Origin of the sequence: Ewingella sp. AOP8-B2-18 (assembly GCF_052376015.1) — a bacterium.
Lineage (GTDB): Bacteria > Pseudomonadota > Gammaproteobacteria > Enterobacterales > Enterobacteriaceae > Ewingella > Ewingella allii.
Map to the genome: position 1 here is coordinate 1 of NZ_JBQSVB010000003.1, position 425634 is coordinate 425634.

A 425634-nucleotide genomic window follows, 5' to 3' on the forward strand; every position below is an offset into this window, starting at 1 on the left:
TTTTGCTTTTTTGCCTTCCGGCGGTTCTCTGCTGGATAATAAAGTAGGACAAGAGGCTTTTTCTTTTGAGTTCCCCCCAATAACGGCAAGTCTCCCTGTCCTCTCATCCTAATAGAACAAAATTAGCTAAACATATTACTTAAAGCTGAAGATTTCTCACCTTGAACATACCTCACTCGACTTTAATAGTGAAAACCGCTATTGTCGGGCATCTAGAAGTCTAAACGTATATACGGATGCAGTGAGGAAGTTGCTATGCCAATTCGGGTTCCTGATGAATTACCAGCAGTGAATTTTTTACGAAATGAGAACGTCTTTGTTATGACCTCATCTCGTGCAAAAACTCAGGAGATTCGACCGCTTAAGGTTTTGATCTTGAACCTAATGCCGAAGAAAATTGAGACTGAAAATCAATTTTTGCGCCTCCTTTCTAACTCACCCCTACAAATTGACGTTCAGCTTCTGCGCATTGATAGCCGCGAGTCCAAAAACACGCCTGCTGAGCATCTGAATAATTTCTACTGCGATTTTGAGGATATTCAGCACGAGAATTACGATGGTTTGATTGTCACTGGAGCACCACTTGGATTGGTGGATTTTTGCGATGTTGCCTATTGGCCACAGATTGAACGAGTGGTTCACTGGGCGAAAGAACATGTGACCTCCACGCTGTTCGTGTGCTGGGCGGTGCAGGCCGCTTTGAATGTGCTCTATGGCACGCCGAAAATGACGCGTGAAACCAAATTATCTGGCGTTTATCATCATCAAACCTTACAGCCGCTGGCTTTACTCACGCGCGGGTTTGATGAGAGCTTTTTAGCGCCGCATTCTCGCTATGCGGACTTCCCAACGCACGAGCTGCGCCAATACACCGATCTCGATATCCTAGCCGAATCCGAAGAGGCCGGTGCTTATCTCTTTGCGACCAAAGATAAGCGTATGGCTTTTGTGACTGGCCACCCTGAATACGATGCGGGCACGTTAGCCGGTGAATACCTGCGAGACAGAGATGCAGGTTTGTCTCCTGATATGCCATTTAACTACTTCCCGCAGGATAATCCTGCTTTATCGCCAAAGGCGACCTGGCGCAGTCATGGACATCTGTTATTCACCAACTGGTTGAATTATTACGTTTACCAGATCACTCCGTTTGATCTTCGCCAGATGAATCCTACCCTCGAATAGTCACAGGCTTTCATAGGCGAGCGTCTTGCTCGCCTCAATTCTTAGTCTTCACTCCTCTTCCAGCTATCTTCCTATTAAATTCCAATCCTCCTTTTTGTGAAAGTTAATTCCTTTTTAGAGAAAATATTTTCTCTCATAACCTAATGATTAATGGCAATAAAAAATAAAAATAAAAATAAAATGGAAATCGTTTTTGATTTTATAGATTTCCTGATTACGCTTAGATCTTACTGAGGCTGCGTTTCGGTTGTGATTGTTGAGGTCAAATGATCCTGATGTCCGAGCCCTAGATCCTCTGAAATTAACCGGCCGGACCTTACTATTCCTGGCTGAAAGATAAGAGATAAGTCAGGAGAATGCCGATGAATCAGCAGATAACCCATGCCCCTTTACAATTTACTCGCAATTTAAGCAGTAATGACGCATTAATCCTGACAGACAAAGCGATCGACTTTCTGACAGAGCTGGTGACGCGCTTTAGCGCCTCCCGTCACCATCTTTTGCAGAGCCGGATTGAGCAGCAGCGCAAAATCGATCAGGGCCAGCTTCCGGATTTCATTTCGGAAACAAATTCCATTCGTGAAGGTGTTTGGCAGATTAAAGGTATTCCCGCCGATTTGCAGGATAGAAGAGTGGAGATCACCGGGCCAGTTGAACGGAAAATGGTCATTAACGCCCTGAATGCTAATGTAAAAGTCTTCATGGCAGACTTTGAGGATTCGTTAGCTCCTGACTGGAATAAAGTGATCGAAGGTCAGATCAATTTGCGCGATGCCGTCAACGGGACCATCAGCTACACCAATGAAGCAGGGAAGATTTATCAGTTAAAACCCGATCCGGCGGTATTAGTATGCCGCGTACGCGGGTTGCATCTGCCAGAAAAACACATTCATTGGGAAGGAGAGCCAATCCCCGGTGGCTTGTTTGATTTTGCCATGTACTTTTTCCATAACTATCGCGCATTGCTGGCTAAAGGCAGCGGCCCGTACTTTTACCTGCCTAAAACCCAGTCTTATCAGGAAGCTGCTTGGTGGAGCGACATCTTTAGTTTTGCGGAAGATTACGTCGACCTGCCGCGCGGAACCATTAAGGCTACCGTGCTGATTGAGACACTGCCCGCGGTCTTCCAAATGGATGAAATCCTCTACCACTTGCGCAGTCATATTGTGGGGCTTAACTGCGGGCGCTGGGACTATATCTTTAGCTATATCAAAACATTGAAAAATTATCCGGATCGCGTTTTGCCCGATCGTCAGGCTGTCACCATGACTCAGCCATTCCTCAGCGCCTATTCACGGCTGTTGATCAAAACCTGTCATCGTCGCGGTGCCTTTGCTATGGGGGGCATGGCCGCCTTCATTCCCAGCAAAGATACCCAACGCAACGAGTGGGTGCTGAATAAAGTGAAGAGTGACAAAGAGTTAGAAGCCAAAAATGGTCATGACGGCACCTGGATTGCTCATCCGGGCCTGGCCGACACGGTCATGGCAATTTTTGACCGGGCACTGGGCGAACGCAAAAACCAGCTGGATATTTCCCGTGACCAAGATGCCCCGATCTCCGCCAGCGAGCTTTTAGAGCCTTGCGCGGGGGAGCGAACCGAAGAGGGGATGCGCGCCAATATTCGCGTTGCCGTGCAATACATTGAAGCTTGGATTTCGGGTAACGGCTGCGTGCCGATTTACGGGCTGATGGAAGATGCCGCGACTGCCGAGATCTCCCGCACCTCCATTTGGCAGTGGATACATCATGGCAAAACCCTGAGTGACGGACAGCCTGTGACCAAGGCGCTGTTCCGCAAAATGCTTTGCGAAGAAATGCAGGTCATCCAGCAAGAGTTAGGTGAGCAGCGTTTCAGCGCCGGGCGATTTAGCGAGGCGGCGGCGCTGATGGAGCGCATCACCACTCAAGAAGAGCTGGTCGACTTCCTCACCTTGCCGGGCTATGCCCTGCTCGCTTAACGCACTTATCCCCTACAACCCATAAAATAAAAACAGGAAACTTGCCATGAAAAACTCACGTACTCAGCAAATTCAGCAGCTTGAAGAAAATTGGTCACAACCGCGTTGGGAGGGGATCACCCGCCCGTACAGCGCTGCTGAGGTGATAAGCCTGCGTGGTTCGGTGAATCCAGAGTGCACGCTGGCGCAAAATGGCGCGAAACGCCTGTGGGGTTTATTGCACGGCGAGTCTCGTAAAGGCTATGTCAATTGCCTTGGGGCATTGACCGGCGGGCAGGCGTTGCAACAAGCGAAAGCCGGTCTGGAAGCGATTTATCTTTCCGGTTGGCAGGTCGCGGCTGACGCCAATACCGCGTCGAGCATGTACCCGGACCAGTCGCTCTATCCGGTGAACTCTGTCCCTGAAGTGGTGAATCGCATTAACAATACTTTCCGCCGGGCTGATCAAATCCAGTGGGCGAATAATATTGAGCCAGGGCAGGCGGGCTACACCGATTACTTCTTACCTATTGTTGCCGATGCTGAGGCCGGTTTTGGCGGCGTGCTCAACGCGTTTGAGCTGATGAAAGCGATGATTGAGGCGGGTGCGGCGGCCGTTCACTTTGAAGACCAACTTGCTGCGGTGAAGAAATGCGGCCACATGGGCGGCAAAGTCTTGGTGCCGACTCAAGAAGCCGTGCAGAAGCTGGTTTCCGCCCGTTTAGCGGCCGATGTTCTCGGCGTACCTACGCTGCTGGTTGCGCGAACCGACGCGGACGCGGCTGACTTATTAACCTCAGATTGCGACCCTTACGACAGCGAATTTATCACCGGTGAACGCACGCCTGAAGGCTTCTACCGCACCCACGCGGGGATTGAGCAGGCCATCAGCCGTGGCTTGGCCTATGCGCCTTATGCCGACATTGTTTGGTGTGAGACTTCCACCCCAGATTTGGAGCTGGCCCAGCGTTTTGCCGATGCTATCCATGCTCGTTTCCCCGGCAAGTTATTGGCCTACAACTGCTCGCCTTCTTTCAACTGGAAGAAGAATCTGGATGACAAAACGATCGCCAGCTTCCAGCAGCGGCTTGCCGACATGGGCTACCAGTACCAGTTCATCACGCTGGCGGGCATCCACAGCATGTGGTTCAACATGTTCGATTTAGCCCATGCCTACGCGCAGGGAGAGGGCATGAAACACTATGTGGAAAAAGTTCAGGAGCCAGAATTTGCTGCTGTGAATCGCGGTTACACCTTTGCCTCGCACCAGCAAGAGGTTGGCACCGGCTATTTCGACAAGGTGACCACCATCATTCAGGGTGGCCGCTCGTCAGTCACGGCGCTCACCGGCTCGACCGAAGAACAACAGTTCGGTACCTGATTTTATCGGCCCGGCTTGTCTGGGCCTGCTGACGTATGGCGGCAGGGGAGCAGATTATGCGGATAGAGTTGCTGATAGCACAGACGATATTGCAGGGTTTTGATGCTCAATATGGCCGATTTCTTGAGGTGACTGCTGGCGCCCAGCAGCGATTTGAACAGGCTGATTGGAAAGCCGTACAGGCGGCAATGAAGCAGCGTATTCATCTCTATGACCATCACGTTGGGCTGGTGGTGGCTCAGCTTAAATGCATCACCGGCGCTCATTTCTACGATGCCTCTTTCCTGAAAACCGTAAAGCAGTTTTACAGCCAGCTCTTACCGGAATACCCCCGCGCTGAGATCGCGGAGAGCTTCTTTAATTCAGTTTATTGCCGGATTTTCAAACACCGCGATTTAACCGAAGAAAGGCTGTTTGTGTTCACTGAGCAGCCTGATGCTCACCTGCGTAATGGTACTCGCCCGCTGTTTCGCCGCTATGAGTCGCAAAGCCATGTTCGCCAGATGCTGCTGTCGATACTGGCTGACTTACCCTTGCGTTTGGAATGGGAAGAGAGAGAGCGGGATGTCGATTATATCTTGGCAAGTTTGCAGAAAACCTATTCTCAACAGACATTCTCTACGGTTGTTATCGATGTCGCCACTGAGCTGTTCTATCGCAATAAAGCCGCATGGCTGATTGGCAAAATGCACATAGCCGGCCAGACTCTACCTTTTCTACTGCCGATTCACCGAAGTCTGAATGGCCAACTCTTTGTTGATACCTGCCTGACCAAAAATGACGATGCCAGTATTGTCTTTGGGTTCGCCCGCTCCTATTTCATGGTGTATGCCCCTCAGCCCGCCGCGCTGGTGGAATGGCTGCGTGAAATTTTACCCGGCAAAACCACCGCCGAGCTGTATAGCGCCATCGGCTGTCAGAAGCATGCCAAAACCGAATGCTATCGCGAACATTTGCGCTTTATGGCAAATACTCAGCAGCCGTTTATTATCGCGCCGGGCGTCAAAGGCATGGTGATGCTGGTCTTTACTTTGGCGGAAAGTGACCGCGTTTTCAAAGTGATTAAAGATAATTTTGCTCCGCAAAAAGAGGTGACCGAGGCGCAGGTGAAAGCCTGTTATCAATTGGTCAAAGAGCATGATCGCGTGGGGCGTATGGCGGATACGCAGGAGTTTGAGCATTTCGCCTTAGCCAAGAAAGATATCAGTCCTGAACTAATGGATGAGCTATTGCGCGAGGTGCCGAGCAAAATCGAAGATCTTGGCGACAGCATTCTGATACGCCATTTGTATATTGAACGGCGCATGACGCCGCTGAATATCTACCTCGAAACTGCCACTGACCCGCAATTGCACGATGTAATTGAAGAGTATGGCAACGCCATTAAGCAGCTGGCCGCGGCGAATATCTTCCCTGGCGATATGCTGTTTAAAAACTTCGGCGTCACCCGGCACGGTCGGGTGGTGTTTTATGATTACGATGAAATCTGTTACATGACGGACGTTAATTTCCGCGCCATTCCCGCCGCGCGCTACCCCGAAGATGAGCTAGCCAGTGAACCTTGGTACAGCACCTCGCCGCAAGACGTGTTTCCCGAAGAATTCCGCCATTTCCTGTGCAGCGACAAAAGAATAAAGCCGCTGTTTGAGATGTTACATGGCGACCTTTTTGACGTGGAGTATTGGCAGAAAGTGCAGCAACGCATCCTTGCTGGCGAAGTTGACGACGTCTACGCCTATCGCCGCCAACAACGCTTTAGTCAACGCCGAGATGAAAAAGCCTTGGCTGAGATGCCGGCTATCACTTCCCTGCCATAGCCCGATAAGAATTAATGCTTCCCGCCGCCATAAGCCTGAGTGATCTCTTTGGCTGCGTGAATCACCAGCGCGCCCAGCTCCGTCACGCGGTCATCAGTAATACGCGATATCGGCCCTGAAATCGAAATAGCCGCATAGGCGTCGTTATGCTCGTCGTAAATGCAGGTCGCCACACAACGCAGCCCCAGCGCATGTTCTTCATCATCAAAGGCATAGCCTCGTTTACGGGTGTCCGCCAACTCCTGTTTTAAGTTGGCAGGAGAGGTGCGAGTCAGCGGCGTATAGCTGTGCAGTCCGATTTTATGCAGCAGCTTCACCAGCCTGTCTTCAGGCAAGGTGGAGAGGAAAGCTTTCCCCGCTCCCGAGGCGTGCATCGGCAGTTTGCCACCGATAGGCGCCGACATTCTCATCAGCGCGTTGCACTGCACCTGATCGATAATAATCGCCTGATAGTCGCTGTGATCCAGCACGGCCAGATTGACCGTCTCGCCTGATTCCTCCATTAATCGACGCAGCATTGGATGCACCATTGCCAGCAAATTACGGCTTTGCAGGAAGCTGCTGCCGACCACAAACGCGTGGGAGCCGATAGTCCACAGCCCTAAATCACCCACCTGACGAACAAAACCCTGCTGTTGCATGGTGGTTAGCAACCGGTGGGTGGTTGAGTTCGGCAGACCTGCCTGCTGGGCTAAATCCGTGAGCGCCACGCTGCCCTGAGCTTCCGCGATATATTCTAATAATTTTAGGCCACGGGTTAATGACTGCACTTGTCCGGTGGCGGCGCTGCCCGAGGCGGCAGCGGCTTTGGTTTTTTTCACTCGTTTGGCCGAGGTGGTCACTGGCGTTGCCATGGGCCTTTTCCTTGTAAGATGCGCTAATTAGCGAGGAATAAAAGTTATTTTGGAATTCATTTTCGTTTTTACAGTATGGATCGCAACCTGCATTTCCGCTCATCCGATGTGTTGCATTCGCCCTGCGAGATGCATTCCTAAATTGAAAAAGTCTCACCAAGTCCTGAGCTTTGGCCCTTGGAAGGTATGCTAGGATGCTTTTCATGGTTTCCGGCGATTGCTAAGGGTTTGGCCGGTGGTGAGCGACAGGTGATTGAGGTGAAAGTGACAAATCAAGTTGAGGCACTACGCAACCAGTTAGCGCAGCGCATTATGGTATTGGACGGCGGCATGGGGACGATGATCCAAAGTTATCGTCTGGAAGAAGCGGATTATCGCGGCGAGCGTTTTGCCAATTGGGAAAGCGATCTCAAAGGGAATAACGATCTTCTGGTGCTGACCAAACCAGAGGTGATCACCGCTATTAATTATGCCTATCTTGAGGCTGGCGCTGACATTCTCGAAACCAACACCTTCAACTCAACCACCATCGCCATGGCTGACTACCATATGGAGTCACTTTCAGCCGAAATTAACTACGAGGCCGCCCGCCTGGCGAGGATTTGTGCCGATGAATGGACGGCACGCACTCCTGAAAAGCCGCGTTACGTCGCGGGCGTGCTTGGCCCGACTAACCGCACTGCGTCAATTTCACCTGATGTTAACGATCCGGCATTCCGTAATGTCACCTTTGATCAGCTGGTGGCTGCCTACCGAGAGTCGACTCGCGCCCTGATCGAAGGCGGTGCGGATCTGATCATGATTGAAACCGTGTTCGATACCTTGAATGCCAAAGCCGCTACCTTCGCCGTGGAAACGGAGTTCGAAGCGATGGGCGTCATTCTTCCAGTTATGATCTCAGGCACCATCACCGATGCCTCGGGGCGCACGCTCTCCGGGCAAACCACCGAAGCTTTCTATAACTCTCTGCGCCACGTTAAACCGCTAACCTTTGGCCTGAACTGCGCCCTTGGCCCTGACGAGTTGCGCCAATACGTGGCCGAGCTGTCCCGGATTTCAGAATGTTATGTCACAGCTCACCCCAACGCCGGTTTGCCAAATGCTTTTGGTGAATACGATCTTGGCGCAAAAGAGATGGCGGAGCATATTGGCGAATGGGCGCGCTCTGGCTTCTTGAATATCGTCGGCGGTTGCTGTGGCACCACCCCTGAGCACATTGCGGCGATAGCTAAAGTGGTTGAAGGCGTGCCGCCACGCCAACTGCCGGAGATCCCGGTGGCTTGCCGTCTGGCTGGGCTGGAGCCGTTAACCATTGATGCTCAAACCCTGTTTGTGAACGTCGGGGAGAGGACTAACGTTACCGGCTCGGCGCGTTTTAAACGTCTTATTAAAGAAGAAAAATATAATGAAGCTCTGGAAGTGGCTCTCCAGCAGGTGGAAAGCGGCGCGCAGATCATTGATATCAATATGGACGAAGGCATGTTGGATGCCGAAGCCGCCATGGTGCGTTTTCTGAATCTGATTGCCGGTGAGCCTGACATTGCCCGCGTGCCTATCATGATTGACTCATCCAAGTGGGACGTCATCGAAAAGGGGCTGAAGTGTATTCAGGGCAAAGGCATCGTGAACTCCATTTCGATGAAAGAGGGCGAAGAAGCCTTCCTGAATCATGCGCGTAAAGTGCGTCGCTATGGTGCCGCGATGGTGGTGATGGCATTTGACGAAGTGGGGCAGGCTGATACTCGCGCGCGCAAAATCGAGATCTGTCGCCGCGCCTATAAACTGTTGACCGAAGAGGTGGGTTTCCCGCCGGAAGACATTATTTTCGACCCGAATATCTTCGCTGTGGCGACGGGTATTGAAGAGCATAACAACTACGCTGTGGACTTCATTGAGGCCTGCGCGGACATCAAAGAACAGCTGCCTCACGCGATGATCTCCGGCGGCGTGTCTAACGTCTCCTTCTCATTTCGTGGCAATGAGCCTGTGCGTGAAGCGATCCACGCCGTATTCCTGTATCACGCCATCCGCAACGGCATGGACATGGGGATCGTCAACGCCGGCCAGCTGGCGATCTACGATGATCTCTCCACCGAATTACGCGATGCCGTTGAAGATGTGATCCTTAACCGTCGTGATGACGGCACAGAGCGCCTGTTGGATCTGGCGGAAAAATATCGTGGCAATAAAGACGATGGCGAAGCCAATAAACAGCAGGCTGAGTGGCGCAGCTGGGAAGTGCGTAAACGTCTGGAATATTCGCTGGTTAAAGGAATTACAGAATTTATCGAAGTCGATACCGAAGAGGCGCGACAGCTGTCGGCTCGCCCAATAGAGGTGATTGAAGGGCCGCTGATGGACGGCATGAACGTGGTCGGGGACCTGTTTGGCGAAGGCAAAATGTTCCTGCCACAAGTGGTGAAATCTGCCCGTGTCATGAAACAGGCGGTGGCCTATCTCGAGCCTTATATTGAGGCCAGCAAAGAGAAGGGCCAGACCAACGGAAAAATCCTGCTGGCGACGGTGAAGGGCGATGTCCATGACATTGGTAAAAATATCGTCGGCGTGGTTTTACAGTGTAATAACTATGAAATCATCGACTTGGGTGTGATGGTGCCGACCGATAAAATCCTCAAAACGGCGATTGAAGAGAATGTCGATATCATCGGGCTGTCAGGGCTAATCACCCCATCGCTGGATGAAATGGTTAACGTTGCCAAAGAGATGGAGCGCCGTGGCTTCACCATTCCTCTGCTGATTGGCGGTGCAACGACCTCGAAAGCCCATACCGCCGTGAAAATTGAGCAGAACTACAGCGGCCCGACGACTTATGTACAGAATGCCTCGCGCTCGGTGGGGGTAGTCTCAGCGCTGCTTTCAAGCACCCAGCGCGATGATTTTATTGCCCGTACTCGTAAAGAATACGAAACCGTGCGTATTCAGCACGGCCGCAAAAAGCCGCGTACGCCGCCAGTCAGTCTTGAAACCGCGCGCGACAACGCCACGGTGATCGATTGGGAAAGTTATACCCCACCGGTGGCCCATCGCCTTGGCGTGCAGAAGGTGGAAGCCAGCATAGAGACATTGAGAAACTACATCGACTGGACGCCTTTCTTTATGACCTGGGCGCTGGCGGGTAAATATCCGCGCATTCTGGAAGATGAAGTGGTGGGCGAAGAAGCCAAACGCTTATTCAAAGACGCCAATGACCTGCTCGATAAGCTCTCGAACGAGAAGTTACTGAATCCGCGTGGCGTGGTGGGGCTGTTCCCGGCTAACCGCGTAGGCGATGATATTGAAATTTATAGCGATGAGCGCCGCCAAGAGGTGCTGGTGGTCAGCCACCATCTGCGTCAGCAAACGGAGAAAACCGATTTTGCTAACTACTGTTTAGCCGACTTTGTGGCACCGAAATCCAGTGGCAAAAAAGACTATATGGGCGCCTTTGCGGTGACCGGCGGGCTGGAAGAAGATGCCTTGGCCGAGGCCTATGACAACCAGCACGACGACTACAACAAAATTATGGTCAAAGCTCTGGCAGACCGTCTGGCGGAGGCCTTTGCCGAATATCTGCATGAGCGCGTACGTAAAGTCTATTGGGGGTTCGCGCCGAGCGAGAGCCTGAGCAACGAAGAGCTGATCCGTGAAAACTACCAAGGTATTCGCCCTGCGCCGGGCTATCCGGCTTGCCCTGAGCACACCGAGAAAGGTGAGATCTGGAAACTGCTGGACGTGGAAACTAACACCGGCATGCGGCTGACCGAATCCTTCGCCATGTGGCCTGGAGCGGCGGTATCAGGCTGGTACTTCAGCCACCCTGAAAGTAAGTATTTCGCCGTGGCCCAGATACAGCGCGATCAGGTGGAAGACTACGCGGCACGCAAAAATATGCCGATTGCCGAAGTCGAGCGTTGGCTGGCACCAAACCTTGGCTACGACGCCGACTAGTTAACCTTTACCCGTTATCCTTCGAACTGACTCTGCGTTAGCTGCCGAAATCCGTCCTGGTCACTTACTGGTGTAAGCCACTGGGGCGGATTTCGTTGCCGTATCAATTCACTTCCACATCAATATGTAATGCGTCATACCGCCAATACTCCAAGTCACAGTCAATCACCCGGTCGTGCTGATCGCGGTTGGTTCGGGTGATAAACAGCGCTGGGCTGCCGGGGGCGACTTTTAAGGCCGAAGAAGCATCTTCTGGCAGCCGAGTGGGGAGCATATCGAAACGCACTCGCCCATAGCTCATCCCATACTTTGATGCATAAAGGTCAGTCAGCGACTGGGTTAAGTCGACATTTAAAATCTGCGGGAAATACTTAGGATTGAGGTAGTGCTCGACATACAGCACCGGGCGGCCATCAATGTAGCGCAGGCGACGAATGCAATATACCGCGCTTTTCGCCGGTAACGACAGCTTTGAACATACCGCGTCACTGGCAATTAACTCTTTAGCATCAATCACTTCTGTTTTTGCACTGCGCCCTTGTTCTCTTGCCATGGCGTGGAAGTGGCTGCGCTGTAGCGGGTTATAAACAATCCGCGGCGGAGAAACAAACCAACCCCGCCGTACCTGACGGTAGATCAAACCCTGACCTTCAAGCTGGCTCAATGCTTCACGCAGGGTGATGCGGGTCGTTGCAAATTGTTCACTAAGCTGGCGTTCCGAAGGCAGGCGCCCCTCCGCCGCAAATAGGCCAGATGCGATGTTTTCACTCAGTCTCAGACAGATCGCAGCCACGGTGGTAAGCGATTCACTCATTGCAACAGGCCTCATTTAAGTGCGTTTTTGCACCAGCACGGCGAATTCGTGCTGAATTAATGTGCGCTCGATAACAGCCTGCGCCCTAAAAATGCTGGTTTTTCGCACTGTAATATAATTATCACAATTGATCGTTAGATTGGCTTGGTTCTTGCTGGACTAGACCAGCACTCACACACTACCATCCGGAGCATCCGTTATGAAACAGTTGTTCGCTTCAGTGTTAACCAGCGCCTTGGTTCTTTCCACTTCATCGGCCTTTGCTGCTGAGCCTCCAGCAGAACTGCTTAAAGCCGCGCAGGCCGAAGGGACTGTCAACAGCGTCGGGATGCCTGACTCTTGGGCAAACTGGAAAGACACGTGGGCCGCGTTGAGCAGCCAATATGGGTTGAAGCATAGCGATACCGATATGAGCTCGGCACAAGAAATCGCGAAATTCGCTGCTGAAAAAGATAACGCCAGCGCGGACATCGGCGACGTGGGTGCAGCATTTGGCCCGGTTGCAGTGCAAAAGGGCGTGACTCAGCCATATAAACCGACCACCTGGAATGATGTTCCGGCGTGGGCGAAAGACAAAGATGGTATGTGGGCACTCGCTTACACTGGCACCATCGCTTTTATTATCGATAAGTCGCAGGTGAAAGATGAGCCGCACAGCTGGGCTGACCTGCTGAAAGGCAACTACAAAGTGACTATCGGTGACGTCGGTACCGCCGCTCAGGCCGCCAACGGCGTGCTGGCAGCGACTTACGCCATGGGCGGTAATGAGAAGAACCTCAAACCGGGTCTGGAATTCTTCGGCAAATTGGCCAAAGCGGGCCGTCTGGGCCTGAGCGACCCGAGCATCGCGTCATTGGAAAAAGGCGAAGTGCAGGTTGGCATTGTGTGGGACTTCAACGGCCTGAACTACCGCGACCAGATCGACAAAACGCGCTTCGACGTGCTGATCCCCTCTGACGGCACCATCACTTCCGGCTACACCACCATCATCAACAAATTCGCTAAACACCCGAATGCCGCAAAACTGGCGCGCGAATACATCTTCTCTGATGCTGGCCAAATCAACCTGGCTCGCGGTTATGCGCGTCCAATCCGTGCAGACAAAATTACTCTGCCAGACGACGTGAAGGCCAAACTGTTACCTGCCAGCGAATACAAAAATGCTCACCCAATTGCTGATTCAGAAGCCTGGGATAAGAGCGCGAAAACTCTGCCGCGCCTGTGGCAAGAGAACGTGATGATCAACATGCAGCAATAATAAAAGCTCATCACTTCAAACGGTTAACTTTTTAAAACATCAGCAACAAGGCAACGATTCAATGAAAAGCATTCTGGTGGTACTTGACGGTCTGAATTATCAGGTCGCTCGTGATGCAATGGGATATTTACAGGCACAGTGCGCTGCTGGACGCGGCCGCTTGTATCAACTGGAATGCGAATTACCTTCATTGTCACGGCCTTTGTACGAGTGCATTCTCACCGGCATGACGCCGGTTGAGAGCGGCATCGTGCACAATCATGTTGATAGACTTTCGACACAGCGCAGTATTTTCCATTATGCCCGTGACGCCGGTTTAACCACCGCGGCGGCGGCCTACCACTGGGTGAGCGAGCTGTATAACCAGACGCCGTTTGACCCACCGCGTGACCGCCACACCAGTGACGAAAAACTGACTATCCAGCACGGGCATTTTTATTACGACGATGCTTATCCAGACTCCCATCTTTTCGACGATGCAGAAAGCCTGCGCCGCCGCTATGATCCTGATTTCCTGCTAATTCACCCGATGAATATCGACGACGCGGGCCACAAGTTTGGCCTCTCCACGCCGCAGTATCGCAACAAGGCGCGCAACGCTGACGGCATTCTCTCCCGCTTCTTGGGGGACTGGTTGGCCGCCGGGTATCAGGTGATTGTCACCGCCGACCACGGCATGAATGACGACCGCAGCCACGGCGGTATCTTGCCGGAAGAGCGTCAGGTGCCGCTGTTTGTCTTCGGTTCAGCCTTTAGTTTGCAGGATGCCGCGCCGCTGCAAACTGAACTCTGTGGAACGGTGTGCCAGCTATTGAATATTGCCCACGACAAACCGCATTGCGCGGACTTGTTGGCTTAAACCCGTCACTGCTTGAGGAGTGCCGATGAAAGCCAAGTGGATAGCTGCGTTATTCATGTTGCCGTTTGCCGTGTTTTTTATCGCGTTTCAGCTGGCCCCGCTGGTTTGGGTGGCGGTCAGCAGTTTTTACAGCGACACCTACGAGGCGTGGGGGTTTGGCAATTACTCTGATATCCTGACCTCGCCTTTCTACTTGCAGGCCATGCGCTTCTCGCTGGATATCTCAATCTGGTCCAGCGTGTTCGGTTTGTTGATTGCGTTGGTGAGCAGTTACTCACTTCGCCAGCTAGGCCGCACCAAGCTGCATGACTTTGTCATGTCGTTTACCAATATGACCAGCAACTTTGCCGGCGTGCCGCTAGCCTTTGCCTTTGTCATTTTGCTGGGTCTGAACGGCTGCCTGACTTTGCTGCTGAAGAAATACGGTCTGATGGAGAGCTTCAATCTCTATTCGCGCGACGGCCTGATTGTTCTTTATACCTATTTCCAAATCCCGCTCGGCGTTCTGCTGCTCTACCCGGCCTTTGACGCGCTGCGTGAAGATTGGCGCGAGTCCGCCGCGCTGCTCGGCGCGGGCCGCTGGCGCTACTGGCGACATATCGGCTTGCCGGTGATGTTCCCGGCGCTGATGGGCACTTTCGTCATTCTGCTGGCCAACGCGCTGGGAGCCTATGCGACGGTGTACGCGCTGACCAACGGTAACTTTAACGTGGTGCCGGTGCGAATTGCCGCGCTGGTGTCAGGTGATATCTCTCTCGACCCGAATATGGGCAGTGCTCTGGCGATGTTGCTGGTGGTGCTAATGGTGTTTATCACGCTGATTCATCAATGGTTATTGCGCAGGAGCTATCTGAATGTGCGCTAAAAATAGGGTTGATTGCCGGGAGGGGTGCCATGTCTCGCATTGAAGGGGCTTACCACCGCCTGATTGTTTGGATTTTGATGGTGCTCCTGCTGTTGCCGCTGGCCGCGACGCTGATTTATGCCTTAGTCAGCGAGTGGGGCGCGACCATCTTACCGAGCGGTTTCACCTTGAAATGGATGGTGGCGCTGTGGAGCGATCCGCGTTTCCTGATAGCGCTAGGGCATTCGCTGCTGATCTGTTTTGGCACGCTGCTGCTATCGCTGGTGCTCATCTTGCCGCTGATGTTTGTAATTGCTTACTATTTCCCTAAGCTCGATACGCTAATGAACATCTTGATTCTGCTGCCGTTTGCGGTGCCGCCGGTAGTCTCCTCGGTTGGGCTAATGTCGCTCTATTCGTCCGGGCCTTTTGCCATGACCGGCACGCCGTGGATCCTGATTGGCTGCTACTTCACCATCGCCTTGCCGTTCATCTATCGGGCGATATCTAACAATATGCAGGCGATAAACCTGCGCGACCTGATGGACGCCGCGCACCTGCTGGGCGCCAGCACCTGGAAAGCCGCGCTGCTGGTTATTCTGCCCAACCTGCGCAAAGGCGGCATGATCGCCGTGCTGCTGTCGTTCTCCTTCTTAATCGGCGAGTTCGTCTTCGCCAACCTGTTGGCCGGAAGCCGCTACGAAACGCTACAGGTTTATCTTTTCAACATGCGCAATGGCAGCGGCCACTTCACCAGCGCATTGGTTATCTCCTATTTCGTGGTAGTCCTGATTTTCACCTGGATTGCTAACGTGCTGAACAAGGAAAAGAGCTGAAAATGTCATATTTACAGGTCACTAAACTCAATAAGCATTACGGCCAGACGCAGATTTTCAACGACATTGATTTCAGTGCGAAAGAGGGCGAATTCGTCACCTTACTGGGGCCGAGCGGCTGCGGGAAATCCACGCTGCTGCGCTGCCTCGCGGGGCTGACCTCGGTAGACAGCGGGCAGATTATTTTGCAGGGACAGGACATTGTGCCCCTCAGCCCGCAAGAGCGCGGCATCGGCATGGTTTTCCAGAGCTACGCGCTGTTCCCAAATATGACTGTCGAAGGCAACGTGGCTTTTGGCCTCAAGATGCAGAAATTGTCTGCCAATGAAATTCATCGCCGGGTGGGTGACGTGCTGGCACTGGTGGAAATGAACGATTACGCCAAGCGTTACCCGCACCAGCTGTCGGGCGGCCAGTGCCAGCGCGTGGCGTTGGCGCGCTCTTTGGTGACGCAGCCGCGCCTGCTGCTGCTCGACGAACCTCTCTCCGCGCTGGATGCCCGTATTCGCAAACACCTGCGCGAGCAGATCCGCCGCATTCAGCGCGAATTGAACCTGACGGCCATTTTCGTCACCCACGATCAGGAAGAAGCCCTGACCATGTCCGACCGAATCGTGCTGATGAACAAAGGTCAGATTGTGCAAAACGCCGATGCTGAAACCCTATATACCGAGCCGGTGAATGCCTTTGCCGCCGGGTTTATCGGCAGTTATAACTTACTGACTGCGCAACAGGCGCAGGCGCTGACCGGCCAGCAGTATGGCGGTCAGGTGGCAATTCGCCCTGAATCGATTGTATTATGTGCACCTGAACAGGGCATTTCAGCCCGAATTTTGAATCATAGCCTGTTGGGAAGCGTGGTGCGTTATCGCGTTTTGGCGAACAATGTCGAGCTTTCCGTGGATGTGTTGAACCGTTCTGTGGCCTCTCTCCTCGCCGATGGCATTGAAATTGGTCTACAGTTAGATCTTGTTACGTTACGGGAAGTTGCATGAGTCTGGCGCTGTTTGATCTCGATGAAACCCTGATTAGCGGCGACTGTTCCAGCCTGTGGTCAGCCTTTATGGTGCAGCAGGGATGGGTGGAAAATGAGCAGGCATTCCTGCAACGCGACGCCTACCTGATGCAGCAATACGCCGTGGGTCAGATGGATATGCAGGAGTACATGAATTGTACCCTTGAGCCACTGCAAGGTCGCACCCAGCAAGATGTTGCGCAGATGGTACAACGTTATATTCATGAAGTGATTGCTCCACGCGTATACAATGATGCTCGCGAATGTTTGGCCCGTCACCGTGCGAACGGTGATCGCACGGTGGTGATTTCCGCCTCGGGCGAACATTTAGTTGCGCCAATAGCCCGCTTCCTTGGCGTTGACGAAACATTGGCGATTGGTGTCGGCATCGAAAATGGGATTTTCACCGGCACGACGCAAGGCGTGATGACCTACCGCGAAGGTAAGGTGACGCGGCTGATGGCGCTGATTAATCAGGATGCTGCCCAGCTGCAACATGCCAGTTTTTACTCGGACTCACATAATGACTTGCCGCTGCTTACCAGGGTGGGTCATCCGAATGTGGTGAATCCGGACGCTATCCTGCACCAACACGCCCGGCAGGCAGGATGGCCTGTTTTTGCCTGGCGTTAACGGAGCTGTTCTTTAGTGTTAACTCTTCTGCATTTGTTGTCTGCTGTTTCACTTTTAGTTTGGGGTACGCACATTGTGCGTACTGGCATCATGCGCGTTTTTGGTGCCAATCTGCGGCGAGTTCTCAGCAATAGCGTGGAGAAAAAACCTCTGGCCTTTGTGGCGGGGATTGGTGTTACCGCGCTGGTACAGAGCAGTAATGCCACGGCATTGCTGGTGACCTCCTTCGTTTCACAGGGGCTGGTGGCCCTTTCCCCTGCGCTGGTGATTATCCTCGGCGCGGACGTCGGCACCGCGCTGATGGCGCGCGTACTGACCTTTGATCTGTCGTGGCTCTCGCCGCTGCTGATTTTTGTCGGCGTCTCCTTCTTCCTCAGCCGTAAACAGACCCGCGCCGGGCAGATGGGCCGCGTGGGGATTGGCCTTGGGCTGATCCTGCTGGCGCTGGAGCTGATTGTCTCGGCCGCGACGCCGATCACCCAGGCGTCTGGCGTCAAAGTGCTGTTTTCGTCGTTAACCGGCGATGTGATTCTTGATGCCCTGACCGGCGCGGTTTTCGCCATTGTCAGCTACTCCAGTTTGGCGGCGGTGCTGCTCACAGCCACGCTGGCGGCGACCGGGGTGATTTCGCTGAAAGTCGCGCTCTGTCTGGTGATTGGTGCCAACCTCGGCAGTGGCTTGCTGGCGATGATCAACGCCAGCAAACAGAATGCCGCTGGCCGCCGCGTGGCGCTCGGCAGCGTGCTGTTCAAGCTGATTGGCTGCGTCATTGTGCTGCCTTTTATCGGCCCGCTCTCGGGGCAACTGGCGCGTTTAGGCATTCCGGACGAAGAGTTGGTTATCTATTTCCACATGTTCTACAACCTGATCCGCTGCCTGGCGATGGTGCCGCTTTCTGGCCCAATGGCTCGGGTGTGCGAACTGATGATAGCCGACGCGCCGGAAGAAGATCCGCGCCTGCGCCCGCGTCACTTGGATGTCAGCGCGCTGGATACTCCGGCACTGGCGCTGGCCAATGCCGCCCGCGAGACGCTGCGCATGGGCGACGTGGTGGAGCATATGCTGATCCTCAACCATGAAGTGATGCACGGCAAACTGGCGCAAGACCGCGAAGTGCGCCGTTTGGATGATGACGTGGATGTGCTTTACACCGCCATCAAGCTCTATCTGGCGCAGATCCACAAAGAGGATTTGGGCGAAGATGACTCGCGCCGCTGGGCGGAAATCATCGAAATGGCGATGAACCTCGAACAGGCTGGCGACATCATTGAGCGCATGACGGCGGACATTGCGGCGAAATCCCATGCGGCGCGCCGGGCCTTCTCGCCGGAAGGGCTGACCGAACTGGATTCCCTGCACGAAAAGCTAGTGGATAACCTCCGTCTGAGCCTGTCGGTGTTCCTGTCGAATGATTTGACCAGCGCCCGCCGCCTGCGCCGTTCCAAGCATCGCTTCCGCCTGCTGGACCGCCGCTACGCCCACGCGCACGTTGACCGTCTGCATCAGCATAATGTGCAGAGCATCGAAACCAGCTCGCTCCACTTGGGCCTGCTAGGCGACATGAAGCGTCTTAACTCGCTGTTCTGCGCCGTGGCCTATAACGTGCTGGACAAAGACGCGCAGGAAGACGATGAGCGCGACTCCGATGACGCCGTAACCCTAATGAAATAAGCCTCTTCAAGCCGCGCGAAGCTTAGCTTTCGCGTGGCTTTCTTCCCGCTTCCCCCTGCATTTCCTCTCAAACCTTAAGCTGCTTTTTATCCTATTGCGCAATAAATGTGCGAATGATCGCTGTTATGGAAAATATTTCCAATAATATGTTTAAGCACACTCACGCGCGGTGTAGCGCAGGTTTTGGCCCGTGGAAAGTCCCGATGGATGGACCCCCTCTCGCAAAAGGAAATGTATGGAACTGAAAGTCAGCAGGCTCACAAGCGAAGCGTTTTCGCCCTACGGTGAGGTTATCAAAGTGGAGGGAAATGATTTCTTCCACATCAATGATGGCCAGACCGAGCGATATCACGACCTGATTGATATTGAAATTATTGACGGCAAGCCGGTACTGATGAGTATTAATCGCTCTCAGCCCGCGCCGCTGCCGATCCAGATTTCCGTGCTGGAGAAGCACCCGCTGGGCAGTCAGGCCTTTATGCCGCTGAAGGGGGAACCTTTTGTGGTGATTGTTGCGGAGGCGGGGGAACATGTGCGGCTCGAAACGCTGAAAGCCTTTATTACCAATGGCTCGGAGGGGGTGAACTATCGCCGGGGGGTTTGGCATCACCCGCTGTTTGCTTATCAAACCGTGACTGACTTCCTGACCATAGATCGCGGCGGTACGGACAATTGTTTAGTGGAGGAGTTACCGGAGCTTTGTACGTTAGTTTTTGAATAGCTTTTCATACTGACCAGCAGCCCGCCTGACTATTAGCGGCGGGCTGCTCGCTCTTACTTGCTCACTTTGTGAGTGCGCTTCGCGTCATCCACCGGTTTTCCGGACCAGTAGCCCGCCAGCAGGGAACCCGACAGATTGTGCCAAACCGAGAACAGTGCGCCCGGCAAGGCGGCCAGCGGGGTGAAGTAGATTTTACCCAGCGTGGCGGCCAGGCCTGAGTTCTGCATGCCGACTTCCATCGCCAGCGTGCGGCAGGTGGTTTCGTCAAAGCCAAACAGCTTGCCGCCCCAGTAGCCGCTCAACAGGCCGATGGCGTTATGCAGGATAACCGCCACGATAACCACCAGACCGACCGAGCCGATAAAGCCCTGACTGCCCGCCACCACGGCGCTGATGATGGCGACGATGCACACCATCGAGAAGACCGGCAGCAGCGGCTCGATGCGTTTGACGGTTTTGGTAAACAGGTGATGAATAACTAAACCGGCGAAAATAGGGATAACCACAATCTGCAAGATGCTCAACAACATGCCGACCACGTCCACTTTGATATGGGTATCGACATACAGGCGGGTGAGCAGCGGGGTGGCAAACACGCCAATCAGCGTCGAGACGCCGGAAATGGTCACTGACAGCGCGACATCACCTTTCGCCAGATAAATCATCACGTTGGATGCGGTGCCCGAGGCCACGCTTCCCACCAAAATCATTCCTGCCGACAGGTCTGCGGGCATATGGAACAGCTTCGCCAGAATCCACGCCGCCAGAGGCATGATCAGATAGTGCAGGAAAGTCGCGGCGGCCACCGGCGCCGGGCGAGACAGCACGCGCTTAAAGTCGCCGAATTCCAGCGTTACGCCCATAGCAAACATAATCAGCATCAGGAGGGTGGTGACGTGCGGCCCGATGGGCGTGAAAGTGCTGGGAGAGTAGTAGGCAGCGACGGACAGCAGCACTGCCCACAGCGGGAACAGGCGAGTTATTTTGGCTAACATGTGGAGGATCCTTGTTTTCTAGTTATGTGATGTTGTGGGTCAAAATTTGCCATAGCGTTTTGGTTGTAGCACAGAACGATGTGCATAAAAAAGCCGGGCGCAGGGCCCGGCTGATCAGCACACCGCGCCGAAGATTATTCGAATAGGTTGCGGTGTAGAGTAGTAATGACTTGGTCGGCGTCGTTGCCCGGCACCAGGAAGCACAGGTTGTAGCTGCTTGCGCCGTAGCAAATCATGCGGATGTTGAACGGATCGAGCACCCCAAACACCTCTTTGCCAACGCCGCTTGCCTGAGACAATTTATTGCCAATCAGGGCAATCAGCGCCAGGTTTTCTTCCACTTCCACGCGGCACAGTGAAGACAACTCGGTCAGTAGCGAGGTGGTCAGCAGGCTGGCACCGGAAGAGGTTGAACCCGTGGTGTCCAGCGTTAAGGCCACGCTGACTTCGGAGGTGGTGATCAGGTCGACCGACACATTGTGGCGCGCCAGAATGCCAAACACTTCGGCGAGGAAACCGTGTGAATGCAGCATGCTCAGGCTGTGCAGAGTGACCAGCGTCTGTTTGCGGCGCAGGGCCAGCGCGCGGAACAGCGGCGGATTCACCGTGGTGTTACACACCAATGTGCCGCCCGCAGCCGGGTCTTTGCTCGAACCAACAAATACCGGAATACCGCGACGCACCGCTGGAAGCAGCGTTGCCGGGTGTAAGACTTTCGCGCCGAAGGTCGCCATTTCAGCGGCTTCTTCGAAAGTAATGCGATCAATGCGTTTAGCCGCCGGAACCACGCGGGGGTCAGTGGTGTAGATGCCCGGCACGTCTGTCCAGATATCCACGCGAGCGACGCTCAGAGCCTCACCCAACAGGGCTGCCGTGTAGTCGCTGCCGCCGCGGCCCAGCGTGGTGGTGCGGCCTTTGGCTTCCGCACCGATAAAGCCCTGAGTTACCACTAAGGCTTCCTGAATGCGCGGTTGCAGTTGTTGCAACGCCAGCTCAGACAGGGCGTCGGTATCCGGCTCGGCTTTGCCGAAATGCTCATTGGTACGCATGACTTTACGCACGTCGAACCATTCTGCGGCGACATTGCGCTCACGCAGAATTTCCACAAACAGCAGGGTGGACATCAGTTCGCCGTGGCTAACCAGTTCATCGGTCAGTGCCGTCGAGGTCGCAAGGCTTGTCGCTTCTGACAGCATGCTAATGTTTTCCAGCATGCGGCCAATCTCTTCGCGGATCACGTCAGGTTTATTCAGGCGATCGATGATGGCGGACTGAATCCGGCGAATTTCATCCAGCAGAAATACCCGGCGTTCGGCGTCTTTACCCTGCGCGAGTTCAACCAACAGGTTAGTGATCCCCGCCGAGGCTGATAGTACGACCAGACGGACATTTGGGTTGGAGAGAACCACATCGGCGCTGCGATTCATGGCGTCGTAATCCGCTACGCTGGTGCCGCCGAATTTGGCGACAACGGTGTTGCCCAAGGGCTGGGGATTCGCGTTGCGGGATACTGCGTAATTCATGGTAAACCTCGTGTCACGGACGTTGGACCTTCAACATCCACTTAATTCCATAAGAATTGGCACAAGAGGGAGAGCGGGAGAGGGGGCAGACGTAGAAATGCTACGATACACCCAGAAGCGCCCCACCTTGCCAATACCCTTGTTACGGGTATATCTCGGTGACAACCCAGAGGATTCAGCCCCTGTGGTCGATCCGCAGCTTGCCGTAAGCTTTAGACCTCGGCGTCGCACCCCCTGATGTACCCTCGTTGGATTTCGGCTCCTCCGATACACTTCCTGGGCGACGCGCCTCTTCTGGCTCAAATGGCGCATTTAACGCGCACATAGGAGTTAGGCGCTTAGGAATAACGGGTTATTGCCTCCCTGTCAACGGTAAGCAGCCTTACATCGGTACATTTTGAGCAATTGCCATCTAATATTGTTTTCTGTCATGGTTAAACGACAGTTATGACCTATCGCAAGAAAAGGCATCTCATCTCAGGTATAACGGGATACAATCATGTTAGTTACGTCACATTTATTCTCAGCCTAAGAGCATTGCTATGAAAAATATCAATCCAACTCAAACCGCTGCCTGGCAAGCGCTGCAGCAGCATTTCGATACGATGAAAGATGTGCAGATTAGTCATCTGTTTGCTGAAGATGGCGACCGTTTCACCAAGTTCTCCGCGACCTTCGAAGACCAAATGCTGGTCGACTTCTCTAAAAACCGCATTACCGCCGAGACGTTGGACAAGCTGCAAGCCCTGGCCAAAGAGACCCAGCTGCAAGATGCAATCAAATCGATGTTCTCCGGTGAGAAGATCAACCGTACTGAAGACCGCGCCGTGCTGCACGTCGCTCTGCGTAACCGCAGCAATACCCCAATCGTGGTGGATGGCAAAGACGTCATGCCTGAAGTCAACGCGGTGCTGGCGAAAATCAAAGGCTTCACCGAGCGCGTGATTGGCGGCGAGTGGAAGGGTTACACCGGTAAAGCCATTACTGACGTGGTCAACATCGGTATCGGTGGTTCTGACCTCGGCCCGTTCATGGTGACCGAAGCGCTGCGCCCGTACAAAAACCATCTGAATATGCATTTCGTCTCCAACGTTGACGGCACCCACATCGCCGAAGCGCTGAAAGACCTCTCCCCAGAAACCACCCTGTTCCTAGTCGCTTCAAAAACCTTCACCACGCAAGAAACCATGACCAACGCCCATAGCGCGCGTGACTGGTTCTTGAAAACTGCCGGTGATGACAAGCACGTAGCGAAACACTTCGCCGCCCTGTCTACCAATGGCAAAGCGGTGAGCGAGTTTGGTATCGACACTGACAACATGTTCGAGTTCTGGGACTGGGTTGGCGGTCGTTACTCACTGTGGTCTGCTATCGGCCTGTCGATTGCCCTGTCCGTTGGTTTCGAAAACTTCGAACAACTGCTCAGCGGCGCACACGCTATGGACAAACACTTTGCAGAAACCCCAGCAGAGAAAAACCTGCCGATTTTGCTGGCGCTGATTGGTATTTGGTACAACGATTTCTATGGCACCGAAACCGAAGCAATCCTGCCATACGACCAGTACATGCATCGCTTTGCGGCTTACTTCCAGCAGGGCAACATGGAGTCCAACGGTAAGTACGTTGACCGTAATGGCAACCCAGTGGATTACCAGACTGGCCCAATCATCTGGGGTGAGCCGGGCACCAACGGCCAGCACGCCTTCTACCAGCTGATTCATCAGGGGACCAAAATTGTTCCTTGTGACTTCATCGCGCCCGCTATCAGCCATAACCCGCTGAGCGACCACCACGCTAAGCTGCTGTCTAACTTCTTCGCACAAACTGAAGCGCTGGCGTTTGGTAAATCACTGGACGTGGTAGAGCAAGAGTTCGCGGAACAAGGCAAAAAGCCGGAAGACGTGAAACACGTTGCGCCATTCAAAGTGTTTGAAGGTAACCGCCCAACTAACTCCATCCTGTTACGTGAAATCACGCCATACAGCCTGGGTGCGTTGATCGCGATGTACGAGCACAAAATCTTCACTCAGGGCGCAATCCTCAATATCTACACCTTCGACCAATGGGGCGTGGAATTGGGCAAACAGCTGGCAAACCGTATCCTGCCAGAACTGAGCGGCAATGAAGAAGTTAAGGGCCACGATAGCTCCACCAATGGTCTGATTAATCGCTTCAAAAACTGGCGTTAATATTTAGCCATCTTTCGCATTTTCTTGGCGGAAGTTGCATTAAATTAAAAGGGTCGGCCATGAGTGGCTGGCCCTTTTTTTATCGCGCTTTGCTATGGCTGGCGCTGTGGTATTCTGCTCGGACAATTAACAAAAGTGGGACATAGATCACATGGCTGGCTCAAAACGCGCGATGATGATATCCGTCATTATGCAACGAATTATGAACGTCTTTTTATTGGGGCTGGCAGCGATTTTGACGCTGTTCCTTGGCCGTGAAACCTATCATTTGGCGCTGGTGTTGTTCGTCAATAATGACGAATCCTCCTCCTATTTGCTGATTGAAGGTATCGTCATTTACTTCCTGTACTTCGAGTTTATCGCTTTGATTGTGAAGTACTTCTCCTCGGGATATCACTTCCCGCTGCGCTATTTTATCTACATCGGCATCACGGCCATTATTCGTCTGATTATTGTGGATCACAAAAGTCCGTACGATACGCTGGTCTACGCCTGTGCCATCCTGGTGCTGGTGGTTACGCTGTTCCTGGCTAACAGCGAGCGGCTGCGTCGCGAGTAGTCGAGAGCAAAGGATTCGTCCGCAAGTCGATTACTGCCGGAACATTCTGCGTTAGAATGCGAGGCTGATGATTAATAGGGGCGCGTAATGCGTCCCTGCTACGGAGTCCATTCATGTCTGAGTCCCATTCCCCTGCACAACCCCCAATTCACTGGTTTGACGACACGCAAGATGTCCCTGCCGACGTTGCCGACTGGCTGATGGAAATGGGCTCGATGACCCGTCGCTTTGAGCAGCAGGGCGTTACCGTGACGGTACAGCCAAAGCGCGAATGCTTTGTCACGCGTGAAGAGCTGGGGGAAAGCGAAGCCGACCAACTGCCGGTGAGCGCGCGATATTGGATCCGCGAGGTCGTACTGTTTGGTGATGACGAGGCGTGGCTGCTCGGGCGCACCGTGATCCCTGAAGAAACCCTGACCGGCCCTAATTTAGCGCTGGTGGACTTAGGCACCGTGCCGCTGGGCCGCTATCTGTTCGGCGGCAACAATATGACGCGCGATTATATTCATCTCGGCCAATTGCCGCTGGAAGAGGGTGACCTGTGGGCTCGGCGTTCTCGCCTGCGCCTCTCGGATAAGCCGCTGTTGCTGACCGAAATTTTCCTGCCGAACTCTCCTGTTCACCGTCCTGAAAACAAGGTGCAGGGCTAATGGCTCAGTTAAATCAACAAGAGGGAACCAAGGTGTCTGCTAGCCTGCCACAGGGCACTTGGCGCGATTATTGCCGCCTGATGCGAATTGATAAACCTATTGGCTCGCTGCTGCTGCTCTGGCCAACGCTGTGGGCGTTATGGCTGGCCGGCGGCGGCATGCCGTCGATGAAGATCTTGCTGGTCTTCGTGCTGGGCGTATTCTTCATGCGCGCTGCGGGTTGCGTGGTAAATGACTACGCCGACCGTAAGTTCGACGGCCACGTGAAACGCACGGCTAACCGCCCGCTGCCAAGTGGCGTCATTAGCGGCAAACAGGCCAAGATGCTGTTTGTTGGGCTGGTGCTGGCGTCCTTCCTGCTGGTGCTTACCCTTAATCGCATGACGATTTTGCTGTCCTTGGCCGGGCTGGCGCTGGCGTGGATCTACCCCTTTGTTAAGCGCGTCAGCAATTTGCCGCAGGTGGTATTGGGCGCAGCGTTCGGCTGGTCCATCCCGATGGCCTATGCCGCAGTGAGTGAAGCCGTTCCGCTGAGCTGCTGGCTGCTGTTCGCCGCCAATATTTGTTGGACGGTGGCTTACGACACCCAATACGCGATGGTCGATAGAGACGATGATTTGAAGATTGGCGTGAAGTCCACGGCGATACTTTTTGGCCGTTTCGACAACCTGATCAACGGCATTTTGCAGCTCGTCATGCTGGCACTGCTGGCGGTAGTCGGGCATTTAACCCAGCTGGGCGCGCCTTTCTATTGGTCTTTGTTGCTGGCCGCTGCGCTGTTCGCCCATCAGCACAAACTGACCGCGAAACGCGACCGCGATGCCTGCTTCCTGGCTTTCCGCCAAAATAACTATGTCGGGCTGGTGCTGTTCCTCGGCATTCTAATGAGCTTATCTCAGTTTAGCTTCTAAGCCGTCTCGCTGGCTAAGCGCCATAAAAAACGCCCGGTTCTTGTTAAGAGAACCGGGCGTTTTGTTTGTGATTCGCTGAACTTAGCGAGCCTTAGTGGTCGGTGTCACGCACGTCGACTTTAGGTTCCGCCAGCGGCTCGGAAGGCTGCGGCAGCTCGGACGGCATGCCCGCACTTTCGATAGTCAGCTTGATTTCCGGCGTCATTAAATCACTCAGAATGGTGTAAATCTCACGCGTATGTTCCGGGATCGCATCGCCGATATCATTGATGAAACCCTCGGCACGCAGAGTGCCAACCAGCGTGGTAAAGACGGCTTTATCGAAGAACTCCGGCGCATTGATACCGTGCAGAACCGACAGGCGCTGAGCCATAATCCGACTCTCTTTTTCCAAGGCTCCACGGCTGATGCTCGGGTTATTGGTCAACAGAGAGAGGGTGATGGCGTAGCGTTGCAGCGTTTCACGCACACCGGCGGCCAGCAGTTGCAGCGGGCGAATGCGCGCCGGGTTCAGCGATAGCGTTTCGCCATCGAGCTTAATCAAGCCCTGACGGGCCAGTTCGGCGCTGAGCACTTCCAGCAGTGCTGGCAACTGTTCTTTGCTGTAGTGCATGAACAGTTCGGCTTTCATCATTGGGAAAATCAATTCAACCTGACGCAGCAGTTCCTGGCTGCTCACCGAACGATGATGCATGACAATGCTGGCAATCAGCGACGGCAATACCAGCATGTGGTGAATGTTGTTGCGGTAGTAAGTCATCAGCACGGCCTGCTCGCGCGGCAGTACAATGATGTCACCAATGTTGTCTTTCTCGACTTCGAACTTGTTCATGTTCAAGGCGTGATCGAGCAGCTGGGCCGCGGTTAAATCAGGCACGGTAGAATCTTCAGCGTAAGGCACGTTGCGCAGCAATTGCAGGTAGCAATCGAGTTGCTCGGTTAACTGCTCACGGGTGAGTGAACGTTGACGCGACGCCAGCAGCGCGGTACAGCACAAATTCATGGCATTGGCTGCCGCTGAATTGTTGATGCGTACCATGATTTTGTCCGCCAAATCCTGCACCGTTGGGGTCAGCCAGCTTGGGCGCTGCGCTTCGATTGGGTCGATAGCGTCACGCCAAGTTGGGACATTTTGGTTCAGGTAGGTGGTGAGATGCAGCGGCTCGCCGAAGTTAACGTAGCCCTGACCCAAGTTACGCAGTTTGCGCAACCCGTTGATCATCTGCATAAAGCTTTCTTTCTCTTTGGTCGCGCCGCGCAGCTCTTTGGCGTAAGTCCCCACTTCCATCACGTGCTCATAACCGATGTAAATCGGCACCAGCGTGATAGGGCGAGATCCGCCGCGCAGCATGGCCTGAATGGTCATCGCCAGCGTGCCGGTCTTTGGCTCAAGCAGGCGCCCGGTGCGCGAACGGCCACCTTCGACGAAGTATTCAACCGAATAGCCACGGGTAAACAGCTCGCCGAGATATTCGCGGAATACCGTGGAGTAGAGCTTGTTACCTTTGAAGGTACGGCGAATAAAGAAGGCACCCAAACGGCGGAAAATCGGGCCAGCGGGCCAGAAATTCAGGTTGATCCCGGCAGCGATGTGCGGCGGCACCAGACCTTGATGGTAAAGCACGTAAGAGAGCAGCAGGTAGTCCATGTGACTGCGGTGGCAGGGAACATAAACAATCTCCTGACCATCTTGCGCCAGCTGGCGAACGCGCTCGGCGTTATGCACGTTGATGCCCTTATAGAGGCGGTTCCACGTCCAGCTCAGCACGCGGTCGGACAGACGCACGGCTTCATAAGAGAAGTTCGCCGCAATCTCTTCCATCAGTTCGATGGCGTTCTGCTGGGCTTTCTCGTGAGAAATCTTCTTGCTACGCGCTTCGTCTTCCACCGCTTTTTCGATGGCTTTCGAAGCTAACAGCTTGTTGAACAACTCCTGACGCACTGGCAGACGCGGACCGACGGCGGCCAGACGTTGGCGTGAGAAGTGCATACGCGCCACGCGAGCCAGCTTCTGTGCGATGGTTTTGTCCGTGCCGTGTTCAGTGGCCATGTAGCGCAGAGAAACGGTATTGGAGAAACGCACAAAGCTATCGCGGCCCAGCCACAGCACGGCGAAGAACTTCTGTATGCCGTTCAACACGCGCAGGTGCGGAGTCTGCTGTCCTTCACGCCCCGGCGCACGGCCAAACATCACCGATACTGGCAACATTTGGATGTCGAGATCGGGATTGTTGCGATGCAAATCGAGATAGTCGTGGAACAGTTTTATCGACTCAATTTTCGGCGTGTAATAAGTGAAAACGCGAGGGCCTTCAGCGATAAAAACGTGGCTCGGCAGTTGAACGCCGTCGATTTCCAAAGGAATAAGGGGATCAGGCAGATTCTGCGCCAGGCACTGGGTGCGTAACGTCAGTAAATCCGCTTTCGAATGGTAAGGTAAAACATACAAGATCGGGCGCGTCGGATCTAAGCGCAACTCGGTAACCGGATCTGTAGGGATAACCTTGCTCTTTACCAGCAATTTTAGTGGTAAATTCAATAAGGTATAATAAAGTCTACGCCAACCTGACATAAAAAACGTGAAGCCTCTTGTTAGCAAATCGCCGCAAGGATACCAGAAACCAGAATCGAGTTCTGTTTGTTGCGTTAACGGCGATATTTGTCACCCTGAATGGTTTTGAGTATAAAATGCTGCCAATACTCTGTCCGCCAAAACTCTGTTAAGACGCATAACACATGAAAAATGAATCAACGGGCCTAATTCGTATCGTTAAGGCCGCCGGCTATTCCCTCAAGGGATTGAGTGCTGCCTGGAAAAACGAGGCGGCCTTCCGTCAGGAAGTGATAGCCGTTCTGCCCTTCATCATACTGTCATTTTTCCTCGATGTGACTAGCGTCGAGCGTATTTTATTAGTGGGCGTCTTGGTACTGGTGGTGATTGTCGAATTATTAAATAGCGCCGTCGAAAGCGCGATTGACCGCATCGGCCCTGAATTCCATGTCCTGTCCGGGCGCGCCAAAGATTTTGGATCGGCCGCGGTACTTTTGAGCATCATACTGGCGATTTTCACCTGGGTCAGCGTCTTTTGGCCGCGTTGGTTCTAAAGCGGAATACAGATTCCAGATTTCACTTTAGCACTGGTTTTTATGCACTCTTAGGTTTTCATTCCCTAGTTACCTGTATATACTCACAGCAATACTGTATAAACAATCAGGGGGCGGAATGAAAGCTTTAACAGCCAGACAACAAGAGGTTTACGACCTCATTCGCGAACATATATCCACCACGGGTATGCCGCCGACTCGTGCAGAAATTGCCACTCGTCTGGGGTTCCGCTCGCCAAATGCCGCGGAAGAACACCTCAAAGCCCTGCAGCGCAAAGGCGTGATTGAAATCGTCTCTGGCGCATCACGCGGCATTCGCTTGCTAATGGAAGAAGAGGAAGGTTTACCACTGATTGGCCGCGTCGCCGCCGGTGAGCCTCTTTTAGCTCAGCAACATATCGAAGGCCACTATCAGGTTGATCCTGCCATGTTCAAGCCTAGCGCCGACTTCTTGCTGCGCGTTAGCGGGATGTCTATGCGGGATATCGGTATTCTCGACGGCGATCTGTTGGCGGTTCACAAAACTCAGGATGTACGTAATGGGCAAGTTGTCGTTGCGCGCATTGATGATGAAGTGACGGTTAAACGCTTGAAAAAGCAGGGTAGCGTCGTGCAACTGCTGCCAGAGAACAGCGACTTCGAGCCGATCGTGGTTGACCTGCGCGAGCAGAGTTTCAGCATTGAAGGCTTGGCTGTTGGCGTTATCCGTAACGGCGACTGGATCTAATCCTTTCTGCTGGCAAGGCTCGGTACTCGCCCTTCCTGAACGTACTGCCGGGCTTTTGCTATAGACATTTGCCACAAAGCTAGTTGTCGCCTTACGGTGGTCTCACGCCGTGACACTGCGCCCCTTGATTGGGGCGTTGTTGTTTAAGCAGATCGCTGTTTTTTATAAAAAGCGTTGATGCCGAAACGCCGAATTACGCCAGGTTGACCTCTTGTTCTACATCCTCAGCATGGGACCTCTATGCCTCAGCATCCCTTTCGACAAGCATTAAGCCGCACCTTCCTCAGCCGTGAGGACAAAGCCTTATGGAAACTGGCTTTACCAATGATTTTCTCCAACATTACCGTCCCGCTATTAGGTTTGGTGGATACCGCCGTTATCGGCCATCTCGACAGCGCGGATTATCTCGGCGGCGTAGCGGTCGGCGCGATGGTGACGACCTTCCTCTTCATGATGCTGCTGTTCTTGCGCATGAGCACCACCGGCCTGACTGCTCAGGCCTTGGGTGCCAAAGATAACCTGCTGCTAGCCCGTGCTTTTGTACAACCTTTCCTGTTAGCGCTGCTGGCGGGCATTTTAATCATGTTGCTGCGCACGCCGCTGATGGATCTGGCCTTTCAGGTGGTCGGCGGCAGTCAGGCCGTGCTGGAGCAGGCGCGGCTGTTTATTGAAATACGCTGGTTAAGCGCCCCGGCTTCTCTGGCAAATTTGGTGATCCTCGGCTGGCTGCTGGGCATCCAGTATGTGCGTGGCCCTGTTCTGCTGCTGATTGTCGGCAACGTGCTGAATATTGTTCTGGATATCTGGCTGGTGATGGGGCTGGGCTTGAACGTGCGCGGTGCGGCCATTGCCACGGCCTGCTCGGAGTACGTCACATTGGCGCTAGGGTTGTGGCTGGTATGGCGGATGATGGCGCAAAAAGGCATTGATTTTGCCCTGCTACAGCAGGCGTGGCGGGGCAACCTGCGGCGCTTACTCAGCCTCAATCGTGACATCATGCTGCGCTCGCTGCTGCTGCAAGTCTGCTTTGCCTCCCTGACGGTAATTGGTGCGCGACTGGGCGGGCATATCGTGGCGGTGAACGCCGTGTTGATGAATTTGCTGACCTTCACCGCCTTCGCCCTCGATGGCTTTGCCTATGCTGTGGAAGCCCACTCGGGGGAAGCCTTTGGCGAGCGCAACCGTGAGAAGTTGTTACGCGTTTGGCACGCGGCGTGTCGTCAGGCAGGGGCTGTGGCGCTTGGCTTTGCGCTGTTCTATGGCCTGGCCGGGCAGCAGATTGTCAGCATGCTGACCTCTTTACCTGACATCCGCCAGCTGGCTGATCAATACCTGGGCTGGCAGGTGGTTCTGCCGCTCATCGGCGTCTGGTGTTATCTGCTAGATGGCATGTTCGTCGGCGCAACGCGGGGCCGCGAGATGCGCAATAGCATGGCCGTGGCAGCTCTGGGTTATGGCCTGACGCTGTTCACTCTGCCATGGCTCGGCAACCATGCTTTGTGGTTGGCGTTGGCCGTGTTTCTCGCGTTAAGAGGTTTGTCGTTAGGCTGGGTGTGGCGTAGATATTGGCAAGGCGATCGCTGGTTTACTAAGGCGGAGTAAAATAAATCGCCGATAAATTTATTAGTGTTTATCGCTATTTAACACTTTGGATTATTCCTAATATTGTGATTTAACGCTGTCGCTTGACCCAAATGCCAAATTCTCTACTACTCTTAGTTATGTGATAAGCACTTAGTGTGTTGAACAAAACACAGAAACCTAAACCACGGTAGTAGGAGAATTGATTATGAATAAGGACCAAACCGAAGGTAACTGGAAGCAGTTCAAAGGCAAAGTGAAAGAGAAATGGGGCAAGCTGACGGACGATGATCTTACTGTTGTAGAAGGTAAGCGCGATCAGCTGGTCGGTAAGATCCAAGAGCGCTACGGTTACAAGAAAGAAGAAGCTGAGAAAGAGCTGAAAGCGTGGGAAACGGATAACAAGTATCACTGGTAAATCGCAACTTCCCCGTGCGTAACGGTGATAATGCATCCTGAAAAAATGCTGCTCCTACCCGGATAGCTTTCAGGATGCAGGGTACAAGGACGTACCGCCTTTATTATTTATTTACTGATCTAAATTTACTTATCTAAACTCATTTATCTAAAGCGGTATTAGCGCTTTTTAGTCACAATACTGTGGTCATGCTCGCAATGTTCATGGCTGTCGCAAAGCTCTACCACTTTACAATCCCCGCACAAACCATGCGCTTCCACCACGGAATGCCGCAATTCAAACCCTGATTCTACTGCCAATTTTGCCAATCTCTCTTCGATGCCGTCCGTGGTCTTCTCTGTGACCAATCCGCAGCGATCGCAGATAAACAGCGCAGAGGTGTGGCTCGGCTCTTCGAAATGATGGCACAGCACGTAGCTATTGGCCGATTCAACGCGGTGAATAAAGCCTTGTTCCAGTAGGAAATCCAGCGCACGGTAAACGGTGGGTGGCTTGGCCTGTGGCTCGCTAATTCTCAGTAAATCCAGCAGATCGTAAGCACTAATGGCACCGGGTTGCTGCGTCATCAGGCGCAACACTTCCAGACGCTGTGGCGTTAAACGCACATTACGCTTCTGGCAAAGTTTTTCGGCCTGTGAAAGAAGTTGATCCGGATTGTTCAGGGTCATAAGAAGTTTCTCTGAGTACGATGCTGGGTTGAACGCTTACGAGTAAGCGAACGATGATTTTACCATGCTTCGCGTAAATCGCCGAATTATGCGCCATTGCAGTAAACATCCTGCAGTTATTCAGACGCGATTTTCTAGCGCTTGTTCCACATACAAATAACCAATTCCCATGATTTGCTGCTCGCGGCTGAGCGTCCCCAGGCCAATATGCGTGGCCTGAGTCTTCACGCTGTCGGTTTTATCGAAGGGGTTTAAGCCACTCTGTTCCAATACCGTGCTCAGCCAGGCCTCGCCAAAACCGCAGCTGCGGCCATAGAGATGGATTTGGTTGATATTGAGAATATTCAGGAAGTTATACAAGCTCAGCCCCAAGGCGCGCGCCGCCGCAAACACCATGACGCGCAGGTTTTCATCCCCCTGATGGTAGCCTTCGATAATTTCCTGAGTGGTCGGGGTGCGCAGGGCGGATTTATCAGCCGCCGCCGCGCCATTTTTCAGCAGCATCCGCGCTTTTTTCTTCATGGCGGAGAGCGAGGCGATAGTCTCCAGACAGCCATATCGCCCGCAAGAGCAGAGGCTGCCGTCGGGGTCGATAATGGTGTGCCCGATTTGGCCGCTGCCAAATAGATTGCCACGATAAATCTGCTGGTTGATAACAAATGAGGAGCCAATGCCGTAATCTACATTGATAACGCAAAAATCACGCTGAATTTCAGTGTGTTGCCATTTTTCTGCTAAAGCCAGCATAATGCAGTCGTTATCCATCAAAATTTCAGTATGGAGCTTCTCCTCCAGTAAATATTTAATCTCTATTGCACTGTCCCACGGGGCCTGCGGCATGTTCTGCGAGACGCCGGTGGTGGGATTAACCTGCCCGTGAATCGACAGCGCAAGGCTGAGGTTTCTTCCCCGATATTGTTTGCGATAGTCATGAAACAGGCGTTCTATCTCATTAAGCAGCTCACTGGGTGTTTTCACTGCGATTTCACTCAGGCGAAATTCGCTTTTTGCCGTGATAAGCCGATCAACCAGAATACTTTCAATGCGATAGGGTGAGACATTCATGCACAGAATATCGCTGTCTTCCACCGCCACTTGATAGCTGCCACCGCCTAATCCTCGCGAATGCAGATTCACGTCGCTATGAACCACTCGCCCCTCTTCCTGCAACTCATTAAGGATCTTGCCGACGGCCGGAATCGACAGGTTAGACAACCGCGCCAGCGTCGATTTGCTCGCCGTTTTCTCGCGATAGAGCAGGGTCATCAGCACCTTTTTATTGAATTCCCTGACCCGAAGATTGTTCAAACCCTTAAGTTGCATTCACTAAACTCCGCTTACTGAATTGCGTGACGGTAGCGCATTAATTAGCCGCTTTCGCTGCGTAGACTCACGAAATTGAACTTTTCAGTATTCATTGGTGAGAGGAACGCATGAGCGGAAATGTAAAAGTCTGGCAGGAACAGGTCGAATTACCGACGTATCTCACGGGAAAACAGGATACCCATCCGATGTTTTTAGCCCATCGGGTCTACCAAGGTTCTTCGGGCAATGTCTATCCGTACGGCGTGACTGACCAACTGACGGGCGAGAAGCAGATGCAGCCCTATCAGGCGCTCTATCTGGAAAATGATTATTTGAAAATCATGCTGTTACCCGAGCTTGGCGGGCGCGTTCACCGCGCCTGGGACAAGATCAAACAGCGTGATTTTGTCTATCACAACGAAGTGATTAAACCGGCCTTGGTGGGCCTGCTTGGGCCGTGGATCTCCGGCGGAATTGAATTCAACTGGCCGCAGCACCATCGCCCAACCACTTTTATGCCGGTGGATTTCACCTTGCAGCAGCATGAAAACGGCGCGCAAACCGTTTGGATGGGGGAAGTGGAGCCGATGCGCGGCTTGCAGGTGATGACCGGCTTTACGCTCTATCCAGACAAGGCGCTGCTGGAAATCAGCGCCAAAATCTATAACGCCAACCCAACCCCGCGCCACTTCCTGTGGTGGGCTAACCCGGCGGTGAAGGGTGGGGACGATCATCAGAGCGTTTTCCCGCCGGATGTCACCGCCGTGTTCGACCACGGCAAACGGGATGTGTCCTCTTTTCCCATCGCCACCGGCACCTATTACAAAGTCGATTACTCACGCGGCGTGGATATCTCGCGCTACAAGAATATTCCGGTACCGACTTCCTACATGGCGGATAAATCGGCCTATGATTTTGTCGGTGCTTACAGCCACGACGATCGCGGCGGCTTGCTGCACGTGGCGGATCACCATGTCTCGCCGGGCAAAAAGCAGTGGACCTGGGGCAACTGCGCCTTCGGCCTGGCCTGGGACCGCAATCTTACCGACCACAACGGCCCGTACATCGAGCTAATGACCGGCGTCTTCACCGACAACCAGCCGGACTTTACGTGGCTCGACGCCTATGAAGAGAAGTGCTTCGTGCAGAATTTCATGCCCTACAGCGAGCTGGGCATGGTGCAAAACGCCAATACCGACGCCGTGCTCAAATTGCAGCGCGACGGGCAAAAGGTGGAGTGGGGCATCTACGCCGTGGCGCCGCTGCACCAAGCGCGGGTGCTGATCGCCGAGGCCGATGGTGAACAAGTCTTGGTGGATAAAGTCATTAGTCTGCAACCGGGCGAAGTGCTGCATGCCAGCCTGCAAGGGGAGTTCGGCGGGCGGCTTAAAATCAGCCTGCTGGCGGAAAACGGTCGCGAAATTCTGCATTATCTCGAGCATCAGCCGAAGGAAACGCCGCTGCCCGAAGCCGCCAAAGCGCCACTTCCCGCTGACCAAATCCAAACTGCCGAGGAAGCCTGGTTTATCGGCCAGCACCTTGAACAGTACAACCACGCCAGCCATGGCGCGCCAACCTACTATCAGCGCGGGCTGGAACTCGATCCATTGGACTACCGCTGTAACCTGGCGCTGGCGACTCGCGACTATAACCGCAGCAACTTCGCCAGCAGCATTGCCTTTGCCGATAATGCCCTGAGCCGCGCCCATCGCTGGAATAAGAACCCGCAGTGCGGCCTTGCCAGTCTGATCCGCGCCTGTGCTTATGAGCAAACCGACAATCTGGATGCCGCCTATGAGGACTTCTTCCGCGCCATCTGGAGCGGCAACGCCAAGTCTGGCGGCTACTTTGGTTTGGCTCGAGTCGCCACCCGCCGTGAGAAATTTGCTGATGCGCTGCAATTTTGCGAGCAGGGTCTGGAAAGCCACGCCAGCCATTACGGCCTGATTGGCCTGAAAGCATTGCTGCTACAACGGGTGGGCGACGCGACCTCTGCCGGGCGCTATCGCCAGCAGCAGTTGCAGCGCTATCCGTTGCACTATCTGCTGCATTTCCTGAACTACCAGCAGCAGCCGAACAGCGAATCTCTGCACGCGCTGCGTAAAGTCACCGGGCAGCGTGGGGAAAGCGCGCTGAATATCGCCACCCAGCTGCTCTCTTTCGGCTTTAACACGCTGGCGCTGGAGGCGTTGGAGTCCGTCGACAGCCGCGAAACTCTGCCGCTCTATTTGCAGGCAAGCCTTGACCCGCACAACCGCCCGTTGCTGATAAGTCAGGCTCGTCAGGCCTTCCCGAACCATGTCCGCTTCCCTAATAGCATTGCCGAAGTGCAGATGCTCAACACCTTCACCGACGATGCCTTTGCCCATCATTTGCTGGCCTGCTTCCACTATAGCAAGGGCAATTTGCAGCCAGCGGTTGCCCATTGGCAGCGCTGCCTTGAGCTTGAACCTGACTTCACCGACGCGTGGCGCGGCTTGGGGATTTATGCGTGGAATATCGACCATGACGCCGAGGCGGCGGCTCACTGCTTTGACCAAGCTTACGCGCTGGCTCCGCACGATGCCCGCCTGCTGTTTGAGCAGGATCTGTTGAAGAAACTCACTGCGACCCCTACACAACCCCGACTCGCGCTGCTCGAAAAGCATCTTGATGTGGCGACCCGGCGCGATGACCTTACGGCCGAGCTGCTGGGGCTTTATCACCAAAATGGCAAGTTGCAGCAGGCGGCAACGCTGCTGTCTGAGCGCCAGTTCCATCCGTGGGAAGGGGGCGAAGGGCGCGTCACCGGGCAGTTCTTGCTGAATGCGCAACTGCGGGCGCTTGAATTGCTCAAAAACGACAAACCGGCAGAGGCGCAGGAGATTTTACTGGCAGCTCAAACTTACCCGCTGAATCTTGCCGAGGGGCGGCTGGTCGGCCAAACCGACAACGATCTTTACTACTGGCTCGGCGTCACGGCCAAACGGTTGGGCCAGCACGCACAGGCTAAGCAGTGGTTCGAGCGCGCCGCGCAGGGGGATAAAGGCATCAGCGAGCGCCGTTATTACAACGACCAGCCGGTGGATTATCTGTTCTATCAGGGCATGGCGCTGCGCCAGTTAGACCAGCAAGCCGAGGCGAATCAGCTATTTAGCCAGATGCTCGACTGGGCAGAACAGGCCAGCGGCGATGCCGTGACCGCCGACTTCTTTGCCGTTTCCCTGCCAGACCTGCTGGTGCTCAATAGCGACCGCCAGCTTCAACATCGCGAACATCTGTTATTGGTCAAAGGCTTAGCCCTGCTGGGAGCCGGGGAAAACAGCGCGGCGGCGAGCACGCTTCAACAGGCGCTGGCGCTCAACCCGGCCAACAACAAAGCACAGCTTTTCCTGAGCCTCGCCGGGCAGGCGGAGGGTTTACTAAACGCTGTTTAGTTTAATCCGTGATCGTGATGAATAACTGCACGGCGGGGATGATTTACTTTATCCCCTCTGTGTTAACGCAGTGAAAACATTTACTTCACAACTACAACAATAAATCAGGTATCACCCTTAACAGAACATCACGCCAACCCAGGAATACCGGAGGAATCATGCCGTTCAACTGTAAAAGAATTGCTCTGACTACCGCCCTACTGACCGGTTTATTCACCCTCACTCATGCGCAGGCCGAATCGGCAAAAGCGCTGACCGTCGGGGCCATCTATCTCGACACCCAAGGCTATTACGCCGGCGTGAAAGCCGGGGTTCAGCAAAGCGCCAACGCCTCGGGCGACAAGGTCAATTTGATTGAAACCAACGCGCAGGGCGATATCTCGAAAGAGAGTACCTTCATCGACACGCTGATTGCCCGCAAGGTGGACGCCATCGTGCTGTCTGCTGTGTCTGAGCAGGGCAGTCGCCGGGCGACCCAGCGAGCCAGCGAGGCCGGAATTCCGGTGGTTTGCTACAACACCTGCATCAGCGAAAAAGGCGTGCAGAAATATGTCGCTGCCTATCTGGTGGGCGATCCGGTGGAGTTCGGCCGCAAAGCGGGGAATGCCGCCGCCGACTACTTTATCGCCAACAACATTACTGCTCCAAAAATCGCGGTGATTAACTGCGAAGCCTTTGAGGTGTGCGTTCAGCGCCGCAAGGGGTTTGAGGCTGCCCTGAAACAGCGCGTGCCGGGCATGAGTATCGTGGCAAATCAGGAAGGAACCGCCATCGACAAAGCCATTTCCGTGGGCGAAAAGCTGCTGATTTCCCAGCCCGATCTGGACGCCATTTTTGGTGAGTCGGGCGGGGCTAGCCTTGGCGCCGTGAAAGCCGTGCGCAATCAGAATCGGGTAGGGAAAACCGTGGTGTTTGGCTCTGACATGACCACAGAAATCGCCCAAGAGTTAAATAAAAATCAGGTACTTAAGGCCGTGGTAGATATTTCAGGTAAGAAAATGGGCGAGCAGGTATTTGCTAAAACGCTGCAAGCCATCAACAAAACCCTGCCAGCGGACAAAGTCATTCAGGTACCGATTGACCTCTACACCACCTCAGCGCAGGGACAGGGCTGGCTGGACACCCATCAAGATGGCCTACCTTAATCTGAGGTTCGACTATGTCAGCACTTGCAACGGCAGCAGACACCACGGCCACCCCTGAGGATGACAAGGATTGTGTTGCCTCGGTGCGTGGCGGCTACAAAGAGTATCCGGGCGTGATTGCTCTGGAGAATGTGGATTTCACACTAAAGCGCGGCGAGATCCGCGCCCTGCTGGGTAAAAACGGTGCCGGGAAATCGACACTGATTCGCCTGCTCACCGGCAGTGAAAAGCCGGATCGGGGAACCGTCACCTTAAGGGGGCAAACCCTCTCAGGCAGTGACGCCCAGCTCACTCGCCGCGCGGCGGAGTTAGGCGTGCGCGCGGTGTATCAGGAGCTGAGTCTGGTGGATGGCCTCAGCGTGGCGGAAAACCTCTATCTCGGCGAATGGCCGCGCAGCGGCGGCATGCTCGACACGCGGAAAATGTTGGAACAGGCGCGGCACTGCCTTGGGCACCTCGGTGTGGATATCGATCCGCTCCAGCGCGTTGAAAACCTCAGCCCGGCGCAGAAGCAGCTGGTAGAGATCGCCCGCGTCATGAAGGGCCATCCGCAGGTGGTTATCCTCGACGAACCCACCAGTTCTCTGGCTTCCAACGAAGTCGAACTGGTGATTGCCGCCGTTCAGGCAATGGCGGAAGTCGGCATCGCGGTTATTTACGTCAGCCACCGAATGAATGAAATCCGCCGTCTGGCCTCCAGCGCCACCATCATGCGTGACGGCAAAGTGGCGGGAAATGTGCGTTTGGCCGATGCCACCACCGAAGAGATTGTCGCCCTGATGCTGGGGCACAGCGGGCATCGCGATAACCAAGTCACCCAGCCACAAGGGGGCAAACCGGTGCTTTCTGTTCGCGGTCTGAATCTGCCACCCAAGCTTCACGACATTAATTTCGACCTGCTGCAAGGCGAGGTGTTGGGCATTGCCGGGCTGCTGGGATCGGGCAGAACAGAGCTGCTCAAAGCCTTGGCGGGTCTGGAGAGTTACAGCGACGGCGAGGTGGAAATCGACGGGGCGCGGATACACAAACCGACCTATGCCCGCATGCTGGCCCTCGGATTGGGATATACGCCGGAGAACCGCAAAGACGCTGGCATCATGCCGCTGCTCGGGGTGGATGAAAATACCGTGATGACCAACCGCCACCGTGTCAGCCGGTTCGGGGTGTTGCAGTGGGCCGACATTCGCCAATACACCCAGGACATTATCGCCAGGATGCGGGTGAAGGCCGCCAGCACCACGACGCCAATTGGCACGCTTTCCGGCGGCAATCAGCAGAAGGTGGTGATTGGCCGCTGGGTCTACGCCGAAAGCCGCGTGCTGCTGCTCGACGAACCGACGCGCGGAGTGGACGTTGAGGCGAAAAACCAGATTTATCAAATCGTTCGCCAACTGGCCGCCGAAGGGAAAAGCATCATCTTTGTCTCCAGCGAGGTGGAGGAATTGCCGCTGGTGTGCGACCGAATTTTGCTGCTGCAACAGGGCACGCTAACCCGAACCCTGAGGTCGCCAGTGAGTACAGAAGAATTAATGGCGGAAATATTAGCGTCACATTAAATAGCCGCAGTGAATAAAACCTGCGGTGAAAAATATCAATCAGGGCAGCGGTGAGTGGCTCAACGACGTACTGCAATGTAAGAGCCTCTAGGTTGCCGGTAAATGATGATTTTATTTCCCAGCTTGTTATTTCGACGCTGGGGAATAGTGTGGAGTGATGAAATGACCATGACGACATTATCTTATCAACAGGAAAAGGGTGAGTCCCGCCGCGCCTTTATTTCGGCGAATATTAATGCCATTGGCCTATTAGTGGTTATCGCGCTGCTCTATCTGGTGTTTTCATTTTACGCGCCCGGCTTTATTTCCCTTAGTAACCAAATGAACGTGCTGCGCGATGCAGCGACTATCGGCATCGCGGCGTGGGCCATGACGCTGGTGATCATCGCCGGTGAAATCGATGTCAGCGTCGGGCCGACGGTGGCTTTTGTCTCAGTCTGTCTGGCCTATCTGATGCAGGCGCAGGTGCCGCTGGCGGCGTCGCTGGTGCTGGTGCTGATCCTTGGCGCGGCCTTTGGCACTCTGGCGGGCTTCTTGCGCGGTTGGTTTAACGTGCCGAGCTTTGTGGCCACGCTCGGCCTATGGAGTGCGCTGCGCGGTCTTGGCCTGTTTATGACCGACGCCCTGCCCGTGCCGATTGACGAAAATGACGTGCTCGACTGGCTGGGCGGACAGGTGGCGGGCATTCCGGTTTCCGCCCTTATCATGCTGATTTTATTTGCCGTATTCCTGTTTGTCAGCCGCAAAACGGCCTTCGGTCGCTCAGTATATGCCGTGGGCGGCAACGCCTCGGCGGCGCAGCTGTGCGGCATTAATGTCAAACGCGTGCGGGTGCTGATCTTCACGCTCTCCGGCCTGCTGGCCGCCGTCACCGGGATTCTTCTCGCGGCGCGTCTGGGTTCAGGTAACGCCGGGGCGGCAAACGGCCTGGAGTTTGATGTTATCGCGGCGGTGGTGGTGGGCGGTACGGCGCTGTCCGGCGGCCGAGGCTCGCTGCTCGGCACCCTGCTTGGGGTTCTGGTTATCACGCTAATTGGCAATGGACTGGTGCTGCTGGGGATTAACTCCTTCTTCCAGCAAGTGGTGCGCGGCGTAATTATCGTCGTCGCCGTGCTAGCAAATATTCTCCTGACTCAGCGAAATAGTCGAGTTCGCTCGAAAAAATAATCTGCACCCTTGCGACTTGCAAAAATATTCGCGAGGCGTGATGGCAAAAAGAAAAAGAACAATGTTCAAATTTATGGAGAGGAATAATATGAAAACCATGTTGGCGGCTTATTTACCGGGAAATTCCACTGCCGAATTAAGAGAGGTTGCTATTCCACAGCCGGGTATCGGGCAGGTATTAATTAAAATGAAATCGTCGGGAATTTGCGGTAGCGACGTTCATTATATTTACCACCAACATCGGGCGACCGCCGCCGCGCCGGATAAACCTCTTTATCAGGGCTTTATTAATGGCCACGAACCCTGTGGCCAAATTGTCAGCCTGGGGGCCGGGTGTCGCCACTTCAAAGAAGCTGACCGCGTGCTGGTGTACCACATTTCCGGCTGCGGATTCTGCCCCAACTGCCGCAAAGGGTTTCCTATCTCCTGCACCGGCGCGGGCAAAGCGGCCTACGGCTGGCAGCGCGATGGCGGGCATGCTGAATATTTGCTGGCGGAAGAGAAGGATCTGATTCATCTGCCGGAGTCTCTGAGCTATGAAGACGGCGCGTTTATCTCCTGCGGCGTGGGGACGGCCTATGAAGGCATCCTGCGCGGCAATGTCTCAGGCAGCGACAACGTGTTAGTGGTCGGGCTTGGGCCGGTGGGCATGATGGCGATGATGCTGGCGAAAGGCCGGGGGGCGAAGCGCGTCATTGGCGTTGATGTTCAGCCTGAGCGTCTGGCAACCGCCAAAAAGCTCGGCTTGATGGATCACGGCTTTTTAGCCAGCGGGGACAGCCTGATCCCTTCTATTGTCGAGCTGACGAGGGGCGGGGCTGATGTCGCGCTGGACTGCTCCGGCAATGCCCAAGGCCGCTTGCTGGCCTTGCAAGCGACCGCCGACTGGGGGCGCGTGGTCTATATCGGCGAAACCGGCAAAGTCGAATTTGAAGTCAGCGCCGACCTAATGCACCACCAGCGGCAGATCATCGGCTCGTGGGTCACCAGCCTCTACAACATGGAGAAATGCTGTGGCGATTTACACGACTGGAAGATGCGGCCGCAAAGCGCCATTACCCACCGTTTCACGCTGGAACAGGCGGGCGAGGCCTATGCGCTAATGGCCAGTGGCAAATGCGGCAAAGTTGTCATCAACTTCGCCGATTAACCCTTCGAGGAGCGCGCTATGTCTCTGTTTACGCTAACCAATCCACAGCTTTCCCTTAAGGTGTCTACTCATGGCGGCAGCATCATCCAGCTGGTGGCACATCGCAACGGAGCCGACCTGCCATTGTTGCGACCAGCAAAAGTCTCCCCCGATACGCCGCCGCTGCAATCCGGCTGTTTTCCGCTGGTGCCTTTTGGTAATCGGGTTAACGGCAACCAGTTTGACTTTAACGGCACGCGCTATCCGTTAAAACCCAACACCGACTGGGATGCCCACTATTTGCACGGTGATGGTTGGTTACAGGAGTGGCGCTGCGCCGAACATGATGATTGGCACCTGCTGTTGGAGTTTAGCCATCATCACGGAGCTTATCAGTATCGCGCTTTGCAGCGATTTGAGCTGGTGGATAATCAGCTTGAGGTGACGCTCAGTGTCACCAATCTGGGCAAAGTGGCGATGCCCTTTGGCCTTGGCTGGCACCCCTATTTCCCTCTTGATGAGGACACCCAGCTTCAGGCCAATGCTGCAGGATATTGGCTGGAAGAGGCTCAGTGGCTGGCGGGTGAACATCAGGCCGACTTACCCGAGGATGTGCAGTTCTCGACGGCAAAAACCTTGCCGCGCCGCTGGGTGAACAACGGGTTTTCGGGGTGGGATGGGCAGGCGAAAATTATCTGGCCGAGTCATCAACAGCAGCTAAGTCTGTCTACGGAGCCAGCCTGTCCGGTCTATTTCGTTTTCGTCTCAGACCCTAAGTTCGATCGCGGCTATGACTTTGATTTCTTCTGTTTCGAGCCGATGAGTCACGCCGCCAATGGCCACAACATGGCTGATTTAGGGGGCCTCAAGGTGCTGGAACCCCATGAAACGCTTACTCAAACCATGACGCTTACTTCGGAAAGCACCCTCACTCATACGACGACGGGCGAGGAGCAGCAATGATGAAAAATCCTACAACACTGAACATGCCCTATGTCTGGATGATCTGTCTGGTTGCCGCCTGTGGCGGGCTGCTGTTTGGTTACGACTGGGTGGTGATTGGTGGCGCGAAGCCGTTCTACGAAGCCTATTTCCATATTACCGACCCCGCCACCTCCGGCTGGGCCATGAGCTCGGCGCTGGTGGGCTGTATCCTTGGGGCCATGGTATCGGGCTGGCTGTCAGACCGTTTTGGCCGGCGCCTGCCGCTGATTATCGCGGCGATTGCCTTTACGCTCTCGGCCGTGGGAACTGCACTGGCTAACGACTTCGACTGGTTTGTGTTTTGGCGCATTGTCGGCGGGGTCGGTATTGGTCTGGCTTCGGCCCTCGCGCCGGTTTACATCGCCGAGATCAGCCCAGCCGAGAAGCGCGGGCGCTTTGTGGCCGTCAATCAGTTGACCATTGTTATCGGTGTGCTTGCCGCGCAGCTGGTCAACCTGATGATTGCCGAACCCGTAGCTTCCGCGGCGACGCAGGCTGAAATCCTGCAAACCTGGAATGCGCAGGTTGGCTGGCGCTACATGTTCGGCGCGGAAGGCATTCCGGCAGTGTTGTTCCTGCTACTGATGTTCGTGGTGCCGGAATCACCGCGCTGGCTGGCGAAAGCAAACCGCTATCCGCAGGCTGAAAAAGTGCTGCGCCGCATTGGCTCGGTGGAGTACGCGCAGCAGACGCTGTCTGACATTCGCCACTCGCTGGGGTCGGAAAACCAGCAAGTGCCGCTCTCCGCCCTATGGCAGCCGAAAGTTAGACCTATCGTGGTGATGGGCGTGGTGCTGGCGGTATTTCAGCAGTGGTGCGGGATTAACGTCATCTTCAACTACGCGCAGGAGATTTTCGCCTCGGCGGGCTTCGACATCAACGACACGCTGAAATCCATTGTGGCCACCGGCCTGATCAACCTGATCTTTACACTTCTGGCGCTGCCGCTGGTGGACCGCATTGGGCGTCGCCGCCTGATGCAGTACGGCGCGGCGGGCCTGACCATCATCTACGTGCTGATTGGTATGGCCTATTCCTTTGGCATTATGGGGCTGCCGGTTCTACTCCTGGTGCTGGTCGCCATTGCGATTTACGCGGTAACGCTGGCTCCGGTGACGTGGGTTTTGCTGTCAGAAATCTTCCCCAATCGGGTGCGAGGCACGGCAATGGCGACCTGTACGCTGGCGCTGTGGGTCGCCTGTTTTGTTCTGACTTACACCTTCCCGCTGCTCAACGTGGCGCTGGGCGCGGCGGGGAGTTTCTTCCTGTATGGCGCGATTTGCCTGGCGGGATGGGCCTTCGTGCAACTCAAGGTGCCTGAAACCAAAGGTGTTTCACTGGAAGTGTTGGAGCAACGGCTGGGGCAGACCAAGGCCGAGCGGGCTTCAACCAAAGCGATCGTCTAAACCGCGTTGCTGTAAGAGTGATTATTGAAATGGCTCACGGGGGGGTTGCCTTTAGCGGCAGAGCACCCCGTGAGATGCCGAATCGCCGTTCTGTGATATAATCTGCGATTCCATTCCTTCGGCCAATGATGCTCGAGGGAGCGCCCGAACACCTTCAGCGAATCTCAGGTCGATGTCAGAAACTCAAAACGCCACATCTCAAGCCAGCACCAAACCCTATTCGGCCCAACGTTTTTCCGTCGCGCCGATGCTCGACTGGACCGATCGTCATTGCCGCCATTTCCATCGTTTAATGACCGGCCAAACGCTGCTGTACACCGAAATGGTTACCACCGGCGCGATCATTCACGGCAAAGGCGACTACCTTGGATTTGGTGACGCGGAGCACCCTGTGGCGCTGCAACTGGGTGGCAGCAATCCTGCGGATTTGGCGACCTGCGCCAAGCTTGCGGAACAGCGCGGCTATGATGAAATCAACCTGAACGTCGGCTGCCCGTCTGACCGCGTGCAAAACGGCATGTTTGGTGCTTGCCTTATGGCGCAAGCCTCGCTGGTGGCAGACTGCATCAAGGCCATGCGCGACGTGGTGTCCATTCCCGTGACGGTAAAAACGCGTATTGGCATCGACGAACAAGACAGCTACGAGTTCCTTTGCGACTTCGTTCAGCAAGTCTCTGAGAAGGGCGGCTGCGACACCTTTATCATCCATGCCCGCAAAGCCTGGTTGTCTGGCCTCAGCCCGAAAGAGAACCGCGAGATCCCGCCGCTGGATTACCCGCGCGTATATCAGCTGAAAAAAGACTTCCCGCACCTGACGATGGCGATTAACGGCGGCATCAAAACGCTGGAAGAAGCCAAGGCGCATTTGCAACATATGGATGGCGTGATGGTGGGGCGCGAAGCCTATCAAAACCCTGGCATGTTGCTGAACGTGGACCGCGAGCTGTTTGGCTCAGATGCCCCGCTGCGCACGGCGCCGGAGGTTATTCGTAGCATGTATCCGTACATTGAGGCGGAGTTGGCGAAGGGCACTTATCTGGGGCACATGACGCGGCACATTCTGGGAATTTTCCAGAGCGTGCCCGGCGCGCGCCAATGGCGTCGTCACCTGAGCGAAAACGCCCATAAGCCGGGTTCAGGTATTGAAGTGGTCGAGCAGGCGCTACAGCTGGTCACTCAGCCGCACCCGGCAATCAGCCAGGTTTAAATCTGTTAGTTAAATCCGCTAAAAATTAGCCTTTCTTACTATCACGCCATCAGCTCTAATAACTGATGGCGTAAATTCTTCTTAAAAATCAAATCAATAAATTATCCGCCGTTCTGGCATGTTTCTTGTATTAGCTAGGAGAGTCAGATGATATTCGTCAGGCTGTTCCGTGTTTTCGCTGTTTATTAAGGAGCATGCGATGTTGGAAATTCTCTTTGTGCTTGGCTTTTTCTTTATGTTGTTACTGACAGGTGTTTCGCTGCTGGGCGTGATTGCAGCTCTGGTGGTGGCCTTTGCGGTAATGATGCTGGGAGGCTTTCTGGCTATTGTTATAAAAATGTTGCCGTGGCTGCTGCTCGCCGTTGCCGTGGTGTGGGTCTATCGCGCCTTTAAGAAGCCCGACACGCCGCGCTACCGTTCGCGCCGCCTGCCATAACCTGTAGAAGATGATGAATTATTCGAATTATCAGCTATCTGAGCTTTAACCTGCTCGGATTGACTGCAACATTTGTCGAGATAACTTTTACTTATGTGGCATCGATCACAGCTTACACTTTTAAGTCCGCAGATTTTTTATTAACCATACTTTTTAACATTGAGGGCTGCTAGGATGCATTTCTCGCGCTGCGAATGTCAGCTCGAACGAAATTCATCAAATCCGTGAGATATAAAATAGAGGCTTAAGCCTCATCGTCCGCGGATTTACCTTGCAGTACCCCTACAAGCAGTACCCGTCTTTATCAGCAGTCGTCTGAGCAAGACAGTAAAAGGGCTTCCACACGGAAGCCCTTTTGCATTTCAGTAATAGCCGATCATTTGCCGGGGATCAGCAGGCTAGAGCCTTGTGTCGCGCGGCTTTCCAGCGTTTCATGGGCACGCTTCGCTTCGGACAGCGGGAATTTTTGCGCCTCGCTGACATCCACTTTGATAGCGCCGCTGGCAATCAGCGAGAACAGCTCGTCGCTGGCGGTTTTCAGCTCTTCGCGGTTGGTGATGTAACTGCCGAGGCTCGGACGAGTGACGAACAGCGAGCCTTTCTGCGACAGAATCCCTAAATTGACCCCTGACACCGGGCCGGAAGCATTACCGAAGCTGACCAGCAGGCCGCGCGGTTTCAGGCTATCGAGGGAGCGCTCAAAGGTATCTTTACCCACCGAGTCATACACCACGCCGACTTTTTCGTTATTGGTCAGCGCTTTAACACGGGCAACAATGTCTTCCGTCTGGTAGTTAATCGTCGCCCATGCCCCGGCTTCTTTCGCCCGTTGGGCTTTCTCTTCTGAGCCGACGGTACCAATTAGGTTCGCACCCAGCGCTTTCGCCCACTGGCAGGCGATCAGGCCCACACCACCGGCGGCAGCGTGGAACAGGAAGGTTTCACCGGCCTGAATTTTATGGGTTTGGCGCAGCAAATAGTGGACGGTCAAACCTTTGAGGAACGACGCGGCGGCCACTTCAAAACTAATAGCATCGGGCAGCAGGGCGATTTTTTCTTGCGAAACGTTATGCACTTCGCTGTAGGCACCCAAAGGAGCCTGCGCGTACACCACACGGTCGCCGACCTTAATGCCCGTCACATTGCTGCCAACTTTGCTCACCACGCCAGCGGCTTCCGTGCCCAGCCCGGAAGGCAAGGGGGCTGGGTACAAGCCACCGCGAATATAGGTATCAATGTAGTTGATGCCTATCGCTTTATTCTCGACCTGTACTTCGCCCGCGGCCGGGTCTTGTGGTTGGAAATCGACATATTGCAGAACATCGGGGCCGCCTGTTGCGGCAAATTGAATGCGCTTAGCCATGTTTTAATCTCGTGTTAGGGTCTGTTTTCAACCCTAGGCTAAATGTTTGCGACAATCCAGATTTTAGGCACAGCGGGTTAATACCCTTTTGAAATGAGACAGCACAACCTATACTAAGCAGCGAAAAAACTTCCTAAATTACTGGGAAGTCGATGCTCACAAAACAGGCGCTTACCGCAGGAATTTCCCACACATGGCAGCAAAAAAACCGACCAATCAACAGAACGAAAACCGCGATCGTCAGATGGAAGGATTGAAGCTTCCTCCGCACTCGCTGGAAGCTGAACAATCCGTTCTGGGCGGGCTAATGCTGGATAACGAGCGCTGGGACAACGTGGCGGAACGCGTGGTCAGCAATGACTTCTTCAGCCGCCCGCATCGCCTGATTTTTACCGAAATGCAGCGCTTGCTGGAAATGAGCAAGCCTATCGACTTAATAACCCTGTCTGAATCGCTGGAGCAAAAAGGCGATTTGGACTCAGTGGGCGGCTTTGCCTATTTAGCCGAGCTGTCGAAAAACACCCCAAGTGCGGCCAACATCGGCGCTTATGCCGATATCGTCCGCGAACGTGCAGTTGTTCGCGAAATGATTTCCGTCGCCAATGAAATTGCCGACGCCGGTTATGACCCGCAGGGCCGCAGCAGTGAAGACCTGCTGGATCTGGCGGAATCTCGCGTATTCCAAATTGCCGAAAGCCGCGCCAACAAAGACGAAGGCCCGAAAAGCATCGACCGCATTTTGGAAAGCACGGTGTCGCGCATCGAAGAACTCTTCCAGCGCCCGCACGACGGCGTCACTGGGGTGTCCACCGGCTATGCCGATTTGGATAAGAAAACCGCCGGTTTGCAGAAATCAGATTTGATTATCGTGGCGGCGCGTCCTTCGATGGGTAAAACCACCTTTGCGATGAACCTCGCCGAAAACGCCGCGATGATGCAGGAAAAACCGGTGCTTATCTTCAGTCTGGAGATGCCCGGCGACCAGATTATGATGCGTATGTTGGCGTCGCTTTCTCGCGTCGACCAAACCAAAATTCGTACCGGCCAGCTTGATGACGAGGATTGGGCGCGCATTTCCAGCACCATGGGTATCCTGCTGGAAAAACGCAATATGTACATAGATGACTCCTCTGGCCTGACGCCAACCGAAGTGCGCTCCCGCGCGCGGCGTATTTTCCGCGAACACGGCGGCCTTAGCCTGATCATGATCGACTACTTACAGCTGATGCGCGTTCCTTCGCTGTCCGACAACCGTACCTTGGAAATCGCCGAAATCTCCCGCTCGCTCAAAGCCTTAGCTAAAGAGCTGCAAGTGCCAGTAGTGGCGCTGTCGCAGCTGAACCGCAGCCTGGAGCAACGTGCCGACAAACGCCCGGTCAACTCCGACTTGCGTGAATCCGGCTCCATCGAGCAGGACGCCGACTTGATCATGTTCATCTATCGTGACGAGGTTTATCACGACAACAGTGAAGAGAAAGGCATCGCCCAGATTATCCTCGGTAAGCAGCGTAACGGCCCAATCGGTACGGTTCGATTGACCTTTAATGGGCAGTTTTCGCGGTTTGATAACTATGGTGGTCCTCAATACGACGAGGACTAGTGTGCGGGGCTATTTTGCTTGCCATTTTGCGTCCGGGCAGTGCTCAAAATCCTCGTGTACTACGTGTACACTCCGGTTTTTCCGCGCTGGCCGAACGCAAACTGACTGCGCCAATAACGCCCCTTAGCTTTCGTGTTAATTCCCTATGAAGCTAGGGGTGTCATTTTTAAATTAAGAATTTATAAAGGAATCAAGATGAAAGCGGCTACGGCTGTCATTGATTGCCGCGCTCTGCGACATAATCTGCAACGGGTGCGGCATATGGCGCCGCAAAGTCGTGTGGTGGCGGTGGTGAAGGCTAACGCCTACGGACACGGTTTGCTGGAAGCCGCGCAGGCTTTGCAGGATGCAGATTGCTACGGCGTGGCTCGCCTGAGCGAAGCATTAACTCTGCGGGCTGGCGGTATTATTAAGCCTATTTTGCTGCTGGAAGGGTTTTTTAGCGCCGAAGAGCTGCCTTTGGTGGCGGCGCGGGGGTTGGAAACCGCGGTTCACAGCCGTGAACAGTTACAGGCTCTGGAGCAGGCGACCCTCGACAAGCCGCTCACGGTGTGGATGAAACTCGACACCGGCATGCATCGTTTGGGGGTTCACCCCGCCGAAGCCGAGGCGTTTTATCAGCGCCTCAGCGCCTGTCCGAATGTTCGCCAGCCGGTCAATATTATGAGCCACTTCGCCCGTGCAGACGAACCCGATGTTGAAGCCACACCTGACCAGATTCGCAGCTTCCAGCAGTTCACTCAGGACAAGCCGGGGCTGAAATCTCTCGCCGCCTCGAGCGGAATTCTCCACTGGCCCGAAGCCCATCACGACTTAGTGCGCGCTGGCCTGATCCTATACGGCGTTTCGCCGATGAGCTTCGCCGATGCCGCCCATTTTGGCTTAAAATCCGCGATGACCCTGACCTCCAGCCTGATCGCCGTGCGCGACCACGCGGCGGGTGAACCTGTGGGCTATGGCGGCGTTTGGCGCAGCACGCGAGATACGCGCCTTGGCGTGGTGGCGATGGGCTATGGCGACGGTTATCCAAGAAGCGCGCCGAGCGGCACGCCGGTGCTGGTCAATGGCCGCATTGTGCCAATCGTCGGACGCGTTTCGATGGATATGATTTCCGTCGATCTCGGCCCGGATGCCACCGACCGGGTGGGTGATGAAGTGATTTTCTGGGGAGAAGGGCTGCCGGTCGAACAGATCGCCGCCGCGACCGGCATCAGCCAGTACGAGCTGGTCACTCAGTTGACCGCCCGCACTGCCCGCGTTTATGTCGGTAATGACGCCTGAGTGCTATTAGGCGCCAAAACCACCGTCGATAGTCAGGCTGGCGCCGCTGATATAACCCGCCTCGGGGCCAGAGAGGAAAGCCACAAAGGCAGCGATTTCGCTGTCTTTGCCATAACGGTTTACCGCAATCAGCTTCGTTAACTCATCGGCCATTTCGCCTGCTGCCGGGTTCATATCGGTATCAACCGGGCCGGGCTGAACGTTATTCACCGTGATCCCCCGTGGACCTAAATCTCGCGCCAATCCTTTGGTAAGGCCTACTATGGCTGATTTACTCATGGCGTACACCGCGCCACCGGCGAAGGGCATGCGATCAGCATTGGTGCTGCCGATATTGATAATGCGCCCGCCTTCCGACATGTGGCGCGCCGCTTCCTGACTGGCAATAAACACGCTGCGTACATTGATGGCCAGCGTGCGGTCAAAATCTTCCATGCTGAATTCGTCGAGCGGTGCGACGGCCAAAACCCCGGCATTATTGACCAGAATATCGACATGGCCGAAATGCTTGGCGGCCTGCGTGATGGCCAGACGAACGGCCTGCTCATTTGCGCTGTCGGCCTGAATGGCTAAGGCTTTAACGCCGATTTTTTCAATCTCTGCCGCCAGCGCGTTGGCTTTCTCCGCCGAAGAAACGTAGGTAAAGGCCACGCTTGCGCCTTCTTGAGCTAAGCGACGAACGATAGCCGCGCCGATACCCCGCGCGCCGCCTTGGACGAAAGCGACTTTGCCAGCCAGTGAAGCAGAATGTGTTGTGGTAGTCATGGTATGTCTCCAAATCATTAGGAAGAGGTGTTGATGGAGACAAGTATTGACCCGAAATTAGGTTAGGAATAGCCAGTAATCGCTATAATCATTTCAAACCAAAAGTTTGAAATGGGCCTAAGAGTATGATTAATCATCTAGAATGCTTTGTAGAGAGTGCCGATACGGGCAGTTTTTCGGCTGCCGGGCGGCGTCTGGCATTGACCTCGGCGGCGGTAGGCAAAAACGTCACTACGCTGGAAGCCCAGCTTGGGGTGCGGCTCTTCCAGCGCAGCACGCGCAAACTCACCCTAACGGAAGCGGGCGAGAGATTTTTACTCGAGGTTCGCGGTGGTTTGGCGTCGATTCAGATGGCGATGAACAGTCTGGACAGCAGCGCGCAGCATCCGTCAGGGCCGCTCAAGGTGAGCGTCGGCACCCACTTTGGTATTCACTATTTGCTGCCTTTGCTGGACGAGTTTTTGGGCCGCTATCCTCTTATTCGCCCCGATTGGGAATTTGATAATCGCAAAATCGACCTGATTGGCGAGCGATTCGACGCAGCTATCGGCGGCGGATTTGAGCTGCCGCAAGGGATTGTGGCCCGCGAACTTGCGCCAGCGCACACCGTTTTGGCGGCGTCGCCCGCCTATCTCGCCAGCAAGCCGCCTTTTGTCGAACCCGAAGATTTAGCCTTTGGCGAGGGGATCCGCATTCGCTCTCCACAGACCGGGCGTGTGCGTAATTTTATCCTGCGCGACAGCCAGGACCGGCAGGCGGCCATTTCGTTGCCCGAGCGTATGACCTTCAACGAGCCAGAAGCTTGCTGCCAGGCGGCAGTGATGGGATTGGGCATCGCGGTGGCGAGCCTTCCCAATTTATTGCCCTATCTGGAGAGTGGTCGGCTGGTTCGCGTATTGCCGAATTGGTATGCCGAAAACGGTACGCTTTCGCTCTATTTTCCCACGCATAAAATGCTGCCCGCAAAGACCCGAGTTTTTGTGGATTTCGTGATGGAAAAGTTCCGCGAACAGCAGCTTTCACGCAGATTTGACGCACGAATAATGTTCGTAAATTGACACCATATAGTAGTCATTTTTTTTAACGAACTTTGTTAGTCTGTGAAGCAAGCGAGTCCAATGATTGACCCCGGATCCCCCCGCCGACGCGACTGAGCGGCGTGGGCAAGAGATCCGAGCGACGCGATCATTTGAAAATAAACCACCGAGGAGATGTATACCGTGTTCCAACATGTCGATGCCTATGCGGGTGATCCGATCCTGTCGTTGATGGACAGTTTCAAAAATGATCCAAGAGAGAAGAAGGTTAACCTGAGCATCGGTTTGTATTACGACGAGCAAGGTATTATTCCTCAACTGCCTTCCGTCGCGGCGGCGGAAGAATGGCTGAACGCCCAGCCTCAGGCGGCGTCAGTTTACCTGCCGATGGACGGCTTGCCGGCCTACCGCAGCGCGATTCAGACGCTGTTATTTGGTGCTGAACACCCGGCGCTGAAAGAGGGGCGCATTGCGACCATTCAGACCGTTGGCGGCTCGGGCGCGCTGAAAGTCGGCGCAGATTTTCTGAAAACCTACTTCCCGAATTCAGAAGTCTGGGTGAGCGACCCAACCTGGGATAACCACGTGGCTATCTTTAGCGGCGCGGGTTTCAAGGTTCACACTTACCCGTACTTTGATCCAAAAAGCCTCGGCGTCGACTTCGCCGGTATGCTCGAGACGCTGAAAACCCTGCCTGCGCAGAGCATCGTTCTGCTGCACCCGTGCTGCCACAACCCAACGGGTTCTGATCTAACGCCAGCGCAGTGGGACCAAGTGATTGAAATTGCTAAACAGCGCGACCTGATCCCCTTCCTCGACATCGCTTATCAGGGCTACGGCGCGGGTATCGACGAGGACGTTTATGCCATTCGCGAAATGGCGGCGGCGGGCGTGACCTGCTTCGTCAGCAACTCCTTCTCCAAGATTTTCTCGCTGTACGGCGAGCGCGTCGGCGGCCTGTCCGTGGTGTGTGAAAATGCCGAATCAGCTGGTCGCGTCCTGGGCCAGTTGAAAGCCACCGTACGCCGTAACTACTCCAGCCCGCCAAACTTTGGTGCGCAGGTGGTAGCCAAAGTCCTGAACGACAGCCAGCTCAAGGCCCAATGGCTGAGCGAAGTGGAAAACATGCGCGCGCGTATTCTGGAAATGCGCCAAACGCTGGTTAACAGTCTGAAAGTCTCGCTGCCTAATCGCAACTTTGATTACCTGCTGCAACAGCGCGGCATGTTCAGCTACACCGGCTTCAGCGTGGCGCAGGTTGATCGTCTGCGCGAAGAGTTCGGCGTCTACCTGATTGCCAGCGGCCGCGTTTGCATGGCGGGCCTGAACCACCACAACGTGAAGCAGGTTGCCGAGGCATTCGCCGCCGTTCAGTAACTCTCGCCATCCCTCCTGCAATCCGAATTATTTTGCAGGAAGCGTTTTTAAGGGCCGACAGCAATGTCGGCCCTTTTTATTGGCTGCTATCCTTAACGAGCAACCGTTTTGATAGGAGACACTATGTGGCATCAGCAGACCTTCACCCTTAGCGCGAAATCGCGAGGTTTTCATTTAGTGACCGACGAAGTGCTCAGTCATATTCAGCGTCTGCACGAAGTGCAAATCGGCCTGTTGCATCTGTTTATCCAGCACACCTCAGCCTCGCTGACCCTCAATGAAAACTGCGATCCCACCGTGCGAGTGGACATGGAGCAGCATTTCATGCGCAGCGTGCCGGAAAACGCGCCCTATGAGCACGATTACGAAGGGCGAGACGATATGCCGGGTCACATTAAATCGTCACTTTTGGGTGCATCATTAATGCTGCCCGTTTCGAAGGGCAAACTGGTGTTGGGCACCTGGCAAGGCATTTGGCTGGGCGAACACCGGATCGACGGCGGACAGCGCCGGATCGTCGCTACCTTGCAAGGGGAATGAGAAAAATGACCAATGAGGAATTACTCGATTATTGTTTGGGGAAGCCGGGCGCGGAGGCCACGCAGAATACCCAGCGCGGTGCTAACCAAATTAAAGTGGCGGACGTGATGTTTGCCATGTTCTGCGAATGCAACGGGCGGCAGGCTATTTCGCTCAAAACCAGTGCCGAATTGGCCGACGACTTGCGGGCCAAGCACGACTGCGTGATCCCCGGCGATAAGCTGAATAAGGCGCACTGGAACACCATTTATATCGATGGCGACTTGCCGGACTCGCAGTTTTACTACCTGATCGACGGCTCCTATCAGCTGGTGGTAGCTTCTCTGCCTGAATCAGCGCGCCACGGTTTAGGCGCGTAGCGCATTACCACTGCCCGGTGCCGAGCGAGGCGGGTGAATACTCCACGTTACGCCCGCGCCAAGGCAGTGCCTGACGGAAACGCCACGCCCGCTGGACATCGACACACCAATAACGCTGGGCTCCTTCGGGGCCTTTAATCGTTTCTGGCTGCCAGACAATCTCCGTGGTGCCCTGCAAGTGCAGAATATCGCCAGTGTCGAAGTCGGGAAACAGCAGGGCGGCGCGCGGTTTCGCCAGAAGATTACCAAGCGTATTCATAAACTTATTGCCAACGAAGTCGGGGATCCACAGGCGATTGCCGTCTATCTTCACAAAGCCCGGCTGCCCGCCGCGATGGGAGATATCCGCGCCGCCCTGCGCTTTTTCGCTGTAGGCGTGAGAAGCCACAAACAGAGTGTCGGCGCGGTGGATCAGCGCTCGCGCTTCATCATCTAACTGGGCTAAATCCTCTCTGGCGGCAGGCGGCGTTGCGCTGTCCATGGGGTAGATCTCGCGGATCTGAATGTATTTCGGGCAGTTGCCGAAGCTTTGATCGACGGCGATCTCAATACGGTTTTTATCCATCCGGCCGATCCGCCCGTTAGCCCGATTGCGGCGGCGGTTGGAGAAGTCGATGCCCAAAATACCGATCTCTTTACCAGAAAACATGGCATTCAGCGCCGGGTCATCCTGCCGACGCGGGGCGTTAATGCGCAGATGCGTGTCGTCCGGCGAGCTGACAAAGCCCGGTGGGCCGGTGAAGAGCGTCGCCAGCGGCCAGCCTTCATCATCAATGGTGGAAGCCAGCAGATAGGGCAAACCGGCGAAAAACGTCCGGTGCTGCTCTGGCATGGCGGCGCGGATTGGCGCGCTGGTGATATCAAACTGCGCCAAGGCCTGCGCCCGGCGTTCATCAGGGTGAAAAACATCATTCACGGCTAAGGATTCGCTCATTTTCCACCCCGACTTTTCTTCTTAATGTGGCCGTTACATCACTTCAGCAGGCAGCGCCAGCTCTGGCTGTGGCTGGTAGCCGGGCAGCTTTTCAATGCGGGCTAGCCAGCGACGAATCGACGGATAGTTGACGAGCGAAATGCCGCCCTCTGGCGCGGTTTTGACATAGCAGGAGCAGGCCAGATCCGCGATAGTCGCTTTATCGGTCGCCAGGAATTCATGCTGGCGCAGGTGCTCTTCCAACTGGGGCAAAAACTTGCGTGAAACGGCAATCGCCGCGTCGTAGTGCTCCGGCGCTTTGAACTGCGTCACCATGCGGGCAGACGCCACGCCGTAGCGGATCTCACCGGCCGCTTTCGACAGCCACTGTTGCACCTGGGCGGCTTCGACCGCGTCTTCCGGCAGCCAGTGGCTGTTCGGCGCATAGCGTTTCACCAGATAGACCAGAATGGCGTTGCTGTCCGTCAGCACCACCTCGCCATCGACCAGCACGGGAACTTGCGCCATCGGGCTGAGCTTTTTGAATTCGTCGGTTTGGCGCAACGCCGCCGGCGCATCGATGGATTCGAACGGCAGGCTGAGCATGTTGAGCAGTAACACCACGCGGTGGCAGTGACCAGACAGCGGGGTTCCGTAAAGTTTAATGTGGGGCATGGTGATTCTCCTTGTTCGGGTTAACTCCAGATTACTCTTGCAACAAACAAAGTGAATCCGCCAATATTGAAATATACCCTTGCAGTTAGTGGAATAATCTATGGACCGTTTGGACGAGCTGGAAATTTTCGTGGCGGTGCTGCAACACGGCTGTCTGGCCGAGGCGGCGCGTAAAATGCGGCGCTCTGCTCCCGCCATCACTCGCGCCATCGCCTCACTTGAGCAGCGATTTGGTGCGCGATTGGTTGAACGCACCACGCGACGCCTCGCGCCGACCGAGGCCGGGGCGCGGCTGGCAGAAAAGGCCCAGTTGCTGATTGGGCACTACCAGGATGCCCTGCTCGACACCGCCGAAACCCAGCTCAGCGGCCTGCTGCGCATCACCGCGCCGGTGCAGTTTGGCCGTAAACACATTGCCCCGCTGGTGATGGAATTCCTCACGCTGCATCCCGATATGCAAATCGAAATGCTGCTCAATGACCGCAATGTGGACCTGATTGACGAAGGTCTGGATTTGGCGATTCGCATTGGGCATCTGGAGGATTCGGGCAAGGTGGCACGCAAGGTGGGGGAGGTGACTCGCATGCTAGTGGCGAGCCGCGAATATGTGGCGAAGCACGGCCAGCCGCGTGAACCCGCCGAGTTAACCGAGCACCAAATCATCCTCAGCACTTTAAAATCCCCGCGCCGGGAGTGGCGTTTTGGCCCGAGGGAGGATGGCCTGCGCGTTAAGCTTTCGCCCCGTTTGATGTTTAACGAAGTGGAGTCCCAGCTGCTGGCGGTGCGCGCCGGGCACGGGATTGCGCGCCTGCTGAGTTATCAGGTGGCGGATGATTTGGCCGCAGGGATTATGGTTCGGCTATTGCCCGACGAAGAACCACTGCCGATGCCGGTGCAATTGGTGGCGCAAAAGGTGGAAAGGATGCCGCGCAAGGTGAGGACGTTTTGGGATTTTGCCTGTGACAGGCTGGGGCAGCTACCGCAGATTCATACTTGATTTGAAGGCAGGAGGATCACCCCTTCTCCCAGAGCAGGAGAAGGGGTGAGAAGCATTAGGCCGATTTCTTGGCTTTCTGCTTGTGATGCTCAAGGATAGGCTTGAGGAAGCGTGCGGTGTGCGACTCTTTGCACTCCGCCACGGTTTCTGGGGTGCCGGAGACCAGAATCTCACCGCCGCCGCTGCCGCCTTCCGGGCCTAAATCGACAATCCAGTCCGCCGTTTTAATCACGTCCAGATTATGCTCGATAACCACGATGGTGTTGCCCTGATCGCGCAGCTGGTGCAATACCGCCAGCAGCTGCTGGATATCCGCGAAGTGCAGACCTGTGGTCGGCTCATCCAGAATATACAGCGTCTGGCCGGTACCGCGTTTTGACAGCTCGCGCGCCAGCTTCACACGCTGGGCTTCACCGCCGGACAGCGTGGTGGCTGACTGGCCGAGGCAGATGTAAGTCAGGCCAACGTCCATCAGGGTTTGCAGCTTACGCGCCAGCGCAGGAACGGCGTCGAAGAAATCACGCGCTTCTTCGATAGTCATTTCCAGCACTTCGTGAATGCTCTTGCCCTTGTACTTAATTTCCAGCGTTTCGCGGTTATAGCGTTTGCCTTTGCACTGGTCGCACGGCACATAAATGTCCGGCAAGAAGTGCATTTCGACCTTAATCACGCCATCGCCCTGACAGGCTTCGCAGCGCCCGCCCTTGACGTTAAAGCTGAAACGCCCCGGATTGTAGCCGCGCGCGCGTGACTCAGGCACGCCGGCAAACAGCTCGCGAACCGGAGTGAAAATGCCGGTATAAGTGGCCGGGTTAGAGCGCGGAGTTCGGCCGATTGGGCTTTGGTCGATGTCGATCACTTTGTCGAAGTGCGCCAGACCGTCGATTTCACGATAAGGTGCCGCTTCGGCGATGGTCGCGCCGTTCAGCTCGCGCTGGGCCAGCGGGAACAGGGTGTCGTTAATCAGCGTCGATTTACCCGAGCCGGACACGCCGGTGATACAGGTAAACAGGCCCACCGGCAGCGTCAGGGTGACGTCTTTCAGGTTGTTGCCTTTGGCACCAGACAGCTTCAGCACTTTGGTGGGGTCGGCCGGGACGCGTTTCTCTGGCAGCGCGATTTCACGTTTGCCGCTGAGGAACTGGCCGGTCAGCGAGGCTTCCACCGCCATGATTTGGTCCACCGAGCCTTCTGCCACCACTTCACCGCCGTGCACGCCAGCACCCGGACCGATGTCGATGACATAATCTGCGGCGCGGATCGCGTCTTCGTCGTGCTCGACCACAATCACCGTGTTTCCGAGGTCACGCAGGTGGATCAGGGTTTCCAGCAGGCGTTCGTTGTCGCGCTGGTGCAGGCCGATTGACGGCTCATCCAGCACGTACATGACGCCCACCAGCCCTGCACCAATCTGGCTTGCCAGACGGATACGCTGCGCCTCGCCGCCGGACAAGGTTTCTGCCGAGCGGGAGAGGGAGAGGTAGTTCAGCCCGACGTTGACCAAGAACTTCAGGCGGTCGCCAATCTCCTTCAACACTTTCTCAGCAATTTTGGCGCGCTGGCCGCTGAGTTTCATGTTTTGGAAGAATTCCATCGCATGGCCAATGCTAAAATCAGAAATCTGCGGCAGCGTGGTCTCCTGCACAAACACGTGGCGCGCTTCTTCGCGCAGGCGGGTGCCTTTACAGGACGCACATGGGCGGTTGCTGATGTATTTGGATAACTCTTCGCGCACCGCGCTGGACTCCGTCTCTTTATAACGGCGCTCCATGTTGTGCAGCACGCCTTCAAACGGATGGCGACGAATCGAGGTGTCACCGCGATCGTTAATGTATTTAAACTCGATAGTGTCCTTGCCGGAGCCGTGCAGGATGGCGTGTTTTACGTCGCTGCTCAGCTCGCTATAAGGCGCTTCCACGTCGAATTTATAGTGCTCGCCCAAGGAGCGCAGCATCTGGAAGTAGTAGAAGTTGCGGCGATCCCAACCACGGATTGCGCCACCCGCCAGCGAAAGCTCTGGGTTTTGCACCACGCGTTCAGGGTCGAAGAACTGCTGTACGCCTAAGCCGTCACAGGTCTGGCAGGCACCGGCCGGGTTGTTGAACGAGAACATGCGCGGTTCCAGCTCGCTCATGCTGTAGCCACAAATCGGGCAAGCAAAGTTAGCGGAGAACAGCATCTCGTCGGCTTTCGGGTCATCCATATCGGCGACCACGGCGGTACCGCCGGACAATTCCAGTGCGGTTTCGAAAGATTCCGCCAGACGTTGGGCGATGTCTTCGCGCACTTTAAAGCGATCCACCACCACTTCAATGGTGTGCTTTTTCTGCAACTCCAGCTTCGGCGGATCGGAAAGATCACAGACTTCGCCATCAATACGGGCGCGGATGTAACCCTGCGCCGCCAGATTTTCCAGCGTCTTGGTGTGCTCGCCTTTACGATCTTTGATGATGGTCGCCAGTAGCATCAGGCGCTGGCCTTCCGGCTGCGCCAGCACGTTGTCGACCATCTGGCTGACGGTCTGCGCTGACAGCGGCACATTGTGGTCCGGGCAGCGCGGCTCACCCACGCGGGCAAACAGCAGGCGCAGGTAGTCGTGGATTTCAGTGATGGTACCGACCGTCGAACGCGGGTTGTGCGACGTGGATTTCTGCTCAATCGAAATCGCCGGAGAAAGACCTTCGATATGGTCAACGTCCGGTTTTTCCATTAAGGATAAAAATTGGCGAGCATAGGCTGACAGCGACTCAACGTAACGACGCTGGCCTTCCGCATAGAGAGTATCAAACGCCAGTGAGGATTTGCCTGAACCCGATAAGCCGGTGACAACAATCAGTTTGTCGCGCGGGATAATCAGGTTGATATTCTTGAGATTATGGGTGCGTGCGCCCCGAACTTCGATCTTATCCATTCATCATTCCCGGATTAACGTGATAGCTCACCGTGCCGATGGCCGTCGCTCAATCTGTATCGCGGCGGTCAACGAATCGGGCACAGAGAAAGAACATAACGGGCAATTATGACACAAAATAAATCTCCTCGCACAAGAAAACCTGAATGTATATCCAGTATCCCATGTAACGATCGAGGGTTTCATAAACAAACTGGAATGAATCTTCCAAGGAATGACATCCTTGGTACGGACGCTACGTTTTATGGTTATAATGGCACAAAGTGAATTCCTCACCTTCAAACTGTGGTTTCAACCACGACATACATCATCAGGAGAATCCACATGGCCAGCAGAGGCGTAAACAAAGTCATTCTCGTCGGTAACTTGGGTCAAGACCCAGAAGTCCGCTACATGCCTAACGGCGGCGCCGTAGCCAATATCACTCTGGCGACATCTGAAAGCTGGCGCGACAAAGCGACCGGCGAGCAGAAAGAAAAAACTGAATGGCACCGCGTGGTGTTGTTCGGCAAGCTGGCTGAAGTGGCAGGCGAATACCTGAAAAAAGGCTCTCAGGTTTACATCGAGGGTGCACTGCAAACCCGTAAATGGACCGATCAGGCTGGCGTTGAAAAATACACCACCGAAGTGGTTGTTAACGTGGGCGGCACCATGCAGATGCTTGGCGGTCGTGCCGGCGGCGGCGCACCAGCAGGCGGCGGCCAGGCTTCTGGCGGCCAGAGCGGTTGGGGCCAGCCTCAGCAGCCACAAGGCGGCAACCAGTTCAGCGGCGGTCAGCAAGCTCGCCCAGCTGCGCAAAACAACGCGCCAGCCCAGAACAACGAACCACCAATGGATTTCGATGACGATATCCCGTTCTGATTATTGATACTTCAATAATATAGCCTCTTTAAAAAGCGTTTCCTGAATTAGGAAGCGCTTTTTTAGAATGCGCGGTATTCTACCTTATTATTGAATCTCTTCTTATCGATGTTAGTAACGATTCCCCTTAATTCCTCATATTTTATTTAAAGGATCCCTATATTAAAAAATGAAGATTATATTTAAACATAACGATGGAACGTTACTTGGAGAAGTTACTCACTCTAATTTTTCAGAAATAGTCTTACCTGAATTTAAACAAGACTCACATGATGTTTTTGTAAAGCATAACTTTATTAAATATAAAGGAGTACTTAACTGGCAAGTTAAAAATGTCATCATAGATAGTGATGCTGTTTATATTTCACTAGATCAGTCAGATTTTTCAGCCTCCGTTGCAGAGTTCTCCGTATCTCAAAACAAAGACGCGGGTTATTATCTCAAGCCCTATCAAATAGTGGATGTTGAATTTGGCTTCTATTCTGAATTGTTCGATGGGCATAACGCGCCGCAGATTAACAACAGAGTGGGAAACGGGCTGATTAAAGGAGAGATGCACAAGAGGCGGCCGTGTATCGTTTTGCGAGAGCACCGAGGCTGCGTGCAGGTCATTCCTCTTTCAACCAAAATCAAGCTTGCTCACGACCCTTTGAATATAGAAGTCAGTCCAGAATCGTTCTCTTCACTTGCTGCTAGATATCGTGAGAAACCGTCTTTTGCGCTGTTAAATATGATTCAAACCGTTTCAACCCATCGAGTGTTTCCTCCCCGCAATGCGCGATCTAAGTACGAGCATAAATATCACCAATATAAGATCACGCAAAGCGATCGAGAGTTGATAAAGACTGCGCTGGCAGAACAATATAATCAGGATATTACATCGAGAATTGCAGTCTTAAAAACTGAGTTAGAAAAAAACAAAAAAGAAAAAGCTAAGTTATTAACTACAAAAAATCAGATCCTTGATGAGAAGAAGATTTTGAGTGCCGAAGTTGATAAATTACAGGCATTTATTCTTAAATTCGGCAGAGAAATGATGGGTGACGAAAAAAACTTAGATGAGATATTAAAGTATTACCCATAGATTAATGAATAAAGCCTGGCACTTCGGCTTGACCCTATCGTCAGATTGGCTTAAGATCAATTCAGTTTCAGGCTTGGGGGGGCGTATCACCCGACCATAGCGTCACGCAAAAGCGTTCTACTGTTTAGTGTTACGTGGATGCAGCTGATACAAAAGTAAATTGCGAAGGGCCGATATTTGATATCGGCCTTTCTGCTTTTCATATATCTACGAACCTGCCTGCCATGCCCTCGAGACCCGATTGTTCTGGTCACCGAAATGCTAAAAATACAATCCTTAAACAGACGCTTTGCCGTTTTCCCTCTATCCTTACCCTCCTACTCTTTAGCCCAGGAACAGCCCATGAATTCTACTCCTCGCTGGATTAACCCGCCGCAACAGTGGTCGGAGCAAGATGGCGTGCTGCGCGCCGTGACTGATGACACCACCGATTTTTGGAGCAATACCTGGTACGGCTTCAACCGTTTTAGCGGGCATGTTTATGGCTGGGACGTGGCAGAAGACTTCACCCTACAGGTGCGGGTGCGCAGTGATTTCACCACGCTGTACGATCAGGCGGGCATCATGGTGACTGCCGACGAGAGCCACTGGCTGAAGGCGGGCATCGAGTTCAACGACGGCCAACCGATGATTGGGAGCGTGCTGACCAATGAGAATTCTGATTGGGCGACGGGGATTTTTTCTGGCGATCCGCGAGATTTTTGGATGCGCGTCACCCTGACCGAAGGCTGCCTGCGGGTGCAATACTCCACGGATGGCCGGGTCTGGCCGCTGCTGCGTTTATGCCCATTCCCCGGCGCGAAAAGCATTCACGTTGGCCTGATGTGCTGTACGCCGCAGCGTGCCGGACTGGCAGTGGAATTCAGCGACATCAGCCTCACCAAAGCGTTGAAAAAAGAGCTGCACGATTTATCGTAAATTCAGGTTGTAGACTTACTGCTCGAACTTCGCGCCTTGCACCACAATCTCTTCGAACTGCAAATGGTGCATGAATTCGCGCAGGATCAGCAGCGTGGCGGCGAAGTCATTGCCCTCGGGGATGCCTTCAAAGCTGGCCGGTCGGCCATTAATCACTAAGGCCAGACGATCGAAAGTGCGCTCCACGGCCTCCACCGAAAGCGGCATCTGTTCATTTTCCGCCACCCCGGCCAGCCGCGCGATCGCACGAATGTCGTTATCACTGCTGCTCACTCGCGCCCCTGACGGGATGTCGTGGCGTACGCGCATCAGCTCGTCTTCCACCACCATAATGGCATTTTCCAGCTCGGCGGGCGTCGGCGGCGTATGGCGAAAATAGGCCAGCGATGTCAGCTCGGAACCCAGCGTTAGCGGCAAATGTAGGTCTTCGCGCCCGGCGGTGCGAACCGTGATGTCAGTCTGTTCAGGGCCAATATGCAGAAATACGCTAGATGTGGTCATCGCTCTTCATACTCCAATCGTTGATGATTCAACTTACTCCCGAACAGCAGGATTAGGCAATCCTTCCACAGTATCGGTCTATCGCTGATTTCTCTTCGCCACCTAACATGATTGTTCATTCACTGAGCGGCTTGGCCGCAGCGGAGTCATTCATGTCATCCCCAACGATAAAGCAGATCAATCAGATTTATATCAACGGCCAGTTTGTCACCCCGCACGGCAGCGAAGTGATGGACCTGATAAACCCGGTGACCGAGCAGGTGGTCACGCAGGTGCGTCTGGCGGATGAAGTTGATACCCAGCGGGCGATCGCCGCCGCCAAAGCGGCTTATGTCAGTTACTCCCAGACCAGCAAAGCCCAGCGTATCCAATATTTGCAACAATTGCATGACGCCGTGCTGGCGCGGGCCGATGAGCTGGAAGCCGTGATGATCGCCGAATACGGCGGTGCAGGTTGGATGGCAAAAGGCACGGTGGCGCGCTCCTCCGGCGCTTTCCTGCAAACCATCAAGCTGCTGCAAGAGTACGATTTTGTTCGCTATGTCGGGCAGGCGAAAGTGGTAATGGAACCCATGGGCGTCGTCGGCCTGATCACGCCGTGGAACGCCAACTATGGCTTTATCTCCAACAAAATGGCGACGGCTCTGGCGGCGGGAAGCACGGTGGTGATCAAGCCGAGCGAGCTGAGCGCGGCGCAGACGCAAATCATCACCGAATGCCTGCACGACGCCGGACTGCCGCCGGGCGTCTTCAATATCGTCACCGGGCGTGGCGACGTGGTCGGCGCAGAAATCACTCGCCACCCGGACATTGCCAAAATCTCCTTTACCGGTTCAACGCTGGTGGGTAAAACCATCGCGCGCGGCGCGGTGGACACCATGAAACGCGTCACGCTGGAGCTGGGCGGCAAGTCGGCCAACGTGATTCTTGAAGACGCCGATTTGGAAAAAGCCATTCCTTTGGCGCTGACCATTGGCACCATCAATAACGGGCAGGCCTGTCTGGCCGGGACTCGCTTGCTAGTGCCGCAGAGCCGTTTAGAAGAGGTGAAAGCGCAGATTAAACGCTCCATTGGTCAGCTTACCGTCGGCGACCCAGCCAAGAGCGATGTTTTCATCGGCCCATTAGTTACCGCCAAGCAGTATCAGCGCGTGCAAAACTACATTCGTCAGGGCGTGGCCGAAGGCGCAGTGCTGCTGTGCGGGGGCGAAGGGCGCCCGGAAGGGCTGGAGAGCGGCTATTTCGTCAAACCGACGGTGTTCGTCAACGTGACGCCTGAAATGACTATCGCCCGCGAAGAGATCTTTGGTCCGGTTATCTCAGTGCTGACCTACAATAACGTTGAAGAGGCCATCGCCATGGCTAATGACACGGTCTATGGCCTGCACGGCTACGTGAGTGGCCAGAACCTTGAGCAAGCGCGCTACGTGGCGTCGAAAATCGTCGCCGGGCGGGTGTTCATCAACGGTATGTACGACGTGCCCGATGCGCCGTTTGGCGGCTTCAAGCAGTCGGGCATGGGCCGAGAATTTGGCACCTATGGGCTAGAGGCGTATCTTGAGCCAAAGAGCATTGTTGATGACCAACCGGTAATAACGAGCAACGCATAATGAATCGACAGCCAGAGAGTCCGCCAAGAAGCCGTTCACATCTCGAGGATTCGCCGACGCTGCACAAGCTGCGCCAGCGGGTAACGGCCTGCTATGCCGGTCTCGACGCCAGTGAAGTGACGCTGCAAACCGCGCTGCCCTGGCTGTCCTTCATTCGCTACGCCGAGCCGACCGACATGAAGAAGGGCATGCTGGAACCCGCGGTGTGCATGGTGTTACAGGGTGGAAAGCGCGTGCTGATCGGCCAGGAAGTGTCGGATTACGGTGCGGGCAGCTACGTGCTGGCCGCCATCGATATGCTGATTGCCGGGCAAGTGACGCGGGCGACGCAGGATGAGCCTTACCTTGGCGTACGCATTGACCTGAATATCCCGGAAATGGCCGACCTGCTGATCGACATGAAAGTCGCGCCGCCCACAGGGCAAGGCAGCAGCGTGGCGGCCTACGTGGCGCATTCTGACGAGCAGTTACAGGACGCGTTTTTACGGCTGATTAGCATGCTCGACAACCCGCAGGAGCTGCAGGCATTGGGCGGGCTGGTGAAGAAAGAGATCTTCTACCGGCTGATCACTAACCCAAAATGCGATGCGTTTTACCACCACCTGCTTTCCTATTATCAGGGCAAAGGGGTGAGCGACGCGGTGATATGGATTAAACAGAACTTCACCAAACCGCTGCGCATGGATGAGTTGGCGAAGCAGGTCGGCATGAGCGTCTCCAACCTGCATCATCGCTTCAAGGCGCTAACGGCCATGAGTCCGCTGCAATATCAAAAGCAAATTCGCCTGCTGGAAGCGCGACGTTTGCTGTTGGCGGGGGACCTCGACGCCGCCACGGCGGCTTTTCAGGTCGGTTATGAAAGCCCTTCGCAATTTAACCGTGAGTATCGCCGCTCTTTTGGCGCGCCGCCGTTGCAGGACATTGAACAGCTCAGGCTGGTCAGCATGGTGCTGTAACACTTACTGATTCCTGGCCGCAAACTCCTTCACCATCCAGTCAATAAACACCCGCACTCTTGGCGACAGCTGGCGGTTGCGCGGGTAAAGCAGGGAAACTTGCATCGAACCAGGGGGGAACTGCGGCAAAATCTGCACCAACGCGCCGCTTTGCAAATCCTCGGTTAAACCATATTTTGGCACCTGAATAATCCCCAGCCCGCGTCTGGCCGCTTCTTTCATGCTCTCTGCGCCGGTCACCGAAAGCGTGGTGGGTAGGGTCACAGAATGCACTTTCCCCTCGACGTTGAACACCAGTGGCAATAAGCCGCCGGTGGCGGTCGAGCGATAGCCAATCATCTGATGTCCCTGAAGATCTTCCAGCGTTTTTGGCGTGCCGACGCGCTGCAAATAATCAGGGCTGGCGCAGGTTATCTCTTCAAGCTGCCCCAGCGATCGCGCCACCATATCGCTGTCTTTTAGCTCCCCGGCGCGGATCACGCAGTCGATGCCTTCGCGTACCAAATCCACCAAGCGATCCCCTTCGCTCAGCACCATTTCTATGTCGGGATAGCGCGCCAGAAACTCCGGCAGGCCCGGCAGGACGAAGTAGCGCGCCATGGTGCCGTGCACGTCTACCCGCAAAATCCCCTTGGGCCGTGCTCCGGCAAAAGCCATCTCGGCCTCCTCGACGTCAGCTAAAATCCGCAAACAGCGCTGATAATAAGCTTCACCATCCAGCGTCGCGCTGACGTGGCGAGTGGTGCGCTGCAACAGCCGGACATTCAGCCGCTGCTCCAGCTGTTTGATGGCGTCGGTGACGGTTGAACGTTTTAAATCCAGATCCTGCGCGGCCTGGGTAAAACTGCGCAGTTCTACCACGCGGGTGAACAGCCGCATGCTGTCGAGTTTATCCACCTTTGGCTCTCTTTATTGTTCGAATTATTCGGATAGTGTTAACGAATATTAGGTAATTATTCGAAAATTTCAATGGACTACTCTCTGTTCAACGGTGAGCAACGCTGCTGACTAATTAATCAATGACGAGGAAGAGAACATGACAACCACAGCTCAAAACAAAGTGGCTTTAGTAACGGGCGCGTCACGGGGTATCGGCGCGGCGATTGCAGAACGTTTGGCGAAAGAGGGTTTCACCGTGATTGTGAACTACTCCCGTGGTGCTGAAACCGCTGACGCGTTGGTGCAGAGAATCGAACAGGCGGGTGGCCGCGCAGTGAGCGCACAGGCAGACGTGAGTGACTCTGCGGCTGTGGCAAAAATGTTTGCCAGCGCCGAGCAGGCTTTCGGCGGCATCGACGTGTTGGTCAATAACGCGGGCGTGATGCCGCTGTCGAGCATTGCTGATACTGACGATGCCACCTTCGACAGCCTGATTGATATCAACCTGAAAGGCACCTTCAACACCTTGCGCGAAGCGGCGAAAGGCATGCGTAACGGCGGCCGAATCATTAACTTCTCTTCAAGCGTGGTGGGCCTCTACCAGCCAACGTACGGCGTCTATGCTGCCACCAAGGCGGCGGTGGAAGCCATGAGCCGGGTGTTAACCAAAGAGCTGCGAGGGCGCCAAATCACCGTCAACTCGGTAGCTCCAGGCCCAACGGCCACTGACCTGTTCTTCAACGGTAAGTCAGAGCAACTGATTGAAACCATTTCAAAAGTGGCTCCTCTGGAACGTCTCGGCCAGCCAGAAGATATTGCCGCCGTGGTTGCTTTCTTGGCTGGTCCTGATGGTGCATGGATCAATGGCCAGACGCTGCGCGCTAATGGCGGCATCATCTAAATCCCCTTCATCCCCGTCATACTTCGAGTTGTGGGGGTGTTGGCTGCGCTCGCTCACCCCGGTCACATGGATGGCCGCACCGAGCTGTTCCGCCGTATTGGGTTGGAAGATTTGTTGAAGCCTGCGATGTAAGAGCGTTTATTGCAGAATTTTATCTGAAGGCAGATCTGATATTTAAATGATAAAGCCCGTCACTGCATAGTCAGCGGCGGGCTTTATTGCGTATACTCTTTGTAGATACATTGATGAAGGAATATACGATGCGAACACAAGCTACATTACAGAAATGGGGTAACAGCATTGCGCTCAGGCTGTCAGGAAATTTGAAGTCGATTCCACAGTTTGAAGAAGGGGATGTCGTAGACGTCGAAATTACGGAAGAGGGTTTGCATATTCGTAAAGCCGAGAAGAAAAACGTGACGGAAGCAGATTTACTGATGGGATTGAGTGCCTACACCGCCCATGCGGATGAATTGGTAGAACCTAAGGACAGGGAGTTAGATTTTTGATTTATATACCCAAACGCGGAGATATTTGCTGGCTGGATTTTGAGCCGACGAAAGGCAAAGAAATAGGGAAGTACCGTCCAGCCCTTATCCTCTCTCATGAAACTTACAGCACCGTCACTGGCTTGGTGATATGTACACCGATCAGCAGCAGTATTCGGGGAGCGCCGACGGAAGTATTGGTCAATAACCTTGAAACTCCTAGTGTTGTCGCCACCACGTTAATTCACACACTTGATTGGCGGCAGCGTAAGGCCAAGTTTATTGTCCGAGCTGAACCTCAGCTTTTTGATGATGTACTTGCCAGAATCATTCCGCTGATTGGTGGAGAAAGTCTATTGGCCTGATCCCTCAGGCCAACCCGATTTAACTCAATGCTTTATCCGTTTTACGCCATCCGCTGAACCAGTTAGGTTTGGCGAACATCACGAAATTCCCCAGCAGGATCATGCCGAGCCCAATCACTGCGTTAACGTGCCACTGATAGCCTTCGCCGAAAGTAGAGACAGTTAGCGCCACCAGTGGGAACAGCAGGGTGCTGTAAGCCGCTTGGCTGGCCCCGATACGCCCGACCAGGCTGAAATAGATGCCGAACGCCACTACCGAGCCGAACACGGCGAGGTAAATCAGTGAGCCGATATACTGCGGCGTCAGGTCGATGGCGAAGGATTCACCCTGCGACAGGGCCAGCGCGCCAATCACTGCGGTGCCATAAAACATCGCGTAAGTGTTGGTGGAGAACACGTCCAGCCCGCGATTTTTGTGGCGGGTGCTGATCATATTGCCCAGCGAGAAACCGTAGGTGCCGAGCAGGCTCAGGCCAATGCCTTTGAGTAATTCTGGCGCGATATGGGACGCGGAAAGGTCGTGCCAGAACAGGGTCACAATGCCCGCCAGACCGAGGATAGAAGCGGGGATCAGCGTTGGCGCGAGCTTTTGGCGGAAGAACAGCATGCCGTTAAAGGCATTGAACAGCACTGACATGGAGAAAATCACCGATTCCAGCCCGGTGCTGATATAGGCCGCAGCATGGTAGAAGCAGTAGAAGTTGAAGCTGAACACGCAGCAGCCCTGCACCATGCAAAACAGGTGGTCGCGCAGCGGCAGGCGGCGCAGGCGGCGGGTTGCCAGCATGACAATCAGCATCAGGATGGCGGCCAGCAGGAAACGATAAAAAATAGAAACTGACGCAGGAACATCACCTTGCTGAAGATAAATAGCAAACCACGTCGTGCCCCAGACCAAAATAATCGAAATATATAACAGCGCGTTCATGTTCAATCCCCGGTATAGAAAGGCGGAATTCTGCGGCATTTGCCGCGACCGCGCTTGCACCGGGCTGCTGGGGTTTGCATATTCTTGCGCTTTTTTTCAGGGTGAAAGCTCAAAAACTGGCCTCCGCACCCGCCAAACCGTTACACTTAGCGCTCTCATTTATTCCAACGGTGCGCACCATGGGCAAGGTTTATCAGGCGTTCGAAACGCTCAGGAAGCATCATGCTGTCCTGCACGACAGCGTGGAGTTAGGCTCTGGTATTAAGCTCGCCGCCTGGTCGAACAAGAATGACTGCGTCACGCAGGAGAATCCTGACCACCATACTCTGAGCCTCTACGTGGCGGATGGCTATGAAACCTATCATAAAACGCGCTCCGGCTGGCGGAACGGCGGTGGCCCGGATCGCTTCTGCATCATGCCCAAAAATAATGTGTCGAGTTGGGACGTGCGCGACGATCTCTCCTTCGTGCATCTGTATTGCAGTGATGAGCATCTGCTGCATTTGGTCGAGCAGACGTGGGAACGCACACCGGCGAGCATTCAATTGGAAGAGCGAACTTTTGCCGAAGATCCGCAAATCACGCTGCTCTATCGCCAGTTTTTGCTCAGCAGCCAGTGGCAGGAGCGCAGTAACCACCTGATGCTCAGCAGTGCCTCCACGCTGCTGATGGCCCATCTGGTGAAAAACTACACCCAGCTACAGTGGGCCTTGCCGACGGTGCGCGGCGGGCTGTCGCCTGCGGTACTTAACCGGGTAAAAGAGTATATTCACGCCAATCTTTCCCAGTCACTGCTCTTGGCGGAGCTGGCGGCGTTGGCGGCGCTGAGCGAATTCCACTTTGCCCGCATGTTCAAACAGAGCATGGGCATGGCTCCCCATCAGTATGTGATGAATGCGCGGCTGATTCAGGGCGAAAACTTACTGCGCAGCAGCGCGTTGGACGTCACGGCCATTGCGCTGGAGTGCGGCTTCAGCTCGACCAGCCATTTTAGTAACCGTTTCAAAGCCATGCGCGGTATCACGCCGACCGAACTTCGCCAGCAAATCTTGCGCTAAAAAGTCCATTCCCTCCCCACGTATTTCAGTGTTAGCTTATGATTTAGTGAAATTTAATGAGCCAACCCCATGCTGACTTCTGCCCCCGTTTTAGAAACTGAACGCCTTATCCTGCGCGGCCACCGCGTGGAAGATTTTGACGCCATTGCCGAACAGTGGGCCAACCCCGACGTGGTGAAATATATCGGCGGCACGCCGTCCAGCCGCGAGGCCAGTTGGAGCCGCTTATTGCGTTATCCGGGTCACTGGCAGATGCTGGGCTTTGGCTATTGGGCCGTTTGTCTGCGTGACGGCACCTTTGTTGGCGAAGTCGGTATTGCGGATTATCAGCGCGATATCACCCCCTCGCTGGAGGGGTTAGCGGAAATGGGCTGGGTGATCTCCCCGGCTTTCCACGGCAAAGGCTATGCGCTGGAAGCCGCGCAGAAAGTGCTGGAGTGGGCCGATACCCACCTCGACCGCCAGCTCTGCTGCATCATCGATCCTGAACATATTGCTTCGATTCGCCTCGCCGAGAAGTGTGGCTTTGTGGCGGAAACCGACACCGAATATTACGGCAGCCCGACCCGCATTTTTAAACGTGCGGGGCCGCGTTTTTAACTCTTTTTATGGGTCACCTGATCCACATTGATGTTCACATTGTCTGCTGTCTATCAGGAGGTATCGTGTTGAAATTATTGGGTAAGGCATCATCTATCAATGTCCGCAAAGTGCTGTGGACCTGTCATGAGCTAGGGCTGGATTATTTACGCGAGGACTATGGCAGCGGATTTCAGTCCACCGAAACCCCTGAGTTCAAAGCATTAAATCCCAATGCCATGGTGCCGGTGCTGATCGACGGCGATTTTGTGCTGTGGGAATCCAACGTGATTTGCCGCTATCTGGTGGCGCGCGAAGGGCGTGAGGATCTGCTTTCGGCAGATATAAAAACCCGCGCCCTGGCCGAGCAGTGGATGGACTGGCAGGCGGGCGAGTTGAATAACTCTTGGCGCTACGCCTTCCCGGCGCTGGCGCGTAATAGCGCGCAGCATCAGGACCCGGCGTTAATTGAAGCCGGAGTGAGTAACTGGAATCGCCATATGCAGATTTTGGAAGCGCAGCTTCAAAAAAGCGGCGACTACGTGCTGGGAGACAGCTTCACGCTGGCGGATATTCCGCTGGGCCTGTCGGTAAACCGCTGGGCGATGACCCCGATGGCTCGCCCGGCGCTGCCTGCGGTGGAGGCTTACTACGAAAGATTGAACCAGCGCGAAGGTTTCCGGCTGTTTGGTCGCAATGGAATGCCGTAAGCGAAAAATTTGTCGCTAAAAGCCCGCAATAAAAAAATCCCGCGCAAAAATACAACGCGGGATTTTTATTTTCAGCGGTTTCTCTGAACGCTTATTTAAAATCAACCATCATCAGTTCGGAGATGGTTTGACCGTGCGTGGAGCTAACGCACTTATCGATATAGTTTTTAAATGGCATAGGTTTTGGCAGACCCATGTCCATTACACGACGGTTATCGAATTTGACGTTTAATTCGGCGAAGCTGCCATATAATTTAATGGCGCGTAAAATAATCTTATCATTGCACGGGCCAAGAATATCTTTGAACTGCTTGCGAATACCAATGAAGTCTTGATAAGTCGTTTGTTTGTATTCATTAACGGCCGCTGGCGTATTGCTGGCTTTGGCGACACAAATATCTATTTCATGGAAAGGCGTGGACATATCACCGGATGAAATATGATAGAAATCGTGCTGAATATCGCTATTCAGGCAGAGATTGACCAATACCATGGCGCAATAATCCACCGGAATAACGTCAATTCTATCTTCCAACGTACAGGGGAATTTCTTCAGTTTTAGCGCCATCAGGAACACCCAGAAAATACTGCTGGATGGGCGACAACCAAACTGAGTGTGGCCGACGATAATTGACGGGCGCGCCACGACGAAGGGCATATCCGGACACTCTTGGCGGATCAGATTTTCAATCGCACGCTTGGACGCCGTGTACTGCACCAGATCTTCGTTATGGGCGTTGTCGGGCATATCTTCATAGAAGATACTGTCTTTGTCTGGCATGGAGGCCATGGCGGTGCCGACGTGGACAAAGCGTTGCAGGCTTTTTACCTGTGCCATACGTTTAGCAAAAGCCAGTGAGCCATCAACGTTCACTTTCCACAGCACCGGATTATTACCAAAGGATGCAATGGCGGCGCAGTTGATCACGTGAGTAATGTCATCAAGGCGCGGATCGTTAATAAAACCTTCAGGTTCGCCGAGGTCGCCAATCAAAATAGAGTCTTCATTGATAACGGAAAGCTGTTTTTCGGTTAAATCGAATTTTTGCAGATTACTAATAATACGTTTACGGCCAGCCAGATTATCGTCAGCCCTGACTAATAAAAGTAATTGAAGGTTATCCATAGCGACGTGACGAATAATATGTTCAACCACTGCGCCACCCACGAAACCTGATGCGCCGGTAATTAAAATATTTGGCATGACTGTTACCTATAACGAGAAAGTTCCGGCACAGTACCACCCTCATACTAAACGATATGTATACCAACGCGGGTGATAAATAAACGATAGTTAAACGAAGTGCGGGGGTAAATAATGGGGTTTATCATTCCCAATATATTTTTGATATTAATTTACACGCATTTTTACAGATGGAAATAATGAATGTTTATTAATGCTTAATAAATAGCAGGGTGGGGTAAATAAACAAACCCTTCCAGCTTATCTTTTCTGTCAGGTTCTTTGATGAGCGCATTGCCCTTAGCTGGCATAAGCATCAGTTTGTGCAGGAAGTGATCACTAAGATAAACTGACGGAAATCCCCCGTCGTAGTCAGGTGTTGTTTGCGGCGGAGTGTTACAGTATGCATTACGAAATGGGGGAAGTGAGCCGCAGGCCGCTCTCTCATCAAAGTTCACGAAGGGAATATTGCGCTGGTGATTCCCTCGCGCGAGTAAATAAGGTACAAGGCTGCATGAAAATCCCAAATAGAATCCAACCTCTGGTGGATGACGGCCTGATAGACGATGTGGTCCGTCGACTGAAAAGCGGCAAAGAAGCCGACGTTTACACTGTACTTTGCGGTGAAGAGATCCGTTGCGCCAAGGTTTACAAGGAAGCCACCCAGCGTAGTTTTAAGCAGGCGGTGCAGTATCAGGAAGGGCGTAAGGTTCGCAACAGCCGCAGTGCGCGTGCGATGCAAAAAGGCTCGAAGTTCGGTCGCAAGCAGCAGGAAGAAACCTGGCAGACCGCCGAAGTTGACGCGCTTTTCCGCCTCGCTAACGCCGGGGTGCGCGTGCCACAGCCTTACATCTGTCTCGACGGCGTGCTGCTGATGGAGCTGATCACCGATGCCGAAGGGCTGGTGGCGCCGCGCCTGAGTGACGTGATGCTTACGCCAGAAGAGGCGGTGGCTGACCACGACACCATGATCCGCAATATCGTGCGCATGCTCTGTGCCGGTATCGTTCACGGCGACTTGTCAGAGTTCAACGTGCTGATGGACGCCAACGGGCCGGTGATTATCGACTTACCGCAGGCCGTCGACGCCTCGGCCAACAACCACGCCGAATCTATGTTCGAGCGCGACGTGAATAACATGCGCAGCTACTACGGGCAGTTCGCGCCGCAGTTGCTGGAGACGCGCTTCGCCAAAGAGATTTGGGCGCTGTATGAAGACGGCAAACTGACGCCGGAAAGCGTGCTGACGGGACACTTTGTGGAAGACACTTCGAAAGCCGATGTGGATTCTCTGCTGGATGAAATTATCGCCGCAGAAGATGAATATTACGATCGCCAGCGTGCGCTGAAGGAACGTGATTTCAACGATTGATCTAGCAAGATTGCAATAAGAAGGGCGCAAGCAGAGAACCCACTTCGCGCCCGACGACATCGCTTTGACCAAGCTTAAAACAGTTCCCCGGTTATTCCCGCATCACCGAGTCCCGCCCGCAAAAACCGGCATTCTGTAGCAGGTGCTGGCCTTGGTCAGACAGAATAAATTCCGCCAGCGGCTTGGCCTTCTCCGTACAGGTCGCCAGCGCGTAGTTGGCCCGCACGTTGTAATCCGCCGGAATGTTAAACACCCGCAGTTTATCGTTTTCACGCAGCAATCTGGCATAGCTGGTGTAGCCGATGAACAGGTCAGTCTGCCCGCTGCAAATCAGCCATTCTGACGCCAATTTGCCTTCTGGTACTACGGCACTGTTGGGGCCGCCAACCAGTCTTAGCGCTTTATTACGCAACCCCTCGCCAGAACCCGGATGGCGGCGCTCAATCTCTTCGAACATCTGCAAGGTGTAATCCCCCGACGGGTCGCTCTGCGGCGTCGAGGTGGCGAGGCGAAAACGAGAGTCGAGAAGCACGGTCAGCCAATTCAGGCCGTCCAGCTCTGGCGTATCACGCGCCACCAGACAGAGGCTGTTGCCGCAGAAGGTATTCACTTCCAGCGCGCGGCCCTGCTGCTGGATGGCCAGCGGATGAGCAGTGTTGGCGGAGGCGAAGAGATCGGCTTTCTCCCCCTGCTCAATGCGCTGGCGCAATAGCCCGGCGGGTCCAAATTCGGTTTTTACTTTCGTGCCGGTGGCTTCGGTAAAAGCTTGCGTCAGCTGCTCCCACACCAGACGCAGACTGCCCGCCGCCAACACGTTGATTGAATTTGCCATCTCTTATTCTCCTTTATTATTTTATCGCCTCACCGTGATGGCATCAGGGGCGAGGCTGGCTCCCTTTCTGCTCGGCTTGACTGACATAGCTCGTACGGTAGAAACGCTGATAATAGTCATCTGCCTGTTTCTGCATATTGATGTCGGTAAACTTTTGTGGATAAAGCTTTTTCGCCATCCACAGTTCGCCAATCGCCAGCGCTTCGGGCATCGGGTAACCCCAGGCTTTGGCGTACTCAGGCATCAAATACACGCGATGGTTCTTCACGGCGTCGATGGCCTGCCATTGCGGATCGTTATTAATTTGATCCACCACTTCCGGATAGCGATCTTGCACGAAGATCACCTGCGGATCCCACGCGATCACCTGTTCCAGCGCCACCTGCTTGAAGCCTTTCACCGTCGCGGCGGCGACATTCATCGCACCGGCATGGGCCATCATCAGCCCGGTATATTTGCCCGAGCCGTAGGTGGTTAATTCAGGATTGGCCATGTAAGTGCGTATACGCCTATCGGCAGGAATGTCTTTCAAACGCTGGCTAACAATCTGACGCTGAGAAAAAGTATAGTCGATCAATGCCGCGGCCTGTTTTTGGCGGTTCACAACTTCGCCAATCAGTCGGATGCCTTGCTTAAGCCCGTTATCGTAAGCCTGATCCTCATTGTCGAGGGTCGGATTGAGTTTTCCCGCCTGATCCTTGGCATCTTCGCGCAGGGAAATCGCCACCACTGCGATGCCGGTATGGCTAATCTGGTCAATCATCTCCTGCGGCGCGTAGTTGGTGACGAACACCACCTGCGGGTGCAGCGCCACTAGGCTTTCCAGATTCACACTGGTCAGGTCGCCGACCTGCGCCTTGCTATCAAGTGACGGGGCCAGACGCTCATAGCCATCGCCCAGCTGTTTTTTCCAGTTATTGAGCACGCCGACGATCTCGTCCGTGGCATCAAGCTGCACCAGCAGGTTGAGCGTCTGGTGTTGCAACACGACGACGCGATCGACTTTATCGGGAATCGTCACCTGACGGCCTAACTGGTCGGTAATCTGGCGGGAAGCCCATGATGAAAGTGGTGCAAAGCTCAGCGCAAGGCCAAGCAGCAAAATTGAACGGAAAGCGCGCACGTTATGATCCTCTGGTTCGTTGTGAAATGGATTATATAACGGAGCGGCTTAACAAAATATGACCAAAAGTGGGGAGATGAAACAGAAAGAGCAGAGCAACGGAAAGCAAAAAAAATCTAGCAACGCGCAGAGGGCCAGAGGCGCTATATTGGTAAGTCTTTCGACACTCATCGGAGAACCTATGTTAATCATTGCGTCGGTTGACCCTTCTACGACGGGATTTGATGCTCTCTGCGCCGAAAGTCAGCGCGAGGGGCAACGCATGCTGGTGCGCCTGCGCGACAACTGGCGCTCTGGCGCCAACCGTTTTGCCCTAAAGGGGGAGATGCTCAACGGGGCATTTTTATTGCAGCAGGGCAGCGATGAGCGCCAACTGGTGGGCATCTGCGGGCGCAATATCGACCCCTTTGCCAACTCGCCGCGCATTGGCCGGGTGCGCCATCTGTTTGTGACCCGCGAGCTAAGGCGGCAGGGCGTCGGCCAGTTGCTGATGACTCACCTGCTGGCCGATGCGCCAGACTACTTCGACCTGCTCAATACTCACGCCCCGGAGAGCGCCCACGCCTTCTACCGCAGTTTGGGGTTTGTGCCGGTGACGGATGACCCCAATGTGACCCATCGTTTGACGCTCTAACGGCGGATTGTCATATTTTGTTCATCACTCAGAGGGCATGCTGTGGCCAATTTTTATTTTTGCTCAAGCAAAACGGGATGAAATTCAGGGACAACGATGATTAACCAAGACATGTCACCACGTCTGGCCAAGGCCAGCCAGATTGCCGCGCAGGCCGCCGAGCTGGCGCTAAACTACTTCAACCGCCGGGATGAGATTCAGGTCAGTAGCAAAAAAGTGCAGGATTTTGTCTCACAGGCCGATGTCGCCGTGGAGCAATTTATCCGCGCGCAGCTGGCCGAGCATTTCCCGCAAGATGCCATTATTGGCGAAGAGCTTGGCGGCACGCTGACCGACGCGGCCTGCTGGGTTATCGATCCAATCGACGGCACCTCGAATTTCCTGCGCGGTTCGCCGCTGTGGGGCGTGTCGCTGGGGCTGGTGGAAGGCAAGAAGCCGGTGATTGGCGTGGTGGCGCTGCCGGTGCTCAATGAACAGTTTGCGGCACAAAGCGGCAAAGGCATCTTCCTCAACGGCGAGCCTTTTACCCGCGACAACCGTTTTGGCGACGTGCAGATCCTCTCCCTCGGCGACAGTTCCGACGACCGCCTCGATGACGCCGCCAACTTCTACCAAGGGCTGCGCGCCGCCGATTGGTCGGTGCAGTGTTATCGCTGCACCACCGTGGGCATGGTGTTTGCCGCCAAAGGGGTGATTGACGGCCATCTACAGCGCCGCACCACCCTGTGGGATATCGCCGGAGGCGCGGTGCTGTGCCAAGAGGCCGGGCTGGAAACCGTGGTCAACTTCGGCGATGAAGGTATTCGCGGGTTGTCGGTCGCCAGCGGCACGGCCAGCTTGATGAGCACGGTCAGAGGCCTGTGGGATTTAAAACCTCGTGATTGACATATTGACTGCATCAATAGATATTGAATTTCCATTCAAATAATAAGAATTTTTATTCAATTCCGGAGTTGATATGTCTTCACCTTTATTGCCTGTTGAACAGCAGTTTTATGCCTATAACGAGCACGACTTAGAAAAGTTCGTCGCCTGTTTCAGTGAAACTTTCAAAGGGTTCCGTATGCCTGCCACCGAGCCTTCGACCGTCGGCAAGCAGCAGTTACGTGAGTTTTATGCTAATCACCGCTTTAATAACCCGAAGCTGCGGGCTGAATTAATATCCCGTTCGGTGCTGGGCAATAAGGTGTTTGACCACGAACGCATTCACGGCATTAATGAGCAGCCCATCGAAAGCGTCGCGGTGTTTGAAATTGAAAATGGCCTGATTGAAACCGCGTGGTTCTACTTCGCGTAACGGCTTCTAAACCCGATGAAAAAAGGCGACTTTCGCAAGTCGCCAATAGTTCAGACACAGAGGTTGTTGAGAAATACAGCCAAATAACACCAAGCGCATTGCAGTAAACTAGCCCTTCACCCCGCCCGCCGTTAATCCTCCCACCAGCCAGCGTTGTGCAATCAGGAACACCGCCGTGATAGGTATCGCAGACAGAATTGCCGCCGCGGCAAAGTCGCCCCACAGGTAGTTTTGCGGGTTGAGATATTGCTGCATGCCGACCGCCAGCGTGTAGCTATTGACGTCGCGCAGCAGCAGAGACGCCACCGGCACTTCGGTGATCGCGGCGATAAACGACAGAATAAACACTACCGCCAGAATCGGCACCGACAGCGGCAACAGCACCAGCCGGAAAGCCTGCCAAGGCGTCGCGCCGTCGAGCGAGGCGGCTTCTTCCAGTGAATTATCAATGGTTTCGAAGTAACCCTTAATGGTCCAGACGTGCAGCGCGATGCCGCCCATATAGGCGAAAATCACCCCGCCGTGGGTATTCAACCCGAGGAAAGGCACATACTGGCCGAGGCGGTCGAACAGGGCGTAGAGCGCCACCAGAGAGAGCACCGCCGGGAACATTTGGAAAATCAGCATGCCTTTCAGCAGCGTGCTTTTACCGCGAAAGCGCATGCGCGCGAAGGCATAGGCGCAGGTAGTGGAGAGCGCCACAATGCCGATCGCGGTGATCACCGCAATCTTGATGGAGTTCCACAACCACAGCATCACCGGGAAGGGCGGCGGCGTGACGCTGCCGTCGCTGTTGGTTACCGCCATACCCAGCGCCAGCTTCCAGTGATCCCAGGATATTTGCTCAGGAATGATGCTGCCGGTGGCGAAGTTGCCGGGCCGTAGCGAAATCGCAAATACCATCAGCAGCGGGAACAAGATCAGCGCCACAAAGCACAGCAGCAACACGTGAGTGACCAGCAGCCGGAGTTTTTGCGACTTAGGTTTAACCATGGGCATTTGTCTCTCTCCTTGTCGACTAGTCGAATTTCATGCGGGAAGCTTTCAGGTTGATCAAAGCCAGCGCACCCACCAACAGGAAAATCAGCGTGGCAATCGCCGCCGCCAGCCCGAAATCTTGGCCTCCGCCGCCCTCAAAGGCGATGCGATAGGTGTAACTGACCAGCAGGTCGGTATGCCCGGCCGGGGTAGTGGTGCCAATCATATTCGGGCCGCCGTTGGTCAACAGCTGGATCAGCACGAAGTTGTTAAAGTTAAAGGCAAAGCTCGCTAGCATCAGCGGTGCCAGCGGCTTGATAAGCAAAGGGAAAGTGATACGGAAGAAGTTCTGCATCGGCGTCGCGCCGTCCATCGCCGAGGCTTCATACAGGTCATCAGGAATGGCCTTCAGCAGCCCCATGCACAAAATCATAATGTAGGGATAACCCAGCCACGTATTGACGATAATAATCATGGTTTTGGCGGTCAGCGGGTCACTAAACCACGCCGGTTTGATGCCAAACAGGCTACTGAGCATCAGGTTGATTTCGCCGAAGCTTTGGTTGAATAACCCTTTGAAGATCAAGATAGAAATAAAGGCTGGCACGGCATACGGCAGAATAAACAGCAGCCGATAAATGGCCTTGCCTTTCAGCTCCTCCCACTGCACCACGCAGGCCAGCACCATGCCCACGGCGGTGGTGAAAATCACCGTCAGCAGCGAGAAGATAATGGTCCAGACGAAGATAGACAGGAACGGCTTCTGGATGCCGTCGTCGTGCAGTACGCGCAGGAAGTTGGCCCAGCCGATATTCACCGTAAAGCCGGGACTGAGCTTCTCCGCCTGCCACTCGCCTTGGGCATTCACCGCCTGATAGAAGCCAGTTTGCATATTCGGGCGATACACCACGCCGCTCTGCACGTTGGTCAGCTGTTTGCCATCTTCAGCGCGCTGGTACAGAGGCTGGCTGCCGGAAAACTGGCGCAGCGAGCTCATCTTCAGGCTTTCGCCACTAGGCAGTTTGGCGGTCAATTGCCCCAGCGCCTGACGGTTTTGGGTGACGATGCGCAGCCCGGCTTTTTCCCCCTCGGGCATGGCCTGCGGAGAGAGCGTTAAGGTTTGCTGCGTCGCCGGATTAAAAGCAAAGGGGGCGGACACTAATATTTCGCCACTGTCAGGCGAGGTCAGGGCCAAGCGCCACTGGTCGGCGTCGGCGGGGAATAAGGCGAACGGGTAGGCTTTATCAGCCTGAAACTGGCGGTCCATTAATACCGACTGCGCCCGTTCAAAGGTCAGTTGGTTGGTGCTGCTGTAGTTGGTGAAGGCGATGAAAATGGTACAAACTAGCGGGAACAGCACGAACAGCGACATACCGGCGAGGCCGGGATAAATATAGCGCCACGAGTAGGCGCGGCGGTTGGCATAAATATATAAGCCGACGCTGGAAAGCAGCAGCGTTAGCATGGCAAACAGCATCTCGCCCTGCGCGTACATCAGGACAATCAGGTAGCCGGTAAACAGGGCGAGCAAACTGACCACCAGCCATTTCACGCCACTGCCGATGCGCCCTTTTTTTCTGGCTGACATTCCGCTTTCTTGCATAGCACATCCCTTGTTACGCCGGGGCGAAGCTTCACCCCGGCGGGTTACGACTCACTTTAGCTCAGGCGTCAGATTACTTGGTGACGCGGGTTTCAGCTTCTTTCAGCGCCTGCTCGACGGTTTGACGACCATTGATAGCATTGATGATCGCGCTGCGTTCGGCATACCAGAAGTTACTCATCTGCGGGATATTCGGCATGATTTCGCCGGTTTTCGAGTTCGCCATGGTGGCGGCAATGCGCGGATCTTGCTCCAGTTTTTCCTGATAGGACTTCAGCGCCACGGCGCCCAGCGGCTTGTCTTTATTCACTGCCGCCAAGCCGTCATCGGTCAGCAGGTAGTTTTCCAGAAACTCTTTGGCCAGCTCTTTATTCGGGCTAGCGGCATTAATACCCGCGGTTAATACCCCGACGAACGGCTTCGACGGTTTGCCGTGGAAGGTTGGCAGCAGCGTCACGCCGTAGTTGATTTTACTTTTATCGATGTTTGACCATGCCCAAGGGCCATCAATGGTCATCGCGGTCTGGCCCTTGTTAAACGCGGCTTCGGCGATGGAGTAATCAGTGTCGGCATTAATATTTTTGTTCTTCACCATGTCGATGATGAATTGCAGGCCAGCCTGCGAACCCGCGTTATTCACGCCGGTGTCTTTGATGTTGTATTTGCCGTTTTCGTATTTGTACGCGTAACCGCCGTCGGCGGCGATAATTGGCCATGTGAAGTAGGGCTCTTGCAGGTTCCACATGATGGCGCTTTTGCCTTTGGCGCGCAGCTCTTTGTCCAGCGCGGGGATCTCTTCCCACGTCTTCGGCGCCTGCTTGATGATGTCTTTATTGTAAATAAGCGACAGCGCTTCCACCGAAACCGGGTAGCCGATCAGCTTGCCGTTGAAGGTCACCGCGTCCCAGGTAAACGGGAAGAGTTTATCTTTGAACGCCTGATCCGGGCTGATTTCCGCCAGCAAGCCGGACTGGGCGTAGCCGCCAAATCGGTCATGGGCCCAGAAGATAATGTCCGGGCCGTCGCCGGTGGCAGCCACCTGCGGATACTTCTCTTCCAGTTTGTCTGGGTGCTCAACCAGCACTTTGATGCCGGTGTCCTTCTCAAACTTCTTACCTACTTCGGCCAGGCCGTTATAGCCCTTGTCTCCGTTGATCCAGATGACCAACTTGCCTTCTTCGATTTTGGCAAACGCGGAGGACGACATGAAAAGCGTTGCCAGGGCAGATACTGCGAGAGTTCGTGTGACTGTCTTATTCATCATCTAATCCTTTAACGAGCGTAGAGAGGCGATTTTTATTCCGTCTGAAGGTGACGTTAATGTCGTAAAAGTCGGTTTGAGGTAGCCAGATAAGCTTGCCGGACCAGTGTCGGCGATAACTCAACATAGCTTCATCATCCCCCTCTCTACGCCCCCCTCTCTGGTTGTGTGATCCACTTAACACTGCCGCGCATTCTGTGGGGTATAACTCAAAATTATGGGTGGCAATTTGCCATCAAGATCACGAATTTGATCTTTAGTGTGAACTTTCAGCCGTTTGCGCAATAGCCTCATCCTCCTTCCTCCTCCCCCATGAAAATCTTTGTTACGGATGATTACGAAAAGGTATCGTTCCCGCACTCTGCCTGACATTCAGTTTCCTTGCTTACGCGGCAAATAAATGATTGACCGCGCGGTAGGCAGGAGACTCCAGCAAGTCTGTTCAGGAGTCGGCTATGGCGGGCGTATCACTTCGTAACCTCTACAAAGCCTTTGGCGACACGGTCATCTCAAAAGACGTGAATATTGAGATTGCCGAAGGTGAGTTCGTGGTTTTTGTCGGGCCGTCTGGCTGTGGCAAATCTACGCTGTTACGCATGATTGCGGGCCTGGAAGATATTACCTCCGGCGACTTGCTGATTGGCGAGAAACGCATGAACGACGTGCCGCCCGCCGAGCGTGGCATCGGCATGGTGTTTCAGTCCTACGCGCTCTACCCGCACCTCTCCGTGGCCGAAAACATGTCCTTCGGCCTGAAGCTGGCGGGCACCAAAAAAGCCGAAATTACCCAGCGGGTGAATCAGGTTTCAGAAGTGCTGCAACTGGCTCACCTGCTGGATCGCCGCCCGAAGGCGCTCTCCGGCGGCCAGCGTCAACGCGTCGCCATTGGCCGCACGCTGGTGGCCGAGCCGACGGTTTTCCTGCTCGATGAGCCGCTGTCGAACCTCGACGCCGCGCTGCGCGTCCAGATGCGTATTGAGATCTCCCGTCTGCATAAGCGTTTGAAACGCACCATGATTTACGTCACCCACGATCAGGTCGAAGCCATGACATTGGCCGACAAAATCGTGGTGCTCGACGCCGGTCGCGTGGCGCAAATCGGCAAGCCTCTGGCCCTGTACCACTATCCGGCAAATCGCTTTGTGGCCGGGTTTATTGGCTCGCCAAAAATGAATTTCCTGCCGGTGAAAGTCACCGGCGTTGAAGCCGAACGTGTGCAGATTGAACTGCCAGACCGCCAGCGCGTATGGCTGCCGGTTGAGGGCAAAGAGGTCACGGTCGGCAGCAATCTGTCTCTGGGGATCCGTCCTGAACACCTCTTACCGAGCGATATCGCAGAAGTGACGCTGTCCGGCGTGGTGCAGGTGGTCGAGCAGCTCGGCAACGAAACCCAGATTCACATCCAGATCCCGGCTATCCGTCAAAATCTGGTGTACCGCCAGAACGACGTGGTGTTGGTAGAAGAAGGTGCAACATTCGCAATAGGCTTGCCGCCTCATCGCTGTCACTTGTTCCGCGAGGACGGGACTGCGTGCCGACGGCTACACCCAGAGCCCGGCGTTTAAAGCACGCGATCCCCCTACAGGAGAACAATGATGATGACTTTGCGTAAATACTCTCTGCCGCTGGCAGTCGCGGCGGGTATTTTTTCTACACAAGCGATGGCAGTTGACTTCACTGGTTATGCGCGTTCGGGCATTGGCTGGACCGGCAGCGGCGGCGAGCAGCAGTGTTTTAAAGCGACCGGTGCTGACAGCAAATACCGTTTGGGTAACGAATGTGAAACCTATGCCGAGTTACGTCTTGGACAGGAAGTGTGGAAGGAAGGGGATAAGAGCTTCTACTTCAACAGCAACATCGGTTACGCCGTAGACCAGAGAAATGACTCCGAATCGACCAGCCCTGCCGTGCGTGAAGCTAACGTGCTGGGTAAAAACCTGATTGACTGGCTGCCGGGTTCTACTATCTGGGCCGGTAAGCGTTTCTACCAACGTCATGACGTCCACATGATTGACTTCTACTACTGGGATATCTCTGGTCCTGGTGCAGGTATCGAAGACATTGACTTGGGCTTTGGTAAGTTGTCTCTGGCAGCCACCCGTAACACCGAAAGCGGTGGTTCTTACGGCTACATCGCTGACCAGCGTAACGAAGTTCCAACCTCTAACGACGTGTTCGACGTGCGCGTAGCTGGCCTGAACACCAACCCAGGCGGCGTATTAGAGCTGGGTGTTGACTACGGCCGTGCTAACCCGCGTGACGGTTTCTCTCTGGCTGACGACGCCACTAAAGACGGCGTAATGCTGACTGCTGAACACACGCAGAGCATCTACAACGGCTACAACAAATTCGTCCTGCAATACGCCACCGACTCCATGACCGATCCGGGTACTAACGGGGCGAGCGGCCACTCCAGCGGCGGCAGCGTAAACAACAACGGCAACATGTGGCGCGTGCTCGACCACGGTGCCATCGACTTCAACGATACTTGGGGTCTGATGTATGTCGCGATGTACCAAGATGTTGATCGCGATAACAATAACGGTACAACCTGGTACACCGTGGGTGTGCGCCCGATGTATAAATGGACGCCAATCATGAGTACCTTGCTGGAAGTGGGCTACGACAACGTCAAATCCCAACGTACCAGCCAGAACAACGGCCAATACAAAGTCACCCTGGCGCAACAATGGCAGGCTGGCGACAGCATCTGGTCACGTCCGGCAATCCGTCTCTTCGCCACCTACGCCGACTGGAACGAAAAATGGGGCTACGACACCGACCGCGGTCTGAACAACGGTCTGGCCATGAGCGACACCAGCACCAATACTTTCAGCCGTGGTAAGGACAGTGAAGTTACGTTCGGCGCTCAAATGGAAATCTGGTGGTAAAACCTTCGTCATCCTTCGCGCTGTGGCCGCGTTGGCTGCCCGCGCTCACCCCAGTCACGTAGTTGTCTACGCTCCTGGGGATGAGCTTGGTTGCCGCCTTGCCACAACACGAATGATTTAGAAGGTTCGGTGGCAGGGTTGGGCCACAAAAAACAAGATGTGCTGGCTGGCGATCCTTTCGCCAGCCTTCATGGTGATTCAAAAGGAAATAACGATGAAAAAGAATCTGCTGTCACTGTGTCTGTCATTGAGCCTGTTGGCGATGACCCCCGCAGGTGTTTATGCTGCGCAAACTGACACAGCGGTTGCGCCGGTGATCTCCGCTCAGACCTTACAGAAATTGTCGTGGACGCCACTGGTTCCTCCGGTGACGCAGGATGTGACGCTGTCGGCTTCTGGCGCACAAATCAATCAGGGTAATATTCAGGGCGCGGTAGGGGCATTTGCTGTTCCTGCGGACCGTGGTTCTCTGGAAATTACCGTCACCAGCATCGCAACCGGCAAAACGGTATATGTGCCGAACGTCTTAGTGCTGGACGAACAAATGCGCCCGGCGGCCTATTACCCATCAAGCTACTTCCCGTATGAGAAACCGGGCATTGTCTCCAGCGATCGTCTGGAAGGCACTTTGAAACTGACGCCAGCGCTGGGTCAGAAACAGATTTACCTGTTGGTTTACACCACCAAGCAGGACCTGGCGACCACTACCCAGATGACCAACCCGGCCAAGGCCTATGCCGCTGGCGTGGGTAACGCCATCCCGGATATTCCAGACCCGATTGCTCGCCACACGCCAACCGGCACGCTGAGCATTAAAGTTCGCGCCGAGCAGAAGTCGGGCAACATCATGATTGGTCAGATTCTCGATAACGTGAATACCAGCACCAGCTCTGCGACTCCGGCTCCAACGCCGATTATCGTTGGTCAGCAAGCTGCGCCAGCACCGGTTCGCACCGAACCTACTGCACCAGCCAAACCGGCCGAGCCAATGCTGTCTGATTCAGAAGCCTACTTTAACAATGCGATTAAGAAAGCGGTGAAAGCCGGTGATGTGGATAAAGCACTGAAACTGCTGGACGAAGCCGAGCGTTTGGGTTCGAAAACCGCCCGTAAAACCTTTATCGACAGCGTTAAGCATTAATCCCCGCTGACGCTTCAGCTCCTCCGTTTTGGGGGAGCTGAACATCCTTTCTCTTCCTCCTGCCATTTTGTTACTCTGTTGTTAATTTAGACAGCGGAGCAGGGCCATGGCGCCAAAAAACTGGGTCGATTTATCGAAAGATAAAGAGAGCGGCATCGAAACCATTCAGGCGCATTTTGAAGGCCACGCCTACGATCCGCATTGGCACGACAGCTATTTAATTGGCGTAACGCGGCAGGGCGTGCAGCAGTTCAGCTGCCGTCGGCAAAAACACCAAAGCCTGCCCGGCAAGGTCTTTATGCTCGAACCCGGCGAGATCCACGACGGCGACGCGGTGGCACCCGACGGTTTCACCTATCACATGCTCTACCTCGACCCGCAGTGGCTCAGTCGCGAACTGGCCTCGCGTCGGGAGGATTTCATCCCCGGCGGCGACCCCAGTTTTGAGCGCACTCTGGCGCAGGATGTGCAACTGGCCCAGGCGGTTTCCAGCGCCTTCGACGCCTTGCACAGCAACGATCTGCGCATTGTTCGCGAGTCGACGCTGGATAGCATGCTCAATGCGCTGGGTGGGCATCTGACCTGGCGGCTGAAGGCCGACGGCGAGGGAACCGATGTCTCTCTGGCCCATCGCGCACGGGACTTCCTTCACGCCCATATGCAGGAAGATATTGGGCTGGATCAACTGGCCGCCGCCCTCGGCGAAAGCCGTTTCATCGTCACTCGCGCCTTCAAGGCCGCTTTCGGCTTGCCGCCTCACGCCTACCTGATTCAACTAAAATTGACCCGCGCCCGCCACTGGCTCGCCGCCGGGCACTCGCCGGTAAGAGTCGCTACCGACCTCGGTTTCGCCGACCAAAGCCACCTCGGTCGCTGGTTCCGCCGCGCATATCAGCTGACGCCAGCGCGTTATAGGCGACTGTGCACAAATCTTCCAGATTGAGTTTTTCTGGCGGGCTATGCTCCGGTTTTCACTGTGCAAAATCGGAGTTTGTTTCTATGAATGCCCCTGTATCTCCTTTATCCCCATCTTCTTCACTACCGGAACGCTGCGTGGTGGTAATCAATAGTGAACTGAGTGCCGGACATGCCGCCAATGCCGCGGCGGTGCTGGCGTTGACTCTCGGCCAGCGCCATCCGGGGCTGGTGGGGGAGCCGCTGATTGATGCCGATGCGCGAGTGCATCCGGGGCTCATTCCGATTGGGATTAGCGTGCTGGTGGCGGATAGCCAAACCCTGTCGCAGCTGCACCAAACACTGCTCAACGATGATGAGATGGACGGAGTGATTTTCCCGGTCGAAGGCCAGCAAACCACCGACTACGCGGCATTTCGTCAGGCGGTCACTCAGGTGCCGACGGATTCGCTGCAACTGCTGGGCATCGCGCTGGCAGGTAACAAGAAAGTGGTAAGAAAACTCACCGGCAAGCTCGGCTTATTGGGCTGATTCTGTGAATTCAGTCACGCCAGTGGTCATTCTTTCAAGCATAAAACTATTTTTTCATTAAAATGAAATGACGGTTCAATAATTGAAAGGGATGAAGAAATGAAAATTGCACTGATGATGGAAAACAGTCAGGCCGCGAAAAATGCGTCGGTCCTGAAAGAGCTGAAAACCGTGGCGGACGAGAAGTCTTACTCGGTTTACAACGTCGGCATGAGCGACGAGCAGGATCATCACCTGACCTATATTCATCTCGGTATCATGGCCAGCATCTTGCTGAATGCCAAGGCGGTAGACTTTGTGGTCACCGGCTGCGGCACCGGGCAGGGCGCGCTGATGTCACTGAATATCCACCCTGGCGTGGCCTGCGGTTACTGTATCGACCCAGCGGATGCCTACCTGTTTGCCCAAATCAATAACGGTAACGCGCTGTCTCTGCCTTTCGCCAAAGGCTATGGCTGGGGCGCCGAGCTGAACGTGCGCTTTATTTTCGAGAAAGCCTTCTCGGGTGAAAGAGGTCAGGGCTACCCGGCTGATCGCAAAGAGCCTCAGGTGCGTAACGCCGGGATTCTCAATCAGGTCAAAGCTGCCGTGGTGAAAGAGAACTATCTCGACACCCTGCGCGCCATTGATAAAGATCTGGTGAAAACGGCGGTAAGCGGCCCGCGCTTCCAGAAATGCCTGTTTGAAAATGGGCAGAACAAAGAGATCGAAGATTTCGTCAGAACCCTGCTGGCGTAATTCCCCAGCCATGCCTCGCAACGCGCGCGGGCATGGCTGTCATATTGCTGTCATATCCGCTCTTTACTCTCCTGCTATTCGAAAAAAAACTCAGGAGCTCTCCCTTGCGTAAGTCCCTCGTCGCATTACTGTTTTTAACCCTTTCCGGCGCTGCATTTACTTCTCAGGCCGCTGAAGAAGCTAAGCCGTTTGTCACCAGCAAAGAGGTTGATCTGAGTAAATATCTGCCAGCTCCTCCGGCGGATGACTCGGCGCAAACCAAGGCTGAAATCAAAGAGCTGTTGGCGATTCAGGCCAGCCGTACGCCGGAGCAGGAGAAGGCGGCGATTGCCGACGCGCAGGAGAACGTCTGGCGCTTTGCCGATGTGATGGGCCCTGAATTCACCGCTGAAAAATTGCCAAAAGTGGCCGCGCTGTTTGACCGTGTCATCGCGACGGAAGACGTGGTGGATGACTCCGCCAAGAAGTTCTTCAACCGTTCGCGCCCGTACATGGTGGATGAGCAGATCCACCCGCTGCTGAAAAAATCTAAGTCTGGATCATGGCCGTCCGGTCACTCCACCGTCGGCTATCTGATGGCGACCGTGCTGGCCGATATGGTGCCGGAAAAGCGCAACGAGCTGTTCACCCGTGCCGCAGGCTATGCGGAGAACCGCCTGGTTGCCGGTTTCCATTACCGTTCTGATACCGTCATGAGCCGCACCGGTGCTGCGCTGATCGCCCAGAAAATGGCCGAGCAGCCAGAGTTCCAGACTGAATTCGACGCAGCAAAAACCGAACTTCGCGCGAGCATGGGGCTGAAGTAACTTCCCCGATTCGTCCATAAAAAGCCGCTCCGCCGCCTCGAAAACGGCCGAGCGGCTTTTTTATTATTTCACTTTCCCTCTTTCACCTCTCGCCATGTATCCCCCGGCCATACAGATACACTGTGGTACAAAGCCGACTTTTTAGACCGAAATAATAGGATACAATCTGTTCATCCCCTCCTGATGCTAATGGACCTTTCCGTGGATCATATTGACCATATTCTGATCGTGGATGATGACCGCGATATTCGTGACCTTATCGCCGATTACCTGCAAAAAGCCGGGTTGCGCACCAGCGTGGCGGCCAACGGCAAGCAGATGCGCGCCTTGCTGGAAACCCAGCCGGTGGACCTGATTGTGCTGGATATCATGATGCCCGGTGACGACGGTTTGGTGCTGTGCCGCGAGCTGAGCAGCGGCAAGCATCGCACCATTCCGGTCCTGATGCTGACGGCCCGCCATGAAGAAACCGACCGGATTTTGGGATTGGAAATGGGCGCGGACGACTATTTGGTGAAGCCTTTTGTCGCCCGCGAGCTGCTGGCGCGCATTAAGGCGATTTTGCGCCGGGCGCGCATGTTGCCGCCGAATCTGCAAGTGACCGAAGCAGGGCGGTTGCTCTCCTTTGGCGTGTGGGATTTAGACACGTCGGCGCGCCATTTGGTGGATGCCGACGGCACTATTGTGGCGCTCAGTGGCGCGGAATATCGGCTGCTGCGGGTCTTTCTCGACCATCCCCAGCGGGTGCTAAACCGCGACCAACTGTTGAATCTGACTCAAGGCCGCGACGCCGAGTTGTTCGAGCGCTCAATCGATTTGCTGGTCAGCCGCCTGCGTCTGCGGCTCAACGATGACGCCCGCGAGCCGGCCTACATCAAAACCATGCGCAGCGAAGGCTACGTTTTCTCCATGCCAGTGGTGATCAAAGAGGCCCGCGAATGACCTGGTGGCCGCGCTCTCTGCTTTCCCGTCTGCTGATTATCGTGCTGCTCGGCCTGCTGCTGGCGAACGCCCTGACGCTGAGCTTATTGATGTATGAGCGCATTAGCAGCGCCCGCTCGGTGATGCTGGGTAATCTCGAATATGACGTGGCGACCAGCGTCGCTATTCTCGACCGGCTGCCCGCCGCCGAGCGCCCGGCCTGGCTGAGCATGCTCGGGCGCGGAAACTACCACTATTTGCTCAGCGCCGGTCAGCCCGGCGAATACCCGACGACGTGGCGTTCGCAGGATACCGCCGAGTCGCTGGAGCAGGCGCTGGGTGCCAATTATCACCTGTCGATCAATGCTATTCCGGGCAAGCATGAGCAGTTACAGGCGCACCTCACCCTGAAAGACGGCCAGCCGCTGACCATCGACATCACGCCGCGCCCGACGCCCATCGCCAACTGGCTGCCCTTTGTACTCTGCGTGCAGCTGGCCTTGTTGCTGATTTGTTCGTGGTTCGCCGTGCGTCAGGCGGTGCGGCCACTGACCGTGTTCACCAAGGCGATAGAGTCCCTCGACCCAACTTCGCTGTCAGCCAGCACCATGGCGGAGAGCGGGCCTGCCGAAGTGCGCTACGCCGCGCGGGCTTTTAACGCCATGCAGGCCAGAATCAAAGGCTATCTGAAGGAGCGGGCGCAAATTCTGGCGGCCATTTCTCACGATTTGCAGACGCCGATAACCCGCATGAAATTGCGTGCCGAAATGGCCGACCAGCCCGAGCTGCGCGACAAGCTGCTGTTAGATCTCGAGGAGATGACCCATCTGGTGCGCGAAGGGATTGCCTATGCCCGCGCGTCAGAAAATCTTGAAGAGAAGTTCAGCCGAATCGACCTCAATGCCTTTATCGATAGTCTGGTGTGCGACTATCTCGACGTGGGGAAAAACGTCGCTTTCATCCCCGCCTGGCAGCCCGTGGCGCTGGTGACTCACCCGCAGGCGCTGCGGCGTATTCTGACCAACCTAATTGATAACGCGCTGAAGTTTGCCGGCAGCGCCGAGCTGCGGCTCAGTCTGAGTGAGAGTGGGACGGCGGAGATCGTCATTGCCGACAATGGGCCGGGGATCCCGCCGGAGGAGCTGGAGTCCGTGTTGCAACCTTTCTATCGGGTCGAAAGCTCGCGCAATCGCGATACCGGCGGCACCGGGTTGGGTTTGGCTATCGCCCAGCAGTTGGTCAATCAGTTGAAGGGCAAGCTACAATTGGCCAATCGCCAGCCACAGGGTTTGCAGGTCATAATTCATCTCTCCCTAACTGAATAATTGTTTTCTTATGTATCAGCGCCGCCCGGCGCTATACAGAAAAACAAATCTCGCGTTAATTGAAACAGCCCACATACATTTATCCGTTTAAATAAGTCATCCGCCGAGACAAGGTCCGGCGGAAATAAACTTAACTTAATCGATATATTATGAGGCTTATTATGAAACTCTTCCGCACCGTTATTCTGCCACTCTCTTTGCTTATTACCGCCGCTGCCGCCACGCCTGCCTTTGCCGCAAAAGAAGTCAATAATACACAGGGCTTGGTGAAAATTGGCACCGTTTCTGACAGCAGCAGTAATGCTCTGTCGTTATCGGAATTAAATGACAACCTCTCCATGAAAGCCGATAAAGCCGGAGCCAGCGCGTATCGCATTATCGCCGCCGGGGGGAATAACAGTTATTACGGCGTGGCCGAAATATACCGTTAATTGTGTATCTCATTATTTATTACGTCATACAGATACATAGACATAAGAATCCGCTACCAGACCGAAACATGCCAGATACATAACAACTTTACTCTTGTTACGTCGGGAAAATCATCCCGCCCATGTCCCTTGGTCTGATATTTCAGGAGAAAATGATGAAGCCGCTACACAAAACGTTTTTGGCCATGACCGTCGCCGGTCTGATGACCGGCTTTTCCGCCCACGCGGAGCAGGTTCACACCATTGTTCTGGTCCACGGCGCTTTCGCCGACGGCACCGCCAGCTGGGAGCAGGTGATCCCTGTTCTACAGTCGCGCCATTACGAAATTATCACCGCGCAAATCCCGCTGACCTCGCTGAAAGAGGATGTCGAAGTGACCGAACGCGCTATTGCCCGCGCCAAGGGCGACGTGATTCTGGTCGGCCACTCGTGGGGCGGCACGGTCATCACCCAGGCCGGTAATAACCCACGCGTCAAAGCCTTAGTGTACATCAATGCCTTCGCGCCGTCCGCCGGGCAGTCCACCGCCGATCTGGTGAAAAGCTTCCCGGCACCTCCGGGCAGCGCAAAAATAGTGAAAGGGGCTGACGGCTTCCTCAGCCTGCCAGCCAGCGCCATCGCCAGTGACTTTGCACAGGACGCCACGCCCGAGGCGCAGAACATCGTGGGCATAACTCAGGTGCCAATCCGCGCCTCAAGCTTTGATGAAAAAGTCACTAAAGCCGCGTGGGAAACCAAGCCCAGCTGGTTCTTGGTCGGCAGCAAAGATCGGATGATCAACCCCGACTTGGAGCGCGCGATGGCGAAGAAAATCCACGCCCGCGTGACCGAGCTGCCGGTAAGCCACGTCCCGATGCTGTATGACCCAAAAAACGTCGCCCGCACCATTTTCAAAGCGGTGAATATCACTTCGGGTAACTAGCCCGTGGTCAGGGAGTTCTCATGTCAATTCTGATTGCTTATCTGGGCGGAATGCTCACTTTGTTAAGCCCGTGCACGCTGCCGGTGATCCTGCTGTTATTTGCCGGAGCGGGCAGCAATAAACGCCATTTCGCCGCCCTGCTAATCGGCATGGTGCTGACCTTCACGCTGGTGGCTTTGCTGGCAACGGCAAGCAGCGAGTGGGTAGTGCATGCCAGTAAATATGGCCGCTGGCTGGCGCTGGGCTTACTGGCTATCACGGCACTTTCGCTTATCTCTGAGCATTTTGCCCAGAAGATTGCGCAGCCCGCGGTGCGCCTTGGCTCCCTGCTTGATAGCCGCAGCCGCCAGCAGCGGGGGGTGACCAGCGCTCTGCTAGCCGGTGGGGCAGTCGGTTTGTTGTGGGCACCCTGCGCGGGGCCGATTCTGGGGGCCATTCTCAGTACCACCATGCTCAACGGAGCCTCCGGGCAGAGTGGATTACTGCTGCTGGCCTACGGCAGCGGCTGCGCGACGATGCTGGCCGTGCTGTGGTTTTGCGGCGACAAACTCTTGGCCAAGCTGCGAGCTAAAATGGCGATCACCGTACGTTTTCGCCAGATGGCCGGGGTGATGATGTTGGCGTCGGTAGTGTTTATCGCCTCGGGGGCTACCAGCTTGCTGGATACCAATAGCGCCGTCGGCCAGCAGTTAGAGCAGCATCTGCTGACACTTAAGCCTTCGCCGGCCAAGAGAGTCGTTCTGCAACCCGTTGATATTCAGGCGCCGTCCAGCCAGATGCCGTCTCTCAATGGCGCTATAACCTGGCTGAACTCCCCGGCACTGACGCCAGAGCAGTTAAAAGGCAAAGTGGTGCTGATCGACTTCTGGACCTTCGACTGCATTAACTGCCAGCAGAGTATTCCTCACGTCCGCGAATGGGCGGAGAAATATCAATCGCAGGGGCTGGTGGTGATTGGTATTCACACCCCGGAGTATCCGTGGGAAAAGAATATCGATGCCGTAAAACAAGCGCTGAATAAATGGAATATTAAGTACCCGGTCGCCGTTGATAATAATTACGCCATCTGGAATGCCTTCGGTAATCAATATTGGCCTGCGCATTATTATTTCGATGCCAAAGGGCAATTACGTTACGAGAACTTCGGGGAGGGTAATTATCAACAGCAAGAAAAAGTCATTAATGCGTTATTGGCCGAAGCTAAGGCTTAATTTAATAAGGAGGTAATTTCACATTAGATAATCTCGCTGTGTTAATGCTGTGTCTGACATCATTTATTTAATTTAACTCTCAACTTTCTGGAGCTTTATATGAAACGTATTGCTATGTCCGCTATTGCCTTATCTCTGATCTCTTTTAGCGCTGCCTCTTTAGCTGCTGAAGCCACGGGCCCTAATTTAGAGCGCTGTTTTGGTGTCGCAAAAGCGGCAGATAACGACTGCAAGGCCGGGGCGGGCACCACCTGCGCCGGGACTTCCAAAATCGATTACCAGAAAGACGCCTACAAGATGGTTCCGCAAGGCACCTGCACCTCCATCCAGACGCCAAAAGGCCACGGTTCACTGACCGAAGGCTAAGCCAAGAGGGCCACCACCATGACGACAATAACTCAACTGGGTGCCGGGCTTGGGCTGAAGCCGGAGCATTACCAGCAGGCGCTTAACAGTCCGGCGGACGTTTGGTTTGAAGTCCACAGTGAAAATTATCTCATGGCCGGTGGCCCGCGCAGGGAGTGGCTGGAGGCGATTCGCCAGCAGCACGCGATTTCCCTGCATGGCGTTTCGCTCTCTCTGGCCGCCGACGCCCCGCCGGACGCCGCGCTGCTCTCTCGCCTAAAAGTGCTGGTGGACGAGGTTAAACCGGCCTTGGTTTCCGAGCATTTGGCGTGGTCGCAGTGGGACGGCGCTTACTACCCGGACCTGCTGCCGGTGCCGCGCACCTCGCAGGTGATGCGCCGGTTAATCGACAATATTGACCGGGTGCAGGACGCGCTGGGCAGGCAGATTTCGCTAGAGAACCCAACGCACTACCTGCATATGCCGGAGCACGAGTGGGATGACATCGCGTTTCTGCATGAAGTGAGCTGTACCACGGGGTGCGGGCTGCTGCTGGACATCAACAATGTGTGGCTCAGCGCCCACAACCTGGGGTTTGACGCCGGCGCGTGGCTCGATGGTTTTCCGGCAGACAGTGTTACCGAGATTCATCTGGCCGGATTCAGCAGCGACGAAGGCGGCAGCAGCTTGCTGATCGACAGCCACGACAGCCCGGTGTCCGACGACGTTTGGGGGCTTTATCAACGACTTATTCAGCGCATCGGCGCGCGCCCCACGCTGATTGAACGTGACGACAAACTGCCCGAGTTCGCCGTGTTATTGCAGGAGCAGCAGCGAGCACGAGACATTCTTCACACCTACGGAGGCTGGCGATGAACGACGAACTGGCCCGATACCATCAGGCTTTTATCCGCGCCCTGTATGACGAGAACAGCGCCGAGCTGGCGCATTTACAGCAGCAGCCAGGCTTCTCGGTCTATCGCAACAGCGTGCTGAAAGGCTGCATCGACGCGCTTCAGGCCAATTTCCCCAGCGTCGCCAGCCTGACCGGTGAGCATTTCTTCCGCGAGATGGCGCGGCAGTACGCGCTGGTGGAGCCGCCACGGGAAGGGATGCTGATTCGCTACGGCGAGTTTTTCCCGGCATTTATTGCCACCTACCGGCCCGCCGCCGAACTGGGCTATCTGGCTGACGTGGCGCGGCTCGACTGGATTTGGCTGGAGGTGTTTTGCGCCAAAAAGACAGCGGCCTTGGAGGTACAGGCATTGGCCGGGTTGTCGCCAAAGTGGGTTGGCGAAAGGGTTTTAACTCTTCGCAGCGCGGTGCGCTGGCATTGGCACCCGAGCCTGCCGGTCTTCACCCTGTGGCATTTCAACCGTTACCAAACTGCGCCGCCGGAGAACATCCAGTGGCGCGGCGAGGGCGCGCTCTTGGTGATGCGCCAACAGAGCATCGAGGCCGAGCCGATAAGCCGTGGCGGCGCGGCATTCCTCACCGCCTGCCGCGATGGCGCGAGCCTTAACGCGGCGAGCGAACGGGCATTACTTACAGAGCCAGCATTAGACATTGGCCCATTTTTCACGCGCTTACTGCATCTCGGCGTTTTTGCCGCGATGGCGCATTAATTCGTAGAGGTAATAATGAAAACGACAGACATATTTTTGAATACTCAGGCTTCTGCTGAGCAGGGCTTGCGCGGATTGTGGAATGCCACGTGGCGCGGCGTGCAGCGTCTGGTTAGCGACAACCTGCTGCTGCTGGTCGCCCGAGTGGGTATCGCAGCGGTGTTCTTCCTTTCTGGGCGCACCAAAGTGACGGGTTTTATGACCCTTAAGCCTTCGACCTATGAGCTGTTTAAAACCGAATACGCCTTGCCGCTGATCCCCTATGACATTGCCGCGCATCTGGCGACCTTCGCCGAGCACACCTTCCCGGTGCTGCTGGTCCTTGGCCTACTCTCCCGCTTCGCCGCCAGCGGCCTGCTGTTTATGACACTGATTATTGAGATCTTTGTCTATCCCGACGCATGGCCAACCCACCTGATTTGGGGCGGATTGCTGCTGATGGTTGTCTCGCGCGGAGCAGGGAAGTGGTCGATGGATCGGGCGTTAGGATTGGTGTGAGGCAGGAGTCAAAGCCAGTTTTGGGGCTGGCTTTGACTTAAACAATGACCAAGTTTACCAGGCGAGTTTCTCTTTGCTGGCTTTCTCGTTTTGGTCATACATCATTTTGATGGTGGTGTAGTTACACATATCCACAGGACCTTTGCAGTAATCTTTGATTACTTTATCCATGATCTTTTTGTCTTTCGCTTCAGTCAGCGCTTTGAAATCAGACAGGTTTTTCTTCTCCATCATGCGCAGCATAGAGTCCTGGCACATATCCAACTGCCCGTCGCAATATTCCTTCTTCACTCTCGCCTGAATGTACTCAATGACCTCTTTCTTCTGCGCTTCTGAACCATCGAATTTCATCGGGTTCACGAAAGCGGCGCTAGCCATGAATGTGCATGTCATCAGAGCAAAGCCCAGAATTTTTTTCATCAGAATGTCCCTTTACGTTATACGAATCATTTAGCGCGCGAATGGTAACATTTTCTAATGGGTGGATCATTTATGTTACTTCTATAGGATAAGGTTTAAGAATCACCATCTGATGTACGGTATTTAGAGGGATCTATGCAAAAACAGACGACGACACTACTGCCGCCATTGGATCTTCTGACGCCTCCTCCAGCCGGTCACACTCAAGTTGATGATTCGGAGCAAGTATTAATAGCCAGAATGATTGAATCTTTCTTGGCGGAGCATAATGTCGAAGCCCAAGTTTGTGGTTTTTCTCAAGGCCCGGTTTTCACCCTTTTCGAATTATATTTGGCTGCTGGCATTTCGGTCAATCGGGTTACGGTTTTGCAGGATGATTTAACGCGTAGGCTTTCAGCAGAGAGCCTGCGAGTCCTGCGTTCTATTCCCGGTAAGCCATATATTGGAATAGAACTTCGCAATAAATACCGGCAGGCCGTGTATTTGCGGGAGGTTTTAGATAGTTCCGAGTTTATTGAAAATGCTGCACCTTTGGCTGTCGCCTTGGGCCAAAATAGTCTCGGCCAACCCGTGATTACCGACCTTACAACTATGCCGCATTTATTGATTGGAGGGATGACGGGGGCGGGGAAATCGGTATTTCTAGATAGTCTGATAATGAGTCTGTTATATAAGCATACGCTGGAGACGCTGCGCTTTATTTTGGTTGACTCGAAGATGCTGGATTTATCCTTCTATGAAGGAATTCCCCATTTGCTCACCAGCGTTATCAGCGATATGCGTTACGCCACTGATGCATTGCGTTGGTGTCATAGTGAGATGGATCGTCGCTACAAACTTATGGCAGCGCTTGGTGTTCGCAACCTCGCGGATTATAACCTGCGTATCGAGCATGCTGACGCTCTAGCTCGGCCCATTCCCGATCCCTACTGGCTACCACATAGTGATAAACCTCAGCCATACCTAGCTAAAGAGCCTTATATTGTCGTTGTCGTGGATAATTTTTCTGAGCTAACAGCAGCGAATGATGAATCTGCGAACGGTCTTCTCGACTCGTTGGTTCGCAAAGCCTCTATCGCCGGTATTCATCTCATTTTAGTGAATACATTGCCTTCGGCAGCGGTAATGGCGAGTTCGATTAAAGCGAATATACCTTCACGCATTGCGCTGACTGTAAGAAGCCGGGGCGATTCGAACAGTATATTAGATCAAGGCGGCGCAGAGCTTTTATTAGGTTCGGGTGATTTACTCTATATCCCTTTTAATACCTCAACACCTATGCGAATACATGGTGCATATGTGAGAGAACAAGATATACATGCTGTTGTTCAATATTGGAAAGCTTGTGGCAGGCCAGCATATATAAATGCTTTAGGAAGGGATAACTCAGGAACTGTTTTTGAAATAGATGGCGATGAGGAGCTTGATCCCTTATTCGATCAGGCTGTTGCATTTGTTATCGAACAAAGAAGGGCGTCTATTTCAGGTGTGCAGCGGCAATTTCGTATAGGTTATAACCGAGCTGCTCGAATAATAGAGCAAATGGAGATGCAGGGGATTGTTAGCACATCTGGACATAACGGTAACCGAGAAGTGTTAGCGCCACTGAGTGATAACTGATATATACACACAATACACACCAATAAATTGCCTTTAGTGTGTGTTATGTGTATGATTTTTTCATCAGGTCACGAAAGGGAGGAAGGGTGAAAAGTTCGGAACTGATAAAAAAGTTAGAAGCAAATGGTTGGACGCTTGAACGCATCAATGGAAGTCACCACCAGTTCAAGCACCCTGATTTTGCAGTACTGATAACAGTTCCGCATCCTCGTAAAGACATAAAGCTCGGGACACTTAGGCAAATTATGAAGGATGCGAAACTTAAGTCATCGGGGAGGCGCTCGCAAGGGCGCTCCTTTTCGCACAGGAGAAACACGATGTTCTATGCAGCTTATATACATGCAGATCCAGACGGTTCAGCTAGCGGGTCATTTCCTGATGTGCCCGGTTGCTACTTCGCTGGAGATACGCTGGAAGAAGCGGCGCAGGATGCAAAGTCAGCGCTTGAGGCCCATTTTGAATTTTTGGCTGATGATGGCAAGGCCATACCAGAAAGCACTGGCTTAACCAATAAGGCAATGAGCGCCGATCCGGAGTTCAACGAAAACTATCAGGGCGGCGCTTGGATCTTCGTTGAAGTCGATGTGACTAAGTTCATGGGGAAAAGTGAGCGTATAAACGTGACGCTGCCTCACTTGCTTATCAACAGAATCGACACTTTCGTCAGCCAACATCCAGCGTATGCGAGTCGCAGTAACTTTCTGGCGAAAGCGGCGCTCAAAGCATTAAGTGAAACTAAGTAACTCTTCCTGATTCATTAAAAGCCTCAGCAACCGCTGGGGCTTTTTAATTTAGAAATAAAAAGCCACCCGACAAGGTAGCTTAAATATTTGAATTTAAATCGAATTTGGTGGCCCCTACTGGACTTGAACCAGTGACCAAGCGATTTTGAGAATTATGCTTATTATATATATAACAATAAGTTATTTATTTATCATATAGTTAAATTGTAAATATAAGGCAATATTGGCCAGCATTACTAAGTTATTGCGACGTTTTTGCGACACTATATGTGTTTGAGAGCAACGTATGGTATCAATCGTTCAATTCTATATCGGTCAAGGCCATTCTGAGTGAGGGATTCAAATTTTAATGTTATGCAAAGCTCATAAAGCCAATCCTTTTCATTTTTTAAAATTGGTGTAAATGCATTTCTATATCTTGAGTTCAAAGTCATACGTACTTTATCCCATGCTGCTCTTGGTAATAAGAACCAAGTAATTATGAAATCTTCTATTGGGATTATGTTTAGTATGTCTGTTTGTGAGTATTTTCCAATATCACTCCCTTTTCCAAGGAATAAAATCTGGAATTTCTTAATGTCATTTCTCATCGCGTCAAGAATTTCTTTTTTAAAGTTATCATAATTAAATTGGAGTGCTTTATTTCGTTTTTCTTTAAGATATTCTATTGCTTCATTGATGTGCTCTTCATATTCATCACTCGACCAATAAGAGTGATTATGAGATCTTTCATATACGTCCTCATCAAAAATATTTGGCACTAATGATGAGGGTGTTAAAGTCTTATCTCTCAGTAAATCATCAATGTATTCTTTTATTCTAATTAAAAGCGTGTCATATGATTCATTTAATATTTTATTTTTTGTGAGTAGGTTTAATACGTAAAACATATGAAGCATCTCACCAATTTCAGTGATTTCTCTTCTATCAAATTGATGGTTTAGTTCAATTATTGCATCGTTGACGACTTCATCTTCTAGATAATCAAAATTAAGTATTTTTAACCACGCCGGTGCTTCTTTCTGGATCATGAAATATATACTAGAATCTAGTTTCTGTGCAATTATTTCCTTCGGATAATAACCAGATTCTAATATATTTCCTATCGTGACATAATCAATTATATTATTTAGTAACTCTTGTTCATTATATTTGAGGAAGATTTTAATAATTCGACTTTGGTCCTCGGTTAAAACCATTTCTCCACTTTCAATTCTACTCTTGTTGAATATGAACATTTGATAATCTTCCGTTATATCCTTTATATCATCAATGGTCATTTTTCCAGATCTATATTCCACATTCATTATTGTGAAGTTGGAAAACAAAATCTTCATAGCTTCAAAATTTTTCAGGTGTCTTATCTCAAGACATTTTTGTAATCGGACACAATCTTTAATCACATGTTTGAAAATTCTCAAGGACTGACAATTACTTTTTTTGAAAGCATTGATTATTTCATCTTTGACAGCGATGAAGTTATTTAAGTTTGGAGATTCACTGAAAAAATAATTAGCAGCTTCATCAATTTGGGGTTTGACTTTTATAGAGTGTCCGATTATTTTTTCTTTGGTAGAGCCGAAGTCTTCTTGAGTTTTATCATCATGGGCTAAAACAATTACTCGAGACATGTGGTGCTCAACATATTTATTGATAGCTCCTAGAATTTCTTTATTAGTTAAATTACAACGTTCTAAGTCATCGAATATTATGATCTTGGAGTTATCAACCTCTTCTTTTATCAACGCATCAAGCACGCTACCGATAATAGCTCCTGCTCCAAAAGTCACCCCCTGAACTTCTGCAGAAGAGTCCTTGGCCATACCTGCCGTCTTTTTAATTAGACTTTTTCCTGGAAACATTTTTGCAAATACACCAGCATATATTTCAGTTGTGCTGCTTATACCAAACAAACTAATGTGACATTGTATTTCTTTCGGAATGCTTTTTAAAACTTGATATGTTTTACCAGCGCCCCATTCGCCTGTAATTAACACTGCAAATCCAGGATTTTTTAATTTGATGTAATAATCTAAATAATCTTTCAATGCGTCGTTTGTCATTGCATCATCCTTATTTAAAGTTGTTTAGAGGGTTTAATCTTAAAGCATCTTCAAAATGATCAGGCGCAAAGTGTGAATAGCGCATTGTCATTTTTATATCTACATGATCAAGGATGCGTTGTAGCACCAGAATGTTGCCGCCGTTCATCATAAAATGACTGGCAAATTTATGACGCAAAACATGCGATAACTGGCCATCAGGAAAGGCGATTTTAGTTCGACCTAATGCTGAGCGAAAAGCATAGTAGCAGGGTTAGAAGATCCCTAACGTACATCCCAATGAGAAGTGAACGCGATGCATATAATTGTGTTACGGAACACTTCTATAAAAACCTCTATACGGCGGGCACTTGGCCCGCCATTACAAATTATTTTAAAAAATATAGTTATGGTAGCTCTATAGATGTAGCGCAATCTTTCTTTTGCTTTTTTAACGTATGTAAGAGGATTCTATTACGTTGAGAAACTTTTGATATTATTAATAAAAAGAAGATGGGTAATAAAATCCCCATGAACCCTATTAGAAGAGACACTAAATACAAAGGGTCATGAAAATCCATTTCAAATAACGTCGCCCTTGCATACTTGGCATATTCTGGTCTCACGCTTAAAGCAGAGGACATAGCAAAAGGAAAAGTCACAGCCAATGTTATTATCGAAACCGAAAATATGTTACCAATGAGAGTAGTAAAACCATATAGGATTAGCAGGTTGGTATTACTTAACAGTGCATCAGCCTGAGCCTCAAGCTTGAGTTTCTGTAGTTCTTTTTTGTTTTTCCAATGATTAGAAAAATTACCAAAAAGTTTAATGATCCAATCTTTTATAAAAGCACTTAAAATAGATAAAACAATTGTTCCAACAACCCCAGCCGCAAATCTGAAAGGATTTTCTAGCAACGTATTAAGAATATCCATGGGGCCTCATATTAAAGGAAAAGAGTTTACCTTGCCTGCTATACCAGTTTTTAAAAATGATGACTATTGAGTCAGCATCAAGGAGGAAAGAAAAAATGATGCGACACTTTTGCGACACTTATATCGAAATAGAAAAGACCACCTTACGGGAGAGGTGGTCTAACTAACTGAATTTAAAGCTAAAATTTGGTGGCCCCTACTGGACTTGAACCAGTGACCAAGCGATTATGAGTCGCGTGCTCTAACCAACTGAGCTAAGGGGCCGTGGGGCGGGATTATACGGTAAGTTGCTGTTACAGGTCTACTGGTGTTCTGTTTGTATGCGCGTTTTATGTGCAATTGTAGACTGTTGTCATTGTTGCGTTTTTTTGCGATAACTCGGGTAAATACGTCTTAGGGACACATTATGATTACCGATATTATTGCCGAGGATTTGCGCGTGGTTTTCTGTGGGATCAACCCCGGCCTTTCGACTGCGCATCACGGTTTCCATTTCGCTAACTCTAATAATCGCTTTTGGAAAGTTATCCATCAGGCGGGGTTCACCGAGCGTTTGCTGAAGCCGGAAGAGGAGCAGCACCTGCTGGACACGCGGTGTGGCATCACCATGCTGGTTGAGCGCCCGACAGTGGAGGCTACCGAGCTGGTGCGCGATGAGCTGCGCGAGGGCGGGGCGGCGCTGACGGCTAAGATTGAGCGCTATCAGCCGCGTGCTCTGGCCGTGCTGGGTAAGCAGGCGTTCAGTAAGGCGTTTGGCATCAGCAAAGTGAGCTGGGGGCGTCAGGCGTTAAACATCGGTAACACGGAAGTCTGGGTGTTGCCGAACCCAAGCGGGTTGAATCGCGCGACGCTGGATGAGCTGACGGCGTCTTACCGCGAGCTGTATGACGCGCTAAACGCGTAACAGATTGAGCTGGCTGAAAAGCAAAAGCCCCGCGACGGCATCACCATCGCGGGGCTTTTTAATGACGTTTAATCTAACGATTAGTCGTCGAGGAAGCTGCGCAGCACTTCAGAACGGCTTGGGTGACGCAGTTTGCGCAGAGCCTTAGCTTCGATCTGACGGATACGTTCGCGGGTAACGTCGAACTGTTTACCCACTTCTTCCAGCGTGTGGTCGGTGTTCATATCGATACCGAAACGCATGCGTAGCACTTTAGCTTCACGCGCGGTCAGACCGGCCAGAACGTCGTGCGTTGCAGAACGCAGGCTTTCTGAGGTTGCCGAATCCAGCGGCAGCTCGAGGGTGGTATCCTCGATGAAATCACCCAGATGCGAATCTTCATCGTCGCCGATTGGCGTTTCCATGGAGATAGGCTCTTTAGCGATTTTCAGTACTTTACGGATTTTGTCTTCCGGCATCAGCATACGTTCAGCCAACTCTTCCGGCGTCGGCTCGCGGCCCATCTCTTGCAGCATCTGGCGCGAAATACGGTTGAGTTTGTTGATAGTCTCAATCATATGCACCGGAATACGGATGGTACGCGCCTGGTCGGCGATGGAGCGGGTGATAGCCTGACGGATCCACCAGGTCGCATAAGTTGAGAACTTATAACCACGGCGATATTCAAACTTATCAACGGCTTTCATCAGGCCGATGTTACCTTCCTGAATCAGATCAAGGAACTGCAGACCACGGTTGGTGTATTTCTTGGCGATAGAAATAACCAGACGTAAGTTTGCTTCAACCATCTCTTTCTTCGCACGACGCGCTTTCGCTTCGCCGATGGACATACGACGGTTGATATCTTTAACCTGCTCGATGGTCAGGCCGGTTTCTTCTTCGATTTGACGCAGTTTCATCAGGCCGCGTTGCACTTCTTCGGTCACTTCTTTCAACTTCTCAGACCATGGTTTACCCATAGCCAGAGCGGCATCAAACCAGGTTTGGCTGGTTTCGTTGCCGGCGAACAGGTTGACGAAGTTTTTCTTCGGCATTTTGCACTGTTCAACACAGACTTTCATGATGAAACGTTCCTGAGCACGGACGCGATCCATCATGGAACGCATGCTGTTAACCAGGAAGTCGAACTGTTTTGGTACTAAACGGAACTGTTTGAAGACGTCGGACAGTTTCAGAATTTCTTCTGCGGCGCTTTTGTGATTACGGCCGTTTTTCTTGATGACAGCCCGCGTGGCTTCGTGCTGCTCACGCAGCTCGGTGAACTTCTGGCGCGCCAGTTCTGGGTCGATGCTGTTGTCGTCTTCAGCGTCGTCATCTTCATCTTCGTCTTCGTCGTCGTCGTTTTGCTCTTCAGTCGTCAGTTCAGAACCAACGTGAGTGGCAGTCGGCGCGATCTCTTCTTCTGCGTTCGGATCAACGAAACCAGTGATCAGATCAGACAGACGCGCTTCGCCCGCTTCAACGCGATCGTACTGTTCGAGCAGGTAAGTGATGGCTTCTGGGTATTCGGCAACGGAGCACTGGACCTGGTTGATACCGTCTTCGATACGCTTAGCGATGTCGATTTCGCCTTCACGGGTCAACAGTTCAACGGTACCCATTTCACGCATGTACATGCGCACGGGGTCAGTGGTACGTCCAATTTCAGATTCAACGCTGGAAAGCACCTGAGCAGCAGCTTCGGCTGCATCTTCGTCAGTATCAGGACGGTTTTCGGCCAGCATTAAGTCATCGGCGTCAGGAGCTTCTTCAAGAACCTGGATGCCCATGTCGTTAATCATCTGGATGATGTCTTCGATCTGGTCGGAGTCGACGATATCTTCCGGCAGATGGTCATTGACCTCAGCATAGGTCAGATAGCCTTGCTCCTTACCACGGGTGACAAGTAGCTTAAGCTGTGACTGCGGGTTTTGCTCCATAAGACGGTATCCACACTTCAGAGTATTTGGGTTGGTGTTGGTCAGCGAAACCGCCAACAATAACGTTTACCCGTTAGGGTATCGGGGCGTTTACTTGTTGCCGCGGCCCGCGATGGCGGCATCGTGCGGGACTCTGTCCCACTATATATCGGCACTTAAGCCGTTCAATTTTTCCTCGCTAAAACCTGATTTAACGAGCTAACTTCGGCACGTTCTTCCGGGCTGAGCCCGTGGGTTCTGGCTTTAGCGATTAATTCTTCAAGCCGCTGCTCTAAGATCGAGTCATAGAGGCTGGCCAGCGTGGCGCGAAACTCTTCTTCGACCATATCCTCAACGATCATATGGTTCCATGTAGCCAGAGTTTCAAGCTGCTGGTAGAACTTATTGTCTCGGTACAACTCAAGCAACTGGCCGGTAGTCAGGCCCGGCTGGGCTAAGCAAGTGGTTACTAACTCGCTAAACAGATCCAGTCCCGGTTGCTTCGCTCGCTCCAATCCTTGCAGCGAGGGTATAAGTGTAGCCAGTTGTGGATTTTGTACCAGTAACCCAATAAGTATACGCATGGTTGTGCGTTTTAGCTGGGGCGCCTGATAGGTATTGCCACTATCGACCTGCTTAGGAACCAGTTTTTCGAGCTGGCTGTCGTCTAAAATACCGAGCTTATTGCCTAGCTGCTGGCGCAAATACATGCGCAGCGTCTCGCCCGGTACCTGGCGAATCAAAGGTAGCGCCAGCATGCTCAACTTGGTACGCCCGTCGGGGCTGCTCAAATCGACCTGCGGCATCAGCGATTCAAACAAGAAGGTTGAGAGCGGCAGCGCCTGCTCCATCCGTTGTTCGAAGGCTTCTTTACCTTCTTTACGCACCAGCGTGTCTGGATCTTCACCGTCGGGTAAAAACATAAAGCGTAACTGGCGGCCGTCGCTCAAGTAGGGCAGCGCTGTTTCTAACGCACGCCATGCTGCTTCGCGACCGGCTCTGTCGCCGTCATAGCAACACACCACGTTATCCGTGGCGCGGAACATCAGCTGAATGTGGTCGGCGGTGGTCGAGGTGCCTAAGGATGCAACGGCATAATCGATGCCAAACTGCGCCAGTGCCACCACGTCCATATAGCCTTCGACAACCAATAAGCGTAAAGGTGTCGGATGTTTCAGCTGCGCTTCATAAAGGCCATATAGCTGGCGGCCTTTATGGAAAATCTCGGTTTCGGGGGAGTTAAGATATTTTGGCGTACCCTCGCCTAATACCCTGCCACCAAACGCAATAACCCGGCCGCGCTTATCGCGGATGGGGAACATGACGCGTTCGCGAAAACGGTCATAACTGCGTCCGTTGTCATTGGTGACCAACATACCCGCATCAATTAATGAGGCTTTGTCATCGGCATTTTTGCCAAAACGCTTGAAGGCGTTGTCCCAGCCAGGAGGCGCGAAACCTATGGCAAAATGAGCGATAACATCTTCACTTAATCCGCGCTGAGAAAGGTATTCTCTGGCAGGTGCGCCAACGGGTTGTTTAAGTGATTGCTGATAGAAGTCGGCAAGCGGCTCCATCAACTGGTAGAGGCTCTGACGCTGATGGCGCTCCATCTGGCTTGGACCGGTGCCCGCTTCATACGGCACTTCCAAACCCTGCATTGTCGCCAATTCCTCGATACTTTCGACAAACTCAAGCCTGTCGTAGTTCATCAGGAAGTCGACGGCGTTGCCGTGGGCTCCACAGCCGAAACAGTGATAAAACTGCTTATCGCCGTTTACGGTAAATGAGGGTGTTTTCTCATGGTGGAAAGGGCAGCACGCGTGGTAATTCTTACCCTGTTTCTTCAGCTTTACGCGAGCATCGATAAGGTCCACGATGTCGACACGAGCCAGTAAGTCATTGATAAATACGCGTGGAATTCTCCCAGCCATAAGCCCCTTACTCACTAGCCTATAAACGAGAACAAGCCGCGCATTCCTTTCGGAAAGCACGGCATGCGTATGCAACTACTCATCGATCTGTGTGCTTTTGCGAGAGCAAATACACGGTGGGGTTGCCCCCGAAGATTAATACAGACGAGTGCGGCGTGCGTTTTCGCGAGCCAGTTTCTTGGCGTGGCGTTTTACTGCAGATGCTTTAGCGCGTTTACGTTCGGTAGTCGGTTTTTCATAGAACTCACGACGACGAACTTCTGCCAGAACACCCGCTTTTTCGCAGGAACGTTTGAAGCGACGCAGAGCTACGTCGAACGGCTCGTTTTCACGTACTTTAATTACAGGCATGTGCCTCTCACCTCGATAAAATCGGTTTGTTTGCTGGTTTGTACCAGCACATTTCAAAATGGTGCGGAATTTTACTCCAACTTGCGCTGCGTTGTAAAGCATAACGGCAAATTGAAGCAGCGCCTCCCAACCCATCTATTTCCAAAAGTGCGCTCGCTTTTGCGTCGGCCGGCGATTATATACCAATCAACTTAAATTGCTCGACATTAATTGGCAAAAGCAGCGGATTTGCTTCTGAGAAGCAGCGCTGACGCGGCGTTGTGTGCTAAACTGCGCGCCGCGAGTTAGCCCGAGAATAAGATGGAAAACGTGATGCGAGTACTTGGTATAGAAACGTCCTGCGATGAAACCGGCATCGCTATCTATGACAGCGAAGCGGGCTTGTTAGCCAACCAATTGTATAGTCAGGTAAAACTGCATGCTGACTACGGCGGCGTTGTGCCTGAACTGGCGTCGCGTGACCACGTGCGCAAAACGATTCCTCTCATTCAGGAAGCTTTGAAAGAAGCCGGGCTGACGGCCAAAGACATCGACGGCGTGGCTTATACCGCGGGTCCGGGTCTGGTTGGCGCGCTATTAGTGGGTGCCACCATTGGCCGCTCTCTGGCCTTTGCCTGGGATGTTCCAGCCGTGCCGGTTCACCATATGGAAGGGCATCTGCTGGCACCTATGCTGGAAGACAACCCGCCAGATTTCCCGTTTGTTGCTTTGCTGGTTTCCGGCGGCCACACTCAATTAATTAGCGTCACCGGCATTGGTAAGTACGAGTTGCTGGGTGAGTCTATTGATGATGCCGCTGGCGAAGCATTCGATAAGACCGCGAAATTGCTGGGTCTGGACTACCCCGGTGGCCCGATGCTGTCGAAGATGGCGCAGCAGGGGACTGAAGGGCGCTTTACTTTCCCGCGCCCGATGACCGACCGTCCGGGGCTGGATTTTAGCTTCTCAGGTTTGAAGACCTTTGCAGCGAACACCGTGCGCGCTAATGATGACTCGCCACAAACTCACGCTGATATTGCACGGGCTTTCGAAGATGCCGTGGTGGATACGCTGGCGATCAAATGTAAGCGCGCGCTGGATCACACAGGCTTCAAACGCCTGGTTATGGCGGGAGGCGTCAGTGCTAACCGCACGCTGCGCGCCAAGTTGGGCGAGATGATGACTAAGCGCGGTGGCGAAGTGTTTTACGCACGTCCTGAATTCTGTACCGATAACGGCGCGATGATTGCTTATGCTGGCATGGTGCGTTTGCAAACTGGCGCGACGCAGGATCTGAGCGTGTCTGTGCGCCCGCGCTGGCCTTTGGCTGAGTTGCCGCCAGTCTGAATGGGGCTGCGGCTGTGTTGCTGCGGCGGCTCGAAATGCTCACATACTTATGTATGCTGCGCTTTCTCCCCTTCTTGCGCCTTGCCTCGCAGCCATTCAGTCAGGCTCTGATTTGAATGGCTGCGGCAATAAAAAAACGACCTCTTGAGGTCGTTTTTTTGTGTCTAAAATCTGAGTTTATTTGTCGTTTTCTGCGTTCTTTGCCGCTTCTTGCGCGGCTTTTTTAGCTGCACGTTTCTGCTTCAACTTATCCCAGATTTTGCCCTCTTGCCCTCGCCACAGGCGCTGGATGTTGTCGTGGTGACGCAAAAGAATCAGGCAGGAGAGCATGGCGACAGGGAAGGTGAACTGTGGCTTGAACCACCAGACATAGAAAGGCGCAATCAGCGCGCTGACGATAGCACCTAATGACGAGTAGCCGCTCAGCAGGACGGTGAGCAGCCAGGTGCCGGCCATCAAGCCCGTAAGGTCAAAGCCGATGGGCGCGATAGCACCGAAGGCTGTCGCTACGCCTTTGCCACCCTGAAAACGGAAAAAGACCGGATAGATGTGACCGAGACAGGCGGCGATGGCGGTAATGCCAAGATAAACCGGGGAGACGTCGAGGCGGTAAGCCAGCCAAACCGGCAGCATGCCTTTTAACACGTCGAAGATGAGCACCGACGCGGCGGCGGCGCGGCCACCAATTCGCAAGACGTTAGTGGCCCCCGGATTGCCGGAACCCTGTGTGCGTGGATCGGGTAATCCCGCTACCCGACAGACCAGAATTGCACTGGAAATCGAGCCGCAGAGATAGGCGAAAATAATCATGCCAAGCGCGGTAGCACTCATAACGCAGTTCCGTCTAATAGGGGTCGTTTTAATCGCAACATCCATGGATAATACGCATTTTCCGCCGGAAGTGGTATCCGGCTGACCCAAAAACAGAGAAACGCGTGATGGATATCGTATTTATTGAGCAACTGAATGTAATCACCACCATTGGCGCTTATGACTGGGAACAGACCATTAAGCAGAAGCTAGTGTTCGATATCGAAATGGCATGGGACAACCGTCAGGCCGCTGCCAGCGACGATGTTAATGACTGCCTGAGCTACGCCGATGTAAGCGAAGCCGTCATTCAGCACGTTTCAACGCAGAATTTCGCGCTGGTCGAGCGCGTCGCGGAAGAGGTCGCCGCGCTGCTATTATCTCGCTTCCAGTCGCCTTGGGTACGCATCAAGCTGAGCAAGCCGGGCGCAGTCGCAGATGCCGCCAACGTCGGTGTTGTCATTGAGCGAGGCGCGCGCGGCTAAATTTGCGAATTAAATATCATCGCCTGCAACTCATCGCGCGAATTTTTGTCATAAAAAAGCGCTAGAAATAAGGCGTTTAAAGACATTACTGTTTCAGCGATATCCATTTCGATGTCGCTACTTCTCCCTCTGTATAAGTTGGATATTAAATGGTCGTTGAAAGTCATTCATTGCTGATCGCAGCAATTTTGGGTGTTGTCGAAGGGTTAACTGAATTTTTACCGGTTTCCTCAACCGGACACATGATCATCGTCGGCAACCTTTTGGGTTTCACCGGTGATACCGCAAAGTCATTTGAAGTCATTATCCAGCTTGGCTCGATCATGGCGGTGGTCGTGATGTTCTGGCGCCGACTGTTCGGCATGATTGGGATTCATTTTGGCAAGCCGCCTGTCCACGAAGGCACAGGAACAGGGCGACTCAATCTGGGCCACATTATACTGGGCATGCTGCCCGCCACGGTGATTGGCTTGATTTTCCACTCGCAGATTAAAGCCCTGTTTGAGCCGAAAAACGTTATCTATGCATTGGTGGTCGGCGGGGTGTGGCTGATAGCCGCAGAGCTGCTCAAGCCGAAGAAGCCGCGTGCCGAAGGCGTGGATGATATGACTTACCGTCAGGCGCTGATGATTGGTGTTTGCCAGTGCTTAGCGCTATGGCCGGGGTTCTCGCGTTCTGGCGCGACCATTGGCGGCGGAATGCTGAGTGGGGTGAGCCGCTATGCGGCCTCGGAGTTCTCTTTCCTGCTGGCCGTGCCGATGATGTTGGGCGCTACCGTGCTGGACCTCTATAAGAGCTACACCTTCCTGAGCATGGCAGATTTGCCAATGTTCGCTACGGGCTTTGTGGTGGCCTTCTTGGTGGCGTTAATCGCGATCAAAACCTTCCTGTCGGTGATCAAACGCTTCTCGTTTATTCCCTTCGCCATCTACCGTTTTGTGGTGGCTTTCGTGGCATACACTGTTTTTATCGCCTAAAAAATCCGTTTTTCTGGTGTAGAAATGCAAACCGCAGGAACATGAGTCCTGCGGTTTTTTACTTTAAATGAGGAAATTATTCGGCGGGATCTTGCAGCGCTTTCCAGTCGGCGATGGCGCGAATACGTTGTTTCTTCAACTCTTCTTTGATTGCCAACCCTTCTAAACCTGAATCTACGATGTCTTTAATCGACACGGTGAGTGCTGCGGCATAGGCTTGGCGCAGGTAATCGCCCTGTGGATAAGGGTTCTGCTCGAAACCGGTTCGCCCGCGAGCATCAGCCTCGCTGGTGAAAATCATCTGCTCGAGCCGCTGTGGCTTGCGCCAAACATCAATAGTGTCGAACAGTTTTAGAATCGTTTCTGGACGCAATTTATTGACCGTGTGGATCAGGTCATGGAATTCAGCGACCAGCTTCGCCAGATCGCGAATATGGGTTGGCACTCGGAGCCGCTGGCAAAGATTTTCCACCAGTTTAACGCCCGCCGGGCCGTGGCCGTGGTGATGCGGCCAGTATTCCGGATTGGTCAGCCCTTTGCCCAAGTCATGGCAGAGTGCGGAGAAGCGAATATCAACATCCGGCGTCAGCTCTGCGGCAATTTTCAGGGTCATCAGGGTATGAATGCCGGTATCGATTTCCGGATGCCATTTCTCCGGTGCGGGCACGCCAAACAGCGCGTCAACCTCCGGGAACAGTACCTTCAGCGCGCCACAGTCACGCAGCACTTGGAAGAAAACTTGCGGATCCTGCGTTTGCAGCGCCTTTTCGGTCTCTTTCCACACGCGCTCGGCCGTCAGGGCTTCAAGCTCGCCGGAATCCGCCATTTGCTGCATCAGTTGCTGGGTTTCTGGCGCGACGCTGAAACCAAGATGAGCAAAGCGCGCGGCAAACCGCGCCACGCGCAACACACGCAGCGGGTCTTCACCAAAGGCATCAGAAACGTGGCGCAGCAGGCGATTTTCGATATCGCGCTGGCCGTGGTAAGGGTCGAAGAGTTCACCTTCGGCACTTTTGGCGATGGCGTTGATGGTCAGGTCGCGACGCATCAAGTCCTGCTCTAATGTGACATCTGGCGCGGCGTAACAGGTAAAACCGTTATAACCGCTGCCAGATTTTCTTTCCGTGCGAGCCAGCGCGTATTCATCATGAGTCACCGGGTGCAAGAACACGGGAAAGTCCTTGCCAACCTGCTGATATCCTTTAGCAAGCATATATTCCGGCGTGGCGCCAACCACTACCCAGTCGTGCTCGGTAACCGGCAGATTTAACAAACTGTCTCGGACTGCGCCGCCGACCAGATAGATTTCCATTATGTGACTCAGCTCATCCAGCGATCATTTTTCTTACGGCGAGGCACCAGATGCGGCAGGATTAAGCCCAACAGCAGGCCAACACCGGCGACGCCGCCGCCATACATGAACCATTGTAAAATGATAGTACGCTGTTTGTCGTCAAGCTGAACATTTACCGCGCTCACTTTCTTCTGCGCCACAATCAGCTGATTTTTCAGGTCCTGATTCTCTTTCTTCAGGCCATTAATGATGCCATCGCTCGACGAAACTTTTTGCTGCATTTCAGCCGTGCGCTGGTTCCAGCTGGAATCAATGTTGGTCAGCTTGTCAGTCAGGGTTTTCACCTGCTGCTCTAAATCAGGAACGCGGGTGCGGATGCTTGGCACATTGCTCAACTGGTCCAGAGGGATCCAGGCGGTTTTACCTTTAGAGTCAATGATTTCGCCGTATTTTGTGCTGTCGTTGACGCTACGCAGGGTGACTTCGTCACCGGCATTTAGCGTGCCAACGATACGATATTGATTACCCGGACCACTGTGGATATAAGTGATCAGATCGTCGGAAATGTAGCGCTTTTCATCGGCGTGAGCGCCCCAAGTGATGCTTAAACTAAGCAAAGCGAGACCAATTAGGCGGAGTTTCTGCATTATTTCATCGTTTCTTTGTGAATTTATGGAACGCGATGTAGGAACCGACGTTATGAGGGTTTGATACTAAGGGCAACAGTTTGACTACGCAACGTATAAACAGGAATGGGAACTATCTTACTATCCCGTTGCATGCGGCTTGCGGCCAGACCCTGTGTTAGAATTGCGACTTATCGCTAACTCCTTTTGTCGGCTTTATGACAGCCTTTTGACATCCAGAACTCGGTGTGAAGATCACTATGACCGTAGAAATAGAATTAAAGTTTATCGCCACTGCCGCGGCTATCGCCGAATTACCGGAGCAATTGGCGCAATTTTCCAGCCAACACTCTGCGCCACAGAAGCTGACCAACATCTATTATGAAACTGCTGATAACTGGATGCGCAGCCACGATATGGGCCTGCGTATTCGCGGTTTTGACGACCAATATGAGATGACCATCAAAACCGCCGGTAGCGTGGTAGGGGGCTTGCACCAGCGCCCGGAATACAATGTTGAGCTGAAGAAGCCGACCTTAAAACTCAGCGCTTTCCCGAAGGAAATCTGGCCAGAAGGCTGCAAAGTCGCTGCGCTACAGAAGGCGCTGCTGCCGCTGTTTTCCACCAATTTTATGCGCGAGAAGTGGGTGATCACTTACCAGCAAAGCGAGATTGAGCTTGGTTTGGATCAGGGTGAAGTGGTGGCCGGAGAGCTTTCCGAGCCTTTAGCTGAAATTGAGCTGGAGCTGAAAAGCGGCACCACCGCTGACCTGCTGGCGCTCGCCGCGTTGATTGGTCAAAACGGCGGGCTGCGTCAGGGCGGCTTGAGCAAGGCTGCCCGTGGTTATCACTTGGCGAAAGGCAATCCGGCGCGCGAACCGCGCCCGCTGCCCGTATTCAAGGCCGCGCCGAAAGCCACGGTGGAGCAGGCGATGGAGGGCATTTTGGCTCTCGCGCTGGACCAGTGGCAGTATCACGAAGAGCTGTGGGTACGCGGTGATAAGGCCGTGCGCCTGAGCGTGCTGCAAGCAGTTGAAGCCGTGCGTCAGGCGTTGGTGCTGTTCGGCGGGCTGATCCCACGTAAAGCCTCAACTGAACTGCGCGCCTTGCTAACCGACTTACTGCCAGCGCTGGAGCAGAAGGGCGCCGACGCCCAGGCCGTGTGTTACAGCCCGGCCTACTTGAAATGTAAGTTGGCACTCACTTCGTGGCTGACAACTCAGCAGTGGAAACCTTTCATTGATGAGAAAGCGCAGAAGAAGCTTGATGGCTCCTTCAAACGCTTTGCAGACATCATGCTGGGCCGTACCGCCGCGGATTTGAAAGAGGCATTCGGCCAGCCGCTGGACGAAGATGGCTTCCGCGACCAACTGGCTCGCCTAAAGCGCCAGATTATCTCTTTCCACATGTTAGCGGGCGCTTACTCTCACGAAGAGTGCAGCCCTTACATTAATGGCTGGCTTGAGTTGCAGCAGGCGATTATCCAGCAGCAGCATGCGTGGGAAGATTCTGCCCGCCAACATGCCGTGATGATGGACGCCTTCTGGCTCAACGGCAAAGTCAAATAACAAGCCGCGTTTTGGTTTATGGTGAAGTTTAATTGAACAAGTGGCCTGAGTCTGACTCAGGCTTTTTTGCGAAAGGAACCTGATCTCATGTTGCCACTCCCCTCTGTTTTGCAAAGTCAGGCTGACAACTTCGTTATTCGTTGCCAGGAGCACGCCGCGCCCTTACCAGAGCTTGATGAAAGCACGCTGGCTGTGGCCGCGAGCAGTGATTTTATCAGTGAAAACCTGCTGGCATTTCCAGACTGGTGGCATGAGATTGTGCAGCATCCGCCGCACGCGCAGGAGTGGCAAAGCTATCGCGGCTGGCTAGCCGAGGCGCTGGCCCAGGTCAGTGATGAAGCCGGGCTGATGAAGGCGCTGCGCCTATTCCGCAAACGCATTTTGACCCGCATTGCCTGGTCACAGGCCATGCTCACCAGCCAGTGCGAAGAGACGCTGCATCAGCTCAGCGAGTTAGCCGAAACCCTGATTGTCAGCGCCCGTGAATGGCTGTACGACGCCTGCTGCCGCGAGTTTGGTACGCCGATGAATGCCGACGGAGTGCCGCAAAAGTTGTTAATTCTCGGTATGGGCAAACTGGGCGGCGGCGAGCTGAACTTCTCCTCAGACATCGACCTGATTTTTGCCTATCCCGAGAATGGCCAAACCAAAGGCGGCCGTCGCGAGCTGGATAACGCACAGTTCTTCACCCGCCTTGGTCAGCGGCTGATTAAAGCCTTGGATCAGCCAACCATTGATGGTTTTGTCTATCGCGTGGATATGCGCCTACGGCCGTTTGGCGACAGCGGCCCGCTGGTGATGAGCTTCCCGGCGTTGGAAGACTATTATCAGGAGCAGGGCCGCGACTGGGAACGCTACGCGATGGTCAAGGCGCGGTTGATGGGCGGCGCGGAGGACAGCAGCAGTCAGGAACTGCGTAAGATGTTGATGCCGTTCGTTTTCCGCCGCTATATCGACTTCAGCGTGATTCAGTCCCTGCGCAATATGAAAGGCATGATTGCCCGCGAAGTGCGCCGCCGTGGCCTTAAGGACAACATTAAGCTGGGCGCGGGCGGCATTCGCGAAATCGAGTTTATCGCGCAAGTCTTCCAACTGATCCGCGGCGGCCGCGAACCCTCTTTGCAGCAGCGCTCTTTATTACCGACGCTGCAAGCCGTGCAAGAGCTGGAGCTGCTGCCCGCCGTGCAGGTGTCGCAGCTGCGTGAAAGCTACCTGTTCCTGCGTCGGTTGGAGAATCTGTTGCAGGCGATTGCCGACGAACAGACCCAAACCTTGCCTTCCGACGACCTCAATCAGGCGCGTCTGGCATGGGGGATGGACTTTCCTAACTGGCCAACCCTGCTGGACGCCTTGAATACCCACATGCTGGCAGTGCGCGCCGTGTTTGATGATTTGATTGGTGATGACACGCCGGACATTGGCGAAGATCCGCAGCACGCCGAGTTCAGCAGCCTGTGGATTGACGCCCTTGAGCACGACGATATTGCCCATCTGGTGCCGCAACTCGCGCCGGAAGCTCAGGGGCAGCTGTTGCGGCAAATCGCCGAGTTCCGCCGTGACGTGGATAAGCGCACCATCGGGCCGCGCGGCCGTGACCAGTTGGATCAGCTGATGCCGAACCTGCTGGCCCAGGTGTGTGGCTATAAAAATGCCGATATCACACTGCAACGCCTGACCCTGCTGCTGCTCAATATTGTTACGCGCACCACTTATATTGAACTGCTGGTTGAGTATCCGGGGGCGCTGAAGCAGCTGGTTCGCCTGTGCGCGGCATCGCCGATGGTCGCCAACCAGCTGGCCCGCCACCCAATTTTGCTCGACGAGCTGCTCGACCCGCGCACTCTTTACCAGCCGATTGCGCCAGACGCCTATCGCGACGAGCTGCGCCAGTATCTGCTGCGCGTGCCCGCCGATGACGAAGAGCAGCAGCTGGAAGCGCTGCGCCAGTTTAAGCAGGCCCAGCACCTGCGCATCGCCGCCGGGGATATCTCGGGCGCGCTGCCGGTGATGAAGGTCAGCGACCATTTGACCTATCTGGCCGAGGCGATCCTTGAAGCCGTTATCCAGCAAGCCTGGGAGCAGATGGTGACGCGCTATGGTGAACCTTCGCACCTGCGCAGCCGGGAAGGGCGCGGTTTTGCCGTGGTGGGTTATGGCAAGTTGGGGGGCTGGGAGCTGGGCTATAGCTCGGATCTGGATTTGGTTTTCCTGCTCGACTGCGCGCCGGACGTCATGACCGAAGGGGAGCGCAGCATTGATGGCCGCCAGTTCTACCTGCGGCTGGCCCAGCGCATTATGCATTTGTTCAGCACCCGCACTTCGTCCGGCATCCTGTATGAAGTGGATGCGCGCCTGCGGCCGTCCGGCGCGGCGGGGATGCTGGTCAGCACCATTGAAGCCTTTGCTGATTATCAGCAAAACGAAGCCTGGACCTGGGAGCATCAGGCGCTGGTTCGCGCCCGCGTGGTCTACGGCGACCCGCAGCTGACTCGTCAATTTAATACCACGCGCCATGAGATTCTGTGCCGCCAGCGTGATGCCGACACTTTGCGCAAAGAAGTGCGCGAGATGCGCGAGAAGATGCATGCCCATTTGGGCAGCAAAAAAGGCCATACCTTCGACCTGAAAGCCGATCCGGGCGGTATCACGGACATTGAATTCATCGCACAATATCTGGTGTTGCGCTTTGCCCACGATGAGCCGGGTCTGACCAAGTGGTCTGATAACGTGCGTATTTTCGAGCTGATGGCGGAATACGGAATTATGCCGGAGGATGAGGCGCGCCGGCTGAAGCACGCCTATGTAACGCTGCGCGACGAGATTCATCATCTGGCTTTACAGGAACATAGTGGCAAAGTCGCTGTCGATAGCTTTATGACTGAACGCGAGCAGATTTTGGCGAGCTGGCAAGGCTGGCTCATTTAATCGCCGCGTCCAAAGTTTTTTTCGCGGTATGAGCGCTTGTGATATTATCCGGCGCACTATTTTTATGTCAGGTTGTATCTGTTTTTGGAGCAAGGGATGAAAGTGACTTTACCTGATTTTCACCGTGCCGGCGTACTGGTCGTGGGCGACGTCATGTTGGACCGCTATTGGTATGGTCCGACTAACCGTATTTCACCAGAAGCGCCGGTGCCGGTCGTGAAAGTCACCACCATCGAGGAGCGTCCTGGCGGCGCTGCTAACGTGGCGATGAATATTGCGTCACTCGGCGCGGGATCTCGTTTGATTGGTCTGACGGGGATCGATGATGCTGCTCGTGCTCTGAATCAGCACTTGGACAATGTTAACGTTCATTGTGATTTCGTGGCGTTAGCAACTCACCCGACAATTACCAAGCTGCGCGTGCTGTCTCGCAACCAGCAGCTGATTCGCCTCGATTTCGAAGAAGGTTTTGACGGTGTTGATCTCCATCCTATGCTGGAGAAGATCGAACAAGCGTTGCCAAAAACCGGCGCGCTGGTGCTGTCAGATTATGCCAAAGGCGCGCTGAAAGACGTGCAGCCGATGATCCAATTGGCGAAGAAGGCCGGCGTTCCGGTGCTTATCGATCCAAAAGGATCGGATTTCGAGCGTTATCGCGGCGCGACCCTGCTGACGCCAAACCTGTCCGAGTTCGAAGCCGTGGTTGGCCGTTGCAAAGACGAAGCAGAAATCGTCCAGCGCGGCATGAAGCTGGTGTCTGACTTCGAGCTATCAGCCCTGCTGGTGACCCGTTCCGAGCACGGCATGACCCTGCTGCAACCGGGCAAAGAGCCGCTGCACCTGCCGACTCAGGCTCAGGAAGTGTATGACGTGACCGGTGCCGGTGACACGGTGATCGGCGTTCTGGCCGCCGCGTTGGCTGCTGGCAACTCGCTGGAAGAGTCCTGCTTCTTTGCCAACGCCGCCGCAGGCGTAGTGGTCGGCAAGCTGGGTACTTCCACGGTTTCTCCGGTCGAGTTGGAAGATGCGATTGGCGGGCGTTCAGAAGTGGGCTTTGGCGTGATGACTGAAGCCGGGCTGAAAGAGGCCGTAGCGCTGGCGCGTCAGCGTGGTGAAAAAGTGGTGATGACCAACGGCATTTTCGACATCTTGCACGCGGGCCATGTTTCGTATTTAGCCAATGCGCGCAAGCTCGGCGATCGCCTGATTGTGGCGGTGAACAGCGATGCGTCCACCAAGCGTCTTAAAGGCGAAACTCGCCCGGTCAATGCTCTGCAAAATCGCATGATCGTGCTCGGCGCGCTGGGTGCGGTTGACTGGGTGGTGGCTTTTGAAGAAGATACCCCGCAGCGCCTGATCGCCGAAATTCTGCCTGATCTGCTGGTAAAAGGCGGCGATTACAAGCCGGAGCAGATCGCGGGTAGCAAAGAAGTTTGGGCTAACGGCGGTGAAGTTCGCGTGTTGAACTTCGAAGATGGCTTATCGACAACGGGCATCATCAACCAGATTAAAAGCCAAGACTAGCTGTCGCTAATTTCTGCCGACAGACAATAAAAAACCACGCCTTTGAGCGTGGTTTTTTATGCATGACAGCCGCCGGGAATTAGGCTTCTGGCTTCTGCTCGGTAGCTAATTTGGCTTCCAGCTCGGTTAGGCGCTGCTCGAGAGCAACCAGCTTCTCGCGGGTGCGCAGTAGAACCTGAGTCTGCACGTCGAACTCTTCGCGATTAACCAAATCCATACGGCTAAATTGCGCCTGCAATACCTGACGAATTTTCTTTTCAGCATCTTCACCAAACTCACGGATACCCTTCGGCATTGACTCGTGAACCTGACGAGCGATTTGTTCAATTTTTTTCGGGTCGATCATGGTTTTTCCCTTGTCTCGAATAAGCAGCTTTGTACTAGTGTAATCCTAGATACTCTTTCTATAAACCTTCGCGATGGCATTATTCGGCTATTCGACACATTGCCGAGACCTTTTATTGGCGTTATAGTTGACCTGCTTATTCTCAGGGCGGGGTGAAAGTCCCCACCGGCGGTAAACCACATCTTTTTTGGCGGAACGCATTTCTGCCATAGTGGGAGCCCGCGAGCGCTCAAACTTTGCAGTTTGAGGTCAGCAGATCCGGTTAGATCCCGGAGCCGACGGTTATAGTCCGGATGGGAGAGAGTAACGGTTCAAGCCAGGCAAAAAATTGCCTGCTGCGTTATTTTTTCACACTGTCGCACGGCATTGCTGGGCTACAGTGAACTCCTCAAGACGCCCTGATTCTGGTAATCCATGTATATTACATACAGTTTATGAGGTTATTTTTACCATGAATCAGACCCTACTTTCCGAATTTGGTACACCAAATCAACGCGTTGAGCAGGCTCTTGAAGCCCTGCGCAATGGCCGTGGTGTGATGGTGCTGGATGACGAAGATCGTGAAAACGAAGGCGATTTAATTTTTGCCGCTGAAAACATGACCGTTGAGCAGATGGCGTTGACCATTCGCCACGGCAGCGGGATTGTCTGTCTCACCATGACCGAAGAGAGCCGCAAAAAGCTCGATTTACCCATGATGGTTGAGACCAACTCCAGCGCGTACCAAACGCCATTCACCGTCACCATTGAAGCGGCCGAAGGCGTCACTACCGGTGTTTCTGCCGCTGACCGCATCACCACCATTCGCACCGCCATCAAAGACGGCGCTAAGCCTTCTGACCTGAACCGCCCGGGGCATATCTTCCCTCTGCGCGCGCAGGCGGGCGGCGTGCTGACTCGCGGTGGCCACACTGAAGCTTCTATCGACTTGGTCAAACTGGCCGGTCTGAAGCCTTTCGGCGTGCTGTGCGAACTGACCAATGACGATGGCAGCATGGCGCACGCGCCAGAAGCGATTGTCTTCGCCAAGAAACACAATATGCCGGTACTGACCATTGAAGACTTAGTGGCTTACCGTCAGGCGCAGACTCAGAAAGCCAGCTAACTGAACTCACTCCTGAATCTTAAAGGCCGCCAATGCGGCCTTTTTTATCTCTAAAGCACTATTCCGGCATTACAAAGACGAAATTGATAGATAGCTCGCTAAGTGAATTAACCCCCCTTCCTGCCGCGTCAAAAAGCCCATAACGCTAATTCAATTTTTTTGAATAACTTCATCATGGTTATCCGGCTGTAAGCAAATAAGAAAGAGAGTACCGTATTTCCATCGTGCAGAATTGCTTCTGCCACTCATTCACTCTGAGCTAAGGAAAACGTTATGACTTCCCCTCGTATGCCAGCACTGTTTTTAGGCCACGGTAGCCCGATGAACGTGCTTGAAGACAATGAATTTACCCGCGCATGGCAAACGCTGGGCGAGACATTACTGCGTCCAAAAGCCATCGTTGCCGTCTCTGCCCACTGGTTCACTCGTGGCACGGCCGTGACCGCGATGGAGCACCCGCGCACCATTCACGATTTCGGCAACTTCCCGCAGGCGCTGTTTGATCAGCGTTACCCGGCACCCGGCTCGCCCGAGCTGGCGGAAAAGCTGCAAGAGCTGCTCAAGCCGATTGACGTGATTGCGGACACCGGCGAGTGGGGCTTCGACCACGGGACATGGGGCGTGCTGATCAAAGCTTACCCAGAGGCGGATATTCCGGTGGTGCAGCTGAGCATTGACGGCACCAAGCCGGCGGAATATCACTATCAGATTGGTAGAAAGCTGGCGGCGCTGCGTGATGAAGGCATTATGATCGTGGCGAGCGGCAATGTGGTTCACAACCTGCGCCTAATGAAGCGCGACGGGGAGGGCGATAATTACCCGTGGGCCACTGCTTTCAATGAGTATGTGAAAGAGAACCTGCGCTGGAAGGGTGAAGACAGCCAGCACCCGCTGGTAAATTTCTCTCAGCATGAGGGAGCCGCGCTCTCTAACCCGTCTATCGAACACTATCTGCCGCTGCTGTATGTGTTGGGAAGTTGGGACGGCGTCGAGCCGATGTCCACCCCGACCGATGGCATCGTGATGAGCTCGTTGAGCATGCTTTCGGTGCAGGTGGGTTAATCTTCTAGAGATAAAAAAACGGGGAGTGAATTGAATTCGCTCCCCGCTTCGTTTATTGGCTAGAACGTGGCAGTTAGCCGACGATCACGTGCGGATAGAAGCGAGAGAGATCTTGTGTGATCAGCTCTTTGTCTTCGCGCAGACCAATGCCGCAAGGCTGATCGTTCACCAACCAGCTACCAATTAGCGTGTAGCTATCGCCAAATTTAGGCAGGTGGTGGAACTGCTGGTGGATCATCCCTTCCTGACCATATGGGCCATCGACGCTGGCCACTTCTTGCCCTTTTTCGATGATGCGGATATTGGCACCTTCGCGGGAGAACAACGGCTTAATTACGTAATGATCCATCTCTGCATGCTCTTCTTCAGCGAAGTAGGCAGGCAGCAGGTTAGGGTGATTCGGGAACATCTTCCACAGCATGGGCAGCAAGGCTTTGTTGGAGAGAATGGCTTTCCACGCTGGCTCCAGCCAACGCACGCCCGCATCTTCCAACTTGGTTGAGAAGATCTCGCGGAACATAAACTCCCACGGATAGAGCTTGAACAGGTTGCTGATCACCTGATCCTGCGGATCGGTAAACTGGCCGCGTTCGCCTAAGCCGATCTCTTCGATAAACAGAAATTCGCTGGCTAGCTCGGCTTCTAATGCGCAATCTTGCAAGTACTGCACGGTACCGCGATCTTCCTCGGTATCCTGACAGCAGGCGAAGTGCAGCAAAGAAAAACCGTGCTGGTTTTTCAGCTCGGCAAAACGCTCAATCAGCTTTTCCTGCATGCTGTTGTACTGGTCGGCATCCTGCGGCAATTTACCTGCGGCAATTTGCTCTTCGAGCCACAGCCACTGGAAGAAGGCGGCTTCATACAGCGAAGTTGGCGTATCCGCGTTGTTTTCCAATAGCTTAGGCGGGTTAACCCCGTCGTAAGCCAGATCCAGACGCGAATAGAGCGAAGGCTGTTGGGTGCGCCACGAGCTTCGGACAAATTCCCAGCAGTGCTTCGGTATCTGGAATTGCGCCATCAGCGCGTCGTCCGCAACCACCTTTTCCACCACTTTTAAACACATCTGATGAATGTCGGCGGTGGCGTCTTCGATCTCTTCGATCTGCGCTAAGGTGAATTCGTAATAGGCGTCTTCACACCAGTACGGCTCGCCATACATGGTGTGAAAATTGAAGCCAAACTCTGTGGCTTTTTCTCGCCAGTCTGGACGCTCGGCAATCGGTAAACGTTTCATCTGGGACTCTTAGCCGCCCATGCTGCGTGATGGTGAACGCGTGGTCGACGCGGAACTGCGCTGCATGGTGTTTTGCTTAGCGACGCTTTCGCCGAAGCCGCCACGGGTTACGGTAGAAGTGGTCGCTGGCTTAGGCGCCATCGCGGTTTTCGGCACATTCATCGTGCGCCCACCGGCAGTGGCAGGGCCGTAGCTTTTGCCCGTTGCATCAACGAACTTGCCACCCGCCGGGCTGGCAGGGTTTTTCGAGGTGAAGAGAGGCTGTTGGGCAAAGCCCGCGCCGCCACCCATCATACGGCCCATCATGTAACCGGCCATCAGAGGCATCCAGAAGCTGCCGCTCTGCTGTGGTTGAGCCGCCATGCCTGCCTGAGCTGGAGTTTGAGTACATTGGCCTTCGCCGAACTCTGCCACGCACTCTTCACGACTAGCGTATTTTGGCGCGGTTTTCTCAGCTTCTTTCTTGGCCGCGTCATACGCCGCAGTACATTGCGCGCTGTTCGACGGGTTGGCTTTTGAGCAATCGTCCGCATTTTGGTAAAGCGAGACGGTTTCATCGGTTTTTTCGCAAGCGGAGAGCATAAAGACAGCGCTGACTGCTAATGCGACAGGTGCGATACGGTAGCTACGCCAGGATTTCCGGAAGGTAGCCAGATTGATGTTTTGTGTCCGTTTCATCGAATTATCCCATGTATAGGGCTTTTTCGCCCCTTTCCCAGTAGTGCGTAAGAATAGGGTAAAGACGGTTAATGTTAAAGCAGTCAGGGGCAATTGTTACGAGACTTTACGAAAGGCTGTGACCCAGACAAAAAAAAGCGGCCTTTTTAGGCCGCTTATCGCAAAAGTAGGTTATTCCCTTTAAAACCAGATTAATTCTGGAAAGGATTCCCACTCTTCTTGGTCGTCGATGTGCTGCTACCTGAGTTAGCCGAAGTGCGGTTAACCACTGGGGAGCTAACCTGCTCTGCCCGAACCTGTGTAGCGGCCGGAGCAGCAGGAGTCTGGCTGCCGTTATAACCATCAGCGGAGGCATCTTGCTGTGGGTTTTCTGGCGCCACGGCTTCCGGCGTCGTTGGGATAGCTTTACCCAGGGTGCCGTTCAGCGCCAGCAGGTCATTCTCATTCAACGTACCTAACGCAGACTTAATGTTCAGCTGGTTAATCAGGTAGGTATAACGCGCAGAAGAGAGCTGTTGCTTGGCGTTGTACAGCGTGGTGGTGGCATCCAACACGTCAACGATAGTACGGGTACCCACTTGGTAGCCGGCTTCCATCGCGTCTAAGGAGCTTTGTGCAGAAACAACGGCTTGTTTGTAAGCGTTGATGCTACTGATTGACGCAGAAATGTTGTTGAAGGAAGAACGCACGGTCTGAACCACTGAACGATGCGCGCTTTCCAACTGCTCACTTGCGCCAACAAAGTTGTATTGCGCTTGTTTCACCTGAGAAGTCACCGACCCGCCGCTATACAGTGGCAGGGAGAAGCTCAGGCCAATTTTGTTCTGGCCCGCATCGGAATCTCGGGTGCTGGCAGATTCACCGGTGTTAGAACCGTTGTATTTGGTGTTGCTCACGCCAGTTGACGCGGTCAAATCGATAGTTGGCATGTGACCGGTTTGGGCGGAACGGATTTGCTCACGCGCCAAGTCCTGAGACAGACGGGCAGACAGCAGGCTCAGGTTGCGGTTCTCCGCTTCTTTCAGCAGGCCGGCGACCGGCTGTGGGCGCTGGGTGTTGAAATTGTTGATATTCAGAGAAGAGAGCTGCGGATAATAAACGCCGGTAACCTGACGCAGAGATTCCAGCGCGTTATCGAGGTTATTACGGGCAGTCACTTCGTTCGCCAACACGGTGTCGTATTGTGAACGGGCGTTTTGCACGTCGGTAATTGCCACCAGGCCCACGTTAAAACGTTGCGAGGTTTGGTCTAACTGACGGTAAATCGCTTGTTTCTGTGCTTCGGTATAAGACAGAGAGTCAATCGCGCTCAACACGTTGAAATAGGCTGTCGCCGAATCCAGGATCAGTTTCTGCTGATCAACCTGGAAGGAAACGTCCTGAATACCGGCTGCTTTTTCTTGCAGGGTCAGGGCACGCCATTTCGACATGTCAAAAATAGTCTGGGTCAATTGCAGAGACGCGCTGGTCTGGTTGCTGTTAACGCCATTCGCATCACGGTAGCCGTTGGTATAGTTATAATCCGCACCCAATCCGAGTTGCGGTAATAAAGGACTGCGAGCTTCGTTAATTTTTTCGAATGCAGCATCACGATCGGCTGCGGACTTGCGCAGATCCGGGTTACTTTCCCTGGCTTGCTGGTAGACCTGCATCAGGTTTTCAGCCTGGCTCATCGCGCTGAAGCCGCCCAGGCTCAGTCCGATTAGAAGGGGGAGCAGTTTCTTCATTTGCATTCCTTGTTGTGCAGCAATGTTGTTATGGTGACGCTGTCAAAATACCAATAGACGCGGATTCTAGCAGAGACTGGCAGAAGGACTGAGTGGCTTTACGTGCCTTCTCAGCCAAAGTGGTACAAATCTACCACAAACGTGCCTGATTATTATTAGCGCAATTTCATCAAATTGACCTCAAATGACGATAATTTGTCAGCAAAAGGTAATAAGGAAACAGCATTATGTCCCAAACGAAGGGTTCACCCGTTACTTTCGGCAAAGATGATGTAGAAATTATTGCACGTGAGACGCGATATAAAGGTTTTTTTTCAATCATTGCTTATCGATTCCGCCATCGTTTATTTAGCGGTGAAATGAGTGATGAAGTGGTTCGCGAAGTTTTTGAGCGTGGGCACGCCGCCGTCTTATTGCCCTATGATCCACAACGTGATGAAGTGGTGCTGATTGAACAGATTCGTATCCCAGCCATTGATTCCAGTGATACTCCTTGGCTTCTGGAGATGGTCGCCGGTATCATTGAGCCCGGCGAATCGGTCGAAGATGTCGCCCGGCGCGAAGCGCTGGAAGAAGCTAATATTGTTGTCGGTCGCTGCAAACCCGCGCTGAGTTACCTCGCGAGCCCGGGTGGAACCAGCGAACGGTTGTCGATTTTGGTCGGCGAAGTTGATGCGACAACAGCACAGGGAATTCACGGCCTTGCAGCCGAAAATGAGGACATCCGCGTGCATGTGGTAAGTCGTGAACAGGCTTATCGCTGGGTGGAGGAAGGAGTAATCGACAATGCGGCGTCAGTGATTGCACTTCAATGGCTGGCCCTGCACCATGAATCCCTGCGAAAAGAGTGGTCCAACTAATGATTAAGCGCTATACCCCTGATTTTCCTGAAATGATGAGATTGTGTGAAACCAATTTCGCACAACTACGTCGTTTGATGCCGCGTAATGATGAAGTGGGCGAAACGGCGACTTATCAGGTAAGTAGCGCAACCTACCGTCTGACCATTACTGAGTCTACGCGTTACACCACGCTGGTTGAAATCGAACAGACCGCCCCGGCGGTGAGCTACTGGAGCTTACCTTCGCTAACCGTGCGTCTTTACCACGACGCGATGGTTGCGGAAGTGTGTTCGACCCAGCAGATCTTTCGCTTCAAAGCACGCTATGATTATCCTAATAAAAAGTTGCATCAGCGTGACGAAAAGCATCAAATTAACCAGTTCCTTGCGGACTGGTTGCGTTATTGCCTTGCGCATGGAGCGATGGCCGTTCCGGTTTGTTAGACAGACTTCAATTACAAAGGATACGACTTGGAAAGCCTGTTTACACTGCCTTTGGTTAATGGGGCCAAAGTCAGAATTCTGCAAATTACCGATACCCATCTTTTCGCCGGTGAGAATGAAACGTTGCTGGGAGTGAATACTTTCCGCAGCTATCGCGCCGTGCTGGACGCCATAAAGGCGCAGAACCGTGGCATCGACATTATTGCCGCCACGGGCGATTTGGCACAGGATCAATCCCTGGATGCCTATCATCACTTTGCGCGCGGGATTAATGAGCTGTCCGCCCCCTGCGTCTGGCTGCCGGGAAACCATGATTTCCAGCCAGCCATGGTCGACGCCCTGCGCGAAGAGGGCATTCACCCGTCGAAACAGCTTCTTTTGGGGGATGACTGGCAGGTCATTCTGCTCGATACCCAAGTCTTCGGCGTCCCCCATGGCCATCTCAGCGAGTATCAGTTGGAGTGGATGGAGCGCTGCTTGCAGCAATATCCAGAGCGTTTCACGCTGATTATGCTGCACCATCACCCGCTGCCGTCAGGCTGCACGTGGCTGGATCAACACAGCCTGCGCAATGCCCATATGCTGGCGGACGTGTTGGCGAATTATCCCAAGGCCAATACCTTGTTGTGCGGCCATATTCACCAAGAGTTGGATCTCGATTGGCACGGCAAACGGCTGTACGCCACGCCTTCGACCTGCGTACAGTTCAAGCCTCACTGCACCAATTTCACCATTGATACCGCCGCGCCGGGCTGGCGCTACCTTGACCTCTACCCAGACGGCCGGGTGGAAACGCAGGTCATGCGCATTGAAAGCGATGAGTTCCGACCGGATAGTGATTCGGACGGCTACGAATGAGTACCTTACTCTACCTGCACGGTTTCAACAGTTCTCCCAACTCGGCAAAAGCGACCTTATTGAAAGATTGGCTGGCGGTCCAGCATCCGCACATTGAGATGGTGGTGCCGCAGTTATCCCCTTTCCCAGCAGAAGCGGCGGAAGAGCTGGAGTCGCTGGTGATGCAAAAAGCCGGGCGCAAGCTGGGCATCGTAGGGTCTTCTCTCGGCGGCTATTACGCCACGTGGCTTTCGCAGTGCTTCACCGTGCCCGCAGTGGTGGTTAACCCCGCCGTGCGGCCTTTTGAGCTGCTTGTCGACTACCTTGGGCAGAATCAGAACCCCTACACCGGGCAGCAATATGTGTTAGAGTCACGCCACGTTTACGACCTGAAAGTGATGCAGGTTGAACCGCTGGAGTCCCCAGATTTACTCTGGCTGCTCCAGCAAATGGGTGATGAAACCCTCGATTATCGACAGGCCGTGGCCTATTACACTGCGTGTCGGCAAACGGTAGAACCCGAGGGGAATCATAGTTTTGTCGGCTTCGAGCGCTATTTTTCGCCGATTGTTGATTTCCTGGGGCTGGCTTCAGACTAACCTTTCAGAGCGAAGTATCTTCTGGTTTTTCCTGAGTCGCCGCCCGTGGGCATCTGCCCAGCGCACGCATTTGTACTTTTTTATACTATCGTTAGCCCACGTTAGCCCACCAACCTATGAGCCACGAATATTCAACGATGAGCCAATCAACTTATAACGCGGATTCCATAGAGGTCCTCAGCGGTCTTGAACCGGTGCGTCGTCGTCCCGGCATGTACACCGACACCACCCGCCCGAACCATCTGGGTCAGGAAGTCATCGATAACAGCGTCGATGAAGCATTAGCAGGCCACGCGCGCCGAATCGAAGTGATCCTCCATGCGGATCAATCTCTTGAAGTTATTGACGACGGGCGCGGTATGCCTGTGGACATTCATCCGGAAGAGGGTGTGCCTGCCGTTGAGCTGATTTTCTGTCGCTTGCACGCGGGCGGCAAATTCTCCAACAAAAACTACCAGTTCTCCGGCGGCCTTCACGGCGTGGGGATCTCCGTGGTCAACGCCTTGTCGACGCGTGTCGAAGTGGCGGTGAAACGCGGTGGAGAAGTCTATGAAATGGCGTTTGAGAACGGCGACAAAGTGCAGGATCTGCACGTCACCGGCACCTGCGGTAAACGCAACACTGGCACCAGCGTGCATTTCTGGCCGGACGTTAGCTTCTTTGACAGCCCGCGTTTTTCCGTTAGCCGCCTCAGCCATTTATTAAAAGCCAAAGCCGTGCTCTGCCCGGGCGTTGAGATCTTGTTCAAAGATAAAGTGAACAATACCGAGCAGCGCTGGTGCTATGAAGATGGCTTGACCGACTACCTGATGGAAGCCGTAAACGGCCTGATCACCCTGCCTGAAAAGGCTTTTGTGGGGGCTTTTGCCGGTGATGTGGAAGCCGTTGACTGGGCGCTGCTGTGGCTGCCTGAAGGTGGAGAACTGCTGACGGAAAGCTACGTCAACCTAATCCCAACCATGCAGGGCGGTACCCACGTCAATGGTCTGCGTCAGGGCTTGCTCGACGCCATGCGCGAGTTCTGCGAATTCCGCAATATTCTGCCGCGCGGCGTCAAGCTGTCGGCGGAAGATATCTGGGAGCGCTGTGCCTACGTGCTCTCGGTGAAAATGCAGGACCCGCAGTTTGCCGGCCAGACCAAAGAGCGTCTCTCTTCTCGCCAGTGCGCGGCTTTCGTCTCGGGCGTGGTGAAAGATGCCTTTAGCCTGTGGCTGAACCAGAACGTGCAGGCCGCCGAGCAGCTGGCCGAACTCTGTATTTCCAGCGCCCAGCGCCGTCTGCGCGCCGCCAAGAAAGTGGTGCGTAAGAAACTGACCAGCGGCCCCGCGCTGCCGGGCAAGTTGGCCGACTGTACTTCGCAGGATCTGAACATGACCGAACTCTTCCTGGTGGAAGGGGACTCGGCAGGCGGATCCGCCAAGCAGGCGCGCGATCGCGAATATCAGGCGATCATGCCGCTGAAGGGTAAGATCCTGAATACGTGGGAAGTCTCTTCCGACGAAGTGCTGGCTTCGCAAGAAGTTCACGACATTTCGGTGGCGATCGGCATCGATCCGGATAGCGAAGATTTGACCCAGCTGCGCTACGGCAAAGTCTGTATCCTCGCGGATGCTGACTCCGACGGCCTGCACATCGCCACGCTGCTGTGCGCGCTGTTTGTCCGCCACTTCCGCTCGCTGGTGCGCGGCGGCCACGTCTATGTGGCCATGCCGCCTCTCTACCGTATCGACTTGGGCAAAGAAGTGTTCTACGCCCTCGACGAGCAGGAGAAAGAGGGTGTGCTGGAGCAGCTGAAGCGTAAGAAGGGCAAGCCGAACGTCCAGCGCTTCAAAGGTCTGGGTGAGATGAACCCGCTGCAACTGCGCGAAACCACGCTCGACCCTAACACGCGCCGTCTGGTGCAGTTGACCATCGACGAAGAAAATGTCGATCAAACCCTGCGCATGATGGACATGCTGCTGGCCAAGAAGCGTTCAGAAGACCGTCGCAACTGGTTGCAGGAAAAAGGCGATACCGCAGAATTAGACGTTTAATTTCAGCGTCGCCATAAAAAAACGCCGGGGCTTTGCCGCTCCGGCGTTTTTGTTTCAATCTATCGGCGATGCTGCTAAAAGTAGCAGCTAGCGCCAGCCGGTGATCAGGCTTTTTCGATGATGTTGATCACCACATCTTGCACGTCAGCCTTGATGTTTTCGCGGTGCGCGTTCATGTGCGCAGCCTGCTGGTGTGCTTCGAGGTGCGCGAGGCTTTCCCACTCTTCCACCATGAAAACAGAATCTGGTGCGCTTTTGCGCCACGGGATCTGGCCGCTGAAATCAGTGAAAGGATCGTAGCGGTGACAACCCTCTTCGGCCAGCACGCTTGGCAGCAGGGCGTTGATCTTTTCCAGAACCGCGTCGCGGCGGCCCGGTTTCATGATGATTTCAGCAATAACAGTGATCATAACAACCTCTTGTTTGAAACCTGACAGGCTTCTCAATGAACCTCTAAACTATGCGCGACCAAACACATTTTCAAGGTGTGCGCGATATGCAGCGAAATAACCGTCGATATCAGGCTGCTTAATCACGTCATTACAGATAAAGGTCGGCAGGCCGTGCATGCCCAGGAACTGATTAGCTTTGTGCTGCGCCAGATACACGCCGTCAACGCCCACGCCGTGGAAGAACTGCTCTTTATCTTCGAAAGCTTCCAGCGGAGCATTCCAGGTCAGGGAAAGCATGTAGCTCTTACCTTGCAGCAGGCCGCCTGAGCCGTATTTCTGCGATGCGTCTGAGCGAGTACGACCATCGCTGGCGTAGAGCTTGCCGTGGCCTTCGGTGAAGATCTCATCGACGTATTTTTTCAGCGTCCACGGCATACCCATCCACCAGCCCGGCTGCTGATAAATCACGGTATCGGCCCACAGGTAGTTCTCAATCTCGGTCGGGATGTCATAACCGTCTTCCAACGTGGTCACGCGCACGTTGTGTCCGGCTTCGGTCAGGACGGAGTGGCCGAGTTTGGTCAGGCTAATGTTCAATGCGCCTTTTGAGTGGGCAAAGGTTTTACCTGCGTTAATAATCAAAATGTTGCTCATAGGGAGTGCCTCGTTGGTAAACTGTTGTCCAACAGTTTACTGAAGCATTGGCCTGAGAAAAATGTGCGCTACAGCACAAGACTATGGACTAAAATGCAATAAACCTTCGCAGAATCGCCTGTTTTTATCATTTAATGCCCTTTTGCAGCTCGGTCAGACGTTAAGCCTTCGGCGCGCAGGTTTTGTAATTCTGCCGATAAAGAGAGTGGCTGTGACAGCCATGCGCCGGATGATGTACTATCGCCAACATTATTGCCTCGTGGCACGCCCGCGAGCGTAAGCTTTCTAAATAGAGAAACCATCACGCCACGGTTTTGAGGATGAAACATAATGAGCGAAATAACTCATGACGGGACAGAGCGCCTAGCTCTGCACACGTTTACTGAGAACGCCTATCTCAACTATTCCATGTACGTGATCATGGACCGCGCGCTGCCGTTTATTGGTGACGGCCTCAAGCCGGTTCAGCGCCGTATCATTTATGCGATGTCCGAACTCGGCCTGAATAACAACGCTAAATTCAAGAAATCGGCACGTACCGTCGGTGACGTATTAGGTAAATATCACCCGCACGGTGACAGCGCTTGTTATGAAGCGATGGTGCTGATGGCGCAGCCGTTCTCTTACCGCTACCCGCTGGTGGATGGTCAGGGGAACTGGGGTGCGCCGGATGATCCTAAGTCCTTCGCCGCCATGCGTTATACCGAATCACGCCTGTCGAAGTACGCCGATGTTCTGCTGCGCGAGCTGGGTCAGGGCACCGTGGACTACGTGCCGAACTTCGATGGCACCATGCAAGAGCCAAAAACCTTGCCTGCGCGCCTGCCGAATATCCTGCTCAACGGCACCACGGGGATTGCCGTGGGCATGGCGACGGATATTCCGCCGCACAACATCCGCGAAGTGGCCGCCGCTGCCGTCGCCCTGCTGGAAAAGCCGGGCAGCTCGCTGGAAGATTTGCTGGAGTTCGTGCAGGGGCCTGACTTCCCAACCGAAGCCGAAATCATTACGCCGCGTAACGAAATTCGTAAGATTTACGAGTCCGGCAAAGGCTCGGTGCGCATGCGCGCCGTGTGGAATAAAGAAGACGGCAGCGCTGTGATCACCGCCTTGCCGCATCAGGTTTCTGGCGCGAAAGTGCTGGAGCAGATCGCCAACCAAATGCGCAACAAAAAGCTGCCAATGGTTGAAGATTTGCGTGACGAATCTGACCACGAGAATCCGACGCGTCTGGTTATCGTGCCGCGCTCCAACCGTGTGGATCTGGATCAGGTGATGAATCACCTGTTCGCCACCACCGATCTGGAACGCAGCTATCGCATCAACATGAACATGATTGGCCTCGACAACCGTCCTTCGGTGAAAGGGCTGGTTGAGATCCTGCGCGAATGGCTGGACTACCGCCGCGAAACGGTGCGTCGCCGCCTGAACTATCGCCTCGATAAAGTGCTCAAGCGTCTGCATATCCTTGAAGGTTTGCTGATTGCCTTCCTCAATATCGACGAAGTCATTCATATCATTCGTACCGAAGATGAGCCGAAGCCGGTGCTGATGGCGCGTTTTGAGCTGAGTGAGACGCAGGCAGAAGCCATTCTCGAGTTGAAATTGCGCCACTTGGCGAAACTCGAAGAGATGAAGATTCGCGGCGAGCAGGACGAACTGGCGAAAGAGCGCGATCAGCTGCAAGCGTTGTTGGGTTCTGAGCGCAAGCTGAGCACTTTGATTCGTAAAGAGATTCAGGCCGACGCCGAAGCCTATGGCGACGACCGCCGCTCGCCAATTACCGAGCGCGAAGAAGCCAAAGCCATGAGCGAGCACGACTTCGTGCCTTCTGAGCCTGTGACTATCGTCCTGTCCGAAATGGGCTGGGTGCGCAGTGCGAAAGGCCATGATATCGACGCCAGCGGGCTAAGCTACAAAGCGGGGGACAGCTTCCGCGCCGCCGCTAAAGGTAAGAGTAACCAGCCGGTGGTGTTTATCGACTCCACCGGGCGCAGCTATGCGCTGGACCCAACCACGCTGCCATCGGCGCGCGGGCAGGGCGAGCCATTAACCGGCAAGCTGACACCGCCACCGGGTGCTACTATTGAACAAGTGTTGATGGCCGCTGACGACCAGAAACTGTTGATGGCTTCGGACGCGGGCTACGGCTTCGTTTGTACCTTCAATGATCTGGTGGCGCGTAACCGCGCCGGTAAAGCGATGATCACCTTGCCGGACAACGCTAAGGCGCTGCCGCCAATCGAACTGCACGGCGAAGACGACATGTTGCTGTCTATCACCGCTGCCGGTCGTATGCTGCTGTTCCCGGTTGCCGACCTGCCGCAGCTGTCGAAGGGCAAAGGTAATAAAATTGTTTCAATTCCTGCGGCGCAGGCGGCGTCGGGCGAAGACAAACTGGTGTGGTTGCTGGTGTTAGCGCCTCAAACTTCGCTAACCTTGTATGTCGGTAAGCGTAAATTGACCCTGCGTCCGGAAGAGCTACAGAAATTCCGTGCAGAACGTGGCCGTAAAGGAACCCTGTTGCCGCGCGGCTTGCAGCGCATAGACCGTGTCGAAGTGGATTCCCCGGTAGTAAAATCATCAGGTAACAGCGAAGAGTAATTCGCTGAAGCCGAGAGTAAATGCTGAATTATTCAGGGCACCTTTGTGCCCTGAATGCTTTACAAAACTCCGCGAATTTGAAGTTGTTGCCTAGCGCAAAAATTTTACAAATGTATCAACAAAACCGTTGTGTCATGCTGGCTGAGGCCTGAGAATAGCCCGGCGCAGAGGGAAGGGAGCCGCAAGACGTCTTGCCTGCTTCGGCTGTATGCTTAAGAGGATGTTATGTTATTTATTTTGCGTCTGATCATCGTCGTTCTTTATTCAATTCTGCTAAGTATTTTGGGTTGTATCTACTGCCTGTTTAGCCCGCGAAATCCAAAACACGTGGCGACATTTGGTCATATGTTCGGGCGCCTGGCCCCGGTGCTGGGTATTACCGTTGAAAAACGTATCCCAGCCGAAGCGGCGCATTATGGTAAATGCATTTATATTGCTAACCACCAGAATAACTTCGACATGGTGACTGCCTCAAGCGTGGTGCAGCCGCGTACAGTGACCGTGGGTAAAAAGAGTCTGGTGTGGATCCCGTTCTTCGGTCAACTATACTGGCTGACGGGCAACTTGCTGATTGACCGTGATAACCGCGCCAAAGCGCATGGCACCATCTCGCAGGTGGTTAATCACATCAACAAGAAGAACATTTCGATTTGGATGTTCCCGGAAGGGACCCGCAGCCGCGGTCGTGGCCTGATGCCATTCAAAACCGGCGCTTTCCACGCGGCGATTTCAGCCGGCGTGCCTATCGTGCCCATTTGTGTTTCCAACACCAGCAATAAAATTAAATTAAACCGTTGGTCAAACGGTCTGGTGATTGTCGAGATGCTGCCGCCGGTGGACACCTCCCAGTACGGCAAAGAGCGTCTGCGCGACCTGTCTAACCACTGCCATCAGATCATGGCGGATAAAATTGCCGAGCTGGATGCTGAAGTTGCCCAGCGTGAAGCCGCGGCAAAAGCCAAAAAGTAAACCTTTTCCGCCTGCCGCCAATGAAGGTAGCAGGCGATTTACACAGCTTTGATTTTGTTTTCATGGAGAAGATATGTCACTCAGTCGTCGCTCATTCCTGCAAGCAACCGGCGTGGCTTTAGCCGCGGGCGCGTTGCCACTGAGGGCAAATGCGAATGGACCGCAGCCTGTTTTACCCGTTCCACCGCTTATCGAATCCCGTCGTGGCCAGCCGCTGTTTCTGACCATGCAAGCTGCGCACTGGTCATTCCTTGGCGGCAATAAGGCACCCGTTTGGGGCTTTAACGGCATGTACCTTGGGCCGACGGTGCGCGTCTACAACGGCGACGACGTCAAACTTATCTACAGCAACCGCCTGTCTGAATCTGTCTCAATGACCGTCAGCGGCTTGCAGGTACCCGGCACCCTGAGCGGCGGTGCGGCGCGCATGATTTCGCCCAACGTCGACTGGTCCCCGGTGCTGCCCATTCGTCAGGCCGCTGCCACCTGCTGGTATCACGCCAACACGCCAAATCGCATGGCGCCGCACGTCTATAACGGGCTGGCGGGCATGTGGCTGGTGGAAGATGAATTCAGCAAAAACCTGCCGTTGCCGAACCACTACGGCGTGGACGATTTCCCGATTATCATCCAAGACAAGCGTTTGGATAACTTCGGCGTGCCGCAGTACGACATGCCTTCTTCCGGCGGCTTTATTGGCGACACCATGCTGGTTAACGGCGTGCAAAGCCCCTATGTCGAAGTGTCACGCGGCTGGGTGCGCCTGCGCCTGCTCAACGCGTCCAATGCCCGTCGTTATGAGTTGAGCATGACCGACAACCGCGCGTTCCACGTGATTGGCTCGGACCTCGGTTTCCTGCCCGCGCCGGTCACCGTCCAGCGGCTGTCGCTGGCACCGGGCGAGCGCCGCGAAGTGCTGATCGATATGTCGCAGGGCGACGAAGTGTCCATCACCGCCGGTGAAGCGGCGAGCGTGATGCAGCGTCTTCGCGGCCTGTTCGAGCCGTCAAGCATTCTGGTTTCCACCCTCGTGCTAACCTTAAAACCGACCGGCCTGCTGCCGCTGGTCACTGATAATCTGCCAATGCGCTTGCTGGCGGACCAGATCCTTGGCGGCAGCGTGGCGCGCACCCGTGAATTCCGTCTGGGCGACAGCCAGCCGGGCATTAATGGTTCCATCTGGGACATCAACCGTATTGATACCACCGTGCAGCAAGGCTCGTGGGAGCGCTGGAATATCCATGCTGACCTGCCGCAGTCCTTTACCGTGCAGGGCGTCTCCTTCCTGGTGAAAAGCGTCAACGGCGCCGCGCCGCTGATTGAAGATGCCGGTTTCAAAGACACGGTGTGGGTGGATGGCGACGTGGAACTGCTGGTGTACTTCAATCAGGCGTCGTTCGAGCACTTCCCGTTCCTGTACCAGAGCGGCACGCTGGAGATGGCGGATCGCGGGTCGACCGGGCAAATGCTCGCAACGCCGTCGATGTAGCTTCACAGATTAATGGACATAAAAAAACCCGCCTCGGCGGGTTTTTGCTTTTGAGCACGGCTCAGTTACATGGTGTCAGGGTCCGGGCCTAAGCGTTTGTTCAGATCCAACTTGGCGATCTCCGCCAGTTCTTCTCTTTCCAGTTTGAAATCAAATACGTCGAAGTTTTCATGGATGCGTTTAGGCGTTACTGACTTAGGAATCACAATCAAACCATTGTCGAGGTGCCAGCGGATCACCACTTGCGCCGGGGTTTTCTCGTATTTCTCAGCCAGTTTCTGGATCAGCGCCTGATCGAATACCCCTTCGCCACCCTGAGCCAGCGGGCTCCAGGATTCCGTCGCGATATTATGGGTGGCATTCCACGCGTGAAGCTGGCGCTGTTGCAGCATAGGGTGCAGCTCAATCTGGTTCACCACCGGGAAGATGCCGGTTTCGTCTTTCAGCTTTTGCAGGTGGGGAATGTTGAAGTTACACACGCCGACGCTTTTCGCCAGACCCTGCTCTTTCAGCTTAAGGATTTGCTTCCAGGCTTCGACATAGTTACCTTCGTCCGGCTTCGGCCAGTGGATCAAATAGAGATCGACATAGTCCAGACGCAGCTTCTTCAGGCTCTCCTCGAGGGCTTTCTCAGCATGCAGCTGATCGTCATTCCACAGTTTGGTGGTGATGAACAGCTCTTCGCGCGGCACATTAATGCCACTGAGTGCTTCGCCGACGCCTTCCTCGTTTTTATAAATGGCAGCAGTATCAATGTGGCGGTAGCCGGCATTGATGGCCGTCGTCACAGCATTGCTTGCCTCTTCGTTACTGGCTTTCCATACGCCGAGTCCGAGCTGCGGCATCTTGTTGCCATCGTGAAGCTTGATGTTGGGTTGCGTTGCCATGAGTTTCTCCTTTACGGGTTTAACTAAGTTAGCTAATTACTTTGACTGCAGTTTTTATCATGCGTTCATATCTAGAATGACTCGGTAGCGCGCCTTGCCATCCTCCAAGTGCTTCACAGCATCATTGATTTTGCTGATAGGGAAGTGCTCGACCTGAGGGGTGATCTGATGACGGGCGCAGAACGCGAGCATATCCGCCAGACGTGACGGGGAGCCGGTGGGTGAACCGGAAATTTCGGCCTGTTTGCTGATGAGCGCCATGACGTGCACCGGCACGGCTTCAGGCACGACGCCAACAAAGTGCAGACGGCCTTTCGGTGCGAGAGTGGCGATAATGGCATCCCAATCCAGCGAGGCATTGGCGGTGACCATAATGAAGTCCAGCTGACCGGCGATCTTCTTCAAATCCGCCTGGTCGCGGGTGGCAATAACGCGGTGCGCGCCGAGGGAAAGGGCTTCATCGCGCTTGGCCGTTGATGAGGTAAATGCCGTCACTTCGCAGCCCCACGCGTTGAGGAAGCGCACCGCCATATGGCCCAAACCGCCGATGCCGATCACCCCCACGCGATGGGTTGGCAGCACGCCAAATTGCAGTAACGGGTTGAAAACGGTAATACCGCCGCAGAACAGCGGACCGGCGCTGGTGACCTCTACGCCTTCTGGCAGGGGGATAGCCCACGCCCAGTGACTGCGAATTTTATCGGCAAAGCCGCCGTGATGGCCGATGATGGTCGCTTCGACATCGTGGCACAGATGCTGGTCGCCCGAAATACAGGGATGGCAGTGCATACAGCTGCCGCGATTCCAGCCTACGCCGACCGTTTGCCCGACTTTCAACCCTTTATTGCGCGCGTGGTCACCCAATTTGGTGATTTTCCCCACCACTTCGTGTCCCGGAACAAAGGGGTATTGCGTGATCCCCCAGTCATTATTCAACATCGACAGATCAGAGTGGCACACGCCACAGTAATCAATGGCGACTTCAATCTCTTCATCACCGATAGGGCCAGCGTCGAAAGCAAACTTCTCCAGTGGGCTGCCTGCACTGGCGGCGGCCCAGGCATTAAAGGTATTTTCTGCGGCTTTAGATCCGGACATAACTCTCTCCAATCCTGTGATTTACTCATAAAGCCTAGCAGCTAACCTTGGTTCTGCTGGTTTCAGATGTGACTAAGTGATGCCCATTTCTGCCTAAGACTTGCCTGTTTCTACTGGCGACTGTAGAAAGCCGCGCGCGCGTGGCAGAATTAATGTCGGATCATTGAAAGTGAGGAAGGTCAGAATGGAATATGTTGAGCGTCTTTGCTCGAATCTGGCGGCACAGGTTGCGCGGATGAGTAGCGATAAGTTTCTCCACCATTCGACAGTGCCGCAGGTCACGCTGATGTATGCCGAAAAGCATCATCCGCGTACGCCCGTGCTCTACAACCCCGGAATAGTGATTCTGTTTCAGGGCAGCAAGGTTGGCTATCTGGGCAAGCGCACTTTCTCCTATGACCCGAAAAATTACCTAATGCTCACGGTGCCGTTGCCCTTTGAATGCGAAACCTTCGCCAGCGCCGAGCAGCCGATGGCCGGGATCCAGATCAGTATCAATACCGTGATGCTGCAAGATTTACTGATGGATATGGAAGAGGCGGGTTTTTCCGGGCAGAAGGATCAATCCTCGGGCATCAGCTCGGGCGTGCTGGATGAAGACATTCTTTGCGCCGCCGAGCGTCTGCTGGATTCTATGGAAAAGCCGCTGCGCGCCAAGGTGCTTGGCCCGCAGATCATCCGCGAAATCCTGTTCATGGTGCTGACTAGTGACAATGGCGGGGCGCTACAGGCCTTGGTGAACCGTCATACGCACTTCAGCCAGATCTCCAAAGCCTTGCGCCGCATTGAAACGCAATATGCGGAGAACCTGAGCGTGGAGCTGCTGGCCAGCGAAGTAAACATGAGCGTGTCGGCCTTCCACCATAATTTCAAAGCCGTCACCAGCACCTCGCCGCTGCAATATCTGAAAACCTATAGGTTACACAAGGCACGGATGATGATGATGTATGACGGTTTGAAGGCCAGCGCCGCGGCCCTGCGCGTGGGGTATGAGAGTGCTTCGCAGTTTAGCCGGGAGTTTAAACGCTACTTTGGCGTGACGCCGAGTGATGAAATTGCTCGTGCGCGGGAGAATAATGCCCTGCCGCTGGCCGGGACGCTCGCCGGTTAAAGCTGGCGACAGGCGACTTGCTATAAATACTGCGACAGATAAAAAGAAACCCGCTACTCGGCGGGTTTAGTTTTTGTGGAGCAGGCGGCAATGCGGCATTTGCGTTTCTTCCATATCACCAGCAGCCCGCCGACCAAGCCAATCACCAGCAACAGCACGGGTAAAATCATCAGCCCGGCCATCACCTGATCCTCGTGGCGTTTAACCAGCGGGATTTGGCTCAGGGCGTACCCCAAAGTGACCAAGGCTCCCACCCATAGCAGCGCGCTTAGCCAGTTGAACAGCTGGAAGCGGGCATTACTTAGACCTGAAATACCGGCCATGGTAGGCAGCAGGGTGCGGACAAACGCCAGAAAGCGACCCACCAGCAGCGCGGTTAAACCGTGCTGGATAAACATCTGATGCGCCCGCTGGTGATAGTGCGTGGGGAGTTGCAGCAGCCAGCCGCGCACCACTTTGGTGTGGCCGAGCCAGCGCCCCTGAAGGTAACTCAGCCAGCAGCCAAGACTTGCCGCCACTACCAGAATAATCAGAGTAGGGACAAAACTCATCACGCCACGGGCAATCAGCGCGCCGGTCAGCAGCAGCAGGCTGTCCCCCGGCAGAAATGAAGCTGGGAGCAGACCATTTTCCAGAAACAGAGTGATAAATAATACGGCGTACACCACCCAAAGAACCTTCGGATCGGCGAGAACGCTAAAGTCATGCTGCCAGAGTGCATGAAGGATATCGATAAGTACTGCCATAGTCTGTCCTGTCAGAGTGCTGAAAAACGACAACGTGGCTAGTGTAACGCAGATCCGTACCCCGTGGGTTGATCTGTCATAGTCAGAAAGCACCCAAAACCGTGCCTTCTGTAACAATCCTTATACTGAAGTGGCAATGCGTGCGAAACCGGCGTCCAGATCTTCAATCAGATCTTCGACGTTCTCCAGCCCGATGTGCAAGCGCACCAGCGTGCCGGTGAAATCCACGGTTTCCGCCGGGCGAATGGCTTGAATCTCTTCTGGCTGATTAGCCAAAATCAGTGATTCAAAGCCGCCCCACGAGTAGGCCATGCTGAAATGCGCGAAGTTGTTGAGATAGTCCGCCAGCTGTTGGCCGTTCAGGCGATCTTTCAGCACGAAGGAGAACAGGCCGCAGCTGCCGGTGAAATCTCGCTTCCAGAACTCATGGCCCTTACTGCCCGGCAGCGCAGGGTGATTGACCACCGCCACTTCAGGACGTTCGCTCAGCCACTGCGCCACGCGAATGCTGCTCTCTTCATGCTGGCGTAGGCGGATGCCCAGCGTGCGCAGGCCGCGGCTGGCGACATAGGCGGTGTCGGCATCGACCATTTGGCCCATCAGATAAGAGTGCTCGCGAAGCTGCTCCCAGCAGCGCTCGTTGGCCACGGCGGTGCCGATCATCGCGTCGGAGTGGCCGATGATGTACTTGGTGCCCGCCTGAATGGAAATATCGATGTCGAAATCCAGTGCTTTAAACAGAATGCCCGCCGCCCAGGTGTTGTCGATCATGATGATCACCTCCGGCGACACGGCGCGAACCGCGCGCACCATCGCGGGCAGGTCCGGCATCTCCATGGTGATCGAACCCGGGGCTTCGAGGAACACCACTTTGGTGTTTGGCTGCATCAGGGAGCCAAGGTTTTCGCCGATATCCGCCGGAAAATAGGTGGTGCTGACGCCAAGCTTGCGCAGCACTTTTTCGGCGAAGTCTTGGGTCGGCTCATAGGCCGAGCTGGCCACCAGAATGTGGTCGCCGGTGGAGACAAACGACAGGATGGCGTTGCTGACCGCCGCCGCGCCACAAGGGTAGAGCACGCAGCCCGCGCCGCCTTCCAGCTCGACCATGGCTTGCTGGAATGAGAAGTGAGTCAGGGTGCCGCGACGGCCATAAAACAGCTCGCCGTTGGCGCGATGCTTGGTGGCAAACTTCTTCTCTTCTACCGAGTTAAACACCAGAGAAGAGGCGCGCTGGATCACGGCATTGACCGAGCCTAGCGTATATTTTTTGTCGCGCCCGGCGCTGACCAAAGTGGTTTCAATTTTTTTGGAAGAGATGGCTTTCTTAGAAGACATGATGCCTGTTCACCCTGTTAGTGTTTTTAAGCTCGTGCCTCGCGGCACGAGTCTTTTTCTTTAACTTAACATGATGATTAGGCTGGATCAGGTTTTGCCTGCATGTATGAGAAAATTTCAGTCTCTTTGCGACTTGGGCTAGCCCGTATAGACCCCGAACAGCTTCGGCAGCGTCAGGGAAATAGCCGGAATGTAAGTCACCATCATCAACACGGCGAACAGCACCAGATAGAACGGCAGCATGGCTTTCACCACTTTCTCAATGCTCTGTTTACTCACCGCGCTGGCGACAAACAGCACCGACCCTACCGGCGGCGTGATCAGCCCGATCCCCAGGTTAACCAGCATGATCATGCCGAAATGCACAGGATCTATGCCCAGCGAGTTGATGACCGGCAGCAATACTGGCGTGAGGATCAGGATGATTGGCGCCATGTCCATCAGCGTGCCGATCAGCAGCAGCATGATGTTGATCCACATAAGAATCACATACTTGTTGTCCGAAATGCTGGTGAAGAACTCTGTGATGCGCATCGGCAGCTGCATGTAGGTCATCACGGCACCAAAGGCAGCAGCAAAACCAATCAAAATCATCACGATACTGACGGTTTTCACCGTGCGGTACATCAGTTTTGGCAGCTCAGACCATTTGTAGTCGCGGTAGATAAACATGGTGACGAAGAAGGACCACAGGCAGGCGATGGCGGCGGATTCGGTGGCGGTGAAAACGCCGCTGAGAATGCCGCCCATGATGATGACCACGGTCATCAGGCCCCACAGGGTGTCGACGAAAATCTTTAACGCCTGCTTAAACGGCACGCGCTCGCCTTTCGGATAGCCCCGTTTATGGGCGAATACCACGCACATCACCATCAGCGTCAGGCTGAGCAGCAGCCCCGGCAGGATACCGGCGATGAACAGCGCGGCAATCGACACCGTGCCGCCCGTCGCCAGCGAGTAAATCACCGAGTTATGGCTAGGTGGCGTCAAAATGGCCTGCACCGAGCCGCTGGCGGTTACCGCCGCCGCGAAGTCGCGCGGATAGCCCTTCTTCTCCATCTCCGGGATCATCACCGAGCCGATAGAGGCCGTGTCGGCCACCGACGAGCCGGAGATCGCGCCGAAGAAGGTGGACGCGACGATATTCACCAGCGACAGCCCGCCGCGAATAAAGCCAACAAATATGTACGCGAAGCTCACCAGACGGCGCGCAATGCCGCCTTCCGCCATGATCGCCCCGGCCAAAATAAAGAACGGAATTGCCAGCAGTGAGAACTTGTTTACGCCGTTGGTCAGTTGGATCATCAAGGCTTCCAGCGGCAGATCGATCCACAGCGCGCCCGCGACGGCGCTCAAACCCACGGCGTAAGCCACCGGCACGCCGATGGCCAGCATTACCCCCAGCGTTAAGAGTAAAATTAATGCATCCACGATGTCGTCTCCAAGAATAGGGCTATCAGGCTTCGGAATTACCCATTTGCACCACCGGACGGTGGCCTTGAGGGCCGGCAAAAATCTGCTCGATGATAAACAGCACGGTGAGCGCAGAGCCTATTGGCAGCGGCAGGTAGGTCTGCCCGGCGGTCAGCAGCGGGAACTCAGCCACCGGCTGATGCCACATTTCGCTGCACAGCAACAGGCTGTACCAGAAGATGAACAGGCTGATCGCCAGCATCATTATGTCGGCCAGCAGGGCGGAGAATTTTTTCAAAGCGGGCGGCAGGCGATCGGTCACCATCGCCACCATGATGTGCGAACCGGCGCGGTACGCTACCGCAGCGCCAACAAAGGTGAAGGTCACCATGCACATAATGGCAATGGGTTCCGGCCATGACAGGGCGCTATTGAGCACGTAGCGGGCAAAAATGCCGATGGGGATAACGGCGACCATAAACAGCAGGGCAATGCCTGCCAGCCACATGGCACAAATGTAGAGAAAGTCCATCAAACGCTGATAGCTAGAAAGCATAAAACCTCCCCAAAGGGTGCGCAAAAAACGAGGCAGGCGGGCTGCCTCATCTCAGGTTATTGAACGTCGGCAATTTGCTGCATCAGGTCTTCATGACCTTTGCCGAATTCGTCACGCACCGACTGGGTGGCTTTGAAGTAAGGCTGAGTGTCGATCTCGTAAAACTTCACGTCACCGGCTTTCATTTTTGCCAAAGACTCGTCGTTATAGGTTTTCCACAGCACGCGTTGTTCGTCTTGCGCCTCTTTGGCGAGTTTCAACATCAGCTGTTGATCGTCTTTGGACAGCTTGTCCCACTTCACTTTTGAGTACAGGAACAGCTCAGGAATGATGAAGTGGCGGCTGTAGGTGTAGTTTTTCACTACCGGCAGGTAGTTATGGGCGATGAAAGTCGGCGGGTTGTTCTCCGTGCCGTCAATCACCCCGGTTTGCATGCCGCTGAACACTTCGCTGACGCCCATGGCGACGGGGTTGGCCCCCATGGCTTTCAGGGTGGCTAGCGCAATCGGACTGCCCTGAACGCGGATTTTCATCCCGCGCAGGTCTTCCGGCTTAACCACCGGCTCTTTGGTGATGAGGTTGCGCGTGCCGCCGTCCATCCAGCCGAGGAACACCAGCTTGGAGCTTGGGTTGTTGGTTATCTTATCGCCAATTTCTTTACCGATTTTGCCATCCAGCACCTTGTGCATATGGTCTTCATCGCGGAAGACGTAAGGCAGGGTGAAGACGTTAATCTCAGGCAGAATCGAGGCCACCGGCGTCATGGAGACGCGGATAATGTCCAGCGCGCCGATCTGCGCCTGTTCAATCTCCTGCTTTTCATCACCCAGTACGCCGCCGGGGAAGGTTTTAATTTCCAGTCGGCCATCGGTTTGTTGTTTGAGTTTTTCGCCCATCTTTTGCACGGCGACGACGTTAGGATAGCCCTGCGGATGGACATCCGCAGCTTTAATGGTTTGCGCCAGCAGGCTGTGGCTAAAAACTAGGGTCGCGGAACTCAGGCAAAGGCTGAGAAGTGCTTGCTGCATTTTCATCAGTTTGTCTCCAGGGTACTCAGTAAAAGTGAACATCAAAAAAGAGGGAATTGAATGACCTGCACGAAGACTGCCGGTATCCGATCTATGTCTTCACAAGCAAGATACCCGATTAGGTTTGTCGGTTATTTGAGCGTTATCACAAAGTGTAAACAGTTTTGAAATGTCATTACTTAATATTTAAAACATTGTTTTAATGTTTGAATCTGGCGGCAGCGTGTTGATTTCGGTGTGGATTTTTTCTGAAAGTGTGAAGTCGGTAAGATTGTGTGGTTTTTAATCGGCCATTTGAAAGCCTTGTTTTTGGTCAAAGACAGCGCCAGCGCTAGGCGCGATAATGTAAATAATAATGAGAACCACTATCAATTCGGGCTTTTAATTTGCTATGATTTGGGGCTGTCTTTACCCATGAATAAACCCTTTAACACTGATTTTTGCTGGAGGCGACGCGTGAAAACGGCTCGCAATAATATGAAAAAAGTGGCGTCAGCTTTGATGTCCTTCGTTTTGGTAGCAGGTCTGAGTGGCACCGCGTTAGCAGCACCTTCTTCTCCTGCGGCCAACGCCGTCACGCAAACGGCTCAGCCTTCTGCAACGAACAGCAACGACGCGCCAACGGCAGTCACTCCGGTTAGCACCTCTTCTGAACCTACCGCCAATACCGCCGCGGTTCCGGTTATCCCGAAAGATCTTTCAGTTCTTGGCATGTATCACCACGCTGACGTCGTAGTGAAGACCGTGATGATTGGTCTGCTACTGGCCTCCGTCGTCACCTGGACGCTGCTGTTCAGCAAGGGCGCGGAAGTGTGGAGTGGCAAACGCCGCCTGCGCCGTGAGTTCTCCGCGCTGGCCGGTGCCCGCACCTTGGACGAAGCCGCTGAAGAAGCCGAAAGCTTCGCAGCTACCAGCATCAGCAGCCAAATGCTGCGTGACGCACAAAACGAGCTTGAGCTTTCTGCCGGTTCTACCGACAACGGCGGCATTAAAGATCGCACCAGCTTCCGCCTTGAGCGCCGTGTTAGCGCCGCGGGCCGCCACATGGGCCGGGGTAACGGTATTCTGGCGACCATCGGGGCGATTTCTCCGTTTGTCGGCCTGTTCGGCACCGTCTGGGGCATCATGAACAGCTTTATCGGTATCGCACAGACGCAAACCACCAACCTCGCGGTTGTGGCACCCGGCATCGCCGAAGCCCTGCTGGCAACGGCGGTTGGTCTGGTCGCGGCAATTCCTGCGGTGGTTATCTACAACATCTTCGCGCGTACCATTGCCTCTTACCGCCATCAGGTGGGTGACGTGGCGGCACAAATTTTACTGTTGCAAGGCCGTGATCTGGACCTGGCCGCGAGCGCGGGCGAAACGCCACGTCCTCAGGCAGACCGCCAGCTGCGCGTAGGGTAATTCATCATGGCCATACGTTTAAATGACGACCTCGACGAAAGCGGTGAAATGCATGACATCAACGTCACGCCTTTTATCGACGTGATGTTGGTGTTGCTGATCATCTTCATGGTGGCCGCACCGTTAGCGACCGTTGATGTGCGCGTCGATTTACCCGCTTCAACCGCCAAGCCTCAGCCGCGCCCTGAAAAGCCGGTGTTCCTGACGGTGAAAGCCGATAAGCAGCTCTATCTGGGCGATGACGTGGTAAACAGCGCCAACCTGACGTCCATGCTTGACCAGCGCACGCAGGGCAACAAGCAAAGCACCATTTTCTTCCAGGCTGACAAGTCGGTGGATTATGAAACGCTGATGAACGTGATGGATACGCTGCGTAAAGCAGGTTATCTGAAGGTCGGTCTGGTGGGCGCCGAGCAGACTGCTGCTCAGTAAGGCTGGATCCGCATCGCCTTAAACCCTCTCCCTAACAAGAGAGGGTTTTTTTATGCCTGTTCGTCTCTTAGCCCCGCGCGTGGGCCGCGGCTTTTTCAATCAGGGCGTCATCCGGCCTTTTGCCGGTATACAGCACAAACTGCTCGACCGCCTGTAATGCCGCGACTTCCGCGCCGGTGATCACCTGCTTGTTCTGCTCGAGCGCGTAGCGAATCAGCGGGGTTTCTACCGGCGATGCCACCACGTCGAACACCACCGAGGCGCGATCAATTACGGATTTGTCGAAAGCCAGCGCGTCGACGTCCGGGCCGCCTTCCATGCCAATTGGCGTGACGTTAACCAGCATATCCACGGCGGCGTCGCCGACCTCGCTTCGCCACTCGTAGCCGTACTCTTTGGCCAGCGCGCGGCCACTTTTCTCGTTGCGAGCAATCACATAGCCCTGAGTGAAGCCGGCATCGCGGATGGCCGCCACCACGGCTTTGCCCATGCCGCCGCTGCCGCGCAGGGCGAACACCGCGTCCTTCGGCACCTGATATTGCTCCAGCAGTTTCGCCACGGCGATGTAGTCAGTGTTGTAAGCCCGCAGGAAGCCGTCGTCATTCACAATGGTATTAACCGATTGAATGGCGGTGGCGGACGGGTCAAGCTCGTCGAGGAAGGGGATGCAGGCCTCTTTGAAGGGCATCGACACCGCGCAGCCGCGAATACCCAGCGCGCGCACGCCCTTCACGGCGGCCTCAATATCTTGGGTTGAGAAGGCTTTATAGATAAAATTCAGATCCAGAGCCTGATACAAATAGTTATGAAAGCGGGTGCCGAAATTGCCGGGGCGGCCCGACAGTGACATACAGAGTTGGGTGTCCTTATTGATTTCGCGAGCCATGATCCTTCCTTATCAGTGATGTTGAAAACGCGTAATGCTTCAACCTTAGCCAAAGCTTCCGACCGCCGCTAGGCTTATCAGGCTATATACTTAATCAATAACGTCATCGGAGGTGAACATGAATTTAGACTTGTTCGATCATCCAGATTTCCACCCACACTGGCGGGAAGAGTTAGCGCCGGGGGCCGTGGTGCTGCGCGGCGGCGCGCTGCGAGACGACACCGCGCTGCTGGCGGAAATCGACAGAATTGCCGGATTGGTGCCTTTCCAATATCGCGCTACGCCGGGCGGCTATGCGATGTCGGTCGCCATGACCAACTGTGGCGAGGTCGGCTGGGTGACTGACCGTCAGGGCTATCGTTACCAAACCACGTCGCCGGAGAGCCAGCAGCCCTGGCCGCCGATGCCCGAGCTGTTCCGCACGCTGGCAGTCGAGGCCGCCGAGCAGGCCGGTTTTGCCGGTTTCGCGCCCGACGCCTGCCTGATCAACCGTTATCAGCCAGGGGCGAAAATGTCGCTGCATCAGGACAAAGACGAGCACGACTTCGGCGCGCCGATTGTGTCGGTGTCGCTGGGATTACCGGCGATATTCCAGTTTGGCGGCATGGAGCGCAGTGATAAGACCCAGCGAGTGACGCTGACTCACGGGGATATCGTGGTATGGGGCGGGCCGTCGCGGCTACGTTATCACGGCATTTTGCCGTTAAAAGCCGGCGAACATCCGCTTACCGGCGGCTATCGTTTCAATCTTACCTTTAGAAAGGCGGCTGGACGGTAAAGCACAGGACTTTGCACGCATTCTGCATTAAACTGCGCGCTGCAAAAATTGACATGTTGAACGATTAATTAGGCGGTAAGAGCGATGAACGGGACAATCACAACTTGGTTTGAAGATAAAGGTTTCGGCTTTATCAAAGATGAAAACGGCGATAACCGTTATTTCCACGTGATTAAAGTCACCAACCCCGAGCTAATCAAGAAAGACGCCGTGGTGACGTTCGAGCCGACCACCAACAACAAAGGCCTGTCGGCGTTTGCCGTCAAAGTCGAGCCTGAAAGCAAATACATCTTTATTGCCGGTGAGCGCATCAAAATCACCAGCATCAAGTCCTATCTGGCTTACAGCGAAGAAGTCCCTGCCGAATCGCAAATCGACAAAGAGAATGCCGTGCTCTCCGTGGGCCTGTTGATGAACCGCATTCGCCCGAAAGAAGAAGAGAAAAAGGCCACAACGCGCACCCTGAAGAAGCTGGCAATCACCACCTTCCAGAACACCACTTACATCTTCTCGGAAGACGAAATCGACGTCGACGCCACCATGAAGATCCTCAAAGGGCTGTAAGCCCGTAGCAGGCCGTTGCAGCGACACGCGCACCGGCCTGCCATGATTTCCCCCTCTAATAAGTCACCGTCACCAGCACGGTATCGCTATAGGTTCCCGGCGGTGGGTTAGCCTGACTTGGGTTAACCGTCGCGGAGTAAGCCACGTTTTGCGACGCGCCGGTGCCGGTCATTGCGGTATTGGTCGCGGCGGTCCACACCGACGCATCCCCTTTAAAGATTTGATACTGCAAATAGCTGGTCACGCCGTTATTGGTCGAGGACATCTGCCGATACTGCCCGCTGCCCGGTACCGTGCTGGTCAGGTTGACGCTATAAGCCGCGTTCAACGTGCAGCGAATGCTCAGCGAGTTGTTGGTTACTGAGGCAAACCCTGCCGGGAAAGCCGCCGAGCCGAAGTTCACATTTGGCGCATTGTCGATGTAACAGAAGTTGGTCACCGTCATATTTACCGTGACTGTCGTGCTGTCTGCGCCATCGGTATAAACACATAGCCCCAGCACCCCGACGAAGCAAATATGGTAGGTCCAGTTAATCCCCAGCGTATCGCTATAACTTCCCGCCGGTAAATTCACCCCGGTCACCGTGCGCAGGTAAAGTGGCAGCGAGCCGTCGCTGGCGTTGAATAAGCCCAGCAGGCCGAGTAGCGTGGTACTGCTCCAGGTGGTCTGATTGCCAACGTTCACCACCGTGCCGCAGCCATTGTCCTGACAAATCTGATAAGGCAGTTTTACGCCGTTCGGCCCAAGCATTGCTGCCTGATTGCCGACACCGTTGGCTGAGGTTGCAATAGTGGCCGTGACTGTGTTGGTACTTAATAAGGAGAGCAGCGAGCCGGTGCATTTAAAGCCGCTGGTCGCCGTGACCTGTTGCGCGGTACTGCCCGCCACAAAGGAGCTGAGGGTGCCAAAACTCCCCGTGCCGGGACTGCTGGAGCAGGCGGCATAGGCCGCTGGCAGGCCAACGACTAACAGAGCCAGCGCGGCCAGCGCGCGCAGCCCCATCCTGAGTAGATTCATATCTTACCTCCTGACCCTGCGTTGGGATGGCAAACCAGCGGGCCAATTTGCTCAATGCTGTGATGGTTGAGATTCAGGTCAAAGCCGACCCGACAAACTGAATTATCTTCCTGTCGAATCACTAACACGTTGTGCTGCTGAAGGTTGCTGAAGTAGACCAGCCCCTCATAGCCGGACACCGTGGTTTGCTGACTGTTTTGCTCGGTAACCAGCGTGCCCAATTTGAGCGGCTCGCCGTGGATATCGTTGATTTTAATGGTGGCCGACAGCTCGCGCTTCACCGGGAACTTCACCACCACGCCGCTGCCTTCGCGCACGGAAATATTGTCCACCACGCGATTCGCCACGGCATCGGCAGGCAGAGGCAGGGTGTCAATTTCCACCTTCGCCGGGTAATAGGAGCTGACGGTTGGGATCAGCAGATGGCCTTTTTTATCGGTTTTTCCCATTTTCTGGTTTTCATACATCACCGGCACGTCGGCGTAATTGTCGGTATCCACCACCATGAAGGCGTCGTTAATCTTGTCCGACAGGAAGAAGTCATTGGCGATAAACACCACCGAGCCGCTCAGATCTGCCCAGTTGGTGTAGTTGCCGCTTTCGCCATACAGCCCGCCCTGCAGAGTGGCGTAGCGCGTTTTCCATGTGGCATCAGCCTGCTGATAGGGGTCGCTGCCGCCGGTATAAGCCAAGTTCCACCCCAGCCCGCCCTCGGTCGGCGCCGTTTTGCTGGCCCCAATCTGCTCGCGGTAGTGGCCGCCGCTGTCGCGCTGCAATCCGGCATTGATGCTGGTGTTCATATCCAGCGGGATGATGAACTGAAGCTGGGCGCTGTAGCCGCTGTCGCTGAGGGTTTTATTCAGTGACAGGAACATGCTCGACTGCCCCCACAGCGAGCGGCTGTAAGAGAGGTTGAGCAGCCGCGTATGGCTCTGGTCATAGGCTTCCACGTCGTAATAACCCACCCCCACCGTGCCGCTGGACTGGCCGAAAGGCGAGGTGCTGAAAGTCACCTGATCGGCCCGGCGGCTCAGGCTGGTATCACTGGTGTAAGAGGTTAAATCCTGATAGCCCGGCGTGCGCGACGAGCGCAGCGCCGAAAGGCTAAACAGGGTGGAATAGTAGGAGTAGCCGACCGTATATTGGTTGCCGCTTTTCTCGTCGGTAACGCGGGTGGGGTCCTTCGGATTGGTGATTTCGCCGTTGTTATTGGGTATGCCGCCAATAACATTGTTCGCCGGATTATTGCCATTGATATCAAACTCACCGAGGGTGCGCGGCGCGTGGTTGGCCTGACTCTGGCTGCCAGAAACGCTGAGCGTCCCCCAGTGCCCGACCGCCAAATCAGCTCCAATGCCGCCTAATGCCAGCCCGTTAGTTGCCTCACCGTGGCTGGAGAGCGTCAGGTAATTGGTAATGCCGTAGCGATAAATGCCGCTGAAAGCCGCGTCGGAGTAGTCGCCGCTGCTGATACCATAATTTTGCCTGACCGCGCCGAGGGATAAGTCGAAATCAGACAACCCGCTGCGCAGCAGGGTGTTGGAAACATAAAACGGCACGCTGGTGGAAACCTGTCGCCCAAGGGCGTCGGTGGTGACCACCGTGGCCTCGCCCGCGCCGTTGATATAAGGCACGTTGGTCAGGGTGAAGGGGCCGGAATTCAGATTATTGGTGCTGGCCTTAAAACCGTTAAGGAACAGGTCGACGGTGGTCGGCACGGCGGCGGTCCCGCTATATTGCAGCAGCGGATAGGTCACCAAGTCCGGGCGCACGCCGAAGTTGCGGCTGACGCGCAGCCCGCCCATGCGCGCCGAGTTGCTCCAGGTCAGCGAGTTACTCACGAAGTCACCCACCTGATAGCTGATCAAGCTCTGCTCGTCCGAGTAGCGCCAGTAGGTGTCATAGCGGATATAGCCGTCGGAGGTTGAACTCTCCGAGAATCCCTCCGGCGTGTCCATATTGTAGCGCCAGGTGCCGGTGTTGGTCAGAATTCCCACGTCGCTGAACAGCCGCTGCTCCATCCAGGTGGCGATGGATCGCGGCCCTTCGTGCGGGTCAGTGTAGTAAGAGTCATAGTTGAACAGCAGGCCGTTGCTGCTCTGCGACGGCGTATAGCTCAGTAGGCTGTCGCCGCGAACATTTTGCTGCGGCAACCACGCATCGGGTACCTTCAACACCAGCTGCTGGCTGGCCGAGTTGTACTCGGTTTTCACCTCTGGCAGCACGCTGACGTTGACTAAGCCTTGCTGCTGGCCGTTGAGATGCACGTGATTTTTCGCCAGCACCCCGGACTCGACGAACCACGCGTTGTCGCGAAAAATCACCGGCACCACCTGATTATCCGTCTGACCATTGACCATGATCGCCAGATAATAGGTCGCCTCAACCTGAGTTGGCAGGGCGAGCGGCGCGGCGGGCAAGGCGTCATACTCTGCCCCCTGTCCCGCCATGGGCAGCAGCAGCAGGCTCATGCCGCTGGCGAAGATCAGCGTCATGCCGTTGCGCGCCGTTCGGCACGCCATTTGGTAAGCCAATAGCCCCGTACTCAGGGCGAAACCTCTGGTTTCCATGCGTTGCGGCTCCGGCATTATTCGCCGCGCGGGATCACAATAGGTTCAGCGTTATCAGCGATTTGCGCATTGAGCTGCCCGCCGGGGATCACGCCCGCAGGCACCGGCCATCGCATCTCTTGCCCCGGCAACACATAGCCCATAAAGCCGGTGGTCATGGCTTTGACGCCGCGTTTGGCGTCGCCGGTCATTGACCAGAAGACGTTGCTCAGGCGGGCGTGAACCACGCCAGTATTGCGAATTCTCAGGAAAGACTTACCGCCGCCGCTCTCAATGCTCCATTTGAGAACTGGCTTGGTGGCATCCGCCAGATTGCGTTTGATATCCGCGCGTTCGTTGGTCCAGATGCCTTCGCCGTCAAGGAATAGCGGCAGCAAATAGCGCATTTGCAGCTGCAAACCGACCACGGCTTTTTCTTTACCCTGCTCGGAAGGCTGCAATGGCGAAGGAATTTCGTCGATGATGATGCGAAACGCTTTTTCGGTATTAGCCGGAACGGGGGTGTTGCGAATCAAACGAATCAGCTGGCGTTGGCCGGGAGCGACGGTGGCGAAGGGCGGGCTGGCGACCACGTCATTCTGATCCGCATAGCGCTCGTTGAAATTTTCCTGTTTCCACGCCAGCACGCGGACTTGCAGGGAAACTGGCGCTGCGCCCCGGTTTTCCAACCACAGCGCTGAGCCGTTTTGGTCAGACTCGATGATTTGATACACCGGCCACACCAGTACCGAACTGGCGGCCCAGCCAGGAGCCGCCACCAAAAACAGGCTCAGTGAAAGCAAACTAATCAGTGCGCGTAATAAAGTTCGATACATAGTTCATTTCCTGATGATTCAATAAGTTAAGGTAACTGTGACCGTATCGCTATAGGTTCCCGCTGAGGGTAATGGGGTCACGGCAAATAATCGTGCATACACCGGATAGGTTTGGGTGGTGGCCGGGAAGTTGCTGATGGTCCGCGCCAGCGTGCCGGTTCCCCACACTTGGCTTCGTCCCGAATCTTGATACAGCTGATAGCCCAACTTTTGGGCCGCATTGCTGGTGTTCGCCATGAAACGGCCTGATGCCGTTCCGCCATTGACGCCGTAATCGATAGCAATCGTCACATTGGCGCCGGTAGTGCAGGTGACGACAATACTGCCCGCGCCGCTGGTGCTGACGACATCAACATTGCTGGGAATGGAAGACATCGAGCCAAAATTGATGGTGCCGAGGTTGGTGATTGGCGTCGCCAGCGAGTTACCAAAGGCGCAGCCGCTGACAATGGTGGCGTTGACGGTAAAAGATGAGTTTGCCGTTGCCGCCTGAGCCTTGGGGTAAGCCAAAACGCAGATCAGCAGCAGTAGGTGATAAGGGGTTGAAGACCTACTGATCATAGTAGGCCTCCGTTACCAACTGACCGTAACATTGACCGTGTCTTGATAGGTGCCCGCGGCTGGCGTGGTTTGTACCGGCACTCGTCCATAAACGGTATGCCACTGATCGGCACCATTGCCGACGTCGCTCAGGCCGGTGGTGTTGTCCCAAATAGTGGCAAAAGTCGCGCTGGTATAGAGGTTATAAAGTACCTTCAGCGCGGCGTTGCTGGTATTGACCATATTGCGGCTGTTCACATTGCCACTGTTGCCGCCGTCCATCAGGATTTTGTAGCTCAGGCCGTTGATACAATTGACGCGAATCGAGCCCGCCAGCTGGGCGCTAGTGGCGCTGATAATGTTGCTCAGACTGGCATAATTGCCAAAGCTCAAGGTGCCGTAAGTGGTTGAACCGCCAGTGGTTGTCCCTGCGCTACAGGCAGGAAGCAGCGTCGCCGTGACGCCAATCGTTGCCGCATGACTGGTTGGCAGTAGAGCGGGCATCAGGAGCATACAGCGAAAGGGCAGCAACAACAGCGCCTTGATATCCATGGTCTTTCCTTCCTTGAATGGCAGTAGGTTCAGGGCCGAAAGCGGCCCTGACTCATTAAGCTATTACCAGGAAATCGTGGCGACGACGGTATCGTTATAGGTTCCAGCCGGAGGAGTTGTGCCGCCAGCGCCCGTTTGGTCGCCAGGTAACACGCGGCCATAGATCGGGATATTCTGCGCGGTAGTTCCTGTGGTTAGGGTGATCGGCGTATTGATGCCAATCTCAGTAGTACGCGCTGCATCAGAATAGAGGCGATAGGAGATTTTGTTGGCATCAAAGGTCATTGCGCGCACTGCGCCAGTTGCTGCCAGCCCGCCATTGAGTGAAAGTGTTGGTGTCAGGCCTGTACTACAGGTGATAGTGACCGCGCTGCCGTTGGTGCCAGTGACCGTACCATTGATAATGCTGGTTAAATCGGCGTAGTTACCAAAGTTCAAAGTACCCCACTGGTTGGTGCCGCCTGAAGTGGAGCCGTTACCAACAGTACAACCAGTGCTGATGATCAGTTGAACACCGACCTGACCTGTCAGTGTGCCTGCTGCCTGCGCACCCAGAGGAAGGGTGAGTAATGCCGCAGTGATTAAACCCAGTAATGATTGATTTTTGACGTCCATGATGACTCCCAATAACAACGAACTCATGCTGTATGTGCATGCAAAGGCGTTTGCATGTGTAATTTCTCTGGCGGCAACAACAGAAAAAAAAGGAAAAAGTCATCAGGTCAAAGCTTTGCTGGCATCTCACTTTTGGAGATTTATCACTGAGTTTTTCAGTGTTTATGATGAATAAATGAGCAAATCTTTCTTTTGAATCATGAGAAGTTTCTTATAGTTGAGTTAAATATAAGTTAATAAATTTAACTTAAGGAGAAGTTTTTAGCACTTTTAGCAAAAAGCTCAAAAATGCTGAAATTAATAAGGTTTTGGGATTTAATTCTTATAATTAAATTAATGTGGATTTAAATTCTTCTTGATAACGCTAATTTGATTTATGTAATCCTAATTTACTGCAAATATTTTTATGGATTTTGATGTCTTTACTGACCTAAACATCAGTAATTCAGCTGTTTATCGTTAACTTTTACTTTCTGATAACATCAGAACTTGCCCTTTTTATCACCAGACGAGAGTTTTATGCCCTTAGCTGAATCGTATCCAGCCAGTCGACTGGCTGACATTAATGCACTGGCGCAATTTTTAGCTTTTGATCAAACAGAGGGGGCTTCTCCCAGCGAGCTGGCGCGCTTTCAGGCACCTTTACTTATCCTGCTTGGCAACGCAATTTTGCCGGTCGCCGAGGGCGCTTTTGCCGCGCTCGCCAGCGGTGCTGTGAGTAAAATTCTGATCGCGGGAGGGATTGGTCATTCGACCGAGTTGCTTTATCAGGCGGTAAAAAATCATCCAAGGTACGCGTCCATTGCCACCAAAGGGCGCAGCGAGGCGGAAATACTGCAAGATATCGCCATCAATTTCTTCGCCATTGAGCCAGCCAAACTCCTGTTGGAGACGCGTTCAACTAACTGCGGCGACAACGCCGCTCAGGCCCGACGGGTGTTGGATCTGGCGGGTGGCGGCTCATCGCGCATTATCCTGACGCAAGATCCGCTGATGCAGCGGCGCACCGACGCCAGCTTCCGCAAGGTCTGGCAGGACCGGCCAGAGGTGGAATTCATCAACTGGCCGACCTTCGTGCCCCAGCTCGATAAGCTGGCAGAAGAACCCCAGTACGCTGGCGAAACGCGGCACAGCCTGTGGTCATGGCCGCGCTTCGCTTCGCTGCTATTGGGCGAGATCCCGCGCCTGCGCAACGATCCGCAAGGCTACGGCCCGCGCGGCAAAGACTTTATCGCCGCCGTCGACATCTCCCCCGAATTGGAAGCAGCCTACGCGCGACTGCTCCCTCTATTGGGGGAAAGTCATGGGGATCGGTCGTTTTAAATACAGTTAGTTGTAGTTTTGTCTTTTATAAGAGACAATCCCGTCAGGTTTAGTGATGGGGACAGGGATGTACACAACTGAACATTATCAGGATAGAAACAAGAAACAGCCGTTCAAAATTTGGATGGATAAACTCAGGAAGAAGGATCTTCGCGCCGCGGCAAAAATTGACGTTGCCTTGGACCGTGCTCAGGCCGGTAACTTTGGTGTGCATAAATTTGAGCGCGATGGGGTATGGGAGATTAAGATCGATTATGCGGCGGGATACCGGATTTATTACTCGATAGAGAACGGAAAAATCATCTTACTTCTCGCGGGTGGAACGAAGAAGAACCAAAACGCAGATATCGATAAAGCAGTGAAATACTTAGCTGATTATCAGACGAGGTAAAATCATGGTTTCAAACAAAAAAACGGCAGTTGCCCCAGAGGCAGTACCGCCATCAGTCAGCCGTGATGCGGAGATCATTGCTACACTTCGTGCCGATCCCGCCTATGCCGAAATTTATCTTCAGACAGCTTTAGAAGAGATCTATGAAGTTGGCGGCGTGGCGGCCTTTCTCACCGCACTGCGTCGCGTCATTGAAGCTCGCGGCGGCGTCACCGAAATCGCTAAAAAATCCGGCATCACGCGGCAACATATCTACAAGGCGCTGTCTGAAAATGGCAATCCAACCATCGGTACGCTAACTGAAATCACTCGAGCGGCGGGAGTCAGACTGACCCCCGCGCAACATGCTAATTAAGTGGGTTGTTCCGCCATTGTCTCTTTCCCCGCCATCGCCACCATCACCACGACGGCAGACAGCAGGGTGATCGCCGCCAGACTGAGCAGGACGTGATGCAGGGCGGCGGCATAAATCTGTTGCAGTTGGGAGGCGCTGGCCTGCGGCAGCAGGCGGAGGGCCTGGGTTAAATCGCCGGTTGCCAGACGCTGGCTGGCGTCACTTAAGCTCGGGCCTGAGAAGTGCTGGCTCAATCCACCCTGTGCGAAAGCGGCGAGAAGGGCGCCGACGGTTGCCAGCGAAAGCCCTTCGCCCGCCACGCGGGTGGTGCTGAAAATCCCCGTCGCCATGCCCGCGCGCTCCTTGGGAACCACGCTGACCGACAGCCCGTCCATCAATCCCCAAGGCACGCCAACCCCCAAACCAATCACCAGCATCGGCAGGATCATCTGCCCAGCGTTTTGCGCCTCGACGGCAAGGCTTAACCACCACAGCCCAAGGGTGGCGACCAGCAAACCCGCGCTGCATAAAAGGCCGGGGCTGATCCAGCGCGTCAGGCTGGCGGCAATCAGCGGCACGGCCAGCATCGGCAGGGAGAGCGCCATCATCATTAACCCGGCCTGCTCCTCGCTCATCTGCATGATGCCGATAAACTGCATCGGCAGAATGACCAGCAGCACCACAAAACAGAATCCGGTAGCCAGCGGCAGTGCCTGAACGCCAATAAAACGCGGGAAGCGGAACAGCGACAGGTCGAGCATCGGGTTGCGCACGCGCAGCTCAACCCAGATAAACAGCGCTAGCAGCAGTGCGGCGCCAGCCAGCAAACCCAGCACTTGCGGGCTTTGCAGGCCATATTGCGGAATAGCCATCAGCGCCCAGGTCAGTAAAGCCAGCATCGAAGTGAAGGTCAACGTGCCGGGCCAGTCGATGCCGGTGGCGTTAGGGTTGCGCGACTCATGCATTCTCGACGCGCCGGTTAACAGGGCCAGCAGGGCAATCACCGTGGCGGAAATAAATACCGAGCGCCAGCCGAGGTGGGCTATTAGCAGGCCCGCCAGAAAAGGCCCAAAGGCCAGGCCGACGCCAAAACTGGTGCCGAGCAGGCTGAATGCGCGGGTGCGCGCCGGGCCATCAAACTCTTGCGCCAAAGCCGCCGAGCCTCCTGCCAGTGCGGCCGCCGCCGCCACACCCTGCGCGCCGCGCAGTAGATCAATCCACAGCAGGCTGCTGCTAAAGCTTTGCAACAAAGAGAGCAGGGCAAAGCCCGCGACACCAATCACAAACACTTTTTTGCGGCCAAACTCATCGGCCAGGGTGCCCGCCGCCATCAAAAAGCAGCCGAAGCTGAGCATAAAGGCGTTGGTTATCCAGCTTAGCGCCTGCGCGCTGCCGCCCAGCTCGCGGGCAATCGCCGGGGTTGCTACCGCGCCGCTGACAAAGTTGAGTGGCAAAATCAGCGCTGCCAGGCAGACGGTAAACAACACGCTTAGCTGGCCGCTCTTGGTTTGGTTAGATGGACTCATGGCTTTCTCCGAAGATGAATAGTCCAAGGATGATAAAATGTCTGCAATTTTGCCGAAATGGGCTTAAAGTCCGTAGATTGCGGACAAAATAGCTCTAATTACCTCGCGGAGTGAAGATGGAAAACCTAAACGGCATGTTGGCATTCGTGCGTGCGGCGCAGCATCAAAGCTTCGCGGCGGCGGGCGAGATCATGGGGATCTCGGCTTCGGCGATAGGTAAAAGCGTGGCGCGGCTGGAGGCAAAGCTCGGCGTGCGGCTGTTTAACCGCAGCACGCGGCGCATTAGCCTGACTGACGAAGGCCAGCTATTTTTCGAGCGTTGTCAGCAAATCGTGGCGCAGATGGAGGAGGCCGAGCAGGAGTTATCGCGGGTTTCGGCCGAGCCGCGCGGTAAGTTGCGGGTGAGCATGCCGGCGATTGGCTATCGCATGCTGTTGCCGCACTTGGCGGAATTTATGCAGTGTTATCCGCAGGTTGAGCTGGAGCTGGACTTCAGCGATCGCATGGTAGACCTGATTGCCGAAGGTATCGACGTCGCGGTGCGCAGCGGCGAACTGCCGACCTCGCAATTGATGTCGCGCCGCCTCGGGCCTTTCCATTTTGTTATCGTCGGCAGCCAGGACTATTTTGCCAGAAACCCCGAACCCCATAGCCCGCGGGACTTGGCCCGGCACGCCTGCCTGCGCTACCGTTTTCCGGGCAGCGGGCAGATCCAGCCGTGGGATATCCGCAGTGACATGGCGCTAGAGCTGCCGGTGGTGGTGAGCAGTAACAACCTCGAGGCACTGATTCAGGCCGTGCTACACGGCGTCGGCATTGCCTATATTCCCGAGTTTCTGGTGCGCGAACAGCTCAAAACCGGGGTGCTGAAATCCGTTCTCAATGACTATTTATATGACGACGGCAAGTTTTCCATTGTCTGGCCAAGCAGTCGTCATATGTTGCCCAAGGTCCGCGTGTTTATCGATTTCCTGACGGAGAAACAGATCTTGGTGGCCGACTAAATCGGCACCGCGAACTGGAAGCTGGCGCCGCTGTGTGGCTGGTCGAGCAGTTCAATATCGCTGCCGTGCAGTTGCAAAATGCGGCGCACAATCATCAGCCCGAGGCCACCCGCGCGGTGCTTATTGGTGCTGAGAATCGAAGGCCGCACAAACAGGTTGGCCTTTAACTCTGGCGCAATGCCAGGCCCGCTGTCATTCACCTGCACCATCACTTCATGGGCCTGTTTCCACAGGCGGACATTGATGGTGCCGCCCTCCGGCGTGTGGCGCAGGGCGTTGTCTAGCAGGTTGGTCAGCACCCGTTCAATCATCCCCAGGTCGGCATTCACTAGCGGAATATCCGGCATGATGTCGGCATTGAGTTTCTGGCCGCGCGCTTCGGCGGCGAGTTCGAATTTCTGGAACACGTCCTGCACCAGTTCGCACAGTGAGAACGGCTCTTTCTGCGGCTTCACCACGCCATATTCCAGCCTTGCCAGCTCGAACAGCTCCTGCGCCAGACGCCCCACCTTGCGGCTCTGGGCGAGGGCGATGTCGAGATAGCGCTGGCGCTCGTCGCTGCTCAGGCGGTCGGCCTTCATCGACAAGGTTTCCAGATAGCCGTGCAGCGAGGTCAGCGGGGTGCGCAGGTCGTGGGAAATATTAGCGATAAACTCGCGGCGCTGTTGGTCCTGCGCAGTCAGACTCTGCCACTGCTGATCAATGCGTTTTGCCAGCCCGACAAACGCCTGTTGCAGCTGCGCCACTTCATCTTTCGGCTGGCCGACCGGCGGCTGGGTTTTGGCCAGAGCCTGAATCGCCTCCATGCCGCCATCGTCCAGCGTGGCGATTTGCGCGGTGAGTTTACGCACCGGGCGAGTCACCCAGCGGAAAGCCAGCGCCCCGGCCAGCAGGCCAAACAGCACCACCATCCCCATGGATCGCAGTGCCATATAAATGGCCGACTGGAACTCCGCCTTACTGGCCAACGCCCGGTAGTCGTCGCCCTGCAGCACAATGTAGACATAGCCTTTGAGCACGCCATTGGACGTCAGCGGCGCGGCGCTAAACACCTGCCGCTGGTCGGTGGTGCGCGGGTTGTCGCCATATACCGGCATGGTTTTGCCGTTAAGCAGCTCGTGCACCGGGGTTAAATCTATCTTCTGGCGCAGCAATTTTCCCGCAGGGGCGGCGTTGCCGACGATATCACCTTCGCTGTCGAGCAGATAAACCTCGACGCTCGGGTTCACCGCCATCAGCTGATTAAAAAGGTTATGTACCGCGTTAGGATCTAACCCGTTTTGGCTCAGCAGCGGGTTATTGGCGGCAATCTGCGTGGCTAGATTGGCAGACAAACGTTGAATCGTCGCCTGACTGAATCTGTCGCTCGAGCGTACCTGCATCACGCCGGAAATCAGCGAGCAGGCCACCAGCAGCAGAATAAAAACCAGGGTGAGTCGTTGCGAAAGCGTCATTTTACTCATGATTTATCCTTGCGCGTCTTCCGCTGACGACGTGAATTTATAGCCTTTTCCCCAGACGGTCAGGATGCGCTCTGGCTCAGCCGGGTTGCTCTCAATCTTGATGCGCAGTCGGTTGATATGGGTATTCACCGTGTGTTCATAACCCTCGTGCTGATAGCCCCACACCTGATTGAGCAGGCTCAGGCGCGAGAACACCTTGCCGGGATTTTTGGCGAAGAAGTAGAGCAGGTCGAACTCGCGCGGCGTCAGTTCCACCGTCTGCTGGTTCAACGCCACTTCGCGGGCAATAGGGTCAATGACTAACCCGGAGAAGCTCAGGGTCCCGGCGTCCATCTTCATATTGCGGCTCATGGCTTCCTGACGGCGGAACAGCGCTTTGACTCGCGCCACCAGCTCCAGCATAGAGAAGGGTTTCGCCAGATAGTCGTCGGCCCCCAGCTCCAGCCCCAGCACGCGATGCACTTCGCTGGAACGGGCGCTGATGATGATGATCGGCGTGTAGCGCGTCATGTTGCGGGCGCGGCGGCAAATCTCTAGCCCGTCAACGCCGGGCAGCATCAGGTCCAGAATCAGCGCGTCCCAGCCCCCTTTCTCTAAATGCGCTACGCCCAGATTGCCATCGGCGGCGTGGGTTATCTCATAGCCTTCATCGCGTAAATGCAGATTGAGCAGCTCGGCGATGTTGCTGTCGTCTTCCACGATCAAAATCTTTTTGGGTTTTTCCATCTCTGTCGAGCCTGCGGGGAGGGTATGAGTAGCAGTCTACACAAGCGGCTTACTCAGAGTTATCACATTTTATTTAACTTTGCGTGAGGTCTTGGGGAACAAATCCGCTCAATACTGGCTTCATCGACAGGGCGAGTGAGAAACATAAACATGACGCTACATACCGACTTTTCACCGCAGAGTGAGCCGCAGAAAAACCAGGCCAAGCCAGAGATTGTCCACCCATTGTGGCTGCGTCTGTGCCACTGGCTGAATGCGTTGGCAGTGCTGATTATGGTTACCAGCGGTTGGCAAATTTATAACGCCTCGCCACTGTTTGATTTTGAATTTTCCCGCAGCCTGACGCTCGGCGGTTGGCTGGGCGGCGGCCTACAGTGGCACTTCGCCGGTATGTGGCTGTTCGGCTTTAACGGCGTGTTTTACCTGCTGATGAATATTGCCACCGGCCGAATGAAGCGTAAATTCTGGCCGCTGACCCCAAGAGGCGTGCTGCGAGACTTAAGCGCGGCGCTACGCGGCAAGCTGGCTCATGCCGACTTGCGTCACTACAACATGGTGCAGCGCGCGGCCTATGTCTTCGTGATGCTCGACGGCATCGTGCTGGTGCTGTCAGGGCTGGTGGTGTGGAAGTCGGTGCAGTTTCCCCTGCTCAGAGAGTTGCTGGGGGGTTTTGACACGGCTCGCGTGGTGCATTTCTTTGCGATGGCTTCGCTGGTGGGATTTGTTGCCGTGCATTTGATGATGGTGGCGCTGGTGCCGAAAACCCTGCTGGCGATGCTGCGCGGACGCTGAGGAAAGGTCATGAAGAACATTTTTAAAAAGAACATCAAGCAGATTTTCACGCCTTCAGACACTCAGGTCATCGTGCAGGAGGCGCAGAAACAGATTATTCGCCACCTCGACGCCCCATCGCGCCGTCGTTTTTTGCAGCAAGGGCTGACGCTGGGCGGTATGGCGATGCTGACCGGCTGCGATATCAGCGATAACGCCGGGGTTGAGAAAGCTTTGAATACCGTCTCCACCTTTAATGACCGGGTGCAGGGCTGGCTTTTTGGCTCGACCCGACTGGCCCCGGTTTATGCCGAATCGATGATAACCCGGCCTTTCCCGTTCAACGCGTTTTACGCCGAGGACGACGCCCCCGAGGTAGATGGCAATGCCTATCGCCTGAAAATCGCCGGGCTGGCGCTGGATAAACGCGAATGGTCACTGGCGACGCTGTACCAAATGGCGCAGGTCAGTCAGGTCACTCGTCACATCTGCGTCGAAGGCTGGAGCGCAATTGGTAAATGGGGCGGGGTGCCGTTTGGCGATTTCCTGCGCCTGATTGGCGCCGACCTGACGGCGGAGTATGTCAGCTTTAAGTGTGCTGACGAGTATTACACCAGTATCGACATGGCAACCGCGCTGCACCCGCAGACCCTGCTGGCGCTGACTTACGACGGGCAAATCCTGCCGCGTAAATACGGTTTCCCGATGAAATTGCGTATGCCAACCAAGCTTGGCTACAAGAATCCAAAGCATATTGAAGTGATTGAAATTACCAATAAGTTCACCGGAGGTTATTGGGAGGATCAAGGCTACAACTGGTACGGCGGGAGTTAAAAAAGGCCTATTTTATTTGCCATTTTGGACCCGGGCAGTGCTCAAAATCCTCACGTACTACGTGTACGCTCCGGTTTTTCCGCGCTGGCCGTGTCCAAACTGGCTGCAACAATAACGGCCTTCGGCCCGAGTTAATTAATAAGAAGTTGAACGCGAACCTTACCTGCACAACTGTGCAACTACTTTAAAAAAGGAAATACCATGAAAAAGCTGATGACTGTTCTGATGTTCTCTACCGTAATGATGGGTTTCGCTGGCGTGACTCAGGCTGCTGACTCTATGTCTAAAGACACCATGGGCAAGATGTCCCACGACTGCATGAAGAAAGACAGCATGGGTAAAGACGCTATGGGCAAAGATTCCATGGGGAAAGATTCGATGGGCAAAGACTGTATGTCTAAAGATCACATGAAAAAAGACAGCATGGGTAAAGATTCCATGAGCAAAGATTCAATGGGTAAAGATGGCATGAAAAAAGACGCGATGAGCCAGTAAGTCCGCGTCTAACATGATACCGCTCTCCTATGTCTGAGCGTTTCATCTCGGCCCGCCGTTCTCCGGCGGGCTTGGCTTTTTTTACTGCTTCGGTTTATCCAGCCATTCGCCCCACACTTCCAGCGCTTTACTCAGATTCGCTCGGCCAAAGCCGATACGCAGAAAATCTTCTGAAACGGCCGTTAATTCAGACGCATAGGTCACGGATGGAATGGTCATCACGCCGGTTTCCTCCACCAGACGCGTGGCGAACTGCTCCGCTCCCTCCGGCCCTTTATAACGCACGAAGGCCAGCACTCCGGCTTTCGGGGGAGCCAGCTCGAAAAGCTGCGGATAGCGCGCCAAAAAGTCGGTCAACTGGCCTAGCTGCTCGCGGGAGCGTTGCATCACGCGTTGTAGAATGGCCTCGCGGGCATTGAGCGCGATGGTGGTCAGCATCTCGCCCGGCAGGGAGTTGCAGATGGATAAATACTGCTTCATGCGTTCCAGCTTCAGCAGCCATTCCGCGTCCTGACAGGCCACCCAGCCAATGCGCAGGCCGGGCAGGCCATAGGCTTTTGAGGTGACATTCAGAGAAATGCCGCGCTCATAAATGTCCGCCACCTGTGGCAGACGGTCGGCGATATCAAACTCGGTCAGCCGATAAACTTCGTCAGAAAACAGCCAGATACCGCGCTCGCGGCACAGTTCAACCAGTTCGTCTAGCTGCTGGCGGCCGATCAGCGCGCCGGTCGGGTTATGCGGGAAGTTAATCACCAGCGCCTTAGTGTTAGGGCGCAGGGCAGCGCGAATATCCGCCACGTCCAGCGCCCAGCCTTGGTCGGCGTTCAGCGCCACGCCGCTCACTGCGCAGCGCGACATCGCCACGCTCTCCAAAGACTGGTAGTTCGGCGTGATGACAATGGCGTGATCGTCGGCGTCCAGCAGCGCGTGGAAGCTGGCGTAAATCGCCTCATCGGCACCGGCAAAGCTAATAATATTTTCCGCCGTGGCCTGGTCGTAGGTCGAGGCAATCGCCTCAAGCAACTCAGGCGTACCGCGCAATGGCGGGTAGTCGAGGATCGCCTCAAGCACCGGCTGGCGGTGCTGCTCCCCGGCAAGGGCGAACAGCTGCTCGATGCTCATGGACTCAGGGTAAGACGAGGAGAGCGGGAAACGCACCGCGTGCTCTAGCTTCGACAAATAGGAGATTAAACGGAAATCTTGTGGAAAGCGCGACATGGCGTACCTGCAACGATGTTAGACCGTGTTTAAGGGTGATGTTTAGCGGCGATAGCCTTGGCCAAAACGGCGCTCGAGGCGGCTTTGGATCAGCTCGAACACAATCGACATAATCCAGTAAATCGCGGCGGCTGTCGCCAGCATTTCCATATAGCGATAGGTGCTGCGCCCGTAAGACTGCGCAAGGAAATTCAGCTCCCACAGGCCCATCAGCGACACCAATGACGAGTCTTTCAGCATGGAAATAAACATCGAACCGGCAGGCGGAATGATGATGCGCAGGGCCTGTGGCGCGGTGACGTGTACCGCGACGGTCCACGGCGACAGCCCGAGCGCCATCGCGGCCTCTTTCTGCCCGCGCGGCACGGAGAGCACGCCGCTGCGAATGGTTTCTGCCAGATAAGCACCGTAGTTCAGCGACAGCGCGATAATCCCCGAGCTGAGCGCGCCCAGCACAATCCCGGCCTGCGGCAGCGCCAGATAGATGATTAACACCTGCACCAGCAGCGGGGTACCGCGAAACAGCGAGGCATAGAAAGTCGCGCAGCCAAAGGCCACGGCGTTATCTGACATGCGCCCTAATGCGGTGATTAACCCCAATAATAGGCAGAAAAACATTGAACAGGCGGTGATCAGCAGGGTTAGCGCCGCGCCCTGAATAAAGCCGTCCGGCGACAGGCGCAGGCCGAGCAGGAACGGCAACTTCTGCTCAATCAAATCCCACTGTAGCCCCATCTTGCCGAACAGGCTGAACAGCAGGCTAAGCAGCACCAGCCAGGTGATCAGCGTTTTAATTTTGAAGGCGCGCGGCGTGGCCGACAGGCTGGCATCGGCCAGCGCCGGGTTAGATTTTTCCGCCACGATAGGTTTCACGTCAGGGAGCTGCGCCATCCGTTACGGCTCCTCTTTGGTGATGTCTTCGCCCAGCCAGTGCTGAGAAATCTTCGCCAAAGTGCCGTCGTCGCGCAGTGATTTTATGGTATCCGCCACTTTCTTATCCCACTCAGGATCGCCCTTGTCGGTAGCGACCCAGTTAGGCTCGGCGTACAGCTCGGTGACGATTTTAAACAAATCAGGGTTACGTTTGATGCGCGAATTGGCAGTGGCAAGGTCGGAGACGATGGCGTCAAGACGCACGCCCGGCCCCAAGGCTAAATTCTGGAAAGCCACTTCTTCGTCACTCGGAATGGCCTGAACATTATTGAAGGGGAAATCGATGGGTTTCGCGCCGGGGATCACCAGCGTTTTTTGCAGGTAAGTTTCGTAGCTGGAACCCATGCCGATGCCGACTTTTCTGTTGCTCAGATCGGCGGCTGACTTAATGTGATCGTCTTTCTTATTCACCACCAGCACCGCCGGAGAGCTGTAATAAGGCGTCGGGAAGTCGAGCACTTTGGCGCGCTCGGTGTTTGGCGTCATCGAGCAAATACAGGTATCCCAGCGCCCGCGCCAATTGCCGCCAATAATGGTTTCCCAGCCCGGCGCGGTGATTTCTGCCTTCACACCCATGCGTGCAGCCACGGCTTTAGCGACATCCACGTCAAAACCCGCCAGCTGGTTGTTATCATCGATAAAGCCAAATGGCGGGTAGTCATTAACAATCACATTGCGCAGCACGCCGGTTTTAGTGACGCGATCTAAGGTCGCGCCAGCGTGGGTAACAGTAGAAAAAAGCGTAGTGGCAAGCAGAGTGGCAACCAGAGCGGATAGGCGCATGACGTGGCTTTCCTTACATAACCTGAGTGGATGAATGTTAATAGATTGTCAGATTACGTTTTGGACGTATAGATGTCCAGTTTCAAATCGTGCAGTGGTTTCCCAGCCCATGGGTAAGCCGCTGCACGCCCCAAAATGAGGCAATGGTATTATAAAGGTGCGACGCCGATTGCCCTCGAAAAATGAAGATTTTCCCTAAGCCAAATAACGGCCTCGGCCATGTTAAAAGTATCTTAAAAGTATTGGAAAAATCACTTCTACGCCGCCTTTCATCAATTTTTCTTATTTCTAAGCCCTAAATTGACACAATTCCTGCCCTTTAGTCGCTGCTGGCATGCTCCTTGCTAATGTTCTTTATTAAATACATCTCAAAAAGAAGAATGTTAATGAGGGGAACACATCATGCCATTGCACCAGCTACCAAAAATCAATAAACCCGCGCTGATCATTGTGGATATGCAAAACGATTTTATTCGTCAGGGCGCGCCCTTTGAAGTGCCGGGCGGACGGGAGACTATCGCGCCGCAGCAGCGCCTGCTCCAGCATTTTCGGGAGGGCGGCTACCCGGTGATTTTTCTGCAATGGGTCAGCGTGGAAAACGACGCGTGGCGCAGGCTGGAGAGCAAATTCAGCTGGACCTCTTTCCTCGACGAGCAAACCAAAGCCTGTCGCGTAGGGCACCTGCGCAGCTATGAAGACAGTGAGGTCGAGCTGGATTGTGCAGATATCATCGCTGAACTGGCACCCATCCATGGCGAAATCATCGTGCCGAAGCACGGCTTTGGCGGCTTCTACGGCACCACTCTTCAGCAGCATCTCTCCGAGCTTGGCGTTGATACGCTGGTGGTCACCGGCGTGGTGGCTGAGTGCTGCGTCGAAGATACCGTGCGTGAAGCGCTGTATCACCATTACACCTCTATCGTGGTCTCCGACGCCGTGGAGTCCATGAGCGCGCCGCGCAAAATCGAGTGTTTGGCCGTGTTAGATGAAAACTATGGCTGGGTCGCCGAGTCGGGCGAGGTCATTGATTATTTAAGTTCCGCCAACGCCTATTAATAGTTTTACAACTTGCTCGTTAACTTCATAAAAACAAAGAAAATACAGGAGTCGCACCATGCTTTCCTATTTCAGCATTCACAACATCATGGTTAATATCCCGCTCGGCAAAGACGGCTATCAATTATCTTGGATCGAGGCGATTGGCACGCTGTTTGGCTTGATCAACATCTGGCTCGCCAGCCGCGAGAAGACCATCAACTATCTGTTTGGCTTGTTAAACGTCACCCTGTTTACGGCGATCTTTTTCCAAATTCAGCTTTACGCCAGCATGATGCTGCAAGTGTTCTTCTTCGTCGCCAACGTGGTCGGTTGGGTGATTTGGTATAAAGATGACAAAAAAGAGGCCCCGGCGATCAAGATCCGCTGGATGTCGCTCAACAGCTTTGTGGTGACGGCGGTGGTCAGCGTGCTGTTTATCCTGCTGATGACCTTCAACATTGACGGTATTTTCTCGTGGCTGACCGGCGTTGCCTTCGCGCTGCTGTCAAAAATGGGCGTCAACGCCGCCGCGCCGCAGCTGTTGCCGGACGCCTGGCCGTTGGCGGATTCCACCATTCTGGTACTATCGATCGTGGCGACGGTATTGATGATTAAAAAGTATGTGGAGAACTGGATCATCTGGTGCGCGCTGGATGTCATCAGCGTGGCGCTGTACGCGGTGCAAGGGGTGTATGTGATGTCGATTGAATACGCGATTTTGATTGGCATCGCGGCGTTTGGCTCATGGTCGTGGATCAAATCGGCGAAAGAGCACGGCTCGCGGCCGCTGCGCCCGGCCTCTTCAAGCCCGCTCGCCGAGGGGCTGGTTTCCGAGAAAGTTTGAGCATGCTAAAAAACAAAACCCGCCATCTGGCGGGTTTTTTAATGCTGGCGCAAATGGAGGAATATCACTCCGCCAGTTTCTTGTCGCCTTTGATAAGCTTGCGCGCCGCGGCTAATGCATCATTGTCCGGCGTCGCGGGTTTAGCTTTATTCAAGGCGCTGCTCAACTTGGAACGGCCCCAAAGATCAAAGCCGTCGTCCTCTTGCAAATGGTCGAAGATCGACGGGGCTGGCTGCTTTTTATTGCTCATCGGCTATCTCTGTATAGTGCGAAATTCCTGCAAGCATAGCGTTTTCTGCGACCAATAAACAAACCTAGCCCAGCAAATGCCCAAAAACAAACTGCTTAAACTCCAGCAAAGGCGAGTCGTTCTTCTCCACTCGCATGCGCAGCAGCGCGCCTTCCCAAGAATTTAGAATGAAGTCACTCAGTGACTTGGCGGACAAATTACTGTCGAGCTGCCCTAGGCGCTGAGCGTCCAGCAGGCAATTTTCAATCACCTGACACCAGGCGGCGAACTGCTCCACCAGGCGCAGGCGAATGGCTTCGCTGTGGTCGGCGATTTCGGCGCTGAGATTGCCCATCAGGCAGCCTTTACTGAACTTGTTGTCGCGAAAAGCCACGATCAGGCTGTCGAAATAGGCCTCCAGCCGAGCCAGCGGCGCCAGCTCGGCATTGCCGAACGCGCTATCCAGTCTGGCCTGCGCGCGCTCGAAATAGGCATCCACCACCGAGGCGCCAAAGGTCTCTTTGCTGTCGAAATGGTTGTAGAAAGAGCCTTTCGGCACGCCCGCCTGCTCAACGATGCTCTGAATGCCCGTCGCGGCAAAGCCTTCGCGATGGAAGGTTTGCAGCCCGGCCTGAACCAGATTGGTGCGGGTATTCAGGTTGGGCTTCGGCCCACGGCGGCCTCTCTTATCAGCTTCAGCAGGGCTGTTCATCGTTGTTCTCCAATTGTCTTGACAATATAAACCGACCGGTCATATTTTATTTATAGCCGTTACGCCTTCGACTGTCAATTGATACCCCTCTTCACTACGGAGCAAGCACCATGAGCAAACCCGCCCTGAAATGGGATGTTTTAACCATTAAACGCCCTGGCCTAAGCCGGGATATTCCTGCCGGCCTCGAGTCGCTGATGTGGGTCGCTAATTCAGCCACGCTGATTTATGGCGAGAAAGACGCCGTGCTGGTCGATACCTTCCTGACCAAAGAGCAGTCGCAAACGCTGTTGGACTGGGTGATTGCCAGCGGCAAAAACCTCACCACGATCTACATCACCCACGGCCACGGTGACCACTTCTTCGGGCTGGCCCCGCTCTTGGAACACTTCCCGCAGGCCCGCGCGGTGGCGGCTCCGGCCATTGTTAAGGCGATGCATGCCCACCTTGCTCCGGCTTCGGTGGACGGTTTCTGGCGCAAGCTGTTTCCGGGTGAAATCGACGACCGGCTGATTGCCGCCGAGCCGCTGAGCAGCGACGAGTTCGAGCTGGAAGGGCACAAGCTGTTGGTGGTGCATACTGGCCGCACGGATACTGCGGAATCCACCAGCCTGTATGTCCCTTCCCTCGAGTTAATCGTGGCGGGTGACGTGGTATACAACGGCATTCACCCTTTTCTTGGGGAGACGGATAAGCAGAGTCGGCTGGAGTGGATTGCCGCGCTGGACACCCTTGCGGCGCTCAAACCAGCTTATGTAGTGGCGGGCCATAAAGTGCCGGAAAACGACGACGCCCCGGAGAATATTGCCAAAACCAAACAGTATTTGCTGGACTTCAATCGCCTCGCCGAAGAAACCGACAGCGCCGGAGAGCTTTATCAGGCCATGCTGGCGATCTACCCAACTCGCGTGAATCCCGGCTCCTTGTGGAAAGCATCCCAGTTGACTAAGCCCATGCCGTGATCCAGCTGCAGGCCGCGCTAGTCCGCCGCCTGCGCTTCACGCAGTGCCGCCCAATTCAGCAAAGCGTCGAGCACCGGACAGAGGTCTTGCCCCCATTCCGTCAGCGAGTATTCCACTCGCGGCGGGACTTCGGGGTAGACGATGCGTTTGACGATGCCGTCACTTTCCAACTGGCGCAGTTGCTGAATCAGCATCTTTTGCGAGACGGCGGGGATTGCCCGTTCAAGATCGGAGAAGCGCAGCACCCGGCCGCCGAAAAGTTGAAACAGAATGAGCAGCTTCCACCGCCCATCCAGCAGTTTAATCACCTTTTCGACGCCGATGGCGGCTGTTTCACGGGTGTATTTGTGGCCCTGACCCTGCGGCGGGGGCGCGCTATTTTCATTTATCGTTGTCATTTTTTTATAGTAAATAATATTGGCGCTTTTCGCCTTTAAATTCAAAAAACTTACTTTTAAGTATGTACCCGACTTAATTGTATGTACTTGTTATCAATATATTTTACCGCGATGCTTAGCTGGAAATGAACATCCACTGAGGGCATCAACATGAGTTTTGAATTAGGTTTGGCGGGCGCGAGAGTTTTGGTTACCGGCGGCACCAAGGGCGTGGGCGAAGCCGTGGTGCAAGTTTTGCGAGAAGTGGGCGCGAAAGTGATTACCACCGCGCGGGATGTCTCCCAAGCCGCGAGGGCTGATGTGCACTATATCGCCGCCGACGTCAGCACCGCGCAGGGCTGCGCCGAGGTCGCTGCCGCCACCTTAAAGCAGCTTGGCGGGATCGACGTGCTGGTTAACGTGGTGGGCGGCTCAACTGCGCCGGGCGGCGGTTTTGCCGCGCTGGATGACGAGCAGTGGCTGTCCGAGCTAAATCTCAATCTGCTGTCGGCGGTGCGGCTCGATCGCGCTCTGCTGCCAGAGATGCTCAAACAGGGCGCCGGGGTGATTGTCCACGTCACCTCTATTCAGCATCAGCTGCCGCTGCCGGAATCCACTACTGCCTATGCGGCGGCGAAAGCGGCGCTGTCCACTTACAGTAAAAGTCTGTCGAAAGAGGTGACGCCGCAGGGCGTGCGCGTGGTGCGCGTCTCGCCGGGCTGGGTGGAAACCACCGCCGCGGTGGCGATGGCCGAGCGCCTCGCCGAGCAGGCGGGCACGGATTACGAGGGCGGTAAGCAGATCATTATGGACTCTCTGGGAGGAATTCCGCTGGGACGGCCGGCTAAACCGCGCGAGGTGGCCGACCTGATTGCCTTCGTGGTGTCGCCACGTGCGGCATCCATCAGCGGCACCGAGTTCGTTATTGACGGGGGCACCATCCCCACCGCCTAATCATGGTCTGGAATAATAGACACTTTATGGCGCTTTCGATGCAGGCCAAGATTCTTCATTCTGGTGTTCTCAAAACGACACTACGAAGGAAGTATCATGACTCAACGTATCGACTACGCCAAAGCCTCCCCAGAGGGTTATAAAGCCTTTGGCGCCGTGTACTCAACGCTGCTGAAAGGCAGCTTGCCGAAGGCGCTGATTGACTTGGTTTACCTGCGCGTTTCCCAAATCAACGGCTGTGCGTTCTGTATTGATATGCACTCCCGCGACCTGCTGAAGTCGGGTTTATCGGTGGAAAAGCTGGTGCTGGTCCCGGTATGGCATGAGGCCGGTGCCGTGTTCACTGCCCGCGAGCGCGTGGCGCTGAGCTGGGCGGAAAGCGTCACTCGCGTTAGCGAAACCGGCGTGCCGGATGACGACTATGCGGCGGCCATCGTCGAGTTTAGCGAGCAGGAGCTGGCCGATCTCACTTATGCCGTTGGGCTGATGAACGCCTTCAACCGTTTTGGCGTAGCTTTCCGCGCCACACCGGCCGCTGCCGCCAAGGCCTAAAGCCGTTCCTGTGTCAGGATCACCCTCAAGCAAAGCAGCGGCCGAAACCGCTGCTTTTTTGTTATTGATGAAGTTAGAAGGTGATGCAGACTTTACCCAAGTGCTGGCCCAATTGCAGGTGCAGGAAGGCTTCGCGGCTGTTCTCAAAGCGATAAATACTGTCTACCACTGGCACAATCTGCCGGGCGCTAAACCAGCTGAGCATGGCTTCTAGCATTTCGCGTGAGCCGGTCTCGATCCCCTCAATGCGCAGGTTTTTGAAGAATACCTGTGACACGTTGAAGGTCGCTTCTAGGCCGCCGGTCAGGCCGACGATGCAAATGACGCCATAATGCGCCGCGGCCTTCACTGAGTGGTGCAACGTTGAGGCGCCGCCGATATCCACTGTGACATCGGCCCCTTTGCCCCCCGTTAATGCCAGAACATCCTGGCTCCATTCCGGCCGCTGCTGATAGTTCACCGTGGCGTGCGCGCCCATGGCTTTGAGGCGTTCAATCTTTGCATCTGAGCCTGACGTCGCCAGAACTCTAGCTCCCGCAGCCAAGCCTATCTGTAAGGCGAACAGGGAAACACCGCCGGTTCCCTGAACCAGCAGCGTGCTGTCCGGGCCGAGTTTGCCGGCGCGTTGCAAAGCATGCCATGCGGTGAGTCCGGCGGTGGGGAAGGTGGCGGCTTGGGCGTCAGTCAAATAGTCCGGAGCCAAGACCAGCGACTCGGCGTTCAGCACGCGATACTCAGCCAGCACGCCGTCTACCGCCGCGCCACCCAACGAGCCTCTGGAATTCTCATTGGTCATCGGCCCGGAGATCCAGTTCGGCAAAATGGTGGTGATGACGCGATCGCCGACGGTGAAACGGGTTACACCTTCGCCCACTTCGACCACCCGCCCTGCGCCGTCGGAACCCGGCACGCGGCCCGGCGTTGGTCGCCAGTGCCCGTTACCCGTGGCGACCAGCAAATCGCGAAAATTAAGTGAAACCGCGCCCATTTTCACCATCACTTCACCGGGGCCTGGCGACGCCGGTTTCTCGCGCTCAACGAGGCGTAAATCTTCCAGCAGGTAGCTGTCGGTAATCTCAAGCTGTTTCATTTTTCATCCCGTAATTTGTTAATTATAAAGAGAGTCGATGGAGATTATTATCTTCACAAAAGGGGCGGCATAATATGCAGATAGCAAGGCGAGATGGACTCAAAGCTTATTTAAGTAAGGTTATTTGGCTGTGAATCCTTTTTATTAAAAATAAGCGGGTTTGGTATAAGGCAGAGGAAAAATGAATATTGATAAAATCGACCGATTGCTCTTAAAACTGCTGGCGCAGGACGCGAGACTGTCGATTAAATCCCTTAGCGAGCAGGTGGGGTTATCGGCTCCGGCAACCGCTGAGCGGGTACGCAGGCTGGAAGAAAATCATATTATTGAAGGGTTTAGTATCATCATCAATCTTGACGCGCTGGGCTATCCGCTGATGGCGATAGTGCGCGTTAAGCCGCTAGCTGGGCAGTTGCACTATGTGCAGAAGCTGATTCAGCAGATGCCAGAATGCAGCGAGTGCGACAAAGTCACCGGCGAAGATTGCTTCGTGATGCGCCTACAGGTCCGGTCGATGCAGCATCTCGATGAGATCCTGGATCCTATTGCTGATTACGCGCAGTGCAACACGTCGCTGGTTAAAGCCACGCCGGTAAAGCGTCGGCTGCCCCCTCTTTAATCACCTTGAGGGTGAGCACTAACTAAATAGATCAACTGCCATCATCAAGGCTATGCTCAATCTTGATGAACACCAATGAATCCTATTACAGAGGGCAGTGATCCATGTCGGAAAATAACTATCAGCCTCCAAAGGTTTGGGTATGGAATCAACAAGATGGCGGTAACTGGTCGAAGATAAATCGCCCGATTGCTGGTCCAACGCACGAGAAAGTGTTGCCAATCGGCAAGCACCCGTTGCAGCTCTATTCGCTGGGTACGCCAAACGGCCAGAAGGTGACGATTTTACTGGAAGAGCTGTTGGCACTGGGCGTGACCGAGGCGGAATATGACGCGCACCTGATTCGCATTGGCGAAGGCGATCAGTTCTCCAGCGGCTTTGTGGAAGTGAATCCGAACTCGAAAATTCCGGCGCTGTTTGACCACTCGGCAACGCCGCCGATCCGCGTTTTTGAATCTGGCGCGATCCTGTTGTATCTGGCAGAGAAGTTCGGCCATTTCTTGCCAAAAGAGATTGCTGCGCGCACTGAAACCCTGAACTGGTTGTTCTGGTTGCAAGGCTCTGCGCCTTATCTGGGCGGAGGTTTCGGCCATTTCTACAACTATGCGCCGTTCAAAATCGAATACGCCATCAACCGCTTTACCATGGAAGCGAAACGCCAGCTCGACGTGCTGGATCGCCAATTAGCCAACCATCGCTTTATTGCGGGTGACGAGTATTCGATTGCGGATATTGCGATTTGGCCGTGGTACGGTAGCCTGGCGCAGGGCGGCCTGTACGACGCCGCTGAGTTCCTTGATCTCAAATCCTACAAGCACTTCCAGCGTTGGGCCGAAGAAGTGGCCAACCGCCCGGCAGTGAAACGCGGGCGCAAGGTAAACCGCACCTTCGGTGACCCGGCAGACCAACTCCACGAGCGTCATGACGCCTCGGATTTTGATCTGCGTACTGAAGATAAACGCCAGCCTAAATAGAGACTTAGCCGTTGCGCTGCGCGATATTGTCGCGCAGCGCAACGATCTCCTGATTCAGCCGCTGTAACTCTTTCAACTCCAGATTCGAACTGCAAAACAGCGTTTCGGACAGGCGAATCGACTCTTCTTCCAGCTGCTTTCCTTTGTCCGTGATGGAAATCATCACCTGACGCTCATCCTGCGGATTGCGCACGCGCTCAATAAAACCTTCATTTTCCAAACGCTTAAGTAACGGTGTCAGGGTACTGGTTTCCAGCGCCAGGGTGTCACCAATGCCGCCAATAGACTGTTTCCCCTGTTCCCAAAGTACGTTTAGCACCAGATATTGCGGGTAGGTCACGCCCATGGCATCAAGCAGGGGCTTATACAGCCGCTTGATGGCGATGGAAGTGGAATAGATGGAATAACAAAGCTGCTCCGCCAGGCGGGGACGATGTGTCACGGGGTGCTCCTTTAGCGTCGGTCTTGGCAACATCATACCATTGTGGGTAAATAATTATCTATCGCGATAACAAATAGCTTGACACCTAAGCCAATGCTGATAGTTTTAACTTCAATTTAGTTATCGCGATAAACAATATTGCGATAACTAAATAGATATCCCTTATCCAACCCTAAAATGAAGGAAATCATCATGTTGAAGAAAACCCTGACGACTCTGGCAGCTGGTCTGGCACTGGCTTTTGCGGCACAGAGCGCGGCATTCGCCGAGCCGGTGAAAAATATCGTGTTGGTCCACGGCGCTTTCGCGGATGGTTCTGGCTGGCAGGCCGTAACCAAAATCTTGGACAAGGCTGGTTATCACGTGTCGATTGTGCAAGAACCGCAAACCTCGCTGGCCGATGACGTCGCCGCGACGCGCCGCATTTTAGGCCAGCAGGCAGGGAAATCTTTGCTGGTAGGGCATAGCTACGGTGGTTTTATCATTAGCGAAGCAGGGCAAGACCCGTCAGTGGCCGGGCTGGTGTATATCGCCGCTTTCCAACCCGAAAAAGGCGAAACGCTGGCGGGCCTGTCGGCAAAAATTCCGCAAGCCACTCAAGGCATTGCACAAACCAGCGACCACTTCTTATACCTGAAACCTGAGGTCTACCACGCCGACTTCGCCGCCGACCTGCCAGCGGCACAAGCCAACTTTATGGCCCGCTCTCAGGTGATGCCAGCCGCCGCTATCTTTGGCACCCCGGCCGCCGAACCGGCCTGGAAAACCAAGCCAAGCTGGGCATTGGTCGCAACCCAGGACCGCGCCATCAACCCAGATCTGGAACGCTTCATGGCGAAACGCGCCGACAGTAAAGTGGTTGAAGTGAAAGCCAGCCACGCCGTCTTCGCCTCACAGCCGCAAAAAGTCGCCGAACTGATTGAGAAAGCCGCGCAAAGCTTGTCGAAGTAATTGGGGTGATTTTGCTTTCCCAAGGCCCCAAACAAAAGCCCCAACTCTGGGGCTTTTTTGTGTCTTAACGCTGATGCCATCACCCTAGGCGCATCGACAATTCGACGTCGTCGGCGAAGGGGACGGAGAGATATCCGCTGTTCTCGGCGCGGATGTAGGTGAGGAACTCCGGGCTGTCTTCGGCGTCGTCGGCGATGATCAGCGAGCCCGGTTTCAGGCGGCTTTCCACCAGATTTAGGATATCCGGATAAAGTGCTTTGGCGCCGTCGAGCAGCAGCATGTCGATGCTTTCAGGCAGGTCAGCGCTCAGAGTTTGCAGCGCGTCGCCTTGACGGATATCTACCAAATCGCTGACCCCGCCAGCTTGCAGGTTTTCTCTGGCGCGCATCACTTTCGAAGATTCGAATTCGCTGGTGATCAACAAGCCGCCGCCGTTGTCGCGCAGCGCGGCCGCGAGGTGCAAGGTGGAAATGCCAAACGAGGTGCCGAACTCAACGATGTTTTTGGCATTGCTCGAGCGCGCCAGCATGTAGAGCAGCGCGCCGGTTTCGCGCGATACCGCAAGGGGGAAATCCTTCAGCATACTGTACAGATTGACGTATTCGGTTTTGCTTTGCTTGAGGCGTTTTCGCTCGTCGTCAGACATGTTGAGCAGCGCCGGATCGACTGCCGGTAAGTTTTCTCGCGCCTCGGCAAATAAGCGATCAAGTAGGGGTGCGAGTGGGGCGGAAGTCAGAGTATTCATGGCTTATTTCCAGTCTGAGATTGAGTGCGACGTTGCACGCCATTATAATATGACGAATTATTCGCATTTAACTATTCGCATTCCGAGGCCCCGATGACTGAACGCCGCGCCCCACAAATTTCATCAAGAAAACAACCACTTCAGGCGAGATCGACCGAGCTGGTGGCGACTATCCTGACGGCGGCTACTCAGGTTCTGGCGAAGGAAGGGGCGCAGCGTTTCACTACCGCGCGGGTGGCGGAGAAGGCCGGGGTGAGCATCGGCTCGCTCTACCAATATTTCCCCAATAAGGCGGCGATTCTTTTCCGTTTGCAGCGCGACGAGTGGCAGCAGACCACCGATATGCTGCGCAGTATCTTGAATGATGATGAGAAAACGCCGTTACAGCGGCTGCGCAACTTGGTCCACGCTTTTATTCATTCGGAGTGCGAAGAGGCGGAAATGCGCGTGGCGCTCAATGACGCCGCACCGCTGTATCGCGATGCGCCAGAGGCGCAGGAAGTGAGGGTGAAAGGGGACGCCATCGTCGACGTTTTCATGCAAAAAGCCTTGCCCGACGCCAGCCCCGAGACGCGCGCACTGGCGGGCGACCTGATCACCAACGCGCTCAGCGCCACGGGTAAGCAGTTCTCCGAAACCCCACGCACTGCCGCAGAAATCGACACCTACGCCAATGCGATGGCCGATATGTTCTGCGCTTATCTGGTTAGCCTGCAAAAATAGCGCCTTACTCTTTGGCGTACAGATAAATCGAGGCGCGGGACACCCCCAAATGCTGCGCCACGGTATCCATTGATTTTTTCACTTCCAGCAGGCCATTTTCCTGCAACTCGCGCATCAGCAGTTTGCGTTCGGCGGTTTTCAGCGCGCGCGGCGTGGAGGCCAGCCGGGCAGCAAACTTATCGATATATTGCCGAATAGCCTCGGTGCCCGCCGGTCCCAGCGTCTCGCTCACGCTGTCAGTCGCGATGCTGGTGAACTGCGCCAGCGCGCTCTGCATGCCGCGAAACAGCGTCATATCGACGTTGATGCAGAGCGCGGCTATGTACTTCCCTTGCGGATCTTTAATGCCGATCGAGGTGCTTTTCGCTGGCCTGCCATCCGCGAATTTATTGGCGTAATTGGTGATAAGGCTCGGGTAATCGGGGGAAGCGATACGCGCCAGCCCCATCTCGGTGGTAGGTTCGCCAACCTGTCGGCCGGACAAATTATTGTGTACCGCAATGATCGAATGCTGCGGGTCGCGAAGATCGTGCAGCACCACTTCGGCAAAGGGCGCAAAGGTTTCTCCTAGCCCTGCGGCTACCGCGTTGAGCTGGTCGAGCAGCCACTTCTCTGACGATCCTGACATAATTTTTCTCTTGGTTTCCGGCCGGGCTGGGCTGATAAGTTATCTATAATTAGATTTTCCGTCAAACTTACAGGCTACAAGTATAGACGTTATGTCTAATTTTATATATTTTGTCATTTCATCCCGCTGACCCTAGGTAGAGAAAAATGAGTGATGTTGCCTTGCCTGTTTATGCTGATGTTGCTGCCGCTGCCCACCGAATCGAACCCTATGTGAGAAAAACCCCGGTCATGACATCGCGCACCGCCGATGAAGAGCTGGGAGCCAAGCTGTTCTTCAAATGTGAAAACTACCAGCACATGGGCGCTTTTAAATTTCGTGGCGCGATGAACGCCCTGTTGCAGTTTAGCGATGAGCAGAAGCGGGCGGGCGTGGTGGCGTTTTCATCGGGCAACCACGCGCAGGCCATCGCGCTGTGTGCCAGAATGCTGGGGATCCCTGCGACCATTTTGATGCCGAAGGACGCGCCGCAGGCCAAAATCTCTGCCACCGAGGGCTATGGCGGCAAGGTGGTGTTGTTTGACCGTTATACCGAAGATCGCGAGCAGATCGGCCGTGATCTGGCGCAAAAGCACGGCCTGACGCTGATCCCGCCTTACGACCATCCGCACATAATTGCCGGGCAGGGCACGGCGGCCAAGGAGCTTTTCGAGGAAGTGGGCGAGCTGGACGCGCTGTTTGTCTGCCTGGGCGGCGGCGGTTTGCTCTCCGGCTCGGCGCTGGCTGCGCGGGCGCTTTCGCCAAATTGCCTGGTCTACGGAGTCGAGCCGCTGGCGGGTAATGACGGTCAGCAGTCGTTTCGCAGCGGCAAGCGGGTGAAGATTGAAACGCCGAAAACCATTGCCGATGGCGTGCAGACGCAGCAACTGGGCCACCAAACTTTTGAAATCATTCGCCGCAACGTGGATGACGTGCTGACCGTGACCGATGAGCAACTGGTGCAATCCATGCACTTCTTCGCCGAGCGGATGAAGATGGTGGTAGAGCCGACCGGCTGTCTGGGCCATGCCGCCGCGCGCACGGTGAAAGAGCAGCTTGCAGGTAAACGAGTCGGGGTGATCATCAGCGGCGGCAATGTGGATATCGCCCGCTACTGTCAGCTGTTGGCCGGGGTTAACTGAGGCTAATTCGACATTGATGAGCAAAAAAAGCGCTGAACCCGGCGCTTTTTTTGTCTCTTCAGGACAGCCTCAATACTTCTGCTGGAACATGCGCAGCAGGCCGCCGACGTGCCAGCCCAGGTGCTGCTCGGCGTCGGCGTCTCGCCCTTCGCGCAGCATGGCGACGAAATCCTCATGATCTTTTTGCGAACCCGACAGCTCCTCAGTGGTTTTCGCGAGGCGATTGAGCAGGGCACGGATGCGATTGATGATGTTGTGGTAGGCGTAAATCAGTTCCTGATTCTGGCTGAACTCAATCAGGGCCATGTGGAAGCCAGCGTCGGCGGCACGGAAGCTGTCTGGATCGCCATTTAGCGCTTTGTTGCCGAGCTTAAGCTGCTTTTCCAGCGCGGAAATTAAGCCTTCGCGGTCGCGCGCCAGCGCAATGCCTAAAGCACCGGACTCTAAAATCTCGCGCATTTTGCAGGTTTGCTGCATCTCTTGTTCATTGAACTGGAAAACGTAGGTGCCGCGCTGGGGAATGATTTGCACCAGACGCTCGGTTTCCAGCTTTTGCAGGGCTTCGCGCACCGGGGTGCGGCTCACTTGCAGCTTACTGGCAATGTCGTTTTCGGAAATCAGCGTGCCTAATTCAATTTCACCATTGACGATCAGCTCGCGGATTTGGTCCGCCATCCTGAGTGCTAGCGACTGCGGGCGAACGATTTTTTTCATGGTCCAACTGGCGGCGCTTTTCCCTGTACTCATGACGTGGTGTGCCTTAACAACAAGAATCCGAAGAGGAAGAAATACTTACATGCTTGCTTCTTATATGCAAGTTTACCCCGGCCAATATGGGCGCTAGCACCGGCCAACGCCCACATGTCAGATTAAGCGGGGAAAATCAGCGTCTCTTTGTGAATATTCTCACGGTTCAGCGCCATGCCCATCCCCGGCGTTTCCGGCACGCGAATCACGCCGTTTTCCGGCACTAATGGGGATTGCAGGAAGTGCTGGTGGATGTCATTCCACTTCACCAAATACTCCTGAAACGGCGTGTGGATTGGCGATTGGGTGACGGTGAAATGCGCCGTGGCGATGGTCGAATGGCCGTGCGGCACCACCTGTAGATCATGCATAGTGGCCGCCGCGGCGATCTTCAGCGTCTCGGACAGCCCGCCGCACCAGTAGATATCGGGCTGGATAATATCCAACACTTGAGCGTCGAAAAAGCGTTTGAAGCCCCAGCGCGTGTACTCATGCTCGGCACCGGCCATCGGGATGGTCAGCTTGTCTTTCAGGCGGCGCATGCTGTCGAGGCGGTCGGCCATCACGCACTCTTCCAGCCAGCGCGGGCGGTACTGCTCGATAGCCTGCGCCAGCTCCATCACGTAAGTGACATCCATCGACTGCCAGCAGTCGAACATCAGATCATAGTCTTCCCCCACCGCGTCGCGCAGCGTTTTGACTAGCTCAATGTTCTGCTTCAGCCCTTCGCGACCGCTCATGCTGCCGTGGCGGAAGAACCATTTCTGCCCGCAGTAGCCCAGCGATTTGTAGTATTGCGCGCGTTCGCGCACCAGCCCGAGATCTTGCACCGAGAAGCCAAGCATCGAGGCGTAAACCGGAATGCTTTCTCGCGCCGATCCGCCGAGCAGGCGATACACCGGCTGCTGCATCCACTTGGCGCGCAGGTCCCACAGCGCGCAGTCCACGGTGCTGATAGCCATCATCGCTTCACCCTGACGGCCGTGCACCAGCGCGCGATGCATCTGATCCCACAGGCGCTCACTGTCGCGCGGATCCTGGCCAATCAGCAGGCGGCGTAGGTGGCTGGCGATGATCGAAGCAATAGAGCGCGGAATCGGCCCGGCCAGCCCGTCGACGCCTTCATCAGTGGCGATCTCAAGATATACGGTGCTAATGGCAAAGCCGTCTTTAAGCTGCTCGCCGCCCTCGTGGTCATCGCGCACGCGGTAGTCGGCATAGATATCCAACGGGCGAGCCAGCCGCTCCTCCCAGATTGGGCCTTCTGTGGGTAAGACGCCTTCTAGCTGGCGCAAACGCACATCAATAATCTTCATCAACAGACTCCTTTTGGACTTTTCAATTTTTCAGCGTTAGGACTTTCATCGCGCTGGGAAGGGGTTTTCCACAGGCGGACAATCAGGGTGAGGGTCAGCACGGAGAGCAGCGCCATGGCCGCCAGCCAGAAGAACCCTGCGTTGTAATTGCCGGTTTTGTCGCGAATGGTGCCGATGATCCACGGGTTGATCACGCTGGAAAGGTTGCCGAGCGAGTTAATCACCGCGATACCGCCCGCCGCGACTGACGCCGAAAGGAACTGTGAAGGCAGTGACCAGAACACCGGCATCGCGCCGAAGAAGCCGAACGCCGCGCCGCACAGGAAGGCCATGCGCACCAGCGGCTCGCTGAAGTAACCCGCGCCCAGCAGCCCAAACATGGAAATAAACAGCGCCAGGTAGTTGGCTAACAGCCGCGAGCCGGGGCGGTCAGAAAGCTTGCCGAGCAGCAAAATGCCCGCCAGCCCAAACACATAAGGAATGATGGTGACGAAGCCCGTCTGGATATGGCTCAGGCCGGTTTCGCTCACAATACTTGGCAGGAAGGTGCTGATCGCGCCGTTCAGGTTGGTCAGCCCGTAATAGGCCAGACAGAACAGCAAAACGCGCGGACTAAACAGCATTTTCAATAAGTTACCTTGCTTACGCGGCGGCAGCAGGTTGCGCTCCGCCGCCAGCGTCGTCAGCAGCCACTGCTTCTCATCTGCGGCTAAAAATTTGGCGTCTTCCGGGCGATTGGGCAGGGTGAATAGCACCACAAAGGCCAGCACAATGGCCGGTAAGGCTTCCAGCAGGAACATCCACTGCCAGCCTTTCAGCCCCAGCAGGCCGTGCATTTCCAGCAGCATGCTGGAAATAGGCGTGCCGATGATCAGCGCCACCGGAATACTGGCCATAAAGGAGGAGACGATGCGCCCGCGCCACGCAGCCGGGAACCAGAGTGTCAGGTAGAAGACGATGCCCGGGAAAAACCCGGCTTCTGCCGCACCCAGCAGGGCGCGCATCACGTACAGGCTGTTGTCATTCCAGACGAACATATGCGCGCCAGAGATGATCCCCCACGTGAACATAATGCGGGCTATCCACCAGCGCGCGCCGACCTTCTCCAATGCCAGATTCGAAGGCAGCTCAAGCAGGATGTAGGGGATAAAGAACATCCCGGCCGCCAGCCCGAAGGTCGCTGCCGTCAGCCCGATGTCGGCATTCATGGTCAGGGCCGCGATACCAATGTTGGCGCGGTCGATAATGGCGATGAGGTATCCGGCGACCAGTATCGGCAGGAGCCGCCAGGAGAGTTTTCTAATAACCTGTTTTTCCATGGAAGAATCAGCAAGTTGCATGTTCATTACCCTTATTTTTAGGATTCTTAATTGATCCACATCTTGTATGTGAGGTACTTGCATACAAGTTTGAATAATGAACACAGATCGCTGAAGGATCAACGGGCAAAGTTGCAGATTTAGAGCTGAAAGGATTTAGCAGAAATTTAGTGAAATGGGCTGAGAGCACAAGCCTGTAGAGGCGCTGAAGGGCATGACGTTCGATTCGCACTTATTACATTCGCGGCCGGAACATATCCTGCTTATCAGCCAATTAACGGGCGCGAATCGGCGAATTACAATATCTTCATAATCCTAAACAATTGCTTATTTCCTATCCTTTATTGTCAGGGTAATGTTATCAACGAGTACCTGTTTACGTAGCACAAACACGTGACGTATTAATCGGAAAATTAGGGTGAATAATAATAATGAACAGTTATCTGACGGTGGCGGCCATTGCAGGGACAATCAGTATCGGGGCGATGAGCCCGGGGCCAAGCTTTGTTTATGTCGCGCAAAACGCGATTGCGAAATCTCGTAAACACGGGCTGGCGACAGCGCTGGGGACGGGGACCGGCGCGGCGATTTTCGCCATCATCGCGCTCTTAGGGTTGCAGGCATTTTTACTCGCCGTGCCGCTGGCATACTGGGGATTGAAGGTGTTTGGCGGGCTGTATTTGCTCTATCTGGCCTATAAAATCCTTAAACATTCTAAAGATCCTATGGTGGTGGAAACGGCTATCGTGGGGCAGTCTAAGCCACGCTATTTGAAGACCTTCCGCGACGGATTATTTACTCAGTTAAGTAACCCTAAAACGGCGGTAGTCTTTGCCAGTATCTTCACCGCGCTGCTGCCCGCGCACATTCCGGCTTACTATTATGTTGTCCTGCCTTTAGTCTCTTTTATTATCGACGCAGGCTGGTACTCCTTCGTGGCTTATGTGCTGTCGGTTGAGAAATCGCAAAAAGCCTATATTAGATTCAAGACGGTGATTGACCGCGTGGCGGGGACCGTTTTAATGCTGTTAGGCTTAAAACTGATCCTTTCCAGCAAATAAATCCAAGATGAATAGCAGAATTAAAACAAAAAAGGCCGCCGAGTGATGCTCACTCAGGCGGCCTTTTAGTATTGATATCAGGGATTACTGGAAGAAAATATCGCCCGATTCCGCTTTAGTGATGGTGCCGTCGGAATTGGTGATAAGCGCGTAGTTGCCGCCGATGTAGGTCCAGTGAGTGTCTGGCGTCGGCGCTGGCAGATTGCGCTTTTGCCATTCAACAATTTCATAAGGCTTGGTGCGATAAAACGCCGGCACTTTGCTGCCGATCGAGTATTGAATTGAGTCGCTGAAGAACGATTGGATCTCATGTGAGTTTGACGCGGCGTTGGCGGCCTGAGCGGACAACAGCGTGAAAGACAAAGCAGAAGCCGATAACAAAACCCATTTAGAAAGACGCATAGTGTATCCCGTTTAAAACCATTAACCGTGGCAATAGTCATTCGTGAAGCCGTGCTTCATCTGTAGACAGGATAATAGCGAGAAAAGCACCTCAGGACGGGGCGTTTAATTGTGTCGAAATGCAAATGCTGGTGGTAAGAGCTATCTAGCCGAGCAAAATGAAAAGCCGCCAGCTAGCCTAAAAAATGGGCTGGCGGCTTAGTATTACTCAAGGCCGAGACGATGACTGACAGTTTCTTTCACGATACTGACCAACTCGGGATCCATGTACTGATAATCGTCGGGAATATCTAATACATGGACCGACTTGTACTCAAGAAAACGAGAAAAATCAGCGACAAGACGATTTTTATGTTTCTGCTCCATGGTAAAAACCACGTCAGCCCACTTCAGCATGTCTGCCGTTACGCTTTTTTTGGCGTTACGGCTGGTTCCGGCGGACTTCACCGATAGACCAGGGTAATTACGCCAAACCTGTTCAGCTGTCGGGCTGCGCCATTGATCCCGGCTACAGATGAAAAGAATATTCATAGTTACCTTAAATCTCATCCTTGGCATTCAGTAATCGCTGAGCCTTGGTTATTCGTGGATTTTCAATGCCTAACTGAGCTGCACGCGCCAATTTTATTGAACGTATGGGGGAATTAACTGGCTGGGCAAGGGCAATATTCTCGGCAAACAATATATGTTACAGGTGAATTACTTTAATCCACAGGTCATCGCCGTCCTCAATCACGCGCAATAACGTTTCAGACGTCACCGATTCCCCGTTCTGGCCGAAGGGGAAATTATCCTCTTCGGCTGGGTTCACGCCTTACCTTCTCGCCACTCCTTTTTTGCGACTCGACTATTATTTCCAGCTTGAGACAAAGTTTTGAGGCTTATTACGGTAAGTCAGTGTGTTATCGGGAATAATGAATCTCACCTGCGTGATGGACGCGCCGCTGAAACTGGCTAAAGGAAAGGATGTGAACAGTAACGTTTCTCTATTTACCAATAAGAAATTTGTCTGGATGGGGGCTGCGTTTTGTTGTTTGCTGTGGGGCAGTGCTTACCCGGCGATTAAAAACGGTTATGAAATTTTCCAGATAGCGACGGACGATTTGCCGGGCAAAATTGTCTTTGCGGGTTACCGTTTCATCATTGCGGGCCTGCTGCTGCTGGCATTTGCTTTTTTACAGGGCAAACCTATTGCGCGTTTATCTCGCCATCAGTATTCACAGCTTGCCATACTGGGCGTGACGCAAACCGCGCTGCAATACATCTTCTTCTATATTGGGCTGGCCTACACCACGGGTGTTAAAGGCTCGATTATGAATGCCACCGGCACCTTCTTCAGCGTGCTGCTGGCGCACTTTATTTATCAGAATGACAAACTCAGCATCAACAAGGTGGTGGGCTGCGTACTGGGCTTTGCCGGGGTTATGGTGGTGAACTTCAACAGCCAGCTGATGGATTTTAGTTTTAGCTGGATGGGCGACGGCTTCGTGGTATTAGCGGCATTTATCCTCTCTGCCGCCTCGCTCTTCGGCAAACGCATCTCGCAAACCACCGATCCGACGGTGATGACCGGCTGGCAGCTGGGCATTGGCGGCGTGGTGTTGACGCTGGGCGGCTATGCCTGCGGCGGCACGCTAGAGTTTCACGGTTGGGAATCAGCTGCGATCCTCGGCTATCTGGCGCTGTTATCCTCCATCGCCTTCGCGCTGTGGAGCCTGTTACTCAAGCATAACCGCGTCGGGATGATTGCCCCGTTTAACTTCTTAATCCCCGTCTCCGGCGCCGTACTCTCGTCGATTTTCCTGCAAGAAAGCATCTTCGAATGGCGCTACGCCATCGCGCTGGTGCTAGTGTGCTTTGGGATTTGGCGAGTGAACGTGGTGCGTCAGCGCCGATGAACAGCGCTTGCGCTGGCCCCGAAGGGGTGAGTCTCAGGATGAGACGAATAATCGAACGCAGTTCGATGGAGAGTCCAAACGCCAGAAAGCAAAAAACCAGCCATAGGCTGGTTTCTTTAAAGATGGTGCCCGGACTCGGAATCGAACCAAGGACACGGGGATTTTCAATCCCCTGCTCTACCGACTGAGCTATCCGGGCAACGGGGCGCATTAAACCGTATTGGGCCTACGTCGTCAACGGCTTTTTTGCGTAAGCGTTAATCGAATCATCCGAATGGTGTTTTTTAATCCAATCCGACTTGGTTCGCCGCCAAGGGTGTGAAAACTTTGGGTTAGCGCCTTAGGAAATTCAGTCAAATGAATAGCTTAAAAATGTTGCATTTTGAGAGGAATTTGGCGACTTATCCAGCTTGAAACAGGGGGGGAATAGTGACATTATTGCGCCGATTTCTACGCTAAGAACTTTCCTTTTTCGCGACAGCTCATGAGGGTTGCGGCATGACCGGTTTATCACATCGCGCTTCCTGCAAGCGTCACCCATCGCTGATGAACTCCTCCGTGCGTGGTGAACGTCGCGTTCGCCGTTTTTCTACTTCATAAGTTCCTTCCATGCGGTAAGGCTACCTTGCTGGCTGTTAGGCATGATTAAAAACAGAGCGTTCTCTGGTTTTACTGATGTCTACCAGACGTGGCTGAGCCTGACCTTCGAACCGTAATCCCTTTGCCTGTTGGCATCGCACTCGCTCGACATCACGCTCACGTACACGTCACTTTGCCGGGCTGGATCTTTGCGTTTCGCTTTAAGAACCCGCCCATTGCCGTGCCGATTGGCACACCCTCTTACTTAACCGTTTGAGAGTCCTATGAAACTTTTAAAACTTGCAGCAAGTGCCTCCGTGGCCCCTTACATTGAGTCGCACCGCGCGGTGGTGGATCTGCGCCGTGCTGACTACGCCGACGTGGCGGCCATTATTATCTCCGTGAGTGATTTGAACAGCGGCAAGCTGTCGGAGATAAATTCGCTGGGTTTTGGTATCCCGGCATTTGTTGCAGTGCAGGGGGCAGAGCAGATTTCTCCTGATTATTTGTTGATGCTCAAAGGCGTGGTGACGCTGTCGGATGCCAATCAGGCGTTCTATGCGGCGCAGATTGAAGCCGCCGCGCAGGCTTATGAAGAGGCGCTTTTCCCGCCGTTCTTTGACACCTTAAAGAAGTACGTTGAGATGGAAAACGCCACCTTTGCCTGCCCAGGGCATCAGGGCGGTGAGTTTTTCCGTCGCCATCCGGCGGGCCGCCAGTTTTATGACTTTTTTGGCGCGAATATTTTTCGTTCCGACATGTGCAACGCCGATGTGAAGTTGGGCGACCTGCTGATCCATGAAGGCTCGGCCAAAGATGCCCAGAAATATGCCGCCAAGGTATTCAGCGCGGATAAAACCTATTTTGTGCTTAACGGCACCTCGGCGGCCAATAAAGTGGTCACTAACGCGCTGCTGACCCGCGATGATTTGGTGCTTTTCGACCGCAACAACCATAAGTCCAACCACCACGGCGCGCTGCTACAGGCCGGGGCAACGCCGGTTTATTTGGAGACCGCGCGTAACCCGTTTGGCTTTATTGGCGGCATCGACGCAGCCTGTTTCGACGAGTCCTATCTGCGTAAACAGATTCAGGCCGTCGCTCCGCAGCGTGCCAATGAAAAGCGCCCGTTTCGTTTGGCGATCATTCAGCTTGGCACCTATGACGGCACGATTTACAACGCCCGTCAGGTGGTGGATAAGATTGGCCATCTGTGTGATTACATCCTTTTTGACTCGGCGTGGGTCGGCTACGAGCAGTTCATTCCGATGATGGAGCAGTGCTCGCCGCTGCTGCTGGATTTGAATGAAAATGATCCGGGCATCATCGTGACCCAGTCGGTACACAAGCAACAGGCCGGATTCTCCCAGACCTCGCAAATCCACAAAAAAGATAACCATATCAAGGGGCAGAAGCGTCATTGCAGCCATAAAAAGCTGAACAATGCGTTTATGATGCACGCCTCGACCAGCCCGTTCTATCCGCTGTTTGCCGCGCTGGACGTCAACGCGCGTATTCACGCCGGCGGCAGTGGCAAGCATATGTGGATGGAGTGTGTGAAGCTGGGGATTGAGACGCGCAAAATGCTGCTCGACCAGTGTTCAATGATCCTGCCGTTCGTGCCGCCGGTGATTGACGGCAAGCCTTGGCAGCATCATGAAACCGAGAAAATGGCCAATGATGTGCGCTTCTTTGACTTCGTGCCAGGAGAAAACTGGCATGCGTTTGAAGGTTACGCCGAAAAGCAGTATTTCGTCGATCCTTGCAAACTGCTGTTGACCACACCGGGCATTGACGCTGCCAGCGGCAAATACACCGAGTTCGGCATTCCGGCCACTATTTTGGCTAACTATCTGCGCGAGAACGGCATTGTGCCGGAGAAGTGCGACCTCAACTCGATTCTGTTCCTGCTGACTCCGGCGGAAACCCCGGCCAAGATGCAGCTGCTGGTGGATGAGATCGCGCGCTTTGAGCGTTATATTGAAGAGGATGCCTTGCTGAGCGAAGTGCTGCCGACGGTGTATCGCAAAAACGAAGAGCGCTATCGCGACTACACCATTCGCCAGCTGTGTCAGGAAATGCACAACCTTTATGTCAGTTTTGATGTGAAAGAACTGCAAAAGGAGATGTTCCGTGAGGCCAGTTTCCCGAAAGTGGTAATGAACGCCCAGGACGCGCACAGCGAATTTATTCGCGATAACGTCGAGCTGGTGCCAATTGGCCAAGCAGAAGGGCGCATTGCTGCCGAAGGTGCGTTGCCGTATCCACCGGGCGTGCTGTGCGTCGTTCCCGGCGAAATTTGGGGCGGGGCGGTGCAGCGTTACTTTATGGCGCTAGAGGAAGGAATCAACCAGCTGCCGGGCTTCTCGCCTGAGTTACAGGGCGTTTATATCGAGAAGAAACCGGTGGGGTGGAAGCGCATCATGGGGTATGTGATTGCCAAATAAACACTCTTTTTAGATACACAGCGTGAGCGCGGCTAGGATAATAGCCGCGCTTTTTTATTGATATCTATAAGTGCTAGTTATTAGTTGATTGTTTAATTGCTGTTATTTCTATTGTTTACTGCTGTTTATTATTTCATTTTATTTTAGTTGATGGTTTTATTTCTTACCCCGTTCCCATCATGTTGCATTTAATTTATCATTGCTATAGTTTGCGAAAACTAAGTGCCAGTTCAGGACGAATGCAGGGTTGTTGAGTTTTATGTGTCGTTCCTTTTATTTAAATTACTTTTCAAATTAACAATCTATTGCATTAGATATTCTAATGAATAAGTCGAAGGATGCCCGACTTTTATCAATCCATAATAATGAGTTAATCAAATTACATAACTATTTTTTTACTTTTCGATATCAATGGACATGAAATGGAAAAAATTAAAAATATACAATTAATTACCGCCTTAATTGCAGCAATGTCAGTCAGTGGTTGTCAGATCACTCCCGGCGCTAAACTCTCCACCTCAGATAAAAATGTTATTAAATCCGCCGGACCTATTGAGGACATAAATAAGTTAGTGGATGTCTATCCCATTACGCCCAAGCTGGTGGATACATTACGGCGCTCGCCCGTGTCAGCTAAATCCAATAATCAATTGGATGATGAGGTAAAGAATTACGAGTATGAGATTGGTGTGGGGGATGTCCTGATGGTGACCGTTTGGGATCATCCTGAATTGACCACGCCGGCAGGACAATATCGTAGTGCTGGCGATACGGGGAATTGGGTGCATTCCGACGGGACGATTTTTTACCCTTACATCGGTAATGTGCATGTGCAGGGAAAAACGGTTTCTCAGGTTCGCAATCTAGTCACTCGCAAACTCGCCCAATTTATTACGTCGCCGCAAGTCGATGTGAGCGTTGCCATTTTCCGGTCACAAAAAGTGCATGTCACGGGTGAGGTCAATCGCAGCGGACAGCAACCTATTACCAACGTGCCCCTCACGGTGGTCGATGCCATTAATCAGGCTGGCGGAATAAGTGAACATGCTGACTGGAATAATGTTGTATTAACTCGCCAAGGGAAAGAGCAGGTCATTTCATTATATGAGTTGTTTAACAAAGGGAATTTAAGCCAAAACTATTTATTATTGAATGGGGATATTTTATATATCCCGCGTAACGATAATTTAAAAGTGTTTGTGATGGGGGAGGTGAAAAAGCAAACTACATTAAAAATGGACCGCAGCGGAATGACATTGACCGAGGCGTTAGGAAACGCTGAGGGCATTGACCAAATGACCAGCGATGCCAAGGGGATTTTTGTTATTCGCTCCCATCGCGGACAAGGTGAAAAGATTGCCTCTATTTATCAATTGGATGCGCGAGACGCCACTTCACTTATTTTAGGAACGGAATTCGTACTCCAGCCCTATGATATTGTGTATGTCACCACTGCACCAATTAGCCGTTGGAATAGAGTTATTAGTCAATTAGTCCCAACCATAACCGGTATCCATAGCATGACAGAATCGATCCGCTGGGTGGGAACTTGGAAAAATTAAATTTAAAAACTATTCTGGTGGTCTGCGTTGGTAATATTTGTCGCTCGCCGATTGGGGAGCAGTTATTACAAGATTTCCTCCCTGACCATTCGATTCGCTCTGCGGGGCTGAGTGCTCTAGTAGGCTATGATATTGACCCTATCATGGCTGAAAGCGCAATTCGGCACGGTATCACTTTAAAGAGTCATTCTGCTCGCCAGCTGACACAGGAGTTGTGTCGGGATTGCGACTTAATACTGGTAATGGAAAAACAACATATCTCTCAGCTTGCTCATATTGCACCAGCAGCTCAGGGGAAAACGTTACTGTTTGGTCACTGGAGTGATCAAATGGATATATGTGACCCTTTCCGTCGAGCGCAAAGCTTATATGACGATGTTGTATTGCAGCTGCGGCGCTGCGCTCAACAGTGGCGTAATGCTTTAACAATGGCCGAAAAATGAATGCCAAAGGAATAAATATGCTTGCTAAAGGCGAACCGCATCAGGATGTGCACCAAGAAAACGACATTGATTTGCGCTATTTGCTAGGGGTATTAATTGACGCTAAGAAGATGCTGATAGGCATTACGCTAACAGGTTTTCTATTGGGTTTTCTCTGTGTATGGAGCATGCCTACCGTCTATAAGGCTGATGCTTTGATTCAACTCGATAAAAGCACCGGCAGTAGCTTACTTAATGGGATATTTGATTTTGCCAATGGCCATGCGTCGCTTGCAACCACAGAAATTACCTTAATAAAGTCTCGTTCGATATTAGGCAATACGGTATCAGTGCTTGCGCTGGATAATGTGGTGCGAGAGAAGAAATGGCCACTCATCGGCGGGTTATTTCCCCAGCCCACCACGCGCCTCAAGGTGCCACTGTTTACCCCACCCGAGAAGATGCAGGGCAAACCTTTTACGCTGACGCTAATGGACTCTGGCCGGTTTCATTTGCAAGGAGAAGGGGTCTCTGCCGAAGGGGAGGTTGGCAAAGAATTAACCTTGCCGGATCTGCGCATTCTGGTTCAGGCCGTTGATGCGCCAGTCGGCTCTATCTTCATCTTAAATAAAATCAGTCAATTTGCGGCAATGGAGGCGATCAATAAAAACCTGACCGTTGCCGAAACATCCAAGGACAGTGGCGTTTTGCGCCTGAGCTTGTCGGGGACGGATAAGGTATTAATCCGTCAAATCGTCGATGAGCTGAGTGTCGCCTATTTGAAACAAAATATCGATCGTAAGTCAGAATCTGCCAGTAAAAGTCTAGCGTTTTTGCAGCAGCAGCTTCCCAAAATAGAGTCGCAGTTGGAAAAAAGTGAAGCCAGCCTCAGGCATTACAGGCAGCTAAACGAATCTATTGATTTACCCATGGAGGCTCGTGGCATCTTGGAGGCAGAAGTCGCGATAACCACGCAATTGAACGGTCTGACTTTCGAAGAGGCCGAACTCTCAAAACGCTACACCAAAGCGCACCCGGTGTATCGCGCACTGGCTGAAAAGAGAAAGACGTTATCGGCGAGTAAAGCCGCGCTGGAGTCAAAAATTAACGGTATGCCGAAAACGCAGCAGGACATCTTGCGATTAACGCGCGATGTGCAAACGGCGCAAGAAATGCATTCTTTGTTAACTAGCAAACAACGAGAAATGGAGATTAAGAAGGTCAGCACCGTAGGGAATGTCCATATCATCGACTCTGCTCAGACATTACCTAACCCCGTGGGGCCGAATAAACCGATGTTGCTAGTGCTTGCGCTGATGTGCAGCGCATTTCTGGCATTAGGTGTCGTACTGTTGAGAAACGCCTTGAAACGCGGCATCAGTTCCTCACATGAACTCGAGTTGCTGGGTTTAAAAGTGTATAGCAGCCTGCCTCATTCCAAGCACCAAAGCATCACGAGATTATTTAAGGCGAAAAAAAATCTACCGCGAAAACATAGTTTATTGGCTATAGAAAATCCCGATGACTTGGTAGTAGAAGCGATCAGAAGTTTGCGCACCGGTCTCTACTTTCTACTCAAAGAGGCCAATAATAAGATTCTGATGGTGGTTGGGCCTACCAGTGGAGTGGGTAAAAGCTTCGTGATTAGCAATTTGGCCGTGGTGCTTGCCCAGTCGAACTTACGTGTCTTATTGGTTGATTGCGACATGCGCAAAGGTTGCTTACACCTTCCCTTTAAGTTGAAAGAGCATCGGGGGTTGGCGGAGCTACTCTCAGGACAGAAAAAGATTGCGGAGTGTCTCTACAAAACCTGTCTTCCGCAGCTTGACTTGGTTCCTCGTGGCATCGCACCCTCGAATCCGTCTGAGCTACTGTTGACGCCGCGCTTTGGCGAATTCTGCGATTGGGCGACTAAAAACTATGATGTGGTCTTATTTGATACTCCGCCGATCCTCGCCGTCAGCGATGCTGCGATTATCAGTAAATATGCCGGCACCAGCTTAATGGTGGCTCGCTTTGAAATGACATCCGCTAAGGAAGTTGAACTGGCTATGCAGCGTTTTGAGCAGCAGGGACACACCATCACCGGCGTGGTGCTCAACTCGGTCGAGCCACGGGTGGCGCAATTTTATCAGTATGGTCATTTTGAGAATTACCAATACAAATCTGATACCCACTAAGCACAAAAAACGGAGGCCAAAGGCCTCCGTTTTCTTTCATGCCAACTAGCACCAGGCTAATCCACCCGGCGATAGCTCTTCTGCGTGGTATTAACCTTATACAGATAGCGTCGTGACTCGCCTGATGGGTGTTTGGTGGTCAGCGTGGTGTAAACGTCACCCGGCTCCATGCTGTTGATGATGCTAAACGCACGGTTTTTATCGCTGGAGAAGACGCGCAACACGCTGCCCGCGCCGCCGTTGTAGGCGGTGATCACAGCATAACGTTTGGAGGTTGGGTTGGTGATATTACCCAAGTAGACGTTTTGCAGCATCGCCAGATAGGCAGTACCGGTGTTGATATTGTTTTGTGGATCAAACAGATAGCTGCGACTTGGTTTGCCCCATTTGCCCTCTGATTTGAACACGTCAACGCCCGCAGTGTGCTGAACAACCTGCATTAAGCCCAGTGCATCAGCATGACTCACGGCATATGGGTTGAATGCGGATTCAGTTTGCATAATGGCGAGGATCAGCGACTGGTCTACGCCGTACTTGGCGGAGGCTTCGCGCACCATTGGCAGGTATTTATGTGCACGTTTGTTCAGGTGGTTTGGCACCATCTGAATAGTAACGGAATAGATGATGTGTAGCCCCGACTGGCGGCGCTGCAGCTTGTTCTGTACCAGATAATCGGCAAAATTAGACGCCCGACCCTGCCAGCGGATTGGCTGCCCGGTGTTGTCCAAAACCTGACCGTAAAGCATCGGCTCTTTACTGATCTGAATATCGTTGGCGTCGGAATAGAGGTCTACATTGCCCGGATCATCGCCTACCAGCAAGGTGCTGATAATCGCCTGACGAAGGTTAGCGGTCGGATTAGTTCCGGCAATGGTTTCAATAGTGATGGTACCCGCATCAAAGTTGATGTGGCTACGGGTGTAATATTGATCGCTGTATTTTACATAGTCTTTAGGACCGGCGATAAGGACTTCATTCAGCCCCCAGATATTCTCGATATTGTGAGCAAATTGGCCCATCAAAATATCGAAGCCATTGGTATCCTTGACGTAAGCTTCATTGAACTGGTCTTTTTTGCTCGAGCAGGAGATCAGGAGCGGGGCGATGACCAACAGCGCTAAAATTTTCTTCATCTTCAAAGCCGTATCGTGATGAAAGATGTCAGGCGGTTAATTTCGCGAAATAACGGCCTGACGGGGTTTCTAAATGGAGTGTTATCGACGGCAATTATTTTGACGGCGGCGTATAGCCTTCGATATGCACGTCCTGCCCTTCAAACAGGAAATTCACCATTTCCTGTTCCAGCAATTTGCGGTCATCGGGATTCATCATGCTGAGTTTTTTCTCATTAATTAGCATGGTTTGTTTGCTCATCCACTGTGACCAGGCTTCTTTAGAAATCTCATTGAAAATGCGTTTACCCAGTTCGCCCGGATAAAGCTGGAAGTCTTGACCTTCCGCATCACGTTTTAGAAAGGTACAAAAAATCGTTCTGCTCATGCTGATTCCTTATCGATCATGCTGTTGGGCGACTCTTTCGCCAACTGCGTTAACAAACGCTCTACCGGCGCGGCGAGCCCAACGGATTGTGGTTGCGCTAAGTTATACCAGAGACCCGCACCTTCATCCATGCAACCCGGTACTGAGCGCAGATTTAGCCACATTGGAACGATATCCAGATGGAAATGGCTAAAAGTGTGACGAAAAGCCACCTGCTGCTGCAACTGATTAAGGGTAACACCGTATTTATGCAGGCCACTTTCCAGCTCTTCTTCACTGGCAAATTGTGGGAAACAGAACAAACCGCCCCACAGGCCAACCGGCGGGCGCTGTTCCAGCCACACAGTGTCTTTATGCTGAATCATCAACATAAAGGCCGTTCTCTCTGGCAGAGTCTTTTTCGGTTTTTTGCCGGGATATTTCGCCCAGCTGTTGTGTACGTATGACTCACACTGGGTATTTAGCGGGCATAGCTCGCATTTTGGTTTGGAACGCGTGCAAACCATAGCCCCCAAATCCATCATCGCTTGGTTAAATTGCTCAACACCCTTGGCTGGCGTGACCTCTTCGGCGATGGCCCATAAACGGTTTTCGACCTTTTTCTCACCCGGCCAGCCTTCGATGGCGTAACAGCGCGACAGCACGCGTTTGACGTTGCCGTCGAGAATCGGGTGGTGCTGGCCCAGTGAGAGAGACAGCACCGCTCCGGCAGTCGAGCGGCCGATTCCCGGCAGCGCGTTGACTGCCTCAAAATCGGTGGGGAACACGCCACCGTGCTCGCTGGCGATGGTCTGAGCAGCTTTATGCAAGTTGCGGGCGCGGGCGTAATAGCCTAGCCCGGTCCACAAATGCAGAACCTCATCCTGTGGCGCGGCGGCGAGATCGCTGACGGTCGGGAAACGCGCCATAAAACGTTCAAAATAGGGGATCACCGTCGCAACCTGTGTTTGTTGCAACATCACCTCGGAGAGCCATACTTTGTAAGGCGTTTTTTCGAGCTGCCACGGTAATGTTTTGCGGCCAAAGCGCTGGTACCATTCGAGTACCGCTGGCGCGAACTGGTTCTGCGCTTGCTTCATAAATGAGTGATGGGTCCGGCAGGATAAATTCAGGGCGGGATCACATCACAGAGTCTGGTGGGTGTAAACCGGAAGTTTCCGACCTGTTTCTGGCCGCAACGCTTGCTTATCACCCCTAGGTTTGGATAATGCGCCATTCCTGAATTTGTTGCCCAACCGCGCACTGCTGAAAGAGCACTGCCCAATAGAGTGAAAGCCCTATGAAAAACGACGTCATTTCACCGGAGTTCGATGAGAACGGTCGCGCCATGCGCCGTATTCGCAGTTTTGTCCGCCGCCAGGGCCGCCTGACTAAAGGCCAGCAACACGCGCTCGACAATATCTGGCCGGTAATGGGCGTTGAATATCAGGCAGAAGTTCTGGATATCGATGCGCTGTTTGGCCGCGCCGCGCCAACCGTGTTAGAAATCGGTTTCGGCATGGGTACCTCTCTGGTCACCATGGCGCAGCAAAATCCTGAGCAGAACTTTATCGGCATTGAAGTCCACTCACCGGGCGTGGGCGCATGTTTGATGACGGCTCAGGAAGAAGGGGTCAGCAACCTGCGCGTGATGTGTCACGACGCGGTTGAAGTGCTGGAAAAGATGATCCCGAATGGCTCACTGGACATGGTGCAGCTATTCTTTCCTGACCCATGGCACAAAGCGCGTCATAATAAGCGCCGTATCGTGCAACCAGCCTTCGTTGAGCTGCTGCGTAGCAAATTAAAAGTCGGGGGCGTATTCCACATGGCGACCGACTGGGAGCCGTACGCTGAACATATGCTTGAGGTGATGACCAGCCTTGAAGACTGGAAAAACCTGTCGCAAGACAACAACTATGTTCCGCGTCCAGAATCGCGCCCGGTAACCAAGTTCGAAATGCGTGGCCAGCGTTTAGGCCACGGCGTATGGGATCTGATGTTTGAGAGGAAGCAATAATGGCCACGAATCGTAGTCGTCGTTTACGTAAAAAGTTACACATTGCCGAGTTCCAGGAACTGGGCTTCTCAGTAAAATGGCGTTTCGCGGAAGGCACCCCGGTTGAAACTATCGATGAGCAGCTTGATGCGTTCATCGAAGGCGTTATCGAGCCAAACAAGCTGGCGTTTGACGGCAGCGGCTACCTGCAGTGGGAAGGTTTGATCTGCCTGCAGGAAATCGGTCACTGCACCGACGAGCACCGCGCACAGGTTAAAAAATGGTTGGAAGACCATAAAATGGAAGATGTAGAAGTTTCCGACCTGTTCGATATCTGGTGGGATTGATTCTGTCGTCATCCTTCGCGCGACATCTGCTGCCTTGATGCAGCGCGAATGTTTTTGGCAGAATGAATAACGGAATTATTAAAGGTGCCTTCGGGGCACCTTTGTCATATCTGGAGTCGAGACGTTGGTAACCGAATTAGATAACCGTTTACTGGAAGATATTCTTGAGCAAGTCCGCCCGCTGATTGGTCGCGGCAAAGTGGCGGATTACATTCCGGCGCTGGCTGAAGTCAATCCTGACAATCTCGGTATTGCGGTCTGTACCACGTCTGGGGAGACGTTCAGCGCTGGCGACGCCAACGAGCGTTTTTCCATTCAGTCGATTTCCAAAGTATTAAGCCTGACGCTGGCGCTGACGCGCTATCAGGAGAGTGAAATCTGGCAGCGCGTCGGCAAAGAGCCGTCGGGCCAGCCGTTTAACTCCTTAGTTCAGCTTGAGCTGGAGCAGGGCAAGCCGCGCAATCCCTTTATCAATCCCGGCGCGCTGGTGGTGTGCGATTTACTGCAAACTCGCCTCGCCGCTCCTAAGCAACGCATGCTCGAAGTGGTCCGTCAATTGGCCGGACAGCCAGATCTCAACTACGATCGACACGTGGCGCGTTCGGAATTTGATAATTCCGACCGTAACGCAGCCATTGCCTATTTAATGAAATCTTTCGGTAATTTCGAAAACGACGTCATTACCGTGCTTCACACCTATTTTCATTATTGTGCGCTGCGCATGAGCTGTGTCGAACTGGCACGAACCTTTGCTTATTTGGCGAATAAGGGCCAGCCGCTCGACAGCGACGAGCCGCTGATTGACGCGCGACAGGCCAGACAAATCAATGCGTTAATGGTGACGAGCGGCATGTACGACGGCGCGGGGGAGTTTGCCTATCGCGTGGGGATGCCTGGCAAGTCTGGCGTCGGCGGCGGTATCATCGCCATCGTCCCAGGGGAGATGTGCATTGCAGTTTGGTCACCCGAACTTGATGCCGCAGGGAACTCTTTGGCCGGAACCGCTGCCTTAGAGAAACTGGCGCAACGAATTGGCCGTTCGATTTTTTAATTGTTTGCTGTTGGAAGGGAGAAAACATGGAATTTAAGACCGGATTGAAAATGAGCATCGCAGGGCTGTTGGCGATGACCGCATGGAGTGCGCAGGCGGACTACCAGTGTAGCGTTAATCCGCAAGATGACGTGGTGATTAAGCCGCAAACCGTGCAGGTGGTGGGCGCCAGCGGCAACTTGCTGATCACCCCGAACGGTGATGTCACGCTAAATGGCAAACAGCCGACGCTGAGCGCCAAACAGCGCCAAGAAGCGATTGATTATCAGGCCGCGCTGCGCCGCGACCTGCCGTGGATTGACCAAGGTGCCACCGCGCATCTGGAAAAAGGCCGCGTGGCGATGGATAAAGTCATCGTCGAGAAGCTGGGCAGTGACAGCAACGTGCGCAATCGCCTGACCACTCTCAACACTCAGCTTAAGCAGCAGATGAACCGCATCATCGAGCACCGCAGCGATGGCCTGACTTACCACTATAAAGCCGTGGATCAGGTGAAAGAGGATGGGCGTCGTATTCTCGAGCAGAGCATGGGCGGCGTCATGCAGGACAGCCTGAACGAAATGGGCGTCAAGCAGGCAACCAGCGGCGGCAACCCACTGCAAGCCGTGATGGGCAATCTGGGCGGCTTACAGCAGGCTGTGCAGAATGAGTGGAGCAAACAGGAGCAGGACTTCAAAAACTTCGGTGATGACGTCTGTAAACGCGTAACCTCACTCGATACCCAGCACAAGACGTTAATGGCGAGTTTGAAGTAATCGCGCCATTAATTGCGCCATCATAAATCTCTAATCCCGCCACAATCGCGCCATATTCGCCAACAAAAGTGGCGCGATTAGGGTGTGAAAGTGGCGGAATAGTGGCGCGAGTCTGCTCATCGCGCCATTCTTAACTCGCCAGCGCGATCAGCTGAGCATCAAAACTTGATGGCGTTGCCATCCGCCACATGCGGCTATAGAAGTCGCTTTCTATCTTATCTTTCAGCAGTGCGCCGGGTTCCAGATAGTAGTAGATATCCGCGTAGACCTTGATTTCCGTTGACGTGATGCGGCGCAGCATATGGTGTGACGTAAGCTGCTCTGGGCGGCTGACGCCCGCTGCGGCCAGCATCTCGGCCAATGCTTTGACGGTATTTTGGTGGAAATGGTAAACCCGCTCGGCCTTGTCCGGCACGACTAAGGCTTTCTGCCGCAGACTATCTTGAGTGGCGACGCCGGTCGGGCAGCGGTTGGTGTGGCAACTCTGCGACTGAATGCAGCCGACGGCAAACATAAAGCCGCGCGCCGAGTTCACCCAGTCCGCGCCCAGCGCCATGACGCTGGCGATATCAAAGGCGCTGATCATCTTGCCGCTGGCACCAATCTTGATTTTATTGCGCAGGTTACAGCCGGTCAGGGTGTTGTGTACAAACAGCAGCCCCTCGCGCAGCGGCATCCCCATGTAGTTCGACAGCTCGAGCGGTGCTGCGCCGGTGCCGCCTTCTTTACCATCAACCACGATAAAGTCCGGCAGGATCTTGGTTTCCAGCATGGCTTTGGCGATAGCCACGAACTCCCACGGATGGCCGATGCACAGCTTGAAGCCGACAGGTTTGCCGCCGGAGAGCTCGCGCAGCTTGGCGATGAAATGCATCATCTCACGCGGATTGCTAAACGCGCTGTGAGAAGCCGGAGAGATGCAATCCACGCCCTGCGGCACGCCGCGCGTTGCGGCGATTTCGGCATCCACTTTCTTGCCCGGCAGGATCCCGCCGTGGCCGGGTTTAGCCCCCTGACTCAGTTTTATCTCGATCATTTTGACCTGAGAGCTTTTTGCCTGACGGGCAAACTGCACCGGGTCAAACTCGCCGTTCTCCGTGCGGCAGCCGAAATAGCCGCTGCCCAGCTCCCACACTAGGTCGCCGCCGTGTTCGCGGTGGTAGCGGCTGATGCTGCCTTCGCCGGTATCGTGGTAGAAATTGCCCATTGCTGCGCCTTTGTTCAGGGCGCGAATGGCGTTAGCGGAGAGCGCGCCGAAGCTCATGGCGGAGATATTAAATACCGAGGCGGAGTAGGGCTGCTGGCAGTCCGGCCCGCCAATCTCGACGCGGAAGCTCTCCGGGTCTGACACCGGCACGGGCTGCATTGAGTGGCCGATGCACTCATAGCCGGTTTGATAGACGTCCAGCAAGGTGCCAAAAGGCTTCTCGCCCATCTCGTTTTTGGCGCGGCGATAGACAAGCGTGCGCTGGGTACGTGAGAACGGGATCTCTTCGTTATCTTCTTCCAATAAATACTGGCGCAGCTCGGGGCGAATAAATTCAATCAAAAAGCGTATGCGGCCAATCACCGGATAGTTACGGCAAATCGAGTGGCGCTTCTGCACCACGTCCCAGCAGCCAAGCAGGCTCAGCGCGGCGAAGATCAGGGTGACTATCCACATGCCTTCAATGCGTGAGAGGTAAAACAGGCTGACGAGGGTGATAAGCAGGCACAGCGTAAAGCAGGTGTAGCGGCTGAATAGAGAGACTTTCATGACAGCTCCTGTCGTTTTATCTTGCGGATGCAGTTGTCTACTGCTTAACCACAGAGTACTGACAGGAGCCGAATGTTATTTGATTGTTAGTGGCAGATTGCTTTTAGTTACATTTAATTAACTTCTATTCATCCAAAAACAGTTCCAGCAAGGAGTTGAGGAACAGCTTGCCGTGCTCGGTGATTTGCCAGTGTGAATCCGTTTCGAGCAGATAATTCTTGGCGATAGCCTCATCCAACTGCGGGCGAATGGTGGATTCGTCCAAACCGGTATAAATTGCAAACTCCTCGCGCGGCGCGGCTTCCAGCAGGCGGAAACGGTTCATAAAGAACTCAAACGGCAGCTCGGCGGTTTCCACCTGATGCTGTTTATCCATGTAGCGCCCCTGCATATAACCCCGTGGATGCTTGGTTTTCACGGTACGCAAAATCTGCCCGTCGGGTTGAGTGAGCTTGCCATGCGCGCCACAGCCAATGCCGAGGTAGTCGCCAAAACGCCAGTAGTTGAGGTTGTGCTGGCACTGATAACCTGGCTTGGCGTAGGCCGAGGTTTCATACTGCTGGTAGCCCGCGGCGGTCAGCAGCTGGTCGCCCTGCTCGAAGATATCCCACAGCGCGTCGTCGTCTGGGAGCTTTGGCGGGCGCGAAGCGAACATGGTATTAGGCTCGATGGTGAGCTGATACCAAGAGAGGTGCGGCGGATTGAGAGCAATCGCCTGTCGCAAATCGTCCAGCGCCTCTTCCAGCGTCTGATCTGGCAAACCGTGCATTAAGTCGAGGTTGAAGCTGCGCAGCCCGAGGCCAGTCGCCAGATGCGCGGCGCGTTTGGCTTCATCAGGGCCGTGAATGCGCCCCAGACGCTCCAGCTTTTGCGCACTAAAGCTTTGCACGCCAATTGAGATGCGATTGACGCCAGCGCGCTGGTAGCCGCTGAAGCGGTCTGCTTCTACCGTGCCGGGGTTGGCTTCCATGGTGATTTCAGCATCCGCCGCCAATGGCAGGCGCGCACGCACACCGTCGAGCAGGTTTTGCATCGCTTGCGCGCTGAGCAAACTTGGGGTTCCGCCGCCGATAAAAATGGTCTTCACCTCGCGGCCCGCGGTCAGATGCAGGTCAGCATCCAAGTCTGCCAGCAAGTGCGCCACATAATCGTCGTGCGGCACTTCGCCTTTCAGCGCGTGTGAATTGAAATCGCAGTACGGGCATTTCTGCACGCACCACGGGATATGGATGTAAAGACTTAGCGGCGGTAACTTACGCATTCTTCTGGGTTTTCTCTTTCATAGCGGCAAGCAGTAATTTCAGTGCCTGCCCGCGGTGGGATACCGCGCTTTTCTCTTCACGGGTCAGTTCGGCGGCGGATTTACCCAGCGCCGGAACCTGGAAGATAGGGTCATAGCCGAAGCCGCCTTTGCCCGCTTCCGCAAACAGGATTTCGCCGTCCCAGCTGCCGTGGCAGACGATGGGCGTCGGGTCTTCGGCGTGGCGCATATAAACCAGCACGCAGTGGAACTGGGCGCTGCGCTGGCCCTGCGGCACGTCTTTCAGCGTGACCAGCAGTTTATCGAGATTCTGCTGATCGCTGGCTTCTAAACCGGCGTAACGTGCCGAGTAGATGCCCGGCGCGCCGCCCAAGATATCCACGGCTAAGCCAGAATCATCGGCGATGGCAGGCAGGCCGGTGATGGCGGCGGCGTGGCGCGCTTTCAAAATGGCGTTCTCAATAAAGGTCATGCCGGTTTCCTCGGCTGACTCCACGCCAAGCTCGGTTTGAGCCACAACATCAAGGCCGAAGTCAGCTAACAGGTGGGCGAGTTCGCGCACTTTGCCGGGGTTGCCGGTCGCTAAGACTACTTTTTGCATGAGATTTTATCCTGATAAAGCGGCTTACTTACCCTTTGCGGGCGTCAGTCCGGCTTTATTGTCCTGAGAGTTAACGATTATTTTGCGAGCAACGTCGCGACTTCGGTCGGTATCTGTTGCGGATTTTCAATGCGGACTTGTTTGTGACGGCCCAATTCGCCTTTCTCAATACTGACCTGACTTTTGGCGACTTTAAACTGTTTGGCGAGGTATTTCACCAGATGCGTATTCGCTTGACCATCAACGGGCGGGGCGGTGATGGCGACTTTGAACTCGTCGCCATGCAAACCTATCAGGCCGTCGCGGCTGGCTTTCGGCTGAATAACTAGCCGTAAAACCAGTGCGTCGGCCTGCCAGCAGACCGGGTTTAGAGCAGGAACCACAGCTCACCCAGCAGATCCATACCAAGATAATTCAGCATATAGAGGATAAGGATCACCACCATCGCTGAGAAGTCGATACCGCCCATCGCGGGCAAAAAGCGGCGAATCGGCGACATTAGCGGCTCGGTCAGCTGCATCAATACATAGTCCATCGGCCCACGGCCCTGGCTGACCCAGCTCATCAGCGAGCGGATAATGATAAGCCAGAACACCAGATAGCCCGCCGACTTCACCAGCGCAATCAGGCCGAACAGCAGGTTATAAGGGCTAAGTGAAATTCCTCCGCCCTGAATCAACAGCAGCAGTGGATATTTGATAGTCATCAGCAAGAAAGCCAGCAGCAGCGAGGCGCTGTCAATCGGCCCCAGCGGCGGAATAATGCGACGCAGCGGCCCAATGATTGGCTGGGTGATTTTCACCACGAACTGTGAGAACGGATTGTAAAAATCGGTCCGCGCCCACTGCATCCAGATGCGTAATAGTAAAACCATGACATACAGGTCAATCAGGGTTTTAACCAAGAAAGTCAGCGTTAACATGCGTTACCCTTGTGTTTGCCCGGCATCGTGCGAGACGGCTCGCAGGAGCTAGGGCATCAATATTTTTATGTGTTCAGAATGATGAATTAGAACAGTTTTTCCATTTCCTGCGCGCGTTTAATGGCAGCTTGCATGGCTTGCGAAACAATTTCTGGCAACTTCTGATCGGTAAGGACTTTTAGCGCTTCGAAGGTCGTGCCGCCTTTTGAGGTGACGTTCTCGCGCAGGGTGGACAGCGGCGTGTCCGGGCTGGCGGCCACCAGTGCTGACGCGCCGCTTGCCGCTTGCTCAACCAGCATACGGGCGGTGTCGGTACTAAAACCTAAACGCTCGGCTTCGGCTTGCATCGCTTCCATAAACAGGAAGAAATAGGCCGGCGCACTGCCCGCGGCGGCGATAACGTGGTTAATACCTTCTTCGCTATCAACCCAGCACACTTTGCCGACGGCGGTCATCAGGTCGCTGGTGTAGTCGCGATCCTGCTGGCCCACGTCTTCTGGCGCATACAAACCGCTCATGCCCTGACCGACCAGCGACGGGGTATTTGGCATAATGCGCACGATCTTCAGATTGTCGCTAAGCAGCTCTTTGAAGCGCGCGACCTTCACGCCTGCGGCGATTGACAGTACCAGTTTCCCGCTAAAATCCACGTCCTTTTGCAGTGTTTTACATACATCTGCCATCAGTTGTGGTTTAACCGCCAGCACAACAACCTCGGCGTCTTTGGCGCAGCCAATATTGTCGTCGCTGCTTTTTACGCCATATTTTTCCGCCAGTGGGTCACGGTTTTTGCCCGAAGGGGCGCACACGCTGATTAAGTTTGCCGGATAGCCGCTTTCGATCAGGCCAGAAATGATGGCACCTGCCATGTTACCTGCGCCGATAAAACAGAGTTTGCGATGTTGCATGAGGCTCCTTGCTAGCTTGATGCTGGATTTTTATAGGATATGGGGATGAATGTGACTAAGCGTAGTCACGCGCACCAAATATTGCGGTACCAATTCGCACCATGGTACTGCCAGCGGCAATCGCGGCGGGCATGTCATCGGTCATCCCCATCGACAGCGTGTCGGCCTGCGGGTAGCGCTGGCGCAGGGCGTCAAAGGCTTCGCGCATCTCGGTGAACACCGCCAACTGGCGCTGATAATCGGTTTCTACAGCCGGAATGGCCATCAAGCCGCGCAAAACAAGATTGGGCATCTGGCTTATCTGTTCAGCCAAGGCATCGACTTCACTTAGCCCAATGCCAGACTTACTGGCTTCATCGCTAATGTTTACTTGAATCAATACGTTAAGCGGCGCTAAGCCTGCCGGACGCTGTTCATTTAGTCGCTGGGCAATTTTTAGACGATCGACGGTGTGGCACCAGTCGAAATTCTCAGCCACCAGACGGCTTTTATTGGATTGCAGCGGGCCGATAAAGTGCCATGTCAATGCAGGCTGATGTCCGGCAAAGTGCGCAATCTTCTCCACGCCTTCCTGAACGTAGTTTTCACCGAAGGCCAACTGCCCGGCTTCAATGGCTTTTTCGACGTCGCTCGCAGGTTTAGTTTTGCTGACTGCAAGCAGCGTAATTTCTTCCAGAGGCCGCTCGCAGCGCTTTGCAGCGGCTGCGATTTTCTCACGGACATCCTGTAGGTTCTTCCCAATAGCGTTGTGCTGACTAAGGCTCATAGTGACTCAGGAGGTTTTAAAGTGGATATCAATGGATTTGTGGAGCGTAGTGTAAAGCAAAATGCGTCAGATCTGCACCTCTGCGCCGGACATCAACCGATGTTACGCACGCAGGGAGAATTACAGCCGTTGCAGGGGACGCCCAAAATCAGTGCCGAAAACATGCGCTGGCTGAGTGACATCTGGCTGGAACCCCAGCAGTTGGAGGCGTTACAGCGAGAAGGGCAGGCCGATTGCGCCATCACTCTTGGCACGGGCCAGCGCATCAGGGTGAATTTCTTCAAACAGCTGCACGGCTTGTCAGCCGCGCTGCGCCGCGTGCCGGAGAAATGCCCGCAGCTGGAGCAGCTCCACGTGCCGCAGGTCTTAGCCGAGCTGGCAACCCAAGAGGACGGGTTGATTCTTGTCACCGGCGCTACGGGCAGTGGCAAATCCACCACCCTTGCGGCGATGATTGATTACCTTAATCGCAGCCGGGCGCGGCACGTGATCACGCTGGAAGACCCGATTGAGTTTATTCACCACAGCAAGCGTTGTCTGATTCAGCAGCGCGAGTTGGGGCGACATACGCGATCCTTTATTGAGGCGATACGCGGGGCGCTGCGTGAGGACCCGGACGTGCTGCTGCTTGGCGAATTACGCGACGCAGAAAGCATCCGTCTGGCCCTGACTGCCGCCGAAACCGGCCACTTGGTGCTGGCAACCTTGCATACGCGCAATGCCACTCAGGCCGTCGACCGGCTGGTGGATGTTTTCCCGGCGGAAGAGAAAAACTTTGTGAGAACTCAGCTGGCAGGCAGCCTGCGCGGGATTATCGCGCAAAAGTTGGTAGCCGGAAATGAGGGGAAAAGAGTGGCGCTGTTTGAAGTGCTGACCTCGACGCCAGCCGTAGCCAATTTAATTCGTGAAGGGAAGACACATCAACTGGCGGATGTTTTGCAAACCGGCGGTAAGGCCGGAATGCAAACCTTCGAGCAGAGTCGCTTGCAGCGCGTCGCTACCGGGCTTATTGCTCCGCCGCGGGTTGACTCCACTGCTTCTCAAACCAGCTTTCCAAAATGATGACGGCGGACGCGGCGTCCACGCTGCCTTTGTCTAACGCACGGAATCCGCCGCGATCGAACAGGTCGGCACGGGCTTCGACGGTGCTCAGGCGTTCGTCATGTAGCTCAACCTGAACGCCAAAACGGCCATGCAGGCGATTAGCAAACTTGCGGGCGCGGGCGGTCAGGGGCTGCTCGGTGCCGTCCATATTGAGTGGCAGGCCAACCACCACCAGATCGGGCAGCCACTCTTTCAGCAGCTTCTCAATCTTTTGCCAGTCGGGGGTGCCATCTTGGGCTTTGAAGGAGGTCAGCGGGCGAGCCGTGCCGGTGACTTCTTGACCGATAGCCAGACCGATGCTTTTGGTACCGAAGTCAAAGCCGAATACCGTGCGGTTAGCCATTATGCGTGACCTGCGTGGGTGGCGAGCTGGCTGACGTTGATACCAATCATCTTGGCCGCTTCGCGCCAGCGCTCGGCAATCGGCGTGCGGAACAGGATGTCGCTGTTGGCTTCAATGGTCAGCCACGCGTTGTCCAGCAGCTCTTTCTCCAGCTGGCCCTGCTCCCAGGCGGCGTAGCCCAGCGCGACTAAAACATCTTTCGGCTGATCGGGCGTGCCCAGAGTCTCAAGGACGTCCTTGGAGGTCGTGATCATGGTGGTGTCTGAAATCTGGATGCTGGAGCCAAATCCGGCGCGCGGCGTGTGCAGAATAAACCCGCGATCGTCAGCCAATGGGCCGCCAGAAAATACTGGGCGGTCTAAGCGGATTGCAGGATCGCGCGGTGAAGGCGTTATCTCTAATTTATCGAGGACGTTTTCGACGGTGAAATCTTCCACCAGTTTATTAATCACCAGACCCATTGCGCCGTCTTCGTTATGTTCGCAAACATAAACGACCGAACGCTTGAACGTGGGTTCATCCAGTCCGGGCATGGCAATAAGGAAGTGATGTTGTAAGTTCATGGTATGTAAGATTTAACCTTCTAAAATAAGCGCCATGGCGTAGGAGTACGCCATGGCTTAGGTATGACATTAAAGCAGAATGGCTGAAATTAGCGATTTGCCAAACGCTTTTCGATAGCGTCCATCAGCATTCCGGTAACGGAAATCGGGAATGCGGCTTCAATTTCACGGGCGCAGGTCGGGCTGGTCACGTTAATTTCCGTCAGGCGGTCACCAATGATGTCCAGACCGACGAAAATCAAACCTTTCTCTTTGAGGATTGGCGCGACTTTGCGAGCAATGGCCCAATCGCTTTCGCTTAACGGACGGGCTTCGCCACGGCCACCGGCGGCCAGATTCCCACGGGTTTCGCCCTGAGCCGGGATACGCGCCAGGCAGTAAGGCACAGGTTCGCCGTCGACCACCAAGACGCGTTTGTCACCGTCTTTGATGGCCGGCAGGTAGTTTTGCGCCATGCAGAAGCGGCTGCCGTGTTCGGTCAGTGTTTCAATGATAACCGAGACGTTGGCGTCTTCTGGTTTCAGACGGAAGATTGACGCGCCGCCCATGCCGTCCAGCGGCTTGAGGATCACGTCAGTGTGCTCTTTATGGAAAGCTTTGAGTTGTGCCGCATTGCGGGTCACCAGCGTGTCTGGCGTCAGCTCTGGGAACCACGCGGTAAACAGCTTCTCGTTGCAGTCACGCAGGCTCTGCGGTTTGTTCACAATAAGCGTGCCTTTCTCTTCAGCGCGCTCAAGGATGTAAGTGGCGTAGATAAATTCGGTATCAAACGGCGGATCTTTACGCATCAGGATCACGTCCAGATCTTGCAGCGCGATGTCCTGCTCTGAGCCGAACTCATACCAATTGTCGTAGTCCTGTTTCACGCTCAGCTTACGGGTCAGAGCACGTCCTTCACCGCCGCGCAGATACAGAGAGTCCATCTCCATATAGTGCAGTTCATAACCGCGACTTTGTGCTTCCAGCAGCATGCCGAAGCTGGTGTCTTTTTTGATATTAATGGACGAAATTGGGTCCATTACGATGCCAAGCTTGATCATGGGTATTCTCCGACACGTTTGGGTCTGTGTGACTTGCCATTTAATCTGGCTGCGATTTTTTGCGTAATAGGACAGTGATGAAGCCCGAACTTAGCGAATTTGTCTATGCCCCTGATGCTTCAAGCGCATAGACCTCGCTTAACCTAAGTCGCCGAAGCGAACTTGCAAAGCGGTGATTGCGGTCAGCGCCGTGGTTTCCGTGCGCAGCACGCGCGGCCCGAGCAAGATATCTGTGAAGCCGTAGCCGCCGGTCATGGCGATCTCTTCGGCGGACAAACCGCCCTCCGGGCCAATCAGCAGGCGGACATTATCCACCGGCAGCGGCAGCGTATTGATGCTGTGGCTGGCGCGCGGGTGCAGATTGAGCTTCAGGCTATTGTCCTGCTCGGCGCACCAGGCTTCTAGCTGCATGGCTTCGCGAATTTCTGGAATACGGTTGCGGCCACACTGCTCGCAGGCCGCGATGGCAATTTTCTGCCACTGCTGGAGCTTCTTCTCCAGCCGCTCGCCGTCGAGTTTAACGCCACAACGCTCTGAAAACAGCGGAGTGATGGTGTTCACGCCCAGCTCGATAGATTTCTGAATGGTGAACTCCATCTTTTCGCCGCGCGAGATAACCTGCCCGAGATGTAAATTCAGCGGAGATTCATTATCGGCCAGCACGCCTGCTCCGACGCTCACGCGAACGCTCTTCTTATCAACGTGGGTGATCGTGGCTTCAAAGGTCTGGTTGCTGCCATCAAACAGCTGAATAGTCTGCCCCGGCTGCATACGCAATACGCGGCCAGTGTGGTTTGCCGCATCTTCGCTAAGCGCAATGTCGCTGTGGTCGATAATAGGTTGCGGGTGAAAAATGCGAGGTATGCGCATGTCGGGCTGCTGTCCTTAAAGTCTTCAGTAAGTGGGTATCTTAGGTTAGCCCTTTTGCTGCATGCAAGCCTGCTGCACGTAAGGATTATGATTTCCCTGTACTTGTGCAATGCGATTATCGCGTAAGCATTCCCACGAGGTCACCGGATACTGCTTGTTCCACGCGGTAAATAGCTGAGTCTGCTGGCGCGATAAGTTGAGCTGGTAGCGATCGCGCATATAAAAATAGGTGCGGGCAATGGCACCACGGGCGCGGGCTGGCGGCTCGGCGGCCTTGGCTTTGAAATCCACCTTCATCTCGCAGCGACCGTATTGGCCTTCGCCACCGTTCCACTGGCTGTACATAAAGTTATTGCGGTCGCCATTCACCTCGCCAATCGCCGGTTGCAGGTTATGCAGGTCAGTTTCAATTTGGCGATAGCCCGCGTCTTTCGCGCAGCTTTTGCGCCCGCCGTCCTGCCAGCACTGGCGTAAGTGGCCGAATTGCCAAGCTGGCATCACGTGCTCCCACTCAATGCGTTCCGCACGAGACAGATTCTTGCGTGGCTGATAGCCGCAGGATTTCAGGTCTGGCGTGCCTTTCTTACCTTTCCAATTGATGTCGCACCCGCAGTAAAAGGTCGGCGCGCCCTGATTGATCTTCACCGCCTCGGCCTTGGCCTGGCTGAAGTTGTTAATGCCTTTGCTGATGGCGAGAAAAGGGAAAAATGCGGCGATGAGCCCCAGTGAGGCAATGAATTTGCGAGACATATTTATGATTAACCTGGTGTGCAAAGCAATCTGATGCGAAAGGCGGGCAGGGTACCCAAAGCTGGCGGGGCTGACAATCAGGAAATGCTGATTTTATTGTTTAATAATCAAACGATTAACCCGATCCTTTGACGTGAAATCGTAGCAGTTCGCCACAGTGGCGACAGCGATATTCCGACTCTTTGCGCATGACGCGGTTGTGGCGTCTGACCGTCAACTGGTGCTCCTGACAGGCGCAGAGATAAGGGTAGGTTTTGCTTTGAACCGAGGCCGTTTCGAACTTATGGGTGCGACTGGCGGAAACGCCGAGCACCTGCTCCATCATCCAGCGCCACTCTTTGCCGTGGGGCGCGGCGGCGCGGCCAAAACGCCGGTAAACCAACAGGTGCGCCAGCTCGTGCGGCACCACTTCGTCAATAAACGGCTGCTGGTTTTCAATCAGTAAGATTGGGTTGAGGCGGATTTGCCAGTGTTGCAGGTAGGCACTGCCCGCACTGGTTCCACGCTGCTGATAGCTGATTTCTGGCTCTGAATAGTCAGTACCGAAATAGGCGTTAGCGAGCTGGAGTTTTTCCCGCAGGCAGCGCATAACGGCTTGTTGCAGGGCGATAGGGAGGCGTGGGTTTTTCATCAGGCGAAGAATAAATCGCGGCGCGGGGAGATGCAAACAGTTAGTGAAAGCTCCCCCCAACGGGCGGGAGGAGCCGTTTTATGACTTATTTATTTACCGATGTCGCGCAGTGCTTCGCCTTTCATCAGATTGCGTTCGATGTGTTCCAGAGAAACGTTTTTCGTTTCAGGAATCAACGCAATGGTGATGAAGATGAACACCACGTTCAGCGCGGCGTAGACCCAGAAGGTATTGGCGTTGCCGAGGCTGTCCAGCATGGTCAGGAAGGTGGCACCGACAATCATGTTGGCAATCCAGTTGGTGGCGGTGGACACGGTGATACCAAAATCACGACCGCGCAGCGGCTGGATTTCAGAACACAGTACCCAAATCAGCGGACCGGCGCTCATCGCAAAACCGACGATAAACATCAGCAACATGGCGATGGAGAAGTACTTCGCCGCGTCGGATTCTACGCCGATATGCAGCATGGTGCCGAGAATACCCATACCCAGCGCCATCACCAGGAAGCCCAGTTTCAGCGTAGGTTTACGCCCCCAGCGGTCAACCAGACCAATGGCGATAAAGGTGGCGAGAACGTTAACCAAACCGACGATCACCGTGCCCCACATCTGCTGAGACGTGCTGGCAAAGCCCGCGATCCCGAAGATTTTTGGCGCGTAGTACATGATGACGTTCATCCCGGTGAACTGCTGCATCACCTGCAACAGGATGCCGAGGAACACCGCGCGGCGGAAGTTCTTGTTACTGGTGAACAGGCCCCAGCCACTCTGTTTGATCTTCAGGCTTTCGCGGATTTCATCCAGCTCGTTTTTCGCTTGAGCACTGCTATCACGCAGTCTTTCCAGCACGCGTCGCGCCTTGTTGTCATCGCCACGCGCCGCCAGCCAGCGTGGGCTATCCGGCAGGAAGAACACGCCAATCAACAGCAGCAGGGCAGGAATGGTGATCACACCCAGCATCCAGCGCCATGCGCCGGTGTAGCTGAAGGCGGTGTCAGACAGGTAGGCTGCCAAGATACCGATGGTGATCATCAACTGGTACATGGAAATCATGCTGCCGCGGATTTTCTCTGGCGCGATTTCTGACAGATAAATTGGCGCGGTGTAGGAGGCAATACCCACTGCAAGACCCAATAATACGCGTGCGACGATCAGCACTTCGGTATTAGGCGCGAAGGCAGAGCACAGGGAGCCGACCACGAACAGCACGGCGCCAATCATCAGGCTGAATTTACGCCCAAGGCGGAAGTTCAGCCAGCCACTGCCGATAGCACCCACGGCTGCACCAAACATCATCGAGCTGACCACCCATTCTTGCTGGTGGCTGGTGATTTGGAATTCATGACTGATGAAGGGAAGAGCGCCAGCGATGACCCCGATATCAAGGCCGAACAGCAGCCCCGCTAGTGCAGCGAGAAAACAGACAAAGAAGGTCACGCTTTTATTCGAGCGTTTCCCTTTGCTAGACGTTGAGTTACTCATACTGCCTCCGAAAGATAGCAATAATGCTTAGCTTGTTATGTTATTTACCCTTGCCCACGCATAAAGTGAGCCGGATCACAGCGTTGTAATCGTTTACACTTATCGAATCAATTGCATATCAGGTTCGTAAAGCTTTTGCGAGGAGCCATGCCGGGGAAAGGGTTTGCGATGAAGAGTAATACGGAATTCTTTGACTTTAATCAATCAGTATTGACTTATAAGTCACTGATTTTATCCCTAATCGTATGATTGTAAAGAAAATATACTTTGTAATCGCTTCCATTTTAATGTTTTTTTCGTTTACCACCCCGGTATCCGCTTTTTAGTGTAGTCGCTAATGCTTAGTGCGCTTAGTTTACGGCGCAGGGCAACCGGCAGGGTACGATGAAAATTCAGGCATAAAAAAGCCCGATGCGTTAACACCGGGCTATTTGCACTCTGTAATGAAAAGCGATTACAGGTTGGCGGCTTCGCGCAGTTGCGCTGCCTTGTCAGTTTTTTCCCAAGGGAAGTGCTCGCGGCCAAAGTGGCCGTAGGCTGCAGTTTCTTTATAGATTGGGTGCAGCAGGTCCATCATCTGGATCAAACCGTATGGGCGCAGGTCGAAGAATTCACGCACCAGCAGCGTTAACTGCTCGTTGGAAACTTTACCGGTACCGAAGGTTTCAACCATGATTGAAGTGGGTTCTGCTACGCCAATAGCGTAAGAAACTTGGATCTCACAACGGTCTGCCAGGCCCGCTGCCACGATGTTTTTCGCCACGTAGCGCGCAGCGTAGGCCGCAGAACGGTCAACTTTAGACGGGTCTTTACCAGAGAACGCACCGCCGCCGTGACGCGCCATGCCGCCGTAGGTGTCAACGATGATTTTACGGCCAGTCAGACCACAGTCGCCCATTGGTCCACCGATAACAAAGCGGCCTGTTGGGTTGATGTGATATTTGGTGCTGGCGTTCAGCCATTCTGCTGGCAGAACGGGCTTGATGATCTCTTCCATCACGGCTTCTTGCAGGTCTTTCAGCGCGATGTCTTCAGAGTGCTGAGTCGACAGTACAACGGCGTCGATACCGACGATTTTGCCTTCGTCATACTGGAAAGTGACCTGGCTTTTCGCATCCGGGCGCAGCCATGGCAGCGTGCCAGATTTGCGAACTTCAGCCTGACGCTGAACCAGACGGTGTGCATAAGTCACGGGTGCAGGCATCAGCACGTCGGTTTCATTGGTCGCATAACCAAACATCAGACCCTGGTCGCCTGCGCCCTGTTCCAGCGGATCAGAACGGTCAACACCCTGATTAATATCAGGAGATTGCTTACCGATAGCGCTGAGAACGGCGCAAGAGTTGGCGTCAAAGCCCATTTCTGAATTGACGTAACCAATCTCACGGATGGTCTGACGGGTTATTTCTTCTACGTCTACCCAGGCGCTGGTGGTGATTTCGCCACCTACTAATACCATGCCGGTTTTAACGTAAGTCTCACACGCCACGCGTGCTTTTGGATCTTGCTCTAAAATCGCGTCGAGGACGGCATCGGAGATTTGGTCTGCGATTTTATCTGGATGTCCTTCTGAAACAGATTCGGACGTAAAGAGGTGTTTAGCCATTATCTTCTTTACCTTCATACGACGGGTTAGAAATCACTGCATAGCGATGGGAACACGGCAGATAAAGAGTCCGGCTCTTATATCGTCGAATGCATCCTGCACGTCCCCACAAGGCAAAGACCTTCAGCAGTTTGACAGTTAATCCACAACATCGTGTAAGAATAATCCATAAGAAGGATATAGACGGATTAACATCTGGACGGCTATTTTAGGATAGCAGCTGTTACAAAAGCCAGTCATTTTTGTGATAGAAGTAGCCATTATGTGCGGCTTTAGCGTGACATTCACGGATCGAAACAATCCTCTGCGCAATTTCATTTTGCAATTACAGCGGGTTGTCGGTATAACGGCCCGCGCACTGAATGTTTCATTCATCCAGCGTATTCCAGTGTTTACTGTTTCTCAGCAAGACTGCCCGCCGGTGATGCGTGGCACGTGTGGAGGTGGTTAGATTAATGACCCACTTTTTACCGTTTGTAACATTTCTACAGCATCCCCTGCAGGCCGGTTTAATTGCTGCAGCACTCCTTTCTGAAAAATTTCTGTCATCTATCCGATGTTATAAACAGCTGGTCCGTCATTCGGCAGCGTTTAGACAGCCTGACTATAGACAGCTCAGTCCAACATTTCTGAGCGCTACTCAGCGACATCGGGCCGGTTAATATCTTTTCTCCCGTTAAAACTGACGTAGCCCGCCATTGAGGGGCGATAGCCCTATGGGTGGGTTCTGGCTCGTTCACCGGAGTCCGGCATCATGTTTACAAGCAAAAGAATTCTATAATCATATGAGTGATAAACAGTTTGCGAACGCGGCTTTGCAGGGTTTTCTCCTGTCGCAAAGCCCGCTGTTTGGGTTGTTCTCACTTGTTGTTACTGCGATAGTGGCTGGCGATGTGGTCAGTGTTACAAGAGGATTTACTTATGTCTGATGACATCCAGTCCCACCGTCCGTCACATGCGGGCGATTCTGTTTCTTTGCGCTCCATGCAGGAGGTTGCCGTGAACGATCGTGATGCCAGCAAAATGCTGCGCACCTACAACGTTGCCTATTGGGGTAACAATTATTATGACGTCAACGAACTGGGCCACATCAGCGTCTGCCCGGATCCAGATGTTCCGTCTGCCCGCGTGGATTTGGCGAAGCTGGTAAAAGATATGCGCGAGCAGGACGGCCAACGTCTGCCAGCGCTGTTCTGTTTCCCACAAATTTTACAGCACCGTCTGCGCTCGATTAACGCCGCGTTCAAACGCGCCCGTCAGTCCTTCGGCTATGAGGGTGATTACTTCCTGGTTTATCCGATTAAGGTCAACCAGCACCGCCGCGTCATTGAATCACTGGTTGAATCCGGTGAGCCGCTGGGTCTGGAAGCCGGTTCTAAAGCCGAGCTGATGGCCGTTCTGGCCCACGCAGGCATGACCCGTTCGGTGATTGTTTGTAACGGCTATAAAGACCGCGAATACATTCGTCTGGCGTTGATTGGCGAGAAGCTGGGCCACAAGGTTTACTTGGTTATCGAAAAGATGACTGAGATTAAGCTGGTGCTGGAAGAGGCTGAGCGCCTGAACGTGATCCCACGTCTTGGCGTGCGCGCGCGTCTTTCCTCCCAGGGTTCCGGCAAATGGCAGTCGAGCGGCGGCGAGAAGTCTAAATTCGGTTTGGCGGCCTCGCAGGTTCTGCAACTGGTTGAAATGCTTCGTGAGGCTGGGCGTCTGGAAAGCCTGCAACTGCTGCACTTCCATTTGGGTTCCCAGCTGGCGAACATCCGTGATATCTCCACCGGCGTGCGTGAATCTGCCCGCTTCTACGTCGAGCTGCACAAGCTTGGCGTGAACATTCAATGCTTCGACGTGGGCGGCGGCCTCGGCGTGGACTATGAAGGGACGCGCTCCCAGTCAGATTGCTCGGTCAACTATGGCCTGAACGAATACGCTAACAACGTGATTTGGGGTATCGGCGACGCCTGTAATGAGCACGGCCTGCCGCACCCGACGGTGATCACCGAGTCTGGCCGCGCCGTGACTGCGCACCACACCGTGCTGGTGTCCAACGTGATTGGCGTTGAGCGCAACGAGTTCCGTGATCCGGTAGCGCCGGGTGACGACGCGCCGCGCGCTCTGAGCAGCATGTGGGACACGTGGAATGAAATGCATGATCCGGAAAATCGCCGCTCTCTGCGCGAATGGCTGCACGACAGCCAGATGGACCTGCACGACGTCCATAGTCAGTACGCGCACGGGATTTTGGATTTGACTCAGCGCGCCTGGGCTGAAGATATCTATCTGAATATTTGCAATATGATTCAGGATCAGCTGGATCCGAGCAACCGCGCGCACCGCCCGATCATTGATGAGCTGCAAGAGCGCATGGCGGACAAGCTGTACGTCAACTTCTCGCTGTTCCAGTCAATGCCGGACGCGTGGGGTATCGATCAGCTGTTCCCGGTTCTGCCACTGGAAGGGTTGGATAAACCGCCGGTAGGCCGCGCGGTGCTGCTGGACATCACCTGTGACTCCGACGGCACCATCGACCATTACATCGACGGTGACGGCGTGGCGACCACCATGCCAATGCCGCCGTATGATCCAGAGAACCCGCCAGTGCTGGGCTTCTTCATGGTCGGCGCTTATCAGGAAATCTTGGGTAACATGCACAACCTGTTCGGTGATACCGCCGCGGTTGACGTGTTTGTCTTCCCTGATGGCAGCATTGAAGTTCAGCAATCAGACGACGGCGACACCGTGGCTGACATGCTGGAATACGTGCAGCTGGACCCTAATGTGCTGCTCGCCCGCTTCCGCGATCAGGTGAAAGAAACCGATCTGGATGAAGCTCTTCAGGCCCAGTTCGTCGAAGAGTTTGAATCCGGCCTGTACGGTTACACCTATCTGGAAGAAGACGAGTAAGGCGGCTGATATTCCGGCTTGAAGGTAAGCCGGAATAGGGTAAAATCCGCGCCATTAGCAAGACATATTGATTCTGAAGATCCCTTCCTCGTCGGGTAAACGACGCGGTGGGGATTTTTTTTCATCTATACTTCACCACTCCGTCATGGCTGTCGCCCTGCGGCGTAGCAAAAGAGGATCGTTTAATGAGCACTTTAGGTCATCAACCTGATAACTCCCTGGTTTCCAACGCGTTTGGTTTCCTGCGCTTCCCACTGAATTTTCAACCTTATGAAGCTGATGCTGATTGGGTTATCACCGGCATTCCTTTCGACATGGCGACTTCTGGCCGTTCTGGCGCACGTCTTGGCCCGGCGGCAATTCGTCAGGTATCTGTGAATCTGGCGTGGGAAGGCAAACGCTGGCCGTGGGATTTCGACCTGCGCGACCGTCTGAAAGTGATCGACTGCGGCGACGTGGTGTTCAACTTTGGCGACGCACAGGACCTGACCGACAAGCTGCAACAGCACGCTGAAAAAGTGCTGGCCTCCGGCAAACGCATGCTCTCTTTCGGTGGCGACCACTTCGTGACTCTGCCACTGCTGCGCGCCCACGCGAAGCACTTTGGTAAAATGGCGCTGGTGCATTTCGATGCCCACACCGACACCTACTCTAACGGCAGCAAATTCGACCACGGCACCATGTTCTTCCATGCGCCGAACGAAGGTCTGATCGATCCAAACCACTCCGTGCAGATCGGTATTCGTACTGAGTTCGACAAGGATCTGGGCTTCACCGTGCTCGACGCCGCGCAGGTTAACGACCGCACCGTTGACGACATTCTGGCGCAGGTTAAGCAGATCGTTGGCGATCTGCCGGTGTACCTGAGCTTCGACATCGACTGTCTGGATCCGGCACATGCTCCGGGTACCGGCACTCCGGTGATTGGCGGCCTGACCTCAGATCGCGCGCTGAAACTGGTTCGCGGCCTGAAAGATTTGGATCTGGATATCGTCGGCATGGACATCGTTGAGATTGCCCCCGCTTATGACCAGTCGGAAATCACCGCGCTGGCTGCCGCCACTTTGGCGTTAGAAATGTTGCACGTACAGGCTTCTAAAAAAGCGTAATTGTTTAAGCTAGAAAGCTAAGCTATTGTAAAATAATCTGTTCTGAAGCCCGGTCTTTACCGGGCTTTTTTTCTTTGTGATCTTCGCCTCACTATAAGTTTTTCCTCTTTGATTAATACCTTCAAATAAATGAATATTTAAATCATCAAATTGTTGAAGATTTTTATGTTATTTTCGACCTCTCTAGTGCGTCGCGGAAATTGCCAAAATGAGTATGACATTCATCAAGAAAGAAGGTATTGCCCTCGTTAGCCTCGCCAGATATTTGCTGGTTATGAAAGGAGGCGAGCGTCTTAGAACCATTGATGAGATGTCGGATGAATTCTCGCTATCAGTCGGAGTGGTGCAGAACGCGCTGAAAACCCTGGAAGCGAACGATTCAATCAAGCTTGAGCGTCGCGGGCGTAACGGCACCATTTTGAAAGAACTGGATATGTCCAAGCTGCTGCAACAGGCGGATTTAGGCAATCTGGTTTGCGCCATGCCGTTGCCGTACACCAAATTATATGAAGGGCTGGCCAGTGGCCTGAGATCGCAATTCACCACTTTGCCGCTGTTTTTTGCCCATATGCGCGGCGCCGAAGTGCGTATCAACTGCCTGATCGAAGGTATTTATGATATCGCCGTGGTGTCCCGTCTGGCGGCTGACAGTTACATCGAGCAAGGCAAAGTGGTGACGGCGGTGAATCTTGGTCCGCGTTCATATGTCGATGGCCACCAGTTGATTTGCCGCCAAGGGGCATCGGGCGAAATTCGCCGCGTAGGCTTTGACCCAAGCTCCCCTGACCAGCGGCTGCTGAATGATATCGCTTTTGCTGGCAAAGAGGTGGAGTGGGTCGAGACGCCTTATAGCGAATGTTTGCGCCATATTGAAAACAACATGATTGATGCCGCGATTTGGAACGTCAGCAATGCCCAGCCGAATCCGATGCTGGAAGCCCACCCGCTGACCGGCGATCCGCGTTATCAGCAGGCGTCGGAGGCGGTGATTTTGGTGCGAAAAGACAATGCGCCGATCCTGCGATTGCTCACCACCCTGGTGGACACTTTTGCCCTGTTGAATCATCAGCAGGCCGTTGAACGAGGCGAGATCGAACCTCGTTATTAGTTTTTAGACTACAGGCGCTTAGGTGCTATACACAAAGAGGAAGTTATGGAAACAAGACTCGCTATTCTGGCCGAGGCCGGGGTGATTGATGAAGACATTCATCAGGCAATGAGATTAGTCACATTGCGTCTGGAGCGTCACTGGCAGTTGCCGGTGAGAACCGAGCAGGGGATTTTGGCACTGACCCACCTGGCTAACGCCGTGATGCGTGCGCGTCGTGGTGAAGAGATTCAGGGCATTGATGACGAACTGCGCGCCGAGCTGGAAAGTCTGGAAGAATTCAACCAGATAGCCGTTATCCATCAGGACGTAATGGGCCATTTTCCATTGAATGTGCCGGAGCATGAAGTGGGTTACCTGCTGGTGAACATTGCGGGTTTGTATCAGAACCGCTAAGCGAGTGGCACTGACAAGTTGTCGCTATTTTTCACGATTTAAATATTCAAAAAAATGATTATTTAGACTGTAAGCAGAAAGGGAAAGCCAACTCATGTTTTTACACGCTTTGGAAAAACAGAATCCAGCTCTCATCGACGCCGCCGTCGCGCTGTGGCGCAAAGGCGAAATTGCACCGGATACCTGTGTGATTGATGTCGATCAGATGCTCAGTAATGCCCGACTTTTGCTGGCCGAGGCAAAGCGTTTAGGCATTACGCTCTATGCGATGAGCAAGCAGGTCGGGCGCAATCCGCATCTGTGCCGTTTGCTGATTGAAAGTGGTTTTACCGGCATTGTGGCGGTGGATTTTAAAGAAGCACGCCAGCTAATGCGCCACGGCATTCCGGTTTCTCACGTGGGGCATCTGGTTCAGCCGCCGGAAAGCATGATTGCCGAAGTGCTACGCCATCGCCCGGAGGTGGTAACGGTATTTTCGCTGGAGAAAGCCCGCAGTATTTCTGCCGCGGCCCTTGAGGCCGGGATTGTGCAGCCGTTGCTCTTAAAGGTTACTCATGCCGGTGACGCTTTGTATAGCGGCCAAGAGGGCGGTTTTGAACTTAGCGAGCTGCCGCAGGTTGTGGCGCAATTAAATACGCTGGCGGGCGTGAGCATCGCCGGTGTGACGCACTTCCCGTGCATGCAGTATGACCCTAAACAGCAGCGCACCGTGCGCACCGCCAACATGGACACTCTGCTGTCGGCTCGCGACATTTTGGTCGAGCAGGGCGTGGACGTCATCCACGTCAACGCCCCGAGTGCCTCGAGCTGTGAAACCTTTGCCGAGTTGGCGCAGTTGGGCGTCACTCACGCCGAGCCTGGCCACGCCTTAACCGGCACGACGCCAGCTAACCAGCGCGGCACCTGTCAGGAAAAAATTGCCATGCTGTATCTCACCGAGGTATCGCATCAGTACGAAGGGCGCGCTTACTGCTTTGGCGGCGGATATTACCGCCGTGGCAATCTGGAGAATGCGCTAGTCATTGACGGGGATGACCGCCGCCGCGACCGCGTTATCGCACCGGACATGACCAGCATCGACTACTGCTTACAGCTTACCGAGTCACACCCTATCGGCAGCGCGGTGGTGATGTGTTTTCGAACCCAAGTGTTTGTCACCCGTAGCGATGTGGCATTGATCAGCGGCGTTTCAACCGGAAAGCCGGTGTTAATCGGCCTGTACGACAGTGTGGGTAATTCCATTAAGGCGGAGGCGAAATGAGTAAATATATTGTTTTGGTGATCGACAGTTTCGGTATCGGTGAGATGCCCGATGTGCCAGACGTTCGCCCGCAGGATATCGGTGCTAACACCTGTGGTCATATCCTTGAACGCCTGCCTGAACTGAATTTACCCGTGATGCGCAGTATGGGTTTGATGAATGCGCTGGGCTATCCGGTGGGTTGTATGACCCCTTCTGAGACCGCGACTTTTGGCCGTATCGGCTTGCAGCACGAGGGCGGAGACACCTTCGTCGGCCATCAGGAGATCATGGGCACGCTGCCATTGCCGCCGTTGACCATGCCGTTCTCGGCGGTGATTGATGAAGTCGAACAGGCATTGCGGTTGAAAGGTTTTGTGACAGAACGTATTGTTCTCAACGATTTAAGCTACCTGTGGGTGAACAACGCGGTGGCAATTGGCGACAATCTGGAAGCCGATGTAGGTCAGGTTTATAACATCAGCGCCAATTTGTCACAGGTCAGCTTCGCGCAAACGCTGGACATTGGCCGCTGCGTTCGCGCCTGTGTCAAAGTCGGGCGGGTGATCGCTTTCGGCGGTGAAATCGACAATAGCAGCTCGATTCGCGATGCTGCCGAAGTGCGCGATGGTAAATACATTGGCATCAACGCGCCGCGTTCCGGTTTGTATCGCAAAAACTTTCAGGTGGCCCATTTGGGTTACGGCGTTGACGAAAAGACTCAGGCTCCGGCGAAATTGCACGATGCAGGTATCAAAACAGTGCTGGTGGGCAAAGTGGCGGACATTGTCTCCAATGAGCATGGTACGAGTTACATGCAACTGGTTGACTCGCAAACCATTCTCGACATCACGCTGCAAGAAATCAGCCAGTCGGGCGACGCTTTTATTTGTACTAACATTCAGGAAACGGATTTGGCAGGGCATGCAGAAGACGTGGAGCGTTACGCCGATCGCCTGCAAGTCGTCGATAAGTCGCTGGCGCAGTTTATTGACGCCATGCAGCCTGAAGACTTACTGGTGGTGATTGCCGATCACGGCAATGACCCAACGATTGGCCATAGCCGCCATACCCGTGAGCAGGTTCCCTTGTTGGTCTATCAACATGGATTACCGCCGGTTGAGCTGGGCTGGCGCACTACGCTTTCAGACGTAGGCGCTAGCGCCTGTGACTTTTTCGGCGCTGAACCGCCGCAAAACGGTCGCTCTTTCTTGCCTTTAATGTCGCTTAAAACCACGACGAGTACTTCGCCAACACCGGAGAAAAAACCATGATCAATCCACTGGGATATACCTATGCTCACGAGCATTTGCATATCGATTTGTCCGGTTTTAAGGACAATATCGACTGCCGTTTAGATCAGTACGAACCTCTGTGCGCCGAGATGCGCACTCTGGTGAGCAAAGGCGTGCTCAATATTGTCGAAGTGACCAACCGCTATATGGGGCGCAATGCTCAGTTTATGTTGGATTTAATGCGCGATACCGGCATTAACGTTTTGGCTTCAACGGGTTATTACACCGACAGCTTCTATCCGGGCCACGTGCGTAATACCAGCGCCCAGCAGTTAGCGGCAGAAATGATTGGTGAGATTGAAAACGGTATCGATGGCACTGCGCTTAAGCCTTGTGTCATCGCCGAAATCGGCACCAGCGAAAACCTGATCACCGATGATGAGGCCAAAATGTTCCACGCTGCGGCGCTGGCTCATCATGCAACAGGTTTGCCGATTTCAACCCATACCAGCTTCAGTACCATGGGGCCGGAGCAGGTCGTGATGCTGGAAAATCATGGCGTTGCGTTAGAGAATGTGGTGATTGGTCACTGTGATCTGAAAGACGATCTGGACCAAATTTTCCGTATGCTCGACAAAGGCGTTTATGTACAGTTCGACACAATCGGTAAAAACAGCTACTTCCCGGACACCCGTCGGGTCGAAATGCTGCACGCGCTGATTGAACGCGGATTCTGCGACAAAATCATGTTGTCGATGGACATCACGCGTCGTTCTCATCTGCAAGCCAATGGCGGCAGTGGCTTTAGTTATTTGGTTGATACTTTTGTTCCCATGTTACTCGGCGCGGGCATTACTCAGCGTCAGGTTGACACTTTACTTCGCGATAATCCGGCGACTTTCTTTGGTCGTGCCGGCGCACTCTGAGCATTAAGGTAAATAAAATGAAAAAAATTGGTATTGCAGGACTACAGCGCGAGCAGATTCAAAAACTGGTAGAAGCCACAGCACCCGGCGAATTCGAATGTCACATTTTAAGTGATATGGAAGCCGCCTCAAAAGTGAAAAAAGGCGAGCTGGATTACTACATTGGCGCCTGTAACACCGGCGCGGGCGCGGCACTGTCGATGGCTATCGCCATCATCGGGTACAACAAAAGTGCCACCATTGCTAAGCCGGGTATTCAGGCGAAAGCCGATCAGGTTGCGAAATTCATTGCTGAAGGCAAAGTGGCTTTCGGTCTGTCGGTCGAGCACGTGGAACACGCAATCCCACTGTTGATCACCCAGTTACGTTAATCGTGAGATAACCACTATGGAATACGTACACATTGTTGTGGTGGCGTTATTAACCGGGATGACCGCCTTACTGGCGCACAAATCGGTTGCAGTGTTTCATGACGGTATCCGACCAATTCTTCCGCAACTGGTAGAAGGTAATATGAGCCGCCGTGAGGCGGGCAGTATTGCATTTGGTCTGAGCGTGGGCTTTATCGCGTCAGTGGGGATTTCCTTCACCCTGTCGACCGGCCTGCTTAACTCATGGTTACTGTTCCTCTCCACCGATATCATCGGCGTGCTGGCGATTAACGCCTATCTGGCCTTCGGCTTAGGGGCTATCTGGGGCGTGTTGGTGTTCACCAGCCTGCCTGCGGTAAACAGCGTGCTGACCTCGCTGCCGGTTAACTTTATCGGTTCGCTGGGTGAGCTGAGTTCGCCCGTTATCTCCGCGTTTGCACTCTTCCCGCTGGTGGCTATTTTCTATCAGTTTGGCTGGAAGTCGGGCGCTATCGCGGCGCTGCTAGTGCTGCTGACTCGCCTGCTTATTGTGCGATTCACGCCGCTCTCTCCAGAATCTATCGAGATTTTCGTCGGTATGATTTTGCTGATTGGCATCGCGATTTACAAAGATATCAAGGCCAAAGCACACCTCGGCGGTGGTGGCGAGTCGATGTTCGAAGAGCGAACCTCGCGCATTATTAAGAACTTGCCGCTCATCGCGATTGTCGGTGCACTGATCTCTGCGGTGGCCAGCATGAAGCTGTTCGGCGGCAGCGAAGTGTCGATTTACACCTTGGCAAAAGCCTATGCGCCGGGCGTGTCTCCGGCGGACTCTGCGAGCCTTATCCATCAGGCAGCACTGGCTGAATTCATGCGCGGCTTGGGCTTCGTGCCAATGATTGCCACCACGGCGCTGGCGACCGGGGTCTACGCCGTAGCCGGTTTCACCTTCGTCTTCGTGGTGGGTTATTTGGTGCCGAACCCGTGGTTAGCTGCACTGCTGGGCGCAATTGTGATCAGCTTAGAAGTGCTGTTGCTGCGTTCAATTGGTAAATGGATGGGGCGTTTCCCGTCGGTGCGTAATGCGTCTGACAACATTCGTAATGCCATGAACTTGCTGATGGAATACGCGCTGCTGATTGGTGCCATCTTCGCCTCGATTAAAATGGCGGGTTACACCGGTTTCACCATGACCACCGCGATTTACTTCCTCAACGAAGCCTTGGGTCGCCCAGTACTGAAAATTGCAGCGCCAGTGGTTGCGGTTATCATTACCGGTATCGTGCTTAACTTGTGCTTCTGGGCGGGTATTTTTATCCCAGCATAAGATAAAGCCAGTAATGCAGATATCAACCTGGTCACGTCATTGAATGGCGGGAAATCAACAGGTTGGAAAGGCAAAGGCGCGGATCACACCGCGCCTTTGTGCTTTTGGTGCAGAGCTGTTGTGAGGCGTTACTGTCCGGCAGCAATGCGTTCGCGAATGTGCTTGGCGCGAGCTTCGGAAGAAGGGTGGTCGTCAAACCAGCCAATGCTGCTGCCTTGTTCCATTTTTGCCAGTTTTTCGAAGCTGGTGGCGAGGCCAGTCGGGTCGATGCCGCGTTTCTTCAATAAGTCGAAGGAGTAGTCATCCGCTTCTGATTCTTGCTTTTGCGAGAACTGGGCGTTGACATATTTTTCACCCAGATCGGCGAGTTGTGACTGTGACAGCGTGGCGCTGATGCCGCCCAGTGACGAAGCCGCGGAGCGCGCGGCGGTGGCACCGTAGGCAACCTGCATCGCTTTGCGGGTATGGCCGAGGGCGACGTGGCCCATTTCGTGGCCCAGCACGCCTTCTACTTCGTTGTCATTCATCATGTCCATCAGGCCGCTATAAACGCGAATACAGCCGTTGGCCATGGCCCAGGCGTTGACGTCTTTGGTCAGGTAAACCTTATAGTTGGCGGGCGTGCCGTTGATGTTGTCACCCAGCGCGGCAGAAATTTTCTTCAGGCGTTGAGCGTATTCGCTATTGTCTGGCGCGATTTGGGCTTTCTTGTCCATCTCTTCGCAAGACTGCACGCTGAGGGTTTTAACATCAGCGTCAGACAAGGTGGCAGCCTGATAAGCCTGAGAGCCGGACTGCATCAGGGTGTCGGTATTCAGATTGGCGCAGCCAGCCAGCAGGGTCGCAAGGCTTAGGCTCAACAGCGCAGGAGTCATTTTCATCAGTTTTGGTTCCCAAAAGTAACAATCAGAAGCAAAGAAAAAGCCTTAAAAAAGGCCTTAACGACAAGGATAGCGGTAAATTAGGCTTTTAGGGCTTGCCGTTCTATAGTTGATATCCTAAAAATTGCACTGATCTAAAAGTCTTTTTTGTGAAGTTCATCACGCGTGTTAATAGAGATTGCCGTTTTAATGCCTAGTCTGAGAAAATGACTTTCTTGACTGCTTTTTTAATCCGACCTGGAGTAGAACATGTCCTCTCGTAAAGAGCTTGCGAACGCTATCCGTGCATTGAGTATGGACGCCGTGCAGAAAGCGAATTCCGGCCACCCTGGCGCCCCTATGGGCATGGCTGATATTGCCGAAGTCCTGTGGCGTGACTACCTGAACCACAACCCAACTAACCCACACTGGGCTGACCGCGACCGCTTCGTGCTGTCTAACGGTCACGGTTCTATGCTGATTTACAGCCTGTTGCACCTCACTGGCTACGACCTGCCAATCGGCGAGCTGGAAAACTTCCGTCAGCTGCACTCTAAAACCCCGGGCCACCCAGAATACGGTTACACCCCAGGCGTTGAAACCACTACTGGTCCACTGGGTCAGGGCATTGCAAACGCAGTAGGTTTCGCTATCGCAGAACGCACGCTGGGCGCGCAGTTTAACAAGCCGGGTCACGACATCGTTGACCACCACACCTACGCCTTCCTGGGCGACGGTTGTATGATGGAAGGCATCTCGCACGAAGCCTGTTCACTGGCTGGAACCATGAAACTCGGCAAACTGACCGCGTTCTATGATGACAACGGCATCTCCATCGATGGCCACGTTGAAGGCTGGTTCACTGATGACACTGCTAAACGTTTCGAGTCTTACGGCTGGCACGTAGTGCGTGGTGTTGATGGTCATAACCCAGACTCCATCAAAGCGGCTATTGAAGAATCCCACAAAGTAACCGACAAGCCATCCCTGCTGATGTGCAAAACCATTATCGGTTTCGGTTCACCGAACAAAGCCGGTACCCACGACGTGCACGGTGCTGCGCTGGGTGCTGCGGAAGTGGCTGCAACGCGCGAAGCGCTGGGCTGGAAATACGCCGCCTTCGAAATTCCACAGGACATTTATGCTCAGTGGGATGCTAAAGAAGCCGGTAAAGCGAAAGAAGCCGCGTGGGACGCTAAGTTCGACGCGTACGCGAAAGCTTACCCAGAACTGGCAAAAGAGTTCAAACGCCGTATCAAGGGTGAACTGCCAGCTAACTGGGAAACTGAAGCACAGAAATTCATCGAGCAGTTGCAGGCTAACCCTGCCAACATCGCAAGCCGCAAAGCGTCACAAAACGCGCTGGAAGCTTTCGGTAAAGTGCTGCCAGAATTCCTCGGCGGCTCTGCTGACCTCGCGCCAAGCAACCTGACCATGTGGTCTGGTTCTAAGTCTATCGGCGACGATCAGGCGGGTAACTATATTCACTACGGCGTGCGCGAATTCGGCATGACCGCAATCACCAACGGTATCGCTCTGCACGGCGGTTTCCTGCCGTACTCTGCGACCTTCCTGATGTTCGTTGAATATGCCCGTAACGCGGTGCGTATGGCGGCACTGATGAAGATCCGTAACGTGTTCGTCTACACCCACGACTCTATCGGTCTGGGCGAAGATGGCCCAACGCACCAGCCGGTTGAGCAAATTGCCAGCCTGCGCGTTACGCCAAACATGAGCACCTGGCGTCCAGCGGATCAGGTTGAATCTGCCGTAGCCTGGAAATACGCTATCGAGCGCAACGATGGCCCGGTTACTCTGATCTTCTCTCGTCAGAACCTGACCCAGCAACCGCGTACTGCCGAGCAATTGGCAAACGTGGCGCGCGGTGGTTACGTGCTGAAAGACAGCGAAGGCACGCCAGACGTGATTCTGATCGCGACCGGTTCAGAAGTGGGCATCACCGTAGAAGCCGCTGACAAGCTGGCCGCTGCGGGCACCAAAGTGCGCGTAGTGTCTATGCCTTCTACCGACGCCTTCGACAAGCAGGACGCGGCTTACCGTGAATCTGTACTGCCGAAAGCCGTTACTGCTCGCGTAGCAGTAGAGGCGGGTATCGCTGACTACTGGTTCAAATACGTTGGCCTGAACGGCGCTATCGTGGGTATGCACAGCTTCGGCGAGTCTGCACCAGCTGATCTGCTGTTCAAAGAGTTCGGCTTCACTGTCGACAACGTCGTAGCTCAGGCTCAATCTTTGCTGAAGTAATTCGCTAAAAGACCGAGCCAAAAGGCATCCTTCGGGATGCCTTTTTTATGGCGGGTTTGCAATGAAAGAGTATGACCCGGCTCGCAGTTCTCGTTAGCAATGACGTAGGTCAAACTGCGTGGCCGCCGCCTCGGCTACACTCAAATTCCCTAATCAGTATTTAATGTTGTCCGTTGAATGATAAAAAGGCTGACGTAAATACGATGTAAACGTTAAAGCGGGGGAGCGAAGGGCTTGGCTGTGGCGATTTTTTCAGCGATCGCTTCAGGAAATGCGCCGAAATCGGGCGGATTATTCCTTTTGCATACGCTTTCGTTTATGCTCTGCTGAACCGTTTCAGTTGCAAAGTTAGTGGTTAACGTCGCCGCTGAGTGGTTAACGTGTTTTTACAATAATAGCGAAACGCCGTCCCGGCATGCAGAAACGTTGTTGAGAATGATTCACCGTTACTGCGCACTGCATTACTATAGGGTTACCACCATTAGGTAACAACCGTGTAACAGGGAGAAGTATGCCAATACGTATTGCAATTAATGGCTTTGGTCGCATCGGCCGTAGCGTATTGCGCGCGTTATATGAATCCGGGCGTCGGGCAGAAATTAGCGTTGTCGCTATTAATGAACTTGCCAGCCCAGAAGGCATGGCTCACCTGTTGAAGTACGATTCCAGCCACGGGCGTTTCCCATGGGATGTCAGACAGGAAGGCGAACAGCTCTACGTGGGCGATGACAGCATCCGCCTGTTACACCAACCCGATGCAGCCAAGCTGCCGTGGGGTGAACTGAGCGTTGATGTGGTGCTGGATTGCACCGGCGTCTACGGCAGCCGTGAGGATGGCGAGATTCAGCTCAAAGCCGGTGCCAAGAAAATCCTCTTCGCCCACCCAGGCGGACACGATCTTGATGCCACCGTGGTCTATGGCGTCAACCACCAACTGCTTGAACGCCAGCACCGTATTGTCTCCAATGCTTCCTGCACTACCAACTGTATTATCCCAATTATCAAGCTGTTGGACGATGCTTATGGCATTGAGTCCGGCACCGTAACCACCATCCATGCGTCGATGAATGACCAGCCGGTCATTGACTCTTACCATGCCGATTTACGTCGCACCCGCGCAGCAAGTCAGTCAATTATCCCAGTAGATACTAAACTTGCTGCTGGTATCACGCGCATCATGCCGAAGTTCTGCGATCGCTTCGAAGCTATCTCAGTTCGCGTGCCGACCATCAACGTGACGGCAATAGATTTAAGCGTTTTTGTCGAGGGAAGTGTGGCGGTCGAAGAGGTCAACCAGCTGCTGCAAAAGGCCGCACATGGTGCTTTTCGTGGTATAGTTGACTATACCGAACTACCATTAGTCTCGACAGATTTTAACCATGATCCACACAGTGCCATCGTGGATGGCACCCAAACGCGGGTCAGTGGTCAGCACCTGATTAAGACACTTGTCTGGTGCGACAATGAGTGGGGTTTTGCTAACCGAATGTTGGATACAACATTGGCAATGTCCGCTAGCGGTTTCTAGTACGGCACTCCCAGCTTGTTGCTGGAATTGCCCTCAAGCAACTTTAAAGAGAATCAACGAGAGGATTCACCATGTCTGTAATTAAGATGAGCGATCTGGATTTAGCGGGTAAACGCGTACTGATCCGTTCAGACCTGAACGTACCAGTAAAAGACGGCAAAGTGACGTCTGATGCCCGTATCCGTGCTTCTTTGCCTACTATCGAAGCCGCCCTGAAACAAGGCGCTCGTGTGATGGTAACTTCGCATCTTGGTCGTCCGACTGAAGGCGAGTACAACGAAGAGTTTTCTCTGCTGCCAGTAGTTAACTACCTGAAAGATAAGTTGTCTTCTCCTGTTCGTCTGGCTAAAGATTATCTGGACGGCGTTGATGTTGCTGAAGGTGAGCTGGTTGTTCTGGAAAACGTTCGCTTTAACAAAGGCGAAAAGAAAGACGACGAAACCTTATCTAAAAAATACGCTGCCCTGTGTGACATCTATGTGATGGACGCATTCGGTACTGCGCACCGCGCGCAGGCATCTACTCACGGTGTGGGTAAATTCGCACCAGTAGCTTGTGCAGGTCCACTGCTGTCTGCTGAGCTGGAAGCACTGGGCAAAGCGCTGGGTAATCCAGCTCGCCCAATGGTTGCTATCGTGGGTGGTTCTAAGGTTTCTACCAAGCTGACCGTGCTGGAATCCCTGTCTAAAATCGCTGATCAGCTGATCGTAGGTGGTGGTATTGCTAACACCTTCGTTGCCGCGCAAGGCAACAACGTGGGCAAATCCCTGTACGAACCAGACCTGTTAGACACCGCGAAAAAACTGCTGGAAACCTGTGATATCCCAGTTCCAACAGACGTTCGCGTAGCGACTGAGTTCTCTGAAACTGCAACGGCTACCGTTAAGCAAGCTTCAGAAATCAAAGACGACGAACAAATTCTCGACATGGGCGACGTTTCTGCAAATCGTCTGGCCGAGATCATCAAAAACGCGAAAACCATTCTGTGGAATGGTCCGGTTGGCGTATTCGAGTTCCCTAACTTCCGTAAAGGGACTGAGATTGTCGCGAACGCGATTGCTGACAGCGAAGGTTTCTCCATCGCAGGCGGCGGCGACACTCTGGCAGCTATCGACCTGTTCGGTATCGCTGACAAAATTTCCTATATCTCCACTGGCGGCGGCGCATTCCTTGAGTTCGTTGAAGGGAAACAACTGCCAGCTGTTGTGATGCTAGAAGAGCGTGCTAAGAAGTAATGAACTTGAGTAGGCGGCATAAGGCTGCCTACTTTTCTATTTCGCGCGAGGGGCTGCACAGTGGAACTCAGGCGAGATAGCAACCGATTCAAATCCATCTACGGCCGACGAAAAAGGACACCGAACTATGTCTAAAATTTTTGATTTCGTAAAACCTGGCGTCATCACTGGTGATGATGTGCAGAAAGTTTTCGCTATTGCTAAAGAAAACAACTTTGCTCTGCCAGCAGTTAACTGCGTAGGCACCGACTCTATCAACGCCGTTCTGGAAGCTGCTGCTAAAGTTCGCGCTCCAGTTATCGTGCAGTTCTCTAACGGTGGCGCTGCGTTCATCGCGGGCAAAGGTCTGAAAACTGACGTGCCACAAGGCGCGGCAATCCTGGGTGCAATCTCTGGCGCACACCACGTTCACCAGATGGCTGAGCACTACGGTGTTCCAGTTATCCTGCACACCGACCACTGCGCGAAGAAACTGCTGCCATGGATTGACGGTCTGCTGGACGCTGGCGAAAAACATTTCGCGAAAACCGGTAAGCCACTGTTCTCTTCTCACATGATCGACCTGTCAGAAGAATCTCTGGAAGAAAACATCGAAATTTGCAGCAAGTACTTAGCTCGCATGGCAAAAATCGACATGACTCTGGAAATCGAACTGGGTTGCACTGGTGGTGAAGAAGATGGCGTTGATAACAGCCATATGGACGCATCAGCTCTGTATACTCAACCACAAGACGTTGATTACGCTTACGAAAAACTGAACGCCATCAGCCCGCGCTTCACTATCGCTGCGTCATTCGGTAACGTTCACGGCGTGTACAAACCAGGTAACGTTAAACTGACTCCGACCATCCTGCGTGATTCTCAAGAGTACGTTTGCAAGAAACACAACCTGCCACACAACTCCCTGAACTTCGTATTCCACGGCGGTTCTGGTTCTACTGCTGCTGAAATCAAAGAGTCTGTGGGTTACGGCGTGATCAAAATGAACATCGATACCGACACCCAATGGGCTAACTGGGACGGTATTCTGCAGTTCTACAAGAAAAACGAAGCTTACCTGCAAGGTCAGTTGGGTAACCCGGAAGGCGCGGACAAACCTAACAAGAAATTCTATGACCCACGCGTATGGCTGCGTGCTGCACAGTCTTCCATGGTGACTCGCCTGGAACTGGCATTCAAAGAACTGAACGCCATCGACCGTCTGTAATTCAACCATTCTGATCTTTGGATCAGAGAGTGAGAATTACCTTAAAAGGGGCTTCGGCCCCTTTTTTTATTGTCTATAATCCGGCAAACATATGCCTGACTCTCCACAGGCTGGCTCTTTATAGGCACTCCACAGGCTCTCCATAGGAAAACAGGAAAATGCGTCTTACCGTTCTGCTGACTTTGTTAGCTTTGACCCCGCTGGCCCACGCCGCCGAGGTTGATTGCAAAAATGCCAACACCCAAACTGACATGAATATCTGCGCCGCGCAGGAATTCAAACACAGCGATGCCCTGTTAAATCAGGCCTATAAGCTGAAGATGTCGCAACTCAATGCTGACCAGCAGAAGAAGTTGAAAGTGGCGCAGCGCAGCTGGATTGCTTTCCGCGACAGCGACTGTGACTTCCAATCTTCTGGCGTTGAAGGCGGCTCAGCGCAGCCGATGGTGTATTCCCAATGTCTGCAAGCGAAGACCGAGCAGCGCACCAAAGAAATTAATGACATTATGCACTGCGAAGAAGGTGATTTAAGCTGTCCATAACATGAGGTCCGAAGGTAGAAAGCCATGAAGCCAAAATCTGTCACTCTTGATGATGTCGCGCGCCATGCGGGTGTGTCCTATCAGACCGTTTCTCGCGTCCTGAATCAGGCGGCGCACGTGTCCGTCAGAACGCGCGATAAAGTCGAACAGGCGATGGCTGAGCTGAATTACGTCCCAAACCGTGTTGCTCAGCAACTGGCGGGCAAAAAAAGCTTCACTCTCGGGCTGGCGACTACCGAACTGGCGCTGCACGCACCTTCACAAATCGCATCTGCGATGAAAACTCGCGCGAATCAGTTGGGTTTCAACGTTGTGATTTCGATGATCGACAACTTGAGTCTGGCCGCCTGCCGTACGGCGGTGAACGAACTGATGTCACAGCGGGTGGATGGGATTCTGATCAACGTGCCGCTGTCAAATGATGATGCGACAGCAATAGCTCAGCTTTGTGGCACTTTGCCGGCGCTGTTTCTGGATGTGGATCCCGAAGCCGACGTCTTCAAAATTCTGTTCGATCCGCATTGCGGGGCTGAGCAGGGGGTGGAACATTTGCTGGCGCTTGGACATCAGCAAATCGCGGTGCTGACTGGTCCGCTCGAATCTATCTCTGCGCGTTTGCGTTATGAAGGCTGGATAAACACGCTGGCTATGCGTGATATTACACCCTGTGCGATTCAGCACGGCGACTGGAGCGCGGCGTCGGGTTATCAGCAGGCGTTTTTACTGCTCAATCAGCCGAAGCGTCCGACAGCCATTCTGGTCGCCAATGACCAGATGGCGCTCGGTGTCCTGCGTGCCGTGCATGAGTTTGGTCTGCGGGTGCCGGAACAAATTTCGGTGATTGGCTATGACGATACTGAAGACAGTGCCTTTTTCTTCCCGCCGCTGACCACCATCAAACAGGATTTTCGCCTACTGGGGCATGAGAGCATCAATCGACTGTTGGGTAATCTGCATAATCATGACAATCATCACGGTGGCTCCCTGTTGTTGCCCACTTCTTTGGTCGAGCGCCATACCACTGCCAGACCAGGCGCAGAAAATGTCTCACAGGAAACGTTGTCTCAGGAACTGATCCGGATCGCGCATCAGCTTAGTGCCCTGTAAACCTTCTTTGTAAACACTGACTGGCGCGGAATTTGTGATCCGCGTCCCTTTCCTGAATTCCTCCGCTTTACTTACTCTCTTCAGATAAGCATGTTTACATTATTGTGAGCGTATAACAATTTGCCGAGAAGAGAGTATGAACCCATCTGCTGAAGATAAATTATCATCGCTGGCCACCGTTCTGGCCCGCCGTGACTGGGAGAAACCTGCCTCGACGCAGTGCAATAGATTACCTGCGCATCCGCCGTTTAGCAGTTGGCGTGATGCTCAGGAAGCCAGAAAAAATCAGCCTTCAGCAAAAATCCGCTGCCTCAATGGCGAATGGGGTTTCAGCTATTTTAACCGCCCGGAGGCAGTTCCTGAGCAATGGTTGCAACAGGATCTGGTTGACGCCGATCGCCTACAGGTGCCATCAAACTGGCAGCTGGCAGGCTATGACGCGCCAATATATACCAATGTTCAATATCCGATCCCGGTGGATCCGCCGTTTGTACCCGAAGAAAACCCCACCGGTTGTTACTCGCTCACATTTTCTGTGGATCATGACTGGCTGAGCAGCGGACAAACGCGCATCGTGTTTAACGGCGTCAATTCGGCGTTCTATTTATGGTGTAACGGCAAGTGGGTCGGTTACTCACAGGACAGCCGTTTACCGGCTGAATTCGATCTCAGCAATGTTTTACACACTGGAGAAAACCGTCTGGCTGTGATGGTGCTGCGCTGGAGTGACGGCAGCTATCTGGAAGATCAGGATATGTGGCGCATGAGCGGCATTTTTCGAGATGTCACGTTACTGCATAAACCGGTGGAGCAAATCACCGACTTGCAGGTGCGCACGCATCTATTCCACGGTTTCACGCAGGCGGAGCTGGAAGTCCAGGTCAGTGCCGCCGTGCCGCAGGAAACTGCGACTGATTATCAGGTACGCGTCGAACTTTGGCAGGGCGATAAAGCGGTAGCAGAACATCAGCAACCGCTAGGCAGCGAAATTATTGATGAGCGGGGTGCAGTGTATGACCGTACTACGCTGCGCCTGCCAGTTAGCCGGCCGAAATTGTGGAGCGCAGAACAACCAGCGCTATATCGCGCGGTGATTTCACTGATTTCACCGACAGGCCAACTTATTGAAGCCGAAGCGTGCGATGTCGGTTTCCGTCAGGTTGAAATCAGCAACGGATTGCTGAAAGTGAACGGTCAGCCAGTGCTGATCCGAGGCACCAACCGTCACGAGCATCATCCTGAAAACGGTCAGGTTATGGATGAAGCCACCATGCGTCGCGATATTGTGCTGATGAAACAGCACAACTTTAATGCCGTGCGCTGCTCGCATTATCCGAATCATCCGCTGTGGTACAAGCTGTGCGACGAATACGGCCTGTACGTGGTGGATGAAGCGAATATCGAAACCCACGGCATGCAGCCGATGAATCGCCTGTCGGACGACCCGCTGTGGTTTAACGCTTTCAGCGAACGCGTCACGCGCATGGTTCAGCGCGACCGCAACCATCCCTGCATCATCATCTGGTCACTGGGCAACGAATCAGGGCATGGCGCAAACCACGACGCGCTCTATCGCTGGATCAAATCTGTCGACCCTACCCGTCCGGTGCAGTACGAAGGTGGGGGGGCTAACAGCGCAGCAACCGATATTATCTGTCCGATGTATTCCCGCGTTGAACAGGATCAGCCGTTCCCGGCGGTACCAAAATGGTCGATTAAAAAGTGGATCAGCATGCCGGATGAAACACGCCCGCTGATCCTCTGCGAATACGCTCATGCTATGGGCAACAGCTTCGGGGGATTCGATAAATACTGGCAAGCTTTCCGCCAGTATCCGCGTCTGCAGGGCGGTTTCGTCTGGGACTGGGTTGATCAGAGCCTGACCAAAACCTCGCCGCAGGGCAAAAGTTATCAGGTTTACGGCGGCGACTTCGGCGACACGCCGAATGACCGCCAGTTCTGTATGAACGGTCTGGTATTTGCCGATCGTACGCCGCATCCGTCCTTATTCGAAGCGCAGCGTGCACAGCAATTCTTCCAGTTCTCGCTGATCTGCACCTCACCTTTGACGATCGAAATTCAAAGTGAATATCTGTTCCGCGACAGTGATAACGAGCAGTTAGTCTGGCGTATTGAACATGACGGCGAAGTGATTTCACAGGGGGAAGCGGCGCTGAATATAGCGCCAAATGGTAAACAGACGTTAGAGCTGGGTGATATCCCGCAGGCCGAAGGTGATGTGTGGCTGAACGTTGCTGTACATCAGCCGCAGGCGACCGCGTGGTCTGAAGCCGGACATCGCAGCGCTTGGGATCAATGGCAGTTACCACAACCTCTGAGCCTGCCGGTGGCGGAGAGAATCCCCGCAGCTGCGCCGGTTTTGGATCAGCAGGGCGATCTGATTTCTGTGGCACACGGCGCGCAACGCTGGCAGTTCAGTCAGCAAACTGGGCAGCTTGAACAGTGGTTTGATGGCGAAACGCCGCGGCTACTATCTGCGTTGCGCGACCAGTTTGTCCGCGCGCCCGTCGATAACGATATCGGCGTCAGTGAAGTGAGCCGTATTGATCCGAATGCCTGGATTGAGCGCTGGAAAGCCGCTGGAATGTATCACCTGGAATCGCGGCTGCTGAATATCAGCGCCGATCAGTTGCAGGACAGGGTGGTGATTACTACCACTCATGGGTTTATGACCGGTGAAGAAACGCGCCTGCTGAGTCGCAAAATTTTCAGCATCAATAATCAGGGCGAGTTGCATATCAGTGTCGACGTTCGTGTGGCGTCAAACGTGCCGTCACCGGGACGCATCGGCCTGACCTGTCAGTTAGCGGACAACGCTGAGAACGTCAGCTGGCTGGGGCTAGGGCCGCACGAAAACTATCCCGACCGCCGTCTGGCGGCGCAACACGGTCGCTGGGATTTGCCGCTGGCTGAGTTGTATACGCCATACGTTTTCCCCAGCGAAAACGGCCTGCGCGGTGAGACCCGCGAGTTGGATTACGCCGGATGGAAGTTACGCGGCAATTTCCACTTTGGTCTGAGCCGCTACAGTCTGCGCCAGCTGATGGATACCAGTCATCGTCACTTATTGCGTGAAGAAGAGGGCACATGGTTGAACATCGACGGCTTCCATATGGGCGTCGGCGGCGATGATTCATGGAGCCCAAGCGTCAGCCCGGAGTTCCTGCTGACAGCCGGCCAGTACCATTACTCGTTCATTTGGAAACGTGCCTGACAGCCTGTGCCGCTGGGTTAATTCCCAGCGGCGCAATATTCAGACGTAAGGAAACTGCTTATGTATTACCTGAAAAACACTAACTTTTGGATGTTCGGGCTGTTCTTCTTTTTCTACTTTTTCATCATGGGCGCCTACTTCCCGTTCTTCCCTATCTGGCTACATGACATCAATCACATTAGCAAAAGCGATACCGGCACTATTTTCGCCAGTATTTCGTTATTCTCGCTAATGTTCCAGCCGGTGTTTGGTTTACTTGCCGATAAACTCGGGCTGAAAAAACATCTGCTATGGATCATCACCGGCATGCTGGTTTTGTTCGCGCCGTTCTTTATTTATGTTTTTGGCCCGTTACTGAAAATAAACATTTATCTTGGCTCGGTGGTTGGGGGGATTTACCTCGGACTGATTTACAACGCCGGTGCCCCCGCTATCGAGGCTTACATCGAAAAAGTCAGCCGTCGCAGCAGCTTTGAATTTGGCCGGGCGCGTATGTTTGGTTGTGTCGGCTGGGCGCTCTGCGCATCAGTGGTCGGCATCATGTTTACCATCAATAACGAATTCGTGTTCTGGCTCGGCTCCGGCTGTGCGGTGATCCTCGCCATTCTGTTACTGCTCGCCAAACCGGAGGTGACATCAAGCGCCCGGGTGGCCAACGAACTGGGAGTGAACTCCAAATCGTTCAATCTCAAATTGGCGCTTGAGCTGCTGAAAGACAAAAAACTGTGGTTTCTTGCCCTGTACGTGATTGGCGTTTCCTGTACTTATGACGTATTCGATCAGCAGTTTGCCAATTTCTTTACCTCGTTCTTTTCTTCATCTTCAGAAGGGACGCGCGTCTTTGGCTACGTCACTACCCTGGGTGAATTGCTGAATGCCTGCATCATGTTCTTCGCGCCGCTGATTGTGAACCGCATAGGTGGTAAGAATGCTTTGCTGCTAGCCGGGATGATTATGTCGGTGCGTATCATCGGCTCTTCATTTGCTTCTTCACCGCTGGAGGTGGTGGTACTGAAAACGCTGCATATGTTTGAAATACCTTTCCTGATTGTGGGCTGTTTCAAATACATCACGTCGGTGTTTGAGGTGCGTTTCTCGGCAACGATTTATCTGGTCACCTTCTGCTTCTTCAAGCAGCTGGCAATCATGTTTATGTCCGTCTTTGCCGGGAACATGTATGACCGTATCGGTTTCCACGGAACGTATCTGATCCTTGGGTTGATCGCACTGACCTTCACGATAATCTCAGCCTTCACGCTGAGTGGTCGCGGGCCACTGCAGGCCTTTAAATCTCCTGAACCGCTGAAAAACAACCATGCAAATTCCTAATTTTACTGAAGTCTTTCCCGCAGGGTTGGCACTTCAACGCATTGTTAGTTACCCTTAAAAGCTTGAGGAGTCCATCCGCTGGTTTTTTCAGCGTGGTTTTTCTGGTTACCCGCGTGGGTACTTTTAGGGGTGTTTCGAATGGAAGATTTGAACGTTGTAGGCAGCATTAACAATGCTGGAAATTGGCTAGTGCGCAATCAGGAATTATTGCTGCACTATGCCGTGAATATTGTTGCCGCGATCTTTATCCTGATTGTCGGTTTAATTATCGCTCGCGTGCTGTCAGGTGCAGTGAGCCGTGTGATGAAACTGCGTGGCATTGATCTGACGGTGTCAGACTTCCTTGCTGCGCTGGTGCGTTACGCCATCATCGCCTTCACGCTGATTGCCGTGCTGGGCCGTATTGGCGTGCAAACCACCTCCGTCATCGCGGTTATCGGTGCCGCCGGTTTAGCCGTAGGTTTGGCGCTGCAAGGCTCGCTGTCGAACTTCGCTGCGGGCGTGCTACTCGTTATCTTCCGTCCCTTCCGCGCCGGTGAGTATGTCGATTTAGGCGGCGTTGCGGGTACCGTGACGCAGGTGCAGATCTTCTCCACCACACTGCGTACCGTTGACGACAAAGTGATTGTGGTGCCGAACGGCAAAATTATCGCGGGTAACATCATCAACACCTCTCGCGAGCCAAACCGCCGTACCGAGATCATCGTTGGTGTCGGTTATGACTCCGATATCGACACGGTGAAGAAGGTGCTGGGCGACATTATTGCGGCCGACAAGCGCATTCAACACGACAAAGGCGTAACCGTTCGTCTGAACGAAATGGCGGCTTCCACGCTGAATTTCGTGGTGCGCGTATGGACCACTAACGGCGATGCGCAGGAAGTGAACTGGGATCTGCTGGAAGCTTTCAAGCGCGCGCTGGACAAAAACAACATCAATATTGCTTACCCGCAGATGGATGTTCATCTCTATCACGTGGCCGATGCCGCGGCGAGCCAGCAGGAAGATCAGCGTTCAATCGAGCAAAAAGGCGTGGCGGAATAAGCCTCCTTCAGCTCGAATCCAACAGGCGCCTGCGGGCGCCTTTTTTATGCCTGTGACTCAGGCAATTAGGTAATTAGCGGAGCTTATGAAGGATTAGAATTATCAATTTCCGCTAATGACCAAGCTCGCATAAACTGCGCGTCATTCCACTTTGGATTTTTAAGGATTTCGACGTGCTGGCAATATTCTTTCAAGGGTTAGCGATGAGCGCGGCCATGATCTTACCCATCGGGCCGCAAAACGCTTTTGTAATGAATCAGGGGATCCGTAAGCAATATCACCTGATGATCGCCTCGCTCTGCGCCATCAGCGACGCCCTGCTGATTTGCGCCGGCATCTTCGGCGGCAGCGCGCTGCTCAGCCAGTCACCGACCATTCTGGCGCTGGTGAGCTGGGGCGGGGTGGCCTTCCTGCTGTGGTACGGCTGGGGCGCGTTTCGCACCGCCTTTGCCAAAAATCCTGAACTCGCACAGGCGGAAGTGGCGAAGCAGAGCCGCTGGAAAATCGTGGTCAGCATGCTGGCCGTGACCTGGCTCAATCCGCACGTCTATCTCGATACCTTCGTGGTGCTGGGCAGCCTCGGTGGCAGCCTGAGCAGCGACGAGCGCTCGTGGTTTGCGCTGGGTGCCGTGATGGCGTCGGGTATCTGGTTCTTCGGCTTGGCCATACTGGCCGCGATGCTCTCCCCTTGGCTCAACAGTGGCAAAGTGCAGCGAGTGATTAACTTCGTGGTCGGCGCGATCATGTGGGGAATTGCCGTTCAACTGGCTCGTCAAACGCTGCACATGTAAACTTTCCCGCCGGGCATTTTTAAGATTTTGTCCCTAATCTTCCCCTGTTAATTGCTCTACTATGCTAGGGTTTTGAGGTTAGTGAACGAGTTTAATGCCAAATCTGGAATGATTAATGGAGGCACTGTGAAATTAAAAGCATTGGCGATGGCTGCAATGTTGGGATTAGGGACGTTACCTGCTGCACTTCAGGCTGCTGAGGTACCTGCGGGTCCCCACGTAGTAACGTCAGGGACTGCCAGCGTGGACGCAACGCCGGATATTGCGACACTGGCGATTGAAGTCAATGTATCGGCCAAGGACGCCGCGTCAGCGAAGAAACAGGCTGACCAGCGCGTGGCAGAGTATTTTGCATTCCTACAGAAGAACGGTATTGAGAAGAAAGATATCAACGCCGCTAACCTGAGCACCCAACCCGAATATAACTACCTGAAAGATGGCGGCACCGAGCTGAAAGGCTACCGTGCCGTGCGTCAGGTTCAGGTGACTTTGCGTCAATTGGATAAACTGAATGACCTGCTGGACGGTGCGCTAAGTTCCGGCCTAAATGAGATTCGCTCGGTAGAGCTTGGGGTGGCGAACCCAGCAAGCTTCCGCGATCAGGCTCGTCAGAAAGCGATTGATAACGCAACAGAGCAGGCTAAATCACTGGCCGAAGGCTTCCACGCCAAGCTCGGCCCGGTTTACAGCATTCGCTACCACGTCGCCAACTACCAGCCAATGCCGGTAGCGCGTATGTATAAAGCGGCTGAAGCCTCTGCCCAGAGCGACGCGGCGCAAACGTACGAGCAGCAAAGCATCCACTTTGACGATCAGGTCGACGTGGTATTTGAGCTGCAACGCTAAGTCGTTGATTGCTTGAGCTGATTGTTTAAGTTTAATGCTTAAAAAGAAAAACCCGCCTCGGCGGGTTTTTTATTGGCTAGAATGCCAATCAATCCTGACGCAGCACCTGACGGCCGTGGGCCAGCAGGGCGTCAGTGACTTTACGCATCATGCGGCTTTCTGGCGCGAAACGGTGCCAGAACAGCATCCGGCGCTGGAACAGGCCCGGCGTCAGGTCGATCAGTTCGCCGCTTTCCAGCTCTTTCTCGATTTGCAGATGTGGGATCATACAGCAGGTGGTTCCCTGACGAGCCAGCTGCACAAAGGCTTCTGACGAGTTAACGATGTGGCACGGCACGCTGCCCGGCGATAAATCGAAGTTCTGCTGCAAGAAGGCTTGATGCATATCGTCGAGATGGTCAAAGGCCACGGCCGGAGCTTTGAGCAGCGCCGAGCGGGTCACGCCGTTGGGGAAATAGCGATCGGCAAAGGGCTTGGAGGCGACAAACAGATAGTCCAGCGCGCCCAGTTGGTCTACCAGACAGCTCGGTAAAGGCTGCGGTTGAATACTCACTGCGCCCACCACTTCGCCGCGACGCAGGCGCTCTTGGGTGCGCGTTTCGTCTTCCACCTGCAAGTTCAGGCGAATGGGCGAGTCGACCAGCACGGATTTCAGCGCGGGCAGCAGCCAGGTCGCCAGACTGTCGGCGTTAACCGCCAGCGACAGCAGCAGCGGCGTGTCATTGCTGTCGGTGCCGCTGTCATTGCCCAGCCACTCCTCCTCCAGCAGTTCCACCTGATGTAACAGCGCCAGCAATTTTTGCCCTTGCTCAGTCGGGCGCGGCGGTACGGTTCTCACCAGCAGAGGCTGGCCGAACAAATTCTCGAGCTGCTTGATACGTTGAGATACCGCCGATTGAGTGATGCAAAGCTTCTGCGCGGCGCGCTCAAAACCGCGCTCGCGGATCACAGCGTCCAGCGCCTGAAGCGTTCTATAGTCTGGGCGTTTCATCGGAGTTCTGTCCCTTGGATTTAATTTATTCAAACACTATGCCACAGATTTAGCGCATTTGGGGTGGACTAAAACGGCACTCCCCGCAAGTTATTGCCAGCCGACGCTGCGCCATAACTTGACCTGCCGACTTATATAAGTGTGATCTGGCTCGGAAGGCGACTGCCCAATTTGCGGGGACATGCTTTATAATCATTGGCGTCGTTCCCCGTATGCAAAACAGCAGAGAAGCCATGATGACTCAGGAAGAATTAAAGAAAGCAGTTGGTTGGGCCGCGCTTGATTACGTGACTCCAGGCACCATTGTTGGCGTTGGCACCGGCTCTACCGCCGCCCATTTTATTGACGCATTAGGCTCCATCAAACATCAAATCGAAGGCGCGGTTTCCAGCTCAGACGCCTCCACCGCGAAACTCAAAAGCTTGGGCATCCACGTTTTCGATAGCAACGAAGTGGATGAACTGGCGGTGTACGTTGACGGTGCTGATGAAATTAACCATCAGATGCAGATGATCAAAGGCGGCGGTGCGGCACTGACGCGTGAAAAGATTATCGCAGCGATCAGTAAGAAGTTTGTTTGTATCGTTGACGCGTCCAAACAGGTCGACGTGTTGGGCAAATTCCCACTGCCGGTCGAAGTGATCCCGATGGCGCGTTCTTACGTGGCGCGCGAATTGGTCAAGCTGGGCGGCCTGCCTGAGTATCGCCAAAATGTGATCACTGATAATGGCAATGTGATTCTGGACGTGCACAACTTGTCGATTCTCAATGCCATCGCGCTGGAAAATAAGATCAACAGCATCGCGGGCGTGGTTACCGTCGGTCTGTTTGCTAACCGCGGCGCAGATATCGCGCTGGTCGGCACCGCAGACGGGGTCAAAACCGTCACGCTCAAGTGATCTGACTGCCTGAGCGATAAGTAGAAGATCTGGCTGCGCGAGTTTCGTCGCAGCCAGTCATGCTGCGGTCATAATGCAATGTTATGAAGATGATAATTTACCGCCTGAATCATCTTTTCTTCGCAAGGCCGAATTTGGTGACTTATGTCACATTCCTGCCCCATACCTCGGTAACATCCGGCTGCAAATTTCTTCCTCAGCATTAAATTCTGTAAAGCCCTCAGCTGACTGAGGCTTCTGCTAGCCACGAGGCAATCGTTTGTATTGATGATGGCGAATTTTTTGTTATGTTGGCTATGTTGCTGCCTCACGGCCGCCACGTCAGCTTTAAAAACACCATCGGTTGCACACGTCGTCAGTCAGAATAATCAGTCAGAACAAATAGGGTCGGGAAATGGCAAAAGTATCACTTGAGAAAGACAAGATTAAATTTTTGTTAGTGGAAGGCGTCCACCAAAGTGCGGTTGATACACTCCGCGCCGCGGGTTACACCAATATTGAATTTCACAAAGGTGCTTTAGATAACGAATCGCTGAAAGAGTCGATCCGTGATGCGCACTTTGTTGGACTCCGATCGCGTACTCAACTGACTGAAGAAGTATTCGCCGCTGCTGAAAAGCTGGTTGCCGTAGGCTGTTTCTGCATCGGGACCAACCAGGTTGACCTGAATGCAGCCACTAAACGCGGTATTCCGGTCTTCAACGCGCCGTTCTCTAACACTCGCTCAGTGGCTGAAATGGTGCTGGGCGAAATGCTGCTGATGATGCGCGGTATTCCGGCTGCCAACGCCAAAGCACACCGCGGCGTGTGGCACAAACTGGCCGTCGGATCGTTTGAAGCGCGCGGTAAGCGTCTGGGTATCATTGGTTACGGCCATATCGGTACACAGCTGGGTATTCTGGCCGAAGGGCTGGGGATGCGCGTCTTCTTCTACGATATCGAAAGCAAACTGCCACTGGGCAATGCGCAACAGATCGCCAGCCTGAACGAACTGCTGCAAACCAGCGACGTCGTCACGCTGCACGTACCAGAAACCCTGAACACCAAAGATATGATCGGTGCCGATCAACTGGCACAGATGAAGCCGGGCGCACTGCTGATTAACGCCTCGCGCGGCACGGTGATTGACATTCCGGCGCTGTGCGACGCTCTGCGCAGCAAGCATCTGTCCGGCGCGGCTATCGACGTTTTCCCGGAAGAACCAGCCACCAACAGCGACCCGTTCGAGTCTCCGCTGTGCGAGTTTGATAACGTGATCCTGACTCCGCACATCGGTGGTTCAACCATGGAAGCGCAGGAAGGTATCGGCCTGGAAGTGGCGGGCAAACTGGCGAAATACTCTGACAATGGTTCCACCCTGTCAGCCGTTAACTTCCCAGAAGCCTCTCTGCCAGCACATGGCGCAAACGTCAGCCGCTTGCTGCATATCCATGAAAACCGTCCGGGCGTGCTGACCAGCATCAACCAGATCTTCGCCGAGCAGGGTATCAACATTGCCGCGCAGTACTTGCAGACCAGCCCACAGATTGGCTACGTGGTTATCGATGTTGAAACCGATACCGCGACGCTATCGACTGCGCTTCAGCTGATGAAGGCCATTCCAGGCACCATTCGCGCGCGTCTTTTGTACTGATTTGATTGGCTGAAATGAATAACAAAGCCGCCGCAAGGCGGTTTTTTTATGTCTAAAATTTGGCGAGTTTTGGGTTTGGAGAGAGGGGAATTGCGGGAAAAGCGAAAGCTGAGTATTAGAGCACTTCGAACTGCATCAGGAAGGAGAGGGTGATCAGACCACAGAGGATCAAAGAACTGAGTGTGATTTCAAAAAGGTAGCGGCGCAGCATCATTATCAGCCCCTCAAGATAGTAAACCAGAGAAAAAAACACCCGGCGAACCGGGTGTTGAATAATCAGTCTTACTAACAGTGAGTGAATACTCTCACCAAGACTTCTTACTTATTTAGCTGCTGGAGCAGCTTTTTTAGCATGTTTCACGTGTTTTTTAGCAGCCTGAGCTTTCTGTGCTGGAGCAGCTTTTTTAGCATGTTTCACGTGTTTTTTAGCAGCCTGAGCTTTCTGTGCTGGAGCAGCTTTTTTAGCGTGTTTTACGTGCTTTTTAGCAGCCTGGGCTTTCTGAGCTGGTGCGGCTTTCTTCGCTTTTTTGTGTTTCTTAGCAGCCTGGGCTTTCTGGGCAGCTTTCTTGTGTGCTTTCTTATGCTTAACAGCATGCTTAGTTGGTGCTTTTGCAGCTGGAGCAGCAGCCGCTGGAGCAGCGGTAGTTGCAGCTGGCGCAGCAGCAGGAGCTGGTGCAGCAGTAGTGTCAGCAGCGAAAGCTACAGAAGACAGACCCATTGCAGCGGCAACAACCAGAGCTAATACTTTTTTCATGTTTAATTCCTCAAGAATTTCGGTTTATGTGTCTACCCCACTGCGGGGCCGATGGAAGAATAATAGGCGTGTCGAACCGCGTTGTCCGTGAGTGATTGGTTTCGGCGTGTAACGCTCTGTACAAGTCTAAAAATTCATTAATATCAATGAATTAAAGTTTTCATGTGACTTTGGTAATGTACAAAATACTAGCTTAGTTACAACATACTGAACTTATTGCATACATAAAGAGAACATAAAGGGTTAGAAACAGGGGGAGGGGGCAATAAGAAGAAGGTTAAACCGCGGGATTAGACGAATCCTACCACTGCCACACTTTGCCAGAGGTGATCACTTCAGGCAGAGGCACGTCCCAATGCTCTACCGGCAGGTTGTCGACCTGCTGGCAATCGTGCGCCAGCCCGATGGGATAGGGACCGCCGTCTTGCCAGTTTTCCAGCGTGCGGTCGTAGAAGCCGCCGCCCATGCCTAAACGCTGCCCGTGGCTATCAAAGGCGACCAGCGGCGTAAGGATAATGTCCAATTCGGATAAAGGCACAATCTGCGTGGCGTCGAGGGCCGGCTCGAGGATCTTCAGCTTATTGCGTACCAGAGTGGTGTCGGGGTCATAGCGCAGAAAAAGTAAGTTGCCGGGTGTGAAAGGGTGCAGCACCGGCAGGCAGAGCTGTTTGCCATCTGCCCACAGTCGCTGAATCAGCGGCGCGGTATCCAATTCGCCATCAAAAGAGAGAAACACCGAAATCGTACTGGCACCTTGAATACGCGAATGTGTCACCACGCGATCTGCTGCTTGAAGCGCAAAAAGACTTTGCTGTTCGGACGTGAGATTGTTTCTGCGTTGACGGACTTCAGTGCGAATTTGTTGGCGGATTGATGCGTGCTGGGGAGTGTTCGACATAGATACAACAACCAAAATGGGGTGTACCGGCTAGAAAGGGGAATCTCCGAGATGCCGTCGCAGGCTGTAACCCTTGAACCCATGGTTCAAGGTGAACGTGCTGTCGCAATCTTTAGGCTTCTCGGACGGACCGAGCATGCGCACCGATTACGGATCATCACATTCTGTTGGTACTAATTATCGGCTCAGGGGACGGGCCCGCTGGCGAACATCTCAGAGAAATTTTTTTACTCATTGCTGACTGCCTGTGACGAGCAAATCAACAACTTAGTATGAGTCATCGAACTTATTCGAAAGGAGCCCCTTCGCGTTCCGATATCTTACCTTGTTCGAGCAAAGCTTGCTCGATGGTTTGTTGCAGCATCCGAATACGTTGTTCCATATTGGAGGCATAGTCACGGGTTTTCAACCGTTCTTGAGCAAGTTCGTGACACACATTCAGTGCCGCGATGAAAACTAACTGCTCTGTATTGGTGACTCTAGTGCGAACTTTAAGATCTTGCAACCGCTGATTAAGATCCTCAGCAGCCATGTTCAATGCTTCTTGTTGTTCTGGCGGACAATTCACTCTTAACGAGCGGCCAAAAATTTGAATATCTACCGGTTGTGCAGACATGCCACCTTCCTGCCTTCTTTGAACGCCGCGCCAACACAAGCACTGTAACTCGTACAGGTCGTTGGAAGCGGCCTCACTATAACTATCTCAATACCAGGTTACAACCCCATGACGAACTGATTGCTGGATGTTTGTCCAGTGCATTTGCCGGCCAAAGAGAGGCTCAACAACTGCCATTCGCTGGTCTGCTAATCTGGTACTACGACTGACCTTGGTGGTAGCATAACACGAACTTAACCGACCAACGATGGCGAATACGCATGTCTATTGAGAATACTTATCCTACTTATGATTCGTTGGATCACGCGCTGAAACAGCAATCTGTCGCGCTGACCGCGGCGGAAATGCACGGACTTATCAGCGGCCTGCTGTGCGGCGGTAATCGTGACGGCAGCTGGCTGACGCTGGTGCATGACTTGACCAATGAAGGCATGGCTTTCCCCCACACGCTAGCGGACCTGCTGCAACAGCTGCGCAAAGCCACGGCTGACACGCTGGAAGATGACAGTTTTGAATTCAACATGTTAATGCCGGACGACGAAAAGCACATTTTCGAACGCGCTGACGCCTTAGCTGGTTGGGTAAATCACTTCTTGCTGGGTCTGGGCATGATGCAGCCGAAGCTCGCCAAAGTGAAAGGCGAAGTGGGCGAAGCCATTGACGACCTGCGCAGCATAGCCCAGCTCGGTTATGAAGAAGATGAAGACCAAGAGCAGCTGGCTTCTTCTTTGGAAGAGGTGGTCGAATACGTTCGCGTGGCGGCTATCTTATGCTTCGGCGAATTTGGTCACAGCCACCCGCTGGCACCGGAAAGCCCGCGCACGCTGCATTAATTAGTCATATAACAATAAATTAAAACCGTTTCGGGAGATGAAGTGATGACTCAGCAGGAATTCGAAAATCGCCGTCAGGCTCTGTTAGCCAAGATGGCACCGGGCAGCGCGGCAATTATCTTCGCTGCCCCAGAAGCATTGCGCAGTGCTGACAGTGATTATCCTTTCCGTCAAAACAGTGACTTCTGGTATCTCACCGGGTTTAACGAGCCGGAAGCCGCGCTGGTGCTGGTGAAAAGCGATGAGAATCACAACCACAGCGTGCTGTTTAACCGCGTGCGTGATTTGACTGCTGAGATCTGGTTCGGTCGCCGTCTGGGTCAGGACGCGGCACCCGCTAAGTTGGGCATCGACCGCGCACTGCCGTTTGATGACATCAACACGCAACTTCATCTTCTCTTTAACGGTCTTGACGCGCTGTATCACGCGCAGGGCGAATATGCCTATGCTGACGAGATCGTCAATCGCGCTATGGACAAGCTGCGCAAAGGCTCACGCCAGAGCCTGAGTGCGCCGGATACCGTCATCGACTGGCGTCCTATCGTGCATGAAATGCGCCTGTTCAAATCGCCGGAAGAGATTGCCGTGATGCGCCGCGCCGGTGAAATCACCGCCATGGCCCATACTCGCGCCATGGAAAAATGCCGCGCTGGCCTGTTTGAATACCACCTTGAAGGCGAAATTCATCACGAATTTAACCGCCACGGCGCGCGTTTTCCTTCCTATAACACTATCGTTGGCAGCGGCGAAAACGGCTGCATCCTGCACTACACCGAAAATGAATCCCAGCTGCGCGACGGCGACTTAGTGCTGATTGACGCGGGCTGTGAGTTCCAAGGCTACGCAGGTGATATCACCCGCACCTTCCCGGTTAGCGGCAAGTTCAGCAAAGCGCAGCGCGAAATCTATGACATCGTGCTGGCTTCAGAATACAAAGCGCTGGACGTGTTACGTCCGGGCAGCAGCATCCAAGAAGCCAACGAAGCCGCCGTCCGTGTGATGCTGGAAGGTTTGGTCAAGCTCGGCATCCTGCACGGCGACGTCGACACCCTTTATAGCGAGCAGGCGCACCGCCCGTTCTTTATGCACGGCCTGTCCCACTGGCTGGGGCTGGATGTGCATGACGTCGGCAACTACGGCAGCCCTGAGCGCACCCGCACTCTCGAGCCGGGCATGGTCCTGACCGTCGAGCCGGGCCTGTATATCGCGCCAGACGCCGATGTCCCTGAGCAGTATCGCGGCATTGGTATCCGTATCGAAGATGACATCCTGATCACCGCCGACGGCATTGAAATCTTCACCGGCGACGTGGTGAAAGAGGCCGATGACATTGAAGCCCTGATGGCGGCGGCCCGTAAATAATATGAGCATTATTATTGTTGGCGGCGGGATGACCGGCGCCACGCTGGCACTGGCCATCTCCGCGCTGACACATGGCCAACTGCCGGTGCATCTGATTGAAGCTTCTTCGCTGGGTGGCAGTGGTCATCCGGGGTTTGACGCCAGATCCATCGCGCTGGCCCAAGGCACTTGCCAGCAGCTGGCGCGCATCGGGCTGTGGTCTGTCTTATCCGATATCGCCACGCCAATCAGCGACATTCATGTTAGCGATCGCGGCCATGCGGCCTTTGTGAATCTCAATGCCGGACATTACGGCGTGGAAGCGTTGGGGCAGGTGGTTGAACTGCACGGCGTGGGCCAACGCCTATTTGCCAAGCTGCAAGAGGCCCCCGGCGTGACGCTGCACTGCCCGGCGAAAGTCACCGACGTGCAGCGCACGGCTGACGGCGCCAGCGTGACGCTCGACAACGGCGACGCGCTCGACGGCAAGCTGCTGGTGGCGGCAGACGGCTCTCACTCCATGCTCGGCAAAGCCTGCAACATTCGCTGGCAGCGCGAGGATTACGGCCAAATTGCGGTGATCGCCAACGTCGTCACTGGCGAACCTCATCGCGGCCGGGCTTTTGAGCGTTTTACCGAGCACGGCCCGCTGGCGCTGCTGCCGATGTCGAAAGGGCGCAGCTCTTTGGTCTGGTGCCACCCGCGCGAGGCGCAGGCTGACATTGATAGCTGGAGCGAAGAGAAATTCCTCGCCGAGCTACAGAAAGCCTTTGGCTGGCGCTTGGGTAAAATGCAGCAGGCGGGCAAGCGATTCAGCTATCCGCTGCAATTGCAGACCGCAAACAGCCATATTAGCCATCGGCTGGCGCTGGTCGGCAACGCCTCGCAAACCCTGCATCCGATAGCGGGTCAGGGCTTCAACCTTGGCCTGCGTGACGTCATGACCTTAGCCGAAACCGTGGCGACGGCGCATCTGGCCGGCAATGACATTGGCAGCTACCGCGTCTTGAGCGGCTATCAGCAGCGTCGCCAGCCGGACCAGCAGGCGACGGTCGGCGTGACCGACGGCCTGATCCACCTTTTCGCCAATCGCTATGTTCCCTTGATGGTCGGGCGCAATCTCGGCCTGATGGCGATGGAAGGCATTACACCTTTACGCGACGCCTTTACCCGCCGGACGCTAGGTTGGGTAACCCGCTGAACCTCTTCCCACAGGAAAATTTATGCAATCTTTTGATGTAGTTATCGCCGGTGGCGGCATGGTTGGCCTAGCGCTGGCCTGTGGGTTACAGGGCAGCGGCCTGCGCGTTGCCGTGGTGGACAGCCACCAACCCGACCTCGACTCTCCTCTGCCAGCCGCGCCGGGTCTGCGCGTTTCGGCCATTAACGCCGCCAGCGAGCGCCTGCTGAAATATATCGGCGTATGGGACAACATCACCGCCCAGCGCGTCAATGCCTATCAAGGCATGGAAGTGTGGGACCGCGACAGCTTCGGGAAAATTGCTTTTCGTGGCGAAGAGTATGGTTTCAGCCACTTGGGGCACATCATTGAAAACGACGTGATCCTGCGCGCCCTGTGGCAAAAAGCCGAGCACTCCTCTGACATCACTTTGCTCTGCCCGGCGACCTTGAAAAACGTGGCCTGGGGCGAAAACGACGCCTTTATTACCTTGAACGATGACCGCCAGCTCAGCGCCCGCCTAGTGGTTGGCGCGGACGGCGCGCAGTCCTGGCTGCGCCAGCATGCGGATATCCCGCTGACCTTCTGGGACTACCGCCACCATGCGCTGGTCGCCACTATTCGCACCGCCGAGCCTCACCAGTCGGTGGCGCGGCAGGTGTTTCATGGCGAAGGCATTCTGGCATTCCTGCCGCTGGCTGACCCGCACTTGTGTTCCATCGTGTGGTCGGTTTCTCCGGAAGAGGCCCAGCGTCTGTCGGCGTTGTCCAAGGAAGCCTTTAATAAAGTGCTCGCCAGCACTTTCGACCTGCGTCTGGGGCTGTGTTCCGTTGAAAGCGAACGTTTGACCTTCCCACTGACCGGCCGCTACGCGCGCAGCTTTGCCGCCCAGCGTCTGGCGCTGGTGGGCGACGCTGCGCACACCGTACATCCGCTGGCCGGGCAGGGGGTGAACCTTGGCTTTATGGACGCCGCCGAATTGGCATCTGAAATCAGACGCTTGCAGCGCGCGGGCAAAGACTTCGGCCAGCATATGTATCTGCGCCGCTACGAGCGCCGCCGCAAACACAGCGCCGCGCTGATGCTGGCGGGCATGCAGGGCTTCCGTGAACTGTTCAATGGCGATAACCCGGCGAAAAAATTGCTGCGCGACATCGGCCTGACGCTGGCGGACTCCCTGCCGGGCGTGAAGCCAAAACTGGTGCGTCAGGCAATGGGACTGAATGATTTACCCGAATGGCTGGAGCAGGATCCTGTTCGATTGAAATAATCTAATTTCAGCACCTTTTTCCCATTACTTTTTATAATGCGAGGCCGGATATCCCATTCTGCAAATGGTGAGATATCCGGCCTCTTCGTTATATAACATCGAGATTTTTGTGGTTCATTTGTAGATTTTGCGCCATGAACCCCATTTTTCTAGTCAGAAACTCTGCACAATACTCCTCGCTTATCCCTGCTGTTTCTCCAGATACTGATATTTTAACTTATGGTTAGCAGGGGGATTCGGTGATAAGTTCGACCTATAGGATAACGTTTGCGTCACCCTGTGATCCTTCGCGCTATTTGGCGTTGGCTGCTCTTATTCGGCCCAGTCACATACTTGAGTAAGCTTCTAAGACTCGCTCAGTTGCCGCCTTGATACAGCGCGAATGATTTAGGGGAAACGAGAGCAATTTATATTCCGATATTCCGACTTCGTTTTTGCATTCGCAGGTTAATGAGGATCAAGATGGTTAAGCAGACTCAGCTTTATGAACAACACGTGGCGTGCGGTGCGCGCATGGTGGATTTCCACGGTTGGATGATGCCGTTGCACTACGGCTCACAGCTTGATGAGCACCACGCGGTGCGTCAGGACGCTGGCATGTTCGACGTCTCCCACATGACGATTGTTGATCTGCACGGCACCCGCACTCGTGAATTCTTGCGCTATCTGGTGGCCAACGACGTCGCCAAACTGACCGTCCCCGGCAAAGCGCTTTATACCGGCATGCTTAACGCCTCCGGCGGCGTGATTGACGACCTGATTATCTACTTCTTCACTGAAGACTATTTTCGCCTGGTGGTGAACTCCGCCACGCGCGACAAAGATCTGGCATGGATTTCGCAGCATGCAGAAGCCTATGGCGTTGAAGTCACCGTGCGCGATGATCTGGCGCTGATCGCCGTCCAAGGCCCGCAGGCCAAAGAACGCGCTGGCACGCTGTTCACTGAAGAGCAAAAACAAGCCGTCGCTGGAATGAAACCTTTCTTTGGCGTGCAAGCCGGTGACCTGTTTATCGCCACCACCGGCTATACCGGCGAAGCGGGCTACGAAATTGCCGTGAAGCAAGAACAAGCCGCCGACCTGTGGCAGAAACTGCTCAAGGCTGGCGTCAAACCTGCCGGGCTGGGGGCGCGCGACACCCTGCGTCTGGAAGCAGGCATGAACTTATACGGTCAGGAGATGGATGAGGGCGTTTCTCCATTGGCGGCCAACATGGGCTGGACCATAGCCTGGGCGCCGGAAGATCGCGACTTCATCGGCCGCGCCGCGCTGGAAAAGCAGCGTGAGCAGGGGACCGAAGAACTGGTCGGATTGATCATGACCGAAAAAGGCGTATTACGTAATGAGCTGCCGGTGCGTTTCACCGACGCTGCGGGCAACCAGCAGGAAGGCGTTATCACCAGCGGCTCATTCTCACCGACTTTGGGTTACAGCATCGCGCTGGCTCGCGTTCCGGCTGGCATCGGCGAAAACGCCATCGTGCAGATCCGTAACCGCGAAATGCCAGTAAAAGTAACCAAACCTGGTTTTGTTCGTAACGGTAAGCCGTTGGTTTAATAACGAATTCATTAATATCTGAAAATTTTTGGAGATTCTTTCATGAGCAATGTTCCATCAGAATTGAAATACGCCGCGTCACACGAATGGGTTCGTTCAGAGGGTAACGGCGTTTACACCGTAGGCATTACCGAACACGCGCAAGAATTGCTGGGCGACATGGTTTTCGTCGACCTGCCAGAAGTGGGCCGCGAAGTGACGGCCGGTGAAGACTGCGCCGTTGCCGAGTCGGTTAAGGCGGCGTCTGACATCTATTCCCCAATCAGCGGCGAAATTATTGCCGTTAACTCTGAGCTGGAAGGCTCACCTGAACTGGTGAATAGCGCGCCCTACGGCGACGGTTTCCTGTTCCAGATTAAAGCCTCTGACGAAAGCGAAATCGCTAAGTTACTCAGCGCTGACGCCTATCTTTCAGGTATCGACGAGTAATGATGTGCTGCCCCGTAAGCCGTTTACGGGGCAGGTTTAGTCCCCGCTTGCCCGTTATCGGTTGTCTTTCGACACCACCATGCAGATTCAGGAATGCGTAGCAAATGACTCAGACTCTCAGCCAACTTGAACACAGTGAATCCTTTATCGGCCGTCACATTGGCCCGTCTTCTCAGCAGCAACAACAGATGCTGGAGACGGTCGGTGCCGACTCGTTAAATGCCCTGATCCAGCAAATCGTGCCGGTGGACATCCAACTGCCGGGCCCGCCAGCCGTGGGTGATTCCGTTACCGAACATCAGGCACTGGCTGAGCTGAAAGCTATCGCCAGCCAGAATCAGCGCTACAAATCTTACATTGGTATGGGCTACAGCGCGGTGCTCACCCCGCCGGTTATCCTGCGCAACATGCTGGAAAATCCGGGCTGGTACACAGCGTATACCCCTTATCAACCAGAAGTTTCTCAGGGCCGTCTTGAAGCCTTGCTGAACTTCCAACAGTTGACCCTCGACCTGACGGGTCTGGACCTCGCGTCTGCTTCTCTGCTTGACGAAGCGACCGCCGCTGCCGAAGCCATGGCTCTTGCCAAACGCGCCAGCAAACTGAAGAACGCCAATCGCTTCTTCGTGGCTGACGACGTGCATCCGCAAACGCTGGACGTGGTTCGCACCCGCGCTGAAACCTTTGGTTTCGACATCATCGTGGATAAAGCCGAGAAAGTGCTCGAGCTGGAAGGCGTGTTCGGCGTGCTGCTGCAACAGGTGGGCACCACCGGGCAGGTTCACGACTATCGCGCACTGCTGGCAGAGCTGAAATCACGCAAAATCATCACCAGCGTTGCCGCCGACATTATGGCGTTAGTGCTGCTGGCCGCGCCGGGCGCGCAGGGCGCGGACGTGGTGTTCGGTTCCGCCCAGCGCTTCGGCGTGCCAATGGGCTACGGCGGCCCGCACGCGGCATTCTTTGCCTGCGTTGACGAATTCAAACGCTCCATGCCGGGCCGTATTATCGGCGTATCGCGCGACGCCGCGGGCAACACCGCGCTACGCATGGCGATGCAGACCCGCGAGCAGCATATTCGCCGCGAGAAAGCCAACTCCAACATCTGTACTTCGCAGGTTCTGTTGGCGAACATCGCCAGCCTGTACGCGGTATTCCACGGCCCGGTTGGCCTGAAACGTATTGCCAGCCGTATTCACCGTCTGACCGACATTCTGGCCGCTGGCCTGAAAAAAGGTGGCCTGACGCTGCGCCATGACACCTGGTTTGACACCTTAACGGTTGAAGTGAAAGACAAAGCCGCGACGCTGGAACGCGCCCTGAGCTTCGGCCTGAACCTGCGCACCGACATCCACGGCGCCGTGGGCATCACGCTGGACGAAGCTACTTCACGTGAAGATGTGCAAGTGCTGTTCGCCGCCCTGCTGGGTGACGATAACGGCCTGGACATCGATCAGCTTGATAAAGCCGTGAGCAGCGATAATGCCTCGATCCCTGCCGCTATGCAGCGCGTAGAGCCGATCCTGACTCACCCGGTGTTCAACCAATACCACAGCGAAACCGAGATGATGCGCTACATGCACCGTCTGGAGAAAAAGGATCTGGCGCTGAATCAGGCGATGATCCCGCTGGGTTCTTGCACCATGAAACTCAACGCCGCTGCCGAGATGATCCCAATCACCTGGCCTGAATTCTCCGAGCTGCACCCGTTCTGCCCGGTTGAACAAGCTGCGGGCTACCAGCAGATGATCGGCCAGCTCTCCCAGTGGCTGGTGCAACTGACGGGCTACGACGCGGTTTGTATCCAACCAAACTCCGGCGCGCAGGGCGAATATGCTGGCCTGCTGGCTATCCGCCGTTACCACGAAAGTCGTAACGAAAGCGGCCGCCACATCTGCCTGATCCCAAGTTCTGCTCACGGCACCAACCCGGCATCGGCGCAAATGGCCAGCATGAGCGTGGTAGTGGTAGCTTGTGACAAGCAGGGCAACATTGATTTAAGCGACCTGCGCGAGAAAGCCGCTCAGGCCGGCGATGAGCTGTCGTGCATCATGGTGACTTACCCGTCAACCCACGGCGTGTATGAAGAAACCATCCGCGAAGTGTGCCAGATTGTTCACCAGTACGGCGGTCAGGTCTACCTCGACGGCGCGAACATGAACGCACAGGTGGGGATCACCACGCCGGGCTACATCGGCGCGGACGTGTCGCACCTCAACTTGCACAAAACCTTCTGTATCCCACACGGCGGTGGCGGTCCGGGCATGGGCCCAATCGGCGTGAAATCGCACCTGGCTCCGTTCGTTCCGGGTCACAGCGTGGTGCAGATTGACGGCGTACTGACTCAGAATGGCGCGGTTTCTGCGGCGCCGTTCGGTAGCGCTTCTATCCTGCCAATCAGCTGGATGTACATCCGCATGATGGGTGCGCAGGGGCTGAAGCAGGCAAGTCAGGTAGCGATTCTGAATGCCAACTACATCGCCACTCGCCTTAAAGATGCTTACCCAGTGCTGTACACCGGCCGCGACGGTCGCGTGGCGCACGAATGCATTCTGGATATCCGCCCGCTGAAAGAAAGCGTCGGTATCAGTGAAATGGATATTTCTAAACGCTTGATTGACTTCGGTTTCCACGCGCCAACCATGTCATTCCCAGTGGCGGGTACGCTGATGGTTGAGCCAACCGAGTCTGAAAGCAAAGTGGAAATCGACCGTTTTGTTGATGCTCTGCTGGCGATCCGCGCTGAAATCGACCGCGTTGCTAAAGGCGAATGGCCGCTGGAAGACAACCCGCTGGTCAACGCGCCACACGTACAAGCCGAGCTGGTCAGCGAGTGGTCCCACCCGTACAGCCGCGAGCTGGCGGTATTCCCGGCGGGCAGCGACAACAAATACTGGCCGAGCGTGAAGCGTCTTGATGACGTTTACGGCGACAGAAACCTGTTCTGCTCCTGTGTACCGATGAGTGAATATGAGTAATTAGCCAAAAGCCGTTTTGCTCCTCTCCGGATAAAGGGGGGGAGCAAAAAAGCAATCAAAACAACGCCCTTCAACCCCGCAGCAAAGCATCCCTAAACGACAAAATATGCGCCTCGGCGGCAGCTGCGGCGGCGGCGGGATCTTGCGTTTCCAGCGCGGAAATAATGGCGCGATGCTCCTCGATAACCTCAATCATATGCCCCTCTTTCGACAGCGAACTGGCCCAGAAGCGTTGCGCTCTGGCGTGTAGCACGCTGAGGATATCCTTGAGCATCAGGTTTCCGGCGATCTCGGCCAGAAGCTGGTGAAAATGGTGGTCCAGCGACACCATGCGGTTGCGATCTCGCGCCTGCACGGCGATATTCATCTCTTCATTCACCGCCGTTAACGCCGCAATGTCCTGCTGGGAAACGTGCTTACAGGCCAACTTCATGCACAGCATCTCATTCGCGAGACGCACTTCGATCAGCTCCAGCGCATCATCAATCGACAGAGGGGAAACCATCACCCCTTTGCGCGGGATTATCTGCAATAAACCTTCATTGGCCAGCCGGTGGATCGCCTGATTAATCGGCGTGCGGCCCATTTCAAGCTCCGCCATCACCTGCGCGGTATTCAAATATTCACCCGGCTTATAGCTCAGAGTGACCAGCGCCTGCTTAAAACGACGATAAGCCAGCTCATTTTGCGATAAACCCGCGTCATCCAACGCCGGCTGTGGGCGGCTTTCTGCTGCAACAGATTTCACGCATAACTCCTGCGATGGAAATTTTTAGACATTCTACACAAAATCATGGCACGGAAATCGCTTATTTAATAACTGAAGCTATAGTGAAATTTCACTGTACTTTCTAATAAAACAGTTAATAAGCGAGCCTTAAAAGATGAAATTAACCTTTACCTTACCTGCAAACACTGGCGAAACCTCACTAAACGTTCAGATTGATCAACTGGTGATCGCTGGCTGGACCGGGCGCGATCACGATGCCATCTTGCACCATATCAGTGAGCTTGAGGCGCTGGGCGTGCCCCGTCCGAGTGCAGTTCCCCTGTTTTATCGCGTCGCGACCAATCAGCTGACTCAAAGCGAAACTATCGAAGTGGTGGGCAGCGCCACGTCTGGTGAAGCCGAACCTTTTATTTTCACTCACCAGGGCGAGCAGTTTGTTTCGCTGGCCTCCGACCACACCGATCGCGAGCTTGAAGCCCATAGCGTGGCGCTTTCCAAACAGATTTGCGTCAAGCCCGTCGCCCGCCAGGCATGGAAAATGGCCGATGTCGCCGATCACTGGGATCAACTGATCCTGCGCTCGTGGATCAAAGAAGAGGGCGAATTCCGCCTGTACCAAGAAGGCCGCTTGTCCAGCCTGCGTAAGCCCGATGACCTGCTGGGCCGCTATCTCGACGGCAGCGCCCAGCCGGAAAACGGGCTGGCGATGACCTGTGGCACGGTGGCGGCGATAGGTGGCATCCGTCCTGCAACGGAGTTCCGCATGGAGCTGGTGGATGAAGTGCTGGGCCGCACCATCAGCCATGCCTACCAAAGTGCTGAATTGCCGGTGGTGGCGTAATGACGAAGGAGTTGACGATGAAACAGCTCACCCTGAGTCAGGCGCTGCAACAGCTGGCGGCGCAGGAAACCTCCTCGCTGGCTTTGACCGAGGCGGCGTTAGCGCGCAGTGAAGACCCGCAGGGGGAAGGCGCGAAGGTCTTCACCCACGTTTATCATCAGCAAGCCTTGCAGCAGGCGGCGGCGTCCGACGCGCGTCGCAAAGCGGGCAAGCCGCTGTCCGCGCTGGATGGCATTCCAGTCTCCATCAAAGACTTGTTCGACGTGGCGGGCGAAAGCACTACGGCTGGCTCGAAAGTGCTGCGCGATGCCCCGGCAGCGGAGACGCATTCCGCCGTGGTCCAGAAGCTGTTGGACGCGGGCCTGGTGATCATCGGCAAAACCAATATGACCGAATTCGCCTACTCGGGGCTGGGGATCAACCCGCACTACGGCACCCCGGCTAACCCCTTTGATCGCGCCACGCGCCGCATTCCCGGCGGATCGTCTTCCGGCGCGGCGGTGTCGGTCAGCGACGGCATGTCGCTGGGGGCGATTGGCAGCGACACCGGCGGCTCGGTGCGCATTCCGGCAGCCTTCTGCGGCTTGACCGGCTACAAGCCGACGGCGCGACGCATCTCGCAACAAGGCGTACTGCCGCTGTCGGCGGCGCTGGACTCTATTGGCGTGATCGCCCATGACCTCGCCTCCTGTCTGGCACTGGACGGCGTGATTGCCGACTCGCCGGTGAAAACCAGTGAGAAATCTCTGGCGCGGGGGCGTTTTGCGATCCCGCAAACGCTGGTATTAGACGGCGTCGACGCCGACGTGCAGCGCGCCTTTACCCGCGCGGTTGAGAAGCTAAAGCAGGCGGGGGCGCAGGTTGAGGAGATCCCCTGCCATGAGTTCGCGGAGCTGGCGGAGATCAACGCCACCGGCGGCTTTACCGCGCTGGAGTCATGGGCGTGGCATCAGAAATATATCGACCAGCAGGGCGAGCAGTATGACCCGCGCGTGGTGTCGCGCATTCGCCGCGGCGCGGCGCTGGGGCAGGCGGACAGAGAGCGTCTGGAGCAGCAGCGCGCCGACTGGCAGCAGCGGGTGGCAAAAACCATCGGCCAGTTTGATGCCCTGCTGATGCCCACCGTGCCGATGATCGCCCCGAGCATCGCCGAACTGGCCGCCGACGATGAGACCTATTTCAAAGCTAACGGCGCGGCGCTGCGCAACCCTTCGGTGATCAACTTCCTCGATGGCTGCGCGGTTTCACTGCCTTGCCATCAGGCGGGAGAGGCGCCGGTAGGACTGATGGTGGCCGCGCTGTCCCAGCAGGATGACGCCTTGCTGAGCTGGTCACTGCAAATCGAACGCTGCCTCAAAGCCCAATAACAGGAGAAAAATCATGAGCACTTTACCTAATGGCATGCTGTTTGTGGCGACCAACGTCGCCGAGCAAGACGAAGCGGATTTCAACCAGTGGTATGACCGCGAGCACGTGGAAGAGCGCGTACGCATTGACGGTTTTTTGTCCGGCACGCGATATCAATTGATCGGCACTGCGGGACAAGGGCGCAAGTATCTGGGGTTGTATCAGACTGAATCTCTCAACAGCTTCTCAACCGACGCTTATCGCGCGGCCTTCACCCGCCAGACGCCTTGGTCCGTCGCCAGTCTGGATAAAATGGTTAACCCGATGCGCCGCGTTTGCGCCGTCGAAGTGGTGACTGGTTTTGGCAGCGGCCGCCATCTGGCGATCATCCCGCTGGCGTCTCATGTCGCGGGAGAAGCCCTAACGGCGCGCATTGCGCATCTGGGCGAAACCCTGTTTGCTCAGCCCGGTTTTATCCGTTCACGGCTGTTAACGCCGGATGTTTCACTCAGTTCTCCTTTACCGAAAGAGTCGGCAGAAGACCGCCCGATGATCCCCATGATGTTGATTGACAGCAGCAGCGCCGAGTCCTGCCAGAAACTGACTGAACTGGCATGTCAGGCTTTGCATATTCCCAATACTGAGGCGCTGCACTACGGTCTCAGCTGGCAACTTACCGCGCAGGAGTTGAAATCATGAGCCTTTCCACCACTGAAAATGCAGGAATTAAGGGCAGCACGCATCAGGCCGATACCACTCACAGCCCGCCGAAAACCGGGCGTTTGGCGGCCGCCAGTTCAATCGGCACCGCCCTGGAGTGGTATGACTTTACGGTCTACAACATCATGGCGGCGCTGATTTTCAACCACGTCTTCTTCCCGTCGTTCGACCCGCTGGTCGGCACGATTTTGGCGTTTTCCACCTATGCCGTGGGCTATGTGTCGCGACCGATTGGCGGCATGGTGTTCGGCCATCTCGGCGATGTGCTTGGACGGCGTTTCGTGCTGGTTACCACTCTGGTCATTATGGGCGTGACTACCGCGCTGATGGGCCTATTGCCGGGCTATGCGAGCTGGGGGATTTGGAGCCCGCTGCTGCTGGTGACGCTGCGTTTTGTGCAGGGTATTGCGCTCGGCGGCGAATGGGCGGGGGCAGTATTGCTGTCGATGGAGCACGGCAAGTCGCACCAGCGCGGGCGCAACGCCTCTTTCGCGCAGGTCGGTCCCTCTTGCGGCACCTTAATCGGCACCGGGTTAATTACCCTGATCACCGTGCTGCTCTCTGCCGATGATTTCCAGAGCTGGGGCTGGCGTATTCCTTTCCTGCTGAGTCTGGTGCTGGTGTTCTTCGGCCTGTGGCTGCGTCGCGGTATTGGCGAAACGCCGGCATTTCTCAAGCTGGAGCAGAGTAAAAACACCACCCATACGCCGCTGAAAGAGGTGTTCACCCAGCATCCGCGTGCTCTGCTGATTGCCGGTGGTTCGCGCATTGGTTCTGACGTGCTTTACGCGCTGGTGGTGGTGTTTACCCTGACCTACGTCACCACGGTTCTGCATTTACCTCGCCCGCTAGCGTTGACCGCGACCATGCTCGGTGCGCTGGGGAATGCCGTGACGGTGCCGATGTTTGGCGCGCTGTCTGACCGTTTCGGCCGTCGCCCGGTGTATATCTTCGGCGCGGTGGCGGCGATGATCTGGGCGTTTTTGTTCTTCGTATTGCTCGACAGTACCCAGCCAGTATTGATCTGTCTGGCGGTCATTGGCGGATTGTTGATTCACGCCATCATGTATGGCCCGCAGGCGGCGTTTGTGACTGAACAGTTCCCAACCCGCGTGCGCTACGCCGGTTCCTCTTTAGCCTACACGCTGGCAGGTATTCTCGGCGGCGGCTTTGCTCCACTTATCATCACCACGTTGTTTAAAGAGTACAACAGCACGTTGGCAATCTCGCTCTACGTCGCGCTGGCTCTGCTCATCACGCTGGTTTCAGTTTTCGCCGCCAAAGAGACGGCACACAAACCGCTATAAAATGAAAACACATCAATTGATCGACAGAACGGGGAAGGATCCCTGTTTTGCGATACCCCTCGACAAATATAAGTATTAATTTGATAATATAAGTATTGAGCCTTATATTTCCTTGCTTGGAAATGGAGAAGGTTTAAGGAATCTAAGGGAAATTATGGCGACTCTGAATTGGTCCATGAGGTCGATTAAAGAGCTTAAAAAGGATGTTCCAGCCAGCCAAAGGAAAAAAATAGTGAGCATGGTTGCCGAGTTAGCTGATTTTCCCCATGTGCGACCTAACCTCGACATCAAGCCCCTCTCTGGCGCGAATGGAAGGTACCGAATGCGCGTTGGGGAATACCGAGTCTTATTTATCGTGGTAAAAGGCACGCCAATTATTCTCACCATTGAGCATGTGCTAAGGCGAACGTCTAAAACCTATCAATAGCCAGCGCGCGAAAGGCTATGAAGCTACTTGGCAGCTACCTTACTACTTGAAATATAAGCCATACACCGGAGCCAAAATCATGAGAGGTATTCAATTTATTACCGACGAGCAGGGCGTTAAAGTGTCCGCCGTGGTGCCGATTAACGTGTTTGAGCGGTTGATTAAACAAGTGGATTTAGCGGCGTTGGCACCAGAATTATATCAGGCTGAGGGAGGGCAAAATGATGAACTCATTCCGCACGAGGTAGTTGAAATCATGGTCAATAAAGATGTGACTATCCAAGCCGCGTGGCGACTGCACCGTGGGATGACGCAAAAAGAAGTCGCGGCGAAGCTGGGCATAAAACAAGCCGCCGTATCGCAATTTGAAAAGTCAGATAACCCGCGCCCAGAGAACCTACTTCGGCTGGCTGAACTCTACGGCTGTCGCCCGACTCAATTGGTCATGAGCTAAATCACATTGCATGTAAAGAAGCCGCCCCTTTCGGGCGGTTTTTTTGTTTTCCCTCCCCAAAACGGTCATCCCCACATAAACGGTCACACTCGGTCATTTTTTATCACGAGGATTTGTGACCGTTTGCTGAAATCTTTTTGTCCGTTTGCAAACCCAAACGCGATTTATTGCCGTGAGCGCCACAGATCTGAAATTTAACATTTCATCTTTTCATCGATTTTTTTGACAACTATCACATGGTCAGCGCAGCGCAAAGAGTGCGCGGCCGCTTTTGAGGAAGCCCGCATTCCACATGCCGTGGTCTGCGTATCCTATTGAACATCGGGAAGAGGAAAAAACCATGCTGCCTGTAGAACGTCACCGCTTTATTACCGAAGTCCTTGCGCAGCGAGGACGCGTGCTGGTTCAGGAAGTGGCTGAGCTTTGTCATATCTCGCTGGAAACCGCGCGTCGTGATTTGGCTCTGTTGGAAAAGCGTGGGTTATTGGTTCGCAGTCACGGCGGCGCGGTGTTTGTTGAACACCCTCATGGCGAGAAGCAGTACGTTCCGTCGCAGATTGAACAAGGTGAGTCATTCCGCGACCGCAGCAATCAGGCTCCAGACAGCAAAACGCGGATTGCCAAACGCGCCTTGCAGTTCATCAATCCGGGGGACTGTTTGCTGCTCGACAGTAGCTCGACCAGCTGGTTTTTGGCGCGCCAACTGCCGGATATTCCGCTGGTGGTGTTGACCAACTCGCTGCACATCATTCAGGCGCTGGCGGCGAAAGCCAACGTTAGAACCATCGGCTTAGGCGGCGAATACTCGGCCAAGTATGAAGATTTTATCGGTGTTTACGCCGAACAGATGCTGAAAGAGTTCGTGATTAACAAATTGTTTTTCTCCTGTCACAGCATCAGCCATGACGGGGGGATCAGGGAAAGTAATGAGCACCATGCGCGATTAAAACAGCAAATGCTGCTCTCCTCAGAACACAAAATTTTGCTGGCGGATGCCAGCAAATTCGGCCGCAGCTCGTTTGCGCGGATATGCCACTACCGGGAAATAGACACACTGATCACCGACCATCTGGATGATGAAGAGTTTCGGCAGGAGCTGGCCTGGAGCAACGTCAATGTCATTGAAGTCGCCCCTTTACCCCTACAAAAGAAAACCAAAAAACAACCGTAGCGACTGGGCATATTGCCCAACGACTGCGGCATAAATTGAACATCTGTGGAGAAACATCATGAAAAAGTCTGTACTGGCCTGTTTGTTTGCTTCAGCTCTGTTATCCGTTTCAGCCGCGCACGCTGCGGACAAAATTCGCATGGGCGTGGTGGTCAAAGTGGGCGGCAACGCCTGGTTCAACGCCATGGAAGTGGGTATCAAAAACGAAGCTGCTAAAGAGGGTATCGACGCATGGCAGGTCGGCCCAACCAGCGATGACCCGGCGTTGCAGGTGCGTGCGATTGAAGACCTGATCGCGCAGAAGGTGGACATCATCGGCGTGGTGCCAAATGACGCCAAAGTGCTGGAGCCGGTACTGAAACGCGCCCGCGATGCCGGTATTAAAGTCATCACCCACGAGTCACCAGATCAGAAATACGCTAACTGGGACTTTGAAATGGTCGATGCCACCCAGCTCGGCGTGAGCCACATGGTGGCGCTGGCGAAATGCATGAAAGAGACCGGCGATTACGCGGTTTACGTCGGCAGCCTGACCGTGCCTCTGCACCAGAAATGGGCCGATGCGGCGGTCAATTACCAGAAAGAGCACTATCCGAATATGCATCAGGTCGGCGACAAGTTTGGCGTCGGCGAATCCCTCGATGACACCATCCGCACCACCAATGACCTGATGTCCAAAGACCAGAACCTGAAAGGCATTCTGGCGATTGGCTCCCAAGGTCCAATCGGTGCCGGACGCGCGGTGCAAAACCGTGGCAAAAACGGCGACATCTGCGTCTTCGGCCCGTTCAGCCCAGGTCAGGGTGCATCACTGGTTAAAAGCGGTGCCATTAACGGCGGCTACATCTGGAACCCAATGGTGGCCGGTGAAGTCTTCGTGCGCGTCGCGGGCATGATCTCCAAAGGCACGCCGATCACTGACGGCATGGAAATCGACGGCATGGGCAAAGTGAAGGTGGATGAAGCCACTCACACCATCCTCGGTAACAAAACCGAAAGTCTCGACAAGGCGAACCTGCCAAAACTGGTGAAAATGGGGCTGTAATGATGGCGATCTCCGAGACATTTGATACCCAAACGATGCCGCTGATTGATGTGCAGAATCTGTCGGTGACCTTTGGCGGTCAGCGTGCATTGAATGATATTTCACTACAGCTGATGCCCGGCGAAGTTCACTGTCTGGCGGGCACCAATGGCTGTGGCAAAAGCACGTTGATCAAGATTATCTCGGGGGTCTACCAGCCGGACAACGGTTGCAGCATCACCCTCGCGGATAAAAATTTTAACCCGCAAACCTTCAGCCGCCTTAGCCCGGAGCAGGCGCGCAGCTTTGGGGTTCAGGTGATTTATCAGGACCTGTCGCTGTTCCCCAATCTGAGCGTGGCGGAGAACATTGCCTTCGACCACAACCTGCACGGGCTGATGGGCTGGTATCGCCCGTCACGCCTGCGCGACACCGCCAAGCGCATTCTCAGCGAGCTGAATTATCAGCTGGATGTCGATGCCAAAGTGGCGTCGCTGCCGATTGCCCAGCGCCAGCAGGTGGCTATCTGCCGCGCGCTGGTGGCCGATGCGCGGCTGGTGATTATGGATGAGCCGACGGCGTCTTTGACGCGCACCGAGGTCAACCAACTGCTGCGCACCGTGCATTACCTAAAAAGCAAAGGCATCAGCGTGGTGTTCGTCAGCCACCGATTGGACGAAGTGCTGGAGATTTCCGACAGCGTGACGGTCATTCGCGACGGCAAGCGAGTCGGCACTTACCCGGCCTCTGAAGTCAGCAGCGAACGCCTGACCGAGCTGATGACCGGCCTAAAACTCGACTATCGCCTGAAAGCCGCCAACCAGAATGACCAGCGCATCATGCTGGAGCTGGACAAGCTGAGCCGCGAAGGCCAGTACCACGACGTCAGCCTCAAACTGCACGCGGGCGAAGTGCTCGGTCTGTGCGGGCTGCTCGGCTCCGGGCGTACCGAACTGGCGTTAAGCCTGTTTGGCATGACCAAGCCGGACAGCGGCAAAATCTATCTCGACAGCAAACCGGTGCGTTTTCGCGGCCATGAAGATGCCATTAAGTCTGGCATTGGTTATGTTTCGGAAGACCGCCTGACGCTGGGGCTGATTCAGCAGCAGTCGGTGGGGGACAACACCGTGCTGGCGATCATGGATCAGCTGCGCAGCCGGTTTCATCTGATCGACGAATACCGCAAAAACAAAATTATCCAACAGTGGATCGAAAAGCTGGGGGTCAAAGTCGCCAGCCCGGATCAGGCCATTTCCACGCTGTCAGGCGGCAACCAGCAAAAGATCGTTCTGGCGAAATGGGTGCTGACTCAGCCGAAGATCTTGATCCTCGATTCTCCCACCGTCGGCGTGGATGTTGGGGCCAAAGCCAGTATTTATCAGTTGATCCACCAACTGGCGGAAGAGGGGATCTCCATCCTGCTGATTTCCGACGAAGTGCCGGAAGTCTATTTCAACTGTGACCGGGTGCTGCACTTCAGCGAAGGCACGGTGAAAGGCGAGTACCTGCCCGCCAATATCAGCCAACAACAACTTGCGGAGGCGGTGAATGCTTAATCTCAACCGTTTACGCCCGTCCACCAACGAAGGCTATCTGGCCTGGGTGCTGGTCGTGGTGATCGTCACCTTCTCGCTGCTGACTAACCAGTTTTTGACCCTGCAAAACCTGCTGGACCTGTCTGAAAGCTACGCCGTCAGCGGCATTTTCGCCCTCGGGCTGTTTGTGGTGCTGGTCACAGGTGGGATCGACATCTCCTTCGCCGCCGTGGCCTCGGTGGTGCAATACACCATCGCCACGCTGGCGATCCACTACGGCCTCGCCAGCCCAACCGGCACGATTTTACTGGCGATCGCCATCGGCTCCGTCTTCGGCATGATCAACGCCATTCTGATCTACTGCCTGCGCATCGTGTCGATCATCGTCACCATCAGCATGCAGTCGCTGCTGTTCGGCATGCTGATGTGGCTGACCAATGGCACCAGCCTGTATGACCTGCCGGACTGGCTGGTGACGCCGCTCAAGGTGCTGCCGTTCAGCGTCGGCACTCAACACTATCAGATTGGTTTGCCGCTGGTAGTGATGCTGGCGGTCGCGGCGCTGACTTGGGTGCTGCTGAATAAAACCCATCTTGGTCGCCAGCTGTTTGCCGTCGGCGGCGATCAGGAATCTGCGCGGCGCATTGGTATTCGAGTCGGTGTACTGCACCTGTTCGCTTACGGCTATCTCGGCGCAATGGCGGCGATTGGCGGACTGGTTCAGGTTTATCGCGTGGGGGAAGTGGTGCCTAACGCGCTGGTCGGCGGCGAGCTGGACGTTTTGGCGGCGGCCGTTCTTGGCGGAGCCAGCCTGAATGGCGGCAAAGGCAGCGTGGTCGGAACCTTGATGGGCGTGTTCCTGATTGGAATTCTCAAGAACGGCTTGAACCTGATTGGCGTCTCCAACTACTTCATGAACATCGTTATCGGCGTGGTGATCGTGGTGGCTATCACCGTCACTCACTACAAAAAACGCAAAGAAACCGATGTCGGCTTCGCGTAAGGAATCTGCAATGTTAACCAAAACCAAGAGCCTAAAAATGAAGTCCGGCGGCGCGGGCCCGCGCTTCAAATTTGATAACACCACGCTGGGCCTGAGCCTGCTGCTGGTGGTGGTGATTGTCGGTTTCAGTCTGGCGATGCCCGGCCGTTTTTTCAGCAACTCTACCTTTATGAGTGTGGCTTTCCAGTTGCCGGAGCTGGGCCTGCTGACGCTGGCGATGTTCATCCCAATCCTCAGCGGCGGCCTTAATCTGTGCATTATCGCCACTTCCAACCTGACCAGCTTACTGATGGCGTGGGTGTTTCTGACCTACCTGCCGCCGGACGCTAGCCTCGGCCTGCAAGCCGTCTGGCTGACGCTGGCGCTGGTCGGCGCGATGGTGCTGGCGATCGCCATCGGCATGTTGACCGGCGCGCTGGTGGCCTATGTTGGCGCGCACCCGATTTTAGTGACGCTGGCGACCATGACCATGGTTAACGGCATTGGTATCTATTTGTCACGCGGCGCGGCGATCAGCGGCATGCCGGACATCGTGCGCTACATCGGCGCGGATACCCTGCTGGGCATTCCGGTGCCGCTGATCATCTTCTTAGTCACGGCGGTGCTGATCGCGGTGTTTCTCGAACGCACTCGTCTGGGCAAATACATCTACATGAGCGGCAGCAACATCAACGCCACCCACTTCAGCGGCGTCAATACCCACCGCGTGCTGATCGCCATCTACGTGCTGTCGAGCATGCTCTGCGTGATTGCCGGGTTAGTGATGATGGCGCGCTTCAACTCGGCGCGCATGGGCTACGGCGACTCCTACCTGCTGCTCACCGTGCTGGCGATTATTTTGGGCGGCACCGACCCCTTCGGCGGCTTCGGTCGAGTGACCGGCGTGGTGCTGTCACTGGTTGTGCTACAGGTGATTTCCACCGGCCTCAATCTGTTGAACGTCAGCCCGCACTTCAGTCTGGCGATGTGGGGCGCGGTGCTGATTGTGGTGCTCGGCCTGAAGTTCTTCCGCAATCGCTATATGCAGAAAAGAGCAGGGCGGATGAGCGCCGCGAAGGCCCGAGCCGCCGCGCCTTAGACCTTATTTTTAATGACTTAACGACACGCATTTTCAATCTCTCTGAACCCAGGAACAGACTATGGAATACAAAATCTCTCCGTCGCTGATGTGCATGAGCCTGATCGACATTAAGCAGCAGCTGGCGGTGCTGAACCGCCGCGCTGACATGCTGCACATCGACATCATGGATGGTCACTATGTGAAAAATATCACCCTGTCGCCGTTCTTTATCGAGCAGATCCGCCCGCACACGCCGCTGGTGCTCGACGTACACATGATGGTGGAAAACCCGACCGATTTTATTGAGCCGATTGCTAAAGCCGGAGCGGATTACATCTGCCCGCATGCCGAAACCATCAACCGCGACGCCTTCCGGGTGATCAATCAGATTCGCTCGCTGGGTAAAAAAGTGGGCGTGGTGCTTAACCCGGCCACCCCGGTGGAGTTTATCCAGCACTATATTCACCTGCTGGACAAAATCACCGTAATGACCGTGGATCCGGGCTATGCGGGCCAGCCGTTCATCCCTGAAATGCTGCATAAAATCGCTCAACTGCGCGATCTCAAGCAGCAGAAGAACTACCGCTATCTGATCGAAATCGACGGATCCTGCAATGTGAATACCTATCAGGATCTGATGGGCGCGGGGGCGGAAGTGCTGATCGTCGGCAGCTCCGGCCTGTTCAATCTGGATAAGGATTTGGACAGTGCGTGGGACAAAATGCTCGACCAGATGCGTCAGGCGCGTCAAGCGGCCTAAGGGCGGGAGAGGCTATGGAGCATTTTCTCGGCGTAGACATTGGCGGCACCAACACGCGGCTGATGCTGATGAACGACCAACAGGTTTTTCAGGGATATCAGAAAGTGCCGACCCGCTCTTGGGCCGAACTGGCTGACCCACTCGGCGGGCTTGAGCAACTGCTTGCCGCGTACCTGCAAGGCACTGCTGCACAGGTGTCTGGGGTGATGCTCGGATTGCCGGGGATTTTGTCCCGCGACCGCAATACCGTGTTATCGCTGCCTTTTATTCCGGCGCTCGATAACCAGCCGGTGGCGAAGCAGCTTTCGGCGCGTCTCGGCCTGCCGGTGAGTATGGATAAAGACGTTAACCACTTGATGTGGTGGGACTTAACCCGTCTCGATGTGCTGCCCGACGTCGCCGTTGGAGTCTACCTCGGTACCGGGTTTGGCAACAGCCTGTGGCTGAATAATGACTTTTATCACGGGGCCCACGGCGGCGCGGGGGAGATTGGTCATATCCCCTTAAAAGACAACCATTTGCTGTGCCCTTGCGGTAAGACGGGCTGTGTCGAAACCCTGACTTCCGGCAACTGGCTTAGCGGTTGGGCCAGCCATCACGCGCCGCAAACCGCGATGTCAGACTTGTTCGTCAAACACGGCGAACACCCGGATTTGCTGGAGTTTATTGAGCGTCTGGCGCGTACCGTCGCCAGCGAAATGAACATCCTCGACCCGCAATATCTGCTGCTGGGCGGCGGCGTGCTGTCGATGGCGGCTTTCCCTATCGAGAAGCTACAGCAGCTGATTCGCTCACATTTGCGCAGTCCGCATCCGGCCAACGGCTTAACTATCGCTATCAGCGGCGTCTCGGACGAAACGGGTTGTCGCGGAGCCTGTCTGGCGGCGCAGCGGCGTTTTGAGCAACAGCGACCTTCACCGCGACATTTTTCACTCAGGAGAGAGGTATGAACAGAGGCAAGGTATGTGTATTTGGATCATTCAACCTCGACATTGTCGCCGGAATGACCCGTTTTCCTCAGCCGGGTGAGTCGCTGATTGCCCGCAACAGCATGATGGGCGCGGGCGGCAAAGGGGCCAATCAGGCCGTCGCCGCGCTGCGCGCCGGTGCGCGAGTTCACTACATTGGTAAAGTCGGGCGAGATGACTTCGGCACCTTTGCGCGTCGCCATCTCGACAGCGCCGGGTTTGATGCCGTGACCCTGTTTTCCACCGCCGAATGTCCCACCGGCAACGCGCTGATTTACGTGGCAGGGGCCGATGCGGAGAACATGATTGCCGTCGACCCCGGCGCGAATCTCACCGTGACCGATGACGAAGTGGAACAGTGCCGCCCGGCCATTGCCGCCGCCGACATTCTGCTGACCCAGCTGGAAAACAACCTGTCGGCGATTGAGAAGCTGATTGGCATCGCCAAAGATAACGGCACCTTTATTATTCTCAACCCCGCGCCTTTCCAGCCGGTGCCTGACAGCCTGCTGTCGCAGGTCGATTTACTGACGCCGAATGCCACCGAATGCACTTTGCTGACTGGCATTGAAGTGCACGACGTGGCCTCCGCCAAAGTGGCCGCAAAAGCATTGCACGCCAAAGGTATTAAGGCGCTGATCATCACCCTCGGCACCCAAGGTGCGCTGCTCTCGGTGGCGGGGAAAACGGACTTGGTTGCCGCGTTTCCTGCTGTTCCGGTCGACACCACGGGTGCAGGCGACGCCTTCAACGGCGCGCTCGCCTCCCAACTCGCCGCCGGAGCCGACCTCGCCGACGCCGCGCAATTTGCCTCAGCCTACGCCTCAGTCTGTGTCGAACGAGCCGGCGCCGCCTCATCAATGCCAACTTACGCCGAAGCCAAAGAGCGGCAGATGGTGGTGGTTTGAGTTAACTGCCGGTTTCCTGATTTGTCGCCTTTGGGGCGACAGATTAGGGAAGTTTAACACTTAGGTTTCCCCCACTTCGTTCAGTAACATTCGCTCGATTTTCATACAAAAAAGTATCATCTGACTGACACATGGCTGAAACACAGAAAGCTTAGCGTAACGGCTTATTTGACTGCCCGGTAATGAGAAATGCGCCGTTCGCTGTTCCCCTGGTTGGTGCTGATGCCCACCTTGATCTTCCTGTTTTTATTCACCTATTTCCCTTTATTCCGTTCTGCGGCCGACAGTCTGTATGACAGCCGGATGAACTCCGATAACCCGCCGTTTGTTGGTTTGCAGAACTATGTTCGCCTGCTGCAAGACGACGTGTTCTGGCGCGCGCTGCTTAATAACCTGTCTTACATTCTGATGACGGTGATCCCCGGTATCGTGCTGGCGCTGCTGCTGGCGGTGGCGCTATGGGAAAACACCGTGCTCAATCGCTGGCTGCGCACGGCCTTTTTCTTCCCGATGATTATCCCGCTGGTTAGCGCCGCCACCCTGTGGCTGTTTATTTTTATGCCGGGGCTGGGGCTTATCGACTATTACCTGGCGAAGTTTTTCGGGCCGATGAACAACAACTACCTCGGCGCGAGCGACAGCGCGCTGATTGCGCTGAGCGTGATTGGCGTGTGGAAATTCGCGGGTTACTACATGCTGTTTTTCCTCGCCGGATTGCAGTCGATTCCCGCTTCGGCGCGCGAAGCGGCGATGATGGAAGGGGCATCTCGCATCCAAACCTTCTTCTATGTCACCTTGCCACTGCTGCGCCCGACCATCAGTTTTGTGGTCACCATCGCGCTGATTTACGCCATCACCCAAATCGATCACGTGCCGGTGATGACGCAGGGCGGGCCGAATAACGCCACCACCGTGATGCTCTATTACATCCAAAGTTTAGCTAACGACACCCACGATTTAGGCAAAGCTTCGGCCGCGACCTTCCTGACGCTGATTTTACTGTTTGGTTTCTCGGTGATGAACCTGCGAGTGCTGGAAAGAGGGGCGCACTATGAGCGTTGAAACGTCTGACAACCTGCTGGTGACCAGCGCGAAGAGCCGCAGCCGCCAGCCTTCCCTGCTACTGCGCGGCGCGCGCCGTTCTACGCTGCCGCTTCTGCTGGTGTGCGGCGCGCTGCTGTGGGTCGCCCCTTTTATCTGGATGCTGTCGGCCTCCTTTAGCGAAAGCAGTTTCGGGCCGGGCATGGCGTCGCTGCTGCCGCGCTTCCCGCTGACGCTGCAAAACTTCCGCGACGCGTGGGACAGTGCCGACTGGCTGCGGCTCTACGCCAACACCATCTTCTTCTCCTTCGGCACCTTCTTGGTCCAGCTGGTGACCATCACCACGGCGGGCTACGTCTTCGCCTACCACGAGTTTCGTGGCAAACAGACGCTGTTCTACCTGCTGCTGATCCAACTGATGATCATGCCGGTGGTGATGATGGTGCCGAACATGATGATCCTCAAACAGTTCGGCCTGCTCAATACATTGACCGGCGTGATGATGCCGTACTTCGCTTCGGCGTTCGGCGTGTTCTTGATGCGTCAGGCGTTTCTGAGCATTCCGCGCGAAATCGAAGAGGCGGCGCTGATGGAGGGCTGTCGCTGGTGGCAAGTGGTGTTCCGCGTGCTGATCCCGATGTCGTGGCCAGCCATTTTGGCCTTCGCCACTGTCAGCATCACCTATCACTGGAATGAATACCTGTGGCCGCTGATGGTGCTCAACGACCCGGATAAACAGGTGCTCACCGTCGGGCTGGTCTCCTTTGCCATGGGCGCGGAGTCGGGCGGGCAGTGGGGGCTTATCACCGCAGGCACGCTGATGGTGTGCTTGCCGCTAATGCTGGCATTCGTTCTGTTCCAGAAACAATTTCTTAAAAGCTTTGGCTTTTCAGGCATTAAATAAACTGCCGTTAAATAAAGGGGTTACCGATGTTTCTCGCTCAAATTTCCGATATGCATTTCCGTAGTCAGGGCCGCAAGCTGTATGACTTTATCGACGTCAACGCCTGCAATGCCGAGGTGGTAAACCAGCTAAATGCGCTGGAAGAGCGCCCTGACGCGGTAGTGATCACCGGTGACATCGTCAACTGTGGACTGCCCGCCGAGTATCTGGTGGCGCGCCGCACGCTGCAAAACCTGCATTACCCGCTGTACATCATACCGGGCAACCATGACGACAAAGCGCAGTTCCTCGAAGCACTGCACCCGCTGTGCCCTGAACTGGGCCACGACCCGCAAAACATGCGCTACGCGGTGGACGATTTCGACATGCGTTTGCTGTTTATCGACAGCAGCCTGGCGGGCGAGTCCAAAGGCTTTTTGACACCAGAAACCCTGTCATGGCTGGAAGAGCAGTTGAAAGCAGGCGGCGACAAGCCAACGGCGGTGTTTATGCATCATCCGCCAGTTAAGGTCGGTTCGGCGCAGATGGACTCTATTTCTTGCGAGAACGGCGACGAACTGCTGGCGCTGATTGACCGTTTTCCGTCGCTGTGTCGTGTATTCTGCGGTCACACGCACCGCCTGATTTTCACTCAGTATCGCCAAGCCATCATCACCACTATTCCGGGTACCGTGCATCAAGTGCCTTACTATCACCACAACCCAGCGCCTTTCTATAACCTCGAACCTGCGGCCTGCGTGATGCACCGTCTGGTGGAGAAAACGGGCTTAGTCAGCTACTTGCACCCACTTTCGCAATATCCGGGGCCGTACCTGTATGACGCTACCATCAGCTGCCCGGTGGATGACGAATAATGTCGCGAATTCGTCTTGAGAATATCTGCAAGCAGTTTGAAGGCAGCACGGCGGTGAACAACCTGTCGCTGGAGATCGCCGACGGCGAGTTTCTGGTGCTGGTGGGGCCGTCCGGCTGTGGCAAAAGCACCTTGCTGCGCCTGTTGGCGGGGCTGGAAAACGTCAGTAGTGGGCGAATTTTGCAGGATGGCGAAGACATTACCGCGCGGGAGCCGCGCGAGCGCAACTTCTCGATGATTTTCCAGAACTACGCGCTGTTCCCGCATATGACCGTTGAGCAGAACATCACCTTTGGCATGCGGATGCGCAATGAGCCGAAGTCGCAGCATCGAGCGCGCGTCGATCGCGTGGCTGCGCTGTTGCAGCTTGAGCCGCTGCTGGATCGCAAACCGGGGAAACTTTCCGGCGGCCAGCGCCAGCGCGTGGCAATGGCGCGCGCGATTGTGCGCGATCCCAAGCTGTTTTTGATGGATGAGCCGCTGTCGAACCTTGATGCGCGTCTGCGTACCGAGGTCCGAGATGGCATCATGGCGCTGCATAAGCAGTTGAAAAATAGCACAGTTTACGTGACTCATGACCAGATGGAAGCCATGACTATGGCCGACCGTATCGCGGTGTTGGACAAAGGCCACTTGCAGCAAATCGGCGCGCCGGAAACCCTTTATGCCCAGCCCGCCAATCTGTTTGTTGCCGGATTTATCGGCACGCCGTCGATGAACATCTTCAAACTGCCTTGCCAGCAGGGCGTGGTGCAGTTTGGCGATCACGCTATTGCCTTACCAGAGAGCGAGCACGCGCATGGCTTGAACGAAGTCTATTTGGGCATTCGCCCTGAGCACTTGAGCGACCAGCCGAATGAAGAACGCACTTTAGCCCTTAGCGTCACGCTGAATCATCGTGAGTTGCTGGGTGCTGAGTACCTGTGCCATGCCGACACGGGCTATGGACACATTCGTTATTTATTGAAAAATCAGAATGTTAAAAATCTGCGGCGTATTCAGGCCGAGGGAGAATCCACTTTGGTTATCCCACAACCGGGCGACCGCGTGACCTTGTACTTCTCTTTGCACGACCTTCATCTTTTTTCGGGCCAAAACCAGCAAAATCTTCACCAGGAGATCCAACATGCGTTGCACTATGCCTAAACTCCACGCGCTGACACTCGCCCTCGGGCTGCTGTCGGCTGGCGCGGCGTCAGCAAAACAGAATATCGACTTCATGTTCCCGGCGCCGGTTGACGGCAAGCTGACCATGGAAATGACCCGCGTTATCAAAGAGTTCAACGATTCTCAAACCGATGTCGAAGTGCGCGGTATCTTCACTGGCAACTACGACACCACCAAAGTGAAAGCGGAAGCGGCGGCTAAATCAGGCCAGCCTCCGGCGCTGGTGATTATGTCTGCCAACTTCACGGCGGATTTAGCCATCAAAAATGAAATTCTGCCGATGGACGACCTGTTCAAATACGGCAACCAAAAAGCCACGCCTTTCCTGACTGAAAACTTCTGGCCCGCCATGCGCCAAAACGCGCAGGTTAACGGCGTGACTTATGCGATCCCATTCCACAACTCGACGCCAATTCTCTATTACAACAAAGACTTGTTCGCTAAAGCGGGCATTTCTGCGCCGCCGAAGAACTGGGATGAACTGCTGGAAGATGCCAAAAAGCTGACGGATAAAGCCAAAGGGCAGTGGGGCATTATGTTGCCATCGACCAACGATGACTACGGCGGCTGGATCCTCTCTGCGCTGACCCGGGCCAACGGCGGCCAATACTTCAACGCCGATTATCCGGGCGAGGTGTATTACAACACTGCCTCGACCGTGGGTGCATTACAGTTCTGGCAGAACCTGATTTATCGCGACAACGTGATGCCATCCGGCGTGTTGAACTCCAAGCAGATCAGCGCGGCGTTCTTCTCCGGCAAGCTGGGGATGACCATGCTGAGTACCGGCGCGCTGGGCTTTATGCGGGAAAACACCAAAGATTTCGAGCTGGGCGTTGCGATGATGCCGCAGAAGGTGCGTAATGGCGTAAGCATCGGCGGGGCAAGTCTGGTGAGCTTCAAAGGCATCACTGACGACCAGAAAAAGGCGGCTTATACCTTCCTGCAATATCTGGTTAGCCCGAAAGTGAATGGCGCGTGGAGCCGTTTCACCGGCTATTTCTCGCCGCGTATTGCCTCTTATGATTTGCCGGAAATGAAGGATTATTTGGCGAAAGACCCGCGTGCCGAAATTGCTCTGCAACAGCTGAAATACGCCTATCCGTGGTATTCAACCTATGAGACGGTGGCCGTGCGTCAGGCGATGGAAAACCAGCTCGGGGCCTTGGTCAATGACCAGAAAGTCACGCCACAGGCTGCTGCGGCGGCTGCGCAGGAAAAAGCGGATGCCATCATGAAGCCCTATGTAGACCAGACGGCGCTCAGCGTGCCGAAATAAGTGCTAAACACGCCTCCCTCTTCGCTAGGGAGGCGTAAACATTACTTCAACCAGCCCTGGGCATGAGCATGGTCCAGATGGCCGCGAATGTGTTGCCACAGCTCTGGATTGATGTCGCCAATGAAAGAATTGCGCGCCAGAACCTGCTCCAGACGGATATTGTTCTCCACCCAGCTTTGACCTTTATTGTTCAGGTTCATCACCACCGGCAGAATACGGTCAATCACCAGCGCAAAGCGCGCTTCCGGGGTTTCACCAGCTTCGTACTCATTCCACAAATCAAGGAACTGCTGATCGAGTGGCGCAGGCAGCATGCCGAACAGGCGTTTAGCCGCCAACACTTCTTGGTCATGCACGGCTTCGCGGGCGGCAAGGTCATACACCAGCACGTCGCCGGCGTCGATCTCCACGATGTCGTGTACCAGAGCCATGCGGATCACTTTCTGAATATCGACATCTTTAGGCGCGTAGGGCGCGAGGGACATAGCCGCCACAGCGAAATGCCAGCTGTGCTCTGCTGAGTTTTCCTGACGCTGAGTGCCAAGCACCTTAGTGCGGCGTTGTACGCTTTTCAGTTTGTCGATTTCCATCAGGAACTGAAAAACGTCGGTCATTGAGCCGAAATTCAGCGCGGGAGAAGCTACAGACATAATCAAACCTCAGTCATTGGCAGGGAATTCCCCCCTACGATAATCCGATGAGGCCAAAAAATCATGTCTTTACATAAATCAGCCGAGATTTTTCTCGAATGATAATTCACCGGAATTATTAATAACTTGAACGATTAGAAGGGCTTCAGACTCGGGTTGTTCCGAAATGCTTACCAAGCTAAGAGTATGTTACAACAGTTAATACTAATTTTTGGCTTACACGTGTACACTGGAATTATTCTCAGTTACCCTACTGAGTAGGTAAATTTTTGACCAATTTTTCTTCTCAATCTTTTATCAAAATTACCTCGAGGGTTAGTAATTTATGACTAAATCGTTGCCTCAGGCTTATCCCTGGGCCGAAGAGATAGCCAACAGCCTCAGCCATGGCGTCGGGTTGGTGTTGGGTATCGTAGGACTGGTTTTACTTCTTGTTCAAGCTATGGCGACCAATGCTGGCGTGATAGCAATCACTAGCTATAGCCTCTACGGCGGCAGCATGATCCTGCTGTTTTTGGCTTCCACGCTGTACCATGCCATTCCGCATGAAAAAGCCAAATACTGGCTGAAAAAGCTCGATCACTGCGCCATTTATATCTTAATCGCCGGCACCTATACGCCATTCCTGCTGGTGGGGTTGAACTCGCCGCTGGCAAGAGGCCTGTTGGCGGTCATTTGGGGACTGGCGCTGTTTGGCGTGATTTTTAAAATGGCCTTTGCACATCGGTTTGAAGTGCTGTCGCTGATCACTTATCTCACCATGGGCTGGCTGTCACTGATTGTTATTTATCAGCTGGCGGTACGTCTTTCTGCGGGCGGCGTAGCGCTGCTGGCTATCGGCGGGTTGCTATATACGCTGGGGGTGATTTTCTACGCCTCTAAGCGAATTCGCTTCGGGCATGCTATCTGGCACGGCTTTGTGCTGGGCGGGTGTGCCTGCCATTTCTTCGCGGTTTACTTCTATATCTGATTTACCTTCATCCTTCGCACTGTCTCAGCGTTGGCTGCGGGGATTCACCCTGGTCACTTACCAGTGTAAGCTCCCAGGGATTCATCCCCTTGCCGCCTTGATACAGTGCAAATGATTTAGGTAAATCCAGCGTCTGCTATTGGTGGAGAGAAATCTTTTTCAATTACTTCATTCTTCGCACTGTCTCAGCGTTGGCTGCGTGAACTCACCTTGGTCACTTACCAGTGTAAGCTCCCAAGGATTCATCCCCTTGCCGCCTTGATACAGTGCGAATGATTTAGGTAAATCCAGCGTCTGCTATTGATGGAGAGAGATCTTTTTCAATTACGTCATCCTTCGCACTGTCTCTGCGTTGGCTTCGGGGACTCACCCTGGTCACTTACCAGTGTAAGCTCTCAGGGATTCATCCCCTTGCCGCCTTGATACAGTGTGAATGATTTAGGTAAATCCAGCGTCTGCTATTGAGGGAGAGAAATCCTTTTCAATTACTTCATCCTTCGCACTGTCTCAGCGTTGGCTGCGGGGACTCACCCAGGTCACTTACCAGTGTAAGCTCTCAGGGATTCATCCCCTTGCCGCCTTGATACAGTGCGAATGATATAGGTAAATTCAGCGTCTGCTATTGAGGGAGGAAAATATCTTTCCTCCATTATTTCAATTACTTCTCTTCCACCAACGAATACGGCAGCGGCTGGATGCTCAGCTGGCTTGCGGCGTCGTCGCGTACGCGCAGGTTGGCGTCGGCGTCGAGGTCATTGTTGAGCACGGCTTGTACCCACAGTGAACCGTCGTTGAGCTGGCTGGCGGCCAGAATGGTGCCGGTACGACGCCAGTTCTCACCCAGTTGTAACTCTAAATCATCCCCGGCAGCTGGAACCTTGCTGGCTTTACCCGCCAGCCAGTACAGAGCGCGTTTATTGGCTCCGCGGTATTTGGCGCGCGCCACCATCTCCTGACCGGCGTAGCAGCCTTTACTGAAGCTGATGCCGTCCAGCGCCTGAATATTGGTGGCCTGCGGGATGAATTGCACGGTGTTGACGGTATCAATTACCGGATAACCAGCTTCAATATCCAGCGCCAGCCACTGTTGGCTGTCATTCAACTGGGCCTGATCGCCAATCTCCGTTACCACTTGTTCCGCCTTTTCAGGGCTGGTGACAATCAGATAGCGCTCGGCCGGCAGCGGCAGGTACAGCAGGGTGCTTTCATCTTGCTGAACCACCGGCTGTTCGGCAGTAGGCAAGCTGGAGAATACGCCTTTCAGGGCGGCGTTGGCCTGGAAACCGGCCACGCCCAGCAGCACCACGTCGTCGTCTTCAGTGAACGTCACTTTGGAGAACACTGCGTACTTTTTCATTTCGGTCATCTGCTGGTTACGCAGGTTGCGGCGCTCGATGAAAGCCATGCCGTCCCCGCGCTTGAACAGACGCATATTGCTCCACATTTTGCCTTTCGCATCGCAGTGAGCACACAGGATGTGTTGGTCTGGAGAGAGCGCCTCGACGTCGGCCGTGACCTGACCTTGCAAATATTTCACTGTATCTGCGCCGGTCATGGTGACCATCGCCCAGTCTTCCAGTGAAATTAAAGTCAGCGGCAGATGTGATGAAGCTGAAGGTTTTTGCGGTGGAAACGGAAACTTGTACGCCATGATGCAATCCTAGGCTGAGGTAAATGGACAATTAACTTCATGGTAAAAGAGCTAGCCTGCTTTGCAAACTCAATTTATGCCATTTCCAAGACACCTCGCAGGAGAATGGCGCGTTACATCACCGTTGCTTGTCTTTATGCGAGGCGTGATGGAGATATGAACATTGAGGCATGTAAAGGTTACGCCTGAGGTGTGCAGGCTGGTAGAATCTTCCCAGACCGATAAAATAATCATTAATGTACTCCAATAAAGAGCCAGCCTATGGAAAGCAAAGCCCCACTGGATATTCATAACAAGTCCCGCATTCACTGGGCTTGTCGTCGCGGTATGCGCGAGCTTGATATCTCCATCATGCCTTTTTTTGAATATGAGTATGACAGCCTTGATGATACCGATAAGGCGCTATTTGCCCGTTTGTTGACCTGTGATGACCCGGATTTATTCAACTGGTTGATGAATCACGGCGAACCAAAAGATGCCGAGTTACAACGGATGGTGGCCCTCATTCAGACGCGAAATAAAGACCGTGGCCCTGTGGCAATGTGATTTACGGGTTTCATGGCGATCGCAGCTCATCTCACTGGGGATCCACGGTGCGATAATGTTGCTTATTCTGCTGGCGCCTTGGTCTGCGGGCTATTGGCCAGTGTGGATGACGCTACTGCTGGTGGTCATTTTCGAATGTATTCGCAGCCAGCGGCGCATTACGTCGCGTCACGGTGAGATAAGCCTGCTCAATAACCAGCGGGTTATTTGGCAGCAGCAAGAGTGGGTTATCATCAAACCGGCGTGGATGCTGAAAAGCGGCATGCTTTTGTCATTGCAGCGCGAAAAGCGCAAAGGTGGCTTAAGGCAGGCGATGAAGAGTTCACGGCAGAAGCTGTGGCTTTCATCAGACAGCATGAGTCAGGAAGAGTGGCGGCGTTTGCGCCAGCTATTGCTGAGTGCTCAGCAGCAGGAAAACGGCCAGCAGTAACCCGCTTCGGATGTGCGCAAAGGGTATAGCCCAAGAGGCTCGAGTGCTGAGCCTCCTGTGGCGGGCGGCATTAGCCGAGTAGCGCGTCCATCTCTATCAAGATTTGGTCGCACCAGTCTTGCAGACGTGCTTCACTCAAATCGTACTGGTTGACTTCATCAAGCGCCAGGCCGACGAAGTGCTTGCCGTCGGCACTCAGCGGTTTTGGACTGGTGAATTCAAAACCGTCAATCGGCCAGAAGCCAATAAACTGCACGCCCAGTGGCAGTAAGCGATCATAAAGCATGCCGAGTGCGTCGAGGAACCATTCCCCGTAGCCCAGCTGGTCTCCCATGCCGTACATGGCGATAATTTTTCCGTTGAGATCCAGCGTCGGAAGTTTGTCCCAAATGGCTTCCCAATCTTCCTGTATTTCGCCGAAATCCCACGTCGGAATGCCGAGGATCAGAATGTCATACTCTTCCATTTTGACCGGATCGACATCTTTCAAATTGTGCAAATCGACCAGCTCTTCACCCAGAATTTCGCGAATTTTCTCCGCGGCCATTTCGGTGTAACAGGTGCTTGAGCCGTAAAAAAGACCAATCTTCATGCTTGTTGCCGTAACGTCATAAGAATGTGAATGGCAGATAGTGTAACAGATTTGCTCAGCACTCCGTCACAATGGCAGGCATAATGAGGGCTAATCGCCGGACGCTGAAACCCTCGTTGAGGACGCAGCCGAATGAAATTAAGGAGTCAACGTGCCGAATGCTGACCATGATCAGGCTCTTTGCGAGCAGTTTTTGGATACGCTATGGATAGAGCGTAATCTCGCGGAAAATACGCTGGCGTCTTATCGTCTGGATTTGAAATCCCTGCTCGGCTGGCTGAGTCACCATGAAACCGACCTGACGAACGTGCAGGCTGCCGATCTCCAGGCTTTTCTGGCTGAACGCGTCGAGGGCGGCTATAAGGCCACCAGTTCGGCTCGCCTGCTCAGCGCGATGCGTCGCCTGTTTCAATATATGAACCGCGAATCGCTGCGCTACGATGACCCGACGGCGCTGCTCTCCTCGCCAAAACTGCCTCAGCGTTTGCCAAAGGATCTTAGCGAGGCGCAGGTCGACGCGCTTCTGGCTGCCCCCAACGTTGATATTCCATTGGAGCTGCGCGACAAGGCAATGCTGGAGTTGCTCTATGCCACCGGCCTGCGCGTCTCGGAGCTGGTCGGTTTAACGCTCAGCGATATCAGCCTGCGCCAAGGCGTGGTGCGTGTCATCGGTAAAGGCGACAAAGAGCGGCTGGTGCCGATGGGCGAAGAGGCGGTGTATTGGATTGAAAACTACTTCGAACATGGTCGCCCGTGGATGCTCAACGGGGCTTCGGTAGATGTGGTATTCCCGAGCAACCGCGCGCAGAAAATGACCCGCCAGACTTTCTGGCATCGCATCAAACACTATGCGATCCTTGCGGGTATTGATGCCGAGCGGCTCTCTCCGCACGTCTTACGTCACGCTTTTGCCACCCATTTACTGAACCACGGGGCTGACTTGCGTGTCGTACAAATGCTATTAGGTCACAGCGATCTGTCGACCACTCAAATTTATACCCATGTAGCGACTGAACGACTTAAACAGCTACATCAACAACATCACCCTCGCGGCTAACGCGCGAGGAGATAAAGGACGAAATGATGAAAAAAGGTTTAATGCTGTTAACGTTACTGGCTGCCTGTATTACTGGCGCGGCCCAGGCTGACGATGCGGCAGTCCAGGGAACCCTGAACAAGCTCGGAATGAAAAACGTTGAAGTTCAGCCCTCGCCGGTCGCCGGTTTGAGAGCGGTAACGACTGACAGCGGCGTGATTTATGTCACCGAAGACGGTAAACACGTTCTGCAAGGCCCGATGTTTGATGTCAGTGGCACCCAGCCTGTGAACGTTACTAACCAGATGCTTATCAAAAAGTTAGATTCGCTGAAAAGCGAAATGATCATCTATAAAGCGGCGAAAGAAAAACATGTGATCACGGTGTTTACCGACATTACCTGCGGCTATTGCCACAAGCTGCACCAGCAGATGCAGGACTATAACGATCTCGGCATTACCGTGCGTTATCTGGCTTTCCCTCGTCAGGGTCTGAATTCCAAAGCGGAAAAAGACATGCAGTCCATCTGGTGCACCGGCAACCGCAAACAGTCCTTTGATGCGGCGATGCGTGGCGACGATATTTCTCCAGCGAGCTGTAAAACCGACATCTCCAAACATTTCCAATTGGGCGTTCAGTTCGGCGTATCGGGAACTCCGGCGATTGTGCTTGAAAACGGCATGATGATCCCAGGTTACCAGCCGCCAAAAGAGATGGCCGCCATGCTCGACGCGCAGGAACCTTCACAAAAAACCGGTGGTTGATTTTAAGTGACTTTGCAGACCCAACTTCGTCGTCGTCAGGCAGCTGACGGCGCTAATCTCCCTGCCGAGCTTTCACCTTTACTGCGCCGCTTATACAGCGCGCGCGGTATTAAAGGTGCGCAGGAGCTTGAGCGCAGTGTTAAAGGATTGCTGGGATATCAGCAACTTGATGGCATTGATGCTGCCGTAGAATTATTGCAGAAAGCCCTGCGCGACCGCCTGCGCATTATGGTGGTGGGCGACTTCGACGCCGATGGCGCGACCAGCACCGCGCTAACCGTACTTTCGCTGCGCAGCATGGGATGCAGCGAGATAAAGTATCTGGTGCCTAACCGTTTTGAAGATGGTTACGGGCTTAGCCCTGAGGTGGTTGAACAAGCCGCCGCGCGGGGGGCCGAACTGATTCTGACAGTTGATAACGGCATTTCATCTCACGCGGGCGTCGACTTAGCCCACGAGAAAGGCATTCAAGTGCTGGTCACCGATCACCACTTGCCGGGCGACACCCTGCCTGCCGCTGAAGCCATTATTAACCCCAATCTGCACGGTTGCGAATTCCCCTCCAAATCCTTGGCGGGCGTTGGCGTAGCCTTCTACTTGATGCTGGCCCTTCGCGCCGCGCTCAATAAAAGCGGCTGGTTCGAAGAGCAGGGCCTTACCGCGCCAAATCTTGCCGAATGGTTAGATTTAGTGGCGTTAGGCACCGTGGCTGACGTGGTACCTCTCGATGCCAATAACCGCATTTTGGTTTATCAGGGGCTGAATCGCATTCGCGCAGGTAAGTGCCGTCCAGGCATTCGAGCCTTGTTAGAAGTGGCAAATCGCGAAGCGCGCACGCTGGCGGCCAGTGACCTCGGCTTTGCCCTCGGCCCGCGTTTAAATGCGGCGGGGCGCTTAGATGATATGTCGGTGGGCGTGGCGTTGCTGCTCAGTGATGACATTGCGCAGGCGCGGGCGCTGGCCAGTGATTTAGACGCTTTGAACCAAACCCGTCGAGAAATCGAGCAGGGGATGCAGGTCGAGGCGCTGGCGCTGTGCGACAAGCTGGAAAGCAGCAGCGACGCGCTGCCCTATGGTCTGGCGATGTATCACCCAGAGTGGCATCAGGGCGTGGTGGGCATTTTGGCTTCACGCCTCAAAGAGCGTTTCAATCGGCCGGTCATTGCTTTTGCTCCGGCTGGCGACGGCGTATTGAAAGGCTCCGGCCGTTCCATTGCCGGTTTACATATGCGCGACGCTCTCGAGCGTATTGATACCTTGCATCCGGGTCTCATGATGAAGTTTGGCGGGCACGCAATGGCGGCAGGCTTGTCGCTGGAAGAAGCCAAATTTGATGAGTTCCGCGATCGGTTTGCAGAATTGGTCGGCGAATGGCTGGATCCCTCGCATCTGGAAGGCGTGATTTGGTCTGACGGCGAGCTGGCGGGTCAGGAGCTGACCATTGATACCGCCGAGCTGTTGCGCGACGGCGGCCCTTGGGGACAGTCCTTCCCCGAGCCAACCTTCGACGGGCGTTTCCGCATCTTGCAACAAAAGCTGCTCAAAGAGCGCCATCTAAAACTGATGATTGAGCCTATTGGCGGCGGGCCGCTGCTCGACGGCATTGCGTTCAACATCGATCCGACTTTTTGGCCGGACAGCAGCGTGCGAGAAGTTGAACTGGCCTATCGGCTGGATATTAATGAATATCGCGGAAATCGCAGCGTTCAGCTGATTATTCAGCATTTGTGGCCGAAATAAGCCTTTTCCACCCTCTCGGATAGCCTTGGCGTCGTCTTACAGACGGCGCTAAAAAAACAGCAACTTGCTATAAAAGAGCCGCTAATTCCGCTAGAATCAGCGGTTCGAATGGCATTGGGCCAACTCCGAATCAACGTAAGACGCGAAAATCATGTTTGAAATTAATCCGGTAAAAAACCGAATTCAGGACCTGTCCGAGCGGACAAACGTCCTTAGGGGGTATCTTTGACTATGATGCCAAGAAAGAGCGCCTAGAAGAAGTTAACGCCGAGCTGGAACAGCCGGACGTTTGGAACGAGCCAGAACGCGCACAGGCGCTGGGCAAAGAGCGTTCCGCACTGGAAGCTATCGTTGAAACCATCGACCAGTTAACTCAGGGCCGTGACGATGTGTCAGGCTTGCTGGAACTGGCGGTTGAGGCTGACGACGAAGAGACTTTCCACGAAGCCGTTGAAGAACTCGACCAACTGACCGCGAAGCTGGAGCAGTTGGAATTCCGACGCATGTTCTCCGGTGAATACGACAGCGCAAGCTGCTATCTGGATATCCAAGCCGGTTCCGGCGGTACAGAAGCTCAGGACTGGGCCAGCATGCTGGTGCGTATGTACCTGCGCTGGGCCGAAGCCAAAGGCTTTAAAACTGAGATGATTGAAGAGTCCGACGGCGACGTCGCGGGCCTGAAATCAGCCACCATCAAGATCACCGGTGACTACGCTTTCGGCTGGCTGCGCACTGAAACCGGCGTTCATCGTCTGGTTCGTAAAAGCCCGTTCGATTCCGGCGGCCGTCGTCATACCTCCTTCAGCTCGGCCTTCGTTTACCCAGAAGTGGATGACGATATCGAGATTGAAATTAACCCTGCCGACCTGCGTATCGACGTATACCGCGCGTCAGGTGCGGGTGGTCAGCACGTTAACAAAACGGAATCTGCGGTACGTATTACCCACCTTCCGACCAACATTGTGACCCAATGCCAGAACGACCGTTCTCAGCATAAAAACAAAGATCAGGCCATGAAGCAGATGAAAGCCAAGCTTTATGAGTTTGAGATGCAAAAGAAAAATGCTGATAAACAGCAGATGGAAGACAACAAGTCAGACATCGGCTGGGGCAGCCAGATTCGTTCTTACGTGCTCGATGATGCACGTATCAAAGATCTGCGCACTGGCGTTGAGACACGAAACACGCAGGCCGTTTTGGATGGCGACCTGGATAAATTCATTGAAGCAAGTTTGAAAGCCGGGTTATGAGGAACCAAAATGTCTGAGCAACAACCGTCCGCTGAACAGCAATCAAAAGCGCAGGGCGCTGAGCAAGTACCAGATCTAAACAACGAGCTGAAGGCACGTCGTGAGAAGCTGGCTGCACTGCGTGAAACCGGCATCGCTTTCCCGAACGATTTCCGTCGTGACAGCATTTCTGACGAAATCCACGCTAAATACGATAGCAAAGAGAACGAAGAGCTGGAAGATTTAGGCGTTGAAGTGACCGTCGCTGGCCGCATGATGACGCGTCGTATTATGGGTAAAGCCTCTTTCGTTACCTTGCAGGATGTGGGCGGTCGTATTCAGCTTTACGTTGCTCGCGATGATCTGGCTGAAGGCATTTATAACGAACAATTCAAGAAGTGGGACTTGGGCGATATCCTGGGTGCTCGCGGTAAGTTGTTCAAAACTAAGACCGGTGAGTTGTCTATCCACTGTTCTGAACTGCGTCTGTTGACCAAAGCGCTGCGTCCGTTGCCGGACAAGTTCCACGGTCTGGCGGATCAGGAAACGCGTTACCGTCAGCGTTACCTCGACCTGATTGCTAATGACGAATCGCGCAAAACCTTCAAAGTGCGTTCACAAATCATGGCTGCGATCCGTACCTTTATGGTCAATCAGGGCTTTATGGAAGTAGAAACGCCTATGATGCAAGTGATCCCTGGCGGCGCTGCGGCTCGTCCGTTCATCACTCACCATAACGCGCTTGATATCGACATGTACCTGCGTATCGCGCCGGAACTGTACCTGAAGCGTTTAGTGGTTGGCGGCTTTGATCGCGTATTTGAGATCAACCGTAACTTCCGTAACGAAGGCGTTTCTCCGCGTCATAACCCAGAGTTCACTATGATGGAACTCTATATGGCGTACGCGGATTACAAAGACCTGATCATCCTGACCGAGAGCCTGTTCCGTACGCTGGCTGAGCAAGTCAACGACGGCAACCCGCAGATCGTTTATGGCGACCAGACCTTCGACTTCGGCAAGCCTTTTGCCAAGCTGACGATGAAAGAAGCCATCTGCAAATACCGTCCTGAAACCAACGTGGCTGATCTCGACGATATGGCGAAAGCCACGGCGATCGCTGAATCCATCGGTATCAAGATTGAGAAGAACTGGGGCCTTGGCCGCATCGTGACTGAGATCTTCGAAGAAACTGCCGAAGCGCAGCTGATCCAGCCGACCTTCATCACCGAATACCCAGCAGAGGTTTCTCCGCTGGCGCGCCGTAACGACGAGAACCCAGAAGTGACAGATCGCTTCGAGTTCTTCATCGGCGGTCGTGAAATCGGTAACGGCTTCTCCGAGCTGAACGATGCAGAAGATCAGGCACAGCGTTTCGCCGATCAGGTTGCAGCGAAAGACGCAGGCGACGACGAAGCGATGTTTTACGACGAAGACTACGTCACCGCGCTGGAGCACGGTCTACCGCCGACGGCTGGTTTGGGTATCGGTATCGACCGTATGGTTATGCTGTTCACCAACAGCCATACCATCCGCGACGTTATTCTGTTCCCGGCGCTGCGCCCAACGAAATAAGTTCGCATCGGCGAGTGTGATAAAAGGGAGCTTCGGCTCCCTTTTTCATGCCCGAAGCAGTCCGCAAGGCTAATTGCTTAAATCTCAAGCGCATATCGCAAAACACGCCTTGCTCGCCGCACGTAACGGGTTATAATGCCCACGCACACCAAAGCGGGTGTAGTTCAATGGTAGAACGGTAGCTTCCCAAGCTGCATACGAGGGTTCGATTCCCTTCACCCGCTCCAAGTACTCTCTTTTATCCCTCTCGCCTTTCACAACGTTCGATAAAGCGTATGGCAATGTGCCCACCTCTTTTTGTACTCCATTGTGGGTTTGCCGAGATTCACTCGCATCGCTTTTTGCGCAGTCTGCGCCACAGTCTTGGCCTCTTGGATATTCAGCCACATGAGTATGCTGCCCAGGCTGAGGTGTTTGTATTTAGGATCCAGCCCGCCATTCACAACATCAAAATATAACCATTCGGGGGAGTCGGTTTTAACAATATAATCAATGGCGCACGGCTGGTTATCAATCAGCAGGACGTGCCCAAAAAGCATTTTCTGAAATCTATTTGAAAATGATTTGAGAGAGTTAAAATAATCATCTCTAAAGCTTTTCCCCCATCGCATAGCGAAGAGTTTCTTATAAATATGACAGATTTCATCGGGTGTGAAATCTTTTATGGAGCGAATTTCCCCGCCACTACGTTGAAAACTATGTATTTCATTTCTTCTGTTCTTTTGCGTCTTTGAACAGAATTTATCTTTTACCAGGCAAACGCTGCGTTTATTAAAAACGTTAGGCAGCAAATTGATAATATTTTCTTTATTAACGTCAGAGATGATTTTCGATTTGAAAGGTAAGATAAACCGCGAACTCGGTTTGGCAGGAAAAATCGTCTCATCGAAGTTAACATGCTGGTGTGATGATGCGGTTGGCGGCTGGCACAGGTCCATGTTGTCGTTAGTAAAGATGGCAGCGACCTTCTCGCCGTGTTCCTGTTTAGCAAAATAGCGCAGTTTATGGCGGTTTTCCGAATTAATGAAATCAATAATCTCTGGATGAGTATTACTACTGCCACCATAGAGCATATAGATATTGGCATAATCAGAAGCTGTACATTCTTTCCATCCACAAACGGATAATAATGATTCCCTGAGCATATATTCATTCCTTGAATAATGATTTTTAATATTATTTATATTTTATATGTATTTTGATGGCTATGATTTTATCTATTCGTCGAGTACTCCTTGCGCTAAAAGGTTGGGTTATTCCTAATTGGTTATAGAGTGAGAGAGTATAATCCTGCGAAACTAAATTAAAGGTAAATGAAATAGCGAGTATTTATCTCAGATGAATAAAGGGTAAATAAATCATTGGTATGAGTTTTTTTGTTTTTTTTTTTTTGGTTTTACTTAATCGTTTAGTTATTAAAACTAAAAGTTATTTAGCGATTCTCTTACTTAAAGAGGGGAGATATCCATTTATCTAGTATTCAGCACTTCACTTTCCCAATCGCAAAAAAGAACGCTATAGCCGTTTACGCTTTAACGCCGGGCGAAGGCCAAACTTTCTTTTCATAAAAATGATGGAGTTACTCTTTAGATGCTGCAAAAGTTATCCAAGGGAGAACTTTAGGCCTATTCTTACAGCGTATGCGGTAAAACGGGTTCATGCTGTTATCAGGTTGAAATAAACGTATCTGTCCAATGAGGGAGTATTATGAAAAAGGCAATTATTGCTCTGTCCGCGATTTTACTGGCTTCACCTGTGTTTGCTGCCGATACCGTCAGCCACGCAACTGATGAGACTGTCGCTGAAGCGCACAAAGGTGCAGATACCGCTAAAGAAAAACTGCACAAAGAGCAGAATAAAGGCGAAGAGCAAAAGCAGAAAGCTAAGCACGCCGCTGAAGGTAAGCGCGACTCTACCACCAGCAAAGTGTCAGAAGGCACTAAAAAAGGCTGGGATAAAACCAAAGAAGGTTCGGAAAAAGCCTGGGACAAAACCAAGCAGGGTAGCGAAGACCTGAAGAATAAAGTCACTAACTAATCGACTTATTCTCCACACTGAAGGCCGGTTATCCGGCCTTTTTTTATGGGCGTGGCGCTTGAATTTTCTTGCTGCAGACCATAAAAAAGCCCGCCATGTTCGGCGGGCTTTTTGCATTTCAGCTTCTCGCTAGCGAGCTTATTTCACAACGCACTTGGCGCACTGGTTGATGCGGATTTGCTCGAAGAAGTCGTTACCTTTGTCATCCACCAGAATGAACGCCGGGAAGTTTTCCACTTCGATTTTCCAGATAGCTTCCATCCCCAGTTCAGGGTACTCGACGCATTCGAGGCTCTTAATGCTTTGCTGAGCCAGCACTGCCGCCGGGCCGCCGATGCTGCCGAGGTAGAAACCACCGTGCTTGTGGCAGGCGTCGGTCACTTGCTGGCTACGGTTGCCTTTCGCCAGCATGATCATGCTACCGCCGTTGGATTGCAGCAGGTCCACGTAGGAGTCCATGCGGCCTGCGGTGGTTGGGCCGAGGGAGCCGGAAGCATAACCTTCAGGGGTTTTGGCCGGACCCGCGTAGTAAATCGGGTGATCCTTAACATACTGTGGCAGGCCTTCGCCGTTATCCAGACGCTCTTTCAGCTTGGCGTGCGCAATGTCGCGGCCAACGATGATGGTGCCGCTCAGAGAGAGGCGAGTTGAGACCGGATACTCAGACAACTGCGCGAGGATCTCTTTCATCGGACGGTTCAGGTCAACTTCAACCACACCGGTTTCACCCTGCTGGCGCAAGGCTTCAGGGATGTATTTGCCCGGATTGTCTTCCAGTTTCTCAATCCAGATACCGTCACGGTTGATTTTAGCTTTGATGTTACGGTCGGCGGAGCAGGAAACGCCCATGCCGACTGGGCAAGATGCGCCGTGGCGTGGCAGACGAACCACGCGGATATCGTGCGCGAAGTATTTGCCGCCGAACTGTGCGCCGAGGCCGAGATTATTGGCTTCCACCAGCAGCTCTTTTTCCAGCTGTACGTCGCGGAACGCCTGACCGTGCTCATTACCTTCGGTCGGTAGACCGTCGTAATAGTGGGTAGAGGCCAGTTTAACGGTTTTCAGCGTGGCTTCTGCTGACGTCCCGCCAATCACGAAGGCGATATGGTACGGCGGGCAGGCAGCCGTTCCCAAAGTACGCATTTTATCGACCAGATAATCTTTCAGCTTGGCCGGAGTGATCAGCGCCTTAGTTTCTTGATACAGATAGGTTTTGTTCGCCGAGCCGCCGCCTTTGGCGACGCAGAGGAATTTGTATTCGTCGCCATCTACGCTGTAGAGGTCGATCTGCGCTGGCAGGTTGGTGCCAGTGTTCACCTCTTTATACATATCCAGCGGGGCGTTTTGCGAGTAGCGCAGGTTATCTTCGATAAAGGTGTTGTACACGCCTTTGGAAAGCGCGGCTTCGTCGCCACCGCCGGTCCAGACGCGTTGACCTTTTTTACCCATGATGATCGCCGTGCCGGTGTCCTGACAGGTTGGCAACACGCCTTTGGCGGCGATTTCGGAGTTTCTGAGGAATTGCAGCGCGACGTAACGGTCGTTCTCGCTGGCTTCCGGGTCATCAAGAATGGCCGCCACTTGTTTCTGGTGAGCCGGGCGCAGCATGAAAGAGGCGTCGTGGAAGGCTTGCTGTGCCAGCAAAGTCAGACCTTCTGGCGCGACTTTCAGCACTTCTTCGCCATCAAACTGGCTAACGGAAACGTGGTCACGGGTTAACAGATAATATTCGGTGTCCTCTTTGGCGAGAGGGAATGGATCTTGATAATGGAAAGTTTTATTCGACATTGTTTTCTCACTTAATCCGTTATTGCCGCCATGGGTACAGCGATTTCCTGGAGTGATCTTCGGGTAGATCGGGGGCGACGTTTTTATTCGTGTGTATGTTGCCAGCCAAGGTGATTGGCTGGCAACAGGCTGGGGATGTTTTATTTGAGTAAAAGCTCTGTTAATGGCTTGAGTGTCAAATTAATCCTCCTTTAGAACAGCATGGCCATCCAAGGGTAGCCGATAAACAGCAGGGCGGCTAAGAACAGTGCGCCGAAGATGGTGCCTAGGCGCCAGTAGTCTTTGGTTGGCAGATAACCGCTGCCGTAGTAAATCGGGCTTGGGCCAGTACCGTATGGAGTAATGATCCCCATCACACCCAGAGACGTCACCATCAGCAGGCAGAAGACTTGCAGGTTGATGCCTGGAATAGCGGCACCGATGGTCAGCATCGCAGGCAGCAGCGCCGTGGTGTGCGCGGTGGTGCTGGCAAACAGGTAGTGCAGCAGGTAGAACGCCAGCAGCAGCACGATGGTCGCTGTTCCCGGAGAGATGCCGCCCATCATCACCGCGCCTTCTTTACCTAACCAAGAGATAAAGCCGGTGCGAGATAAGCCGTCGGCCAGAGCCACCAATGTGGCGAACCACGCGAAGGTGTTCCACGCCGGTTTGTTGCTGGTGATGTCGTTCCAGTTCAATACGCCGGTCCACAGCATCAGCACCACTACCAACAGGGCAGCCATCGCAGGTTCAATGAAGCTGGCGGCGAAAATCCACATCATCAGGGCGCAGCATACAAAGACCAGCAGCAGGATTTCATGACGGGACATTTTGCCCAGTTTGGCCAGCTCGGCGGTGGCCCAGCGCGGCACTTCATCATTCACTTTGACTTCCGGCGGGTAGAGCCAGTAAGCCAGCAGCGGCATGGTCAGCAGTAACAACAGACCCACTGGCAGGAAGGCGAAGAACCACATTCCCCAAGAGATATTGATGCCGGTGATGCTGTTAACGATGCCCAGTGCCAGCAAGTTAGGTGCCAGCGCGGAGAGGAACATGGAGCTGGTGATACAGGCTGCGGTGATAGCGACCCACATCAGATAAGAGCCGATTTTACGCGCACTTGGGTCATTCGGTTTTGAACCGTACAGCGGCGGTAAGTTAGCAATGATTGGGTAAATAGTCCCGCCGCTGCGCGCCGTGTTTGACGGAGTGAAAGGCGCCAGAAGCAGATCCGCGAAGGCGATGGCGTAACCCAGCGTCAGGCTGCGGCGGCCAAGATATTTCACCAGAATCAGTGCCAGACGGCGACCGAACTGGGTTTTATCGTAGCCCGCGGCAAACATGAATGCGCCGAAGATAAGCCACACGGTGGAGTTGCCGAAGCCGCTCACTGCCCATTTAAAGGACTGCGCCGCCATTTTGAATTTCGGGTCAGCCAGCTCAGCCGGGCTAAACAGCAGCCACTGGCTGAACAGCGCAATCACCACCACGCCGGTCAGGCCAATCACCGCGCCAGGCAGAGGCTCAAAAATCAGACCGACAATGACACCGACGAACACGGCGAAGAAGTGCCATGCGTGAGGCTGCAAGCCTTCAGGGACTGGGATAAACAACAGAATTACGGTTACCAGAATGGGCATAAGCATCATCATCAGGCGGTTTTTTTTACCGCCTGAAACTTTGCTAACCGGAGGTGTCACCATCGTTTTAGAGATATCAGTCATAGGTTTGACCTAACAAGTAGTTGAGAATTCTGAGTACCCAAGATCTCGCGAGCGGCAGGGAGGTCACTGCGGGCTCTTAACGGCTCTGTTGGGTTGATGTGCGTAATAAAGTCAGCGTCTTTTTGATTTTTTTAGTTACTTAACTTTCTTAAGCTATTTAATGGCGGCATTTACGTTGCTCCATTATTGATATTCATTATTTGGTAGGGTTATCCCCCTTAATGGGGAGAAGTTATTTATATAATGCGATTTTCCTGTTTATTACTTTTGATCTGGATCAAGAAAAGCTATTTATATTTTTCTTTTTAATCATGCACAAAAATAAAGGTTAATTTTGGTGGGAGTGATACTAAGTGAAATTAAGATAGGAATTTTAGTATGAAATGCTTGCTCCCGTAATCATTGGTCATACTCTGGGGAAGGGTGTTTGATTTTAGTTTTATGATTTTAAAGGGTTATTTTAATTGATGGCTTGTGTCGGGTTATTGCGTCTCATTCTTGATAAAGCATTTTTTCCTAATTAAATATAAAGCTGGTGAGTGTTTGATTAAATGTGATCATTCTATTTGTCATTTAACAATGCATTAATAAATGCAGCGGTATATTAATAGGTAAATAGTTAAATAACTAAGGTTAGAGATTATGAAACTAAAGAAAGTAATATATTAATACCATGAGAACGGAGACTAACTAAAAAGAATTAATTAATCCGATACCGAATTCACAAAATATTAAACACTTTAGGTTGGAGTTAATTATTATGAAAAATCGCGATCGGTTATTGAGTCCTATTACTCTGCCAAACGGCACCGCGTTGAAAAACCGTTTGCTGATGGCACCGATGACCACCTGCACCGGCTTTTACGACGGCTCAGTCAACAGCGAGCTGGTGGAATACTACCGTGCCCGTGCTGGCAGCATCGGCACGGTTATCGTCGAGTGCTGCTTTATCGACGACAAAGGTCTGGCCTTCCCCGGCGCCATTGGTATCGACACCGACAGCAAAGTGCCGGGGCTGGCTAAAATTGCGCAAGCAATCAAAGAGAAAGGTTCAAAAGCCGTATTGCAGATTTATCACGGCGGCCGCATGACCGAGCCAAAACTGATTGGCGGCCAGTCTCCGGTCGCGCCGAGCGCGCTGGCCGCGCCGCGTGAAGGTGCCGCCACCCCCATCGCGCTGACCACGGAAGAAGTGGACGGCATGATTGCTAAGTTTGGCGAAGGCGTGCGTCGCGCCATTGAAGCCGGATTCGACGGCGTGGAGATCCACGGCGCCAACACCTACCTGATTCAGCAGTTCTTCTCACCAAACTCCAACCAGCGCACCGACCAATGGGGCGGCAGCCGCGAAAACCGCGCCAAATTCCCGCTAGCGGTGCTGGAAATCACCCACCAGATGGCGCAGCAATACGCCGATCCTTCTTTCATTATCGGCTACCGCTTCTCACCAGAAGAGATTGAAGAGCCGGGCATTCGCTTCGCTGACACCATGTACCTGCTGGAAAAGTTGGCGGCGCGCGGTGTGGATTACCTGCACTTCTCCGTCGGCTATACCCTACGTCCTTCGATTGTTGATAGCCAAGATCCAACGCCGCTGATCGACAAATATGTCGCGATGCGCTCTGAGACGCTGGCTAAAGTGCCGGTGATGGGCGTCGGTGGCGTGGTGAATATGGAAGATGCCGAGCTGGCGCTGGAGCACGGTTATGACATGGTGGCGGTCGGCAAAGCCTGCATCGCTTATCCAGATTGGGCGGATCGCATCACCCAAGATAAGAAACTCGAGCTATTTATCGACAGCACCCAGCGCGAAGCTTTGACCATCCCCGAGCCGCTGTGGCGCTTCTCGCTGGTCGACGCGATGATCCGCGACATGAGCATGACGTCGAAAAAATTCAAAGCCGGCGTCTTTAATGAAAAAGTGCAGGACGATACCCATCAGCTGGCGATTAACGTCAGTCTGGAAACCGACCGCATTGCTGATATCGAGCTGGATGCCGAGTCAGAGTTAGACGTAGCTTTCACCACCAGCTTCGACATCATTCGTAGCCGCATTCTGGATGCTAACAGCCCGCACGTGGACGCCGTCACCGGCGCGACCACGCAGAGCGAAGCCGTGAAGAAAGCCGTTTCAAAAGCTATTGCAAAATCCTGCAAAGCCCAACTTTTGGAAGAGGGCGGCAGCCCGTCAGCGCCGCAAAGCTATGACGTGGTGGTGGTCGGCAGCGGCGGTGCCGGTCTGGCCGCGGCAATCCAAGCCTGTGATGAAGGGGCGAAAGTGCTGGTGGTGGAGAAAATGTCCACCATCGGCGGCAACACCATCAAAGCCTCTGTGGGCATGAACGCGGCGGAAACGCGTTTCCAGAAACTCAAAGGCATTGAAGACAGCAAAGAGCTGTTCTACCAAGAGAGCCTGAAAGGCGGCCAGTTCAAGAACAATCAGGTCTTGCTGAGAGAGTTCGTCGAGCGCGCGCCGCAGGCCGTGGAGTGGTTAGCCGAACACGACATCGAGCTGAGTGATATTACCATCACCGGCGGGATGAGCATCGACCGTACTCACCGCCCGGCGGATCGCAGCGCGGTGGGTGGCTTCCTGATTAGCGGCCTGGTGAAGAACCTCAACAAACGCAATATTGACGTGATGCTCGATACCTCGGTGACCCAGATTCGTTATGAGCAGGGCGCAGTGCAAGGCGTCGAGCTGTTAAACGATGAAAACGAAGTGCTGACTATCAATGCTAAAAGCGTAATTGTGGCTACCGGCGGTTTTAGCGCCAACCGCGACATGGTGGTGAAATATCGCCCTGAGCTGGACGGCTTCGTCACCACCAACCACAAAGGCGCAACCGGCGGCGGCATCGCGATTTTGCAGACTATCGGCGCGGATACCGTGGATATGGGCGAAATTCAAATCCACCCAACGGTTGAGCAAACTACCTCTTACCTGATTTCAGAAGCTATTCGCGGCGGCGGGGCGATTCTGGTCAATCAGGCCGGGAAACGCTTCTTTAATGAGATGGAAACCCGCGACAAAGTCTCGGCGCAAATCATCGCCCAGCCGGAAAAATACGCCTACGTGGTGTTTGATGAGCAGGTTCGACTGAACAACAAGGCTGCCGATGAGTATATCGCGCGCGGTTTTGTGATTAGCGCCGAGTCTCCGCGCGAGCTGGCGAACAAGCTGGAGATGGATTTCCACGCCTTCCTCGCCACCCTCGAGACTTACAATGTCGCAGTGGATAAGCAGCACGACGCCGAATTCGGTCGCACCACGGCGATGCGCCATCCGATTAATCAGGGGCCGTTCTACGCCATTCGCATCGCGCCGGGGGTTCATCACACCATGGGCGGCGTGACCATTAACACCGAAACCTGCGTGCTGGATAGCCAGAAGCAGGCGCTGAACGGCGCATTCGCCGCCGGTGAAGTGGTCGGCGGCATCCACGGCGGCAACCGAATTGGCGGTAATGCCGTTGCGGATATCATCATCTTCGGTATTCTTGCAGGACGCAACGCCGCTCGCTTCTCGAGGAAATAACGGCGAATAGCCTGCGTCACCTTCTCGGCGCAGGCTTTATCCACTTGATTGACGAGATAACGCTATGACGCCAGACGATCGAATTTATGCTTACTCCGCCGTGCTGATGGGCTCCCCCATTCTGCTCAAGCTGTTTGAACATAATGAGAGTCTGGCGTCACGCGTTTTCCGGCTGATCAAACAGCAAGAGAACCTCTTCACGGTCAATCGCCCGCACTCTGAAGTGATGACGATAAACCACGCGGCGGGCAGCCACCCGGTGGTGGTTAGCCCGCCGGTTTATGAGCTGATTAAACGCGCCAAGGCAGTGAGTTTGCTCGAAGACAGCCTGTTCAACTTCACTATCGGCCCTGTGGTAAAACGCTGGAAAATTGGCTTTAGCGGCCACAGCGTGCCCGCCGCCAGCGATCTGCAAAGCCTGCTCGCCCTGACCAACCCCCGTGATGTGGTACTCGATGACGCCGCGCGCTCCGTCTTCCTGCAATACGCCGGAATGGAAATCGATTTGGGGGCCATTGCTAAAGGCTATATCGCCGACGTGGTGAGGGATTTCCTGCTGGCCGAGCAGGTGCCGCAAGGGCTGATTAACCTCGGCGGCAATGTCCAGACGCTGGGCGCCAGTGGGGAACAGGGGTGGGGGATTGGGCTGAAAAAGCCGTTTGCCGCCGAAGATGCGCTGCTAGGCGTGATCCACGTCAGCAACAAATCGGTGGTTACGTCGGGCATTTACGAGCGTTATTTTGAGTTGGACGGCCGCCGCTACCACCATATTCTCGACCCGAAAACCGGGTATCCGCTGGATAACGAGTTACAGAGCGTGACGGTGATTTCTGATGATTCCATCGACGGCGATATCTACACCACGCTGCTGTATGGCATGGGGGTAGAAAAAAGCCTCGAGTATCTGCAAGACCTTGCACATATCGAGGCGATTTTTGTCACTAAACAGCGGCAGATTGTCTGCTCATCACAGCGCCAGTTTGGCTTCACGCTGCTGGATAATAGCTACCAGCTGCTGCGCTAATTCCCCAATTACTACTGGCAATACTGTTTTAGCAGGGCGTGATGATCTTCTTGCAGCCGATAGCGATAGACCGGCCTTCCCGTCACCCCGTAGTGAATGCTGGTGAACAGGATATGGCTGTCAGCCAGCCAAATCAGGTATTTACGGCAGGAAACGCGCGAGATATTCACCGAGTGCGCCAGCTCATCGGTGGAGAACTCGGTGTCAGGATGGGCGTCAATCCACTGGCACAGGGTGCGCAGGGTCTGCGGCGTTAAGCCCTTCGGCAGCTTTTTGTTGTCAGACGTGGTCTGCGGCTCGCCGTGTATCAGGCGATCCACGTCAGACTGCTCATAATACTGATGGTGATCCATCAGCGTTTTCTTCTGCTGCCAGTGGGTCAGCGCCTCTTCAAAACGCGGGAACTGGAAAGGCTTGATCAGGTAATCCACCACGCCATAGTTCAGCGACTTCTTAATGGTGGCGGCATCGGCGGCGGAGGAGATCACAATCACGTCGATTGGCCGACCGGCATCGCGCAGTACGGGAAGCAAATCCAGCCCGTTCTCCTGCTGCATATAGACATCAAGCAAAATAAGGTCGATAGGATGTTGAGGATTCAACACCAGATCTTTGGCTTGTTGTAAGGTTGAGGCCACGCCAGTGCAGGTAAACCCTTCAATCTGAGTCACATAACAGCGGTTAAGCTCTGCAACCATGGCATCATCATCGACTATCAGCACATTGATCATGCCGGTTTCCTCTCACTATCCCACGGGAGTTGTACAAAAAATTGGGTGTATACGTCAGGTTCTGACTCAACGCTTATGCTTCCGCCAAGGTTCTCAATTTGCTGTTTCGCCAGGGATAACCCGACGCCGCGCTCTTCACCTTTCGACGAAAACCCTTTCTCAAAAATAGCATCAATATGCTCAGGCGGAATGCCGGGGCCGTCATCGCTGACCACGCCAGCGAGCCAGCCATTCTGGTAATGCAGCAACACGCTTATCTCTCCGTTCGGCTGCTGGCCCAGAGCGTCCAGCGCATTCTCAATCAAATTACCTAGCGCGGTGATCAGCGCCGCCACCTGATCTTCATTGGCATTGTCGGGCAGCAGGCTATCATCGCTGAGCGTCAGCTGATGGTGCATATCCGTGGCGCGTTTCATCTTGCTTAACAAGAAACCGGCAATAACAGGCGATTTGATTTTTAACAGCAACGAGCCAATTTCTGTCTGATAGTTATTGGCCGTTTTGAGAATGTAATCCTCAAGCTTCGTGTAGCTCTTCATGTGCAGTAACCCGAGGATCACGTGCAGCTTGTTCATAAACTCGTGCGAGCGCTCACGCAGCGAATCGGCGTAGTTTACCATGCCGCTCAGGCGCTGCATCAACTGGCTGACTTCGGTCTTATCCCTGAAGGTACAGATAGCGCCGATAATCACCCCATTGCTGCGCACCGGCACGGTATTACTCAGCAGTAAACGGCCTTTGACATTGATCTCTTCATCCTGACGCGGCACGCCAGTTTGCAGCACGTCGTTAAGATTATGGATCAGTGGCTGGGAGCCGCCGATGTTTTCGACATTAATGGAAAACTCGGGGGCGGTTTCGCCAAACAGGTGGCGCGCTTCCTGATTAATCAGCGTCACCCGCGCGTCTTGGTCTACGGCAATCACCCCCTCTTTGATCGACTGTAACATCGCCTGCCGCTGTTCAAAAAGCGTCGATATTTCATAAGGTTCCAGCCCGAACAAGATGCGTTTGAGCATCTTCACCAAGGCGAAGGTCCCCAGTGCGCCGACCAGCGTACCAAACAGCACGGTCCACAAAATGCTCCAGCGGCTCTTATTGATTTGCTCGGTCACTTTGCTGAGGGAAATGCCAATCGCCACCACGCCAATTTGCTTGTGCTGGTCATCATAAACTGGCGTGAACACCCGCAGCGCCTCCACCAACACCCCGTGATTGATCGCCACATTTTCTTTGCCCTGCAAGGCTGGATTGATATCGTCACCAATAAAGCGGCGGCTGATCACCTCTTTATTTGGATGCGAGAAGCGAATGCCGCTCATGTTGGTCACCACCACGAACAGCAGGTCATTTCTCTTCTGCGCCGCGTCGGCAATTGGCTGAATGATGCCGCTGTCCGAAGGCTGAGTCAGCCCGCGCCTGATTTCCGGCAGGTCAGCCAGCGTGCGGGCCACCGCCAGCGCCTTCTCTTTCACGCCGTCGCGGGTGGTATCGCTGACCTGAATAAGATAGAGCAGATGTACAACCAGCAGGACGGAGAGGATCACTGCGCCAATCATCAAAATGACCGACGTCATCAGTTTCATGGGGCGTTTGCGCGTGGCAAAAGGTTGTTTGGTGTCTCTCATTGAAGTCTCAAGGAAAAGTGTCGTTAACCATAGGGGGTAGCTTATGGTCCACGTTTGTCAGCCGAGAGTCTAGCTTGTTACTCTATTGCCGCAAACTGAACGCGAAGCTTTCTCGCCTGATGGCTAAACGATTATTTTTTGCTCAACTCCCGTGTCGAGGGCGCGCAATTTATGTTAAAACGTTCGCTCTCAAAATTCGCACCCGCTCGACTCTCTCCACCAAAGGTTTCATGACATATGACAGATAATCTTCTCGAACGCATTTCGACAGCGTTAGAAGCAGAATATACGCTCGAAGGACTGGTTCGGCAGTTGCTGGAGATGCTCGAGCTGGTGACCAATATGGAGTCCACCTACCTGACTCGTATTGACGAAGATGGCGGGCAGCAGCACATTCTGTTTTCCCGCAATGGCAGCAATATGCATATCCCCGAGGGGCTGTCGGTGCCTTGGGGAGACACCCTGTGCAAGCGCGCGCTGGACGAAGGCCGCCGCTACACCTGCGACGTTGCTGGGATTTGGGGGGATTCAGAAGCCGCGAGGGCGCTGGGGATCACCACTTATGTCAGCACGCCGGTGACGCTGGCCGACGGCTCACTGTACGGTACGCTGTGCGCCGCCAGCTCTGAACACCGCGAATTATCTGAGCGCAGCGAGCAGGTGCTTCAGCTGTTCGCCAACCTGATTGCACAGCAGATCCAGAGCGAGCAGTTGTTGAAGAAGCTGCAGCTCGCTAACGACGCGCTGACCACCGCCAGCTATACCGATGAACTCACCGGCTTACCAAACCGCCGCTCGCTGTTCAATCAGCTGCCGACCCTGTTTTCTCAGGCCCACGCCACTTCGCGCTATGTGCTGATTGCCTTTGCCGATCTGGATGATTTTAAAGAGATCAATGACCTCCACGGCCATGAAGTGGGGGATGATTTTCTGGTGGCGGTGGGAGAGAGGCTGAAAGAGGGCGTGCGCGGCGATGAAGTGATGGCCCGCGTGGGCGGCGATGAGTTTGTGGTCGCGGGGGCCGGGCCGATGGAGTTTAGCGAAGCTCAACAGGCGGCGCAGGCTTTCAAAAAGCGCCTGTCCGAACTGCTGACCGGCGAATATCAGCTGCAATCTTGTCTGATTGATTACGCCGGGCCGAGCATCGGCGCGGTGGCCATCAACCCGACGGACAGCACGCCGGACATGGCGCTGCGCGAAGCCGACGCCCAGATGTATGAAGAGAAAAACCGCCGCAGAAGATGGCGCGTGGCTTAGTCCCTGCAAGCTTCCTACAGCTTTTTTACAACCTTAAACCCGCCAGAACTTCTTCTTACTGGTTTTGCCGACCCCGGCGTTGAAACTGTTGGTTGGGTCAAGCTGGTGCATATGCCGCTCGTAGTCCGGCGAGGCGTGGTACTGGTTGCCGACATTGTGCTCGGCGGGGTATTTCGCCCCGCGCGTTTCGACATACTCCAGCACGCCGTGCTTGAAGGCAGTCGGGTCATAGCCGGGTTTGAGGATGTAATCCTGATGATTGACGAAACAGAAGAAGTGGCCGCAGCAGGACTCCAGCAGCACCTGCTGTTGCAAATGAGCCGGTAGTTTCAGCCGCCATTCGGGGTCGTTGGAGCGCAGCGCCACGTCGAACGCCACCAGACGCTGGTTGATATCCAGCCCCTTGCCTTCGCAATAGTAGACGGTACAGGCCCCGACGCCGAAGCGAATCAAAAACGCATTCTTCTCTTCGGCGCTGCTGCACTCAAAGAATTTACCCTGCCGGCTGGCAAAGAAACTCTGCAAAAGTTCTTTCAGCTCCGGCGCGTCTTTTTGCTCGGTTTTCAGCATCAGGTGATGCTCAAACTGGTGGTGGAAATCCATGATGCGCGGCTCCACGCCGTCTGGCGTGACGCGATTGTAAAGCTGGATCAGGCTGTCAAACGCGTGGTTTGGCAGGATCGGGATGGCGCGAACGATTTTATCAATCTGGTTTTTCTGCGCGAACATTTCGGGGATCTTTGCCGCGCCCTGTTTGCCAATGGCCTTATACACGTGTTTGGCATAGCGAATAGTTAAATCAAAGGCCTGACGGTGAATGTATTCAGCCTGCAACGGCGAGGCTTTAAGGCTTTTTAGCAAGAAGCGGCGCAGCTCCACCAGCTCGGTTTCATCATTGGCGCCAATATAAAACGTCGTCGTGCCACGGCTGCTTTCAAAGGTCGGCAGGCGCACCGAGAACACCGCCAGCTTGCCGCTGGAACCGGCGCTTTCGTGCAGATACTCCGGGTTGCCGTTGTAGCGCGTGGGCTGGTCAGAATCGACATCGCGCAGCTTTTTCTCATAATCATCGGCCCAGATACGCCCCTGCCAGTCCGCCGCGTCGCCGGTGGTGTATTTTTGGCTGACCAGATTGGCGAGGATCTCTTCGGGCGTTTCGCCCAGCTCAATGCCCAAATGGTTAATCAGCTGCAGCTGGCCCTGCTCATCAATGGCGGCATAGAGCGATTTTTCAGTGAAGGCAGGCCCACGGCGGATCAGCGAACCGCCAGAGTTATTGCAGATGCCGCCAATCACCGACGCCCCGATGCAGGAGGAGCCAATCACCGAATGCGGCTCGCGTTGGTAAGGCTTCAGGGCATTTTCCAGCTCGGTGAGGGTCGTGCCGGGGAAGGCTAGCACCTGATTGGCATTATCCAGCAGATGCAAACCGTTAATTTTGCGAGTGCTGATAATCACGATATCGCGGTCATAATCATTGCCGTCCGGGGTGGAACCGCCGGTGACGCCGGTGTTGGAGGCTTGCATCAAAATGATGACATCATGGGCGACGCAGACTTTCAGCAGCTGCCACATCTCTATCAGTGAATTCGGCAGCGCGACGGCCAGCGCCTCGCCCTTGCCGACGCGAAAACCTTTGGTGTAGGGCACTTTGTCGTTGGCTTTGGTCAGCACGTGGCTATGTCCAACCACGTCTTTTAACTGGTTAATCAGAGAGGTAGTCATGATAAATGCTCGTTTTAGTTGATTTTCTTCCTACTGTATCAATTTATGACCAGATTGCATGTGAAAGTCAGCCAAGAAAATGCGCATAAAAAAAGAGGCTCGGGGAGCCTCTTGTCGAAGGGAGTTAGCCAGCGATTATTGGAAATCGGTTGAACGCGAAACGGCTTCCCACTCGCTGAACTCCTGCTGCAAAAACGCCAGCTTTTCGCCAACCAGTTTCACCGCGTCGCTGCCCAGCAGCAGGTGCATCGGCGGGTTTTCCGTGGCGATCAGTTTGAGCATTGCCTGCGCGGCTTTGACAGGATCGCCCAGCTGCTTGCCGCTGTACTCCTGACGGCGCTGGCGCAGCGGCTCGAAAACGTCATCGTAGTCGCTGATGCTGCGCTCGCCGCGGGTCATCGAGCGGCCCGCCCAGTCGGTGCGAAAGCCGCCCGGCTCCACGGCGGTGACGTGAATCCCCAAGCCTTTGACCTCTTTCGCCAGACTTTCCGAGATGCCCTCCAGCGCAAATTTGCTGCCGTGATAGATGCCCAGGCCCGCCATGGTGATAATGCCGCCCATCGAGGTGACGTTGAGAATGTGCCCCGCGCGGCGCTGGCGCATATAAGGCAGCACGCCCTGAATCATCGCCACCGCGCCAAATACGTTGACTTCAAACTGCTGGCGCACGGCGTCCAGCGAAGCTTCCTCCACCAGGCCCTCGTAGCCATACCCGGCGTTATTCACCAGCACGTCAATCGGTCCGACCTCGGCTTCGATATCGGCGATGGTGGCGGCGATAAGCTCATTGTGAGTGACATCAAGCACATAGCCGAAGGCGCTGCCTGGTTTGAGTTGTTCGAACGCCTTGGCGTCCTGCATATTGCGCAGCGTGCCTGCCACTTTGTGGCCCTCTTTGAGCGCCTGCTCGGCCAAGGCGCGGCCAAATCCAGAGGAAACACCGGTGATCAGAAGCGTTTTTGCGGAAGATGAATCTGTCATTTTGCGACCTTATTTATCAGAAGGGATGCCTGTAGAACTCGTTACAGGCTACTCCTCAGGTCGCGGGGCGATAATCCGTATAATGGTTGTCGAGTCATGAAGAAAAACTTCACAATTAGAACTGATGGGCGAAGCTATCTTTGGCGATGGTCGAGCCGGAGGTGGCCAGCTCCTGCTTTAAGAAGTCGATAAACACGCGCAGTTTCAACGACATTTGGCGGCGGTCGGGATAATAGAGGCAAAAACCTGGCACCTGCGGGCACCAGTCGGGAAGGATCGAAATCAGCCGCCCCTCGGCGATCAGGTTTTCCACGTAGCCGCTGATCATCCATGAAACACCCACGCCGTCGAGGGTGGCCTGCATCATCGCCAGCGAGTCGTTGATAATAAAGCGACCATTGACCGGCAGAGTCAGCTCTTCGCCATCTTTGCTCAGGCTCCAGCGTTCGCGCTGGCCGCTGGTGTTGTGGCGGAAAACGATGCAGTCGTGATGCAGTAGATCGGTAGGTTTTTCGGGCATGCCGTGGCGTTCAAGATACTCGGGCGTCGCGACAATATAGGTTTTCAGCGGCGGCCCGAGCGGCACGGCCACCATGTCTTTATCCACCATCGTGCCGAAACGGATCCCGGCATCGAAGGCGCGACCGACAATGTCTACCAGCGCATTTTCGACCATCACTTCCAGCTGGATCCCCGGCCAGGCGTCAAGAAAACGGCGCAAAATCGGCTGAAGAAGAATCAGATGGGCACTGCGGGGAATGTTAATGCGCAGCAGCCCGGTGGGGGTTTCGCCAGACTGGCCAAGTTCTTCGCTGGCTGACACCAACTCCTGCACACAGGGCAGGGCGCGCTCCATAAACTGCTTACCGGCGTCGGTCAGCGACACGCTGCGCGTGGTGCGGTTGAACAGCGTGGCGCCCAGCCGCTGCTCCAAGGTGCGGATTGACTGACTAACGGCAGAAGGGGAAACACCAAGACGCGCCGCCGCCGCAGAGAAGCTGTACTCTTCCGCCACCACGATAAATGACACTATGCCGTCTAACTGATTTTGCCGCATATTTGTTCCTCTGAAGCTCTTGCCCGGCGGCTACTATATCGCTGGCGCAGGCGTCATTACAGCCCCCGATTGAGCATATTGCGCAACACTGCCCGCTTGCCCACCATCGCGTGAAAACGGGCAGAACGCGCGCTGCGATTTTGCCGCTAAATCCCGGTTTTTAGTGATCCTTTTCACAGATTAGCCGCGCAATCACCCGATGAGGCGGGATGCCTCTTTCCAATCTTCCGCGAAGTGATAACCATCCCTACAGAGGATGCGCCGAGGTGAGGGGAAAAGATGCAAAAAGAGATCGTGATTGTTCTGGACTGTGGAGCCACCAATATTCGCGCGATGGCCATCGATAGCCAAGGCAATGTGTTGGCCAGCGCACATGAGCAAAATTTTACGCTGAACTCGGCAGAAAATCCGCTGTGGCACATTTGGCCGCTGGCGAGAATTATGCAAAGCCTCGAAAGCTGCTGCCAGTCGTTGGTGGCCAAGCTGCCCGACCATCCGGTGCGCGCCCTGACCGTCACGGCCTTTGGCGTCGACGGCGCGCTGGTGGACCGTCAGGGCGAGCTGCTTTACCCGGTGATCAGCTGGAAATGCCCGCGCACCGAAGCCGTGATGAACAACATCGATAAATACCTTCCCGCCGCCGAGCTTAAGGCCATTACCGGCATCGCGCCTTACAGCTTCAACACGCTGTATAAGCTGATTTGGCTGCGCGAAAATGCTCCAGACTTGCTCGACCGCGCCCACGCGTGGCTGTTTATGTCGTCGCTGATTAGCTTCCAGCTGACCGGCGAAATGACCACCGAAAGAACCATGGCGGGCACCAGCCAGCTGCTGGACGTCACTCAGGAAGTGTTCAGCCCGCGGCTGCTAAAATTGGTGGGCATCGACGCTTCGCTGTTCCCGCGGATGATTAATGCCGGAGATAAAATTGGCGAATTGCAGCCGCAGATGGCGGCGCGGCTGGGTTTGACGCCGGGCATTCCGGTGATTTCTACCGGCCACGACACCCAATTTGCCCTTTACGGTTCGGGCGTGGGCATCAACCAGCCGGTGCTGTCGTCCGGTACCTGGGAGATTTTGATGGTGCGCTCGGCCAGCATCAACACTCGCCTGCTACAAACTCACCACGCGGCAACCTGTGAGCTGGACAGCGCCCATGGCTACTTTAATCCCGGTTGCCAATATCTGGCTTCCGGCGTGCTGGAGTGGATCCGCAAACTCTATTGGCCTGAGGTGCCCGCGCCGCAGGTTTATGAACAGATGCTGCTGGAGGCCGGGCGTATTCCGGCGGGGAGTGAAGGGGTGACCATGCGCAGCGACCTGATGGGTGATAAGCAGGCCGGGTGGCAGGGCGTCACGCTTTCCACCCAGCGCGGCCATCTCTATCGCTCGGCGCTGGAGGCGCTGTCTATGCGCCTGCGCGAGCAGTTGGCGATGCTGGAGCAGGTGGCCGGATTTAACACTCAGGAGCTGGTCTTAGTCGGCGGTGGCAGCCGCAATGCCCTGTGGAATCAGATAAAGGCTGATACTTTGCAACTGCCGGTGAAGGTGCTGGCAAAGGCGGAAACCACGGTGTCGGGCGCGGCGATGTTTGCCTGGGCGGGAATTGGTGTTTATGGCTCAGCCGACGAGGCGCGCCAGCAGGTCAGCTTCGATTACGATACCTATTATCCCCGTTAAATTATTGGCGGATAACCGTCGTCACGGCCGAAACCTGGCCGATAATCACCTCACCGCTGCGCTCAATTTTGCTGGAATCCACCAGCAAAATGCTTTGCAGGCTCTTCTTCAGCATAAATTTTTTAAACAGCGTGTTGCCGTTATCCGTGTCCCAGATATTGCCGTCGGCATCCACGCCGTCGCAGGAGAAAATGAATAAATCGATGTCGATATTGCGCACCATGTGCAGCGGCGAATCATTAATATAACTGGCGTATTTCCTGTCCAGCGTGCCGCCAGAGCATAAAATCTCAATCTGCGCTTTTTTCTCTAACTCGTGGCAAATTCGGTAGCTGTTGGTGTACACCGTCAGCGGCTGGTCGCGCAGTTTCTTCGCCAAGTGCCAGCAGGTTGAACTGGCATCCAACGCGATGCACATCCCCGGCGTTATCCACTCAATACCTTTATCCGCCAGTAGGCTTTTGCGCTGGGCGTGGCTTTTCGAGCGCGACTCGAAGGCCACGCTCGGGTCGTCGGAGGGGCGTTTCAGGCTTTTGGCTTTACCATACTCCCTCACCAGCAGGCCTTTGAGTTGCAGATATTTGAGATCCCGGCGCAGCGTCTCTTTGCTGACATTCAGTGACTCGGCGAGATCATTGACCCGCAGAGAGGCATTGCCTTTGAGTAAGGCAACAATTTCATCCAGCCGTGCCTGCTTGTTCATCTTCACTGCAACCCCTTATTCGACATTCGGCGGCTCAATAAATGGCACTTTTCGGCCCGCCAAGTCAAGGATGCGCCAACTGCCCGTTTGTCGCAAAGGCGCTGAAAACGGGCGCTGGAGAGGTTTTTCGGCGTGGGTGAAATCGCGCTTTTTTCAGCGATATTTTGAAGACGGTCACACATCCACGCGGCCAACTGTTGCCAGCCGGCATCGCACCAGAAGATAGGCGCAACGTCACCACACCGCAGTTTGCCGCGCCGAGGAAATCACCATGGAAAGAAACGTTATTGCACGCCAGATAATCGACACCTGTCTGGAAATGAGCCGCATGGGCCTGAACCAAGGCACATCCGGGAATATCAGCGTTCGCTTTGGCGACGGCATGCTCATCACGCCGACCAGCGTGCCTTATGAGCAGTTGAGCGAAGATGACATCGTGTTTGTCGACGGGCAGGGCAACGCCGAAGCGGGCAAAACGCCTTCCAGCGAATGGCGTTTCCATCTGGCGATTCTGCAAGCCAAACCGGCGGAAAACGTGGTGTTGCATAACCACGCGGTACACGCCACGGCGGTGGCGATTCTGAATAGAGAGATCCCGGCGATCCACTACATGGTGGCAGCGGCGGGTGGCAAAAAGATCCCCTGCGCGGGGTATGCGACCTATGGCACTCAGGCGCTGTCGGACCATGCGGTGACGGCGTTGACCGGCTATAAAGCCACGCTGTTGCAGCATCACGGCATGATAACCTGCGGGAAAACCTTAGAAAAAGCGCTGTGGCTGGCGCAAGAGATAGAGGTGCTAGCGAGGCTCTATCTGCTGACGCTGGCCGTCACGCCGGAAGTGCCGTTGCTGAGTGATGAAGCCATTGATGAAGTGCTGCGCAAATTCCACGGATATGGCCTGAGCGACGTGGCCTAAACAGCCATAAAAAAGGGCACGCGAGGTGCCCTTTTCCACTATCGGCCGTTATTACAACACCTTACTCAAGAACGACTTGGTGCGCGGATTGGTTGGATTGGTAAACAACTGCTCCGGCGTGCCTTGCTCTTGGATCACGCCCTGATCGATAAACACCACGCGGTCGGCCACTTCGCGGGCAAAGCCCATTTCGTGGGTAACGATCACCATCGTCATGCCTTCCAGCGCCAGCTGTTTCATCACCGCCAGCACTTCGCCAACCAACTCCGGGTCCAGCGCCGAAGTCGGCTCATCAAACAGAATCAACGCCGGTTCCATCGCCAGTGCGCGAGCAATCGCTACGCGCTGCTGCTGACCACCGGACAGGCTGGAAGGCCAGGCGTCGATTTTGTCGATCAGACCGACCTTTTGCAGCAGCTTTTCAGCGCGCGACACGGCTTCGGCTTTCGACAACCCTTTCAGAGACATAGGCGCCATGATCAGATTTTCCAGCACCGTCATGTGCGGGAACAGGTTGAAGCGCTGGAACACCATGCCCACGCCGGAACGCAGCGTGTTCAGGTTGGTTTTCGGGTCGTGCACCGCAAAACCGTTGACCACTACTTCGCCGCCGTTTGGCTTCTCCAGCGCGTTTAAGCAGCGCAGGAAGGTACTTTTGCCAGAGCCTGACGGGCCAATCACGCAGACCACTTCCTGCTCCGCGATATCGCAAGAGATGCCGCGCAAGACGTGAGTTTCGCCAAACTGCTTCTGTAAATCCTTAACGTGAATCACTTTTGCCGAACCTCTTTTCCATGTGTTGAACCAGCAGCGACAGCAGGAACGTCAGTACCCAATAGACTAAGGAGATAGTCAGGTAGGGTTCCCAATAGGTGGCATAAGCGCCGGAAACGGTACGCGCGGCGTAGGCCAGATCAGCCAGCCCGATAGCCGAGGCCAGCGAGGAATCTTTAACGATGGCGATGGCGTTGTTGCCCAGCGGCGGCAGAATGCGGCGAAACGCCTGCGGCAAAATCACTTTGCGCATGGTTTTGCCCCAGCCCATGCCGAGCGCGCGGGACGCTTCCATCTGGCCGTTGTCGATTGACTGAATACCGGCGCGGAAAATCTCCGACACGTAGGCACCGGCGTTTAGGGTGATCGCCACCACGCAGGAGAGGAACGCGCCGTAATCCGACCGCAGAGAGCGAGCGAAGTCCGAGGACATCAGGCCGTTGGCGACTAAAATGCCGTCACGCGGGTTAATAAATAATGGCACCAGTGCGAAGTGCACCACCATGATTTGCACAAACAGCGGCGTACCGCGGAAGGCGCTGACGTAAACGCGCACCGGCCATTGGACCGCGAAGCGCAAAATGAGTTTCCACGGACCATCATCGGCGCGGGCCATGCGACCCAGACCCAATAACAGCCCCCAGGCGGTGCCCAAAATAACGCAAATAATGGTGCATTTGATGGTCATCAACGCGCCCTGAACAAACAGCGGGGCATATTCGGAGATGATCTCCCAACGAAATCCGGTCATGCTTTTCCTTGATTGGGGGCCGATGAAGCCCCCTTTTTATGCGTAATTACTTAGTTGGCAGGGTAGGAACGTTGCTATCGAACCAGTTGGCGTAAATCTTGGCGTAGGTACCGTCGGCAATAATGGTTTTCAGACCGGCGTTGATTTTGCCCAGCAGCTCGGTGTTACCTTTCGCCACCGCGATGCCGAAGTACTGGCGCTGGAATTTGCTGTCCGGAACCAGCTTCAGCGCTTTCTCAGGATGGGATTTGATGTAGTACTTCACCACGCCCACGTCGCCAACCGCCGCGCCGATACCGTCTTCAGACAGCTCTTGCAGCATCAGCGGGGTGTTGTCGAAACGTTTGATATCTGTGCTGTTTTTGCCCAGCTCGTCAGACACCACGATGTCGCCGGTACTGGAGTTAACTACGCCCACTTTCTGGCCTTTCAAAGCCGCGACGGAGTCTACTTTTGAATCCGCTGGCACCACGATGGACTGCTCGGCCGGGAAGTAAGGAGTAGAAAAATCAACCATTTGCTGACGTTTGTCAGTGATAGTGATACCGGAAATGATGATGTCGCGGTCGCCAGAGTTCAGCGTCGCGAAGATACCTTCCCACGGCGTATTCACCAGTTTCACGTTGAAGTTCTCGGCTTTGGCGATGGCTTTAATGATATCAATATCAAAACCTTCCAGCTCTTTCTGGTTGTTTTCATATTCGAACGGACGGTATGTACCACCTGAGCCAACCACGTAGGTTTGCTGTGCCGCGAAAGCAGAAGTGGCGAGAGAGGAAAGCAGGCACCCGGCGAGAATAAAGGACTTAAACATGGTAACTCCTGTTGTGTTTGTTGTTTTATGCACTTAACTTGCATAAAAATACATAAATTGACGAATAGCTTCAACTAAAAACAACGGAGTTTTGTGTATTACATGGCGGGCAAGCGAGGTGGATTAAGGGTTCCAGCACCAATGCCAGGGTTCGTAAATGAAGCCCCAAGGGTTATTCGGCGGGAAGGAGAGGGTGAAACCAAAACGCGCCGCGTTGCCGCTAAGCCAGCGGAAAGCCTCGGTTTCGCCGAAAACGCCGGTGACTTCGTCACAATCGGGGGTATTGATGTCCACCGCACGGCCGGTGTGGTGTTCGCTACAACCGGGAGGGGCCAGCGAGCTGAAAATCTTCTCGGGCGAAAGCCCGGCTTGCAGCTTCTGCTCAATCAGCCCGGATTGATAAGCCACATCGCGCCATGCCGAAATCAGCACAATCTCCACGCCATCCAGCTCGGCGGCGCGCTTCATCGTCAGCCAGGCATCGGCAGCGGGGGCCGTCAGCAGATGGGCTTTGCCGGTTTGGTCCGTCTCGGCAATGACCAGCAGGCTGGGATCGATATCCTCGAAAAACGGCAACGCGCGGTGAGCAATCACCTGTGGGTCAATGCCCAACGCGCGTAAGGCCTGTTCGGTGGTCGCAGCCAGTGGGCGACTCATTCTTCAGCCTTGCCCAGACGGTTCATTGCCAAGGCCATGGCCCGGCCGCTGCTACGCATGTTCTGCTGATAATGGGTGGCGGCGCTGACGAAGGCGGCTAACAGCTGCTGGTCCTGCTCATGCTGCTGATATTCAGGATGCCACTGCACGCCAAGGCAAAAATCGTAGCCTTCGCACTCAATCCCTTCGATCACCCCGTCCGGCGCGACGGCGTTGACCCGGCAACCTTCGCCGACGCTTTTCACCGCCTGGTGGTGGGAGCTGTTGACCTCATAACGAGCAGCCTTCACGCAGCGAGCAAGCAGGGTATCAGCCACAATGTCGACCTGATGGCGGGCGCGCTTTTTGCCGCCAGCGTTCTCAGTATCTACCGTGGTGCTGTGCTCGAGGGCGTCAGGCAGGGCGTCGGGAATGTGCTGATGCAGGGTGCCGCCGGTCAATACCGCCAGCAGCTGTTGCCCACCGCAAATACCCAGCAAGGGCATATTGCGGCGCATTGCCCCTTGGATAATGGCGATTTCGAACTCAGTTCTGGCAGGTTTCAGGCGAATCTGGTCGCTCGACTGCTGCTCGTTAAACAGGGCGGGGGAAACATCAAACGCGCCGCCCGTGACCACGATGGCGTCGCAGAGTGACAAATACTCTTCAGCCAACTCGCCGTGATGAGGGAGCGCCAGAGGAACCGCGCCGTGAGAAGCCAGACTCGCCATATAATTTTGCCGCAGCGCATACCACGGAAAATCGGCATAGCCTCCAGCCTCTTCACTATCAAGTGTCACACCAATAACCGGTTTAGAGGGAAAATTCGCGCTCATAGCTCTCCGCCGAGTTCTGTTATTAACTCAAATTAAAATGATGAGAAAAACACTTTCCCTCAACATATCAACAGGGCGGCGCGTGAAACAATACAAATTATCAATGTTTTTGTTATTTGATATTTGGCTCTGTAATGGGTTCGTTACGCTGGCTGGAAAGGTTGGTTTAGAGTGGGGAAATTTCAAAGGCTGTCTTTGAGATCATTGAGCGTTGCCATCAAAATCATAGGGTCGGTCGGGGAAGGCGTGAAGCCGAGGGACTCATAGAAGGATTTCACTCGATTATTCAGTGCATGGATCACCATTGCACGTATCCCCAATGATTCTGCTGCGACCACTATCTTCAAAATAGCATCACGCACCAGTGCGCTTCCGATACCTTTCCCCTTAATAGCTTGGTCAACACCCAACCTGCCGAGGATCACCACAGGGATGGGATCTGGCATGTTACGTTTAACTTTGCCGGTGCTATGGGCACAAAAAAGAGCACCAGATGAAAGGGCATAAAACGCGACTACTCGGCCCGCGTTGCATACAACAAAAGTTCGTGACGCGCCGCTATATTGGTTGGCAAGAGCGCGTTTTATCAGCCATTCATTCAGGCTGTTTTCCCCACAATCAAAAGCGCGAATACTGTGCTTGTCCGTCAGCGGTACAGGGGCTTCCAATGCCATATTTATTTATCCCAAGGTGCCGGTGTATTCAGTAAAGCGCGCAAGCGATCATTGCTTTTTGCGGGCTGGTCGAGCCGAGCAACGAACTCAGCATAGGCATCTGGATCAACAGATATCATTACCTGATCCAGTAAAGCGGCTTCTGCAGCTTGCATCGCAGCTTCAAGAATAAAATCAGTACGATTTTTACCTTTTACTTCTGCGGCGCGATCAATCAAATCGCGCTCATCGGGATGGATACGCAGGTTCAGCGCTTCCCGTTTGCGCTTCACGTCGTCGCTGCCAGAGACAGCTCGTGTTGGCGTTCGATTCATTTTCTACCTCTCTTTGTTGAGGGTGAAAGTAGCACCACGTAACGCTAATGTCATTACATTTGAGCAAAATGCAGTCTAAAGATATGCTTGTCTAAGAATGTGTCTCAGTTTTAATCAACTTCCCCGTAGTGAAGAAGATGTTAGAATTCCACCCATTCACCCGAAATATACTTTCTTAATTGTTAACGCAATCTTTGCGTAGTCCTAAAACAGCCGCAGGTATTTTTCGGGATAATAAATGCCGGGTAACGGAACTCTCTGGTTGAAGGATCGTTTTCAGCTGCTTTCTTCTCATAATTAGTGCGAAGCCAATAACTTTATGCTGCCAAATACCTCTTCTCGTCCTAAGAACCGCAATAGATTGTGGTTAGTCATCGCGGTGATTATCGCGGCTATTCTGGTTTGGTATTTTGCCTTCCATCACAGCAGTTCGAGCGCGCCAGAAAAGCATGCCGGGCAGGGCCGTGGCGGTATGCGCGGCGCGGCGATGGCCGGGGCGCAAACGCCAGTGCAGGCGGGGAAAGCGGAACAGGCCGACGTGCCGGTTTATCTGCGCGCGCTGGGGACCGTGGTCGCCAATGCCACGGTGACCGTCACCAGCCGGGTGGACGGTCAACTGATGAAGGTCTACTTCACCGAAGGGCAGAAAGTGGAGCAGGGGCAGCTGTTGGCGCAGATTGACCCACGCAGTTATCAGGCGACGTTGGAGCAGTATCAGGGCGACTTAGCCCAGAATCAGGCGCTGGCGAAAAGCGCCGAGCTGACCCTGGCGCGCTATAAGAAACTCTACGCGCAAGACTCCTTAGCCCGACAAGATTTAGAAAGCCAGATGGCGACCGCCGGTCAGTACGCCGGTGCGGTGAAGGCCGATCAGGCGCAGATCGCCGCCGCCAAGTTGAACCTCGAATTTGCCAAAATCACCGCGCCGGTCAGCGGCCACGTCGGCCTGCGTCTGGTCGATCCGGGCAATATGGTGACTAGCGGCAGCACCACGGGCATCGTCACCATCACCCAAACTCAGCCGATTGCCGTCACCTTTAGCGTGCCGCAAAGCAATCTGCAAACCCTGCTCAAAGCCCTGCGTGGCGGGCAACAGTTGCCGACCACCGCCTTTGACCAAGACGGCAGCGAGGTGCTCGGGCAGGGCAAGTTACAGTTCATCAGCAATGAAATCGACACCAGTACTGGCAGCATCAAGCTAAAAGCCCTGTTCGACAATCAGGATGAAAAGCTCTATCCGAATCAGTTTGTAAACGCGCGTCTGCAAGTCGGCACGCTGGAAAAAGCCACGGTGATTCCGGCGGCGGCCTTGCAGCTCAGTGCCAACGGCGACTTCGTCTATGTGGTGAAAGCCGACAACTCCGTCGAGCGCCGCGAAGTGAAATCTGGCCCGGCCTTTGGCGATGACAAAGTGGCGATTCTGTCCGGCATTCAGCTGGGTGAGCAGGTGGTGACGACCGGCATTGACCACCTGAATAATGGCAGCAAGGTGCAGGTGGTAACCGCCAGCGCCGAGGATGAAGCCACCGCCAGCAAGGCCGGAAGCTCGAAACAGCGCGCTGAACAAGGCGGCGTTGATAAGGCCACCACCGGCAAAGACAGCGGGTCGAAATGAATCCATCACGCCTCTTTATCCAAAGGCCGGTCGCTACCATCCTGCTGATGGTGGCGGTGATGCTGTCGGGCATTTTCGCCTACAACATGCTCTCTACCTCGGCGTTGCCGCAGGTGGATTACCCGACCATTCAGGTGACCACGCTCTATCCGGGCGCCAGTCCGGACGTGATGGCGTCGGGCATTACCGCGCCGCTTGAGCGCCAGCTTGGGCAGATGGCCGGGCTGAGCCAGATGTATTCCACCAGCGCCAGCGGCTCGTCGATTATCACCCTGAAGTTCTCGCTAGACCTCTCTCTCGACGTCGCCGAGCAGGAAGTGCAGGCGGCGATCAACGCGGCGGACAACCTGCTGCCAAAGGACTTGCCGAACCCCCCAACCTACAAAAAGGTTAACCCGGCTGATAGCGCGGTGCTGACCATGGCAGTCACCTCTGAGTCGCTGCCGCTGACCAAAGTGCAGGATCTGGTGAACACCCGCGTCGCGCTGAAGCTGTCGCAGATTTCCGGCGTCGGCATGGTGACGCTGGCCGGCGGCAATCAACCGGCAATTCGCGTGCAGGTCAATCCGCGCGCGCTGGCGGCCCACAATCTGACGCTGGAAGACATCAACACGCTGATTGGCAACAGTAATGTTAACGGCTCGAAGGGCGGTTTCGACGGCAAGCACCACTCCATCACCATTGACGCCAACGACCAGCTGCGCACCGCGGCGGAGTACGGCAACCTGATTGTCACCTACCAAAACGGCGCTGCGCTGCGTCTGCGGGACCTCGCCACGCTCTCCGAAGCGCCGGAAAACCAATATTTATCTGCCTGGGCCAACAAGCAGCCAGCGATTATCATCAGCGTTCAGCGCCAGCCGGGGGCCAACGTGATTGCGGTGGTCGACGGTATCAAGCGCCAGTTGCCGACGCTTCAGGCCGCGCTGCCAGACTCGGTCAAAGTCACTATTTTGTCCGACCGCACCCAGACCATTCGCGCTTCAATCAGCGATGTGCAGTTCGAGCTGATGCTCTCCATCGCGCTGGTGGTGATGGTCACCTTCCTGTTCCTGCGCAACGTGGCGGCGACGCTTATCCCGAGCGTCGCGGTGCCGCTGTCGCTGATTGGCACCTTTGGCGTGATGTATCTCTGCGGTTTCAGCCTCAACAACCTGTCGCTGATGGCGCTCACCGTCGCCACCGGCTTTGTTATTGATGACGCCATCGTGGTGGTGGAAAACATTACCCGGCGGCTGGAAGAGGGCGAAACGCCGATGCAGGCGGCGCTCAAAGGCTCGGCGCAAATCGGTTTCACCATTATCTCTCTTACCTTCTCATTGATCGCGGTGCTGATCCCGCTGCTGTTTATGGGGGACGTGGTCGGGCGGCTGTTCCGCGAATTTGCTATCACGCTGGCGGTGTCGATATTGGTGTCGATGGTGGTCTCCTTGACCCTAACGCCAATGCTCTGCGCCTATTTGCTGCGCCACATTCCCGAAGAGAAACAGAGCCGGTTCTACCGCAAAGGCGGCCAAATTTTTGACCGACTGATAGCCGGTTATGACCGTCTGCTGATCGTGGTACTGAATCATCAGCGCATCACTCTGCTAGTGGCGGCGGCGACCTTGGTATTCACCGCGCTGCTCTATGTGATGGTGCCGAAGGGCTTCTTCCCGTCGCAAGATACCGGCATGATTCAGGGGATCACCCAGGCCTCGCAGGACGTCTCTTTCGGCGAAATGGGCCGTCGCCAGCAGATGCTGACTGCCGCTATTTTGCAAGATCCGGCGGTGGACAGCGTCTCCTCCACCATCGGCGTGGACGGCAATAACACCAGCCTGAACAGCGGCCGTCTGCAAATTAACCTCAAATCCTTCGACCAGCGCGACGAGCGCGCTCCGGCGATTATTGCCCGTCTGAAACAAGAAACCGCCTCGGTGCCGGGCATTTCGCTCTATATGCAGGCGTCGCAGGATTTAACCGTGGACGATCAGGTCACGCCCAGCCAGTACCAGTTCACCCTCGACGATGCCGACAGTGAAAATCTGGTGACCTGGACGCCGAAACTGACTGAAAAGCTCAGCCAGCTGCCGGAATTCAGCGACGTGGTGAGCAACCTGCAAAATCAGGGGCAGGTGGCCTATGTCGAGCTGGACCGCGACGCCGCGGCGCGTTTTGGCATTACCGCGTCGGATGTCGATACCGCGCTGTATAACGCCTTTGGCCAGCGTCTGGTGTCCACCATCTTTACCCAGTCGAACCAGTACCGCGTGGTGCTGGAAGTCGCGCCGCAATATCAGCAGTCTCCGGCGTCGTTCGACGATATCTATCTGGCGACCAGCAATACCAATTCGTCTTCGTCGGCCTCTACCGATGCCAACAGCACCACCACCACCAGTGCCTCGGGCTCGACCACCTCGACGTCCGACACCGGCACTTCCACCAGCTCGGCGACGGGCATGGTCAAGCTGACCTCGATTGCCAAAATCCATATGCGCACCGGCGCGCTGTTGCAGGCGCGATTAAACCAGTTCCCGACGGTGACGGTTTCCTTCAACGTCAAAGACGGCTATTCGCTGGAGCAGGCGCAGGCCGCCGTCAAGCAGAGCATGGCCGAGCTGAAGGTGCCGGACAGTATCACGTTGCGCTATCAGGGGGCCGCTGCCTCGTTTGAAAGCGCCACCGGCAACACCCTGTGGCTGATCCTCGCCGCGCTGCTGACCATGTACGTGGTGCTGGGCATTCTGTACGAAAGCTTTATTCACCCGGTGACTATTCTGTCGACGCTGCCGTCGGCGGCGGTGGGGGCGCTGCTTTCGCTGCTGTTTGCCGATACGGAGTTCAGCCTGATCGCACTAATTGGCGTTATCTTGCTGATTGGTATCGTGAAAAAGAACGCGATTATGATGATCGACTTTGCGCTGGAGGCCGAAACCAAGCACGGCATGTCGCCGCGCGAAGCCATTCATCAGGCCTGTTTGCTGCGATTCCGCCCGATCTTGATGACCACCATGGCGGCGCTGCTCGGCGCACTGCCGCTGATGCTCGCCAGTGGATCGGGTGCTGAACTGCGCCAGCCGCTGGGCTTGGTGATTGTCGGCGGGCTGATCTTCAGTCAGGTGCTGACCCTGTTCTCCACGCCGGTAATTTACCTGATGTTTGACCGTCTGGCGACCCGCTGGAACCCGCGGCTGAAACGCAAACGCGCCGCTAAGCTGAACCAACAGCAGGCTGGCGAATAGATGAATATCTCGCGCTTTTTCATCTTCCGGCCCGTCACCACGCTGCTGCTAACCAGCGCGGTGCTGCTGCTCGGGCTGCTTGGCTATCGCCTGCTGCCGGTGGCCCCGCTGCCGCAGTTGGACCTGCCGGTGATTCTGGTGAGCGCCAGCCTGCCGGGAGCCAGCCCGGAAACCATGGCGGCCACGGTGGCGACGCCGCTGGAGCGCGCGCTGGGACAGATTGCGGGCGTCACTGAGATGACCTCCAGCAGCTCGCAGGGTACCACCAGCGTGGTGCTGCAGTTCGATCTCGATCGGGAAATCAACGGCGCGGCGCGCGACGTGCAAGCGGCGATTAACGCCTCGCGGGCGCTGCTGCCGAGCAGCATGCCGTCACTGCCGACCTACCGCAAAGCCAACCCGTCCGACGCGCCGATCATCATGCTCTCTCTGACTTCGGCGACGCGCAGCAAGGGCGAGCTGTACGACATTGCCTCCAGCCAGTTGCAGCAAAAAATCGCGCAGGTGAACGGCGTGGGGCAGGTTTCGATTGTCGGCTCGGCGCTGCCCGGCGTGCGTATTGACCTGCGCCCGGAGGCGATCAGCCATTACGGCATTTCCCTCGACACCATTCGCGCCGCCATCGCTAACAGCACCACTAACTTGCCGAAGGGCGTGCTGCAAGGCTCGAACCAGTCGTGGATGATTGAAGGTAACGGCCAGCAGAGCACGGCGGCGCAGTACAAAACCCTGATTGTGACTTATATCAAGGGCGCGGCCATTCGCCTGAGCGACGTCGCCAATGTCTATGATTCGGTTGAAGATAAATACAACGTAGGCTACTACAACAGCACGCCGTCGGTGATGCTGGGCGTGACGCGGCAGGCCGGGGCCAACATGCTGGAAACCATTCAGGCAATTAAAAATGCGTTGCCGCAAATGGAAGAGAACCTGCCGGGCGACGTTGAGCTGCACATCGCGCTGGACCGTTCCGGCACCATTTCTGGCTCGCTGCGCGCCACCGAAGTGACCCTGCTGGAAGCCACGGTGCTGGTGATCGCCGTGGTGTTCGTCTTCCTGCGCAACCTGCAGGCGGTGATCATTCCGGCGCTGGCGCTGCCCGTCTCGCTGATTGGCACCTGCTCGGTGATGTACCTGCTGGGCTACAGCCTGGATAACCTGTCGCTGATGGCGCTGATCATCGCCACCGGCTTCGTGGTGGATGACGCCATCGTGGTGCTGGAGAACATTACCCGGCATATCGAAGAGGGGCTGGGGCCAGTGCGCGCGGCAATCAAAGGCGCGCAGGAAGTCAGCTTTACCGTGCTGTCGATGACCCTTTCGCTGGTGGCGGTGTTTATTCCGCTGCTGCTGATGGGCGGCATCCTCGGGCGGCTGTTCCGCGAGTTCGCCGTCACGCTCACCGTGTCGCTGGTGATTTCGATGCTGGTGTCCCTCAGCCTGACTCCGATGCTGTGCGCCCGTTTTCTGCGGCGTAAACCGGCGGCGGAAAAGCGCCAGCCGCGCATTTATCGCCTGATTGAACATTGGCTTAATCGCCTGCTGGCGGGCTATGCGGCGGCACTCGGCTGGGTGATGCGCCACCAGTTGATCACCATGTTCGGCCTGCTGTTGACCATCATGCTTAACTTCTACCTGTACACCGTGGTGGAGAAGGGCTTCTTCCCCGAGCAGGATACCGGCATGCTGATGGGCATGATGCGCGCGGATCAAAACACCTCATTCCAGACTATTCAGCCGAAACTGCTGGAGTACAGCAAGATCATTCAAGACGATCCAGCGGTGGACGCGGTGATGAGTTCGGCGGGCAGCGGCGGCTTTGGTTCGCGCAACACCGCGCTGTTCTTCGTTCGCCTGAAAGACATTAAAGACCGCACCGCCACCGCCAGCCAAGTGGCCAACCGCCTGATGGCGAAAACCAGCAAACTGGCCGGGGCGCAGCTGTTTATGCAAGCCGCACAGGACCTGCGAGTCGGCGCGCGCAGTGCTAACGCGCAATATCAGTACAGCCTGCAAGCCGATGACCTTTCGCTGCTGCGCGAGTGGGGGCCGAAGGTCAAAGCCGCGCTGGAGAAGCTGCCGCAGCTGACCGGCGTGGATTCTGACTCGCAAACCGGCGGGCAGGAAGTGATGTTGAACATTGACCGCGACAAGGCCACGCGGCTGGGGGTTAACGTCAAAATGATCGACACGCTGCTCAATAACGCCTTCAGCCAGCGGCAGATCGCCACCATCTACAAGACGCTGAACCAGTACCACGTGGTGATGAATCTGACCGACGACTACACCAGCAATCCTGACGTGCTAAACCAGCTTTACGTGGTCACGGACAGTGGCGAGCAGGTGCCGCTGTCGGCCTTCACCACCTTTAGCGGAGCCAACGCGCCGCTGTCGGTGGCGCATCAGGGGCAGTCGGCAACCACCACGCTGGCCTTTAACTTGTCCGACGGCGTGGCGCTGGGGGATGCCCAACAGCTGATTAAAACCACCATGGCGAAAATCGGCCTGCCGGACACGGTTCAGGCCGGATTTGCCGGCACGGCGCAGGCTTTTGACTCGTCGGTGAGCATGATGCCGTGGCTGATTCTGGCGGCGCTGGCGGCGGTGTATATCGTGCTCGGCATGCTCTATGAGAGTTACATTCACCCGCTGACCATTCTGTCCACGCTACCCTCCGCCGGGCTCGGCGCGCTGCTGCTGATGCTGCTGACCAATACCCAGCTGACGGTGATCGCGCTGATCGGCATCTTGCTGCTGATTGGTATTGTGAAGAAGAATGCGATCATGATGATCGACTTCGCGCTCGACGCCGAGCGCCGCCTCGGGCTGACGCCGCAGCAGGCGATCACCCAGGCCTGCCTGATGCGTTTTCGCCCGATCTTGATGACCACGTTGGCGGCCTTCTTCGGTGCCTTGCCTCTGGCGCTGGGCAGCGGCGGCGACGCCGACCTGCGCAGCCCGCTAGGCTTGGCGATCGCCGGTGGTCTGGCCCTGAGCCAGATTCTGACCCTGTTCACCACGCCGGTGGTCTATCTCTATATGGACCGTTCGAGCCGGGCGACGCGCCGTTTATGGTATCGCCTGCGCCCGCACCATGAGCCATCGCCACCGGCAGGTTCACATGACTAATTCATTGAAAAGCGAAACGACTTTGATGACATTGCGTAATTCCGGCTCCGCCGTTTTCCGTCTCGCCCCGCTGGCGTTGGCATTGCTGCTGGTGGGTTGTACCGTCGGGCCTGACTATCAGCGGCCTTCGGCCCCTCTCTCTTTGGAGTTTAAAGAGGCTAAGGGCTGGACGGCGGCCATCCCGAAGGATACCCAAACCAAGGGCGACTGGTGGGCGGTGTATCAGGACCCTGAGCTGTCGTCTTTGCTGAGTCAGGTACAGATTTCCAACCAAAACGTAGCCCAGTACGCCGCGCAGTATCGCCAGGCGCAGGCGCTGGTTTCCGAGGCGCGCGCCGGGCTGTTCCCGACGATTAGTGCTACCGGCGACAGCACGCGCAGCGGCACGGCGCAGGCGGTGACCAAGCAGCAGTCGGCCAAGCTTGGCGCCAGCTGGGAGCTCGACCTGTGGGGCAAACTGCGTCGCACCGAGGAGCAGGACCGGGCCAGCGCGCAGGCCAGCAAGGCCGAGCTGGCAAACGCCACGCTGAGCGCCCAGTCTGAGCTGGCGCAGGACTACTTCCAACTGCGGGTGATGGATGAACAAATCGCGCTCTATCAGCGCAGCATTGCCGCCTACGAGCGCTACCTGACGGTGATCCAGAACCAGTATGAAGGCGGTAATACCTCGCGCGCCACGCTGGCTCAGGCACAAACTCAGCTGGAAAGCACCCGCGCCTCGGCGCTGGAGGCCCAGTGGCAGCGCGCCCAGTTGGAGCACGCCATCGCGGTGCTGATTGGCAAGCCTCCGGCACAGTTCACCCTGACCGCGCGGGAGATCAAATTCACCCTGCCGTCGATCCCGCCGGGCCTGCCGTCACAGCTGTTGCAGCGCCGCCCTGATATCGCTATTGCCGAACGCAACATGGCCTCGGCCAATGCGGCGGTGGGCGTGGCGACTGCGGCCTATTATCCGGATCTGACCCTCAGCGCCAGCGGCGGTTTTGCCAGCGACGCCTTCCACAACCTGTTCTCCCTGCCGAACCGCGTCTGGTCGTTGGGGCCGGAACTGAGCCAGACGGTGCTCGACTTCGGCGCGACCAGCAGCCGCGTAGCGCAGGCCGAGGCGGCCTATGACGCGCAGGTGGCCGCCTATCGCCAGAGCGTGTTAGGGGCGTTGCAGGAAGTGGAGGATTATCTGGTCGAGCTGCGCACGTTGGATGCCCAGACGCTGGCCCAGCAGCGCGCCGCCGACGCTGCCAAGGAGTCGGCGCGGGTGACTTACAACCAATATCAGGCGGGGATGATTGACTATCTCGACGTCGCCACCACTGAGAACACCAGCCTCAGCCAGCAGCAAAACGTCCTGTCCCTGCTCAGCACCCAGATGGTCACCAGCGTTAAGCTGATTGCCGCGCTGGGCGGCGGCTGGAATGGCGATGTAGGTCAGTAAGGTTTTAGATTCAGCTAAAGAAAAGGCCAGCGCTGAGCTGGCCTTTTTGCTTTGGTTTTGGGCCTATTTTGAGGCGTCGCGTGCCGCTTTCACCTGTTCGGCGGTGACGGCTTCGGCCTGATTTCCCCAGCTGTCGCGCAGCGTGTTAGTCAGCTCCGCCACTTGCTGATCGTTCAGCGCCCAGCCGTATCCCGGCATGGTTTTCGACATATGCTCGGCGGTGACTGGCGTCTGCCCGCCACTCAGGATAACCCGCAACAGGGTTTGTGGATTCGGCGAGGTGACCGTCACATTGCCCGCCAGCGCCGGAATGTTGAAGTCCTGACCTTCGCCCTGAGTGCCGTGACAGGTCGAGCAGTAGCGCGCGTAGGTCTGCTGGCCGCTGGCGGTGACTTGTGCCGGTTTTGCTGGAGAGGCTGCTGGCTCAGACTTCAGACTCAGCAGATAAACCGCCATGCTGTTGAGGTCGGCGTCGGTCATGAACTGCGTGCTGTTGGTGATCACTTCGCCCATCGGCCCGCTGACCGCCGCGTGGGTGTTGCGGCCCGTTTTCAGCAGGGTGACCAGCTCTTGCTGGCTGCCTTTTATGCCGCGCAGGGAAGGGGCGTACCAGCCGTCCAGCTCGCCGCCGCTGAGGAATTTAGCGTCGCTTTCATCCTCGGCTTTCTCCTGCTGCGCCCAGCCCCGTGGCGTATGGCAGGCACCGCAGTGCCCCGCGCCTTGCACCAAGTACGCGCCGCGATTCCACTCCTCGCTCTGGTCGGCCCGTGGCTTAAATTCGCCGGAGGAGAGGAACAGCGAGTTCCACACCCGTAGCGGCCAGCGCATTGACAGTGGCCAGCTGATGGGGTTTTCGCGATTGGTGTCTGGCTGGGGTTTCACCTCATCCATCAGATAGGCGTAGAGCACGCGCATGTCCCTGTCGCTCATTTTGGCATAAGACGTATAAGGCATGGCCGGGTAGAGCGGGTGGCCGTCTTTGGCGATGCCTTGGCGCATGGCTTTGTCGAAATCGTCAAAGCTGTAATTACCGATTCCGGCGGTTTTGTCTGGCGTGATATTGGTGGAATAGATGTCGCCAATCGGCGTGGCAAAGCGCAGCCCGCCCGCCATGTCGCGGCCCTGCGGCGCAGTGTGGCAGGCGGCGCAGTCGGCAGCTTTGGCGACATATTCCCCTTCGGACATCGCCAGCGCCGAGGAGCTGGCCACCATCAGCGCGGTAAACATCATCAACTTTTTCATGCGTTCACCTTCTTCATGGCGGTCAGTTCGTTGACCGCGCGCCATGCCTGATCGATGGCCGAGTTGGCGTACGGGCTCCAGTCTGCGTCGGAGTTGGCAATGGTGATGCGACCGACCGGCTGGCGGGCGCGCTGAATGGTTTTCTGCGCTTCGGCTTCATCATCGAACATGCCGCTGAGGAAGTAGGAGTAGCCGTGGGACCAGCGATTGACGGTGATCGCCATGATGTCGCGCTCATGGTCAAAACCGGCCTCGCCGAACATGCCTTGCAGCTGCTCGCGGATCATCTTCTCATGGGCGTCAAACGAGGTGCCCAGTAACAGAGCGCGGCCCTTGCGCGACTGCTCGCGCGGGCTGAGGCCGCTGCCCGGTAGGGTCGGCACGTAAACCATATGCAGACCAATGGGCTGGTTAGGGTCGCGCGGGTGCTGGTAGCCGCCCATGTTGACCGGATAGTCGAGCTTGACGCGGCTGTAGGGCGCGGCGGGGGAGTAAATCTCATGCACACCAAGCTTGATGAACGGCTGCCAGTTGCGGATCACCACTTTGGAATAAACCAGCGGCGCTTTGACGTTCTCTTTCAGCGCGGCTTTCTGCTCTTCCGCCATCTCCGGCACCAGATAGGGGATCATCATGTTGTAACCCGCCATCACCGCCTGCCCGGCGCGCACGCGGTGCAGCTTGCTGCCGGTCATGTAGGTCACTTCCACCGCAGGCTTGCCCTGATGCTCAATGTTTTCGACGTGCATGCCGGTGCTGTTGAGGCGCAGGCGCACCGGCGCGCCGTCGCGGTCGAGCTGGCTGTAATCAAATTTCGCCAGCACCACGTCGTCCATGGTGCTGCCCGGCGCCACTTCCGGGATCAGATGGCGCACCATCAGCCGCGCCAGACCGGCGTTACCGTCCGGGAAGTGGAAGATGTAAGGCTCGTCGAGGTCGGCGAGGGATTCGGCGTCTAGCGGCGGTAAGCCCATGCCTTCCAGACCCGGCAGGGCGCAGATCCGCGCGTCGCTGCACGAGGTGGCGTCAATGCCCACGGCCTGGAAATCGTTGGTCCGCTGCTGGAAGTAGCGAATGGCGATTTCGCTCAAACCCACCTTTTCGCGCAGGAACTGGGTGTAGCTGTGGCTATCAACCCACTCGATTTTCTGCTGTTTGCTCATGGCTGCCAGATAATCTTTTGACTCCGTATGCAGCGCAATCAGCGCCTTACGGTCGGCGTCCGACAGCGGGAAGTCGCTGATAAAGTCGCTAATATCACGGCCGTTGAGGCGCTCTGGCGGGATGTCATCGGCCACGGCGCGGCCCGGATCGCCACTGACGATTTTATCCACGCCGAAGTTTTTGCGGTCGAAATAGACGCCGCGGCTGAGGTGCAGGTCCGGATAGAAGGTCTGGTCGAAGTCTTTCGCCATGCGCTCGATATCGACATCCAGCGTCTTCAGCAGGCCCATCGCCACCGGGCTGAAATTGGTGCGCGGTGACTGAAAAGACTCACTGCCGCCGTAGCCGAGAATAGTTTTATCTTCGACGTGAAATTCATTGCGCTTGGCGTGACCGCCAAAGTCGTCGTGGTTATCCAGCAGCAGGATACGTTGCTGCTTGCCATGCTGCTCCTGCCAGAAGCACGCCGCCGCCAGCCCGCTGATGCCCGCGCCGACAATCACCAGATCAAATTCACCCTCAATCGGCAGGCTGGAAGGATCGACTTTTTTGCCTTCACGCCCAAGCAGGTGCGCCGCCTCATAAGAGCCCTGATGGTTGCCGCGCAGCCCAGTGAGCGAAGGCGGATAATAGAGCGTTTGCGTCGCGGTTTGCGGCGAGGCCTGCAGCGCCTGCCACGGCGTCATGCCGGCAGTGACGGTAATAGCCACACCGTTGAGAAAATCGCGGCGAGAGATAGCCATAGTGCTTCCTTAAAGAGTCTTGATTAACCCGCGCTTGGAGAGGCGCGGTGAAAGTAGGGCTGTTATGGGTAGTAATATTTTTAACAATTTTAACATAAGGAGATGTTTTGTAGGAAGTTGGGGGGGGGGCTGTGGATTCTTGGTGGTATTGGGTGAGTTTGGTGATGTCTGCAATACCCCCTCCCAGCCTCCCCCTTATCAGGGGGAGGAGCTAAGGCTCCTATTTCTTATTAAATATCAGATGATTATTGGAATGTCTCTCGCATAACTCTTCCAAAATTCAGTCTAGGCACCGCAGTTAATTTTATGCTGGGGCGACTCCTTCCCCTGGAAAGGGGAAGGCTGGGATGGGGTATTCACACAGGGAACGAATGTCATGTTCAATGATTCGAAGCAAAAGGTTTTTCGGCGGAAATTGAGACACAACTTAACCTATCCCGAGTTTATTTTCTGGCAGGCAGTGAGAGGTAAATCACTCGGTGTCAAATTTCGCCGTCAACAGGGATTCGGGCGCTACATTGTTGATTTCTATGCATCAGAAGTCAGGCTTATCGTAGAGATTGACGGAGATAGCCATTTTTCTGATGAAGAAAAATCAGCTGATGAAGTGAGAACACATTTTCTTGGCGGTTTAGGAATGACCGTGCTGCGCTTCACTAATCGGCAAATCATGAATGAAAAAAAGGAGGTTTTAGATTTCTTGAGGCGATATATCAACCAGCTCCAACTCCCCCCCAAACTGTGATCCCATTCATACTCTCGGTCATTATGTCTATACAACTATACATTATGGTCTTTACTCAATAGGTGGTTCTTTTTTCGCCAACTTATTGAGGGGAAACGGATGATCAAACTAGGCAGCAAAATCCACGATCTGGGTAAAGCGCTGATGACGCCGATCTCAGTGATCGCGGCAGCCGGTATTTTTCTGGGTCTGGCGGCGGCATTGCAGAACCCGGCGGTGACCGGCGAAGCGTTCGCTGAGATAAAATCCTTACAACTGGTGATCGGCTTTATTCGTCAGGTTTCCGGCGCGCTGTTCGCCAACCTGCCGCTTTTCTTTGCCGTTGCGACGGCAATGGGGCTGGCCAATGCAGAGAAAGCCACGGCGGCTTTCTCTGCAGTGATCGGCTTTGTGGGGCTGCACGTTGGGGTTAATTATAGCTTACTGGCGCAGAATATTACGCCAGACACCATCAGCGTGGCGCACCTTACCGCGCAGGGCATGTCGCAAAGTGAGGCGATGATTTACGCCGCTGAGTTCACCCAAACGCTGGGTATTTTCACCTATAACATGAGCGTGCTGGGCGGGGTCTTGGTCGGTTTGATCACCATGTGGCTACACAATCGCTTCTACACCATCACCTTACCGACGGCCATCGCCTTCTTCGGCGGTCGGCGCTTTGTACCGATTATTACCGTGCTGGTGCTGCCAATCGTCGGCGTGCTGATGTCGCTGGTTTGGCCGACCGTCGCTGAGGGCATTCAGTGGGTGGGAGAGTTAATCGGGCGCACCGGCGAGATAGGCACCTTTATTTACGCCACCTCTGAGCGTTTACTGATCCCCACCGGTTTGCATCACATCATCAACGAAACCGTGCGGTTCACGCCAATCGGCGGGGTGACGACGGTGGACAATCAGAGCATCGTCGGCGCGCTGAATATCTTCAACGCCTCGCTGGCTAACCCCGGCGCTATTACCGATACCGTCACCCAGCAGGCCACGCGTTTCCTGGCGCAGGGTAAAATCCCGGTGATGATGTTTGGTCTGCCTGCGGCGGCGCTGGCGATGTATCACTGCGCGCGGCCCGAGCACAAAGGGCGGGTGAAAGCCTTGATGCTAGCCGGGGCGCTGGCCTCCTTCACCACCGGGATCACCGAGCCGCTGGAGTTCTGCTTTATCTTTGTTTCGCCGGTACTCTACGTGCTGCACGCCGTGCTGACTGGGATCTCCTTTGTGCTGATGCAGATGTTCCACGTGATGATCGGTAACGTGCAGGGTGGGGCGATCGACTTCCTGATCTTTGGGGTGCTGGGCGGGGCGAAAACCCACTGGTGGTATCCGCTGATCCTCGGGATCATCTACGCGCCGATCTACTACTTCAGCTTCCGCTGGGTGATCTTACGCATGCAGATCAAAACGCCGGGGCGTGAAGATGAGAATGATGCCGAAGAGCGCGCCAAGTCCGCCGAAGGCAACCAGAAGACCAAAGACATCATTCTTGGGCTGGGCGGCGAAGGCAATATCTCTCAGGTGGATTGCTGCTTTACCCGCCTGCGCGTGAAGGTGAAGGATATGTCGCAGGTGCAAGATGACAAGCTGCTGAGAACCGGGGCGATGGGCGTGAAGCGCGTGACTGACAATGACGTGCACGTGATTTACGGCCCGCAGGTCGAGCAGGTGGCGAATCTGGTGAAAGCCGAGCTTTCCGGTATTAGCTAATGCGTGTTGAAGAAGAGTAAGAAGTAAGAAGGCTGGCCCTGGGGTCAGCCTTTATTTTTGCTCTTTGCCTTTGACTCTGGCCCGAATGCTGAAGCTGTAGTGCTTCTGGTTGTAATACACGTCTGAGACTTCAAACAGCGTACCGTCGGTGAATTCCGAGATGGCGTGGGCGTGTAGCACCGGCTCATCGCGCGACAGGTGCAGGGCCAGACGGATTTCATTGGCGGGAAGTTCTGCCGATATCTGCTTATTGCTGCCTGCCGGTTCATAACCTCTAGAGCGCAGATAGGCGTATTTCGAGGTTTCCAGATGCCGTGGTATCAGGTCGGGGAACAGATCCGCCAGTAGCCAGCACTGCTCATAAACAAAAGGCTCTTCCCCCAGCAGGCGTAGGCGCACCATAAAGTGCAGGGCCGTGCCGACCGGGACTTGCAGCGCGTTGGCGATGTCGGGCGTGGCCGACACGCGCTCGAAAGCCAGCACGCGGTTTTCAATCGGTGCGTTGATTTCAACCGCCAGCTCGCTGGAGGTCAGGTGGCGGTCGAGAGGCAGGTTCACTTTGCGCGTCAGTGCCTTTTTCACCACAAAGGTGCCGCGCCCGCGAAAACGTTCGACCCGACCTTGGCGCACCAGATAGTCCACCGCCTTGCGCGCTGTCATGCGCGAGACGCCATAAATGTCACACAGCGCGGCTTCGGTGGGGATCGGATCGCCTGGTTTGATCTCTCCGGCGCTGATCCGTTCAGTAAGCTGCTGTTCTATTTGTAGATAAAGCGGTACGAACGAGGTTTTGTCGATTTTCATCAGCCCTCCGGTTGTCAAAATTAATTGTATAGCGGGGTATACAATTGAACAAATTTGAGGCGGAGAATTGTGCGCTAGGATGGGTTTTGTCTTGCCTCTCCCTGCGCAGGGGCGAGAAGAGGCAAGAAAGGCGAGTGTTAAAGCTTACTCAGGTAATAGCGCGGACGCCGAGAAGTGGCTGCCGCCCTCTTCGCTGCGTTTGAAGCGCCAGCAGTGCTGGTGGTACTTGGCGACGCTATTGCGGTGCGCCACGCTTATCACCGAAGTGCCAGGCAATTCGCTGACTAACAGGCTGTACATGCGCTGCTCGGTTTCGTCATCCAGCGCGCTGGTGGCTTCGTCGAGGAACAGAATGGCAGGCTTAATCAGCAGTGCACGAGCAAACGACAGGCGCTGTTGCTCACCCGGCGACAGGCGCTGGCTCCAGTTGGCATAGTCATCCAGCACGCTTTGCAGATGCGGCAGGCAGCACTGTTCCAACACGGTATTCAGCTGGTCGTCAGTGTATTCACGATCTGACTGCGGGTAGCTTAGCGCTTCGCGCAAAGTGCCAATCGGAATATAACTGCGCTGTGGCAGGAACAAATAATTTTTGCCCGCGGCAAGGTGAATACTGCCCGCGCCGTAAGGCCAGATACCGGCGATAGCGCGCAGCAGGGTGGACTTACCGCAGCCAGACGGGCCGGCGATCAGCACGCGCTCACCGGCCTGCAGGCTGGCGGAGACATTGCTGAACAGCGCGGTGCCGTTCGGCAGCTTGAGGGTTAAATCGTCGAGTTGTAGATCCAGTTTGTCGGATTCGCGCACGTCAATGCCGCGCGGCTGGGCGTTCACCTGTTCAATGGCGGCGTTAAAACCGGCCAGACGGTTAACACAGGCTTTCCAGCTGGCTAAATCGGTGAAGGCGCCGATAAACCACGACAATGCGCCCTGCACCTGACCAAAGGCCGAGGAGATTTGCATCAAGGAACCCATCTGGATGGCGCCGGAGAAGTAACGCGGCGAAGCCACCAGAATCGGGAAGATGTTAGCGAACTGGGCATAGAAAGTGGACGCCACGTTGAGGCGACGGGTCACTTTCATAATCGACCACCAGTTGGTTTTGATGGATTCAAACTTGCTGCTCAGCTGGTCGCGTTCACTCTTCTCACCGTGATAAAGCGCGATGGCGTCGCTGTTTTCGCGGATACGGATCAGGCCAAAACGGAAGTTTGCTTCGAACCATTCTTGGTTGAATCCTAAACGAACCAATGGCTTACCCACCCACCAGACAATCACCGAGCCGACCACCGCGTAGAGCAGGGCGAACCACACCATGTAGCCCGGAATGGTGAATTCATGGGAGGAAAACATAAAGGTCAGCGGGCCGCTGATCGACCACAGAATAAAGACAAAGGAGAACAGCGTGACCACGCTGGATAGCAGGCCAAGCACCAGCGAAAGGGTGCCGCTGGTCAGCGCGTTGAGGTCCTCAGCAATACGCTGGTCGGGGTTATCGACCTGATGCTGATACTCCGTGTAATAATAGGCGTGATTGCCCAGCCACTTGTCCATATACTCTTCGGTCATCCAGCGACGCCAGCTCATTTGCAGGCCCTGGGTCAGATAGACTTTGTAGATGGCAATGACGATAAAGATCAGTGCAAGCCAGGTGAATTTCAACAGCTGGGCTTTGAATACGGGGTAATTACGATTTTGCAGCGCATCGTAAAAGACTCTGTTCCATTCATTTAGCTGGACGCTCAGATAGACGCCGGCCAATGAGAGGATAATGATGGCGGATAACATGCCCCAGGCACGCCACTTCTCTTCGGAAAGCCAATAAGGCTTAATCAACTGCCAGACAGCACGCCAAGGTGCCGATTTCCCAGGTTTGTTAGTCATAAATAGCCATGTTTCAATATATTCATGTTGTGAATGCGTAATCATCCCAGAATGGGTCAGCCAGCGCGAGAGGGCAATGGCACACATGTAAGGATGTTTTTCCTGCAAAAAGTTCCATTTGGTTATAAGAAAAAGGTGTTCGATGAAATTGGGGTTGAATTTGCTGCTGGTGGCGGGCTGTTCTGTCAGTCTTCAGGTATTGGCGAAAATCGATGAGCCTGATATTGAAAAGGATTGTCTGAAGGCAGGGATTTACGCAGAGGCGGGGAAAGTCTCTTATCAGCAAGGCGCTTATGACAAAGCGCGCGAGCTATTCCGCGATCAGGTGGCCTGGAGCGAGTTTTGCCACAAGCCGCAGGACACTATCGCCACGGCCTACAACAACATCGCGCTGACCTATATCCGTCAGGGGCAATATCGCAAAGCTAAAGCCTGGCTGATGCTGGCGCCGGATGATAAAAAATCACAATTTAATCTTAGCCAAATCCAACCCCAGCTCGATGCCTTGCCTGCGGCACCCAGCGTGGCCGGGCAGTATTGGCAATATGCCGGTTACGGCAGTTGGAACGAAGTGGATGTCAAAGCGGAAGAAGCCCAGTTTAAAATCGATTTCAGCGGCATGTACATGGGGCTGATGTCGCTCTATTACGGGCCGAATACCGGCGAATTCTCGGTGGTAACGGCCGTGAAAGACGGCAAAGCGGTTTACAATCAGGCAGATGACCAGAACGCGGGCGGCGGAGAGTGTAAAGTGAGCATGGAATTCGCGCCAGAAACTGTCAAATTGCATACCGACGGTGACTGTGGCTTTGGCATGAACGTGCAGGCTGCGGGGACATTTGTTCGCGTACAGCCTTAATCAGTCGATACTCACTCTGCTTTGCAGATTATGTTGGAATCTGGCAGGCCATAAATAACCCTGCATCCCCTTGATATTCAGTGATTTTAAACCTCTGAGCTGCTCGGAGGTTTCCACCCCTTCGACAATAACGCCCTGACAGCTGCGGCCTAGCTGCTGAATCACCGACTTCAGCTCCTCGCTGCCCTGATGCTGCCAAAAGAAATGTTTATCCACTTTAATGCACTCAAACTGGTTGAGCATGACGGGCGATAAGCGTTGATGATCGGCGCTGAAGTCATCGAGCCAAAGTGGGCAGCAGGCGGCTAACTTGCTGAGCAGAGGCTGGGGGCTTGGGTGGAAGAGTTCTGAGAAGTGCTCGTTGATCTCCAAACGAATAAAACCCATAGATTTGAGTCTATTGGTTAATGCCACGGAGCGAACGATGCCTTCGGCAATCTCCGTATCCACATTTAAAGAGACGCTAAACCGGTGCTCTAAGAAGAACTCCGCTTGATGGCTCAGCGTATTCAATTGGGTGTAAAAAATATCGAACTTGTGTTCAGGATGCAGCTGAGAAAATAGATGTTCAATGCTTCGGCATGGCCCATTGAGCGAATTTTGCCGCGTGAGCATTTCAAAACCCAGCACATTGCCTGCCGGGTCGACGATGGGCTCGAAAACAAAATAGAATTCTGACGCCGAAGCTGGGTCCATTCTTCTTTCTCTATATTTATCGCGGCTGGTATTTGCAACATCGCCAGACTATCGCTCTAGAGCGCAGTCATATCCGCAACGCTGTGGTTAAAGAGAAAGAATAGTTCCTGATTATTCGTTATGCCTATTTTTTTAAATAGATTGCATTTATGTGCACTGACCGTTTTGATGCTTCTTTTTAATATCATTGAGATATCGCGGATAGAAACGCCTGATACCAGCATAGAAAGAATCTTTATTTCCATTTTGGTGATCACCAGAAAGTGCTGATCGCATAAGTCTGAAATATCTTTTAGCAGGATAAACTTGGTAATGAGGCTGGTCGTCTCTTGTAAGTTGTTGTTTTTAGAAAAAGAACGAATTCCTCTTTTCAGCAGCGTGGACATGATGGTAGCGTCCAGCGACTCAGAGTAAAAAATCATCCGGTTATCATCCATTCTCTCGTGATGCGCTAATAAAAACTCATAGCATCGAGAGAAGCTTTTATGTGAAGGGTCAAGGATAAAATAGTCAGAAGAGTCGAAAATAATATTATTTTTATTTTGTGGGAAATTTAAAACATCAACGTGGAAAGGCAACTTTAGAATAAGTGTCTCAAGCGCCAGTTGAGTGAATTGACATTCACTCCATATAATAACTCTTGGCATGATAGCCTTCCATGTAACACAAATAATCCAGTCAAAAAGGCGATTCACACAGAGAAAAAAACCACCCAAAAGCATAAAGCATAAGCCCAGAAAAGAATTTTCTGCGCAAAAGGTTGGTGAGTTTTTTATGAATAATTAACAATCAATATAAATTATATAAAGTTCGAAACAAATCGTTTAACCCGATGTTTGGGATTACTTTTAATAGGTTTTGACGATTAAAATGCTTTCACTGATCGTTTGAATTGATTGGTTATTAAGATAATACTGAACATAATTAATTAAATAGTTAGAATAAACAATAAGATAATTAGAGTTTGGTTATTTGAGGGTTGGAAGTAAGAGTTTTCTGAAGATACTGCTGGAAGAACCGACAACGCCGCTAAAAAGCCAATTTTCTCTATTTAGAGAGCACTATTTGCCTTACTGGCGGAAATTTATGGAGAAATAGTCCCGTAAAAACTATTTGTTCGAAAATTGAAGATTTATCGATTGGCGTTAATAGTGTGAGGAAATTCTTAAGAAGGAGATTGTGACAGGATTATTGAGTATTTTTCGAGGTGTATTCTTATCAGTCTGCTAATTATTGCTCATTAACCGGGTTTTGTTATGACGTTAAAAAATGGGTCCACTTTTAAGGACCCATCAAATCGTTTTATGCAAAAATTGACTTATTTTACTGCGGCCACTTCATTTCGCCTTTCAGCACTTTGGCGCTCATTTCTAATGACTCATCGCCTTTCAGTGCCGGGTAATGTCCTTTCATGGCTTTCACCAGCGCATCCGCATTCGTGGCTTTTGGCAGTTCTTTCTCCAACGTCTGTAAATACTGCTTGGTGAACTCGACCGACTTCAGCGTCTGTGCCGCACCGGGCAGGAAGTGGCCCGGCACCACCGTAGTTGGCTGCAACGCCGTGATCTGGTCCAGCGTGGCAATCCAGGCTTGGCGTGATTCAGGCGTTTGTGTATCTGCTACCCACAGATGCTGGGTATTACCATCCACAATAACGCCGCCGACTACGGTTTTTAGCGCCGGTATCCATACAAAGGTGCGGGCGGGAGTTTGCCCTTTAATTTCAAACTTTTTGCCTTCCAGCTCGAAAGAATTGCCTTTCAGCGGCTCAGGGACAATCACCGTTTTTGGCGCGTTGTCTTTCAACTGCGGGCCCCAAAACGCCACTTTGCCGTCTTTGGTGGCGTTGATTTCATCAATTGTCGCCTGAGTGGCGACGATTTTGGCCTTAGGGAAGGCGGCGTGCAGGGTATCCAGGCCGAAGTAGAAATCAGGATCTGCCTGGCTGATGTAAATAGTGGTGAGGTTCTTGCCACTGGCTTTGATCATCTCCACCAGCTTCTGCGCATCGTTGCGCTGGAACTGGGCATCAATCAGCACGGCGTCTTTCTCGCCAGAGACAATTTCTGAGGAAACGGCAAAAATGCTGTTTTGACCCGGATTGTAAACGTCCATTTTCATGTCGGCAGCGCGAGCCGTCAGGCTAGTGCCCAGCAGCAGCGCGGCGGTAAGAGCCAATTTTTTCAGGCGCATAATGTGTCCTCGGAGGTTGGGCGTTGTCGCCAAATAATGTGGGTTAATGCCGCTACTTTACGTTGCATAAATCGAGAGAAAAACCGGATAATGCGCAACTGTTTATTGCATAAATCGGATGAATAATATGGACAGGATCACCGCAGCCGAAGTCTTTGTCGCCATTGTTGAACGGGGAAGCATGGTCAGCGCCGCCGAATCGCTGGATATGTCCCGTGCGATGGTCACGCGCTATTTATCTGAAATGGAGAAGTGGTCCGGCGCGCGCCTGCTGCACCGCACCACGCGCAAACTCAGCCTGACCGATGCCGGGGAGAACACGCTGGCGCGCTGCCGGAAAATGCTGTCGGTGGCGGCGGAAATGGCCTGCGCGGGGGAGAGCGAAGATGACGCGCTGCGCGGCCTGCTGCGCCTGAGCTGCTCTCAGTCTTTCGGGCAGGGGGCGGTGGCGATCGCCGTGACCGAGTTCTTGCGGCTACACCCGCAGGTCAGTATTGATCTGCAACTGGAGAGTAAGGCGATCAATCTGGTGGAAGATCGAATCGATCTGGCGCTGCGCATTACCAATGATCTCGATCCGAACCTGATTGCCCGGCCGCTGGCCGAGTGTGCCTCGGTGATCTGCGCCTCTCCTGCCTATCTGGCGGCCCACGGCACCCCGCAAAAGCCGGAGGATTTGGCGCTGCATAACTGCCTGACCTACAGCTATTTCGGCAAAAGCCTGTGGCAGTTGGAGCGCCAAGGCGAAAAGCTGGCGATACCGGTGAGTGGCAATCTTAGCGCCAACGAGTCGCAGGTATTGCTGAGCGGGGCAGTAGAGGGGGCAGGGATTGTGATGCAACCCTACTACTCCGCCGCGCCGCTAATTTCCAGCGGGCAGTTGGTGGCGCTGCTGCCGCAATGGCAACCGCAAACCTTGGGGATTTACGCCATCTATGCGTCGCGCCGCCAAATGCCAGCCGCATTGCGCGCCTTGCTGGATTTTCTGGTGGCATGGTTTGCCGGAAATCCTCGCTGGGTCATGGCCGGGGCCTAAACTCCATTTTTCGAAATATTTGCACACATCTTCTAACTGATTATTTATCAGTGAGTTATCACTTATTCCCTAACAATTTGTGCCGTTGATTCGGCCGCTAACTGGTCAAAAGTGTGATCTGCGTGGTATTTCTGTTGGCAAGATACAACATTGCGCTAACAAATGAATTAACGCAGCAATGTACTTTGCGACGGGTTTTAGCGGCCCGTTTCACCATCCTGATATCTTGATCTCTTGCTTACTTTTCGCGGACTGACTGCACGAGTCAGCCCGCTTTAGTGGTGTTCGTTGGGTAAATAATTAATTAATGGGGAGTTTCCTATGCCTGTTTCGTTACTGGCACTGGCGCTGAGCGCATTTGCGATCGGCACGACTGAGTTTGTCATCATGGGGCTGTTGCCCAATGTGGCCAATGATTTACAGGTGAGTATTCCGCTGGCGGGTTGGCTTATCAGTGGCTACGCGCTGGGCGTGGCCATCGGCGCGCCTATCATGGCCGTGCTGACCGCCAAACTGCCGCGTAAAAAAACGCTGTTGCTGCTGATGACTATCTTCATCTTCGGCAACCTGATGTGTGCGCTCTCTTACAGCTACGGCTTCCTCATGCTCGCGCGGGTTATCACGGCGCTGTGTCACGGCGCCTTCTTCGGCATTGGTGCCGTGGTGGCGGCCAATTTGGTGGCGCCGAACCGCCGCGCGTCTGCCGTGGCCCTGATGTTTACCGGCCTGACGCTGGCGAACGTGCTGGGCGTACCTTTAGGTACCGCGCTGGGCCAGGCGCTCGGCTGGCGTTCTACCTTCTGGGCGGTGGCAATTATCGGCGTGGCGTCGCTATTTGCACTCTATAAAAAACTGCCGGACACCAAAGACGAAGAGCCGACGGACCTGCGCAAAGAGATGGGCGCGCTGCGTGGTTTGGGCCTGTGGCTGTCGCTGTCGATCACCGTGTTCTTCTCCGCCGCGATGTTTGCCCTGTTCACCTATATTGCGCCGATGCTGACGGAAATCACCGGCGTGTCCGAGCACGGCGTGAGCTGGACTCTGCTGCTGATCGGCCTGGGGCTGACTATCGGTAACGTGCTTGGCGGACGTCTGGCTGACTGGCGTTTAGGCGCTACGCTGACCCTGATCTTCTTGCTGATTGCCATCTTCTCGGCACTGTTTAGCTGGACCAGCGTGAACCTGCTGGCGGCGGAAGTGACGCTGTTCTTCTGGGCGATGGTCAGCTTTGCCGCCGTGCCTGCGCTGCAAATTAACGTGGTGACTTATGGCAAGAATGCGCCGAATCTGGTGTCGACTCTCAACATCGCCGCCTTTAACGTCGGTAATGCCTTGGGGGCCTGGGTAGGCGGCGCGGTTATCGCTCGTGGCCTGGGTCTGACGGCGGTTCCGCTGGCGGCCGGGGCGTTGGGGCTGGTTGGCTTTGTGCTCTGTATTATCACTTTCCGCCGCGCGGCGAAGAAAGCTGAAAAAGCGCTGGCTTAAGACATTCACCGCCCTCTGGCTCTGGCCGGGGGCGGCTTCTTTCTTCTTATTATTATTGCTTTTTACCCGCCGCCGGGGTTATCCACACATAATCCGCCTGCTGGTTATCCACTTCCGCCCCCTGTTCCGCCAGCATGACTACCGTCACCTGCGCCTTAGGCTGTAAATCGCGAAGATGCACCGGCACCCCGACATTACGTTTGGCATGATAGCCACCGACGATCAGCAAAGCCGGCGTTGGCGCGGCTAGCAGCCGTTCAGCCATGCGGCGGTCGCGCTGTTGCTGGATTGCCAACATGGCGTGAAGCTGCTGCGGCTCGATATTCTGCTGATGCGAAACGCGAATGGTGTCGGCGATGGCCTCTCTAACTTTAGGGTCCGCACTGTTGGCTCCCGCCGGGAAGGCCGGTTTCTGGTAGAAAGCCATGATTTCGCTGCGATCCAGATTCGCCGCCAGCAGCGGATAAGGGGCTTTGATTGCTGGCATTACCACTTGGCCGTACATCGACCAATCCCAGCCTTTCTGCCATTTAAGCAGTTCCGCTACCTTCGTCGCCGACAGGTCCGGCTGGGTTTGCAACAGCCGCTTGGTGCTCTCGACGGCGGGTTGCTGGCTCGGCGTTAGCATCTCCATCAGCACGCTGCCCTGCGGGCGCTGGTCGGGCAGGTTTTCCACCAGCCAGGCTTCAATCTGGTGATGCGCCGGGTTGTCGTGCTTCTCGCCGACAATCACCCGTGGGTGTTTCGCCAGTCGCGCCAACAGCTGCTGCGGCGTGAGGGTTTCCCCGGTATGCAGGTCTTTAATGCTGCTGGAGGCCAAATTGGGCGACGCCGGGTGCTGGGCGCAGGCGACCAGCAGCAAGGTGGCTAAAAACAGTAACTTTTTCATGACGATCCTCATCATCCCATAACCGGGTAAATCACAAGTTGTCAGCATGTTATGGATAATGATTATCATTTACAAGTCAAGGTTGCGCCTTATTCATGCGCCATTACCGCCTGTAAACGCTGAGGAAAACGCTGGGCCTGCTGATGACAGTGCTCGATAAAGGTTGAAACCAGCGCCGAGGCGGGGCGGTGCAGCGGACGGATCAGGCTGACGGTGAAGGGCACCGGCAGGCTGAACGCTCTGATCACCATGCCGCTGTTGCCGCGCTCCACATAGTCCAGCGCGGTGAGTGGGTTGACTATCGATACCCCAACCCCTTCGCGCACCATGCTGCACACCGAGGCGGCGCTGTGGGTTTCCAGCACCAGACGGCGCGCCACCTGATGCTCGCCAAACAGCGCGTCCAGCAGCTGGCGGTAGCTGTCAGTCGCCGACAGGCTGATGAAGTTCTGCCCGGCGAAATCCTGCGGCGTCAGTCGCATTTTCGCCGCCAGCGGGTGGTCGGCGGGCAGCACGCACACTTCGTTTAAGGTCAGCAAAGGCTGGCGCTCGGTGCCCGCGGGCGTATGGGTATTCTCCGTCAACCCAAGGTCGTGGCGCTGCGCGGAAAGCCATTCTTCCAGCAGCGGCGACTCCTGCGGCACGATGTTGAAACTGACGTCAGGGTAGCGATCCAGAAAAGGCTTACACACGGCGGGCAGCAGCGACTGGCTGAACACCGGCAGGCAGGCAATGGAGAGCTGCGCCTGCTCGAACTGGCGAATGCCCTCCGCCGCGCTGACGATACGATCCAGCCCGTAATAGGAACGCTGAACCTCCTCAAACAGCCGCAGCCCCTGCACCGTCGGGTAGAGGCGGCCGCGCAAACGTTCGAAAAGTTGTAGATTCAGCAGCTTTTCGCAGCGTGCCAATTCTCGGCTCACCGTCGGCTGCGAGGTGTTGAGCAGCGCGGCGGCCTCGGTCAAATTGCCGGTGGTCATCACGGCGTGAAAGATTTCGATATGACGCAGGGAAATGGCGGGCATAGGCTTCTCCGTGGGAGAGGAATATCCATATCATAAATGAATAGAGTGGTGCGAAATAGATATTTTTCAGCAGTCGCCGAGTGCGGGATACTCAGGTTAACTTTCGCTTCTTCAGAATTCAGGATCTTGTATGCCACGCGCCTTAAACGACACTTCTACTGCTCTGAACGCCGCTAATTTACTGGCACTGACCCAACAATTTGGCTGCCCGGTATGGGCTTATGATGCCGAGATCATCACTCAGCGTATCAGCCAGCTGCGCCAGTTCGACGTGATCCGTTTTGCTCAGAAGGCGTGCTCCAATATCCATATTCTGCGCCTGATGCGCGAGCAGGGCGTGAAAGTTGACTCAGTTTCTCTGGGGGAAATCGAGCGCGCGCTGCTGGCCGGTTTTAAGCCGGGCCGCGAAGCCAGCGAAATTGTCTTTACCGCCGATGTGCTGGACCAGCCGACGCTAGACCGCGTCACCGAGCTGGATATTCCGGTTAACGCCGGTTCTATTGATATGCTGGGGCAGATTGGCCGCCAGAAAGCCGGGCACCCGGTTTGGCTGCGCGTTAACCCGGGCTTTGGTCACGGCCACAGCCAGAAAACCAACACCGGCGGCGAGAACAGTAAACACGGTATCTGGTTCGGCGATTTGCCGCAGGCGCTGGCGGAGATTCAACGTTATGACCTGAAGCTGGTGGGCATTCATATGCACATCGGCTCCGGCGTGGACTACGGCCATCTGGAGCAAGTGTGCGACGCCATGGTGCGTCAGGTGATTGAAACCGGGCATGATATTGACGCCATTTCTGCCGGTGGCGGCCTGTCGATTCCTTACCGTTTCGGCGAAGAAGCCATCAATACTGAGCATTATTACGGCTTATGGAACCGCGCCCGCGAGCAGATTGCTGCACATCTGGGCCATGCCGTTCATCTGGAAATTGAGCCGGGCCGCTTCCTGGTGGCCGAATCCGGCGTGCTGGTGGCGCAGGTGCGTGCCGCCAAAAATATGGGCAGCCGCCACTTCGTGCTGTGCGATGCCGGTTTCAACGATTTAATGCGCCCGGCGATGTACGGCAGCTACCACCATATTTCCCTGCTGCCCGCCGATGGCCGCGACATCAGCAATGCGCCACTGATTGACTCAGTGATCGCCGGTCCGCTGTGTGAATCCGGCGACGTGTTCACCCAGCAGGCGGGGGGCGGGGTAGAAACCTTCGCGCTGCCACAGGTGGAAATCGGCGATTATCTGGTGTTCCACGACACTGGCGCTTACGGCGCGTCCATGTCTTCCAACTACAACAGCCGCCCGCTGTTACCAGAAGTGTTGTTTGAAAATGGCGTACCGCGCCTGATCCGCCGCCGCCAAACCATTGAGGAATTGCTGGCGCTGGAGCTGATTTAAGGCTTAGCTCGCCGGGCTGGTGACGGAATGACGGCGCACCAGCGTCGGGCTAAACATGTGGGTGGTTTCCGGCAGCGGCTGGTTGTTCGCTAAGGCTAATGCCAGCTGCGCCGCCTGATTGGCCATCGCCACTACCGGATATCTCACCGTGGTTAAACGCGGGCGCAGGTAGCGGGAAATCAGTACATCGTCGAAACCGACCAGTGAAATATCTGTCGGCACATCAATGCTGTTGTCGCTCAGCACCGACAGCGCGCCTGCCGCCATCGAGTCATTGTAGCAAGTCACCGCCGTGAAGCTGCGCCCCAGCCCCAGTAAGTCCGCCATCGCCTGCTCGCCGCCAATCTCGTCCGGCTCGGCGTAGGCAATCAGTTTGTCGTCCACCGGAATATTGTGTTCTTGCAGCGCGTCCAGATAGCCCTGTAGGCGATCGCTGGCGTCCGAAATTCCGTGGTTGGAGCATAAAATCGCAATCCGCTGATGGCCGCTTTGAATCAGATGGCGGGTCGCCAGCCATGCCCCGTAGCGGTCGTCCAGCGCCACGCAGCGCTGCTCGAAACCTGCCAGGGTTCGGTTAATCAGCACCATGCCGGGGATCTGTTTCATTAAGCTTTGCAGCTCGTCGTCCGGCAGCATCTTGGCGTGAACCACCAATGCCGCGCAGCGATGGCGAATCAGTTGCTCAATCGCCTGACGCTCTTTATCCACATTATGGTAACCGTTACCAATCAGCAGGAAGTTGCCGGTGGCGTAAGCCACCTGCTCGACGGCTTTCACCATTGCGCCGAAGAAGGGGTCAGAAACATCGGCCACGATCAGACCAAGGGTTTCCGTAGACTGCTGTGCGAGGGCGCGTGCATTGGCATTCGGATGATATTGCAAATGTTGCATGGCGCTAAGCACCGCCTCCCGCGAGCTGTCACTCGCCTTTGGCGAATGATTTATTACGCGAGAAACCGTGGCGACGGAAACACCCGCCAGTCTTGCAACATCTTTGATGGTAGCCATTACACGTCCAAAATTTGTGTGAGGGTAAACGCTTACACTATCAGTTTTACGGAAAATGACTCGGGCCGCAAGGCCATGGGATGGTAAGCATGTGATCTGGGTCAAAGGTTGACGGGGCAAATTCAACTTCAAGGTCAAGACCGTGGGCGGCGATCCCACGGTCTTGACCTTAAGGCGGGCTTGGGCAGCCGCCCAAAAAAGTTCTCGGCGTTGAACTGAACGCCAAACTAGTGCATGTTTCCCCTGAAACTCCTACTCCCGAGACAGAAACCCTTAATGACTATTCGCCGATTCCCACAGTTGGCCCACTGGGGGGCTTACACCGCCGTTGTTGAAGATGGACGCCTGATCCGCTGTGAACCCCACATCGCAGACAGCGATCCCTCGCCAATGCTGGACTCCATCATCCCTCTGGTCTATTCCGACAAACGCATTCGCAAACCGGCGGTGCGGCGCTCTTGGCTGCAAAAGCGTGAGCACAGCAACCGGGCGCTGCGGGGCAAGGAGGACTTTGTCGAAGTGGATTGGGATCTGGCGCTGGATCTGGTGGCGGAAGAGAACCGCCGGGTGCGGGAAAAATATGGCGCGGCGGGGATCTTCACTGGCTCCTACGGCTGGTCGTCGGCGGGGCGTTTGCACCACGCGCGTTCGCTGGTGCGGCGTTTCTACTTTACCGGCGGCGGCGGGGTGGATCAGGAGGGGAACTACAGCTGGGGGACGGCGCAATTCTTCCTGCCTTACATTATCGGCACCTTCACGCCGCTTACTGGCCGGGTGACGACTTGGCCGAGCGTGGTGGATAATGCCGAGATCTTGCTGGCATTTGGCGGCTTAGCGCTGAAAAATGCCCAAGTGGCGTCGGGCGGGGCGGTGGCGCACACTCTCAAACCGGCGCTGGAGCAGCTGGCGAAAAAGGGCACGCCGATCGTCAACATTAGCCCGATGCGCGATGACTGCCCAGAGTTTGCCAACGCCGAGTGGATCCCGATTCGGCCCAACACCGACGCCGCGCTGATGATGGCGCTGGCTTTTGAAATTCAAAGGCTTGGCGCGCAGGATGATGCCTTCCTCGCCTCGCACTGCGTGGGCTATCCCCAGCTGGAGGCTTATTTACAGGGTAAAAGCGACGGCGTGGAGAAGACGCCGGAGTGGGCCAGCCAGATCACTGGCATCCCCGCTGCGTGCATCGCCAAACTGGCGCAACAGCTGATTGGCGTGCGCAGTTTCATTACCTGTGCCTACTCGGTGCAGCGCGCCCATCGCGGCGAGCAGCCTTATTGGATGATGATTGCCCTGTCGGCGATGCTCGGACAGGTTGGGCTACCGGGCGGCGGTTTCTCCTTTGGTCACGGCTCAATGAACGGCGTCGGCAACCCGCGTTTCGACACGCCGGGGCCTGCCGTCAGCACCGGACCGAACCCCTCGGGCTTATCTATTCCCGTGGCACGCATCAGCGACATGTTGCTTAATCCGGGCCAGCCTTATGAGTTTCAAGGCAAAACCTCTCATTATCCCGACATCCATCTGGTGCACTGGGCGGGCGGCAATCCCTTTCACCATCACCAGCAGCTGAATCGGCTGGTAGAAGGCTGGCAGCGGCCGGATACCATTATCGTGCAGGACAACGTCTGGACCGCGGCGGCGCGCATGGCCGATATTGTCCTTCCCGCCACCACTTCCCTTGAGCGTAATGACATTGGCGGCTCTTCGCGCGATCGCTACGTGCTGGCGATGCATCAGGCGATTGCGCCACGGCATCAGGCGCGCAATGACATCGACATTTTCGCCGATTTGGCTGAACGCTTGGGCTATCGCGAGCAATTTACATTGGGGCGCGATGAGAATGCTTGGCTGAGGCAGATTTACCAGCAGTGCGGCGCGGCGCAGCAGGGGACGGGAGCGCAATGGCCGGATTTCGACACTTTCTGGCAGCGCGGCTCGGTCGAACTGCCCATGCCGCAGCAGGATTATGTGTTTTTCGAAGAATTTCGCAAAAGCCCGCGCGCCAACCCGCTGGCGACGCAAAGTGGCAAGATTGAGCTCTTCTCCGAGAAAATCGCCGGTTATGGCTATGACGACTTCGCTGGCCATCCTGAATGGCGGCCGCCGGTGGAATGGCTGGGGTCGGAGACGGCAAAAACCTGGCCGCTGCACCTGATTTCCATTCAGCCTAAAGATCGTCTGCACAGCCAGATGGATCAATCCCCTCTGGCGCAGAGCAACAAGACTGCAGGCAAAGAGACGCTGCTGATGCACCCCGCCGATGCCGCCGCGAGGCAGTTGAAAAAGGGTTATCAGGTCAAAATTTTCAACGCGCGGGGCAGCTGTCTGGCGGGCGTGGAGCTGAATGAAGGTATTGCGCGCGGCGTGGTGCTGATGGCGACCGGAGCCTGGTTCGATCCGGGATTTGGCGGCCCGTGGCAGGAGACGGAGCAGGCGGGAAACCCCAACGTGCTGACCTTAGACATCGGCACCTCGCGGCTGACACAGGGGCCAAACGCCATGAGCTGTCTGGTGGAAGTAGCGCGGCATAAGTGAGGTCGAAATGACGGATTTCTGCACCGAAATGGTGAGATAAATGTTCAAAAAATGAGGTAACTGCCTGATGTTTCATGAATGGCTAAACTCAGGCAGTTTTTCACCACTGGTTACACTTTGCGTGATTATGTTGCGATTGGCTGCTGGCTGTTGATCGGCCAAAGCGGATAAATTGAACGTCCCAGAGGTATTGATTGGTGAATCATCAGCGTACACTGTATGTTGATACCGATTAAATTTGCACCAACCTACGCGGATGCGTAGGTTTTTTTTTGCCAAAATTCGGTTGTAATATGGGCACACCTCGCAAAGTCTTAAACTTCTTCCCTTCCTTCGTCAAATCTCCGTCTCCTATAGTATGCTGTTTCTATAACCTTTTTTTTCTTAGACTCAGGGATGGCTCATAAGGAGATGGCACTGATGTATCGATTTCTTTTCGCTCTTTTCCGTATCGTATTCCGCCTGGCGTTTCGCGTGACGGTGACCCCGGCTCACCCCAATTTCAATTACCCTAAGCTGCTGATAACACCCAACCATGTGTCATTTATCGATGGCGTGCTGCTGGTGCTGTTTCTGCCCGTTAAGCCGGTGTTTGCGGTCTATTCGGATATTACCGACAGCTGGTATATGCAGTGGTTGAAGCAGTATGTGGACTTCGTGCCGCTGGACCCGACCAAGCCGATGGCAATCAAACGGCTGGTGCGGGAAGTGGAGAAAGGTCGCCCGGTGGTGGTATTCCCCGAGGGGCGCATTACGGTGACCGGCTCATTGATGAAAATTTATGACGGCGCGGCCTTTGTGGCGGCGAAGTCGCAGGCCACGGTGCTGCCGGTGCGCATTGATGGCGCGGAGTACACGCCGTTTGGCCGCCTGTTCGGTAGCTTTAAAATCCGCTGGTTCCCAAAAATCACTATCAACGTTTTACCGCCGCAGCAGGTGTCTATGCCTGAAGCCCCGCGCGCCCGCGACCGCCGCGTACTGGCCGGGCAAAAGCTGCACGACATTATGATGGACGCGCGGATGACGACCCGCGAGCCGCAAACGCTCTATCAGGCGCTGCTTTCAGCTCAAACTCGCTACGGCCGCCGAAAACCCTGCATTGCTGATATCGCGTTTAAAGAAGATAGCTATCAGGGGTTGCTGAAGAAATCCCTTGGCGTAAGCCGCATCCTGCAACGCTTTACCCGCGAGGGCGAGCACGTTGGGATGCTTCTGCCCAACGCGACCATTATGGCCGCCGCGCTGTTCGGCGCCTCGATGCGCAACCGTATTCCTGCTTTGCTCAACTACACCTCTGGCGCGAAGGGCATCAAAAGCGCTATGAAAGCGGCAAACATTGAAACCATCATCACCTCGCGCCAGTTTTTGGAAAAGGGCAAGTTGACTCATTTGCCGGAGAACGTGCCTGAGGCGAAATGGGTCTATCTCGAAGACTTAAAAGATACCGTCACCAAAGAAGACAAACTGTGGATTTTATTCCACCTGATTTTCCCAAGCCGGGCCATGCTGCCGCAGAAACCCGACGACGCCGCGCTGGTGCTGTTCACCTCCGGCTCCGAGGGCAATCCGAAAGGCGTGGTGCACTCCCACGCCAGTCTGCTGGCCAACGTCGAGCAGATCCGCACCATTGCAGACTTCACGCCGCGTGACCGTTTTATGTCGTCACTGCCGCTGTTCCACGCCTTTGGCCTGACCGTCGGCCTGTTAACGCCGCTGATGACCGGCGCACGCGTGTTCCTCTACCCAAGTCCGTTGCATTATCGCATCGTGCCGGAGCTGGTTTATGACCAGAACTGCACCGTGCTGTTTGGCACCTCCACCTTCCTCGGTAACTATGCCCGTTTCGCCCATCCTTATGACTTTGCGCGCCTGCGCTATGTGGTGGCGGGGGCTGAGAAGCTGTCTGAAGGCACCAAGCAAATCTGGCAGGACAAGTTCGGCATTCGCATTCTTGAAGGCTACGGCGTGACCGAGTGTGCCCCGGTGGTGTCGATTAACGTGCCGATGGCGACCAAAATTAAAACTGTTGGCCGTATTCTGCCGGGCATGGAGTCGCGACTGATCAAGGTGCCGGGGATTGAAGAGGGCGGCCGCTTGCAGCTGCGCGGGCCAAATATCATGAAAGGCTACCTGCGGGTAGAAAATCCGGGCGTGTTGGAAAAACCGCAGGCCGAGAACGCCGAGGGCGAGATCCAGCCCGGCTGGTATGACACCGGCGATATTGTCACCTTAGATGAGCAGGGCTTCTGCACCATCAAGGGCCGCGTTAAGCGTTTTGCCAAGTTGGCCGGTGAAATGGTCTCTTTGGAAAGTGTGGAGCAGTTGGCGCTGAAGGCGTCACCTGATGGGCAGCATGCGGCGACCTCGCGCACTGATAGCAGTAAGGGCGAGGCGCTGGTGCTGTTCACAACGGATGCAGAATTACGTCGTGACGCCTTATCCAAAGCCGCCCGCGAACTTGGGCTGCCGGAACTTACCGTGCCGCGCGATATTCGCGTGGTGAAAGCCTTGCCGCTGCTTGGCAGCGGAAAACCAGATTTTGTCACTCTGCGAGAGATGGCAGAAAAACCGGAGCCCCAAGAATGAATCAGCCTTTAGCCGCCAAATCTCCGCTGATGTCGCGCAGTATGGTCGCGGTAATTGTCGCCCAGTTTTTGTCAGCCTTTGGCGATAACGCGCTGCTGTTTGCCGCGTTGGCGTTGATTAAACAACAGCTTTACCCCGACTGGAGCCAGCCTATTCTGCAAATGGCTTTCGTCGCCACTTACATCATTCTCGCGCCTTTTGTCGGCCAGTTCGCCGACAGTTTTGCCAAAGGCCGGGTGATGATGTTCGCCAATATCCTCAAATTGGCGGGGGCGGCGGTGATCTGCGTCGGGCTAAATCCCTTCTTGGGTTACACTCTGGTGGGCATTGGCGCGGCGGCTTACTCGCCAGCCAAATACGGCATTTTGGGCGAAATCACCGAAGGCGAGCAGTTGGTAAAAGCTAACGGCCTGATGGAAGGTTCGACCATCGCCGCTATCCTACTGGGTTCCGTGGCCGGTGGGGCATTGGCCGACTGGAACGTGCTGGCCGCCTTGGGCGTTTGTGTGCTGACTTACGGCTTAGCCGTGGTGGCTAACTGGTTCATTCCAAAGCTGGCCGCCGCGCGTCCGGGCCAGTCATGGCGCTTATCGGCGATGACCGGCACCTTCTTCCGCGCCTGCCGTATCCTGTGGAAAGATGCTGAAACGCGCTTCTCATTAGTCGGCACCAGCCTGTTCTGGGGCGCGGGCGTGACGCTGCGCTTCCTGCTGGTGCTGTGGGTGCCGGTGGCGCTAGGCATTACGGATAACAAAACCCCGACCCTGCTTAACGCCATGGTGGCGATTGGTATTGTGTTCGGTGCCGGTGCGGCGGCCAAGCTCATCACGCTAAAAACGGTGAAACGCTGCCTGCCTGCAGGTATCGCCATTGGCGTGGCGGTGGTGGTGTTCACGCTGCAAACCAAAATGCTCAATGCATACATCGTACTGGTGCTGGTGGGGATTTTGGGCGGCTTCTTCGTGGTGCCGCTGAATGCCTTATTGCAGCATCTCGGCAAGGCGTCTGTCGGCGCAGGTAACGCGATTGCGGTGCAGAATCTCGGTGAGAATACCGCGATGCTGCTGATGCTCGGGCTGTATTCGCTGGCGGTGATGGCCGGTGCGCCAGTGCTCGCCATTGGTGTCGGCTTCGGCGTCGTCTTTGCTCTGGCGATTATCGCGCTCTGGGCGTGGCAGATTGCGCAAAAGCGCCGCGCGCCATAATGAGTCACAGATAAAAGAAAAGGGCGCCTCGGCGCCCTTTTTTGTGCCCACCGTTCAGACTTAAGGTGCAGGAATGGTGAAGCGTTTGTGGATCTCTTCCAGCGAGTTCAGCACTTCTTGGTCCAGCGTCAGGTTCTGGCTGTCGATGTTGGTCTTCAGCTGTTCCAGCGTGGTGGCGCCAATCAGGGTGCTGGCAACGAATGGCTGTTGGCGAACAAAGGCCAGCGCCATTTGTGACGGGTCGAGATTGTGCTTCTTAGCCAGCGCGACGTATTCGGCAATCGCCAGTTCAGACTGCGGCGAAGAGTAGCGAGTAAAGCGGCTAAACAGCGTGTTACGCGCGTTGGCAGGCTTAGCGCCGTTGAGATACTTGCCGCTCAGAGTGCCAAACGCCAGGCTGGAATAGGCCAGCAGCTCAACGCCTTCGTGCTGGCTGATTTCCGCCAGACCAATCTCAAAGCTGCGGTTCAGCAGGCTGTACGGGTTTTGAATCGACACAATGCGCGGCAGGTCGTGCTTTTCGGCCAATTGCAGATAGCGCATCACGCCCCAAGGTGTTTCATTGGAGACGCCGATATAGCGGATTTTCCCGGCACGAACCTGCTCGTTTAACGCTTCTAACGTTTCCAAAATGGTGACAGGAGTGCTGTCTTCACTGTACTGATAACCCAGTTTGCCGAAGAAGTTCGCCGGGCGCTGCGGCCAGTGCACCTGATACAAATCGATATAGTCGGTGTTCAAACGTTGCAGGCTGGCATCCACTGCGGCGCGGATGTTCTTGCGATCCAGCATCTGTGCCGGGCGAATGGCGTTATCGTTATTGCGTGAAGGCCCGGACACTTTGCTGGCGAGAATGATTTTCTCGCGATTGCCGCGCGCTTTCAGCCAGCTACCAATATAAGACTCGGTCAGCCCCTGAGTTTCAGGGCGCGGTGGCACGGGGTACATTTCTGCAGTATCAATAAAGTTGATACCCGCCGCCACGGCGTAATCCAGTTGTTGGTGGGCATCGGCTTCGCTGTTTTGTTCACCAAAGGTCATGGTGCCGAGTCCCAGTAGACTCACTTCTAAAGAACTATGGGGTATACGGTGATATTGCATTGCCGGTCTTCCTTACTCTCTGAGAATGTCAGGCCGATAAAAGCGCCTCAACTGACTTATCTTCACAAAACGGGTGTTAACTGACTATATACAAGCGGTGCGAGTGGGGGAAGTGCGGCAGCGGAGATAGGCAGAAAATGGCAAGAGCGCCTAAAAGGCCAGCGGAAAGGGCCGCTGGCAATTCATGTTAATTAGCGTTTCATCACCTGACTCACGTTATCGTTGTTGATCTGACGCTCATTGCCTTGATCATCGGTGTAGCTCAGCAGGCCGGTAGATTTATCCAGCTTAGGTTTGCCATCGGTCAGGATCATACTGCCGTCTTTGGTGGAAATGACATAATCGCTGGCACACCCTGCCAAACCGACAACCACCAGCGCAGCGCTGATTATCATTAAGCCTTTTTTCATGATTATTCCTCTAAGTAATGGGCTGTAAATAAAGATAGTCAACAGCCTAGCAAAAGGGCCAGACGACCGTTGAAAAAAAAGCGTTTTATTTCGTATAGATCAATAAGGCTGATTTAAAGCAGGAAATGTCGAGCCAGCAGAGGGCCGGTAAAGCTTTTCTTCAAGTAAAAGCCACGGGGCAGGGTCATGATCGGCTGCCCAAACTCACCAATGGCTTCCGTCAGGGCTTTGCTATTGGCCCCTTTGGGACGAAGTTGTAAGAATTCGCCTTTACGCGCGGTTATGGTTTCGACCTTGCCCAAAACAATCAAATCCATCAGCTCTTCCCAGTCTTCGCGCAGTTGCTGCTCTTCCTCTTCGGAAGGACTCCAGATGAGAGGCGCACCAATGCGGCGCTCTGCCAGCGGGATCTGCCGCTCGCCTTCGACCGGTATCCACAGCACTCGCGCCAATTTATGTCTGACATGGCTATTTTCCCACGTCACGCCGCTGTTGCCGGTCAGGGGCGCGACGCAGACAAAAGTGGTCTCTAAAGGTTTACCCTGTGCGTCGATGGGGATGGTTTTTAGCTCGACGCCGATGGCCGCAAAGTCCTGCTCCGGCTTACTGCCCGCCATCGCCCCTAAATAGACCTCAAGCAGCATGCCGACCCAACCCTTCTCGCGCTTGAGATCAGGAGGAATAGGCAAAGAAGCCCGGGCAGCCAGTTCACCCAGTGAGTAACCAGCCAGGGACTGGGCGCGCGCCAGCAGGCTCTGTTCATCCTTGGGAGGTTCTGTCATAGGAAATGGAATCGACATACAGCAAGTCTCAGATTTATTGGTTAATTTTCATACGCAGGTTTAATCACATCGGGAATTAAAAGTTATACCCGTGGATAGGTCGAATAATAGCATGATTTATTGCGCTTTTTTTTCCGCATAGCCGCGATCGCGCGAGGGATAATATAAAGTTGATCCACAGTTGCGGGTGACAATGAACAGGATCTTCCCCCTAGTTATCCACAGATTTTCTGGATAACCTCAGCTTATTCCGATCACTGGTTCGATTTACAGGCTTGACGGAGGGGGTATTTTGTCTTTTTGTCCCATAATTGGACAAAGTAGCGACTTTCTCTGTGGATAAAAACGGCGTTGATGGATCTTTCGCCAATAGCGATCGCTGTTACTCATTAAGGGCTGAGTAAACCCAGTGAAGAAGCTGTGAATTACTTTTAATTACATGAAATATATATCTTTAATATCACTGTCATCTGAGGGTAAGAAAAAGCTAAAAATAGTTTTACCCCTCTTGCTATGAAGTTCTTCACACATCTATCCACAGAAAAAGTGAATAAAATCGCACGACATGGCGAGCTTCTGTTTATAACTTTGCCATTCTCTGTGAGTTATCCCATTTTTATTCGTGAAGATAGGGGGTAAGCAGTGGTTTACCGCCTGTTGGTAGTATGAAACAATCAAGACATCTATGATTTGAAGTTATTGAGGTAGTCCGGTGATCGATGATGATGGCTACCGCCCGAATGTTGGTATCGTAATCTGCGACAAGCAGGGCCAAGTTTTATGGGCCAGACGATACGGCCAGCACTCCTGGCAGTTTCCGCAAGGGGGCATAAACCCTGGCGAAACCGCCGAACAGGCCATGTACCGTGAACTGTTTGAAGAGGTAGGTCTCAGCAGAAAAGACGTACGTATTCTGGCTTCGACCCGCAACTGGTTGCGCTATAAATTGCCAAAACGTTTGGTGCGTTGGGATACAAAGCCGGTGTGTATCGGCCAAAAGCAAAAATGGTTCTTGCTGCAATTGATGTGCAATGATGCGGACATCAACATGCAGCGCAGCAGTACGCCAGAATTTGATGGCTGGCGCTGGGTGAGCTTCTGGTATCCGGTGCGTCAGGTCGTGTCCTTCAAACGTGATGTTTACCGCCGCGTAATGAAAGAGTTTTCCACGACTGTGATGCCAATACAGGAAACGCCCGTGCCCCGGACATCGCCCGCTTACCGTCGGAAAAGAGGCTAAGTCGCAAAGAGATGCTCACGCGTTTGCGAGAAATTGTTGAAAAGGTAGCAATGGCGTCCAGCCTGAATGATGCGTTGGACGTTTTGGTCAATGAAACCTGCCTGGCGATGGATACAGAAGTCTGTTCCGTTTATCTCGCTGATAATGACCGCCGTTGTTACTACCTGATGGCGACGCGAGGTTTGAAAAAACCTCGCGGGCGCACTATCACGCTAGCCTTTGACGAAGGGATCGTCGGGTTGGTAGGGCGGCTTGCCGAACCCATCAACCTCGCCGACGCTCAGAGCCATCCTAGTTTCAAATATATCCCTCAAGTAAAAGAAGATCTCTTCAGATCCTTCCTCGGTGTGCCGATCATTCATCGTCGTCAGCTACTTGGCGTGTTGGTTATCCAGCAGCGTGAGCATCGGCAGTTCGACGAAGGTGAAGAGTCCTTTATGGTCACGCTGGCCAACCAGCTGGCAGGGATACTTTCGCAAGCGCAGCTCAACGTTCTCTATGGCCGCTTTCGCCAGACTCGCGTCAAAGCACTGGCTGCCTCGCCCGGTGTGGCTATCGGCATTGGCTGGCAGGACAGTACCCAGCCTTCTCTCGACCAAGTCTACATGGCGTCCACGCTGGACACCGTGCGTGAACGCGAACGCCTGACCCGCGCACTGGAAGAAGCCGGTGCCGAGTTCCGTCGCTTCAGTAAGCGTTTCACCGCCAGCGCGCAAAAAGAGAGCGCGGCTATTTTCGACCTCTACTCGCACCTGCTCAACGACGCGCGCCTCAAACGTGATCTCTTCACTGAGATCGACAAGGGTGCGGTGGCCGAGTGGGCGGTTAAGAAGGTGGTCGAGCAGTTCGCCGCGCAGTTCGCCAGCTTGCAAGACACTTATATGCGCGAGCGCGGCAGCGATTTGCGCGCACTCGGCCAGCGACTGGTGTTCCACCTTGATGACACCATTCAGGGCAATACGACGTGGCCAGAGCGTTTCATTCTGGTGGCCGACGAGCTGACCGCCACGCTGCTGGCGGAGATGCCTCAAGATCGTCTGGCTGGCGTGGTGGTGCGCGACGGCGCGGCTAACTCGCACGCCGCGATCTTGGTCCGCGCCATGGGCGTGCCGACCATTATGGGGGCGGATATTCAGCCTTCGCTGCTCAGCCAGCGCCAGTTAATCGTCGATGGCTATCGCGGCGAGTTGTTGATCGACCCCGAGCCGGTGCTGGTCAACGAATATAAGCGCCTGATTAGCGAAGAGATGGAGCTAAGCCAGCGCGCTGAATATGACGTAGAACAGCCCGCGGCGATGAAAACCGGCGAGCGCGTTCAGGTAATGCTGAATGCGGGCCTGAGCGCCGACCACGAGAAGCTGTTCGGCAGCCGTGTCGATGGCGTGGGTCTCTACCGTACTGAAATTCCCTTTATGCTCCAGAGCGGCTTCCCCTCTGAAGAGGAGCAGGTGGCGCAGTATCAGGGCATGCTCCAGCTATTCCCGAGCAAGCCGGTGACGCTGCGTACGCTGGACATTGGTTCAGACAAACAGCTGCCTTACATGCCAATTAGCGAGGAGAACCCTTGCCTCGGCTGGCGCGGTATCCGCATTACCCTCGACCAGCCGGAAATCTTCCTGATACAGGTGCGTGCCATGCTGCGCGCCAATGCCGCTACCGGCAATCTCGGCATCTTGCTGCCGATGATCACCAGTCTGGAAGAGATTGACGAAGCGCGCCGCCTGATTGACCGTGCTGGGCGCGAAGTGCAGGAGCAACTGGGTTACGATTTACCGAAAACCCGTATTGGCGTGATGATTGAAGTACCTTCCATGATTTTCATGCTGCCATCGCTGGCAGGGCGGGTGGACTTCATCTCGGTCGGCACCAACGACCTGACCCAGTACCTGTTAGCCGTGGATCGCAACAACACGCGGGTCGCAGGTCTGTATGACAGCCTGCATCCAGCAATGCTGCGTGTCTTGAAGCAGATTGTGACCGAAGGCGAAGCGGCCGGTTTACAAATCAGCCTCTGTGGAGAAATGGCGGGCGACCCAATGGGCGCGCTGCTGTTGACCGGCATGGGCTACCGCAACCTCAGTATGAACGGCCGCAGTGTGGCAAGAATTAAATATTTATTGCGCAGTATTGAGCTGGCGGATGCTCAAGAGTTGGCGCGCCGGGTGCTTGAAGCCCAGTTCACCACTGATGTGCGACATATGACTGCAGCCTTTATGGAACGCCGAGGTTTAGGCGGTTTGATTCGCGGCGGTAAATAGCCCTAAGGCGCTAAATCACTGCTTTTCCAGCCGTCAGTCAGTATTAAACTGGCGGTAATGAGACGTTTTTTTACAGAACTTTTCCAGCCGTGTTTGCCCGTGGCTCATATTGCCTGTGCTATGATCCGCGACCTGCTGACCCCTAACCGGGCGATATCTGTGTACGTCGTGTTGCAGGAAGGCAACGAGCACACCTGCACCCGAAGTATGAAGGGTATAAAACAATAAACTACTTGTGGTGATAGATGAGCAATAGCTATCTGGCGTTTCCCCAGTTTGATCCGGTCATTTTCTCGCTAGGACCGGTTTCACTTCACTGGTATGGCTTGATGTATCTGGTCGGTTTCGTGTTCGCAATGTGGCTGGCCGTGCGCCGTGCCAACAAGCCGGGCAGTGGCTGGAAAAAAGAAGAAGTTGAGAACCTGCTGTATGCCGGATTCTTAGGCGTCTTCCTCGGCGGCCGCATCGGCTATGTCTTTTTCTACAACTTGCCACTGTTCCTCGAAAACCCGCTTTATCTGTTTAAAGTCTGGGATGGCGGCATGTCCTTCCACGGCGGTTTGATTGGCGTTATCGTGGTGATGCTGTGGTTTGCGCGTCGCACAAAACGCACTTTCTTCCAGGTTTCAGATTTTATTGCTCCGCTGATCCCATTTGGTCTCGGTGCAGGGCGCTTGGGTAACTTCATCAATGGCGAACTGTGGGGCCGCGTGACCACGGTGCCTTGGGCAATGCTGTTCCCTGGCTCGCGTCAGGAAGATATCGCCATTGCCTCCGCTGACCCGCAATGGCAGCCGCTGCTCAACCAATACGGCGTTCTGCCGCGTCACCCTTCGCAGGTTTACGAACTGCTGCTGGAAGGCGTAGTGCTGTTTATTATTCTCAACCTGTTCATCCGTAAGCCACGCCCAATGGGTGCTGTTTCAGGTCTATTCCTGATTGGTTACGGCGCATTCCGCAGCATCGTTGAGCACTTCCGCCAGCCGGACGCTCAGCTGGGGCTGTTCGACGGCTTCATCAGCATGGGACAGATCCTTTCGCTGCCGATGGTTATCGCTGGTGTCATCGTGATGATCTGGGCCTACCGTCGCCCGCAGAAACAATTATCTTGAGGTAACATGAAACAGTATCTGGATTTAATGCAGAAGGTGCTCGATGAGGGCACACCTAAAGCTGACCGTACCGGTACGGGTACGGTGTCAATTTTTGGTCATCAGATGCGTTTCAATCTGCAAGATGGCTTTCCACTGGTAACCACCAAGAAGTGCCATTTGCGCTCTATCATTCATGAGCTGCTGTGGTTCCTGAAAGGCGAAACCAACATTGCTTATCTGCGTGAAAACAACGTCACCATTTGGGACGAGTGGGCAGATGAGAATGGCGATCTTGGCCCGGTTTATGGCAAACAGTGGCGTTCTTGGGGCGCGGCCGATGGCAAGCAGATCGATCAGTTAAGCAACGTCATCAAACAGTTGAAGCAAGATCCTGACTCTCGTCGCATCATTGTTTCCTCTTGGAATGTCGGTGAATTGGATCAGATGGCCTTGGCGCCTTGCCATGCCTTCTTCCAGTTCTACGTGGCTAACGGCAAGCTCTCTTGCCAGCTATACCAGCGCTCATGCGACGTCTTCCTTGGCCTACCATTCAACATTGCCAGTTACGCTCTGCTGGTGCATATGGTGGCTCAGCAGTGTGACCTCGAAGTGGGTGACTTCGTCTGGACAGGCGGTGATACTCACCTCTATAGCAACCACATGGAACAGACTCATTTGCAACTGAGTCGCGAACCCCGTGCCTTGCCGAAACTGGTTATCAAACGTAAGCCGGCCTCACTGTTTGATTACGAGTTCGACGATTTTGCTATTGAGGGTTATGACCCTCACCCACCGATTAAAGCGCCGGTCGCTATCTAACCTCGCGTTATTCCCGCCAGCTCCCCGCTGGCGGGAAACTCACTCTCCCTTTTTTAACTCCCTCCCTTAACGCCATCTTTCCTGAACGCTTTTCTACACTTTTTTTCTGCCGGTATCCGGTATTTTTTCACCCGCTATTCGAGTTTGCGAGGCATCACGCAAAATCCTTGTGATTGATGAATTTTGCAGAATATTTTCTCGAGGTTTCTTGGAGATCAAAGGCTTACCCGTAGCGCAGAGAAAATGGCTGGATAAACTCGCCTCATGGAAATGACCAACGAAGTAAAAGAGCGGGGCATGACGCTGATTGAAATACTGGTGGTGATCGCCCTTATTGCGATGTGCAGCTTATGGGGGCTACAGGGCTGGCGGGCCTATCAGCAATCGCTGGTACTGGAACAGCATGCCCAAAGGTTACGTTCATACCTGACTGAACTGCAGGCCGAGGCGAATGCTTATAACCGCTCTGTTATTTTATGGGTTATCGGCGGGAGCGGAGGCTGCGTGGGGCAGGGAAACAAGCCCGTGCGCTGTGACGCAGATAGTCCCGCGCCGCACTTTCGCATTATTGATGCCGAGGTGGAAATTACCGATTTTACCCACAAGGTGATGGGCTTTTATGGCATCCGCAATGCTGCTCAGGCTGGGCATATTACTCTGCGTAATTCTGCCGGCAGCCTGCGCATTATTCTTTCTACCAGAGGCAGACTTCGAATATGCAGTGAAGGCAAAGCCATATTGGGAATATCACTATGCGTCTGAAACAGCGCGGTTTTACTTTGCCAGAGGTGCTGATGGCCTTGAGTATCGGCAGCATGCTAATGCTCAGTTCGGCGCAGCTTTATCCTTTGCTGCGCCAGCGCAGCCAAAACCTCAGTCATCACTTCCAATTAGACCAATTACTGAGAAGCGCGGTTTCTAATCTCGAGAAAGATCTGCGTCGCGCCGGCTTTTGTAATGGTGAATGCAGAGGGAGCGCCACGGTTTTTGGGCAAAGCACAGGAGAGCCCGCACATTCCTGCATCATCATCGCCTATGACCTCAATCGTAATGGCCGCTGGGAGCCTGCCGGCAATGACAATGCCGAATACTTTGCCTATCGCTTACGCGCAGGCGCCATTGAAACCCTGCGAGGTGCCGCGAGCTGCCAAGGGAGTGGTTGGGAGAAGTTGCTGGATCCCGCCGAAGTCAAAGTGACCGATTTCAACGTCACAAAGCGGCTTACTCCACGCGGCAATTCATTGTTTACTATTAATATTGCTGCACACTGGCGCGAGACGCCGACGGTGCATCGCCGGGTTGAAACCCGGGTGGCAGGGCGGGCGAGATGATGGGATCAGGATGGCGGATTCAGCGGCAGAGAGGCAGCGCCATGATGCTCAGCGTCATGATGATGATGTCTCTGGGGATTATCGTTCTGACTAACCTTGGGCAGCAACTGGCAGATAGCCTGACACTCACTGGCCATGAGCATCGCTATCTAACAGCGCGCGAGCAGGCCGAATCCTCACTGAACTGGGGACTTAACCAAACATGGCAAGCTTCAGCGAGCAATCAATGGCAGTGCCAGCATGCTGATATCCACATTTCCGGCCAGCCGCCGCAGAGCTTACGTAGCTGTGTTCGTCCCTCCCTGCGCCAAGGCGTTTTTTTGCTCAAGGGGGAGGGCGCGACTGATAACCACACGCGACCGCTGGTGGTGTATCAGCAGGCGAGGATGCTGGGCTCGCCGAACGGCAGCCGCCGATTTGCCGCAATTGTGCAGGGCTGGTTAGATTTCTGCCCTGAGTCAGACCCTGATTATTGTGAAGAAGATGCAAGAGAGGATAACAATGCAAAAGGGATTTAGTCTGCCAGAGGCGCTGATAGCGACTTTGCTACTCGCGGTCTCTTTATTGGCGCTGTTGCAGTATTACCAATCACTGAGCAATGGCTTTAGCCGCCAGTGGCAGTTCAGACAGGCAAAGTCTGAGGCACACGCCCAGCTCGAGGTCTTTGCTGTTAGCGGCAAAGGTTATCCACAGTTATCTGGCTGGCAAAGCCAGATAACTGTGGCAAATCAGCTCGGCGGGTGCCGAAGCGTAGTGACTCAGGTACAAGCCCCTGCTGGATATCTCGCCCGTGCGGCAAGAATATTGTGTGATTCAGATAGCGAACCCGTCTTATGACGCCAATCGGCCTAGGTCACGGGTTTTCATTAGGTTCTAAGCTGGTTAGAGTAGTCTGCTGAATCTTCAAAAATGCACATATAAATTCGTCTTTTTTCCTCAAGGAAGCGCCAATGTTTACGGTTTATCACTCAAACCAATTAGATATTCTGAAAACGCTGACCACGGCGCTAATTGAGGGGCGCCCGCTCGCCGATCCTTTCAGCCAAGAAGTGATTCTGGTGCAAAGCCCAGGCATGGCGCAGTGGCTGCAAATGGAGTTGGCGCAGACATTTGGTATCGCAGCGAACATCGCATTCCCGCTGCCCGCGACCTTTATTTGGGACATGTTCACTAAAGTCTTACCGGGCATTCCCAAAGAGAGCGCCTTTAGCAAGGACGCGATGACATGGAAACTCATGTGGCTATTGCCGCAGAAATTGGGTGAAGAGGACTTTGCCTCGCTGCGCCACTATTTAGATGACGACGAAGACAAACGTAAAATCCATCAGCTCGCCGCCCGGGTAGCTGACCTTTTTGACCAATATCTGGTTTATCGTCCCGAATGGCTTAAAGCATGGGAAAGCGAGCGACAGGTGGAAGGGCTTGATGAGGCGCAGCGCTGGCAATCCTCCCTGTGGCGCGCGCTGTGTACCTATACCCAAGAATTGCAACAGCCGGAATGGCACCGTGCCAACCTGTATCAGAACTTCATTTCTCAGCTGGAAAACGCCAAAGTCACTCCGGCGGGCTTACCTTCTCGCGTATTTATCTGCGGGATCTCTGCATTGCCTCCGGTCTATTTGCAGGCCTTACAGGCGTTAGGCAAGCACATTGATATTCATCTGATGTTCACCAACCCGTGCAAATATTATTGGGGTGATATCCAGAACTACGCCTTTCTCGCCCGGCTGCAAAGCCGCAAGCGACGCCACTATCTTGAAAAGCTGGAAGATGCTTCTCTGTTCCGTGAGCCGGCACAAGCCGCTCAGCTCTTTAACGATGACGGCATGCAGAACCTGAGTAATCCATTGTTGGCTTCATGGGGCAAGCTTGGGCGCGACCACATGTTCCTGTTGTCGCAGGTGGACGATATTCAGGAAGTCCACGCCTTCGTTGATGTGGGAGATGGCTCTCTACTCCATGCCGTTCAGCAAGATATGTTGGAATTAGAGGACCATGCCATCATAGGGATGACGCCGGAAACCCTGCTCAGCAGTGACCAAAAGAGGGTGTTGAACCCAAAGGATCGCTCCCTAAGCCTGCATGTGTGCCACAGTCCGCAGCGCGAAGTTGAGATTCTGTATGACAATCTGCTCGCGCTGATGGCTGAAAACCCGGCGCTTACCCCGCGCGATATTATCGTCATGGTGGCGGATATCGACAGCTACGCGCCTTATATTCAGGCGGTATTTGGTAATGCGCCAGCAGAGCGCTATCTGCCCTTTGCCCTGTCGGATCGTAAAGCAAGTCAGGCTCACCCCGCGCTACAAGCCTTTATCTCCCTGCTCGATTTACCGCAAAGCCGCTTTACTGCCGAACAAGTTCTCGGGCTGTTGGAAGTCCCCGCGCTGGCTTCGCGCTTCTCCATTGATGAAGATGGACTGCGACTTTTGCGCCAGTGGGTCGGGGAATCTGGAATTCGCTGGGGGTTGGATGATGACAACGTCCGTGAGCTGTCACTGCCCGCGACTGGCCAGCACACCTGGCACTTTGGTTTGACCCGCATGCTGCTGGGCTACGCCATGGATAGCCAGGCGGGAGAGTGGCAGGGCGTCTTACCTTATGATGAATCAACCGGGCTGGCCGCCGAATTGGCCGGGCATTTAGCCGAGTTGCTGATGCAGCTTAGCCAGTGGCGCATAACCTTATCCAAGCCGCGCAGCGTCAGCGAGTGGCTGCCTCTGTGTCAGGAACTGCTTAGCACATTCTTCTCCGCCGAAGGGGAAACCGAAGTGGCATTGGCACTGATTGAGCAGCAGTGGCAAAAAGTTCTCAGCCACGGCGTTGCTGCTCACTATCCAGATCTTGTCCCGTTGTCTATCTTGCGTGACGAACTGGCGTCAAAACTCGATCAAGAGCGCATCAGCCAGCGTTTTCTGGCCGGCCCGATTAACTTCTGTACCCTGATGCCAATGCGGTCCATCCCCTTCAAAGTGGTATGCCTGCTGGGAATGAATGATGGCATTTACCCAAGAACGCTGCCGCCGCTGGGTTTTGATCTGATGGCGCAGAAAGTGGAAAGGGGCGATCGCAGCCGCCGCGACGATGACCGTTATCTATTCCTTGAAGCGCTGCTTTCGGCTCAGGATCATCTCTACATTAGCTATATTGGGCGCTCGATTCAGGATAATAGCGAGCGCTACCCTTCGGTGCTGGTGACAGAGCTGTTGGAGTACATCGGCCAAAGTTACTGTCTCGACGGTGATGAAGGCTTAACGGCGGATCAAAGTGCTGAGCGCGTCACAAAGCATCTGCTGTGCTGGCATCCGCGCACGCCTTTTGACGCCACTAATTTCGAGGCCGGTAACGAACATCAAAGCTTTGCGGCAGAATGGCTGCCTGCGGCCAGCCGAAAGGGTGATGACGTTCTGGATTTCAACCAACCTTTAGAGCCAGTGGCAACCACTGAAGTGACGCTAGAAAACTTGCTGCGTTTTTATCGTCACCCTATCAAGGCCTTTTTCCAAATGAGGCTCAATGTGAGTTTCGTGCTGGAAGAGACCGAACTGTCGGATGAAGAGCCTTTCATTCTGGACAATCTTGACCGTTACCAGTTCAACACCCAACTTCTCAACACGCTGATTGAAGAGCGGGATCCTGCACAACTCTTTACCCGAGTTCGCGCGTCCGGCGGCCTGCCGTACGGCCCGTTTGGTGAAATTTACTGGCAGAAGCAGTTGGAAGAAATGACTGAATTAGCCGACACCGTGCGCAGCGAAAGACAGGAGTACGGCAGCGTTGAGCTGGATTTGTCCGTGGGCGATATCAAACTGACGGGTTGGCTACATCAGGTACAAGACAATGGGCTGCTGCGCTGGCGTCCTGCGGCCTTGCTGGCCAGAGACGGTCTGTTATTGTGGATTGAACACTTGGCCTATTGCGCCGCCGGTGGCAAGGGCGACAGTCGGATGTATGGTCGCGGTGCCACGGCATGGCGATTTGCCGCGATGCCAGCTGAGAGAGCAACGCAGCATCTACAGGATTTGATTAACGGGTATCTGGAGGGGATGTCTGAACCTTTGATTTTACTCAACAAAAGTGGCTGGGCATGGTTATCGCAGTGTTTTGATAAAGATACTGGTACGGTAAGTCATGATGAAGAAAAGCTTGAGAAAGCGCGCAACAAGTTACTTCAGGCATGGCAGGGGGATATTCGCGTGCCGGGAGAAGGTGCCGATCCTTATATTCAGCGGGTGTTCCGTCAGTTAGATACGCAAAAATTACAAATTATTATCCGTGAAGCGGAACGCTTCCTTTTGCCCCTAGCCCGACACAATCTGGCATAGTGGCATGAGTTCAAAAATTTACCTTATTGGGGGAGAGTGGCAATGTTAAAACAGCTTACCCGTGTTTCAGGGTTACTGTTGTTATCAGTCTTTTGGATACCGGCAGCATGGTGTGCGACTGACTGGCAGCCGTATGCACAAGCAATCAATAAGAGTCAGAACGACCCGCGTCAGTATCAGGCGATCACGTTGAATAATGGGATGACGGTGCTATTGGTTTCCGACAGCGAAGCCAGTAAATCTCTGGCTGCGTTAGCGATTCCCGTGGGATCTTTAGAAGATCCCGACTCCCAACTCGGTCTGGCACACTACACCGAACATATGCTGCTGATGGGCTCCAAAAAGTATCCCGAGCCGGAAAGCCTGTCTGAGTTTTTGAAAAAGCACGGTGGCAGCCACAATGGCAGCACCGCCTCCTACCGCACGGCTTTTTATCTTGAGGTTGAAAATGATGCGCTACAGCCCGCGGTTGATAGATTAGCGGACGCCATTGCCGAGCCGCTGCTCGACCCATTGAATGCCGACCGTGAACGTAACGCGGTCAATGCCGAGCTGACCATGGCGCGTTCCCGAGACGGCATGCGTATGGCGCAAGTTCGCGCTGAAACCCTAAACCCTGCTCACCCTAGCGCCCGTTTTTCCGGCGGCAACCTTGATACGCTAAAAGATAAGCCAGGGAGTAAATTACACGATGAGCTTACGGCGTTTTATCATCGTTATTACTCGGCTAATCTGATGGTGGCCGTGATTTATAGCAATAAACCCTTGCCCGAACTGGCCCAGCTGGCCGCAGACACCTTTGGTAAAATTGGCAATCACAACGCCAGCGTCCCGGCCATTACTGTTCCGACGCTTACCGAGGCGCAAAAGGGTGAGATTATTCATTTCATTCCGGCCCAGCCGCGTAAACAGCTGCGCATTGAATTTGCCATTGATAACAACAGCGCTGCTTTCCGCAGTAAAACTGACACCTATATCAGTTATTTGATTGGCAACCGTAGCCCTAACACCTTATCGGACTGGTTACAGAAAGAGGGGCTGGCTGATGGAATTAACGCCGGGGCGGATCCTATGGTGGATCGCAATCAGGGCGTGTTCAATATCTCAATTTCCCTTACGGATAAAGGGCTGGCTCAGCGCGACAGAGTGATTGCGGCGGTGTTTAGCTATCTGAATGAGATGCGTCAGCAGGGGATCAAAAAAGAGTATTTCGACGAAATCGCGCACGTCATGGCATTGGATTATCGTTATCCGGCGTTAACTCGCGATATGGATTATGTCGAGTGGCTGGTTGATACCATGCTCAGAGTGCCTATCGAGCACGTTTTAGATTCGCCATATTTAACCGACCAGTTTGACCCTGCGGCTATCGCTGCCCGCCTTGATCAACTGACACCACAGAATGCTCGTTACTGGTACATCAGCCCTGATGAACCCCACAATAAAGTGGCCTATTTTGTGAATGCGCCTTATCAGGTTGATAAGCTCCCCGCCGCGACCTTTGAACAATGGAAGCAGCAGAGCCAGCAAATTTCGCTCTCTCTGCCTGCGCTGAACCCCTACATTCCTGACTCTTTGGCGTTGGTGAATAAGCAGGGCGACCAGACCAAACCTAAGCTGGTGGTGGAGAAAAAAGGCCTGCGCGTTTTCTACATGCCAAGCCGTTATTTTTCGCAAGAGCCCAAAGCCAATGTGATGGTGTCGTTCCGCAACGCTCAGGCGCTGGATAATGCTAAAAACCAGGTATTGTATGGCCTGACGGACTATCTGACCGGCGTGGCCTTTGACCAACTGAGCTATCAGGCCTCTATTGGCGGCATTAGCTTCTCCACCTCGCCAGACAATGGATTGCAGTTTGCAGCCACTGGCTTTACCGAGCGTTTGCCGGTATTGCTTAGCAAGCTGGTGGACAGCTATCCGGATTTCAAACCGACCCAAGAACAGCTTGATCAGGCTAAGTCCTGGTATCTGGAACGTTTAGCGTCAGCGGATAAAGGCAAGGCCTTTGAGTTGGCCCTGCAACCCGTCCAGCTGGTTTCCCGCATCCCTTATACCGAGCGAGAAGAGCGTGAAAAGCTAGTCAAGGGCATCACCCTTGAGCAAATCAACGCCTACCGCGAGAGCCTTATCCATAACGCCGCAGTGGAGATTATGGTGATTGGCAACATGACTGAGCCTGAAGTGAAGGCCATGTCAGAAGCTATCGTCAATAAAGTGGGAGTACACGGTTCTCAGTGGTGGCGTGGCAGCCATGTTGAAATCAAAAAGCCGCAGAAGGTCAATATTCAGCGTCAGGGTAGCAGCACGGACTGCGCGCTGGCGGCGGTCTATATTCCGACTGGCTATGATGAAGTGCAGAGCATGGCCTACAGCTCGCTGCTCGGCCAGATAATCCAGCCTTGGTTCTACAGCCAATTACGCACTCAGGAGCAGTTGGGGTATGCCGTGTTTGCCTTCCCAATCCCTGTCGGCAAGCAGTGGGGGATTGGCTTCCTGCTGCAAAGCAACAGCAAGCAGCCACAGTACCTTTATCAGCGCTATTTGGCATTTTATCCTCAGGCGGAAAAACGGCTGCGTGCCATGAAGCCTGACGAATTTGCGCAGTACAAACAGGCGCTGATTAATGAGATGCAGCAGCGTCCTCAAACGCTTGATGAAGAGGCCGATCGCTTAGGCAATGATTTCAGCCGGGGAGAAAGCGACTTTAATACGCGCGACAAGGTGCTGGCGGTTATTAAGAGCCTGACCCAACAGGAGTTGGCGGATTATTTCCATAAAGCGGTGATCAAAATGAACGGCCTGGCGATGCTTTCGCAAGTGTCAGGCAATGACGCGAAAACGGCTGACTATGCCAAACCGGCCGGGTTTAAAACCTACCCGAACACGTCTTCAATCCAGAAAACATTTCCTCACCAGGTAAACAGTCAATGACAGAGATTATCCCGCAGAAGCTTGAACCGCTGACGCTGCCCCTCACCGGAGCACGGTTGATTGAGGCCTCTGCGGGCACGGGCAAGACCTTCACGCTGGCCGTGCTTTATCTGCGGCTATTGCTCGGGCTGGGCAAGGAGGCCGCTTTTCCCCGCAGTTTGACGGTGGAAGAAATTCTGGTGGTGACCTTTACCGAGGCGGCCACTGAGGAGCTACGTGGCCGTATCCGCAGCAACATTCATGAGCTAAGAATTTCCTGCGTGCGGGGCCAGAGCGACAATCCGATGATGATGTCGCTGATGGCGCAAATCGAGGATTTAGCTTCGGCAGCCCATATTTTGCTGGCGGCAGAACGGCAGATGGATGAAGCCGCGATTTATACTATCCACGGATTTTGCCAGCGAATGCTCACTCACAACGCTTTCGAGTCAGGCATTCTGTTTGAACAGACCTTAGTTCAAGACGAGTTACCTTTGCGCCGTCAGGCCTGCGCCGACTTCTGGCGTCGCCATTGCTATCCGCTGCCACTGGACATCGCGCGCGTGATTTCGCAGGAGTGGAGCGGGCCGGAAGCCTTACTCAGCGACTTATCGCCTTATTTGCATGGTGAAATGCCCCAGCTCCGCCAGCCGCCAGCTGAGGACGAAACTATTGAGACGCGTCACCAGCAGATACTCGAACGCATTAACAGCATCAAGCAGCAATGGCTGGCGGCATCGGCTGATATCGCCGCTATCATCAATGACTCCGGGGTCGATAAACGCAGTTATAGCTCGCGATATCTGCCGGTGTGGCTCGAAAACGTCGGGTTATGGGCTGCGCAAGCTACTGAAGACTACCAGTTGCCGAAGGAACTTGAGCGCTTTAGACAGTCGGTGCTGTTGGAAAAAACCAAGAAAGGCAATGCTCCGCAGCACGGCGTTTTCGACAGCATAGACGCCATCTTCACCGAGCCTCTGACGCTGCGCGATTTGATTATTGCGCGAGCATTAAGCGAAATTCGTTTCACCATTCAGAAAGAGAAGCGCCAGCGCGCCGAGCTAGGCTTTGACGATCTCTTGAGCCGCCTTGACGCCGCGCTGCACCAGCCTGGTGGAGAGCTGTTAGCACAGGCTATTCGCAGCCGTTATCCCTTAGCGATGATCGACGAATTTCAGGATACGGACCCGCAGCAGTACCGCATCTTCCAGCGCCTTTATATCAACCAGCCCCAGTGCGGCTTGCTGCTAATCGGTGACCCTAAACAGGCGATTTATGCATTTCGCGGCGCTGATATCTTTACCTATATGCGCGCTCGTTCTGAAGTTAGTGCTCACTACACTATGGACACCAACTGGCGCTCATCAGTAAGCATGGTTAAAGGCGTTAACCACCTGTTTTCCCAGCTGAATAACCCGTTCGTATTCTCCCAAATTCCTTTTATTCAGGTCTCTCCGGCGGGGAAAAATACCCCGCTCGACTTTGAACTAAATGGGCAGAGCCAACCTGCTTTGCATTTCTGGTTGCAGCAGGGGGAAGGAGTTGGAGTAAGTGATTACCAACAGCTGATGGCGCGCCAGTGCGCGGCGCAGATTCGCGACTGGCTGACTGCCGGGCAAAATCAACAGGCGTGGCTGGTGAATGCCAAGGGTGAACGTAGTCTGGTTCAGGCGTCCGATATTACCGTTTTGGTACGCAGTCGGGCAGAGGCGGCGCTGATCCGCGATGCCCTCAGCGCGCTCGACATTCCTTCTGTGTATCTCTCCAACCGCGACAGCGTTTTCGAAACGGCTGAAGCCAAGGACATTTTGTGGCTGTTGCAGGCGGTGCTGACTCCTGAACACGAGCGCACCCTGCGCAGTGCCATGGCCACCGGCATCATCGGCCTTGATGCCCTGACGCTGGATAACTTGAGCAAAGATGAGCGGGCCTGGGATGCCTTAGTCGACGAGTTTGACGGCTACCGCCAGCGCTGGGCGCGGCGCGGCGTGCTGCCCATGCTTAAGTCATTGATTGCTCATCGTCATTTGGCCGAGAACCTGCTGGCGGCAACCGGGGGCGAGAGAAGACTGACCGATTTACTGCATCTTGGCGAGTTGTTGCAGGAAGCCGCCGCCCAGCTTGATAGTGAGCACGCACTGGTGCGCTGGTTGGCGCAGCAAATCGCCTCCCCGGATCGCCAATCGCAGAGCCAACAATTAAGGCTGGAGAGCGATAAACACTTGGTGCAGGTGGTGACCATTCATAAGTCCAAAGGTCTGGAGTATCCGCTGGTCTGGCTGCCGTTTATCAGTAATTTCCGCCAGCAGCAGCAAGGCTTGTACCACGACCGTAGCACCTTTTCAGCCATGCTAGACCTCAACAGTGATGAGCAAAGTAAAGAGTTGGCCGAAGAGGAGCGTCTGGCGGAGGATCTCCGTCTGCTCTATGTGGCGCTGACGCGTTCGGTTTACCACTGTAGCGTGGGCATTGCGCCTTTGATGCAAGGCAACCGCAAAAAGCAGGGCGATACCGATTTACACCTCGGGGCGATGGGCTATTTGGTACAGAAAGCTCAGGCTGCCGACGCCGCAGGGTTAGTCGCCTGCCTCAGTAGCCTTAGCAATGAGGATGTGGTGTTCTCCGCTATTGAATCGCCAGAGCAAACGCCGTGGGCCGCACCAAGCGATGAGCTAAAAACACTTTCCGCACGCCAAATGAAACGCCAAATTCAAGACAGCTGGCGCATCACCAGTTACTCCGGCCTACAGCAGCACGGCACGGCGTTGGCGCAAGACCTGCTGCCGAAGCTAGATGTTGAAGCTGCGGGTGAGCAGCAAGAGGCCGTCGAGCCACAAATGAATGCCCACACGTTTCCGCGCGGTGCTTCGCCCGGGACCTTCCTGCACAGCATTTTCGAGGAAATCGCCTTTGACGCAGAGGTTGATGACCAATGGCTGACGGAAAAGCTAACAGCTCAGGGCCTTGATGCTGAGTGGCTACCCGTGCTTAAAGCCTGGATTGAAGCCATTTTAAACACGCCGCTCGGTGAGCCGCAGATGAAACTCAGCGCGATTGACCAAGGCAAATTGCAGTCTGAATTGCAGTTCTACTTGCCTATCGACAGCTTGCTTCAGGCTTCGCAACTCAACGCCGTGGTGAAACATTTCGACAGTTTATCCGCCCGCTGCCCGTCGCTTAACTTCCAGCAGGTGCAGGGCATGCTCAAAGGCTTTATCGACTTAGTATTCTTCTGGGAAGGGCGTTTTTACTTGCTCGATTACAAGTCCAACTGGCTGGGTGATGACAGTAGTGCTTATACCGAAGAAGCGATGGAAAGCGCGATGGCTGAGCACCGCTATGACCTGCAATACCAGCTCTATACGCTGGCGCTCCATCGCTATTTAGGCCATCGGCTGGCCGATTATGACTATGAGCGCCATTTTGGTGGTGTGATTTATCTGTTCCTGCGCGGCGTGGATCCGGAGCATCCGGGTAATGGCGTTTTCCGCCGTCGCCCGTCGCAGGAGTTCGTCGAATGCCTCGACCAACTATTTAGAGGTGAGTTTGTCCCTGATGAAGCCATGCTGGAACAGGCCAGAATGCTGGAGGGGCAGCTATGAACACCTCGGTGACAGTGAAAAATGGTTCAGCAGTAGATGCTCTGTTTGAGCAAGCCTTGCTGCAAGGCGCGCTCAGGTCACTGGACGTGCAGTTTGCCCGCATGATAGCTGGCGGGACGCAGGCAGAGACTGAATATGCCGCGTTAATGCTGGCGGCCGCCTGCCTGAGCAGCGAGGCGGGGAGTGGCCACGTGTGCCTGCATTTGGACCAGCTCAGCCCAGATTCCCTGTTTAACAGTCGTTATCCGCAGCTAGCTATTGAGCTTTGGAAAACAGCCGGTGAGCCGGATACCGAGCAGTGGCTGACACTATTAAACCGCCACGCAGCTGTCAGCGACGGCAGCCAGCCAACGCCGATGGTCTTGCAGGAAAACCGTCTTTATCTTCAGCGAATGTGGCAGAGCGAGGGCGAGGTTGCCGATTTCTTCAGTGCTGAAAAACGGCTGGATGCCTCGCTCATTTCACCACTGACCGTGGATGAAACGCGGCTTAAAACGATTCTGGATGACCTGTTTGGTCACTCAGACTCAGCCGAGATTGATTGGCAGAAAGTCGCGGCGGCGGTGGCGGCCACGCGGCGGATTTCAATCATTTCCGGCGGGCCCGGTACCGGCAAAACCACCACGGTTGCCAAGCTATTAGCCGCGCTGGTTCAGCTCTATCCGCAGCAGAAACTGCGCATTCAACTCGCCGCGCCCACCGGCAAGGCGGCAGCGCGTTTGACCGACTCTCTGGGGCAGGCCAGTCTGCGTTTACCTCTTAGCGAAGCCGAGCGCGCCGCTTTCCCGGCTGAAGCCTCGACATTACACCGATTGCTGGGCGCACAGCCCGGCAGCCAGCGCATGCGTTACCACCGTGGGAATCCGCTGCACCTTGACGTGCTGGTGGTGGATGAAGCCTCAATGGTTGACCTGCCGATGATGGCGCGGCTGATTGAAGCACTGCCCGCGCAGGCGCGAGTGATTTTCCTTGGCGACCGTGACCAGTTGGCTTCGGTAGAAGCAGGGGCGGTGTTGGGAGATATCTGCCGCTTTGCAGAGCAGGGGTATAGCGCAGAACGCGCCACCCAACTGAGTTATTTGACCGGCTGCCCTGTCGCGCCAACCGAAGTGGCTAACGCCGCCAGCGTGCGCGATAGCTTGTGCCTGCTGCGCCGCAGCTATCGGTTTGATTCGGCGTCGGGTATTGGTCAGTTGGCGAAAGCCGTCAATGCAGGGGAGAGCGCCGCCGCGTCTGCCGTGCTGGCGCAAGGCTTGCCGGACGTGACGGGATATCCGCTCAATGAAACTGAGGATTTCCAGCCGCTGCTCGATGCCTGCTTGGCGGGCTATCTTCCTTATCTCCAAGGCGTCAGACACAGCGCATCGCCGGATAGCATTTTGCAGGACTTTGGCCGTTTTCAGGTGCTATGCGCGCTGCGCGAAGGACCGTTTGGCGTAAAAGGGCTGAATGAGCGCATCGAACAACTGCTAAATCGCAAAGGGCTGATCCGCCGACCTGCCGTGCTGGCGGGGAAATGGTATGCCGGCAGGCCGGTGATGATCAGCCGAAATGACAGCGCGCTGGGGTTATTCAACGGTGATATCGGTATCGCCTTGCAAAGCGAAAGTGGCGAGCTGAGGGTCTACTTCCAGCTTCCGGGCGGTGAAGTGAAATCCGTGCAGCCGAGCCGCTTGCCAGCCCATGAAACGGCTTACGCCATGACGGTGCATAAGTCTCAAGGCTCTGAGTTTGACCACACGCTGCTGGTGCTGCCTAACCATTTCCTGCCGGTGCTAACCCGGGAGTTGGTCTATACCGCCATTACCCGAGCTAAAAAGCAGTTGTCGCTTTATGCCAGTGAGAAGGTGTTCAACATTGCGACCCGCACGCGAACTCGCCGCCGCAGCGGGCTGGCGGAACGGCTGAGCGAACAGGTCGAGTCGTCCTCTCTCAACCCTGAGTAGTAAAAACAAAACGGGGCTTCTCTACGCGTGAGAAGCCCCGTTATTTTTTATCACTAACCTAGTGTAAGCCCTGCTTTAAAGCTCGGTCAGCAGAATTTTGGAGCGGCGCTGATAGTTGTACATTTCCTGTTTCTGGATTGGCAGGACGTCTACTTCAGCCGGCTGGAAACCGCGCTCCTGGAACCAGTGGATGCTGCGAGTGGTTAACACAAACAGGCGATCCAGCCCCATTTGCTTCGCCTGGCTGGCGACGCGTTTCAGCAGCATTTCGCCGCGTGACGAGCTGCGATAGTCGGGATGCACCGCCACGCAGGCCATTTCGCCAATACGCTCTTCCGGGAACGGATAGAGCGCGGCGCAGGCGATGGTCAGGTTATCGCGTTCAATAATAGTGAATTTATCGATTTCCATCTCTAGCTGCTCGCGGGAGCGGCGCACCAAAATACCCTGCTGCTCCAGCGGGCGAATCAGCTCAAGAATGCCGCCGATATCGTTAATTGTCGCACGGCGCACCTGTTCGGCACTTTCCATCACGATTTGCGTACCGATACCGTCGCGGGAGAACAGCTCCTGAACCAGGGCGCCGTCTTCCTGATAGCTGATCAGATGGCTACGGCGCACGCCGCTGCGGCAGGCTTTGACTGCCCCACGCAGGAAGCGCACGGTGCCGGACTGATAATCGCCACTGGCTTCCATGGTGTCGATTCGAGCCTGCGCATCGTTCGGGAACAGTTCCGAAATAATATTATCGTCTTCGTCGATCACGCCCTGAGACGAGCAGAAGCCAATCATTTTTTCTGCTTTCAATTTGATTGCAAGCTGGGTCGCCACCTCTTCGGAGGTCAGGTTGAAGCTTTCACCCGTAACGGAAACGGCAACCGGCCCAAGCAGCACAATGGCGTTGCTGTCGAGTTGGCGGTGGATCGCTTCTTCATCAATACGGCGAATACGGCCGGTATGGCAGTAGTCGATACCGTCGTCGACCCCCAAAGGCTGGGCGATGATGAAGTTACCGCTGACCACATTAATATGCGCGCCCTGAAGTGGCGTATTATTCAGGCTCATGGAGAGGCGAGCGGTGATGTCGAGCTGCAATAAGCCCGCCGCTTGCTTGACTAATTCGAGGGTGCGGGCGTCGGTGACGCGGGTATTTTTGTGGTAGATAGGTTCATAATTATGCTCCGCCAGATTCTCATCTATCTGCGGGCGAGCACCATAAACCACCACCAAACGGATGCCCAGACTGTGTAAAAGCCCGATATCATTGACGATATTGGTAAAGTTCTCATGCTCAATAGCTTCGCCGCCCAGCATGACAACGAACGTTTTGCCACGGTGTGCATTAATGTAGGGAACCGAGTGGCGAAAACCCTGAACCAATTCAGTACTACGTTCCTTCACGGCAAAACCTCATTTGAATTTTTATTCGTAATTTCTGTATTTTTATTCTTTTATGCCGATGTGGCAAGTAAGAAATCTCTCTTTTTGTTCACAAAGCATCAACAAGCTTAAAATTTAGCCAATCCCGTTTATGAATGACAGGGCAGAGTCGATTCGTTAGAATTTTCCTATTGAGCCTTTTTGGCTGTTTTGTTTTTTGCTCATTTTGAGCCCTTACCTTTGAGACTGCATGACTGACGATAATCACAATTTTGGCCGAAGACGCCTGTTACAAAGCGTAGCTGCTTCGTGGATGCTCAGCGTCAGCCGGGTGGGTTTTGCCGCCAGTTCACAAGTGGTTGCCGTGCGCGTCTGGCCCGCTTCTTCCTATACTCGCCTGACGCTAGAGTCCAGTACCCCGCTGAAATATAAGCATTTCACTCTCACCAATCCTCATCGGCTGGTTATCGATATTGAAGGTGTCCACCTCAATAGCGTGCTTAAGGGCGTAGGTAAGCAGATCCAGCAAAATGATCCTTTTATCAAACAGGCCAGAGTAGGCCAGTTTGATAAAACGACGATCAGGCTGGTGATGGAGCTGAAAAAGCAGATTAACCCGCACGTTTTCACTCTTAAGCCGGTTGCCGGAATTCACAACCGCTTGGTGGTGGATCTCTACCCGCAAGAGGGGGCAGTGAGCGCGGAGGATGATCCGCTATTGGCATTGCTGGAAGATTACAACAGGGGCGATGTGGCGCGAACCCTGCCGCCGGAGACGGCCAAAGATGGCAAAGCGGGGCGCGAGCGACCGTTGATCATCATGCTCGATCCGGGGCACGGCGGGGAAGACCCCGGTGCCATCGGCAAATATAAGACCCGTGAGAAAGATATCGTTCTGCTGATTGCCCGCAAGTTGCAGAAACTGATTCAGCGCGAGCCGAACATGAAGGTGCACATGACGCGCAACGAAGACGTCTTCATCCCTTTGAAAGTCCGGGTCGCTAAGGCGAGAAAGCTGCGGGCAGATCTTTTTGTGTCGATTCACGCCGATGCCTTCACCAACCGTGCCGCCCGTGGATCTTCGGTTTTCGCCTTATCGACCAAAGGGGCGACCAGCGCCGCTGCGCGTTTTCTGGCGCAGACGCAGAATGAGTCCGATCAAATCGGCGGCGTGAGTAAAAGCGGCGACCGCTATCTCGACCACACCATGTTCGATTTGGTGCAGACCGCCACCATCAGCGACAGCCTGAAGTTTGGTAAAGAGGTGCTGACGCGCATGGGCAAAATCAATCATCTGCATAAGAACAAGGTCGATCAGGCCGGATTTGCAGTGCTGAAAGCGCCAGACATTCCTTCCATTCTGGTGGAAACGGCGTTTATCAGTAATGTGGAAGAGGAGCGCAAGCTGAAGACCAGCCACTTCCAGCAGAAGGTGGCGGAGTCCATACTGGCGGGCATCAAGGCCTATTTTGCCGATGGCGGCATGTCGGTCAGAAGGTGATGGGCTAAGGCTTTACAAATAAGAAGGTCAGTGGAGAACATCGCTGGCCTTTTTTGATCGGCTGAAAGAATTTCCAGACGCCAGAAACAAAAAAACACCCGTTAAGGTGTCTGTTGTTCTTTCTTTTATGCTGATTTGTAGTTGGTTGCGGAGGCCGGATTTGAACCGACGACCTTCGGGTTATGAGCCCGACGAGCTACCAGGCTGCTCCACCCCGCGTCCGTCACTACAATGTACTGCTTTTTTTACTTCCCATCCATACTGCAATTGGTTGCGGAGGCCGGATTTGAACCGACGACCTTCGGGTTATGAGCCCGACGAGCTACCAGGCTGCTCCACCCCGCGTCCGTCATTGCTGTACTGCTTCATCGGTAAGTCTTTCATTCCACTTAAGCTTTTACATCTGCATTAAGTTGGTTGCGGAGGCCGGATTTGAACCGACGACCTTCGGGTTATGAGCCCGACGAGCTACCAGGCTGCTCCACCCCGCGTCCGATGAGGGCGAACTATACGCTGCGTGAGATTTCGTGCAACCCTTTTTTCCAAATTAATGTGATAAACCGCCTGTTTAACTGCTTTTTATACACTCTGATGGCTTTTTAAACAGCCCGATCGAATTCATTTTTTTCGATGGTGGCAATTCCTTTCTGATAGGGCCTTTGTTATCGTTTTGGCGGTAGTTTCCCCCCTGAAAGCAAGAGAGCGCGGCAATAATGAAAGGACGTTGGAGTAAATATCTGCTGAGTGGTCTGGTCATCGCGATATTGGCGGGCTGTTCATCCAGACCGACCGATCGCGGGCAGCAGTATAAAGATGGTCGACTGGAAAATGCGCTCGAGTATGTTAATGAGCCGAACGCCACGGGCAAACCGGTGAATGCCAAAGATTACGCTAGTCAGGTGATGGAAGTGCAATACGCCTCTTCCACGCTATACGGTAGAAATAATACGACTTTTCAGGCCGTGGAGCAGTGGCTCCGCGCCGGTGCTGATACCCGCACGCTGAGCCAATACGGCATCAGCGCTTATCAGATGGAAGGCGCTGACAACTTCGGTAACGTGCAATTGACCGGCTACTACACGCCGGTGCTGCAGGCACGCTACACCCGTCAGGGTGAGTTCCAATATCCTTTATATCGCATGCCGCCAAAACGCGGTCGCCTGCCGGATCGCGCTTCAATTTACTCCGGCGCGCTGAGCGATAACTACGTCATTGCCTATACCAACTCGCTGATGGACAACTTCATGATGGAAGTTCAGGGCAGTGGTTATGTCGATTATGGCGATGGTCGCCCATTGACCTTCTTTGGCTATGCCGGCAAAAACGGTCATGCTTACCGCAGTATCGGCAAAGTGCTGATTGACCGTGGCGAAGTGGCGCGTGAAAACATGTCGATGCAGGCGATTCGTCAATGGGCCGATACTCATAGCGAAGCGCAAGTTCGCGAGCTGCTTGAGCAGAATCCTTCTTTCGTTTTCTTCAAACCAGAACCTTTCACGCCAGTTCGCGGTGCGAGCGGTATCCCGTTGATTGCTAAGGCTTCGGTGGCTTCTGACCGTTCGCTGATCCCGGCAGGTTCCACCTTGTTGGCGGAAGTGCCTGAGTTGGACAACAAAGGCAAATTCACCGGCAAATACCATATGCGCTTGATGGTGGCGCTGGATGTCGGCGGGGCAATTAAAGGCCAGCATTTCGATATGTATCAAGGGATTGGCCCGGATGCAGGCCACTCGGCGGGCTTCTACAATCACTATGGTCGCGTGTGGGTGCTGAAATCAGCACAGAGCGGACAGCCGCTATTTACTGCTTATAACGCCGCAGGCGCGTCATCCGGCCCGGCGACCACCTTGGCTCCGGCTCCGGCGGCGAGCAGCAACGGTGGTTCCTTCTTGTTGAAGTAGCATTATTTCGGCTTCGCGCCTAATTGAGTTAAAATAGTCCATCAAAAGCAGCCTCCGGGCTGCTTTGTTTTTCTGATTCAGAAGCCATTCCCTTGAATTTTAAAGCAAGTACAGAGGTTAATCCGTCATGACAGCAGCTTACTCCGATGCCTATTTACAGCGTTTTGGCGGCACTGCGCGCCTTTACGGCCAGCAGGCATTGACGCTGTTCTCCCAGGCTCACGTCTGTGTGATTGGGATCGGCGGGGTGGGTTCGTGGGCCGCTGAAGCATTGGCGCGTACCGGCATTGGCACTATCACCTTGATTGATATGGACGATGTCTGCGTGACCAACACCAACCGCCAAATTCACGCGCTGCGTGAGAATGTCGGGAAGGCGAAAACCGAAGTCATGGCTGAGCGCATTTTGGCGATTAACCCTGAGTGCAAAGTCACCTGCATTGATGATTTCATTACGCCAGAAAATGTGGCGGAAATGCTGAATCGCGATTTCAGCTATGTCATTGATGCGATTGACAGTGTGCGCCCCAAAGCTGCGCTTTTGGCTTACTGCCGCCGCTACAAAATCCCGGTGGTAACCACCGGCGGGGCGGGCGGACAAATCGACCCAACCCAAATCGCGGTCGTGGATTTAGCGAAAACCATTCAAGACCCGCTGGCGGCAAAACTGCGCGAGCGCCTGAAGAACGATTTTGGCGTGGTGAAAAACAGCAAAGGTAAGCTGGGGATTGACTGCGTGTTCTCTAGTGAGCCGCTGATGTACCCGCAGGCCGACGGCAGCGTGTGTGCATCACGGGCCACGGCAGAAGGGCCGAAGCGGATGGACTGTGCGTCCGGATTTGGTGCCGCCACCATGGTGACCGCCACCTTCGGTTTTGTCGCCGTGTCGCACGTGTTGAAGAAGATGATGGCCAAAGCGCAGCGCCAGCAGGCCGCCGCTTAAGGCTGTGTGATGGCGTAAAGCCGGTCAGTCAGGCGTGTTGGCGAGCCAGTGCCAAGACGCCTTCGGCCAGAGCGGAAAGGCCACTGGCCCGGCTAGTGCTTAACTGTTCGCGCAGCCCCAAGGTGTCGAACAGCGCCAGAGGGTCACTCGCCAGGATCTCCTTTGGCGTCTTGCCTTCCACCGTGGTCAGTATTACCGCCAGCAGGCCTTTGACAATGCGGCCTTCGCTGTCACCGTAGAAATGCATCCCGCCGTTTTCCGCCAGTTCGCCCCCCAGCCATACCCGATTTTCACAACCCGAAAGCTCTATGTCGGCAGTTTTGAGCTGGGGATCCAGCGCGGGGACTCTTTTCGCTAATAAGATCAGCTGGCGATAACGATCCTCCCACTGGCGCAGGCCGGAGAATGTCTCGGACAGCGACTGGGGGGTGATCTCATGTCCAAAAGGATGGGGCGCTAACATGTTAATTCTCTTTATTCGGCTTAATATCAATGGGTTAATCGGCGAGTAGCTCCAAGGCGTACTTCACCGCAGCGATCAGGCGTTCGACATCATTTTGCGTATTATAAGGCGCGAAAGAGACGCGTAATGTGCCACTGACCCCCATCGCATCCATTAAAGGCTGTGCGCAGTGCTGCCCGGCGCGCAGCGCAATACCCTGCTCGGCCAGCAGCGCCACCAAATCACTGTGGTGCACGCCGGCAATATCAAAAGCCAATATAGACGCGTTTTGGCAGCGGAAACTGCGAAAACCCGGCAATAGCGCCAATTGCTGTTCAGCCAGCGTAGCCAAGTGCTGCGCGTACTTTTCGCCGCCAGCCGTATCAATAGTTTCTAGCCATTCAAGCGCGGCGTCAAAGCCGATAACGCCCGCGATATTCGGCGTGCCTGCTTCGAAACGCTGGGGAACCTTCTGCGGCGTAAAGCCCTGCATGGAGGCCTGAGTGAGCATTTTCCCGCCGCCGTGCCAGGGCTGCATCGCCTCGAGCAGCTCGGTTTTACCATACAGCACGCCAATGCCGGTCGGGCCGTAGAGCTTATGGGCGGAGAAAGCATAGAAGTCGATGTCCATAGCCTGCACGTCCGCCGCGCTGTGAACCACGCCCTGCGCGCCGTCCACCACCACCAGAGCGCCGTTGGCATGGGCCAAACTGATAATGCGCTCGAGCTGGGGCATGCCTCCGGTCACGTTGGACATCTGCCCAATCGCCACCAGACGCGTTTTGCTGTTGAGCAGCGCGGGCAGGGCTTCGGCATCGGGCATAAATTGGGCGTTAAGAGGTAATGTCACCACCTTGGCCTGACAGCGTTCTGCTAGCATCAGCCAGGGGATCAGGTTGGCGTGATGCTCGGCCTGACTGACAATAATCTCATCGCCGGGCTGTAGGCGCGGAGCAAAATAGCTCTGCGCCAGCAGATTAATTGACTCGGTGGTGCCTCGGGTCCAGACGATATTTTCTGCTGTCGGCGCATTGATCAGACGCGCGACGCGCGACCGCGCCTTTTCATATTTTTCGGTTAAAGACTGAGCAGCGCGGTGCTGACTGCGATGAACCGTCGCGCCTTCTTGAGAATAAAATTCCAAAGTTGCATTTATTACATTTTGCGGCTTCAGCGCGGTTGCGGCGCTATCCAGATAGCATTCTCCGTGCGTAAGTGACGGAAAATTCTCACGAAAAGCGGAAAAGTCGAAATCAGTCATAGTGAAGTAAATCTCTTAAATCGGCTGAAAAACATGAAAATTATCCCCGCTGGTACTCCGCATTTATTCATTTTAGGAATGGTTACCGTGGAAATATACCAGAAGCTTGTTATGCTGAATTACGAAGGCTAGAAGAATTAGTCAGATGACTTATCTGGCAACTAAAGCATTTTAATCTATCCCCTTCGTACTTGGCGCTGTAACGTTGTTTTCAGCAGTGCCAAAAACTTTGGGTATAACAAGGAGTCTATGATGAAAAAGATCGCCGCCGTAGTTTCAGCCGTACTGCTGACTTGTACTCTTGCTGCGTGTTCAAGCAACTATGTTATGCATACCAATGATGGTCGTACAATCGTTGCAGAAGGGAAGCCAAGTACCGATGACGATACAGGTATGATCAGCTATACCGATGCGTATGGCAACAAACAGCAGATCAACAAAGCTGAAGTGAAAGAGATGGCTAAAGGTAACTAATCCTTAGTCGAGTCTTTCCAATACGGGAAGCGCTCTTGCTGAAAGTGGCATGAAAATGCCCATCGACAAAACCGGCCATCTTAGGATGCTGCCGGTTTTGTTATTTTATAGTGTCGGTACTTTTAAAAGGCTAAAACGCAAGGGATCTGTAAAGGTTGCGCGTTGGCGCAGAATGCTATCGACAGGCAAAAAAAAGCACCGCAAAATGCGGTGCTAAAAAATCACTTTGGACAGACAGGGTAATGTACAGGAAGTGAAAATTTGTAGCATTTAAGCTACGCGTCTGGATTGCCAGACAATTGCAAACACAACATCACAACCACAAGCCAAAAGTATTTCAGCATCCTCATACCAATCTACTTTTCGTTCCGGCCTAGGAAGTGGCGCCACTATAGGTTTTTGCCTGTACATCCTCAACGGACAATTTATAATGTCTCGGATTAAAAAAACTAATAGTAAAATCCACGGTGAAGCGCTTTGCTGACCGGCGAATAATAAGTATCCACTCAATGTCAAAACGTTTACCACCTCTCAACTCTCTGCGCGTTTTTGACGCAGCGGCACGCCACCTTAGTTTTACTAAAGCGGCGGAAGAGCTATTTGTGACGCAAGCGGCAGTAAGCCACCAGATCAAGTCACTTGAGGACTTTTTAGGCTTAAAACTGTTTCGCCGCCGCAATCGTTCGCTGCTCTTGACCGAAGAAGGGCAGAGTTATTATCTGGATATCAAAGAGATATTCTCTGCTCTTAACGAAGCTACCCGTAAGCTTCAGGCACGAAGTGCTAAAGGCGCGTTGACCGTCAGTTTGCCGCCAAGTTTTGCTATTCAGTGGCTGGTTCCGCGTTTGTCTGGCTTTAACTCAGCTTATCCGGGAATTGACGTTCGTATTCAAGCCGTTGACCGTGAAGAGGATAAACTGGCCGACGACGTGGATGTGGCGATTTTCCACGGTCGGGGAAACTGGCCGGGGCTGCGCGCCGAACGTTTGTATGCCGAATATCTGCTGCCGGTCTGTGCGCCTTCGCTGCTGCTCGGCGATAAACCGCTGAAGCTGCCGGAAGATTTGGCGCACCACACGCTGCTGCATGATGCTTCTCGTCGCGACTGGCTGGCTTACACCAAACAGCTTGGTTTGCAGCATATTAATGTGCAGCAAGGGCCGATTTTCAGCCATAGCGCCATGGTAGTGCAGGCCGCCGTTCACGGGCAGGGCATTGCGCTGGCTAACAACGTGATGGCGCAAACCGAGATTGAAGCTGGGCGTCTGGTTTGCCCCTTCAACGAGGTGTTAATCAGTAAAAATGCTTTTTATCTGGTTTGTCATGACAGTCAGGCAGAACTGGGTAAAATAGCCGCCTTTCGTCAGTGGATACTGGCGCGGGCGGCCAGTGAACAAGAAAAACTACGCTTTCGATACGATCAGGCTTGAACGTGAATCACCCACTAACAACGAGAACAGGTAACGTCCCATGACCAGTCGTTCAATGTTGATTTTTGCCGCCATCAGCGGCTTTGTCTATGTTGCCTTTGGTGCGTTTGGCGCACATATATTGAGTAAATCTCTCGGACCGGCCGAAATGGCCTGGATTCAAACCGGTTTAACCTACCAGAGTGTGCACACGCTGGCCGTGTTGGTGCTTGGTGTTGCAATGCAGCGCCAGCGCAACCTGTGGTTTTACTGGAGCAGCGCCTGCCTGGCGCTAGGAACAGTGCTGTTTAGTGGCAGTCTCTACTGTCTGGCGCTGTCGCATTTAAGGTTATTTGTGTTTGTCACTCCGATCGGTGGAACCTTCTTCCTGATCGGCTGGATACTGATGTTGATCGGCGCTTTGCGTCTGAATAATAAGGCAAAACGCCATGAATAAAGTTGCTCTCTACTGCCGCTCTGGTTTCGAAAAAGAGTGTGCGGCCGAAATTACCGCCAAAGCCGCCCAGATGGAAATCTTCGGCTTTGCCCGCGTGAAAGAAGACAGTGGTTATGTGCTGTTCGAATGCTATCAGCCGGAAGACGCCGACCGTCTGGCGCGCGACTTGCCTTTCCGCGAGCTGATTTTCGCTCGCCAGCTGATCGTCGTGGGTGAGCTGCTGAAAGACCTGCCGCCGGAAGATCGCGTATCGCCTATCGTCGGTATGCTGCACGGGGTTATCACTAACGGCGGCGAACTGCGTGTCGAAGTGCCTGACACCAATGAAAGCAAAGAGCTGACCAAGTTCTGCCGTAAGCTTACCGTGCCGCTGCGTTCCGCCATGCGCGAACAGCGCATTTTGGGCAAAAAGGAGAACCCTCTGCGCCCGGTAGTCCACGTGTTCTTTATTGCGTCGGGCTGCTGCTACGTCGGCTATTCCTACAGTAATAACAACTCGCCATTCTATATGGGCATTCCGCGTCTGAAATTCCCATCCGAGGCACCAAGCCGTTCAACCCTCAAACTGGAGGAGGCGTTCCACGTCTTTATTCCTGCGGATGAGTGGGATGAGCGTCTCGCCAGCGGCATGTACGCGGTAGACCTCGGAGCTTGTCCCGGCGGTTGGACTTACCAGTTAGTGCAGCGCAGCATGATGGTGACGGCGATTGATAACGGCCCGATGGCGCCTAGCCTGATGGACACCGGGCAGGTTATTCACCTGCGTGAAGACGGTTTCCGCTACAAATCGACCAGTACCAAAAACTACTGGCTGGTGTGTGACATGGTTGAGAAGCCAGCGAAAGTCGCGGCTTTGATGTGTGACTGGCTGATTAACGGCTGGTGCCGCGAAACTATTTTCAACCTGAAGCTGCCAATGAAAAAGCGTTATGAGGAAGTGTCAAACATTCTCGAACGTATCAAAGAGCGTCTGGAAGAAAACGGCATCAACGCTGAGATCCACGCCAAGCAGCTCTACCACGACCGTGAAGAAGTGACGGTGCACGTGCGCCGCTTCTGGTCCGCCGTGGGTGGGCGTCGCGATGAGCGCGACCATTAATTAGCTCTCTGGCCTGAGGCCGTTTTCAGGCAATAGTGCGCAAAACGCCGGTGCTGGTGCAGCCCGGCGTTTTTTATTGGCGCGGCATCAGCCAGGCAAACGCAGCTGTTGCAGGTTGCCGCTGAGAGCTAAATCAGTTTGCAGCGTGGAGACGCGCTTACAGGCATAGGCTAAATCGCGATGCTCGAGCAGTTTGGTCCGCCACTTCTCTGGTACAGCCTCGAGATTGTCATACAGCGCGTCTAAGCTTCCGGCCTGCGATAGCAGCGTGACCGCTGCCTTGGGGCCGATACCGGGAACGCCGGGGATCTTACTGCTGCTAATGCCCGCCAGCCCCCAATAGTCGGTGAGCTGTTGCGGCAATACGCCAAACGTCTCTTGCACGAAAGGCATATCAAGCCAGCGCTTTTGGAAGTAATCGCGGATTTGCACATTAGGCGCCAGCAGCTGGCAGTAGCCTTTGTCGGTCGACACGATGGTCACCTGATGCCCACTCCCCGCCACCTTGGCGGTTAGCGTGGCGGCCAAATCATCGGCTTCATTCCCCGCGGAGTGCCAGCAGGCCACGCCGCGCGCGGCAAAGCCTTCTTTCAGGCTCGGCATCTCGGCAAACAGGTTCTCCGGCATGGGGGAGCGGCCCGCCTTGTAATCGGGAAGGCACTGGTGACGCCAGCTGTCGTTGCGATCGTCTTCATCAAACACGGCCACGGCGTGGGTGGGCTGCACGTGTTGAATTAGCTGACCCACGGCGTTTTGGCAGGTCAGTAAGCAAGGGGAGCCTTGAACGGCATGGATGCGTCGAATGAGATTCAGCGCGTCAATAATTAGCAGATGTATAGCCATAGTCAGATTGATTCCATCAATAAGTAGGGCGACTCGCGCCGCCCTACGTTTCCCTTAAATCTGCGCGTCACTTAGCGTCAGGCGCAGATTTCATAGCAAGGAATATAGGCGCTGCCCGGCAGCTTCATACGGTGCTGGGCGACGAAACCTTGCAGCAGGCTGTCCATTTTCTTCATTAATGCCGGGTCGCCGTGCAGCTTGAAACGACCATGTTTCTCGATTTCACGGATGCCGAACTCTTTCACGTTACCTGCCACAATCCCCGAGAAGGCTCGGCGCAGCGCGGCGGCCAGCTCTTCGGGTGGCTGGTCCGGGTAGAGATTCAGCGCGGCCATGTTTTCGTGGTTCGGCTCAAACGGCATTTGCAGGTCCGGCGCGATACGAATCGACCAGTTGAAACTGTAAGCATCGCCACTGTTGCGACGATTCTCTTTCACCAATGGCATCGCGCGCTTCATTTGGCGCGCCACTTCCACCGGATCATCAATGATGATGGTGTAGTGTTTGCGGGCTTCTTCACCCAGCGTGTCTTTGATGAAGGCGTCCAGCACGTTGAAGTAGTCGGCGCTCTCTTTCGGCCCGGTCAGAATCAGTGGCAGCACTTGGTCGCTGTTTTCCGGATTCATCAGAATACCCAGCAGATACAGCAACTCTTCGGCCGTGCCCACGCCGCCAGGGAAGATGATGATGCCATGCGCTATACGCACGAACGCCTCAAGGCGTTTTTCGATATCTGGCATGATAATCAGTTCATTAACCAACGGGTTAGGTGGCTCTGCCGCGATGATTGATGGCTCGGTCATGCCGATAAAGCGGCCGAGTTTATAACGCTGCTGCGCGTGGCCTACCGCCGCGCCTTTCATTGGGGCTTCCATCGCGCCCGGCCCACAGCCGGTGCAGATATTCAGTTCGCGCAGGCCTAATTGGCTGCCGACGTTGCGCGCATACTGGTATTCCACTTCATTAATAGAGTGACCGCCCCAGCAAACCACCATGTTAGGGTCTTCATCCAGATGCAGCGCCCGGGCGTTACGCAGGATAGAAAACACCATGTTGGTCAGGTGGACGGAGTTCTCTTTGTCGAAGTTTTCGAAACGATTATTGTTGGCGATCTGCGCGTTTACAAACAGGATATCGCGCAGCACGGCGAACAGGTTGGCTTGCAGAGAACGAATAATTCGGCCATCGACAAAGGCATCTTCTGGCGGATTTACCAGCTCCAGCTTCACGCCGCGCTCGCGCCGTAACACGTTGATATCGAAGCTTTCGTAGCGATCGAGCAGCTCTTTACTGCTGTCAGTCTGGCTGCCGCTGTTGAGCACGGCGAGTGAGCAATTGCGGAACAGGCGGTACAGGTCGCTGCTCGCAGTGCGTTTGAGCATGTCGACTTCCAACTGCGACAACAAATCCATTGAGCCCAACGGGCTGATATGTGTGATCAAAGTTGCTCCTTTACGCCCGATGGGCGGTATTCACTTCTGCCGGCAGAAAGGCTGCACATGATTTTTGGGATCTCGCTTTTTGCGGCGTGCCGGATCCTGATGGCAGGAATATTTAGCTGATTCCGAAGGCGCCGTGGCGATGAGATACGCCGCGTAACGCCTTCAGAATTAACAGTAACCTCGTCCTCCGGCTTTTACCAACTCAAGCTGACTGTTAGGTTAGTTCTTGAGCGGCATCTCGCATTATTGTCTGACAAGGCGAGCCGTTGCAGGAGTGAACGGGAAGTTGGATCGCCACGGGTTAATGTCTAAACCGCCGCGACGCGTGTAACGAGCATAAACCGCTAATGTTTCAGGCGTGCAGAAATGCATGATGTCGTTGAAGATGCGTTCAACACACTGCTCATGAAATTCATTGTGATTGCGGAAAGAAACCAGATAGCGCAGCAAGGCTTCGCGATTGATTTTCGGCCCGCGATACTGAATTTGCACCGAGCCCCAGTCGGGCTGATGGGTGATCAGGCAGTTGGATTTCAGCAAGTGGCTGACCAGCGACTCTTCGACCATCTCATCACCGGCGGCTTGTGCCAGATAATCGGTGCTGAATTCGTAGCTGTTGATGGTGATGTCTTGATTGTCGATGCACTCACCGGCAAAACGGCCAACCGGACTGCCTTCCACGTCTTCAAGGCGAGTGAGGGTGACGCTGACGTCTCCTTCGGCGCAGGCGCTGAGATCACGAGTTAATGTCTCTAACACCACGTCCCAGCTGGCGAATTTGGTCTGGTTGAAGCTGTTCAGGTACAGCTTAAAGCTTTTGGATTCGATCAGATTAATGCTGTTGGCATTCAGGCTAATCTCACCTACCGCCACCTGCGGCAAGCCTTTGTCGTTGAGCCAGGACAATTCGTAGAGTGTCCAGATATCCGAGCCGTGAAACGGCAAATTGTCGGGGAACAGCCCCAAAGGCTCGCGGTTCATGCTGCGCGGAACGGCTTGCAGCAGCGACGCGTCATACTGGTCGCGATAAGGCGTTGATTTGCCCAATGTCAGCTGCGAGAGGGCGGGATTATCCTGATATAAGGACATGCTGTCACCTTAGTCTAAGTTCTGGTTACAATAGAATATGAGAAAACCTTTCACGCTAGTTTAACTTAGCCCGGTATGAAGATGAGAGAATTTATGGCTTCAGATGTTTCTGTAGCATTACGTGAGTTTACCCAGCGTTATGTGGATTTTTGGCAGCAAGAGACAGGTTTCCCGCCGTCGAGCGAGGATCTGCTGGGCGTTGACTCCCCCTGCGTAGTGAAAAGCAGCGACACCGCCGTCTACTGGCTGACCCAGGTTTTCAGCCCTGAAGAGACCTTAGCTAACGTCGAGCGCGCGCTGGAATTACAGCTGCGCCCCGAAGCTCACGCGTTTTATACCACCCAGTTCGCCGGGGATATGTCGGCTAAATGGCAGGACCAGCGCCTGACTCTGCTGCAGGTTTGGAGCCCGGAAGACTTCACTCGTCTGCAAGAAAACCTGATTGGCCATCTGGTGACCCAGAAGCGGCTAAAACTCACACCGACCATTTTCTTGGCTACCACTGACTCCGAAATGAGCATGGTTTCGCTGTGCAATGTTAGCGGCGAGGTGGTGCTGGAACAGTTTGGTAGCAAGAAGCGAACTCTGCTGGCACCTACGTTGTCAGAGTTTTTAGCAGGGCTTTCTCCTGCTTTTCCGGATTAAGTCAGACAGTTGATTCAAGCCAATTGGCTCACAAGCGTGTGAGAGATCTCTCACACGGCCTGTAAGATATGTCGTTTAATCGTTCGCGCTATTTCTCCAGTCCATTAGCACAACCTTTAAATAACAATTAGTTAGGTTGTGGTTGCCCATGAGTGATAGTTACTTAGCTATCATTTGTCTCACAAGCTACCTTGTTCGGCGTCACAAAATAGACGATTCTAACTGTGTCGAAGGATGACATGAGACAGAACATTAGGATGATGGCTGTTTCATAAAGTAGGGGATAGGCTCAGGAAGAGTCAGGACAGCATCGGAGCATGCTAGGATGTTTCAGGACGAAACAAGGGACACCTCCAGGACGGAGATTGAGAGCTCGGAAAGGATAACGAGTGGGTCAGGAAGACTAAAGGATCAATATCAGGAAGATATTAGGAAGACTCGTCAGGATGAAAGTTGGACGATGCAAAGGATGGCTGGTTAGGATAACCAAAGGAAAAGTTTTCAGGGATTGAGCAGGGAGCACTTAGGTAGCTGGATTGCTATAAAACGAACCGGGGGCACTGTGCAAACAGTGCCCCCAACTTTTTGTCTCTATCTTCTGCTTTCAACATCTTCTCGTTTTAACCGCGCATTTCTCTGCCCAAGCCCTGTTCAGCGGCTCAGGCAGTTGCCTTCTCAGTGCCTATTTGCCAATAACTTACCCAATAGCGCCCAGCGCATCTTCTTTACCTTGGCGTTTTGGCAGCAAGAATAAAGTCGCATAGATATCCAACAGGTAGATGGCTGCCAGCAAGCTGATGGCGGCGGTGAAGGAGACTTGCGACACCAGCATGCCTATCACCAGTGGCCCGAAACCGCCCACGCCCCGCCCGACGTTAAACAAGATATTTTGTGCCGTAGCGCGAACATTTACCGGATAAGTGTCTGATATCAAACCGCCATATCCCCCAATCATGCCATTGACGAACATCCCCATCACGGCACCGGCGAACAGCATCGCCGTAGGATCGGTGAGCTGGGCGTAGCACACTACCATCAGCACCGCGCCGATTTGGTAAATCAGGAAGATTTTCCAGCGCGGGAAACGATCCGCCAGCACGCCGAACAGCCAAATGCCGAACGTCATGCCAATCACCGTCACGGCGGTCCACAGGCCCGATTTGGTCAGCGAGAAGCCGAAGTTCTTCGACAGGTAGCTTGGCATCCAGATCATCAGCCCGTAATAGCCAAAATTCTGCACCGAGCAGAGGATCAGAATGCCGATGCTGGCTTTGGTGGTAGGCAGATCTTTGAACAGCAATTTGATCCGGCTGAACAGCGATTCCGTCGGCGCGCTGCTGGCGTGTTTGACGAACTCCTCTGGCTCACCCATGGTGCGGCGAATCAGGAAGGAGGCGAGGGCAGGCAGTAAGCCAACCAGGAACATGCCGCGCCAGCCGATGACACCTAGCAGCAGCGGCGTCAGGAATGCCGCAAGCAAGACGCCAAGCTGCCAGCCCATGCCGACGTAAGCCGAAGCACGGTTGCGCTTCTCTGCGGGCCACGCCTCGGCGATTAACGCCATGCCAATGCCAAACTCTCCGCCCAGACCAACGCCCGCCAAGGTGCGGTAGGCCAGCAAATCCCAGTACCCCTGAGCGATAGCGCACAGGCCGGTAAACAGGGAAAACATCAAAATTGTGAAGGTCAGAACGCGAATGCGGCCAAAGCGATCGCTGATTGGCCCGAAGATCACGCCGCCGAGCACGGCACCTATTAGCGTCCAGGTGACCAGTGAACCGCTTTGAGATGAGGTCAGGCCCAGCTCTGTGGCGATGGCGGGCAGCATGAATCCGAGAATTAATAGGTCGAAACCATCCATGGCGTAGCCAGTGACGGAGGCAATCATCGCTTTAGCCGGGGTGGCGTGGGCTTTTTTAGAGTGTTGGGCAGGCATAGTCAGCGTCAAGTTATGTAAAGTTGGATTATTTTGCCCGCAGACCACGCTAAGTACCAGTATGAAAAACCTATAGATAAGAATTAGCGATAAGCTTAGAAGGGGCATAGCTGGCAGTTGGGGCCTTACGGCTTCAATGCTATGCTTTGCCACTTTGTGAGAGCCTTTGACGCCCACGAATAATGAATGCAGAGAGAGTGCGATGAGTTCAGAAAGTACAGAAAATCAGGTTCGCCAAATTTTACATGATATTGAACAGGCTATGCGTCAGCTCGACCTGTGGAGCGAAGTGCCACCCGAGGCGGAAGCCTTTGAAAGCGTTGAACCTTTCTCCGTTGACACCATGAATGCCGAGCAGTGGCTGCAATGGGTGCTGGTGCCAAGAATGTTTGCGTTATTGGCCGCAGAAGCTGATTTGCCGACGCGTTTTGCCATTACGCCTTATTTTGAAGTTGCCCTGCCTGATGCTTCCCGCTTGCTGGCCGAACTGCAACGTTTAGACGATTTGCTGAATATAGAAGACTGACATGCTGGAAATTTTGTACCGGGACGAGCATCTGGTGGCGGTGAACAAGCCCGCTGGCATGTTGGTTCATCGTAGTTGGCTGGACAAACATGAAACCGTTTTTGCGATGCAAACGTTGCGCGATCAAATTGGTCAGCATGTGTTTACCGTGCATCGACTGGATAAGCCGACCTCGGGCGTGCTGCTGTTCGCACTCTCCAGCGAGGTCGCCCGACTGCTGTCGCAGCAGCTCGAAACGCGCCAAATGAATAAGACTTACCACGCGGTGGTGCGCGGCTACGTGGCTGAAGACGCCACGCTGGATTATCCTTTGACCGAAGAGCTGGACAAGATTGCCGATAAGTTCGCCAACCCTGACAAAGCCCCTCAGCCTGCCGTGACGCACTATCGCGTGCTGGCTCAGGTGGAGATGCCCGTGCCGGTTGGGCGTTACGACACGGCGCGCTACAGCTTGGTTGAGCTTAAACCGGAGACCGGCCGCAAGCACCAGCTGCGTCGCCATATGACCCACCTCCGCCATCCGATTTTGGGCGACAGCGCCCACGGCGACTTGAAGCAAAATCGTGGCATGGTGGAGCACTTTGGCTGTCCGGGCTTAATGCTGCACGCCAGCCATCTGCAATTGCCTCACCCGGTGACTGGCGACATGCTGGAGATCACCGCCAAGTGGGATAATCGCTGGCAAAGTTTGGTGGAGCGTTTCGGCTGGCTGGCGCGTGTCCCTGCACTTGAAAGGGTTGAGTTTGCTGCCGACTGCGGTCAGGATAGCTAACCATTTTTCAATGACTTTTAGATTAACGAGGGAATTACACCATGGCTGAGATTGGTATTTTTGTCGGCACCGTTTACGGCAATGCGCTGCTGGTAGCAGAAGAGGCTGAAACTGTTCTTAAGAAGCAGGGGCATCAGGTGAAACTGTTCGAAGAAGGCACATTGGAAGCCTGGCAATATTATCGTCACCATTTTGCCTTGGTCATTACCTCTACCACCGGTCAGGGCGACCTGCCAGACAGCATTGCGCCGCTGTTTGCGGCTATCCGCGACACCGTCGGTTATCAGCCAGAATTGCGCTATGGCGTGATTGCACTGGGTGACAGCAGCTACGACCACTTCTGCGGCGGCGGCCATAAAATGGATGATTTGCTGCAAGAGCAGGGCGCATCGCGTCTTGGCGATTTGCTGGAAATTGACGCAATGGAAACCGCCGAGCCGGAAACCGTGGCGGTTCCTTGGGCTGAAAAATGGGGCCAGCTGCTTAAATAAGCTTTCATGTCGCAGCGGCAATAAAAAAGGTCAGGTTATTCACCTGACCTTTTTTTATATCAACCGAACGCGGCGGGAGTCGAAACTTATCGGCCGCTGGTCAGTTTTTCCAGATCAGATTCGATCTCGGTGATCTTGTTTGCCACCACGGATTCCAAATGACGCAGGTCATCAAGAATTTTACGTTTCAGATCGACTTCAACCTGATCGCGCTGACAGATTTGATCTAACTCATCAATGACATAGCGAAGATTCGGGCTGATTTCGTGAATTTCTTTATAGCCTTGGCCCGCATTGTCGGCCACGATCGTTTTACGCTGGCGTGGGTACTTAAACTTCACGCTTTTAGCAAAAAACTCGCCTTTATCTTTGCGGAAGTAGATCTTCAGAATGTCGTTATTGGCCTCCTGACGCAGGCTGTAACGATCGATGTCGTCAGGATTCGTAATACCCAAGCTTTTCAGGTTGTCATACATAGCGCCACCTTTATTAGATTCTACTAGGAAGTTGTCATAATGAGCGAAACGACGGCCATTATCATTGATTTAAGGCACAGTTTCCCATGATAAAAACGGCCGTCATAAAAGGGAATCACATCAATAAAATAGCGGGTAAATTCACCCGCCAAATTGAGTTTAGTCGATGGAACGCAATAACTCATTAAGACCGGTTTTGCCCAAGGTTTTGGCATCCACTTTCTTAACGATCACCGCACAGTACAGGCTGTATTTGCCATCTTTAGAAGGCAGGTTGCCGGAAACCACGACTGAGCCTGCTGGCACACGGCCGTAATGCACTTCGCCGGTTTCACGGTCATAAATCTTGGTGCTTTGACCGATGTAAACGCCCATGGAAATCACTGAGCCTTCTTCAACGATCACACCTTCCACGATTTCTGAACGCGCGCCGATGAAGCAGTTATCTTCGATGATCGTTGGGTTTGCCTGCAGTGGCTCGAGAACGCCGCCGATGCCCACGCCGCCAGACAGGTGAACGTTTTTACCGATCTGCGCACAAGAGCCTACGGTCGCCCAAGTATCAACCATGGTGCCTTCATCAACGAACGCGCCGATGTTGACGTAAGAAGGCATCAGCACCACGTTACGGGCGATAAATGCACCTTTGCGCACAGCGGCTGGTGGCACGACGCGGAAGCCTTCACGCTTGAAGCGCGCTTCGTCGTATTCGGCGAATTTCATTGGGACTTTGTCGTAGAAGCGGTTTTCCGCGCCTTCCATCACTTCGTTGTCATTGATTCTGAAAGAGAGCAGCACTGCCTTCTTTAGCCACTGATGCGTTACCCACTGACCATCAATTTTTTCTGCAACGCGCAGTTCGCCGCTGTCGATCTTATTGATCACTTGAGTCACGGCATCACGGGTTACGCTGTCTACGTTTGTCGGCGTAATGTCTGCGCGACGTTCGAAGGCTTCTTCAATTAGGGTTTGTAGTTGCTGCATCCTGTTCTCTTTCCTGATAGTGGTGTTAAAAAGTTAATATTCTTTGTATCACATTTTATCGTTAGGGTTGAGCGCCTCGGTAAGACGACGCTGAATTTCCTGACGGGTTTTTTTGTCCAGCGCGCGGCGTTCGCCATTCGCCAGAATGAATAAATCCTCAACGCGCTCGCCGATGGTGGAGATGCGCGCGCCGTGCAGTGACAGCCCCAAATCAGAGAACACTTCCCCCACCCGCGCCAGCAGGCCGGGCTGATCGAGCGCGACCAGTTCCATGTAGCTGCGTCTGTCGGTGTGAGTCGGCAGGAAGCTGACCTCGGTCGGCACGCTGAAGTGGCGCAATTTTGGCGAAGGGCGGCGCGCACGCGGCGGCTGATAAGCCTGCGTCATGGACTGCTCTAAGGCGTGACGGATCACCTCGTGGCGGTCCAGCGCCAGCGGGCTGCCGTCCGGCTCAAGCACGATAAAGGTGTCCATCGCCATGCCGTCGCGGTTAGTGAAAATCTGCGCGTCGTGGATGCTCAGGTTGCGGCGATCCAGCTCCCCGGCCACGGTGGCAAACAGGTAAGGGCGGTCCGGGCTCCAGATGAAAATCTCCGTGCCGCCGCGCGTCGCCTGCCGACTGACCAGCACCAGTGGCTTGGTGGAGTCATGCTCCAGCAGGTGGCGGGCGTGCCAGGCCAGCTGGTTCGGCGAGTGGCGCAGGAAGTAGTCAGCACGGCAGCGGCTCCAGATGCGGTGCAGCGCCTCTTCGTCGATATTGTCCATGCGCAGCAGGGCCAGAGCCTGAAGACGGTGGTGACGGACCCGTTCGCGCAGGTCCGGCGTGTTCTGCATCCCACGGCGCAGCTGCTTCTCGGTAGCAAAATAGAGCTCGCGTATCAGGCTCTGCTTCCAGCTGTTCCACAGGGTTTCGTTGGTGGCGCAAATATCCGCCACGGTCAGGTTTACCAGATAGCGCAGGCGATTTTCGCTCTGCACTTCGGCGGCAAACTGCTGAATTTCAGCCGGATCTTGAATGTCGCGGCGCTGCGCGGTAACCGACATCAGCAGGTGACAGCGCACCAACCAGGCGACCAGCTGGGTTTCGCGCGAATTCAGCCCGTGTAGCTCGGCGAACTCCAAGACATCCTGCGCGCCCAGAATCGAGTGGTCGCCGCCACGGCCCTTGGCGATGTCATGGAACAGCGCCGCCATCAGCAGTAATTCCGGCTGCGGCAGGCGCGGGTAAAGCTCGACGCACAGCGGGTGGCGCGGGCGAGTGGCCTCATCGGCGAAGCTTTCCAGCTTTTGCAGCACGCGGATCGTGTGTTCGTCCACGGTGTAGGCGTGGAACAGGTCAAACTGCATTTGGCCGACAATCAGCCCCCACTGCGGCATGTAGGCCCACAGCACGCTGTGGCGATGCATCGGCACCAGCGCGCGGGAGACGGCTCCCGGATGGCGCAGAATCGACATAAAGATGCTGCGCGCTTCGGGGATCATGCACAGCGGCGTTTTCAGATGGCGACGCGCGTGGCGCAGGAGGCGAACGGTGGTGGAGTAAATCCCCTTAATTTCGCGGTGGCGCACCATCAGGTAGAACATGCTGATGATGGTTTCCGGGCGCTGAGTAAACAGCGACTCGTCGCGCAGGTCAATCAGGTCGCCGCGTAATTGGAAATGCTCGTCCAGCGGGCGTGGTTTCTCATTCGGCCCGATAGCCAAAATAGCTTCGTCAAACAGCTGAAGCAGCATCTGGTTAAGCTCGCCGACCCGGCGGGTCATGCGGTAGAAATCCTTCATCATCCGCTCTACCGGCTCGTTGCCTTCCCCCTGATATTGCAGCAGTTGGGCGACATTTAGCTGGCGGTCGAACAGCAGACGGTTGTCATAGCGCGGCAGCACCAGATGCAGCGCAAAGCGAATGCGCCACAGGAAGCTCTGGCATTCAATCAGCTCATTGCGCTCGGCTTTGGTGAGGAAGCCGAAGGCCACCATTTCGTCCAGAGAGGTGGCGCCAAAGTGGCGGCGGGCTACCCATAAAATGGTGTGGATATCACGCAGGCCGCCGGGGCTACTTTTGATGTCCGGCTCGAGGTTGTAGCTGGTACCGTGGTAGCGTTGGTGGCGCTCGTTCTGCTCGTCAATCTTGGCGCGGAAGAAGGTTGGCGAAGGCCAGAAACCGTCGCTGAAAACGTGTTTTTGCATGCTGAGGAACAGCGCGACGTCGCCGCAAATCAGCCGCGATTCAATCATGTTAGTGGCGACGGTGAGATCGGCCAAGCCTTCCAGCAGGCACTCCTCGAGGGTGCGAACGCTGTGGCCAACTTCCAGCTTTAAGTCCCACAGCAGGGTGATAAGCTCACCGATGCGCTGCGCCTGCTCGTCATTGAGGCGGCGCTGGCTGAGGACTAAAACGTCAATGTCGGAAAGTGGGTGCAGCTCACCGCGCCCATAGCCGCCGACGGCCACCATGGCGGTTTCCGGCACATCGTCGAAGCCGTAAAAGGTCCACAGGCGTTGTAATAGATGGTCGATGAACAGGGATCGCGCGTCGACCAGCTCTTCCGCGCGCTGCCCGGCATTAAAGGCATCGGCCAGCCACAGCTGGAACTGCTCCATGTGCTGCTTCAGGCTCTGGCGAGTTAAATCATCGTCAGGATAGGTAATAGGGGAGGCGGGCTGCGGGGGGATCGCGGGAAGAGATTCCGAAGATGGCGGAGTGGGAAGATCTTGTTCAGCAGGTGAATGTTCAATCATTTTTGCGCAGCCCATTCTTACAGTAAGAGACAAAAAAGCCGACTTGCGTCGGCTTGATCACCAGATTTAAACCGCCTTCTTCAGAAGGGGATCACTGCTGGTCGTGCGTAATGATATTCGGGATGGTGTCATCCTTACGCAGCGTCATAATTTCACAACCGTTCTCGGTGACCACAATAGTATGCTCGTATTGCGCCGACAAGCTGCGATCTTTAGTTTTTACTGTCCAGCCATCTTTCATGGTGCGAATGCGGTAATCACCGGCATTAACCATAGGTTCGATAGTGAATGCCATGCCGGCTTGCAGCACCACGCCGCCGTCATCGGCATCATAGTGAAGTACCTGCGGCTCTTCGTGGAAGACTTCACCAATCCCGTGGCCGCAGTACTCGCGAACCACGGAGAAGTTTTCAGCTTCGACGAATTTCTGGATCTCTTTACCCAGCGTGCGCAGGCGAATGCCCGGCTTAACCATTTTCAGCGCCAGATAGAGGCTTTCCTGAGTGATACGGCACAGGCGCTCGCCCAGAATGGTCGGTTTACCGGCGATGAACATCTTGGAGGTGTCACCGTGGAAGCCATCTTTAATAACGGTCACGTCGATATTCACGATATCGCCGTCTTTCAGAATCTTATCTTCGCTTGGAATTCCGTGGCAAACCACTTCATTAATCGAGATGCAGACAGATTTCGGGAAGCCGTGATAATTCAGACAGGCGGAAACGGCCTGCTGCTTATTATTAATGTGATCAGCACAAATGCGGTCTAATTCGCCAGTGCTCACGCCGGGCTTAACGTAAGGTTCGATCATTTCCAGCACTTCAGCAGCCAGACGGCCAGCAACGCGCATTTTTTCGATGTCTTGAGGGGTTTTGATTGAAATTGCCATGGGTGATCCTGCGGGTATCCTGTGTTGACGCCTTTCATTCTGCTAAAACGTCGTCAATAATTAGCTTAGACTTATGGTATCAGCCCTGATATTGCCTGCCAAACTATCATTTTCCGCGAACTAAAGTTCCCAACAAAAGTTGCCGTCAGGTCGTGAATTATGGTATAAAGCGCGCCGGCAATCCGCGACAGCCCTTCGGAGCTTGAGCGTGATTAAAGCCGAACACTCACTCATATGTGTACTTATTAACGTAAGTAATAACACACACGTATCGACACATTCGCCGGGGTGCTCTGGGAATTCGTTCTGCAGGGTCGGCGTTATGGGATACGTGGAGGCATAACCCCAGCATCTACTTATAGAGGTTTTATCATGGCAACTGTTTCCATGCGCGACATGCTCAAGGCCGGTGTTCACTTCGGTCACCAGACCCGTTACTGGAACCCGAAAATGAAGCCATTCATCTTCGGCGCTCGTAACAAGGTTCACATCATCAACCTTGAGAAAACTGTTCCAATGTTCAACGAAGCTCTGGCTGAGTTGCAGAAGATCTCCTCCCGTAAAGGAAAGATCCTGTTCGTTGGTACTAAACGCGCTGCAAGCGAAGCGGTAAAAGAAGCTGCACACAACTGCGACCAGTTCTTCGTGAACCATCGCTGGTTGGGCGGCATGCTGACTAACTGGAAAACCGTTCGTCAGTCAATCAAACGTTTGAAAGACCTGGAAATTCAGTCTCAAGACGGCACTTTCGAAAAGCTGACCAAGAAAGAAGCGCTGATGCGCACTCGTGAGCTTGCGAAGCTGGAAAATAGCCTGGGTGGTATCAAGGATATGGGTGGTCTTCCTGATGCTCTGTTCGTCATCGACGCCGATCACGAACACATTGCAATCAAAGAAGCTAACAACCTGGGTATCCCGGTATTCTCCATTGTTGATACCAACTCCGATCCGGATGGCGTTGACTTTGTTATCCCAGGTAACGATGACGCAATCCGTGCAGTTAATCTGTACCTGAGCGCTGTTGCTGCCACTGTCCGTGAAGGCCGTTCGCAAGATCTGGCTGTTCAGGCAGAAGAAAGCTTCGTAGAAGCTGAATAATAAGACAGGCTCCCATATATACCCTAAATAGTTCGAGTTGTAGGAAGGCGGCAAGAGAGAGAATCCCTGGGAGCATAGATAACTATGTGACTAGGGTGAACGAACGTAGCCAACGCACAAACAATTCGAACTATGACGGGTATAGAGCCCTTATTAACCAGGTATTGAATATGTTGGTTAGGGGGCCTTTATTGGCCCCCTTTGCTTATCTTAAATGCGAGAAATATCTCACCGCAAAAGTCCCTTTTGCAGCGAGATAATCGAGGAAAATACAATGGCTGATATTACCGCTGCCCTGGTAAAAGAACTGCGCGAACGTACTGGCGCTGGCATGATGGATTGTAAGAAAGCTCTGGTTGAAGCTAACGGCGACATCGAGCTGGCAATCGAAAACATGCGTAAATCTGGCGCGATCAAAGCTGCTAAGAAAGCAGGCAACGTAGCTGCTGACGGCGTGATCAAAACCAAGATCGAAGGCAACTACGGTGTGATTCTGGAAGTTAACTGCCAGACTGACTTCGTTGCTAAAGATGCTGGTTTCCAAGCGTTTGCTGACAAAGTGCTGGACGCCGCTGTTGCTGGCAAAATCACTGACGTTGACGTTCTGAAAGCTCAGTTCGAAGAAGAGCGTATCGCTCTGGTTGCTAAAATCGGTGAAAACATCAATATTCGCCGTGTTTCTACTCTGGAAGGCGAAGTTCTGGGTAGCTACCTGCACGGTGCTCGCATCGGTGTTCTGGTTGCTGCTAAAGGCGCTGACGAAGAGCTGGTTAAGCAAGTTGCTATGCACATCGCTGCAAGCAAGCCAGAATTCGTTAAACCAGAAGACGTGTCTGCTGAAGTGGTAGAGAAAGAGTACCAAGTTCAGCTCGACATCGCGATGCAGTCTGGCAAGCCGAAAGAAATCGCAGAGAAAATGGTTGAAGGCCGCATGAAGAAATTCACCGGCGAAGTTTCTCTGACTGGTCAGCCTTTCGTTATCGACCCAAGCAAATCTGTTGGCGAAGTGCTGAAAGAGCACAAAGCTGACGTTATCAACTTCATCCGTTTCGAAGTTGGTGAAGGTATCGCTAAAGTTGAGACTGACTTTGCTGCTGAAGTTGCAGCAATGACTAAACAGTCTTAATTCGTAGTTGATGCTCTAAAATGGAACCGCTGAAGATTGGCGGTTCCGTTTTATCCAGCCCCAAATTCCAATAACATTGTGCGCTGTCTCTTTTTAACAACGCTATGATGTATAGATTGATTCCCATTACGACACATTGCTTCTTAGGACAGACACCATGGCTACCAATGCGAAACCCGTTTATCAGCGTATTCTGCTAAAACTCAGTGGCGAAGCCCTGCAGGGCAGCGAAGGTTTTGGTATCGATGCAAGCGTTTTGGATCGCATGGCTCAGGAAGTCAAAGAGCTGGTTGAGCTCGGCATTCAGGTCGGTGTGGTCATTGGCGGTGGGAACCTGTTCCGTGGTGCAGGCCTGGCACAAGCCGGTATGAACCGTGTTGTGGGCGACCACATGGGTATGCTGGCTACAGTGATGAATGGTCTGGCAATGCGGGATGCATTACACCGTGCCTATGTGAACGCTCGCCTGATGTCCGCTATTCCGCTTAACGGCGTGTGTGACAACTACAGCTGGGCCGAGGCTATCAGCCTGCTGCGTCACAACCGCGTGGTCATTTTCTCTGCGGGTACCGGTAATCCTTTCTTCACTACTGACTCAGCAGCATGCCTGCGCGGTATCGAAATCGAAGCCGACGTGGTGTTAAAAGCGACCAAAGTTGATGGCGTTTACTCTGCTGATCCAGTGAAAAACCCAGACGCCACGCTGTACGAACAACTGACTTACCAAGAAGTGCTTGAGCAAGAACTGAAAGTGATGGATTTGGCGGCCTTTACGCTGGCTCGCGATCACAACTTGCCAATTCGCGTCTTCAATATGAATAAGCCGGGCGCACTGCGCCGCGTAGTGATGGGTGAAAACGAAGGTACGCTGATTTCTCGCGGTGAATAATCTTCCCCCTGCCACTGCTGGCAAGAAATCATAAGCAAGTTTGCCAGCCTTGGCTGGCATGAGTATTCACGGACTATACTAATGCTATGGTCTGCCAAGTAACCAGTTCTTAAGGGTTCGCAACGTGATTAACGACATTAAAAAAGATGCTGAAATCCGCATGGAAAAATGCGTCGAAGCATTCAAAAACCATATCAGCAAAATCCGTACTGGCCGTGCTTCACCGGGTATCCTCGACGGCATCATGGTCGACTACTACGGTTCTGCCACGCCACTGCGTCAGTTAGCGCAGGTAACGGTTGAAGATTCCCGTACTCTGGCTATCTCCGTGTTTGACCGTTCAATCAGCGCCGCTGTTGAAAAGGCCATCATGACCTCTGATTTGGGTCTTAACCCATCTTCTGCTGGCGCCACTATCCGCGTTCCACTGCCAGCGTTGACAGAAGAGCGTCGTAAAGACCTGATCAAAGTTGTGCGTTCTGAAGCCGAGCAGGGCCGCGTTTCCGTGCGTAACGTACGCCGCGACGCTAACGATAAGACCAAAGCTTTGCTGAAAGATAAAGAAATCAGTGAAGATGAAGATCGTCGTTCTCAGGATGATATCCAGAAAATGACGGATATGTTCATCAAGAAAATTGACGTCGCACTAGCCGAGAAAGAAACCGAGTTGATGGAGTTCTAATCCACAACTTGTCTTCCTCCAAGCGCCGCCTTTGCGGCGCTTTATTTTTTGTGGTCGCTCTCTTTTTCCACCTGCTGCTTAAATCTCATAGACAAGCCGTCAAAGAGGTTTCAGACTAATGCGCATTGCGATCATGCACTGGTTCTACCGGGTATTTTCATGAAACAACTTACCATCCTTGGTTCGACAGGCTCTGTCGGCAGCAGCACCCTCGCGGTCGTTCGCGCTAACCCACAAGATTTCAAGGTAACTGCACTGGTTGCCGGTAAAAACGTGGACGTCATGGCGCAGCAATGTATTGAATTCCAACCTCGTTTTGCCTCTATGGCCGATGAAACTTCTGCCAAAGCATTGCGAACCATACTTGCTGAGCAGGGGATAAAAACAGAGGTACTCTCTGGCGAAAAGGCGTCCTGTGAGTTGTCGGCGCTGGATGAAGTTGATCAGGTGATGTCCTCCATCGTTGGCGCCGCCGGGCTGTTACCCACGCTTGCGGCGGTAAAAGCGCGCAAGCAGGTATTACTGGCGAATAAAGAGTCGCTGATCACCTGCGGACGCATCTTCATGGATGCCGTTCGCCAAAGCCGCAGCCAGCTTCTGCCAATCGATAGTGAACACAATGCAATTTTCCAGAGCCTGCCTGAGCGCATTCAGCAGCAGCTTGGCTATGCCTCTTTGGAAGAAAATGGCGTATCGCGCATTATCCTTACCGGCTCTGGTGGCCCATTCCGCGAGTTACCTTTGGCAGACTTTGCCCACGTCACCCCAGACCAGGCCTGTGCGCACCCGAACTGGTCTATGGGGCGCAAAATTTCTGTCGACTCCGCCACCATGATGAACAAAGGCCTCGAATATATCGAAGCCCGCTGGCTGTTCAATGCCTCTGCCGAGCAGATGGAAGTCATTATCCATCCGCAATCGGTGATTCACTCTATGGTTCGCTACCACGATGGCAGCGTCTTGGCGCAGCTCGGCTCGCCGGACATGCGCACGCCAATCTCCCACGCGATGGCTTATCCGCATCGTGTCGATTCCGGCGTTGAAGCGTTAGATTTCTGCCGAATCGGTGCGTTGACCTTCTGCGAGCCTGATTTTGACCGCTATCCGTGTTTACAATTGGCCATCGAAGCCAGCCGGACGGGGCAGGCAGCCACCACGGCATTGAACGCTGCTAATGAAGTTTCGGTCGCCGCATTCTTGGCGGGGCACATTCGCTTTACCGACATTGCCAACATAAATCGCGAAGTTATGGAGCAATCTGTCGCGAACGAACCGCAATCTGTTGATGAAGTATTGGAAATTGACCGTGCGGCGCGTGCGTCAGCTCACCAGAAATTACAGACTTTTGCGTTATGATGTTGCGGATAGCGGATTGCGGTAATTTGTTCGCATCACATTGAAATGATATAGTCTGCGCCACCTGACTGCGCCTTCAGTGCCGATACCTGAATGCGATTACTCTATAAAAACGGTAAACAGTCAGGGCAAGCCGTGCCTGAACAGGAACACGGCTTTTTTGCGCACAGAAATACGCTGGCGGTCAGTTAACATAGTTCTGCCCTAATAAGGAAATGAGTACGCGTTATGTCCCTCGAAAAGCAACAGATATCTGACGCGCCTTGCGCAATGCCACGCCATGTTGCCATTATTATGGATGGCAATGGTCGCTGGGCGAAACTTCAGGGGAAAATGCGCGTTTTTGGCCATAAAGCCGGTGTGAAATCCGTCCGTAAAGCAGTCAGTTTTGCGGCCAACCATCAGCTTAATGCGTTGACGCTTTATGCCTTTAGTAGTGAGAACTGGAACCGACCTGCTCAGGAAGTTTCAGCATTGATGGAGCTGTTCGTCCGTGCACTGGACAGCGAAGTTAAAAGTCTGCACAAACATAACGTCAGGCTAAAAATCATCGGTGATGTCAGCCGCTTTAGTGCGCGTCTGCAAGAAAGGATCCGTCGTTCAGAAACACTTACAGAAAATAACGACGGCCTTACGCTTAACATCGCTGCTAATTACGGCGGTCGGTGGGATATTATCCAGGGCGTAAAAAAACTGGCGAGTCAAGTTGAAGCTGGTTCTTTGCAGGTTGAGCAAATTACAGAAGAAGCATTAAATAGCACTATCTGTATGAGCGAGTTGGCACCCGTCGATTTGGTGATCAGAACCGGTGGGGAACACCGTATTAGTAACTTTCTGCTGTGGCAAATCGCCTATGCAGAACTTTACTTTACCGATGTCCTCTGGCCTGATTTTGATGAAAACACCTTTGAAGGCGCGCTGAATGCTTTTGCACAACGCGAGCGTCGCTTCGGGGGCACTACACCTATTGGCGCCAATGCGTCCTAGGGAGAACTTTTGCTGAAGTATCGCATCGCCACAGCGTTGATTTTGATCCCCATTGTTATCGCTGCACTGTTTATGCTGCCGCCTCTTGGTTTTGCCATTGTTGCGTTAGTCATCTGTATGTTGGCCGCGTGGGAGTGGGGGCAACTTTCAGGATTTAAGACTCGCAGTCAGCGCATTTGGTTGGCCGTGCTCTGTGGCTTTGTCCTTATTGCAATGATGCTGAGCATGCCGGCTTATCGTCAGCCAATTAACCTCCCTCAAGTGAGTGGCTCATTATGGGCTTCCCTTATATGGTGGATTGCGGCCTTTGTTCTGGTTATTTTCTACCCTAAATCTGCCTCATTTTGGCGCGGATCGCGCATATTACGTTTAGCCTTCGGTTTATTGACCATTGTTCCTTTCTTTTGGGGTATGGTGGCGCTGCGCCAGTACGGTTACGCTGAAAATCACCACACTGGAGCATGGTGGCTACTGTATGTCATGCTGCTGGTCTGGGGCGCTGACTCTGGCGCTTACCTGTTTGGCAAACTGTTCGGCAAGCACAAGTTGGCGCCGAAAGTTTCCCCTGGTAAGACATGGGAAGGCGTCATCGGTGGTCTGGTCACTTCGGCCCTGATTTCCTGGTTGTTCGGGCGTTATGCGCCATTAAATGTTGTTCCTGCTACGCTGTTGGTGTGTTCAGTCATTGCTGCTCTGGCTTCGGTGCTGGGGGATTTAACTGAAAGCATGTTTAAACGTGAAGCGGGTATAAAAGACAGTGGTAACTTGATACCGGGTCATGGTGGGATACTGGATCGTATCGATAGCCTGACTGCGGCTGTGCCGGTGTTTGCATGCTTAATGCTGCTGGTTTATTAATCCGTCCGAGACGGGATGTCTTCTAAGGGATCGTTAGGAATATGATGAACATACTCTGGAGTTTGGCCGCCTTTATCGTTGCACTGGGGGTGCTAATCACCGTGCACGAATTTGGCCATTTCTGGGTTGCTCGTCGTTGTGGCGTTTATGTTCAGCGTTTCTCCGTGGGTTTTGGGCGCACTCTGTGGCGCCGCACGGATAAACACGGGACCGAGTACGTTCTCGCCGTCATTCCCCTTGGCGGTTACGTTAAGATGCTCGACGAGCGTAACGAAACCGTTCCTGACGAAATGCGCCACCAGTCTTTCAATAGTAAAACCGTTTGGCAGCGCGCCGCTATCATCAGCGCTGGGCCAATCGCTAACTTCATTTTCGCCGTTTTTGCCTATTGGCTGGTGTTCATTATCGGCGTCCCAGCCGTGCGTCCGGTTGTTGGTGAAGTCACCCCACAATCCATCGCAGCGCAATCGAATATTTCTCCCGGCATGGAACTTAAGTCAATCGATGGCATCGAAACGCCTGATTGGGATTCAGTTCGTTTGTCTTTAATCGGTGAGATCGGAAACAATCAGACAACTTTAGGTGTCTCACAATTCGGTGGTTCTGAAGTTGTTGAGAAAAAGTTAGATTTAACACAATGGCGGTTTGACCCCGAAAAGCAAGATCCCGTTGTCGCGCTGGGTATTATTCCTCGCGGCCCACAGATAGAATCTGTGCTCGCAGAAGTGCAAACCGATTCGGCAGCTCAGAAAGCCGGTTTGCAAGCTGGTGACAGGATCGTTAAAGTCGATGGTCAAGTTTTGGCGAATTGGCGTACTTTTGCCATGCAGGTTCGTGATAACCCGGGCAAACCTATCGCGTTAGAAGTTGAGCGCGCAGGTTCATCGGTTGATCTCACACTGACACCGGACTCCAAGTCGGTAGGCAAAGGGAAGGAACAGGGATTTGCCGGAGTGGTGCCCAAAGTTATACCACTGCCTGATGAGTACAAAACTATCCGTCAGTATGGGCCGTTTGTTGCATTCTATGAGGCCGGGGATAAAACCTGGCAGCTGATGAAGCTCACGGTAAACATGCTGGGTAAGTTAATAACTGGCGACGTTAAGCTGAATAACCTGAGTGGTCCAATTTCAATCGCACAGGGAGCAGGAATGTCGGCGGAATATGGTTTAGTGTACTACCTGATGTTTTTGGCACTTATCAGTGTCAATCTCGGTATCGTGAACCTTTTTCCGTTGCCAGTGTTAGATGGTGGACACCTGGTGTTTTTAGCTATCGAGAAGCTAAAGGGTGGGCCAGTTTCCGAGCGAGTTCAAAACTTCAGTTACCGTATCGGCGCGATAGTGCTGGTGATGGTAATGGGGCTTGCACTTTTCAATGATTTCTCCCGTCTTTAAGGCTGGGGATTAGGTTAGGAAGAACGCATAACAACGATGGCGATCAAAAAGTTGCTCATAGCGTCGCTGCTGTTTGGCAGCGCCACCGTATACGGTGCAGATGGTTTCGTGGTGAAAGACATTCATTTCGAAGGCCTGCAGCGAGTTGCCGTCGGTGCGGCGTTACTCAATATGCCGGTTCGCGTTGGTGATACCATCACCGACGACGACATCAGTAATACTATTCGCGCATTGTTTGCCACTGGCAACTTTGAGGACGTTCGCGTTCTGCGTGATGGTGATACCTTGATTGTTCAGGTCAAAGAGCGTCCTACAATCGCCAGCATCACTTTCTCAGGTAATAAATCTGTGAAAGACGACATGCTGAAAGAAAACCTGGAGGCCTCTGGTGTCCGGGTTGGCGAAGCGCTTGATCGAACAACATTAACCAGCATCGAGAAAGGTCTCGAAGATTTCTACTACAGCGTCGGTAAATACAGCGCGTCCGTGAAGGCTGTTGTTACGCCTTTGCCGCGTAACCGCGTTGATTTGAAATTGGTCTTCACCGAAGGTGTTTCTGCAAAAATTCAGCAGATCAACATCGTGGGTAACCACGCGTTCAGTACGGATGAGCTTATTGCTCGCTTCCAGCTGCGTGACGAGGTGCCATGGTGGAACGTGGTGGGCGATCGCAAATACCAGAAACAAAAATTGGCGGGTGACCTCGAAACCCTGCGCAGCTTCTATCTGGATCGCGGTTACGCCCGTTTCAACATCGATTCAACTCAGGTCAGCCTGACGCCAGATAAAAAAGGCATTTATATTACCCTTAACATCACTGAAGGCGATCAGTACAAGCTTTCAGGCGTTGAAGTTAACGGCAATATGGCCGGCCACTCTGCCGAAGTTGAAAGCCTGACCAAGATCGACAAAGGCGAGCTGTATAACGGCGCGAAAGTCACCAAAATGGAAAACGACATCAAGCAGATGTTGGGCCGTTATGGTTACGCTTATCCGCGCGTACAGACTCAGCCTGAAATCAATGATGCCGACAAAACCGTTAAGCTGCACGTTAGCGTAGACGCGGGTAACCGTTTCTATGTGCGTCACATTCGCTTCGAAGGCAACGACACCAGTAAAGACAGCGTCTTGCGCCGTGAAATGCGTCAGATGGAAGGTGCGTGGCTTGGTAATGATCTGGTTGATAAAGGCAAAGAGCGTCTTAACCGTCTAGGCTATTTCGATACCGTTGATGTTGATACTCAGCGCGTACCGGGTACCCCAGATCAGGTCGACGTGGTCTATAAAGTTAAAGAGCGTAACACCGGTACCTTTAACTTTGGCGTAGGTTACGGCACCGAGAGTGGCGTGAGCTTCCAGGTCGGTGTTCAACAAGATAACTGGTTAGGTTCTGGTTATTCTGTTGGGATCAGCGGAACTAAAAACGATTATCAGACGTATACAGAATTCACTGTTACCGACCCTTACTTCACCGTAGACGGTGTGAGCTTGGGCGGTCGTATCTTCTATAACGACTTTAAAGCTGATAACGCCGACCTGTCTGACTATACCAACAAGAGTTATGGCATAGGCAGTACGCTCGGCTTCCCAATCAATGAAAATAACTCATTGCGCTTGGGCCTGGATTACGTACATAACGACCTGTCCAATATGGAACCGCAGGTAAGTATGTTCCGCTATCTGAACTCTGTGGGTATCAACCCGCCAGTCACCGTGGGTACAGATACCACGTCTGATGCAGACTTCAGCGCGAACGACTTCTTTGCGAACCTGGGTTGGGGTTATAACGACCTTGACCGTGGGTACTTCCCGACTTCAGGTACCAAAGCTAGCCTGAACGGCAAAGTGACAGTGCCTGGCTCGGATAACGAGTACTACAAGATTACGTTCGACTCAACGACGTACTTCCCTCTGAGCGAAAACCGTCAGTGGGTATTACTGGGTCGTGCTCGCGCGGGTTATGCAGATGGTATCGGCGGGAAAGAAGTACCGTTCTACGATAACTTCTACGCGGGTGGCTCAAGCAGCGTCCGTGGTTTCCGCTCGAATACTATCGGTCCTAAAGCGGCATACTATAACTGTGCTGCGGGTAGCACCTCTTACAGCAACTGTGCTGTAAACAACTCTGACGATGCTGTCGGCGGTAACGCCATGGCCGTGTTAAGTGCTGAGTTGGTCGTGCCTACACCGTTTATCAGTGAGAAATATTCAAACTCAGTGCGTACTTCTGTGTTTGTTGATGGCGGTACTGTTTGGGATACCAATTGGAAGAACACTGCGCAAACTGAAGCTGCAGGCGTTCCTGATTACAGTGATCCGAACAACTTCCGTGTTTCTACAGGTCTGGCGTTGCAATGGCAGTCTCCATTAGGGCCATTGGTGTTCTCTTACGCACGACCTATCAAAGATTACGATGGTGATAAAGCGGAACAGTTCCAATTTAACATCGGTAAAACGTGGTAACACATTCGTGGCTCTCAATGCTATGAGGGCTACAATGTTTGAGTTTTTATCAGCTCACGGGCAAAACGCCCGTGAAGTTGTTTTATAAACTCATTCTTATTGTGTAATTATCGTGCCATATGGCACAACGGGTGATGGAAGGAGTTTATAGTGAAAAAGTGGTTATATGCCGCCGGCCTCGGTTTAGTTATGGCTTCTTCAGTAAGCGTCCAAGCTGCTGACAAAATTGCTGTTGTTAACGTTCAGAGCATCTTCCAACAAATGCCAGCACGTGATGCTGTTGCAAAACAGTTGGAAAACGAGTTCAAAGGCCGTGCAACTCAGTTGCAAGCTCAAGAACGTGATCTGCAGACTAAAATGCAGAGACTACAGCGTGACGGCTCTACCATGAAAGCCAGCGATCGCAGCAAGCTAGAAAAAGACGTTATGGCTCAGCGCGAAGATTTCTCTACAAAAGCTCAGGCTTTTGAACAAGATAACCGTCGCCGCCAGGCTGAAGAACGTAACAAAATCCTGAGCCGTATCCAGGATGCAGTGAAGTCTGTTGCTAGCAAACAAGGTTATGACATCGTTGTTGATGCTAACGCTGTTGCTTACGCAAGCAATGAAAAAGACATTACTGCTGATGTGCTGAAACAGGTTAAATAAACATGTCTTCAATTCGACTGGCTGATCTCGCACAGCAGTTGGATGCACAATTGCACGGTGATGGCGATATCGTCATCACCGGCATTGCTTCAATGCATTCCGCGCACTCTGAGCAAATCACGTTTTTATCAAACAGCCGTTACCGTGAACAGTTAGCTACCTGCGCCGCAGGGGCTGTAGTGTTGACGGAAGCGGATCTGCCGTTTTGCCGCACTGCGGCATTAGTGGTTAAAAACCCATACCTGACTTATGCCCGTATGGCGCAATTGTTAGATACCACGCCAGCGCCGGCCAAAGATATTGCCGCCAGTGCGGTAATCTCCGACACCGCCATCTTGGGCAACAACGTTTCCGTTGGCGCCAATGCGGTGATCGAGTCAGGTGTTGTGCTTGGTGACAATGTTGTCATTGGGGCTGGCTGTTTCATTGGTAAGAATGCAAAATTAGGCGCTGGCACCAAAATTTGGGCCAATGTCTCTATTTACCATCGTGTGGAAATTGGCGAATCGTGCTTGATTCAGTCTGGTACCGTGATTGGTGCTGACGGCTTCGGCTATGCTAACGACCGTGGTAACTGGGTCAAAATTCCTCAGCTGGGTACCGTGCTGATTGGCGATCGCGTAGAGATCGGTGCTTGCACCACGATTGACCGCGGAGCCCTGGACGACACCATCATCGGCAATGGCGTTATCATTGATAACCAATGTCAGATTGCGCACAACGTCGTGATTGGAGACAATACGGCGGTTGCAGGTGGAGTGATTATGGCCGGTAGTCTGAAAATTGGCCGTTACTGCCAAATCGGCGGCGCCAGTGTTATCAACGGCCATATGGAAATTTGTGATAAGGCTGTAGTGACTGGAATGGGAATGGTGATGCGACCAATCACCGAACCTGGGGTATACTCCTCCGGTATTCCGTTACAGCCCAATAAAGTGTGGCGTAAAACCGCTGCGTTGGTAATGAATATCGATGAGATGAATAAGCGCTTAAAAGCTGTCGAGCGTAAAATCGAAGAAGACTAAATTACCGACTACTGTGTTGCTGGAAATTGGCAGTGGATGCCACCTTCCGGCGGCACTCGTTTCTATTTGCGGCCTGCCTAATGATCTTCTTTGGGGATCAAGCAGGCCGTGTTATTGATGCCATCAGTTTTTTAGACAGGAAGAGTATTTTGACAACTGACACTCATACTCTGCGTATTGAAGAGATATTGGATCTGCTGCCGCACCGTTACCCGTTTTTGCTGGTTGATCGCGTGCTGGATTTTGAAAAAGGGAAGTTTTTACGTGCAGTGAAAAACGTTTCTTTCAACGAACCGTTCTTCCAGGGCCACTTCCCGGGTAAGCCTATCTTCCCAGGCGTATTGATTCTTGAAGCGATGGCGCAGGCCACCGGCATTCTTGCCTTCAAAAGCGTAGGTAAATTAGAGCCAGGCGAGCTGTATTATTTTGCTGCTATTGATGACGCACGATTCAAACGTCCTGTGTTGCCAGGCGACCAGATGATTCTGGAAGTTGAATTCATTAAAGAGCGTCGTGGCGTTGCTCGTTTTAAAGGTGTCGCAAAGGTAGATGGCGAGATTGCTTGCGAGGCATCAATGATGTGCGCCCGTCGCCGGGAGTCTTAATTAATGATTGATAAAACCGCCTTTATTCACCCAAGCTCTGTTGTCGAAGACGGTGCCATTATTGGTGCTGGTGTTCGAATCGGTCCTTTTTGTTATGTCGGATCTGACGTTGAGATTGGCGAAGGTACTGAGCTTAAATCACACGTTGTTCTTAATGGCGTGACCAAAATTGGTCGCGACAACCGCATTTTTCAGTTCGTTACTATTGGTGAAATTAACCAAGATTTGAAATATGCGGGAGAACCGACACGCGTTGAAGTTGGCGATCGCAACAGTATTCGTGAGAGCGTGACCATTCACCGTGGTACCGTTCAGGGCGGTGGATTAACAAAAGTGGGTAGCGATAACCTGTTGATGGTTAACGCGCATATTGCCCACGATTGTGTTATCGGCAATCGCGTTATTCTGGCAAATAACGCGACCCTTGGTGGTCACGTTGAGATTGACGACCACGCCATCATTGGCGGTATGACTGCCATTCATCAGTTCTGCGTTATTGGTGCTCACGTGATGGTTGGCGGCTGCTCTGGCGTTGCTCAGGACGTTCCACCTTTCGTGATTGCTCAGGGAAACCACGCCACGCCATTTGGTATTAATATCGAAGGCTTGAAGCGTCGTGGTTTTGACAAATCTTCATTGCACGCTATCCGTAATGCCTACAAGTTATTGTATCGCAGCGGAAAAACGCTGGAAGAAGCGCAACCTGAAATCGCCGAAATTGCAGCAGAGTTCCCGGCGGTTAAACCGTTCAGCGATTTCTTCGCGCGCTCCACGCGCGGCATCATTCGCTGAGGGGCTAACTCTCTGGTAAACCTGTAATTTGGCAAATAAGCGGTAAAAAATGCAAAAGCCTGTTCTGACTATTGGCCTGGTGGCCGGTGAAACATCCGGCGATATTCTTGGTGCTGGTTTAATTCGCGCTCTAAGAAAACACCATCCTGATGCGCGCTTCGTGGGAGTTGCTGGCCCACTGATGCAAGCTGAGGGATGCGAAGCCTGGTACGAAATGGAAGAGCTGGCTGTCATGGGCGTGGTGGAAGTTCTCGAACGTCTGCCACGCCTGTTGAAAATCCGCAAAGACCTGACTCAGCGCTTTAGCGAGTTAAAGCCCGACGTCTTTGTGGGCATTGATGCGCCTGACTTCAACATCACCCTCGAAGGTCGTCTCAAGCAGCGCGGTATTCGCACCATTCACTATGTCAGCCCTTCAGTCTGGGCCTGGCGTCAAAAGCGTGTTTTCAAAATAGGTAAAGCGACCGATATGGTGCTGGCTTTCCTGCCTTTTGAAAAAGCGTTTTACGATAAATTCAACGTTCCTTGTCGGTTTATCGGCCACACCATGGCGGATTCCATGCCGCTGCATCCGGACAAACCGGCGGCGCGCGCCCGCTTGGGCATTCCCGATGGCGTTCATTGTCTGGCTTTGCTGCCGGGCAGTCGCCATGCGGAAGTCGAAATGCTGAGTGCCGATTTCCTGAAAACCGCACTCCAACTGCGACAGACGTACCCTGATTTGCACATCGTGGTTCCCTTGGTCAATGCCAAGCGCCGTGAGCAGTTCGAACGCATCAAGGCGGAGATTGCCCCTGACTTGCCGGCGCACCTGCTCGACGGTCAGGCGCGAGACGCCATGATCGCCAGCGACGCGGCATTGCTGGCTTCAGGCACGGCGGCGCTGGAATGCATGTTGGCGAAATGCCCGATGGTTGTCGGTTATCGCATGAAGCCTTTCACCTACTGGCTGGCTGAGCGTCTGGTTAAAACGCCTTACGTTTCATTGCCAAACCTGCTGGCGGGGCGCGAAATCGTCAAAGAACTGCTGCAGACCGAATGTGTGCCGGAAAAACTCTCTGCCGCTCTCTTGCCTTTATTGGCTGGTGGAGAAGAGAGCCATCAGTTGCAGGAAACTTTCCTGGCGCTGCACGAAAGCATTCGCTGGGATGCCGATGAGCAGGCCGCGCAGGCCGTGATGGAGTTGGCAAATCGATGAGTGATATCTTCGTTTATCCTCAGGCATTGTGTATCGCCGGGGTGGATGAGGTAGGGCGCGGGCCTTTAGTGGGCGCCGTGGTCACTGCCGCCGTGATCCTCGATCCGGCCAAGCCGATTCTCGGGCTGGCGGACTCTAAAAAACTCACTGAAAAACGTCGCGAAGCTCTTTATATTGAGATTAAAGAGAAAGCGCTGTCGTGGAGCCTTGGACGCGCTGAGCCAGACGAAATCGACGAATTAAACATTCTGCACGCCACCATGCTGGCGATGCAGCGCGCGGTGGCCGGGCTACACATCACGCCAGATATGGTGCTGATAGATGGCAATCGCTGCCCCAAATTGCCTATGGCCTCTCAGGCCGTGGTGAAGGGCGACAGCAAAGTCGCGGAAATCAGCGCCGCGTCGATATTAGCCAAAGTGACGCGCGACCGTGAAATGGTTGAGCTGGATCTTCAGTTCCCTGATTATGGCTTTGCCAAACACAAAGGCTACCCGACGCCGGTGCATCTCGAAAGCCTGGCTAAGCTGGGTGCCACGCCGCACCACAGGCGCAGCTTCGCACCCGTCAGGCGGGCGCTGGGGCAGTAAGTCTGTTAGCGTTTTAAGTCAGTTTGTCATTCCGACAAGCGTTCATTCAATCTTCATCTCTGGACTCTGGATATGGCCGAACCTCGTTTTATTCATCTTCGCACTCACAGTGACTACTCCATGGTGGATGGATTAGCCAAGGTGGGGCCGTTGGTGAAGTGCGCGGCGTCCCTCGGCATGCCAGCCTTAGCCATTACCGATTTCACCAACCTATGCGGTCTGGTGAAGTTCTACGGCTCGGCGCACGGTGCCGGTATTAAGCCGATCATTGGCGCCGACTTTAACGTGCAGAGTGAAATTCTGGGTGACGAACTGGCACAGCTCACCGTACTGGCGATGAATAATCAGGGCTACCAGAATCTGACGCTACTGATCTCCCGCGCTTATCAGCGAGGCTACGGCGCCGCTGGCCCCATCATCGACCGCGACTGGCTGGCCGAGCTGAATGAAGGGCTGATTTTGCTCTCCGGCGCGAAAATGGGCGATGTAGGTAAGTTCCTGTTACGCGGCAATCAGCTGCAGGTCGAGCAGTGTCTGGAGTTCTACCAGCAGTATTTCCCTGATCGATACTACCTAGAGCTGATCCGCACCGGGCGCGCCGAAGAGGAGAACTACCTTCACGCCGCCGTGGCGCTGGCGGCAGAGCGTGATTTGCCCGTGGTGGCCACCAACGATGTGCGTTTTTTGGTGCAGGGCGACTTCGACGCGCATGAAATCCGCGTGGCTATCCACGACGGTTTCACCCTCGATGACCCGAAACGTCCGCGAAATTACACCGCGCAGCAGTACATGCGCAGCGAAGATGAGATGTGCGAGCTGTTCGAAGATATCCCCGAAGCCCTGCTCAACACGGTGGAAATCGCCAAACGCTGTAACGTGACCATTCGCCTCGGCGAATACTTCCTGCCGCAATTCCCGACCGGCGACATGACCACCGAGGACTTTCTGGTGGCGAAATCGAAGGAAGGGCTTGAGGAGCGTCTGGAGTTCTTATTCCCCGATCCTGAAGTAAGAGCGCAGAAACGCCCGGAATACGACGAGCGTCTTGACGTAGAACTTCGGGTTATCAACCAGATGGGCTTCCCCGGCTACTTCTTGATCGTGATGGAATTTATCCAATGGTCGAAAGATAACGACGTGCCGGTAGGACCAGGGCGTGGTTCCGGTGCTGGCTCATTGGTCGCCTACGCCTTAAAAATTACCGATTTGGATCCATTGGAGTTCGACCTGCTGTTCGAACGCTTCTTGAACCCAGAACGTGTCTCCATGCCCGACTTCGACGTCGACTTCTGCATGGAAAAACGCGACCTGGTTATCGACCACGTGGCCGAAATGTATGGCCGTGAAGCAGTTTCGCAGATCATCACCTTCGGTACCATGGCGGCCAAAGCGGTTATCCGCGACGTGGGCCGCGTGCTCGGCCACCCTTACGGATTCGTCGATCGTATCTCCAAACTGGTGCCACCCGATCCGGGCATGACGCTCGAAAAAGCCTTTGCTGCTGAACCTCAGCTGCCAGAAATTTATGAAGCAGATGAAGAGGTTAAAGCGCTGATCGACATGGCGCGTAAGCTCGAAGGTGTCACCCGTAACGCCGGTAAACATGCCGGGGGCGTGGTGATCGCGCCGACCAAAATTACTGATTTTGCGCCTTTGTACTGCGACGCCGAGGGTAATCATCCGGTCACCCAATTCGACAAAAACGACGTCGAATATGCCGGTCTGGTGAAGTTTGACTTCCTCGGCCTGCGTACGCTGACCATCATCGACTGGGCGCTGGGCATGATTAACGCCCGTCGCGCGAAATCCGGACTCGAACCTATTGATATCGCTGCCATCCCGCTCGAAGATAAGAAAAGCTTCGACATGCTGCAGCGCTCAGAAACCACGGCGGTATTCCAGCTCGAATCCCGTGGTATGAAAGATTTGATTAAACGCCTGAAGCCCGACTGTTTCGAAGATATGATCGCATTAGTGGCCCTGTTCCGTCCGGGGCCGTTGCAGTCAGGCATGGTAGATAACTTTATCGACCGTAAACACGGCCGCGAAGAGCTGTCTTACCCCGACATTCAGTGGCAGCATGAGTCTCTGAAGCCGGTGCTGGAGCCGACCTATGGCATCATCCTGTACCAAGAACAGGTGATGCAGATTGCACAGGTGCTGGCGGGTTACTCGCTGGGCGGTGCGGACATGCTGCGTCGCGCCATGGGTAAAAAGAACCCGGTCGAAATGGCCAAGCAGCGCGGCGGTTTTGAAGATGGTGCAAAATCTCGTGGCATTGACGGCGAACTGGCAGTTAAAATCTTCGACCTGGTAGAGAAGTTTGCTGGTTATGGTTTCAACAAGTCCCACTCCGCAGCTTATGCGCTGGTTTCCTATCAGACCTTATGGCTGAAAGCGCACTATCCGGCGGAGTTCATGGCGGCGGTAATGACTGCCGATATGGACAACACTGAGAAGGTGGTGGGTCTGGTTGACGAATGCTGGCGCATGGGGTTGAAAATCCTGCCACCAGATATCAACAGCGGCTTGTACCATTTCCACGTCAATGACGAAGGTGAGATTGTTTACGGCATTGGCGCAATAAAAGGCGTGGGCGAAGGCCCAATCGAAGCCATTATCGAAGCGCGAAACGAGGGCGGCTACTTCAAAGAGCTGTTTGACCTGTGCGCCCGCGCCGATGTGAAAAAGCTCAATAAACGCATTCTTGAAAAGCTGATCATGTCCGGTGCCTTTGACCGTCTCGGCCCGCACCGCGCCGCATTGATGAGCTCTTTGGGCGATGCGTTGAAGGCTGCCGACCAGCACGCGAAAGCCGAGGCTATCGGGCAGGTGGACATGTTCGGCGTACTGGCCGAGGCCCCTGAACAGGTCGAAAAGTCTTATGCCAATGTCACGCCGTGGCCAGAACAGACGGTGCTGGACGGCGAACGCGAAACGCTCGGGCTGTACCTCACCGGTCACCCGATAACGCAATATCTGAAAGAGATTGAGCGTTACGGCGGCGGCCAGCGCCTAAAAGATATGCACCCGACCGACCGGGGCAAAATGACTATCGCAGTGGGCTTGGTTATCGCTGCGAGGGTAATGGTTACCAAACGGGGAAACCGTATTGGTATCTGTACGTTGGACGACCGTTCCGGGCGTCTGGAAGTAATGTTGTTCACCGAAGCGCTAGAAAAATTCCAGCATTTATTGGAAAAAGACCGTATCCTTATCGCCACTGGACAGGTCAGCTTTGATGACTTCAGCGGCGGGCTTAAAATGATGGCCCGCGACGTTATGGACATCAGTGAAGCACGTGAAAAATATGCTCGCGGTCTTGCTATCTCGCTGACTGACAGGCAAATTGATGACCAGCTTTTAAACCGTCTCCGTCAATCGTTGGAACCTCACCGATCGGGGACGATACCAGTACATCTGTACTACCAACGAGAAAATGCGCGTGCCCGGCTACGATTCGGTGCAACGTGGCGTGTAACGCCGACCGATAAACTGTTGCTGGATCTGCGAACGCTTGTAGGTACCGAGCAGGTGGAACTGGAATTTGACTAAAATAGGAATGCTATGAGTCTGAATTTTCTGGATTTTGAACAGCCGATTGCGGAGCTGGAAGCGAAAATTGACTCGCTGACTGCAGTCAGCCGTCAAGACGAAAAATTGGATATTAATCTGGACGAAGAAGTTGAGCGCCTGCGTGAAAAAAGCGTTGAACTGACTCGCAAGATTTTCTCTGATCTGGGTGCCTGGCAGATTGCCCAACTGGCGCGCCACCCGCGTCGCCCTTACACCCTGGATTACATCAAACATATCTTCACCGATTTTGATGAACTGGCCGGTGACCGTGCTTATGCTGACGATAAAGCTATCGTTGGTGGTATCGCGCGTTTAGGCGAGCGTCCTGTGATGATCATTGGTCATCAAAAAGGTCGTGAAACCAAAGAAAAAATCCGCCGTAACTTCGGTATGCCAGCACCAGAAGGCTATCGCAAAGCATTACGTCTGATGGAAATGGCCGAGCGCTTCAAGCTGCCGATCATCACCTTCATCGACACCCCGGGTGCTTACCCAGGCGTGGGCGCTGAAGAGCGTGGTCAGTCCGAAGCTATCGCCCGCAACCTGCGCGAGATGTCCCGTCTGAACGTGCCGGTTATCTGTACCGTTATTGGTGAAGGCGGCTCTGGTGGTGCATTGGCCATTGGCGTTGGCGACAAAGTTAATATGCTGCAATACAGCACCTACTCAGTGATTTCACCGGAAGGCTGTGCGTCTATCCTGTGGAAAAGCGCCGATAAAGCGCCACTGGCTGCGGAAGCAATGGGTATCATTGCGCCACGCCTGAAAGAGCTGAAGCTGATTGACTCTGTTATCCCTGAGCCTCTGGGCGGCGCGCATCGCGACGTTCCTGCCATGGCAGCGTCCCTGCGTGCCCAGTTGGAAGCTGATCTGAGCGATCTGGATGTTCTGAATAATGAAGAACTGCGCAACCGTCGCTACCAGCGTCTGATGACTTACGGCTACTGCTAAGTCCTAACGCTCAATTTGTTTTCAAAGGCCGTGCTTGCACGGCCTTTTTCGTTTCTGCCATCCCGCCTCCGCCGCGAACGCCATCATTCTGATTTTTCATTTCTTATTCGCGAAAAGGTACACATGCGAAGTTAACCATGTTTCTATAATTATCTGAGATATAAAAACCAGAAGGATTTGTCAGATGAATATTATCGCCATCCTGCGCCCCGAAGGCGTCTATTACAAAGATGAGCCGATCCGCGAATTGGATCTCGCCCTGACGAACCTGGGCTTCAAAATCATTTATCCACGGGATCCGAGCGATCTCCTTAAACTGATCGAGCACAATGCGCGGATCTGCGGCGCGATTTTCGATTGGGACCAGCATAGCGAAGCGCTCTGCTTAGAAATCAACGAATTAAACGAATACCTGCCGCTGTACGGCTTCATTAACACCCACTCGTCGCTCGACGTCACCGTCAACGACATGCGCATGGTGATCTACTTCTTCGAATATGCCCTGAACGCCGCTGAAGACATTGCCAATCGCATTCGCCAATATACCGACGAATACATTGATGCCATCACGCCGCCGCTGACCAAGGCGCTGTTCCGCTATGTCGAAGAGGGGAAATACACCTTCTGTACACCGGGCCATATGGCCGGGACGGCATTTCTGAAAAGCCCGGTGGGAACGCTGTTTTATGACTTCTTTGGGGCGAAAACCCTGAAGGCGGACGTTTCCATTTCAGTGACCGAGCTAGGCTCGCTGCTCGACCACACCGGCCCGCACCTTGAGGCGGAAGAGTACATCGCCCGCACCTTTGGCTCCGAGCAGAGCTACATCGTGACTAACGGCACCTCAACGGCGAATAAAATCGTTGGTATGTACGCCGCCCCGGCGGGAAGCACCGTACTTATTGACCGCAACTGCCATAAGTCGCTGGCCCATCTGATGATGATGACCAACGTGATCCCCATTTATCTGCGGCCGAACCGCAATGCCTATGGGATCCTGGGCGGCATTCCGCAACGCGAGTTCACGCGTGAGAACATTGAGCAGAAGGTCGCTGCTACCCAGAATGCAACCTGGCCGGTTCACGCGGTGATCACCAATTCGACCTATGACGGTCTGCTTTACAATACTGATTATATTAAGAAAACCTTAGATGTGCCGTCCATTCACTTCGACTCTGCATGGGTGCCATACACCAATTTTCATCCGATTTACGACGGTAAAAGCGGCATGAGCGGCGAACGCATTGCGGGGAAAGTGATTTATGAAACTCAGTCGACGCACAAACTCTTGGCGGCATTTTCTCAGGCTTCGATGATCCACATTAAAGGGGATTATGATGAAAACACCTTTAATGAAGCCTACATGATGCACACCACCACCTCGCCGAATTACGGCATTGTGGCCTCGGCAGAAACCGCCGCCGCCATGCTGCGCGGCAATCCGGGACGGCGATTGATCAACCGTTCGGTGGAAAGGGCGCTGCACTTTCGCAAAGAGATCCAGCGTCTGCGCGAAGAGACTGAGGGTTGGTTCTACGATATTTGGCAGCCTGAAGAGATTGATGAGGCCGAGTGCTGGCCGCTCAATCCAGACCAAAACTGGCACGGCTTTGCCAATGCCGACAGCGACCACATGTATCTGGATCCGATTAAGGTGACTATCCTGACGCCGGGGATGGATGAGCAGGGGCAGCTGGCTGAAGAGGGGATCCCGGCCGCGCTGGTGGCTAAGTTCCTCGACGAGCGCGGCGTGGTGGTAGAGAAGACCGGCCCTTATAATCTGCTATTCCTGTTCAGCATTGGCATCGACAAAACCAAGGCGATGAGCCTGATGCGCGGGCTGACGGACTTCAAACGCTCTTACGATCTCAACCTGCGGGTGAAGAATATGCTGCCGGATCTTTATGCTGAGGATCCGGATTTTTACCGCCATATGCGCATTCAGGATCTGGCTCAGGGCATTCATAAAATGATTCGCCACCACGATCTGCCGAGCTTGATGATCAGAGCCTTTGATGTGTTGCCAGAGATGATGCTGACGCCGTATGAGATGTTCCAGCATCAGGTACGCGGCCATATTGAAGAGTGCGAGATAGAAGAGTTGATCGGCAAAGTCTCGGCCAATATGATCTTGCCTTATCCGCCGGGCGTCCCGGTGGTGATGCCCGGCGAGATGATCACCCAGGAGAGCCGCGCGGTGCTGGATTTCCTGATCATGCTCTGCTCGATTGGTGAACATTATCCGGGCTTTGAAACCGATATTCACGGCGCGAAACTGACGGAAGACGGCCGCTATCTGGTGAAAGTGCTGAAGCTGCCGGCGGAATAATTGCCTTGCCTGGCCCTCATTTGAGGGCTTTTATTGACGAAGCAGGGCAGCCTGAGTAACGTGCTCCCAAAATTTTACAGGACAGTTTTATGCTCAACCTACGCCAGATCCACCATATTGCGATCATCGCTTCCGACTACGCGCGCAGCAAAGCCTTCTATTGCGACGTGCTGGGATTCAGCCTGATGTCCGAGGTTTATCGTGAAGAGCGTGATTCATGGAAAGCGGATTTGGCGCTTAACGGCCACTACACCATCGAGCTATTTAGCTTCCCGAACCCGCCGGCGCGCGGCAGCCGCCCCGAATCCTGCGGATTGCGCCATTTAGCCTTCGCGGTGGATGACATTGAGGTGGCGATCGCCGAGCTTAACCGCGCCGGAGTAGAGTGTGAGCCGGTGCGGGTCGATCCTTATACCGATAAGCGATTCACCTTCTTCAGCGATCCAGACGATTTGCCACTGGAGCTTTACGAACTCAGTTGAGTACTCTAATGAACTCTCCCACGCCAAACCCGGTTCTCGCTGAGCTAATCAAGCACATCGGCGGCGAGCGCAGGCTCTGCGTCGCCTTTAGCGGCGGGCTGGACTCATCGGTGCTGCTGGACGCGCTGGTCAAACTGCGCGACAGCCACTGGCCGGAGATGGCGCTGCGGGCGATTCATGTTCATCATGGCTTAAGCCAGTTTGCCGATAACTGGGTGAGCCACTGTGAGGCATTTTGCCAGCAGCGGGGCGTGCCGCTGGAGGTCATTCGGGTCAGGGTGGATAGCCAACAAGACGGCATTGAGGCCGCGGCCCGCAAAGCGCGCTATCAGGCTTTCGCCAGCAGCCTTGCGGGCGATGAATGCCTGCTGACGGCTCAGCATCTAAATGATCAGTGCGAAACCTTTATGCTGGCGTTAAAGCGCGGCAGCGGGCCTGCGGGGTTGTCATCCATGGCGGCGAGCGCGTCCCGGCAGCACTATCGCTTATTGCGGCCCTTGCTCTCACTTTCGCGCCAGCAGCTGGAAGACTTTGCTTCGGCGGCCAATCTTAGTTGGATTGAAGATGACAGCAATGGCGATGCGCGATTCGACCGCAACTTCCTGCGGCTGGAAGTGCTTCCCGCACTCTATCAGCGCTGGCCGCATTTTCCCGAGGCCGTAGCGCGAAGCGCCGCGCTCTGCGCCGAGCAAGAGTCACTGCTGGATGAACTTTTGGCCGAGTCATTGCAAACTTTGCAGGCCAGCGACGGCAGTTTGCAGATTGAACCCATGCTGGTGATGTCCTCCCCGCGCCGTCAGGCTCTGCTGCGCCGCTGGCTGGCGCAGCTGGGGGCGAAAATGCCGTCACGGGAGCAGCTCCAGCGTATTTGGGATGAGGTGGCAATCTGCCGCGACGACGCCGAGCCACAGTTTAGGCTCAACACCTCAAGTATCAGGCGTTTTCGCCAGCGGCTCTACTTGCTGCCCGCCTCGCTGCCTTCCCTGCGCGAGGTGGTTGTGCCTTGGAATATCGCCACAGAGCTGAGTCTGCCCGAGGGGCTTGGCTGTTTAACTGTCGAAATGCTTACTGACTCTTCGCTAGAAGGTTTGCGGCTTCCCGCTTCTGACGAAGCCGTCACCATTCGTTTTGCGGCTCAGGGGAGGGTGGAGAAAGTCGGGCGGCAGGGCGGGCGCAGTTTGAAAAAGCTGTGGCCAGAGCTTGGCGTTGCGCCGTGGGAGCGAGAGCGCACCCCGCTGATGTTCTACAATGAGCAGTTGGTGGCAGCGCCGGGCCTGTTTATCACCCAGCAGGGGCGAGCAGAGCAGGGCCAGCAGGCATACCAGGTCGTGTGGCGCAAAGCCGTTGCTGGCCGCTGAAATACAAACGGGCAATCCGAAGATTGCCCGTTAAGCGTTTAACTAGATGATAGTAAACGTTATTCGATGCTAACAGTCACAGTGCCGATTTTTGGATGGCTGAAGCTTTCGATATAATCGAGACGTAAATCGCGTTGCTCACCGGCCACGTCGATAATCAGATATTCTACTTTTTTACGCATCAATAGATCGCGAGCTTTACCTTCAATAGTCTCTCCGCTACGCAACTTCAACGTCAAAACGAGGCTTTCCTGGCAGGCGATCTCGAGATTATCGTAATCATCGCAATTGATGGCTTGGTACTCATCATTCATCGACATAATCGCTCACCAATAAGTTAGCGGCGGCATAGGCCGCCTGTTCCCGGATAGAAGACGGCAGTTCGGCATTCGCCGCGACATCGTCCAATGCTTTCAACACACAGCCCAACGCGTCGGGCACATAGCCAAGGTCGCCACTGGCAATCTCAGCATATTTACGGCGTATAGACTCACAGTACTCTTGCATAGGTCCTCCTTCAAAAGCGTATCCCGCTGGGGTATTAACCCTAATGAAAGCCCAGAAAGATAAACTCTCAGTATTAAACGACTATAGCACAGGAGAATGCCAGTTATTAACGAGCAGATGCAGCTTTCTCTTTAGCTGGGAGAGAGTTAATCCAGCGTTAAACTGGTCGCTAAGGCCCGCTTTACAGTACACTGTGCGTCTAATATCAAGGGGTTTTCAATGGCATTAAAAGCGACGATCTACAAAGCGGCGATCAACATTGCAGATATGGACCGCAATTTCTTCTACGATGCCAACCTGACCTTGGCTCAGCATCCCTCCGAAACAGAACAACGCATGATGCTGCGCCTGCTGGCCTGGATTTGCCACGCCGATGAGCGTTTGAGCTTTACCCGTGGCCTGAGCGCCGAAGATGAGCCGGAAATCTGGCGGAAAAACGATCACAACGGCATTGAGCTGTGGGTTGAGCTGGGCCTGCCCGATGAGAAACGCCTGAAGAAAGGCTGCAACCAGTCGCGTGAGGTGGTGCTGTATGTATATAGCGAGCGCGCGGCAAAAGTCTGGTGGTCGGCGATTGAGAGTAAAATCAGCGGCTTCGGCAATTTAAGCGTGCGCTTCATTGATGACGAGCTGTTAGCCAAGCTCACCGCCTTTGCCAATCGCAACATGAACTTGCAAGCCACGTTGCAGGACGGAACTATTTGGCTTTCTGACGCTCAGAATAATTTGGAAATACAATTCTCTGAATGGAAAACGCCCGCAGAGTAAGATGTAAGGTAGCAGACGTGCAAATTCTTTCCGGAAAGCTTGAACTCCCAGACAGTGAAATAGAATTAACCGCCATCCGCGCCCAAGGGGCGGGTGGTCAAAATGTGAATAAAACTTCCACCGCTATTCACTTACGCTTTGATATTAAAGCCTCAAGTTTGCCTGATTATTACAAACAGCGGCTTTTGGCCTTTAATCACCACCTAATCACCGCAGAAGGGGTGGTAGTGATTAAAGCGCAGGAGTATCGCAGTCAGGAGATGAATCGCGAAGCCGCGTTGGCTCGTCTCAATAGCCTGATTTCGCAGGCGATGGTGGTTGAAAAGATTAGAAAAGCGACGAAACCCACCAGAGGGTCTAAAATTCGTCGTGTTGAAGGAAAAGTTAAAAAAGGCGCAACCAAAGCATTGCGTGGGAAGATTCGGCAGCCGTGATCGGCTCAACTGTGGAATGGGTCCTTTTTTGCCACAGTGACATGGGATGTAAAGGGAGATAAGGGTGAAGAAATTAATTATTGGCGCAGTGCTGGCGCTGGGTTCGTTGTCATTGTTTGGCTGTCATACCTTGGCCAGCAATCACGAACAGCCTTTCGAGGCAATGCAGCAGAGCTTCAGCGGCGTAGTGCCGTGCGCTGACTGTAGCGGAATTCAAACCTCCCTGTTCTTACAACAGGATGGGACGTACATTTTGCAGGAAACTTACCAAGGCGCGCGGGATGGCGATCTGGCCTTGGCCAGCTATGGTAAGTGGGCGCGTACCGCCGACAAGCTGGTGCTGACTGACGGCAAAGGGGAGAAACGCTATTTCCGCCCGCAAGGGGAAAATCTGGAGATGCTGGATATCCACGGCGAGCCGATTGTCTCCCAGTTTAATTATCAGCTGACCCCGACGAAGCAAGACATGCCGAAAACGCCAATGGCGCTGACCGGTATGGTGCAGTTTAGCGAAGATATCGCCACCTTCAGCGATTGCGCGACGGGCAAGGTTTTCCCAGTGTCGAATGACAAAACCTTGGAGCAGGGCTATCTTGCGGCGCGTAAAAAGCCGAATGAGCTGGTGTTTGTTTCAATGGACGGTCACTTCATCGTTGAGCCATCCACTGAGCAAGGCGTGATGCAGAAGTCCGTCGTGGCTGATAACAAAGTTAAATTCGACGCCGGCAAAGGCTGTCCGTAATTTCACTGCTCAGTTCTCACGGCTAAATGCCTGTTAGACGCAAAGCATAAAAAAACGCCCGTTTTAGACGGGCGTTTTTATTGCTGCTAACGGCTTAAACTGCGCGGATTAACGCGCGATTTGGTTCAGCAGGTGCTCGACGATGTCGCTTTGCTTAATCATCAGCTTCTCACCGGTACGGCGGTTTTTGTATTCCAGCTCTTCCGCATCCAGATTACGATCGCCGATAACCACTTGATAAGGCACGCCAATCAGCTCCATATCAGCAAACATCACGCCCGGACGCTCTTTACGGTCATCCAGAATCACATCAATGCCTTTGGCACGCAGCGTTTCGTACAGGGTTTCTGCAGCTTCTTTCACGCGGAAAGATTTCTGCATGTTCATTGGCAGGATGGCGACCTGGAAAGGCGCGATAGCGTCTGGCCAGATGATCCCGCGGTCGTCGTGATTCTGCTCGATAGCCGCCGCCACCACGCGAGTTACCCCGATACCGTAACAACCCATGGTCATCACTTGGTTACGGCCGTCTTCGCCCTGCACGGTGGCATTCATCGCCTGAGAATACTTGGTGCCGAGTTGGAAGATGTGACCCACTTCGATCCCGCGTTTAATCAGCAGAGTGCCTTTGCCGTCTGGGCTGATATCGCCTTCAACCACGTTACGGATATCCGCAACCTGTGGCAGCGGCAGATCGCGCTCCCAGTTGATGCCGAACAGGTGCTGACCGTCGATATTTGCGCCAGCGCTGAAGTCGCTCATCACGGCTACGGTGCGGTCTACCACGATTGGCATTGGCAGATTAACTGGACCTAAAGAGCCTGGGCCAGCACTGACTACTGCGCGGATCTCAGCTTCGGTGGCGAAAGTCAGCGGCGAAGCAACCTGTGGCAACTTCTCGGCTTTCACTTCATTCAGCTCGTGGTCGCCGCGAACCAGCAGGGCAACCAGCTTGTGGCCGCTCTCTTCGGTGGCATGAACCATCAGCGTTTTAACGGTTTTCTCAACCGGCAGTTGGAATTGCTCAACCAGCTCGGCGATAGTTTTGGCGTTTGGCGTAGCAACCTGACGCATCTCTTCGGTTGCAGCCGCGCGCGGAGTGGCCGGAGCCACGGCTTCTGCCAGCTCGATGTTAGCCGCGAAGTCAGAGTCTGTAGAGAAGATGATGTCATCTTCGCCGCTTGACGCCAGCACCTGGAACTCGTGAGAGGCGCTACCGCCGATTGATCCGGTATCAGCCTGCACAGCACGGAAATCCAGACCCATACGGCTGAAGATTTTGCTGTAAGCGGCATACATCGCGTCGTAGGTTTCCTGCAAGGATTCCTGCGTGGTGTGGAAGGAGTAAGCATCCTTCATGATGAATTCGCGAGAACGCATCACACCAAAGCGCGGACGAACTTCGTCACGGAATTTGGTCTGGATCTGGAAGAAGTTCAGCGGCAGTTGCTTATAAGAGCTGAGCTCGTTACGGATCAAGTCGGTGATGACTTCCTCATGCGTTGGGCCGAGCACGAATGAGCGATCGCCACGATCGACGAAACGCAGCAACTCAGGGCCATACTGCTCCCAGCGACCACTCTCCTGCCACAAGTCTGCGGGCTGAACCACCGGCATTGATACTTCGATGGCGTGTGCGTTATTCATCTCTTCGCGCACGATATTTTCAACTTTACGCAGAACGCGCAGACCGGTCGGCAACCAGGTGTATAAACCTGAAGCCAATTTGCGGATCATCCCAGCGCGCAGCATCAGCTGGTGGCTGATCACTTCGGCGTCGGCTGGCGTCTCTTTTAATGTGGAGAGCAGATATTGAGTTGTACGCATGTTGTGTTGATTCCGTTAGCACTGCTAATTGCAATCGAGCTGCCAGTGGGCAGCCAAAACGTGAAAAAGTGGTTTAGTTTACCAGCGACTGCGGGTTGTCAAAAGAGAAGGGATGGAAATTTAGTTTTTGTCCAGAGACAAGACGTGGTTCACATCGTCAATCACCCGCCAGCGCACGTTAAATTCCAGCAGATGGACGGCGTAATCTCGTTCAACTTCCTCACCTTTACGGTAAGCAGGGCGGGGATCCTGACCTAAAACCTGCGTGATAAAACGGCGCAGGTGAGGGTACTTGACACTATTAAGCAGCAGTTGCTGCTCTGAGCTGGCAGAGAAAGTAACCGGCATAGTGGCGACAGGCGCCGACTGGGCAAAACCGGCGCGTGCTTCAGGATGGCTCTCGGCGAAAGGCAGATAAGGTTTGATGTCGACAATGGGTGTGCCGTCGACCAAGTCCAGACTGCCCAACTCGAGCACTACATTTTGCCCCTGACGGCGAATGCCTTTCAGCTCAACCAGCGACATCCCCAAGGGGTTTGGCCGAAAGGTTGAGCGAGTCGCAAACACGCCGACTCGCGCATTACCCCCCAAACGAGGCGGGCGCACGGTTGGACGCCAGCCGCCTTCCATCGTTTGGTGGAAAATGAACATCACCCAAATATGGCTAAAATCTTCCAGCCCTCTTACGGCTTCAGCCTGATTGTAAGGAGGCAGCAAGTGCAGTTCTCCGCCGCCATCTTCAATCAAGCCAGGCTGACGCGGCACCGCGAATTTCTCTTTATAGGGAGAGTGAATGGTCCCTATTTGGGCGAACGAAAATGATGTCATTTAAAGGTAACGTTTAACGCCGAACCTTGGCAAACAGCTTGCTGGTGGCAACCTGGGACGCCGGTAATAATCTGGCACTGGTGCAGCAATACGGCATTGGCTTTCATATAGGACGCGCGAGTAAGCATGCGCTTACGGGCGGTCGCTAAGCTTGGCGGTGAATCCTGAGTATCGGCCTGACATGATTCGCCAGAGACTTCACCCAGATCGCGGAACGGTGTGCCTACCAAAGCTTCAGCATCTTTATACAGTTTCACCGGTGCAGGGCGAACGGGCGCTGGTTTTGGTTTTACAGGTTTTGGTTCTACCGGAGTTGGCTTTTCAGGCGTGGGTGGCAGCGGTTTGTGAGTCGCAGAACAACCAGCTAGCAAGAGAGCTAACAAACAGAGAGGTAAAGCACGCATGGTATATCCTCTGCTTTGTACTATGTAGTGGGGAATAATGTGGCGTTATTGAAGCAAGGTATTAGGAAAATAACAAGGCGAGCATAAGCCCGCCTTGTTATTTATTTAGAAAAGAGTTTGCCTCATCAGGGGCAATTTAGCCTCTGATGAAACTTACCAACCCTTAACTGCGCCGCCGTTGAAGATTTTATTCGCCGCAGCGTTAACTTCGTCAGACTGGTACGCCTGAACAAATTTCTTAACGTTCTCAGCGTCTTTGTTGTCTTCACGAGAAACGATCAGGTTAACGTATGGAGACTCTTTGTCTTCTACGAAGATGCCGTCTTTCTCAGGGGTTAGACCAATTTGGCTGGCGTAAGTGGTGTTGATCACTGCCAGAGCAATTTTGTCATCATCCAGTGAACGTGGCAGCTGTGGTGCTTCCAGCTCAACCAGTTTCAAGTTTTTAGGGTTCTCAGTCACATCAAGAACGGTAGGCAGCAGACCAACGCCGTCTTTAAGTTTGATCAAACCTTCTTTCTGCAACAGCAACAGTGAACGGCCAAGGTTAGTTGGGTCATTCGGCAGAGCAATCTGGTCGCCTGCTTTCAGCTCAGAGATGGATTTAATTTTTTTAGAGTAACCAGCAATTGGGTACACGAAGGTGTTACCGACTGGCACCAGTTTGTAGCCGCGATCTTTAATCTGCTGATCCAAATAAGGCTTGTGCTGGAAGGCGTTAACGTCGATATCGCCTTTGCTCAAGGCTTCGTTCGGCAGAACATAGTCATTGAAAGTTACCAGCTCAACGTCCAGACCATATTTCTCTTTAGCCACTTTCTGTGCGACTTCAGCTACTTGCTGCTCAGAACCCACGATCACACCCACTTTGATATGGTTTGGATCTTGTTCTTTCGGCCCGCATCCTACCAGAGCCAGCGTTCCCAAAAGCGCGCCGACAACTGCAATCGATTTGAATTTTGTAGACATATCCTTTCCTCTATAAGGGAGATAAATTATTCGCAATGTTTTTAAGGTAGAACCGTGCTGCTTTACTTGTGGGTTACCGCTTTCACAATGCGGTCGCCACAAAACTGAATCAGATAAACCAATACGACTAACAAAATCAATACGGTATTCATGACGGTGGCATCATATCCGATGTAACCATACTGATAACCAATCTGGCCCAGACCGCCAGCACCCACTGCGCCACCCATGGCTGAATAACCAACCAGCGTGATGAGCGTGATAGTCGCTGCATTGACTAAGCCCGGCAGTGCTTCTGGCAGCAAGACTTTGCGGATGATTTGCATCGGTGTTGCACCCATAGCGCGAGCCGCTTCCACCAAACCGCTAGGAATTTCCAACAGCGCATTCTCAACCATACGCGCGATAAACGGCGCAGCGCCCACGGTTAAAGGCACGATGGCCGCTTGCAGACCGATTGATGTCCCAACAATCATTCGCGTGAATGGAATCATCCACACTAAGAGAATAATGAAAGGAATCGAACGGAAAATATTCACCACCGCAGACATGACGCGATAGACCTTCTTATTCTCAGCGATTTGACCAGGGCGAGTGACATACAGAAGCACGCCAAAAGGCAAACCAAGTACAAAACCAAAGAAGCCGGAGGTCAGCGTCATTACAACGGTTTCCCAGATGCCTCGGCCCATTAACCACATCATTGCCTCAGACATAACCGAGCACCTCTACTTTCACTTGATTCTGCTGCAAGAACTCAATCGCAGCCTGCGTACTCGCTTCTTCACCGTGCATTTCGGTCAACATGATGCCGAATTTGACGCCACCGGCGTAATCCATCTGAGCGCTAATAATATTGTTGTTAATGTTGAAGCGACGAACCACTTCAGATAATAGCGGAGCATCTACCGACTGGCCGGTAAATTCCAGACGCAATAAAGGAACCAGATCGGCAGCGGGCTGAGCAACCAGCCGATCGGCGTAGTCATCAGGAATATCCAGATGCAGCGTGGATTGAATAAACTGCTGTGCCAGCGGCGTTTTCGGATGAGAGAACATCTCGCTAACTTTATCTTGTTCGATAAGCTGGCCGTTGCTGATCACCGCCACCTGATCACAGATACGTTTTACCACGTCCATCTCATGGGTGATCAACAAGATAGTCAGGCCCAGACGGCGGTTGATGTCTTTCAGCAATTCCAGAATAGAACGCGTGGTTGCCGGGTCCAGCGCGCTGGTGGCTTCATCGCACAACAGCACCTTAGGATTGCTGGCCAAAGCACGTGCGATAGCCACACGCTGTTTCTGGCCGCCAGACAGGTTGGCTGGGTAAGCATCATGCTTATCTTCCAGACCGACCAATTTCAGCAATTCGCTAACGCGCTTTTGAATCTCGCCAGAGGAGAGGTTATCCAGCTCCAACGGCAAAGCCACGTTGCCGAAGACAGTACGAGAAGAGAGCAGGTTAAAGTGCTGAAAAATCATGCCAATCTGCCGGCGAGCGCGAGTCAGCGCTTTCTCAGAAAATGCCATCAGATCTTGGCCATCAACGATAACCTGACCCTTAGTTGGGCGTTCCAGCAAATTAACACAGCGGATTAGGGTGCTTTTCCCTGCACCAGAAGCTCCAATCACGCCGTAAATCTGCCCAGCAGGAACGTGAAGATTCACGTCCGACAGCGCCACGATTGAACGCGTGCCTTGCTGGAACACCTTGGTGATATTAGAAAGTTTAATCATATTCTTCTTATTCTATCTTTTGTGCCGTGACTTTAATGAGTAACTCTCTGGTTAAACCAGAAGTATGCGGTGGATGCTAAGGCGTCTAGACGTCTAAGTCAACCAGCGGAGCACTCTCACTGTGGGCTAAAACATGCGATACTGCACCTATATATGTTGTTATCAGGAGCAAACACGTGGCACAGACAGTCCCAGCAATTTTTTTAGACCGAGATGGCACTATTAATGTCGATCATGGTTATGTTCATGAAATAGACCAATTCCAGTTTATAGACGGTGTAATAGAAGCCTGCCTGCAATTAAAGGAAATGGGGTTTGCTCTGGTGCTGGTAACGAATCAGTCTGGTATTGCCCGTGGCAAATTCACCGAAGCTCAGTTTATGACGCTGACCGAGTGGATGGATTGGTCTCTCGCCGATCGCGGCGTGGATTTGGACGGCATCTATTTCTGTCCTCATCACCCAGAAGGTTCAGTAAAAGAGTTCGCTCAAGTTTGTGATTGCCGCAAACCGATGCCCGGCATGTTTCTGACCGCCAAAGACGAGTTAAACATCGATATGGCCGCTTCTTATATAGTAGGGGACAAAATCGAAGACCTGCAGGCCGGTATTGCTGCGGGCGTCGGGCATAAAATTCTGGTGAGAAGCGGCAAACCTGTCACGGCTGAAGGCGAAAACTTGGCGGATGCCGTGCTCGATACCCTTGCTGATCTGCCTGTTTTCATCAAAAAAGCTCAGAAATAAGGCTTTGTGAATAAAAAAACGGCAAGCAGAATAAAAGTGATTTTATTTGCTTGCCATTCCATCTCAACTCCCTATAATGCCGCTCCATCGACAGGGAACAACGTGAACAACATCACGAAGTGAACGAGTCGGAAAGATTAAAAACAGCGGCGACCGG

Annotated in this window: 386 protein-coding genes, 6 tRNA genes, 1 other RNA gene, 2 pseudogenes and 2 riboswitches; of the genes and pseudogenes, 244 read left to right on the plus strand and 151 right to left on the minus strand. The window is 54.2% G+C overall.

Annotated features, from left to right (window positions below; all coding sequences use genetic code 11):
- Positions 1-255: 255 nt before the first annotated feature.
- The 4 genes from metA to aceK all read left to right on the plus strand — a co-directional run bounded on the left by metA (position 256) and on the right by aceK (position 6323).
- Complete coding sequence (metA, locus tag ACT3RR_RS07840; RefSeq protein ID WP_353503538.1) at positions 256-1185, plus strand: homoserine O-acetyltransferase MetA; 930 nt, start codon at positions 256-258, stop codon at positions 1183-1185.
- A 362-nt stretch (positions 1186-1547) separates the two neighbouring features.
- The gene (gene aceB / locus ACT3RR_RS07845) at positions 1548-3146 is read left to right on the plus strand and encodes a malate synthase A (protein ID WP_496200067.1); all 1599 of its coding nucleotides are present in this window, start codon (positions 1548-1550) and stop codon (positions 3144-3146) included.
- A gap of 46 nt (positions 3147-3192) precedes the next feature.
- Positions 3193-4506, plus strand: a complete 1314-nt coding sequence (gene aceA / locus ACT3RR_RS07850; protein ID WP_396131236.1) for an isocitrate lyase — start codon at positions 3193-3195, stop codon at positions 4504-4506.
- A 56-nt stretch (positions 4507-4562) separates the two neighbouring features.
- On the plus strand, positions 4563-6323 hold the full coding sequence (gene aceK, locus ACT3RR_RS07855; protein WP_496200068.1) for a bifunctional isocitrate dehydrogenase kinase/phosphatase: 1761 nt from the start codon (positions 4563-4565) through the stop codon (positions 6321-6323).
- 11 nt (positions 6324-6334) lie between these two features.
- On the opposite strand, the gene iclR is transcribed toward aceK, so the two are convergent.
- Complete coding sequence (gene iclR, locus ACT3RR_RS07860; protein WP_100936367.1) at positions 6335-7177, minus strand: glyoxylate bypass operon transcriptional repressor IclR; 843 nt, start codon at positions 7175-7177, stop codon at positions 6335-6337.
- A 264-nt stretch (positions 7178-7441) separates the two neighbouring features.
- Between iclR and metH the strand changes: the two genes are divergently transcribed.
- Positions 7442-11125 carry a methionine synthase gene (gene metH, locus ACT3RR_RS07865; protein WP_496200196.1) on the plus strand — a complete coding sequence of 1228 codons (3684 nt, stop codon included), beginning with the start codon at positions 7442-7444 and terminating at the stop codon, positions 11123-11125.
- A gap of 103 nt (positions 11126-11228) precedes the next feature.
- Here the strand turns inward: metH and ACT3RR_RS07870 are convergent, their stop codons facing one another.
- Positions 11229-11939 carry a UTRA domain-containing protein gene (locus tag ACT3RR_RS07870; RefSeq protein ID WP_396131238.1) on the minus strand — a complete coding sequence of 237 codons (711 nt, stop codon included), beginning with the start codon at positions 11937-11939 and terminating at the stop codon, positions 11229-11231.
- Between the two features lie 199 nt (positions 11940-12138).
- Here ACT3RR_RS07870 and ACT3RR_RS07875 point away from each other — a divergent pair, with 199 nt between their 5' ends.
- The 8 genes from ACT3RR_RS07875 (at position 12139) to ACT3RR_RS07910 (ending at position 19776) form a co-directional block, all read left to right on the plus strand.
- The gene (locus ACT3RR_RS07875; protein WP_496200069.1) at positions 12139-13197 is read left to right on the plus strand and encodes an ABC transporter substrate-binding protein; all 1059 of its coding nucleotides are present in this window, start codon (positions 12139-12141) and stop codon (positions 13195-13197) included.
- Between the two features lie 61 nt (positions 13198-13258).
- Positions 13259-14056 carry an alkaline phosphatase family protein gene (locus ACT3RR_RS07880; protein WP_353503531.1) on the plus strand — a complete coding sequence of 266 codons (798 nt, stop codon included), beginning with the start codon at positions 13259-13261 and terminating at the stop codon, positions 14054-14056.
- Between the two features lie 25 nt (positions 14057-14081).
- Positions 14082-14921, plus strand: coding sequence for an ABC transporter permease (locus ACT3RR_RS07885; protein WP_034793495.1), 840 nt, complete (start codon positions 14082-14084; stop codon positions 14919-14921).
- Positions 14922-14950: 29 nt separating this feature from the next.
- On the plus strand, positions 14951-15736 hold the full coding sequence (locus ACT3RR_RS07890) for an ABC transporter permease (protein WP_353503530.1): 786 nt from the start codon (positions 14951-14953) through the stop codon (positions 15734-15736).
- 2 nt (positions 15737-15738) lie between these two features.
- Positions 15739-16731 carry an ABC transporter ATP-binding protein gene (locus ACT3RR_RS07895; RefSeq protein ID WP_353503529.1) on the plus strand — a complete coding sequence of 331 codons (993 nt, stop codon included), beginning with the start codon at positions 15739-15741 and terminating at the stop codon, positions 16729-16731.
- A complete protein-coding gene (locus ACT3RR_RS07900) occupies positions 16728-17384 on the plus strand; it encodes an HAD family hydrolase (protein WP_353503528.1) in 657 nt (218 codons plus the stop codon). The genes ACT3RR_RS07895 and ACT3RR_RS07900 overlap by 4 nt, the downstream gene beginning before the upstream one ends.
- 15 nt (positions 17385-17399) lie before the next feature.
- On the plus strand, positions 17400-19055 hold the full coding sequence (locus ACT3RR_RS07905) for a Na/Pi cotransporter family protein (protein ID WP_353503527.1): 1656 nt from the start codon (positions 17400-17402) through the stop codon (positions 19053-19055).
- A gap of 235 nt (positions 19056-19290) precedes the next feature.
- Complete coding sequence (locus tag ACT3RR_RS07910) at positions 19291-19776, plus strand: ureidoglycolate lyase (RefSeq protein ID WP_353503526.1); 486 nt, start codon at positions 19291-19293, stop codon at positions 19774-19776.
- A 53-nt stretch (positions 19777-19829) separates the two neighbouring features.
- On the opposite strand, the gene panS is transcribed toward ACT3RR_RS07910, so the two are convergent.
- The gene (gene panS, locus ACT3RR_RS07915) at positions 19830-20771 is read right to left on the minus strand and encodes a ketopantoate/pantoate/pantothenate transporter PanS (RefSeq protein WP_496200070.1); all 942 of its coding nucleotides are present in this window, start codon (positions 20769-20771) and stop codon (positions 19830-19832) included.
- 134 nt (positions 20772-20905) lie between these two features.
- Positions 20906-22294 carry a lysine-sensitive aspartokinase 3 gene (gene lysC, locus ACT3RR_RS07920; RefSeq protein ID WP_353503524.1) on the minus strand — a complete coding sequence of 463 codons (1389 nt, stop codon included), beginning with the start codon at positions 22292-22294 and terminating at the stop codon, positions 20906-20908.
- A 107-nt stretch (positions 22295-22401) separates the two neighbouring features.
- Positions 22402-22596, minus strand: a riboswitch (Lysine riboswitch).
- A gap of 240 nt (positions 22597-22836) precedes the next feature.
- Here lysC and pgi point away from each other — a divergent pair.
- The 4 genes from pgi to ubiA all read left to right on the plus strand — a co-directional run bounded on the left by pgi (position 22837) and on the right by ubiA (position 26603).
- Complete coding sequence (gene pgi, locus ACT3RR_RS07925) at positions 22837-24483, plus strand: glucose-6-phosphate isomerase (protein WP_353503523.1); 1647 nt, start codon at positions 22837-22839, stop codon at positions 24481-24483.
- 151 nt (positions 24484-24634) lie between these two features.
- Positions 24635-25042, plus strand: a complete 408-nt coding sequence (psiE, locus tag ACT3RR_RS07930; protein WP_034793488.1) for a phosphate-starvation-inducible protein PsiE — start codon at positions 24635-24637, stop codon at positions 25040-25042.
- 113 nt (positions 25043-25155) lie between these two features.
- Complete coding sequence (ubiC, locus tag ACT3RR_RS07935) at positions 25156-25692, plus strand: chorismate lyase (protein ID WP_496200071.1); 537 nt, start codon at positions 25156-25158, stop codon at positions 25690-25692.
- The gene (gene ubiA / locus ACT3RR_RS07940) at positions 25692-26603 is read left to right on the plus strand and encodes a 4-hydroxybenzoate octaprenyltransferase (protein WP_353503521.1); all 912 of its coding nucleotides are present in this window, start codon (positions 25692-25694) and stop codon (positions 26601-26603) included. Before ubiC ends, ubiA begins: the two co-directional genes overlap by 1 nt.
- A gap of 91 nt (positions 26604-26694) precedes the next feature.
- On the opposite strand, the gene plsB is transcribed toward ubiA, so the two are convergent.
- The gene (gene plsB, locus ACT3RR_RS07945; RefSeq protein WP_353503520.1) at positions 26695-29175 is read right to left on the minus strand and encodes a glycerol-3-phosphate 1-O-acyltransferase PlsB; all 2481 of its coding nucleotides are present in this window, start codon (positions 29173-29175) and stop codon (positions 26695-26697) included.
- Between the two features lie 164 nt (positions 29176-29339).
- On the opposite strand from plsB, the gene ACT3RR_RS07950 reads away from it, so the two are divergent.
- From ACT3RR_RS07950 to ACT3RR_RS07965, 4 genes are all read left to right on the plus strand, one after another.
- A complete protein-coding gene (locus ACT3RR_RS07950; RefSeq protein ID WP_353503519.1) occupies positions 29340-29708 on the plus strand; it encodes a diacylglycerol kinase in 369 nt (122 codons plus the stop codon).
- Positions 29709-29826: 118 nt separating this feature from the next.
- Complete coding sequence (lexA, locus tag ACT3RR_RS07955; RefSeq protein ID WP_034793478.1) at positions 29827-30435, plus strand: transcriptional repressor LexA; 609 nt, start codon at positions 29827-29829, stop codon at positions 30433-30435.
- A 240-nt stretch (positions 30436-30675) separates the two neighbouring features.
- Entirely contained in the window at positions 30676-32037 is a 1362-nt protein-coding gene (gene dinF, locus ACT3RR_RS07960; RefSeq protein WP_353503518.1) for an MATE family efflux transporter DinF, read from the plus strand.
- A gap of 187 nt (positions 32038-32224) precedes the next feature.
- Positions 32225-32434, plus strand: coding sequence for a CsbD family protein (locus ACT3RR_RS07965; protein WP_034793474.1), 210 nt, complete (start codon positions 32225-32227; stop codon positions 32432-32434).
- Between the two features lie 158 nt (positions 32435-32592).
- Here ACT3RR_RS07965 and zur read toward each other — a convergent pair whose 3' ends face one another.
- Positions 32593-33102, minus strand: a complete 510-nt coding sequence (gene zur, locus ACT3RR_RS07970) for a zinc uptake transcriptional repressor Zur (protein WP_353503517.1) — start codon at positions 33100-33102, stop codon at positions 32593-32595.
- A gap of 120 nt (positions 33103-33222) precedes the next feature.
- Positions 33223-34425, minus strand: coding sequence for an ROK family protein (locus tag ACT3RR_RS07975; RefSeq protein WP_485902281.1), 1203 nt, complete (start codon positions 34423-34425; stop codon positions 33223-33225).
- A gap of 110 nt (positions 34426-34535) precedes the next feature.
- Between ACT3RR_RS07975 and ACT3RR_RS07980 the strand changes: the two genes are divergently transcribed.
- The 9 genes from ACT3RR_RS07980 to pspG all read left to right on the plus strand — a co-directional run bounded on the left by ACT3RR_RS07980 (position 34536) and on the right by pspG (position 46853).
- On the plus strand, positions 34536-37823 hold the full coding sequence (locus tag ACT3RR_RS07980; protein WP_496200072.1) for a DUF5107 domain-containing protein: 3288 nt from the start codon (positions 34536-34538) through the stop codon (positions 37821-37823).
- 158 nt (positions 37824-37981) lie between these two features.
- Positions 37982-38968 carry a substrate-binding domain-containing protein gene (locus ACT3RR_RS07985; protein WP_496200073.1) on the plus strand — a complete coding sequence of 329 codons (987 nt, stop codon included), beginning with the start codon at positions 37982-37984 and terminating at the stop codon, positions 38966-38968.
- A 14-nt stretch (positions 38969-38982) separates the two neighbouring features.
- A complete protein-coding gene (locus tag ACT3RR_RS07990) occupies positions 38983-40524 on the plus strand; it encodes a sugar ABC transporter ATP-binding protein (protein WP_496200074.1) in 1542 nt (513 codons plus the stop codon).
- Between the two features lie 168 nt (positions 40525-40692).
- A complete protein-coding gene (locus ACT3RR_RS07995) occupies positions 40693-41691 on the plus strand; it encodes an ABC transporter permease (RefSeq protein WP_396131253.1) in 999 nt (332 codons plus the stop codon).
- A gap of 88 nt (positions 41692-41779) precedes the next feature.
- A complete protein-coding gene (locus tag ACT3RR_RS08000) occupies positions 41780-42841 on the plus strand; it encodes a zinc-dependent alcohol dehydrogenase family protein (protein ID WP_396131255.1) in 1062 nt (353 codons plus the stop codon).
- Positions 42842-42859: 18 nt separating this feature from the next.
- Positions 42860-43783, plus strand: coding sequence for an aldose 1-epimerase (locus tag ACT3RR_RS08005; protein ID WP_496200075.1), 924 nt, complete (start codon positions 42860-42862; stop codon positions 43781-43783).
- Positions 43783-45210, plus strand: a complete 1428-nt coding sequence (locus ACT3RR_RS08010; protein WP_496200197.1) for a sugar porter family MFS transporter — start codon at positions 43783-43785, stop codon at positions 45208-45210. The genes ACT3RR_RS08005 and ACT3RR_RS08010 overlap by 1 nt, the downstream gene beginning before the upstream one ends.
- A 172-nt stretch (positions 45211-45382) precedes the next feature.
- A complete protein-coding gene (dusA, locus tag ACT3RR_RS08015) occupies positions 45383-46417 on the plus strand; it encodes a tRNA dihydrouridine(20/20a) synthase DusA (RefSeq protein ID WP_496200076.1) in 1035 nt (344 codons plus the stop codon).
- Between the two features lie 199 nt (positions 46418-46616).
- A complete protein-coding gene (gene pspG, locus ACT3RR_RS08020) occupies positions 46617-46853 on the plus strand; it encodes an envelope stress response protein PspG (protein ID WP_496200077.1) in 237 nt (78 codons plus the stop codon).
- Positions 46854-47229: 376 nt separating this feature from the next.
- Here the strand turns inward: pspG and ACT3RR_RS08025 are convergent, their stop codons facing one another.
- A complete protein-coding gene (locus tag ACT3RR_RS08025; protein WP_396131258.1) occupies positions 47230-48216 on the minus strand; it encodes a quinone oxidoreductase in 987 nt (328 codons plus the stop codon).
- A 193-nt stretch (positions 48217-48409) separates the two neighbouring features.
- Between ACT3RR_RS08025 and dnaB the strand changes: the two genes are divergently transcribed.
- Both dnaB and alr read left to right on the plus strand, forming a co-directional pair.
- A complete protein-coding gene (gene dnaB / locus ACT3RR_RS08030; RefSeq protein WP_353503509.1) occupies positions 48410-49816 on the plus strand; it encodes a replicative DNA helicase in 1407 nt (468 codons plus the stop codon).
- A 195-nt stretch (positions 49817-50011) separates the two neighbouring features.
- A complete protein-coding gene (gene alr, locus ACT3RR_RS08035; RefSeq protein WP_496200078.1) occupies positions 50012-51097 on the plus strand; it encodes an alanine racemase in 1086 nt (361 codons plus the stop codon).
- 6 nt (positions 51098-51103) lie between these two features.
- Here the strand turns inward: alr and ACT3RR_RS08040 are convergent, their stop codons facing one another.
- Entirely contained in the window at positions 51104-51862 is a 759-nt protein-coding gene (locus ACT3RR_RS08040; RefSeq protein ID WP_496200079.1) for a 3-oxoacyl-ACP reductase family protein, read from the minus strand.
- Between the two features lie 125 nt (positions 51863-51987).
- Between ACT3RR_RS08040 and ACT3RR_RS08045 the strand changes: the two genes are divergently transcribed.
- The 4 genes from ACT3RR_RS08045 (at position 51988) to ACT3RR_RS08060 (ending at position 55175) form a co-directional block, all read left to right on the plus strand.
- Positions 51988-52920 carry a LysR family transcriptional regulator gene (locus ACT3RR_RS08045; RefSeq protein ID WP_485902300.1) on the plus strand — a complete coding sequence of 311 codons (933 nt, stop codon included), beginning with the start codon at positions 51988-51990 and terminating at the stop codon, positions 52918-52920.
- Positions 52921-53082: 162 nt separating this feature from the next.
- Positions 53083-54276, plus strand: a complete 1194-nt coding sequence (locus ACT3RR_RS08050; RefSeq protein WP_496200080.1) for an amino acid aminotransferase — start codon at positions 53083-53085, stop codon at positions 54274-54276.
- A 123-nt stretch (positions 54277-54399) separates the two neighbouring features.
- On the plus strand, positions 54400-54816 hold the full coding sequence (locus tag ACT3RR_RS08055) for a secondary thiamine-phosphate synthase enzyme YjbQ (protein ID WP_353503504.1): 417 nt from the start codon (positions 54400-54402) through the stop codon (positions 54814-54816).
- Positions 54817-54821: 5 nt separating this feature from the next.
- On the plus strand, positions 54822-55175 hold the full coding sequence (locus ACT3RR_RS08060; RefSeq protein ID WP_396131263.1) for an MmcQ/YjbR family DNA-binding protein: 354 nt from the start codon (positions 54822-54824) through the stop codon (positions 55173-55175).
- A gap of 4 nt (positions 55176-55179) precedes the next feature.
- Here ACT3RR_RS08060 and ACT3RR_RS08065 read toward each other — a convergent pair whose 3' ends face one another.
- Complete coding sequence (locus ACT3RR_RS08065) at positions 55180-56109, minus strand: pyridoxamine 5'-phosphate oxidase family protein (RefSeq protein ID WP_496200081.1); 930 nt, start codon at positions 56107-56109, stop codon at positions 55180-55182.
- Positions 56110-56142: 33 nt separating this feature from the next.
- Entirely contained in the window at positions 56143-56763 is a 621-nt protein-coding gene (locus tag ACT3RR_RS08070; protein WP_496200082.1) for a glutathione S-transferase family protein, read from the minus strand.
- A gap of 100 nt (positions 56764-56863) precedes the next feature.
- Between ACT3RR_RS08070 and ACT3RR_RS08075 the strand changes: the two genes are divergently transcribed.
- Positions 56864-57760, plus strand: coding sequence for a LysR family transcriptional regulator (locus ACT3RR_RS08075; protein ID WP_496200083.1), 897 nt, complete (start codon positions 56864-56866; stop codon positions 57758-57760).
- Between the two features lie 55 nt (positions 57761-57815).
- Here ACT3RR_RS08075 and uvrA read toward each other — a convergent pair whose 3' ends face one another.
- Positions 57816-60671, minus strand: coding sequence for an excinuclease ABC subunit UvrA (gene uvrA / locus ACT3RR_RS08080; protein WP_353503499.1), 2856 nt, complete (start codon positions 60669-60671; stop codon positions 57816-57818).
- Positions 60672-60995: 324 nt separating this feature from the next.
- Between uvrA and ssb1 the strand changes: the two genes are divergently transcribed.
- From ssb1 to ACT3RR_RS08095, 3 genes are all read left to right on the plus strand, one after another.
- A complete protein-coding gene (ssb1, locus tag ACT3RR_RS08085) occupies positions 60996-61532 on the plus strand; it encodes a single-stranded DNA-binding protein SSB1 (protein WP_353503498.1) in 537 nt (178 codons plus the stop codon).
- Positions 61533-61701: 169 nt separating this feature from the next.
- The gene (locus ACT3RR_RS08090; RefSeq protein ID WP_496200084.1) at positions 61702-62616 is read left to right on the plus strand and encodes a type II toxin-antitoxin system PemK/MazF family toxin; all 915 of its coding nucleotides are present in this window, start codon (positions 61702-61704) and stop codon (positions 62614-62616) included.
- A gap of 342 nt (positions 62617-62958) precedes the next feature.
- Positions 62959-63534 carry a DUF1349 domain-containing protein gene (locus tag ACT3RR_RS08095; protein ID WP_353503496.1) on the plus strand — a complete coding sequence of 192 codons (576 nt, stop codon included), beginning with the start codon at positions 62959-62961 and terminating at the stop codon, positions 63532-63534.
- Positions 63535-63549: 15 nt separating this feature from the next.
- Here ACT3RR_RS08095 and ACT3RR_RS08100 read toward each other — a convergent pair whose 3' ends face one another.
- Positions 63550-64035, minus strand: a complete 486-nt coding sequence (locus tag ACT3RR_RS08100) for a hypothetical protein (RefSeq protein ID WP_496200085.1) — start codon at positions 64033-64035, stop codon at positions 63550-63552.
- A 152-nt stretch (positions 64036-64187) separates the two neighbouring features.
- Between ACT3RR_RS08100 and ACT3RR_RS08105 the strand changes: the two genes are divergently transcribed.
- Both ACT3RR_RS08105 and ACT3RR_RS08110 read left to right on the plus strand, forming a co-directional pair.
- Entirely contained in the window at positions 64188-65645 is a 1458-nt protein-coding gene (locus tag ACT3RR_RS08105; protein ID WP_496200086.1) for an aldehyde dehydrogenase family protein, read from the plus strand.
- Positions 65645-66601, plus strand: coding sequence for an AraC family transcriptional regulator (locus ACT3RR_RS08110; RefSeq protein WP_496200087.1), 957 nt, complete (start codon positions 65645-65647; stop codon positions 66599-66601). Before ACT3RR_RS08105 ends, ACT3RR_RS08110 begins: the two co-directional genes overlap by 1 nt.
- A 3-nt stretch (positions 66602-66604) precedes the next feature.
- Here ACT3RR_RS08110 and ACT3RR_RS08115 read toward each other — a convergent pair whose 3' ends face one another.
- On the minus strand, positions 66605-67498 hold the full coding sequence (locus ACT3RR_RS08115) for a LysR family transcriptional regulator (protein ID WP_353503492.1): 894 nt from the start codon (positions 67496-67498) through the stop codon (positions 66605-66607).
- A 139-nt stretch (positions 67499-67637) separates the two neighbouring features.
- Here ACT3RR_RS08115 and ACT3RR_RS08120 point away from each other — a divergent pair, with 139 nt between their 5' ends.
- From ACT3RR_RS08120 to ACT3RR_RS08130, 3 genes are all read left to right on the plus strand, one after another.
- The gene (locus ACT3RR_RS08120; protein WP_485902313.1) at positions 67638-68381 is read left to right on the plus strand and encodes an SDR family oxidoreductase; all 744 of its coding nucleotides are present in this window, start codon (positions 67638-67640) and stop codon (positions 68379-68381) included.
- 260 nt (positions 68382-68641) lie between these two features.
- Positions 68642-68890, plus strand: a complete 249-nt coding sequence (locus ACT3RR_RS08125) for an AbrB/MazE/SpoVT family DNA-binding domain-containing protein (protein ID WP_353503490.1) — start codon at positions 68642-68644, stop codon at positions 68888-68890.
- Entirely contained in the window at positions 68890-69234 is a 345-nt protein-coding gene (locus ACT3RR_RS08130) for a type II toxin-antitoxin system PemK/MazF family toxin (RefSeq protein WP_324254481.1), read from the plus strand. Before ACT3RR_RS08125 ends, ACT3RR_RS08130 begins: the two co-directional genes overlap by 1 nt.
- Positions 69235-69253: 19 nt before the next feature.
- Here ACT3RR_RS08130 and ACT3RR_RS08135 read toward each other — a convergent pair whose 3' ends face one another.
- Positions 69254-70162, minus strand: a complete 909-nt coding sequence (locus tag ACT3RR_RS08135) for a DMT family transporter (protein ID WP_353503489.1) — start codon at positions 70160-70162, stop codon at positions 69254-69256.
- 179 nt (positions 70163-70341) lie between these two features.
- On the opposite strand from ACT3RR_RS08135, the gene ACT3RR_RS08140 reads away from it, so the two are divergent.
- The 3 genes from ACT3RR_RS08140 (at position 70342) to ACT3RR_RS08150 (ending at position 72509) form a co-directional block, all read left to right on the plus strand.
- Positions 70342-71220, plus strand: coding sequence for a helix-turn-helix domain-containing protein (locus ACT3RR_RS08140; protein WP_496200088.1), 879 nt, complete (start codon positions 70342-70344; stop codon positions 71218-71220).
- A 69-nt stretch (positions 71221-71289) separates the two neighbouring features.
- Positions 71290-71820 carry a GNAT family N-acetyltransferase gene (locus ACT3RR_RS08145; protein ID WP_496200089.1) on the plus strand — a complete coding sequence of 177 codons (531 nt, stop codon included), beginning with the start codon at positions 71290-71292 and terminating at the stop codon, positions 71818-71820.
- Positions 71821-71885: 65 nt separating this feature from the next.
- Positions 71886-72509 (plus strand): glutathione S-transferase family protein, encoded by a 624-nt coding sequence (locus ACT3RR_RS08150; RefSeq protein WP_496200090.1) that lies wholly within the window; start codon positions 71886-71888, stop codon positions 72507-72509.
- A gap of 91 nt (positions 72510-72600) precedes the next feature.
- On the opposite strand, the gene ACT3RR_RS08155 is transcribed toward ACT3RR_RS08150, so the two are convergent.
- Positions 72601-73713, minus strand: coding sequence for an SDR family oxidoreductase (locus tag ACT3RR_RS08155; protein WP_496200091.1), 1113 nt, complete (start codon positions 73711-73713; stop codon positions 72601-72603).
- 493 nt (positions 73714-74206) lie between these two features.
- Here ACT3RR_RS08155 and ACT3RR_RS08160 point away from each other — a divergent pair, with 493 nt between their 5' ends.
- Positions 74207-75064, plus strand: coding sequence for a PA4780 family RIO1-like protein kinase (locus ACT3RR_RS08160; RefSeq protein ID WP_353503484.1), 858 nt, complete (start codon positions 74207-74209; stop codon positions 75062-75064).
- Positions 75065-75155: 91 nt separating this feature from the next.
- On the opposite strand, the gene ACT3RR_RS08165 is transcribed toward ACT3RR_RS08160, so the two are convergent.
- Complete coding sequence (locus tag ACT3RR_RS08165; RefSeq protein WP_496200092.1) at positions 75156-75896, minus strand: molybdate ABC transporter substrate-binding protein; 741 nt, start codon at positions 75894-75896, stop codon at positions 75156-75158.
- A gap of 43 nt (positions 75897-75939) precedes the next feature.
- Positions 75940-77019 carry an ABC transporter substrate-binding protein gene (locus tag ACT3RR_RS08170; RefSeq protein WP_353503482.1) on the minus strand — a complete coding sequence of 360 codons (1080 nt, stop codon included), beginning with the start codon at positions 77017-77019 and terminating at the stop codon, positions 75940-75942.
- 181 nt (positions 77020-77200) lie between these two features.
- Between ACT3RR_RS08170 and ACT3RR_RS08175 the strand changes: the two genes are divergently transcribed.
- The 3 genes from ACT3RR_RS08175 (at position 77201) to ACT3RR_RS08185 (ending at position 78950) form a co-directional block, all read left to right on the plus strand.
- Complete coding sequence (locus tag ACT3RR_RS08175) at positions 77201-77653, plus strand: GNAT family N-acetyltransferase (RefSeq protein ID WP_353503481.1); 453 nt, start codon at positions 77201-77203, stop codon at positions 77651-77653.
- 96 nt (positions 77654-77749) lie between these two features.
- Positions 77750-78538 (plus strand): inositol monophosphatase family protein, encoded by a 789-nt coding sequence (locus tag ACT3RR_RS08180; RefSeq protein ID WP_485902327.1) that lies wholly within the window; start codon positions 77750-77752, stop codon positions 78536-78538.
- A 73-nt stretch (positions 78539-78611) separates the two neighbouring features.
- Entirely contained in the window at positions 78612-78950 is a 339-nt protein-coding gene (locus ACT3RR_RS08185) for a nuclear transport factor 2 family protein (RefSeq protein ID WP_185689159.1), read from the plus strand.
- Between the two features lie 108 nt (positions 78951-79058).
- On the opposite strand, the gene malG is transcribed toward ACT3RR_RS08185, so the two are convergent.
- The 3 genes from malG to malE all read right to left on the minus strand — a co-directional run bounded on the left by malG (position 79059) and on the right by malE (position 82795).
- The gene (gene malG / locus ACT3RR_RS08190; RefSeq protein WP_034793391.1) at positions 79059-79949 is read right to left on the minus strand and encodes a maltose ABC transporter permease MalG; all 891 of its coding nucleotides are present in this window, start codon (positions 79947-79949) and stop codon (positions 79059-79061) included.
- 19 nt (positions 79950-79968) lie between these two features.
- Positions 79969-81516 (minus strand): maltose ABC transporter permease MalF, encoded by a 1548-nt coding sequence (malF, locus tag ACT3RR_RS08195; RefSeq protein WP_496200093.1) that lies wholly within the window; start codon positions 81514-81516, stop codon positions 79969-79971.
- Between the two features lie 88 nt (positions 81517-81604).
- Positions 81605-82795 (minus strand): maltose/maltodextrin ABC transporter substrate-binding protein MalE, encoded by a 1191-nt coding sequence (gene malE, locus ACT3RR_RS08200; RefSeq protein WP_485902332.1) that lies wholly within the window; start codon positions 82793-82795, stop codon positions 81605-81607.
- 452 nt (positions 82796-83247) lie between these two features.
- Between malE and malK the strand changes: the two genes are divergently transcribed.
- The 16 genes from malK (at position 83248) to ACT3RR_RS08280 (ending at position 97093) form a co-directional block, all read left to right on the plus strand.
- A complete protein-coding gene (gene malK / locus ACT3RR_RS08205) occupies positions 83248-84357 on the plus strand; it encodes a maltose/maltodextrin ABC transporter ATP-binding protein MalK (protein ID WP_034793386.1) in 1110 nt (369 codons plus the stop codon).
- 30 nt (positions 84358-84387) lie between these two features.
- A complete protein-coding gene (locus ACT3RR_RS08210; RefSeq protein WP_272901264.1) occupies positions 84388-85683 on the plus strand; it encodes a maltoporin in 1296 nt (431 codons plus the stop codon).
- Positions 85684-85897: 214 nt separating this feature from the next.
- On the plus strand, positions 85898-86824 hold the full coding sequence (malM, locus tag ACT3RR_RS08215) for a maltose operon protein MalM (protein ID WP_485902334.1): 927 nt from the start codon (positions 85898-85900) through the stop codon (positions 86822-86824).
- Positions 86825-86930: 106 nt separating this feature from the next.
- The gene (locus ACT3RR_RS08220; protein ID WP_353503477.1) at positions 86931-87767 is read left to right on the plus strand and encodes an AraC family transcriptional regulator; all 837 of its coding nucleotides are present in this window, start codon (positions 86931-86933) and stop codon (positions 87765-87767) included.
- 56 nt (positions 87768-87823) lie between these two features.
- Positions 87824-88270, plus strand: coding sequence for a DUF2000 domain-containing protein (locus tag ACT3RR_RS08225; protein ID WP_353503476.1), 447 nt, complete (start codon positions 87824-87826; stop codon positions 88268-88270).
- A gap of 99 nt (positions 88271-88369) precedes the next feature.
- A complete protein-coding gene (locus ACT3RR_RS08230) occupies positions 88370-89008 on the plus strand; it encodes an RpiB/LacA/LacB family sugar-phosphate isomerase (protein ID WP_034793380.1) in 639 nt (212 codons plus the stop codon).
- Between the two features lie 104 nt (positions 89009-89112).
- The gene (locus tag ACT3RR_RS08235) at positions 89113-89814 is read left to right on the plus strand and encodes an acid phosphatase (RefSeq protein ID WP_496200094.1); all 702 of its coding nucleotides are present in this window, start codon (positions 89113-89115) and stop codon (positions 89812-89814) included.
- A 201-nt stretch (positions 89815-90015) separates the two neighbouring features.
- Complete coding sequence (locus ACT3RR_RS08240) at positions 90016-90756, plus strand: response regulator (protein ID WP_353503474.1); 741 nt, start codon at positions 90016-90018, stop codon at positions 90754-90756.
- Entirely contained in the window at positions 90753-92060 is a 1308-nt protein-coding gene (locus ACT3RR_RS08245) for an ATP-binding protein (protein WP_353503473.1), read from the plus strand. The genes ACT3RR_RS08240 and ACT3RR_RS08245 overlap by 4 nt, the downstream gene beginning before the upstream one ends.
- Before the next feature lie 161 nt (positions 92061-92221).
- Positions 92222-92491 (plus strand): DUF1471 domain-containing protein, encoded by a 270-nt coding sequence (locus ACT3RR_RS08250; RefSeq protein WP_496200095.1) that lies wholly within the window; start codon positions 92222-92224, stop codon positions 92489-92491.
- Between the two features lie 155 nt (positions 92492-92646).
- On the plus strand, positions 92647-93414 hold the full coding sequence (locus ACT3RR_RS08255; RefSeq protein WP_353504032.1) for an alpha/beta fold hydrolase: 768 nt from the start codon (positions 92647-92649) through the stop codon (positions 93412-93414).
- 20 nt (positions 93415-93434) lie between these two features.
- Positions 93435-94625 (plus strand): cytochrome c biogenesis protein DipZ, encoded by a 1191-nt coding sequence (locus ACT3RR_RS08260; protein WP_496200096.1) that lies wholly within the window; start codon positions 93435-93437, stop codon positions 94623-94625.
- A gap of 99 nt (positions 94626-94724) precedes the next feature.
- Positions 94725-94991: a BufA1 family periplasmic bufferin-type metallophore gene (locus tag ACT3RR_RS08265; protein WP_034793372.1), complete on the plus strand. Its 267-nt coding sequence runs from the start codon at positions 94725-94727 to the stop codon at positions 94989-94991.
- Positions 94992-95009: 18 nt separating this feature from the next.
- Complete coding sequence (bufB, locus tag ACT3RR_RS08270) at positions 95010-95846, plus strand: MNIO family bufferin maturase (RefSeq protein ID WP_496200097.1); 837 nt, start codon at positions 95010-95012, stop codon at positions 95844-95846.
- Entirely contained in the window at positions 95843-96595 is a 753-nt protein-coding gene (locus ACT3RR_RS08275; RefSeq protein ID WP_496200098.1) for an HvfC/BufC family peptide modification chaperone, read from the plus strand. The genes bufB and ACT3RR_RS08275 overlap by 4 nt, the downstream gene beginning before the upstream one ends.
- A gap of 15 nt (positions 96596-96610) precedes the next feature.
- Positions 96611-97093, plus strand: a complete 483-nt coding sequence (locus ACT3RR_RS08280; protein WP_353503468.1) for a DoxX family protein — start codon at positions 96611-96613, stop codon at positions 97091-97093.
- Positions 97094-97147: 54 nt separating this feature from the next.
- Here ACT3RR_RS08280 and ACT3RR_RS08285 read toward each other — a convergent pair whose 3' ends face one another.
- Positions 97148-97513, minus strand: a complete 366-nt coding sequence (locus tag ACT3RR_RS08285) for a hypothetical protein (protein ID WP_353503467.1) — start codon at positions 97511-97513, stop codon at positions 97148-97150.
- A gap of 135 nt (positions 97514-97648) precedes the next feature.
- Between ACT3RR_RS08285 and ACT3RR_RS08290 the strand changes: the two genes are divergently transcribed.
- The 3 genes and pseudogenes from ACT3RR_RS08290 to ACT3RR_RS08300 all read left to right on the plus strand — a co-directional run bounded on the left by ACT3RR_RS08290 (position 97649) and on the right by ACT3RR_RS08300 (position 99876).
- Positions 97649-99133: a DNA translocase FtsK gene (locus ACT3RR_RS08290; protein ID WP_496200099.1), complete on the plus strand. Its 1485-nt coding sequence runs from the start codon at positions 97649-97651 to the stop codon at positions 99131-99133.
- 86 nt (positions 99134-99219) lie between these two features.
- Positions 99220-99396: pseudogene (locus tag ACT3RR_RS08295) on the plus strand (type II toxin-antitoxin system HicA family toxin); the annotation flags it as partial.
- A complete protein-coding gene (locus ACT3RR_RS08300; RefSeq protein ID WP_496200198.1) occupies positions 99379-99876 on the plus strand; it encodes a type II toxin-antitoxin system HicB family antitoxin in 498 nt (165 codons plus the stop codon). The pseudogene ACT3RR_RS08295 and the gene ACT3RR_RS08300, both read left to right, overlap by 18 nt.
- A gap of 263 nt (positions 99877-100139) precedes the next feature.
- On the opposite strand, the gene ACT3RR_RS08305 is transcribed toward ACT3RR_RS08300, so the two are convergent.
- From ACT3RR_RS08305 to ACT3RR_RS08320, 4 genes and pseudogenes are all read right to left on the minus strand, one after another.
- Positions 100140-101939, minus strand: a complete 1800-nt coding sequence (locus ACT3RR_RS08305) for a hypothetical protein (RefSeq protein ID WP_496200100.1) — start codon at positions 101937-101939, stop codon at positions 100140-100142.
- A gap of 10 nt (positions 101940-101949) precedes the next feature.
- Positions 101950-102189 (minus strand): annotated as a pseudogene (locus ACT3RR_RS08310) (tyrosine-type recombinase/integrase); the annotation flags it as partial.
- A gap of 136 nt (positions 102190-102325) precedes the next feature.
- Positions 102326-102856, minus strand: a complete 531-nt coding sequence (locus ACT3RR_RS08315; RefSeq protein WP_496200101.1) for a hypothetical protein — start codon at positions 102854-102856, stop codon at positions 102326-102328.
- A gap of 187 nt (positions 102857-103043) precedes the next feature.
- Positions 103044-103120, minus strand: a tRNA-Ile gene (locus tag ACT3RR_RS08320).
- Between the two features lie 142 nt (positions 103121-103262).
- Here ACT3RR_RS08320 and mug point away from each other — a divergent pair.
- Positions 103263-103760 carry a G/U mismatch-specific DNA glycosylase gene (mug, locus tag ACT3RR_RS08325; RefSeq protein WP_496200102.1) on the plus strand — a complete coding sequence of 166 codons (498 nt, stop codon included), beginning with the start codon at positions 103263-103265 and terminating at the stop codon, positions 103758-103760.
- 80 nt (positions 103761-103840) lie between these two features.
- Here mug and rpoD read toward each other — a convergent pair whose 3' ends face one another.
- The 3 genes from rpoD to rpsU all read right to left on the minus strand — a co-directional run bounded on the left by rpoD (position 103841) and on the right by rpsU (position 107943).
- Positions 103841-105679, minus strand: a complete 1839-nt coding sequence (gene rpoD / locus ACT3RR_RS08330) for an RNA polymerase sigma factor RpoD (protein ID WP_353503460.1) — start codon at positions 105677-105679, stop codon at positions 103841-103843.
- 164 nt (positions 105680-105843) lie between these two features.
- Positions 105844-107592, minus strand: a complete 1749-nt coding sequence (dnaG, locus tag ACT3RR_RS08335; RefSeq protein ID WP_353503459.1) for a DNA primase — start codon at positions 107590-107592, stop codon at positions 105844-105846.
- A 135-nt stretch (positions 107593-107727) separates the two neighbouring features.
- Positions 107728-107943 (minus strand): 30S ribosomal protein S21, encoded by a 216-nt coding sequence (gene rpsU, locus ACT3RR_RS08340; protein WP_001144069.1) that lies wholly within the window; start codon positions 107941-107943, stop codon positions 107728-107730.
- 312 nt (positions 107944-108255) lie between these two features.
- On the opposite strand from rpsU, the gene tsaD reads away from it, so the two are divergent.
- Entirely contained in the window at positions 108256-109269 is a 1014-nt protein-coding gene (gene tsaD / locus ACT3RR_RS08345; RefSeq protein ID WP_396131302.1) for a tRNA (adenosine(37)-N6)-threonylcarbamoyltransferase complex transferase subunit TsaD, read from the plus strand.
- A 177-nt stretch (positions 109270-109446) separates the two neighbouring features.
- Here tsaD and plsY read toward each other — a convergent pair whose 3' ends face one another.
- Positions 109447-110100 carry a glycerol-3-phosphate 1-O-acyltransferase PlsY gene (gene plsY, locus ACT3RR_RS08350; RefSeq protein WP_485902415.1) on the minus strand — a complete coding sequence of 218 codons (654 nt, stop codon included), beginning with the start codon at positions 110098-110100 and terminating at the stop codon, positions 109447-109449.
- A 107-nt stretch (positions 110101-110207) separates the two neighbouring features.
- Here plsY and folB point away from each other — a divergent pair, with 107 nt between their 5' ends.
- Complete coding sequence (gene folB, locus ACT3RR_RS08355) at positions 110208-110564, plus strand: bifunctional dihydroneopterin aldolase/7,8-dihydroneopterin epimerase (RefSeq protein ID WP_486032861.1); 357 nt, start codon at positions 110208-110210, stop codon at positions 110562-110564.
- Positions 110565-110713: 149 nt separating this feature from the next.
- On the plus strand, positions 110714-111541 hold the full coding sequence (bacA, locus tag ACT3RR_RS08360; protein WP_396131306.1) for an undecaprenyl-diphosphate phosphatase: 828 nt from the start codon (positions 110714-110716) through the stop codon (positions 111539-111541).
- Positions 111542-111617: 76 nt separating this feature from the next.
- Here bacA and ACT3RR_RS08365 read toward each other — a convergent pair whose 3' ends face one another.
- Positions 111618-112853, minus strand: a complete 1236-nt coding sequence (locus ACT3RR_RS08365) for a multifunctional CCA addition/repair protein (protein ID WP_496200103.1) — start codon at positions 112851-112853, stop codon at positions 111618-111620.
- Positions 112854-112861: 8 nt separating this feature from the next.
- Positions 112862-113482 (minus strand): TIGR04211 family SH3 domain-containing protein, encoded by a 621-nt coding sequence (locus ACT3RR_RS08370; protein ID WP_185689177.1) that lies wholly within the window; start codon positions 113480-113482, stop codon positions 112862-112864.
- Between the two features lie 239 nt (positions 113483-113721).
- On the opposite strand from ACT3RR_RS08370, the gene ACT3RR_RS08375 reads away from it, so the two are divergent.
- From ACT3RR_RS08375 to hldE, 3 genes are all read left to right on the plus strand, one after another.
- Complete coding sequence (locus tag ACT3RR_RS08375; protein ID WP_485902420.1) at positions 113722-115029, plus strand: CYTH domain-containing protein; 1308 nt, start codon at positions 113722-113724, stop codon at positions 115027-115029.
- 87 nt (positions 115030-115116) lie between these two features.
- Positions 115117-117954 carry a bifunctional [glutamate--ammonia ligase]-adenylyl-L-tyrosine phosphorylase/[glutamate--ammonia-ligase] adenylyltransferase gene (glnE, locus tag ACT3RR_RS08380; RefSeq protein ID WP_496200104.1) on the plus strand — a complete coding sequence of 946 codons (2838 nt, stop codon included), beginning with the start codon at positions 115117-115119 and terminating at the stop codon, positions 117952-117954.
- Positions 117955-118050: 96 nt separating this feature from the next.
- On the plus strand, positions 118051-119478 hold the full coding sequence (gene hldE / locus ACT3RR_RS08385; RefSeq protein WP_496200105.1) for a bifunctional D-glycero-beta-D-manno-heptose-7-phosphate kinase/D-glycero-beta-D-manno-heptose 1-phosphate adenylyltransferase HldE: 1428 nt from the start codon (positions 118051-118053) through the stop codon (positions 119476-119478).
- Positions 119479-119557: 79 nt separating this feature from the next.
- Here the strand turns inward: hldE and ubiK are convergent, their stop codons facing one another.
- The gene (ubiK, locus tag ACT3RR_RS08390) at positions 119558-119824 is read right to left on the minus strand and encodes a ubiquinone biosynthesis accessory factor UbiK (RefSeq protein WP_034793327.1); all 267 of its coding nucleotides are present in this window, start codon (positions 119822-119824) and stop codon (positions 119558-119560) included.
- Between the two features lie 134 nt (positions 119825-119958).
- Positions 119959-120133: riboswitch (FMN riboswitch) on the plus strand.
- A 142-nt stretch (positions 120134-120275) separates the two neighbouring features.
- On the opposite strand from ubiK, the gene ribB reads away from it, so the two are divergent.
- A complete protein-coding gene (ribB, locus tag ACT3RR_RS08395; RefSeq protein ID WP_353503450.1) occupies positions 120276-120929 on the plus strand; it encodes a 3,4-dihydroxy-2-butanone-4-phosphate synthase in 654 nt (217 codons plus the stop codon).
- A 273-nt stretch (positions 120930-121202) separates the two neighbouring features.
- Positions 121203-121991, plus strand: a complete 789-nt coding sequence (gene ygiD, locus ACT3RR_RS08400) for a 4,5-DOPA dioxygenase extradiol (protein WP_496200106.1) — start codon at positions 121203-121205, stop codon at positions 121989-121991.
- A gap of 73 nt (positions 121992-122064) precedes the next feature.
- Here the strand turns inward: ygiD and ACT3RR_RS08405 are convergent, their stop codons facing one another.
- The 3 genes from ACT3RR_RS08405 to tolC all read right to left on the minus strand — a co-directional run bounded on the left by ACT3RR_RS08405 (position 122065) and on the right by tolC (position 125630).
- Positions 122065-123225 (minus strand): glutathionylspermidine synthase family protein, encoded by a 1161-nt coding sequence (locus ACT3RR_RS08405; RefSeq protein ID WP_396131311.1) that lies wholly within the window; start codon positions 123223-123225, stop codon positions 122065-122067.
- Positions 123226-123234: 9 nt separating this feature from the next.
- Entirely contained in the window at positions 123235-123903 is a 669-nt protein-coding gene (locus ACT3RR_RS08410; RefSeq protein ID WP_396131312.1) for a DUF1190 family protein, read from the minus strand.
- Positions 123904-124094: 191 nt separating this feature from the next.
- Positions 124095-125630, minus strand: a complete 1536-nt coding sequence (tolC, locus tag ACT3RR_RS08415; protein ID WP_496200107.1) for an outer membrane channel protein TolC — start codon at positions 125628-125630, stop codon at positions 124095-124097.
- A 227-nt stretch (positions 125631-125857) separates the two neighbouring features.
- Here tolC and nudF point away from each other — a divergent pair, with 227 nt between their 5' ends.
- The 5 genes from nudF to parE all read left to right on the plus strand — a co-directional run bounded on the left by nudF (position 125858) and on the right by parE (position 130384).
- Positions 125858-126490, plus strand: a complete 633-nt coding sequence (nudF, locus tag ACT3RR_RS08420; protein WP_353503445.1) for an ADP-ribose diphosphatase — start codon at positions 125858-125860, stop codon at positions 126488-126490.
- Entirely contained in the window at positions 126490-126915 is a 426-nt protein-coding gene (locus ACT3RR_RS08425) for a DUF1249 family protein (protein ID WP_353503444.1), read from the plus strand. The genes nudF and ACT3RR_RS08425 overlap by 1 nt, the downstream gene beginning before the upstream one ends.
- 27 nt (positions 126916-126942) lie before the next feature.
- Positions 126943-127773: a 3',5'-cyclic-AMP phosphodiesterase gene (cpdA, locus tag ACT3RR_RS08430; RefSeq protein WP_353503443.1), complete on the plus strand. Its 831-nt coding sequence runs from the start codon at positions 126943-126945 to the stop codon at positions 127771-127773.
- Positions 127770-128351: an esterase YqiA gene (yqiA, locus tag ACT3RR_RS08435; protein WP_353503442.1), complete on the plus strand. Its 582-nt coding sequence runs from the start codon at positions 127770-127772 to the stop codon at positions 128349-128351. The genes cpdA and yqiA overlap by 4 nt, the downstream gene beginning before the upstream one ends.
- A gap of 137 nt (positions 128352-128488) precedes the next feature.
- Positions 128489-130384, plus strand: coding sequence for a DNA topoisomerase IV subunit B (parE, locus tag ACT3RR_RS08440; protein WP_353503441.1), 1896 nt, complete (start codon positions 128489-128491; stop codon positions 130382-130384).
- 104 nt (positions 130385-130488) lie between these two features.
- Here the strand turns inward: parE and ACT3RR_RS08445 are convergent, their stop codons facing one another.
- Positions 130489-130794 (minus strand): putative quinol monooxygenase, encoded by a 306-nt coding sequence (locus tag ACT3RR_RS08445; RefSeq protein ID WP_353503440.1) that lies wholly within the window; start codon positions 130792-130794, stop codon positions 130489-130491.
- A gap of 48 nt (positions 130795-130842) precedes the next feature.
- On the minus strand, positions 130843-131430 hold the full coding sequence (locus tag ACT3RR_RS08450) for an NAD(P)H-dependent oxidoreductase (protein WP_396131316.1): 588 nt from the start codon (positions 131428-131430) through the stop codon (positions 130843-130845).
- A 330-nt stretch (positions 131431-131760) separates the two neighbouring features.
- On the opposite strand from ACT3RR_RS08450, the gene parC reads away from it, so the two are divergent.
- The 3 genes from parC to ftsP all read left to right on the plus strand — a co-directional run bounded on the left by parC (position 131761) and on the right by ftsP (position 136492).
- Positions 131761-134034, plus strand: coding sequence for a DNA topoisomerase IV subunit A (parC, locus tag ACT3RR_RS08455; protein WP_353503439.1), 2274 nt, complete (start codon positions 131761-131763; stop codon positions 134032-134034).
- 225 nt (positions 134035-134259) lie between these two features.
- A complete protein-coding gene (locus ACT3RR_RS08460) occupies positions 134260-135003 on the plus strand; it encodes a 1-acylglycerol-3-phosphate O-acyltransferase (RefSeq protein WP_353503438.1) in 744 nt (247 codons plus the stop codon).
- A 73-nt stretch (positions 135004-135076) separates the two neighbouring features.
- The gene (ftsP, locus tag ACT3RR_RS08465; RefSeq protein WP_485902431.1) at positions 135077-136492 is read left to right on the plus strand and encodes a cell division protein FtsP; all 1416 of its coding nucleotides are present in this window, start codon (positions 135077-135079) and stop codon (positions 136490-136492) included.
- Positions 136493-136557: 65 nt separating this feature from the next.
- Here ftsP and dkgA read toward each other — a convergent pair whose 3' ends face one another.
- Positions 136558-137379, minus strand: a complete 822-nt coding sequence (gene dkgA, locus ACT3RR_RS08470; protein WP_396131319.1) for a 2,5-didehydrogluconate reductase DkgA — start codon at positions 137377-137379, stop codon at positions 136558-136560.
- Between the two features lie 57 nt (positions 137380-137436).
- A complete protein-coding gene (gene ahr, locus ACT3RR_RS08475) occupies positions 137437-138477 on the minus strand; it encodes an NADPH-dependent aldehyde reductase Ahr (protein ID WP_353503436.1) in 1041 nt (346 codons plus the stop codon).
- Positions 138478-138661: 184 nt separating this feature from the next.
- On the opposite strand from ahr, the gene ACT3RR_RS08480 reads away from it, so the two are divergent.
- Positions 138662-139588, plus strand: coding sequence for an AraC family transcriptional regulator (locus ACT3RR_RS08480; protein ID WP_353503435.1), 927 nt, complete (start codon positions 138662-138664; stop codon positions 139586-139588).
- Positions 139589-139641: 53 nt separating this feature from the next.
- Here ACT3RR_RS08480 and ACT3RR_RS08485 read toward each other — a convergent pair whose 3' ends face one another.
- From ACT3RR_RS08485 to ACT3RR_RS08505, 5 genes are all read right to left on the minus strand, one after another.
- A complete protein-coding gene (locus ACT3RR_RS08485; RefSeq protein ID WP_353503434.1) occupies positions 139642-140334 on the minus strand; it encodes a DedA family protein in 693 nt (230 codons plus the stop codon).
- Between the two features lie 120 nt (positions 140335-140454).
- A complete protein-coding gene (gene metC, locus ACT3RR_RS08490; protein ID WP_496200199.1) occupies positions 140455-141651 on the minus strand; it encodes a cystathionine beta-lyase in 1197 nt (398 codons plus the stop codon).
- 156 nt (positions 141652-141807) lie between these two features.
- Positions 141808-143100 carry a TRAP transporter large permease gene (locus ACT3RR_RS08495; RefSeq protein ID WP_034793289.1) on the minus strand — a complete coding sequence of 431 codons (1293 nt, stop codon included), beginning with the start codon at positions 143098-143100 and terminating at the stop codon, positions 141808-141810.
- 25 nt (positions 143101-143125) lie between these two features.
- Positions 143126-143638: a TRAP transporter small permease gene (locus ACT3RR_RS08500; RefSeq protein WP_485902436.1), complete on the minus strand. Its 513-nt coding sequence runs from the start codon at positions 143636-143638 to the stop codon at positions 143126-143128.
- A gap of 56 nt (positions 143639-143694) precedes the next feature.
- A complete protein-coding gene (locus ACT3RR_RS08505) occupies positions 143695-144672 on the minus strand; it encodes a TRAP transporter substrate-binding protein (protein WP_485902438.1) in 978 nt (325 codons plus the stop codon).
- A gap of 471 nt (positions 144673-145143) precedes the next feature.
- Between ACT3RR_RS08505 and exbB the strand changes: the two genes are divergently transcribed.
- Complete coding sequence (exbB, locus tag ACT3RR_RS08510) at positions 145144-146073, plus strand: tol-pal system-associated acyl-CoA thioesterase (RefSeq protein ID WP_353504030.1); 930 nt, start codon at positions 145144-145146, stop codon at positions 146071-146073.
- A gap of 6 nt (positions 146074-146079) precedes the next feature.
- On the plus strand, positions 146080-146505 hold the full coding sequence (exbD, locus tag ACT3RR_RS08515; protein WP_353503432.1) for a TonB system transport protein ExbD: 426 nt from the start codon (positions 146080-146082) through the stop codon (positions 146503-146505).
- 67 nt (positions 146506-146572) lie between these two features.
- Here exbD and ACT3RR_RS08520 read toward each other — a convergent pair whose 3' ends face one another.
- Positions 146573-147391, minus strand: a complete 819-nt coding sequence (locus ACT3RR_RS08520; protein WP_441655954.1) for a shikimate 5-dehydrogenase — start codon at positions 147389-147391, stop codon at positions 146573-146575.
- Positions 147392-147509: 118 nt separating this feature from the next.
- Between ACT3RR_RS08520 and alkB the strand changes: the two genes are divergently transcribed.
- Both alkB and ACT3RR_RS08530 read left to right on the plus strand, forming a co-directional pair.
- On the plus strand, positions 147510-148169 hold the full coding sequence (alkB, locus tag ACT3RR_RS08525; RefSeq protein ID WP_485902442.1) for a DNA oxidative demethylase AlkB: 660 nt from the start codon (positions 147510-147512) through the stop codon (positions 148167-148169).
- An 84-nt stretch (positions 148170-148253) separates the two neighbouring features.
- Positions 148254-148733, plus strand: a complete 480-nt coding sequence (locus ACT3RR_RS08530) for a cold-shock protein (protein ID WP_353503429.1) — start codon at positions 148254-148256, stop codon at positions 148731-148733.
- Between the two features lie 55 nt (positions 148734-148788).
- On the opposite strand, the gene ACT3RR_RS08535 is transcribed toward ACT3RR_RS08530, so the two are convergent.
- The 6 genes from ACT3RR_RS08535 to ACT3RR_RS08560 all read right to left on the minus strand — a co-directional run bounded on the left by ACT3RR_RS08535 (position 148789) and on the right by ACT3RR_RS08560 (position 154843).
- Complete coding sequence (locus ACT3RR_RS08535; protein ID WP_353503428.1) at positions 148789-149751, minus strand: Csu type fimbrial protein; 963 nt, start codon at positions 149749-149751, stop codon at positions 148789-148791.
- Positions 149748-152321: a fimbria/pilus outer membrane usher protein gene (locus tag ACT3RR_RS08540; RefSeq protein WP_496200108.1), complete on the minus strand. Its 2574-nt coding sequence runs from the start codon at positions 152319-152321 to the stop codon at positions 149748-149750. Before ACT3RR_RS08540 ends, ACT3RR_RS08535 begins: the two co-directional genes overlap by 4 nt.
- A gap of 17 nt (positions 152322-152338) precedes the next feature.
- Entirely contained in the window at positions 152339-153136 is a 798-nt protein-coding gene (locus tag ACT3RR_RS08545; protein ID WP_496200109.1) for a fimbrial biogenesis chaperone, read from the minus strand.
- Between the two features lie 18 nt (positions 153137-153154).
- The gene (locus tag ACT3RR_RS08550; protein ID WP_496200110.1) at positions 153155-153697 is read right to left on the minus strand and encodes a Csu type fimbrial protein; all 543 of its coding nucleotides are present in this window, start codon (positions 153695-153697) and stop codon (positions 153155-153157) included.
- A gap of 12 nt (positions 153698-153709) precedes the next feature.
- Positions 153710-154228 carry a Csu type fimbrial protein gene (locus ACT3RR_RS08555; RefSeq protein WP_353503424.1) on the minus strand — a complete coding sequence of 173 codons (519 nt, stop codon included), beginning with the start codon at positions 154226-154228 and terminating at the stop codon, positions 153710-153712.
- A 63-nt stretch (positions 154229-154291) separates the two neighbouring features.
- A complete protein-coding gene (locus ACT3RR_RS08560) occupies positions 154292-154843 on the minus strand; it encodes a Csu type fimbrial protein (protein WP_353503423.1) in 552 nt (183 codons plus the stop codon).
- Here ACT3RR_RS08560 and ACT3RR_RS08565 point away from each other — a divergent pair.
- From ACT3RR_RS08565 to ACT3RR_RS08580, 4 genes are all read left to right on the plus strand, one after another.
- Complete coding sequence (locus ACT3RR_RS08565) at positions 154842-155018, plus strand: hypothetical protein (RefSeq protein WP_353503422.1); 177 nt, start codon at positions 154842-154844, stop codon at positions 155016-155018. The genes ACT3RR_RS08560 and ACT3RR_RS08565 overlap by 2 nt on opposite strands.
- Positions 155019-155362: 344 nt before the next feature.
- Positions 155363-156166, plus strand: a complete 804-nt coding sequence (locus ACT3RR_RS08570; protein WP_496200111.1) for a YdcF family protein — start codon at positions 155363-155365, stop codon at positions 156164-156166.
- 67 nt (positions 156167-156233) lie between these two features.
- On the plus strand, positions 156234-156557 hold the full coding sequence (locus ACT3RR_RS08575; protein ID WP_353503420.1) for a type II toxin-antitoxin system RelE/ParE family toxin: 324 nt from the start codon (positions 156234-156236) through the stop codon (positions 156555-156557).
- A 4-nt stretch (positions 156558-156561) separates the two neighbouring features.
- Positions 156562-156912, plus strand: coding sequence for a helix-turn-helix domain-containing transcriptional regulator (locus ACT3RR_RS08580; protein ID WP_353503419.1), 351 nt, complete (start codon positions 156562-156564; stop codon positions 156910-156912).
- Here the strand turns inward: ACT3RR_RS08580 and ACT3RR_RS08585 are convergent.
- On the minus strand, positions 156909-158417 hold the full coding sequence (locus ACT3RR_RS08585; protein ID WP_496200112.1) for an MFS transporter: 1509 nt from the start codon (positions 158415-158417) through the stop codon (positions 156909-156911). The two genes, ACT3RR_RS08580 and ACT3RR_RS08585, sit on opposite strands and share 4 nt — an antisense overlap.
- Before the next feature lie 116 nt (positions 158418-158533).
- On the opposite strand from ACT3RR_RS08585, the gene ACT3RR_RS08590 reads away from it, so the two are divergent.
- Positions 158534-159421, plus strand: a complete 888-nt coding sequence (locus ACT3RR_RS08590; RefSeq protein WP_353503417.1) for a LysR family transcriptional regulator — start codon at positions 158534-158536, stop codon at positions 159419-159421.
- Here the strand turns inward: ACT3RR_RS08590 and ACT3RR_RS08595 are convergent.
- Both ACT3RR_RS08595 and ACT3RR_RS08600 read right to left on the minus strand, forming a co-directional pair.
- Positions 159418-160884: a sensor histidine kinase gene (locus ACT3RR_RS08595; protein WP_486032818.1), complete on the minus strand. Its 1467-nt coding sequence runs from the start codon at positions 160882-160884 to the stop codon at positions 159418-159420. The two genes, ACT3RR_RS08590 and ACT3RR_RS08595, sit on opposite strands and share 4 nt — an antisense overlap.
- 3 nt (positions 160885-160887) lie before the next feature.
- Complete coding sequence (locus tag ACT3RR_RS08600) at positions 160888-161610, minus strand: response regulator transcription factor (protein ID WP_353503415.1); 723 nt, start codon at positions 161608-161610, stop codon at positions 160888-160890.
- 150 nt (positions 161611-161760) lie between these two features.
- On the opposite strand from ACT3RR_RS08600, the gene ACT3RR_RS08605 reads away from it, so the two are divergent.
- The 3 genes from ACT3RR_RS08605 (at position 161761) to ACT3RR_RS08615 (ending at position 163710) form a co-directional block, all read left to right on the plus strand.
- A complete protein-coding gene (locus ACT3RR_RS08605; RefSeq protein WP_496200113.1) occupies positions 161761-162402 on the plus strand; it encodes a cytochrome b/b6 domain-containing protein in 642 nt (213 codons plus the stop codon).
- 9 nt (positions 162403-162411) lie between these two features.
- Positions 162412-163215, plus strand: a complete 804-nt coding sequence (locus ACT3RR_RS08610; protein WP_496200114.1) for a molybdopterin-dependent oxidoreductase — start codon at positions 162412-162414, stop codon at positions 163213-163215.
- 201 nt (positions 163216-163416) lie between these two features.
- Positions 163417-163710 carry a pentapeptide MXKDX repeat protein gene (locus ACT3RR_RS08615; RefSeq protein ID WP_353503412.1) on the plus strand — a complete coding sequence of 98 codons (294 nt, stop codon included), beginning with the start codon at positions 163417-163419 and terminating at the stop codon, positions 163708-163710.
- Positions 163711-163791: 81 nt separating this feature from the next.
- Here ACT3RR_RS08615 and ACT3RR_RS08620 read toward each other — a convergent pair whose 3' ends face one another.
- From ACT3RR_RS08620 to ACT3RR_RS08630, 3 genes are read right to left on the minus strand one after another with little or no spacing between them, the layout of a single operon-like run.
- Positions 163792-164931: an aminotransferase class I/II-fold pyridoxal phosphate-dependent enzyme gene (locus ACT3RR_RS08620; protein WP_496200115.1), complete on the minus strand. Its 1140-nt coding sequence runs from the start codon at positions 164929-164931 to the stop codon at positions 163792-163794.
- A 42-nt stretch (positions 164932-164973) separates the two neighbouring features.
- Positions 164974-165822: an amino acid ABC transporter permease gene (locus ACT3RR_RS08625; protein ID WP_034793230.1), complete on the minus strand. Its 849-nt coding sequence runs from the start codon at positions 165820-165822 to the stop codon at positions 164974-164976.
- Between the two features lie 3 nt (positions 165823-165825).
- Positions 165826-166647: a transporter substrate-binding domain-containing protein gene (locus tag ACT3RR_RS08630; RefSeq protein ID WP_496200116.1), complete on the minus strand. Its 822-nt coding sequence runs from the start codon at positions 166645-166647 to the stop codon at positions 165826-165828.
- 402 nt (positions 166648-167049) lie between these two features.
- Here ACT3RR_RS08630 and ACT3RR_RS08635 point away from each other — a divergent pair, with 402 nt between their 5' ends.
- Both ACT3RR_RS08635 and pnuC read left to right on the plus strand, forming a co-directional pair.
- Positions 167050-167703, plus strand: coding sequence for a cysteine hydrolase family protein (locus ACT3RR_RS08635; protein ID WP_496200117.1), 654 nt, complete (start codon positions 167050-167052; stop codon positions 167701-167703).
- Between the two features lie 58 nt (positions 167704-167761).
- Entirely contained in the window at positions 167762-168529 is a 768-nt protein-coding gene (pnuC, locus tag ACT3RR_RS08640; RefSeq protein WP_353503408.1) for a nicotinamide riboside transporter PnuC, read from the plus strand.
- A gap of 64 nt (positions 168530-168593) precedes the next feature.
- Here pnuC and ACT3RR_RS08645 read toward each other — a convergent pair whose 3' ends face one another.
- A complete protein-coding gene (locus ACT3RR_RS08645) occupies positions 168594-168779 on the minus strand; it encodes a hypothetical protein (protein ID WP_496200118.1) in 186 nt (61 codons plus the stop codon).
- 64 nt (positions 168780-168843) lie between these two features.
- Positions 168844-169470, minus strand: coding sequence for a TetR/AcrR family transcriptional regulator (locus tag ACT3RR_RS08650; protein ID WP_485902476.1), 627 nt, complete (start codon positions 169468-169470; stop codon positions 168844-168846).
- Positions 169471-169580: 110 nt separating this feature from the next.
- Between ACT3RR_RS08650 and ACT3RR_RS08655 the strand changes: the two genes are divergently transcribed.
- Positions 169581-170432: an MBL fold metallo-hydrolase gene (locus ACT3RR_RS08655; protein ID WP_485902478.1), complete on the plus strand. Its 852-nt coding sequence runs from the start codon at positions 169581-169583 to the stop codon at positions 170430-170432.
- A 17-nt stretch (positions 170433-170449) separates the two neighbouring features.
- Here ACT3RR_RS08655 and ACT3RR_RS08660 read toward each other — a convergent pair whose 3' ends face one another.
- Entirely contained in the window at positions 170450-170830 is a 381-nt protein-coding gene (locus ACT3RR_RS08660) for a winged helix-turn-helix transcriptional regulator (RefSeq protein WP_353504029.1), read from the minus strand.
- A gap of 150 nt (positions 170831-170980) precedes the next feature.
- Here ACT3RR_RS08660 and ACT3RR_RS08665 point away from each other — a divergent pair, with 150 nt between their 5' ends.
- Together ACT3RR_RS08665 and ACT3RR_RS08670 are read left to right on the plus strand one after the other, a co-directional pair.
- Positions 170981-171763, plus strand: coding sequence for an SDR family oxidoreductase (locus ACT3RR_RS08665; RefSeq protein ID WP_485902480.1), 783 nt, complete (start codon positions 170981-170983; stop codon positions 171761-171763).
- A gap of 96 nt (positions 171764-171859) precedes the next feature.
- Complete coding sequence (locus tag ACT3RR_RS08670) at positions 171860-172315, plus strand: carboxymuconolactone decarboxylase family protein (protein WP_496200119.1); 456 nt, start codon at positions 171860-171862, stop codon at positions 172313-172315.
- Between the two features lie 73 nt (positions 172316-172388).
- Here the strand turns inward: ACT3RR_RS08670 and ACT3RR_RS08675 are convergent, their stop codons facing one another.
- Positions 172389-173405 (minus strand): zinc-dependent alcohol dehydrogenase family protein, encoded by a 1017-nt coding sequence (locus ACT3RR_RS08675; protein WP_496200120.1) that lies wholly within the window; start codon positions 173403-173405, stop codon positions 172389-172391.
- A 181-nt stretch (positions 173406-173586) separates the two neighbouring features.
- Between ACT3RR_RS08675 and ACT3RR_RS08680 the strand changes: the two genes are divergently transcribed.
- Together ACT3RR_RS08680 and yghU are read left to right on the plus strand one after the other, a co-directional pair.
- Complete coding sequence (locus tag ACT3RR_RS08680; RefSeq protein WP_486032789.1) at positions 173587-174024, plus strand: Lrp/AsnC family transcriptional regulator; 438 nt, start codon at positions 173587-173589, stop codon at positions 174022-174024.
- A gap of 104 nt (positions 174025-174128) precedes the next feature.
- Positions 174129-174998 (plus strand): glutathione-dependent disulfide-bond oxidoreductase, encoded by an 870-nt coding sequence (gene yghU, locus ACT3RR_RS08685; RefSeq protein WP_396131349.1) that lies wholly within the window; start codon positions 174129-174131, stop codon positions 174996-174998.
- A gap of 4 nt (positions 174999-175002) precedes the next feature.
- Here the strand turns inward: yghU and ACT3RR_RS08690 are convergent, their stop codons facing one another.
- The gene (locus tag ACT3RR_RS08690) at positions 175003-175440 is read right to left on the minus strand and encodes a MarR family winged helix-turn-helix transcriptional regulator (protein ID WP_034793198.1); all 438 of its coding nucleotides are present in this window, start codon (positions 175438-175440) and stop codon (positions 175003-175005) included.
- A gap of 192 nt (positions 175441-175632) precedes the next feature.
- Between ACT3RR_RS08690 and ACT3RR_RS08695 the strand changes: the two genes are divergently transcribed.
- Positions 175633-176391, plus strand: coding sequence for an alpha/beta hydrolase (locus ACT3RR_RS08695; protein ID WP_496200121.1), 759 nt, complete (start codon positions 175633-175635; stop codon positions 176389-176391).
- 79 nt (positions 176392-176470) lie between these two features.
- Here ACT3RR_RS08695 and ACT3RR_RS08700 read toward each other — a convergent pair whose 3' ends face one another.
- Positions 176471-177136, minus strand: a complete 666-nt coding sequence (locus ACT3RR_RS08700; RefSeq protein ID WP_496200122.1) for an O-methyltransferase — start codon at positions 177134-177136, stop codon at positions 176471-176473.
- Positions 177137-177229: 93 nt separating this feature from the next.
- On the opposite strand from ACT3RR_RS08700, the gene ACT3RR_RS08705 reads away from it, so the two are divergent.
- Positions 177230-177859 carry a TetR/AcrR family transcriptional regulator gene (locus tag ACT3RR_RS08705; protein WP_353503397.1) on the plus strand — a complete coding sequence of 210 codons (630 nt, stop codon included), beginning with the start codon at positions 177230-177232 and terminating at the stop codon, positions 177857-177859.
- Positions 177860-177863: 4 nt separating this feature from the next.
- Here ACT3RR_RS08705 and ACT3RR_RS08710 read toward each other — a convergent pair whose 3' ends face one another.
- Complete coding sequence (locus tag ACT3RR_RS08710) at positions 177864-178487, minus strand: helix-turn-helix transcriptional regulator (protein ID WP_353503396.1); 624 nt, start codon at positions 178485-178487, stop codon at positions 177864-177866.
- A gap of 146 nt (positions 178488-178633) precedes the next feature.
- Between ACT3RR_RS08710 and ACT3RR_RS08715 the strand changes: the two genes are divergently transcribed.
- Positions 178634-179608: a threo-3-hydroxy-L-aspartate ammonia-lyase gene (locus ACT3RR_RS08715; RefSeq protein WP_485902493.1), complete on the plus strand. Its 975-nt coding sequence runs from the start codon at positions 178634-178636 to the stop codon at positions 179606-179608.
- A 69-nt stretch (positions 179609-179677) separates the two neighbouring features.
- On the opposite strand, the gene ACT3RR_RS08720 is transcribed toward ACT3RR_RS08715, so the two are convergent.
- The 3 genes from ACT3RR_RS08720 to ACT3RR_RS08730 all read right to left on the minus strand — a co-directional run bounded on the left by ACT3RR_RS08720 (position 179678) and on the right by ACT3RR_RS08730 (position 183011).
- Positions 179678-180355 carry a GntR family transcriptional regulator gene (locus tag ACT3RR_RS08720; protein WP_496200123.1) on the minus strand — a complete coding sequence of 226 codons (678 nt, stop codon included), beginning with the start codon at positions 180353-180355 and terminating at the stop codon, positions 179678-179680.
- 122 nt (positions 180356-180477) lie between these two features.
- Positions 180478-181671 carry an enolase C-terminal domain-like protein gene (locus tag ACT3RR_RS08725; protein ID WP_496200124.1) on the minus strand — a complete coding sequence of 398 codons (1194 nt, stop codon included), beginning with the start codon at positions 181669-181671 and terminating at the stop codon, positions 180478-180480.
- Complete coding sequence (locus ACT3RR_RS08730; protein WP_496200125.1) at positions 181671-183011, minus strand: MFS transporter; 1341 nt, start codon at positions 183009-183011, stop codon at positions 181671-181673. Before ACT3RR_RS08730 ends, ACT3RR_RS08725 begins: the two co-directional genes overlap by 1 nt.
- Positions 183012-183421: 410 nt before the next feature.
- Here ACT3RR_RS08730 and ACT3RR_RS08735 point away from each other — a divergent pair, with 410 nt between their 5' ends.
- The gene (locus ACT3RR_RS08735; RefSeq protein ID WP_353503391.1) at positions 183422-184051 is read left to right on the plus strand and encodes a LysE family translocator; all 630 of its coding nucleotides are present in this window, start codon (positions 183422-183424) and stop codon (positions 184049-184051) included.
- 84 nt (positions 184052-184135) lie between these two features.
- On the opposite strand, the gene ACT3RR_RS08740 is transcribed toward ACT3RR_RS08735, so the two are convergent.
- The 3 genes from ACT3RR_RS08740 to ACT3RR_RS08750 form a co-directional block, all read right to left on the minus strand.
- Positions 184136-184453 carry an RcnB family protein gene (locus ACT3RR_RS08740; protein ID WP_496200126.1) on the minus strand — a complete coding sequence of 106 codons (318 nt, stop codon included), beginning with the start codon at positions 184451-184453 and terminating at the stop codon, positions 184136-184138.
- Positions 184454-184657: 204 nt separating this feature from the next.
- Positions 184658-184984, minus strand: coding sequence for a low molecular weight protein tyrosine phosphatase family protein (locus ACT3RR_RS08745; protein WP_496200127.1), 327 nt, complete (start codon positions 184982-184984; stop codon positions 184658-184660).
- 157 nt (positions 184985-185141) lie between these two features.
- Positions 185142-185264 (minus strand): hypothetical protein, encoded by a 123-nt coding sequence (locus ACT3RR_RS08750; RefSeq protein ID WP_353503389.1) that lies wholly within the window; start codon positions 185262-185264, stop codon positions 185142-185144.
- A 202-nt stretch (positions 185265-185466) separates the two neighbouring features.
- On the opposite strand from ACT3RR_RS08750, the gene ACT3RR_RS08755 reads away from it, so the two are divergent.
- Entirely contained in the window at positions 185467-186351 is an 885-nt protein-coding gene (locus tag ACT3RR_RS08755; protein WP_496200200.1) for a DMT family transporter, read from the plus strand.
- Positions 186352-186474: 123 nt separating this feature from the next.
- Here the strand turns inward: ACT3RR_RS08755 and ACT3RR_RS08760 are convergent.
- Positions 186475-186550: transfer RNA gene (locus ACT3RR_RS08760), tRNA-Phe, on the minus strand.
- Positions 186551-187214: 664 nt separating this feature from the next.
- Between ACT3RR_RS08760 and speF the strand changes: the two genes are divergently transcribed.
- From speF to ACT3RR_RS08780, 4 genes are all read left to right on the plus strand, one after another.
- Entirely contained in the window at positions 187215-189377 is a 2163-nt protein-coding gene (speF, locus tag ACT3RR_RS08765) for an ornithine decarboxylase SpeF (protein ID WP_496200128.1), read from the plus strand.
- A 422-nt stretch (positions 189378-189799) separates the two neighbouring features.
- Positions 189800-190939: a polysaccharide export protein gene (locus ACT3RR_RS08770; protein ID WP_496200129.1), complete on the plus strand. Its 1140-nt coding sequence runs from the start codon at positions 189800-189802 to the stop codon at positions 190937-190939.
- Positions 190927-191382, plus strand: coding sequence for an arsenate reductase/protein-tyrosine-phosphatase family protein (locus tag ACT3RR_RS08775; RefSeq protein WP_353503386.1), 456 nt, complete (start codon positions 190927-190929; stop codon positions 191380-191382). Before ACT3RR_RS08770 ends, ACT3RR_RS08775 begins: the two co-directional genes overlap by 13 nt.
- A gap of 17 nt (positions 191383-191399) precedes the next feature.
- On the plus strand, positions 191400-193541 hold the full coding sequence (locus ACT3RR_RS08780; RefSeq protein WP_353503385.1) for a polysaccharide biosynthesis tyrosine autokinase: 2142 nt from the start codon (positions 191400-191402) through the stop codon (positions 193539-193541).
- A gap of 56 nt (positions 193542-193597) precedes the next feature.
- On the opposite strand, the gene mltC is transcribed toward ACT3RR_RS08780, so the two are convergent.
- From mltC to mutY, 3 genes are all read right to left on the minus strand, one after another.
- Positions 193598-194674 (minus strand): membrane-bound lytic murein transglycosylase MltC, encoded by a 1077-nt coding sequence (gene mltC, locus ACT3RR_RS08785; protein ID WP_353503384.1) that lies wholly within the window; start codon positions 194672-194674, stop codon positions 193598-193600.
- 94 nt (positions 194675-194768) lie between these two features.
- On the minus strand, positions 194769-195041 hold the full coding sequence (locus tag ACT3RR_RS08790; RefSeq protein WP_034793128.1) for an oxidative damage protection protein: 273 nt from the start codon (positions 195039-195041) through the stop codon (positions 194769-194771).
- Positions 195038-196120 carry an A/G-specific adenine glycosylase gene (gene mutY, locus ACT3RR_RS08795; RefSeq protein ID WP_496200130.1) on the minus strand — a complete coding sequence of 361 codons (1083 nt, stop codon included), beginning with the start codon at positions 196118-196120 and terminating at the stop codon, positions 195038-195040. The genes ACT3RR_RS08790 and mutY overlap by 4 nt, the downstream gene beginning before the upstream one ends.
- 200 nt (positions 196121-196320) lie before the next feature.
- Here mutY and trmB point away from each other — a divergent pair, with 200 nt between their 5' ends.
- The 4 genes from trmB to ACT3RR_RS08815 all read left to right on the plus strand — a co-directional run bounded on the left by trmB (position 196321) and on the right by ACT3RR_RS08815 (position 199172).
- Positions 196321-197040: a tRNA (guanosine(46)-N7)-methyltransferase TrmB gene (gene trmB, locus ACT3RR_RS08800; RefSeq protein WP_353503382.1), complete on the plus strand. Its 720-nt coding sequence runs from the start codon at positions 196321-196323 to the stop codon at positions 197038-197040.
- Positions 197040-197366 carry a YggL family protein gene (locus ACT3RR_RS08805; protein ID WP_353503381.1) on the plus strand — a complete coding sequence of 109 codons (327 nt, stop codon included), beginning with the start codon at positions 197040-197042 and terminating at the stop codon, positions 197364-197366. The genes trmB and ACT3RR_RS08805 overlap by 1 nt, the downstream gene beginning before the upstream one ends.
- 124 nt (positions 197367-197490) lie before the next feature.
- Positions 197491-198417, plus strand: coding sequence for a glutaminase B (gene glsB / locus ACT3RR_RS08810; RefSeq protein WP_353503380.1), 927 nt, complete (start codon positions 197491-197493; stop codon positions 198415-198417).
- Positions 198418-198443: 26 nt separating this feature from the next.
- A complete protein-coding gene (locus ACT3RR_RS08815) occupies positions 198444-199172 on the plus strand; it encodes a YggN family protein (RefSeq protein ID WP_353503379.1) in 729 nt (242 codons plus the stop codon).
- Between the two features lie 130 nt (positions 199173-199302).
- Here ACT3RR_RS08815 and ACT3RR_RS08820 read toward each other — a convergent pair whose 3' ends face one another.
- The 7 genes from ACT3RR_RS08820 to ACT3RR_RS08850 all read right to left on the minus strand — a co-directional run bounded on the left by ACT3RR_RS08820 (position 199303) and on the right by ACT3RR_RS08850 (position 205386).
- Entirely contained in the window at positions 199303-200928 is a 1626-nt protein-coding gene (locus ACT3RR_RS08820; RefSeq protein WP_353503378.1) for an FMN-binding glutamate synthase family protein, read from the minus strand.
- A gap of 124 nt (positions 200929-201052) precedes the next feature.
- The gene (gene hemW, locus ACT3RR_RS08825; protein WP_353503377.1) at positions 201053-202189 is read right to left on the minus strand and encodes a radical SAM family heme chaperone HemW; all 1137 of its coding nucleotides are present in this window, start codon (positions 202187-202189) and stop codon (positions 201053-201055) included.
- Positions 202182-202790 (minus strand): RdgB/HAM1 family non-canonical purine NTP pyrophosphatase, encoded by a 609-nt coding sequence (gene rdgB, locus ACT3RR_RS08830; RefSeq protein ID WP_496200131.1) that lies wholly within the window; start codon positions 202788-202790, stop codon positions 202182-202184. Before rdgB ends, hemW begins: the two co-directional genes overlap by 8 nt.
- Before the next feature lie 77 nt (positions 202791-202867).
- Positions 202868-203173, minus strand: coding sequence for a DUF167 family protein YggU (yggU, locus tag ACT3RR_RS08835; RefSeq protein ID WP_034793106.1), 306 nt, complete (start codon positions 203171-203173; stop codon positions 202868-202870).
- On the minus strand, positions 203158-203712 hold the full coding sequence (locus ACT3RR_RS08840) for a YggT family protein (protein ID WP_034793103.1): 555 nt from the start codon (positions 203710-203712) through the stop codon (positions 203158-203160). The genes yggU and ACT3RR_RS08840 overlap by 16 nt, the downstream gene beginning before the upstream one ends.
- An 86-nt stretch (positions 203713-203798) precedes the next feature.
- The gene (gene proC, locus ACT3RR_RS08845) at positions 203799-204620 is read right to left on the minus strand and encodes a pyrroline-5-carboxylate reductase (RefSeq protein ID WP_496200132.1); all 822 of its coding nucleotides are present in this window, start codon (positions 204618-204620) and stop codon (positions 203799-203801) included.
- A 55-nt stretch (positions 204621-204675) separates the two neighbouring features.
- Positions 204676-205386, minus strand: a complete 711-nt coding sequence (locus ACT3RR_RS08850) for a YggS family pyridoxal phosphate-dependent enzyme (protein WP_396131377.1) — start codon at positions 205384-205386, stop codon at positions 204676-204678.
- A gap of 21 nt (positions 205387-205407) precedes the next feature.
- Here ACT3RR_RS08850 and ACT3RR_RS08855 point away from each other — a divergent pair, with 21 nt between their 5' ends.
- The gene (locus ACT3RR_RS08855; protein WP_353503373.1) at positions 205408-206448 is read left to right on the plus strand and encodes a type IV pilus twitching motility protein PilT; all 1041 of its coding nucleotides are present in this window, start codon (positions 205408-205410) and stop codon (positions 206446-206448) included.
- Here ACT3RR_RS08855 and ruvX read toward each other — a convergent pair.
- The 8 genes from ruvX to metK form a co-directional block, all read right to left on the minus strand.
- Complete coding sequence (ruvX, locus tag ACT3RR_RS08860) at positions 206393-206833, minus strand: Holliday junction resolvase RuvX (RefSeq protein WP_353503372.1); 441 nt, start codon at positions 206831-206833, stop codon at positions 206393-206395. The genes ACT3RR_RS08855 and ruvX overlap by 56 nt on opposite strands.
- The gene (locus ACT3RR_RS08865) at positions 206833-207396 is read right to left on the minus strand and encodes a YqgE/AlgH family protein (protein WP_353503371.1); all 564 of its coding nucleotides are present in this window, start codon (positions 207394-207396) and stop codon (positions 206833-206835) included. Before ACT3RR_RS08865 ends, ruvX begins: the two co-directional genes overlap by 1 nt.
- Positions 207397-207485: 89 nt before the next feature.
- A complete protein-coding gene (gene gshB, locus ACT3RR_RS08870) occupies positions 207486-208436 on the minus strand; it encodes a glutathione synthase (RefSeq protein WP_485902526.1) in 951 nt (316 codons plus the stop codon).
- Positions 208437-208574: 138 nt separating this feature from the next.
- Positions 208575-209306: a 16S rRNA (uracil(1498)-N(3))-methyltransferase gene (gene rsmE, locus ACT3RR_RS08875; protein ID WP_353503369.1), complete on the minus strand. Its 732-nt coding sequence runs from the start codon at positions 209304-209306 to the stop codon at positions 208575-208577.
- Between the two features lie 45 nt (positions 209307-209351).
- Positions 209352-210056, minus strand: coding sequence for a deoxyribonuclease I (gene endA, locus ACT3RR_RS08880; RefSeq protein ID WP_496200133.1), 705 nt, complete (start codon positions 210054-210056; stop codon positions 209352-209354).
- A 115-nt stretch (positions 210057-210171) separates the two neighbouring features.
- Positions 210172-210687, minus strand: a complete 516-nt coding sequence (locus tag ACT3RR_RS08885) for a SprT family zinc-dependent metalloprotease (RefSeq protein ID WP_353503367.1) — start codon at positions 210685-210687, stop codon at positions 210172-210174.
- Positions 210688-210776: 89 nt separating this feature from the next.
- Positions 210777-212171, minus strand: coding sequence for a sugar porter family MFS transporter (locus ACT3RR_RS08890; protein ID WP_353503366.1), 1395 nt, complete (start codon positions 212169-212171; stop codon positions 210777-210779).
- Positions 212172-212625: 454 nt separating this feature from the next.
- On the minus strand, positions 212626-213777 hold the full coding sequence (gene metK, locus ACT3RR_RS08895) for a methionine adenosyltransferase (RefSeq protein WP_353503365.1): 1152 nt from the start codon (positions 213775-213777) through the stop codon (positions 212626-212628).
- 921 nt (positions 213778-214698) lie between these two features.
- Here metK and speA point away from each other — a divergent pair.
- The 9 genes from speA (at position 214699) to ACT3RR_RS08940 (ending at position 224375) form a co-directional block, all read left to right on the plus strand.
- Positions 214699-216681 carry a biosynthetic arginine decarboxylase gene (gene speA, locus ACT3RR_RS08900; protein ID WP_353503364.1) on the plus strand — a complete coding sequence of 661 codons (1983 nt, stop codon included), beginning with the start codon at positions 214699-214701 and terminating at the stop codon, positions 216679-216681.
- Positions 216682-216866: 185 nt separating this feature from the next.
- Positions 216867-217790: an agmatinase gene (speB, locus tag ACT3RR_RS08905; protein ID WP_353503363.1), complete on the plus strand. Its 924-nt coding sequence runs from the start codon at positions 216867-216869 to the stop codon at positions 217788-217790.
- 208 nt (positions 217791-217998) lie between these two features.
- Positions 217999-218898: a GntR family transcriptional regulator YhfZ gene (yhfZ, locus tag ACT3RR_RS08910; protein WP_353503362.1), complete on the plus strand. Its 900-nt coding sequence runs from the start codon at positions 217999-218001 to the stop codon at positions 218896-218898.
- A 45-nt stretch (positions 218899-218943) separates the two neighbouring features.
- Positions 218944-219294, plus strand: a complete 351-nt coding sequence (locus ACT3RR_RS08915; RefSeq protein ID WP_353503361.1) for a PRD domain-containing protein — start codon at positions 218944-218946, stop codon at positions 219292-219294.
- 94 nt (positions 219295-219388) lie between these two features.
- Positions 219389-220555 carry a YhfX family PLP-dependent enzyme gene (locus tag ACT3RR_RS08920; protein WP_353503360.1) on the plus strand — a complete coding sequence of 389 codons (1167 nt, stop codon included), beginning with the start codon at positions 219389-219391 and terminating at the stop codon, positions 220553-220555.
- The gene (locus ACT3RR_RS08925; protein ID WP_496200134.1) at positions 220552-221808 is read left to right on the plus strand and encodes a phosphopentomutase; all 1257 of its coding nucleotides are present in this window, start codon (positions 220552-220554) and stop codon (positions 221806-221808) included. Before ACT3RR_RS08920 ends, ACT3RR_RS08925 begins: the two co-directional genes overlap by 4 nt.
- Complete coding sequence (locus ACT3RR_RS08930; RefSeq protein ID WP_353503358.1) at positions 221805-222695, plus strand: phosphotriesterase-related protein; 891 nt, start codon at positions 221805-221807, stop codon at positions 222693-222695. The genes ACT3RR_RS08925 and ACT3RR_RS08930 overlap by 4 nt, the downstream gene beginning before the upstream one ends.
- 17 nt (positions 222696-222712) lie before the next feature.
- The gene (locus ACT3RR_RS08935) at positions 222713-223066 is read left to right on the plus strand and encodes a DUF2620 domain-containing protein (protein WP_034793057.1); all 354 of its coding nucleotides are present in this window, start codon (positions 222713-222715) and stop codon (positions 223064-223066) included.
- 16 nt (positions 223067-223082) lie between these two features.
- The gene (locus ACT3RR_RS08940; RefSeq protein ID WP_353503357.1) at positions 223083-224375 is read left to right on the plus strand and encodes a YhfT family protein; all 1293 of its coding nucleotides are present in this window, start codon (positions 223083-223085) and stop codon (positions 224373-224375) included.
- Between the two features lie 128 nt (positions 224376-224503).
- On the opposite strand, the gene ACT3RR_RS08945 is transcribed toward ACT3RR_RS08940, so the two are convergent.
- Positions 224504-225256 (minus strand): metalloprotease LoiP, encoded by a 753-nt coding sequence (locus tag ACT3RR_RS08945; RefSeq protein ID WP_353503356.1) that lies wholly within the window; start codon positions 225254-225256, stop codon positions 224504-224506.
- Between the two features lie 249 nt (positions 225257-225505).
- Here ACT3RR_RS08945 and tkt point away from each other — a divergent pair, with 249 nt between their 5' ends.
- The 11 genes from tkt to ACT3RR_RS09000 all read left to right on the plus strand — a co-directional run bounded on the left by tkt (position 225506) and on the right by ACT3RR_RS09000 (position 240364).
- On the plus strand, positions 225506-227500 hold the full coding sequence (gene tkt, locus ACT3RR_RS08950) for a transketolase (RefSeq protein ID WP_353503355.1): 1995 nt from the start codon (positions 225506-225508) through the stop codon (positions 227498-227500).
- A 511-nt stretch (positions 227501-228011) separates the two neighbouring features.
- The gene (epd, locus tag ACT3RR_RS08955) at positions 228012-229028 is read left to right on the plus strand and encodes an erythrose-4-phosphate dehydrogenase (protein ID WP_485902545.1); all 1017 of its coding nucleotides are present in this window, start codon (positions 228012-228014) and stop codon (positions 229026-229028) included.
- A 71-nt stretch (positions 229029-229099) separates the two neighbouring features.
- On the plus strand, positions 229100-230263 hold the full coding sequence (gene pgk / locus ACT3RR_RS08960; protein WP_353503353.1) for a phosphoglycerate kinase: 1164 nt from the start codon (positions 229100-229102) through the stop codon (positions 230261-230263).
- A gap of 127 nt (positions 230264-230390) precedes the next feature.
- The gene (fbaA, locus tag ACT3RR_RS08965) at positions 230391-231470 is read left to right on the plus strand and encodes a class II fructose-bisphosphate aldolase (protein WP_034793046.1); all 1080 of its coding nucleotides are present in this window, start codon (positions 230391-230393) and stop codon (positions 231468-231470) included.
- Positions 231471-231628: 158 nt separating this feature from the next.
- Positions 231629-232012: a lysozyme inhibitor LprI family protein gene (locus ACT3RR_RS08970; RefSeq protein WP_496200135.1), complete on the plus strand. Its 384-nt coding sequence runs from the start codon at positions 231629-231631 to the stop codon at positions 232010-232012.
- A gap of 24 nt (positions 232013-232036) precedes the next feature.
- Entirely contained in the window at positions 232037-233119 is a 1083-nt protein-coding gene (locus tag ACT3RR_RS08975) for a LacI family DNA-binding transcriptional regulator (RefSeq protein WP_496200136.1), read from the plus strand.
- A 136-nt stretch (positions 233120-233255) separates the two neighbouring features.
- A complete protein-coding gene (locus tag ACT3RR_RS08980) occupies positions 233256-236354 on the plus strand; it encodes a beta-galactosidase (protein ID WP_496200137.1) in 3099 nt (1032 codons plus the stop codon).
- A 60-nt stretch (positions 236355-236414) separates the two neighbouring features.
- Positions 236415-237683, plus strand: coding sequence for an MFS transporter (locus ACT3RR_RS08985; protein WP_396131391.1), 1269 nt, complete (start codon positions 236415-236417; stop codon positions 237681-237683).
- 138 nt (positions 237684-237821) lie between these two features.
- Positions 237822-238727, plus strand: a complete 906-nt coding sequence (gene mscS, locus ACT3RR_RS08990; RefSeq protein WP_396131392.1) for a small-conductance mechanosensitive channel MscS — start codon at positions 237822-237824, stop codon at positions 238725-238727.
- A 173-nt stretch (positions 238728-238900) separates the two neighbouring features.
- Positions 238901-239518 (plus strand): arginine exporter ArgO, encoded by a 618-nt coding sequence (argO, locus tag ACT3RR_RS08995; protein WP_353503347.1) that lies wholly within the window; start codon positions 238901-238903, stop codon positions 239516-239518.
- A 126-nt stretch (positions 239519-239644) separates the two neighbouring features.
- A complete protein-coding gene (locus ACT3RR_RS09000; protein WP_072009911.1) occupies positions 239645-240364 on the plus strand; it encodes an oxidative stress defense protein in 720 nt (239 codons plus the stop codon).
- Between the two features lie 88 nt (positions 240365-240452).
- Here the strand turns inward: ACT3RR_RS09000 and ACT3RR_RS09005 are convergent, their stop codons facing one another.
- Positions 240453-241355: a LysR family transcriptional regulator ArgP gene (locus ACT3RR_RS09005; RefSeq protein ID WP_034793031.1), complete on the minus strand. Its 903-nt coding sequence runs from the start codon at positions 241353-241355 to the stop codon at positions 240453-240455.
- 236 nt (positions 241356-241591) lie between these two features.
- On the opposite strand from ACT3RR_RS09005, the gene rpiA reads away from it, so the two are divergent.
- Together rpiA and serA are read left to right on the plus strand one after the other, a co-directional pair.
- Positions 241592-242254 (plus strand): ribose-5-phosphate isomerase RpiA, encoded by a 663-nt coding sequence (rpiA, locus tag ACT3RR_RS09010; protein WP_496200201.1) that lies wholly within the window; start codon positions 241592-241594, stop codon positions 242252-242254.
- Positions 242255-242648: 394 nt separating this feature from the next.
- A complete protein-coding gene (serA, locus tag ACT3RR_RS09015) occupies positions 242649-243887 on the plus strand; it encodes a phosphoglycerate dehydrogenase (protein WP_353503346.1) in 1239 nt (412 codons plus the stop codon).
- 322 nt (positions 243888-244209) lie between these two features.
- On the opposite strand, the gene asr is transcribed toward serA, so the two are convergent.
- From asr to zapA, 4 genes are all read right to left on the minus strand, one after another.
- A complete protein-coding gene (gene asr, locus ACT3RR_RS09020) occupies positions 244210-244641 on the minus strand; it encodes an acid resistance repetitive basic protein Asr (protein ID WP_034790559.1) in 432 nt (143 codons plus the stop codon).
- 301 nt (positions 244642-244942) lie between these two features.
- Positions 244943-245539: a 5-formyltetrahydrofolate cyclo-ligase gene (locus ACT3RR_RS09025; protein WP_496200138.1), complete on the minus strand. Its 597-nt coding sequence runs from the start codon at positions 245537-245539 to the stop codon at positions 244943-244945.
- 39 nt (positions 245540-245578) lie between these two features.
- A non-coding RNA gene (gene ssrS, locus ACT3RR_RS09030) (6S RNA) lies at positions 245579-245762 on the minus strand.
- Between the two features lie 63 nt (positions 245763-245825).
- Positions 245826-246155, minus strand: coding sequence for a cell division protein ZapA (zapA, locus tag ACT3RR_RS09035; RefSeq protein ID WP_034793021.1), 330 nt, complete (start codon positions 246153-246155; stop codon positions 245826-245828).
- A gap of 260 nt (positions 246156-246415) precedes the next feature.
- Here zapA and ACT3RR_RS09040 point away from each other — a divergent pair, with 260 nt between their 5' ends.
- The 7 genes from ACT3RR_RS09040 to gcvP all read left to right on the plus strand — a co-directional run bounded on the left by ACT3RR_RS09040 (position 246416) and on the right by gcvP (position 255743).
- On the plus strand, positions 246416-246988 hold the full coding sequence (locus ACT3RR_RS09040; protein WP_034793019.1) for a YecA/YgfB family protein: 573 nt from the start codon (positions 246416-246418) through the stop codon (positions 246986-246988).
- Positions 246989-247033: 45 nt separating this feature from the next.
- Positions 247034-248350: a Xaa-Pro aminopeptidase gene (gene pepP, locus ACT3RR_RS09045; RefSeq protein ID WP_496200139.1), complete on the plus strand. Its 1317-nt coding sequence runs from the start codon at positions 247034-247036 to the stop codon at positions 248348-248350.
- A 1-nt stretch (position 248351) separates the two neighbouring features.
- The gene (gene ubiH, locus ACT3RR_RS09050; protein WP_496200140.1) at positions 248352-249530 is read left to right on the plus strand and encodes a 2-octaprenyl-6-methoxyphenyl hydroxylase; all 1179 of its coding nucleotides are present in this window, start codon (positions 248352-248354) and stop codon (positions 249528-249530) included.
- Between the two features lie 22 nt (positions 249531-249552).
- Positions 249553-250779: an FAD-dependent 2-octaprenylphenol hydroxylase gene (gene ubiI, locus ACT3RR_RS09055; RefSeq protein WP_353503342.1), complete on the plus strand. Its 1227-nt coding sequence runs from the start codon at positions 249553-249555 to the stop codon at positions 250777-250779.
- Positions 250780-251241: 462 nt separating this feature from the next.
- Positions 251242-252336: a glycine cleavage system aminomethyltransferase GcvT gene (gene gcvT, locus ACT3RR_RS09060; protein WP_496200141.1), complete on the plus strand. Its 1095-nt coding sequence runs from the start codon at positions 251242-251244 to the stop codon at positions 252334-252336.
- Between the two features lie 42 nt (positions 252337-252378).
- The gene (gcvH, locus tag ACT3RR_RS09065; protein ID WP_185689256.1) at positions 252379-252765 is read left to right on the plus strand and encodes a glycine cleavage system protein GcvH; all 387 of its coding nucleotides are present in this window, start codon (positions 252379-252381) and stop codon (positions 252763-252765) included.
- A 104-nt stretch (positions 252766-252869) separates the two neighbouring features.
- A complete protein-coding gene (gene gcvP, locus ACT3RR_RS09070; protein WP_496200142.1) occupies positions 252870-255743 on the plus strand; it encodes an aminomethyl-transferring glycine dehydrogenase in 2874 nt (957 codons plus the stop codon).
- A gap of 70 nt (positions 255744-255813) precedes the next feature.
- Here the strand turns inward: gcvP and ACT3RR_RS09075 are convergent, their stop codons facing one another.
- Positions 255814-256491, minus strand: a complete 678-nt coding sequence (locus ACT3RR_RS09075) for a GntR family transcriptional regulator (RefSeq protein ID WP_353503340.1) — start codon at positions 256489-256491, stop codon at positions 255814-255816.
- A gap of 136 nt (positions 256492-256627) precedes the next feature.
- Between ACT3RR_RS09075 and ACT3RR_RS09080 the strand changes: the two genes are divergently transcribed.
- The 18 genes from ACT3RR_RS09080 (at position 256628) to ACT3RR_RS09165 (ending at position 275242) form a co-directional block, all read left to right on the plus strand.
- Positions 256628-257314 (plus strand): DUF2848 domain-containing protein, encoded by a 687-nt coding sequence (locus tag ACT3RR_RS09080; protein WP_496200143.1) that lies wholly within the window; start codon positions 256628-256630, stop codon positions 257312-257314.
- A gap of 17 nt (positions 257315-257331) precedes the next feature.
- The gene (locus ACT3RR_RS09085) at positions 257332-258681 is read left to right on the plus strand and encodes an amidase (RefSeq protein ID WP_496200144.1); all 1350 of its coding nucleotides are present in this window, start codon (positions 257332-257334) and stop codon (positions 258679-258681) included.
- Positions 258682-258694: 13 nt separating this feature from the next.
- A complete protein-coding gene (locus ACT3RR_RS09090) occupies positions 258695-259360 on the plus strand; it encodes a hypothetical protein (protein ID WP_496200145.1) in 666 nt (221 codons plus the stop codon).
- Positions 259357-260688, plus strand: coding sequence for an MFS transporter (locus ACT3RR_RS09095; protein WP_496200146.1), 1332 nt, complete (start codon positions 259357-259359; stop codon positions 260686-260688). The genes ACT3RR_RS09090 and ACT3RR_RS09095 overlap by 4 nt, the downstream gene beginning before the upstream one ends.
- Before the next feature lie 506 nt (positions 260689-261194).
- Entirely contained in the window at positions 261195-261569 is a 375-nt protein-coding gene (locus ACT3RR_RS09100) for a helix-turn-helix domain-containing protein (protein ID WP_353503335.1), read from the plus strand.
- Positions 261570-261909: 340 nt separating this feature from the next.
- A complete protein-coding gene (locus ACT3RR_RS09105; RefSeq protein WP_353503334.1) occupies positions 261910-262740 on the plus strand; it encodes a DeoR/GlpR family DNA-binding transcription regulator in 831 nt (276 codons plus the stop codon).
- 58 nt (positions 262741-262798) lie between these two features.
- Positions 262799-263785 (plus strand): substrate-binding domain-containing protein, encoded by a 987-nt coding sequence (locus tag ACT3RR_RS09110; RefSeq protein ID WP_185689259.1) that lies wholly within the window; start codon positions 262799-262801, stop codon positions 263783-263785.
- 2 nt (positions 263786-263787) lie between these two features.
- Positions 263788-265320, plus strand: coding sequence for a sugar ABC transporter ATP-binding protein (locus ACT3RR_RS09115; protein WP_034792984.1), 1533 nt, complete (start codon positions 263788-263790; stop codon positions 265318-265320).
- Entirely contained in the window at positions 265313-266302 is a 990-nt protein-coding gene (locus ACT3RR_RS09120) for an ABC transporter permease (protein ID WP_278881252.1), read from the plus strand. The genes ACT3RR_RS09115 and ACT3RR_RS09120 overlap by 8 nt, the downstream gene beginning before the upstream one ends.
- A 37-nt stretch (positions 266303-266339) precedes the next feature.
- The gene (locus ACT3RR_RS09125; protein WP_485902612.1) at positions 266340-267380 is read left to right on the plus strand and encodes an ABC transporter permease; all 1041 of its coding nucleotides are present in this window, start codon (positions 266340-266342) and stop codon (positions 267378-267380) included.
- Positions 267381-267441: 61 nt separating this feature from the next.
- Positions 267442-268122 carry a D-allulose 6-phosphate 3-epimerase gene (alsE, locus tag ACT3RR_RS09130; RefSeq protein ID WP_100936917.1) on the plus strand — a complete coding sequence of 227 codons (681 nt, stop codon included), beginning with the start codon at positions 267442-267444 and terminating at the stop codon, positions 268120-268122.
- A gap of 14 nt (positions 268123-268136) precedes the next feature.
- On the plus strand, positions 268137-269072 hold the full coding sequence (gene alsK, locus ACT3RR_RS09135; RefSeq protein WP_496200147.1) for an allose kinase: 936 nt from the start codon (positions 268137-268139) through the stop codon (positions 269070-269072).
- Positions 269069-269998 carry a ribokinase gene (gene rbsK, locus ACT3RR_RS09140; protein ID WP_485902584.1) on the plus strand — a complete coding sequence of 310 codons (930 nt, stop codon included), beginning with the start codon at positions 269069-269071 and terminating at the stop codon, positions 269996-269998. Before alsK ends, rbsK begins: the two co-directional genes overlap by 4 nt.
- A gap of 189 nt (positions 269999-270187) precedes the next feature.
- Positions 270188-271060 (plus strand): carbohydrate ABC transporter permease, encoded by an 873-nt coding sequence (locus ACT3RR_RS09145; protein WP_353503330.1) that lies wholly within the window; start codon positions 270188-270190, stop codon positions 271058-271060.
- Positions 271050-271943 (plus strand): carbohydrate ABC transporter permease, encoded by an 894-nt coding sequence (locus ACT3RR_RS09150; RefSeq protein ID WP_496200148.1) that lies wholly within the window; start codon positions 271050-271052, stop codon positions 271941-271943. Before ACT3RR_RS09145 ends, ACT3RR_RS09150 begins: the two co-directional genes overlap by 11 nt.
- A 26-nt stretch (positions 271944-271969) precedes the next feature.
- Positions 271970-272797: a phosphodiesterase gene (locus ACT3RR_RS09155; protein ID WP_034792970.1), complete on the plus strand. Its 828-nt coding sequence runs from the start codon at positions 271970-271972 to the stop codon at positions 272795-272797.
- Positions 272797-273942 (plus strand): ABC transporter ATP-binding protein, encoded by a 1146-nt coding sequence (locus ACT3RR_RS09160; RefSeq protein WP_496200149.1) that lies wholly within the window; start codon positions 272797-272799, stop codon positions 273940-273942. Before ACT3RR_RS09155 ends, ACT3RR_RS09160 begins: the two co-directional genes overlap by 1 nt.
- On the plus strand, positions 273935-275242 hold the full coding sequence (locus ACT3RR_RS09165) for an ABC transporter substrate-binding protein (RefSeq protein WP_396131501.1): 1308 nt from the start codon (positions 273935-273937) through the stop codon (positions 275240-275242). The genes ACT3RR_RS09160 and ACT3RR_RS09165 overlap by 8 nt, the downstream gene beginning before the upstream one ends.
- 41 nt (positions 275243-275283) lie before the next feature.
- On the opposite strand, the gene ACT3RR_RS09170 is transcribed toward ACT3RR_RS09165, so the two are convergent.
- The gene (locus tag ACT3RR_RS09170) at positions 275284-275892 is read right to left on the minus strand and encodes an HD domain-containing protein (protein WP_485902591.1); all 609 of its coding nucleotides are present in this window, start codon (positions 275890-275892) and stop codon (positions 275284-275286) included.
- Positions 275893-276217: 325 nt separating this feature from the next.
- On the opposite strand from ACT3RR_RS09170, the gene trhA reads away from it, so the two are divergent.
- The gene (trhA, locus tag ACT3RR_RS09175; RefSeq protein ID WP_496200150.1) at positions 276218-276862 is read left to right on the plus strand and encodes a PAQR family membrane homeostasis protein TrhA; all 645 of its coding nucleotides are present in this window, start codon (positions 276218-276220) and stop codon (positions 276860-276862) included.
- 658 nt (positions 276863-277520) lie between these two features.
- Here the strand turns inward: trhA and ygfZ are convergent.
- Entirely contained in the window at positions 277521-278513 is a 993-nt protein-coding gene (gene ygfZ, locus ACT3RR_RS09180; RefSeq protein ID WP_353503325.1) for a tRNA-modifying protein YgfZ, read from the minus strand.
- A 279-nt stretch (positions 278514-278792) separates the two neighbouring features.
- Between ygfZ and sdhE the strand changes: the two genes are divergently transcribed.
- Complete coding sequence (sdhE, locus tag ACT3RR_RS09185) at positions 278793-279059, plus strand: FAD assembly factor SdhE (protein ID WP_034793525.1); 267 nt, start codon at positions 278793-278795, stop codon at positions 279057-279059.
- Positions 279040-279489 (plus strand): protein YgfX, encoded by a 450-nt coding sequence (locus tag ACT3RR_RS09190; RefSeq protein ID WP_496200151.1) that lies wholly within the window; start codon positions 279040-279042, stop codon positions 279487-279489. The genes sdhE and ACT3RR_RS09190 overlap by 20 nt, the downstream gene beginning before the upstream one ends.
- Positions 279490-279559: 70 nt before the next feature.
- On the opposite strand, the gene fldB is transcribed toward ACT3RR_RS09190, so the two are convergent.
- On the minus strand, positions 279560-280081 hold the full coding sequence (gene fldB / locus ACT3RR_RS09195; RefSeq protein WP_485903951.1) for a flavodoxin FldB: 522 nt from the start codon (positions 280079-280081) through the stop codon (positions 279560-279562).
- Between the two features lie 151 nt (positions 280082-280232).
- On the opposite strand from fldB, the gene xerD reads away from it, so the two are divergent.
- From xerD to ACT3RR_RS09225, 6 genes are all read left to right on the plus strand, one after another.
- Positions 280233-281138, plus strand: a complete 906-nt coding sequence (xerD, locus tag ACT3RR_RS09200; RefSeq protein ID WP_485903953.1) for a site-specific tyrosine recombinase XerD — start codon at positions 280233-280235, stop codon at positions 281136-281138.
- A gap of 26 nt (positions 281139-281164) precedes the next feature.
- Positions 281165-281881 (plus strand): bifunctional protein-disulfide isomerase/oxidoreductase DsbC, encoded by a 717-nt coding sequence (gene dsbC, locus ACT3RR_RS09205; RefSeq protein WP_353504026.1) that lies wholly within the window; start codon positions 281165-281167, stop codon positions 281879-281881.
- 6 nt (positions 281882-281887) lie between these two features.
- On the plus strand, positions 281888-283621 hold the full coding sequence (recJ, locus tag ACT3RR_RS09210; protein WP_485903955.1) for a single-stranded-DNA-specific exonuclease RecJ: 1734 nt from the start codon (positions 281888-281890) through the stop codon (positions 283619-283621).
- A 151-nt stretch (positions 283622-283772) separates the two neighbouring features.
- Positions 283773-284871 (plus strand): peptide chain release factor 2 gene (prfB, locus tag ACT3RR_RS09215; RefSeq protein WP_100936909.1). Its coding sequence is split into 2 segments (ribosomal slippage): positions 283773-283847 and positions 283849-284871, totalling 1098 coding nucleotides; the frame shifts between segments, so codons are not numbered across the junction.
- Between the two features lie 9 nt (positions 284872-284880).
- Positions 284881-286425, plus strand: a complete 1545-nt coding sequence (lysS, locus tag ACT3RR_RS09220; protein WP_353503321.1) for a lysine--tRNA ligase — start codon at positions 284881-284883, stop codon at positions 286423-286425.
- Between the two features lie 153 nt (positions 286426-286578).
- Positions 286579-286652 (plus strand) — tRNA-Gly (locus ACT3RR_RS09225).
- Positions 286653-286679: 27 nt separating this feature from the next.
- Here the strand turns inward: ACT3RR_RS09225 and ACT3RR_RS09230 are convergent.
- The gene (locus ACT3RR_RS09230; protein ID WP_496200152.1) at positions 286680-287570 is read right to left on the minus strand and encodes a GNAT family N-acetyltransferase; all 891 of its coding nucleotides are present in this window, start codon (positions 287568-287570) and stop codon (positions 286680-286682) included.
- A 562-nt stretch (positions 287571-288132) separates the two neighbouring features.
- On the opposite strand from ACT3RR_RS09230, the gene ACT3RR_RS09235 reads away from it, so the two are divergent.
- Positions 288133-288462 (plus strand): KPN_00521 family repetitive protein, encoded by a 330-nt coding sequence (locus ACT3RR_RS09235; RefSeq protein ID WP_034792948.1) that lies wholly within the window; start codon positions 288133-288135, stop codon positions 288460-288462.
- Between the two features lie 138 nt (positions 288463-288600).
- Here the strand turns inward: ACT3RR_RS09235 and fumA are convergent, their stop codons facing one another.
- The gene (gene fumA, locus ACT3RR_RS09240) at positions 288601-290250 is read right to left on the minus strand and encodes a class I fumarate hydratase FumA (RefSeq protein WP_353503319.1); all 1650 of its coding nucleotides are present in this window, start codon (positions 290248-290250) and stop codon (positions 288601-288603) included.
- Positions 290251-290441: 191 nt separating this feature from the next.
- A complete protein-coding gene (locus tag ACT3RR_RS09245) occupies positions 290442-291953 on the minus strand; it encodes an anion permease (RefSeq protein ID WP_496200153.1) in 1512 nt (503 codons plus the stop codon).
- Between the two features lie 760 nt (positions 291954-292713).
- Here ACT3RR_RS09245 and ACT3RR_RS09250 point away from each other — a divergent pair.
- A complete protein-coding gene (locus ACT3RR_RS09250; protein WP_496200154.1) occupies positions 292714-295491 on the plus strand; it encodes a flavocytochrome c in 2778 nt (925 codons plus the stop codon).
- Positions 295492-295555: 64 nt separating this feature from the next.
- Positions 295556-296515 carry an FAD:protein FMN transferase gene (locus ACT3RR_RS09255; protein WP_496200155.1) on the plus strand — a complete coding sequence of 320 codons (960 nt, stop codon included), beginning with the start codon at positions 295556-295558 and terminating at the stop codon, positions 296513-296515.
- An 11-nt stretch (positions 296516-296526) separates the two neighbouring features.
- Here ACT3RR_RS09255 and dcuR read toward each other — a convergent pair whose 3' ends face one another.
- Both dcuR and ACT3RR_RS09265 read right to left on the minus strand, forming a co-directional pair.
- Complete coding sequence (dcuR, locus tag ACT3RR_RS09260; protein ID WP_353503315.1) at positions 296527-297246, minus strand: two-component system response regulator DcuR; 720 nt, start codon at positions 297244-297246, stop codon at positions 296527-296529.
- Positions 297243-298874 (minus strand): sensor histidine kinase, encoded by a 1632-nt coding sequence (locus ACT3RR_RS09265; RefSeq protein ID WP_353503314.1) that lies wholly within the window; start codon positions 298872-298874, stop codon positions 297243-297245. The genes dcuR and ACT3RR_RS09265 overlap by 4 nt, the downstream gene beginning before the upstream one ends.
- 237 nt (positions 298875-299111) lie before the next feature.
- Here ACT3RR_RS09265 and ACT3RR_RS09270 point away from each other — a divergent pair, with 237 nt between their 5' ends.
- Complete coding sequence (locus ACT3RR_RS09270; RefSeq protein ID WP_353503313.1) at positions 299112-300131, plus strand: sensor domain-containing diguanylate cyclase; 1020 nt, start codon at positions 299112-299114, stop codon at positions 300129-300131.
- 33 nt (positions 300132-300164) lie between these two features.
- Here the strand turns inward: ACT3RR_RS09270 and dld are convergent, their stop codons facing one another.
- The 3 genes from dld to ACT3RR_RS09285 form a co-directional block, all read right to left on the minus strand.
- Positions 300165-301856 carry a D-lactate dehydrogenase gene (dld, locus tag ACT3RR_RS09275; RefSeq protein ID WP_496200156.1) on the minus strand — a complete coding sequence of 564 codons (1692 nt, stop codon included), beginning with the start codon at positions 301854-301856 and terminating at the stop codon, positions 300165-300167.
- A 135-nt stretch (positions 301857-301991) separates the two neighbouring features.
- Entirely contained in the window at positions 301992-302837 is an 846-nt protein-coding gene (locus ACT3RR_RS09280; protein ID WP_496200157.1) for an oxidoreductase, read from the minus strand.
- Between the two features lie 115 nt (positions 302838-302952).
- A complete protein-coding gene (locus ACT3RR_RS09285; RefSeq protein WP_496200158.1) occupies positions 302953-303894 on the minus strand; it encodes a LysR family transcriptional regulator in 942 nt (313 codons plus the stop codon).
- 279 nt (positions 303895-304173) lie between these two features.
- Here ACT3RR_RS09285 and fucK point away from each other — a divergent pair, with 279 nt between their 5' ends.
- Positions 304174-305574, plus strand: a complete 1401-nt coding sequence (fucK, locus tag ACT3RR_RS09290) for an L-fuculokinase (protein WP_496200159.1) — start codon at positions 304174-304176, stop codon at positions 305572-305574.
- A 1-nt stretch (position 305575) separates the two neighbouring features.
- Here the strand turns inward: fucK and fucR are convergent, their stop codons facing one another.
- Entirely contained in the window at positions 305576-306277 is a 702-nt protein-coding gene (gene fucR / locus ACT3RR_RS09295; RefSeq protein ID WP_496200202.1) for an L-fucose operon activator, read from the minus strand.
- Between the two features lie 271 nt (positions 306278-306548).
- Between fucR and ACT3RR_RS09300 the strand changes: the two genes are divergently transcribed.
- A complete protein-coding gene (locus ACT3RR_RS09300) occupies positions 306549-307196 on the plus strand; it encodes an L-fuculose-phosphate aldolase (protein ID WP_496200160.1) in 648 nt (215 codons plus the stop codon).
- Positions 307197-307247: 51 nt separating this feature from the next.
- Here ACT3RR_RS09300 and ACT3RR_RS09305 read toward each other — a convergent pair whose 3' ends face one another.
- The 7 genes from ACT3RR_RS09305 to ACT3RR_RS09335 all read right to left on the minus strand — a co-directional run bounded on the left by ACT3RR_RS09305 (position 307248) and on the right by ACT3RR_RS09335 (position 311995).
- On the minus strand, positions 307248-307970 hold the full coding sequence (locus ACT3RR_RS09305; protein WP_353503303.1) for an amino acid ABC transporter ATP-binding protein: 723 nt from the start codon (positions 307968-307970) through the stop codon (positions 307248-307250).
- Positions 307957-308721 (minus strand): amino acid ABC transporter permease, encoded by a 765-nt coding sequence (locus ACT3RR_RS09310; protein WP_353503302.1) that lies wholly within the window; start codon positions 308719-308721, stop codon positions 307957-307959. The genes ACT3RR_RS09305 and ACT3RR_RS09310 overlap by 14 nt, the downstream gene beginning before the upstream one ends.
- A gap of 46 nt (positions 308722-308767) precedes the next feature.
- Positions 308768-309535, minus strand: coding sequence for a basic amino acid ABC transporter substrate-binding protein (locus ACT3RR_RS09315; RefSeq protein ID WP_353503301.1), 768 nt, complete (start codon positions 309533-309535; stop codon positions 308768-308770).
- A 123-nt stretch (positions 309536-309658) separates the two neighbouring features.
- On the minus strand, positions 309659-310192 hold the full coding sequence (locus ACT3RR_RS09320; protein ID WP_496200161.1) for a M15 family metallopeptidase: 534 nt from the start codon (positions 310190-310192) through the stop codon (positions 309659-309661).
- A complete protein-coding gene (locus tag ACT3RR_RS09325; RefSeq protein ID WP_496200162.1) occupies positions 310189-311007 on the minus strand; it encodes a gamma-glutamyl-gamma-aminobutyrate hydrolase family protein in 819 nt (272 codons plus the stop codon). Before ACT3RR_RS09325 ends, ACT3RR_RS09320 begins: the two co-directional genes overlap by 4 nt.
- 182 nt (positions 311008-311189) lie before the next feature.
- On the minus strand, positions 311190-311681 hold the full coding sequence (locus ACT3RR_RS09330; RefSeq protein WP_496200163.1) for a GNAT family N-acetyltransferase: 492 nt from the start codon (positions 311679-311681) through the stop codon (positions 311190-311192).
- A gap of 2 nt (positions 311682-311683) precedes the next feature.
- Positions 311684-311995, minus strand: a complete 312-nt coding sequence (locus ACT3RR_RS09335; RefSeq protein WP_353503297.1) for a type II toxin-antitoxin system TacA family antitoxin — start codon at positions 311993-311995, stop codon at positions 311684-311686.
- Positions 311996-312314: 319 nt separating this feature from the next.
- Between ACT3RR_RS09335 and ACT3RR_RS09340 the strand changes: the two genes are divergently transcribed.
- Genes ACT3RR_RS09340 through ACT3RR_RS09355 form a run of 4 tightly spaced genes read left to right on the plus strand, consistent with a single transcriptional unit; the run spans position 312315 to position 321395 of the window.
- The gene (locus ACT3RR_RS09340) at positions 312315-313610 is read left to right on the plus strand and encodes an MdtA/MuxA family multidrug efflux RND transporter periplasmic adaptor subunit (protein WP_496200164.1); all 1296 of its coding nucleotides are present in this window, start codon (positions 312315-312317) and stop codon (positions 313608-313610) included.
- Entirely contained in the window at positions 313607-316834 is a 3228-nt protein-coding gene (locus ACT3RR_RS09345; RefSeq protein ID WP_496200165.1) for an efflux RND transporter permease subunit, read from the plus strand. Before ACT3RR_RS09340 ends, ACT3RR_RS09345 begins: the two co-directional genes overlap by 4 nt.
- On the plus strand, positions 316835-319963 hold the full coding sequence (locus tag ACT3RR_RS09350; protein ID WP_496200166.1) for an efflux RND transporter permease subunit: 3129 nt from the start codon (positions 316835-316837) through the stop codon (positions 319961-319963).
- Positions 319964-319988: 25 nt separating this feature from the next.
- Positions 319989-321395, plus strand: coding sequence for an efflux transporter outer membrane subunit (locus ACT3RR_RS09355; RefSeq protein WP_437342039.1), 1407 nt, complete (start codon positions 319989-319991; stop codon positions 321393-321395).
- Positions 321396-321458: 63 nt separating this feature from the next.
- Here ACT3RR_RS09355 and ACT3RR_RS09360 read toward each other — a convergent pair whose 3' ends face one another.
- Complete coding sequence (locus ACT3RR_RS09360) at positions 321459-322637, minus strand: c-type cytochrome (protein ID WP_496200167.1); 1179 nt, start codon at positions 322635-322637, stop codon at positions 321459-321461.
- Complete coding sequence (locus ACT3RR_RS09365) at positions 322634-324544, minus strand: NAD(P)-binding protein (RefSeq protein ID WP_496200168.1); 1911 nt, start codon at positions 324542-324544, stop codon at positions 322634-322636. Before ACT3RR_RS09365 ends, ACT3RR_RS09360 begins: the two co-directional genes overlap by 4 nt.
- A 376-nt stretch (positions 324545-324920) precedes the next feature.
- On the opposite strand from ACT3RR_RS09365, the gene ACT3RR_RS09370 reads away from it, so the two are divergent.
- Positions 324921-325289 (plus strand): endonuclease domain-containing protein, encoded by a 369-nt coding sequence (locus ACT3RR_RS09370; protein ID WP_353503290.1) that lies wholly within the window; start codon positions 324921-324923, stop codon positions 325287-325289.
- 99 nt (positions 325290-325388) lie between these two features.
- On the plus strand, positions 325389-326987 hold the full coding sequence (locus tag ACT3RR_RS09375) for a PTS transporter subunit EIIC (protein ID WP_496200169.1): 1599 nt from the start codon (positions 325389-325391) through the stop codon (positions 326985-326987).
- A 51-nt stretch (positions 326988-327038) separates the two neighbouring features.
- Here ACT3RR_RS09375 and ACT3RR_RS09380 read toward each other — a convergent pair whose 3' ends face one another.
- Together ACT3RR_RS09380 and ACT3RR_RS09385 are read right to left on the minus strand one after the other, a co-directional pair.
- Positions 327039-327791: a GntR family transcriptional regulator gene (locus ACT3RR_RS09380; RefSeq protein WP_496200170.1), complete on the minus strand. Its 753-nt coding sequence runs from the start codon at positions 327789-327791 to the stop codon at positions 327039-327041.
- A gap of 144 nt (positions 327792-327935) precedes the next feature.
- Entirely contained in the window at positions 327936-329675 is a 1740-nt protein-coding gene (locus tag ACT3RR_RS09385; protein WP_485904008.1) for an ABC transporter ATP-binding protein/permease, read from the minus strand.
- Between the two features lie 142 nt (positions 329676-329817).
- On the opposite strand from ACT3RR_RS09385, the gene ACT3RR_RS09390 reads away from it, so the two are divergent.
- Complete coding sequence (locus ACT3RR_RS09390; protein ID WP_496200171.1) at positions 329818-330534, plus strand: tetratricopeptide repeat protein; 717 nt, start codon at positions 329818-329820, stop codon at positions 330532-330534.
- On the opposite strand, the gene ACT3RR_RS09395 is transcribed toward ACT3RR_RS09390, so the two are convergent.
- The 3 genes from ACT3RR_RS09395 to ACT3RR_RS09405 all read right to left on the minus strand — a co-directional run bounded on the left by ACT3RR_RS09395 (position 330535) and on the right by ACT3RR_RS09405 (position 333423).
- Positions 330535-331230: an EAL domain-containing protein gene (locus tag ACT3RR_RS09395; RefSeq protein ID WP_353503285.1), complete on the minus strand. Its 696-nt coding sequence runs from the start codon at positions 331228-331230 to the stop codon at positions 330535-330537. It lies immediately after the preceding gene.
- Positions 331231-331286: 56 nt separating this feature from the next.
- On the minus strand, positions 331287-331877 hold the full coding sequence (locus tag ACT3RR_RS09400; RefSeq protein ID WP_353503284.1) for a helix-turn-helix domain-containing protein: 591 nt from the start codon (positions 331875-331877) through the stop codon (positions 331287-331289).
- Positions 331878-332553: 676 nt separating this feature from the next.
- On the minus strand, positions 332554-333423 hold the full coding sequence (locus ACT3RR_RS09405) for an MBL fold metallo-hydrolase (protein WP_496200172.1): 870 nt from the start codon (positions 333421-333423) through the stop codon (positions 332554-332556).
- A 127-nt stretch (positions 333424-333550) separates the two neighbouring features.
- On the opposite strand from ACT3RR_RS09405, the gene ACT3RR_RS09410 reads away from it, so the two are divergent.
- Entirely contained in the window at positions 333551-334459 is a 909-nt protein-coding gene (locus tag ACT3RR_RS09410) for a LysR family transcriptional regulator (RefSeq protein ID WP_485904014.1), read from the plus strand.
- A 321-nt stretch (positions 334460-334780) separates the two neighbouring features.
- On the plus strand, positions 334781-335944 hold the full coding sequence (locus ACT3RR_RS09415; RefSeq protein ID WP_396131450.1) for an MFS transporter: 1164 nt from the start codon (positions 334781-334783) through the stop codon (positions 335942-335944).
- A 52-nt stretch (positions 335945-335996) separates the two neighbouring features.
- Here the strand turns inward: ACT3RR_RS09415 and ACT3RR_RS09420 are convergent, their stop codons facing one another.
- Both ACT3RR_RS09420 and ACT3RR_RS09425 read right to left on the minus strand, forming a co-directional pair.
- On the minus strand, positions 335997-336833 hold the full coding sequence (locus ACT3RR_RS09420) for a ChaN family lipoprotein (protein WP_353503280.1): 837 nt from the start codon (positions 336831-336833) through the stop codon (positions 335997-335999).
- An 89-nt stretch (positions 336834-336922) separates the two neighbouring features.
- Complete coding sequence (locus ACT3RR_RS09425; protein WP_496200173.1) at positions 336923-337858, minus strand: LysR family transcriptional regulator; 936 nt, start codon at positions 337856-337858, stop codon at positions 336923-336925.
- A 130-nt stretch (positions 337859-337988) separates the two neighbouring features.
- Between ACT3RR_RS09425 and lysA the strand changes: the two genes are divergently transcribed.
- Positions 337989-339251 (plus strand): diaminopimelate decarboxylase, encoded by a 1263-nt coding sequence (gene lysA / locus ACT3RR_RS09430; protein WP_353503278.1) that lies wholly within the window; start codon positions 337989-337991, stop codon positions 339249-339251.
- Between the two features lie 3 nt (positions 339252-339254).
- On the opposite strand, the gene galR is transcribed toward lysA, so the two are convergent.
- On the minus strand, positions 339255-340259 hold the full coding sequence (gene galR, locus ACT3RR_RS09435; RefSeq protein ID WP_353503277.1) for an HTH-type transcriptional regulator GalR: 1005 nt from the start codon (positions 340257-340259) through the stop codon (positions 339255-339257).
- 276 nt (positions 340260-340535) lie between these two features.
- Between galR and ACT3RR_RS09440 the strand changes: the two genes are divergently transcribed.
- From ACT3RR_RS09440 to lplT, 3 genes are all read left to right on the plus strand, one after another.
- Complete coding sequence (locus ACT3RR_RS09440; protein WP_496200174.1) at positions 340536-342797, plus strand: molybdopterin guanine dinucleotide-containing S/N-oxide reductase; 2262 nt, start codon at positions 340536-340538, stop codon at positions 342795-342797.
- A gap of 420 nt (positions 342798-343217) precedes the next feature.
- On the plus strand, positions 343218-345383 hold the full coding sequence (aas, locus tag ACT3RR_RS09445; RefSeq protein ID WP_485904024.1) for a bifunctional acyl-ACP--phospholipid O-acyltransferase/long-chain-fatty-acid--ACP ligase: 2166 nt from the start codon (positions 343218-343220) through the stop codon (positions 345381-345383).
- On the plus strand, positions 345380-346588 hold the full coding sequence (gene lplT, locus ACT3RR_RS09450) for a lysophospholipid transporter LplT (protein WP_496200175.1): 1209 nt from the start codon (positions 345380-345382) through the stop codon (positions 346586-346588). Before aas ends, lplT begins: the two co-directional genes overlap by 4 nt.
- A gap of 60 nt (positions 346589-346648) precedes the next feature.
- Here lplT and ACT3RR_RS09455 read toward each other — a convergent pair whose 3' ends face one another.
- From ACT3RR_RS09455 to mutH, 3 genes are all read right to left on the minus strand, one after another.
- Positions 346649-347689: an NADP(H)-dependent aldo-keto reductase gene (locus tag ACT3RR_RS09455; RefSeq protein ID WP_353503273.1), complete on the minus strand. Its 1041-nt coding sequence runs from the start codon at positions 347687-347689 to the stop codon at positions 346649-346651.
- A 191-nt stretch (positions 347690-347880) separates the two neighbouring features.
- Positions 347881-348099, minus strand: a complete 219-nt coding sequence (locus ACT3RR_RS09460; protein WP_496200176.1) for a YgdI/YgdR family lipoprotein — start codon at positions 348097-348099, stop codon at positions 347881-347883.
- Between the two features lie 113 nt (positions 348100-348212).
- On the minus strand, positions 348213-348899 hold the full coding sequence (gene mutH / locus ACT3RR_RS09465; protein WP_496200177.1) for a DNA mismatch repair endonuclease MutH: 687 nt from the start codon (positions 348897-348899) through the stop codon (positions 348213-348215).
- Between the two features lie 694 nt (positions 348900-349593).
- Here mutH and rppH point away from each other — a divergent pair.
- The 12 genes from rppH to recD all read left to right on the plus strand — a co-directional run bounded on the left by rppH (position 349594) and on the right by recD (position 368406).
- Positions 349594-350121: an RNA pyrophosphohydrolase gene (gene rppH / locus ACT3RR_RS09470; protein ID WP_034792872.1), complete on the plus strand. Its 528-nt coding sequence runs from the start codon at positions 349594-349596 to the stop codon at positions 350119-350121.
- An 11-nt stretch (positions 350122-350132) separates the two neighbouring features.
- On the plus strand, positions 350133-352379 hold the full coding sequence (gene ptsP / locus ACT3RR_RS09475; protein ID WP_034792869.1) for a phosphoenolpyruvate--protein phosphotransferase: 2247 nt from the start codon (positions 350133-350135) through the stop codon (positions 352377-352379).
- 245 nt (positions 352380-352624) lie between these two features.
- Positions 352625-353491 (plus strand): prolipoprotein diacylglyceryl transferase, encoded by an 867-nt coding sequence (gene lgt / locus ACT3RR_RS09480; RefSeq protein ID WP_353503269.1) that lies wholly within the window; start codon positions 352625-352627, stop codon positions 353489-353491.
- Positions 353492-353497: 6 nt separating this feature from the next.
- On the plus strand, positions 353498-354292 hold the full coding sequence (gene thyA / locus ACT3RR_RS09485; protein WP_353503268.1) for a thymidylate synthase: 795 nt from the start codon (positions 353498-353500) through the stop codon (positions 354290-354292).
- A gap of 264 nt (positions 354293-354556) precedes the next feature.
- A complete protein-coding gene (locus tag ACT3RR_RS09490) occupies positions 354557-355054 on the plus strand; it encodes a prepilin peptidase-dependent protein (protein WP_496200178.1) in 498 nt (165 codons plus the stop codon).
- Positions 355045-355623 carry a prepilin peptidase-dependent protein gene (locus ACT3RR_RS09495; protein ID WP_496200179.1) on the plus strand — a complete coding sequence of 193 codons (579 nt, stop codon included), beginning with the start codon at positions 355045-355047 and terminating at the stop codon, positions 355621-355623. The genes ACT3RR_RS09490 and ACT3RR_RS09495 overlap by 10 nt, the downstream gene beginning before the upstream one ends.
- Positions 355620-356141, plus strand: a complete 522-nt coding sequence (locus ACT3RR_RS09500; protein ID WP_496200180.1) for a YgdB family protein — start codon at positions 355620-355622, stop codon at positions 356139-356141. Before ACT3RR_RS09495 ends, ACT3RR_RS09500 begins: the two co-directional genes overlap by 4 nt.
- Positions 356125-356460 carry a prepilin-type N-terminal cleavage/methylation domain-containing protein gene (locus ACT3RR_RS09505; protein ID WP_496200181.1) on the plus strand — a complete coding sequence of 112 codons (336 nt, stop codon included), beginning with the start codon at positions 356125-356127 and terminating at the stop codon, positions 356458-356460. Before ACT3RR_RS09500 ends, ACT3RR_RS09505 begins: the two co-directional genes overlap by 17 nt.
- A gap of 113 nt (positions 356461-356573) precedes the next feature.
- Positions 356574-359948, plus strand: coding sequence for an exodeoxyribonuclease V subunit gamma (gene recC, locus ACT3RR_RS09510; protein ID WP_496200182.1), 3375 nt, complete (start codon positions 356574-356576; stop codon positions 359946-359948).
- Between the two features lie 42 nt (positions 359949-359990).
- Complete coding sequence (gene ptrA, locus ACT3RR_RS09515) at positions 359991-362879, plus strand: pitrilysin (RefSeq protein WP_496200183.1); 2889 nt, start codon at positions 359991-359993, stop codon at positions 362877-362879.
- Entirely contained in the window at positions 362876-366460 is a 3585-nt protein-coding gene (gene recB / locus ACT3RR_RS09520) for an exodeoxyribonuclease V subunit beta (protein WP_496200184.1), read from the plus strand. Before ptrA ends, recB begins: the two co-directional genes overlap by 4 nt.
- On the plus strand, positions 366457-368406 hold the full coding sequence (gene recD / locus ACT3RR_RS09525) for an exodeoxyribonuclease V subunit alpha (protein ID WP_496200185.1): 1950 nt from the start codon (positions 366457-366459) through the stop codon (positions 368404-368406). Before recB ends, recD begins: the two co-directional genes overlap by 4 nt.
- A gap of 75 nt (positions 368407-368481) precedes the next feature.
- On the opposite strand, the gene argA is transcribed toward recD, so the two are convergent.
- Entirely contained in the window at positions 368482-369807 is a 1326-nt protein-coding gene (gene argA / locus ACT3RR_RS09530) for an amino-acid N-acetyltransferase (RefSeq protein WP_353503259.1), read from the minus strand.
- A 229-nt stretch (positions 369808-370036) separates the two neighbouring features.
- Between argA and amiC the strand changes: the two genes are divergently transcribed.
- Positions 370037-371287, plus strand: a complete 1251-nt coding sequence (gene amiC, locus ACT3RR_RS09535) for an N-acetylmuramoyl-L-alanine amidase AmiC (protein WP_353503258.1) — start codon at positions 370037-370039, stop codon at positions 371285-371287.
- A gap of 142 nt (positions 371288-371429) precedes the next feature.
- Here the strand turns inward: amiC and ACT3RR_RS09540 are convergent.
- The 3 genes from ACT3RR_RS09540 to ACT3RR_RS09550 all read right to left on the minus strand — a co-directional run bounded on the left by ACT3RR_RS09540 (position 371430) and on the right by ACT3RR_RS09550 (position 371778).
- Positions 371430-371506 (minus strand) — tRNA-Met (locus ACT3RR_RS09540).
- Positions 371507-371555: 49 nt separating this feature from the next.
- Positions 371556-371632, minus strand: a tRNA-Met gene (locus ACT3RR_RS09545).
- A gap of 69 nt (positions 371633-371701) precedes the next feature.
- Positions 371702-371778 (minus strand) — tRNA-Met (locus ACT3RR_RS09550).
- Positions 371779-372000: 222 nt separating this feature from the next.
- Between ACT3RR_RS09550 and mltA the strand changes: the two genes are divergently transcribed.
- Together mltA and tcdA are read left to right on the plus strand one after the other, a co-directional pair.
- Positions 372001-373188: a murein transglycosylase A gene (gene mltA / locus ACT3RR_RS09555; protein ID WP_353503257.1), complete on the plus strand. Its 1188-nt coding sequence runs from the start codon at positions 372001-372003 to the stop codon at positions 373186-373188.
- Between the two features lie 127 nt (positions 373189-373315).
- Complete coding sequence (tcdA, locus tag ACT3RR_RS09560; protein ID WP_496200186.1) at positions 373316-374131, plus strand: tRNA cyclic N6-threonylcarbamoyladenosine(37) synthase TcdA; 816 nt, start codon at positions 373316-373318, stop codon at positions 374129-374131.
- Positions 374132-374159: 28 nt separating this feature from the next.
- Here tcdA and csdE read toward each other — a convergent pair whose 3' ends face one another.
- Complete coding sequence (gene csdE, locus ACT3RR_RS09565) at positions 374160-374594, minus strand: cysteine desulfurase sulfur acceptor subunit CsdE (protein ID WP_485904052.1); 435 nt, start codon at positions 374592-374594, stop codon at positions 374160-374162.
- A 34-nt stretch (positions 374595-374628) separates the two neighbouring features.
- Entirely contained in the window at positions 374629-375834 is a 1206-nt protein-coding gene (gene csdA, locus ACT3RR_RS09570; protein WP_496200187.1) for a cysteine desulfurase CsdA, read from the minus strand.
- Positions 375835-376086: 252 nt separating this feature from the next.
- Between csdA and ACT3RR_RS09575 the strand changes: the two genes are divergently transcribed.
- The 4 genes from ACT3RR_RS09575 to rlmM all read left to right on the plus strand — a co-directional run bounded on the left by ACT3RR_RS09575 (position 376087) and on the right by rlmM (position 379273).
- Complete coding sequence (locus ACT3RR_RS09575; RefSeq protein ID WP_034792834.1) at positions 376087-376308, plus strand: YgdI/YgdR family lipoprotein; 222 nt, start codon at positions 376087-376089, stop codon at positions 376306-376308.
- Between the two features lie 509 nt (positions 376309-376817).
- Positions 376818-377738, plus strand: a complete 921-nt coding sequence (locus ACT3RR_RS09580; RefSeq protein ID WP_034792832.1) for a transcriptional regulator GcvA — start codon at positions 376818-376820, stop codon at positions 377736-377738.
- 40 nt (positions 377739-377778) lie between these two features.
- The gene (locus ACT3RR_RS09585) at positions 377779-378174 is read left to right on the plus strand and encodes a DUF423 domain-containing protein (RefSeq protein ID WP_034792830.1); all 396 of its coding nucleotides are present in this window, start codon (positions 377779-377781) and stop codon (positions 378172-378174) included.
- On the plus strand, positions 378167-379273 hold the full coding sequence (rlmM, locus tag ACT3RR_RS09590) for a 23S rRNA (cytidine(2498)-2'-O)-methyltransferase RlmM (RefSeq protein ID WP_353503253.1): 1107 nt from the start codon (positions 378167-378169) through the stop codon (positions 379271-379273). The genes ACT3RR_RS09585 and rlmM overlap by 8 nt, the downstream gene beginning before the upstream one ends.
- A gap of 87 nt (positions 379274-379360) precedes the next feature.
- Here rlmM and xni read toward each other — a convergent pair whose 3' ends face one another.
- The 3 genes from xni to queF all read right to left on the minus strand — a co-directional run bounded on the left by xni (position 379361) and on the right by queF (position 382647).
- On the minus strand, positions 379361-380116 hold the full coding sequence (gene xni / locus ACT3RR_RS09595) for a flap endonuclease Xni (RefSeq protein WP_353503252.1): 756 nt from the start codon (positions 380114-380116) through the stop codon (positions 379361-379363).
- Between the two features lie 77 nt (positions 380117-380193).
- Complete coding sequence (gene ppnN / locus ACT3RR_RS09600) at positions 380194-381558, minus strand: nucleotide 5'-monophosphate nucleosidase PpnN (protein ID WP_353503251.1); 1365 nt, start codon at positions 381556-381558, stop codon at positions 380194-380196.
- Positions 381559-381801: 243 nt separating this feature from the next.
- A complete protein-coding gene (queF, locus tag ACT3RR_RS09605; RefSeq protein ID WP_496200188.1) occupies positions 381802-382647 on the minus strand; it encodes an NADPH-dependent 7-cyano-7-deazaguanine reductase QueF in 846 nt (281 codons plus the stop codon).
- A 93-nt stretch (positions 382648-382740) separates the two neighbouring features.
- On the opposite strand from queF, the gene syd reads away from it, so the two are divergent.
- A complete protein-coding gene (gene syd, locus ACT3RR_RS09610) occupies positions 382741-383292 on the plus strand; it encodes a SecY-interacting protein (protein WP_034792819.1) in 552 nt (183 codons plus the stop codon).
- Positions 383293-383989: 697 nt separating this feature from the next.
- On the opposite strand, the gene ACT3RR_RS09615 is transcribed toward syd, so the two are convergent.
- Positions 383990-385228: an MFS transporter gene (locus ACT3RR_RS09615; protein ID WP_496200189.1), complete on the minus strand. Its 1239-nt coding sequence runs from the start codon at positions 385226-385228 to the stop codon at positions 383990-383992.
- A 202-nt stretch (positions 385229-385430) separates the two neighbouring features.
- On the opposite strand from ACT3RR_RS09615, the gene ACT3RR_RS09620 reads away from it, so the two are divergent.
- The 3 genes from ACT3RR_RS09620 to ACT3RR_RS09630 are packed head-to-tail and all read left to right on the plus strand — an operon-like array spanning position 385431 to position 387017.
- The gene (locus ACT3RR_RS09620; protein WP_034792816.1) at positions 385431-385754 is read left to right on the plus strand and encodes a YqcC family protein; all 324 of its coding nucleotides are present in this window, start codon (positions 385431-385433) and stop codon (positions 385752-385754) included.
- Between the two features lies 1 nt (position 385755).
- Entirely contained in the window at positions 385756-386526 is a 771-nt protein-coding gene (gene truC, locus ACT3RR_RS09625; protein WP_496200190.1) for a tRNA pseudouridine(65) synthase TruC, read from the plus strand.
- A gap of 41 nt (positions 386527-386567) precedes the next feature.
- Complete coding sequence (locus ACT3RR_RS09630) at positions 386568-387017, plus strand: flavodoxin (protein WP_396131478.1); 450 nt, start codon at positions 386568-386570, stop codon at positions 387015-387017.
- Between the two features lie 86 nt (positions 387018-387103).
- Here ACT3RR_RS09630 and ACT3RR_RS09635 read toward each other — a convergent pair whose 3' ends face one another.
- From ACT3RR_RS09635 to map, 4 genes are all read right to left on the minus strand, one after another.
- Positions 387104-387493, minus strand: a complete 390-nt coding sequence (locus ACT3RR_RS09635; RefSeq protein ID WP_034792811.1) for a DUF3461 family protein — start codon at positions 387491-387493, stop codon at positions 387104-387106.
- Between the two features lie 159 nt (positions 387494-387652).
- On the minus strand, positions 387653-388477 hold the full coding sequence (gene dapD, locus ACT3RR_RS09640; RefSeq protein WP_034792809.1) for a 2,3,4,5-tetrahydropyridine-2,6-dicarboxylate N-succinyltransferase: 825 nt from the start codon (positions 388475-388477) through the stop codon (positions 387653-387655).
- Positions 388478-388525: 48 nt separating this feature from the next.
- Positions 388526-391216, minus strand: a complete 2691-nt coding sequence (glnD, locus tag ACT3RR_RS09645; RefSeq protein ID WP_353503244.1) for a bifunctional uridylyltransferase/uridylyl-removing protein GlnD — start codon at positions 391214-391216, stop codon at positions 388526-388528.
- A 91-nt stretch (positions 391217-391307) separates the two neighbouring features.
- The gene (gene map, locus ACT3RR_RS09650) at positions 391308-392105 is read right to left on the minus strand and encodes a type I methionyl aminopeptidase (RefSeq protein ID WP_034792806.1); all 798 of its coding nucleotides are present in this window, start codon (positions 392103-392105) and stop codon (positions 391308-391310) included.
- Between the two features lie 372 nt (positions 392106-392477).
- On the opposite strand from map, the gene rpsB reads away from it, so the two are divergent.
- The 20 genes from rpsB to tilS all read left to right on the plus strand — a co-directional run bounded on the left by rpsB (position 392478) and on the right by tilS (position 416515).
- The gene (gene rpsB, locus ACT3RR_RS09655; protein ID WP_013574193.1) at positions 392478-393203 is read left to right on the plus strand and encodes a 30S ribosomal protein S2; all 726 of its coding nucleotides are present in this window, start codon (positions 392478-392480) and stop codon (positions 393201-393203) included.
- Positions 393204-393477: 274 nt separating this feature from the next.
- Complete coding sequence (gene tsf, locus ACT3RR_RS09660; RefSeq protein WP_353503243.1) at positions 393478-394329, plus strand: translation elongation factor Ts; 852 nt, start codon at positions 393478-393480, stop codon at positions 394327-394329.
- A 157-nt stretch (positions 394330-394486) separates the two neighbouring features.
- Entirely contained in the window at positions 394487-395218 is a 732-nt protein-coding gene (gene pyrH / locus ACT3RR_RS09665) for a UMP kinase (protein WP_034792800.1), read from the plus strand.
- A gap of 124 nt (positions 395219-395342) precedes the next feature.
- Entirely contained in the window at positions 395343-395900 is a 558-nt protein-coding gene (gene frr / locus ACT3RR_RS09670) for a ribosome recycling factor (RefSeq protein WP_353503242.1), read from the plus strand.
- Positions 395901-396059: 159 nt separating this feature from the next.
- Positions 396060-397256 (plus strand): 1-deoxy-D-xylulose-5-phosphate reductoisomerase, encoded by a 1197-nt coding sequence (ispC, locus tag ACT3RR_RS09675; protein ID WP_353503241.1) that lies wholly within the window; start codon positions 396060-396062, stop codon positions 397254-397256.
- A gap of 228 nt (positions 397257-397484) precedes the next feature.
- On the plus strand, positions 397485-398243 hold the full coding sequence (gene ispU / locus ACT3RR_RS09680) for a (2E,6E)-farnesyl-diphosphate-specific ditrans,polycis-undecaprenyl-diphosphate synthase (RefSeq protein WP_034792792.1): 759 nt from the start codon (positions 397485-397487) through the stop codon (positions 398241-398243).
- A 9-nt stretch (positions 398244-398252) separates the two neighbouring features.
- The gene (cdsA, locus tag ACT3RR_RS09685; RefSeq protein ID WP_353503240.1) at positions 398253-399101 is read left to right on the plus strand and encodes a phosphatidate cytidylyltransferase; all 849 of its coding nucleotides are present in this window, start codon (positions 398253-398255) and stop codon (positions 399099-399101) included.
- Positions 399102-399142: 41 nt separating this feature from the next.
- The gene (gene rseP / locus ACT3RR_RS09690; RefSeq protein WP_353503239.1) at positions 399143-400498 is read left to right on the plus strand and encodes a sigma E protease regulator RseP; all 1356 of its coding nucleotides are present in this window, start codon (positions 399143-399145) and stop codon (positions 400496-400498) included.
- A gap of 36 nt (positions 400499-400534) precedes the next feature.
- Positions 400535-402961: an outer membrane protein assembly factor BamA gene (bamA, locus tag ACT3RR_RS09695; RefSeq protein WP_353503238.1), complete on the plus strand. Its 2427-nt coding sequence runs from the start codon at positions 400535-400537 to the stop codon at positions 402959-402961.
- 150 nt (positions 402962-403111) lie between these two features.
- Complete coding sequence (gene skp / locus ACT3RR_RS09700) at positions 403112-403609, plus strand: molecular chaperone Skp (RefSeq protein ID WP_185689321.1); 498 nt, start codon at positions 403112-403114, stop codon at positions 403607-403609.
- A gap of 2 nt (positions 403610-403611) precedes the next feature.
- Positions 403612-404634: a UDP-3-O-(3-hydroxymyristoyl)glucosamine N-acyltransferase gene (gene lpxD, locus ACT3RR_RS09705; protein WP_353503237.1), complete on the plus strand. Its 1023-nt coding sequence runs from the start codon at positions 403612-403614 to the stop codon at positions 404632-404634.
- Between the two features lie 149 nt (positions 404635-404783).
- The gene (fabZ, locus tag ACT3RR_RS09710; protein ID WP_034792780.1) at positions 404784-405239 is read left to right on the plus strand and encodes a 3-hydroxyacyl-ACP dehydratase FabZ; all 456 of its coding nucleotides are present in this window, start codon (positions 404784-404786) and stop codon (positions 405237-405239) included.
- A gap of 3 nt (positions 405240-405242) precedes the next feature.
- The gene (gene lpxA, locus ACT3RR_RS09715) at positions 405243-406031 is read left to right on the plus strand and encodes an acyl-ACP--UDP-N-acetylglucosamine O-acyltransferase (protein ID WP_353503236.1); all 789 of its coding nucleotides are present in this window, start codon (positions 405243-405245) and stop codon (positions 406029-406031) included.
- 49 nt (positions 406032-406080) lie between these two features.
- The gene (gene lpxB / locus ACT3RR_RS09720; protein ID WP_353503235.1) at positions 406081-407229 is read left to right on the plus strand and encodes a lipid-A-disaccharide synthase; all 1149 of its coding nucleotides are present in this window, start codon (positions 406081-406083) and stop codon (positions 407227-407229) included.
- Positions 407226-407819, plus strand: coding sequence for a ribonuclease HII (rnhB, locus tag ACT3RR_RS09725; RefSeq protein WP_154147248.1), 594 nt, complete (start codon positions 407226-407228; stop codon positions 407817-407819). Before lpxB ends, rnhB begins: the two co-directional genes overlap by 4 nt.
- A gap of 72 nt (positions 407820-407891) precedes the next feature.
- Positions 407892-411374 carry a DNA polymerase III subunit alpha gene (gene dnaE / locus ACT3RR_RS09730; protein WP_396131485.1) on the plus strand — a complete coding sequence of 1161 codons (3483 nt, stop codon included), beginning with the start codon at positions 407892-407894 and terminating at the stop codon, positions 411372-411374.
- 12 nt (positions 411375-411386) lie between these two features.
- Positions 411387-412346 (plus strand): acetyl-CoA carboxylase carboxyl transferase subunit alpha, encoded by a 960-nt coding sequence (gene accA, locus ACT3RR_RS09735; RefSeq protein WP_100936851.1) that lies wholly within the window; start codon positions 411387-411389, stop codon positions 412344-412346.
- A gap of 184 nt (positions 412347-412530) precedes the next feature.
- Entirely contained in the window at positions 412531-414675 is a 2145-nt protein-coding gene (locus tag ACT3RR_RS09740; protein WP_485904068.1) for a lysine decarboxylase LdcC, read from the plus strand.
- An 89-nt stretch (positions 414676-414764) separates the two neighbouring features.
- Positions 414765-415157: a VOC family protein gene (locus ACT3RR_RS09745; protein WP_496200191.1), complete on the plus strand. Its 393-nt coding sequence runs from the start codon at positions 414765-414767 to the stop codon at positions 415155-415157.
- Between the two features lie 8 nt (positions 415158-415165).
- Positions 415166-416515 (plus strand): tRNA lysidine(34) synthetase TilS, encoded by a 1350-nt coding sequence (tilS, locus tag ACT3RR_RS09750; RefSeq protein WP_496200192.1) that lies wholly within the window; start codon positions 415166-415168, stop codon positions 416513-416515.
- Positions 416516-416574: 59 nt separating this feature from the next.
- Here tilS and rof read toward each other — a convergent pair whose 3' ends face one another.
- Complete coding sequence (gene rof / locus ACT3RR_RS09755) at positions 416575-416835, minus strand: Rho-binding antiterminator (RefSeq protein WP_034792766.1); 261 nt, start codon at positions 416833-416835, stop codon at positions 416575-416577.
- Positions 416822-417022, minus strand: a complete 201-nt coding sequence (locus tag ACT3RR_RS09760; RefSeq protein WP_034792765.1) for a YaeP family protein — start codon at positions 417020-417022, stop codon at positions 416822-416824. Before ACT3RR_RS09760 ends, rof begins: the two co-directional genes overlap by 14 nt.
- 219 nt (positions 417023-417241) lie before the next feature.
- Here ACT3RR_RS09760 and ACT3RR_RS09765 point away from each other — a divergent pair, with 219 nt between their 5' ends.
- The 3 genes from ACT3RR_RS09765 to nlpE all read left to right on the plus strand — a co-directional run bounded on the left by ACT3RR_RS09765 (position 417242) and on the right by nlpE (position 418966).
- On the plus strand, positions 417242-417790 hold the full coding sequence (locus ACT3RR_RS09765) for a YaeQ family protein (protein ID WP_034792764.1): 549 nt from the start codon (positions 417242-417244) through the stop codon (positions 417788-417790).
- Positions 417769-418224, plus strand: coding sequence for an alternative ribosome rescue aminoacyl-tRNA hydrolase ArfB (arfB, locus tag ACT3RR_RS09770; protein ID WP_396131489.1), 456 nt, complete (start codon positions 417769-417771; stop codon positions 418222-418224). Before ACT3RR_RS09765 ends, arfB begins: the two co-directional genes overlap by 22 nt.
- Before the next feature lie 64 nt (positions 418225-418288).
- Entirely contained in the window at positions 418289-418966 is a 678-nt protein-coding gene (gene nlpE / locus ACT3RR_RS09775; RefSeq protein WP_496200193.1) for an envelope stress response activation lipoprotein NlpE, read from the plus strand.
- Between the two features lie 108 nt (positions 418967-419074).
- On the opposite strand, the gene proS is transcribed toward nlpE, so the two are convergent.
- From proS to metN, 6 genes are all read right to left on the minus strand, one after another.
- Positions 419075-420793: a proline--tRNA ligase gene (gene proS / locus ACT3RR_RS09780; protein WP_496200194.1), complete on the minus strand. Its 1719-nt coding sequence runs from the start codon at positions 420791-420793 to the stop codon at positions 419075-419077.
- A 120-nt stretch (positions 420794-420913) separates the two neighbouring features.
- Entirely contained in the window at positions 420914-421621 is a 708-nt protein-coding gene (gene tsaA, locus ACT3RR_RS09785) for a tRNA (N6-threonylcarbamoyladenosine(37)-N6)-methyltransferase TrmO (protein WP_496200195.1), read from the minus strand.
- Positions 421618-422025, minus strand: a complete 408-nt coding sequence (gene rcsF, locus ACT3RR_RS09790) for an envelope stress sensor lipoprotein RcsF (protein WP_353503226.1) — start codon at positions 422023-422025, stop codon at positions 421618-421620. The genes tsaA and rcsF overlap by 4 nt, the downstream gene beginning before the upstream one ends.
- Positions 422026-422178: 153 nt before the next feature.
- On the minus strand, positions 422179-422994 hold the full coding sequence (locus ACT3RR_RS09795; RefSeq protein ID WP_034792756.1) for a MetQ/NlpA family lipoprotein: 816 nt from the start codon (positions 422992-422994) through the stop codon (positions 422179-422181).
- Between the two features lie 62 nt (positions 422995-423056).
- Positions 423057-423710, minus strand: a complete 654-nt coding sequence (locus ACT3RR_RS09800) for a methionine ABC transporter permease MetI (protein WP_034792754.1) — start codon at positions 423708-423710, stop codon at positions 423057-423059.
- Positions 423703-424734, minus strand: a complete 1032-nt coding sequence (gene metN, locus ACT3RR_RS09805) for a methionine ABC transporter ATP-binding protein MetN (protein ID WP_034792752.1) — start codon at positions 424732-424734, stop codon at positions 423703-423705. Before metN ends, ACT3RR_RS09800 begins: the two co-directional genes overlap by 8 nt.
- A 176-nt stretch (positions 424735-424910) precedes the next feature.
- On the opposite strand from metN, the gene gmhB reads away from it, so the two are divergent.
- Complete coding sequence (gmhB, locus tag ACT3RR_RS09810; RefSeq protein ID WP_485904079.1) at positions 424911-425477, plus strand: D-glycero-beta-D-manno-heptose 1,7-bisphosphate 7-phosphatase; 567 nt, start codon at positions 424911-424913, stop codon at positions 425475-425477.
- Positions 425478-425634: the final 157 nt, after the last annotated feature.

What these genes read in the sequence shown, in the direction of transcription:
- metA (WP_353503538.1), top strand. Translation starts at nt 256, where the DNA reads ATGCCAATTCGGGTTCCTGATGAATTACCAGCAGTGAATTTTTTACGA.
- aceB (WP_496200067.1), top strand. Translation starts at nt 1,548, where the DNA reads ATGAATCAGCAGATAACCCATGCCCCTTTACAATTTACTCGCAATTTA.
- aceA (WP_396131236.1), top strand. Translation starts at nt 3,193, where the DNA reads ATGAAAAACTCACGTACTCAGCAAATTCAGCAGCTTGAAGAAAATTGG.
- aceK (WP_496200068.1), top strand. Translation starts at nt 4,563, where the DNA reads ATGCGGATAGAGTTGCTGATAGCACAGACGATATTGCAGGGTTTTGAT.
- iclR (WP_100936367.1), bottom strand. Translation starts at nt 7,177, where the DNA reads ATGGCAACGCCAGTGACCACCTCGGCCAAACGAGTGAAAAAAACCAAA.
- ACT3RR_RS07870 (WP_396131238.1), bottom strand. Translation starts at nt 11,939, where the DNA reads ATGAGTGAATCGCTTACCACCGTGGCTGCGATCTGTCTGAGACTGAGT.
- ACT3RR_RS07875 (WP_496200069.1), top strand. Translation starts at nt 12,139, where the DNA reads ATGAAACAGTTGTTCGCTTCAGTGTTAACCAGCGCCTTGGTTCTTTCC.
- ACT3RR_RS07880 (WP_353503531.1), top strand. Translation starts at nt 13,259, where the DNA reads ATGAAAAGCATTCTGGTGGTACTTGACGGTCTGAATTATCAGGTCGCT.
- ACT3RR_RS07885 (WP_034793495.1), top strand. Translation starts at nt 14,082, where the DNA reads ATGAAAGCCAAGTGGATAGCTGCGTTATTCATGTTGCCGTTTGCCGTG.
- ACT3RR_RS07890 (WP_353503530.1), top strand. Translation starts at nt 14,951, where the DNA reads ATGTCTCGCATTGAAGGGGCTTACCACCGCCTGATTGTTTGGATTTTG.
- ACT3RR_RS07895 (WP_353503529.1), top strand. Translation starts at nt 15,739, where the DNA reads ATGTCATATTTACAGGTCACTAAACTCAATAAGCATTACGGCCAGACG.
- ACT3RR_RS07900 (WP_353503528.1), top strand. Translation starts at nt 16,728, where the DNA reads ATGAGTCTGGCGCTGTTTGATCTCGATGAAACCCTGATTAGCGGCGAC.
- ACT3RR_RS07910 (WP_353503526.1), top strand. Translation starts at nt 19,291, where the DNA reads ATGGAACTGAAAGTCAGCAGGCTCACAAGCGAAGCGTTTTCGCCCTAC.
- panS (WP_496200070.1), bottom strand. Translation starts at nt 20,771, where the DNA reads ATGTTAGCCAAAATAACTCGCCTGTTCCCGCTGTGGGCAGTGCTGCTG.
- lysC (WP_353503524.1), bottom strand. Translation starts at nt 22,294, where the DNA reads ATGAATTACGCAGTATCCCGCAACGCGAATCCCCAGCCCTTGGGCAAC.
- pgi (WP_353503523.1), top strand. Translation starts at nt 22,837, where the DNA reads ATGAAAAATATCAATCCAACTCAAACCGCTGCCTGGCAAGCGCTGCAG.
- psiE (WP_034793488.1), top strand. Translation starts at nt 24,635, where the DNA reads ATGGCTGGCTCAAAACGCGCGATGATGATATCCGTCATTATGCAACGA.
- ubiC (WP_496200071.1), top strand. Translation starts at nt 25,156, where the DNA reads ATGTCTGAGTCCCATTCCCCTGCACAACCCCCAATTCACTGGTTTGAC.
- ubiA (WP_353503521.1), top strand. Translation starts at nt 25,692, where the DNA reads ATGGCTCAGTTAAATCAACAAGAGGGAACCAAGGTGTCTGCTAGCCTG.
- plsB (WP_353503520.1), bottom strand. Translation starts at nt 29,175, where the DNA reads ATGTCAGGTTGGCGTAGACTTTATTATACCTTATTGAATTTACCACTA.
- ACT3RR_RS07950 (WP_353503519.1), top strand. Translation starts at nt 29,340, where the DNA reads ATGAAAAATGAATCAACGGGCCTAATTCGTATCGTTAAGGCCGCCGGC.
- lexA (WP_034793478.1), top strand. Translation starts at nt 29,827, where the DNA reads ATGAAAGCTTTAACAGCCAGACAACAAGAGGTTTACGACCTCATTCGC.
- dinF (WP_353503518.1), top strand. Translation starts at nt 30,676, where the DNA reads ATGCCTCAGCATCCCTTTCGACAAGCATTAAGCCGCACCTTCCTCAGC.
- ACT3RR_RS07965 (WP_034793474.1), top strand. Translation starts at nt 32,225, where the DNA reads ATGAATAAGGACCAAACCGAAGGTAACTGGAAGCAGTTCAAAGGCAAA.
- zur (WP_353503517.1), bottom strand. Translation starts at nt 33,102, where the DNA reads ATGACCCTGAACAATCCGGATCAACTTCTTTCACAGGCCGAAAAACTT.
- ACT3RR_RS07975 (WP_485902281.1), bottom strand. Translation starts at nt 34,425, where the DNA reads ATGCAACTTAAGGGTTTGAACAATCTTCGGGTCAGGGAATTCAATAAA.
- ACT3RR_RS07980 (WP_496200072.1), top strand. Translation starts at nt 34,536, where the DNA reads ATGAGCGGAAATGTAAAAGTCTGGCAGGAACAGGTCGAATTACCGACG.
- ACT3RR_RS07985 (WP_496200073.1), top strand. Translation starts at nt 37,982, where the DNA reads ATGCCGTTCAACTGTAAAAGAATTGCTCTGACTACCGCCCTACTGACC.
- ACT3RR_RS07990 (WP_496200074.1), top strand. Translation starts at nt 38,983, where the DNA reads ATGTCAGCACTTGCAACGGCAGCAGACACCACGGCCACCCCTGAGGAT.
- ACT3RR_RS07995 (WP_396131253.1), top strand. Translation starts at nt 40,693, where the DNA reads ATGACGACATTATCTTATCAACAGGAAAAGGGTGAGTCCCGCCGCGCC.
- ACT3RR_RS08000 (WP_396131255.1), top strand. Translation starts at nt 41,780, where the DNA reads ATGAAAACCATGTTGGCGGCTTATTTACCGGGAAATTCCACTGCCGAA.
- ACT3RR_RS08005 (WP_496200075.1), top strand. Translation starts at nt 42,860, where the DNA reads ATGTCTCTGTTTACGCTAACCAATCCACAGCTTTCCCTTAAGGTGTCT.
- ACT3RR_RS08010 (WP_496200197.1), top strand. Translation starts at nt 43,783, where the DNA reads ATGAAAAATCCTACAACACTGAACATGCCCTATGTCTGGATGATCTGT.
- dusA (WP_496200076.1), top strand. Translation starts at nt 45,383, where the DNA reads ATGTCAGAAACTCAAAACGCCACATCTCAAGCCAGCACCAAACCCTAT.
- pspG (WP_496200077.1), top strand. Translation starts at nt 46,617, where the DNA reads ATGTTGGAAATTCTCTTTGTGCTTGGCTTTTTCTTTATGTTGTTACTG.
- ACT3RR_RS08025 (WP_396131258.1), bottom strand. Translation starts at nt 48,216, where the DNA reads ATGGCTAAGCGCATTCAATTTGCCGCAACAGGCGGCCCCGATGTTCTG.
- dnaB (WP_353503509.1), top strand. Translation starts at nt 48,410, where the DNA reads ATGGCAGCAAAAAAACCGACCAATCAACAGAACGAAAACCGCGATCGT.
- alr (WP_496200078.1), top strand. Translation starts at nt 50,012, where the DNA reads ATGAAAGCGGCTACGGCTGTCATTGATTGCCGCGCTCTGCGACATAAT.
- ACT3RR_RS08040 (WP_496200079.1), bottom strand. Translation starts at nt 51,862, where the DNA reads ATGACTACCACAACACATTCTGCTTCACTGGCTGGCAAAGTCGCTTTC.
- ACT3RR_RS08045 (WP_485902300.1), top strand. Translation starts at nt 51,988, where the DNA reads ATGATTAATCATCTAGAATGCTTTGTAGAGAGTGCCGATACGGGCAGT.
- ACT3RR_RS08055 (WP_353503504.1), top strand. Translation starts at nt 54,400, where the DNA reads ATGTGGCATCAGCAGACCTTCACCCTTAGCGCGAAATCGCGAGGTTTT.
- ACT3RR_RS08060 (WP_396131263.1), top strand. Translation starts at nt 54,822, where the DNA reads ATGACCAATGAGGAATTACTCGATTATTGTTTGGGGAAGCCGGGCGCG.
- ACT3RR_RS08065 (WP_496200081.1), bottom strand. Translation starts at nt 56,109, where the DNA reads ATGAGCGAATCCTTAGCCGTGAATGATGTTTTTCACCCTGATGAACGC.
- ACT3RR_RS08070 (WP_496200082.1), bottom strand. Translation starts at nt 56,763, where the DNA reads ATGCCCCACATTAAACTTTACGGAACCCCGCTGTCTGGTCACTGCCAC.
- ACT3RR_RS08075 (WP_496200083.1), top strand. Translation starts at nt 56,864, where the DNA reads ATGGACCGTTTGGACGAGCTGGAAATTTTCGTGGCGGTGCTGCAACAC.
- uvrA (WP_353503499.1), bottom strand. Translation starts at nt 60,671, where the DNA reads ATGGATAAGATCGAAGTTCGGGGCGCACGCACCCATAATCTCAAGAAT.
- ssb1 (WP_353503498.1), top strand. Translation starts at nt 60,996, where the DNA reads ATGGCCAGCAGAGGCGTAAACAAAGTCATTCTCGTCGGTAACTTGGGT.
- ACT3RR_RS08090 (WP_496200084.1), top strand. Translation starts at nt 61,702, where the DNA reads ATGAAGATTATATTTAAACATAACGATGGAACGTTACTTGGAGAAGTT.
- ACT3RR_RS08095 (WP_353503496.1), top strand. Translation starts at nt 62,959, where the DNA reads ATGAATTCTACTCCTCGCTGGATTAACCCGCCGCAACAGTGGTCGGAG.
- ACT3RR_RS08100 (WP_496200085.1), bottom strand. Translation starts at nt 64,035, where the DNA reads ATGACCACATCTAGCGTATTTCTGCATATTGGCCCTGAACAGACTGAC.
- ACT3RR_RS08105 (WP_496200086.1), top strand. Translation starts at nt 64,188, where the DNA reads ATGTCATCCCCAACGATAAAGCAGATCAATCAGATTTATATCAACGGC.
- ACT3RR_RS08110 (WP_496200087.1), top strand. Translation starts at nt 65,645, where the DNA reads ATGAATCGACAGCCAGAGAGTCCGCCAAGAAGCCGTTCACATCTCGAG.
- ACT3RR_RS08120 (WP_485902313.1), top strand. Translation starts at nt 67,638, where the DNA reads ATGACAACCACAGCTCAAAACAAAGTGGCTTTAGTAACGGGCGCGTCA.
- ACT3RR_RS08125 (WP_353503490.1), top strand. Translation starts at nt 68,642, where the DNA reads ATGCGAACACAAGCTACATTACAGAAATGGGGTAACAGCATTGCGCTC.
- ACT3RR_RS08135 (WP_353503489.1), bottom strand. Translation starts at nt 70,162, where the DNA reads ATGAACGCGCTGTTATATATTTCGATTATTTTGGTCTGGGGCACGACG.
- ACT3RR_RS08140 (WP_496200088.1), top strand. Translation starts at nt 70,342, where the DNA reads ATGGGCAAGGTTTATCAGGCGTTCGAAACGCTCAGGAAGCATCATGCT.
- ACT3RR_RS08145 (WP_496200089.1), top strand. Translation starts at nt 71,290, where the DNA reads ATGCTGACTTCTGCCCCCGTTTTAGAAACTGAACGCCTTATCCTGCGC.
- ACT3RR_RS08155 (WP_496200091.1), bottom strand. Translation starts at nt 73,713, where the DNA reads ATGCCAAATATTTTAATTACCGGCGCATCAGGTTTCGTGGGTGGCGCA.
- ACT3RR_RS08160 (WP_353503484.1), top strand. Translation starts at nt 74,207, where the DNA reads ATGAAAATCCCAAATAGAATCCAACCTCTGGTGGATGACGGCCTGATA.
- ACT3RR_RS08165 (WP_496200092.1), bottom strand. Translation starts at nt 75,896, where the DNA reads ATGGCAAATTCAATCAACGTGTTGGCGGCGGGCAGTCTGCGTCTGGTG.
- ACT3RR_RS08175 (WP_353503481.1), top strand. Translation starts at nt 77,201, where the DNA reads ATGTTAATCATTGCGTCGGTTGACCCTTCTACGACGGGATTTGATGCT.
- ACT3RR_RS08180 (WP_485902327.1), top strand. Translation starts at nt 77,750, where the DNA reads ATGATTAACCAAGACATGTCACCACGTCTGGCCAAGGCCAGCCAGATT.
- ACT3RR_RS08185 (WP_185689159.1), top strand. Translation starts at nt 78,612, where the DNA reads ATGTCTTCACCTTTATTGCCTGTTGAACAGCAGTTTTATGCCTATAAC.
- malG (WP_034793391.1), bottom strand. Translation starts at nt 79,949, where the DNA reads ATGCCCATGGTTAAACCTAAGTCGCAAAAACTCCGGCTGCTGGTCACT.
- malF (WP_496200093.1), bottom strand. Translation starts at nt 81,516, where the DNA reads ATGTCAGCCAGAAAAAAAGGGCGCATCGGCAGTGGCGTGAAATGGCTG.
- malE (WP_485902332.1), bottom strand. Translation starts at nt 82,795, where the DNA reads ATGATGAATAAGACAGTCACACGAACTCTCGCAGTATCTGCCCTGGCA.
- malK (WP_034793386.1), top strand. Translation starts at nt 83,248, where the DNA reads ATGGCGGGCGTATCACTTCGTAACCTCTACAAAGCCTTTGGCGACACG.
- ACT3RR_RS08210 (WP_272901264.1), top strand. Translation starts at nt 84,388, where the DNA reads ATGATGACTTTGCGTAAATACTCTCTGCCGCTGGCAGTCGCGGCGGGT.
- malM (WP_485902334.1), top strand. Translation starts at nt 85,898, where the DNA reads ATGAAAAAGAATCTGCTGTCACTGTGTCTGTCATTGAGCCTGTTGGCG.
- ACT3RR_RS08220 (WP_353503477.1), top strand. Translation starts at nt 86,931, where the DNA reads ATGGCGCCAAAAAACTGGGTCGATTTATCGAAAGATAAAGAGAGCGGC.
- ACT3RR_RS08225 (WP_353503476.1), top strand. Translation starts at nt 87,824, where the DNA reads ATGAATGCCCCTGTATCTCCTTTATCCCCATCTTCTTCACTACCGGAA.
- ACT3RR_RS08230 (WP_034793380.1), top strand. Translation starts at nt 88,370, where the DNA reads ATGAAAATTGCACTGATGATGGAAAACAGTCAGGCCGCGAAAAATGCG.
- ACT3RR_RS08245 (WP_353503473.1), top strand. Translation starts at nt 90,753, where the DNA reads ATGACCTGGTGGCCGCGCTCTCTGCTTTCCCGTCTGCTGATTATCGTG.
- ACT3RR_RS08250 (WP_496200095.1), top strand. Translation starts at nt 92,222, where the DNA reads ATGAAACTCTTCCGCACCGTTATTCTGCCACTCTCTTTGCTTATTACC.
- ACT3RR_RS08255 (WP_353504032.1), top strand. Translation starts at nt 92,647, where the DNA reads ATGAAGCCGCTACACAAAACGTTTTTGGCCATGACCGTCGCCGGTCTG.
- ACT3RR_RS08260 (WP_496200096.1), top strand. Translation starts at nt 93,435, where the DNA reads ATGTCAATTCTGATTGCTTATCTGGGCGGAATGCTCACTTTGTTAAGC.
- ACT3RR_RS08265 (WP_034793372.1), top strand. Translation starts at nt 94,725, where the DNA reads ATGAAACGTATTGCTATGTCCGCTATTGCCTTATCTCTGATCTCTTTT.
- bufB (WP_496200097.1), top strand. Translation starts at nt 95,010, where the DNA reads ATGACGACAATAACTCAACTGGGTGCCGGGCTTGGGCTGAAGCCGGAG.
- ACT3RR_RS08275 (WP_496200098.1), top strand. Translation starts at nt 95,843, where the DNA reads ATGAACGACGAACTGGCCCGATACCATCAGGCTTTTATCCGCGCCCTG.
- ACT3RR_RS08280 (WP_353503468.1), top strand. Translation starts at nt 96,611, where the DNA reads ATGAAAACGACAGACATATTTTTGAATACTCAGGCTTCTGCTGAGCAG.
- ACT3RR_RS08285 (WP_353503467.1), bottom strand. Translation starts at nt 97,513, where the DNA reads ATGAAAAAAATTCTGGGCTTTGCTCTGATGACATGCACATTCATGGCT.
- ACT3RR_RS08290 (WP_496200099.1), top strand. Translation starts at nt 97,649, where the DNA reads ATGCAAAAACAGACGACGACACTACTGCCGCCATTGGATCTTCTGACG.
- ACT3RR_RS08300 (WP_496200198.1), top strand. Translation starts at nt 99,379, where the DNA reads ATGAAGGATGCGAAACTTAAGTCATCGGGGAGGCGCTCGCAAGGGCGC.
- ACT3RR_RS08305 (WP_496200100.1), bottom strand. Translation starts at nt 101,939, where the DNA reads ATGACAAACGACGCATTGAAAGATTATTTAGATTATTACATCAAATTA.
- ACT3RR_RS08315 (WP_496200101.1), bottom strand. Translation starts at nt 102,856, where the DNA reads ATGGATATTCTTAATACGTTGCTAGAAAATCCTTTCAGATTTGCGGCT.
- mug (WP_496200102.1), top strand. Translation starts at nt 103,263, where the DNA reads ATGATTACCGATATTATTGCCGAGGATTTGCGCGTGGTTTTCTGTGGG.
- rpoD (WP_353503460.1), bottom strand. Translation starts at nt 105,679, where the DNA reads ATGGAGCAAAACCCGCAGTCACAGCTTAAGCTACTTGTCACCCGTGGT.
- dnaG (WP_353503459.1), bottom strand. Translation starts at nt 107,592, where the DNA reads ATGGCTGGGAGAATTCCACGCGTATTTATCAATGACTTACTGGCTCGT.
- rpsU (WP_001144069.1), bottom strand. Translation starts at nt 107,943, where the DNA reads ATGCCTGTAATTAAAGTACGTGAAAACGAGCCGTTCGACGTAGCTCTG.
- tsaD (WP_396131302.1), top strand. Translation starts at nt 108,256, where the DNA reads ATGCGAGTACTTGGTATAGAAACGTCCTGCGATGAAACCGGCATCGCT.
- plsY (WP_485902415.1), bottom strand. Translation starts at nt 110,100, where the DNA reads ATGAGTGCTACCGCGCTTGGCATGATTATTTTCGCCTATCTCTGCGGC.
- folB (WP_486032861.1), top strand. Translation starts at nt 110,208, where the DNA reads ATGGATATCGTATTTATTGAGCAACTGAATGTAATCACCACCATTGGC.
- bacA (WP_396131306.1), top strand. Translation starts at nt 110,714, where the DNA reads ATGGTCGTTGAAAGTCATTCATTGCTGATCGCAGCAATTTTGGGTGTT.
- ACT3RR_RS08365 (WP_496200103.1), bottom strand. Translation starts at nt 112,853, where the DNA reads ATGGAAATCTATCTGGTCGGCGGCGCAGTCCGAGACAGTTTGTTAAAT.
- ACT3RR_RS08370 (WP_185689177.1), bottom strand. Translation starts at nt 113,482, where the DNA reads ATGCAGAAACTCCGCCTAATTGGTCTCGCTTTGCTTAGTTTAAGCATC.
- ACT3RR_RS08375 (WP_485902420.1), top strand. Translation starts at nt 113,722, where the DNA reads ATGACCGTAGAAATAGAATTAAAGTTTATCGCCACTGCCGCGGCTATC.
- glnE (WP_496200104.1), top strand. Translation starts at nt 115,117, where the DNA reads ATGTTGCCACTCCCCTCTGTTTTGCAAAGTCAGGCTGACAACTTCGTT.
- hldE (WP_496200105.1), top strand. Translation starts at nt 118,051, where the DNA reads ATGAAAGTGACTTTACCTGATTTTCACCGTGCCGGCGTACTGGTCGTG.
- ubiK (WP_034793327.1), bottom strand. Translation starts at nt 119,824, where the DNA reads ATGATCGACCCGAAAAAAATTGAACAAATCGCTCGTCAGGTTCACGAG.
- ribB (WP_353503450.1), top strand. Translation starts at nt 120,276, where the DNA reads ATGAATCAGACCCTACTTTCCGAATTTGGTACACCAAATCAACGCGTT.
- ygiD (WP_496200106.1), top strand. Translation starts at nt 121,203, where the DNA reads ATGACTTCCCCTCGTATGCCAGCACTGTTTTTAGGCCACGGTAGCCCG.
- ACT3RR_RS08405 (WP_396131311.1), bottom strand. Translation starts at nt 123,225, where the DNA reads ATGAAACGTTTACCGATTGCCGAGCGTCCAGACTGGCGAGAAAAAGCC.
- ACT3RR_RS08410 (WP_396131312.1), bottom strand. Translation starts at nt 123,903, where the DNA reads ATGAAACGGACACAAAACATCAATCTGGCTACCTTCCGGAAATCCTGG.
- tolC (WP_496200107.1), bottom strand. Translation starts at nt 125,630, where the DNA reads ATGAAGAAACTGCTCCCCCTTCTAATCGGACTGAGCCTGGGCGGCTTC.
- nudF (WP_353503445.1), top strand. Translation starts at nt 125,858, where the DNA reads ATGTCCCAAACGAAGGGTTCACCCGTTACTTTCGGCAAAGATGATGTA.
- ACT3RR_RS08425 (WP_353503444.1), top strand. Translation starts at nt 126,490, where the DNA reads ATGATTAAGCGCTATACCCCTGATTTTCCTGAAATGATGAGATTGTGT.
- yqiA (WP_353503442.1), top strand. Translation starts at nt 127,770, where the DNA reads ATGAGTACCTTACTCTACCTGCACGGTTTCAACAGTTCTCCCAACTCG.
- parE (WP_353503441.1), top strand. Translation starts at nt 128,489, where the DNA reads ATGAGCCAATCAACTTATAACGCGGATTCCATAGAGGTCCTCAGCGGT.
- ACT3RR_RS08445 (WP_353503440.1), bottom strand. Translation starts at nt 130,794, where the DNA reads ATGATCACTGTTATTGCTGAAATCATCATGAAACCGGGCCGCCGCGAC.
- ACT3RR_RS08450 (WP_396131316.1), bottom strand. Translation starts at nt 131,430, where the DNA reads ATGAGCAACATTTTGATTATTAACGCAGGTAAAACCTTTGCCCACTCA.
- parC (WP_353503439.1), top strand. Translation starts at nt 131,761, where the DNA reads ATGAGCGAAATAACTCATGACGGGACAGAGCGCCTAGCTCTGCACACG.
- ACT3RR_RS08460 (WP_353503438.1), top strand. Translation starts at nt 134,260, where the DNA reads ATGTTATTTATTTTGCGTCTGATCATCGTCGTTCTTTATTCAATTCTG.
- ftsP (WP_485902431.1), top strand. Translation starts at nt 135,077, where the DNA reads ATGTCACTCAGTCGTCGCTCATTCCTGCAAGCAACCGGCGTGGCTTTA.
- dkgA (WP_396131319.1), bottom strand. Translation starts at nt 137,379, where the DNA reads ATGGCAACGCAACCCAACATCAAGCTTCACGATGGCAACAAGATGCCG.
- ahr (WP_353503436.1), bottom strand. Translation starts at nt 138,477, where the DNA reads ATGTCCGGATCTAAAGCCGCAGAAAATACCTTTAATGCCTGGGCCGCC.
- ACT3RR_RS08480 (WP_353503435.1), top strand. Translation starts at nt 138,662, where the DNA reads ATGGAATATGTTGAGCGTCTTTGCTCGAATCTGGCGGCACAGGTTGCG.
- ACT3RR_RS08485 (WP_353503434.1), bottom strand. Translation starts at nt 140,334, where the DNA reads ATGGCAGTACTTATCGATATCCTTCATGCACTCTGGCAGCATGACTTT.
- ACT3RR_RS08500 (WP_485902436.1), bottom strand. Translation starts at nt 143,638, where the DNA reads ATGCTTTCTAGCTATCAGCGTTTGATGGACTTTCTCTACATTTGTGCC.
- ACT3RR_RS08505 (WP_485902438.1), bottom strand. Translation starts at nt 144,672, where the DNA reads ATGAAAATGCAGCAAGCACTTCTCAGCCTTTGCCTGAGTTCCGCGACC.
- exbB (WP_353504030.1), top strand. Translation starts at nt 145,144, where the DNA reads ATGAAAAAAGTGGCGTCAGCTTTGATGTCCTTCGTTTTGGTAGCAGGT.
- exbD (WP_353503432.1), top strand. Translation starts at nt 146,080, where the DNA reads ATGGCCATACGTTTAAATGACGACCTCGACGAAAGCGGTGAAATGCAT.
- ACT3RR_RS08520 (WP_441655954.1), bottom strand. Translation starts at nt 147,391, where the DNA reads ATGGCTCGCGAAATCAATAAGGACACCCAACTCTGTATGTCACTGTCG.
- alkB (WP_485902442.1), top strand. Translation starts at nt 147,510, where the DNA reads ATGAATTTAGACTTGTTCGATCATCCAGATTTCCACCCACACTGGCGG.
- ACT3RR_RS08530 (WP_353503429.1), top strand. Translation starts at nt 148,254, where the DNA reads ATGAACGGGACAATCACAACTTGGTTTGAAGATAAAGGTTTCGGCTTT.
- ACT3RR_RS08535 (WP_353503428.1), bottom strand. Translation starts at nt 149,751, where the DNA reads ATGAATCTACTCAGGATGGGGCTGCGCGCGCTGGCCGCGCTGGCTCTG.
- ACT3RR_RS08540 (WP_496200108.1), bottom strand. Translation starts at nt 152,321, where the DNA reads ATGGAAACCAGAGGTTTCGCCCTGAGTACGGGGCTATTGGCTTACCAA.
- ACT3RR_RS08545 (WP_496200109.1), bottom strand. Translation starts at nt 153,136, where the DNA reads ATGTATCGAACTTTATTACGCGCACTGATTAGTTTGCTTTCACTGAGC.
- ACT3RR_RS08550 (WP_496200110.1), bottom strand. Translation starts at nt 153,697, where the DNA reads ATGATCAGTAGGTCTTCAACCCCTTATCACCTACTGCTGCTGATCTGC.
- ACT3RR_RS08555 (WP_353503424.1), bottom strand. Translation starts at nt 154,228, where the DNA reads ATGGATATCAAGGCGCTGTTGTTGCTGCCCTTTCGCTGTATGCTCCTG.
- ACT3RR_RS08565 (WP_353503422.1), top strand. Translation starts at nt 154,842, where the DNA reads ATGATGACTCCCAATAACAACGAACTCATGCTGTATGTGCATGCAAAG.
- ACT3RR_RS08560 (WP_353503423.1), bottom strand. Translation starts at nt 154,843, where the DNA reads ATGGACGTCAAAAATCAATCATTACTGGGTTTAATCACTGCGGCATTA.
- ACT3RR_RS08570 (WP_496200111.1), top strand. Translation starts at nt 155,363, where the DNA reads ATGCCCTTAGCTGAATCGTATCCAGCCAGTCGACTGGCTGACATTAAT.
- ACT3RR_RS08575 (WP_353503420.1), top strand. Translation starts at nt 156,234, where the DNA reads ATGTACACAACTGAACATTATCAGGATAGAAACAAGAAACAGCCGTTC.
- ACT3RR_RS08580 (WP_353503419.1), top strand. Translation starts at nt 156,562, where the DNA reads ATGGTTTCAAACAAAAAAACGGCAGTTGCCCCAGAGGCAGTACCGCCA.
- ACT3RR_RS08585 (WP_496200112.1), bottom strand. Translation starts at nt 158,417, where the DNA reads ATGAGTCCATCTAACCAAACCAAGAGCGGCCAGCTAAGCGTGTTGTTT.
- ACT3RR_RS08590 (WP_353503417.1), top strand. Translation starts at nt 158,534, where the DNA reads ATGGAAAACCTAAACGGCATGTTGGCATTCGTGCGTGCGGCGCAGCAT.
- ACT3RR_RS08595 (WP_486032818.1), bottom strand. Translation starts at nt 160,884, where the DNA reads ATGAGTAAAATGACGCTTTCGCAACGACTCACCCTGGTTTTTATTCTG.
- ACT3RR_RS08600 (WP_353503415.1), bottom strand. Translation starts at nt 161,610, where the DNA reads ATGGAAAAACCCAAAAAGATTTTGATCGTGGAAGACGACAGCAACATC.
- ACT3RR_RS08605 (WP_496200113.1), top strand. Translation starts at nt 161,761, where the DNA reads ATGACGCTACATACCGACTTTTCACCGCAGAGTGAGCCGCAGAAAAAC.
- ACT3RR_RS08610 (WP_496200114.1), top strand. Translation starts at nt 162,412, where the DNA reads ATGAAGAACATTTTTAAAAAGAACATCAAGCAGATTTTCACGCCTTCA.
- ACT3RR_RS08615 (WP_353503412.1), top strand. Translation starts at nt 163,417, where the DNA reads ATGAAAAAGCTGATGACTGTTCTGATGTTCTCTACCGTAATGATGGGT.
- ACT3RR_RS08620 (WP_496200115.1), bottom strand. Translation starts at nt 164,931, where the DNA reads ATGTCGCGCTTTCCACAAGATTTCCGTTTAATCTCCTATTTGTCGAAG.
- ACT3RR_RS08625 (WP_034793230.1), bottom strand. Translation starts at nt 165,822, where the DNA reads ATGGCGCAGCTCCCTGACGTGAAACCTATCGTGGCGGAAAAATCTAAC.
- ACT3RR_RS08630 (WP_496200116.1), bottom strand. Translation starts at nt 166,647, where the DNA reads ATGCGCCTATCCGCTCTGGTTGCCACTCTGCTTGCCACTACGCTTTTT.
- ACT3RR_RS08635 (WP_496200117.1), top strand. Translation starts at nt 167,050, where the DNA reads ATGCCATTGCACCAGCTACCAAAAATCAATAAACCCGCGCTGATCATT.
- pnuC (WP_353503408.1), top strand. Translation starts at nt 167,762, where the DNA reads ATGCTTTCCTATTTCAGCATTCACAACATCATGGTTAATATCCCGCTC.
- ACT3RR_RS08645 (WP_496200118.1), bottom strand. Translation starts at nt 168,779, where the DNA reads ATGAGCAATAAAAAGCAGCCAGCCCCGTCGATCTTCGACCATTTGCAA.
- ACT3RR_RS08650 (WP_485902476.1), bottom strand. Translation starts at nt 169,470, where the DNA reads ATGAACAGCCCTGCTGAAGCTGATAAGAGAGGCCGCCGTGGGCCGAAG.
- ACT3RR_RS08655 (WP_485902478.1), top strand. Translation starts at nt 169,581, where the DNA reads ATGAGCAAACCCGCCCTGAAATGGGATGTTTTAACCATTAAACGCCCT.
- ACT3RR_RS08660 (WP_353504029.1), bottom strand. Translation starts at nt 170,830, where the DNA reads ATGACAACGATAAATGAAAATAGCGCGCCCCCGCCGCAGGGTCAGGGC.
- ACT3RR_RS08665 (WP_485902480.1), top strand. Translation starts at nt 170,981, where the DNA reads ATGAGTTTTGAATTAGGTTTGGCGGGCGCGAGAGTTTTGGTTACCGGC.
- ACT3RR_RS08670 (WP_496200119.1), top strand. Translation starts at nt 171,860, where the DNA reads ATGACTCAACGTATCGACTACGCCAAAGCCTCCCCAGAGGGTTATAAA.
- ACT3RR_RS08675 (WP_496200120.1), bottom strand. Translation starts at nt 173,405, where the DNA reads ATGAAACAGCTTGAGATTACCGACAGCTACCTGCTGGAAGATTTACGC.
- ACT3RR_RS08680 (WP_486032789.1), top strand. Translation starts at nt 173,587, where the DNA reads ATGAATATTGATAAAATCGACCGATTGCTCTTAAAACTGCTGGCGCAG.
- yghU (WP_396131349.1), top strand. Translation starts at nt 174,129, where the DNA reads ATGTCGGAAAATAACTATCAGCCTCCAAAGGTTTGGGTATGGAATCAA.
- ACT3RR_RS08695 (WP_496200121.1), top strand. Translation starts at nt 175,633, where the DNA reads ATGTTGAAGAAAACCCTGACGACTCTGGCAGCTGGTCTGGCACTGGCT.
- ACT3RR_RS08700 (WP_496200122.1), bottom strand. Translation starts at nt 177,136, where the DNA reads ATGAATACTCTGACTTCCGCCCCACTCGCACCCCTACTTGATCGCTTA.
- ACT3RR_RS08705 (WP_353503397.1), top strand. Translation starts at nt 177,230, where the DNA reads ATGACTGAACGCCGCGCCCCACAAATTTCATCAAGAAAACAACCACTT.
- ACT3RR_RS08710 (WP_353503396.1), bottom strand. Translation starts at nt 178,487, where the DNA reads ATGTCAGGATCGTCAGAGAAGTGGCTGCTCGACCAGCTCAACGCGGTA.
- ACT3RR_RS08715 (WP_485902493.1), top strand. Translation starts at nt 178,634, where the DNA reads ATGAGTGATGTTGCCTTGCCTGTTTATGCTGATGTTGCTGCCGCTGCC.
- ACT3RR_RS08720 (WP_496200123.1), bottom strand. Translation starts at nt 180,355, where the DNA reads ATGAGTACAGGGAAAAGCGCCGCCAGTTGGACCATGAAAAAAATCGTT.
- ACT3RR_RS08725 (WP_496200124.1), bottom strand. Translation starts at nt 181,671, where the DNA reads ATGAAGATTATTGATGTGCGTTTGCGCCAGCTAGAAGGCGTCTTACCC.
- ACT3RR_RS08730 (WP_496200125.1), bottom strand. Translation starts at nt 183,011, where the DNA reads ATGCAACTTGCTGATTCTTCCATGGAAAAACAGGTTATTAGAAAACTC.
- ACT3RR_RS08735 (WP_353503391.1), top strand. Translation starts at nt 183,422, where the DNA reads ATGAACAGTTATCTGACGGTGGCGGCCATTGCAGGGACAATCAGTATC.
- ACT3RR_RS08740 (WP_496200126.1), bottom strand. Translation starts at nt 184,453, where the DNA reads ATGCGTCTTTCTAAATGGGTTTTGTTATCGGCTTCTGCTTTGTCTTTC.
- ACT3RR_RS08745 (WP_496200127.1), bottom strand. Translation starts at nt 184,984, where the DNA reads ATGAATATTCTTTTCATCTGTAGCCGGGATCAATGGCGCAGCCCGACA.
- ACT3RR_RS08755 (WP_496200200.1), top strand. Translation starts at nt 185,467, where the DNA reads ATGGGGGCTGCGTTTTGTTGTTTGCTGTGGGGCAGTGCTTACCCGGCG.
- speF (WP_496200128.1), top strand. Translation starts at nt 187,215, where the DNA reads ATGAAACTTTTAAAACTTGCAGCAAGTGCCTCCGTGGCCCCTTACATT.
- ACT3RR_RS08770 (WP_496200129.1), top strand. Translation starts at nt 189,800, where the DNA reads ATGGAAAAAATTAAAAATATACAATTAATTACCGCCTTAATTGCAGCA.
- ACT3RR_RS08780 (WP_353503385.1), top strand. Translation starts at nt 191,400, where the DNA reads ATGCTTGCTAAAGGCGAACCGCATCAGGATGTGCACCAAGAAAACGAC.
- mltC (WP_353503384.1), bottom strand. Translation starts at nt 194,674, where the DNA reads ATGAAGAAAATTTTAGCGCTGTTGGTCATCGCCCCGCTCCTGATCTCC.
- ACT3RR_RS08790 (WP_034793128.1), bottom strand. Translation starts at nt 195,041, where the DNA reads ATGAGCAGAACGATTTTTTGTACCTTTCTAAAACGTGATGCGGAAGGT.
- mutY (WP_496200130.1), bottom strand. Translation starts at nt 196,120, where the DNA reads ATGAAGCAAGCGCAGAACCAGTTCGCGCCAGCGGTACTCGAATGGTAC.
- trmB (WP_353503382.1), top strand. Translation starts at nt 196,321, where the DNA reads ATGAAAAACGACGTCATTTCACCGGAGTTCGATGAGAACGGTCGCGCC.
- ACT3RR_RS08805 (WP_353503381.1), top strand. Translation starts at nt 197,040, where the DNA reads ATGGCCACGAATCGTAGTCGTCGTTTACGTAAAAAGTTACACATTGCC.
- ACT3RR_RS08815 (WP_353503379.1), top strand. Translation starts at nt 198,444, where the DNA reads ATGGAATTTAAGACCGGATTGAAAATGAGCATCGCAGGGCTGTTGGCG.
- ACT3RR_RS08820 (WP_353503378.1), bottom strand. Translation starts at nt 200,928, where the DNA reads ATGAAAGTCTCTCTATTCAGCCGCTACACCTGCTTTACGCTGTGCCTG.
- hemW (WP_353503377.1), bottom strand. Translation starts at nt 202,189, where the DNA reads ATGCGTAAGTTACCGCCGCTAAGTCTTTACATCCATATCCCGTGGTGC.
- rdgB (WP_496200131.1), bottom strand. Translation starts at nt 202,790, where the DNA reads ATGCAAAAAGTAGTCTTAGCGACCGGCAACCCCGGCAAAGTGCGCGAA.
- ACT3RR_RS08840 (WP_034793103.1), bottom strand. Translation starts at nt 203,712, where the DNA reads ATGTTAACGCTGACTTTCTTGGTTAAAACCCTGATTGACCTGTATGTC.
- proC (WP_496200132.1), bottom strand. Translation starts at nt 204,620, where the DNA reads ATGCAACATCGCAAACTCTGTTTTATCGGCGCAGGTAACATGGCAGGT.
- ACT3RR_RS08850 (WP_396131377.1), bottom strand. Translation starts at nt 205,386, where the DNA reads ATGAGCCTTAGTCAGCACAACGCTATTGGGAAGAACCTACAGGATGTC.
- ruvX (WP_353503372.1), bottom strand. Translation starts at nt 206,833, where the DNA reads ATGGCTAACCGCACGGTATTCGGCTTTGACTTCGGTACCAAAAGCATC.
- ACT3RR_RS08865 (WP_353503371.1), bottom strand. Translation starts at nt 207,396, where the DNA reads ATGAACTTACAACATCACTTCCTTATTGCCATGCCCGGACTGGATGAA.
- gshB (WP_485902526.1), bottom strand. Translation starts at nt 208,436, where the DNA reads ATGATCAAGCTTGGCATCGTAATGGACCCAATTTCGTCCATTAATATC.
- rsmE (WP_353503369.1), bottom strand. Translation starts at nt 209,306, where the DNA reads ATGCGCATACCTCGCATTTTTCACCCGCAACCTATTATCGACCACAGC.
- endA (WP_496200133.1), bottom strand. Translation starts at nt 210,056, where the DNA reads ATGTCTCGCAAATTCATTGCCTCACTGGGGCTCATCGCCGCATTTTTC.
- ACT3RR_RS08885 (WP_353503367.1), bottom strand. Translation starts at nt 210,687, where the DNA reads ATGAAAAACCCACGCCTCCCTATCGCCCTGCAACAAGCCGTTATGCGC.
- ACT3RR_RS08890 (WP_353503366.1), bottom strand. Translation starts at nt 212,171, where the DNA reads ATGAGTAACTCAACGTCTAGCAAAGGGAAACGCTCGAATAAAAGCGTG.
- metK (WP_353503365.1), bottom strand. Translation starts at nt 213,777, where the DNA reads ATGGCTAAACACCTCTTTACGTCCGAATCTGTTTCAGAAGGACATCCA.
- speA (WP_353503364.1), top strand. Translation starts at nt 214,699, where the DNA reads ATGTCTGATGACATCCAGTCCCACCGTCCGTCACATGCGGGCGATTCT.
- speB (WP_353503363.1), top strand. Translation starts at nt 216,867, where the DNA reads ATGAGCACTTTAGGTCATCAACCTGATAACTCCCTGGTTTCCAACGCG.
- yhfZ (WP_353503362.1), top strand. Translation starts at nt 217,999, where the DNA reads ATGAGTATGACATTCATCAAGAAAGAAGGTATTGCCCTCGTTAGCCTC.
- ACT3RR_RS08915 (WP_353503361.1), top strand. Translation starts at nt 218,944, where the DNA reads ATGGAAACAAGACTCGCTATTCTGGCCGAGGCCGGGGTGATTGATGAA.
- ACT3RR_RS08920 (WP_353503360.1), top strand. Translation starts at nt 219,389, where the DNA reads ATGTTTTTACACGCTTTGGAAAAACAGAATCCAGCTCTCATCGACGCC.
- ACT3RR_RS08925 (WP_496200134.1), top strand. Translation starts at nt 220,552, where the DNA reads ATGAGTAAATATATTGTTTTGGTGATCGACAGTTTCGGTATCGGTGAG.
- ACT3RR_RS08930 (WP_353503358.1), top strand. Translation starts at nt 221,805, where the DNA reads ATGATCAATCCACTGGGATATACCTATGCTCACGAGCATTTGCATATC.
- ACT3RR_RS08935 (WP_034793057.1), top strand. Translation starts at nt 222,713, where the DNA reads ATGAAAAAAATTGGTATTGCAGGACTACAGCGCGAGCAGATTCAAAAA.
- ACT3RR_RS08940 (WP_353503357.1), top strand. Translation starts at nt 223,083, where the DNA reads ATGGAATACGTACACATTGTTGTGGTGGCGTTATTAACCGGGATGACC.
- ACT3RR_RS08945 (WP_353503356.1), bottom strand. Translation starts at nt 225,256, where the DNA reads ATGAAAATGACTCCTGCGCTGTTGAGCCTAAGCCTTGCGACCCTGCTG.
- tkt (WP_353503355.1), top strand. Translation starts at nt 225,506, where the DNA reads ATGTCCTCTCGTAAAGAGCTTGCGAACGCTATCCGTGCATTGAGTATG.
- epd (WP_485902545.1), top strand. Translation starts at nt 228,012, where the DNA reads ATGCCAATACGTATTGCAATTAATGGCTTTGGTCGCATCGGCCGTAGC.
- pgk (WP_353503353.1), top strand. Translation starts at nt 229,100, where the DNA reads ATGTCTGTAATTAAGATGAGCGATCTGGATTTAGCGGGTAAACGCGTA.
- fbaA (WP_034793046.1), top strand. Translation starts at nt 230,391, where the DNA reads ATGTCTAAAATTTTTGATTTCGTAAAACCTGGCGTCATCACTGGTGAT.
- ACT3RR_RS08970 (WP_496200135.1), top strand. Translation starts at nt 231,629, where the DNA reads ATGCGTCTTACCGTTCTGCTGACTTTGTTAGCTTTGACCCCGCTGGCC.
- ACT3RR_RS08975 (WP_496200136.1), top strand. Translation starts at nt 232,037, where the DNA reads ATGAAGCCAAAATCTGTCACTCTTGATGATGTCGCGCGCCATGCGGGT.
- ACT3RR_RS08980 (WP_496200137.1), top strand. Translation starts at nt 233,256, where the DNA reads ATGAACCCATCTGCTGAAGATAAATTATCATCGCTGGCCACCGTTCTG.
- ACT3RR_RS08985 (WP_396131391.1), top strand. Translation starts at nt 236,415, where the DNA reads ATGTATTACCTGAAAAACACTAACTTTTGGATGTTCGGGCTGTTCTTC.
- mscS (WP_396131392.1), top strand. Translation starts at nt 237,822, where the DNA reads ATGGAAGATTTGAACGTTGTAGGCAGCATTAACAATGCTGGAAATTGG.
- ACT3RR_RS09005 (WP_034793031.1), bottom strand. Translation starts at nt 241,355, where the DNA reads ATGAAACGCCCAGACTATAGAACGCTTCAGGCGCTGGACGCTGTGATC.
- rpiA (WP_496200201.1), top strand. Translation starts at nt 241,592, where the DNA reads ATGACTCAGGAAGAATTAAAGAAAGCAGTTGGTTGGGCCGCGCTTGAT.
- serA (WP_353503346.1), top strand. Translation starts at nt 242,649, where the DNA reads ATGGCAAAAGTATCACTTGAGAAAGACAAGATTAAATTTTTGTTAGTG.
- asr (WP_034790559.1), bottom strand. Translation starts at nt 244,641, where the DNA reads ATGAAAAAAGTATTAGCTCTGGTTGTTGCCGCTGCAATGGGTCTGTCT.
- ACT3RR_RS09025 (WP_496200138.1), bottom strand. Translation starts at nt 245,539, where the DNA reads ATGTCGAACACTCCCCAGCACGCATCAATCCGCCAACAAATTCGCACT.
- zapA (WP_034793021.1), bottom strand. Translation starts at nt 246,155, where the DNA reads ATGTCTGCACAACCGGTAGATATTCAAATTTTTGGCCGCTCGTTAAGA.
- ACT3RR_RS09040 (WP_034793019.1), top strand. Translation starts at nt 246,416, where the DNA reads ATGTCTATTGAGAATACTTATCCTACTTATGATTCGTTGGATCACGCG.
- pepP (WP_496200139.1), top strand. Translation starts at nt 247,034, where the DNA reads ATGACTCAGCAGGAATTCGAAAATCGCCGTCAGGCTCTGTTAGCCAAG.
- ubiH (WP_496200140.1), top strand. Translation starts at nt 248,352, where the DNA reads ATGAGCATTATTATTGTTGGCGGCGGGATGACCGGCGCCACGCTGGCA.
- ubiI (WP_353503342.1), top strand. Translation starts at nt 249,553, where the DNA reads ATGCAATCTTTTGATGTAGTTATCGCCGGTGGCGGCATGGTTGGCCTA.
- gcvT (WP_496200141.1), top strand. Translation starts at nt 251,242, where the DNA reads ATGGTTAAGCAGACTCAGCTTTATGAACAACACGTGGCGTGCGGTGCG.
- gcvH (WP_185689256.1), top strand. Translation starts at nt 252,379, where the DNA reads ATGAGCAATGTTCCATCAGAATTGAAATACGCCGCGTCACACGAATGG.
- gcvP (WP_496200142.1), top strand. Translation starts at nt 252,870, where the DNA reads ATGACTCAGACTCTCAGCCAACTTGAACACAGTGAATCCTTTATCGGC.
- ACT3RR_RS09080 (WP_496200143.1), top strand. Translation starts at nt 256,628, where the DNA reads ATGAAATTAACCTTTACCTTACCTGCAAACACTGGCGAAACCTCACTA.
- ACT3RR_RS09085 (WP_496200144.1), top strand. Translation starts at nt 257,332, where the DNA reads ATGAAACAGCTCACCCTGAGTCAGGCGCTGCAACAGCTGGCGGCGCAG.
- ACT3RR_RS09090 (WP_496200145.1), top strand. Translation starts at nt 258,695, where the DNA reads ATGAGCACTTTACCTAATGGCATGCTGTTTGTGGCGACCAACGTCGCC.
- ACT3RR_RS09095 (WP_496200146.1), top strand. Translation starts at nt 259,357, where the DNA reads ATGAGCCTTTCCACCACTGAAAATGCAGGAATTAAGGGCAGCACGCAT.
- ACT3RR_RS09100 (WP_353503335.1), top strand. Translation starts at nt 261,195, where the DNA reads ATGAGAGGTATTCAATTTATTACCGACGAGCAGGGCGTTAAAGTGTCC.
- ACT3RR_RS09105 (WP_353503334.1), top strand. Translation starts at nt 261,910, where the DNA reads ATGCTGCCTGTAGAACGTCACCGCTTTATTACCGAAGTCCTTGCGCAG.
- ACT3RR_RS09110 (WP_185689259.1), top strand. Translation starts at nt 262,799, where the DNA reads ATGAAAAAGTCTGTACTGGCCTGTTTGTTTGCTTCAGCTCTGTTATCC.
- ACT3RR_RS09115 (WP_034792984.1), top strand. Translation starts at nt 263,788, where the DNA reads ATGGCGATCTCCGAGACATTTGATACCCAAACGATGCCGCTGATTGAT.
- ACT3RR_RS09120 (WP_278881252.1), top strand. Translation starts at nt 265,313, where the DNA reads ATGCTTAATCTCAACCGTTTACGCCCGTCCACCAACGAAGGCTATCTG.
- ACT3RR_RS09125 (WP_485902612.1), top strand. Translation starts at nt 266,340, where the DNA reads ATGAAGTCCGGCGGCGCGGGCCCGCGCTTCAAATTTGATAACACCACG.
- alsE (WP_100936917.1), top strand. Translation starts at nt 267,442, where the DNA reads ATGGAATACAAAATCTCTCCGTCGCTGATGTGCATGAGCCTGATCGAC.
- alsK (WP_496200147.1), top strand. Translation starts at nt 268,137, where the DNA reads ATGGAGCATTTTCTCGGCGTAGACATTGGCGGCACCAACACGCGGCTG.
- rbsK (WP_485902584.1), top strand. Translation starts at nt 269,069, where the DNA reads ATGAACAGAGGCAAGGTATGTGTATTTGGATCATTCAACCTCGACATT.
- ACT3RR_RS09145 (WP_353503330.1), top strand. Translation starts at nt 270,188, where the DNA reads ATGCGCCGTTCGCTGTTCCCCTGGTTGGTGCTGATGCCCACCTTGATC.
- ACT3RR_RS09150 (WP_496200148.1), top strand. Translation starts at nt 271,050, where the DNA reads ATGAGCGTTGAAACGTCTGACAACCTGCTGGTGACCAGCGCGAAGAGC.
- ACT3RR_RS09155 (WP_034792970.1), top strand. Translation starts at nt 271,970, where the DNA reads ATGTTTCTCGCTCAAATTTCCGATATGCATTTCCGTAGTCAGGGCCGC.
- ACT3RR_RS09160 (WP_496200149.1), top strand. Translation starts at nt 272,797, where the DNA reads ATGTCGCGAATTCGTCTTGAGAATATCTGCAAGCAGTTTGAAGGCAGC.
- ACT3RR_RS09165 (WP_396131501.1), top strand. Translation starts at nt 273,935, where the DNA reads ATGCCTAAACTCCACGCGCTGACACTCGCCCTCGGGCTGCTGTCGGCT.
- ACT3RR_RS09170 (WP_485902591.1), bottom strand. Translation starts at nt 275,892, where the DNA reads ATGTCTGTAGCTTCTCCCGCGCTGAATTTCGGCTCAATGACCGACGTT.
- trhA (WP_496200150.1), top strand. Translation starts at nt 276,218, where the DNA reads ATGACTAAATCGTTGCCTCAGGCTTATCCCTGGGCCGAAGAGATAGCC.
- ygfZ (WP_353503325.1), bottom strand. Translation starts at nt 278,513, where the DNA reads ATGGCGTACAAGTTTCCGTTTCCACCGCAAAAACCTTCAGCTTCATCA.
- fldB (WP_485903951.1), bottom strand. Translation starts at nt 280,081, where the DNA reads ATGAAGATTGGTCTTTTTTACGGCTCAAGCACCTGTTACACCGAAATG.
- dsbC (WP_353504026.1), top strand. Translation starts at nt 281,165, where the DNA reads ATGAAAAAAGGTTTAATGCTGTTAACGTTACTGGCTGCCTGTATTACT.
- lysS (WP_353503321.1), top strand. Translation starts at nt 284,881, where the DNA reads ATGTCTGAGCAACAACCGTCCGCTGAACAGCAATCAAAAGCGCAGGGC.
- ACT3RR_RS09230 (WP_496200152.1), bottom strand. Translation starts at nt 287,570, where the DNA reads ATGCTCAGGGAATCATTATTATCCGTTTGTGGATGGAAAGAATGTACA.
- ACT3RR_RS09235 (WP_034792948.1), top strand. Translation starts at nt 288,133, where the DNA reads ATGAAAAAGGCAATTATTGCTCTGTCCGCGATTTTACTGGCTTCACCT.
- fumA (WP_353503319.1), bottom strand. Translation starts at nt 290,250, where the DNA reads ATGTCGAATAAAACTTTCCATTATCAAGATCCATTCCCTCTCGCCAAA.
- ACT3RR_RS09245 (WP_496200153.1), bottom strand. Translation starts at nt 291,953, where the DNA reads ATGACTGATATCTCTAAAACGATGGTGACACCTCCGGTTAGCAAAGTT.
- ACT3RR_RS09250 (WP_496200154.1), top strand. Translation starts at nt 292,714, where the DNA reads ATGAAAAATCGCGATCGGTTATTGAGTCCTATTACTCTGCCAAACGGC.
- ACT3RR_RS09255 (WP_496200155.1), top strand. Translation starts at nt 295,556, where the DNA reads ATGACGCCAGACGATCGAATTTATGCTTACTCCGCCGTGCTGATGGGC.
- dcuR (WP_353503315.1), bottom strand. Translation starts at nt 297,246, where the DNA reads ATGATCAATGTGCTGATAGTCGATGATGATGCCATGGTTGCAGAGCTT.
- ACT3RR_RS09265 (WP_353503314.1), bottom strand. Translation starts at nt 298,874, where the DNA reads ATGAGAGACACCAAACAACCTTTTGCCACGCGCAAACGCCCCATGAAA.
- ACT3RR_RS09270 (WP_353503313.1), top strand. Translation starts at nt 299,112, where the DNA reads ATGACAGATAATCTTCTCGAACGCATTTCGACAGCGTTAGAAGCAGAA.
- dld (WP_496200156.1), bottom strand. Translation starts at nt 301,856, where the DNA reads ATGACTACCTCTCTGATTAACCAGTTAAAAGACGTGGTTGGACATAGC.
- ACT3RR_RS09280 (WP_496200157.1), bottom strand. Translation starts at nt 302,837, where the DNA reads ATGACAGATTCATCTTCCGCAAAAACGCTTCTGATCACCGGTGTTTCC.
- ACT3RR_RS09285 (WP_496200158.1), bottom strand. Translation starts at nt 303,894, where the DNA reads ATGCGGCAAAATCAGTTAGACGGCATAGTGTCATTTATCGTGGTGGCG.
- fucK (WP_496200159.1), top strand. Translation starts at nt 304,174, where the DNA reads ATGCAAAAAGAGATCGTGATTGTTCTGGACTGTGGAGCCACCAATATT.
- fucR (WP_496200202.1), bottom strand. Translation starts at nt 306,277, where the DNA reads ATGAACAAGCAGGCACGGCTGGATGAAATTGTTGCCTTACTCAAAGGC.
- ACT3RR_RS09300 (WP_496200160.1), top strand. Translation starts at nt 306,549, where the DNA reads ATGGAAAGAAACGTTATTGCACGCCAGATAATCGACACCTGTCTGGAA.
- ACT3RR_RS09310 (WP_353503302.1), bottom strand. Translation starts at nt 308,721, where the DNA reads ATGACCGGATTTCGTTGGGAGATCATCTCCGAATATGCCCCGCTGTTT.
- ACT3RR_RS09315 (WP_353503301.1), bottom strand. Translation starts at nt 309,535, where the DNA reads ATGTTTAAGTCCTTTATTCTCGCCGGGTGCCTGCTTTCCTCTCTCGCC.
- ACT3RR_RS09320 (WP_496200161.1), bottom strand. Translation starts at nt 310,192, where the DNA reads ATGAGTCGCCCACTGGCTGCGACCACCGAACAGGCCTTACGCGCGTTG.
- ACT3RR_RS09325 (WP_496200162.1), bottom strand. Translation starts at nt 311,007, where the DNA reads ATGAGCGCGAATTTTCCCTCTAAACCGGTTATTGGTGTGACACTTGAT.
- ACT3RR_RS09330 (WP_496200163.1), bottom strand. Translation starts at nt 311,681, where the DNA reads ATGGCATTGGAAGCCCCTGTACCGCTGACGGACAAGCACAGTATTCGC.
- ACT3RR_RS09335 (WP_353503297.1), bottom strand. Translation starts at nt 311,995, where the DNA reads ATGAATCGAACGCCAACACGAGCTGTCTCTGGCAGCGACGACGTGAAG.
- ACT3RR_RS09340 (WP_496200164.1), top strand. Translation starts at nt 312,315, where the DNA reads ATGCTGCCAAATACCTCTTCTCGTCCTAAGAACCGCAATAGATTGTGG.
- ACT3RR_RS09345 (WP_496200165.1), top strand. Translation starts at nt 313,607, where the DNA reads ATGAATCCATCACGCCTCTTTATCCAAAGGCCGGTCGCTACCATCCTG.
- ACT3RR_RS09350 (WP_496200166.1), top strand. Translation starts at nt 316,835, where the DNA reads ATGAATATCTCGCGCTTTTTCATCTTCCGGCCCGTCACCACGCTGCTG.
- ACT3RR_RS09355 (WP_437342039.1), top strand. Translation starts at nt 319,989, where the DNA reads ATGACATTGCGTAATTCCGGCTCCGCCGTTTTCCGTCTCGCCCCGCTG.
- ACT3RR_RS09360 (WP_496200167.1), bottom strand. Translation starts at nt 322,637, where the DNA reads ATGAAAAAGTTGATGATGTTTACCGCGCTGATGGTGGCCAGCTCCTCG.
- ACT3RR_RS09365 (WP_496200168.1), bottom strand. Translation starts at nt 324,544, where the DNA reads ATGGCTATCTCTCGCCGCGATTTTCTCAACGGTGTGGCTATTACCGTC.
- ACT3RR_RS09370 (WP_353503290.1), top strand. Translation starts at nt 324,921, where the DNA reads ATGTTCAATGATTCGAAGCAAAAGGTTTTTCGGCGGAAATTGAGACAC.
- ACT3RR_RS09375 (WP_496200169.1), top strand. Translation starts at nt 325,389, where the DNA reads ATGATCAAACTAGGCAGCAAAATCCACGATCTGGGTAAAGCGCTGATG.
- ACT3RR_RS09380 (WP_496200170.1), bottom strand. Translation starts at nt 327,791, where the DNA reads ATGAAAATCGACAAAACCTCGTTCGTACCGCTTTATCTACAAATAGAA.
- ACT3RR_RS09385 (WP_485904008.1), bottom strand. Translation starts at nt 329,675, where the DNA reads ATGACTAACAAACCTGGGAAATCGGCACCTTGGCGTGCTGTCTGGCAG.
- ACT3RR_RS09390 (WP_496200171.1), top strand. Translation starts at nt 329,818, where the DNA reads ATGAAATTGGGGTTGAATTTGCTGCTGGTGGCGGGCTGTTCTGTCAGT.
- ACT3RR_RS09395 (WP_353503285.1), bottom strand. Translation starts at nt 331,230, where the DNA reads ATGGACCCAGCTTCGGCGTCAGAATTCTATTTTGTTTTCGAGCCCATC.
- ACT3RR_RS09400 (WP_353503284.1), bottom strand. Translation starts at nt 331,877, where the DNA reads ATGCCAAGAGTTATTATATGGAGTGAATGTCAATTCACTCAACTGGCG.
- ACT3RR_RS09405 (WP_496200172.1), bottom strand. Translation starts at nt 333,423, where the DNA reads ATGCGCCTGAAAAAATTGGCTCTTACCGCCGCGCTGCTGCTGGGCACT.
- ACT3RR_RS09410 (WP_485904014.1), top strand. Translation starts at nt 333,551, where the DNA reads ATGGACAGGATCACCGCAGCCGAAGTCTTTGTCGCCATTGTTGAACGG.
- ACT3RR_RS09415 (WP_396131450.1), top strand. Translation starts at nt 334,781, where the DNA reads ATGCCTGTTTCGTTACTGGCACTGGCGCTGAGCGCATTTGCGATCGGC.
- ACT3RR_RS09420 (WP_353503280.1), bottom strand. Translation starts at nt 336,833, where the DNA reads ATGAAAAAGTTACTGTTTTTAGCCACCTTGCTGCTGGTCGCCTGCGCC.
- ACT3RR_RS09425 (WP_496200173.1), bottom strand. Translation starts at nt 337,858, where the DNA reads ATGCCCGCCATTTCCCTGCGTCATATCGAAATCTTTCACGCCGTGATG.
- lysA (WP_353503278.1), top strand. Translation starts at nt 337,989, where the DNA reads ATGCCACGCGCCTTAAACGACACTTCTACTGCTCTGAACGCCGCTAAT.
- galR (WP_353503277.1), bottom strand. Translation starts at nt 340,259, where the DNA reads ATGGCTACCATCAAAGATGTTGCAAGACTGGCGGGTGTTTCCGTCGCC.
- ACT3RR_RS09440 (WP_496200174.1), top strand. Translation starts at nt 340,536, where the DNA reads ATGACTATTCGCCGATTCCCACAGTTGGCCCACTGGGGGGCTTACACC.
- aas (WP_485904024.1), top strand. Translation starts at nt 343,218, where the DNA reads ATGTATCGATTTCTTTTCGCTCTTTTCCGTATCGTATTCCGCCTGGCG.
- lplT (WP_496200175.1), top strand. Translation starts at nt 345,380, where the DNA reads ATGAATCAGCCTTTAGCCGCCAAATCTCCGCTGATGTCGCGCAGTATG.
- ACT3RR_RS09455 (WP_353503273.1), bottom strand. Translation starts at nt 347,689, where the DNA reads ATGCAATATCACCGTATACCCCATAGTTCTTTAGAAGTGAGTCTACTG.
- ACT3RR_RS09460 (WP_496200176.1), bottom strand. Translation starts at nt 348,099, where the DNA reads ATGAAAAAAGGCTTAATGATAATCAGCGCTGCGCTGGTGGTTGTCGGT.
- mutH (WP_496200177.1), bottom strand. Translation starts at nt 348,899, where the DNA reads ATGTCGATTCCATTTCCTATGACAGAACCTCCCAAGGATGAACAGAGC.
- ptsP (WP_034792869.1), top strand. Translation starts at nt 350,133, where the DNA reads ATGCTCACGCGTTTGCGAGAAATTGTTGAAAAGGTAGCAATGGCGTCC.
- lgt (WP_353503269.1), top strand. Translation starts at nt 352,625, where the DNA reads ATGAGCAATAGCTATCTGGCGTTTCCCCAGTTTGATCCGGTCATTTTC.
- thyA (WP_353503268.1), top strand. Translation starts at nt 353,498, where the DNA reads ATGAAACAGTATCTGGATTTAATGCAGAAGGTGCTCGATGAGGGCACA.
- ACT3RR_RS09490 (WP_496200178.1), top strand. Translation starts at nt 354,557, where the DNA reads ATGGAAATGACCAACGAAGTAAAAGAGCGGGGCATGACGCTGATTGAA.
- ACT3RR_RS09495 (WP_496200179.1), top strand. Translation starts at nt 355,045, where the DNA reads ATGCGTCTGAAACAGCGCGGTTTTACTTTGCCAGAGGTGCTGATGGCC.
- ACT3RR_RS09500 (WP_496200180.1), top strand. Translation starts at nt 355,620, where the DNA reads ATGATGGGATCAGGATGGCGGATTCAGCGGCAGAGAGGCAGCGCCATG.
- ACT3RR_RS09505 (WP_496200181.1), top strand. Translation starts at nt 356,125, where the DNA reads ATGCAAAAGGGATTTAGTCTGCCAGAGGCGCTGATAGCGACTTTGCTA.
- recC (WP_496200182.1), top strand. Translation starts at nt 356,574, where the DNA reads ATGTTTACGGTTTATCACTCAAACCAATTAGATATTCTGAAAACGCTG.
- ptrA (WP_496200183.1), top strand. Translation starts at nt 359,991, where the DNA reads ATGTTAAAACAGCTTACCCGTGTTTCAGGGTTACTGTTGTTATCAGTC.
- recB (WP_496200184.1), top strand. Translation starts at nt 362,876, where the DNA reads ATGACAGAGATTATCCCGCAGAAGCTTGAACCGCTGACGCTGCCCCTC.
- recD (WP_496200185.1), top strand. Translation starts at nt 366,457, where the DNA reads ATGAACACCTCGGTGACAGTGAAAAATGGTTCAGCAGTAGATGCTCTG.
- amiC (WP_353503258.1), top strand. Translation starts at nt 370,037, where the DNA reads ATGACTGACGATAATCACAATTTTGGCCGAAGACGCCTGTTACAAAGC.
- mltA (WP_353503257.1), top strand. Translation starts at nt 372,001, where the DNA reads ATGAAAGGACGTTGGAGTAAATATCTGCTGAGTGGTCTGGTCATCGCG.
- tcdA (WP_496200186.1), top strand. Translation starts at nt 373,316, where the DNA reads ATGACAGCAGCTTACTCCGATGCCTATTTACAGCGTTTTGGCGGCACT.
- csdE (WP_485904052.1), bottom strand. Translation starts at nt 374,594, where the DNA reads ATGTTAGCGCCCCATCCTTTTGGACATGAGATCACCCCCCAGTCGCTG.
- csdA (WP_496200187.1), bottom strand. Translation starts at nt 375,834, where the DNA reads ATGACTGATTTCGACTTTTCCGCTTTTCGTGAGAATTTTCCGTCACTT.
- ACT3RR_RS09575 (WP_034792834.1), top strand. Translation starts at nt 376,087, where the DNA reads ATGAAAAAGATCGCCGCCGTAGTTTCAGCCGTACTGCTGACTTGTACT.
- ACT3RR_RS09580 (WP_034792832.1), top strand. Translation starts at nt 376,818, where the DNA reads ATGTCAAAACGTTTACCACCTCTCAACTCTCTGCGCGTTTTTGACGCA.
- ACT3RR_RS09585 (WP_034792830.1), top strand. Translation starts at nt 377,779, where the DNA reads ATGACCAGTCGTTCAATGTTGATTTTTGCCGCCATCAGCGGCTTTGTC.
- rlmM (WP_353503253.1), top strand. Translation starts at nt 378,167, where the DNA reads ATGAATAAAGTTGCTCTCTACTGCCGCTCTGGTTTCGAAAAAGAGTGT.
- xni (WP_353503252.1), bottom strand. Translation starts at nt 380,116, where the DNA reads ATGGCTATACATCTGCTAATTATTGACGCGCTGAATCTCATTCGACGC.
- queF (WP_496200188.1), bottom strand. Translation starts at nt 382,647, where the DNA reads ATGTCCTTATATCAGGATAATCCCGCCCTCTCGCAGCTGACATTGGGC.
- syd (WP_034792819.1), top strand. Translation starts at nt 382,741, where the DNA reads ATGGCTTCAGATGTTTCTGTAGCATTACGTGAGTTTACCCAGCGTTAT.
- ACT3RR_RS09615 (WP_496200189.1), bottom strand. Translation starts at nt 385,228, where the DNA reads ATGCCTGCCCAACACTCTAAAAAAGCCCACGCCACCCCGGCTAAAGCG.
- ACT3RR_RS09620 (WP_034792816.1), top strand. Translation starts at nt 385,431, where the DNA reads ATGAGTTCAGAAAGTACAGAAAATCAGGTTCGCCAAATTTTACATGAT.
- truC (WP_496200190.1), top strand. Translation starts at nt 385,756, where the DNA reads ATGCTGGAAATTTTGTACCGGGACGAGCATCTGGTGGCGGTGAACAAG.
- ACT3RR_RS09630 (WP_396131478.1), top strand. Translation starts at nt 386,568, where the DNA reads ATGGCTGAGATTGGTATTTTTGTCGGCACCGTTTACGGCAATGCGCTG.
- ACT3RR_RS09635 (WP_034792811.1), bottom strand. Translation starts at nt 387,493, where the DNA reads ATGTATGACAACCTGAAAAGCTTGGGTATTACGAATCCTGACGACATC.
- dapD (WP_034792809.1), bottom strand. Translation starts at nt 388,477, where the DNA reads ATGCAGCAACTACAAACCCTAATTGAAGAAGCCTTCGAACGTCGCGCA.
- glnD (WP_353503244.1), bottom strand. Translation starts at nt 391,216, where the DNA reads ATGATTGAACATTCACCTGCTGAACAAGATCTTCCCACTCCGCCATCT.
- map (WP_034792806.1), bottom strand. Translation starts at nt 392,105, where the DNA reads ATGGCAATTTCAATCAAAACCCCTCAAGACATCGAAAAAATGCGCGTT.
- rpsB (WP_013574193.1), top strand. Translation starts at nt 392,478, where the DNA reads ATGGCAACTGTTTCCATGCGCGACATGCTCAAGGCCGGTGTTCACTTC.
- tsf (WP_353503243.1), top strand. Translation starts at nt 393,478, where the DNA reads ATGGCTGATATTACCGCTGCCCTGGTAAAAGAACTGCGCGAACGTACT.
- pyrH (WP_034792800.1), top strand. Translation starts at nt 394,487, where the DNA reads ATGGCTACCAATGCGAAACCCGTTTATCAGCGTATTCTGCTAAAACTC.
- ispC (WP_353503241.1), top strand. Translation starts at nt 396,060, where the DNA reads ATGAAACAACTTACCATCCTTGGTTCGACAGGCTCTGTCGGCAGCAGC.
- ispU (WP_034792792.1), top strand. Translation starts at nt 397,485, where the DNA reads ATGTCCCTCGAAAAGCAACAGATATCTGACGCGCCTTGCGCAATGCCA.
- rseP (WP_353503239.1), top strand. Translation starts at nt 399,143, where the DNA reads ATGATGAACATACTCTGGAGTTTGGCCGCCTTTATCGTTGCACTGGGG.
- bamA (WP_353503238.1), top strand. Translation starts at nt 400,535, where the DNA reads ATGGCGATCAAAAAGTTGCTCATAGCGTCGCTGCTGTTTGGCAGCGCC.
- lpxD (WP_353503237.1), top strand. Translation starts at nt 403,612, where the DNA reads ATGTCTTCAATTCGACTGGCTGATCTCGCACAGCAGTTGGATGCACAA.
- lpxA (WP_353503236.1), top strand. Translation starts at nt 405,243, where the DNA reads ATGATTGATAAAACCGCCTTTATTCACCCAAGCTCTGTTGTCGAAGAC.
- lpxB (WP_353503235.1), top strand. Translation starts at nt 406,081, where the DNA reads ATGCAAAAGCCTGTTCTGACTATTGGCCTGGTGGCCGGTGAAACATCC.
- rnhB (WP_154147248.1), top strand. Translation starts at nt 407,226, where the DNA reads ATGAGTGATATCTTCGTTTATCCTCAGGCATTGTGTATCGCCGGGGTG.
- dnaE (WP_396131485.1), top strand. Translation starts at nt 407,892, where the DNA reads ATGGCCGAACCTCGTTTTATTCATCTTCGCACTCACAGTGACTACTCC.
- accA (WP_100936851.1), top strand. Translation starts at nt 411,387, where the DNA reads ATGAGTCTGAATTTTCTGGATTTTGAACAGCCGATTGCGGAGCTGGAA.
- ACT3RR_RS09740 (WP_485904068.1), top strand. Translation starts at nt 412,531, where the DNA reads ATGAATATTATCGCCATCCTGCGCCCCGAAGGCGTCTATTACAAAGAT.
- ACT3RR_RS09745 (WP_496200191.1), top strand. Translation starts at nt 414,765, where the DNA reads ATGCTCAACCTACGCCAGATCCACCATATTGCGATCATCGCTTCCGAC.
- tilS (WP_496200192.1), top strand. Translation starts at nt 415,166, where the DNA reads ATGAACTCTCCCACGCCAAACCCGGTTCTCGCTGAGCTAATCAAGCAC.
- rof (WP_034792766.1), bottom strand. Translation starts at nt 416,835, where the DNA reads ATGTCGATGAATGATGAGTACCAAGCCATCAATTGCGATGATTACGAT.
- ACT3RR_RS09760 (WP_034792765.1), bottom strand. Translation starts at nt 417,022, where the DNA reads ATGCAAGAGTACTGTGAGTCTATACGCCGTAAATATGCTGAGATTGCC.
- ACT3RR_RS09765 (WP_034792764.1), top strand. Translation starts at nt 417,242, where the DNA reads ATGGCATTAAAAGCGACGATCTACAAAGCGGCGATCAACATTGCAGAT.
- arfB (WP_396131489.1), top strand. Translation starts at nt 417,769, where the DNA reads ATGGAAAACGCCCGCAGAGTAAGATGTAAGGTAGCAGACGTGCAAATT.
- proS (WP_496200194.1), bottom strand. Translation starts at nt 420,793, where the DNA reads ATGCGTACAACTCAATATCTGCTCTCCACATTAAAAGAGACGCCAGCC.
- tsaA (WP_496200195.1), bottom strand. Translation starts at nt 421,621, where the DNA reads ATGACATCATTTTCGTTCGCCCAAATAGGGACCATTCACTCTCCCTAT.
- rcsF (WP_353503226.1), bottom strand. Translation starts at nt 422,025, where the DNA reads ATGCGTGCTTTACCTCTCTGTTTGTTAGCTCTCTTGCTAGCTGGTTGT.
- ACT3RR_RS09795 (WP_034792756.1), bottom strand. Translation starts at nt 422,994, where the DNA reads ATGTCTACAAAATTCAAATCGATTGCAGTTGTCGGCGCGCTTTTGGGA.
- ACT3RR_RS09800 (WP_034792754.1), bottom strand. Translation starts at nt 423,710, where the DNA reads ATGTCTGAGGCAATGATGTGGTTAATGGGCCGAGGCATCTGGGAAACC.
- metN (WP_034792752.1), bottom strand. Translation starts at nt 424,734, where the DNA reads ATGATTAAACTTTCTAATATCACCAAGGTGTTCCAGCAAGGCACGCGT.